444 protein-coding genes, 6 tRNA genes and 26 pseudogenes (2 of these 476 cut by a window edge) are annotated in these 445,194 nt (G+C 69.5%); 273 read left to right on the plus strand and 203 right to left on the minus strand.

The genetic code is table 11. The features are described from left to right. Together ACQ86L_RS14380 and ACQ86L_RS14385 are read right to left on the minus strand one after the other, a co-directional pair. Window positions 1–25, minus strand: the 5' end (the start) of a protein-coding gene (locus ACQ86L_RS14380; protein WP_434316015.1) for a hypothetical protein. The gene continues 275 nt to the left of window position 1, outside the view; 25 of the gene's 300 nt are visible here — the first part of the coding sequence; the start codon lies at window positions 23–25; the stop codon falls past the left edge of the window. A gap of 37 nt (window positions 26–62) precedes the next feature. Further along, on the minus strand, window positions 63–512 hold the full coding sequence (locus tag ACQ86L_RS14385; RefSeq protein ID WP_434316016.1) for a DUF5709 domain-containing protein: 450 nt from the start codon (window positions 510–512) through the stop codon (window positions 63–65). Between the two features lie 369 nt (window positions 513–881). Between ACQ86L_RS14385 and ACQ86L_RS14390 the strand changes: the two genes are divergently transcribed. Beyond that, window positions 882–1,532, plus strand: a complete 651-nt coding sequence (locus ACQ86L_RS14390; RefSeq protein ID WP_434316017.1) for an RNA polymerase sigma factor — start codon at window positions 882–884, stop codon at window positions 1,530–1,532. Continuing rightward, window positions 1,529–1,780, plus strand: coding sequence for a hypothetical protein (locus ACQ86L_RS14395; protein ID WP_434316018.1), 252 nt, complete (start codon window positions 1,529–1,531; stop codon window positions 1,778–1,780). Before ACQ86L_RS14390 ends, ACQ86L_RS14395 begins: the two co-directional genes overlap by 4 nt. Window positions 1,781–2,427: 647 nt before the next feature. On the opposite strand, the gene ACQ86L_RS14400 is transcribed toward ACQ86L_RS14395, so the two are convergent. After that, window positions 2,428–2,649 carry a hypothetical protein gene (locus ACQ86L_RS14400; protein WP_434316019.1) on the minus strand — a complete coding sequence of 74 codons (222 nt, stop codon included), beginning with the start codon at window positions 2,647–2,649 and terminating at the stop codon, window positions 2,428–2,430. Window positions 2,650–2,837: 188 nt separating this feature from the next. Then, on the minus strand, window positions 2,838–3,320 hold the full coding sequence (locus tag ACQ86L_RS14405) for a Dps family protein (protein ID WP_434316020.1): 483 nt from the start codon (window positions 3,318–3,320) through the stop codon (window positions 2,838–2,840). Between the two features lie 240 nt (window positions 3,321–3,560). On the opposite strand from ACQ86L_RS14405, the gene ACQ86L_RS14410 reads away from it, so the two are divergent. Next, on the plus strand, window positions 3,561–4,124 hold the full coding sequence (locus ACQ86L_RS14410) for a dihydrofolate reductase family protein (RefSeq protein WP_434316021.1): 564 nt from the start codon (window positions 3,561–3,563) through the stop codon (window positions 4,122–4,124). A gap of 135 nt (window positions 4,125–4,259) precedes the next feature. Here the strand turns inward: ACQ86L_RS14410 and ACQ86L_RS14415 are convergent, their stop codons facing one another. The 6 genes from ACQ86L_RS14415 to ACQ86L_RS14440 all read right to left on the minus strand — a co-directional run bounded on the left by ACQ86L_RS14415 (window position 4,260) and on the right by ACQ86L_RS14440 (window position 8,754). Then, window positions 4,260–5,006 carry an SDR family NAD(P)-dependent oxidoreductase gene (locus tag ACQ86L_RS14415; protein ID WP_434316022.1) on the minus strand — a complete coding sequence of 249 codons (747 nt, stop codon included), beginning with the start codon at window positions 5,004–5,006 and terminating at the stop codon, window positions 4,260–4,262. Between the two features lie 327 nt (window positions 5,007–5,333). Continuing rightward, complete coding sequence (gene msrB / locus ACQ86L_RS14420; protein ID WP_434318900.1) at window positions 5,334–5,828, minus strand: peptide-methionine (R)-S-oxide reductase MsrB; 495 nt, start codon at window positions 5,826–5,828, stop codon at window positions 5,334–5,336. A gap of 304 nt (window positions 5,829–6,132) precedes the next feature. Continuing rightward, window positions 6,133–6,510 carry a hypothetical protein gene (locus ACQ86L_RS14425; protein WP_434316023.1) on the minus strand — a complete coding sequence of 126 codons (378 nt, stop codon included), beginning with the start codon at window positions 6,508–6,510 and terminating at the stop codon, window positions 6,133–6,135. Beyond that, entirely contained in the window at window positions 6,477–7,529 is a 1,053-nt protein-coding gene (locus ACQ86L_RS14430) for an MFS transporter (RefSeq protein ID WP_434316024.1), read from the minus strand. Before ACQ86L_RS14430 ends, ACQ86L_RS14425 begins: the two co-directional genes overlap by 34 nt. 183 nt (window positions 7,530–7,712) lie before the next feature. Further along, entirely contained in the window at window positions 7,713–8,303 is a 591-nt protein-coding gene (locus tag ACQ86L_RS14435) for a sigma-70 family RNA polymerase sigma factor (protein ID WP_434316025.1), read from the minus strand. A gap of 178 nt (window positions 8,304–8,481) precedes the next feature. Beyond that, window positions 8,482–8,754, minus strand: a complete 273-nt coding sequence (locus tag ACQ86L_RS14440; protein WP_434316026.1) for a hypothetical protein — start codon at window positions 8,752–8,754, stop codon at window positions 8,482–8,484. Window positions 8,755–9,315: 561 nt separating this feature from the next. Between ACQ86L_RS14440 and ACQ86L_RS14445 the strand changes: the two genes are divergently transcribed. Next, window positions 9,316–9,672, plus strand: coding sequence for a GNAT family N-acetyltransferase (locus ACQ86L_RS14445; protein WP_434316027.1), 357 nt, complete (start codon window positions 9,316–9,318; stop codon window positions 9,670–9,672). Next, a complete protein-coding gene (locus tag ACQ86L_RS14450) occupies window positions 9,669–10,097 on the plus strand; it encodes a GNAT family N-acetyltransferase (RefSeq protein ID WP_434316028.1) in 429 nt (142 codons plus the stop codon). The genes ACQ86L_RS14445 and ACQ86L_RS14450 overlap by 4 nt, the downstream gene beginning before the upstream one ends. 53 nt (window positions 10,098–10,150) lie before the next feature. Here ACQ86L_RS14450 and ACQ86L_RS14455 read toward each other — a convergent pair whose 3' ends face one another. Continuing rightward, a complete protein-coding gene (locus ACQ86L_RS14455; protein ID WP_434316029.1) occupies window positions 10,151–12,088 on the minus strand; it encodes a Na+/H+ antiporter NhaA in 1,938 nt (645 codons plus the stop codon). Between the two features lie 94 nt (window positions 12,089–12,182). Continuing rightward, on the minus strand, window positions 12,183–12,800 hold the full coding sequence (locus ACQ86L_RS14460) for a TetR/AcrR family transcriptional regulator (RefSeq protein ID WP_434316030.1): 618 nt from the start codon (window positions 12,798–12,800) through the stop codon (window positions 12,183–12,185). A gap of 140 nt (window positions 12,801–12,940) precedes the next feature. Between ACQ86L_RS14460 and ctaD (ACQ86L_RS14465) the strand changes: the two are divergent. From ctaD (ACQ86L_RS14465) to ACQ86L_RS14515, 11 genes and pseudogenes are all read left to right on the plus strand, one after another. After that, window positions 12,941–14,607 (plus strand): annotated as a pseudogene (gene ctaD, locus ACQ86L_RS14465) (aa3-type cytochrome oxidase subunit I). Between the two features lie 197 nt (window positions 14,608–14,804). After that, complete coding sequence (locus tag ACQ86L_RS14470) at window positions 14,805–15,320, plus strand: ferritin-like domain-containing protein (RefSeq protein ID WP_434316031.1); 516 nt, start codon at window positions 14,805–14,807, stop codon at window positions 15,318–15,320. Beyond that, window positions 15,284–15,373: pseudogene (locus ACQ86L_RS14475) on the plus strand (ferritin-like domain-containing protein); the annotation flags it as partial. The gene ACQ86L_RS14470 and the pseudogene ACQ86L_RS14475, both read left to right, overlap by 37 nt. A gap of 42 nt (window positions 15,374–15,415) precedes the next feature. Further along, a complete protein-coding gene (locus tag ACQ86L_RS14480) occupies window positions 15,416–15,706 on the plus strand; it encodes a hypothetical protein (protein ID WP_434316032.1) in 291 nt (96 codons plus the stop codon). A gap of 3 nt (window positions 15,707–15,709) precedes the next feature. Continuing rightward, complete coding sequence (msrB, locus tag ACQ86L_RS14485) at window positions 15,710–16,633, plus strand: peptide-methionine (R)-S-oxide reductase MsrB (RefSeq protein WP_434316033.1); 924 nt, start codon at window positions 15,710–15,712, stop codon at window positions 16,631–16,633. Then, complete coding sequence (gene msrA, locus ACQ86L_RS14490; RefSeq protein WP_434316034.1) at window positions 16,630–17,154, plus strand: peptide-methionine (S)-S-oxide reductase MsrA; 525 nt, start codon at window positions 16,630–16,632, stop codon at window positions 17,152–17,154. Before msrB (ACQ86L_RS14485) ends, msrA begins: the two co-directional genes overlap by 4 nt. A 15-nt stretch (window positions 17,155–17,169) precedes the next feature. Further along, window positions 17,170–17,763 carry a molybdopterin-dependent oxidoreductase gene (locus tag ACQ86L_RS14495; protein WP_434316035.1) on the plus strand — a complete coding sequence of 198 codons (594 nt, stop codon included), beginning with the start codon at window positions 17,170–17,172 and terminating at the stop codon, window positions 17,761–17,763. Next, the gene (locus ACQ86L_RS14500) at window positions 17,760–18,482 is read left to right on the plus strand and encodes an FAD-binding oxidoreductase (protein WP_434316036.1); all 723 of its coding nucleotides are present in this window, start codon (window positions 17,760–17,762) and stop codon (window positions 18,480–18,482) included. Before ACQ86L_RS14495 ends, ACQ86L_RS14500 begins: the two co-directional genes overlap by 4 nt. After that, window positions 18,479–18,739, plus strand: coding sequence for a DUF6510 family protein (locus tag ACQ86L_RS14505; RefSeq protein ID WP_434316037.1), 261 nt, complete (start codon window positions 18,479–18,481; stop codon window positions 18,737–18,739). Before ACQ86L_RS14500 ends, ACQ86L_RS14505 begins: the two co-directional genes overlap by 4 nt. Window positions 18,740–18,790: 51 nt before the next feature. Beyond that, complete coding sequence (locus tag ACQ86L_RS14510; RefSeq protein ID WP_434316038.1) at window positions 18,791–20,686, plus strand: transketolase; 1,896 nt, start codon at window positions 18,791–18,793, stop codon at window positions 20,684–20,686. Between the two features lie 88 nt (window positions 20,687–20,774). Then, a complete protein-coding gene (locus tag ACQ86L_RS14515) occupies window positions 20,775–21,128 on the plus strand; it encodes a hypothetical protein (protein ID WP_434316039.1) in 354 nt (117 codons plus the stop codon). A 313-nt stretch (window positions 21,129–21,441) separates the two neighbouring features. On the opposite strand, the gene ACQ86L_RS14520 is transcribed toward ACQ86L_RS14515, so the two are convergent. The 3 genes from ACQ86L_RS14520 to ACQ86L_RS14530 all read right to left on the minus strand — a co-directional run bounded on the left by ACQ86L_RS14520 (window position 21,442) and on the right by ACQ86L_RS14530 (window position 23,201). Further along, window positions 21,442–22,005 carry a uracil-DNA glycosylase family protein gene (locus tag ACQ86L_RS14520; RefSeq protein ID WP_434316040.1) on the minus strand — a complete coding sequence of 188 codons (564 nt, stop codon included), beginning with the start codon at window positions 22,003–22,005 and terminating at the stop codon, window positions 21,442–21,444. 26 nt (window positions 22,006–22,031) lie between these two features. Further along, a complete protein-coding gene (locus ACQ86L_RS14525) occupies window positions 22,032–22,484 on the minus strand; it encodes a GNAT family N-acetyltransferase (protein ID WP_434316041.1) in 453 nt (150 codons plus the stop codon). Between the two features lie 183 nt (window positions 22,485–22,667). After that, window positions 22,668–23,201 (minus strand): RNA polymerase sigma factor, encoded by a 534-nt coding sequence (locus tag ACQ86L_RS14530; RefSeq protein WP_434316042.1) that lies wholly within the window; start codon window positions 23,199–23,201, stop codon window positions 22,668–22,670. Between the two features lie 494 nt (window positions 23,202–23,695). Between ACQ86L_RS14530 and ACQ86L_RS14535 the strand changes: the two genes are divergently transcribed. Continuing rightward, complete coding sequence (locus ACQ86L_RS14535) at window positions 23,696–24,355, plus strand: TetR/AcrR family transcriptional regulator (protein ID WP_434316043.1); 660 nt, start codon at window positions 23,696–23,698, stop codon at window positions 24,353–24,355. Between the two features lie 30 nt (window positions 24,356–24,385). Here ACQ86L_RS14535 and trxA read toward each other — a convergent pair whose 3' ends face one another. Continuing rightward, window positions 24,386–24,769: a thioredoxin gene (gene trxA / locus ACQ86L_RS14540; protein ID WP_434316044.1), complete on the minus strand. Its 384-nt coding sequence runs from the start codon at window positions 24,767–24,769 to the stop codon at window positions 24,386–24,388. Window positions 24,770–25,376: 607 nt separating this feature from the next. Between trxA and ACQ86L_RS14545 the strand changes: the two genes are divergently transcribed. The 3 genes from ACQ86L_RS14545 (at window position 25,377) to ACQ86L_RS14555 (ending at window position 28,199) form a co-directional block, all read left to right on the plus strand. Continuing rightward, on the plus strand, window positions 25,377–25,886 hold the full coding sequence (locus tag ACQ86L_RS14545; protein ID WP_434316045.1) for a hypothetical protein: 510 nt from the start codon (window positions 25,377–25,379) through the stop codon (window positions 25,884–25,886). Window positions 25,887–26,479: 593 nt separating this feature from the next. Then, the gene (locus tag ACQ86L_RS14550) at window positions 26,480–27,748 is read left to right on the plus strand and encodes an MFS transporter (protein WP_434316046.1); all 1,269 of its coding nucleotides are present in this window, start codon (window positions 26,480–26,482) and stop codon (window positions 27,746–27,748) included. Further along, a complete protein-coding gene (locus tag ACQ86L_RS14555) occupies window positions 27,738–28,199 on the plus strand; it encodes a GNAT family N-acetyltransferase (protein WP_434316047.1) in 462 nt (153 codons plus the stop codon). The genes ACQ86L_RS14550 and ACQ86L_RS14555 overlap by 11 nt, the downstream gene beginning before the upstream one ends. Window positions 28,200–30,004: 1,805 nt before the next feature. Here the strand turns inward: ACQ86L_RS14555 and ctaD (ACQ86L_RS14560) are convergent. From ctaD (ACQ86L_RS14560) to tal, 3 genes are all read right to left on the minus strand, one after another. Then, window positions 30,005–31,726 (minus strand): aa3-type cytochrome oxidase subunit I, encoded by a 1,722-nt coding sequence (gene ctaD, locus ACQ86L_RS14560; RefSeq protein WP_434316048.1) that lies wholly within the window; start codon window positions 31,724–31,726, stop codon window positions 30,005–30,007. Window positions 31,727–31,794: 68 nt separating this feature from the next. Then, window positions 31,795–32,706: a ferritin-like domain-containing protein gene (locus ACQ86L_RS14565; RefSeq protein ID WP_434316049.1), complete on the minus strand. Its 912-nt coding sequence runs from the start codon at window positions 32,704–32,706 to the stop codon at window positions 31,795–31,797. A gap of 738 nt (window positions 32,707–33,444) precedes the next feature. Beyond that, window positions 33,445–34,710: a transaldolase gene (gene tal, locus ACQ86L_RS14570; protein WP_434316050.1), complete on the minus strand. Its 1,266-nt coding sequence runs from the start codon at window positions 34,708–34,710 to the stop codon at window positions 33,445–33,447. Between the two features lie 334 nt (window positions 34,711–35,044). Between tal and ACQ86L_RS14575 the strand changes: the two genes are divergently transcribed. Next, entirely contained in the window at window positions 35,045–35,965 is a 921-nt protein-coding gene (locus ACQ86L_RS14575; protein ID WP_434316051.1) for an NADP-dependent oxidoreductase, read from the plus strand. 106 nt (window positions 35,966–36,071) lie between these two features. Continuing rightward, complete coding sequence (locus ACQ86L_RS14580) at window positions 36,072–36,551, plus strand: hypothetical protein (protein ID WP_434316052.1); 480 nt, start codon at window positions 36,072–36,074, stop codon at window positions 36,549–36,551. A gap of 101 nt (window positions 36,552–36,652) precedes the next feature. On the opposite strand, the gene ACQ86L_RS14585 is transcribed toward ACQ86L_RS14580, so the two are convergent. After that, window positions 36,653–38,038: an FAD-dependent oxidoreductase gene (locus tag ACQ86L_RS14585; protein ID WP_434316053.1), complete on the minus strand. Its 1,386-nt coding sequence runs from the start codon at window positions 38,036–38,038 to the stop codon at window positions 36,653–36,655. A 73-nt stretch (window positions 38,039–38,111) separates the two neighbouring features. Here ACQ86L_RS14585 and ACQ86L_RS14590 point away from each other — a divergent pair, with 73 nt between their 5' ends. The 3 genes from ACQ86L_RS14590 to ACQ86L_RS14600 all read left to right on the plus strand — a co-directional run bounded on the left by ACQ86L_RS14590 (window position 38,112) and on the right by ACQ86L_RS14600 (window position 41,181). Continuing rightward, entirely contained in the window at window positions 38,112–39,074 is a 963-nt protein-coding gene (locus tag ACQ86L_RS14590; RefSeq protein ID WP_434316054.1) for a cupin domain-containing protein, read from the plus strand. Between the two features lie 399 nt (window positions 39,075–39,473). Continuing rightward, a complete protein-coding gene (locus ACQ86L_RS14595) occupies window positions 39,474–40,412 on the plus strand; it encodes an NADP-dependent oxidoreductase (protein ID WP_434316055.1) in 939 nt (312 codons plus the stop codon). Between the two features lie 154 nt (window positions 40,413–40,566). Then, complete coding sequence (locus tag ACQ86L_RS14600) at window positions 40,567–41,181, plus strand: NADPH-dependent FMN reductase (RefSeq protein WP_434316056.1); 615 nt, start codon at window positions 40,567–40,569, stop codon at window positions 41,179–41,181. A gap of 862 nt (window positions 41,182–42,043) precedes the next feature. Here the strand turns inward: ACQ86L_RS14600 and ACQ86L_RS14605 are convergent. The 4 genes and pseudogenes from ACQ86L_RS14605 to ACQ86L_RS14620 form a co-directional block, all read right to left on the minus strand. After that, window positions 42,044–43,201: a ParB/RepB/Spo0J family partition protein gene (locus ACQ86L_RS14605; protein WP_434318984.1), complete on the minus strand. Its 1,158-nt coding sequence runs from the start codon at window positions 43,199–43,201 to the stop codon at window positions 42,044–42,046. Between the two features lie 6 nt (window positions 43,202–43,207). Then, window positions 43,208–43,465, minus strand: a pseudogene (locus ACQ86L_RS14610) (hypothetical protein); the annotation flags it as partial. Window positions 43,466–43,724: 259 nt separating this feature from the next. Beyond that, on the minus strand, window positions 43,725–44,006 hold the full coding sequence (locus ACQ86L_RS14615; RefSeq protein WP_434316057.1) for a hypothetical protein: 282 nt from the start codon (window positions 44,004–44,006) through the stop codon (window positions 43,725–43,727). A 198-nt stretch (window positions 44,007–44,204) separates the two neighbouring features. Then, window positions 44,205–44,495 (minus strand): hypothetical protein, encoded by a 291-nt coding sequence (locus ACQ86L_RS14620; RefSeq protein WP_434316058.1) that lies wholly within the window; start codon window positions 44,493–44,495, stop codon window positions 44,205–44,207. A 423-nt stretch (window positions 44,496–44,918) separates the two neighbouring features. Here ACQ86L_RS14620 and ACQ86L_RS14625 point away from each other — a divergent pair, with 423 nt between their 5' ends. Together ACQ86L_RS14625 and ACQ86L_RS14630 are read left to right on the plus strand one after the other, a co-directional pair. Continuing rightward, window positions 44,919–45,236 carry a hypothetical protein gene (locus ACQ86L_RS14625; RefSeq protein WP_434316059.1) on the plus strand — a complete coding sequence of 106 codons (318 nt, stop codon included), beginning with the start codon at window positions 44,919–44,921 and terminating at the stop codon, window positions 45,234–45,236. Window positions 45,237–45,307: 71 nt separating this feature from the next. Then, on the plus strand, window positions 45,308–45,967 hold the full coding sequence (locus tag ACQ86L_RS14630) for a histidine phosphatase family protein (protein WP_434316060.1): 660 nt from the start codon (window positions 45,308–45,310) through the stop codon (window positions 45,965–45,967). A gap of 184 nt (window positions 45,968–46,151) precedes the next feature. Here ACQ86L_RS14630 and ACQ86L_RS14635 read toward each other — a convergent pair whose 3' ends face one another. From ACQ86L_RS14635 to ACQ86L_RS14660, 6 genes and pseudogenes are all read right to left on the minus strand, one after another. Further along, a complete protein-coding gene (locus ACQ86L_RS14635) occupies window positions 46,152–46,709 on the minus strand; it encodes a hypothetical protein (protein WP_434316061.1) in 558 nt (185 codons plus the stop codon). A 62-nt stretch (window positions 46,710–46,771) separates the two neighbouring features. Further along, complete coding sequence (locus ACQ86L_RS14640) at window positions 46,772–47,068, minus strand: putative quinol monooxygenase (RefSeq protein ID WP_434316062.1); 297 nt, start codon at window positions 47,066–47,068, stop codon at window positions 46,772–46,774. Beyond that, a pseudogene (locus tag ACQ86L_RS14645) lies at window positions 47,061–47,881 on the minus strand (ATP-binding cassette domain-containing protein). Before ACQ86L_RS14645 ends, ACQ86L_RS14640 begins: the two are co-directional and overlap by 8 nt. Further along, entirely contained in the window at window positions 47,857–48,936 is a 1,080-nt protein-coding gene (locus ACQ86L_RS14650; protein ID WP_434316063.1) for an ABC transporter permease, read from the minus strand. The pseudogene ACQ86L_RS14645 and the gene ACQ86L_RS14650 overlap by 25 nt, the downstream one beginning before the upstream one ends. Before the next feature lie 117 nt (window positions 48,937–49,053). Then, window positions 49,054–50,145: a substrate-binding domain-containing protein gene (locus ACQ86L_RS14655; protein WP_434316064.1), complete on the minus strand. Its 1,092-nt coding sequence runs from the start codon at window positions 50,143–50,145 to the stop codon at window positions 49,054–49,056. 85 nt (window positions 50,146–50,230) lie between these two features. After that, window positions 50,231–50,374, minus strand: a complete 144-nt coding sequence (locus ACQ86L_RS14660; protein ID WP_434318985.1) for a hypothetical protein — start codon at window positions 50,372–50,374, stop codon at window positions 50,231–50,233. On the opposite strand from ACQ86L_RS14660, the gene ACQ86L_RS14665 reads away from it, so the two are divergent. Both ACQ86L_RS14665 and ACQ86L_RS14670 read left to right on the plus strand, forming a co-directional pair. Continuing rightward, window positions 50,319–51,314: a LacI family DNA-binding transcriptional regulator gene (locus ACQ86L_RS14665; protein ID WP_434316065.1), complete on the plus strand. Its 996-nt coding sequence runs from the start codon at window positions 50,319–50,321 to the stop codon at window positions 51,312–51,314. The two genes, ACQ86L_RS14660 and ACQ86L_RS14665, sit on opposite strands and share 56 nt — an antisense overlap. Further along, entirely contained in the window at window positions 51,311–52,243 is a 933-nt protein-coding gene (locus tag ACQ86L_RS14670) for a PfkB family carbohydrate kinase (RefSeq protein WP_434316066.1), read from the plus strand. Before ACQ86L_RS14665 ends, ACQ86L_RS14670 begins: the two co-directional genes overlap by 4 nt. Window positions 52,244–52,305: 62 nt before the next feature. Here ACQ86L_RS14670 and ACQ86L_RS14675 read toward each other — a convergent pair whose 3' ends face one another. From ACQ86L_RS14675 to ACQ86L_RS14685, 3 genes are read right to left on the minus strand one after another with little or no spacing between them, the layout of a single operon-like run. Continuing rightward, window positions 52,306–53,046 carry a YoaK family protein gene (locus ACQ86L_RS14675; RefSeq protein ID WP_434316067.1) on the minus strand — a complete coding sequence of 247 codons (741 nt, stop codon included), beginning with the start codon at window positions 53,044–53,046 and terminating at the stop codon, window positions 52,306–52,308. After that, entirely contained in the window at window positions 53,046–54,587 is a 1,542-nt protein-coding gene (locus ACQ86L_RS14680; RefSeq protein ID WP_434316068.1) for an AtzH-like domain-containing protein, read from the minus strand. Before ACQ86L_RS14680 ends, ACQ86L_RS14675 begins: the two co-directional genes overlap by 1 nt. Continuing rightward, window positions 54,580–55,662, minus strand: a complete 1,083-nt coding sequence (locus ACQ86L_RS14685; RefSeq protein ID WP_434316069.1) for an acetamidase/formamidase family protein — start codon at window positions 55,660–55,662, stop codon at window positions 54,580–54,582. The genes ACQ86L_RS14680 and ACQ86L_RS14685 overlap by 8 nt, the downstream gene beginning before the upstream one ends. A gap of 103 nt (window positions 55,663–55,765) precedes the next feature. Here ACQ86L_RS14685 and ACQ86L_RS14690 point away from each other — a divergent pair, with 103 nt between their 5' ends. After that, window positions 55,766–56,953 (plus strand): pyridoxal-phosphate-dependent aminotransferase family protein, encoded by a 1,188-nt coding sequence (locus ACQ86L_RS14690; RefSeq protein ID WP_434316070.1) that lies wholly within the window; start codon window positions 55,766–55,768, stop codon window positions 56,951–56,953. After that, window positions 56,950–58,212, plus strand: coding sequence for an allantoate amidohydrolase (locus tag ACQ86L_RS14695; protein ID WP_434316071.1), 1,263 nt, complete (start codon window positions 56,950–56,952; stop codon window positions 58,210–58,212). Before ACQ86L_RS14690 ends, ACQ86L_RS14695 begins: the two co-directional genes overlap by 4 nt. Here the strand turns inward: ACQ86L_RS14695 and ACQ86L_RS14700 are convergent. Then, on the minus strand, window positions 58,182–59,039 hold the full coding sequence (locus ACQ86L_RS14700; RefSeq protein ID WP_434316072.1) for a MurR/RpiR family transcriptional regulator: 858 nt from the start codon (window positions 59,037–59,039) through the stop codon (window positions 58,182–58,184). The genes ACQ86L_RS14695 and ACQ86L_RS14700 overlap by 31 nt on opposite strands. Before the next feature lie 6 nt (window positions 59,040–59,045). After that, window positions 59,046–59,804 carry a nucleotidyltransferase family protein gene (locus tag ACQ86L_RS14705; RefSeq protein ID WP_434316073.1) on the minus strand — a complete coding sequence of 253 codons (759 nt, stop codon included), beginning with the start codon at window positions 59,802–59,804 and terminating at the stop codon, window positions 59,046–59,048. Between the two features lie 41 nt (window positions 59,805–59,845). Here ACQ86L_RS14705 and uraD point away from each other — a divergent pair. Together uraD and uraH are read left to right on the plus strand one after the other, a co-directional pair. Next, window positions 59,846–60,322 (plus strand): annotated as a pseudogene (gene uraD, locus ACQ86L_RS14710) (2-oxo-4-hydroxy-4-carboxy-5-ureidoimidazoline decarboxylase); the annotation flags it as partial. Next, window positions 60,317–60,658, plus strand: a complete 342-nt coding sequence (gene uraH, locus ACQ86L_RS14715; RefSeq protein WP_434318901.1) for a hydroxyisourate hydrolase — start codon at window positions 60,317–60,319, stop codon at window positions 60,656–60,658. The pseudogene uraD and the gene uraH, both read left to right, overlap by 6 nt. Before the next feature lie 2 nt (window positions 60,659–60,660). Here uraH and ACQ86L_RS14720 read toward each other — a convergent pair whose 3' ends face one another. From ACQ86L_RS14720 to ACQ86L_RS14775, 12 genes and pseudogenes are all read right to left on the minus strand, one after another. Then, window positions 60,661–61,140 carry a nucleoside deaminase gene (locus ACQ86L_RS14720; protein ID WP_434316074.1) on the minus strand — a complete coding sequence of 160 codons (480 nt, stop codon included), beginning with the start codon at window positions 61,138–61,140 and terminating at the stop codon, window positions 60,661–60,663. After that, on the minus strand, window positions 61,137–62,042 hold the full coding sequence (gene pucL / locus ACQ86L_RS14725) for a factor-independent urate hydroxylase (RefSeq protein ID WP_434316075.1): 906 nt from the start codon (window positions 62,040–62,042) through the stop codon (window positions 61,137–61,139). Before pucL ends, ACQ86L_RS14720 begins: the two co-directional genes overlap by 4 nt. 26 nt (window positions 62,043–62,068) lie before the next feature. Beyond that, window positions 62,069–63,465 (minus strand): annotated as a pseudogene (allB, locus tag ACQ86L_RS14730) (allantoinase AllB). A gap of 20 nt (window positions 63,466–63,485) precedes the next feature. Further along, the gene (locus ACQ86L_RS14735; RefSeq protein ID WP_434316076.1) at window positions 63,486–64,013 is read right to left on the minus strand and encodes a pyridoxamine 5'-phosphate oxidase family protein; all 528 of its coding nucleotides are present in this window, start codon (window positions 64,011–64,013) and stop codon (window positions 63,486–63,488) included. After that, window positions 64,010–64,807, minus strand: a complete 798-nt coding sequence (locus ACQ86L_RS14740) for a creatininase family protein (protein WP_434316077.1) — start codon at window positions 64,805–64,807, stop codon at window positions 64,010–64,012. The genes ACQ86L_RS14735 and ACQ86L_RS14740 overlap by 4 nt, the downstream gene beginning before the upstream one ends. Beyond that, entirely contained in the window at window positions 64,804–66,144 is a 1,341-nt protein-coding gene (locus ACQ86L_RS14745; protein WP_434316078.1) for an FAD-binding oxidoreductase, read from the minus strand. Before ACQ86L_RS14745 ends, ACQ86L_RS14740 begins: the two co-directional genes overlap by 4 nt. A 23-nt stretch (window positions 66,145–66,167) precedes the next feature. Then, window positions 66,168–66,938 carry an SDR family NAD(P)-dependent oxidoreductase gene (locus tag ACQ86L_RS14750; protein WP_434316079.1) on the minus strand — a complete coding sequence of 257 codons (771 nt, stop codon included), beginning with the start codon at window positions 66,936–66,938 and terminating at the stop codon, window positions 66,168–66,170. A 3-nt stretch (window positions 66,939–66,941) separates the two neighbouring features. Continuing rightward, window positions 66,942–67,262 (minus strand): hypothetical protein, encoded by a 321-nt coding sequence (locus ACQ86L_RS14755; RefSeq protein ID WP_434316080.1) that lies wholly within the window; start codon window positions 67,260–67,262, stop codon window positions 66,942–66,944. Further along, on the minus strand, window positions 67,205–68,116 hold the full coding sequence (locus ACQ86L_RS14760; RefSeq protein ID WP_434316081.1) for a hypothetical protein: 912 nt from the start codon (window positions 68,114–68,116) through the stop codon (window positions 67,205–67,207). Before ACQ86L_RS14760 ends, ACQ86L_RS14755 begins: the two co-directional genes overlap by 58 nt. A 58-nt stretch (window positions 68,117–68,174) precedes the next feature. Beyond that, the gene (locus tag ACQ86L_RS14765) at window positions 68,175–69,059 is read right to left on the minus strand and encodes an ABC transporter permease (RefSeq protein ID WP_434316082.1); all 885 of its coding nucleotides are present in this window, start codon (window positions 69,057–69,059) and stop codon (window positions 68,175–68,177) included. Beyond that, window positions 69,059–69,832 (minus strand): ABC transporter ATP-binding protein, encoded by a 774-nt coding sequence (locus tag ACQ86L_RS14770; protein WP_434316083.1) that lies wholly within the window; start codon window positions 69,830–69,832, stop codon window positions 69,059–69,061. Before ACQ86L_RS14770 ends, ACQ86L_RS14765 begins: the two co-directional genes overlap by 1 nt. Before the next feature lie 7 nt (window positions 69,833–69,839). Further along, window positions 69,840–71,105: an amidohydrolase family protein gene (locus tag ACQ86L_RS14775; protein ID WP_434316084.1), complete on the minus strand. Its 1,266-nt coding sequence runs from the start codon at window positions 71,103–71,105 to the stop codon at window positions 69,840–69,842. A 199-nt stretch (window positions 71,106–71,304) separates the two neighbouring features. Here ACQ86L_RS14775 and ACQ86L_RS14780 point away from each other — a divergent pair, with 199 nt between their 5' ends. Both ACQ86L_RS14780 and ACQ86L_RS14785 read left to right on the plus strand, forming a co-directional pair. Next, window positions 71,305–71,931, plus strand: a complete 627-nt coding sequence (locus tag ACQ86L_RS14780; protein WP_434316085.1) for a helix-turn-helix domain-containing protein — start codon at window positions 71,305–71,307, stop codon at window positions 71,929–71,931. After that, window positions 71,928–72,902 (plus strand): PDR/VanB family oxidoreductase, encoded by a 975-nt coding sequence (locus ACQ86L_RS14785; RefSeq protein WP_434316086.1) that lies wholly within the window; start codon window positions 71,928–71,930, stop codon window positions 72,900–72,902. Before ACQ86L_RS14780 ends, ACQ86L_RS14785 begins: the two co-directional genes overlap by 4 nt. Before the next feature lie 60 nt (window positions 72,903–72,962). Here ACQ86L_RS14785 and ACQ86L_RS14790 read toward each other — a convergent pair whose 3' ends face one another. Further along, entirely contained in the window at window positions 72,963–74,222 is a 1,260-nt protein-coding gene (locus ACQ86L_RS14790) for an amidohydrolase family protein (RefSeq protein WP_434316087.1), read from the minus strand. Between the two features lie 83 nt (window positions 74,223–74,305). On the opposite strand from ACQ86L_RS14790, the gene ACQ86L_RS14795 reads away from it, so the two are divergent. After that, window positions 74,306–75,409, plus strand: a complete 1,104-nt coding sequence (locus tag ACQ86L_RS14795) for an XdhC family protein (protein ID WP_434316088.1) — start codon at window positions 74,306–74,308, stop codon at window positions 75,407–75,409. Window positions 75,410–75,424: 15 nt separating this feature from the next. Here the strand turns inward: ACQ86L_RS14795 and ACQ86L_RS14800 are convergent. The 4 genes and pseudogenes from ACQ86L_RS14800 to ACQ86L_RS14815 form a co-directional block, all read right to left on the minus strand. Beyond that, window positions 75,425–78,129 (minus strand): annotated as a pseudogene (locus tag ACQ86L_RS14800) (molybdopterin-dependent oxidoreductase). Window positions 78,130–78,140: 11 nt separating this feature from the next. Further along, window positions 78,141–78,878 (minus strand): FAD binding domain-containing protein, encoded by a 738-nt coding sequence (locus tag ACQ86L_RS14805; protein WP_434316089.1) that lies wholly within the window; start codon window positions 78,876–78,878, stop codon window positions 78,141–78,143. Window positions 78,879–79,266: 388 nt separating this feature from the next. Further along, on the minus strand, window positions 79,267–80,850 hold the full coding sequence (locus ACQ86L_RS14810; RefSeq protein WP_434316090.1) for a glycoside hydrolase family 68 protein: 1,584 nt from the start codon (window positions 80,848–80,850) through the stop codon (window positions 79,267–79,269). A 283-nt stretch (window positions 80,851–81,133) separates the two neighbouring features. Then, complete coding sequence (locus ACQ86L_RS14815) at window positions 81,134–82,159, minus strand: LacI family DNA-binding transcriptional regulator (protein WP_434316091.1); 1,026 nt, start codon at window positions 82,157–82,159, stop codon at window positions 81,134–81,136. A gap of 40 nt (window positions 82,160–82,199) precedes the next feature. Here ACQ86L_RS14815 and ACQ86L_RS14820 point away from each other — a divergent pair, with 40 nt between their 5' ends. Beyond that, on the plus strand, window positions 82,200–83,789 hold the full coding sequence (locus ACQ86L_RS14820) for a GH32 C-terminal domain-containing protein (protein WP_434316092.1): 1,590 nt from the start codon (window positions 82,200–82,202) through the stop codon (window positions 83,787–83,789). Window positions 83,790–83,793: 4 nt separating this feature from the next. Here ACQ86L_RS14820 and ACQ86L_RS14825 read toward each other — a convergent pair whose 3' ends face one another. Further along, window positions 83,794–84,819, minus strand: a complete 1,026-nt coding sequence (locus ACQ86L_RS14825) for a LacI family DNA-binding transcriptional regulator (protein WP_434316093.1) — start codon at window positions 84,817–84,819, stop codon at window positions 83,794–83,796. A 317-nt stretch (window positions 84,820–85,136) separates the two neighbouring features. On the opposite strand from ACQ86L_RS14825, the gene chvE reads away from it, so the two are divergent. The 9 genes and pseudogenes from chvE (at window position 85,137) to ACQ86L_RS14870 (ending at window position 96,268) form a co-directional block, all read left to right on the plus strand. Continuing rightward, complete coding sequence (gene chvE / locus ACQ86L_RS14830; RefSeq protein WP_434316094.1) at window positions 85,137–86,264, plus strand: multiple monosaccharide ABC transporter substrate-binding protein; 1,128 nt, start codon at window positions 85,137–85,139, stop codon at window positions 86,262–86,264. A gap of 77 nt (window positions 86,265–86,341) precedes the next feature. Beyond that, a complete protein-coding gene (mmsA, locus tag ACQ86L_RS14835) occupies window positions 86,342–87,886 on the plus strand; it encodes a multiple monosaccharide ABC transporter ATP-binding protein (RefSeq protein WP_434316095.1) in 1,545 nt (514 codons plus the stop codon). Then, window positions 87,883–89,058 (plus strand): multiple monosaccharide ABC transporter permease, encoded by a 1,176-nt coding sequence (gene mmsB, locus ACQ86L_RS14840; RefSeq protein ID WP_345839752.1) that lies wholly within the window; start codon window positions 87,883–87,885, stop codon window positions 89,056–89,058. The genes mmsA and mmsB overlap by 4 nt, the downstream gene beginning before the upstream one ends. Before the next feature lie 349 nt (window positions 89,059–89,407). After that, a complete protein-coding gene (locus tag ACQ86L_RS14845) occupies window positions 89,408–90,109 on the plus strand; it encodes a hypothetical protein (RefSeq protein WP_434316096.1) in 702 nt (233 codons plus the stop codon). Window positions 90,110–90,296: 187 nt separating this feature from the next. After that, entirely contained in the window at window positions 90,297–91,793 is a 1,497-nt protein-coding gene (locus ACQ86L_RS14850; protein WP_434316097.1) for an MDR family MFS transporter, read from the plus strand. Between the two features lie 36 nt (window positions 91,794–91,829). Then, window positions 91,830–93,422, plus strand: a complete 1,593-nt coding sequence (locus ACQ86L_RS14855) for a GMC oxidoreductase (RefSeq protein WP_434316098.1) — start codon at window positions 91,830–91,832, stop codon at window positions 93,420–93,422. A gap of 25 nt (window positions 93,423–93,447) precedes the next feature. Beyond that, a pseudogene (locus tag ACQ86L_RS14860) lies at window positions 93,448–93,848 on the plus strand (C-glycoside deglycosidase beta subunit domain-containing protein). Next, the gene (locus ACQ86L_RS14865) at window positions 93,845–94,783 is read left to right on the plus strand and encodes a sugar phosphate isomerase/epimerase family protein (protein ID WP_434316099.1); all 939 of its coding nucleotides are present in this window, start codon (window positions 93,845–93,847) and stop codon (window positions 94,781–94,783) included. The pseudogene ACQ86L_RS14860 and the gene ACQ86L_RS14865 overlap by 4 nt, the downstream one beginning before the upstream one ends. Before the next feature lie 3 nt (window positions 94,784–94,786). Next, window positions 94,787–96,268: a C-glycoside deglycosidase beta subunit domain-containing protein gene (locus ACQ86L_RS14870; protein WP_434316100.1), complete on the plus strand. Its 1,482-nt coding sequence runs from the start codon at window positions 94,787–94,789 to the stop codon at window positions 96,266–96,268. 89 nt (window positions 96,269–96,357) lie between these two features. On the opposite strand, the gene ACQ86L_RS14875 is transcribed toward ACQ86L_RS14870, so the two are convergent. Further along, complete coding sequence (locus tag ACQ86L_RS14875; protein WP_434316101.1) at window positions 96,358–97,293, minus strand: LysR family transcriptional regulator; 936 nt, start codon at window positions 97,291–97,293, stop codon at window positions 96,358–96,360. A 229-nt stretch (window positions 97,294–97,522) separates the two neighbouring features. On the opposite strand from ACQ86L_RS14875, the gene ACQ86L_RS14880 reads away from it, so the two are divergent. The 10 genes and pseudogenes from ACQ86L_RS14880 (at window position 97,523) to ACQ86L_RS14925 (ending at window position 109,136) form a co-directional block, all read left to right on the plus strand. Next, on the plus strand, window positions 97,523–98,815 hold the full coding sequence (locus ACQ86L_RS14880) for an ABC transporter substrate-binding protein (protein ID WP_434316102.1): 1,293 nt from the start codon (window positions 97,523–97,525) through the stop codon (window positions 98,813–98,815). Window positions 98,816–98,880: 65 nt separating this feature from the next. Further along, window positions 98,881–99,837 (plus strand): carbohydrate ABC transporter permease, encoded by a 957-nt coding sequence (locus ACQ86L_RS14885; RefSeq protein ID WP_434316103.1) that lies wholly within the window; start codon window positions 98,881–98,883, stop codon window positions 99,835–99,837. Window positions 99,838–99,840: 3 nt separating this feature from the next. Next, window positions 99,841–100,683: a carbohydrate ABC transporter permease gene (locus tag ACQ86L_RS14890; RefSeq protein WP_434316104.1), complete on the plus strand. Its 843-nt coding sequence runs from the start codon at window positions 99,841–99,843 to the stop codon at window positions 100,681–100,683. Between the two features lie 4 nt (window positions 100,684–100,687). Next, window positions 100,688–102,202: a family 43 glycosylhydrolase gene (locus ACQ86L_RS14895; protein WP_434316105.1), complete on the plus strand. Its 1,515-nt coding sequence runs from the start codon at window positions 100,688–100,690 to the stop codon at window positions 102,200–102,202. Then, entirely contained in the window at window positions 102,199–104,841 is a 2,643-nt protein-coding gene (locus ACQ86L_RS14900; RefSeq protein WP_434316106.1) for a hypothetical protein, read from the plus strand. Before ACQ86L_RS14895 ends, ACQ86L_RS14900 begins: the two co-directional genes overlap by 4 nt. Next, complete coding sequence (locus ACQ86L_RS14905) at window positions 104,838–105,209, plus strand: nuclear transport factor 2 family protein (RefSeq protein WP_434316107.1); 372 nt, start codon at window positions 104,838–104,840, stop codon at window positions 105,207–105,209. The genes ACQ86L_RS14900 and ACQ86L_RS14905 overlap by 4 nt, the downstream gene beginning before the upstream one ends. Window positions 105,210–105,221: 12 nt before the next feature. Further along, window positions 105,222–106,016 (plus strand): TIM barrel protein, encoded by a 795-nt coding sequence (locus ACQ86L_RS14910; protein ID WP_434316108.1) that lies wholly within the window; start codon window positions 105,222–105,224, stop codon window positions 106,014–106,016. After that, window positions 106,013–107,601: pseudogene (locus tag ACQ86L_RS14915) on the plus strand (GMC oxidoreductase). The gene ACQ86L_RS14910 and the pseudogene ACQ86L_RS14915 overlap by 4 nt, the downstream one beginning before the upstream one ends. Before the next feature lie 30 nt (window positions 107,602–107,631). After that, window positions 107,632–108,030: a C-glycoside deglycosidase beta subunit domain-containing protein gene (locus tag ACQ86L_RS14920; protein ID WP_434316109.1), complete on the plus strand. Its 399-nt coding sequence runs from the start codon at window positions 107,632–107,634 to the stop codon at window positions 108,028–108,030. Then, the gene (locus ACQ86L_RS14925) at window positions 108,027–109,136 is read left to right on the plus strand and encodes a sugar phosphate isomerase/epimerase family protein (RefSeq protein ID WP_434316110.1); all 1,110 of its coding nucleotides are present in this window, start codon (window positions 108,027–108,029) and stop codon (window positions 109,134–109,136) included. The genes ACQ86L_RS14920 and ACQ86L_RS14925 overlap by 4 nt, the downstream gene beginning before the upstream one ends. Here the strand turns inward: ACQ86L_RS14925 and ACQ86L_RS14930 are convergent. Further along, entirely contained in the window at window positions 109,129–109,716 is a 588-nt protein-coding gene (locus ACQ86L_RS14930) for a TetR/AcrR family transcriptional regulator (protein ID WP_434316111.1), read from the minus strand. The two genes, ACQ86L_RS14925 and ACQ86L_RS14930, sit on opposite strands and share 8 nt — an antisense overlap. A 113-nt stretch (window positions 109,717–109,829) precedes the next feature. On the opposite strand from ACQ86L_RS14930, the gene ACQ86L_RS14935 reads away from it, so the two are divergent. The 9 genes from ACQ86L_RS14935 to ACQ86L_RS14975 are packed head-to-tail and all read left to right on the plus strand — an operon-like array spanning window position 109,830 to window position 118,489. Beyond that, complete coding sequence (locus ACQ86L_RS14935; protein ID WP_434316112.1) at window positions 109,830–110,819, plus strand: sugar phosphate isomerase/epimerase family protein; 990 nt, start codon at window positions 109,830–109,832, stop codon at window positions 110,817–110,819. After that, window positions 110,816–111,826 (plus strand): sugar phosphate isomerase/epimerase family protein, encoded by a 1,011-nt coding sequence (locus tag ACQ86L_RS14940; protein ID WP_434316113.1) that lies wholly within the window; start codon window positions 110,816–110,818, stop codon window positions 111,824–111,826. Before ACQ86L_RS14935 ends, ACQ86L_RS14940 begins: the two co-directional genes overlap by 4 nt. A 2-nt stretch (window positions 111,827–111,828) precedes the next feature. Continuing rightward, the gene (locus tag ACQ86L_RS14945; protein WP_434316114.1) at window positions 111,829–113,121 is read left to right on the plus strand and encodes an ABC transporter substrate-binding protein; all 1,293 of its coding nucleotides are present in this window, start codon (window positions 111,829–111,831) and stop codon (window positions 113,119–113,121) included. 52 nt (window positions 113,122–113,173) lie between these two features. Continuing rightward, window positions 113,174–114,220 (plus strand): sugar phosphate isomerase/epimerase family protein, encoded by a 1,047-nt coding sequence (locus tag ACQ86L_RS14950; RefSeq protein ID WP_434316115.1) that lies wholly within the window; start codon window positions 113,174–113,176, stop codon window positions 114,218–114,220. After that, the gene (locus tag ACQ86L_RS14955; protein WP_434316116.1) at window positions 114,213–114,995 is read left to right on the plus strand and encodes a nuclear transport factor 2 family protein; all 783 of its coding nucleotides are present in this window, start codon (window positions 114,213–114,215) and stop codon (window positions 114,993–114,995) included. The genes ACQ86L_RS14950 and ACQ86L_RS14955 overlap by 8 nt, the downstream gene beginning before the upstream one ends. 10 nt (window positions 114,996–115,005) lie before the next feature. Further along, window positions 115,006–115,422, plus strand: coding sequence for a C-glycoside deglycosidase beta subunit domain-containing protein (locus ACQ86L_RS14960; protein WP_434316117.1), 417 nt, complete (start codon window positions 115,006–115,008; stop codon window positions 115,420–115,422). After that, window positions 115,419–116,600, plus strand: coding sequence for a Gfo/Idh/MocA family protein (locus tag ACQ86L_RS14965; RefSeq protein WP_434316118.1), 1,182 nt, complete (start codon window positions 115,419–115,421; stop codon window positions 116,598–116,600). Before ACQ86L_RS14960 ends, ACQ86L_RS14965 begins: the two co-directional genes overlap by 4 nt. A gap of 12 nt (window positions 116,601–116,612) precedes the next feature. Next, window positions 116,613–117,620: a sugar phosphate isomerase/epimerase family protein gene (locus ACQ86L_RS14970; protein ID WP_434316119.1), complete on the plus strand. Its 1,008-nt coding sequence runs from the start codon at window positions 116,613–116,615 to the stop codon at window positions 117,618–117,620. Further along, the gene (locus ACQ86L_RS14975) at window positions 117,620–118,489 is read left to right on the plus strand and encodes a ThuA domain-containing protein (protein ID WP_434316120.1); all 870 of its coding nucleotides are present in this window, start codon (window positions 117,620–117,622) and stop codon (window positions 118,487–118,489) included. Before ACQ86L_RS14970 ends, ACQ86L_RS14975 begins: the two co-directional genes overlap by 1 nt. Before the next feature lie 107 nt (window positions 118,490–118,596). Here ACQ86L_RS14975 and ACQ86L_RS14980 read toward each other — a convergent pair whose 3' ends face one another. Further along, a complete protein-coding gene (locus tag ACQ86L_RS14980) occupies window positions 118,597–119,364 on the minus strand; it encodes an ROK family protein (protein WP_434316121.1) in 768 nt (255 codons plus the stop codon). Between the two features lie 164 nt (window positions 119,365–119,528). Between ACQ86L_RS14980 and ACQ86L_RS14985 the strand changes: the two genes are divergently transcribed. The 8 genes and pseudogenes from ACQ86L_RS14985 (at window position 119,529) to ACQ86L_RS15020 (ending at window position 127,408) form a co-directional block, all read left to right on the plus strand. Further along, window positions 119,529–119,873, plus strand: coding sequence for a hypothetical protein (locus tag ACQ86L_RS14985; RefSeq protein WP_434316122.1), 345 nt, complete (start codon window positions 119,529–119,531; stop codon window positions 119,871–119,873). 220 nt (window positions 119,874–120,093) lie between these two features. Further along, complete coding sequence (locus ACQ86L_RS14990) at window positions 120,094–121,113, plus strand: VOC family protein (RefSeq protein WP_434316123.1); 1,020 nt, start codon at window positions 120,094–120,096, stop codon at window positions 121,111–121,113. Window positions 121,114–121,115: 2 nt separating this feature from the next. After that, window positions 121,116–122,113 (plus strand): annotated as a pseudogene (locus ACQ86L_RS14995) (cyclase family protein). Window positions 122,114–122,162: 49 nt separating this feature from the next. Next, window positions 122,163–123,296: an FAD-dependent monooxygenase gene (locus ACQ86L_RS15000; protein WP_434316124.1), complete on the plus strand. Its 1,134-nt coding sequence runs from the start codon at window positions 122,163–122,165 to the stop codon at window positions 123,294–123,296. Next, window positions 123,293–124,276: a fumarylacetoacetate hydrolase family protein gene (locus tag ACQ86L_RS15005; RefSeq protein ID WP_434316125.1), complete on the plus strand. Its 984-nt coding sequence runs from the start codon at window positions 123,293–123,295 to the stop codon at window positions 124,274–124,276. The genes ACQ86L_RS15000 and ACQ86L_RS15005 overlap by 4 nt, the downstream gene beginning before the upstream one ends. After that, window positions 124,273–125,061, plus strand: coding sequence for an SDR family NAD(P)-dependent oxidoreductase (locus tag ACQ86L_RS15010; RefSeq protein WP_434316126.1), 789 nt, complete (start codon window positions 124,273–124,275; stop codon window positions 125,059–125,061). Before ACQ86L_RS15005 ends, ACQ86L_RS15010 begins: the two co-directional genes overlap by 4 nt. A gap of 19 nt (window positions 125,062–125,080) precedes the next feature. Further along, window positions 125,081–126,286: an alpha/beta hydrolase family protein gene (locus ACQ86L_RS15015; protein WP_434318902.1), complete on the plus strand. Its 1,206-nt coding sequence runs from the start codon at window positions 125,081–125,083 to the stop codon at window positions 126,284–126,286. Window positions 126,287–126,295: 9 nt separating this feature from the next. Beyond that, window positions 126,296–127,408, plus strand: a complete 1,113-nt coding sequence (locus tag ACQ86L_RS15020) for a 5-methyltetrahydropteroyltriglutamate--homocysteine S-methyltransferase (protein WP_434316127.1) — start codon at window positions 126,296–126,298, stop codon at window positions 127,406–127,408. A gap of 16 nt (window positions 127,409–127,424) precedes the next feature. Here ACQ86L_RS15020 and ACQ86L_RS15025 read toward each other — a convergent pair whose 3' ends face one another. Next, window positions 127,425–128,153, minus strand: a complete 729-nt coding sequence (locus tag ACQ86L_RS15025) for a FadR/GntR family transcriptional regulator (protein ID WP_434316128.1) — start codon at window positions 128,151–128,153, stop codon at window positions 127,425–127,427. Window positions 128,154–128,280: 127 nt separating this feature from the next. Between ACQ86L_RS15025 and ACQ86L_RS15030 the strand changes: the two genes are divergently transcribed. The 6 genes from ACQ86L_RS15030 (at window position 128,281) to ACQ86L_RS15055 (ending at window position 134,808) form a co-directional block, all read left to right on the plus strand. Then, a complete protein-coding gene (locus ACQ86L_RS15030; protein WP_434316129.1) occupies window positions 128,281–129,552 on the plus strand; it encodes an ABC transporter substrate-binding protein in 1,272 nt (423 codons plus the stop codon). A gap of 61 nt (window positions 129,553–129,613) precedes the next feature. After that, window positions 129,614–130,540 carry a carbohydrate ABC transporter permease gene (locus ACQ86L_RS15035; RefSeq protein WP_434316130.1) on the plus strand — a complete coding sequence of 309 codons (927 nt, stop codon included), beginning with the start codon at window positions 129,614–129,616 and terminating at the stop codon, window positions 130,538–130,540. Continuing rightward, entirely contained in the window at window positions 130,540–131,373 is an 834-nt protein-coding gene (locus ACQ86L_RS15040) for a carbohydrate ABC transporter permease (protein ID WP_434316131.1), read from the plus strand. The genes ACQ86L_RS15035 and ACQ86L_RS15040 overlap by 1 nt, the downstream gene beginning before the upstream one ends. Before the next feature lie 10 nt (window positions 131,374–131,383). Then, a complete protein-coding gene (locus ACQ86L_RS15045; protein WP_434316132.1) occupies window positions 131,384–132,571 on the plus strand; it encodes a mandelate racemase/muconate lactonizing enzyme family protein in 1,188 nt (395 codons plus the stop codon). Between the two features lie 9 nt (window positions 132,572–132,580). Then, window positions 132,581–133,429 carry a fumarylacetoacetate hydrolase family protein gene (locus tag ACQ86L_RS15050; RefSeq protein ID WP_434316133.1) on the plus strand — a complete coding sequence of 283 codons (849 nt, stop codon included), beginning with the start codon at window positions 132,581–132,583 and terminating at the stop codon, window positions 133,427–133,429. After that, entirely contained in the window at window positions 133,426–134,808 is a 1,383-nt protein-coding gene (locus ACQ86L_RS15055) for an aldehyde dehydrogenase (NADP(+)) (protein WP_434316134.1), read from the plus strand. Before ACQ86L_RS15050 ends, ACQ86L_RS15055 begins: the two co-directional genes overlap by 4 nt. A 79-nt stretch (window positions 134,809–134,887) precedes the next feature. Here the strand turns inward: ACQ86L_RS15055 and ACQ86L_RS15060 are convergent, their stop codons facing one another. Together ACQ86L_RS15060 and ACQ86L_RS15065 are read right to left on the minus strand one after the other, a co-directional pair. Then, window positions 134,888–139,078, minus strand: a complete 4,191-nt coding sequence (locus ACQ86L_RS15060) for a N,N-dimethylformamidase beta subunit family domain-containing protein (RefSeq protein ID WP_434316135.1) — start codon at window positions 139,076–139,078, stop codon at window positions 134,888–134,890. Between the two features lie 140 nt (window positions 139,079–139,218). Further along, on the minus strand, window positions 139,219–140,193 hold the full coding sequence (locus ACQ86L_RS15065) for an RNA polymerase subunit sigma-70 (protein ID WP_434316136.1): 975 nt from the start codon (window positions 140,191–140,193) through the stop codon (window positions 139,219–139,221). A gap of 170 nt (window positions 140,194–140,363) precedes the next feature. Here ACQ86L_RS15065 and ACQ86L_RS15070 point away from each other — a divergent pair, with 170 nt between their 5' ends. Continuing rightward, the gene (locus ACQ86L_RS15070) at window positions 140,364–140,810 is read left to right on the plus strand and encodes an SRPBCC family protein (protein WP_434316137.1); all 447 of its coding nucleotides are present in this window, start codon (window positions 140,364–140,366) and stop codon (window positions 140,808–140,810) included. Between the two features lie 18 nt (window positions 140,811–140,828). Here ACQ86L_RS15070 and ACQ86L_RS15075 read toward each other — a convergent pair whose 3' ends face one another. Continuing rightward, window positions 140,829–141,554, minus strand: a complete 726-nt coding sequence (locus tag ACQ86L_RS15075; protein WP_434316138.1) for a lipase family alpha/beta hydrolase — start codon at window positions 141,552–141,554, stop codon at window positions 140,829–140,831. 331 nt (window positions 141,555–141,885) lie between these two features. On the opposite strand from ACQ86L_RS15075, the gene ACQ86L_RS15080 reads away from it, so the two are divergent. The 3 genes from ACQ86L_RS15080 to ACQ86L_RS15090 are packed head-to-tail and all read left to right on the plus strand — an operon-like array spanning window position 141,886 to window position 143,454. Then, entirely contained in the window at window positions 141,886–142,560 is a 675-nt protein-coding gene (locus tag ACQ86L_RS15080) for an SDR family NAD(P)-dependent oxidoreductase (RefSeq protein ID WP_434316139.1), read from the plus strand. Between the two features lie 58 nt (window positions 142,561–142,618). After that, window positions 142,619–142,954 (plus strand): metalloregulator ArsR/SmtB family transcription factor, encoded by a 336-nt coding sequence (locus ACQ86L_RS15085; RefSeq protein WP_434316140.1) that lies wholly within the window; start codon window positions 142,619–142,621, stop codon window positions 142,952–142,954. Next, on the plus strand, window positions 142,951–143,454 hold the full coding sequence (locus ACQ86L_RS15090) for an SRPBCC family protein (RefSeq protein WP_434316141.1): 504 nt from the start codon (window positions 142,951–142,953) through the stop codon (window positions 143,452–143,454). Before ACQ86L_RS15085 ends, ACQ86L_RS15090 begins: the two co-directional genes overlap by 4 nt. Window positions 143,455–143,500: 46 nt before the next feature. Here ACQ86L_RS15090 and ACQ86L_RS15095 read toward each other — a convergent pair whose 3' ends face one another. The 5 genes from ACQ86L_RS15095 to ACQ86L_RS15115 all read right to left on the minus strand — a co-directional run bounded on the left by ACQ86L_RS15095 (window position 143,501) and on the right by ACQ86L_RS15115 (window position 147,493). Further along, window positions 143,501–144,220 (minus strand): alkaline phosphatase family protein, encoded by a 720-nt coding sequence (locus ACQ86L_RS15095; RefSeq protein WP_434316142.1) that lies wholly within the window; start codon window positions 144,218–144,220, stop codon window positions 143,501–143,503. Then, complete coding sequence (locus ACQ86L_RS15100; RefSeq protein ID WP_434316143.1) at window positions 144,202–144,633, minus strand: hypothetical protein; 432 nt, start codon at window positions 144,631–144,633, stop codon at window positions 144,202–144,204. Before ACQ86L_RS15100 ends, ACQ86L_RS15095 begins: the two co-directional genes overlap by 19 nt. Continuing rightward, on the minus strand, window positions 144,630–145,754 hold the full coding sequence (locus tag ACQ86L_RS15105; RefSeq protein ID WP_434316144.1) for an alkaline phosphatase family protein: 1,125 nt from the start codon (window positions 145,752–145,754) through the stop codon (window positions 144,630–144,632). The genes ACQ86L_RS15100 and ACQ86L_RS15105 overlap by 4 nt, the downstream gene beginning before the upstream one ends. A gap of 246 nt (window positions 145,755–146,000) precedes the next feature. Then, window positions 146,001–146,207 carry a hypothetical protein gene (locus ACQ86L_RS15110; RefSeq protein WP_345839688.1) on the minus strand — a complete coding sequence of 69 codons (207 nt, stop codon included), beginning with the start codon at window positions 146,205–146,207 and terminating at the stop codon, window positions 146,001–146,003. 47 nt (window positions 146,208–146,254) lie between these two features. Continuing rightward, a complete protein-coding gene (locus tag ACQ86L_RS15115) occupies window positions 146,255–147,493 on the minus strand; it encodes a DNA polymerase domain-containing protein (protein ID WP_434316145.1) in 1,239 nt (412 codons plus the stop codon). Between the two features lie 102 nt (window positions 147,494–147,595). Between ACQ86L_RS15115 and ACQ86L_RS15120 the strand changes: the two genes are divergently transcribed. Genes ACQ86L_RS15120 through ACQ86L_RS15140 form a run of 5 tightly spaced genes read left to right on the plus strand, consistent with a single transcriptional unit; the run spans window position 147,596 to window position 151,306 of the window. Further along, window positions 147,596–147,895 (plus strand): lactococcin 972 family bacteriocin, encoded by a 300-nt coding sequence (locus tag ACQ86L_RS15120; RefSeq protein ID WP_434316146.1) that lies wholly within the window; start codon window positions 147,596–147,598, stop codon window positions 147,893–147,895. A 57-nt stretch (window positions 147,896–147,952) separates the two neighbouring features. Beyond that, window positions 147,953–148,567, plus strand: a complete 615-nt coding sequence (locus ACQ86L_RS15125) for a hypothetical protein (RefSeq protein ID WP_434316147.1) — start codon at window positions 147,953–147,955, stop codon at window positions 148,565–148,567. A gap of 11 nt (window positions 148,568–148,578) precedes the next feature. Continuing rightward, entirely contained in the window at window positions 148,579–149,625 is a 1,047-nt protein-coding gene (locus ACQ86L_RS15130; protein WP_434316148.1) for a peptidoglycan-binding domain-containing protein, read from the plus strand. Window positions 149,626–149,636: 11 nt separating this feature from the next. Then, a complete protein-coding gene (locus tag ACQ86L_RS15135; RefSeq protein ID WP_434318903.1) occupies window positions 149,637–150,236 on the plus strand; it encodes an ATP-binding cassette domain-containing protein in 600 nt (199 codons plus the stop codon). Then, window positions 150,233–151,306 (plus strand): hypothetical protein, encoded by a 1,074-nt coding sequence (locus ACQ86L_RS15140; protein ID WP_434316149.1) that lies wholly within the window; start codon window positions 150,233–150,235, stop codon window positions 151,304–151,306. The genes ACQ86L_RS15135 and ACQ86L_RS15140 overlap by 4 nt, the downstream gene beginning before the upstream one ends. 7 nt (window positions 151,307–151,313) lie before the next feature. Here ACQ86L_RS15140 and ACQ86L_RS15145 read toward each other — a convergent pair. Further along, window positions 151,314–151,831: pseudogene (locus ACQ86L_RS15145) on the minus strand (VOC family protein). Between ACQ86L_RS15145 and ACQ86L_RS15150 the strand changes: the two are divergent. The 5 genes from ACQ86L_RS15150 (at window position 151,806) to ACQ86L_RS15170 (ending at window position 156,401) form a co-directional block, all read left to right on the plus strand. Then, on the plus strand, window positions 151,806–152,405 hold the full coding sequence (locus tag ACQ86L_RS15150) for a class I SAM-dependent methyltransferase (RefSeq protein ID WP_434316150.1): 600 nt from the start codon (window positions 151,806–151,808) through the stop codon (window positions 152,403–152,405). The pseudogene ACQ86L_RS15145 and the gene ACQ86L_RS15150 overlap by 26 nt on opposite strands. A 142-nt stretch (window positions 152,406–152,547) precedes the next feature. Further along, window positions 152,548–154,218 (plus strand): Re/Si-specific NAD(P)(+) transhydrogenase subunit alpha, encoded by a 1,671-nt coding sequence (locus tag ACQ86L_RS15155; protein WP_434316151.1) that lies wholly within the window; start codon window positions 152,548–152,550, stop codon window positions 154,216–154,218. Then, the gene (gene pntB / locus ACQ86L_RS15160; RefSeq protein WP_434316152.1) at window positions 154,215–155,591 is read left to right on the plus strand and encodes a Re/Si-specific NAD(P)(+) transhydrogenase subunit beta; all 1,377 of its coding nucleotides are present in this window, start codon (window positions 154,215–154,217) and stop codon (window positions 155,589–155,591) included. The genes ACQ86L_RS15155 and pntB overlap by 4 nt, the downstream gene beginning before the upstream one ends. Next, window positions 155,592–156,242, plus strand: a complete 651-nt coding sequence (locus ACQ86L_RS15165) for a DUF2510 domain-containing protein (RefSeq protein ID WP_434316153.1) — start codon at window positions 155,592–155,594, stop codon at window positions 156,240–156,242. It begins immediately after the preceding gene. A 70-nt stretch (window positions 156,243–156,312) separates the two neighbouring features. After that, window positions 156,313–156,401, plus strand: a tRNA-Ser gene (locus ACQ86L_RS15170). A 217-nt stretch (window positions 156,402–156,618) separates the two neighbouring features. Here ACQ86L_RS15170 and ACQ86L_RS15175 read toward each other — a convergent pair. Then, window positions 156,619–157,626: a LacI family DNA-binding transcriptional regulator gene (locus tag ACQ86L_RS15175; RefSeq protein ID WP_434316154.1), complete on the minus strand. Its 1,008-nt coding sequence runs from the start codon at window positions 157,624–157,626 to the stop codon at window positions 156,619–156,621. 118 nt (window positions 157,627–157,744) lie between these two features. On the opposite strand from ACQ86L_RS15175, the gene ACQ86L_RS15180 reads away from it, so the two are divergent. The 4 genes from ACQ86L_RS15180 to ACQ86L_RS15195 are packed head-to-tail and all read left to right on the plus strand — an operon-like array spanning window position 157,745 to window position 166,538. Continuing rightward, a complete protein-coding gene (locus tag ACQ86L_RS15180; protein ID WP_434316155.1) occupies window positions 157,745–159,085 on the plus strand; it encodes an MFS transporter in 1,341 nt (446 codons plus the stop codon). 16 nt (window positions 159,086–159,101) lie between these two features. Then, complete coding sequence (locus ACQ86L_RS15185) at window positions 159,102–164,156, plus strand: family 78 glycoside hydrolase catalytic domain (RefSeq protein ID WP_434316156.1); 5,055 nt, start codon at window positions 159,102–159,104, stop codon at window positions 164,154–164,156. After that, entirely contained in the window at window positions 164,153–165,625 is a 1,473-nt protein-coding gene (locus ACQ86L_RS15190) for an NAD-dependent epimerase/dehydratase family protein (RefSeq protein ID WP_434316157.1), read from the plus strand. The genes ACQ86L_RS15185 and ACQ86L_RS15190 overlap by 4 nt, the downstream gene beginning before the upstream one ends. Further along, window positions 165,549–166,538, plus strand: a complete 990-nt coding sequence (locus ACQ86L_RS15195) for an alpha/beta hydrolase fold domain-containing protein (RefSeq protein ID WP_434318904.1) — start codon at window positions 165,549–165,551, stop codon at window positions 166,536–166,538. The genes ACQ86L_RS15190 and ACQ86L_RS15195 overlap by 77 nt, the downstream gene beginning before the upstream one ends. Before the next feature lie 391 nt (window positions 166,539–166,929). On the opposite strand, the gene ACQ86L_RS15200 is transcribed toward ACQ86L_RS15195, so the two are convergent. Further along, entirely contained in the window at window positions 166,930–168,495 is a 1,566-nt protein-coding gene (locus ACQ86L_RS15200) for a P-loop ATPase, Sll1717 family (RefSeq protein WP_434316158.1), read from the minus strand. A 470-nt stretch (window positions 168,496–168,965) separates the two neighbouring features. Here ACQ86L_RS15200 and ACQ86L_RS15205 point away from each other — a divergent pair, with 470 nt between their 5' ends. The 4 genes from ACQ86L_RS15205 (at window position 168,966) to ACQ86L_RS15220 (ending at window position 172,938) form a co-directional block, all read left to right on the plus strand. Continuing rightward, the gene (locus tag ACQ86L_RS15205) at window positions 168,966–170,741 is read left to right on the plus strand and encodes an ATP-binding protein (protein ID WP_434316159.1); all 1,776 of its coding nucleotides are present in this window, start codon (window positions 168,966–168,968) and stop codon (window positions 170,739–170,741) included. 591 nt (window positions 170,742–171,332) lie between these two features. Next, the gene (locus ACQ86L_RS15210; RefSeq protein WP_434316160.1) at window positions 171,333–171,785 is read left to right on the plus strand and encodes a hypothetical protein; all 453 of its coding nucleotides are present in this window, start codon (window positions 171,333–171,335) and stop codon (window positions 171,783–171,785) included. Between the two features lie 46 nt (window positions 171,786–171,831). Further along, window positions 171,832–172,125 (plus strand): putative quinol monooxygenase, encoded by a 294-nt coding sequence (locus tag ACQ86L_RS15215; RefSeq protein ID WP_434316161.1) that lies wholly within the window; start codon window positions 171,832–171,834, stop codon window positions 172,123–172,125. A gap of 288 nt (window positions 172,126–172,413) precedes the next feature. After that, window positions 172,414–172,938 (plus strand): hypothetical protein, encoded by a 525-nt coding sequence (locus tag ACQ86L_RS15220; RefSeq protein WP_434316162.1) that lies wholly within the window; start codon window positions 172,414–172,416, stop codon window positions 172,936–172,938. A 134-nt stretch (window positions 172,939–173,072) separates the two neighbouring features. Here the strand turns inward: ACQ86L_RS15220 and ACQ86L_RS15225 are convergent, their stop codons facing one another. From ACQ86L_RS15225 to ACQ86L_RS15255, 7 genes and pseudogenes are all read right to left on the minus strand, one after another. Beyond that, a complete protein-coding gene (locus ACQ86L_RS15225) occupies window positions 173,073–173,420 on the minus strand; it encodes a hypothetical protein (RefSeq protein WP_434318905.1) in 348 nt (115 codons plus the stop codon). A gap of 57 nt (window positions 173,421–173,477) precedes the next feature. After that, window positions 173,478–174,988, minus strand: a pseudogene (locus ACQ86L_RS15230) (glycoside hydrolase family 127 protein); the annotation flags it as partial. Between the two features lie 10 nt (window positions 174,989–174,998). Then, on the minus strand, window positions 174,999–176,705 hold the full coding sequence (locus ACQ86L_RS15235; protein ID WP_434316163.1) for an amylo-alpha-1,6-glucosidase: 1,707 nt from the start codon (window positions 176,703–176,705) through the stop codon (window positions 174,999–175,001). Window position 176,706: 1 nt separating this feature from the next. Beyond that, complete coding sequence (locus ACQ86L_RS15240; protein WP_434316164.1) at window positions 176,707–177,525, minus strand: carbohydrate ABC transporter permease; 819 nt, start codon at window positions 177,523–177,525, stop codon at window positions 176,707–176,709. Continuing rightward, window positions 177,522–178,496, minus strand: a complete 975-nt coding sequence (locus ACQ86L_RS15245; RefSeq protein WP_434316165.1) for a carbohydrate ABC transporter permease — start codon at window positions 178,494–178,496, stop codon at window positions 177,522–177,524. The genes ACQ86L_RS15240 and ACQ86L_RS15245 overlap by 4 nt, the downstream gene beginning before the upstream one ends. Before the next feature lie 31 nt (window positions 178,497–178,527). Continuing rightward, window positions 178,528–179,778 carry a sugar ABC transporter substrate-binding protein gene (locus tag ACQ86L_RS15250; protein WP_434316166.1) on the minus strand — a complete coding sequence of 417 codons (1,251 nt, stop codon included), beginning with the start codon at window positions 179,776–179,778 and terminating at the stop codon, window positions 178,528–178,530. A 122-nt stretch (window positions 179,779–179,900) separates the two neighbouring features. Beyond that, on the minus strand, window positions 179,901–180,296 hold the full coding sequence (locus tag ACQ86L_RS15255) for a substrate-binding domain-containing protein (RefSeq protein WP_434316167.1): 396 nt from the start codon (window positions 180,294–180,296) through the stop codon (window positions 179,901–179,903). A gap of 33 nt (window positions 180,297–180,329) precedes the next feature. Here ACQ86L_RS15255 and ACQ86L_RS15260 point away from each other — a divergent pair, with 33 nt between their 5' ends. Beyond that, window positions 180,330–180,581 carry a hypothetical protein gene (locus tag ACQ86L_RS15260; RefSeq protein WP_434318986.1) on the plus strand — a complete coding sequence of 84 codons (252 nt, stop codon included), beginning with the start codon at window positions 180,330–180,332 and terminating at the stop codon, window positions 180,579–180,581. A gap of 191 nt (window positions 180,582–180,772) precedes the next feature. On the opposite strand, the pseudogene ACQ86L_RS15265 reads toward ACQ86L_RS15260, so the two are convergent. Both ACQ86L_RS15265 and ACQ86L_RS15270 read right to left on the minus strand, forming a co-directional pair. Next, window positions 180,773–180,877 (minus strand): annotated as a pseudogene (locus ACQ86L_RS15265) (LacI family DNA-binding transcriptional regulator); the annotation flags it as partial. Window positions 180,878–181,039: 162 nt separating this feature from the next. Further along, window positions 181,040–182,062, minus strand: a complete 1,023-nt coding sequence (locus ACQ86L_RS15270; protein ID WP_434316168.1) for a LacI family DNA-binding transcriptional regulator — start codon at window positions 182,060–182,062, stop codon at window positions 181,040–181,042. A 225-nt stretch (window positions 182,063–182,287) separates the two neighbouring features. On the opposite strand from ACQ86L_RS15270, the gene ACQ86L_RS15275 reads away from it, so the two are divergent. Then, a complete protein-coding gene (locus tag ACQ86L_RS15275; protein WP_434316169.1) occupies window positions 182,288–185,644 on the plus strand; it encodes an RICIN domain-containing protein in 3,357 nt (1,118 codons plus the stop codon). 68 nt (window positions 185,645–185,712) lie between these two features. On the opposite strand, the gene ACQ86L_RS15280 is transcribed toward ACQ86L_RS15275, so the two are convergent. Next, window positions 185,713–186,054, minus strand: a complete 342-nt coding sequence (locus tag ACQ86L_RS15280; protein ID WP_434316170.1) for a hypothetical protein — start codon at window positions 186,052–186,054, stop codon at window positions 185,713–185,715. A 177-nt stretch (window positions 186,055–186,231) separates the two neighbouring features. Here ACQ86L_RS15280 and ACQ86L_RS15285 point away from each other — a divergent pair, with 177 nt between their 5' ends. Continuing rightward, window positions 186,232–186,771: a hypothetical protein gene (locus tag ACQ86L_RS15285; RefSeq protein WP_434316171.1), complete on the plus strand. Its 540-nt coding sequence runs from the start codon at window positions 186,232–186,234 to the stop codon at window positions 186,769–186,771. An 835-nt stretch (window positions 186,772–187,606) separates the two neighbouring features. Here the strand turns inward: ACQ86L_RS15285 and ACQ86L_RS15290 are convergent. Continuing rightward, window positions 187,607–188,494 (minus strand): helix-turn-helix transcriptional regulator, encoded by an 888-nt coding sequence (locus tag ACQ86L_RS15290; RefSeq protein ID WP_434316172.1) that lies wholly within the window; start codon window positions 188,492–188,494, stop codon window positions 187,607–187,609. Window positions 188,495–188,596: 102 nt separating this feature from the next. On the opposite strand from ACQ86L_RS15290, the gene ACQ86L_RS15295 reads away from it, so the two are divergent. Genes ACQ86L_RS15295 through ACQ86L_RS15310 form a run of 4 tightly spaced genes read left to right on the plus strand, consistent with a single transcriptional unit; the run spans window position 188,597 to window position 191,242 of the window. Beyond that, a complete protein-coding gene (locus tag ACQ86L_RS15295) occupies window positions 188,597–189,010 on the plus strand; it encodes an MFS transporter (protein WP_434316173.1) in 414 nt (137 codons plus the stop codon). A gap of 44 nt (window positions 189,011–189,054) precedes the next feature. Beyond that, window positions 189,055–189,861, plus strand: a complete 807-nt coding sequence (locus tag ACQ86L_RS15300) for an MFS transporter (protein ID WP_434318906.1) — start codon at window positions 189,055–189,057, stop codon at window positions 189,859–189,861. After that, a complete protein-coding gene (locus ACQ86L_RS15305) occupies window positions 189,849–190,898 on the plus strand; it encodes a zinc-dependent alcohol dehydrogenase family protein (RefSeq protein ID WP_434316174.1) in 1,050 nt (349 codons plus the stop codon). The genes ACQ86L_RS15300 and ACQ86L_RS15305 overlap by 13 nt, the downstream gene beginning before the upstream one ends. Continuing rightward, entirely contained in the window at window positions 190,895–191,242 is a 348-nt protein-coding gene (locus ACQ86L_RS15310) for a carboxymuconolactone decarboxylase family protein (RefSeq protein WP_434316175.1), read from the plus strand. The genes ACQ86L_RS15305 and ACQ86L_RS15310 overlap by 4 nt, the downstream gene beginning before the upstream one ends. 6 nt (window positions 191,243–191,248) lie before the next feature. Here the strand turns inward: ACQ86L_RS15310 and ACQ86L_RS15315 are convergent, their stop codons facing one another. Beyond that, window positions 191,249–192,196 (minus strand): carbohydrate kinase family protein, encoded by a 948-nt coding sequence (locus ACQ86L_RS15315; RefSeq protein WP_434316176.1) that lies wholly within the window; start codon window positions 192,194–192,196, stop codon window positions 191,249–191,251. Between the two features lie 160 nt (window positions 192,197–192,356). Between ACQ86L_RS15315 and ACQ86L_RS15320 the strand changes: the two genes are divergently transcribed. Beyond that, on the plus strand, window positions 192,357–194,897 hold the full coding sequence (locus tag ACQ86L_RS15320; RefSeq protein ID WP_434316177.1) for a GH32 C-terminal domain-containing protein: 2,541 nt from the start codon (window positions 192,357–192,359) through the stop codon (window positions 194,895–194,897). Window positions 194,898–194,960: 63 nt separating this feature from the next. Here ACQ86L_RS15320 and tatC read toward each other — a convergent pair whose 3' ends face one another. The 5 genes from tatC to ACQ86L_RS15345 all read right to left on the minus strand — a co-directional run bounded on the left by tatC (window position 194,961) and on the right by ACQ86L_RS15345 (window position 198,834). Continuing rightward, complete coding sequence (gene tatC / locus ACQ86L_RS15325) at window positions 194,961–195,716, minus strand: twin-arginine translocase subunit TatC (RefSeq protein WP_434316178.1); 756 nt, start codon at window positions 195,714–195,716, stop codon at window positions 194,961–194,963. Beyond that, window positions 195,713–196,009: a Sec-independent protein translocase subunit TatA/TatB gene (locus tag ACQ86L_RS15330; protein ID WP_434316179.1), complete on the minus strand. Its 297-nt coding sequence runs from the start codon at window positions 196,007–196,009 to the stop codon at window positions 195,713–195,715. Before ACQ86L_RS15330 ends, tatC begins: the two co-directional genes overlap by 4 nt. A 10-nt stretch (window positions 196,010–196,019) precedes the next feature. Further along, window positions 196,020–196,238: a twin-arginine translocase TatA/TatE family subunit gene (gene tatA, locus ACQ86L_RS15335; protein ID WP_295119676.1), complete on the minus strand. Its 219-nt coding sequence runs from the start codon at window positions 196,236–196,238 to the stop codon at window positions 196,020–196,022. A gap of 102 nt (window positions 196,239–196,340) precedes the next feature. Beyond that, on the minus strand, window positions 196,341–197,795 hold the full coding sequence (locus ACQ86L_RS15340) for a GH32 C-terminal domain-containing protein (protein WP_434316180.1): 1,455 nt from the start codon (window positions 197,793–197,795) through the stop codon (window positions 196,341–196,343). Window positions 197,796–197,886: 91 nt separating this feature from the next. After that, window positions 197,887–198,834 carry a LacI family DNA-binding transcriptional regulator gene (locus tag ACQ86L_RS15345; RefSeq protein WP_434316181.1) on the minus strand — a complete coding sequence of 316 codons (948 nt, stop codon included), beginning with the start codon at window positions 198,832–198,834 and terminating at the stop codon, window positions 197,887–197,889. Between the two features lie 148 nt (window positions 198,835–198,982). Here ACQ86L_RS15345 and ACQ86L_RS15350 point away from each other — a divergent pair, with 148 nt between their 5' ends. Genes ACQ86L_RS15350 through ACQ86L_RS15370 form a run of 5 tightly spaced genes read left to right on the plus strand, consistent with a single transcriptional unit; the run spans window position 198,983 to window position 203,629 of the window. Next, entirely contained in the window at window positions 198,983–200,386 is a 1,404-nt protein-coding gene (locus ACQ86L_RS15350; RefSeq protein WP_345839670.1) for an ABC transporter substrate-binding protein, read from the plus strand. Beyond that, a complete protein-coding gene (locus tag ACQ86L_RS15355; RefSeq protein ID WP_434316182.1) occupies window positions 200,386–201,345 on the plus strand; it encodes a carbohydrate ABC transporter permease in 960 nt (319 codons plus the stop codon). Before ACQ86L_RS15350 ends, ACQ86L_RS15355 begins: the two co-directional genes overlap by 1 nt. Then, a complete protein-coding gene (locus ACQ86L_RS15360; RefSeq protein ID WP_434316183.1) occupies window positions 201,342–202,217 on the plus strand; it encodes a carbohydrate ABC transporter permease in 876 nt (291 codons plus the stop codon). The genes ACQ86L_RS15355 and ACQ86L_RS15360 overlap by 4 nt, the downstream gene beginning before the upstream one ends. 48 nt (window positions 202,218–202,265) lie before the next feature. Beyond that, the gene (locus ACQ86L_RS15365; protein ID WP_434316184.1) at window positions 202,266–202,877 is read left to right on the plus strand and encodes a glycoside hydrolase family 32 protein; all 612 of its coding nucleotides are present in this window, start codon (window positions 202,266–202,268) and stop codon (window positions 202,875–202,877) included. 20 nt (window positions 202,878–202,897) lie between these two features. Continuing rightward, entirely contained in the window at window positions 202,898–203,629 is a 732-nt protein-coding gene (locus tag ACQ86L_RS15370) for a GH32 C-terminal domain-containing protein (protein WP_434316185.1), read from the plus strand. 32 nt (window positions 203,630–203,661) lie between these two features. On the opposite strand, the gene ACQ86L_RS15375 is transcribed toward ACQ86L_RS15370, so the two are convergent. The 3 genes and pseudogenes from ACQ86L_RS15375 to ACQ86L_RS15385 all read right to left on the minus strand — a co-directional run. Beyond that, window positions 203,662–203,916, minus strand: coding sequence for a hypothetical protein (locus ACQ86L_RS15375; protein ID WP_434316186.1), 255 nt, complete (start codon window positions 203,914–203,916; stop codon window positions 203,662–203,664). A gap of 436 nt (window positions 203,917–204,352) precedes the next feature. Continuing rightward, window positions 204,353–204,742, minus strand: coding sequence for an ROK family protein (locus tag ACQ86L_RS15380; RefSeq protein ID WP_434316187.1), 390 nt, complete (start codon window positions 204,740–204,742; stop codon window positions 204,353–204,355). Window positions 204,743–204,843: 101 nt separating this feature from the next. Then, window positions 204,844–205,035, minus strand: a pseudogene (locus ACQ86L_RS15385) (ROK family protein); the annotation flags it as partial. A gap of 859 nt (window positions 205,036–205,894) precedes the next feature. On the opposite strand from ACQ86L_RS15385, the gene ACQ86L_RS15390 reads away from it, so the two are divergent. The 3 genes from ACQ86L_RS15390 to ACQ86L_RS15400 all read left to right on the plus strand — a co-directional run bounded on the left by ACQ86L_RS15390 (window position 205,895) and on the right by ACQ86L_RS15400 (window position 209,608). After that, on the plus strand, window positions 205,895–206,896 hold the full coding sequence (locus ACQ86L_RS15390; RefSeq protein WP_434316188.1) for an ABC transporter permease: 1,002 nt from the start codon (window positions 205,895–205,897) through the stop codon (window positions 206,894–206,896). Then, window positions 206,890–207,840 (plus strand): carbohydrate ABC transporter permease, encoded by a 951-nt coding sequence (locus ACQ86L_RS15395; RefSeq protein WP_434316189.1) that lies wholly within the window; start codon window positions 206,890–206,892, stop codon window positions 207,838–207,840. Before ACQ86L_RS15390 ends, ACQ86L_RS15395 begins: the two co-directional genes overlap by 7 nt. Window positions 207,841–207,925: 85 nt before the next feature. Beyond that, entirely contained in the window at window positions 207,926–209,608 is a 1,683-nt protein-coding gene (locus ACQ86L_RS15400) for an ABC transporter substrate-binding protein (protein ID WP_434316190.1), read from the plus strand. A 75-nt stretch (window positions 209,609–209,683) separates the two neighbouring features. Here ACQ86L_RS15400 and ACQ86L_RS15405 read toward each other — a convergent pair whose 3' ends face one another. The 3 genes from ACQ86L_RS15405 to ACQ86L_RS15415 all read right to left on the minus strand — a co-directional run bounded on the left by ACQ86L_RS15405 (window position 209,684) and on the right by ACQ86L_RS15415 (window position 215,469). Beyond that, window positions 209,684–210,670 (minus strand): acetylxylan esterase, encoded by a 987-nt coding sequence (locus tag ACQ86L_RS15405; RefSeq protein ID WP_434316191.1) that lies wholly within the window; start codon window positions 210,668–210,670, stop codon window positions 209,684–209,686. A gap of 15 nt (window positions 210,671–210,685) precedes the next feature. Continuing rightward, window positions 210,686–213,169: a X2-like carbohydrate binding domain-containing protein gene (locus tag ACQ86L_RS15410; RefSeq protein ID WP_434316192.1), complete on the minus strand. Its 2,484-nt coding sequence runs from the start codon at window positions 213,167–213,169 to the stop codon at window positions 210,686–210,688. Window positions 213,170–213,258: 89 nt separating this feature from the next. Further along, a complete protein-coding gene (locus ACQ86L_RS15415; RefSeq protein ID WP_434316193.1) occupies window positions 213,259–215,469 on the minus strand; it encodes an alpha-galactosidase in 2,211 nt (736 codons plus the stop codon). A 115-nt stretch (window positions 215,470–215,584) separates the two neighbouring features. On the opposite strand from ACQ86L_RS15415, the pseudogene ACQ86L_RS15420 reads away from it, so the two are divergent. The 3 genes and pseudogenes from ACQ86L_RS15420 to ACQ86L_RS15430 all read left to right on the plus strand — a co-directional run. Next, a pseudogene (locus ACQ86L_RS15420) lies at window positions 215,585–217,653 on the plus strand (glycosyl hydrolase family 95 catalytic domain-containing protein); the annotation flags it as partial. 81 nt (window positions 217,654–217,734) lie between these two features. After that, entirely contained in the window at window positions 217,735–217,974 is a 240-nt protein-coding gene (locus ACQ86L_RS15425; protein ID WP_434318907.1) for a glycoside hydrolase family 95-like protein, read from the plus strand. A 7-nt stretch (window positions 217,975–217,981) separates the two neighbouring features. Then, window positions 217,982–219,295 carry an ROK family protein gene (locus ACQ86L_RS15430; RefSeq protein ID WP_434316194.1) on the plus strand — a complete coding sequence of 438 codons (1,314 nt, stop codon included), beginning with the start codon at window positions 217,982–217,984 and terminating at the stop codon, window positions 219,293–219,295. Window positions 219,296–219,304: 9 nt separating this feature from the next. Here the strand turns inward: ACQ86L_RS15430 and ACQ86L_RS15435 are convergent, their stop codons facing one another. The 3 genes from ACQ86L_RS15435 to ACQ86L_RS15445 all read right to left on the minus strand — a co-directional run bounded on the left by ACQ86L_RS15435 (window position 219,305) and on the right by ACQ86L_RS15445 (window position 221,693). Next, on the minus strand, window positions 219,305–219,832 hold the full coding sequence (locus ACQ86L_RS15435; protein ID WP_434316195.1) for a hypothetical protein: 528 nt from the start codon (window positions 219,830–219,832) through the stop codon (window positions 219,305–219,307). Between the two features lie 6 nt (window positions 219,833–219,838). Further along, window positions 219,839–220,957 carry a helix-turn-helix domain-containing protein gene (locus ACQ86L_RS15440; RefSeq protein WP_434316196.1) on the minus strand — a complete coding sequence of 373 codons (1,119 nt, stop codon included), beginning with the start codon at window positions 220,955–220,957 and terminating at the stop codon, window positions 219,839–219,841. 139 nt (window positions 220,958–221,096) lie between these two features. Next, on the minus strand, window positions 221,097–221,693 hold the full coding sequence (locus tag ACQ86L_RS15445; protein WP_434316197.1) for a TetR family transcriptional regulator: 597 nt from the start codon (window positions 221,691–221,693) through the stop codon (window positions 221,097–221,099). A gap of 191 nt (window positions 221,694–221,884) precedes the next feature. Here ACQ86L_RS15445 and ACQ86L_RS15450 point away from each other — a divergent pair, with 191 nt between their 5' ends. After that, window positions 221,885–222,376: a hypothetical protein gene (locus tag ACQ86L_RS15450; protein WP_434316198.1), complete on the plus strand. Its 492-nt coding sequence runs from the start codon at window positions 221,885–221,887 to the stop codon at window positions 222,374–222,376. 27 nt (window positions 222,377–222,403) lie between these two features. On the opposite strand, the gene ACQ86L_RS15455 is transcribed toward ACQ86L_RS15450, so the two are convergent. From ACQ86L_RS15455 to ACQ86L_RS15495, 9 genes are all read right to left on the minus strand, one after another. After that, window positions 222,404–222,931 (minus strand): putative immunity protein, encoded by a 528-nt coding sequence (locus ACQ86L_RS15455; RefSeq protein WP_434316199.1) that lies wholly within the window; start codon window positions 222,929–222,931, stop codon window positions 222,404–222,406. A gap of 47 nt (window positions 222,932–222,978) precedes the next feature. Next, on the minus strand, window positions 222,979–223,311 hold the full coding sequence (locus ACQ86L_RS15460; protein WP_434316200.1) for a hypothetical protein: 333 nt from the start codon (window positions 223,309–223,311) through the stop codon (window positions 222,979–222,981). A 7-nt stretch (window positions 223,312–223,318) separates the two neighbouring features. Further along, the gene (locus ACQ86L_RS15465) at window positions 223,319–223,744 is read right to left on the minus strand and encodes a GNAT family N-acetyltransferase (RefSeq protein WP_434316201.1); all 426 of its coding nucleotides are present in this window, start codon (window positions 223,742–223,744) and stop codon (window positions 223,319–223,321) included. 34 nt (window positions 223,745–223,778) lie between these two features. After that, window positions 223,779–224,696: an NADP-dependent oxidoreductase gene (locus ACQ86L_RS15470; protein WP_434316202.1), complete on the minus strand. Its 918-nt coding sequence runs from the start codon at window positions 224,694–224,696 to the stop codon at window positions 223,779–223,781. Between the two features lie 75 nt (window positions 224,697–224,771). Continuing rightward, window positions 224,772–225,398 carry a TetR/AcrR family transcriptional regulator gene (locus ACQ86L_RS15475; RefSeq protein WP_434316203.1) on the minus strand — a complete coding sequence of 209 codons (627 nt, stop codon included), beginning with the start codon at window positions 225,396–225,398 and terminating at the stop codon, window positions 224,772–224,774. Window positions 225,399–225,443: 45 nt separating this feature from the next. After that, on the minus strand, window positions 225,444–225,764 hold the full coding sequence (locus tag ACQ86L_RS15480; RefSeq protein ID WP_434316204.1) for an ATP-dependent DNA ligase: 321 nt from the start codon (window positions 225,762–225,764) through the stop codon (window positions 225,444–225,446). A 253-nt stretch (window positions 225,765–226,017) separates the two neighbouring features. Next, a complete protein-coding gene (locus tag ACQ86L_RS15485; protein WP_434316205.1) occupies window positions 226,018–227,112 on the minus strand; it encodes a fatty acid desaturase family protein in 1,095 nt (364 codons plus the stop codon). Window positions 227,113–227,275: 163 nt separating this feature from the next. Continuing rightward, entirely contained in the window at window positions 227,276–227,482 is a 207-nt protein-coding gene (locus ACQ86L_RS15490) for a cold-shock protein (RefSeq protein WP_369961448.1), read from the minus strand. A 424-nt stretch (window positions 227,483–227,906) separates the two neighbouring features. Next, a complete protein-coding gene (locus ACQ86L_RS15495; RefSeq protein WP_434316206.1) occupies window positions 227,907–229,388 on the minus strand; it encodes a PQQ-binding-like beta-propeller repeat protein in 1,482 nt (493 codons plus the stop codon). Window positions 229,389–229,442: 54 nt separating this feature from the next. Here ACQ86L_RS15495 and ACQ86L_RS15500 point away from each other — a divergent pair, with 54 nt between their 5' ends. Both ACQ86L_RS15500 and ACQ86L_RS15505 read left to right on the plus strand, forming a co-directional pair. Next, window positions 229,443–230,084: an NADPH-dependent F420 reductase gene (locus ACQ86L_RS15500; protein ID WP_434316207.1), complete on the plus strand. Its 642-nt coding sequence runs from the start codon at window positions 229,443–229,445 to the stop codon at window positions 230,082–230,084. A 71-nt stretch (window positions 230,085–230,155) separates the two neighbouring features. After that, window positions 230,156–232,006, plus strand: a complete 1,851-nt coding sequence (locus ACQ86L_RS15505; protein WP_434316208.1) for an amylosucrase — start codon at window positions 230,156–230,158, stop codon at window positions 232,004–232,006. Between the two features lie 4 nt (window positions 232,007–232,010). Here ACQ86L_RS15505 and ACQ86L_RS15510 read toward each other — a convergent pair whose 3' ends face one another. The 3 genes from ACQ86L_RS15510 to ACQ86L_RS15520 all read right to left on the minus strand — a co-directional run bounded on the left by ACQ86L_RS15510 (window position 232,011) and on the right by ACQ86L_RS15520 (window position 233,793). Next, window positions 232,011–232,304 (minus strand): DUF2277 domain-containing protein, encoded by a 294-nt coding sequence (locus ACQ86L_RS15510; protein ID WP_434316209.1) that lies wholly within the window; start codon window positions 232,302–232,304, stop codon window positions 232,011–232,013. A 261-nt stretch (window positions 232,305–232,565) separates the two neighbouring features. Further along, the gene (locus ACQ86L_RS15515) at window positions 232,566–233,051 is read right to left on the minus strand and encodes an FBP domain-containing protein (RefSeq protein WP_434316210.1); all 486 of its coding nucleotides are present in this window, start codon (window positions 233,049–233,051) and stop codon (window positions 232,566–232,568) included. 295 nt (window positions 233,052–233,346) lie between these two features. Then, complete coding sequence (locus tag ACQ86L_RS15520) at window positions 233,347–233,793, minus strand: hypothetical protein (RefSeq protein ID WP_434316211.1); 447 nt, start codon at window positions 233,791–233,793, stop codon at window positions 233,347–233,349. Window positions 233,794–233,900: 107 nt separating this feature from the next. On the opposite strand from ACQ86L_RS15520, the gene ACQ86L_RS15525 reads away from it, so the two are divergent. The 3 genes from ACQ86L_RS15525 to ACQ86L_RS15535 all read left to right on the plus strand — a co-directional run bounded on the left by ACQ86L_RS15525 (window position 233,901) and on the right by ACQ86L_RS15535 (window position 236,619). Then, window positions 233,901–235,460 (plus strand): phospholipase D family protein, encoded by a 1,560-nt coding sequence (locus tag ACQ86L_RS15525; RefSeq protein ID WP_434316212.1) that lies wholly within the window; start codon window positions 233,901–233,903, stop codon window positions 235,458–235,460. A 68-nt stretch (window positions 235,461–235,528) separates the two neighbouring features. Further along, window positions 235,529–236,029 (plus strand): GNAT family N-acetyltransferase, encoded by a 501-nt coding sequence (locus tag ACQ86L_RS15530; RefSeq protein ID WP_434318908.1) that lies wholly within the window; start codon window positions 235,529–235,531, stop codon window positions 236,027–236,029. Between the two features lie 29 nt (window positions 236,030–236,058). Next, complete coding sequence (locus tag ACQ86L_RS15535; protein ID WP_434316213.1) at window positions 236,059–236,619, plus strand: GNAT family N-acetyltransferase; 561 nt, start codon at window positions 236,059–236,061, stop codon at window positions 236,617–236,619. Window positions 236,620–236,639: 20 nt separating this feature from the next. On the opposite strand, the gene ACQ86L_RS15540 is transcribed toward ACQ86L_RS15535, so the two are convergent. The 4 genes from ACQ86L_RS15540 to ACQ86L_RS15555 all read right to left on the minus strand — a co-directional run bounded on the left by ACQ86L_RS15540 (window position 236,640) and on the right by ACQ86L_RS15555 (window position 239,530). Beyond that, on the minus strand, window positions 236,640–237,371 hold the full coding sequence (locus tag ACQ86L_RS15540) for a hypothetical protein (protein ID WP_434316214.1): 732 nt from the start codon (window positions 237,369–237,371) through the stop codon (window positions 236,640–236,642). 121 nt (window positions 237,372–237,492) lie between these two features. Then, window positions 237,493–238,179 (minus strand): SDR family oxidoreductase, encoded by a 687-nt coding sequence (locus tag ACQ86L_RS15545; protein WP_434316215.1) that lies wholly within the window; start codon window positions 238,177–238,179, stop codon window positions 237,493–237,495. After that, window positions 238,149–238,856 carry a GntR family transcriptional regulator gene (locus ACQ86L_RS15550; protein WP_434316216.1) on the minus strand — a complete coding sequence of 236 codons (708 nt, stop codon included), beginning with the start codon at window positions 238,854–238,856 and terminating at the stop codon, window positions 238,149–238,151. Before ACQ86L_RS15550 ends, ACQ86L_RS15545 begins: the two co-directional genes overlap by 31 nt. Then, complete coding sequence (locus tag ACQ86L_RS15555; protein WP_434316217.1) at window positions 238,856–239,530, minus strand: GntR family transcriptional regulator; 675 nt, start codon at window positions 239,528–239,530, stop codon at window positions 238,856–238,858. Before ACQ86L_RS15555 ends, ACQ86L_RS15550 begins: the two co-directional genes overlap by 1 nt. A gap of 295 nt (window positions 239,531–239,825) precedes the next feature. Here ACQ86L_RS15555 and ACQ86L_RS15560 point away from each other — a divergent pair, with 295 nt between their 5' ends. Continuing rightward, on the plus strand, window positions 239,826–240,770 hold the full coding sequence (locus ACQ86L_RS15560; RefSeq protein WP_434316218.1) for a helix-turn-helix domain-containing protein: 945 nt from the start codon (window positions 239,826–239,828) through the stop codon (window positions 240,768–240,770). On the opposite strand, the gene ACQ86L_RS15565 is transcribed toward ACQ86L_RS15560, so the two are convergent. Next, entirely contained in the window at window positions 240,725–241,513 is a 789-nt protein-coding gene (locus ACQ86L_RS15565) for a GntR family transcriptional regulator (RefSeq protein WP_434316219.1), read from the minus strand. The genes ACQ86L_RS15560 and ACQ86L_RS15565 overlap by 46 nt on opposite strands. 135 nt (window positions 241,514–241,648) lie before the next feature. Here ACQ86L_RS15565 and ACQ86L_RS15570 point away from each other — a divergent pair, with 135 nt between their 5' ends. The 7 genes from ACQ86L_RS15570 to ACQ86L_RS15600 are packed head-to-tail and all read left to right on the plus strand — an operon-like array spanning window position 241,649 to window position 250,416. Further along, window positions 241,649–242,998, plus strand: coding sequence for an ABC transporter substrate-binding protein (locus ACQ86L_RS15570; protein WP_434316220.1), 1,350 nt, complete (start codon window positions 241,649–241,651; stop codon window positions 242,996–242,998). A 4-nt stretch (window positions 242,999–243,002) separates the two neighbouring features. Next, entirely contained in the window at window positions 243,003–243,977 is a 975-nt protein-coding gene (locus ACQ86L_RS15575) for a carbohydrate ABC transporter permease (protein WP_434316221.1), read from the plus strand. Then, window positions 243,974–244,786: a carbohydrate ABC transporter permease gene (locus ACQ86L_RS15580; RefSeq protein ID WP_434316222.1), complete on the plus strand. Its 813-nt coding sequence runs from the start codon at window positions 243,974–243,976 to the stop codon at window positions 244,784–244,786. The genes ACQ86L_RS15575 and ACQ86L_RS15580 overlap by 4 nt, the downstream gene beginning before the upstream one ends. A gap of 53 nt (window positions 244,787–244,839) precedes the next feature. Next, on the plus strand, window positions 244,840–245,826 hold the full coding sequence (locus ACQ86L_RS15585; RefSeq protein ID WP_434316223.1) for a 6-phosphogluconolactonase: 987 nt from the start codon (window positions 244,840–244,842) through the stop codon (window positions 245,824–245,826). Continuing rightward, window positions 245,757–246,992, plus strand: coding sequence for a hypothetical protein (locus tag ACQ86L_RS15590; RefSeq protein ID WP_434318909.1), 1,236 nt, complete (start codon window positions 245,757–245,759; stop codon window positions 246,990–246,992). Before ACQ86L_RS15585 ends, ACQ86L_RS15590 begins: the two co-directional genes overlap by 70 nt. A 2-nt stretch (window positions 246,993–246,994) precedes the next feature. After that, window positions 246,995–248,014, plus strand: a complete 1,020-nt coding sequence (locus tag ACQ86L_RS15595) for an N-acetylglucosamine kinase (RefSeq protein ID WP_434316224.1) — start codon at window positions 246,995–246,997, stop codon at window positions 248,012–248,014. A 44-nt stretch (window positions 248,015–248,058) separates the two neighbouring features. Beyond that, complete coding sequence (locus ACQ86L_RS15600) at window positions 248,059–250,416, plus strand: beta-glucosidase (protein WP_434316225.1); 2,358 nt, start codon at window positions 248,059–248,061, stop codon at window positions 250,414–250,416. Between the two features lie 16 nt (window positions 250,417–250,432). On the opposite strand, the gene ACQ86L_RS15605 is transcribed toward ACQ86L_RS15600, so the two are convergent. After that, window positions 250,433–250,576, minus strand: coding sequence for a hypothetical protein (locus ACQ86L_RS15605; RefSeq protein WP_434316226.1), 144 nt, complete (start codon window positions 250,574–250,576; stop codon window positions 250,433–250,435). Window positions 250,577–250,624: 48 nt separating this feature from the next. On the opposite strand from ACQ86L_RS15605, the gene ACQ86L_RS15610 reads away from it, so the two are divergent. The 3 genes from ACQ86L_RS15610 to ACQ86L_RS15620 all read left to right on the plus strand — a co-directional run bounded on the left by ACQ86L_RS15610 (window position 250,625) and on the right by ACQ86L_RS15620 (window position 252,898). After that, window positions 250,625–251,425, plus strand: a complete 801-nt coding sequence (locus ACQ86L_RS15610; protein WP_434316227.1) for a thioesterase family protein — start codon at window positions 250,625–250,627, stop codon at window positions 251,423–251,425. 391 nt (window positions 251,426–251,816) lie between these two features. Beyond that, complete coding sequence (locus tag ACQ86L_RS15615; RefSeq protein ID WP_345839622.1) at window positions 251,817–252,251, plus strand: VOC family protein; 435 nt, start codon at window positions 251,817–251,819, stop codon at window positions 252,249–252,251. Between the two features lie 5 nt (window positions 252,252–252,256). Then, window positions 252,257–252,898 carry a winged helix-turn-helix transcriptional regulator gene (locus tag ACQ86L_RS15620; protein WP_434316228.1) on the plus strand — a complete coding sequence of 214 codons (642 nt, stop codon included), beginning with the start codon at window positions 252,257–252,259 and terminating at the stop codon, window positions 252,896–252,898. Between the two features lie 102 nt (window positions 252,899–253,000). Here ACQ86L_RS15620 and ACQ86L_RS15625 read toward each other — a convergent pair whose 3' ends face one another. Beyond that, the gene (locus ACQ86L_RS15625; protein ID WP_434316229.1) at window positions 253,001–253,537 is read right to left on the minus strand and encodes a dihydrofolate reductase family protein; all 537 of its coding nucleotides are present in this window, start codon (window positions 253,535–253,537) and stop codon (window positions 253,001–253,003) included. Window positions 253,538–253,618: 81 nt separating this feature from the next. Here ACQ86L_RS15625 and ACQ86L_RS15630 point away from each other — a divergent pair, with 81 nt between their 5' ends. Further along, window positions 253,619–253,939: a hypothetical protein gene (locus ACQ86L_RS15630; RefSeq protein ID WP_434316230.1), complete on the plus strand. Its 321-nt coding sequence runs from the start codon at window positions 253,619–253,621 to the stop codon at window positions 253,937–253,939. Window positions 253,940–253,948: 9 nt separating this feature from the next. Here ACQ86L_RS15630 and ACQ86L_RS15635 read toward each other — a convergent pair whose 3' ends face one another. Both ACQ86L_RS15635 and ACQ86L_RS15640 read right to left on the minus strand, forming a co-directional pair. Further along, on the minus strand, window positions 253,949–254,122 hold the full coding sequence (locus ACQ86L_RS15635) for a hypothetical protein (protein WP_434316231.1): 174 nt from the start codon (window positions 254,120–254,122) through the stop codon (window positions 253,949–253,951). Between the two features lie 64 nt (window positions 254,123–254,186). Then, window positions 254,187–254,981 (minus strand): alpha/beta fold hydrolase, encoded by a 795-nt coding sequence (locus ACQ86L_RS15640; RefSeq protein WP_434316232.1) that lies wholly within the window; start codon window positions 254,979–254,981, stop codon window positions 254,187–254,189. 116 nt (window positions 254,982–255,097) lie between these two features. Between ACQ86L_RS15640 and ACQ86L_RS15645 the strand changes: the two genes are divergently transcribed. Together ACQ86L_RS15645 and ACQ86L_RS15650 are read left to right on the plus strand one after the other, a co-directional pair. Continuing rightward, window positions 255,098–256,126, plus strand: a complete 1,029-nt coding sequence (locus tag ACQ86L_RS15645; protein ID WP_434316233.1) for an alpha/beta fold hydrolase — start codon at window positions 255,098–255,100, stop codon at window positions 256,124–256,126. A 54-nt stretch (window positions 256,127–256,180) separates the two neighbouring features. Further along, window positions 256,181–256,891: a class I SAM-dependent methyltransferase gene (locus ACQ86L_RS15650; protein WP_434316234.1), complete on the plus strand. Its 711-nt coding sequence runs from the start codon at window positions 256,181–256,183 to the stop codon at window positions 256,889–256,891. On the opposite strand, the gene ACQ86L_RS15655 is transcribed toward ACQ86L_RS15650, so the two are convergent. After that, complete coding sequence (locus tag ACQ86L_RS15655; RefSeq protein ID WP_434316235.1) at window positions 256,848–257,246, minus strand: hypothetical protein; 399 nt, start codon at window positions 257,244–257,246, stop codon at window positions 256,848–256,850. The genes ACQ86L_RS15650 and ACQ86L_RS15655 overlap by 44 nt on opposite strands. 108 nt (window positions 257,247–257,354) lie before the next feature. Here ACQ86L_RS15655 and ACQ86L_RS15660 point away from each other — a divergent pair, with 108 nt between their 5' ends. Then, the gene (locus tag ACQ86L_RS15660) at window positions 257,355–258,566 is read left to right on the plus strand and encodes an MFS transporter (RefSeq protein WP_434316236.1); all 1,212 of its coding nucleotides are present in this window, start codon (window positions 257,355–257,357) and stop codon (window positions 258,564–258,566) included. A gap of 61 nt (window positions 258,567–258,627) precedes the next feature. On the opposite strand, the gene ACQ86L_RS15665 is transcribed toward ACQ86L_RS15660, so the two are convergent. From ACQ86L_RS15665 to ACQ86L_RS15695, 7 genes are read right to left on the minus strand one after another with little or no spacing between them, the layout of a single operon-like run. Continuing rightward, complete coding sequence (locus tag ACQ86L_RS15665; protein WP_434316237.1) at window positions 258,628–260,256, minus strand: CDP-alcohol phosphatidyltransferase; 1,629 nt, start codon at window positions 260,254–260,256, stop codon at window positions 258,628–258,630. After that, a complete protein-coding gene (locus ACQ86L_RS15670; protein ID WP_434316238.1) occupies window positions 260,253–260,948 on the minus strand; it encodes a RibD family protein in 696 nt (231 codons plus the stop codon). Before ACQ86L_RS15670 ends, ACQ86L_RS15665 begins: the two co-directional genes overlap by 4 nt. Further along, entirely contained in the window at window positions 260,945–261,934 is a 990-nt protein-coding gene (locus tag ACQ86L_RS15675) for a lysylphosphatidylglycerol synthase transmembrane domain-containing protein (RefSeq protein ID WP_434316239.1), read from the minus strand. The genes ACQ86L_RS15670 and ACQ86L_RS15675 overlap by 4 nt, the downstream gene beginning before the upstream one ends. Further along, window positions 261,931–262,779: an SAM-dependent methyltransferase gene (locus ACQ86L_RS15680; protein ID WP_434316240.1), complete on the minus strand. Its 849-nt coding sequence runs from the start codon at window positions 262,777–262,779 to the stop codon at window positions 261,931–261,933. Before ACQ86L_RS15680 ends, ACQ86L_RS15675 begins: the two co-directional genes overlap by 4 nt. After that, on the minus strand, window positions 262,776–263,837 hold the full coding sequence (locus ACQ86L_RS15685; protein WP_434316241.1) for a glycosyltransferase family 4 protein: 1,062 nt from the start codon (window positions 263,835–263,837) through the stop codon (window positions 262,776–262,778). Before ACQ86L_RS15685 ends, ACQ86L_RS15680 begins: the two co-directional genes overlap by 4 nt. Then, a complete protein-coding gene (locus ACQ86L_RS15690) occupies window positions 263,834–264,232 on the minus strand; it encodes a 6-pyruvoyl trahydropterin synthase family protein (RefSeq protein ID WP_434316242.1) in 399 nt (132 codons plus the stop codon). The genes ACQ86L_RS15685 and ACQ86L_RS15690 overlap by 4 nt, the downstream gene beginning before the upstream one ends. Continuing rightward, window positions 264,232–265,209 carry a zinc-dependent alcohol dehydrogenase gene (locus tag ACQ86L_RS15695; RefSeq protein WP_434316243.1) on the minus strand — a complete coding sequence of 326 codons (978 nt, stop codon included), beginning with the start codon at window positions 265,207–265,209 and terminating at the stop codon, window positions 264,232–264,234. Before ACQ86L_RS15695 ends, ACQ86L_RS15690 begins: the two co-directional genes overlap by 1 nt. Before the next feature lie 124 nt (window positions 265,210–265,333). On the opposite strand from ACQ86L_RS15695, the gene ACQ86L_RS15700 reads away from it, so the two are divergent. From ACQ86L_RS15700 to ACQ86L_RS15715, 4 genes are all read left to right on the plus strand, one after another. Next, window positions 265,334–266,056, plus strand: a complete 723-nt coding sequence (locus tag ACQ86L_RS15700; RefSeq protein WP_434316244.1) for a CDP-alcohol phosphatidyltransferase family protein — start codon at window positions 265,334–265,336, stop codon at window positions 266,054–266,056. Between the two features lie 136 nt (window positions 266,057–266,192). Continuing rightward, a complete protein-coding gene (locus ACQ86L_RS15705) occupies window positions 266,193–267,461 on the plus strand; it encodes an ATP-binding protein (RefSeq protein WP_434316245.1) in 1,269 nt (422 codons plus the stop codon). Further along, window positions 267,458–268,240, plus strand: coding sequence for an MBL fold metallo-hydrolase (locus ACQ86L_RS15710; protein WP_434316246.1), 783 nt, complete (start codon window positions 267,458–267,460; stop codon window positions 268,238–268,240). Before ACQ86L_RS15705 ends, ACQ86L_RS15710 begins: the two co-directional genes overlap by 4 nt. A gap of 54 nt (window positions 268,241–268,294) precedes the next feature. Beyond that, on the plus strand, window positions 268,295–268,858 hold the full coding sequence (locus tag ACQ86L_RS15715; protein WP_434316247.1) for a YbhB/YbcL family Raf kinase inhibitor-like protein: 564 nt from the start codon (window positions 268,295–268,297) through the stop codon (window positions 268,856–268,858). A 70-nt stretch (window positions 268,859–268,928) separates the two neighbouring features. Here ACQ86L_RS15715 and ACQ86L_RS15720 read toward each other — a convergent pair whose 3' ends face one another. Continuing rightward, the gene (locus tag ACQ86L_RS15720; RefSeq protein ID WP_434316248.1) at window positions 268,929–271,808 is read right to left on the minus strand and encodes an alkaline phosphatase family protein; all 2,880 of its coding nucleotides are present in this window, start codon (window positions 271,806–271,808) and stop codon (window positions 268,929–268,931) included. Between the two features lie 271 nt (window positions 271,809–272,079). On the opposite strand from ACQ86L_RS15720, the gene ACQ86L_RS15725 reads away from it, so the two are divergent. After that, a complete protein-coding gene (locus ACQ86L_RS15725; protein ID WP_434316249.1) occupies window positions 272,080–272,298 on the plus strand; it encodes a hypothetical protein in 219 nt (72 codons plus the stop codon). Window positions 272,299–272,323: 25 nt separating this feature from the next. On the opposite strand, the gene ACQ86L_RS15730 is transcribed toward ACQ86L_RS15725, so the two are convergent. Both ACQ86L_RS15730 and ACQ86L_RS15735 read right to left on the minus strand, forming a co-directional pair. Next, entirely contained in the window at window positions 272,324–272,884 is a 561-nt protein-coding gene (locus ACQ86L_RS15730; RefSeq protein WP_434316250.1) for a hypothetical protein, read from the minus strand. 125 nt (window positions 272,885–273,009) lie between these two features. Continuing rightward, window positions 273,010–274,035 (minus strand): SDR family oxidoreductase, encoded by a 1,026-nt coding sequence (locus tag ACQ86L_RS15735; RefSeq protein ID WP_434316251.1) that lies wholly within the window; start codon window positions 274,033–274,035, stop codon window positions 273,010–273,012. A gap of 152 nt (window positions 274,036–274,187) precedes the next feature. Between ACQ86L_RS15735 and ACQ86L_RS15740 the strand changes: the two genes are divergently transcribed. From ACQ86L_RS15740 to ACQ86L_RS15750, 3 genes are all read left to right on the plus strand, one after another. Continuing rightward, complete coding sequence (locus ACQ86L_RS15740; RefSeq protein ID WP_434316252.1) at window positions 274,188–277,214, plus strand: FAD-binding and (Fe-S)-binding domain-containing protein; 3,027 nt, start codon at window positions 274,188–274,190, stop codon at window positions 277,212–277,214. 300 nt (window positions 277,215–277,514) lie between these two features. Then, complete coding sequence (locus tag ACQ86L_RS15745) at window positions 277,515–278,396, plus strand: ABC transporter ATP-binding protein (protein ID WP_434316253.1); 882 nt, start codon at window positions 277,515–277,517, stop codon at window positions 278,394–278,396. Then, window positions 278,393–279,208, plus strand: a complete 816-nt coding sequence (locus ACQ86L_RS15750) for an ABC transporter permease (protein ID WP_434316254.1) — start codon at window positions 278,393–278,395, stop codon at window positions 279,206–279,208. Before ACQ86L_RS15745 ends, ACQ86L_RS15750 begins: the two co-directional genes overlap by 4 nt. Window positions 279,209–279,215: 7 nt before the next feature. On the opposite strand, the gene ACQ86L_RS15755 is transcribed toward ACQ86L_RS15750, so the two are convergent. Both ACQ86L_RS15755 and ACQ86L_RS15760 read right to left on the minus strand, forming a co-directional pair. Next, window positions 279,216–280,073: a sulfurtransferase gene (locus tag ACQ86L_RS15755; protein ID WP_434316255.1), complete on the minus strand. Its 858-nt coding sequence runs from the start codon at window positions 280,071–280,073 to the stop codon at window positions 279,216–279,218. A 17-nt stretch (window positions 280,074–280,090) separates the two neighbouring features. Next, entirely contained in the window at window positions 280,091–280,249 is a 159-nt protein-coding gene (locus ACQ86L_RS15760; RefSeq protein ID WP_185275210.1) for a DUF1059 domain-containing protein, read from the minus strand. A 49-nt stretch (window positions 280,250–280,298) separates the two neighbouring features. On the opposite strand from ACQ86L_RS15760, the gene ACQ86L_RS15765 reads away from it, so the two are divergent. After that, on the plus strand, window positions 280,299–281,054 hold the full coding sequence (locus tag ACQ86L_RS15765) for an AfsR/SARP family transcriptional regulator (protein WP_434316256.1): 756 nt from the start codon (window positions 280,299–280,301) through the stop codon (window positions 281,052–281,054). A 64-nt stretch (window positions 281,055–281,118) separates the two neighbouring features. Here the strand turns inward: ACQ86L_RS15765 and ACQ86L_RS15770 are convergent, their stop codons facing one another. Then, on the minus strand, window positions 281,119–282,150 hold the full coding sequence (locus ACQ86L_RS15770; RefSeq protein WP_434316257.1) for an NAD-dependent epimerase/dehydratase family protein: 1,032 nt from the start codon (window positions 282,148–282,150) through the stop codon (window positions 281,119–281,121). A gap of 134 nt (window positions 282,151–282,284) precedes the next feature. On the opposite strand from ACQ86L_RS15770, the gene ACQ86L_RS15775 reads away from it, so the two are divergent. Continuing rightward, a complete protein-coding gene (locus ACQ86L_RS15775) occupies window positions 282,285–283,151 on the plus strand; it encodes a helix-turn-helix domain-containing protein (protein WP_434316258.1) in 867 nt (288 codons plus the stop codon). Between the two features lie 137 nt (window positions 283,152–283,288). Beyond that, window positions 283,289–285,157, plus strand: a complete 1,869-nt coding sequence (gene nhaA / locus ACQ86L_RS15780; protein ID WP_434316259.1) for a Na+/H+ antiporter NhaA — start codon at window positions 283,289–283,291, stop codon at window positions 285,155–285,157. 4 nt (window positions 285,158–285,161) lie between these two features. Here the strand turns inward: nhaA and ACQ86L_RS15785 are convergent, their stop codons facing one another. Continuing rightward, window positions 285,162–285,575 (minus strand): tautomerase family protein, encoded by a 414-nt coding sequence (locus ACQ86L_RS15785; RefSeq protein ID WP_434316260.1) that lies wholly within the window; start codon window positions 285,573–285,575, stop codon window positions 285,162–285,164. Between the two features lie 96 nt (window positions 285,576–285,671). Here ACQ86L_RS15785 and iolC point away from each other — a divergent pair, with 96 nt between their 5' ends. The 7 genes and pseudogenes from iolC (at window position 285,672) to ACQ86L_RS15820 (ending at window position 294,079) form a co-directional block, all read left to right on the plus strand. Then, window positions 285,672–286,658: a 5-dehydro-2-deoxygluconokinase gene (gene iolC / locus ACQ86L_RS15790; RefSeq protein ID WP_434316261.1), complete on the plus strand. Its 987-nt coding sequence runs from the start codon at window positions 285,672–285,674 to the stop codon at window positions 286,656–286,658. After that, window positions 286,645–287,565 carry a class I fructose-bisphosphate aldolase gene (locus ACQ86L_RS15795; protein WP_434316262.1) on the plus strand — a complete coding sequence of 307 codons (921 nt, stop codon included), beginning with the start codon at window positions 286,645–286,647 and terminating at the stop codon, window positions 287,563–287,565. Before iolC ends, ACQ86L_RS15795 begins: the two co-directional genes overlap by 14 nt. 43 nt (window positions 287,566–287,608) lie before the next feature. Continuing rightward, window positions 287,609–289,159 carry a CoA-acylating methylmalonate-semialdehyde dehydrogenase gene (locus ACQ86L_RS15800; RefSeq protein WP_434316263.1) on the plus strand — a complete coding sequence of 517 codons (1,551 nt, stop codon included), beginning with the start codon at window positions 287,609–287,611 and terminating at the stop codon, window positions 289,157–289,159. Between the two features lie 11 nt (window positions 289,160–289,170). Continuing rightward, window positions 289,171–290,093 (plus strand): annotated as a pseudogene (gene iolB / locus ACQ86L_RS15805) (5-deoxy-glucuronate isomerase). After that, window positions 290,090–292,012, plus strand: a complete 1,923-nt coding sequence (gene iolD / locus ACQ86L_RS15810) for a 3D-(3,5/4)-trihydroxycyclohexane-1,2-dione acylhydrolase (decyclizing) (RefSeq protein WP_434316264.1) — start codon at window positions 290,090–290,092, stop codon at window positions 292,010–292,012. The pseudogene iolB and the gene iolD overlap by 4 nt, the downstream one beginning before the upstream one ends. Window positions 292,013–292,058: 46 nt before the next feature. Continuing rightward, window positions 292,059–293,003 (plus strand): sugar phosphate isomerase/epimerase family protein, encoded by a 945-nt coding sequence (locus tag ACQ86L_RS15815; protein ID WP_434316265.1) that lies wholly within the window; start codon window positions 292,059–292,061, stop codon window positions 293,001–293,003. 50 nt (window positions 293,004–293,053) lie between these two features. Continuing rightward, on the plus strand, window positions 293,054–294,079 hold the full coding sequence (locus ACQ86L_RS15820; protein WP_434316266.1) for a Gfo/Idh/MocA family protein: 1,026 nt from the start codon (window positions 293,054–293,056) through the stop codon (window positions 294,077–294,079). A gap of 10 nt (window positions 294,080–294,089) precedes the next feature. Here the strand turns inward: ACQ86L_RS15820 and ACQ86L_RS15825 are convergent, their stop codons facing one another. Both ACQ86L_RS15825 and ACQ86L_RS15830 read right to left on the minus strand, forming a co-directional pair. Beyond that, window positions 294,090–294,848, minus strand: a complete 759-nt coding sequence (locus ACQ86L_RS15825) for a GntR family transcriptional regulator (protein ID WP_434316267.1) — start codon at window positions 294,846–294,848, stop codon at window positions 294,090–294,092. Between the two features lie 83 nt (window positions 294,849–294,931). After that, complete coding sequence (locus ACQ86L_RS15830; protein ID WP_434316268.1) at window positions 294,932–295,561, minus strand: LysE family translocator; 630 nt, start codon at window positions 295,559–295,561, stop codon at window positions 294,932–294,934. A 106-nt stretch (window positions 295,562–295,667) separates the two neighbouring features. Here ACQ86L_RS15830 and ACQ86L_RS15835 point away from each other — a divergent pair, with 106 nt between their 5' ends. After that, window positions 295,668–296,159: a MarR family winged helix-turn-helix transcriptional regulator gene (locus tag ACQ86L_RS15835; protein ID WP_434316269.1), complete on the plus strand. Its 492-nt coding sequence runs from the start codon at window positions 295,668–295,670 to the stop codon at window positions 296,157–296,159. Between the two features lie 65 nt (window positions 296,160–296,224). Here the strand turns inward: ACQ86L_RS15835 and ACQ86L_RS15840 are convergent, their stop codons facing one another. The 3 genes from ACQ86L_RS15840 to ACQ86L_RS15850 are packed head-to-tail and all read right to left on the minus strand — an operon-like array spanning window position 296,225 to window position 298,286. Beyond that, window positions 296,225–297,217 (minus strand): sensor histidine kinase, encoded by a 993-nt coding sequence (locus ACQ86L_RS15840; RefSeq protein WP_434316270.1) that lies wholly within the window; start codon window positions 297,215–297,217, stop codon window positions 296,225–296,227. Further along, a complete protein-coding gene (locus tag ACQ86L_RS15845; protein ID WP_434316271.1) occupies window positions 297,214–297,879 on the minus strand; it encodes a response regulator transcription factor in 666 nt (221 codons plus the stop codon). Before ACQ86L_RS15845 ends, ACQ86L_RS15840 begins: the two co-directional genes overlap by 4 nt. A 5-nt stretch (window positions 297,880–297,884) precedes the next feature. After that, window positions 297,885–298,286 carry a hypothetical protein gene (locus tag ACQ86L_RS15850; protein WP_434316272.1) on the minus strand — a complete coding sequence of 134 codons (402 nt, stop codon included), beginning with the start codon at window positions 298,284–298,286 and terminating at the stop codon, window positions 297,885–297,887. 101 nt (window positions 298,287–298,387) lie between these two features. Here ACQ86L_RS15850 and ACQ86L_RS15855 point away from each other — a divergent pair, with 101 nt between their 5' ends. Beyond that, window positions 298,388–299,185: a COG4705 family protein gene (locus ACQ86L_RS15855; protein ID WP_434316273.1), complete on the plus strand. Its 798-nt coding sequence runs from the start codon at window positions 298,388–298,390 to the stop codon at window positions 299,183–299,185. Between the two features lie 251 nt (window positions 299,186–299,436). After that, window positions 299,437–300,045 (plus strand): hypothetical protein, encoded by a 609-nt coding sequence (locus ACQ86L_RS15860; protein WP_434316274.1) that lies wholly within the window; start codon window positions 299,437–299,439, stop codon window positions 300,043–300,045. A 9-nt stretch (window positions 300,046–300,054) separates the two neighbouring features. Here the strand turns inward: ACQ86L_RS15860 and ACQ86L_RS15865 are convergent, their stop codons facing one another. Then, window positions 300,055–301,452, minus strand: coding sequence for an APC family permease (locus ACQ86L_RS15865; RefSeq protein WP_434316275.1), 1,398 nt, complete (start codon window positions 301,450–301,452; stop codon window positions 300,055–300,057). Between the two features lie 159 nt (window positions 301,453–301,611). Next, window positions 301,612–302,618 (minus strand): annotated as a pseudogene (locus ACQ86L_RS15870) (PHP domain-containing protein). Between the two features lie 84 nt (window positions 302,619–302,702). Between ACQ86L_RS15870 and acs the strand changes: the two are divergent. After that, window positions 302,703–304,682 (plus strand): acetate--CoA ligase, encoded by a 1,980-nt coding sequence (gene acs, locus ACQ86L_RS15875; protein ID WP_434316276.1) that lies wholly within the window; start codon window positions 302,703–302,705, stop codon window positions 304,680–304,682. On the opposite strand, the gene ACQ86L_RS15880 is transcribed toward acs, so the two are convergent. The 6 genes and pseudogenes from ACQ86L_RS15880 to treY form a co-directional block, all read right to left on the minus strand. Further along, entirely contained in the window at window positions 304,679–304,816 is a 138-nt protein-coding gene (locus ACQ86L_RS15880; RefSeq protein WP_434316277.1) for a hypothetical protein, read from the minus strand. The two genes, acs and ACQ86L_RS15880, sit on opposite strands and share 4 nt — an antisense overlap. Then, the gene (glgX, locus tag ACQ86L_RS15885; RefSeq protein WP_434316278.1) at window positions 304,813–306,855 is read right to left on the minus strand and encodes a glycogen debranching protein GlgX; all 2,043 of its coding nucleotides are present in this window, start codon (window positions 306,853–306,855) and stop codon (window positions 304,813–304,815) included. The genes ACQ86L_RS15880 and glgX overlap by 4 nt, the downstream gene beginning before the upstream one ends. Window positions 306,856–307,015: 160 nt before the next feature. Beyond that, window positions 307,016–307,423 carry a PIN domain-containing protein gene (locus ACQ86L_RS15890; protein WP_434316279.1) on the minus strand — a complete coding sequence of 136 codons (408 nt, stop codon included), beginning with the start codon at window positions 307,421–307,423 and terminating at the stop codon, window positions 307,016–307,018. Then, window positions 307,420–307,650 carry a type II toxin-antitoxin system VapB family antitoxin gene (locus tag ACQ86L_RS15895; protein ID WP_434316280.1) on the minus strand — a complete coding sequence of 77 codons (231 nt, stop codon included), beginning with the start codon at window positions 307,648–307,650 and terminating at the stop codon, window positions 307,420–307,422. Before ACQ86L_RS15895 ends, ACQ86L_RS15890 begins: the two co-directional genes overlap by 4 nt. A gap of 65 nt (window positions 307,651–307,715) precedes the next feature. After that, window positions 307,716–309,391: pseudogene (gene treZ / locus ACQ86L_RS15900) on the minus strand (malto-oligosyltrehalose trehalohydrolase). Continuing rightward, on the minus strand, window positions 309,388–311,712 hold the full coding sequence (gene treY, locus ACQ86L_RS15905; protein WP_434316281.1) for a malto-oligosyltrehalose synthase: 2,325 nt from the start codon (window positions 311,710–311,712) through the stop codon (window positions 309,388–309,390). The pseudogene treZ and the gene treY overlap by 4 nt, the downstream one beginning before the upstream one ends. A gap of 181 nt (window positions 311,713–311,893) precedes the next feature. Here treY and ACQ86L_RS15910 point away from each other — a divergent pair, with 181 nt between their 5' ends. Continuing rightward, entirely contained in the window at window positions 311,894–312,067 is a 174-nt protein-coding gene (locus ACQ86L_RS15910) for a CsbD family protein (protein ID WP_434316282.1), read from the plus strand. A gap of 72 nt (window positions 312,068–312,139) precedes the next feature. Here the strand turns inward: ACQ86L_RS15910 and ACQ86L_RS15915 are convergent, their stop codons facing one another. Beyond that, on the minus strand, window positions 312,140–312,538 hold the full coding sequence (locus ACQ86L_RS15915; protein WP_434316283.1) for a RidA family protein: 399 nt from the start codon (window positions 312,536–312,538) through the stop codon (window positions 312,140–312,142). Between the two features lie 128 nt (window positions 312,539–312,666). Between ACQ86L_RS15915 and ACQ86L_RS15920 the strand changes: the two genes are divergently transcribed. The 3 genes from ACQ86L_RS15920 (at window position 312,667) to ACQ86L_RS15930 (ending at window position 313,774) form a co-directional block, all read left to right on the plus strand. Then, on the plus strand, window positions 312,667–312,846 hold the full coding sequence (locus tag ACQ86L_RS15920) for a hypothetical protein (protein ID WP_434316284.1): 180 nt from the start codon (window positions 312,667–312,669) through the stop codon (window positions 312,844–312,846). 108 nt (window positions 312,847–312,954) lie between these two features. Further along, window positions 312,955–313,491, plus strand: coding sequence for a DUF6611 family protein (locus ACQ86L_RS15925; RefSeq protein ID WP_434316285.1), 537 nt, complete (start codon window positions 312,955–312,957; stop codon window positions 313,489–313,491). A 10-nt stretch (window positions 313,492–313,501) separates the two neighbouring features. Beyond that, on the plus strand, window positions 313,502–313,774 hold the full coding sequence (locus ACQ86L_RS15930; protein WP_434316286.1) for a hypothetical protein: 273 nt from the start codon (window positions 313,502–313,504) through the stop codon (window positions 313,772–313,774). 11 nt (window positions 313,775–313,785) lie between these two features. Here ACQ86L_RS15930 and ACQ86L_RS15935 read toward each other — a convergent pair whose 3' ends face one another. Further along, window positions 313,786–314,730, minus strand: a complete 945-nt coding sequence (locus tag ACQ86L_RS15935) for an NADP-dependent oxidoreductase (protein WP_434316287.1) — start codon at window positions 314,728–314,730, stop codon at window positions 313,786–313,788. A 72-nt stretch (window positions 314,731–314,802) separates the two neighbouring features. Next, window positions 314,803–315,753 carry a helix-turn-helix domain-containing protein gene (locus ACQ86L_RS15940; RefSeq protein ID WP_434316288.1) on the minus strand — a complete coding sequence of 317 codons (951 nt, stop codon included), beginning with the start codon at window positions 315,751–315,753 and terminating at the stop codon, window positions 314,803–314,805. Between the two features lie 86 nt (window positions 315,754–315,839). On the opposite strand from ACQ86L_RS15940, the gene ACQ86L_RS15945 reads away from it, so the two are divergent. The 5 genes from ACQ86L_RS15945 to ACQ86L_RS15965 all read left to right on the plus strand — a co-directional run bounded on the left by ACQ86L_RS15945 (window position 315,840) and on the right by ACQ86L_RS15965 (window position 318,296). After that, entirely contained in the window at window positions 315,840–316,061 is a 222-nt protein-coding gene (locus tag ACQ86L_RS15945) for a hypothetical protein (RefSeq protein WP_434316289.1), read from the plus strand. A gap of 49 nt (window positions 316,062–316,110) precedes the next feature. Then, window positions 316,111–316,755 carry an HAD-IA family hydrolase gene (locus ACQ86L_RS15950; RefSeq protein WP_434316290.1) on the plus strand — a complete coding sequence of 215 codons (645 nt, stop codon included), beginning with the start codon at window positions 316,111–316,113 and terminating at the stop codon, window positions 316,753–316,755. Between the two features lie 85 nt (window positions 316,756–316,840). Then, a complete protein-coding gene (locus tag ACQ86L_RS15955) occupies window positions 316,841–317,203 on the plus strand; it encodes an ArsR/SmtB family transcription factor (RefSeq protein WP_434316291.1) in 363 nt (120 codons plus the stop codon). Beyond that, window positions 317,200–317,676, plus strand: coding sequence for an SRPBCC family protein (locus ACQ86L_RS15960; protein WP_434316292.1), 477 nt, complete (start codon window positions 317,200–317,202; stop codon window positions 317,674–317,676). Before ACQ86L_RS15955 ends, ACQ86L_RS15960 begins: the two co-directional genes overlap by 4 nt. Window positions 317,677–317,681: 5 nt before the next feature. Continuing rightward, window positions 317,682–318,296 (plus strand): dihydrofolate reductase family protein, encoded by a 615-nt coding sequence (locus tag ACQ86L_RS15965; protein ID WP_434316293.1) that lies wholly within the window; start codon window positions 317,682–317,684, stop codon window positions 318,294–318,296. A gap of 237 nt (window positions 318,297–318,533) precedes the next feature. Here the strand turns inward: ACQ86L_RS15965 and ACQ86L_RS15970 are convergent. Beyond that, window positions 318,534–318,606: transfer RNA gene (locus tag ACQ86L_RS15970), tRNA-Arg, on the minus strand. Window positions 318,607–318,676: 70 nt separating this feature from the next. Further along, complete coding sequence (locus ACQ86L_RS15975) at window positions 318,677–319,456, minus strand: dienelactone hydrolase family protein (RefSeq protein WP_434316294.1); 780 nt, start codon at window positions 319,454–319,456, stop codon at window positions 318,677–318,679. Between the two features lie 172 nt (window positions 319,457–319,628). Here ACQ86L_RS15975 and ACQ86L_RS15980 point away from each other — a divergent pair, with 172 nt between their 5' ends. The 3 genes from ACQ86L_RS15980 to ACQ86L_RS15990 all read left to right on the plus strand — a co-directional run bounded on the left by ACQ86L_RS15980 (window position 319,629) and on the right by ACQ86L_RS15990 (window position 321,894). Further along, window positions 319,629–319,922 carry a GNAT family N-acetyltransferase gene (locus ACQ86L_RS15980; protein ID WP_434316295.1) on the plus strand — a complete coding sequence of 98 codons (294 nt, stop codon included), beginning with the start codon at window positions 319,629–319,631 and terminating at the stop codon, window positions 319,920–319,922. 38 nt (window positions 319,923–319,960) lie between these two features. Beyond that, window positions 319,961–320,968: a quinone oxidoreductase family protein gene (locus ACQ86L_RS15985; protein ID WP_434316296.1), complete on the plus strand. Its 1,008-nt coding sequence runs from the start codon at window positions 319,961–319,963 to the stop codon at window positions 320,966–320,968. Between the two features lie 560 nt (window positions 320,969–321,528). Then, the gene (locus ACQ86L_RS15990; protein ID WP_382458338.1) at window positions 321,529–321,894 is read left to right on the plus strand and encodes a hypothetical protein; all 366 of its coding nucleotides are present in this window, start codon (window positions 321,529–321,531) and stop codon (window positions 321,892–321,894) included. Window positions 321,895–321,915: 21 nt separating this feature from the next. Here ACQ86L_RS15990 and ACQ86L_RS15995 read toward each other — a convergent pair whose 3' ends face one another. From ACQ86L_RS15995 to ACQ86L_RS16010, 4 genes are all read right to left on the minus strand, one after another. Beyond that, window positions 321,916–322,170 (minus strand): hypothetical protein, encoded by a 255-nt coding sequence (locus ACQ86L_RS15995; protein ID WP_434316297.1) that lies wholly within the window; start codon window positions 322,168–322,170, stop codon window positions 321,916–321,918. 64 nt (window positions 322,171–322,234) lie between these two features. Next, window positions 322,235–322,867 carry a response regulator gene (locus ACQ86L_RS16000; protein ID WP_434316298.1) on the minus strand — a complete coding sequence of 211 codons (633 nt, stop codon included), beginning with the start codon at window positions 322,865–322,867 and terminating at the stop codon, window positions 322,235–322,237. Beyond that, a complete protein-coding gene (locus tag ACQ86L_RS16005) occupies window positions 322,864–323,979 on the minus strand; it encodes a sensor histidine kinase (RefSeq protein WP_434316299.1) in 1,116 nt (371 codons plus the stop codon). Before ACQ86L_RS16005 ends, ACQ86L_RS16000 begins: the two co-directional genes overlap by 4 nt. A gap of 9 nt (window positions 323,980–323,988) precedes the next feature. Further along, on the minus strand, window positions 323,989–324,429 hold the full coding sequence (locus ACQ86L_RS16010; RefSeq protein ID WP_434316300.1) for a hypothetical protein: 441 nt from the start codon (window positions 324,427–324,429) through the stop codon (window positions 323,989–323,991). A 145-nt stretch (window positions 324,430–324,574) separates the two neighbouring features. Here ACQ86L_RS16010 and ACQ86L_RS16015 point away from each other — a divergent pair, with 145 nt between their 5' ends. The 5 genes from ACQ86L_RS16015 (at window position 324,575) to ACQ86L_RS16035 (ending at window position 327,072) form a co-directional block, all read left to right on the plus strand. Next, the gene (locus ACQ86L_RS16015) at window positions 324,575–324,838 is read left to right on the plus strand and encodes a type II toxin-antitoxin system Phd/YefM family antitoxin (protein WP_370055891.1); all 264 of its coding nucleotides are present in this window, start codon (window positions 324,575–324,577) and stop codon (window positions 324,836–324,838) included. Next, window positions 324,835–325,095 (plus strand): type II toxin-antitoxin system RelE family toxin, encoded by a 261-nt coding sequence (locus ACQ86L_RS16020; protein ID WP_434316301.1) that lies wholly within the window; start codon window positions 324,835–324,837, stop codon window positions 325,093–325,095. The genes ACQ86L_RS16015 and ACQ86L_RS16020 overlap by 4 nt, the downstream gene beginning before the upstream one ends. Window positions 325,096–325,176: 81 nt before the next feature. Continuing rightward, on the plus strand, window positions 325,177–325,473 hold the full coding sequence (locus ACQ86L_RS16025; RefSeq protein ID WP_434316302.1) for a hypothetical protein: 297 nt from the start codon (window positions 325,177–325,179) through the stop codon (window positions 325,471–325,473). Next, the gene (locus ACQ86L_RS16030; protein ID WP_434316303.1) at window positions 325,470–325,772 is read left to right on the plus strand and encodes a dihydrofolate reductase family protein; all 303 of its coding nucleotides are present in this window, start codon (window positions 325,470–325,472) and stop codon (window positions 325,770–325,772) included. Before ACQ86L_RS16025 ends, ACQ86L_RS16030 begins: the two co-directional genes overlap by 4 nt. A 79-nt stretch (window positions 325,773–325,851) precedes the next feature. Further along, window positions 325,852–327,072 carry an AAA family ATPase gene (locus ACQ86L_RS16035; protein ID WP_434316304.1) on the plus strand — a complete coding sequence of 407 codons (1,221 nt, stop codon included), beginning with the start codon at window positions 325,852–325,854 and terminating at the stop codon, window positions 327,070–327,072. A 24-nt stretch (window positions 327,073–327,096) separates the two neighbouring features. On the opposite strand, the gene ACQ86L_RS16040 is transcribed toward ACQ86L_RS16035, so the two are convergent. The 3 genes from ACQ86L_RS16040 to ACQ86L_RS16050 are packed head-to-tail and all read right to left on the minus strand — an operon-like array spanning window position 327,097 to window position 328,284. Then, the gene (locus tag ACQ86L_RS16040) at window positions 327,097–327,534 is read right to left on the minus strand and encodes an SRPBCC family protein (RefSeq protein ID WP_434316305.1); all 438 of its coding nucleotides are present in this window, start codon (window positions 327,532–327,534) and stop codon (window positions 327,097–327,099) included. Next, complete coding sequence (locus tag ACQ86L_RS16045) at window positions 327,531–327,905, minus strand: ArsR/SmtB family transcription factor (RefSeq protein WP_434316306.1); 375 nt, start codon at window positions 327,903–327,905, stop codon at window positions 327,531–327,533. Before ACQ86L_RS16045 ends, ACQ86L_RS16040 begins: the two co-directional genes overlap by 4 nt. Before the next feature lies 1 nt (window position 327,906). Then, window positions 327,907–328,284, minus strand: coding sequence for a VOC family protein (locus tag ACQ86L_RS16050; RefSeq protein WP_434316307.1), 378 nt, complete (start codon window positions 328,282–328,284; stop codon window positions 327,907–327,909). 82 nt (window positions 328,285–328,366) lie between these two features. Between ACQ86L_RS16050 and ACQ86L_RS16055 the strand changes: the two genes are divergently transcribed. From ACQ86L_RS16055 to ACQ86L_RS16130, 16 genes are all read left to right on the plus strand, one after another. Continuing rightward, complete coding sequence (locus tag ACQ86L_RS16055) at window positions 328,367–329,137, plus strand: IclR family transcriptional regulator (RefSeq protein ID WP_434316308.1); 771 nt, start codon at window positions 328,367–328,369, stop codon at window positions 329,135–329,137. 102 nt (window positions 329,138–329,239) lie between these two features. Continuing rightward, window positions 329,240–330,403 (plus strand): 4-hydroxybenzoate 3-monooxygenase, encoded by a 1,164-nt coding sequence (locus tag ACQ86L_RS16060; protein ID WP_434316309.1) that lies wholly within the window; start codon window positions 329,240–329,242, stop codon window positions 330,401–330,403. 8 nt (window positions 330,404–330,411) lie between these two features. Beyond that, window positions 330,412–331,173, plus strand: a complete 762-nt coding sequence (gene pcaH / locus ACQ86L_RS16065) for a protocatechuate 3,4-dioxygenase subunit beta (RefSeq protein WP_434316310.1) — start codon at window positions 330,412–330,414, stop codon at window positions 331,171–331,173. Further along, window positions 331,166–331,729, plus strand: coding sequence for a protocatechuate 3,4-dioxygenase subunit alpha (gene pcaG, locus ACQ86L_RS16070; protein WP_434316311.1), 564 nt, complete (start codon window positions 331,166–331,168; stop codon window positions 331,727–331,729). The genes pcaH and pcaG overlap by 8 nt, the downstream gene beginning before the upstream one ends. Continuing rightward, window positions 331,722–332,879: a lyase family protein gene (locus tag ACQ86L_RS16075; RefSeq protein ID WP_434316312.1), complete on the plus strand. Its 1,158-nt coding sequence runs from the start codon at window positions 331,722–331,724 to the stop codon at window positions 332,877–332,879. Before pcaG ends, ACQ86L_RS16075 begins: the two co-directional genes overlap by 8 nt. Further along, on the plus strand, window positions 332,879–334,057 hold the full coding sequence (gene pcaDC, locus ACQ86L_RS16080) for a bifunctional 3-oxoadipate enol-lactonase/4-carboxymuconolactone decarboxylase PcaDC (RefSeq protein WP_434316313.1): 1,179 nt from the start codon (window positions 332,879–332,881) through the stop codon (window positions 334,055–334,057). The genes ACQ86L_RS16075 and pcaDC overlap by 1 nt, the downstream gene beginning before the upstream one ends. Then, complete coding sequence (locus ACQ86L_RS16085) at window positions 334,050–334,832, plus strand: CoA transferase subunit A (RefSeq protein ID WP_434316314.1); 783 nt, start codon at window positions 334,050–334,052, stop codon at window positions 334,830–334,832. The genes pcaDC and ACQ86L_RS16085 overlap by 8 nt, the downstream gene beginning before the upstream one ends. Before the next feature lies 1 nt (window position 334,833). Beyond that, a complete protein-coding gene (locus ACQ86L_RS16090; RefSeq protein WP_434316315.1) occupies window positions 334,834–335,502 on the plus strand; it encodes a CoA transferase subunit B in 669 nt (222 codons plus the stop codon). After that, window positions 335,495–336,709, plus strand: coding sequence for an acetyl-CoA C-acetyltransferase (locus ACQ86L_RS16095; protein WP_434316316.1), 1,215 nt, complete (start codon window positions 335,495–335,497; stop codon window positions 336,707–336,709). The genes ACQ86L_RS16090 and ACQ86L_RS16095 overlap by 8 nt, the downstream gene beginning before the upstream one ends. Window positions 336,710–336,788: 79 nt before the next feature. Beyond that, complete coding sequence (locus ACQ86L_RS16100; RefSeq protein WP_434316317.1) at window positions 336,789–337,130, plus strand: hypothetical protein; 342 nt, start codon at window positions 336,789–336,791, stop codon at window positions 337,128–337,130. A gap of 102 nt (window positions 337,131–337,232) precedes the next feature. Next, the gene (locus tag ACQ86L_RS16105) at window positions 337,233–338,000 is read left to right on the plus strand and encodes an ABC transporter ATP-binding protein (RefSeq protein ID WP_434316318.1); all 768 of its coding nucleotides are present in this window, start codon (window positions 337,233–337,235) and stop codon (window positions 337,998–338,000) included. Further along, window positions 337,982–339,553: a transporter gene (locus tag ACQ86L_RS16110; RefSeq protein ID WP_434316319.1), complete on the plus strand. Its 1,572-nt coding sequence runs from the start codon at window positions 337,982–337,984 to the stop codon at window positions 339,551–339,553. Before ACQ86L_RS16105 ends, ACQ86L_RS16110 begins: the two co-directional genes overlap by 19 nt. 79 nt (window positions 339,554–339,632) lie before the next feature. Next, window positions 339,633–340,190 (plus strand): dihydrofolate reductase family protein, encoded by a 558-nt coding sequence (locus ACQ86L_RS16115; protein ID WP_434316320.1) that lies wholly within the window; start codon window positions 339,633–339,635, stop codon window positions 340,188–340,190. Between the two features lie 211 nt (window positions 340,191–340,401). Beyond that, entirely contained in the window at window positions 340,402–342,132 is a 1,731-nt protein-coding gene (locus ACQ86L_RS16120) for an ABC transporter ATP-binding protein (protein WP_434316321.1), read from the plus strand. Between the two features lies 1 nt (window position 342,133). Continuing rightward, the gene (locus ACQ86L_RS16125) at window positions 342,134–344,131 is read left to right on the plus strand and encodes an ABC transporter ATP-binding protein (RefSeq protein WP_434316322.1); all 1,998 of its coding nucleotides are present in this window, start codon (window positions 342,134–342,136) and stop codon (window positions 344,129–344,131) included. Window positions 344,132–344,209: 78 nt separating this feature from the next. Next, entirely contained in the window at window positions 344,210–344,506 is a 297-nt protein-coding gene (locus tag ACQ86L_RS16130) for a hypothetical protein (protein WP_434316323.1), read from the plus strand. Between the two features lie 229 nt (window positions 344,507–344,735). On the opposite strand, the gene ACQ86L_RS16135 is transcribed toward ACQ86L_RS16130, so the two are convergent. Both ACQ86L_RS16135 and ACQ86L_RS16140 read right to left on the minus strand, forming a co-directional pair. Next, complete coding sequence (locus tag ACQ86L_RS16135) at window positions 344,736–345,017, minus strand: Fe-S cluster assembly protein HesB (RefSeq protein ID WP_345840111.1); 282 nt, start codon at window positions 345,015–345,017, stop codon at window positions 344,736–344,738. A gap of 126 nt (window positions 345,018–345,143) precedes the next feature. Then, window positions 345,144–345,686 (minus strand): type 1 glutamine amidotransferase domain-containing protein, encoded by a 543-nt coding sequence (locus tag ACQ86L_RS16140; protein ID WP_434316324.1) that lies wholly within the window; start codon window positions 345,684–345,686, stop codon window positions 345,144–345,146. A gap of 53 nt (window positions 345,687–345,739) precedes the next feature. On the opposite strand from ACQ86L_RS16140, the pseudogene ACQ86L_RS16145 reads away from it, so the two are divergent. Next, window positions 345,740–346,563: pseudogene (locus tag ACQ86L_RS16145) on the plus strand (aldo/keto reductase). Window positions 346,564–346,575: 12 nt separating this feature from the next. Here ACQ86L_RS16145 and ACQ86L_RS16150 read toward each other — a convergent pair. The 9 genes and pseudogenes from ACQ86L_RS16150 to ACQ86L_RS16190 form a co-directional block, all read right to left on the minus strand. Further along, window positions 346,576–348,725: pseudogene (locus ACQ86L_RS16150) on the minus strand (S9 family peptidase). A 114-nt stretch (window positions 348,726–348,839) separates the two neighbouring features. Further along, the gene (locus ACQ86L_RS16155) at window positions 348,840–349,064 is read right to left on the minus strand and encodes an ROK family protein (RefSeq protein ID WP_434316325.1); all 225 of its coding nucleotides are present in this window, start codon (window positions 349,062–349,064) and stop codon (window positions 348,840–348,842) included. Next, on the minus strand, window positions 349,013–349,798 hold the full coding sequence (locus ACQ86L_RS16160) for an ROK family protein (protein WP_434316326.1): 786 nt from the start codon (window positions 349,796–349,798) through the stop codon (window positions 349,013–349,015). Before ACQ86L_RS16160 ends, ACQ86L_RS16155 begins: the two co-directional genes overlap by 52 nt. Next, window positions 349,795–350,541 (minus strand): copper homeostasis protein CutC, encoded by a 747-nt coding sequence (locus ACQ86L_RS16165; RefSeq protein ID WP_434316327.1) that lies wholly within the window; start codon window positions 350,539–350,541, stop codon window positions 349,795–349,797. The genes ACQ86L_RS16160 and ACQ86L_RS16165 overlap by 4 nt, the downstream gene beginning before the upstream one ends. Continuing rightward, entirely contained in the window at window positions 350,538–351,530 is a 993-nt protein-coding gene (locus tag ACQ86L_RS16170) for an asparaginase (RefSeq protein WP_434316328.1), read from the minus strand. Before ACQ86L_RS16170 ends, ACQ86L_RS16165 begins: the two co-directional genes overlap by 4 nt. Continuing rightward, window positions 351,523–352,455, minus strand: a complete 933-nt coding sequence (locus ACQ86L_RS16175) for an amino acid ABC transporter permease (protein ID WP_434316329.1) — start codon at window positions 352,453–352,455, stop codon at window positions 351,523–351,525. Before ACQ86L_RS16175 ends, ACQ86L_RS16170 begins: the two co-directional genes overlap by 8 nt. After that, a complete protein-coding gene (locus ACQ86L_RS16180; protein ID WP_345840119.1) occupies window positions 352,452–353,096 on the minus strand; it encodes an amino acid ABC transporter permease in 645 nt (214 codons plus the stop codon). Before ACQ86L_RS16180 ends, ACQ86L_RS16175 begins: the two co-directional genes overlap by 4 nt. Window positions 353,097–353,199: 103 nt before the next feature. Further along, window positions 353,200–354,153, minus strand: a complete 954-nt coding sequence (locus tag ACQ86L_RS16185) for a glutamate ABC transporter substrate-binding protein (protein ID WP_434316330.1) — start codon at window positions 354,151–354,153, stop codon at window positions 353,200–353,202. Between the two features lie 58 nt (window positions 354,154–354,211). Then, on the minus strand, window positions 354,212–354,964 hold the full coding sequence (locus ACQ86L_RS16190; RefSeq protein ID WP_434316331.1) for an amino acid ABC transporter ATP-binding protein: 753 nt from the start codon (window positions 354,962–354,964) through the stop codon (window positions 354,212–354,214). A gap of 163 nt (window positions 354,965–355,127) precedes the next feature. On the opposite strand from ACQ86L_RS16190, the gene ACQ86L_RS16195 reads away from it, so the two are divergent. From ACQ86L_RS16195 to ACQ86L_RS16210, 4 genes are all read left to right on the plus strand, one after another. Then, window positions 355,128–356,330, plus strand: coding sequence for an ROK family protein (locus tag ACQ86L_RS16195; RefSeq protein ID WP_434316332.1), 1,203 nt, complete (start codon window positions 355,128–355,130; stop codon window positions 356,328–356,330). Next, window positions 356,327–357,262: a Gfo/Idh/MocA family protein gene (locus ACQ86L_RS16200; RefSeq protein WP_434316333.1), complete on the plus strand. Its 936-nt coding sequence runs from the start codon at window positions 356,327–356,329 to the stop codon at window positions 357,260–357,262. Before ACQ86L_RS16195 ends, ACQ86L_RS16200 begins: the two co-directional genes overlap by 4 nt. A gap of 32 nt (window positions 357,263–357,294) precedes the next feature. Beyond that, window positions 357,295–359,004 (plus strand): glycoside hydrolase family 13 protein, encoded by a 1,710-nt coding sequence (locus tag ACQ86L_RS16205; RefSeq protein ID WP_434316334.1) that lies wholly within the window; start codon window positions 357,295–357,297, stop codon window positions 359,002–359,004. Window positions 359,005–359,091: 87 nt separating this feature from the next. Next, window positions 359,092–359,547, plus strand: coding sequence for an SRPBCC family protein (locus ACQ86L_RS16210; RefSeq protein ID WP_434316335.1), 456 nt, complete (start codon window positions 359,092–359,094; stop codon window positions 359,545–359,547). Window positions 359,548–359,581: 34 nt separating this feature from the next. Here ACQ86L_RS16210 and ACQ86L_RS16215 read toward each other — a convergent pair whose 3' ends face one another. Beyond that, a complete protein-coding gene (locus ACQ86L_RS16215; RefSeq protein WP_434316336.1) occupies window positions 359,582–361,873 on the minus strand; it encodes a transglycosylase domain-containing protein in 2,292 nt (763 codons plus the stop codon). A 98-nt stretch (window positions 361,874–361,971) separates the two neighbouring features. Further along, window positions 361,972–362,439 (minus strand): MarR family winged helix-turn-helix transcriptional regulator, encoded by a 468-nt coding sequence (locus ACQ86L_RS16220; RefSeq protein WP_434316337.1) that lies wholly within the window; start codon window positions 362,437–362,439, stop codon window positions 361,972–361,974. A gap of 430 nt (window positions 362,440–362,869) precedes the next feature. Here ACQ86L_RS16220 and ACQ86L_RS16225 point away from each other — a divergent pair, with 430 nt between their 5' ends. The 7 genes from ACQ86L_RS16225 to ACQ86L_RS16255 all read left to right on the plus strand — a co-directional run bounded on the left by ACQ86L_RS16225 (window position 362,870) and on the right by ACQ86L_RS16255 (window position 368,246). Further along, window positions 362,870–363,268, plus strand: coding sequence for an SdpI family protein (locus ACQ86L_RS16225; RefSeq protein WP_434316338.1), 399 nt, complete (start codon window positions 362,870–362,872; stop codon window positions 363,266–363,268). Between the two features lie 81 nt (window positions 363,269–363,349). Then, on the plus strand, window positions 363,350–364,033 hold the full coding sequence (locus tag ACQ86L_RS16230) for a hypothetical protein (protein WP_434316339.1): 684 nt from the start codon (window positions 363,350–363,352) through the stop codon (window positions 364,031–364,033). A gap of 14 nt (window positions 364,034–364,047) precedes the next feature. Next, window positions 364,048–364,578 (plus strand): SdpA family antimicrobial peptide system protein, encoded by a 531-nt coding sequence (locus ACQ86L_RS16235; protein ID WP_434316340.1) that lies wholly within the window; start codon window positions 364,048–364,050, stop codon window positions 364,576–364,578. Window positions 364,579–364,608: 30 nt separating this feature from the next. Next, complete coding sequence (locus ACQ86L_RS16240; RefSeq protein ID WP_434316341.1) at window positions 364,609–365,535, plus strand: HTTM domain-containing protein; 927 nt, start codon at window positions 364,609–364,611, stop codon at window positions 365,533–365,535. A 49-nt stretch (window positions 365,536–365,584) separates the two neighbouring features. Continuing rightward, window positions 365,585–366,265 carry a PadR family transcriptional regulator gene (locus tag ACQ86L_RS16245; protein ID WP_434316342.1) on the plus strand — a complete coding sequence of 227 codons (681 nt, stop codon included), beginning with the start codon at window positions 365,585–365,587 and terminating at the stop codon, window positions 366,263–366,265. Window positions 366,266–366,411: 146 nt separating this feature from the next. Next, window positions 366,412–367,425 (plus strand): ABC transporter ATP-binding protein, encoded by a 1,014-nt coding sequence (locus ACQ86L_RS16250; protein ID WP_434316343.1) that lies wholly within the window; start codon window positions 366,412–366,414, stop codon window positions 367,423–367,425. Continuing rightward, window positions 367,422–368,246: an ABC transporter permease gene (locus ACQ86L_RS16255; RefSeq protein ID WP_434316344.1), complete on the plus strand. Its 825-nt coding sequence runs from the start codon at window positions 367,422–367,424 to the stop codon at window positions 368,244–368,246. Before ACQ86L_RS16250 ends, ACQ86L_RS16255 begins: the two co-directional genes overlap by 4 nt. 74 nt (window positions 368,247–368,320) lie before the next feature. Here ACQ86L_RS16255 and ACQ86L_RS16260 read toward each other — a convergent pair whose 3' ends face one another. Next, entirely contained in the window at window positions 368,321–369,019 is a 699-nt protein-coding gene (locus tag ACQ86L_RS16260) for a winged helix-turn-helix domain-containing protein (RefSeq protein ID WP_434316345.1), read from the minus strand. Between the two features lie 409 nt (window positions 369,020–369,428). Then, window positions 369,429–370,061 carry a uracil phosphoribosyltransferase gene (gene upp / locus ACQ86L_RS16265; RefSeq protein WP_434316346.1) on the minus strand — a complete coding sequence of 211 codons (633 nt, stop codon included), beginning with the start codon at window positions 370,059–370,061 and terminating at the stop codon, window positions 369,429–369,431. Between the two features lie 54 nt (window positions 370,062–370,115). Here upp and tadA point away from each other — a divergent pair, with 54 nt between their 5' ends. Beyond that, window positions 370,116–370,583, plus strand: coding sequence for a tRNA adenosine(34) deaminase TadA (gene tadA, locus ACQ86L_RS16270; RefSeq protein ID WP_434316347.1), 468 nt, complete (start codon window positions 370,116–370,118; stop codon window positions 370,581–370,583). An 81-nt stretch (window positions 370,584–370,664) separates the two neighbouring features. On the opposite strand, the gene ACQ86L_RS16275 is transcribed toward tadA, so the two are convergent. Then, a complete protein-coding gene (locus ACQ86L_RS16275) occupies window positions 370,665–371,366 on the minus strand; it encodes a glutamine amidotransferase (RefSeq protein WP_434316348.1) in 702 nt (233 codons plus the stop codon). Beyond that, complete coding sequence (locus ACQ86L_RS16280) at window positions 371,363–372,325, minus strand: cation diffusion facilitator family transporter (RefSeq protein WP_434316349.1); 963 nt, start codon at window positions 372,323–372,325, stop codon at window positions 371,363–371,365. The genes ACQ86L_RS16275 and ACQ86L_RS16280 overlap by 4 nt, the downstream gene beginning before the upstream one ends. Window positions 372,326–372,348: 23 nt before the next feature. Between ACQ86L_RS16280 and proC the strand changes: the two genes are divergently transcribed. Further along, on the plus strand, window positions 372,349–373,197 hold the full coding sequence (proC, locus tag ACQ86L_RS16285) for a pyrroline-5-carboxylate reductase (RefSeq protein WP_434316350.1): 849 nt from the start codon (window positions 372,349–372,351) through the stop codon (window positions 373,195–373,197). Window positions 373,198–373,253: 56 nt separating this feature from the next. Here the strand turns inward: proC and ACQ86L_RS16290 are convergent, their stop codons facing one another. Beyond that, a complete protein-coding gene (locus tag ACQ86L_RS16290) occupies window positions 373,254–374,168 on the minus strand; it encodes a hypothetical protein (RefSeq protein WP_434316351.1) in 915 nt (304 codons plus the stop codon). Between the two features lie 186 nt (window positions 374,169–374,354). Between ACQ86L_RS16290 and ACQ86L_RS16295 the strand changes: the two genes are divergently transcribed. The 5 genes from ACQ86L_RS16295 (at window position 374,355) to ACQ86L_RS16315 (ending at window position 375,911) form a co-directional block, all read left to right on the plus strand. Further along, window positions 374,355–374,771 carry an ArsR/SmtB family transcription factor gene (locus ACQ86L_RS16295; protein ID WP_345840140.1) on the plus strand — a complete coding sequence of 139 codons (417 nt, stop codon included), beginning with the start codon at window positions 374,355–374,357 and terminating at the stop codon, window positions 374,769–374,771. 96 nt (window positions 374,772–374,867) lie between these two features. Then, window positions 374,868–375,098 (plus strand): helix-turn-helix domain-containing protein, encoded by a 231-nt coding sequence (locus ACQ86L_RS16300; protein ID WP_345840141.1) that lies wholly within the window; start codon window positions 374,868–374,870, stop codon window positions 375,096–375,098. 68 nt (window positions 375,099–375,166) lie between these two features. Beyond that, window positions 375,167–375,265 carry a 30S ribosomal protein bS22 gene (locus tag ACQ86L_RS16305; protein WP_003792170.1) on the plus strand — a complete coding sequence of 33 codons (99 nt, stop codon included), beginning with the start codon at window positions 375,167–375,169 and terminating at the stop codon, window positions 375,263–375,265. Between the two features lie 83 nt (window positions 375,266–375,348). After that, window positions 375,349–375,615, plus strand: a complete 267-nt coding sequence (locus tag ACQ86L_RS16310) for a glutaredoxin family protein (protein WP_434316352.1) — start codon at window positions 375,349–375,351, stop codon at window positions 375,613–375,615. Beyond that, on the plus strand, window positions 375,612–375,911 hold the full coding sequence (locus ACQ86L_RS16315) for a Dabb family protein (protein ID WP_345840143.1): 300 nt from the start codon (window positions 375,612–375,614) through the stop codon (window positions 375,909–375,911). The genes ACQ86L_RS16310 and ACQ86L_RS16315 overlap by 4 nt, the downstream gene beginning before the upstream one ends. Window positions 375,912–375,970: 59 nt before the next feature. On the opposite strand, the gene ACQ86L_RS16320 is transcribed toward ACQ86L_RS16315, so the two are convergent. From ACQ86L_RS16320 to ACQ86L_RS16330, 3 genes are all read right to left on the minus strand, one after another. Continuing rightward, entirely contained in the window at window positions 375,971–376,672 is a 702-nt protein-coding gene (locus tag ACQ86L_RS16320; protein ID WP_345840144.1) for a GntR family transcriptional regulator, read from the minus strand. After that, a complete protein-coding gene (locus ACQ86L_RS16325) occupies window positions 376,672–377,346 on the minus strand; it encodes a GntR family transcriptional regulator (RefSeq protein ID WP_434316353.1) in 675 nt (224 codons plus the stop codon). Before ACQ86L_RS16325 ends, ACQ86L_RS16320 begins: the two co-directional genes overlap by 1 nt. A 131-nt stretch (window positions 377,347–377,477) precedes the next feature. Further along, window positions 377,478–377,864, minus strand: coding sequence for an SHOCT domain-containing protein (locus ACQ86L_RS16330; protein WP_370055947.1), 387 nt, complete (start codon window positions 377,862–377,864; stop codon window positions 377,478–377,480). Window positions 377,865–377,970: 106 nt separating this feature from the next. On the opposite strand from ACQ86L_RS16330, the gene ACQ86L_RS16335 reads away from it, so the two are divergent. Then, window positions 377,971–379,893, plus strand: coding sequence for a thioesterase domain-containing protein (locus ACQ86L_RS16335; protein ID WP_434316354.1), 1,923 nt, complete (start codon window positions 377,971–377,973; stop codon window positions 379,891–379,893). Window positions 379,894–379,957: 64 nt separating this feature from the next. Then, on the plus strand, window positions 379,958–380,812 hold the full coding sequence (locus ACQ86L_RS16340) for a PPK2 family polyphosphate kinase (RefSeq protein ID WP_434316355.1): 855 nt from the start codon (window positions 379,958–379,960) through the stop codon (window positions 380,810–380,812). A gap of 18 nt (window positions 380,813–380,830) precedes the next feature. Here the strand turns inward: ACQ86L_RS16340 and ACQ86L_RS16345 are convergent, their stop codons facing one another. Next, the gene (locus tag ACQ86L_RS16345; protein WP_434316356.1) at window positions 380,831–381,922 is read right to left on the minus strand and encodes an isochorismate synthase; all 1,092 of its coding nucleotides are present in this window, start codon (window positions 381,920–381,922) and stop codon (window positions 380,831–380,833) included. 334 nt (window positions 381,923–382,256) lie between these two features. Here ACQ86L_RS16345 and ACQ86L_RS16350 point away from each other — a divergent pair, with 334 nt between their 5' ends. From ACQ86L_RS16350 to ACQ86L_RS16365, 4 genes are read left to right on the plus strand one after another with little or no spacing between them, the layout of a single operon-like run. Next, complete coding sequence (locus tag ACQ86L_RS16350) at window positions 382,257–383,138, plus strand: demethylmenaquinone methyltransferase (protein ID WP_434316357.1); 882 nt, start codon at window positions 382,257–382,259, stop codon at window positions 383,136–383,138. Continuing rightward, window positions 383,078–384,157 (plus strand): polyprenyl synthetase family protein, encoded by a 1,080-nt coding sequence (locus ACQ86L_RS16355; protein ID WP_434316358.1) that lies wholly within the window; start codon window positions 383,078–383,080, stop codon window positions 384,155–384,157. Before ACQ86L_RS16350 ends, ACQ86L_RS16355 begins: the two co-directional genes overlap by 61 nt. Window positions 384,158–384,175: 18 nt before the next feature. Further along, complete coding sequence (locus ACQ86L_RS16360; RefSeq protein ID WP_434316359.1) at window positions 384,176–385,558, plus strand: FAD-dependent oxidoreductase; 1,383 nt, start codon at window positions 384,176–384,178, stop codon at window positions 385,556–385,558. 59 nt (window positions 385,559–385,617) lie between these two features. Next, complete coding sequence (locus tag ACQ86L_RS16365) at window positions 385,618–386,700, plus strand: alpha/beta hydrolase (RefSeq protein ID WP_434316360.1); 1,083 nt, start codon at window positions 385,618–385,620, stop codon at window positions 386,698–386,700. Here ACQ86L_RS16365 and ACQ86L_RS16370 read toward each other — a convergent pair. After that, window positions 386,606–387,094 (minus strand): YajQ family cyclic di-GMP-binding protein, encoded by a 489-nt coding sequence (locus tag ACQ86L_RS16370; RefSeq protein ID WP_345840152.1) that lies wholly within the window; start codon window positions 387,092–387,094, stop codon window positions 386,606–386,608. The genes ACQ86L_RS16365 and ACQ86L_RS16370 overlap by 95 nt on opposite strands. Window positions 387,095–387,308: 214 nt before the next feature. Further along, window positions 387,309–387,818, minus strand: coding sequence for a CGNR zinc finger domain-containing protein (locus ACQ86L_RS16375; protein ID WP_434316361.1), 510 nt, complete (start codon window positions 387,816–387,818; stop codon window positions 387,309–387,311). Window positions 387,819–387,907: 89 nt separating this feature from the next. On the opposite strand from ACQ86L_RS16375, the gene ACQ86L_RS16380 reads away from it, so the two are divergent. The 3 genes from ACQ86L_RS16380 to ACQ86L_RS16390 are packed head-to-tail and all read left to right on the plus strand — an operon-like array spanning window position 387,908 to window position 390,196. Continuing rightward, entirely contained in the window at window positions 387,908–388,651 is a 744-nt protein-coding gene (locus tag ACQ86L_RS16380; protein WP_434316362.1) for a Na+/H+ antiporter NhaA, read from the plus strand. Continuing rightward, the gene (locus ACQ86L_RS16385) at window positions 388,585–389,874 is read left to right on the plus strand and encodes a Na+/H+ antiporter NhaA (RefSeq protein ID WP_434316363.1); all 1,290 of its coding nucleotides are present in this window, start codon (window positions 388,585–388,587) and stop codon (window positions 389,872–389,874) included. The genes ACQ86L_RS16380 and ACQ86L_RS16385 overlap by 67 nt, the downstream gene beginning before the upstream one ends. A gap of 25 nt (window positions 389,875–389,899) precedes the next feature. Further along, window positions 389,900–390,196, plus strand: a complete 297-nt coding sequence (locus ACQ86L_RS16390) for a hypothetical protein (protein ID WP_434316364.1) — start codon at window positions 389,900–389,902, stop codon at window positions 390,194–390,196. A 21-nt stretch (window positions 390,197–390,217) separates the two neighbouring features. Here the strand turns inward: ACQ86L_RS16390 and ACQ86L_RS16395 are convergent, their stop codons facing one another. Together ACQ86L_RS16395 and ACQ86L_RS16400 are read right to left on the minus strand one after the other, a co-directional pair. Further along, the gene (locus ACQ86L_RS16395; protein ID WP_434316365.1) at window positions 390,218–390,577 is read right to left on the minus strand and encodes a DUF2000 family protein; all 360 of its coding nucleotides are present in this window, start codon (window positions 390,575–390,577) and stop codon (window positions 390,218–390,220) included. Beyond that, on the minus strand, window positions 390,520–390,663 hold the full coding sequence (locus tag ACQ86L_RS16400; RefSeq protein ID WP_434316366.1) for a hypothetical protein: 144 nt from the start codon (window positions 390,661–390,663) through the stop codon (window positions 390,520–390,522). The genes ACQ86L_RS16395 and ACQ86L_RS16400 overlap by 58 nt, the downstream gene beginning before the upstream one ends. 152 nt (window positions 390,664–390,815) lie before the next feature. Here ACQ86L_RS16400 and ACQ86L_RS16405 point away from each other — a divergent pair. Both ACQ86L_RS16405 and ACQ86L_RS16410 read left to right on the plus strand, forming a co-directional pair. Then, window positions 390,816–390,935: pseudogene (locus ACQ86L_RS16405) on the plus strand (helix-turn-helix domain-containing protein); the annotation flags it as partial. Between the two features lie 35 nt (window positions 390,936–390,970). Next, on the plus strand, window positions 390,971–391,132 hold the full coding sequence (locus ACQ86L_RS16410) for a hypothetical protein (RefSeq protein ID WP_434316367.1): 162 nt from the start codon (window positions 390,971–390,973) through the stop codon (window positions 391,130–391,132). Window positions 391,133–391,151: 19 nt separating this feature from the next. Here the strand turns inward: ACQ86L_RS16410 and ACQ86L_RS16415 are convergent, their stop codons facing one another. Next, window positions 391,152–391,772: an ATP-dependent Clp protease proteolytic subunit gene (locus ACQ86L_RS16415; RefSeq protein WP_434318910.1), complete on the minus strand. Its 621-nt coding sequence runs from the start codon at window positions 391,770–391,772 to the stop codon at window positions 391,152–391,154. A gap of 96 nt (window positions 391,773–391,868) precedes the next feature. Here ACQ86L_RS16415 and ACQ86L_RS16420 point away from each other — a divergent pair. The 5 genes from ACQ86L_RS16420 (at window position 391,869) to ACQ86L_RS16440 (ending at window position 394,007) form a co-directional block, all read left to right on the plus strand. After that, a tRNA-Tyr gene (locus ACQ86L_RS16420) sits at window positions 391,869–391,950 on the plus strand. A gap of 459 nt (window positions 391,951–392,409) precedes the next feature. Further along, window positions 392,410–392,592 (plus strand): hypothetical protein, encoded by a 183-nt coding sequence (locus ACQ86L_RS16425; protein WP_434316368.1) that lies wholly within the window; start codon window positions 392,410–392,412, stop codon window positions 392,590–392,592. A gap of 7 nt (window positions 392,593–392,599) precedes the next feature. Beyond that, entirely contained in the window at window positions 392,600–392,953 is a 354-nt protein-coding gene (locus ACQ86L_RS16430; protein ID WP_434316369.1) for a hypothetical protein, read from the plus strand. 48 nt (window positions 392,954–393,001) lie between these two features. Next, the gene (locus ACQ86L_RS16435; RefSeq protein ID WP_434316370.1) at window positions 393,002–393,550 is read left to right on the plus strand and encodes a hypothetical protein; all 549 of its coding nucleotides are present in this window, start codon (window positions 393,002–393,004) and stop codon (window positions 393,548–393,550) included. A 7-nt stretch (window positions 393,551–393,557) separates the two neighbouring features. Then, complete coding sequence (locus tag ACQ86L_RS16440; RefSeq protein ID WP_434316371.1) at window positions 393,558–394,007, plus strand: hypothetical protein; 450 nt, start codon at window positions 393,558–393,560, stop codon at window positions 394,005–394,007. A 290-nt stretch (window positions 394,008–394,297) separates the two neighbouring features. Here ACQ86L_RS16440 and ACQ86L_RS16445 read toward each other — a convergent pair whose 3' ends face one another. The 12 genes from ACQ86L_RS16445 to ACQ86L_RS16500 all read right to left on the minus strand — a co-directional run bounded on the left by ACQ86L_RS16445 (window position 394,298) and on the right by ACQ86L_RS16500 (window position 402,108). Further along, the gene (locus tag ACQ86L_RS16445; protein WP_434316372.1) at window positions 394,298–396,178 is read right to left on the minus strand and encodes a hypothetical protein; all 1,881 of its coding nucleotides are present in this window, start codon (window positions 396,176–396,178) and stop codon (window positions 394,298–394,300) included. Window positions 396,179–396,637: 459 nt separating this feature from the next. Beyond that, window positions 396,638–397,054: a DUF7426 family protein gene (locus ACQ86L_RS16450; RefSeq protein ID WP_434316373.1), complete on the minus strand. Its 417-nt coding sequence runs from the start codon at window positions 397,052–397,054 to the stop codon at window positions 396,638–396,640. Between the two features lie 12 nt (window positions 397,055–397,066). After that, a complete protein-coding gene (locus tag ACQ86L_RS16455) occupies window positions 397,067–397,948 on the minus strand; it encodes a hypothetical protein (RefSeq protein ID WP_434316374.1) in 882 nt (293 codons plus the stop codon). Window positions 397,949–397,957: 9 nt separating this feature from the next. After that, complete coding sequence (locus ACQ86L_RS16460) at window positions 397,958–398,356, minus strand: hypothetical protein (protein WP_434316375.1); 399 nt, start codon at window positions 398,354–398,356, stop codon at window positions 397,958–397,960. Next, complete coding sequence (locus ACQ86L_RS16465) at window positions 398,353–398,529, minus strand: hypothetical protein (protein ID WP_434316376.1); 177 nt, start codon at window positions 398,527–398,529, stop codon at window positions 398,353–398,355. The genes ACQ86L_RS16460 and ACQ86L_RS16465 overlap by 4 nt, the downstream gene beginning before the upstream one ends. A gap of 755 nt (window positions 398,530–399,284) precedes the next feature. Continuing rightward, on the minus strand, window positions 399,285–399,929 hold the full coding sequence (locus tag ACQ86L_RS16470) for a hypothetical protein (protein WP_434316377.1): 645 nt from the start codon (window positions 399,927–399,929) through the stop codon (window positions 399,285–399,287). Beyond that, window positions 399,919–400,230 (minus strand): hypothetical protein, encoded by a 312-nt coding sequence (locus ACQ86L_RS16475; protein ID WP_434316378.1) that lies wholly within the window; start codon window positions 400,228–400,230, stop codon window positions 399,919–399,921. The genes ACQ86L_RS16470 and ACQ86L_RS16475 overlap by 11 nt, the downstream gene beginning before the upstream one ends. After that, entirely contained in the window at window positions 400,227–400,652 is a 426-nt protein-coding gene (locus ACQ86L_RS16480; RefSeq protein ID WP_434316379.1) for a hypothetical protein, read from the minus strand. The genes ACQ86L_RS16475 and ACQ86L_RS16480 overlap by 4 nt, the downstream gene beginning before the upstream one ends. A gap of 187 nt (window positions 400,653–400,839) precedes the next feature. Next, on the minus strand, window positions 400,840–401,235 hold the full coding sequence (locus tag ACQ86L_RS16485; protein ID WP_434316380.1) for a hypothetical protein: 396 nt from the start codon (window positions 401,233–401,235) through the stop codon (window positions 400,840–400,842). Next, a complete protein-coding gene (locus ACQ86L_RS16490; RefSeq protein WP_434316381.1) occupies window positions 401,236–401,652 on the minus strand; it encodes a hypothetical protein in 417 nt (138 codons plus the stop codon). After that, window positions 401,639–401,884, minus strand: a complete 246-nt coding sequence (locus ACQ86L_RS16495) for a hypothetical protein (RefSeq protein ID WP_434316382.1) — start codon at window positions 401,882–401,884, stop codon at window positions 401,639–401,641. The genes ACQ86L_RS16490 and ACQ86L_RS16495 overlap by 14 nt, the downstream gene beginning before the upstream one ends. Next, complete coding sequence (locus ACQ86L_RS16500) at window positions 401,881–402,108, minus strand: helix-turn-helix domain-containing protein (protein WP_434316383.1); 228 nt, start codon at window positions 402,106–402,108, stop codon at window positions 401,881–401,883. The genes ACQ86L_RS16495 and ACQ86L_RS16500 overlap by 4 nt, the downstream gene beginning before the upstream one ends. 183 nt (window positions 402,109–402,291) lie before the next feature. Between ACQ86L_RS16500 and ACQ86L_RS16505 the strand changes: the two genes are divergently transcribed. From ACQ86L_RS16505 to ACQ86L_RS16525, 5 genes are all read left to right on the plus strand, one after another. Further along, window positions 402,292–402,912 carry a hypothetical protein gene (locus ACQ86L_RS16505; protein WP_434316384.1) on the plus strand — a complete coding sequence of 207 codons (621 nt, stop codon included), beginning with the start codon at window positions 402,292–402,294 and terminating at the stop codon, window positions 402,910–402,912. A gap of 137 nt (window positions 402,913–403,049) precedes the next feature. After that, a complete protein-coding gene (locus tag ACQ86L_RS16510; RefSeq protein WP_434316385.1) occupies window positions 403,050–403,226 on the plus strand; it encodes a hypothetical protein in 177 nt (58 codons plus the stop codon). Further along, the gene (locus ACQ86L_RS16515) at window positions 403,226–403,444 is read left to right on the plus strand and encodes a helix-turn-helix transcriptional regulator (RefSeq protein WP_434316386.1); all 219 of its coding nucleotides are present in this window, start codon (window positions 403,226–403,228) and stop codon (window positions 403,442–403,444) included. Before ACQ86L_RS16510 ends, ACQ86L_RS16515 begins: the two co-directional genes overlap by 1 nt. Then, entirely contained in the window at window positions 403,444–403,770 is a 327-nt protein-coding gene (locus ACQ86L_RS16520) for a DUF6907 domain-containing protein (protein ID WP_434316387.1), read from the plus strand. The genes ACQ86L_RS16515 and ACQ86L_RS16520 overlap by 1 nt, the downstream gene beginning before the upstream one ends. Window positions 403,771–403,772: 2 nt before the next feature. After that, window positions 403,773–405,002 carry a tyrosine-type recombinase/integrase gene (locus ACQ86L_RS16525; protein WP_434316388.1) on the plus strand — a complete coding sequence of 410 codons (1,230 nt, stop codon included), beginning with the start codon at window positions 403,773–403,775 and terminating at the stop codon, window positions 405,000–405,002. A 69-nt stretch (window positions 405,003–405,071) separates the two neighbouring features. Here ACQ86L_RS16525 and ACQ86L_RS16530 read toward each other — a convergent pair whose 3' ends face one another. After that, entirely contained in the window at window positions 405,072–405,410 is a 339-nt protein-coding gene (locus ACQ86L_RS16530; protein WP_434316389.1) for a hypothetical protein, read from the minus strand. Window positions 405,411–405,656: 246 nt separating this feature from the next. Between ACQ86L_RS16530 and ACQ86L_RS16535 the strand changes: the two genes are divergently transcribed. The 3 genes and pseudogenes from ACQ86L_RS16535 (at window position 405,657) to ACQ86L_RS16545 (ending at window position 407,472) form a co-directional block, all read left to right on the plus strand. Next, window positions 405,657–405,737: transfer RNA gene (locus tag ACQ86L_RS16535), tRNA-Tyr, on the plus strand. A gap of 88 nt (window positions 405,738–405,825) precedes the next feature. Further along, window positions 405,826–406,636: pseudogene (locus ACQ86L_RS16540) on the plus strand (inositol monophosphatase family protein). Between the two features lie 53 nt (window positions 406,637–406,689). Then, window positions 406,690–407,472 (plus strand): M23 family metallopeptidase, encoded by a 783-nt coding sequence (locus ACQ86L_RS16545; protein WP_434316390.1) that lies wholly within the window; start codon window positions 406,690–406,692, stop codon window positions 407,470–407,472. A 112-nt stretch (window positions 407,473–407,584) separates the two neighbouring features. Here the strand turns inward: ACQ86L_RS16545 and ACQ86L_RS16550 are convergent, their stop codons facing one another. Then, on the minus strand, window positions 407,585–409,321 hold the full coding sequence (locus tag ACQ86L_RS16550) for a glycoside hydrolase family 13 protein (protein WP_434318911.1): 1,737 nt from the start codon (window positions 409,319–409,321) through the stop codon (window positions 407,585–407,587). 327 nt (window positions 409,322–409,648) lie between these two features. Further along, window positions 409,649–410,401 (minus strand): annotated as a pseudogene (locus tag ACQ86L_RS16555) (pentapeptide repeat-containing protein); the annotation flags it as partial. Window positions 410,402–410,510: 109 nt separating this feature from the next. Here ACQ86L_RS16555 and ACQ86L_RS16560 point away from each other — a divergent pair. From ACQ86L_RS16560 to ACQ86L_RS16600, 9 genes are all read left to right on the plus strand, one after another. Next, window positions 410,511–411,467, plus strand: coding sequence for an aldo/keto reductase (locus ACQ86L_RS16560; protein ID WP_434316391.1), 957 nt, complete (start codon window positions 410,511–410,513; stop codon window positions 411,465–411,467). Between the two features lie 127 nt (window positions 411,468–411,594). Then, window positions 411,595–411,666: transfer RNA gene (locus tag ACQ86L_RS16565), tRNA-Thr, on the plus strand. A gap of 31 nt (window positions 411,667–411,697) precedes the next feature. Further along, window positions 411,698–411,771 (plus strand) — tRNA-Met (locus ACQ86L_RS16570). Window positions 411,772–412,231: 460 nt separating this feature from the next. Further along, window positions 412,232–413,239, plus strand: a complete 1,008-nt coding sequence (locus ACQ86L_RS16575) for a LacI family DNA-binding transcriptional regulator (protein ID WP_434316392.1) — start codon at window positions 412,232–412,234, stop codon at window positions 413,237–413,239. 265 nt (window positions 413,240–413,504) lie between these two features. Then, entirely contained in the window at window positions 413,505–414,659 is a 1,155-nt protein-coding gene (locus ACQ86L_RS16580) for a substrate-binding domain-containing protein (protein ID WP_434316393.1), read from the plus strand. A 53-nt stretch (window positions 414,660–414,712) separates the two neighbouring features. Next, complete coding sequence (locus ACQ86L_RS16585; RefSeq protein ID WP_434316394.1) at window positions 414,713–416,227, plus strand: sugar ABC transporter ATP-binding protein; 1,515 nt, start codon at window positions 414,713–414,715, stop codon at window positions 416,225–416,227. Next, window positions 416,224–417,207: an ABC transporter permease gene (locus tag ACQ86L_RS16590; RefSeq protein ID WP_434316395.1), complete on the plus strand. Its 984-nt coding sequence runs from the start codon at window positions 416,224–416,226 to the stop codon at window positions 417,205–417,207. Before ACQ86L_RS16585 ends, ACQ86L_RS16590 begins: the two co-directional genes overlap by 4 nt. 22 nt (window positions 417,208–417,229) lie before the next feature. Next, window positions 417,230–418,051, plus strand: a complete 822-nt coding sequence (locus ACQ86L_RS16595; protein ID WP_434316396.1) for a sugar phosphate isomerase/epimerase family protein — start codon at window positions 417,230–417,232, stop codon at window positions 418,049–418,051. 45 nt (window positions 418,052–418,096) lie between these two features. Then, window positions 418,097–419,266, plus strand: a complete 1,170-nt coding sequence (locus ACQ86L_RS16600; protein ID WP_434316397.1) for a Gfo/Idh/MocA family protein — start codon at window positions 418,097–418,099, stop codon at window positions 419,264–419,266. A 47-nt stretch (window positions 419,267–419,313) separates the two neighbouring features. Here the strand turns inward: ACQ86L_RS16600 and ACQ86L_RS16605 are convergent, their stop codons facing one another. Further along, window positions 419,314–420,354 (minus strand): LacI family DNA-binding transcriptional regulator, encoded by a 1,041-nt coding sequence (locus ACQ86L_RS16605; RefSeq protein ID WP_434316398.1) that lies wholly within the window; start codon window positions 420,352–420,354, stop codon window positions 419,314–419,316. Window positions 420,355–420,546: 192 nt separating this feature from the next. Between ACQ86L_RS16605 and ACQ86L_RS16610 the strand changes: the two genes are divergently transcribed. Genes ACQ86L_RS16610 through ACQ86L_RS16635 form a run of 6 tightly spaced genes read left to right on the plus strand, consistent with a single transcriptional unit; the run spans window position 420,547 to window position 425,834 of the window. After that, on the plus strand, window positions 420,547–421,866 hold the full coding sequence (locus ACQ86L_RS16610) for an ABC transporter substrate-binding protein (protein ID WP_434316399.1): 1,320 nt from the start codon (window positions 420,547–420,549) through the stop codon (window positions 421,864–421,866). A 2-nt stretch (window positions 421,867–421,868) separates the two neighbouring features. Further along, on the plus strand, window positions 421,869–422,858 hold the full coding sequence (locus ACQ86L_RS16615) for a carbohydrate ABC transporter permease (RefSeq protein ID WP_434316400.1): 990 nt from the start codon (window positions 421,869–421,871) through the stop codon (window positions 422,856–422,858). Continuing rightward, on the plus strand, window positions 422,855–423,679 hold the full coding sequence (locus ACQ86L_RS16620) for a carbohydrate ABC transporter permease (protein WP_434316401.1): 825 nt from the start codon (window positions 422,855–422,857) through the stop codon (window positions 423,677–423,679). The genes ACQ86L_RS16615 and ACQ86L_RS16620 overlap by 4 nt, the downstream gene beginning before the upstream one ends. Window positions 423,680–423,682: 3 nt before the next feature. After that, entirely contained in the window at window positions 423,683–424,666 is a 984-nt protein-coding gene (locus ACQ86L_RS16625) for a glycosyl hydrolase family 32 (RefSeq protein ID WP_434316402.1), read from the plus strand. Continuing rightward, on the plus strand, window positions 424,666–424,884 hold the full coding sequence (locus tag ACQ86L_RS16630) for a hypothetical protein (protein ID WP_434316403.1): 219 nt from the start codon (window positions 424,666–424,668) through the stop codon (window positions 424,882–424,884). Before ACQ86L_RS16625 ends, ACQ86L_RS16630 begins: the two co-directional genes overlap by 1 nt. Continuing rightward, the gene (locus tag ACQ86L_RS16635) at window positions 424,857–425,834 is read left to right on the plus strand and encodes a serine hydrolase domain-containing protein (RefSeq protein ID WP_434316404.1); all 978 of its coding nucleotides are present in this window, start codon (window positions 424,857–424,859) and stop codon (window positions 425,832–425,834) included. Before ACQ86L_RS16630 ends, ACQ86L_RS16635 begins: the two co-directional genes overlap by 28 nt. A 16-nt stretch (window positions 425,835–425,850) precedes the next feature. On the opposite strand, the gene ACQ86L_RS16640 is transcribed toward ACQ86L_RS16635, so the two are convergent. Genes ACQ86L_RS16640 through ACQ86L_RS16650 form a run of 3 tightly spaced genes read right to left on the minus strand, consistent with a single transcriptional unit; the run spans window position 425,851 to window position 429,426 of the window. Beyond that, a complete protein-coding gene (locus ACQ86L_RS16640) occupies window positions 425,851–427,461 on the minus strand; it encodes an MFS transporter (protein WP_434316405.1) in 1,611 nt (536 codons plus the stop codon). Between the two features lie 56 nt (window positions 427,462–427,517). After that, complete coding sequence (locus ACQ86L_RS16645) at window positions 427,518–428,228, minus strand: IclR family transcriptional regulator (protein ID WP_434316406.1); 711 nt, start codon at window positions 428,226–428,228, stop codon at window positions 427,518–427,520. 13 nt (window positions 428,229–428,241) lie between these two features. Then, the gene (locus tag ACQ86L_RS16650; RefSeq protein WP_434316407.1) at window positions 428,242–429,426 is read right to left on the minus strand and encodes an adenosylhomocysteinase; all 1,185 of its coding nucleotides are present in this window, start codon (window positions 429,424–429,426) and stop codon (window positions 428,242–428,244) included. Window positions 429,427–429,626: 200 nt separating this feature from the next. Here ACQ86L_RS16650 and ACQ86L_RS16655 point away from each other — a divergent pair, with 200 nt between their 5' ends. Continuing rightward, window positions 429,627–429,875: a hypothetical protein gene (locus tag ACQ86L_RS16655; RefSeq protein ID WP_434316408.1), complete on the plus strand. Its 249-nt coding sequence runs from the start codon at window positions 429,627–429,629 to the stop codon at window positions 429,873–429,875. On the opposite strand, the gene ACQ86L_RS16660 is transcribed toward ACQ86L_RS16655, so the two are convergent. Both ACQ86L_RS16660 and ACQ86L_RS16665 read right to left on the minus strand, forming a co-directional pair. After that, window positions 429,785–430,282 carry a sirohydrochlorin chelatase gene (locus ACQ86L_RS16660; RefSeq protein WP_434316409.1) on the minus strand — a complete coding sequence of 166 codons (498 nt, stop codon included), beginning with the start codon at window positions 430,280–430,282 and terminating at the stop codon, window positions 429,785–429,787. The two genes, ACQ86L_RS16655 and ACQ86L_RS16660, sit on opposite strands and share 91 nt — an antisense overlap. Beyond that, entirely contained in the window at window positions 430,279–430,545 is a 267-nt protein-coding gene (locus tag ACQ86L_RS16665; RefSeq protein WP_434316410.1) for a CbiX/SirB N-terminal domain-containing protein, read from the minus strand. The genes ACQ86L_RS16660 and ACQ86L_RS16665 overlap by 4 nt, the downstream gene beginning before the upstream one ends. 190 nt (window positions 430,546–430,735) lie before the next feature. Between ACQ86L_RS16665 and ACQ86L_RS16670 the strand changes: the two genes are divergently transcribed. From ACQ86L_RS16670 to ACQ86L_RS16755, 18 genes and pseudogenes are all read left to right on the plus strand, one after another. After that, a complete protein-coding gene (locus ACQ86L_RS16670) occupies window positions 430,736–432,445 on the plus strand; it encodes a nitrite/sulfite reductase (protein ID WP_434318912.1) in 1,710 nt (569 codons plus the stop codon). Beyond that, window positions 432,409–433,181: pseudogene (locus tag ACQ86L_RS16675) on the plus strand (phosphoadenylyl-sulfate reductase). The gene ACQ86L_RS16670 and the pseudogene ACQ86L_RS16675 overlap by 37 nt, the downstream one beginning before the upstream one ends. Continuing rightward, on the plus strand, window positions 433,178–434,098 hold the full coding sequence (gene cysD / locus ACQ86L_RS16680; protein WP_434316411.1) for a sulfate adenylyltransferase subunit CysD: 921 nt from the start codon (window positions 433,178–433,180) through the stop codon (window positions 434,096–434,098). Before ACQ86L_RS16675 ends, cysD begins: the two are co-directional and overlap by 4 nt. Then, entirely contained in the window at window positions 434,098–435,432 is a 1,335-nt protein-coding gene (locus ACQ86L_RS16685; RefSeq protein ID WP_434316412.1) for a sulfate adenylyltransferase subunit 1, read from the plus strand. Before cysD ends, ACQ86L_RS16685 begins: the two co-directional genes overlap by 1 nt. Window positions 435,433–435,443: 11 nt before the next feature. Then, window positions 435,444–435,995, plus strand: coding sequence for an ABC transporter substrate-binding protein (locus ACQ86L_RS16690; protein WP_434316413.1), 552 nt, complete (start codon window positions 435,444–435,446; stop codon window positions 435,993–435,995). After that, window positions 435,992–436,492: an ABC transporter substrate-binding protein gene (locus ACQ86L_RS16695; RefSeq protein WP_434318913.1), complete on the plus strand. Its 501-nt coding sequence runs from the start codon at window positions 435,992–435,994 to the stop codon at window positions 436,490–436,492. The genes ACQ86L_RS16690 and ACQ86L_RS16695 overlap by 4 nt, the downstream gene beginning before the upstream one ends. A gap of 4 nt (window positions 436,493–436,496) precedes the next feature. Next, on the plus strand, window positions 436,497–437,249 hold the full coding sequence (locus tag ACQ86L_RS16700) for an ABC transporter ATP-binding protein (RefSeq protein ID WP_434316414.1): 753 nt from the start codon (window positions 436,497–436,499) through the stop codon (window positions 437,247–437,249). After that, a complete protein-coding gene (locus tag ACQ86L_RS16705; protein WP_434316415.1) occupies window positions 437,239–438,156 on the plus strand; it encodes an ABC transporter permease in 918 nt (305 codons plus the stop codon). The genes ACQ86L_RS16700 and ACQ86L_RS16705 overlap by 11 nt, the downstream gene beginning before the upstream one ends. Next, window positions 438,153–438,926 carry a uroporphyrinogen-III C-methyltransferase gene (cobA, locus tag ACQ86L_RS16710; protein WP_434316416.1) on the plus strand — a complete coding sequence of 258 codons (774 nt, stop codon included), beginning with the start codon at window positions 438,153–438,155 and terminating at the stop codon, window positions 438,924–438,926. The genes ACQ86L_RS16705 and cobA overlap by 4 nt, the downstream gene beginning before the upstream one ends. After that, window positions 438,923–440,303, plus strand: a pseudogene (locus tag ACQ86L_RS16715) (FAD-dependent oxidoreductase). The gene cobA and the pseudogene ACQ86L_RS16715 overlap by 4 nt, the downstream one beginning before the upstream one ends. Continuing rightward, window positions 440,300–440,629, plus strand: coding sequence for a ferredoxin (fdxA, locus tag ACQ86L_RS16720; protein ID WP_434316417.1), 330 nt, complete (start codon window positions 440,300–440,302; stop codon window positions 440,627–440,629). Before ACQ86L_RS16715 ends, fdxA begins: the two are co-directional and overlap by 4 nt. Then, entirely contained in the window at window positions 440,622–440,966 is a 345-nt protein-coding gene (locus ACQ86L_RS16725) for an FAD-dependent oxidoreductase (RefSeq protein WP_434316418.1), read from the plus strand. The genes fdxA and ACQ86L_RS16725 overlap by 8 nt, the downstream gene beginning before the upstream one ends. Next, window positions 440,939–441,559 (plus strand): annotated as a pseudogene (locus tag ACQ86L_RS16730) (NAD(P)/FAD-dependent oxidoreductase); the annotation flags it as partial. The gene ACQ86L_RS16725 and the pseudogene ACQ86L_RS16730, both read left to right, overlap by 28 nt. Window positions 441,560–441,598: 39 nt before the next feature. Further along, window positions 441,599–442,537 (plus strand): cysteine synthase A, encoded by a 939-nt coding sequence (cysK, locus tag ACQ86L_RS16735; protein WP_434316419.1) that lies wholly within the window; start codon window positions 441,599–441,601, stop codon window positions 442,535–442,537. A gap of 148 nt (window positions 442,538–442,685) precedes the next feature. Then, complete coding sequence (locus ACQ86L_RS16740; protein WP_434316420.1) at window positions 442,686–442,829, plus strand: hypothetical protein; 144 nt, start codon at window positions 442,686–442,688, stop codon at window positions 442,827–442,829. A 115-nt stretch (window positions 442,830–442,944) separates the two neighbouring features. Further along, complete coding sequence (locus tag ACQ86L_RS16745) at window positions 442,945–443,217, plus strand: hypothetical protein (RefSeq protein ID WP_434316421.1); 273 nt, start codon at window positions 442,945–442,947, stop codon at window positions 443,215–443,217. 122 nt (window positions 443,218–443,339) lie between these two features. Next, a complete protein-coding gene (locus ACQ86L_RS16750; RefSeq protein ID WP_434316422.1) occupies window positions 443,340–444,131 on the plus strand; it encodes an EAL domain-containing protein in 792 nt (263 codons plus the stop codon). A 130-nt stretch (window positions 444,132–444,261) separates the two neighbouring features. Next, window positions 444,262–445,194, plus strand: the 5' portion of a protein-coding gene (locus ACQ86L_RS16755; protein ID WP_434316423.1) for a diguanylate cyclase. Its footprint extends 357 nt past the window's final position; the window shows 933 of its 1,290 coding nt (coding positions 1–933); it begins with the start codon at window positions 444,262–444,264; the stop codon falls past the right edge of the window.

Consider the following 445,194-nt stretch of genomic DNA (forward strand, 5'->3'; position numbering starts at 1 on the left):
CGTGACCCTTCTCCTGTTCTTTCACCAGCCGTTCTCTCCGACTGCGAGGTCTCAGGTGGCCGTCAGTACAGATCTTCCCGTTCAATGATGTGAATCGCAGCTTCTTCCGAAGATGAGGCACCGTCGTCAATGCCGACATCGCGGCCCCAGAACTCGGACTCGGACTCGCTGCTGTCGGGTTCGGCGAAGACGATGCGTCCCGCCCGCGACGTTCCGACCTCGCCGTCGATCGGTTCTCCGTCCACGTCGAACGTGTCGCCCAGGACGTCGGCGAACTCCTCCCCAAGGTCCTCGGGAACCTCCCGCGCCAGACGAGCGGAGAGTGGTTCATGAGTCCGAGCTTCGAGCGGGGTGAAGCCCCAAGACAGGTCCGCAGGACGGTAGTCGAGCGGGGAGTAAGAGAGCTCATCTACGTCGTCGCCGAGCTCGTCACCATCGAGGCTCTCCTCAGTGGAAAGAAGCTCGAGGCCATCGCTCAGGTCGTCATATTCGCTGCCAAGGGCATCTGACATCTATCGGTCCCACCTTTCTGCTGGTCAAAGAATTGGCGCACGCAGTGTCGGCGACTCTTACGGCCAACGTGAGATTCGATTGGGGCGCATTCAACTGCCGCGGTGCGGAGATTACGTGTGATTCGCGACCCATTTTTTTCTGCTTCCAGTTTTGAGTGAACGAGGCGACGTGAACGACGGCCGGCCTCGGCGACAAACCAATGGCTCAGCGGAATCCGGGACGCAAGCGTCCTATTGCACGAAGTGTCGGATCGACGGTCTACCCCTGCTTTACCGGAAATCCTTGATGGATCCTTCGTTGCCATGTGCGAGTTTTCCGGCTTACTGTGGACTAAATCGTTCCGTTAGATTGAATGGGGTTCGGCCGACATGGATACTGAATCATCGTCATGGCTGACCGCTCTGAGTGCCCGAGGCGCCGAATGTAACTCCGCTCAGGTGCGTCTTCACGAGCTTCTGCTCAAGGTCGGCATGAAAGAGGCCTACCGGCGCGGGCCGGCTGCCGGGATAACCGGCCCCGAGCTCGACGACATGGCTCATCAAGCGGCCAATGACGCGATGATCGCTCTGCTTAGCAAGCTAGACACGTTCCGCGGCGAAAGTCGGTTTACTACGTGGGCCTACCGATTTGTCGTGCTGGAGGTGTCACACAAATTGGGTCGCCACTATTGGCGTCGCCCAACAATCGCGCTTGACTCAGACGATTGGGATCGACTACCCGCCAAATACGGCGCCGATCCCCTTGTGGCAGCGCAACAGCAGGATCTGATACGGGCGATCCAGCGCGCAGTCGAGACACTCACCGAGCATCAACGAAACCTCTTCGTCTCCATCGTCGTGAACGGTGTCTCCATCGATGCAATGGCTGCACGATCGGGGTCAACGCCGGGCGCTCTTTACAAAACTGTTTTCGATGCCCGCCGTAAAATTCGCGCCCACCTGACAGCTAATGGTTATCTCGAACGTGACGCGGGGCAAGCCCGCGCTGAGCGGGAGCAGGTAGGGGTAGAGACAGCGTGAGCGGCGCTTGGGAGTGGATCGAGCGGTTTCTTGCCGCCGACCCCAGCGATGTCGGGTGTGATGAGGTCATTGCCGTAATGCACTCCTACGTGGACATGCGCGTCTCTGGTGTTGACCCCGACGAACGCTATCCGGGTGTCGCCGCTCATCTCGCGGCATGCAATTCTTGCGCGGACGACGTCGCCGGTCTTCTCGAAGCGACGCTCGATCGTAACCTTCAGATCGGACCACCGCCCGGGCAGGACTAAGACCGCATGAACCGGTGAGCTACGAGCCTGCTCGAGGCTTCACGCGCACGTAGCGAGTTCTCGTGGCCGAGTCTGCCATGGAGAGTGCCGAGCAGCGTGCCACGCTTGTTGAAACGCACGCAGCGTTCGCGACGGAGGCATCGCCGGCCGTTTGCGCGACGACGGCGAGTGTGACGGGTGAAGAGAGCCCGTGGGGTCTCCCTTCACCCGCTGCCGATCGGCGAGGTGGATTCGGCAAGGCGCATCCACCCGGCGAAGCGTCCGACACTTCGATCCGAAGGGGCATACTCATAGTACTTTAAAAGGACGAAATAGTCCTAACGCGCCGGTGGCGCGACGGATGAATCCACCTGGTCGCCCGACTTCACCGTCGCCCGGTCGCCCGTCTCCGCGACCTCGTAGCGGCGCGGACCCAGCGGAACGCGCTCCAGCGGGTGGTCGCGTATCGCTCGTCGGAGAAGCGGGAGGAACCTTAGTACGCCGGCTCGGTGCTTCACTCTGACCTCGCCGGGCACCTGACTGCGACCTGGGAGCGGCCAGAGCGATGCCTCCGACGAACTCACCCGCCAGTTGGCGATGACTAGCCGTCGGATCTTACGGGTGACATGATCGCCTAGCCATCCGTCGGATCCGCCGCCCTGACGCGCTTACGGCGCGTCAGCGGTCAGCTGCGGGTCGTCGTAGCGTTGCAGTACATATTCGGCGTAGGGGAAGTCGCAGTTGCCGGCCAGGCCGTATACGGCGACCTTAGCGACACCGTCCAGCTGGGCAGGGAGACGCAGCGTTTGAGCCGGGGTGGAGACATCGTCGAGGATGCGCACCTCCTTGTGGGGGCGGCTGCCGTCCATCAAAATCGCGATGTAGCTCATGTTCTCCTTCTTGCGCTGCCGCCGGGCGGTCGACCGTTCACCGTGGATTCTGCTCGGTGCGCCCCCGGATAACTCCAGTGGAGTCGAGGCCGCATGTCCGGATCGGATTCCTGTGCGCAACTTCTCTGCGACGAACTGCGTACAACCCGCTAGCGGGTGCGCCAACTACGTACTCGCATCAATGGTCCCTACTGGCTGATGTGTGAGAACAAAAACCATCGGTCTTTGTCCAACCCCGCCCCGATTTCGATGGCGACGTCCTGGCTGATGGGGTCGATCGTAGCGAGGCCCTTCACGGCCCGGTTCACGCTGTGGAGGGCAGCGTCGACACTGGCGATAACCGCGTGGATGGTGTCGCCCGCCTGCAGGAAACCGGCAGGCGGTTCAGGGGCGCTTGCGTTCGCGGCAACGACCCGCAGCCGCGCGTCCACCGGTATCCGGAACGCGACGACCCGCTCTGCGGCAAGGTCAGCCCAGTCCCGGGCGTGGTCCGCGACCGTGTCCAGTAGTTCGTGAACCGCAATGAAGTTCGTGCCCCGGACATGCCAATGGGCCTGCTTCCCGTTGACCAGCAGCGCGGTCAGATCGTGCACCACCGGAGTCAGTAGCTCGGCGACGCGATGGCCGATTTCAGAGTTGGAAGTGGTCCTTATCGTTTCGACATCCGTCATGATGGCGGGTCCTTTCTGTCGAATGCTTGCGCTATGCGGCGAGCCGGCTCTTACCAAGCCACGGTGAATTCCCTCGATTAAGAGGGGCGTTGAGGCGCGATTGGCGTCATCACGATTGGTGGCCGCCGACGCGGGAATGAGCGAAATTAGTGACGCCCAAGTGTGCGAGGACCCGGCCCGCAGCGCGCCACGTGTAGCTCATGCAACCGCTATCGTGCGTATGAACTCGGGAGGGATGAGATGTCTGCGGAGCTGGTCGTTGATGTGTTTGTGTCTGTGGATGGTTGGGCGGGCGGTGACCGGCTTCCTGGATTCTTCGGGTATTTCGGAGATGATCTCGCGCGGTGGACCACCGCGGAGAGGCGCGTCCCGGAGACGGTCATCATGGGCAGGCGCACATATGAGGCCTTCCTGGCTCTGCCGCCCGCGGCGTGGAGCGCTGACCGGGAACCGCTGATGCGTCAGGACAAGGTCGTCTTCTCCCGGACCCTCCAGTCCGTTGTCTGGCCGAACACGCGCATTGGTCGCGATCTCGCAACGGAAATACGCGACCTGAAGAACGCAGGACAGCGCCGACTTCGCACCTGGGGCAGCATGTCCCTGGCAGGCCAATTACTCGAGGCGGGCCTGGTCGATGTGCTTCGTCTTATGCGCTTCCCGCTCATTGCCGGCCCCAGTGGGCGGCAATCCGCGTTCGAAGGTGTGCCAAGTGTCGACCTTGAGCTCATCCGTACCCTAGTGCTCGACGACCGTATCGTGCTCGAAGAATATCGACCGACCGGTCGTGACATCCCACGGGCATGACCGGGCGACTCCCCCTGCGCCGGGACAACGTTTTGCCCATCTGGACGCACGATAGAACCGGCCGTAGGGTTCACAGCCACGGCGCGAAAATATCATGATCCGATTTGCTCATTGTCCAGCCGCGAGCTTGGGTGCTCAGATGGCAAGCCCGGCCCCTCCCGATACAACGATCTCCTGTCCGGTGACATAAGCGGCGTCGTCGGACGCGAGGTAGGCGACGGTTCCGGCGACATCTTCCGGCCGACCGAGTCGGCCGAATGGGTTACTGCCGGCCATTGCTGCCAACGCGCCTTCGACATCGTCGAACGCTTGACCGACCCCGGAGCGGGTCATAGGGGTGTCAGTCATCCCAGGGCTGACCGCGTTGATCCGGATGCGCCTCGGTGCGAGCTCGAGCGCAAGCGTCGGAATCATCCCGAGGATCGCAGCGTGCGAGCCCGCTGCGATGACGTTTCCGGTCAGGCTTCGGGTTGCGCCGATGCCTACGGTGACGATGACTGATGCTCCGTCGGTCAGCAGAGGCAGCGCCTTCACTAGGGTGTAGAAGACGCCTTTCGTGTTCACGTCGAAGACCTCGTCGTACGCGACCTCGTCCCAGGTGTCGAGGCGCATCGGCCGGTTGGTGCCAGCGTTCAGGAACAGGGTCGTCAGGTGCCCGAACTCCGCTCCGACCTCCTCGATCGCTTCGTCGATCTCGGGCAGCGATCGCGCGTTTGCCTGCAGGATCAGGATGTCTCCAGGCAGCTCCTGGCGGGCTCGGGCGATGCTCTCATCCCGTTGACCTGTGACGGCAACCCGGTAGCCCCGCTCATGCAGGGCGAGAGCGGACGCTTTTCCGATTCCGCTGGTGCCGCCGGTGATTAGGGCTGTACGTGCGGACATGGCATTTACTCCAAAAGTTCGGTTCGGTTGATGCCAGTCCGGTCTGCGTCCGGTGGCGACAGGGTTGATGTGCCTTCCCACAGCAGGGACACACGTCCATACGCGTCTACGCGGCGCTGAAACTTACCGCAAACCAAGCCGTTCTTTCTGGAGGCTGTCGGCATGAGCCTCATCGGTGTGGACGTCCGCAGGGCGAGGAATAATACGCCGCTCAATGTCCGGCTTCGGTGGTACGCAATGGCTTGAGTCCGTCGATCCCATCGACACGCGGATGACCTGCAACTGCTCAATTTCTCTCTGCGGCGGGGTTCCTGTCCGCATGTACGTTCAGGACGTTGGTTCGGCAAGCTGTGCGTTTTCGCCTGGTCGAGCCTCTTCCGTCGTGAACATCGGCAGGAATCGACCGTAACCCTGCTCTTCGAGTTGATCCACGGGGATGAAGCGAAGGGCTGCTGAGTTCATGCAGTATCGGAGACCGCCGACCGATTCCGGGCCGTCATCGAAGAGATGCCCGAGATGGCTGTCGGCACCGGTCGATCGCACCTCGATACGGGTGAACCAGGCTGAGTTCTCCACCTCGTTCCGCACCGCATCAGGAGAAATCGGCCGGCTGAAGCTCGGCCATCCCGTCCCAGAGTCATACTTGTCCAGCGAGGAGAACAGGGGCTGCCCGGAGACGACGTCGACGTAGATGCCCGCTTCATCATTGTCCCAGTACGCGTTCCGGTATGGCGGCTCCGTCCCGTTCCTCTGCGTTACCCGTAGCTGCGCCTCGGTCAGGCGTCTCACACCGTCCTCGGTCTTCTGATATTCGGTCGGCAGGTCATCTCCTTTGGTGTCGGCGTCACTTTTTCGAGTTCGGTCGCCCTGATTGGTTCTTAGCGCTTTGGTCCAAGGCAGCTCTTACCCCCGAATAAGGGGGTCAACGTCTGCCATCCGGTCTGGAGGCCGTCAAGAAGGCGGATGCGATCGGACAGCTTTGCGGGCTAAAGGTCGGTCGTGTTGACGCGGGCCCCAGCATTTATTTCCGAGACTCGTAGGCGCGCCGGTTTCCTTCGCACTTGATCGCTTGTTCACGCGGTCTGCGTCGTGCGGGAGGTTAGTAGTTGCCCGGCTGTCGTACGTTCTACTGGATGCCGGGACTGGCTGTTGGGCTAGTCACGGGTGCGGGATGGGGGTTCTGCGCGCCGAGAAGAGTGATAACGGTCCCTATGAGAGCGAATACCGCGTACCCGATCGCGATCAGCGGTATCGAGACGATGGAAGATAGCTGACCGGCGATGAGACTCGGAACCGTCGCGCCGCCATAGCTCATAAGGAAAATCACCGCGAAGATCGGGGCCCGGTCAGCCAGATTGCTGCCGAACAGGAGCCCATGGGTTGCCGAGCTGATCGCAACACCTTGCCCGACACCGGCAATCACCGTCGCGATGATGAACAACGGCAATGCTCTCGTCGTGTTCGCGGTGATTATTCCGACCCAGCCGAGAAAGAACACCGACATCCCGATACGTTGCGCGGTCGCAGTATCGAACAAATGTCCGAGGGGGCGCCCAAAGCACTCGGCGCCATATACGCCGCGAAGACCACCCCCAATAGCAATGGGCTCATTGCGTGTAACTGGTCCTCCACAAGCGCCGGAACGAAGGCCTGATAGAACGCACCTGTCGCCCATGTCGGTAAGATCACTGCCGCCGCCACCGGAAGCAGGTGCCGTATTCGTGCAGGCACGCGAACAGTTGGCCGCAACGACAGCCACGAGAACGGCCTCGGGGCTACCGTTTCAGGGCTCAAGTAGACGAGCACCGCAGACACGAGAAGGAACGCAATCGCCACTACAAAAATGAGATCCCGACGCCAGGGGCCGAACTGAACAAGGGCACCCGACGCGATCGCCCCTATGGCGAGACCGAGCATCACTGTCTGACTTGACGCGACCGACGCCAGCCACTTCGGCTTCTTCGGTGCAGCATCGACAATGTACGCGGTAAGAGAGCTGCTGGCCATCCCTGCGCCCAACCCCATCAGCAGCCGGCCAACGATAAGCACCCAGGCCTCGTGCACATTCAACAGCACGAAGCAGCCAGCGACCAGCAGGCCAAGGCTGGTCAATGCCGCAGCGCGACGTCCGACGAAGTTGGAAAGCCTGCCGAGAACCAGCAGCGTGCTAATCGTTCCGATCGAGTACGCGACAACTGCCGATGAAATATCCGCGTTGGTGAACCCATCTTCAGCTCGGTAGATATTGAACAGTGGAATCGTAGAACCGACCGCAGCAAACGCCGCTAACAAACCGAGCACGGCCGAAACGAAAGCAAAAAACAGCGTTTCACGCTGACGAACTGGATGACTCATGCCCACCTCATTGTGCCGTCTACACGCAACGTAGGCCTGCGGTAGTTGCTTGTCACCGGGGTGTTGCCCGGATTTTGGCGGATGCAAGGCGCCGCGCCGCGCCGCGCAACCCGTTAACGGCCCCGTGAATGCGTTAACCCGATTCGCGAAACGCGCGTTACGGCTCATCTTGCTGAACCTAAAGCGCCGTTGCGGTGGGGATGGTCGAGTGACGCATGTCTACTCCGTCCACGCCAGACGATCCCAGTGACCAATCCGGCTGACAGGCTTGAAACGCCGACATCCCTCGATGGGTGAGCTGCAGCGAGCCACGGCGCACTCTTGAGGGTGGGGGAGCCCGGAAGTGTCCTGTTAGGAGCCAGCTGCGGCGGTGGTAAGGATGCCTTGCTCCTGTGCGTAATTGGCGAGCAGGCCTCGCAGCAGACGCCTCCCGCGGTGTAGGCGGCTCATCACCGTTCCGACCGGGGTCTTCATAGTGTCCGCGATCTCCAGATAGCTGAAGCCTTCGACATCAGCGAGGTAGACCACCGTCCGGAAATTCTCGGGAAGGGTCAACAGAGCATCCCTGACGACATTGTCAGATAGGTGGTCGACCGCTTCCGATTCAGCGGACCGTGGCGTCGGCAAAGTGACCGAATCTGCGTATCCGATCTGCCAGTCGGCAAGGTCATGCAGCGCGCTCAGATACGGCTCCCGCTGCTTCTTCCGGTAAGCGTTGATGACGTTGTTGGTGAGGATTCGGTACAGCCACGCCCTCACGTTGGAGCCCTGCTTGAGGCGGGGGAATGCCACATACGCCTTGACTATCGTTTCCTGGACCAAGTCCTGGGCGTCCGCGGGATTCCGTGTGCGTCGGAGTGCCATCGCGTACAAACGATCGGTGAACAAAAGCACCTCCCGTTCGAACAGTGCCGCATCCACTTTGGTGCGGTGCTCGTCCACGTGAATGCTTTCCCGGTCAGCGGTAGCGGGCTCGGCGCGAGCGCGCGCGAGGCGCTGTGCACTGTTGTTCGGAGCCGTTCTCTGAGTACTCATGTGCCGGAAGGGCGGGATCGAAAGCCAGTTCTGAGGTTGACCATCCTGACCCGGCGAGCGAGCAAACGCTGCCCCAAGCCAGAAGTCATCTCGGCGTTAATTGCGTGTAACGCCCAACGAACACAGATCCGCTCGCGAGCTCTCGGAACTCAACCCCCACGAATTCACCGGCTTCGACAACCCAGCTGAGCTCGTAGCAGCCCCGATAGCTCGGCGGCCAGAATGAGCAGAACCTGCCGTTATCGTCGACATACCATTCGCCCGCCGTGGGGCGGCCGCCCTCGACATAGGTGGTGGTGCCGTCAGAGCGGAACTCCTGAGTCGAGCCGTCTTCGTACACCAGCTCGTCTGCGGTCACAGCACGGGGGATGTCCTCCGCGCTAATAGGGCCGTGATTGTGCGCGTCCCTTGTGGTCGAATGATCAGACATTTTTCCTCCGCGTCCTGGTCGCTGCGAGAGCAACTGCTTCGCTGAACCGGCGAACACCGTGGCGTCGGCGCGTAGCAGGTCGTCGCAGCACTGCGACGGTCAGCCCCCACACGACAGTTTGCGGCGCGAACTGGCCGGACCTTACGCTCGTGCGCCGCAGGAAATGAAACTCACCCTGGGCCGGGCTCCCGAGTTTCCGAGATAGAGAAGCCGGCGGCTGACAGCCACCGGAGACGTGGCTTGCGGATGGCGGATGACGGGCTGCTTGGTGACTTCACCAGCTATGTACTGGAGATTCCAAACGTGATCTCGCTAAGAAGGTAGAACACCGTCGTGACACGCGGTTCCCCGCGGCGTTGAACAAAGGGTCGGCAGGAGCTGCCCGACCCGTGATACAGGCAAACGCAATCACCCGGTCTGCAACAACTAACGGAATTGCTTCGGACGCCACGAGTAACTCGGAGCACCTCATCCCAGTGGAGGAGCGATATGGAATCCGGTTTCGATGACGCCTCAGACGTAGTCATCACGAACGACCCGACTAACCGCACATGGGAAGCGTTGCTCGGCGACGAACTCGTCGGTGTCGTCGTCTACGAGAACGTTTCACCGTCACGACTCGCCCTCACTCACGCGGCTATCGAAGAACACCACCGTAACCACGGTATCGGGACCAGGCTCATCACCGCGATGCTGAACGACGTCAGAGAAAAGCACCAGACGATCACTGTCTGGTGCACAGCAGTCGTGGACTTCCTCGAGAAGCACCCCGGATATCGTGACCTGGTCGACCCGACCGACCCGGGGCGTGCGCCCGTAGCCGAATGGGAAGGACTCACCACATGAGCGCTACCGACGAGTATGGCGACGAAGCTGGGTATCCCGACGGGAACGGACTGCTTGACGATCCGTACCGAGCGACCGCGCCCGCAAACGCTGGTCGCGAAGTCGCGCTGTCCGCCTACGACCTGCAATTCGTCCATCAGACGGACCCGGACAAGTTCGCAGCCTGGATCGACGGGGAGGAGGCCGCGACCCTCCCTTACAGGCGGGTCAGGGGCCGCATCGTCCTTCTGGAGACCACCGTTGACCCCAAGTACCGCGGCAAAGGCGTCGCCAGCGAATTTCTCGGCCGAGTCTTCGATGAACTCCGCCATCAGAACGAGCCAATCGCCGTCTACTGTCCACTTGTGCGTTCGTTCATCGACGAACACACGCAATATGCGAGCCTCCTCGACCCTGTGCACCCGGGCCTGCTCTCAGACGGATAAGGGGCGGTGAAGGCCCCAAATGACGATGAGGCGACAAGGTTCGAGGAAGACCTCTAGCCGCTAACTCGTCGCGGCCGTACCGCGCGCTGGTCGCCCCATTGAGCGGTGTGCATCGTCGCTTCAGCCAGGTCCCGCGCATGCATTACCGCTGCGCGCAGGCTGCCGACGTCATAAGCGCCGTAATGCCTGCGACCGTTGATGAAGAACGTCGGCGTGCCAGCGGCACCGCTCAAATCGGCACCGAGCAGATCTTCGTCGATCCTTTTGGGAAAGCGTGGATCTGTCAGGTCCTCGTCAAACCGGTCGAGGTCCAGGTCGAGGGCCTCGGCGTACCGCATCAGGTCCTCGTCTTCCAGCCTGTCCTGGTTGCTCAGCAACAGGTCGTGCATTTGCCAGAAAGCGCCTTGAACCCCGGCGGCCTCAGCCGCGAGAGCAGCAGACAGGGCTCGAGGGTGCACGTCAGCGATGGGGAGGTGTCGCCACACGAAGCGCACATCGTCCACCGAAAGCAACTCTCTCACTTCACGTTCGGCGCGGCCGCAAAACGGGCACTGAAAGTCGCCATACTCGACGACGGTGACAATGGCTGCGCTGTTGCCACGGATATGGTCCCGATGTGGATCGATTGGGACCACAAGTTCAGGCATCTCCGGAGCATCGCCGAGAAGCGCCCGCGTACGGCGATCGGTGCGAAGCAACGAGGTCACCCGGAATACAACCCAAGTCAGCGCTGTCGAACCGATGACGGCGATCAGCACGCCGAGTTTCGCTTCCTCCAGCGCGGGACCGGTGAACGCGATACTGGCGACGAGGACAGCGACGGTGAACCCGACGCCGGCGATCGTGCCACTGCCGGCAACCGCCGCCCAGCCGACCGGTGGGCGCAGTCTTCCGCGGCTGAACCATGACATCAGTGCCGGGGCCAGAATGACGGCGACAGGTTTCCCGACGACATAGCCAGCGATAACACCGAGTGTGACCGGCGATGAAAGAGCGTCGGCGACAAACGACGGCTGCAGCGACACGCCAGCGTTCGCCAACGCGAACAGCGGCACCACGACATAACTCGCCCACGGAAGATACGTCGATTGCAGGCGCTCATTCATCGACAGAGCGCCTTTCAAGCCCAGCGTGGCGAGATGCGCTGACTCCGGAGTCGGCTGCTCGCGAAAACGTCGGAACGAGCCTGCCGCGTCTTCCAATCGTTCTCGTTGCGGGACGTGTGCTGGCGTGACCAGACCGGCGATTAGTCCAAGAACGATCGGGTCAACACCGCTGAAAAACAGTCCGACCCAGGCGGCCACCGCTGCTGGAAACGCCAGCCAATGCACACGTCGAACTCGCTGCAGGACCAACATGGCAGCGAACGCGGCAGTGGCAACCAGCAACGGAGCGACTTCGATATGTCCGCTGTAGCCAAGGGCGATCACCGTCAAAGCGACTAAGTCATCGACGATGAACACTGTCAGGATGAAAGCACGGATCTGCTCAGGGAGTTCTCGCCCCACCAGAGTCACCAAACCAAGCGCGAGAGCCGTGTCGGTAGACATCGCGACGGCCCAGCCGTGCGCGGTTGCGGTCCCGGCGTTGAACGCTAGAAAGATCGCGACTGGGAGGGCCATGCCGGCGAGCCCGGCGGCTAGAGGTACAAGCAGACGCCGATGGTCGCGTAGCGTACCCAGGTCGAATTCCCGGCGGGCTTCCAACCCCACCACAAGGAAGAACAACGTCATAAGGCCGGAGCTGACAAACTCACGAAGAGTCATCGTGATGGTGGCGGTTCCTGCATGGAACGACAGCTCCGTCGCCCAAAACTCCTGGTAATTAGCTCCTGCGACGTTCGCCCATACCATCGCTACGATGATCGCGGCGATCAGCAGGGCGGACCCGGCCGCTTCCGTACGCACGAACCGCCCAACCTGGTAGCCCAGGCTGCGGATCCAGTCGGTCCGGCCGGCGGTCGACGGTACAGGGGGTTTTGGCGAGTTCACTTGCTCAACTTTGCGGGACGAAATCGTCTCGATGCAATTCGAGGGCCACGGACATTGGGGTCGGATTGCTCGATGTGGTGAGAAGCGGGGGAGGCTACGCGGCAAAGGTGCGCAAGTACCCGATAGCGCCATTGAGTGAGGACTGCAACGGCGCCACATCCCTGCTCGTCTGGCAGAGCAGAAGGCCGCCCTGCAAGGCAGCTAGAAGGGCAGTAGCGATAAATCCATTGTTCGCGTCCTCGCGGACCAGGCCAAGATCCTTCATCTGCTGCACAGCGTCGAGAAACGCCATCTCCCAACGCTGGAAACTCCGCACAAGAACTGCGCGAGTCAGATCGTCGCTATCAGCCAACTCGTTCGCGAGGGAGCCAAGCGGACACCCGCCCACGCAACCCGCCTTGCGTTGAATGTCCACGACAAAATTCCGCCACGCGTCCCAGGTCTCCCAGCCGAGGATGTTCGATAGGTAAGGGTCATGGCTGCCTAAGACACTGTCGGCCTGACTCTCAATTACGGCCCGGACCAGGTCATTCTTGTCAGAGAAGTAGTGGTAGATCTGGGACTTGCCCACCCTAGCGGTCTCACAGACGCCCTCGATGGTCGTGCCAGCGACTCCCTCATGGAACATCAACGATGCGGCGGCATCCACAATCTTCGCCCGGGTTCGCTGGCCTTTCGACGTCAACGCACGGGCCGCGGCAGCTTCGGTCACAGATCCTCCTGAGTTTGGACTCGATATTACATTTGCACCTCGCTATCAATTGACCCTGACGTTCGAACCGACGAAAGGGACGCGAGTGAACAGACCGGCCAGATCTGGCCGGCCGCACACGACACCGCGGAGCGGAACAAATGACAATCGCCAAACCCGAGACAGAAGCCACGCACGATGCGACCACGCGCCAGAGCACACCGCTTGACTGGATAACAACCACCGACCACAAACGAATCGGCTACTTGTACCTGGTCACTTCATTCATCTACTTCCTCTTCGGCGGTGTCCTCGCCCTCGGAATTCGCGCTCAGCTCTTCGCACCAGGCCTGCAAGTCGTGCAAACCAAAGAGCAGTACAACCAGCTGTTCACCATGCACGGAACGGTAATGCTGCTCATGTTCGCTACGCCGCTGTTCGCCGGATTCACGAACGTGATCATGCCCCTCCAGATCGGGGCGCCAGATGTCGCGTTCCCACGGCTCAACGCCCTGTCCTACTGGCTATACAGCTTCGGGAGCCTGATCGTCGTTGGCGGTTACATCACACCGCAAGGCGCGGCCGACTTCGGATGGTTCGCGTACCAGCCACTCGCCAGTCAATCCTTCAGCCCGGGACTCGGCGGCAACCTCTGGATGGCAGGGCTCGCCCTCTCCGGATTCGGCACCATCCTCGGCGTCGTCAACTTCATCACCACGATCATCACCATGCGTGCCCCCGGCATGACCATGTTCCGAATGCCGATCTTCACCTGGAACGCGCTGGTCACCTCCATCCTCGCGCTCATGGTCTTCCCGGTCTTCGCCGCCGCCGTGTTCGCGGCGTTCGCCGACCGGGCGTTCGGCGCACACATCTTCGACGCGGCGAACGGAGGCGCACTCCTCTGGCAGCACCTGTTCTGGTTCTTCGGCCACCCGGAGGTGTACATCATCGCGATTCCATTTTTCGGAATCATCTCCGAAGTGATCCCGGTCTTCAGCCGCAAACCGGTGTTCGGCTACAAAACCCTTGTCTACGCGACAATCGCGATCGCAGCATTGGCGGTCACCGTCTGGGCGCACCACATGTACGTCACCGGTTCAGTTCTGCTTCCTTGGTTCTCGTTCATGACAATGCTGATCGCCGTGCCCACAGGGGTGAAGATCTTCAACTGGATCGGGACGATGTGGCGCGGGTCGCTGACTTTTGAAACGCCGATGCTTTTCAGCATCGGATTCCTTATAACGTTCACGTTTGGTGGGCTGACCGGTGTCATCCTCGCGTCGCCACCGTTGGACTTCCACCTGTCCGACTCGTACTTCGTCGTCGCCCACATCCACTATGTCGTGTTCGGGACGGTGGTGTTCGCGATGTTCGCCGGCTTCTACTTCTGGTGGCCGAAATGGACAGGGCGGATGCTGAACGAACGCCTCGGCCATGTGCACTTTTGGCTGCTTTTTATCGGATTCCACATGACCTTCCTCATCCAACATTGGCTCGGTGTGCTCGGCATGCCGAGACGTTACGCGACCTACCTGCCAGAGGACGGCTTCACCTGGTTGAACCAGGTGTCATCGCTCGGGTCGGGGATCCTCGCACTGTCGATGCTCCCGTTCTTCATCAACGTGTACCTGACCACTCGACGCGGCGCGCGGTGACTGTGAACGACCCGTGGGGAACAGGTCGGTCCCTGGAATGGGCGACCAGCTGCCCTCCGCCACGCCACAACTTCATCTCCATTCCGCGGATCAGATCCGAGTCGCCAGCGTTCGATTTGAACCACCCCGAGCAGGTCTCCGCGCTCGGTGTATTCGGGCGCCCGAGATAGCTGCCGCGCGAAAAGTCAGAGCCTCACCGGGGACCCGATGAGGCTCTGACCGCGCCAGCTAGGCGGCGAAGAATCTCACGCTCACAATCGTGGAAGCCATGCGTGCGGCCGATTCCTGCGACGAAGTAGGAAAGGTTCGAGGCGGGACGGACGCTAACCAGTCGACCTTCATCCATCAACCGAAAGAAGGGTCTGACATGTCCGACAACGACTTCCTCCGCAACGCGATCAATCGGAGCGGCGAGACTAAGGCCGACCGGGAGGCCCTCAGCGATATGGTCGCGTCTGCCGGCGACGCCGCCGCCGACGATTCCCCCGAGATCAGTGACGGCTCCATTTTGAACTTCGCGCTCAACCTCGAGTACCTCGAGGCTGAATTCTACCTTCGCGCCAGCGGCATGACCCTCCCGGACGACATGACCACGGGAACCGGGACACGGGGCGAAGTCACGGGTGGGCGCCCGGTGGAGTTCAAGAACCCTGTAATCCGAAAGTTCGCCGCTGAGATCGCTTCGGACGAGCGCGAGCACGTCGCCTTCCTGCGAAACGCTCTCGGCGGCGCGGCCGTGTCGCGCCCTGCGATCTCGCTCGACCAGAGTTTCACTGCGGCGGCGCTCGCAGCGGGGCTGATCAAGCCGGGGAGACCTTCGACGCGTACGCGAACGACCTCAACTTCCTGTTCGCGGCATTCCTCTTCGAAGATGTCGGAGTAACCGCGTTCAAGGGCGCAGCACCCTTCATCAGTAACAAGACCTACCTGGACGCTGCAGCAGGTCTTCTCGCGACCGAGGCCTACCACGCTGGCATCGTGCGAACCTCCCTCTACAACGAGGGCATGATCAACGAGGCTGTGTTCGAGGCCGTCGAGAAGATCTCTAACGTCCGCGGAGCTGTTGACGGTGTTGGCAACGACGACCAGAGCATCGGCAATGCTGACATGCTCAACCTTGTCCCGACCGACGAGAATGGTCGCGCTTTTGGGCGCACCCCGGAGCACATTCTCAACATCGTCTACCTGACCACTGACCGCGCTACTTCAGGCGGGTTCTACCCGAACGGCCTGAACGGCAGCCTTCGTCAGAGCGCCCAGACGGCGTAATAGGTGGTTGGCACGTACGCCGGGTTCGTGCCGGTACTGCCCGCGCTAGAGACAGCGCGGGCAGTACCGCTCACGCGGGCCCAGATCGAGTTGATCGCCTCAATAGAGGCTTCAACTGGCGGGGCCGTCCGCACATCTGCATACGACTTCCAAATGGCGAACTACCCCGAGCTCGGCCATTACAGTGCAGTGCTCAACGGGTACGAAATCGGCAAGATCGACTACCTCAGCCGCCGGGAAAGGACTGTGCTGACAGCGGTCATCGTCGTCGCCAGCTACCGGCAGCATGGCATCGGAATCGAATTCATCTCCAACGTCCTCGACGACATCCGTCGACAACGTCGCACGGTCAGCGTTCAATGCCCAGTCGTCGCGGCGTTCCTCCGCCGCTTCGCCCAATACATAGACATGGTCGACGTGCACCATCCAGGTGACACCTTTCAGCTGGACACGACGCCGTCCTGTGAAGGGAGAAGGTACGGCAGAACTCCCGCGGCGATCGCGATGCTGAACCCAATGCAATACAGAGTGACTCAGGAGTCGGCCACCGAGCCGGCGTTCGACAACGCTTACTGGAATCACAACGACCCCGGACTTTACGTCGACATCGTCTCCGGAGAACCCCTCTTCGCATCGATGCACAAGTTCGACAGCGGCTCAGGGTGGCCGACGTTCAACGCATCAATCGCCCCTGAAAACCTCGTGCTCAAATACGGGTCGATCTTCGACCGTCACAGCACCGAAGTCAGATCGCGGTACGGAAACAGTCATCTCGGCCACGTCTTCACGGACGGAACGCCTGATGACGGCTGCCTTCGGTTCGTCATCAATTCCGCAGCGCTCCGGTTCGTTCCCGTCGTACGACTGGAAACGAGCGGATACGCCGAATTCCGCCCGATGTTCAACATCGAAGGAGCAGTCACATGAGCGCCAAACGAGCTTTACTCGCAGGCGGGTGTTTCTGGGGAGCCCAGGAACTGCTCCGTCACCGGCCCGGGGTGATCCATACACGCACCGGCTACTCCGGGGGTGACACACCGAACGCCACCTACCGGAACCACGGTGACCATGCGGAAACGGTCGAGGTGGTCTTCGACGACGACGTCATTACCTTTCGGGAGCTGTTGGAGTTCTTCTTCCAGATCCACGACCCGACAACGTTGAATCGGCAAGGAAACGACATCGGCCGCAGCTACCGTTCCGCAATCTTCTACACCTCCGAGGAGCAGAAAGAAGTCGCGTTGGACACGATCCGTGACGTTGACGCATCCGGTCTGTGGCCAGGGAAAGTCGTCACCGAGGTGACGCGGGCGGGCTCCTTCTGGGAGGCCGAGCCCGAACATCAGGACTACCTCCAGAAGCACGCGCACGGCTACACCTGTCATTACGTGCGGCCAGGGTGGAAACTCCCGCACCGGCAGCGAAGCTCGCAAGCCGACCGCTCATAGAAAGGGTAAAGACCAATGGCCGTTTTCAGCCGTGGGTTCACCGGTCACAGACCCGAACCCGACGATTCACTACCTCCCGGGCAGCACCTCACCCAAAACTTCCCGGTCCTGTCCGCCGGTCCAACATCCTCTATTCCGCTCGAGGAGTGGGAGTTCTTCATTCAGACAGAAGACGGGGAAACACATAAGTGGAACTGGGAGGAGATCCACGCTCTCCCGTTCGAGGACATCGAAACCGACCTCCACTGTGTCACCAGTTGGTCAAAGCTCGGTACGCACTGGCGGGGAGTTTCCCTCGACACGCTCTTCGCCGGCGTGAAGACGGAGTACCGATACTTCATGGCCCACTCGTACGGCGGATACACCACCAACCTCATCCTCGACGAAGTGTTGGGAAGGAAAGCTTGGCTCGCATTCGAATACGACGGAAACGACCTACCAGCTGAGCACGGTGGACCCGCGCGGCTTCTGGTGCCTCACTTGTACTTCTGGAAGAGCGCGAAATGGATCCGCGGATTCGTGATGCAAGCAAACAACAACCCCGGGTTCTGGGAGCAATACGGATACAACCTCCACGGTGACCCGTGGCGTGAAGAACGTTACTCGTGAGCGACCACACCCCGTGGCATCCGGCCACCGTTGTCGACGCTGTCCCCCTGAACCTCAACGCGCGAAGCATCACATTCGAAGTGGCCGACTGGCCCGGCAATTTGGCCGGTCAGCACGTCGATGTCCGACTGACCGCCGCCGACGGATACCAAGCTGTGCGTTCATACTCGACCGCGTCGACGGGCACAGGGACACGAGTAGAGCTTGGAATTGAAAAACTGCCGGACGGCGAGGTGTCCCCGTTTCTCGTCGACGGCATCGAGATCGGCGACTCCGTAGAAATTCGAGGACCACTCGGCCAGTGGTTTGTCTGGACCGAAGATCTCAAAGCGCCGGTACAACTCATCGCAGGCGGCTCCGGTGTTGTGCCGTTTCTTGCCATGATCCGACAACACTGCAAGGCTCACAGTTCCAGCGAAATGCGACTACTTTACTCGCTGAAAACTCCCGACGATGCCTTCTACCGCGAACAGCTCACCCTCTTGGCAGGCGACGCGGAGGTCACCTGGCATTACACGCGTGCTACACCCGCAGGCACCCAAAAACAGCCAGCTCGGCTCACGAAAAGGGACCTTGAATCAGCGGTCTTACCGCCGGAATCCGCGCCACGAATTTACGTCTGCGGTCCGACCGGATTCGTTGAAACGGTAAGCGGCTTCCTTCGCGAACTCGGGCACGTATCCGAGAACATCCGCACAGAAAGGTTCGGTGGGGTATGAGCGGAAACTTCCTCGACGGCAACGCGGTAGCAGGACCGCTAAGTGATGTGTTCGAACACGACATCACGACGATGCTCGGCGAGTGCGCCCACTGCGGAAACGTTGCTCCGTTCGCCGAATCGATGGTGTTCGGCGCACCGATGGGGTTCGTCCTGCGCTGCCGCAAATGCTCAGAAATCCTCGCGATACTCGTCGACCGAACACCTAGACGCCGCCTTGCCATGACCGGTCTCCGATGGATCGACATCACCGAATGACCGGCGTCAGCAATCGAACAACCGCCCGCTACACGAGAGCCCGTTAGAACAATGAACACCGCGAATCCGCCCATCGTCGAACCTGACCTGAAAACTGTCGCGGAACTGTCAGCACAGCTGCGCGTCGATTCCATCCGTGCGACGACCCGCGCAGAGTCGGGCCACCCGACATCGTGCATGTCCGCGGCCGACCTGCTCGCCGTGCTGGTCAGCCGACACTTTCGTTACGACTGGGATCGGGCCAGCCACACGCCGGACAACGACCACTTGATTCTTTCCAAAGGTCACGCGTCGCCGCTGCTCTACTCGCTCTATAAGGCAGTCGGCGTGGTCAGCGACGACGAACTCGTCAACGGATACGGCCGGTTCGGAAGCCGGCTGCAGGCCCACCCAACGCCGGCGCTGCCCTGGGTTGACCTTGCCACCGGTTCGCTCGGCCAGGGTCTGCCCGATGCTGTCGGGATCGCCCTCGCGGGCAAACACCTCGAGAAGCTCTCGTACCGCGTGTGGGTGCTCTGCGGAGACAGCGAGTTGGCGGAAGGATCCATCTGGGAAGCGATAGAGCAAGCCGCCCATTACCAGCTGTCGAACCTGATCACCATCGTCGATGTGAACCGGCTCGGCCAACGAGGGGCGACAATGCTCGGCTGGGACCTTGATGCGTATGCGAAGCGATTCGAAGCGTTCGGCGCGCACGTCATCAAAGTCAACGGGCACGACCTGGAGGAAATCGACGCCGCGTTCGCCCGAGCGTGCGGCGGGAACGGAAACCAGCCGACAGTCATCCTGGCCCGAACCATCAAAGGCAGGGGCTACGCCCTGGTCGAAGACCAAGAAAGCTGGCACGGTCGGCACCTTCCCGAACCGTTCGCGCAAGAGGCGATACGAGAGCTCGGAGGGGAACGTCACCTTATCGTTCGCGGACCGAAACCAACTCACGCGGCGCCAGCAGTCGTTCAGGACGTTGAGATCGATGATGACCTTCCACCGCTGACGTACGAGATTGGCACCATGGTCGCCACTCGTGCCGCGTACGGAAGCGCCATCGTAGAACTCGGGCGTCGCCGATCCAACGTGGTCGTGGTCGACAGCGAAGTGAGCAACTCCACCGGAGTCGACCAGTTCGCTGCCACGTTCCCTCGCCGCTTCTTCCAGATGTACATGGCCGAGCAGCAGTTGGTAGCCACTGCAACCGGCCTCAGCGTCCGAAACTTCATCCCGTTCGCGTCCACCTTCGCTGCATTCCTGACACGAGCGCACGACTTCATCCGCATGGCCGGCATCTCTGGGGCGAGCATCCGCCTGGTCGGCTCTCACGCCGGCGTAGAAATCGGCGTTGACGGACCGTCGCAGATGGCCCTCGAAGACATCGCAATGATGCGTTCAGTGTTCGACTCGACTGTCCTATACCCGAGCGACGCCGTCAGTACCGTCGCGCTCGTCGAACAACTCGCGAATCGGACCGGCGTGTCCTACCTGCGCACGACACGAGGCGCGTACCCCGTCCTCTACGACAACTCCGCACAGTTCCCGATCGGCGGATCGAAGACCCTGCTCACCAGCGGCAAGGATCATGTCACCCTCATTGGTGCGGGAGTCACCGTGCACGAAAGCCTTGCTGCAGCGCGAATTCTCGCGGAGATGGGTATTCGGGCTCGAGTTATCGATGCCTACTCCATCCGACCGCTGGACGTGGCAGGCATCCGAGTCGCGGTCGCCGAGACCGGCGGCCGGGTCGTCGTCGTCGAAGACCACCGCCCTGAAGGTGGACTTGGTGAAGCTGTTCTCAGTGCGCTTGTCGAAGAGACCGGGGCTGTCGTCCGGTTCGAGCACCTCGCCGTGCGTAACCTTCCCGGGTCGGGGTCGGCCAGCCAGCTACTGTCGGCCGCCGGCATCGACGGGGACGCGATCAGCCAGGCCGCCCAACGCCTGGTGAACAGAGACTGACAGTTACCAATCCTGGCATCCAGGACCACGATGAGAAGACGGAACGGCACCCCGTTTGCGGGCGAAATCCGTCACAGATGGAGGAACCATGAGAGACAAGAAATCCAAGCCGGTCCAGACGTTCCCGGTCATGGACGGCGCCGGCCCCGCACCACGAGCGGACCAGATCGCTGGCATCGTCCAGAGGGTCTGGGCGGAATCCAGGGTGTACCACGAAGACGTCGAGTCGCTGCTCAAGGAGTGGCTGAACGTTGAAGGATGCGTTGTCCGGCAGGAAGAGTTCGACACGTTGCTTGTGAAGGCCCGCGGCGAATTCTCGCGAGTTGCTGTGACGACTGAAGCCGATGAGGCGCCGCACTGCCCGGCGCATGATCTCGTCGAATGTCTCTACTGGGACGTTCAACGACTGGAACGAGCAGAGGGAACAGCTTCATCGAATTGAGGGTGACGTGTCGGCGCAGGGGCGGACTCGAAATTAGTCCCGCCCTGCGCCACCGGCGCGGCGGGCCGTTGGTCCACAGGGGACTCAACGACGTACTGGCCCCAGTCGGTGAACGAGTTCAGGAGCTCGTAGAAGCCGCGGGCAGCCTCGACGTCGTCGACATGCAGCCGTAACGCAGCGTCAAGAGGATGCTCCGCTATACCCCGCCAGCCTCGAGCGAAACCCTTCGCTGCGGCTTGCGCGCCTTCAAACGCCAACACGAGGAGGTGTCGCTGTTCAATGCTGAGCATCGTCGTAACCCTTCTGAGGCCTGTTAGCTGACAGCCGCAGCGACCCTTTCTCGGAGTTCCGGGATGACGTCCGCAACAAACCAAGGGTTCCGGGCCTGCCAACGAAAATTCAATGGCGATGGATGCACCAATGGCATGAACGTCGGCAGATAATCCCGGAACGAATACACCGTCTCGGTTAGATTTCTCTTCGCTCGACCCCCCAAGTAGTGACGTTGCGCGTAGGCGCCAATGAGGATCGTCAGCCGTATGTCGGGCATCAGATCCAGTAGCAGCGAGTGCCAACGGTCCGCGAATCCCTTCCGTGGAGGGAGGTCACCCGAGGTTCCCTTCCCCGGAAAGTAGAAGTCCATCGGAAGGAGAGCAAACAGTTCCGGGTCACGGAACTGAGCTTCAGTTACCCCTAACCATTGGAACAATATCGTCCCACTTGCGTCATTCCAGGCGATTCCAGACTCTTGAGCCCTTCGACCCGGGGCCTGCCCGATCACCGCGATCCGGGCCTTCGGGCCAGCCGCATAAAGCGGCAGGTATCCCAGTTCGTTGGCCCAGGCGTTCTCCGGATCGGAGATGATCGCCGATCGCACGCTGTTAAAGGAGTGTGCCGCGGAACTCACCGATGGGCCGTGTTCTTGACGCCCGGAAGGTTAGGGTCGACAAGAGATTCGTACTCTGGGTGATCATCGATGAAGGTGCGGACGATGGGGCAGATGACGGTTATTGTTCGGTTCTGTGCCTTGAGCAGGTCGAGAATCCGTCGAATCATCTCGGTGGCAACACCCTGATGACGGAACTCCGGATAGACGGACGCCGCGATGAGCGCTACACGGTTGGCGTCAACTGAATACGTCACCCCAGCGACCTCGGTGTCCCCGACGATCGCCAGATAGACGTTGTGCTCAGCATCGTCAACGAGTGAAAAGTTGAAGTCTGGCTTACGCTCGTCATCAAGAACCTCATCGATCAAAGTCTTCTGGTCCTGGGTGAGTGTGCCCGTTCCGTCGGGGTACCCTGCCGTATCCGGGAATTCGAAGTCGTACCGCGCCGGTTCAAATGACTTGCTCATGGGGTTCCTTTCGAGGACTTCCGTTCGGGATCGAGTGCCGGAGGGTGACGGCGTCGCCAGGGATCATGTGTGGTGAGTCTGTTGTAACTCTGCAGGGTGCCGTACGTGAAGTTCCGTTGTTCGGCTCACCAATGACACGCCGGCCGTACCTGGGCTCGCCATTTTCCGGTGAGCGCCTCATGACTACTCATGAGTCGGGCTTGCGTCGATATACCCATGAGCGATCAAAAACGCACGGATCTTACGGCGCGCATCGAAGACGGTCTTATAGACAGCCCCGCGATTCGATTCCATGTCCGCCACGACCGAATCAAGCGGCACGCCCTCCACCACGACCGCGAGGAACACATCTCGCTGATGATCGGTCAACGCTTCTTCGACGGCGCGTTGAAGAGCCACCAGGAGCTCCTTCTGAATGGCTCGCGCGAGAGGGTCCGAACTCAGACCCGCCGGCAGGCGCTCCCATTCGTCGGTCTCCAGGCCAATCGACGGGCGTCGCCAGAAATGGCGGGCCACCTTTCTGGAGACTTCAAGCGCCACGAAACGGTAAGCCCACGTCGTGAACTTGCTGTCACCGCGGAAAGAATCGAGCTTGGTGAGCAGCGAGAGCATTGCGTCATTGGCCGCCTGCAACGCGATGTCGTCGAGTTCCGGCCCGGTGATGCGAACCGCCGGGCCTCGCTGGTAAGCCTCGTGGGCCGCGACCCGCAGCATCATGGCGTGTAGCCGAGCCAGCGCTGCTTCTCGCGTTCGGCCACAGCCGCGTAGTGCCGCCAACCAGGATGAGGTATCGATGTCCGCGCTTCGCGGGGCTAGGGGTGGTGTTGGATCCTGCATGCGTTCTTGGTTGCGGGCGAGGACCTTCCAAGCTCGCAAATCATTCTTAACAGAACGATATCGTCCTTTTATCGCTGATGAGGGATTTTCTCGCATTGACAGGTGTTCCTGACTCAGAAAGCGTTGCGCAAAGCCGGCACAGCAGACGCACGGGGCAAAAGGGACTATATGGTCCTATCCTTCGTCGGCCAGAGCGTTAGAGACGGTTCGGAATCCGGTCGTGAAGTACGACACTTGAAGTCGTGAAACTGCTCTCGACGGATGTCGAAAGCGAGTCCGGGGAAACGCATCAGCGATCGGCAGCCTAGCCACATGGGCTGCATCCTCCATTCCACCTTCAGCGGGAAGTCGGGCTCCGGTCTTAGGATGAGGTCGTGGACGACAGCTCTCCAACTAGTGCGGTCGCACGGTTGACTCCGAGGGGCGCTAAGACCAGGTCCAGGATCGTTGAGACCGCGGCCGAGCTCATCCGTGTCCGGGGCGTGGGCGGGACAACCCTGGACGATGTTGTTTCGGCAAGCAAGGTAAGTAAGTCGCAGCTATACCGACATTTCGAAGACAAGCCGTCTCTGGTTCGAGCGGTCATTGAACACGTCGGAGATCGCAAAATCAGCGGTGAACGGGAACGGTTAGAAAACGTTCGCACGTTCGCTGGTCTACGCCGGTGGCGTGATGCGATAGTCGAGACGAACGCGCTGCAAGACGGTCGCTATGGCTGCTCATTAGGGTCGCTTGCAAACGAAGTCGCCGACCACGATTGGATCGCTCGACTGAAGCTGCAAGAGTTGTTCACTGCCTGGGAACAACTGTTCATGGACTTAATCGAACGGTTTCAACAGGATGGCCTCGTTCCAGCGAGCGCCGACGTGCGACAGCTGGCTACAGGGTTCGTCGCTGCCGTCCAAGGCGGTTACGTCCTAGCGCAGACTTCGCGGGATGTGGCCCCTATGGAGTCAGCAATCGACATGGCAATCGCGCACCTGCAGCTTCTGGCTATGGCCGACGAACGCGCCCTCGAAGGATTGAAGGCCTAAGGTCTACTGGTTCAGTCGGCAATAGAGTGCTCAGTCGCCATCCGGAGCTGCCGACTTATCACCGGCGATCTCGGCGCGCACCTTACCCATATCCAATGCCCTCACCATTTGGACGACTTCCGCGAGGGCTGGCGCAGGCAGCGCGCCAGCTTGGTTGAAAACGAGGACGCCCTCGCGGAAGGCCATCAGAGTAGGAATCGCGGTGATTCCTGCAGCGATCGCGACCTGCTGAGCAGCTTCTGTGTCGAGTTTCGCGTGAACGATGTCGGGATTCTCTTGTGCCGACTTCTCAAAGATGGGCGCGAACTGGGTACATGGACCACACCATGTGGCCCAGAAGTCAACGAGGACTATGTCGTTGCCGTTGATCACGCTCTCGAAATTGGTGTCGGTGAGCTCGGTGGTGGTTGACATGCTGGGTTTCCTACCTTCATCGAGTCAGCGGTCTGTACTTTCGCGAGTCTCGCCGAGTTGCGCTTGCGGATCCGCTGCGCCCGTCGCCAGGTGCGACGTCTCAGAATGGTCTGCACCGGCGCCGCACATTGTCTTACCAACGCATCGAACTTTTTTGGATCACTAGGGCCGGCCCAGGTCAGGCCATGCGACTCGCCAAGTAGCGGATCAGGGGTCAATGCCGCCTATCTCGACGCGCGCCAACCATGCGTGTGAAGGTATTCGGCCCTCAAAGGGCAATCGACGCGCATACGTTTCCCGCGAGCCGGCACCTGCGTGTTCATGTTCGGCCAGGTCGCTGCGCCACTCCTCGGTTTGGTTCTCGTCGCTTGTGCGACCACCTCGTCGGCTCACGTCCGGTTATGGAACCACCGCCAGCGAGGGAGGCGTCGCGGTGCGCAACCAATCTGTCGTGGCGCGCGCGAATCTGTAGTCCATGTCAACCCGTCAACCCGTCTTTGATGGCCGCAGCCCGGCACCTTCAGCCTTGTGGCCTCATGGTGGCAACTGTACTAATTGGTTCAGACCAGGGGGCCAACTCCGATGGCACTATCTGACGGGTGTACACATGCTCATCGACGAACGCCGCATCCTCGACACGGTTCGGGCGCAGGTGCTGGACCTAGTCCCGGGCATTCGGGCTACGGTGCTTCGCAGTGCCGACAAGCAATGGGCCTGGATGCTGCAGGTATCCGCGTCCGGAAGTCTGCCCCGCCATTTGTACTGGGGCTCAAGCCAGTGGTGGGCAACTCAATTCCACGCGTTTGGAGGGCTACCCCCAGTAAGCGTCGTAGAACCGATCGCGTCGGCAACGGACGAAAAACAAGCTGTGGATCGGGGAGTTGTCGTTGCTCTTGCTGCGGCAGGGAGCTCCGCTCTCGATGGCGTCAATCACATCTCGGGCGAATCGGACCGCGACAACTCCCGTGACCGGTCGGCGTTGGTGACCTTCGGTGCAGCGTTGAATGCGCTCGAGAAGATTCAGGACAGCGGAGCGGCGGATGCAGAAACCCGGTCGCTGGCGCGGGCCCTGCGGGGAGAGTGGCTCATTACCCGACTCGACGACCTGCAAGGCTGAAGCGACACCGTTGGGTCGGGATGCGACGCGGGCGGCCGACAAAACGCCCCTGCGGTGATCCGATGGCTCGGTTGCGCGGTCTTTCCTTTATCTGACGGAGCTATCCGGTTCTCGGAATTGAAATTGCGGCCCTTTGATTGGAACCTCCGGCCAGGGGTCCGGGCTCAGTAACTAATCGTCGGCGGACGCGCTGATGGCTAGAAGCCTCGATGGGCTAGCGAATCGGCTCAAGAAATTCGAAGCAGGGCGGTAAGAAGTCCTTCACCCGAGGCCGCAAATCAAACGAGCTTGGCTCCGCCCAATCACCCCAAGACGCACCAGAGGCGTCTGCCACGGGGCGGAGTCATCCGACGGGACACTTTGAACTCCCGCCACACCCCACACCCGCCGCGACGACAGGCAGCTAGGAGATCACTTTGAGCAGCCCGTTTGCGGCCGCCCGGATGCGCCGCCGCCTCCTCTGCGCAGCTATCCGATGGGATCGTGCGGGAAGCGCGGCGCACGGACACGTGGGCGAAGCGCAACGAGCGTGCGTGTGCATTTTTCCGCCTGTGCTATAGCACCTGGAGCTCCAACACTCTGAAAGGAATCCAATGAGCGCCCCCACTCTGACGCCGCACAAGGCGACCAGGCCCAAGCTCCGGCTCGCTTTCGCGTCAGCCGTCATCGCGCTGATCGCAACCTTCGGGACAGTCGGATCGACCGTACCGCTCTTCAACGTGTATCGCGCAGAAGACGGCTTCACCAACGCCGGCATCGCAGTAGCTGTCGTGGTGTATTCGGCAGCAACCCTTACAACTCTTCTCGTGCTCGGACGGGTATCGAATCACGTCGGGCGTCGGCCAATCTCAATTGCCAGCTTGGCGCTTCTGTTCTTGGGTTGTGTGCTGTTGCTGAACGTGAACGACATCAGTGAGTTAGTGATTGGGCGCCTGATGCTTGGTCTGGGAGCAGGTCTTGCAAGCAGCAGCCTGACCTCGTACATTGTCGACACCGCGCCACGCCGGCCCCGCTGGCTCGCATCCGTCGCATCGAGCCAGACAGTGATGCTCGGACTCGCGATCGGCGCTGTCGTATCAGGTGCGCTCGTGCAGTTCGCGCCGGTGCCGCGCCAGCTCATCTACCTGGTCGACATGGCGTTTCTCATTGTGTCGATCCTCCTGATTATCGCTAGCCCAGAAACGGTACGCCGCAAACCAGGTGCCCGACGCTCCATGAAGCCAAGCGTGCGTGTTCCGGCACACGTGAGGCACCTAATCCCGGTGACCGCGGCGGTGCTGCTGTCCACCTGGTCTGTGGGCGCGTTCTATCAGGCGTTCGTGCCGGCCCTGGTGGAGAACCAGCTGCATACGTCGAGTCCGTTGGTCCTTGGGCTCGTCTTCGCTGCATACATGGCTCCCAGTGCTCTCGGAGCCCCGCTCGGCAGCCGGTTTGCGCCCTCAACGGCCCAGCGCGTCGGCATGGCGGCATTCCTCATCGGAATTATCGGTGTCATCGCCGCGGTCATAACGTCGACGTTGATCTTGTTTATCGCGTCGACCATCGTCGCCGGCGCAGCCCAAGGCATCGCCATCAGCGCGGCGACGCGCGGACTCCTCCACGGCAGCAGGATTGACGACAGGGCACCCACGTTCAGTGTGATCTATCTCATCAGCTACACCGGGGCGACCATCCCGGCGCTGATCGCTGGCCAGCTCTCCAACGTGCTGGCTCTTTCGCAGATCATCCTCGGCTATGGGGCGTTCGCGTTGATCGCGACCGTTTGGACCCTGCTGGGCGCGCGAAACCCTCTGGCGCACCCGGGAGGTGAGGAAGTAGCGATATCAGAGTTGAGCGGGAAAGGTCGAGATAGTGGATTTTGAAGCTGAACAAGCGGCATATCAGGCCCGCAATGCAGAACTCATCGCGGAGATAAGTACCGCGCGCGTCGAGGATCTCTGTTCGGCATGGGACCTGGAGATCGTCAACGACCCCCAACATGCCAGATGGGAAGCGATTCTCAACGAGGATTCCATCGGGGAGCTTTCATATCGACTCGTTGGTGACCGAATCGTGTTGCTGTCCACCTGGGTGAGTTACCCGTACAGGCAACGGCGCGTCGCAACGGAGTTGATTGCACGTGCTCTCGACCAGATTCGTGCAGTAGGCAAGACGGTTACTGTTATCTGCCCGGTCATCGGAGAGTTCATTGCGCACAATGAAAAGTACCGAGGTCTGGTCGACCCCCTGCACCCCGGGTCCGGAATGTCGGCCTTGCATGCGTCAGCTTCCGACGAAGAACAGCTCATTGCTTTCGAGCAGGAAGTCGGATAACGAGGAGTCCCTGGACAGCGTGAAAGTCGCTGAGCCGCTGCCACAACGTGCTTCGAAGGTCCTTGGCGGTGACACTAAGGCTTGAAGATGCGCTGCCACCACGGTGCACGACTGGTTATTTGCTCGGCAGGCTCGGTGTCTGGGACACATTCCGGCTCACGAAGGAACTCTACGTACCCGCACCTTTCGCAATCGTTCGTGTATGGGTGCACGGCGAGGCCGATGCCGCAATAGGGGTTGCGGCGTCGTTGCATGCGGTGACGGCAACGTGGGCAATAGGCCATGTGGACCGCTCCTCTTGCCGAGAGGCTTGGGGGAGGGCTCCGACAACCCGAATGCCGGAGCCCTCGCCGACCAGGACGCGCCTCGCCGGCAGCCGCTTTTGGGGGAAAGCGGCCGAATTTAGGTTAGTGAAATTGTACCTCCAATCCAAATTGATGTTCCAATTTTCAGAATGAAATCGTCCAGAACGACCGGCGACCGACTCTGCGAGTCAACCTGACGCAGTAGCGACCGGGTCGCGGTCGGTCGTCAGTCGTCTAGCGGTCTTGGGGCGAACAGAGGGCGAGTGGCCACTTCACATCAGGGGCGGCGACGGGATGAGAGCGCTGTTATCGAGTCCTGGTCCGCCCGTTGTTGGTGTCTCAACGCGACATTTGACGGACCGATGTTCTTGCGCGGCAGGCGCTCACCTCGCGTCTGACGGGCCCCAAAGGAGATCGAAGCTAGTATGAGAATGCGAACGTGGCTGTGCGTTAATAGGACGAAATGGTCCCGCACAGCCTGCATCGGCCGCCGCGGGCGATGCAAATATGAATCGAGCGCACGTGACGGAGCTACAACACCCGGACAACGGGCTTATCGACATTTATCAGCCGAAATACGCGGTGAGCTTGGATCTAACCCTCACGCCATTGATGTTGGGAAGCGGGGACCCGACCTTCACCGTGACAGGTGGCGGATTCTGGCGCACGGTACACACGCCCCACGGAAGCGCCACGATTCGAATCGAACGCGTCAAACGATCAGACGGCCCCGCCTTCCAAATTCACACGTGGGGTGCCGGAGCTGAATGGGCGCGGGCATCGGTCCCTGACCTTCTAGGAGCTCGGGATGACTGGAGTGGCCTCGACCTCACCCAATACCCGCCGCTTGCCGAGGTACGCCGACGATTAGCGGGTCTCCGACTCACTCGCACAAACCTTGTTTCTCAAGCGCTTATCGCGGCCATCTTCGGCCAGAAGACGACGGGACGCCAAGCACGGGAATCCTGGCGCAAACTCGTGATGCAGCATGGTGCGCCCGCCCCGGGGCCGGCTCCGGCAGGACTACGCGTCACGCCGACAATGACGGATTGGGGCGCGATACCTTCCTGGGACTGGCACAGGGCGGGAGTCGAACCGGCGCGTGCGCGAGTGATCATCACCGCTGCCAACGTCGCCGCATCCGTCGACGGGCTCATACGATACGACACCGGAGACGAGCACATTCGCGCAGCCCTTCAAAGTATTCCAGGCGTCGGTCCGTGGACCATCGCCGAGACAGTTCAGAGATCGCACGGGGACCCGGACACCATAAGCGTCGGCGATTACCAGCTGGCCAAAGACGTCGGATGGGCCCTGATAGGGAAGCCCGTTGACGATGCGGGCATGCTCGATCTTCTGGAGCGATGGCGCGGTCACCGCCAAAGGATCGTCCGCTTGATCGGGGCAAGCGGATACCGCAGACCTCGGCACGGCGCACGGATCACTACCCAAGACCATCGGTGGCATTGAACCCGCGGCGATCCGCCACCCTAATTGCGCTCAGGTCTGAACAGGCACTTGAGGAGCATCTCTTCCGGGTCCGATGCCGACCGGTATCCCCGCCTCCGGATGGTTCATGTCGAACGCGGGCGCCTCTGAACGAATCCGCGGGATCGATGTGAAATTGTGCCGCGGAGGCGGGCAGCTCGTTGCCCACTCGAGCGAACGACCGTAACCCCACGCGTCGTTCACCGTCACCTTGGGCGAGTGGCGAGCGGTTAGGTACACATTCAAGAAGAACGGCATCATCGACACTGCCAGCAGGAATGCACCAACGGTCGAGACCTGGTTGAGCCAGGTGAAGCCATCGTCGGGCAAGTACGTAGCGTACCGCCGCGGCATCCCCATGACGCCGAGCCAATGCTGGATGAGGAACGTTGCGTGGAATCCGATGAACAGCAGCCAGAAGTGCCACTTGCCCAATCGATCGTTGAGCACCTTCCCTGTCCATTTCGGCCACCAGAAGTAGAAACCGGCAAACATCGCGAACACCACCGTCCCGAACACCACATAGTGGATGTGCGCCACAACGAAGTAGGTGTCAGAGATATGAAAATCCAACGGCGGTGATGCCATGATCACCCCGGTAAGACCACCGAAAGTGAAGGTGATCAGAAATCCGATCGCCCACAGCATTGGTGCTTCGAAAGTGAGTGATCCGCGCCACATCGTGCCGATCCAGTTGAAGATTTTCACCCCGGTCGGGACCGCGATCAGCATCGTCATCAGCGAGAACCATGGCAGTAGGACGGATCCGGTCACGTACATGTGGTGTGCCCAAACGGCCATCGAGAGGGCCGCGATCGCGATCGTGGCGTACACCAGCGTCTTGTAACCGAAGATCGGTTTCCGGCTGAACACCGGGAACACTTCCGACACGATGCCAAAGAACGGGATCGCGATGATGTACACCTCAGGGTGGCCAAAGAACCAGAACAGATGCTGCCACATCAACGCTCCGCCGTTGGCCGCATCGAAGATGTGCGCGCCGAAGACTCTATCTGCGCCGAGCGCGAAGAGCGCCGCCGCGAGGACGGGAAAAGCCACGAGCACCATAATCGACGTCACCAGGGTGTTCCAGGTGAAGATCGGTAGACGGAACATGGTCATGCCGGGGGCGCGCATGGTGATGATCGTGGTGATGAAGTTGACGGCGCCGAGAATGGTGCCAAAACCGGAGAGCGCTAGCCCGAACACCCACAGGTTCGTCCCGACACCGGGCGAGAACGTTTCCGAGGATAGTGGCGCGTAGCCCGTCCACCCGAACGTGGCCGTCCCTTGGGGAGTGAGAAAACCGGACACGGCGATCGCTGACCCGAAGAAGTAAAACCAATACGCCAGCGCGTTGAGTCGAGGAAACGCCACGTCGGGGGCACCGATCTGTAGCGGCATGATCGCATTCGCGAATCCCGCGAACAGCGCCGTCGCGAACATCAGCAGCATGATCGTGCCGTGCATGGTGAACAACTGGTTGTACTGGTCTCGTGTCTGCACGATCTGCAGGCCGGGTTCGAAGAGTTGAGCTCGGATGATGAGAGCGAGGATCCCGCCGATGAGGAAGTAGGTGAACGAGGTGAACAGATACAGGTACCCGATCGTCTTATGGTCGGTGGACGTCACCCACGAGACCAGTAGGTTGCCCTTGCGTTGTACGCCCGCAGGGACCGGCTCCGGCTCAACAGTAGGAGCCGTCTGCCCGACCTGGGCATATTGTGATGTCATCGGTGCTCCTGAGACTGCAACACACTCGGCGTGCGTGAAGTTTTCGGCCAACCTGTCTGCGTCAGTGGTCAGCCGTTCTGACCGCTTTCGCGTAGAGCGCCATTCAAGCCGTTGGGGTAGAACCCGCCTGAGGTGGCACGAACCGGTGTGAGATAGACGATGTTGAGGATGTGCTCTGGGGAACGTCCGAACGTTCTACCTTGTGCGTCCGTGGGGACGAGGTTCAGCGACTCGCTGTCACCGATGCCCTGATCGTCATCGCCGACACCGTCCACAGCGCCGCGTACGTTGGAAATCTTGTCGACGGCGTCAAAGACAGCGTCGTTGATCATGCCTTCGTTGTACAGCGAGGTCCGAACGATGCCACCGTGGTACGCCTCTGTGGCGAGCATCCCCGCCGCCGCATCGAGATATGTCTTGTTCGAAATGAGGGGCGCGGCGCCCTTGAACGCTGTCACGCCGACGTCTTCGAACAAAAAAGCGCCGAACAGGAAATTCAGGTCGTTGGCATACGCATCAAACGTTTCGCCCGGCTTGATAAGACCCGCGGCAAGCGCGGCCGCAGTGAAGCTTTGATCCAGGGAGATGCTTGGCCGAGCCACCGCCGAGTCGCCCAGAGCATCCCGAAGGAACTTCACATGAGCGCGTTCGTCGCTGGCGATCTCAGCAGCGATCCTGCGGATGACCGGACTCTGGAATGGCACGGGCCGGCCGCCTGACACATCACCGCGGGTCCCGGTTCCCGTTGTCATCTCGTCAGGCAGCGCGTCCCCGGACGCTCGAAGATAGAACTCCGCCTCGAGATACTCGAGGTTGAGCGCGAAGTTCAGAATGCTCGCATCGCTGATTCCAGCCGCTTGGGCGCTGCTACCAGGCTCTCCATTGGCCGCAGCAGCGACCATCGCTGAAAGACCGGCCCGGTCGGCATCCGTTTCGCCACTCCGGTCTGCGGCCCGCGACAAAAAATCGTTGTCAGACATCAGCTGTCCCACCCCTTCCGATACTGCCGTTACGGGTGAGAGGGCACCTCAGCTGAGTGGACGCGCCAGCGCTTCACGCGCTTTCAAGCTTGAGCACGCAACGCCGATCGGCGGACGCGTTCGCTTGCATGGCTGCCTTCTCGTACCCGTCCTTGGATACGCCACCAATTAGAGGCGGGTCAGGGCAGCATTTGCAGTAGAACCCGTAGGTATCGTCGCAGGAAGCTTGCATAACGTTCTGTTCCTCGGACGTCTGCAAGGCTCGCGCCCTATATCTGCGACCGTCGTACCAGGGTGCGGGTGTTGTCACCCGATCGGCTTCATCGATCACAGCGTCCGCCACAGCGTGCTGGGTGAATCACCTGGCGCTGGCAACCCGGAAGCCCGTTTGGGCTGCCTGCATCTCTTGTTCAGCGGTGAAGGCGGTCGCGCCTTCCTCGCCTCTCCGCAAGTTCGAGATGGTCACTCGGGCTCAAGTGGTCACCTTGATGGAAGCGACCGCACCGACTGCGGGGCGTAGCGGGCAACGACCGGGTCCATACTCGCGCGTCTCGTCCCCAGTGAGTTTTTAGCGTCGCCATCGATCGTGTGAACAGAGAAGAACACGAGCGCTACTTCCAGAGCGGTCGGCCGCCCCAGTCCGGCCATGAGGCAGGATAGCGAGCTGAGATGATGAGGTCCATCGGCTCAGGTTGAATGCCGGGATCTCATGTGATGTGTGGTGCCCGCGGGCATCGCTCAGAGCGACTTCTTCAGCGACTCTTCGACAGTGTGATTCAGCTTCCGCCAAGAGCTCTCGAACTTATCCAAGCCGTCCACGAGAAGCTTGTCAGTGACTTTCTCATAGGAGATTCCGACCGCCCTGAGCCTTTCGAAGGTGTCGACGGCATCTGCGAATCGGTCGGTTACTGTGTCGCTACTCAGCCGCCCGTGATCCGCGAATGCCAAAAGCGTAGCCTGCGGCATCGTAATCACGGTGTCAGGAGCAATCAGCTCATTCACGTAGTACGTGTCCGCGAACTCGGGGTCCTTCACGCCGGTGGACGCCCAGAGCAGACGTTGAATGTTGGCGCCTCGTGCAAGCAGTCGCTGCGCCCTCCCACGCGAGAACTCCTCCTGAAAGACGCGATATGCCAATCGTGCGTTCGCGATTCCCACCGCGCCACGCAGTTCCAATGCGTCTGGAGTATCCGAATCCCCGAGGCGAGCATCGACCTCCGCGTCAACGCGCGACACGAAAAAGGATGCGACCGAGAAAATGGTGCTGATGTTCCGGCCAGCGAGAAGGGCTCGCTCCAACCCAGACAGATATGCGCGGATCACCAGCCGGTAGACGTTGATGTTGAACAGAAGGGTTACGTTGACGCTGACGCCGGCGGCAGTCGCTTCGGCAATCGCGTCGATACCTTCCGCCGTCGCGGGAATCTTGACCATCAGGTTCGGTCGATCGATACTCTTCCACAGGTGGCTCGCGCGTTCGAACGTCTCCTTAGCCTGAAAGGCGATCGCCGGTTCCACTTCAACCGAAACCCGCCCGTCAAGACCACCCGTTCGTTGGAAGACCGGATACAAGAGCTTGGCGGTCGCGATGATGTCGGCGGTCACAAGCGCTTCCACGGCGTCCGGAACCGACACACCCTTCCGCGCGAGCAAGCCTAGCTGCGCATCGTAAGCATCGGTACCATTCACGGCCGAGGAGAAGATGGTCGGGTTGGTCGTCACTCCGACCACGTCATACTTGGCGATCAGGTCACGCAGCTCTCCGGAAACCAACGCATCGCGCGACAGGTCGTCCAACCAGATTGAAACGCCAGCCTTACTGAGGGCAGCAGTGGCACAACTGCGCTCGCCGCGGTCTTCTCCGGAACCGTGAGCGGGTTCCACTGACCGGTCCATAATCTGTCCCCTCTCATGCACACCTTGCGAACGAGGAAACTCGCGCATCCATCCGGGAGCAGCGATCCAAACGCTCGGGCCATCTGTCATGCCGGCGGATACCGGCACCAGAGCATTCTTAATGCTCCTACCAATGGAATATCGAGTACAGAACGCCCAGCAACGCGAGATCCGGATGCAACGACCGCGGTTCGCGGGCGTTCGCGCCCAGAAAAAGTGTTCGCTCCGAGAAAGAGGCGGTAAGACGGGCGGTGCGCGGGAAGCAAAACGGTGAAGGTCGTCAGACGAGCCACTGGCGAAGATTGGGCGACTTTTCCAAGCGCCGGACGCGCACATTCACCGTCGCACGGCGAGCGACGGCGGGTCATCATCGAATTACAGCGCTGAGGGACGTCAACCACATCCGGGGACGCCCAGCCTTCCAATCCATAAGGAATTCATTATGAAAGCCATAACCGCATCCGACCGCGAAGCAGGAATTGCCGGGCTGAAGTTGCAGGAGCGGCCGTACCCTCACGCCGCTGAGAACGACGTGATCGTTCGGGTGCACGCCGCCGGATTCACCACCGGCGAACTGGAATGGCCCGGTACCTGGACCGACAGGGCAGGCCGCGACCGAACCCCCACGATCCCCGGTCACGAGGTTGCTGGGGTGGTAGTCGAGCTCGGATACGGAACCACCGGCCTCACGGTCGGCCAACGCGTATTCGGCATTGCCGATTGGACTCGCGACGGCAGCCTCGCCGAATACGTTGCGGTGGAAACCCGGAACCTTGCGCCGCTGCCGGCGGACATCGACTTTGTTTCCGCCGCCAGCCTGCCGATCTCCGGGCTCACCGCATTCCAGGGACTGTTCGTGCACGGCACCGTTGCCGCCGGGCAGACGGTGCTTGTCACCGGCGCCGCGGGCGGAGTGGGAACAGCAGTCTGCCAACTTGCGCGCGCAGCTGGAGCGTTCGTGATCGGAGCCGGTCGTAAGCAACAAGAAGCGCGAATCCTCGAGGCGGGAGCTCACAGCTTCCTCAACCTTGACGACGATCCCATCGGAGGAAACGACCCGATCGACCTCCTTTTCGATGTTCTCGGCGGCGCCGTGGGCGTGCGGCTGTCCGAGCGGATCCGCCCGGGTGGGACACAGATCTCCATCGCAAGCCCGCCCGATGTTTCCCGCGCCGACATCAGCGCCCACTTCTTTGTGGTCGAGACAGACCGGGGCCAGCTCATCGACCTTATCGGCCGTGTGGGAACCGGTCGCTTGCGAACATACGTGGGCGACGTCGTGCCGTTGGAAAAGGCCGCCGCAGCGTTCGCGACCGGCTCCACCGCGCCAGGGAAGATCGTGGTGAAAGTGGCCGCTGATTAACCGGGGAACCCCACCAGCTAGGAGCGAACGTGACTTTCAGACGGCGGGTGCACCTCGTCCGATGTGGCTCGCTTCGAGACCGCGACTGAGTTTGAAAGGCAACAAGATGGCTGACACCGAGAAGACGCAACCGAGCGGCGCAGAGCTCTATCGAGGTCTCGCCACCGAATTCCTCCACCACTACCGGCGGGGACCCCGTTACATCGCGATAACCGGCGTGCCGGGGAGCAACCCCGGTCGAGTGGCCGACCTGCTCGCTTCCGCTCTCAACGACGCGGGACAACCAACGGAGCGTAAAACGGTCACCGACGCCCCGACCGCAGATGAGTTCCGGGACGCAACGATCGCACCGTTCCGTTCTCGTGACGATGTCCTTGTGGTGGACGGGCTCGACCTGCTGAGCAAAGAATTCCGGGGGTTCTGGAACTTCTCAATCTGGCTGGAGCACGACCCGGCACGCACATCGGACTGGTCGTTCGTCGCGATCGAACAAGAGCAGCTCGGCTCCCCGCGGGAATCAGCTTCGGTCATGTTGGATGACGTGAACCCAGAGCGGCCTCAGCGGCTCTGGGCTGATTACTGCTGACAGCGCTCACCTCGAGCCCCTTGCGCGGATTCCCCGGCATGGAGGACCTAGCAGGAGTGAAGGTGCGCCGCGGCCGCCAACCGGCCGCGGCGCCTCTCTCTTCAGGACACGATCTTTGTGAAGATTTCGTTGAATACCTCTGTCGTGCTCGGGTGTGTATAGATCCCGTTGTGCAGGGTGGTGGCGGTGACGCCCTGCTGTATCGCCAACGAGACCAGGTTGATCACCTCTTGCGCGTCGATGCTCAGAATTGCCGCGCCGAGGATGAGATCGGTGTCCGCGTCGAGGATGAACTTCATCACTCCCCGGGTCTCCTCAACCGTGTAGGTGCGTCGCAAAGCGACGATGTTGGCCACCTTCTCTCGAGCGACCTTGATATTCAGCCCTCGCGCGCGGGCCTCCCGCTCGGTGAGACCAACAGTAGCCAGGGGCGGCGTGATGAACACCGTCTTGGGGACGGCCACGCGGTCTTTCACGCTCCGCTTGCCGTCGCCGAGCAACTGGTCGAGGACGACCCGTGCATCATCAAGCGAGATGTACGTGAACTGCGGTCCGCCGTTCACGTCCCCGAGAGCGAAGATGTGCGGCTGCGTGGTGCGCAGGTGCTCGTCAACCACTACCGCTCCGCGGGACGTTGTCTCCACGCCCGCCGCCTCCAGGTTCAGGCCGTCCGTTGCCGGCTTTCGGCCGGTCGCCGGCAGCACGGCATCGCCTCGGACGGCGTGCGAGACCCCATCCTTTATGTACGTGACGGTCGTTCCGCCGTCCACATCTTCGATGCGATCCGCGAGAGAACCGGTGATGAGGGTGATGCCATCGCCGGCGAGGATCTCAGCGGCGACGGCGGCTACATCCTCATCCTCCTTCGGCAGCAGCCTGTCCGCCGCCTCAAGCACGGTCACCTCAGACCCGAAGTGCCGGTAGATCGATGCGAACTCCAGGCCGAGATAGCCGCCACCGATGATCACCAGATGCTCGGGGAGCTTCTGCAGACGGGTGAGGTCACTGCTGCTGACCAGATTCTCGCTGGCCTCAATGCCGTCGATGGGAGGCACGATCGGCTCGGAGCCGGTGTTTATCAGGATCGTCGACCCGGTGACGGTGATCTCGTCCTTTCCTTCTCCGACGGCGACGGTGTGAGGGTCGACGAAACGGGCTTTCCCCGTGATGACAGTCGCCAGCTCCTTGCTGTCGATGGCTTTGAAGTTCGCTGCGCGGCCGGCGGAGGTGAGCTTTCGCACCCCTTCGATGGAGCTGGCAAAGAACTCTTGTGCAGCATCCTCCAGTCGCCGCGAGTTCGAATAATGCACAAGCATTTTGGTCGGGATGCAACCAACGTTAGGGCAGGTGCCGCCGTACATGTCCTCAGATTGTTCGATGAGGATGATCCGCTTCCCGGCGTTCGCTAGGACGTGCGCAGCGGTCTTCCCTCCCTTGCCGAACCCGAGGACGATGACATCGGCTGTGAGAGATGTGGTGGTGTCCATACCTAGAGTGTCGCCCCACACTGATGCTACAAATAGACCATTGCGTATCATTCACTAGCTCGAAAGTATCAGAATGGACGAAATCAGTCAGTTGCTTCGGATTGCACGCCTCGAGGCGCGACTCGATACCCGATGCCTGCTCGGCGGCTCCACAACCATGGAACCCGGGCCGCGAGCGCCTCGCGAGATCCCCTTCCATGTCCTCCTAGAAGGCGAATGTGATCTCGAGGTTGGCGGCAAACTGCACCACATGACAGCCGGTGACGTGGTCATCATCACAACCGGAGCGCGACACCGGATTCTTACCGCAGGAGCAGGACCGACAAGGTCGATCACCATACGAGACGGTTCTACGTTCTCCATCAAAACCAGTGACGATGGCAGCGAGCCGGTGATTGATCTTTTCTGTGGCCACTACACCGTCGGGGCTGGCGCTGGCGCAATCCTCTTCAGATCTCTGCCCGCGCCAACACATGTGTCTCTTTTTCAGGACGAGCGTGGCCGCGGGACTCTGAATGGTCTGAGCGACCTCATGCGGGCCGAAGCTGAGCATGATGGGATGGGTTCGGCGGCCATCATGTCGGCGTTCTGCACTGTGCTCATCGCGCTCGTCCTTCGAACCGCAACGGCAGCGAACAACGCGCATGGACGTCTCTGGACAGCTGTCGCGGACCCGCGGATCAGCACCATCATCCAAGACATCCTCGCCCGGCCCGGGTCCCGGTGGTCGCTCGATCGGCTGGCCGCACAGACCTCGATGTCCCGCGCTACCTTCATCCGACGGTTTCAAACGGCGACTGGTATGACCTTCGGGCAGTTCCTCACGCGGGCTCGTTTGATGATAGCTGCCGACCTGCTGGACAACACGGACCGGAATGTCGCCGACATCGCAGCTGAAGTGGGTTACCAATCGGAGTCCGCATTCACTCGAGCCTTTCGGACGGGGACAGGTCAGACTCCGTCGCAGCTCCGACGGTCTCAGCACGATGTGGGGACCGCCGTTGCGGATGAGAGAAGGGTCGCTCCTACGGCCTGACCGCCTGAGGCGCTTGCAAAGGACGGGATCGCGAGGACGATCTTAGGTAGACGGCGGGGATCGCTTCCAGATCGTGAGCGAAGACGCTTCCTCGAAGTCAAGAGGTAAGAACGGTCGCGCGGAGCGACGCCGACCATATGTGTGCAAACGCAGCAAACACCAGCGCGAGTGACGGCCACCACCTCGCGGCGCGAGTTCATGCCGATCCCATACAGAACCAGTTCCACCTGCGGGGTTGCAACTATAGGGCCAGACAATGACACGAATTGAACTATTTGACTCACTCAAGCCGCGACAGACTCATGACGAATATGCATCCGGTGCGCCACACACGCGCTCGCACGAGCGGAAAAAGTGAGCGCAACCGCCTCACCAAGCGTCAACAATAAGGAGAACATCATGATCGGGATCGGAGCCCAGACCGTTGACGGGACCGTCGAGGTCCTCGACCTGCCCACCCCTCGCCAGCCAGAAGCCGGCGAAATCCTGCTCGAGACCATCAGTGCAGGGATCGGTCCGTGGGACGCTCTCCTGCACATCACCGACGGTTGGGATGTCCAACTGAAGCCGCCTGCCGCTCTCGGTGTCGAAGGCGTTGGACGCGTCGTCGCAATCGGCCCGGATGTCGACAGCTTCAAGGTTGGTGACGTAGTCGTGGTGCACGACACACCTCTCCCCGGGGGGAGCGGCTTCTGGGCGGAGCAGGTGCTCGTTCACGCCTCCAGTGCCGCGCTTCTCCCGTCGGGCCTCAGCGCCGTTCACGCGGCCGCCCTTCCTGTAGCGGCACTCACTGCGAGCCAGTCGCTGAAGGAACTGCAGGTCGTCGAGGGCACGCGCCTGCTCGTCGTCGGTTCCGGACCGACTGCAGTCATGGCGATCCGGCTCGGCGTCCTTGCCGGCGCCGACGTTGTCGCCGCAGCGAGCCCCCGACACGACGACCGGCTTCGTAAGCTCGGCGCTGTCGACGTCATCGACTCGCACGCGGAGAACTTCGCACAGACGACCGATCGGAAGTTTGAGGCTGTCCTCATCGCCGCCGACGGCACCTCCGAGGAAGCCATGAAGCTGCTCGAGGACGGTGGTCGCTTGACCTCGCTCACTTCGGACGCGCCGGAGGCGTCCCGCGGGATTCGTACCAACAACCTGTACATCGTGCCTGACGGTGTCGACTTGGAGCGGATCGCGAAGCTCGCCGCGGACGGGGAGCTGGCGCTCGAAGTGACGACGATCGCACCAGACGACGCCCCCGCCACGGAGGCGCTCGTCGCCGAGGGACGCTCGCGAGGTGCGAAGTTCGTCATCGATTTCAGCACCCCGCAAGCACAAACCGCGGCCTAATCGGCAAACGGCTTCGAGAGAACGCTAGGCGACCAGGAGAGCCCGACGCGGATCGGCTCTCCTGGCAGTCAACCGCCCCCTTCTACGCGGAAGCGTGCGGTGTTCAATGTCAGGCATACCCGGCCTTCGATCGGAAGGCAGGAAGGAATAACCCATGGCGAAGACATACAAGATTGGCTACTTCGTTGGCAGCCTTGCGAAGGGCTCGATCAACCGGACCCTCTCGAAAGCACTGATCAGGCACGCCCCTGACAATCTGGAGTTCACCGAGATCCCGATCAAAGATCTCCCGATCTACAGCTGGGACTACGACGAGGACTTTCCTGCGGAGGGCCGCGCCCTGAAGCAGGCGATCGAGGCTTCGGACGGCATCCTATTCGTGTCACCCGAGTACAACCGCTCGATCCCCGGCGGGCTCAAGAACGCCATTGATTGGGGTTCGCGTCCCTGGGGCGCCAACTCGTTCGCGCGGAAGCCGACTGGGATCATCGGCGCATCCCCCGGTGGGATCGGCACCGCGGTCATGCAATCCTCTATGCGCGCCGTGCTGAGCTTTTTGGACGCCCCGCAATTGAACGCGCCCGAGGCATACATCACCTTCCGACCGGATGCCTTCGGCAGCGACGGCGAGGTGACGGATGAGTCCACCGCATCGTTCCTGCGCCACTACATGGAGGAATACGCCGCGTTCGTCGAACGGGTGCTCGCCGTCAATGCCCCGGGACACATCGGGGACAGCGACCCTGACGTAAGCATGCTTTCCAGCTGACGCGCAGATTCGCAACGAGGTCCCGCCTGGCGACAAGCCAGGCGGGACCTTGCCGTGATTCTCGAGTCGGGGACCTCTGTGAACCCGAAGTCTACGCAGCCATTGAGTGGGCCTCACGTAACTACGGTCCTTGGTCAGCGCTCGCATCCGAGAATTTGCAGACCTGATATTCATGGCGCCGTCGAAGCCATCTCTTGCCGTTTGCGTGCAGCGCCGCCCGATCTCCCTAAATACAAGTCAACAGGGCATAGAAGGTTGGCAGGCGACGCGACCTGCGTCAGCACGACTTCGACGGCGCAGCCTCCGACGGCGACTGTCCTTGACCATTTGTTCGTTTTTCCGCTGGCGACCAGAGCTCATTCCCGGTTCTCCGTGCCGGCTTTCGCGGCATATCCTCACTCGCTGCGCTCCCGCCGGTATTCCACGCTCCCGACACTCCGCACCTACCACTCGCTCTCGATCTCCCCGACCGAAGGCAAACAAAGACAGTCGACACGGGGAGCGATCAGGATGCCGGTATTCGCCATCGATACGAAAGACATGGATCCGGAACTGGAAAGAACTCATCGGGATAGCCGGATCGGCCAACCCGACGGCACAAGAGAAGCCGGACGGCATCGAGACAATGACCCGTGCGCCGTCGATGGATAGGCGATCGCCGCCGATCCATACACGCCGATCGGCCGGCTGACGGCGCTGACGACAGAGACGGCGTGTGTGCCATTCGTAGCCTTCAATCGGGTAGCCCTGCGAGGAGGCCCGGTCGTCAGCGCGGCGACGGTTGCGGCGCCGACTTGTAACCCGTCTTTGACCGCTTAACGAGAAGCGGGCCTGGCGCGCAGGCCCGCTTCTGTCGGCATGGTCAGTCGGCTGCGCCAGGGTCGGCGCTGACCGAGCCGGCGTCCTCGGACGTCGATCCGTCTTCGCTTGCTGTGACGATCTGCTCGACGTCGCTGAGGCCATAGCCCCACGCGGCGAGCTGAGTGAAATAGTCCCTGTTGGTGGAGGAAGGGTACCGCCAGGTCTGCTTGCTGGTGACCGACTCGCATGCACCGAGCACGACGGCCAGCGCCACATGCTGCGCTTTGCCTGGGTTCTGCTCAAGCAACGCTACGAGCTTGTCGTTCTCGAAGTAGCCGGACGGCTCCAGACCGAGCAGCCGGTGGGCGTGCTCGTTGCCCTCGCGAGCGGCGGTGCTGATCGATTGCCGGTGGATCGTGAGGCCCTTGGCGATGACGACCGCCGCGTTCTTGGGGAGGGCCTTGCGGGACAGGAGCGTGGTAAGCCATTCGCGGCGGACGATCTCGGCGGATGCCCACGCCTTATTGTTCGCGATCAGGGTGCGTCGTTCGGCCTTCTCTTCGTCGGTCATCGGCCCGGATTTGGGTTGGGTGCCGCCGTAGGTGTGGAATCCTGCGGCTTTCGGGTCCCGGAGGAAGTAGCTGATGTTGGCGTCGCCGTCCGCGTAGATGCGTACGTGGGCGGCTCGTCCGTCCAGGTTCTCGATGTTCTCGACGGTAACCCGTTGGTCGTCGGCGGTGAGGAGTTCGCTGATGCGGGTGTACTCGGTGTCGTAGTAGCCGGGGTCCACATCGAGGATCAGGTAGCCGCGTCCTTCCAGGTCGGCTTCCGCGTCCGCCTTGGTCTTGGCGCGGGACTTCTCGTCCCGTGCCCGCTGGGCCGCGTGCGCGAACTGTGCCGGGTCGGTAGTCGCGACCTGGATCAGATCGGACCGCAGCTCGTCTTCGCCGTCGAACTCGATCAGCACCGCTGCCTGGTCCAGGGTCAGCTGGTGCTCCTGGATCGCGTTCGCCGCAGCCCGGTTCTCGGCCACCGCCAACGCCGTCTTGACCTGCTTCTGCTTGGTCCCCGTGCGTCGCGCGATCGCGGTCACGGAGAGCCCTTCGAATGCGAGTTGTTGGAACGCGGCGGCACGGTCGCCGTCGGTGAGGGCTTCGCGCTGGTCGTTCTCGACCATCTGCTGCACGATCCGCTGCGCCGTCAACCCGTCCGCATCCACCAGGTAGACGGGAATGCTGGTGAGTCCGGATTCGCGTGCGGCGAAGACTCGACGCTGTCCTGCCCGGACGGTGACGGTGCCGTCGTCGCTGCGGTGGCCGAGGACGGGGTGAGGACGCCGTTCTCTTTGATGGACTGGATGAAGGCGGGGGTGATGGGTGCGGAGGGTCGGACGTTGGTTTCGATGGTCAGGGTGTGCGGGTTGAGGTGTTCGATGGTGCCCGCAACGGTGGTGGTCTCGTTCATGGTTCTGTGATCCCTTCATCTGTTCTTGTTCGCCTGTCTGGCAAGGGGATCGAGGGTGAGCGGGAGCGGAGCGCAGTGCCGGGTCGTGGAATACCGCAGGGAGCGCAGCGAGTGAGGATATGCCGCGAAAGCCCCGCACGCAGTCCCGCGGGAGCGAACTACGATCAACCGGCCAGGCAGACGGACACCCAGCAAGCAGGGCGCCGCTCGCGGCTCCACTAGATCTGTTCCTCACATGAATCGAGCCCACGCCGTCGTCGGCGTGGGCTCGCGGGTCGTTACTGGCAGCTGTCGCACTGCAGGTCCTCCTGCGGGTCGATCGGGACCAGGTATTCGAGGGTGTCGCCCTGGTAGTGGGCGTCGCCGAGTTCGTCGCCGGTAGCGTGCTCCCGGATGCAGGTGTCGGCGGTGGCGGGTTCTCCGAGTGCTCGGAGCAGGCCGGCGAGGGCTTCGACCTCGAGGCAGCCGAGTTGGGGTGCCAGGCCGGCGGCGAGGTCGTGTTTGCTGAACACGGCCGTGAAATGGGTGAGCTCGTTGCTGTCGGTGATGAGGGTGCTCATGATCGTTTCCTTCCTGCTGGTTGGTATGCCGTGAAGGCACGCAGTGCCGACAGTGAGCCTCGCCCGGAACGCCACCCGGCAGGGCGACCCAGTCGGCCCCGAACGGGCTTGCGCGCAGGCCAGGCGACCGAACAATCGCCGCAGGCTACACGGCACACCAACTGGCAGGGAGGAGAGCAGACGCACGTCCTAAGTCGATCAGTGCCGGCGCTCGATCCTCCGCGGCGCTTTGGACCGCACCGCGTCCTTCCACACCCAGCCCTCGTGTACCTGCCCGTCCCGGGCAGTGAAGCGGATGCGGACGGCGTGCTCGTTCCACGCCACCACCTCGACCTCTGGTCGGACGACGGCTTCATGGAAGCGCACGTACGCGATCGCTGGCGCCGGTGCGCTGGGGACGACGGCCGGGTCGTGCTCCAGGTCGACTTCTTGCTCGGTCAGCCAGACCGGGCGGGGGCGGGTGATCGCTTGTTCGATCGCGCGGTCCATCCCGGATCCCGGGTAGCGGCGGTTCTGGCCCACCGTCAGGCGGGGTCGACGTCGACCAGCACCCATCCGGTGCCGATGGACTGCAACTGCATGGACCGAACGTCGTAGGGCTCCTTGTCCGCGATCGCGACAACGGACCACCCGATGAGTCGCTCAGCGGGGTGAGTGAGAGCGTCGTGGGTTGTGCACGATCGAACGGGTTCAGCGGCGAGGACGCGATACCGGTGATCGCGCCAAACGAGCCGGGTCGGAGTCCCGGAATCGGTCCAGATGTGGACGATGTCAGCGGCGGGAGCAATGCTCATGGCCAGTTCCTCCGATCGGGTAGCGGGTGTCAGTTCCACTGGCCACAATAGAACATATGTTCGAATGTTGGAGTGCCGGGTCATGAGAGTTCTACAGGCGGGGGAGCGTGTCTGGCTGGTGGTCGCCGACACGGGCACGCGCATCCATTTCGTAATCGAGTACGGGCCAGCGGTACGCCAGCGCACCCACGAGACGCTGATGATGTACCGGGTCGACCACTTCACCGTCAAGCGACCCGAGAGGTGGCCACTTGGCTTCTACGACGAACTGCAGAAAGCGATTGACGGCTGCGCGTTCAGCCTGGGTATGCCGAATTTCCTCACCCCTGTCACATCCCCGGACGGAGCAATCGTGACTCCGGACGAGCAGAAGGCGCGGTGGCAAGCCGGGCGCGATCCACGCACGGGTCTGGCGATGTCGGGCCGTCCTGCGTGAGGTCGGTGCTGACTCGGTGGACGGTCCGGTCGGAAGGCGCTCGTGCCCGCGGACGATAGATTTGCAGGAGCATGCGACTCCTTCTTCTTCGACACGGCCAGACCCCCGACAATGTGCAAGGAATCCTGGGCACCATGGTGCCGGGACCGACGCTGACCTCACTGGGCAAGCGACAGGCGGCGGCCCTGCCGGCATCGATCACCGAGCCGATAGCGGCGATCGCGGTGAGCACGATGGTGCGTACTCAGCTCACGGCGGCGCCGTTCGCGGCGGATCGCGGACTGCAACCTACGGTGTTCGACGGCCTGCGCGAGGTGGAGGCCGGCACGTACGAGGGCCGAAACGATCGCGCCTCGGTCGCGGCCTACCTCCGGACGTTCTGTTCGTGGGCTGCGGGAGACCTCGATGTCAGGAACCCGGGCGCCGAGAACGGGCACGACTTCTTCGCGCGCTACGACGCCGCGCTTGCCGCAGCGTCCGCTCCCATCCCCGCCGGTGGCACTCTTGCGGTTGTGAGCCACGGCGCCGCCATTCGAGCGTGGGTCGGCCTGCGGTCGTCTAACACCAGCGCGACGTTCACGCTAGACCGACCGCTGGAGAACACGGGCCTCGCCGAACTGGAAGGCGACTCGAGGTCGGGGTGGACACTCCTCAGCTGGCAGGGCGAGCCGGTCGGCGGCCCGCAGCTCGAGGACCGAACTGTCGCGGACCCCATCGGACACGAAATCTAGGCTCGAGCGCGCCACGATTTGCGCACATCTTGCGCACAACTCACTGAGGTCGGGTGGGGTCGTACGGGGTCGAGCAAGAGCGTAGATCGTTGATTTTCTGCTGATCTTTGCCAACAATGAGATGGCAACGGGGCACCGGATAGAGTTCGAATCCCACGCCCTCCGCGGGAGAGGTGTGTCGCGGTCAGTCCGTGCGCTGCGCCAGCCGTCGAAGCTCCTGGCGCAGGTCGTCCAGCCGCTCGCTCATCCCGAGAGGGTCAGGCGCCGTCGTCGCGCGGTCGATGCGCAGTTCGATTTCGCGCGAGATCTCGCCCCATGCCTCTGCGTGGGCCAGCTCGACCACGTGCGCGAGGTACTCGTCGTCTCGCGACCGCCTCCTGAGCTCGTCAGCGGTCGCGCGCGAGAGCGCTTCTCTTCGGCGCAGGTTGATCGCGTCTGCTGGACGGTAGTCGTGCGAGTGCTCCGGTTCGCCTTCGAGGACGGCGGCGAACCGGTGCTCGGTCGCGATGCGGGCTTCGGTCGCATCCGCTTCGTCGGCGAGGGCGAGTAGGGCGCGCCGGGCCACCTCGACGAAGGGGGCGGGTGCGAAGACCGCATCCTGCGTGGTCAGCATCTCGGTGATGATCGCGTTCCGCACAGTCATGCGCACCGAGAACTCCGCCAGCAGCATTCCCTCCTCGAGGGCGCGTTCCAGAGTGGCGGGCTGGACCGCGTCGAGACCCGCTTCGTCGAATGGTCGCATCGGGACGCGTCGTGTCCGCCGCCGGAAGAAGGGCATCGCCTCACTCCTTCCGGCGGCGGAGCTCAGATGCGCTCGAGCCAGGTCAGCCGGGAGCCGTCCTCGACGATGTGCGCTGAGAGTTCTGCGTTGAAGGCGATGCCGTGCTCGGAGCGCAGGTGGGCCTCGAAGGCGTCGGCATCCGCATACTCTTCGTAGACGAAGAAGGCGGCGGGATCCTCCGCGAGACGGTGGGCGATGAAGCTCACGTTTCCCGGCTCCTGCCTGACGTGCTCGGCGAGGCCGGCCACGAGGCGTTCGACCTCGTCCTCGTGGCCGCGCCGAGCGGTGAACTCGGCGTAGAGGGTCTTCGGCTCACCCAACCTTCGCCCCGGTCATGATGGCCACGGCGTCCGTCATCGAGTGCGAGGCCGGAGTGATCGTCGCCGCACGCTTGCCGAGTCGCTGGATGTGGATGCGGTCGGCGACCTCGAAGACGTGCGGCATGTTGTGGCTGATCAGGATGACCGGGATCCCGCGGTCGCGCAGGTTCTTGACGAGCTCGAGGACTTGCGCCGACTCGCGTACGCCGAGGGCCGCCGTCGGCTCGTCGAGCACGACGACCTTCGACCCGAACGCCGCGGCGCGGGCGACCGCGACGGCTTGGCGCTGGCCACCGGAGAGGTTCTCAACCGGGACGGTGACATCCTGGAGGGTCGTGATCCCGAGAGTAGTGAGTTCGTCTCTGGCCTGTTTGCGCATCTTCTTGGTGTCCATGATGCGGAACACCGATCCGAGCACGCCGGAACGACGGACTTCGCGGCCGAGGAACAGGTTCGACGCCACGTCGAGTGCGGGGAGACGGCCAGGTTCTGATAGACCGTCTCGATTCCGGCGGCCCGGGCATCCTGCGGGCGGCGGAAATGGATGGGCTGGCCGTCGAGGAAGAGCTCCCCTTCGTCCGGGATCTCCGCGCCGGTGAGGCACTTGATGAGGGTGGACTTGCCGGCGCCGTTGTCGCCGATGATGGCGAGCACCTCACCCGGGTAGAGCTGCAGGCTGACGCCGTCGAGCCCGACGACCCTCCCGAAGGTCTTGACCAGGCGGCGGGCTTCGAGCACCGGTGTGCGAGTCTCGGTCGGCGTAGCCGCCGGGTTGTCGGTTGCGATGGTCACTTCCGTACCTTCCGAATCCACTGGTCGACCGAGACGGCGACGATGACGAGGATGCCCACGGCGAGCACCTGGTAGAGCACGTCGAGGCCGGCGACGGCCAGGCCCTCCTCGAACACGCCGACGATGAGGGCTCCGAGGAGGGTGCCCCACACCGTGCCGCGGCCGCCGAAGAGGCTCGTGCCGCCGATCACCACAGCGGTGATCGACTCGAGGTTGGTGGCCGTTCCGTCGTTGGGGCCGATGCCGTCGACGCGGCCGATCAGCACCCACGCGCCGACGGCGAGGATGGCCCCGGCCGCGAGGTACACGCTGAGCAGCACCCGCTGCACCCGGATACCGGCCAGGCGGGCGGCCTCCGCGTCGTCGCCCACGGCGTAGACGTGACGACCCCACGCCGTGCGGCCGAGGATGGTGGCGACGATCGCGTAGAGCACGACCATCACCACGACTCCCCAGGTGATCTGCACCCCGCCGACGTTGAAGGTGTTGCCGAGCGCGGTGATGGGCCCGGGCAGGTTCTGCCCCTGCACGGACGCGCTGTTCGAGTAGAGCAGCAGCACGGCCGTGAAGATGCTCAACGTGCCGAGCGTCACGATGAACGGCGGCAGTTTCAGCCGCGTCACCAGGAGGCCGTTGAGCAGCCCCGTGGCGAGGCCGGTGAGCAGGCCGAGCAGGAGGGCGAGCGGCCAGGGTACGTGGTTGGCGGAGGCGGTCTGGGCGATGACGAGTCCCGCCAGTGTGGTGGCCGCCCCGACCGAGAGGTCGATGCCGGAGGTGAGGATGATCAGCGTCTGGGCGATGCCGATGGTTCCGACCACTGCCACCTGCTGGGTGATCAGCGAGAGATTTCCCGGGTTGAGGAACCGCGGGTTGATGATTCCGAAGACGATGATCGAGAGCACGAGCACGACCGCCGGGCTCAGAGCCGGGTAGCGGTGCAACAGACCGCGGATCCGGGTCAGCGGGGTCGTGCGGTGAAGGAACTCCTGGGCGAGATCCAGTTCCGAGGTCGGAGGGCTGGTCTGCGCCGTCGGCTTGGTTTGGGGGTTTGGTTTGCTCGTGGTGGGATTACTCACGATCTGGTGCTCCTGAACTTCTCTGTTCGGTGCGATGGTCTGCGGACCACGCTGTCGGATCCTCTGTCGAGAGAGGAAGGCGGCCCGGACCGGTTCCCCGGTCCGGGCCGGTGGAACCTACTTGCCCCAGCAGATCGAGCTGGCGGCGTCGGGGGTGATGCTCTTGAGGCCCGGCACCGCGGTGTTCGTCACCAGCTGCGAGCCGGTGTTGTAGAAGTCCAGGCCGTTCGTGGTCTTCGGCTTCTGCCCCGTCTTGGCCAGCTTCACGATCGCCTCCATGCCGAGCGACGCCATCTTCGAAGGGTACTGCTGGCTGGTCGCGCCGATGATGCCGGACTTCACCTGGCTGACACCGGTGCAGCCGCCGTCGATGGAGACCAGGATCGTTCCCTTGGCCTTACCGGCCGCCTGGAGCGCCTGGTAGGCGCCGTACGCGGCAGGCTCGTTGATCGTGTAGACCACGTTGACGTTCGGGTCCTTGGCGAGGATCGTCTCCATCGCGGTGCGGCCGTCGGCGGCGTCTCCGTTGGTGGGCTGGTGGCCGGCGATCGTGTAGCTGCCGCCGGTGCCGCCGGTGTAGGAGCCGCTCTTGGCCTCACTGCCGTTCTTCGACGAGTCGGGAACCGCGATGCCCATGCCCTTCAGGAAGCCCTGGTCGCGGTTGAGGTCGACCGAGACGACCTGAGTGTTGAACAGATCGAGCATCGCGATGTCGGCGGCCTTGCCGTTCAGCTGAGCGGCGGTCCACTTGCCGATCGCCTCGCCCGCGGCGAAGTTGTCGGTGGCGAACGTGATGTCGACTGAGGAGGGCGGAGTCGGGACGGTGTCGAGCGCGATCACGTAGAGCCCGGCCTTGCGCGCCTTATCGATCGCATTCTGCACACCAGGGCCGTTCGGGGTGATCAGGATGCCCTTGTCGCCGCGGCCGATGGCCGACTCGATCGCCTGCACCTGGGTGGCGACATCGCCGTCCTGCTTGCCGGCTGCGAGGGTGAGGTTGACTCCGGCCTTGGCGGCGTCGGCTTTGGCCGCGTCTTCCATGGAGACGAAATACGGGTTGGTCGTGGTCTTCACGATCAACGAGACACCGACCTTGTCGGAACCGGAACCGGAACCGGAACACGCGGCCAGCCCGATGGCGGTCAGCGAGGCGATGGCGGCAGCTGCGAGAACGCGCTTACCAGTCGAGCGGGTGGCTGTGAAATTCAACGGTGAACTCCTCTAGGTGTCTGGACCCGCTGCCCATTGACAACGGTGTCATGGAGTTAGGTTTAGAGCATCGAGGGCGCTATAGTCAAGCGGTATCGCTCAATTGGAGAGAAAACGTGACATCGCTGTCAAAATCATCACCGGCCTCGGCCGGCACCTCCAGGCGGCCGACGATGCGCGATGTGGCCACGTTGGCCGGCGTGGGTATCAAGACGGTCAGCAGGGTCATCAATGGCGAACCGCACGTGTCCGCCGCGACCATCGAACGCGTGCAGCGAGCCGCCGCCGACCTGAACTTCCAGCCCGACCTGCACGCCGGCAATCTCCGCCGCACGGGCCGCCGCACGGCCACGATCGGCCTCCTCGTCGGCAGCGTCTCCAACCCGTTCTCGGGGGCGCTTCACCGGGCTGTCGAAGACATCGCCGTCCACCGCGGCGTGGCGGTCTTCGCCTCGAGCCTCGATGACGACCCGGACCACGAGGAGCGAGCGGTCGACGCTTTCCTCAAGCGTCGCGTCGACGGGCTGATCCTCACGACCATCAAACGCAGCCAGGCCTACCTCCTCGCGGAGCAGAAGCACGGCACGCCACTGGTCTTCGTCGACCGTGAGCCGACCGGGCTCGAAGCCGACGCGGTGGTCTCCAGCAACGCTGCGGGGGCTGCGGAGGCGACCCGGCATCTGATTCAGCACGGCCACCGCCATATCGCCTACCTGGGCGACCGCCCCGAAATCCAGACCGCCCGGGAACGCAAGCGCGGTTTCATGGAGGAGCTGGGAAGGGCCGGCATACCGACTGGAGACGTGACGATCATCGAAGGCTTGACGGACGAGGCCCGTTCCGAGGCTGCGGTCGAGGCGCTCTTCGCCGGCCCGACCCCGCCGACCGCCATCTTCAGCGCCCAGAACCTCATCACGGTGGGTGCCTATCGGGCACTCCGCCGGCTCGGGCTGCATCACACGATCGCCCTGGTCGGCTTCGACGATATCGAGCTCGCCGACCTGCTGGAGCCGGGTCTCACGGTCGTGGCCCAGGACGCGGCGCGCATCGGGCATCTCGCGGCGAAGCGAATCTTCGCCCGTCTGGACGACCCGACACTGGAGCCGGAGACATTCGTCGTCCCCACCGAGCTCATCCCCCGTGGCTCCGGCGAGATAGCACCGTCATGAACACGCCGAGTGTCTGCGTCGTCGGCGACGCGCTGATCGACGAGCTGCAGTTGCCGACAGGTGTCGAGGAACACGTCGGCGGCGCCGGCCTCAACGTCGCTGTCGGGCTGACCCGGCTCGGACTCGAACCATCGCTCGTCGCGATGGTGGGAAAAGACCGCGCCGGTGACGACATCAGAGGCTACCTCGCGTCGTTCGGGGTGTCTCTGGTGCCCACTGAAGTCCCGGTATCGTCGCGCGCGGTCTCCGACAGGCGGGCAGGTGAGCCGCGGTACGTCTTCAACGATGCCGCGCTCGGGCGCCGGATCCAGTTCGACCGCCGGCAGCGGTCCGCGCTCGACGCGGCAGCCGTCGTGGTCGTCAGCTGCTTCCCCTTCGATGACGCGGCACAGGCGGACATGCTTTCGGAGGCCGTCACGGACCCCCGATCGAGGCTCGTGCTGGACCCGAATCCGCGCGAGCACCTGATCTCCGACCTCGCGGCGTTCCGCACGGCATTCGAGCGGCTGGCCGCCCGAAGCCTCCTGGTCAAGGTCGGCGACGAGGACGCGCAACTGCTGTACGGGGAGACCCTCGAGGTGGTGGCCCGCCGGCTGCTCGAAAGCGGTGCATCCGCCGTGCTCGCCACCGAGGGGGCAGGCGGGGCATCGATCCTCCTCCCCGGCGGCGTGACCGCGCACCGCCCCATCCACCCCATGCCGGGCACCATCGTGGACACCATGGGCGCCGGGGACGCCACCCTCGCCTCGGTCACCGCCGAGCTCGCCCACGCCGGCCTGCCGACGACTCCGGAAGCCGCGGAGCGCATGCTGGACGACGCCATGGCGATCGCGGCCGCGACCTGTCGTGCAGCGGGAGCGCTCCTGCGGCGACCGCCCGAACTCGGGTCAGGCCGCCACGGAGCCCGCTGGGGCTTGCCGCGGACGTAGAACGGGCAATCCGCCCCCTGCGTAGCCGAGACAGCAGTCGCCGGAACTCCATACTCGGGCACTCAGCGGCCGCAGCCCTCGGCCTCTGTCGAGCGGCGAACGTCGCGCGCGGTGACGGCATGGCCGAACGTGGTCGCTGCGATGATGAGCACCGCCGCCGCGAACAGGCCGGCGGAAAGATGGACCCTCAGCAGAAGTGCTCCCGTGAAGGCGCCCGCGGCGATCAGCACGACGGCGAGCACGCGACGGGGCCAGCGCTGTCCGGTGCGGAGGCCGAGCCACGAGTCGGCGGCGAGTCCGGTGATGGTGGAGGTGACGACGACCGTCGTCACGTCCGCGACCGACAGGTGCCTCGCGGCTGCCGCCTGCAGTCCCATCGCGAAGGCGAGGCCGCCCGTGATCGTCAGTGCGACCGGTTCGGCCGGCCGGCCGGCGACGGCCGCGAGCACCCCGGTGAGCACGACGAGGGCCGCCACCACTGCGAACATCGTCGTCGTACGCCGCGTCCAGCCGGTGCCGGCGGTGCGGAGCACGCGGCCCGACACGATGGCGCCGACCATGAACGCCGCCAGGGCCAGCGACGGGCCGACGACCGGGAGCTTGTCGGCGCCGGCCAGCGCCATCCCGAGGATCACCACGTTGCCGGTCATGTTGCCGGTGAACACGCGGTCGAGTCCGAGGTAGCCGACGGCGTCGACGATCCCGGTCGTGAAGGTCAGTGCGAGCATCGGGGCCAGGTGGGCCAGCCGGGAGAGCGCGTACGGGTTCCGGGTCTGGGGCGGGTCGGCGAGAGGCGTCGACATCATTCTCCTTGGTCGGTCGTCAGGTCAGTGGCGAGGTCGAGCATGCGCGCCACCAGCGGCACGTCGTCGCCCGGCCGGCCGACCAGGCAGAGGCCGCCCTCGACGCCGTGCGGACCGAGCAGCGGAGCGCCGACGGCCGGCGCCCTGAGCGCCCCCGCCACGGACGTCAGACGGGTCGTGGCCGCGCGGACGGCGTCCAATGCGGCGGGCGCGATATCGAGCGGCGGCGGCTTCGTCGGTGTCGAGGGGAGGACGAGCGTGTCGTCGCCGATCGTCTCGCGGAGTCGGCGGGCGTGCTCGTCGAGCGCGGCGCGCGCCGTGGCCTCGTCGTCGGCGGTGACCCGGCTCGCGGCGGCGAATCGCGCCGCGACGTCGGCGCTGAGCGTCCCGGGGTGGGCCCTGATCCAGGCGCCGTGCGACCGCCACGCCTCGGCGGCCTGAACGGTGCGGAACGCGGCGGCGAGCTCGTCGAGCGGGTAGGCGACACGGCGCACGGTGCCGATGCGGTCCAGAACGGCGCCGAAGGCTGTGGCGACCGGCTCGCTCAGGCCGAGATCGTCGAGTGTCACCAACGCGGACCCGACCGTCGTGCGGGATGCGCCGAGCACGCTCCCGGTGACGGCGAGCAGGGTCTCTCCGTCGCGGGCGAGCCAGCCGGCCGTGTCGAAGCTGGGGGCGAGCGGCAGCATCCCGCGGGAGTCCACGGCGCCGTGCGTGGTCCTCAGCCCCCAGAGTCCTTGATACGACGCGGGAACCCGGATGGAGCCGGCGGTGTCGGTGGCGAGGCCGACCGTGGCCTCGCCCAGCGCGACGGCTGCCGCCGGGCCGCTGGAGGAGCCCCCGGGCAGATGGCCGCGGTGCAGGCGGTTCGGCGTGGCGGGATGATGCGGGTTGACGCCGGTGAGGCTGTAAGCGAACTCGTCGGTGACCGCCACGCCGCGCACACTCGCACCGCGGTCCAGCAGTTGCTGGACGGCGACGGCGTTCTCGGTTTCCGGCTCCCGCTCGCCGAGGTGGGCGGGGACGCCGCCGCCGAGCCGTTGTCCTGCCACGGCGAACACGTCTTTGACGGCGACGGTCATGCCGTCGAGCGCGCCGGACGCTGCAGGCGGGACGAGCGGCGCTCCGGCGACGCGCCAGATCCGTTCGTCCAGCGCGGCGGCAGGGGCGCCGACATGGGCGACGGCGATCTTCCAGCCGCCGGGTGTGCGCCGCCAGACCTGGGTGAGGGCGGCGCTCCGCCCGGAGGCCGAGGTCGTCGCGACGGTGACCGCCGCATCGGGGGAGAGCACGACGACGTCGATGCGCACGAGGTCGCGGGCCGGCGCCCCTCCGCGCAGGCGCCGGAAGCGCGCGATCGCGTCGTGCCCGGTGAGCACTCCGTCCGCGTCCGTCCGCACCGCGACCGGGCCGGCGACGAAGAACGCGTCGAGCGATTCCACGTCGTCGTCGGCGAGGGCGCGCTCGTAGCTCAGTGCGGCATCCACCAGACCGGCGGGCACAGTGCTCCCGTCGAGGGAGACGATCCGGGGCTCAGGCAAAGTCGGCCTTCCGGATGCGGGCGTGCGCGCCCTTGACCCCGTCGACCACCTGGGAGATGTCGAAGTCGGTCGCCGCGCTCAGGTACGCGTACGCCGAGGCTTCGTCGAGGCCGTACTGCACGCCGAGCAGGTCGATCGCGGCTCGGACGCAGTGCCGGACGGCGAGGTCGAGGTCCTCGTCGAGACCGACGGGCACCCAGTACTCGTCCGTCTCGACGAGTGGGCCGTCGAGCGCGCCGAACCGGAGGGCTGCCTCGTCGGCGGGCACGAGGTCGAATCGCACGGTGGCGGTCAGCGAGCCTTCGACGGCGGTCAGCGCGACCTCGCCGTCGCCCTGGGCGAAGTGCGGGTCGCCGACGTACGCGAGCGCTCCGGGGACCAGCACGGGCAGATGCAGCCGGGAGCCCGCAGTGAGCAGCCGGATGTCGAGGTTGCCGCCGTGCGGTCCCGGCGGCACGGAGTGCGGCCGGACGGACCCGGGGACCGCCACCCCCATGATGCCGAGGAACGGGTCGGCCGGGAACACCGGCGCACGCCCCGTCTCCACCCGGATCGTCGCCCGGCCGGGCCCGATCAGCTCGGCCAGGACGCTGCGCTCGGTGTCTCCGGCCGGCAGGTCGCCGGCGAGGGCGCCCTTGCCGTGCCGGTTCGAGACGATGCCGTAGCGGACGCGCGGCTCGGCCGACAGCAGGGTCATCGTCAGCACGTCGCCGACCTGCGCGCCGCTGACGGCGATCGGGCCGACGACCACGTGCGGCCCGTCGTCGGCCGACCGGGTGCATTCCCGCACGATGCGGACGGCCTCCGGGAGCACCTCGTGGGGCTCGAAGCCGTACGACCCGAAGAAGGCGATCGGATCCGAGCCCTGTCCCGGCAGGAGCCCTTCGTGGCTGACGGTCCGGATGGTGACGGCGTCGCCCGGGCGGATGGTCAGCACCGGCGCGTCGAGTTCGCAGGGAAGGCGTCCCCAGATGACCGTTCCGGGCTCGGCGGTGAGCTCGAGTGGCGCGGGGGCCGATGCCATGTCCGGCGAGTTCATGTCGCCTCCGATCTCGTTCGGTGTCGTCAGCGACATGTGGATGAAACAATCATTCCGTACAGTGGGCCGAAGAAACAACTCTTACATTCGGGAGGATCCCATTCGCACTCCGACGCTCTCCCCGCCACCACGCCTGCTGATGGGCCCTGGCCCGATCAACGCCCACCCGCGCGTCCTCCGGGCGATGTCAGCGCCGCTCGTCGGCCAGTTCGACCCGGCGATGACGGCGTACATGAACGAGGTCATGGCTGCCTATCGCGACGTCTTCCGCACGGAGAACGAGGCCACCGTCCTGGTCGACGGCACCTCGCGGGCCGGGATCGAGGCCGCCCTGGTCTCGCTGATCGAGCCGGGGGACCGGGTGCTCGTGCCGGTGTTCGGCCGGTTCGGGCTGCTGCTGACCGAGATCGCCGGCCGCTGCGGCGCCGAGGTGCACACCATCGAGACGGAGTGGGGCCGTGTCTTCGACGAACAGGAGATCATCGACGCGGTCCTGCGCGTGCACCCGACGCTGCTGGCGCTCGTCCACGGAGACACCTCGACGACGATGCTGCAGCCGATGGAGCGGGTCGGCGCGATCTGCCGCGAACAGGGCGTGCTTCTCTACGCCGACGTGACGGCCTCCATCGGCGGCAACGCGTTCGAACAGGACGCGTGGCACGTCGACGTGGCCACAGCCGGCCTGCAGAAGTGCCTCTCCGGCCCGCCGGGCAGCGCGCCGATCTCGCTCTCGCCGGCAGCCGTAGCGGTGCTGGACCGCCGCCGGAGCGTGGAGGCCGGGATCGCCTCCCCGGGCGCACCCGTCTCCGAGTCCCGCATCCGCTCGAACTACTTCGACCTGGCCATGATCCTCGACTACTGGGGCGAGCAGCGACTCAACCACCACACCGAGGCCGCGAGCATGCTCTACGCGGCACGCGAGTGCGCCGCAGTGCTGCTCGACGAGGGCGTCGACGCCGCTGTCGAACGGCACCGGCTGCACGGCGCCGCCATGCTCGCGGGTCTGAAGGGGCTCGGGCTGGCGGTCTTCGGAGACGAAGCGCACCGGATGAACAACGTCGTGGCCGTCCGCATCCCCGACGGGGTGGACGGCGACGCCGTACGCGCGGCCATGCTCGCCGACTTCGGCATCGAGATCGGCACGTCGTTCGGGCCGCTGCACGGGAAGGTCTGGCGCGTCGGCGTGATGGGCTACAACGCGCGCCGCGACGCCGTGCTCACGACGCTGACCGCCCTCGACAGCACGCTGCGCCGCGCCGGCTTCCCCGCTCCTGCCGACGCGGGCGTCGCGGCGGCGCTCGCCGTCTACGCGGAGGTCGCACCGTGACGGCCGGCGACGCCCAGGAGCTCCTCGACCGCTGCGACGAGCTGGCGGCGATCTCCGCGTCCGCCACAGGCATCGAACGCGTCTACCTCTCGGCACAGCACGCCCAGGCGCACGCGCGGGCCGCCGAGTGGATGGCCGAGGCGGGGATGGCAGTACGCCAGGACGCCGCGGGCAATCTCGTCGGACGGCTGGAGGGCAGCGCCCCCGGCCTGCCCGCGCTGCTGATCGGCTCGCACCTCGACACGGTGCCCGATGCCGGTCGTTACGACGGCATCCTCGGGGTGCTCGCGGCGATCGCGGTCATGGGGAGGCTCGCGTCCCGGTCAGGAACGCTCCCGTTCGCCGTCGAGGTCGTCGCGTTCGGCGACGAGGAGGGCACGCGCTTCGGCACCACTCTGCTGGGCAGCGCCGCGGTCGCCGGCGCCTGGCGCGAGGAGTGGTGGGGGCTGACCGACCGCGACGGCGTCACGCTGCGGGAGGCGTTCGAGCGATTCGGGCTGGACCCCGCGCGGGTCGGGGAGGCGAGCCGCGAGGGCGAGATCTTCGCGTACCTGGAGACCCACATCGAGCAGGGGCCCCGGCTGGAGGACCTCGGCCTCCCGCTCGGCGTGGTCACGGGCATCGCGGCCGCACGCCGGATGTCCCTGACCTTCCACGGCGAGGCGAGGCACTGCGCAACGCCGTACGACCGGAGGCACGACGCCCTCCTCGGGGCCGCGGAGGCGGTGGTCGCCATCGAACGCACCGCGCGGTCGCTCGGGGCGATGGCGACGGTCGGGCGCATGGAGGTCGCCCCGGGCGCCGTGAACGTGATCCCGGGCACGGCGACGCTGTCGCTCGACCTGCGCGCGGAGACCGACGCCGAGCGGGACGCCGCCCTCGACGCCATCCTCGACCGGCTCACGGCGATCTGCGCGGAGCGCGGCCTCACGCTGGAACGTCAGGACACGCACTGCGCCGCCGCTGTGCTCTGCGATGCGCGGCTCCAAGCGGCGATCGGCGAAGCGGTCGGGTCCAGCGGAGCAGACGGCGGAGCCGGTGCCGTCCCGAGACTGTTCAGCGTCGCCGGCCACGATGCGATGGCCGTCGCCGGCATCGCACCTGTGGGCATGACCTTCGTGCGCTGCGAAGGAGGCATCAGCCACCACGCCGACGAGGCCGTCACCCTCGCCGACGTCGAGGTCGCGATCGACGCGCTCGAGCGCACGGTGGAGGTGCTGGCGAGCGCTCAGGCGTCGAGCTCGCCGAGCTCCTGGTAGACCGACGAGATCGCGGAGACGCGGCGGTTGCCGGCGGACGCGCCGGCGTCGAGCACCGCGTCCGCGAGCACGCTCACCAGGCTCATGGCCGTGGCATAGCTGTCGAACGCGCCCACCGACTCCAGCGGGCATTCCAGCCAGAGGTCTGCGAGGCTCGCGTAGCGACGGGCACTGGAGTCGGCGAGCAGCAGGACCGTCGCCGGCGTCGCGGCGAGCACGCGCATCAGCTCGCCGAATGTCGAGAGACGCCGGCGGAAGCCGACGACGACCACGGCGTCGTGCTCGGTGAGCTGCGCGACCTCCTCGCCGATGGACTGGCCGGGCTGCGGGTGCACGCTCACGCGGGGCCGGCACTGCAGGAGGGCGGTGCGGAGGTGCAGCGCGACCGGATAGCTGTTGCGGTACCCGATCGTGAGAACCGACTCGGCGTTCGCGAGCGTCTTCACCGCGCGGTCGAGGGTGTCGTCGGAGATGGTCTCGAGCAGGCGCTGGAGGTTGCGCGTCTCGCGGGCGACGTGCTCGGAGAGCGCGGGGGCGCCCGCTGCGTCCGTGCCGCCGATCGGGACGCCGGCGGTGCGCAGACTCCGCACGTGGGCTTTCACCTCGGCGAAGTCATCGAAACCGAGGGACGCGAACAGCCGGCTGACCGTGGCCTGCGACGTGCCGCTCAGCCGGGCGAGCTCGCCGACGCTGTAGCTCGCGATCTCGCCGAGGTGGTCCAGCACGGTGTCGGCGACCCGCTGGGATTTGGGCGGGAGCTGCGCGTAGACCATCTCGATGCGTCGGTCGATGGGGCCGCCGGTGCTGCTCGTGGTCGGCGTGGTCATGGCCACTCACCCTAGCCCACCGCTCGTCGCCGATGCTCGCGGCCCGATTGTTTCGGAGGCGTAAAACCTCTGCGACGAACGGTCCCGACCGGGCTTCCAGCGCGATAGCGGCTGGACCGAGTCGCTAGCGTCGTCACAAAGAAGAGGACCAGAGACGATCACGAACACCACTCCGTCAGAACGAGGCGCGCGGGAGCCCGTCCTGCGGCGTGTCCACATCGCGGCCGTCGGCCAGCCCCCGCACTCCACGCGCTCGGCCTCGTGCGCGCGCAGGTAGCGGCGGCCGCCCTCGTCGCCGCGCAGGGTGCGGCCCAGCGCGGCCCAGTGCGTGCGCCCGACCACCACCGGATGTCCCGGCCGCCCGTCGTACGCGGCCTGACGCAGGGAGCGGCCGTCAGCGCCGTCCGTCAGGCGCCGGACGACCTCCGGGGTGAGACCGGGGAGGTCGACGAGAGTGACGACAGCCGTGACGGGCGCCGGGCTGAGCCGCTCGACCCAGCGCAGGCCGGCCCGCAGGGACGTGCTCAGGCCCTCCTCCCACCCGGCGACGACCAGCGCGCCCACCCGCTCGTCCGTGGGGACGAGCCGCAGCGCCTCCTCGGCCCGCGCCCCGAGCACCACGACCACCCGGGAGCAGCCCCCCTCCAGCAGCAGCCGCGCGGCCCGCGCCGACCACGGATCGCCCTCGGGTGTGCGCACGAGCGACTTCGGAATCCCCATGCGCCTTCCGGCGCCGGCCGCCAGCACGATGCCCGCGTGATCCATGCCGCCAGTCAACACCACGAGACCCACCCCACGGAGGAACGATGACCACCACGATCGACGCCGAGACGCTGCGCGCCGCACTGCCGACTGCTCTGGCGGTGCCCCGCTGGGTGGACGACGTGGTCGCGCGGGCGCCCTACGACGGCCTGGACGCCCTCGTGGGGGCGGCGGTCGCCGCGGCCACGCCGCTGAGCGAGGCCGAGATCGATCAGGCGCTCGCCCACCATCCCCGGATCGGCGAGCGCCCGGCCGGTGAGGGTGCGTCGCAGCGGCTCTCCCGCTCGGAGCAGCGGGCGACGGACGCGGACGACGCCGAGCTCGCGGCGGCGATCGCGGCGGGGAACCGCGCATACGAGGAACGGTTCGGGCGCGTGTTCCTCATCCGGGCGGCCGGCCGGTCCCGGCGGGAGGTGCTCTCCGAGCTCGAGCGACGGCTCCGCAATCCGGCCGACGCCGAGCTCGCCGAGGTCGCCGAACAGCTGCGGCAGATCGCGGCCCTGCGGCTGCGCACGCTGCTCGCGACGCCGCGGAGTCGCGTCACCACGCACGTGCTCGACACCGCGGCAGGGAGGCCGGCTCCCGGCGTGCCGGTGAGCCTCGACTCCTGGACCGGTGCGGGGTGGCAGCGACTCGCGGCGGGCGTGACGGATGCCGACGGACGCGTCGCCGAGCTCGGACCGGTCGACCTCCCGGTCGGCCGGTACCGCCTGACGTTCGCAACTGCGGCCTATCTGGGCGCGGAGGCGTTCCTGCCGGAGATCCCGGTCGTGTTCGTCATCGACGACGTCGACGCGCACTATCACGTCCCCCTCCTGCTCAGCCCGTTCGGCTACTCCACCTACCGCGGGAGCTGACCTCAGTAGTCGGTTCGTGCGGCGTCCGCCAGCCAGGCGTCGAACGGCTCGGCGGCGGCTTCGAGCCGCAGCTCGACCACCGGCGTCGGCCAGGTGGCGCGGTCGCGGGCGAAGAGCTCGTAGAACTCCCGGTCGTCGAAGCCGGCCCGCGCGGCGTCGTGGCGGTCTGCAGCGAAGACCACGCGCTCGACGCGCGCCCAGAGCGCGGCGGACGCGCAGAGCGGGCACGGCTCGCACGAGGTGTACAGCGTCGCTCCCGCCAACGAGAAGTCGCCGACGGCGGAGCAGGCGGCGCGGATCGCGGTCACCTCGGCGTGCGCGGTCGGGTCGTTGTCCCTGGTCACCCGGTTCTGCCCGGTCGCGACCAGCCGGCTGTCCCGCACGATGACGGCTCCGAAGGGCCCGCCGCCGGCCGCGACGTTCTCGGTCGCCAGCCGGACGGCGAGCTCCAGCCAGGATGCGTCGGCTGCCGCGGCGCTCATGCCAGCCCCGCCGATGCGCGCCAGGCCTCGCCGGCCTCCGGGGCGCCGTCGCGGACGATCGTCGCCTCGATCAGCCCGTACGGGCGGTCGGCGGCGAAGAAGACCTCGTTCGGGTTCTCCGAGCCGAACGGCGAGAGGTCCACGACGAAGTGGTGCTTGTTCGGGGCAACGAGCCGGATCTCGGCCAGCTCCGGCACCGCGTCCAGCGCCGCCGTCCCCATGTGCCAGAGCGTCTGCTGCAATGCGAGGGACTGGAGGGTGGCGAACTCGGCGACCAGTGCGGAGGTGATGCGCGTGTAGGCGTCCTCCCAATCCACGTCGACCGTCGCGAACCGCCACTTGGCGACGACGGAGGTGGCCATGACGCGGTCCTGCGTCTCGGCCAGCGTGGTGTACCCGTCCTTCAGGAAGCCGGCGAACTCGCTCCCCGTCGACTTGAGGAGGACGAGATCCTTCACTCCGCCGACCACGTGCTCGCGGCGGTCTGGGCCTACGCCCTCCACGGTGATCGCGGCGGTGCGGATCTCGGGACCGGTGCGCAGCCAGGTGTGGTCGTGCTCCGCGCCGTCGACGATGGCGCGCCGCCACGCGAACTCCTCGATCTCGACGCGCGCGCCGGATACCGGCTCGACATCGTCCACGAAGTGGCGGGCGAGCGTGAGCCCGTAGTCTTCGATGGACTCCAGCCCATGCTCCTTGGCGTACGCGTACGCCGTGTTCTTCTGGCTGTCGGTGGGGAGCACCTTCGACTGGTCTCCGGTCAGGTAGGCGTCCTCGAACGAGCCGCGCAGGGCGGTCGTGACGTTCACATCGCGGATCTCGTGGCGCGGCGAATCGCGGTAGATGCGGACGAGGCGGGTCTCGGCCTTTCCGTACTGATGGTTCTGGAGGGTGTACGACATGGTGCTCCGTTTCTCGTTCGGGGTGCTCACTGCGGGCGGCTGAGGAGGGCGCCGTGCGGCTCCCCTCCGATCGGTTCGCCGCGCAGGTAGGTGTGGCGGGCGACGCCGTGCAGCCGGCGCCCCTCGTAGGCGGTCACGGGGTTCTTGTGCCGGAGGCGTGCCGCGTCCACCAGGAAGGTCTCGTCGGGCGCGAAGACGACGAGGTCCGCGTCGGCGCCTTCGCGGATCCGCCCTTTGGCGGTGAGGCCGACGAGATCGGCCGTGGCCGCGGCCATCCACGAGACGACCCGTTCGAGCGGGACGCCGAGGCGCCGGGCTTCCGTCCACGTCGCAGCGAAGCCGACCTGGAGCCCGGCGATGCCGCCCCAGGCCGCATCGAAGTCGCCTCCCCCGCCGTCTTGAGCGCGACCGTGCTGGGGGAGTGGTCGGTGACCACGCAGTCGAGCGTGCCGTCGAGCAGCGCCGCCCACAGCAGGTCGCGGTTGGCGGCGTGGCGGATCGGCGGGCAGCACTTGAACTGGGTGCCGCCGTCCGGCACGTCCTCCTCGGAGATGGTCAGGTAGTGCGGGCAGGTCTCCGCCGTGATCCGCAAGCCTTCGGCCTTCGCCTCCGCCAGCAGAGGGAGCACGGTGGCCGACGAGACGTGCAGGATGTGCGCGCGGGCGCCGGTGCGGCGCACGCCGTCGATGACCCGCTGCACGGCGACGGCCTCGGCCTCGGGAGGTCGTGACCCGACGAATGCGGGGTAGGAGGTGCCGCCGTGGCCCGGGTGGGCGTCGAGCACGGCCGGGTCCTCCGCGTGCACGATCAGCAGCCCGTCGAACGACGCCACCTCCGCGAGCGCGCGCTCCAGCTCGTCGGCGGACAGGTGCGGGAACTCGTCCACGCCGGAGGGCGCGAGGAACGCCTTGAAGCCGAAGACGCCGGCGTCGTGGAGGTCGCGCAGCCTCCCGAGGTTGCCGGGGATCGCGCCGCCCCAGAACCCCACGTCGACGCGTGCCGCCGCTGCTGCCCTGGCGCGCTTGACCTCCAGCGCCGCGCGGTCGACCGTCGGCGGGATGCTGTTGAGGGGCATGTCGATGATCGTCGTCACGCCGCCCGCGGCCGCTGCGGCGGTGGCGGAGGCGAAGCCCTCCCAGTCCGTGCGACCCGGCTCGTTGACGTGCACATGGGTGTCCACGATCCCGGGCAGCAAAAGTTCGTCGTCGGACAGCGCGACCTCCGTCGCCGCGGCGAGCGGCGCGTCGGTGTCGGTGACGACGGCGATCCGGCCGTCCTGCACACCGACGGCGACGGTGCGGACGCCCTCGGGGAGCACGGCGCGCCCGCGCAGCACCAGGTCCAGAACGCGCTCAGCCGGGAAGGCGGCTGACCGCCCAGCCGTCGTTGCTGCGACGGTACTCGATGCGGTTGCTCGGTCCATCCGTGTCCCCCTCCAGAAGGTCACGCGCATGGGTGTGACGCGATAGCCGACCCAGGTGGGCGGGGGTTGAGCTGCCCGTCGGGGTGGTCGGCGTCGAATCGGTCCCAGCGCTCGCGGCGCGCCGCCCTGGGCAGCGCCGCGGTCGGCGCGTCGTTGGCCCAGGCGAGGAGCTGCAGGTAGCGCGAACGCTGGGCGAAGGCGGCGGCGGAGGCGGCGGCGTTGGTCGGCACCGCGTAGCCCTGCACCACGACCTGGCGGCCGGCGTCCGGCCAGACCAGTGTGAGCGCGACGCGCGGATCGGCCGCCAGCTCGTGCGCCTTCCGCGACCGGGTGTCGGTGTGGAACTGCAGCGCCTTCCCGTCGTAGCCGCTGAGCAGCACGTTGCGCGCGTCGGGGAAGCCGTCCAGCCCCACGGTGGACAGCGTCATCAGCGGACGCAGCTCGCTCGCGCTCGGCGGCAGCCACCGGCCGAGGAGGCCGAGCGGCCCCGGGTCGATCTCGTCGACGTCGTCGTTGTCGTGCCCGAAGGCGCCGCTCGAGGTGATCATGCCGGCGCCTCGGTCGGGTGGAAGGCCGCGATCTCCTTCAGCGAGGCGACCGCCTGCTCGACCGAGTGGTCGAACAGCAGCGCGCCGTAGGCAGCGTCGGCCTGTAGAGCGTCGCCGACGACGCCGGCCGGCCCGAAGTCGTCGCTGAGCCAGCCGAAGCTGACCGGCTTGCCGTTGATGCCGATGTACTCGAAGTCGGCGAGGTGCTCCGGCACCCAGCGGTCGGCGAGCGACAGGTCGACCAGGTCGGGACGGATGTGCATCAGCACCGAGGTCTCGGTCGTGCCCCCGTGGATGCCGAGGCCGCGCTCGTCGGCGCCCCGGCCGTCCGGCGACGGGGTGTGCACCAGCGACGGCATGAGGAAGGTGCGCAGCCCGAAGCGCCGGCGGATCTCGCGGAGCGCGACCTGCAGCAGCGCGACGTTCCCGCCGTGCCCGTTGAGGAAGACCAGGCGTGTGGCGCCCGTCGACGCGACCGAGCGGCCCAGGTCGACCACGGTCTCCATCATCGTCTCCCAGCGCAGCCACATGGTGCCGGGCGCCCAGCTGTGCTCGTCGGACTTGGTGTAGGCGAGGGTGGGCAGGATCCAGGCGTCGACCCCTTCGGCGACCGCGCGCTCGACGGCTGCGTTGCCGATCACATCGGCGAGGAGGTAGTCGGTGAGCAGGGGCAGGTGCGGTCCGTGGTGCTCGACGGCGCCGGTGGGCACGACCACGATCGACTCGCTCCCGAGCGCAGCGGCAGCGGCCGGGCCGGAGAGCTCGGCCAGCTTGCGCGTCGGAGCGGCGGTCACAGCTGGCTCCCGGTGGCGACGGCGGCGCGCTTGAGCTTGCCGGGGTTCAGGAGGCCGGACGGATCGGTCCGCTCGGCCAGCGCGGCGGTGCGCTCCGGCTGGTAGTCCACGAACCACTGGTGGGGATTGTGGTAGCCGACGCCGAGTTCCGCGAGACGTGCGAAGCCCGCGTAGACCTGCTCCTCGCTCTCGTAGACGCCGGCGATCATCCCGATCGGGCGGCCGCGCTGGGCCTCGATGTGGAGCATGCCGCCGGGGTAGACGGCGTGCACCTCGTCGATGCGGTCGACCAGGGCGTCGCCGGAGACCTCGACGTGGAAGTAGGTGTCCGGGTAGGCCTTCTGCAGCCACTCGATCGGGTGGTTGTAGGAGATCATGCTGATCTTCATGGTCGTCTGGGCGCCGTCGCGGACGTCCTCCACGCGCCCGCCCGCCGCCTCGACGAGGGCGGTGGCGGCGTCGAGGGAGGCGACGTCGAGGATGGCGCGCAGGCTCGCGCGGTCGGCGGGGATGCCCGGGTCGCTCGGCAGGGCGTTCGCCAGGGTCGGCAGGTCGGCCGAGACCAGCCGCGGCGTGGGCTCGAGCTCGGCGAACTCGCGGATCACCGACAGCGCCTGCCCGAAGTCGTCGAAGCTGGCGAAGAAGCCGCGCCACTCCTGCAGCGGCTCGAGCTTGACCGTCACGCGGGCGATGATGCCGGCGGTGCCGTAGTTGTGGATGTAGGGCTCGGTGTCCGGTCCCTCGACGTGGACGAGAGCGGCGTCGGGCGCGGCATGCACGACGTCGAGCGCGAGGGCGAAGCCGGTGTGCAGCATCCCGTGCTTGATCGAGCCCGTGCCGCCGGATCCGCCGGAGAGGAAGCCGCCGATGGTCGACTGGGCCGTGGAGGGGTACATCAGGATCTGCTGGCCGGCCTTGTTCGCCGCTTGCTCGAGCGCGACCATCGTCGCGCCGGCGTCGGCGGTGATGAACCCGTCGCCGACCTCCAGGATCGTGCGGGCCCGCGACATGTCGAGCACCAGGCCGCCGCTCATCGGGATGCCCTGGCCGTAGTTGCCCGTGCCCTTGCCGCGCGGGGTGATCGGCACGCCGTGCCGCACGGCCGCGCCGACGGTGAGCGCGATCTCCTCCGCGGTCGTCGGGAACGCGACCAGGTCGGCGAGGCCGAGCGGGAGCTTCGAGCGGATCACCGGGGAGAGGTGCGAGCCGTCGATCGAGGCCTTCTCGCGGGCGGCGAGGTCGGAGGTCACGCCTCGCTCGCCGAGCAGCTCGCGCAGCTCGGCTTCGAGGGCGGCCACCTCGGGAGCGAGGGCGGTTGCGGCGGTGGTGTCGGTCATTCCTGTTCCTGTCGTTCGAGTGGTCAATGCATCACCATTCCGCCGGTGACGTTGAACGCCTGTCCGGTGAGGTAGGCGGCGTCCGCGGAGGCGAGGAAGGCGGCGACGGCGGAGACGTCGCCCGGTTCGCCGAGCCGGCCGAGCGGGGAGTAGGAGGACCAGAGCTCCACATCGTCACTGGTCCGGGTGTCCGCCCCCATCTCGGTCAGCACATAGCCGGGGCAGAGGCAGTTGGCCGTGATGCCGTGACAGCCGAGCTCCAGCGCCGTCACGCGGGTGAGCGCGATGACGGCGGCCTTCGATGCGGCGTAGTGCGCCTGCCCGGCGCCGCCGGCTTTACCCGCCATGCTGGCGAGGTTGATGATCGTGCCGGCGACGCCGTCGTCGATCATGCGCCGGGCCGCGACCTGGGTCGTCACGAGCATCGGCCGGGTGTTGATGGCGAACATGAGGTCCCAGTCCTCCACCGGGATGTCCAGCAGTGGTGCGAAGCGCAGGATGCCGGCGTTGTTCACCAGGACGTCGATGCCACCGAGGCCGTCGATCGCAGCGGCGACGGCGTCCCGGGTGGCCTCCGTGTCGGAGAGGTCGACGGGGACGAACCGGCCGCCGACCTCGGCGGCGACCGTCTCGCCCGGGTCCGGGAGGAGGTCGAGCAGGGCGACCTCCGCTCCGTCGGCGGCGAGCCGGCGCACGATGGCCGCCCCGATTCCGCGCGCCCCACCGGTGACGACGGCTCGCTTGCCCGCCAATCGCGCGGCCGTCGCGGCCGCCGTCACCGATGTGGCGCTCATGCGTCAGAACCCGATCGACGTGTCGAGGAACTGGTTGGTGAACAGGTCGGTCGCTTTGAGGCCTGCCTTCGGCGCCGAGCCCGTCTTCGTGAAGATCGGCGTGGTGATGTCGATGATCTTCTGGACGCGGGCCTGGTCGAAGTCGCCGACATAGCCGTTGGCGCCGTTGGTGGCGATCTTCAGCTTCTTCATCTGCGAGACGCCGAAGTCGGCGACCTGCTCGTCGTAGACCCAGCCGTTGTTGTAGGCGTTCACGAGCTGCACGATCAGCTTGTTGGTCGCGGACGGGTTGTGGATGTAGTCCACGTCCGCCTGCTGCAGCACCGGCACCAGCTTCTTGAGGCAGGGGTCAGCTTCTGGAGGTCGCCGGTGCGCACCGAGACCGACTCCGGGTAGATGGGGTAGCCGGTGTCGTTCACGAGCTGGAACTTCACGGGCTTGGCCCACGCCGAGACCTCGTGCTCGTAGATGTACGGCTCGGCGGTGGCGAAGCCCTGCTGGCCGTCCTTGCCCTTCGCGGTCACGAACTTGGCCGGGGTGCCGTCGTAGCTGCCGTCGGTCACCGAGGCCGGCAGGATCCCTGCGCCCTGGAGGTAGGCCATGTACGCGGCGCCGTTGAAGTAGCGGACGACCCCGCCGTCCTTCTCGAGCGCAGCGCCCAGGTCCTTGACGGTCTTCACGTCCGGGTAGGTCTTCGGGTCCCACATGATCATCTGCGGCGAGATGTCGTTCTCCGCGAAGACCGCAGTGGTCGGGAGGCTGTTCGACAGCTGCACCGCTTCGTCCGTGGTGACGTAGCCGAGGGTGATGCCCTTGTCCTTGTACATTTGCGAGCTGACCGACTGGTAGCCGATCGCCGGGCCGCCGGAGCGGATCTGGACCTTCACCCCGGTGGGCTTGCCCTGCGAGTACAGGTCTCCCGTGACGGACTTCTGGTTCGCGTCGATGCTCGGGTTCGGGCCGAGCAACTGGTAGAGGTGGCCGTGGTCGGCCTCGGGGTTCCAGTCGGTCTGGATGGTGACGGTGGCCGGGCAGACGCCGGAGAGGTCGACGGCTGCAGCCGTCGAGGTCGACGACGGCGGTTGCGCCGCGCCGCCTGCGGCACAGGCGGTGAGGGCGAGCGCGGCGGCGACGATCACGCCTCCGGTCAGGGTGGAGCGTCGTGCTGTTCGGTGCATCAGGACTCCGTTCGATACAAGGGTTGGTGCAGGGGGTTGGGGGTCGCGACCGGCGGGATCAGCCGAAGTCGTACCACTTGCCGACGGCCAGCTTTCCGAGCAGGCCGAAGAGGAGGAACACGGCGACGCCCAGGAGCGAGGCCGTGATGATCGCGGCGAACGTGCCCGGCCCGTTGAGCCGGGACGTCGACACCTGGATGAGCACGCCCAGGCCCGGGGTGCCGCGCTGGAAGAACTGGTCGCCGACGATCGCGCCGATGACCGAGAGCCCCGCCGCCGTGCGCAGCCCGACGAAGATCGACGGGAGCGCGGCGGGGAACTGCAGCTTGGTCAGCCGCGTCCACCGACCGGCGCCCTGGAGCTGGAAGAGCTCGCGCTGGCCGCGGTCGGCGGACTGCAGGCCGAACAGGGTGTTCGAGACCATCGGGAAGATCGCGATCATCACGGTGACGATCACGCGGGAGAGGAACTCGTAGCCGAACAGCGCACCGATCAGCGGGACCAGGGCGAGGATCGGGATGCACTGCAGGATCACCGCGTACGGGTAGAGGGAGCGCTCGATCCACTTCGCCTGCGACATCAGCACGGCCCAGGCGACGCCGATCACGATGGCGACGATCAGGCCGGTCAGCGCGACGACCGTCGAGTTGAGCAGGTCGGAGACGAGCTGCGGTGTGAAGAACGGGTCGGCGAACATCGAGACCAGCACGAGGTGGGGGTACGGCACCAGGAACGCCAGCTGCTGGGACGCGTAGTACCAGGCTGCGGCGTACCAGAGCCCGATCAGGACGACGAAGACCGCCAGCGGCTGCCACCATTGCAACGACCTGTACGACCGGCGGATGCGGGCTTCCCGGGCGGCGCGCTGGGCGGTCTCGGCGGACGCGGCGGGCGCGCCGGCGGTCTCGGTCGCGACGGCCACGTTCTCTGCGACGTTCGTCATCAGTGGTGTCCTTCTCTGAGGGAGTGCGATACCTGGCCGACGAGGTCGGCGAACTCGGGGGTGAAGCGGATGTCGGGGTCGCGCGGCATCGGGAACGGCACGTCGAAGGTGGTGACGATCGATCCGGGACGACCCGACATGACGACGACCTTGGTGGAGAGGTAGACGGCCTCCGACACCGAGTGCGTGATGAAGAGCCCGGCGAACTGCTGCTCCGCGAACAGCCGGAGCAGCTCGTCGTTCAGGCGCTCGCGGGTGATCTCGTCGAGTGCTCCGAACGGCTCGTCGAAGAGGAACAGCTCGGGGTCGAGGGTGAGCGAGCGCGCCAGCGAGGTGCGCATCCGCATGCCTCCGGAGAGCTGCTTGGGCAGGTGCTTCTCGAAGCCCTTCAACCCGACCAGCTCGATGGCCTTCTCGGCCTTGGCCGCCCGCTCGGCGCGCGGCACGCCGCCGAGCTCGGCCAGCAGCTGCACGTTGGCGTTCACGTTCCGCCACGGCAGCAGGGTCGCGTCCTGGAAGACGTAGCCGATGCGGTCCGTGCGCAGCTCGGCGGTGCCGTCGGACGCCGACTCCAGCCCGGAGGCGATGCGCAGCAGCGTGCTCTTGCCGCACCCGGACGGCCCGACCACGCTGACGAACTCGCCGCGCGAGACGGACAGGTCGACGCCGCGGAGGGCCACGGTGCCGTTCGGGAAGGTCATCTCGACGTTGCGGAAGTCGAGCAGCGGGGCCGTCGTCGTCGTGGGCGGCGCGGCGGATTCTGCGAGGGTCATGCGACCGTCACCTCGTTTCGAGAAGGAGCGATGGAGCGGGGAGGGGTGCGGCGACAGCGCGTCGCACTTCGCTGTGGGCGACGAGCCGGCCGTCATGGATCACGAAGCGGTCGGCCGGGGCGTTGGCGATGGCGTCGGCGAGGCCCGTGGCGCGGACGGCGAGGAACTCCGCTCGTGCCCCGGGTGTCGCCCCGGCCGGCGGGAGGTGCATGACGGAGCGCGCGCCGTCGCTGACCGCGGTGTACGCCTCGTCGAGCGTGAGGTGCCCCGCGGTGACGAGCAGGCTGGCGGTTTCGAGCGCGTCGCTGCGGCCGACGGGGTTGAAGGGGTCGCGCACGTTGTCGGCGCCGGCGCCCAGGCGCACGCCGGCGTCGAGCAGGGCGCGGAGCGCGGTGAGTCCGCGCGGGACCGAGTGCTCGTGCTCCCAGCCCTGCAGGTAGAGGTTGGTGATCGGCAGGGTCACGATCCCGATGTCGCTGGCCAGCACCTCGGCGATGACCGGCGCCAGCTCTGCCGCCTCCAGTGTGCCGAGCCGCACGCAGTGGCCCGCCGAGAGCGACGTGCCCGCCGGCCAGGACCGCACAGCGCGTGCGTACTGCGTGAGGGTGAGCGCGCCGGCGAGGTTCTCGTCGGTGTGGAGGTCCACGCCCAGGCCGCGTCGCTCCGCGATCGCCAGCAGCCGCTCGAGGTCGGCGGCGGGGTCTGGCGCGAGGTGCGGCGCACCGCCGACGAGGTCGACGCCGAGGTCGAGCGCGGCCTCCACGTCCTCGTCGGGCGAGAGGTGCCCGGCGAGGGCGACCAGTTCGATGTCGATGAGGCCGGCGAGCTCATCGCGGACCTGGACGAGCGCCTCCGCTCCGCGCAGCGGCTCGGCGCCGACGAGGACGTCGACGTGGCAGCGGATCGCCGTCGTCCCGTTGGCGAGCATCGCGAGCGCCTGAGTTCTGGCGCGCTCGGCGATGCTCTCCACGGACATGGTAGCGGAGTACGTGCGCCAGGAGTCGATCGCGGAACCCAGGTCGCCCATCGGAGGCCGGATCAGGTCCCAGGAGAGCGCCTTGTCGAGGTGCGCGTGCGGTTCCGCCGGCGCGGTCAGCAGCACGTGGCCGCTCAGGTCGAGCGAGCTGTCCGCGTCGTCCTCGGCGTGCGGCGCGGCGTGCGCCGGTTCGACCGAGACGACGATCCCGCCGCCGATGCGGACGTCCACGACAGTCCCGTCGGGGAGCGTGGCGTTGCGCAGCAGGCTCAGGGTTCGGGGGAGTTGCGTGGTCACGGCGGTCCTCCTTCGCGGTTTCGGCGGCCGGTCGGCCGATCGTCGCGACGGCGGAACGATCGTGGCAGAATGTTGATGCCCTCAACATCTAGGAATCTACGCACGGATCGTTTCCCGCACGTAACGCGGTCATTTCCGATTGTTAATTGCCCGTCGCGCCGCAGCAGGCGCGATGCCCCGAGGGAGGAAGTTGAACGCTATGCCGAACCGATCCACCGAGGACCCGACCCCGCAGGAGGGCACCGGCCCGCGCGTCATCGACGAGCAGGCCGTGCGCATCGGGTCCCGCATCCGGGCACTGCGCCGCGCGCACGGACTGACACTGGTGCAGGTGGCGGCCCTCACCGGGCTCTCGCACCCGTTCCTCAGTCAGCTCGAGCGCGGACACGCGCGGCCCAGCATGGTGTCGCTCGAACGCATCGCCCGCGCCCTCGGCAGCAGCCAGGTCGAGCTGCTGGCCGCGGCCGACACCGAACGGCGCCGCCCGGGCGACACCCGGCCCGACATCCTCCGGGCCAGCGAAGGCGTGCGCGGCCCGTTCGCCGAGGGCGAGGCGCGCCTCCTCGCGCACGGGGCACGCGGGTTCGAGCCGATGGAGTTCGTCGGCGCGAACGCCGATCCCGGCGACTACTACGAGCACGAGGAGGACGAGTTCATCTACGTGATGCGCGGCAGCATCCTCGCCGACTTCGCCGACCAGGGCCGGTTCGTGCTCGACGCCGGCGACTCCATCTACTACTACGGCGGAACCCCGCACCGCTGGAGCGCGCTGAGCGACGAGGGCTACCACCTCTTCCTGGTCAAGCAGAAAGGGGTGGACGAGTGACGGCCGAACAGGCGCTGGAGGTCGTCGTCATCCGTCGGGAGCAGGCTGCCGACGGGGTCGTGGTTCTTGAGCTGGGCAGCCCGGACGGGGCGTCCCTTCCCTCCTGGAGCCCCGGCGCCCACATCGACGTCGTCCTCGTGCCGGGCGCGACACCCCAGCAGAACCTCGAACGCCAGTACTCGCTCTGCGGGGACCCGGCAGACCTCGCCGTCTGGCGCATCGGAGTGCTGCGCGAGCCGGACGGTCGTGGCGGCTCCGCACACGTCCACGATGCCGTCCGGGTCGGCGACCGGCTCGTCGTCCGCGGACCGCGCTCGCACTTCGCCCTCGCTGACGGGGACAGCCCTGTGCTGTTCGTCGCGGGCGGGATCGGCATCACGCCGATGCTGCCGATGATCGCGGCCGCCGACGCGGCAGGCCGCGACTGGCGGCTGGCCTACGCCGGACGGTCGCGGGCCACGATGGCGTTCGTGGACGAGCTGACGTCTGCGCACGGCGACCGGGTGGAGGTGTTCGCCGCGGACGAGGGCGAGCGGCTCGACCTCGCCGTCTGGACGACTCCGGCCGCGGACGGCGTGCCTGTGCACTGCTGCGGCCCCGCGCGCATGGTCGACCAGGTGGAGGCGCTGAGCGCGGCCTGGCCCGCCGACACGCTGCACCGCGAACGGTTCGAGCCGAAGGCGGCCGCCGACCATGCCCCCGATGTCGCATTCGAGGTCGAGCTGGAGCTCTCCGGGCTCACGCTGACGGTCCCGCCCGACCGCTCGGTGCTGGAGGTCGTCGAAGAGGCGGGAGCCCTGGTGCTGTCCTCGTGCCGCGAGGGCACCTGCGGCACGTGCGAGACCCCGGTGATCGAGGGCGTCGTCGACCATCGGGACTCTGTGCTCACCCCGTCGGAGCAGGCCGCGAACACCGCCATGATGATCTGCGTGTCGCGCGCCGCCTGCCCGCGGCTGGTGCTGGAGTTGTGACCTAGCCCCTGCGGGCCATCCTCTCGCGGAGGGCCGCCACGACATCCGCCTCGCTCTCGTTCACCAGCCGGTAGTCGCGGACGACGACGCGTCCGGCCACGACGACATGGCGGGGGCGGCGGCCGGGGAGGCCCAGAGCAGTCCAGCGATCGGGTCGGCGACCCCGGCGTCGGCGACGCCGGACACATCCCAGACGCACAGGTCGCCTGCCGCGCCCGGGCGCAGGTGACCGAGCTCGTGGCGGCCGAGGCCGGCGGCCGACCCTTCCGTCGCCATGCCGAGCACGTCGGTCGCGGCGAGCGGCGGCCCGACGAGCGGCGCCACCTGCATCGCCAGGCGGGCGTCGGCCAGGAGGTGACCGGCGTCGTTGCTGCCGCCGCCGCTGGTCCCGAGGCCCACCGCGACGCCGGCCGCGCGAAGCGCCGCGACCGGGGCGACTCCCCAGCCCATCGGCAGGTCGCAGCCCGGCGCGTGCGTGGCGGTCGTGCCAGTCGCCGCGATCCGGGCGATCTCGTCGGCGGTGACGCCGCAGAGGTGGGCGAGCGTGACATCCGCGCCGAGCCAGCCCCACTCGTCGAGCAGGTCGATCGGCCGGCGCCCGTACCTCTCCTCGGCGATCGCGACGTCGACCTGCTCGTTCGCCTGGGTGCGGCGGCGCAGGCCGTGACGGGCCGCGACCTCCCCGAGCAGCTCGAACGTCTCGCGGACGTCGCTGTGCACCCCGGCCGGCCCGACCGCCACCTGCAGCATCCCGTCGTCGCTCACGCCGCCGGCCGCGCCGGGGACGAGGGCCTGCACGATCGCTTCGGCCGAGGCTGCCGCCTCCTGCGGATCGTCGCGTGCGGACCCGCGGACGAAGACGAGCCGGGAGCCGAGGCGTGCGGCCGAGGCGGCGACGGCGCGGGCGAGGTCGGCCGACGCGGCCGGCGCGAGCCCGGCCGGCCAGGTGAGCTGGTGGTCGGCCACGGTCGTGACGCCGCACAGGAGGCCTTCGGCGACACCGACGGCCGCGGCGGCGGCGCACAGCTCGGGGTCGACACCCGCGCGGAGGTAGGCCGCCGCCATCGTCGGCAACCAGTCGGACATCGGCACCCCGCGCGTGCCGGGGAGAGTCCGGAAGGCGCTCTGCAGGAGGTGGTGGTGCGCGTTCACCAGGCCGGGCGTCACCACACAGCCGGAGGCGTCGAGCTCCTCGGAGCCCTCGGCATGGAGGGCGTCAGGCGGCCCGGCCGTCACGACGCCGTCCCGGATGCGCAGGTCGCCCTCCACGACGGTCTCCGGGTCGATCAGGATGAGTTCGGCGTCGCGCACGGTCAGCATGACTGCGTGTCTATCAGCCGATTGTGTCGGGCGCGTCTCACGCTGGAAACGTGCCGGTCACACACCCCGCATAGCCTCGCCGCATGCTCGAACTCGCCCGCTCCCTGGCCGAGCGCGCCGCCGCCGGCCGGCCGCTCGCTGTCGCGACCGTGGTCGGTGTCGACGGCAGCGCCCCGCGCGCCGTCGGGGCGACGATGTTCGTCGACGCGGACGGCGCCGTCGTCGGCAGCATCTCGGGCGGGTGCGTCGAGGGGGCGGTCGTCGAGGCCTGCCATGCGGTCCTGGAGGGCGCCGATCCTGCCGTGGTGCGGTACGGCATCAGCGACGAGGCCGCGATGGGGGTCGGGCTCATGTGCGGGGGCGACCTCGACGTGTACATCGAGCGCCTGCCCGCGCAGGACCGACCGGTCCTGGAGGCCGCCCGCGACGGCGCGGAGGTCAGCGTCGGCACGGTCGTCGACGGGCCGCGGGAGCTGATCGGCACCCGGGTCGCGGAGCTCACGGACGACCGGCTCCGTGACAGCGGCGCCGAAGGCGTCACGGCCTCCCGTATCCGGGCCGAGCACGAAGAGCGGGCCCGGGGCGGCCGCAGCGTCACGTGGCGGGTGCAGTGCGGGCCGCTGCAGCTGACGGTGTTCACCGACGTCGCCCTCGTGGCGCCACGGTTGCTCATCTTCGGGGCGGTCGACTTCTCGGCCGCGCTCGCGGACGCGGGACGGCTGCTCGGCTACCACGTGACGGTCTGCGACGCACGCGCCGTGTTCGCGACGCCCGAACGCTTCCCCGGCGCCCACGAGGTCGTGCGCGCCTGGCCGCACGTCTACCTGGCCGGGACGGCGGTGGACGAGCGGACCGTCGTCTGCGTGCTGACCCACGACCTCAAGTTCGACGTGCCTCTGCTCGCGCTCGCGCTCGACCTCCCCGTGGCCTACGTCGGGGCGATGGGCTCCCGCCGCACCCACGAACGCCGGATCCGCGCACTGCGCGAGGACGGCGTGGCCGAGTCGAGCCTGCGGCGCCTGCACTCGCCGATCGGGCTGGACATCGGAGCCTCCACGCCGGCCGAGACCGCCGTGTCGATCCTCGCGGAAGTCATCGCCGCGCGCTCCGCCGCCTCAGGCCGGTCGCTCACCGAAACCGACGGGCCGATCCATCGCGCGGGCGAGAGCGCGCTCGTCGCCGGCTGACGACCGGGCGCGAGCTCAGCCCTCCTTCGCGCCGGCGAGCCGCCACACCCGGTCGCGTCCCATCGGCAGCGCGTACGGCCGGGCGCCGATGGCGTCGCGGACGGCGTTCGCCAGAGCCGGGGCGACCGGGTTGTACGGCGCCTCGCTCATGGACTTGGCGCCTTTGGGGCCGATGGAGTCAACGGTGTCCGCGAAGAGCACCTCGGTGCGCGGCACGTCCGCGAACTGGGGGATGTGGTAGTTGCGCAGCGTGCGGGTCACCACCCCGCCCGCACCGTCGAGGCGGACCTCCTCATAGAGCGCCGACCCGATCGCCTGCGCGGTGCCGCCCTCGATCTGCCCGCGGAGCTGCTCGGGGTTGATGACCACGCCGGCGTCGGCCGCCTGGACCGACCGGAGGATCCGCACTTCGCCTGTCGTGTCGTCCACCGCGACCCGGAAGCCGTGCACGTTGAACGCGACCGAACGCGGGGTGCCGTCGTGGGATCCTGTGGCGACCAGCGCCTCCTCGCCCGGCGCCGCCGCCGCCACGATCGCCGCCCAGTCGAGCACGCGGTCGCCGGTGCGGACCCCGTTCGGCAGGAACTCGCCGTCGCCCGCCACCTCGACGATCCGGGCGCGAAGCCGTTCAGCTGCGAGCACGAGCGCCTTGCCGGCGACGACGGTGCCCGCCGAGCCGAACGCGCCGGTGTCGTACGGGGTCACGTCGGTGTCCGATTGCTCGATGACGATGCGCGAGACCTCGGCGCTCAGCACGCTCGCGACGAACTGCGCGTGCGCGGTCGTGGTGCCGTTGCCGAACTCGGCGGTGCCCACCCGCACACGCAGCCGTCCGTCCGGAAGGAGCGCGACGGAGGTGTCGGCGAAGTGACCCCGCGGCGGCATGGTCGCGATCATCGCCAGGGCCATCCCATCGCCGACGTGCCAGTTGTCGCCCTCCGGCGCCGGGAGGGGTCGTCGCCCGGCCGCGCCAGGGCGTCCTGGACGAGGTCGAGGCACTGATCGAGGCCGTAGCTGCCGAAGCCGAGGTCGCTCTCCTCGTCCGGGTCGGTGACCGTCATCGCCTCGCCGGGCCGCACCACGTTGCGCCGGCGGAACTCGTACGGGTCCAGCCCGACCCGCCGGGCCAGTTCGTCGATCGCCGACTCGACGGCGAACGCCACCTGCCCGAGTCCGTACCCGCGGAACGCACCGGACGGCGGGTTGTTCGTGTAGACCACTTCCGCGTCGACGCGCTTGTTCGCGCAACGGTAGACGGCCAGGGACTCGCCGACGCTGTGGAACATCACGCCGCGGGAGTGGTTTCCGTACGCGCCCGTATCGGAGAGCAGGTCGACCGCGATCGCGGTGAGGCGGCCGTCGGCGTCCGCTCCGGCCCGCACGGCCACCCGCATGGGATGCCGCACCGGTGCGAGCGCGAACTGGTCCTCCCGCGTGTACTCGTACTGGACCGGCCGGCCCAGTTTGAGCACCGCGGCGAGCACGAGATCCTCCGTGAGCATCTCCTGCTTGCCGCCGAACCCGCCTCCCACGCGCGCGGTCTTCACCCGCAGCCGATCCCGGCTCAGCCCGAAGATGTGGCAGAGCTCGTCGCGGACCAGCCAGGGCACCTGCGAGCTCGTGCGCAGCACGATCCGGCCGTCGTCATCGACCCAGCCGCGTGTACCGTGCGTCTCGAGCGCGACGTGCGAGACCCGCTGCGTCGTCCACTCGCCCTCGACGACCGCGGCCGACCGGGCGAGCGCGGCGGTCACATCTCCCGCTTCGCCGTGCAGCGAGGCGATCACGTTGCGGTCGGCCTGATCGACACGGTCCGCCGGAGTGAGCTCAGGGTGAAGCAGCGGCGCTCCGGGGGAGCGCGCCTCCTGCGGGTCGTGGACGGCGGGCAGGACCTCGTAGGCGACCTCGATGAGCCGGCAGGCCTCCTCGGCGATGGCGCGGGAGTCCGCCACGACTGCGGCGACCCGCTGGCCGCGGAATCGCATCACGGTGTCGATCAACCGGGTGTCGTCGGGGTCGTCTTCACGGCTTTCATGCCGGCCCGTCGAATAACGCACGCCCGGGGCGTCGGCGGCGGTGAGGACGAGCCGCACCCCGGGAAGCGCCTCGGCTTTCGACGTGTCGACGGCGATGACGCGCGCGTGCGCGTGCCGGCTGCCGACGACGGCCAGGTGAAGCAGACCCTCCGTGGCGAAGTCGAGAGTGTACGGTTCGCGACCGGTGACGATCCGTTCCGCTGCAGGCGCCGCCACCGATCTGCCGAACACGTCGCCCGTCTCACCGTGCTCGACGTTGACGCGCCCGCAGAGCGCGTCGCCGATCGAACGGTAGCCGGTGCACCTGCACAGGTTGCCCTTCATCCGCTCCGCGAGCTCCTCGGACGGCACATCGCCGAGCGTGGAGGCGGTGACGATCATCCCGGGCGTGCAGTATCCGCACTGGAAACCACCGGCGTCGACGAAGGCGCGCTGCAGGGGGTGGAGGTCGCCAGGCGACCCGAGACCCGCCACTGTCGTGATCTCGCGATCGGCCACGCGCTGGGCGGGGAAGATGCAGGAGTGCACGGGCGTCCCGTCGACCAGGACCGTGCAGGCGCCGCAGTCTCCCGCGTCGCACCCCTTCTTGACCTCGAAGTGCTCGTGCTCACGCAGGAGCGTGCGCAGGCACTGGCCCGCGGCGGGAACGGTGGCTCGCTCCTCGCCGTTCACGGTGAACCGGATGATCCTGGCGTTCATGCCGGCACCGGGTCCGGTGCGAGTTCGACACGGATCTCCTCGGCGAGCCGGAGAGTGATGGCCCTGCGCCAGTCCGGGCTCCCGTGCGGGTCGTCGTGCCACGCGGGAATGGTCTCGAGCGCGGCTCGGAGCCCGGCTCGGGTCGGGAGGACGTCGAACCGGAAACGGTAGGGGTGCGCAGTGGCGGCGGTCACCACGATCGTGAACCGCCCGTCGATGTCGCGCCGCCCGACGACGAACGCGGCCGAGCGTCCCAGCGGCCGCAGAGAGGCCTTGCGCGACGCGGTCGTCCCGGAGAGCGCGCGAGCGGGGAGGTCGATGGCGCGGAGCACGTCCCCGCGTGCGAGCGCGGTCTCACCCGGGCCGACAATGAGGTCGACGGCGTCGACGTTGTCCAGGGTGCCGTCCGCACGCCAGATCTCCAGAGATCCGTCGAGGGCGATGGCGAGAGCGGCCATCGGGCCGGCCGGCAGCGCCAGGCAGAGATTGCCGCCGACGGTTGCGACGTTCCACACCTTGAACGAGCCGAGCAGGGCGCGACAGCATTCCCGGAAGAGCGGCTCGGCGGCCCACCCGGTCCGGTCGAGCGCAGCGAGCTCGGCCAACGTGCACGTGGCCGCCAGGCGGAGTCCTCGATGGGTGGCCTCCACCGCGGGCCAGGCCAGCGCCGTCAAATCGACCAGGCCCGTGACCGCGGGTTGGGGCTCGGAGAAGAACCAGGAACCACCCGCCACGAAGGCTTCCCCGTGCGCCAGCCCGAGATCGCTTCGACGGGTCGGCCGGCGGAAAGTGTGAACGGTGCTGAGATCCACGATCACCTCCAGAATGTTGGCCCATTCAACATCAGGATTGTGTCGTGCGTGTTAAGACTTCGCGTCGTATGTAACAGGTCATCGAAATGCGGCGCCGCGGCGTCGCCGAGCCGTTACGAATGGGAACGTGATGGACTCGAATCTCGCCGCATGGCTCCTGGTCGCTCTCGCGGCCCTCGGCATGACAGTGCTCGCCATCATCGACTCGAAGACGGACGACTCGTCCGGCGACTGAGGCGTTCCGGCGTGCCGGACACGCGCGGCGCACGGGTGGAGGGCCCGCGCACGGCGGCGCCCTCCACCCGGTGCGCTATTCGGCGTTCTTGTTCGTGAACGCCAGATTCGCCGGGATGTCGGCGTAGCCGCCGAGCCCGCCGTGGCCGTAACCGTCGTCGACGGCCGTGGTGTCGCCGCTGATGTCGAGCTTCACCGTCGGCCCCAGCGTCCCGCCGCGGCGGAAGCTGTCGGACGTGCCGATGGAGTCGATGAACGACTCGACGAGCCCGCCCGGCATCACGTAGTGCGAGTACGCCTGGAACTCTCCCGGGTCCTGGTTGGGGTCCGGAGCGAACGGGTGACCGGCGGCGAAGTTGAGGTTCGTCGGGTTGCCGAGCGCGAGACCCGAGCCGCGGTTGACGGGCTGGAAGTCGCTGCGGATGCCGTCGCCGACGAACCCGTACACGCCCTCCGGACCATCGACACCTGCCGCGAACGTCGTGCGGTGGCTGATGGTGAAGACGTAGTACTTGCCGTCCTTGATGTAGACCTCGGGCCGCTCCGTCTGGTCGGTCACGCACGCCGAATCCAGGATCGGGTTCAGGTAGTGCCACTTCGTGAGGTCGGCGTTGTCGGCCTCCGCCAGCCCGATGCGCGCGGTCTGGTAGTTCGCGCCGCTCGCGGTGACCGCGGCCGGGGTCTCGGCGTGCGGGTCACCCGGACGGTAGCCGAGGTCCGCGCTGGTGCACTGGTAGGCGCCGCGGTTCTGGGCCACGTTGGACTCGAACACCATGAAGGTCTTGCCGGGGTGCTTCGGGTCGGTGAAGGTGAACGGGTCGCGGAAGTTGTAGAACGGGTTCTGCTGCCCGTTCTGGTACAGCTTCCCGTCCGGCCGGAGCAGCGGAGTCACGCTGCCGAACCCGGTGAAGAACACTCCCTTGCCGGGGTTCGCGTGGATAGCGCCCTGGCTGAGCGAGATCACCGCGTCCGCGGGCTTCACATCCTGTCCGGCCGAATTGCGGTAGAAGGCCATGTCGGTGAAGAACAGGTCGATCTTGCCGCCCGCGAGGATGCGTGCCGAGCCCGACCACTGCGGCTGCTGGGTGAAGGACTGGTCGGGGAAGACCTTGCTCGTCACGCCCTCCGGGAAGACGAGTCCGCCGTAGGTCCAGCCTCCGTTCGCCGGTCGCTGGTCCGCCGGCACGTCGGTGGGGCGATAGAAGTAGCCGATCTTGGCGTAGGTGTGGCGGTCGTCGAAGCCCAGCGAGCGGTCGGCCACGAGGGAGAAGATCACGTCATAGCCGCCGACGCTGTACTGGTTGCCCTTGGAGTCGGTGAGCGGCCAGGTGTCCCACACCCAGACCTTCCCGTTGCTCATGTCCGGGAAGTCCTGCGGGATGTTGGGCATCGTGTACTGCTGCGGCATGGAGTTGGTGCGCGATGGCGCCGCCGGATTCGACATCGCCTTCAACTGCATCGCATCGGCCCGCGTCCAGTGCGACGTGAAGTCGCCTTCCGGGTCGTAGGCCTGCTGCGAGTGCACGCTCGGCGCCGCGTAGCCGGGCACCGTCGGGCTGTCGGCCGAAGCCGGCCCGGCGGCGATCGCCAGCACTGCGGTGGCTGCTCCGACGACCGTGACCGCAACAGCGGCCAGGCGTCCTGTGGTTCGTTTCACCATTTTTCGTTCTCGTTTCCGTGGAATGGATTGGACGATCACGACGCGCGGTGCACGCTCCCGAGCTGCCACCATAACGGGGGTGGAGCGATCAGTCAACCGTCCGGCGCTCGGTTATCGGACCGAGTCTGAAAATCTCAGCGGATAGTTTGCAAAACGTATTGCATGGCGTTTATGGTGGGGCCGTCGCGACGTCGTGGTCGCACGCTCCCGTCCAACCGACCCGAGCTTGCGAACCACGAGGAGGTCGCTTATATCGAAACCGCAGACGCCAGAAGCGCACGCATCAGACGTGCGCGACCGAGCCCCGCTCGACGAGCGCGCAGCGCACGAAGACCTGCTCGGCCGGCGTCGAGGGGTCTTCCAGCGACTGGAAGATCTTCGCGACGCTCCACCGCCCCAGCTCTCGATGGGGGAGGGCGACGGTCGTCAGGCCCGGCTGCAACGCTTCGGAGATCAGCCGGAGGTCGTCGACCCCGACGACCGAGAGGTCCTCGGGGATCCGGAGGCCGCGGCCCTGAGCGCCCTGATAGAGGCCCATCGCGATCTCGTCGTTGAAGCAGAAGACGGCCGTCGGGCGATCCGCCCGGCCGAGCAGCGCTTCGGCGCTGTGCCGGCCTCCGGCAGCCGTCGACGGCGAGCGGACGATGAGCGACTCGTCCACTTCGATGCCGGCCGCCCGCAAGGTGTCCCGGTAGCCCTCCGCCCGGCCGGCAGCGGCAGCCGTGTCATCCAGAGTCGTCGCGAATCCGATGCGCCGATGGCCGTGGGCCAGAAGATGCGCCACGGCATCCGTGGCGATGAGCCGCTCATCCGGCGCGATCCACGACACCGAGGGATCGGAGGTCACCGCGTTCGCCAGGACCAGCGGCACCCCACGGAGCTCTGCGGGCACGTCGACGGACTGGTGGTACATCCGGGCCATCACGACGCCGTCCACGCGCCGCCGGCCGAGCATCGCGATATTGCGGGTCTCGCGCTCCGGGCTGAACCCGGAGTCGAGGGCGATGACGACGTACGAATGCTCGTCCGCGACCTCCTGCGCTCCGGCGACGAGCTGCCCGGCATAGGGGGTCGTCAGCACCGCCTCCCCGAGCACGCCGATCACCCACGTACGCGACGCCCGGAGGCCACCGGCATGGGGGTCCGGCAGATAGCCGAGAGACTCGGAGGCCCTGAGGACGCGTTCGCGCGTCTCCGGATTGACCGGCCGCCGGCCGCTCAGAGCATGCGAGACCGTCGTCACCGAGACGCCCGCCACCTTCGCGACATCCCGGATTCCGACATTCTGAACGTCCTGCCAGCCCGGCATCCCTCAAGTCTAAGTGAGTGCCGGGAGGAGGGAGAACCGCATGACCGACGGACACGGGCACCCGCGCAGTGACCGCCGACGCCGCTGGGCGACCGCTGTGGTCGCCGCCGTCCTGCTGATCGCGTCGGCCGCCGCCCTCGTGATCGCGTCGGTGCCGCACCCGAGCGGCCCGGCTCCGCAGCCGGACGCCTCGCACGGCGTCACCGCCGGGGAGTCGTACCGGCCGTCGTTCCACCTCAGTCCGGCCGCGCACTGGATGAACGATCCGCAACGGCCGTTCCGCCTCGGCGGCCTCTGGCACTTCTACTACCTCTACAACAAGGACTATCCCACCGGGAACGGCACGGAATGGCGGCACCTCACCAGCCCGGACCTCGTGCACTGGACCGATCGCGGCACCGCCATCGAGAAGTACACGAACGGCCTCGGCGACATCGAGACCGGCAGCACGGTCGTCGACCATGACGGCACCGCCGGCCACGGACGCGACGCTGTCATCGCCATCGTCACCCAGCAGTCGGACGGCGTGCAGCGGCAGTCGCTGTTCTACTCCACCGACGGCGGCTACCATTTCGCGTCCGACGCGGCGAACCCCATCATGGAGAACCCGGGCGTCCGCGACTGGCGCGATCCGAAGATCGTCCGCGACGCGGCGCACGGGCGCTGGGTGATCGTCCTCGCGGAGGGAACCAAGCTGGGCTTCTACACGTCGCCCGATCTGCGCTCGTGGACGTATCGGTCCGGTATGCAGACCGCCGGCATCGGCACCGTCGAATGCCCCGACCTCTTCCCGCTCGACCTCGACGGCGACCCGGGCCGGCCGGTCTGGGTGCTGGCCGCGAGCGCCAACCGTTCGGCGTCCGGGGGGACGACGGGCTTCGCCTACTGGACCGGCGGATTCGACGGCGAGTCGTTCGTGCCCGACCGCGCCGAGCCGGCCTGGCTGGATGCCGGTCCCGACTTCTACGCCGCCGTCACCTGGGCCGAGCCCGGATCGACCTCGAAGCGCTACGCCCTGGGGTGGATGAACAACTGGGCCTACGCCCGCACGCTCCCGACGACGGGATGGTACGGCGCCGACACGGTGCTGCGCGAACTGCGGCTGACCAGCGGCGATGGGGCGCCGCGCCTGTCCAGCGTGCCGCTCCCGGCCGCGACGAGGCCGGCAGGAGGCGCGGTGTCCTCCATGACGGCCCCGAACGCCGCACGCACGATCGCACTGCCCAGGGAGGGGACCGTTGTGACGGCCGAGCTCGAATCGCAGGCTCGACCCGGCGGCGGCGCGCTGAGGCTCCGCATCGGCGGGACGGGCGGGTCCCACGTGGACCTGCTGTACGACCCGCGGCACGGCGAGCTCACGCTCGACCGCGCGCACGACGCCTTCGCGACGTCGGCGCGGGCGCCGGCCGCCTACCGGTCCGCGGCGAAGGCCCCGATCGTCGCCCGCGACGGCGTTGTGCGGTTGACGATCCTGATCGACCGGTCGTCGGTCGAGCTCTTCACCTCCGACGGTTCCTCGCTCACGGCTCTGACGTTCCTGGAGGGCGGCGCGAGGTCGATCTCGGTGGCGAACGGGCTCACCGGGCCGGTGACGGTCGGGGTGAGCGCGGCAGCACCAGCCAGAGGATAGGCGGTCACCTCGGCGCCGCCGTGCTCGCGCGGATGATCAGTTCCGGCGCGGTGGACTGCGTCGACGGCGACTCGACGTCTCCCTCGATGTCGGCGATCAGCCGCTCGATCGCGCTGACGCCCAGTTGCGCGAAGTCCTGGCGCACGGTCGTCAGCGGGGGAGCGAAGTGCTTCGCCTCAGGGATGTCGTCGAAGCCGACGATGCTCAGATCGTGCGGGACCGCCAGAGCCAGGTCGGCGGCGGCGTGCATAAGTCCGAGAGCCATCTGGTCGTTCGACGCGAAGACGGCGGTGAACTCTTTCGTGCCGAGCAGCTTCATCCCCAGGTCGTAGCCGGTGTCGGCCGTCCAGTCGCCCAGGGCGGGCGGGGCGGTCGGGAGGTCGTGCAGGGACATCTCCTCGAGGTAGCCGCGCATGCGTTCCTCCGCCTCGTTCCAGTCCTGGGGGCCGGCGACGTGCATGATCCTGGTGTGCCCGAGGTCGATGAGATGCCGGACGGCGAGCCGCGCACCCTCGCGCTGGTCGAACGCGACGGCGCGGTCCCCGGGTGTGTCCGGCCACTGCAGGCTGATGAACGGCACCCGGATGGACACCTTCCGCAGGGCTTCGTGGGCCCGCTGCTGGGGGGCGATCAGGACCACCCCGTCGACGCCCTGAGCGAGGAACGCGTCGAGGGCGTCCGTCAGGCTGGCCTCGTCCTCGTGCGCCAGCGTCGCCGAGACGATGGCGTAGCCGCGGGCACGTGCCGCCTCGTCGACGGCGGCCGCCGCGCTGAAGGGGCCGTAGTGCGAGCGGGCGGAGACCAGGAGGCCGATCGCCTTCGAGCGTGACGTCGCGAGGGCGCGGGCCGCGCTGTTGGGCCGCCAGGCGAGTTCCTCGATGACCTTCTTGACGTGCTCCTCGGTCGACGGCTTGATGTACCGCTCGCCGTTCAGCACGCGGGAGACGGTCTGCCGCGAGACGCCCGCGATGCGTGCCACATCGCGTATCGAGAGGGGCTTGCCCGCCCCGCTGTCGACCTTGTCCGTCATGCTCGCTCCGCGCTCGGGCAGTGCCGTTCCGCGGCGGATCGTCCTGCTCTGCCGATCTTAGGGCTGCAGGCGATTTTCGGCGCGTTGCTTGACGCGAAGGCTGGATGAGGCATAACGTCATACCCGTTCTGGGACCGGTCACATATATCGGACAGCAGCCTAGCGGACGACGAGGACGTCGCTGAGGGAGGAATCGGGATGCGAAGCAGCAGCTCGAGCCTCAGCCTCGCGCAGACGCCCGACCGTGTACCGGCTCCCAGCCCTGGTATCCGCACGCATCCCGCGTGCAGACCGCCTCACCCTCGAAGGGAATCACAGTGAAGTTGAACAGAATCGCACTCGGGGCGGTCGCCCTCGGTGTCGCCGTCATGCTCGCCGCCTGCTCCGGAGGCCGGCCCGGCAACGCGGGCGCGGCCGGCACCACCGACAACAAGGGGGCTCTCGTCGGCGTCGCCATGCCGACCAAGGTGTCCGAGCGGTGGATCGCCGACGGCAACGCCGTCAAGTCCGACCTGGAGAAGAACGGCTACAAGGTCGACCTGGAGTACGCCAACAACGACATCCCCACCCAGGTGCAGCAGATCAACACGATGATCACCAAGGGCGCCAAGGTGCTCATCATCGCCTCCATCGACGGCGGCTCGCTCACCGACCAGCTCGACGCCGCGGCCAAGGCCGGCATCAAGGTCATCTCGTACGACCGCCTGCTCACCGGCGACAAGAACGTCGACTACTACGTCTCGTTCGACAACTACAAGGTCGGCGTCTACCAGGCCAACTCCCTGCTGACCGGTCTCGGCGTCCTCGACGCCGACGGCAAGAAGACCGGTGCCAAGGGCCCGTTCAACGTCGAGCTGTTCGCCGGGAGCCCGGACGACAACAACGCGACCTTCTTCTTCAACGGCGCGATGGACACCCTCAAGCCCTACATCTCCGACGGCACCCTCGTCGTGAAGAGCGGGCAGACCAACTTCAACCAGGTCGCCATCCTGCGCTGGGACCCGGCGACCGCGAAGGCCCGCATGCAGGACCTGATCGCGAAGTCGTACTCGGGCGGCGCTGCGGTGCAGGGCGTCCTGTCGCCCTACGACGGGCTGTCCGACGGCATCCTCAGCGCACTCGAGGGCGCGGGCTACGGCTCCAGCGGCAAGAAACTCCCGATCATCACCGGGCAGGACGCCGAGGTCGCCAGCGTCAAGCAGATCATCGCCGGCACCCAGTACTCGACCGTCTACAAGGACACCCGTCAGCTCGCCAACGAGGCGGCCAAGATGGCCAACGACATCCTCACCGGCAAGACGCCCGAGGTCAACGACACGAAGAGCTACGACAACAAGACCAAGGTCGTGCCGAGCTACCTCTTCCAGCCTGTGGTCGTGACCAAGGACAACTACCAGAAGGTGCTCGTCGACAGCGGTTACTACAAGGCGTCCGACCTCCAGTAGTCCGATCCGGTCGCAGTGGCGGGGCGGTCACGCCGTTCGACGTGACCGCCCCGCCCCGCGACGAAGCAAGGGAGACAATGTCCAACACGATTCTCGAGATGCGCAACATCTCGAAGACGTTCCCCGGGGTCAAGGCCCTGCAGGATGTCTCGATCTCGATCGAGGAGGGGTCGGTCCACGCCATCTGCGGCGAGAACGGGGCAGGCAAGTCCACTCTGATGAAGGTGCTGTCCGGGGTGTACCCGCACGGCAGCTTCGAGGGCGAGATCGTCCTGAACGGCGAGCCGGTGGAGTTCAAGTCGATCAACGACTCCGAGGCCGCCGGCATCGTGATCATCCACCAGGAGCTCGCGCTCTCGCCCTACCTGTCCATCGCCGAGAACATCTACCTCGGCAACGAGCGTGAGCGCGGCGGCTGGATCGACTGGAACGAGACCAACCTCGAGGCCGGCAAGCTGCTCGCCCGGGTGGGGCTGCACGACAACCCGATCACCAAGATCAAAGACATCGGCGTCGGCAAGCAGCAGCTCGTGGAGATCGCGAAGGCGCTCTCCAAGGAGGTGAAGATCCTGATCCTCGACGAGCCGACAGCCGCTCTGAACGACGACGACTCCGCGCACCTGCTCGACCTGATCCGTCAGCTCCAGAGCCACGGGATCACGTCGATCATCATCAGCCACAAGCTCAACGAGATCAAAGCGATCGCCGACCGCGTCACGATCATCCGCGACGGGCGCACCATCGAGACGCTCGAGATGCGCGGCGACGGCGCCAGCGAGGACCGCATCATCAAGGGGATGGTGGGCCGCGACGTCGCCAGCCGGTTCCCCGACCACGTGCCGCACATCGGCGAGGAGCTCCTCCGCATCGAGGACTGGACCGTGCATCACCCGCTCGACCGCAGCCGCAAGGTGGTCGACGGCGCGAACCTCAACGTGCGCGCGGGGGAGATCGTCGGCATCGCCGGGCTCATGGGCGCCGGTCGCACGGAGCTGGCGATGAGCGTCTTCGGCCGCAGTTACGGCGTGGACATCAGCGGTCAGGTCTACAAGCGCGGCGAGCCGATCTCGGTGAACACGGTGTCCAAGGCCATCGAGCACGGCATCGCCTACTCCACGGAGGACCGCAAGCACTACGGGCTGAACCTGATCGACAACATCCAGCGCAACATCTCGATCGCGGCGCTGGACAAGCTCGTCGACTGGCTCAAGTTCGTCAACGAGCACAAGGAGCGGATCGTCGCGGAGGGCTACCGCAAGACGATGAACATCAAGACCCCGAACGTCTCGACGCTCACCGGCAAGCTCTCCGGCGGCAACCAGCAGAAGGTCGTGCTCTCCAAGTGGATGTACGCCGACCCGGACGTGCTGATCCTCGACGAGCCCACCCGCGGCATCGACGTCGGGGCGAAGTACGAGATCTACACGATCATCGACCGCCTCGCCGACGCCGGGAAGGGGATCATCGTCATCTCCTCCGAGCTGCCCGAGCTGCTCGGCATCTGCGACCGCATCTACACCCTGAGCGAGGGCCGGATCACCGCCGACGTCCCGCGCGAGAAGGCAACCGCCGAATACCTCATGCAATTCATGACCCAGGAACGCGAGAAGACCACAGAATGAAACCGCTCACGAACGCCGTCAGCTACCTGACGGGGCAGCTCCGACAGATCGGCCTCTTCATCGCGCTGATCGTGATCGTGCTGTTCTTCCAGATCACGACAGCCGGGATCACGCTCGCGCCGATCAACGTCACGAACCTCATCGTCCAGAACAGCTACATCCTGATCCTGGCCGTCGGCATGGTGATGATCATCATCGCCGGGCACATCGACCTCTCGGTCGGCAGCGTCGTCGCGTTCATCGGCGCGATGGCCGGCGTGATGATCTCGCAATGGCACCTGCCGTGGCCGCTCGCCGTGGTGTTCTGCCTCGTCCTCGGCGCTCTGGTCGGCGCGTGGCAGGGATACTGGGTCGCCTACTTCGGCATCCCCGCCTTCATCGTCACCCTCGCGGGGATGCTCGTCTTCCGAGGCGCCGCCCAGATCGCTCTCGGCAACCAGCAGATCTCGTTCTTCCCGAAGGAGTTCCGCTCGATCGGCTCCGGATTCCTCCCGGCGTTCGGGACCTCCGGTTACGAGCCGCTCACCCTCATCCTCGGCCTGCTCGCCGCCGCCGCGATCGTCGCCACCTCGGTGCGCCAGCGGCTGGTGCGTCGCAAGTACGACCTCGAGGACGAGCCGCTGTGGTGGTTCATCCTGAAGCTGCTGTTCCTCGTCGCACTGGTGCTCACCGTGACGCTGCTCCTCGCCAGCTACAACGGGACGCCGATCGTGCTCATCATCCTCGGCGTGCTCGTCGTCGGGTACACGGCGGTGATGAACCGCTCGGTCTTCGGCCGGCACATCTACGCGATCGGCGGCAACCTGGCCGCGGCCGCGCTGTCCGGTGTGAAGACGAAGCGGGTGACCTTCCTGCTGTTCATCAACATGGGCGTGATCTCGGCCATCGCCGGCCTGGTCTTCACCGCCGGCCTCAACCTGGCCAGCCCGAGCGCCGGGAACGGCTTCGAGTTGGACGCCATCTCCGCGGTCTTCATCGGCGGCGCGGCCGTCACGGGAGGCATCGGAACCGTCCCCGGAGCGATCATCGGCGGTCTCATCATCGGTGTGCTCAACAACGGCATGTCGATCCTCGGCGTGGACAGCGACTACCAGCAGCTCATCAAGGGCCTCGTGCTGCTCGCGGCCGTCGCCTTCGACGTGTTCAACAAGCGCAGGTCGGTCGGTTCGTGAGAGCCCGCGTGGCGGGGGACGCGAGAGCCGGCTTCCCCGCCACGCTCACACGGTGGTCAGCACCGCGATCGCGACCGTCTTTAGCAGAGCCGGGCGACCATTCGGCGCGCATCCACGTGGACCTAGTTGCGGGTGTGCACATATCACCACTATTGGGGATCACGGTTTCCTCAGCCTTTGGCCAGCATTGGGAATTATGAGTGATCCGACACAGTCCACGCCCGAAGCCCCACAGTCCGCGCCCAACGCCCCACAGCCCGCCGACGCCGTGCATGACCCCCTGACCGCGCCGGGGGCCTATTCGACTCCCCCTTCTCCCGCTCCGAGCGGTCGCACGAATGGCCTCGCAGTGACCTCGCTCGTTCTCGGAATCGTGGCGTTCGTCCTGGCATTCATCCCAGCCATCAACACAGTCGGCGCCTTCGTCGCTCTGGTCGGACTGGTGCTCGGCGTCGTCGCCATCTTCCAGAAACGTGCGAGCAAGCCGCTCGCCATTTCCGGAAGCGCCATCTCATTCGTCGCAGGGGTGCTCTCGATCATCATGATCGTCGTCTACGCGGCAGCATTCGTCACGGCCGTGAACGACTCGATCTCGAAGCCCGTGACGAGTTCCGCGCCGTCCGCGCCGGCCTCTGCCGCCGCCTCCGACGCGGCTTCGGCGGGACCGGCAGCCAGCACGAACTACTCGTTCGGGGACACAGTCACGTACAAGGACGGTCTGGCGATCACCGTGTCAGCGCCGACCCCATACACACCCTCGGATTCCGCCGCCGGCGCTGACCAGGCTGCGAACATCCAGTTCACCATCACGCTGAAGAACGGCACGACGAAGAACTACGACCCCCTGCTCTACCCCACCGTGTCCTCGAACGGCACCGAGGCAAGCAGCATCACCGACATCGGGAACAAGGTCGGTCTGGCGCCGACGACGGCGGTCCCCGCCGGGCAGTCGATCACGTTCGTGACAGCCTTCTCCGTCGCAGACCCGACCAAGCTCGTTCTCGACATCAGCCCCGGGTTCGGCTACGACGAGGCAGTCTTCCAGAACTGACAGCGCTCGCGAAGGAGGGGTCGTTCAAGGAGCGACCTCTCCTTCGATCCATCCACTTAGGTTGAAAAACAACCTAAGAACGTCATAGACTAACCATGACGTCGGGGCCCTGGCCCGTTCCTCACCGTGACGTTGCGGGGAGGGCACAAACCGTCGCGTCGATCACCCGATCGTTCGGGTCTCGCGTATGCCGCTCTCGCCTTTGAGGCTCCGCCTCCTCGTCAGTTCCCTTCTCGCCGTCTCGTTCCTCGGCGCGCTCGACAACACCGTGGTCAGCACCGCGATCGCGACCGTCGCCGGGCAGCTCGGCGCGCTGGAGCAGATGGCCTGGATCGTGGTGGGCTACACGCTCGCCAGCACGGTCCTGCTGCCCGTTCTCGGCAAGCTCGGCGACCGGATCGGGCCGCGGGCGGTGTTCCTCGCCTCCGTCGCGGTCTTCGTCCTCACCTCGGTCGCCTGCGGATTCGCCGGCGGATTCGTCTGGCTGATCGTCGCCCGCGTGATCCAGGGGATGAGCTCGGCCGGCCTCCAGCTGATGTCGCAGACGATCATCGCCGAGGTCACGACTCCGCGGCAGCGGCCCAAGTACCTGGCGATCATCGGGGCGGCCTTCCCGGTCGCGATTCTCGTCGGGCCGGTGCTCGGCGGCGTCATCACCGACTACTGGGGATGGCCGTGGGTGTTCTGGATCAACGCCCCGGTCGGGATCCTCGCCCTCGCCCTCGCGATCGTCGCCGTCCCGCACATCGAGCCCGGCCGGTCCGGGAGGTTCGACATCGGCGGCGCCGTCGCGCTCACCATCGGGCTGGTCGCGCTCGTACTCGGCGCGACCTGGGTGGGCGACCGCTCGCAGACGGTCGCGACCGTCTGCGCGTTCGCCGTCGCGCTCGCCGCGCTGGTGGTCTTCTTCGTCGTCGAGTCCCGGGTGGCGGAGCCGCTCGTCCCGCTCGGCCACTTCCGCGACCGCACCGTCGCCGCGGGCACCGTGATCTCGGCGATCGTCGGCGTCGGGCTGTTCTCGATCACGTCCTACCTGCCCACGTACTTCCAGATGGCCTACCGCACCTCCGCCACGGTCTCCGGCCTCGTGCCGATCGCCACGGTGTTCGGGATGCTGGTCAGCAACCTGGCGACCGGCTGGCTGGTGAGCCGCACGGGTCACTACCGGCTGTACCCGCTCATCGGCACGGCGCTCGGCGCCGCGGGCCTCGGGGCGATGGCCCTGCTGCCGGCGGGCGCCCCGCTGTGGGCGCCAGTGGTCGCGATGGCCGTCGTCGGCCTCGGGACCGGCGCGTTCATGAGCCTGATCGTCGCGGTCGTGCAGAGCGCGGTGCCGCGCGCGGAGACCGGCACCATCACGGCGAGCGTCAACCTGGTGCGCCAGGTCGGCGCGACCGTGGCGACGGCGCTGGTCGGCGGGATCATCGGCGCGAGCATCGTGGCCCTGCTCCCGGCCGGGCTCGACCCGGCGACGCTCACTCCGGCGATCGTCCGCGCGCAGAGCGTCGCGGAGCAGCAGCAGGTCGCCCTGGTCTACCAGAGCGTCTTCGTCCCGATCTTCGTGGCGCTCGCCGCGACCTACCTCGTCGGGGTGGTGGCGTCGATCCTGCTGCCGAACAGCCGGCTGTCCGACGAACCCGGCCCGCTCCGCGCGGCCCCGACCGAAACCATCCCCGCCGCCTGAGGCGACCACGACCGGCAACACCCGGAGGAGAGCAGCATGACCACCCAGACCATCGCCGTCGTCGGCAGCGGGCCCATCGGATCCGCGTACGCCCGCCTGCTCCTCGAAGCCGCGCCCCACGCGCGGGTCGTGATGTTCGAGGCCGGCCCCCAGTTGACCGCGGTCGCCGGGGAGAATGTCCGCAACATCCCCGACCCGGAGGAGAAGGAGCGCGCGCGGGAGCGGTCTCAAGGCCCGCAGGCGGGCGCGTTCCGCGAGTCGCTGGGCATCCCGGGGTCGGTCGTCGTGGAGGGCATGTTCACGGCGCGGGGAGGCACGCACCTGCTCGACTTCGGCGGAGCGGGCTCCGCGCACGCGCCGAGCTTCCCGGCGGCCGCCGCGTCCACGAACGTGGGCGGGATGGGTGCGCACTGGACCTGCGCGACGCCGAGCCCGTCGTTCAGCGAGCGCATCCCGTTCATCCCCGACGCCGAGTGGGAGGAGCTGATCGCGGAGGCGTCGCGGCTGCTGCACGTGCAGACCGCGGCCTTCGCCGACTCGGAGATCGGCACGGCCATCCGGTCGCTGCTCGCCGAGGAGTTCGCGAGCGAACTGCCCGAGGGCTACGGCCCCGGCACCCTCCCGGTCTCCGGCGACCCGCAGCCCGACGGCACGATGCGCTGGGCGGGCGCGGACGTGGTGCTCGGGCCGCTGCTCGACCCCGCGAACGAGCTCGCCGAGCGGTTCGAGCTGCGCGACCTCTCCCTGGTGCGCCGCGTCGACCACGCCGACGGCCGGGTCACCGGGATCACGGTCGAGGACCTGCGCAGCCACGAGGTGTACTCGGTGGAGGCCGACCTCGTGGTCGTCGCGGCGGACGCCTTCCGGTCCCCGCAGCTGCTGTGGGCCTCCGGCATCCGCCCCCGCGCCCTCGGCCACTACCTGACCGAGCACCCGGTCGTGATCTCCACCGTCGCGCTCGATGCCGGCAGCATGAGCCGGTTCGCGACCGAGGACGAGCTCGACCGCGAGCTGGCCCGCCGCGCGACGAACCCGGCCGACCCGGTCGCCGCCGTCAACCGCATCCCGTTCTCGGAGCCGGACCACCCGTTCTCGCTGCAGGTGATGTACGCGGAGAACCCGCCGTTCCAGCTCGACCCCGCGCACCCGGCCGCGGGCAACCGCTGGGGCTACGTCAACATGGGTTACGGGATGCGCAAGCAGCCGCGCTTCGACGACGCCGTCACCTTCGACGACGACGAGCTCGACTACCGCGGCTTCCCCACCCCGACGATCACGTACGAGCTGACCGAGGGCGAGCAGGCCGAGATCGCGGAGGCGACCGGGCGCCTGCGCCGAGCCGGCGACGCCCTCGGCACGTTCGTGGCCGAGCCCCGCCTCCTGCCCAACGGCTCCAGCCTCCACTACCAGGGCACGATGCGGCTCGGGGCGGAGGACGACGGCGCCTCGGTGGCCGACCCGTACTCGCGCGTGTGGGGGTACGAGAACCTCGTCGTCGGCGGTAACGCGCTGATCCCGACGGCCACGACGATGAACCCCACGCTGATGAGCGTCGCGATCGCCGTTCGCGGCGCGCGGGCGGCCGCGGCGCGACTGACCGCGCCCGCCACCGCCGAAGCACGGAACTGACGAAGCACCGAAACAGGAGGACGGCATGCTCGAAGAACAACTCATTCAGACGGCGGGGTTCCGCAACGTCGGGCCGGAGGGCGCGCGGACCGGGTTCCAGCTGCGCGTCCGCAGCCCGTACTACCGCGGGCTCTGGGCGAACCTCATCGAAAAGCCGACGGTGACCGTCGACGGCGAGCGGTTCGACGGCGACGGCATCCGCTGGACGCTGCCCGGGGGGACTTCTCCTTCGCCGAGCTGCAGGAGGCGGCCGACGCCCGCTGGCCGCTCGGCCACGCGGCCACGCTGACCGTCCCGCGAGACGGAGGTCTCGCCCGCGGCATCCACGACGTCACCCTGGAGCTGCGGCTGCGGATGTCGTACATCCCGGAGGAACTGCAGCCCTCGATCTGGACCGCGTCGCGGAAGGCGGTGATCGTCAAGTGACCACCACCACCGACGACCTCCCCTTCGGCCTGGGCGTCTCGCTGTACAGCTACACGGACGACATCGGGGTCACCATGACCGTCGAGGACTGCATCGCCGACGTCGCCGACCTCGGCGCCACCGGCCTCGAAATCCTCGGCGAGGGCCACATCGAGGACTACCCGAACCCGTCCACCGCGTGGATCGACGCCTGGTTCGCCCGCAACGAGCGGCTGGGCCTGACCCCGACGCTGTACGGGTCGTGGATCGACACGCGGCGCTTCCCGGGCCGCGGCATGACCGCCGCGGAGGGCGCCGCGCAGCTGGAGCTAGACCTCCGGCTGGCCGCCCGGCTCGGCTTCTCGTTCGTGCGGCCCAAGATCGGCGTCATCTCCGAGGACCTCCGGGTCGACCCGATCTGGCAGGAGGCGGTGGAGCGCAACCTCCAGCTCGCCGCCGACCTCGACATCGTCGTCTGCCCGGAGATCCACTGGCCGACGATCATCAAGTCGTCCGTCGTGGAGGAGTACCTGGAGTTCAAGGAGCGCACCGGCTCCGAGCACTTCGGCCTGCTCATCGACACGGGCGTCTTCGAGCTGTCGCCGTACCCGCGGCGGGGAGGCAGCGCCTCCTTCCGCATGGGCGACGGCTCGGCCCGGCCGCCGGTGGTGCCGTTCGTGCCGGTCTCCGACCTGGCCGACGTCATGGAGCACACCGTGTACTTCCAGGCGAAGTTCTACGAGGTGGACGACGACCTCGTCGACCACTACATCCCGTGGCGGGAGATCATCGACGTGGTCGTGGACTCCGGCTACACCGGCTGGCTGTCCAGCGAGTACGAGGGCCACCACGAGCCCTACCGCGCGCCCGACCAGCTGCGCCGCCAGCACGCGCTCATCCGCACCATCGCCGCGGAACGCGCGGCCGCCGCACCGGCGCTCGCAGACAGGAACTGACCCATGCCCAACGGACTCATCGACGACGCGAGCCTCCGCGTCCACCCCGAGGGCGCGGCCCTCGCCCTCACCATCCCCTGGTACCGCAGCCTCTGGCTGTCGTCGGTCACGACGTTCCGGCTGACGCTCGACGGCGTGGAGGTGCCGGAGGAGGACCTCGCCTTCGAGCTCGACGGCGTGCGTTACCGCATCGCCGACCTCCCGCAGCAGAGCGATGTGCTCTGGTACCTGCAGTCGCACCCGCTGCTGATCGTGCGGCGGGACTCGCCCGTCGAGCTAGGCGAGACGCACGAGGTCGAGCTGCACGGGGAGCTGCGCCTGCCGTACATGCAGATCAAGCCGGGGGAGGACGGCGGCCCCGGCCTCTATGTGCCGAACATCGTGCACCAGGCGCTGACGCTCACCGCGACCGACCGCGACGCCGAGCCGCCCGCGCTCGTCACCGATGTTCCGCCGGCTCCGGAGGCCACCGACGCCGACCCGTTCACGCTCGGCCTGACGCTGTACTCCGCGAGCGCGGAGTTCCGGGCCGGGTGGTTCGACTTCGACGGCCTCCTCGACCGGGTCGCCGACCTGGGGATCGGCCCGGGCATCGAGATCGTCGCCTCCCAGGTGCTGCCGACCTACCCGGTCGTGTCTGACGCGTTCGTGGCGACCTGGCGGGAGGCGTTCGACCGGCACGGCTTCGACGCCAGCTCGTTCGGGGCGAACCTCGACATGGGGCGTCGCCGCGACCGCGACATGACGCCCGACGAGGAGTTCGAGTTCAGCGAACTGCTCTTCCAGGGCGCCAAGAAGCTCGGCTTCCCCCTGGTGCGCATCCAGTCGGCCAAGCCCGAGCTGCTGCGCCGCCTGCTGCCCGTCGCCGAAGACCTCGACCTGAAGCTCGCGTACGAGATCCACGCGCCGATGGGTCCGAACTCGCCCGAGATCGTCAAGGTGCGCGACGTCTACGCGGAGCTCGACTCGCCGCTGCTCGGGTTCGTCGCCGACTTCTCCTCGACCATGCGCAGCATGTCGCCGACGCTCCTGCGGGCCGTGCGGCGAGCGGGGCTGGGCGACGAGGAGGTGCGGCGCCTGCAGGAGATCTGGGCGACGGATGCCTCGATGCGCGACCGCCAGCAGGAGTTCATCGGCTACCTGAACAGCCGCGGCTTCGATCCGGGACGCCTCGGCTCGTTCGCGCACCTGGCCTTCAACATGCACGGGCATGTCGACCCGCACGAGTGGGCGGACATCATGCCGCAGATCCTGCACGTGCACGCCAAGTTCTACGACATCGACGAGAACGGCCAGGAGCCGGCGATCGACTACCCGGAGCTCGTGAAGGTGTTCGTCGAGGGCGGCTACCGCGGGTACTGGTCCAGCGAGTGGGAGGGGCACGCCTTCGCCGAGCTCGGAGAGGTCGACCCGCTGCTGCTCGTGCGCCGGCAGCACGACCTCATCCGGGCGACCATGCGGTCGCTGCAGACCGCGGGCCGGTAGAGACCCCCGACCAGCGATCGAAGGGCACGTAAACGCCCCGAAAAGCGCGTTTTAAGGGCGTTTACGTGCCCTTCGACGAAAGAGGTGACCTAGGTGTGCTCGCCGGCGGCGACGATCCGGCCGGCCTCCTCGAACAGGGAGCGCATCCAGGTGTGCTCGGGGTCGTGCGTGTGCACGGGGTGCCACCACAGCGCGTTGACGATCGGCGTCGGCGCGAACGGGAGGCCGACCGAGCGGATGGCGCCGGCGCGCTGCGCGAGCGGCAGGAGCGCGCGGTGGATGATGCCGACGCGCCGGGTGCCGGCGATGAAGTGCGGGATGGCGAGGAAGCTCTCGACCACGACCTCCACGTTGGGCTCGATGCCGAGCTGCTGCACCTGGCGCTCCGCCGAGGTGAAGGCCGAGCGGGACTGGTAGTTCATCACCCAGGGCAGCTTCGACATCTCCTCGCGCGAGAGGGCGTCGCCGACCTCGTCGTTGCCCTCGGCGACGATGGCGACCCAGTCGTCCTGCCAGAGGTCCACGAACGGCAGCTCGGTGAGGAACCCGTGCGGGATGACCATGCCGTCCACCGAGCGGAGCCGGTTGGTCGCGTCCTCGACCACCGTCGGGTTGTGCAGCATGAACCGGAAGTGCACCCCGGGCGCCTGCGCGGCGGCCAGCTCGGAGACCACGCGGCCGATCGTGGTGAAGCCGTAGTCCGAGCCGAAGATCGCGAACTCGCGGACCGACTCGGCCGGGTCCCAGGTCGCCTGGCTCTCGAACACGCGGCGTGCGGCCTCCAGCGCGATCGTGGTGTGGTCGGCCAGCCGCAGGGCCAGCGGCGTCAGCTCGTAGGTATTGCCGCGGCGGGCGAGGATCGGGTCGCCGAAGTGGATGCGCAGCCGCGAGAGCGAGGCGCTCAGGGCCGGCTGACTCAGCCGGAGGCGCTCGGCCGCCCGGGTCACGCTGCGCTCGGTGAGGAGGGCGTCCAGGGCGATCAGCAGGTTCAGATCGAGCCGCGACATCAGTGGAGAGTCGGTCACGACGGTGTGATCCTTTCCTACGCGGGCCGGGCATTTCACTATAACGACGCGGCGTGCCGCCGGTCGCGCGGCCACGGTCTCGATCGCGTATCGACCCAGCTTATGTCTGGGATAAGCAGAACTACCGTTGTTTATCGGCTTTAGCGCTGCGAAACTCGAATCGCCCCCAGGGGACGGCGACACAGCCGCCGCTCTCACCGACAAAGAAGTCCTAGAAGAGGTCAATCCGATGAAGCACACACGCAGGAGCCGCAGCGCACGACTCGCCTGGCTCGCCATCCCGGTCACCGCCGGGCTCCTCCTCGCCGGCTGCTCCTCCAGCGGCGCCACCTCCGGCAAGGAGCCCCAGACCATCAGCTTCGCGTATGGCGCGACGAACGATCAGGACAAGGCGGCGTACAACAGCCTGGCCTCGGCCTTCGAAGCCGAGAACAAGGGCGTCACCGTCACGACCGAGAACCTCCCGGTCCAGAGCTACGCGACCACCATCGCCACCCGCGTGCAGGGCGGCAACGCCCCCGACACGTTCTACGCGGCGGGCGGCACCGGTCAGGCCAACTCGATCCTGCCGTGGGCCAAGTCCGGGCAGGTGCTCGCGCTCGACGACGCCGCGATCAAGGCGAGCATCCCCGACTCCGCCAAGAGCCTGTACACCTACAACGGCAAGGTCTACGGCGTCCCGCTCGGCACGCAGCTGAACGGAACGATCTACAACGACGAGCTCGCTCAGTCGATCGGCGTGAAGATCGACGCCACGACCAGCCTCGACGACATCATCGCCCAGTGCAGCAAGGCCCGCGCAGCGGGCAAGACCATCTACGGACTGGCCGGCTCGACCTACCAGAACAACGGCATCCTGGCCATCGCGCTCGCCACCTCCACGGTGTACGGCCCGAACAAGAACTGGAACGCCGACCGCGCGAAGAACAAGGTCACCTTCGCCGGCACCAAGGGCTGGACCACGGCCCTCGAGTCGATCAAGAAGATGTACGACGCGGGCTGCTTCCAGGACGGTGCGACCAGCGCCGGCTTCGATGCCCTCACCAACGGCGCCTCGTCCGGCAAGATCCTCGGCTTCTTCGCCCCGAGCGGAGCCGCGCAGGAGATCATGCAGGCCGCCGGCGGGCACGTCAAGCTGATCGCCCTCCCGATCGGCGCCCCGCAGGGCACCAAGACGTACCTGTCGCTGAGCGCCGACCAGGGCGTCGCAGCGAGCGCCAAGACCAAGAGCCCGAAGCTGGCGACGGACTTCCTCAAGTACATCGTCTCGGACAAGGGTCAGGAGGCCTACTCGAAGCAGATCGGCACCATTCCGGTCAACGTCAGCTCCACCTCGACCCTGCTGCCGCAGTACGCCGGCATCAAGGACGAGATCGCCAAGAACGACACCCGCGGCTACGCGCCGACCGAGTGGCCGAACGCCAAGATCTACACAGACCTCGGCAACGGCGTGCAGGGCATCCTGACCGGTCAGATGACCGTCAAGCAGGTGCTCCAGCAGCTGGACACCGACTGGGGTTGATCCGGTGACCGGGCGGCCGATCCTGTGAGGGCCGGCCGCCCGAACCCGGGTGAGAGGAACGATCGATGACGACGCAGTCAGAGGTACGGACGATGACCACGAAGACGCAGACCCAGACTCCGGTGGCGGCGCCGCGCCGCGCGCCGCGGGTGAAGCCCTACCGGGTGAAGCTCGGCAGCTGGTGGTGGGCGCTCCCCGCGCTGGTGCTGATGCTGATCGTGATCTACGCGACCACCGTCGCCGGCGGGTTCTTCGCCTTCACCAACTGGTCCGGGCTGGGACCGTTCGACTTCGTCGGCCTGGCGAACTTCGTCAAGATCTTCCAGACCCCCGAGCTGATCGGGTCGCTGTGGAACACGCTGTTCCTGGCGTTCGGCTTCCTGGTCTTCACCAACATCCTCGGGCTGCTGTTCGCCCTGGCGCTCAACCGCTCGCTGAAGTCGCGGTACGTGCTCCGCACGCTGGTCTTCATGCCGGTGGTCGTCAGCCCGATCGCGGTGTCGTACATCTGGAAGTTCATCTTCGACTACAACGGCCCGCTCAACCAGGCGATGGTCGCCGTCGGCCTCCCGAAGCAGAACTGGCTTGCCAGCCCGACGCTCGCCATCTGGTGCGTGCTGATCGTGATGGTCTGGCAGAACATCGGCTTCGTCATGGTCATCTACCTGGCCGGGCTCGCCACCGTGCCGATCGAGATGGAGGAGGCGGCCGCGCTCGACGGCGCCAGCACCTTCCGCCGCTTCCGCTTCGTGGTGCTGCCGATGATCCAGCCCTCGGTCGCGATCGCGACGACGCTGACGCTCATCCAGGGCCTCCGGGTCTTCGACCAGGTGGTCGCGCTGACGGGCGGCGGCCCGGCCGGCGCCACCCAGACCCTGGCGCTGGAGGTCTACCAGACGGCGTTCACCTACCAGCAGTTCGGCTTCGGAGCGGCGCTCGCTCTCATCCTGAGCCTGCTGATCCTGGTCTTCTCCATCGCGCAGCAGTACGCGACGCGCGATCGCTCGCTCAAGGAGGCGTGAGCCATGTTCCGCTACACCAAGAAGACCCTCGCGATCGAGATCATCGTGCTGTTCGCGGTGGCGATCATGCTGCTGCCGTTCTGGATCCTGCTGGTCGGGTCGTTCAAGACGCTGCCCGACATCCTGAGCTCGGCCGCGGTCGCGCCGCCGACCAGCCCGACCTTCGACAACTTCGTCCAGCTGCTGTCGCCCGCCTCCGCGTCGTCGGGCAACATCTGGGCCGGCCTGCTCTCCAGCGTCATCATCACGACCGGCAGCATCCTGCTCCTGGTCGCCCTCGGCTCGGTCGCGGCGTACGGCATCGCCCGGTCGACCAGCAAGTGGAGCCGGCGGTCGTTCTACCTGTTCCTCGTCGCCATCATCCTGCCGACCCAGCTCGGGACCCTGCCGCTCTACATCGGGGCCCGCACGGTCGGCCTGGTCGGCAACCCGTGGGGCATGATCATCATCTACACGGGGATGCTGCTGCCGCTGTCGGTGTTCCTGTACGCCAACTTCTTCCGCAACCTGACGCCGGAGTACGAGGAGGCCGCCGTCATCGACGGCGCGAACCGCTACCAGGTGTTCTCGAAAGTCGTCTTCCCGCTGATGTCGCCGGCGACCGGCACGGTGGCGATCCTCGCGGGGCTGATCGTCTGGAACGACTTCTTCACATCGCTGATCTTCCTGAACGGCACCTCGTGGCAGACCCTCCCCGTCGTCATGTACAGCTACGTCGGCTCGCTCGTGTCGCAGTGGAACCTGATCTTCGCCGTCGTCATCGTGTCGATGATCCCGATCCTCGCGTTCTACGCCTTCGCGCAGAAGAAGTTCATCCAGGGCTACGCCGGCGGGCTCAAGGGCTGACCGGATGTCCGACGCACCACGGTCCGCCCCCGACCTCGGGGACGGGACCTACCGCAACCCGGTCCTGCCCGGCGACCGGCCCGATCCGGCCGTGCTGCGGGTCGGCGACCAGTTCTACCTGACCTACTCGTCGTTCGACGCGTCGCCGGGGCTGACGATCTGGCGCTCGCCGGACCTGGTCAACTGGACGTTCGTGACGTGCGCGCTGGAGCGGCCGCTGAGCACGGTCTTCGCGCCTGACTTCATCGAGCACGACGGCCGGTTCTCCCTCTACATCCCGTTCATCCCGAGCGGGTGGTCGGAGGCGATCGCCGAGCCGCAGATCTGGGTCATCCAGGCGGACAGCCCGGAGGGGCCCTGGAGCGAACCCGTGTTCACGGGTGTCTCGGGGGCCATCGACCCCGGTCACGTGGTGGGGGAGGACGGCGAGCGCTACCTCTTCGTCAACGGCATCCGCCGCTGCCGCCTCAGCCCGGACGGCCTCCACGCCGTGACCGAGCTGGAGCAGGTGTACGACGGCTGGCGCTACCCCGACGAGTGGATCACCGAGGCGTACGCGCTGGAGGGGCCGAAGCTGTTCCGTCGCGGCGAGTGGTTCTACCTCGTCAGCGCGGTCGGCGGCACGGGAGGCCCGGCGACCGGGCACATGGTCATCGTCGCGCGCTCGCGGTCGGTGCACGGGCCGTGGGAGAACGCGCCGGGCAACCCGATCGCGCGCACCCGCTCCGCCGACGAGGCCTGGTGGTCCCGCGGGCACGCCACGATCCTCGACGCCCCGGACGGGTCGTGGTGGATGGTGTCCCACGGGTACGCGAACGGATTCCGCACGCTGGGGCGGCAGGCGCTGCTGGAGCCGATCGAGTGGACGGAGGACGGCTGGCCGGTGGCGGCCGCGCAGGATGTCGGCGCGCCCCTCCGCAAGCCGGTCGAGGCTTCCGGCCCGGTCGCCCTGCCAGCGCCCTCCGACGACTTCGCCGGCCCGGCCTGGGGGGAGCGGTGGGTCTTCGACAATCCGGGGCCGGGGGAGCGCGACCGGGCCTCCTTCGGCGACGGCCTGGCGCTCGCGGCGAAGGGCACCTCTCCCGCCGACTCCTCGCCCCTGACCACCTGGGCGATGGACGACGCCTACGAGGTCGAGGTGGAGGCCGAGGTGCGCGGCGGGGCCACCGGCGGCCTGCTCCTCTACTTCAACGACCGGATGTTCTTCGGCATGGGCTGGGACGGGTCCGGCATGGCCAGCTACGCCGGCGGCCTCCGCACGCACTGGCGTGAGCCGGTCGAGCCCGGAGCGACCATCGGGCTGCGGCTGCGGAACGACCGCCACATCGTGACCGGCTGGCACCGTCGCCCCGGTGGGGACTGGGTGCGGCACGGCGTCCGCTACGACACCTCCGGAGCGCACTCGGCGACGATGAACGACCTGAAGAGCCTGCGTCCCGCGTTGTTCGCGGCCGGTGACGGCGAGGTCGTGTTCCGCCGGTTCCGCTACCGCGCTCTCCGCCTGAAGGAGGCAGCATGACCATCGAACGCCTCCGCGACGCGGTGACCGCCGCCGTCCCGAACGCGATCATGCCGCTCTTCTGGCAGAAGGGCGGCCCGGTCGAGGGCGTGCGCGAGGAGATGGAGCGCATCGGCGACGCCGGCATCGGCGCCGTCATCCTCGAAGCGCGACCGCATCCCGACTTCCTCGGCGACGGCTGGTGGCGCGACGTCGACGCCGTGCTGGATATCGCCCGGCGCCGCGGCATGACGGTCTGGTTCTTCGACGACGACACCTTCCCGACCGGTCACGCTGAGGGCGCGGTCGAGGCCGCGCCCGCCGAGTTGCGCCGGCATTTCCTCACCGAGCGGCACACCGACGCCGTCGGTCCCGCGCGCGGAGCCTCCTTCATCGTCGAGCGGCGGAAGTTCTGGGGACCGGAGGCCGCCCAGGAGCCCGGGCAGCTGCTCCGCGTGCTCGCCTACCCGCGGGCCGAGAACTCCGATGAGCTGATCGGCGAACCCGTCGGCCTCACCGACCGGCTCGCGGACGGCGTCCTGCACTGGGACATCCCGGACGGCTGGTGGCGGATCTTCTTCCTGTCGGTCGCCGAGAGCGGCGGCAGCGAGCCGCACGCCCGGCACATCGACTACCTCAACGCCGACTCCACGCAGCTGCTCGTCGACGGCGTCTACGAGCGCATCCACGAGCGGTACGCGGACGAGTTCGGCCGCACGATCGGCGGGTTCTTCAGCGACGAGCCCGGGCTCTACAACGACCCGGACACCTTCGACTTCGACTCCAGGCTCGGCAAGCCGGTGCCGCTGTCGTGGAACGACCAGGTCGCCTCCCGGCTGTCCGAGCGGCTCGGTCAGGACGCGGCCCTCCTTCTCCCGCTGCTCTGGTGGCCGGCGCGCGGTCGCGAGCGGGAGGTCCGCTACGCCTACATGGACACGGTGTCGCGGCTCTACTCCGAGAACTTCGGGCAGCGACTCGGCGACTGGTGCCGCGCGCACGGCGTCGAGCACATCGGGCACGTCATCGAGGACAACGGGTCGCACGCGCGGCTCGGGCCGGGCGCCGGGCACTACTTCCGGGCGATGGCCGGGCAGGACCTGGCCGGTGTCGACATCATCGGCGGCCAGGTGGTGCCGGGATTCTCCCGCGGGCCGTTCGGCAACCTCAGCGGCGCGGCCGACGGCGAGTTCTTCCACTTCGGGCTCGCCAAGCTGGCGTCGTCGGCCGCGCACCTCGACCCGCTCAAGCACGGGCGCTCGATGTGCGAGACGATCGGCGCCTACGGCTGGTACGCCGGGCTGCGGCTGTTCACCTGGCTGACGAACCACCTCCTCGTGCGCGGCGTCACGCACGTCGTCCCGCACGCGTTCTCGCCGGCGCCCTTCCCCGACCTGGACTGCCCGCCGCACTTCTACGCGCACGGCAACAACCCGCAGTACCCGCACCAGCACCTGCTGAGCGCCTACACGAACCGGCTGAGCCACCTGCTCCAGGGCGGGACGCACGTCGCGCCGTTCGCGGTGCTGTACCACGCGGAAGCGGAATGGCTCGGCGACGCGATGCCCTGCGAGCGGCCGCTCCGGCTGCTGGCGGAGGCCCAGCTCGACGCGGACATCGTGCCGGCCGACGCGCTCCCGGCCGCGGGCGTGGACGATTCGCGGCTGGCGCTCGGAGATGAGACCTACGACGCGCTCGTCGTCCCGGGCAGCGCGTTCCTGCCCGAGCACGTCGCCCGCGAGCTGCTGCGGCTCGATGACGCGGGAGCACCCGTGGTGTTCGTCGGGTCCGTGCCGGAGGTCGTGGGGGACGATGTCGACGCGGACGTGCTCAGGCGGCATTTCCGGCCGGTGTCGCAGAAGCGCCTGGTCGACTCCGTCTCGGGGATGACCGAGCGGGCCGTGCGTCTCGGCCGTCCGGCCGCGTCGCTGCGCGTACTGCGGCGCGACCTGGGCGACGCCGACGTGATCATGCTGGTCAACGAGTCGGTCCGGGAGTCCGTACGGACGACGGCGACCCTCCCGCGTGCGGGCGAGGTGGTGGCCTTCGACGCCACCGCGGGCACGCTGACGGCGGTGCCGGCCTCGAGCGACGGCTGGGCGACCTCCGTCGGCCTGGACCTGTGTCCGGGTGAGGCGCTGGTGCTCATCGTCGGCTCGCCGGCCGCGTGGGAGGGCCTGCCGGTGCGCCCGGCGACCGTGCACGCGGACGCGATCGAGCTCGCTCCGACGTGGGCGGTGGCCACCGTCGCGGCCGGCGAGGCCGGCTTCACCGCGTGGGGCGAGCTCGACGGCCTCCGCCCGCTCAGCGACCCCGACCTGCTGCCGCGGTTCAGTGGCACGGCCCGGTACACGGCCTCGTTCGACGCGGACGCGGCCGGCGGCGAGCACTTCCTGGATCTCGGCGAGGTGTTCGAGCTCGCCACCGTGCGACTCAACGGCGTCGACCTCGGCACGCGCATCGCGCCGCCGTACGTCTTCCCCGTGCCGGAGGGCGTGGTCTCCGGCAGCAACACGATCCAGATCGACGTCACCAACACGCTGGCCAAGGCGCAGCCCGACTTCTTCTCCGCGTTCGCGCAGCAGGAGCCGAGCGGCCTGCTCGGACCGGTGACGCTGGTCCCGCTGACCCGGAGGCCGTCGACCGGTGAGGATGGGGCATGAACGGCAACCGCGCGGCCTTCGAGCACTTCTGCGACCTCTTCTACACACAGAAGCGGGTCGCCGACGCCTTCGCCTTCCTCGTCGCCGACGACTACCGCCAGCACAACCCCGGCATCCCGGACGGCCCGGCCGCTGCAGTCGAGGCGCTGACGCCGAGGTTCGACGGCAGCCCGGAGGCGCGCTTCGCGATCCAGCGGATCCTCGTCGACGGCGACCTCGCGATGGTGCACGTCCAAGCCTCCCGTCCCGGCATCCCCGACACCGCGGTCGCGGATATCTACCGATTCGAGAGCGGCCGGATCGTCGAGCACTGGGACGTGCTGCAACCCGTCCCCGTGCATGCCGCCCACGACCATCCGATGTTCTGAACAGGAGAACCCATGTACCAGCTCGCACCCAACATCGAACTGCTCTTCACCGAGGCAGGCGACTACCACGACCGCGTGCGCGCCGCCGCGGCCGCGGGCTTCACCGCCGTCGAGATGTGGGGGCCGACCGGCGTCGACGCCCCCGCGACCCCGAAGGACCTCCCGGCGCTCAAGGCCGCGCTGGAGGAGACCGGCACGACGCTGACTGCGCAGCTCTCCGAGCCGCGCACGCAGTTCATGATCCCGCCGTGGGACCACTCGGAGTTCTATCGCAAGCTTGACGAGGGCGTCGCCATCGCGCAGGACCTCGGCTGCCCGCGCATCGTCGTCGGCAGCGGTACGGGCTTCGGCGGCTGGAAGCGCCAGGTCCAGCTGGACAAGCTGATCGAGATCTACCAGAAGGCCATCGCGCAGATCGACGGCTCGGGCATAACCCTCGCGCTGGAGCCGGTCAACGTGCGCGTCGACCACCCCGGCTCGCTGCTCGACCGCACAGCGGAGGCCGTCTACGTCGCGCGCGGTGTCGACTCGCCGTTCTTCGGCGTGCTCTACGACATCTACCACTCGGCCGTGGAGGGCGAGGACATGGCGGCGGAGCTGGAGAACGCCGGCGACCTGATCGCCTATGTGCAGCTCGCCGACGCCCCCGGCCGCGGCGAGCCCGGCTCGGGCGAGCTCGACTGGGCGGGACGCCTCCGCATCCTCCGCGCCTCCGGCTACGACGGCCCGATCGGGCTGGAGTACTACCCGACGCAGGAGTCGGCGGCCTCCGTCGCCCTCATCCGCGAGCTGGCGGTGAGCGCATGAGCCGCTATCCCGACGCGGTCGACGTCGTCATCGTCGGCAGCGGGCCCACCGGCGCGGCGTACGCCCGCATCCTGAGCGAGGAGGCGCCCGGCGCGACCGTCGCGCTGTTCGAGGTCGGCCCCACCGTGTCGAACCCGCCGGGCGCGCACGTCAAGAACATCGCGGACGCCGCCGCGCGCGCCGAGGCGCAGGAGCGGTCGGAGGGCCCCGGCGCCGGCGCGGAGACCGTGAACGGCCCCGGGTCCGTGACCGCGGGCCAGCGTCGCGCGCGCCCGGGCACCTACCTCCTGAACGAGGGCTTCCAGGAGCCGGGCGAGGACGGCCTGCCCGTCGTCGCCTTCTCCAGCAACGTCGGCGGGATGGGCGCGCACTGGACCGGCGCGTGCCCGCGCCCGGGCGACAGCGAGCGCATCGCCTTCCTGCCCGACCTGGACGAGCTGCTGGATGACGCCGGCCGGCTGCTCGGTGTGACGACCGACGCGTTCGACGGCGCTCCGTTCACCGCCGTCGTCCGGGAACGCCTCGCGGCTGCTGTCGATGACGGCCGCCCCGCCGCACAGCGCGTGCAGCGGATGCCGCTGGCCGTGCATCGCAGCGACGACGGCCGGCTGGTCTGGTCGGGCTCCGACGTCGTGTTCGGCGACGTGACCCGCGGCAACCCGCAGTTCACGCTGTACGACGAATCGCTCGTCACCCGCGTGCTCATCGAGGACGGCCGCGCGGCGGGCGTGGAGGTGCGCGACCGCCGCACGGGCGACCTCCATACCGTGGCTGCACGCTTCGTGGTGGTCGCCGCCGATGCCCTGCGCACCCCGCAGGTGCTGTGGGCCAGCGGCATCCGTCCCGCCGCACTCGGCCGCATGCTCAACGACCAGACGCAGGTGGTCTACGCCACCCGCATCCGCGACGCTGCCCAGGTGGCCGCCGGGAACGCGGCGGCCGGCCCGGGCGGGATCGGCTCCGACGAGGTCATCGACGGCCCGATCAGCGAGCACAGCGGCGTGAGCTGGGTGCCGTTCACCGACGAGCTGCCGTTCCACGGGCAGGTCATGCAGCTGGATGCCTCGCCGATCCCGCTCGCGGACGACGACCCGGTGGTGCCGGGCTCGATCGTCGGGCTCGGGCTGTTCTGCGCGAAGGACCTGCAGTGGGACGACCGCGTGGCGTTCAGCGACGAGGAGCGCGACTGGTACGGGATGCCCGCCATGCGCGTCCACTACCGGCTCACCGAACGCGACCACGTCGTGATCGAGCGGGCGCAGGCGGAGATCGTGGAGCTCGCGAAGGCGGTCGGCGACCCGATCGGCGACCGCCCGTTCATGATGCCGCTCGGCGCCTCGCTGCACTACCAGGGCAGCGTGCGAATGGGGAGACCGACGACGGCCGCAGCGTGTGCGGCCCCGACAGCGAGGTCTGGGCGGCGCCCGGGCTGTTCGTCGCGGGCAACGGGGTCATCCCGACGGCCACCGCGTGCAACCCGACGCTGACCTCGGTCGCGCTCGCGGTGAAGGGCGCGCGGCGGATCGCCCGTGACCTCGCAGACCCGGCGCTCTTGCTTAGGTCTAAAAACGACATTAGTGTGTAGAACCAAGGAAAAAGTAGTCAAGGAGGACTCGTGATCCCCGATCGCATCATCGAGCAGGGCACGCTCACGACCACCGGCACGCGCGCCGCGGTCGATGTGCGCATCCCCTGGTATCGTGCGCTCCCGGCGTCCTGCATCGCCGGCGCCTCGCTGTCCGTGGACGGCGTGCCCGCTCCGGCCGAGACCCTGCGCTGGCAGCTCAACGGCCGTGAGCGCACGTTCGCGGACATGGCCGACGACACCGAGGAGTGGTGGTTCCCTCTCGACTCGGCGGTCCTGTCGGGCGACATCCCCGTCCCGGACGACGGCCGGGAGCACGAAGTGTCCGTCGACCTCACCGTCTACATCCCCTACATCATCATCGGCGACGACGAGGTGCTCCACATCGAGGAGCACGACACCAAGACCATGAAGGCGGTGACGGCATGAGCGCCACGCTCGGCTCCCCGATCCAGGGCGTGACCCTCTACAGCTTCACGCGGGCGTTCCACGGCCGCGAGTACGACCTGGAGGGCCTGATCCGGAAGGTCGCCGCGGATGGCTACGGCCCCGGGCTGGAGGTCATCGGCTTCTCCAGCTTCCGCGGCTTCCCGGTGATCGAGGACTCCTTCGCCGGCTGGTTCCGCGACCTGGTCGCGGAGGTCGGGCTGGTGCAGACCTCGCTGGCGATCAACGCCGACGTCGGCATCCACCGCGACCGGCTGCTGAACCAGGACGAGCTGATCGAGTACATGCGCCGGCAGATCGAGGCCGCCGCGAAGCTCGGCTTCCCGATCGCGCGCGTGCAGATCTCGATCACGCCCGACTCGATGGCCGCGCTGGCGCCGATCGCCGAGCAGTACGGTGTGACACTCGCGCTGGAGGTGCACGCCGACCAGTACGCCTCGCACCCGCGCATCCTCGCGCTGCGCGACCGCTACGAGGAGGTCGGCTCGCCCTTCCTGGGCTTCACCGCCGACTGGGGCGCCACCACGGTCGGGTTCGCGCCGTCGCTGTTGGAGGCCTACCGGCGCCGCGGCGCCACGGAGGCGCTGCTGGGCCAGGTCGTGGACCTCTGGAACGAGTTCTACGAGGCGGGGCCTCCGGCCGACCAGGCCGACCACGGTCAGCGGTTCGGGCGGTTCATCGGGCTCGCCGCGCAGAACGGGCGGCCCGACCTCGGCATCGACTTCGCCATCAACGGCACCGGTCTGTTCGGGCCCGCGCGCGTGGACGACTGGCTGGAGATCATGCCGTGGATCAAGCATGTGCACGGCAAGTTCTTCGGCATCGACGAGAACCACGAGGAGCCGTCCGTTCCGGTGCGCGACCTCATCGCGCTGCTGGTGAACAACGGCTACAACGGCGCGATCTCCAGCGAGTACGAGGGCTGGCACTGGAACTACTGGCAGTCGCCGTTCGAGATCATCCGCGACGAGCAGGCCGTGCAGCGGTCGGCGGCGCAGAACGCGGGCAGCCGCATGGTCACCGACGCCGGGGAGGCGCGGCTCCAGCTCGGTCAGTGGCTGCCGAGTCGAGAGGGGGCGGTCAGCTGAACAGCATCGCATTCACCTCGCGCATCGTCCGGGCCGGGTCCACCAGCCCGGGCGACAGCAGGGCCTGGAGCGCGAGGCCGTCCTTGAGCGCCAGCAGCATGGTGGCGGCGGTCTCGGCCGGCCACTCCGCGGGGAACGCCCCGGCCTCCTGGGCCGACCCGATCGCCTCGGTCAGCTGCGCCCGCAGCCGTACGTAGAGGTCGGCGAAGTACTCATGGGCGGCATGCTCGGGGTTGGTGGCCTCGGCCGACAGGACCGTGTAGAGCCGCATGACGGCCGGCTCGCGGGCGTTGTCGGCCATCGTCTCGGCGAGGGCCTCCGCCGGTGTGCGGTTGGTCGAGATGGCGGCGGCGAAGCTCGCGCCGTCGAGCTCGTCACGTCGCGCCAGCACGGCGGTGAGCAGGTCCTCCTTGCTCGGGAAGTGGTGCAGGAGGCCCTGCCGGGAGACCCCGCACGCCGCCGCGATGTCGGTCAGCGTCGCATTGTCGAACCCGGATGTCCCGAAGGCCGCGATGGCCTGTTCGAGGATGCGTTCCTTGCGTGCGCGCCCCGACGCGTACCCGTCTTCCCTGCCGCTCATAACCCGTAGCCAATCATGAAAATAAAAACTTACGAAGAGGTAGGTATTCATGTTACGGTCCCCGACAGACGGGTCAAGCCCGCTCGCACGCCCTCGACGATGAAAGGCACAGCGTGACCACCGAAGCAACGGTCGCCGGCGACACCGCCGGCACGAGACCGATCAAGTGGAGCTACATGGACCACTGGCGGGCCAACGGCCCGCGGGGCCCGTACGACCAGTGGCACTCCCGCCAGACCATGACCCGCTTCCTCCGCCAGGTCGCCGCCGTCGGGTTCGACGCCATCGACACCTTCGACTTCCGGTTCTGGCAGATCCTGGAGCAGTACGGCTCGGTGGCGAACTACCAGGAGTTCGTGCAGGAGCAGGGACTGGAGCGGATCGTCAACACCTTCCACGGCGTCTATTACGACCCGGAGCGCTACGCGCCGGAGGTGCCGGCCACGCACGAGACCATCCTCGAAGACTTCAAGGTCACGCTGGACCGCTGGTCGGGCATCCAGCTCGACAACATCATCGTGATGCCCGGCTCCCGGTTCTTCGACGAGCAGGGCGTGACCGACGACGGACTCAAGCACGCGGCCGAGGTCTGGGGCAAGGTCGGCGAGCTCACGCAGCAGTACGGCGTGAACCTGACCTGCCACCACGAGTTCTACGGCGGCATCCGCACCCGCGCGCAGATCGACACGTTCTACGGCTACGCCGACCCGCGCTATGTGAAGTTCTTCGTGGACACCGCGCAGCACTGCATCGCCGACGTCGACCCGGTGGCCGTGTACGAGGCCCACCACGAGCGCGTGAGCGGCTTCCACTTCAAGGACACCCGCACCAAGGACGTCAACGAGGACTACCGGCTCTGGCCCGACGCCGAGCTCTCGGCGGTCACGACCGAGAAGTGGTTCTACGAGATGGGCACCGCGGAGGGCCTGGTCGACTTCGAGTCGATGATGCGCTCCGTCCGCGACCACGGCTACACCGGCTGGATCAGCGTCGAGCACGACAAGGCCGACAAGATCGGCGGCGACTACTCCGAGAGCACCGCCATCGCGCGCTGGTACGCCAAGAACGTGCTCGACCGCATCTACCAGGAGGAGCGGGCATGACCGGCATCCGGTGGGGCTACGCCCTCAACCAGTGGGACACCAACATCGACGCGTTCGTGCGCAAGCGCGACCACGAGCGGGCGTTCAAGACGATCTCGATCAGCGGGTTCTCCGGCGTCGAGCTCACCGCCGAGAGCTTCGGCCCGTGGGAGCCGCTGGGCTCGCCCGAGCAGATCGCGAACCTGTACGGGTCGCTCGACGGGCTCCGTCGGGTGCTGACGGAGTGTGCGCTCGACGGCGTCTCCAGCTACGTCTACGACCCGTTCATCGGGTTCGACGTGGAGATGGGCCGCGGCCACGACCCGCTCGACCCGGAGGCTGCGCCGCGGATCACCGCGACCGCGGTCTGGTTCGCGGAGGCGCTGGCGGCGCTGGGCGGGGAGGTGCTGGTCGTCCGTCCGTGCGGGTCGGCCTGGCAGACCGGCGCACTGGACGACGACCGGATCGCTGCCCTCGCGGCCTGCTGGAACACGGTCGGCGCAGCGGTGGCGGCGGCGGGCGTCTCCCTCGCCCTGCACTTCGACTTCCTCTCGGCGCTGCGCCTCGACGACGGCCTCGCCCGGCTGCTCGACGCGACCGACCCGGAGCTGGTCGGCCTCGCGCTCGACACGGCGGAGGTCGCGGTCGCCGGTCTCGACCCCGTCGCGGTCTTCGAGCGCCACGCGGACCGCGTCCGGCACGTCCAGCTCAAGGACGCCCGCGATGTCGTGGATGACGCCGAGGCCCTCACCCCGCACGCCGAGCAGTTCGTGCGCACCGAGGGCGGCGCGCGCCGCGTCGAGCGCTGGTTCTTCGAGCCGACCGACGAGGGCGGCCTCGTCGACTTCGAGTCGTTCGCAGGGTCTCTCGCGCGCCACGGCTACACCGGTTGGATCGTCGTCGAGTCCGACCAGAGCCCTCACCCCGCCGAGAGCGCGATGGTGAGCGGCTGGTACGTCCAGAACGTCCTCGCACCACTCACCTCCGCAGCAGGAGAGCTCTCCGGCAGCGCCGTCGGAAAGGCATGACCATGACCACTCGCACAGCACCGTGGAAGCGGGCGCTCCCGCTCGCGGCCGCGCTCGCCGCCGGGGCGCTCGTCCTTGCCGGCTGCTCCGGCAGCGGCTCCTCAGGCGGCGCCGAGCCGCAGACCATCACGTTCGCGTTCGGCGCGACGAACGACCAGGACAAGGCCGCGTACTCGGGCCTCGCGACGGCGTTCGCCAAGACCCACAAGGGCGTCACCGTCACCCCGCAGAACCTCCCGGCGCAGAGCTACCCGAGCACGATCGGCACCCGGGTGCAGGGCGGCAACGCTCCCGACACCTTCCAGTCGGAGGGCGGGACCGGGCAGTCGTACTCGATCATCCCGTTCGCCAAGGCCGGCCAGCTCCTGCCGCTGACGGACAGCGCGATCCTCTCGGCGCTGCCGTCGTCGCAGAAGGAGCTCTGGGTCTACAACGGCAAGGCGTACGGCGTCCCGCTCGGCAGCAACGCGAACGGCGTCATCTACAACGACGAGCTGGCCCAGTCGATCGGCGTGAAGATCGACGCCTCCACCAGCCTGGACGGGATCATCGCCCAGTGCGGGAAGGCCCGGGCGGCCGGCAAGACGATCTACGGCCTGGCCGGAGGCGCGACCGCGAACAACGCGTTCCTCGCCCTGGGCCTGGCCACCTCGACCGTCTACGGCTCGGACAAGGACTGGAACACGAAGCGCGCGCAGAACAAGGTGACCTTCGCCGGCACCAAGGGCTGGACGACCGCGCTGGAGTCGGTCAAGAAGATGTTCGACGCGGGCTGCTTCCAGGACGGCGCGGCCAGCGCGGGCTTCGACGCCCTGACCAACGGCGCGTCCTCGGGCAAGATCCTCGGCTTCTTCGCACCGAGCAACGCGGCCAAGGAGATCATGGACGCCGCGGGCGGTCACGTGAAGCTGGTCATCCTGCCGATCGCGGCGCCGGGCGGAACCAAGACGTACCTCTCCGTCAGCGCCGACCAGAGCGTGTCCGCGAGCGCGAAGACCAAGAGCCCGCAGCTCGCGACGGAGTTCCTGAAGTACATCGTCTCCAAGGACGGCCAGGAGGCCTACTCGCAGGCGGTCGGCACCATCCCGGTCACCGCGGACGCCTCCACGAAGCTCCTCCCGCAGTTCGAGCCGGTGACCGACCTCATCGACTCGAAGACCGTGCGCGGCCTCCCGTCGACCGACTGGACCAACGTCAAGGTCTACAACGACCTCGGCAACGGCGTGCAGGGCATCCTGACCGGCCAGCTGACGGTCAAGCAGGTGCTCCAGCAGATGGACGCCGACTGGGGTTGAGCCCGGTCACGCCGAACGACATCGAACGAAAACCACGAAAGGAACCACCATCATGGTGAACGACACCGGCATCGCCGGCACGGGCATCGAGCTCGGCACCACCCTCTACTCGATGACGAGCGAGTTCGCGGCCGGTGTCTACACGCCGGAGACGCTGATCGCCGCGGTCGCCGAGAACGGCATCGGCCCGGGCGTCGAGTTCAACATCGCCCAGCTGCTGCGCACCTACCCGGACGTCGACGCGGAGTTCGTGAAGCTCTGGTTCGACTCGCTGGAGAAGTACGGCCTGGAGCCGAGCGCGGTCGGCACCAACCTCGACATGGGCCGCCGCAAGGACCGCGACATGACGCCGGACGAGGAGCACGACTTCCTCGCCCGCCAGCTGAAGACCGCGCACACACTCGGCTTCAAGCGCGTCGTCATCCGTTCGGCCGGGCGCGAGCTGCTGCGCAGCCTCCTGCCGCTCGCCGAGAAGTACGACCAGCGCCTCGGCTACGAGATCCACGCGCCGCAGGGTCCGAACGACCCCAAGGTCATCGGCATCCGGGAGCTCTACGCGGAGCTCGGCAGCGACCGCCTGGGCTTCACGGCCGACTTCTCCTCGACCATGCACAGCCTGTCGCCCACGCTGCTGGCGCAGCTGGAGAAGATGGGGATGGACCCGAAGCACTTCGGCGTGATGGACGAGATCTGGCACGAGCCGACCCCGATGCACGTGCGCAACCAGAAGTTCGAGGACTACCTCACCGGCGAGGGCGTCGACCCGGTGGGCTTCGGCCCGTTCACCCGGCTCGCGTTCAACATGCACGGACTGGTGCCGCCGGAGGAGTGGCTGGACATCATGCCGCAGATCTTCCACGTGCACGCCAAGTTCTACGACATCGACGCCGACGGCCAGGAGCCGGCGATGGACATCCCGCGGATCGTCCGCCAGTTCGTGGAGGGCGGCTACCGCGGCTACCTGTCCAGCGAGTGGGAGGGCCACGCGTTCCAGGACCTGGGCGAGGCCGACCCGATCGACCTCGTGAAGAAGCAGCACGCGCTCATGCGGCGCACCATCGAGGACGCCGTCGCCGAGAAGGAGTCCCTCCATGTCTGACACCGCCGTCGAGCCGAACATCGCCGACCTGACCGCCGAGCTCGCGCGCCTGCGCGAGGAGGTCGCCGCCGCGCAGGCGCTCGCCCGTCGGGCCGCCGACCGGGGCGAGATCGAGAACCTGTTCAGCACCTACATGTACCTGCACAACGCCTTCCAGGACGAGCGGATCATCCCGCTCTGGGTGAAGGAGGGCACGGAGGGAATCCGCGCCCGCTACACCAACGCGGGCCAGTACACGACCTGGGAGAGCGTCACCCGCTACCACCGCGGCCGCCCGTCGCCGGAGGGCAAGCTGATCCTGCACGCGACGACCACGCCGGTCATCGAGGTGGCCGCCGACGGGAAGACCGCCAAGGGCGTCTGGCTCATGGCCGGCACCGAGTCGGGCCTGACCGACCCCGAAGTCGCCAAGGCCTTCCCCGACATGTACTCGCCCGAGCTCGTGCAGGGCAAGAAGGTCTGGGCGCACTGGGTCTGGTGCAAGTACGCCATCGACTTCCTCCGCCAGGACGGCGAGTGGAAGTTCTGGAAGTTCCGCTGCTACGAGCTCGCCCGCGCGCCCTTCGAGGAGAACTGGGTCAGCTTCGGCGAGAAGAACCAGGGCGCGTTCGACCTCGACCTGATGTACTTCGGCGACGACGGCAAGCCCGTCTTCATGCCGCCGGCCGACGAGCCGGTGCCGAGCGAGAACCACCCGTACAGCCCGTCGACCGTGCAGCAGCTGGAGCCGGAGCCTCCCGCGCCGCACGACACGTTCACCGACACGTTCAAGTAAGGGATCCATCATGGCAACTCACAACTCGCTGTTCTCCGAGAAGGACGTCCGCCGCACCGCCGACGGCATCGCGGTCTCGGTCCAGCTGCCCTGGTACCGCAGCCTGTGGCTCTCCGCCGTCGACGACGTCGCGGCCACCGTCAACGGCGTCCCGATCCCGCGCGACGACCTCCGCTTCGAGCTGAACGGCCGCAGCTACCGCGTCGAGGAACTGCCCGAGCAGTCCGAGACGCTGTGGTTCGTCGCCGACCGTCCCGACGTCGTGATCCCGCTGGGCCACGCGCCGGACGCGGGCGAAAAGCTCACCGTGGAGGTCGTGCTCACGATGCGCCTGCTCTACATGCAGATCATGCCGGGCGTCGACGGCGGCCCGGGCCGCTACGTGACCAACCGGGTCCCGGTCGAGCGCGAGCTGGTGCTCGCATGACCTTGCGGGTGGCCATGATCGGCTACGGCTTCATGGGCGCGGCGCACTCGGTCGGCTGGCGGCAGGCGCCCCGCGTCTTCGACCTCCCGGAGGCCGTGGAAATGGCCGTGATCGTCGGCCGGAACGAGCAGGCAGTGTCCCGGGCCGCCGAGAAGTGGGGCTGGGCATCGCACGCGACCGATTGGCGCGAGGTGATCGCGCGCGACGACATCGACCTGGTCGACATCGTGACCCCGGGCGACTCGCACGCCGAGATCGCGATCGCCGCGCTGGAGGCGGGCAAGCACGTGCTGTGCGAGAAGCCGCTCGCGAACAGCGTCGAGGAGGCCGAGGCGATGGCCGCCGCCGCCGAGCGCGCCGCCGAGCACGGCGTCCATGCGATGGTCGGGTTCACCTACCGGCGCGTGCCCGCGGTGTCGCTGCTGCAGGACCTCATCGCGCGCGGGATCATCGGCGAGGTCCGCCAGGTGCGCGCGGCGTACCGGCAGGACTGGCTGGTCGACCCGTCCGTCCCGCTCGGCTGGCGGCTCCAGAAGGAGCACGCCGGCTCGGGCGCGCTGGGCGACATCGGCGCGCACATCGTCGACATGACGCAGTTCGTGACCGGCAGCCTCGTGACGCGGGTCTCCGGCACGGTCGAGACCATCGTCTCCCAGCGCCCGGTGCTCGGCGCGCGGTCCGGGTTCACCGGCAGCGCCACGGGCGAGCTCGGCGAGGTGACCGTCGATGACGTCGCGATCTTCACCGGCCGGCTCGGCAACGGCGCGCTCGTCTCGTTCGAGGCCACCCGCTTCGCGACCGGACGCAAGAACGCCCTGACCATCGAGGTGTCCGGCTCGGAGGGCGCGCTGGCGTTCGACCTCGAACGCCTCAACGAGCTGCGGCACTACGACCGGAACGCCCCGGCCGAGCTGCAGGGGTTCACGACCATCCTCGTGACCGAGCCCGAGCATCCCTACGTCTCGGCGTGGTGGCCGCCCGGGCACATGCTCGGCTACGAGCACGGCTTCTCGCACCAGGTCGTCGACTTCGTGACGGCCATCGCACACGGCACCGCGCTCGACCCGACCTTCGCCGACGGCCTGGCGGTGCAGCGGGTGCTCGCGGCGGTGGAGGAGAGCTCCGCCCAGGATTCGGCGTGGGTCGCGGTGGAGGCCGCGGCTCCCGCCCGCGTATAGAGAGGAACGACTGTGACCCGCCCGATCACCCTGTTCACCGGCCAGTGGGCCGACCTGCCCTTCGAGGAGGTGGCGCGGCTCGCCGGCGAGTGGGGCTACGACGGCCTCGAGATCGCCTGCTGGGGCGACCACCTCGACGTCGCCCGCTGGGACGACGCCGACTACGTGCAGTCCCGGAAGGACATCCTGGAGCGCAACGGCCTGAAGGTCTGGACGATCTCCAACCACCTCGCCGGCCAGGCCGTGTGCGACGACCCGATCGACGAGCGCCACCGCGACATCCTGAACGACCGGGTGTGGGGCGACGGCGACCCGGAGGGCGTGCGGCAGCGCGCCGCCGAGGAGCTGAAGCTGACTGCCCGCATGGCCGCGGCGCTCGGCGTGAAGACCGTGACCGGCTTCACCGGCTCCTCGATCTGGAAGGCCGTCGCGATGTTCCCGCCCGCCTCCGATGAGTGGATCGCCGCCGGCTATCAGGACTTCGCCGACCGCTTCCACCCGATCCTGGATGTGTTCGAGGAGGTCGGCGTCCGGTTCGCGCTGGAGGTGCACCCCTCCGAGATCGCCTACGACTACTGGACAGCCAAGGCGACCCTGGAGGCTATCGGGCACCGGGCGTCGTTCGGGATCAACTTCGACCCGTCGCACTTCATGTGGCAGCAGTTGGATCCGGTGGCGTTCGTGCTGGACTTCGCCGAGCACATCTTCCATGTGCATGTGAAGGAGTCGATCACCAACCTCGACGGACGCAACGGCGTCCTCGGCTCGCACCTGCCCTGGGCGAACCCGCGCCGCGGCTGGACGTTCGTGTCGACCGCGCACGGGGAGGTGCCGTGGGAGCCGATCTTCCGCGCCCTCAACTTCATCGGCTACACGGGTCCGACCTCCGTCGAGTGGGAGGACGCCGGCATGGACCGTCTGCAGGGCGCCCCGGAGGCCATCGCGTTCGTCCGCGAACTCAACGCGATCAACCCGCCCGCCGCCGCCTTCGACGCCGCCTTCTCCACGAAAGCCGACTGATGACAGACACTCTGAATGCGCTCATCCTCTCGGGTCACATGACCCGCGAGCACGACAACGAGCACCGCAGCTTCCGCCAGCACAACGTCTGGCTCACGCAGCTGCTGGAGGACACCGGCCGCTTCCGCGTGCGCGTCGTGGAGGACCCCCGCGGCCTCGGCGCGGAGATCATCGACAAGTACGACGTCGTGATCGTCGTCTTCGAGGGCCGCGACGGCTACCACGAGAAAGCGGTCGGCTTCGGCGCGGAGACCGACGCGGCGCTGCTGAAGTTCGTGCGCGACGACGGCAAGGGAATCGTCTGGTTCCACGGGTCCGCCGCGCAGGAGGACGACTGGGGCTACCCGGACGAGTACAACGTCCTCCGCGGCTCGCGCCTGACCGTGGCCGGCGGCCTCCGCCCCCGGCCGTGGGGCGAGGCCCAGCTCGACACGGTCGAGCCGCGGCACGCGATCACCGACGGCATCAGCGCGCGCTGGACCGTCACCGGCGACGACATCCTCACCGGGGTGGAGATCCTCGACGGCGCCCAGGTGCTGCTCACGACCTACGACGACCTGGAGTCCTACGAGAGGGCGCCGGTCTGGCCGATGTCGCACTACCCGGTCGCCATCCCGGAGGAGGGGATCGCGGCCCTCCCCGGCATGAACACCGACCAGCCGATCGCCTGGATCAACGAGCACGGCGCGGGCCGCTCGTTCACGATCACGATCGGCCACGACATCGACACGTTCCGCCGCATCGAGTTCATCCGGATGTTCCCGCGCGGAGTGGAGTGGGCCGCCACCGGCGAGGTCACGCTGAACGGGCCAGACCGCCGGGGCGAGCGCCGCTTCCTCCCGTGGCCCTACTACAACCACGAGGGCTGAGCGCCCACCCCTTTCCACCGAGAGGCACGTCGTTGTCACTTTTCGCGCGCGTAAGCGACAACAACGTGCCCCTCGGTGGCCGGCCGAAGCGGACCAGGCGGGGCCCATCAGGCCGCGGCCACCGCCTTCACCCCATCGATCGTCGGCCGCCCATCCGCGAACCACCGCGGGAAGGTCACCTCGAACAGCTCCTCGATCGCGAGCTCCGCGCCACCGCGCAGCGGCTCCTTCTCATCCCCGATCGACCGCACGATCGACAGGTCGCGCGTCGCCAGCGGCAGCGACAGCTCGTAGACGCGCTGCCGCACCTCCGCCAGGAAGATCTCGCCGGCCGCCGACACCGCGCCGCCCACGACGATCACTCCCGGGTTGAACATGTTGACGAGCGCCGCGATCGACTCGCCGATCAGCCGCGCCGAGCGCTGCACCAGTGAGATCGCCAGTGCGTCGCCGTCCATCGCGGCGATCGAGACCGCCTCCGGTGTGATCGGCAGCCCGCGTTCGACCAGGCCGGCGAGGATGCCGCCGGCGCCCTCCTCGAGAGCGCGTTCGGCGTCGCGCATGATCGCCCAGCCGGAGGCCTCCGCCTCCAGGCAGCCGACCTTGCCGCAGCGGCAGACCTCCGTCGAGTCGCGGACGCGCACGTGGCCGATGTCGCCCGCCGCCCCGTTCGCGCCGCGGTGGATGCGGCCGTGCGAGACGAGGCCGGCGCCGATGCCGCTGCCGACCTTGCAGTAGATGAGGTCCACGTTGTCGTCGCGGCGGTGGCTGCGCTCGGTGAGGGCCAGGAGGTTGACGTCGTTGTCGACCCAGACCGGCGCCTCGAAGCGCTGCTCGAAGCGGCGGCGCACGTCGAAGCCGTTCCAGCCGGGCATGATGGGCGGGGCGACGGGGAGCCCGTCTCGAAGTCCACGGGGCCGGGGACGCCGACCGCGACCGCCCAGACCGGACGCTCATCCTGCTCCGCCAGCAGCGCGTCGATCATCGCGAGCGCCGTATCGATCGTCTCGGCCGGGCCGCGGCTGATGTCCCACGGGCGGTGCGCCTCGGCGACGACCTCGCCGTCGAGGGAGGCCAGCCCGACGCGGATGTGGAGGGCGCCGAGCGCGCAGACGACGATCCGGCCCCGGTCCGAGCGGAAGCGAAGGGTGCGGGGCGCGCGGCCGCCCGACGACGGGCCGTACTCGCCGTCCTCCAGGAAGCCCATCTCGATCGCCGCGTCGACGCGCTGCGCGACGACGCCGCGGCCGAGTCCCGTCAGCCGGCCGATCTCGGGCCGGGTGTCGGCCTCCCCGGTGCGGACGAGGTTCACCACGCGCAGCAGGCTCATGACCTCGTCGGTCTGCGCGCCGAATCGGAGTGCGGAATCCCTAGCCATGCTTGATTCTGACACAACCTCACCCAAGAGGAGGTAGAACGAGACCATGCTTGCGCGTCGAACTCCCGACCTTGCGCCGTAGTGCGACCAAAGAAAGCCCATCGCCGACCTAGGAAATCAGTCTCATTGATCCCCGGCATAGCCGATCTGCGGTTCCCCGATGTGGACGCGGCACCGAAAGTAGAGACCGGGCACTCACATTCCGCCCGTCTGGAAAGGATCAAGGATGATCAAGCTTCTCTCCCACCTGTCGTATGTGGAGATCACGTCCCCGGATGTCGAGGCATCCGTGAAGTTCTACGAGGAACAGGTCGGCCTGACCGTGGTCGACCGCATCGACGGCTCCGTGTACCTCCGCTGCTGGGGCGACTACTACGCCTACTCGGTCGTCGTCTCGCCCGGCCCGGAGCCGACGCTCGCCACGATGGCCTGGCGCACGTCGAGCGCCGAGGCCCTCGAGGAGGCGGCCAAGCGCGTCGAGGCCGCCGGCATCGACGGCGAGTGGCTGGACGACGTGCACACGATCGGCCGCGCCTACCGTTTCACCGGCCCGTGGGGCCACTCGATGACCCTGCACTGGGACGTCACCCGCCACCAGGCGCCCGGGCACATCGCGTCCATCTACCCGGACCGCCCCGAGAAGCGCAGCAAGGTCGCCGGCGCCCCGCGCCAGCTCGACCATGTGACGATCGCGACCAGCGACGTCGACGGCTTCGCGCAGTGGTACAACGACGTGCTCGGCTTCCGCATCATGGCTCGCACCGTGCTGGACGAGGCGCCGATCTCGATCTTCTCGGTGCTCACCACGAACGAGAAGTCGCACGACCTCGGCGTCGTGCTCGACGGCTCCACCCGCGCCGGCCGCGTCAACCACTACGCGTTCTGGGTCGACACCTACGAGGAGCTGCTCATCGCGGCCGACACCCTGATGGAGAACGGCGTCCCGATCGAGTACGGCCCCTCCATCCACGGCATCGGCGAGCAGACCTTCCTCTACTACCGGGAGCCGTCCACGCTGCGCATCGAGCTCAACACCGGCGGCTACCGCAACTACGTGCCCGACTGGCAGCCGAACACGTGGAAGCCGTCGCTGGGCTCCAGCAACTTCTACCGGAACGGCGCCATGCCGATGTCGATGACCGAGTCCTTCCCGGCCGCCGACGGCCCGAGCGCCACCGAGGAGGGCGTGCCCGACGAGATCAAGGAAGCGCTGCTCAACCCGTACGCCGTGCAGGGCCGCGGCTGACGATGGCCGCACCGAGCGAGGACCCGGCCGACCTGGACCGTCAGGACCCGGAGGCCGAGATCGCGGCGCGGGCGGAGGTGTACCGCAACTGGGGCCGCTGGGGTGAGGACGACGTGCTCGGCACGCTCAACCTCATCGACGCGGCCACGCGGGCGGATGCCGCCGCCCTCGTCCGCGAGGGCATCGCGATCTCCCTGGCGCAGTCGTTCGACATGAACGGCCCGCAGAAGGGCTGGCGCCGGCGCACCAACCCGGTGCACACGATGCTGGACACCGGGACGGACGCCGAGCGCGGCACCCAGGGTTTCCCGCACGGGCTCGGCGGCGCGGACGACGTGATCGCGATGCCGCTGCAGTGCTCGACGCAGTGGGACGGCCTCGGTCACATCTTCGACCACGGCTACGCCTGGAACGGCCGCCGGGCCGGTGATGTCGTCACGAGCGACGGCGACCTCGTCACGGGCATCGAGCACGCGGCCTCCGCGATCGTCTCGCGGGGGTGCTGCTCGACCTCGGGCGGCACCTCCGGCCGACGACAGGAGAGTTGGAGGACGGCTACGCGATCACCGCGGCCGACCTCCGCTCCTGCGCCGAGGCGCAGGGCCCCACGAGCGCGGTGCGCACCGGTGACATCGTCCTGGTGCGCACCGGACAACTCGCGCGCGTGCGCCGCGACGGCTGGGGCGAGTACGCGGGAGGCCCCGCCCCCGGTCTCTCGCTGACGACCGCCGGCTGGCTGCACGACACGGGGATCGCCGCGATCGCGACCGACACCTGGGGCTTCGAAGTGCGCCCGAACGAGTTCGACGTCCCCGCGTTCCAGCCCCTGCACCAGGTCGTCATCCCGAACCTCGGCCTCACCATCGGCGAGATGTGGGACCTGGAGGAGCTGGCGTCCGAGTGCGCGCGGCTCGGGAGATACGATTTCCTCCTCTCGGCTCCACCGCTGCCCATCACGGCGGCCGTCGGGTCGCCGATCAACCCCATCGCGCTGCTCTAGCGGTCTCGCCGGAACAGCAGCGCACGCAGAAGAACAGAGAGGTTCTTGTATGACCGCCGTCACCAAGGTCGCGATCGCCGGAAGCGGTGTCGCGGGTCTGGCCACCGCCATTCAGCTCGCCAAGGCGGGCGTCGCCGTCGACGTCTTCGAGTCCAAGCCGGAGCTGAGCGCGCTCGGCTCAGGCATCACGCTGCAGGGCAACGCACTGCGCGCCTTCGCGGCCCTCGGTGTCTGGGACGATGTGCAGCGCGAGGGGTACTTCTTCGAAGGGCTCACGCTGCGGGCGCCGGGGCCGGACGCCCCGGCGATCGCCGAGCTGCCCGAGGTGAAGACCGGCGGCCCGGACTTCCCGGCGACGGGCGGGATGTACCGCCCGGACTTGGCGCGCATCCTGCTCGCGCACGCCCAGGCGGCGGGGGCGGACGTCCGGTTCGGAGCGAAGGTCACGGGCGTGACCGAGGCCGAGGACGGTGTCGCCGTGGAGGTCGACGGCTCGCCCGCGGGCACCTACGACCTCCTGGTCGGCGCCGACGGCCTCAACTCGGCCGTCCGCGAACTGATCGGCATCGAGACCAAGCCCGAGCCGACCGGCATGGGCATCTGGCGGTCGTTCGTCTCGCGTCCGGCTTCCGTCGAGCACAGCGAGCTGTACTACGGCGGCCCGGTCTACATCGCGGGCTACACGCCGACCGGCGAGGACACGATGTACGCCTACCTGGTCGAGCCCGCGCAGGACCGCACCGGTCTCAGCGACGAGGAGTCGGTCGCGATCATGCTGGAGGAGTCGGCGGCCTACGGCGGACCGTGGAACGACATCCGGGCCGACCTCCAGGCCGGGGCGCACGTCAACTACACCTGGTTCACCCAGCACATCGTGCCGGCTCCGTGGAACCGCGGCCGCTCGGTCGTGATCGGCGACGCGGCGCACTCCTGCCCGCCCACGATCGCGCAGGGCGCGGCGCAGGCGCTGGAGGACGCGCTGGTGCTGACCGAGCTGCTGCTCGCCGCCGACACCGTCGATGACGCGCTCTGGGACGCCTTCCACGCCCGCCGCGTGCCGCGCGCGCAGGCCGTGGTGGAGGCCTCCGTGCAGCTCGGCCAGTGGCAGATCGACCACGACCGGGAGGCCGACGCCCCCGGGCTCATCTTCGGCATCGCGCACCGGATGGCGGAGCCCGCATGAGGATCGCCCGCTGGACACGCGACGGCGACGACACCTCCGAGGGGTTCGTGATTGGGGACCGGGTCGTCCCGTTCCCCGATGGCCTCACTGTGGGCGACGTGCTCGCGCGCGGGCTCGCCGAGACGCACAGGCTGTTCGCGGCGGTGGAGGAGGCCGACGGCGCGGCCCTCGCGGACGTCCGGCTGCTCGCCCCGCTCGTGCCCGCCTCGATCCGCGACTTCGTGGCCTTCGAGGAGCACGTGGAGGGCGTGAGCGCCTCGGTCGACGGCAAGTCCGAAGTCGTGCCCGAGTGGTACGAGGCGCCGACGTTCTACTTCACCAACCCGCACACGGTGCTCGGGCCGGGCGAGGTGCTGCGGCCTCCGGTCAGTGCCCGCCTCGACTTCGAGCTGGAGGTCGCGGCGGTCATCGGCGGTCCTGGCGGCGCGAACCTCACCGCCGACGACGCGGCCGGGGTCATCTTCGGCTACACGATCATGAACGACTGGTCCGCCCGTGACCTCCAGTCGCGCGAGATGAAGGTGCGCCTCGGCCCCGCCAAGGGCAAGGACTTCGGGACGAGCCTCGGGCCGTGGATCGTGACGGCCGACGAGCTCGCACCCTTCCTCGACGACGACGGCTTCCTCGCCGTCCGGGCCGAGGTGTTCGTGAACGACGAGCGCATCGGGCACGACCTCGTATCGAACATGGGCTGGCCGTTCCCGGAGCTGATCGCCTACGCCTCGCGCAACTCGCGGGTGGTGCCGGGCGACGTGCTCGGCTCCGGGACGATCGGCAACGGCGGCTGCCTGGCCGAGCTCTGGGGCCGGCGCGGCGAGCTCACGCCGCCTCCGGTGACCGACGGCGACACCGTGCGCATGGTGGTGGAGGGCATCGGCGAGCTGGCCGGCCCGGTCGGCGGGGCCGTCGAGGCGCCCGAGCTGCCGCCGGCGCGCGAGCGGTCGCGTGCCCGGAGCCGCCGGGAGCGGGTCGCGCAGTGACCTCCAGTGTCCGCGATCTGCTCGCCGGCCTCGACGGGGCGACGGTCGTCGTCACCGGCGCAGCCCGCGGTCAGGGCGCCGCGGAGGCGCGGCTGCTCGCCGAGCTGGGCGCGCACGTCGTCGCGACCGACGTCGTCGACCCGGATGGCCCGCTGGGCGACGCGATCGACTTCCGTCACCTGGATGTCACGGACGAGGCCGCCTGGGCGCGGCTCGCGACCGACCTCGCCGAGACACTGGGCGGGACCCCGCTCCGCGGCCTCATCAACAACGCGGGCATCACCCACCGCGCCGGCATCGACCAGACCGAGCGTGCCGACTGGGACCGTGTCATCGCTGTGAACCTGTCCGGGCCGATGCTCGGCATGCGCGCGCTCGCGCCGCTCATGGGAGCGGGCTCCTCGATCGTGAACGTCGGCTCGGTCGCCGGACTCACGGGTCACTACACAGCGGCATACACGGCCTCGAAGTGGGGCCTGCGCGGGCTGTCGCGCGTCGCGGCGACCGAGTACGGGCCGCGCGGCATCCGGGTGAACACCATCCATCCCGGCTTCATCGAGACCGACATGACGGCCAACGCGCCATCCGCGATGCGGGAGGCGCAACTCGAACTGACGCCGCTCGAAAGACTCGGCGAGGCCGCCGACGTCGCCGGCCTCGCCGCCTTCCTGATCTCGGACGCGTCGGGCTACATCTCCGGCGCCGACCTCCCCGTCGACGGAGGCTTCGCCTCCTCCGCCGGAGCCAAACACCTCGCCGACCGCATCGCGGCCGGCGCGCAGTAGAAGGAGCCCTCCCGTGTTCATGTACTTCCCGACCAACTACGTCTGGAGCCTCGCCGTCGTCGCGACCCTCAACAACGGCGGCTACATCGACGAGGTCGACCGGGCGTGCAAGCCGGTGCTGCTCGCCTCGCAGAACGGCGACGACGCCGGGACGGCCGAGCTGTACGCGGCGTGGGAGGCCGTCGCCGACCGCCTCGTCGCCAAGGCGCGCGCCGACGAGGCGGCCGGCCGCCGGATCGGCGCGGGGGAGACCTACTACCGGGCGTCGCTCTACACGTCCCAGGCCGAGCGGCTGCAGTCGCCGCGCTGGGAGGGCCGCAACGCCGCGTACCAGAAGTCGATCGACCTCCTCCTCACGCACGTCGAGTTGAGCCGCATCCCGCTCACGCGCGTCGAGATCCCCTACGAGGGCGCGTCGCTGCCCGGCTACTTCTACCGCGCGCCGGGCGACGGCCCGCACCCCGTGATCATCCAGTGGAACGGTCTCGACTCGACCAAGGAGATGATGTACTACTCGGGCTTCCCGAAGATGCTCGCGGACCGCGGCATCTCCACCCTGATGATCGACACCCCCGGATCCGGCGAGGCCCTGCGCCTGCGCGGCCTGACCGCCCGCCACGACACCGAGGTGTGGGCGGCGGCGATCGTCGACTGGCTGGAGGAGCACGCCGCCGAGCTCGACGCCGACCCCGAACGGATCGGCATCGTCGGCTGGTCGCTCGGCGGCTACTACGCGCCGCGCGCCGCGGCCTTCGAGAAGCGCCTGAGGCTGGCCGTCGCCTGGGGCGCGAACCACGACTGGGCCGCCGTGCAGGAGGCGCGCCGCAACCGGGAGGGCGAGAACCCGGTCCCGCACTATTGGGATCACGTCTTCTGGGTCTGGGGAGTGAACGACATGGACGAGTTCATCGCCAAGACCGAGGGGATGCACCTCAACGGCGTGGCCGAGAAGATCACCGTCCCGCTGCTGATCACCCACGGTGCGGGAGACCGCCAGATCCCGGTGCGCTACGCCCACGAGACCTACGACCAGGCGGTGAACAGCCCGCGCCGCGAACTCCGGATCTTCGACGACCCGGAAGGCGGCACGGAGCACATCTCGATCGACAACATGCCCTACGTGGCGGGCATCATCGCCGACTGGATTGCGGAGACGTTCTCCCTGGACGGCCTCGGGCGAGCTGATCACGCCGGCGTCTCGGCCGCATCGAAAGCGATCCGCTAGCCTCGAGAAATGCCCACTCCGCCGTTCCGCGCCGACGTCGTCGGCAGCTTCCTCCGTCCGCCCGCGCTCGCCGCAGCCCGTGACGGGTTCGCGTCGGGCGCGATCGACCGGGACGCCCTGCGCGCCGTCGAGGACGCGGCGATCCGGGAGCTCGTCCTCAGTGAGGCGGAGGCGGGCCTGCAGGTCGCGACGGACGGCGAGTTCCGTCGCGCCTGGTGGCACTTCGACTTCTTCGGGCTCCTCGACGGCGTGGAGGTCGTCGAGCTCGATCACGGCATCCAGTTCCAGGGTGTGCAGACCAAGCCCCGCGGCCTCGAAGTGACGGGGAGGATCGGGTTCGGCGATGACCATCCGTTCCTGGAGCACTTCCGATCGCTGAAGGCATTGGTGGAGGACACGACCGGGGCGGTGCCCAAGTTCACGATCCCGGCTCCCACCGTGCTCGACTTCCGGCTGGAGCCCGGCCACATCTCCGCGTCGGCGTACGGCGGACGCGACGACCTCGTCGACGATCTCGTCGGCGCCTACCGCGACGCCCTCCGTGCCTTCTACGACGCCGGCGCGCGGTACCTGCAGTTCGACGACACCGCCTGGGCGTACCTGTGCTCGGAGGCGGAGCTCGCCAAAGCCCGCGAGCGGGGCATCGAGACCGACGGCATCGCCGAACGGTATTCGGCGATGCTGAACCGCATCCTCGACGGCAGACCCGATGACCTCACGGTGACCACGCACGTCTGCCGCGGCAATTTCCGGTCGACGTGGATCTCGTCGGGCGGCTACGAGCCGGTCGCGGAGCAGCTGCTCGGCAACACGCAGTTCGACGGGTACTTCCTCGAATACGACAGCGAGCGCGCCGGTGGGTTCGAGCCGCTGAGGTTCCTGCCGGAGGGCGACAAGCGGGTCGTGCTCGGCCTCATCACGTCCAAGACCGGTGCGCTGGAGGACCCGGACGTGATCAAGCGACGGATCGACCAGGCGGCCCGGTTCGCGCCCCTCGGCCAGCTCGCCCTCAGCCCGCAGTGCGGCTTCGCCTCGACCGAGGAGGGCAACCTGCTGACGCGCGAGGAGCAGTGGGCCAAGGTGCGCGAGGTCGTGGACATCGCCTCCGACGTGTGGGGCTGAACGGGCCTCCGCTCGTTTAGTCGGCCGCCGGAGGCTCGACCGACTCGGTGGCGTCGAACGGGGGCTCCCCGCCGCGGAGGTCGAGGTCGGACTCCCGGATCGCGTGCTTCATGGCGCGTTCGGCGGCGACGGGGTCCCCGGCGGCCACCGCGTCGAGCACGGCTTTGTGGTCGGGAACCGGGTCGAGCCAGTCCGCGCCGGGATGGTGCTGGATGCGGTTGCGGGCGTCCAGCGCGTGGATCACGACGACGTCGAGGCGCACCATCAGCTCGTTGTGGGTGGCGTGCAGCAGTGTCAGGTGGAAGTCCCGGTCGGCCTCCGCCAGACGCGATGCGTTGCGCCCGGCCGACTCGAACGCAGCGAACGCCGTGCGGAGTGCCTCGATGTCGGCGTCGTCGCGGAACTCCGCAGCCAGCCGGGCCGCTGCGGGCTCGATCACGTCGCGCAGCTGCGAGAGCTCGGCGAGCAGGCGGTCGTCGTCCCGCCGGGCCTCGCGCCGCCACAGGATGACGTCGCCGTCGAGCAGCTTCCAGTGGTCCCGGCTGGTGACGATGGTGCCGCGCTTGGGCCAGGAGTCGATCAGCCCTTTCTCGCGGATGACGCGCAGCGCCTCGCGGATCGCCGTCTTGCTGACCCGGAACTCCGGCTCCAGCGCGTCGACGTCGATGCGGCTTCCCGGCGGATAGTCGCCTCGGACGATGCGGAGCCCGAGGGCGTCCACGAGGGCCGCGTGTAGATCTGCCATGAGTGGACCCTATCCGTCCGGGATGCGTGCGCCCGGCTCTTTTTGCGTTTAGACGTATTGTTACTATTATTCCTATTAATTCGGATCAGCCATCCGGACATCCGCACCGTTTACGAAGGAGTAGGCCATGCAGTCACGTCCCCCTCGCCGCAGCAGAGTGCTGGGCTTGGTCGCAACGCTCGCGGTGGGCGCCGTCGCCCTCGCGGGATGCTCGTCCTCCAGCCCCAGCAGCACCGCCGGGGCGAACACGCCGAAGCCCGCGACGATCACGTTCGCGGCGTCGACGCTCGGCGACCCGGGCCGCGGCCCCGGCCTCCAGAAGCTCATCGACGAATACAACGCCAGTCAGAAGATCGTCACCGTCAAGCCCGCGTCCGTCCCGTACCCGACCTTCGGCCAGACGGTCCTGACGCAGATGGGCGGCGGCGAAGGCCCCGACATCGTCCGCTTCGACATGCCGGAGTTCGAGGCCGCGGCCGGGTCGAGCCTCCTGGAGCCGCTCGACGACCAGATCGACGCCAAGGCGCTCCACCTCATCCCCGGCCCCGACAAGTACCTGACGGTCGACGGTCACCGCTACGGCGTCGTGTTCGAGGACGCGAACTACGGCATGTTCTACAACACCGACCTGATCCCGACGCCGCCGACCACGTTCGACGAGTTCCTGCAGACCGCCAAGAGCCTCACGGCCGGCGACACCTACGGTCTCGCCTTCCGGCAGACCCAGGCGGAGGAGGCCGGCGTCTGGCAGGACATCTTCAACTACGTGCTCGGTTTCGGCGGCAACTGGTCGGACGGCAAGAAGCTGACGATCGACTCGCCGAACGTCATCAAGGGCCTGGAGGCGTACCAGAAGCTGTACGACGCGAACGTGATCCCGAAGGGCGCCGACGCTGCGACCTTCCGCAAGATGTTCGCCAACGGCAAGGTCGGGATGGAGCTCAACAACGGCGGCTACGCCACGGCCACCACCGCGGCGAACCCGCAGCTGAAGTTCTCGGTCGCCCGCATCCCGTTCCCGGTGAAGAAGCAGGGTGCCCTCCTCGCCCCGATCGTGGTCAACGCGAACAGCAAGCACAAGGACGCCGCCGCCGACTTCATCCACTGGCTGCTCAAGCCCGCCCAGCAGGTGAAGCTGCAGGAGGTGCTCGGCGCCAGCAGCGTCGCGACACCCACTAAGCGCAGCGAGGCCAGCCTGCAGAAGTACCCCTTCCTGCCGGTCCTCGACGACCTGACCGACTCGGGCGTTCCGCAGATCGTCCTCGGCTTCGGAGCGCAGACCCCGGACATCCGTCACATCGTCGTCACCCAGGTCCTCTCCGCTCTGAAGGGGGAGAAGGACATGAAGTCGGCGATGCAGACTGCTCAGAAGCAGGCAGCTGAGCTGGTCGGGCAGTGAGCACCACGACGGGGTCGCGCCGCGAGGCGCGGCCCCGCACCCCGCACAGCCCCCGGAGCAGGTGCGGCGGGCGCCGGCGGAACCGCTGTCCGCCCGCCGGCGCCGCCGCGTCGTCGGCAGCCCGTGGACGCCGTACGCCTTCCTGGCGCCGGCCGTGCTCTACATCGTCGTCTTCCAGCTGGTCCCGCTGGTTCAGGAGGTGTACCTGAGCTTCACGAGGACGACCCTCCTCAACCCTGCGGTGAGCGTCTGGGTGGGCCTGGCGAACTACCAGCGCGTGTTCGCCGACCCGGAGTTCCAGCAGACGTTGCTGACGACGGCGGTCTACGTCGTCTGCTGCGTGGTGGGCTCCGTCGGGCTGGGCCTGATCGTGGCGCTGCTGCTGAACGGGCGGTTCCCCGGCCGGGGCGTCGCCCGTTCGCTGGTGACGATCCCGTGGGCCGCGCCCGGCATCGCCGTCGCCCTGATCGCGACCTGGATGTTCAACCCGCAGTTCGGCATCCTGACGCGACTGCTGCGCGCCGTCGGCATCGACCCGGGCGCCAGCGGCGCCTTGGACAACCCGCGGCTCGCTCTCGCGACGATCCTCCTCACGACGATCTGGCAGCTCGTCCCGTTCGTGGCGGTCGTGCTGCTGTCGGCTCTGCAGTCGGTGCCGCAGGAACTGGTCGAGGCGGCGTCGATGGACGGCGCGGGACGCTGGACGGTGTTCCGTGTCGTCACCTGGCAGGTGCTCAAGCCGACGGTCGGCCTCGTCGCCGTGCTGATGACGATCTGGTCGCTGCGACGGTTCGAGCTGATCTGGCTGATGACGCGCGGCGGCCCGCTCGGCTCGACGCGGACGCTGGTGATCGACCTCTACTCGCAGGCGTTCGAATCCAAACAACTCGGCGTCGCCGCGGCGATCGGGATGGTGGGCATCGTCATCTCGGTCATCGTCATCGCCGGCAGCAGACTCGTCGCGCGGGCCGCGGCACGGGAGGCATGATGCGCACCGCACGACGCTTCGGGGTGACCGCCCGCATGATCGCGGTCCTGGTCGTCCTCGGCCTGGCGATCTTCCCGGTCTACTGGATGTTCGTCACAGCGCTGACACCGGACTCCGCCCTGTACAGCGGCGGCACGAGCCTGCTGCCCGACTTCGGCCGGATGGGCGTCTTCGCCGACGTGCTGGCGGACGGGCAGGTGCTGGGCTGGCTGCTCAACAGCCTGATCGTCGCCGCGGGCACCACGGTCCTGGCCGTGGGCCTGGGCATTCCGCTCGGCTACGCGCTCTCGCGGTTCGGCTTCCGCGGGAAGGTCGTCATCGCGGTGGCGCTGCTCTTCACGCAGATGCTGCCGGAGGCCCTGCTCGTGGTCCCGCTGTTCTCGATCTTCCGCCGGTTCGAGCTGCTCAACTCGCTGCACGGCCTGATCCTCGCCGACACCGCGTTCGCGCTGCCCGTCGTCGCCCTCATCCTGAAGGGTGCGATCGACGGTGTTCCGCGCGAGCTCGACGAGGCCGTCCGCGTGGACGGCGGCCGGCCGTTCACGGTGCTCAGCCGCGTCATCCTGCCGCTCATCGCACCCGCGGTGGCGGCCTCGGCGGTGATCGCGTTCTTCAGCGCCTGGAACGAGTACGTCTTCGCCGTGACGTTCGTCTTCGACAAGGGCCTGCAGCCGGCGTCGGTCGGCGTCGCCGGCTTCATCGGCGAGCAGGACACCTCGATCCAGAGCATCATGGCGGTCGCGCTGCTGTTCACGCTGCCGGCCGTCGCCTTCTACCTGTTCGCACAACGCTACGTCGTCAGCGGTATGACCGCCGGCGCCGTGAAGGGATAGCACCACCGCTATGAAGATCACCAGTCTCGACACCGTCGTGGTCGACTTCTACCGCACCAATCTCGTCTTCGTCCTGCTGGGCACCGACGAGGGGCTCACCGGTGTGGCCGAGGCGACGCTCGAAGGCCAGGAGCACGCCGTCGTCGGCGCGGTCCGGTTGCTCGCGGAACGCGTCCTCGGCGCCGACCCCACCCGGATCGCGGAGACGATCTACCGGCTCAACCGCGACTCGTACTGGCGCGGCGGCCCGGTCTCGATGACCGCGCTGAGCGCTCTGGAGACCGCCATGTGGGACGTCTCCGCCCGCGCGCTCGGCGTCCCCGTGCACCGGCTGCTCGGCGGCCGGACGCGCGACCGGGTGCGTGCGTACGCGAACGGCTGGTTCTCCGGCGCCCGCACTCCGGAGGACTTCGCCGAGGCCGCGATCGGGACCGTCGCCCAGGGCTTCCGCGGGCTGAAGTGGGACCCGTTCGAGGCCGCCGACCTCACCGTCGGGGCGCGGGACCTGCGCCGGATGCTCGAGCCCGTGGCGGCCGTCCGCGATGCGGTCGGAGACGACATCGAGCTGTTCATCGAGGGCCACGGGCGCTTCGACGTGCCGAACGCGATCCGGATCGCGCGCGAGCTCGAGCAGTACCAGCCGGTGTTCTTCGAGGAGCCGAGCCCGCCGGACAGCGTCGACGCGCTCGTGGAGATCCGCTCGAAGTCGCCGATCCCGATCGCAGCGGGGGAGCGCTGGTTCGGCCGCAACGCCTTCCTGCCGGTGCTCGAACGCGGAGCCGTCGACTACATCCAGCCGGACGTCACCCACGCCGGCGGCCTGTCCGAGCTGGTCTTCCTCTCGACGTTGGCGGCCGCGCGCTATGTGCCGTTCGCGCCGCACAACCCGTCGGGGCCGCTCTCCACGGCGGCGACGCTGCAGCTGGGGGCGGCGCTGCCGAACTTCCGGTACCTGGAGATCATGGCGGTCGACGTGCCGTGGCGCGGCGACATCTCGAACGAGGCGCTGCAGCTGACCGAGGACGGCGACATCCTCATCCCCGAGGGGATCGGGCTGGGCATCGAGCTCGACCTGGAGGCCATCGCCGAGCATCCCTACCGCTCGCACCCCATGCGTCTGTTCGACGACGCCGTGGCGGACATCCGTCCCGACGACGCGCGCTCGTACTTCACCAAACCGCTCGTCCCCGTCAGCTAGGAGGCCACTGTGCACCTGTACCGTTCCACCGACGGCCGTGTCATCGCCCACCGCGAGGACGGCCCCCGGCTCGTCCCCGTCGCCTCGCTGGCCGAACTGCTCCGGCTGCGGTCGGCCGAGCTCCGCACGCTCCTGGAGGGCGAGCTCGCCCCGACGGAGCTCGCCGCAGCCGCCGCCCCGATCGACGGCCGGACGGAGGTATGGGCGAGCGGGGTGACCTACCTGCGCTCGCGCTCCGCCCGCATGGACGAGTCGAGCGACCCCGACATCTACGACCGGGTCTACGCCGCGGAGCGCCCGGAGCTGTTCTTCAAGTCGGCCGCGTGGCGCGTGGTCACCGACGGCGAGCCGATCGCGATCCGCGAGGACTCCTCGTGGGACGTGCCGGAGCCGGAGCTCGCGGTCATCGCCAACCGGCACGGCGAGATCGTCGGTTACGGCGTCTGCGATGACGTCAGCTCGCGATCGCTGGAGGGCGAGAACCCGCTCTACCTGCCGCAGGCCAAGGTGTTCGCCGGCGCGTGCGCCATCGGCCCGGCGATCCGCCCGGCGTGGGAGGTCGACGCGGCCGCTCTCGGCATCCGCCTGCGCATCGAGCGCGACGGCCGCACAATCGTGGACGACGCGACCTCCACCGCGTCGCTGGCACGGCCGCTCACCGAGCTGGTCGAGTATCTGTTCCGAGCGGAGAACTTCCCGGACGGCGCGTGGCTCTCCACCGGCACGGGCATCGTCCCGGCGGACGACTTCACGCTGCGGGTCGGCGACCGGGTGACGGTCGAGGTCCAGGACGTCTCGTCCGTCACGAACCCGGTGGCGCAGGGCCGCGCGTCGTGGGACTTCCTGGAGGCCCGGTGAGCGCGGCGACTCTGGACGGGGTGGACGCGGCGTGCCTCGCCGCCGCCGACGCGGCAGCCGGGTACGCGGACGCTTCGGCCGAGGCGCGCGCCGCGCTGTTGATCGACATCGCGGACCGCCTCGACGGCGACAGCGCTGCCCTCGTCGCGCTCGCCGACGCGGAGACGCACCTCGGCGCCGGCCGTCTCGCCGGTGAAGTGCTCCGCACGACCGGTCAGCTCCGGGCGTTCGCGGAGCTGATCGCCGGCGAGTCCGGAGTGGTCGTGGATCAGCCTTCCGGCTTCCCCGAACTGCGTCGGTACGTGGTGCCGCTCGGTCCTGTCGCGGTCTTCGCGGCCAGCAACTTCCCGTTCGCGTTCAGCGTGGCGGGCGGCGACACCGCCTCCGCCCTCGCCGCCGGCTGCCCGGTGGTGGTCAAGGGGCATCCCGGGCACCCGGAGCTCTCCCGGAGGACGGCGGCCCACGTGGCCGAAGCGGTGCGCGCGGCCGGCCTGCCGGCCGGGGTCTTCGGCCTGGTCGAGGGCTTCGACTCCGGCGCCGCGCTCGTGCAGCATGCGGCCATCGCGGCGGTGGGCTTCACCGGCTCGCTCGCCGGTGGCCGGGCGCTCTTCGATCTCGCCGCAGCGCGGCCGGACCCGATCCCGTTCTACGGCGAACTGGGCTCGGTGAACCCCGTCTATGTCACCCGGGAGGCCGCCGCGGCCCGCTTGCCGGAGATCGCCGCCGGCTTCGCCGGGTCGTTCACGCTCGGCGCCGGCCAGTTCTGCACCAAGCCGGGCATCGTGTTCGTGCCCGACGGAGAGGCGTTCGCCTCCGCGGTCGCGGACGCGCTCGCCGACAGCGACGCCGCGCCGATGCTGAACGAGCGGATACTCAGCGGCTATCAGGGGCTGTCCGCACGCTTCGATCATCCCGGGGTCAGGACGGTGCTGGAGGGCTCCGTCCGGTCCGCCGGCGTGACCCCGAGCCTGTATGGGACCGACCTGGAGACCTTCGAGCGCGACGTGGACTCGCTCGGTGAGGAGCGCTTCGGCCCGAGCGCCCTCGTCGTCGGCTACGACGACGTGCGGCGCCTCCCCGGAGCCGCGCGGGCGATCGGCGGAACCCTCACCTCGTCCGTGCACGCAGAGTCCGGCGCGGACGAGGGCCTGGGAGCGCTCATCGCCGAGGCGACCCGGCAGAGCGGGCGCCTGGTCTGGAACGGCTGGCCCACCGGCGTCGCCGTCTCTCCCGCGATGACGCACGGCGGCCCGTATCCTGCCAGCACTGCAGCGGGGACGACCTCCGTCGGCACGGCGGCGATCGGCCGCTTCCGCCGTCCCGTCACGTTCCAGGGCTTCCCTCCGGGGACGGTCCCGCCCAGCGCCGGCCCGGCGTGACAGACCCTCTCGCCGTCGCTGCCCGACGAACCCGCTGCGCGGTTTGCGCGCCTCCGCTGTGGCTCCGCGTCTGCGGGGGCTAGCCGATCCAGGTCATGATGTTCCAGCCGGAACCCACCTGAGTCACGGGCCCCCAGCCCAGCTTGCCGTTGGCCGGGTAGAGGACGAACGCGCCCGTCGAGGTCCGCGCCAGGATGTCGTCGTGCCCGTCGCCGTTGAAGTCGCCGACCGAGACGATGGCGGTCATCACGTTCCAGCCGACTCCGACGACGACCGGCGCCTTCCAGCCTGAGGCGCTGCGCGCGTAGTACCAGAGCCGGCCGGACGAATCGCGGGCGAGCAGGCCCGGGTTGCCGTCGCCGCCGAAGTCCCGGACTCCGACGATCGCGGTCATCACGTTCCAGCCGGTTCCGATGGCCTGCCGGGCGAGCCAGCCCCCGTGCCCATCACCGGGATACAGCCACAGCGCACCGGAGGCGTCGACCGCGAAGATGTCCGGGTGGCCGTCTCCGGTGAAGTCATGCGCGGCGACGATCGTGGTCATGATGTTCCACCCGGCGCCCACCAGCCGGCGTGCGCCCCACCCTCCCGCGCCGTCGCCGGGGTAGAGCCACAGCGCGCCGGCGGCGTCCCGGGCGAGGACGTCGTTGTGGCCGTCGCCGTCGAAGTCCCCCGGCGAGACGATCGCGGTCATGACGTTCCATCCGGAACCCACCCGGACGACCGTCGGGTTCAGCCAGCCGGCCGCCCCGTTGCCGCGGTACAGGTAGAGGGCGCCGCTGCCGTCGCGGGCGAGCACGTCGGCGTGGCCGTCGGAGGTGAAGTCGCCCAGGGTCAGCGCGGGCGGCGGGGCGGCCTTGACGCTGAACGACCAGCTCTGTGTCGCGAGTGTCGCCCCTCCAGCGGCTCGGGCGCCGGAGAGCGTCGCGACCACCGTCGCCCCGTTCGGGAGCGCAGCGGCAGGGGTGAACGTGATCGTCGCGCCGTCGCTCGACTGCGAGGTCGTGCCTGCGGTGGGTGTGCCTCCCGCGGAGACCGACAGTGCGTACCCGCTGATGATGGGGCTCGAGAGGGTGATCGACACCGGGGTCGCGGGGCTGACGCCCACCGCGCCACCGGCCGGCGACTCGGAGACGACCGTCAGCGGATCGGCGGGTGTGGCGAACACCACATCCACCAGGTAATTCGACGTGGATGCCGTGTTCGGGAAGCCGTCGGCGTACGAGTAGCGGCCCATCGAGGTCCCGGCGACGAGCGGCGGGTTGCTCACCCCGGAGCCCGAGAAGGCGCCCGGGGTCACGGAGTAGCTGCCCGTCGTCGTGCGGTACGAGACGACGTAGTCCGTATTCGCCGTGATGTTCACGGGTGTGGCGAAGGTGAGCGTCTGCCAGCCCGCTGTGGACTCGCCGGTGAAGGTCCCGGTCGCGAGCTGCTGTCCGCTGGTGCTCCAGAGCGTGCCGACGTGGGTGCCGGTGTTGGTGGAGTTCTTGTAGAACCGGATGCCGGTGACCGCGCCGGCGACCGTGCTGGCGAACTGCACGCCGAGGGTGACCGGCGAGTCGTTCACCTGGAGGATGGAGGGCACGGTGGAGTCGGAGAACAGACTGCACGGGCAGACGCCCGGCGCCGGATCGGGCTGGGCCGTGACGAAACTCCAGGTGCCTCCCGATGACAGCGTCTTGCCGGTCAGGTCCCGAGCCGTCGTCGTGACCGAGTAACGCACCGCGTTCTTCAGGGCCGACGTGGGCGTGAAGGTGGCGGTGTGAGTCGCGGCCGCGTCCGTGGCGGTGCCCCCGACTGTGGTGCCCCCGGCGTCTGTGACCGTGAAGGCGATGCTGGCCGGGTCGACCGCCTTGGACATCACCGCGCCGATCGTCGTCGCCGGCGGCACGCTGGAGGACCCGGGCAGCGGCCACTGTCCGGTCGCGACCAGGGGCGAGTTGTCGACCGCGGAGAAGACGGCGTCCACGAAGTAGTTCGAGCTCTCGTACGATGCCTGCGGGAAGGTGCCGACCGACGTGGAGTACACCCCGGCGGGGGCTGCGCCGAAGCCGCCGGCGACCGAGAAGACGTTGTCGGTCGGGCCGCGGTACGCGAAGGCGTCGGTCTGGGCGGAGTAGTGACCGGCCGGGGCGGAGTACGACACGACGTACTTCGTGCCCGCGGAGACGGCGACCGACGAGACGAAGTTCGCCGTCTGCCAACCCGATGCGCTCTCACCGCTGAACGTCACCGTCGCCAGCCGGTTGCCGGCGGCATCCCACAGCGAGCCGGTGTGCGTGCCGGTGTTGGCCGTGCTCTTGTAGAAGCGCACCCCGGTGATGAAGCCATTCTGCAGCGCCGTGAACTGGAGGCCCACCTCCAGGGAGGAAGCGTCGCCCGCATCCGCCACCGCTGGGACCTGTGACCCGAAGATGGACGAGGGGCCGGTCACCGTGACCGGACGGGAGATCGGCGTCGACGTGTTGGCGCTGTCGTCGGTCGCCCTGACGTCGATCGTCTGCGCTCCGAGGCCGTTCTGCACGTAGGTGTATGTCCACGAGGTCGTTCCGGTCGCGGGGTGCCAGCTCGTGCCGCCGTCGGTGGACACCTCGACGCCGGCGACGACGCCGCCGACGTCGGATGCCGTGCCGGTCACGGTGACGGACGCGCCGTTCGCGATGCTCGCTCCGGACGAAGGCGCTGTGATGACCGCGGTCGGGGGTGTGGTGTCCGTGCTGGCGGTCGACGCCACCAGGCCGGACTGCAGGGACCCGGGCTGGGCGCCCATGTCGGCCATCAGGTTGACCTGCGCCTGCTGCATGCGTGGGTCGGCGGCGGCGCCGGCGCCGTCGTGGGTCTGGTCCAGTCCCCAGGACCACTGAATCGAGCCGGCGGAGAAGACGAGGGCTCGGGAAGACGCCCGGTAGAGGGTGACGTGGTGGGTGGTGGTCGCGGTGCCGGTGGTGTTGCCGAAGTCCAGCATGTACGACGGGACGGTTCCGCTCACCGTGGACAGGTCGATCAAGCCGGCCGGTCGGAAGCCGTTGTCGACGTCCTCGTCGGACTCGTAGCCCACCGTGTGCGGCGCGAGGGCCGCCGTCGTCCCGGCGGCGAGGGAGGACAGGCTCGTATTGCGCCACAGTCTGGTCTTGCCCTGCGCGGCCGTGACCGTGATGGGCAGATCGGTCAGGTTGGACATGAACATGGTGCCGCTGACGGCGTTCTCCGGGAGTCCCGCGCCGTTGGCCTGGGAGGCGAACCGGGGGTCGCGCCAGGTGCCGGTCCACTCCGGGGTCGGGTCGATCTTCGCGTTCGACCAGGTCTCCTTGTAGGACACCAGGGTGCGGTAGTTCGTCGGTGTCCCGGCGACCGACGGTTCGTAGCGGGTGTGCCAGTACATCTCGTTGCCGGAGAGGAACTGCACGTTCACCCCGGCGTTGATCGCCGCCTGCACGTTGGCCCGCTGGTTCGCCGACCAGTACTCGTCGTGCCCGACCGAGAGGAAGACCTTGTGGTTCAGCAACTGTGAACCGTAGCGATCGGTGTCGACGCCGGAGAGGTACGACATGTTGTAGCCGTTCTTCTCCAGGAAGCGCACCTCGGGATACTCAGCGCTGAAGTAGAAGTCCCGGCCCGAGTTGACGCCGCGGGTGACGATCGGGCGGTTGTAGCTGATCTTGTAGGCCCGGCCGTTCGCCGCGCCCTGGTAGAAGTCGGAGCCGCCGTAGGTGTTGTACGCCTGCCAGGTCGGGTCCGAGGTCTGGTAGAGGATGTCCGAATGGCTCGCGTCGTTGCGGACGACGAACGTGATCTGGCTCTGCCCGCCCGTGTCCGCGCGGGTGAGCAGTGCGATGTAGACGCCGGAGACCGCCGAAGGCGGGACCGTCCACGATGCCGACTGCGCCCAGTTGCCGCAATCGGTGAGTTCGACCGTCGGGTCCCAGTAGCAGGCGGGCTGCGTCTGCGGAAGGGTTGCGGACGGCGTCACATCGGCGATCTTGCGTGCGCCCAGCCCCTGGTAGTAGCCGGTGCGGAAGATCTGGATGGTGTACGCGGACGCGTCCGTGTTGATCTTGAACCCGATCGTCCCGCCGATGTCGACGCTGATGTCGGTCGAGAAGCCCTGGATGGTGCCATCGCCGGCTCCGCTGACGTCCCAGACCGACGGGTCCGAGCCCGGGAGCGCGTTCTCGCACACGATCGGGTTGGGAGCGGCGTTGCAGCCGTCGTCCGCGTACGCGGGCAGCCCGGCGACCAGCGCGGCCGAGGCCATCAGGACGGTCGCCATCGCACCGCCGATGACCGTGCGGAGCCGAAGCCGGCGCCGCAGTGGGCGCGAGGGGCTTACATGAGGTTTCCTCATAGTGTGAGGTTCCCATGTCTGGGGCGATAAGCCAGACCCCCAAGAAGGGGGAGAACGGCCTCCCCTCACCCCTCCCACCGCCGGGGCAACCCCAGCCATGCCCCCGCACCCGGCTCGAAGTGCGTGACCTCGCTCACCCGTCCACCGGTGACCCCCACCACCAGCACGCCCACCAGGTGCAGGCCGCCGGACACCGGGTCGCGCACGTACTCGCCCCAGGCCGGCTGCCCGTTCGCTGCCGTCGGCACCATCCGTTCGATCGTCCGCCGGTGGTCCGTCATCGGCCTGAAGAACGCCGCCGCCGCGCCCGGACCGTGGTACTCGAACGGCAGCGGGGGCATCCGCACCCAGACGTCGTCCGTCATCAGGGCGACCAGGTCTGCGACCGCGCCGGACGTGAAGGCGCTGACGAAGCGGTCGAGCAGTTCCGGGTCGGGGTCGATCGGGTCGAGCGCGGGAGGCGCCCCCGCCAGTGCCGCTCGGGCGCGTTTCAGCGAGCCGTTCAGGGAGTCGACCGTGACGTCCAGGAGGTCGGCGGCCTCCGCAGCGGGGTAGCCGAGCACGTCGCGGAGGATGAGGGCCGCGCGCTGGGAGGGCGGCAGCAGTTGCAGCGCGCGGGTGAACGCCAGGGTGATGGCCTCCCGGGACTCGTAGCGGGCCTCCGGTCCGGGGGCCGAGTCGGGGAGGCCGTCGAGCAGCGTGTCGGGGTACGGCTCCAGCCACGACACCTCGCCGAGGGCTGTCGGCCGGGCGACGGGAGGCTCCACCTCGGCCGGCCTGCGGCGCCCGGCGCGCAGGATGTTGAGGCAGCGGTTCGTCGCGATGCGGTACAGCCACGTCCGCAGCGACGAGCGGCCCTCGAAGCCCGCCAGCCCCAGCCAGGCGCTGAGCAGGGTGTCCTGCACGGCGTCCTCGGCGTCCTGCACCGAGCCGAGCATCCGGTAGCAGTGCACGTGCAGCTCGTGGCGGTGCGGCGCGGTCAGGGCGTCGAACGCGGCGCGGTCCCCGCCGAGCGCGGCGTGGAGCAGCTGGTCGTCCATCGTCCCTCTCTCCCCGGCGATCCGATTCTGGTCGTCCGTCTCGTCTGTGTCGACACCGTCGACGCCACGGACTGGTCGAGGAGGCGTGACCAGTTCTGGCGCCCGGCGGCGTCTGCCCCGGTGAATCGACAACCGCGGGTCGACGATCCGCGCACCGAACGGAGGACACCATGACCACACAGACCGCCACCGACTACACCACCACGATCGACCTCGACCGCAGCCCGGACGACGTCTCCGCCGCCATCGCGGACGTCGGCCGGTGGTGGCTCGGCGACGTCACCGGCGCGGCCGACCGCGTGGGCGACGAGTTCACGTACCGCTACCGCGACCTGCACGACAGCACGCAGCGCGTCACCGTGTTCGAGCCGGGGCGCCGCATCGTCTGGGACGTGATCGACAGCGAGCTCGGCTTCGTGGACGAGCCCGACCCGTGGACCGGCACGCGGATCGTGTTCGACCTCCAGCCGTCCGGCGACGGGACGCGCCTGACGTTCACCCACGAGGGCCTCACGCCGGCGAAGCAGTGCTACGACGCGTGCTCGGCGGGTTGGGACCACTTCGTCGTCGGCAGCCTGCGCCGGTTCGTGGAGACCGGCGCAGGCGTGCCGCTGTGACCGAGCGTCAGCGTCCGGTCAGGTGCAGTTCGGCTGGTAGGCCGGGTCGGCCGGGCCGTTCGGCACGCTCAGCGCCTCCAGCACGAGCTGCTGCACGACCGGGTCGTTGGGTGTCTGGTCGTGCTCGATCGGGTCGGCCGGGCACTTGTCCTGGATGACGGTGTTGGTGACCTGCGTGGGCGAGCCGCTCAGCGCCTGGCTCTGGTACGGCGTCACCACCTCGTCGTGGGTGGTCGAGATGACGGTGTAGCTCGGTCCCTTCACAGTGTCGCCGATCGAGTTGAGCTTCTGCAGGAACGCCGAGCCGGCCGTCTGGTCGGCGCACGCCGGGCACGCCGACGGGTCCGCGCTCGTGAGCGCCGGCAGCCCGTCCGGTCCCGGGACGATGACGCCGTGCGTGCCGTGGTTGGAGGGCGCGATCCCGATCAGCTGGTGCACCTTCTTGGCGCCGCCGAGGAAGCCCAGGTAGTAGCGCGGCATCATCCCGCCCTGGCTGTGACCGACGAGGTCGACCTTCGTGGCCTTCGTGGAGGCCAGCACGGCGTCCACGAACGGCGAGAGCTGCTGCGCGGACTGGGCGATCGGGCCGGACGCGTCCACGCCGTTGTACTGCCCGTAGTCCAGGGCGAACACGCAGTAGCCCGCCTGCTTGAGCACGGGCGACATGGTGGACCAGTTCTTCGCCATGCTCTCGAACGTCCCCGGCACGAGGATGACCGGGTACGGGTGCGCGGCGGACGGCACGCACGACCAGTCGTTGGCGCCGGGGGCGAGACGGAGACGGTGTCCGCCTGGGCGGGCAGGGCGACCGCCAGCGATCCGAGGGCCGCCGCGGCGGCGGCGACGAGCAGCTTCTTGAGTAACGACATCGGTACCTCTTCCTGTGCGCCCGGCGGTGCGGAGTAGGGGTCTCCGCCGCGGACGCGAGTGATGACGCGACACGGTAGACGCGCTGGTGGCGGGGTCAACCGGATCGCAGGCTTCCGGGAGGCTTCGCCCAGGTGTTGCGCAGGTGGGGAGGCGGACGGATTCCTACCGCGATCGGCCTCCGCGACGTCCCGGGTAACGTGGGCGCATGACTACTCTCGCGATCATCGGCGCAGGCCGCCAGCTCGGCGAGGCGCTCGCCCGGCGCTTCGGGCGTGAAGGTTTCAGCGTCGCGCTCGTCTCCCGCAGCCAGGAGCGGCTCGACTCCCTCGCGGCCGATCTCGCGGCCGACGGCATCGCCGCGAAAGGGTATGCCGCCAACGTGCGCGATCCCGAGGCGCTGGTGAAGGCGCTCGACCTCGCCGCGCAGGAGCTCGGCCCGATCGAGGTGCTCAGCTACAACCCGCTCCCGGCGAAGGACTTCCTGCGGCCGGTGCTGGAGTCGACCGTGTACGACATCCAGGCCGCGTTCGAGTTCTCGGTGCTCGGGCCGGTCGCGGCAGTGCACCAGGTGCTTCAGGGGATGCGGGTGCTCGGCCGCGGCACGATCCTGTTCGTCAACGGCGGCAGCGCCGTTCAGCCGGTGCAGCACTTCGCCGGCACGTCGATCGCGTTCGCGGGCGAGACGGCGTATGCGGAGATGCTCGACCAGGCGCTGCGGGACACGGACATCCACGTCGCGCAGCTCATCATCCCGGGCGGGATCATCCGGGGCGACGGTCAGAAGGACCCGGAGGTCCTGGCCGAGCTGCTGTGGAGGATGCACTCCGATCGCGACCGGTTCCGCACGTTCGCCACCGAGCTCGAGGTGCAGCCGTACTGAACCCCGCTCCCTGTGTTTCGGTATTGCCTTAATTAAGCTGTCGCTGTATTATCGACCCATGACCACCCCCACCTCCGCCTTCGCCGCGCTGGCCGACCCCACCCGGGCGGCCATCGTGGACCTGCTCGCCCGGCGCGGTGAGCTGGCGGCGGGGGAGATCGGTGCGGAGTTCACGACCAGCGCGTCCGCCGTCTCCCAGCACCTCAAGGTGCTGCGCGAGGCGGGCCTGGTGACCGTGGAGAGGCGGGCGCAGCAGCGCGTCTACCGGCTGGACGTCTCGGCGCTCGCCGGGGCGGAGGGCTGGCTGGCCGACCGCACCCGGCAGTGGAACGCGCGGATGGACAAGCTGGCCGCGCACATCGAGAAGACACGAGACAGGGGAGAACTCTCATGACGAACGAGACGACGGACATCGTGGTGCGGCGCATCCTGAACGCGCCGGTCGCCACCGTGTGGCGGCTGTGGACCGACCCCGAGCTGGTCACCGAGTGGTGGGGGCCCGAGGACTACACCTCGCCCTCGGCGCAGATCGACCTGCGGGAGGGCGGCTCCTACGTGTTCAGCATGCTCGCGCCCGAGTACCAGGGCGGCGCCGAGAGCTTCACCGGCGGCACCTACACCGCGGTCGTACCGGAGGAGCGGCTCGAGTTCACGCAGAGCATCACCGACGCGGAGGGTGTTCCGCTGCCCGACGACCAGCTCCCCGAGGGCTTCACGCAGAACATCCGCACGGTCGTGGAGTTCGCCGACGTGGGCGGGCTCACCGAGCTCACGATCACCGAGAGCGGCTGGTCGCGCAGCCTGATGTCGGTGTTCGCGTACGCGGGCATGCACCAGTCGCTCGACAAGCTGACGACCGAGGTGCTGCGCCGCCTGGCCGCCACGGTCGCCTGATGGAGATGCGGCTGGAGCTCGTCCGGCTCCCGGTCTCCGACGTCGCTCAGTTGCGGTAGTTGTACACGTCCAGCCCGAAGCGGTTGAGCCCCGGCGTCGCGGCGTAGCCCAGGTAGGGCAGCCCGAAGGTGTCCTCGATGCTCGCGAGCAGGCTGTAGTGGTTGTACGGGGTCGTGGACCAGGTGCCGCCCTTGACGAACGGCGAGAGCACGAGCGCCCCGACCCGGCCGCCGCCCAGGCCCGAGATGCCGGGGAGGGCCGAGTTCGGCCCCGGCCCCTCGTTGCAGCAGCTGGAGGCGTCCGACTGCGGGCCGTCCGACTCGTCGAAGGTGATCACGAGCACGCCGTCCTGCTTGAAGGCGGGCGAGGAGGTGATCGTCGGCACCCACTGCTTGAGCCAGGCGTCGGCGCCGGCCAGCCCGCCCGGCCTCCCGTCGACGCACGGCGAGTCGTGGCCGTCGTCGCACAGGTTCGGCGTGATCAGGGAGAAGTTCGGCGTCGTCGTGACGGACGCGAGGTCGGTAGGGAGGTGAGAGAGGTCGACGTCGTTCGCGGCGCAGGCCGCCGTTCCCGTCAGGCTCTGGAAGTACACGAACGGGTTGTGGCGGGCGGCGTACTGGTCGCCGACCTTCGCCTTCTGCGTGTCGTCGACGGCGCCGAGGGCGGGATGCCGGCACGGCGTCCCCATGTCCTCCATGTAGCCCTTCCAGGTGCGGCCGGACGCGGTGAGCTGGTCGGCGACCGTCGTCACCGTGGACGGGAACACGCAGCCGTCGCCGACCGCCTGGCCGGGGAGGCGGTCCCGGTGCCCACGAACGGCGAGTAGGTCTGGCAGTCGGCCTGCATCTGCGGGTTCGGGCCCTGGCCGGAGATCTCGGCCACGTAGTTCGGCTGCGAGTTGTGGGCGGTCCCGTAGTAGGAGTCGAGCAGCACGCCCTGGCTGCGCAGCGTGGTGGACAGGTACGGCGCCGCGGAGCCGGGCCCCCAGGTCTCGTCGTAGCCCTTGTTCTCCAGGTTGATCACGAAGACGTGCTTCGCGCCGGGGAGGGAGGAGCCTGTCGTGGCGGCGCTCACGGTCGCCGTGGCGGACGGCAGGAAGGCGAAGGCGACGCCTGCGACCGCTGCTGCCGCGACGGCGAGGCCGGCGATGAGGCGTGTGCGTGTTGTCCTGATGGTCACGGGAGCGTCCACCCTTCTGCGACGGCCTTCTGTTTGAGCGGGGCCCACTCCTCGGCGGCGGGCGGTCCGACCGGGGCGCACGCCGGGCCAGCGACGAACGGCGGCACGGTGTAGGCGGGCGCGGCCGGGTTGGGCGCCGACGCGAAGTCGAGGACCTCCGCGATGTTCCGCGCGCCGGCGTCGCGCGGGGTGAGGGCGGGGAGGCCGAACCTCCACTCGATCGCCTTCAGCACGGAGGTGTGGTCGTAGGTGCCGTGCGCCACATAGCCGCGCCGGGATCGCGGCGAGATCACCATCGACGGCACCCGGAAGCCGCGCTGGCCGGTGCCGGCCGCGGGGGTCGCGTCGGCGGCCGTGCCCGGCACCACGTGGTCGAAGAAGCCGCCCCACTCGTCGTAGTTGATCACGAGCATGGTGCTGCCCCAGTTCGGCGACGTCGTGACCGCGTGGTAGATCTCGTCCAGGAACAGCTCGCCGCTGCGGAGGTCGGCGTGCGGGTGGTCGTCGCCGGAGGTGCCGGACGACTCGTCCTCGAAGCGCGGGTCGACGAACGACACCGCCGGAAGGGAGCCGCTCGCGCAGTCCGCGAGGAAGTCGGAGTACTGGTGCGAGATGCCGATGTACTTCGATCCCCACAGCGCGAGGAAGGGCACGTCGTTGAAGTAGTACTTCCCGCTGACGCCCGCGGCCGCGAGCTCGTCCCAGATCGTCCTCATCGTCGCCGTCGCCGTCGAGTTGTGCAGGCGGTCGGTCTGCGCGGCGTGCATGTAGAAGCGGTTCGGGTACGTCTCGGCGAGCGTCGCCGCGAAGTACTGGTCGCACACCGTCCACTGCGGCCCGGCCTGCCCCCAGAAGCCGAGGTCCGCCTGCGCGTAGTAACCGATGGAGAAGTCGTCGTTCTCGCCGGCCTTCAGCCAGCCGTCGCACTTCCCGCCGTTGAGCTCGATGCGGCCGCCCTCGTAGGAGTGGTCGGGGTCGGGATGCCCGCAGCCCTGGAAGTCGGCGAGGTGGTGCGGCGTGTGCGGGAAGCCGTACCGGTCGGTGTAGCGGAGGCCGCTGGGCAGTCCGGTCGCGCCGGGCATCCAGCCGGTGAGGTGGTCGAACGAGCGGTTCTCCATCATCACGACCACGATGTGGTCGATGCCGGAGGCCGCGGGCGAGGGAGGGGCGGCACGGTGCCGGCGGTCGCACTCGTGGTCGAGGCGTTCGCGGCGAAGGCGGTGCCCGCTGCGATGGCTCCGGCCGTCAGGCCGCCCGCCAGGGTCAGGAAGTGTCTGCGATCGACGTTCACGTCAGCACACGGAACCACGGGGGCGCGCGAAAGTGACCCCCGTCGGGTAAGGCGTCACTCAGCCGTAACCTGCAGTTCACCCGGTGCGCCGGGGACGCCTCCGCACGATCCCGAGCACGATCAGGACCAGCCCCACCACCAGCAGGACCACGCCGACGATCCCCCAGAACGAGGACCCGCTCATCACGGACCCGCCGAGAACATCGGTGCCCTGCAGCGTCCACACCAGACCGATCGCGGCGAGGATGATGCCGGGGACGAGAAACGGCCAACTGCGCTTCATGGGCTCAGAGTACGTCGTGAACGCGCCCGCAGGAATGACCGATCGGGTCAGGGTCTCGCCGGCCACTCCCGCCCGGCCCACGGGTCGTAGTCGGCCACGAGGGCGCCCTGCTCCGGGCGGTCGGCCTCCTGCACGTGCTGGAGGTTGATCCGCACCCGGTACCACTGCGAGCTCGACCCGCGCATCCCGTCCACCAGCTCGTCGGCCGGGTGCAGCGACTCCGCGACCTGCGGGTGCGCCGCCTTCCACTCCTCCAGGGCCGCCAGCGCCTCCGGCTTGGTCTTGGTGCGCGCCACTTCGATGAGCGGCATCTGCGAGACCCGGCGTCCCGCGCCGTCCCCGGCCCGCGGCGGCTTCTCGGCGGGCCCGAGTCGCTTGGCCAGCGCGAGCAGGCCGTCCAGCGAGCCTGCGGCGTCGTCGATCCCGGCGTGCGGGTCGCCGACCTCGGCGTAGCGCGCGGGCACCGTCAGCACGGTGAACTCCTCCGGCCGGCGCGCACGCACCTCGTCCCAGTCGAGCGGGGTCGAGACGCGCGCGTCCGGCAGCGGCCGGATCGAGTACGCGGAGGCCACGGTGCGATCCTTGGCGTTCTGGTTGAAGTCCACGAACACGCTCTCGCCGCGCTCCTCCTTCCACCAGCGCGCCGTCGCGAGCCCCGGCGCCCGGTTCTCGACCTCCCGCGCCAGCGTCTCCGCCGCGAGCCGCACATCCGCGAACCCCCAGTCCGGCGCGATCCGGACGAGGATGTGGAGGCCGCGCGAGCCGCTCGTCTTCGGCCAGCCGACGAGCCCGTGATCCTCCAGCACCTCGCGCGCGACGAAGGCCACGTCCACGATCTGCGACCAGTCGACGCCCGGCATCGGATCCAGGTCGACCCGCAGCTCGTCGGGATGGTCGAGGTCCTCCGCCCGGACGGCGTGCGGGTTCAGATCGAGGCAGCCGAGGTTGGACACCCACGCGAGCCCCGCGGCGTCCCGCAGCACGGCCTCCTCGGCGGAGGTCCCGCGGGCGTAGTGGAGGGTCGCGGTGTCGATGAAGTCCGGATGCCCCTCCGGCACGCGCTTCTGGAAGAACGGCTCCTGCGTGAGCCCCTTCACGAACCGCTTCAGCACCATCGGCCGCCCGCCGGCGCCGCGCAGCGCCCCGTCCGCGACGCTGAGGTAGTACCGGGCGAGGTCGAGCTTGGTGAGCCCGGGCTCGGGGAACACCACCTTGTCGGGGTTCGAGATCCGGACGTCGTGGCCGCCGGCCTCCAGGAACGTCTCCGACTTCGACGACGGGGTCATGCCGCCACGGTAGCGGGAAGGGGCGGGGAGGACCAGCGCGGCTATGGTGGGTCGAGACATTGAAATCGACAATGTCAAGTGCAACAAAGAAGGATAGCGATTGTGAAAGTCACGAACAAAGTTGTTTCGACGGTCCTCGCGGCGGGGGCCCTGACGATCGGAGCGGCGCTCGGAGCGGCCCCGGCGAATGCCTACACGAGTTACCCCGAGGGCGGAACGTGGGACTACGGCAACTCCGGAAAGACGTGGTCGAACTACCACCACGGATCGAAGAAGCACCGCTCCACCGCATGCAATTCCTACACGTGCCTGCGGTCGTCCGACGCGGGGAAGGGATCGTGGTCGTACTCCTCTGTCGCGTGGACCGTGACCGGAAACACTTGGTACTACTACAACTACTAGGACCGGAAGGGTGGGGTGGCCGGGGGCTGCCCCACCCTTCCGTCACTGAAGGCCGCTATGACGAGATTCACTTCACCTATCGGGATTCTGATCGCCAGCGCTCTGGTTCTCACCGGCTGTTCCGGCCCAGGTGAAACAGCGGGCGAACGACCCGATCGGCCGGCGCCCGGGGGAGCCGGCTGGGAGAGCGAGATCGCGGATGCCGTTCGACATGCGACGACGGACTTCGAGAGGAACGCGCTGGCCGACGGTCGGATCAGTGATGCGGAGTTCGCCGAGATGGAGAACGGCTTCGTGGAGTGCCTGCGCGACCGGAATGTCACTTTCGGTGGATTCGGGCCCGCCGGGGGCTACGGGTTCACCCCTGGTCCCGGGACGACGACAGCCGAGGCCAACGGAATCGCCGATGAGTGCTCAGCGAGCAGTGGGCTCGACACCGTCGGCTCCCTCTATTTCGCGATGCAGCGGAACCCGCAGAATCTGGACGAAGCCTCAATCACCGCGGCCTGCCTGGTGAAGAAGAAGGTCGTTCCGCAGACGTACTCGGCGAGCGACTACGCCCGAGACACCCCGACGAGAGCGTATCCGTTCACGGACGCCGCTCGCGGCGAAAAGGCGATGGAGGAGTGCGACACGGACCCGTTGGGACTTCTGGAGGGCCAGAAGCGATGAGGTCGGGTGTCATGCCGCGGCTCCTCGTCATCGTCGTCGCCGCCACCGTTTTTTTCGCGTCGGGGGCGACCGCCGCCTGGTTGTGGTGGGGAGCCGAGCCTCCCGTTTCTCTCGCGCCGCCGAAGCCCGCCACCGCCGCCACGGTTACGTATCGAGAGTTCTTCGATCAGCGGGCCGTGAGCCTTCGGATCGAGTCCGCAGACGATTCGCGACTGGAGTCGGGGGTCGGCGGTCGCGTCACCTTCTCCGCGTGCTCGCCGGGCGCCGTCATCGAATCCGGATCCGTGATCGCTGCGATCGACGGTCGTCCCCTGGTGGCTCTCGCGACCTCTCCACCCCTCTGGCGTGATCTGAGGCCAGGCGATAGCGGCGACGACGTCCGGACGCTCCAGACGGAGCTCGCCCGTCTCGGCTTTCCGGCGATGGCGGACGGAAAGGTCGGGAAGCGGACGCTCGACGCTGTCGCCGCACTGTTCGAGCGCGCGGGAGATGCGGCGTATGAGCCGGGCGCCGTCGAGGCCGCTCGGATCGTCTGGTTGCCGGCCGAATCGGTGACGGTCGGGGAGTGTTCGGCGTCGATCGGCGAAACGCTGGAGGCGCGCGGCGCGATCGCTTCCGTCGCGGGGGCGATCACCCGCATTTCGGTGGACGAGCCGAACGCCGCCGTCGTTCCCGGCGAACGGACACTGACGGTCGACACGATCACGGTCCCTGTCGACGATTCCTGGAGCGTGTCCGATCCGACGGCCCTGGACGCGCTGGGAGCCGCGCCGTCGGTCGTTCGGCACAGGAACACGGCGCTGAGCGAGACCGGCGCAGAGGGTGGAGGAGCTCTTCGTGGCACACTCGCCCTCGCCGCCCCCGTCGACGTGGGCATTGTTCCGCCCACGGCCGTCCACTCCATCGAGGGAAACGAGGGATGCGTCGCTGCTGGGCCGAAAGCGCTTCGCGTCACCATCGTGGGGTCGCAACTCGGTCAGTCGTACGTGCTGTTCGAAGGTGGAGAGCGGCCGGACACCGTGCAGCTCTCGGATTCGCGACGCCCCTCGTGCTCGTAGCGCTCGACCGGGTGGGCCACCGGTTCGGTCGATCCGGTGACTGGCTGTTCAGAGGACTCAGCTTCGAGTTCCGTCCGGGCGAGGTCTATGCGTTGACTGGACCGTCCGGTTCGGGGAAGAGCACACTGCTCTCGCTGCTCGGCGGACGGACCCGCCCGGCGGAGGGGGCAGTTCGATTCAGCGGAATCGGCACCGTGAGCTGGGTCTTCCAGAACCCGTTCGGGTCGCCGAGGCGAACAGCTCTCGACCACGTGGTGCTGCCGATCATCGCCCGTGGCGAGTCGATTGCGTCGGCCGAGCGGCAGGCGCGTGAGTACCTGACGCGCTTCGATCTGGAGTCGGTTTCGGGCCGGAGGTTCGGCGAGTTGTCCGGCGGCGAGTCGCAGCGGCTCATGCTGGCTCGAGGGCTGGCATCCCGGCCGAGCCTCCTCCTCATCGACGAGCCGACCGCTCAACTCGATCGGCGTACCGCGGAAAGAGTCGATGCTGCGATAACGGCAGTCGCCGCCCCGCAGACGATCGTGATCGTGGCGACCCACGACGCACGGACACGCGATGCGTGCACGGGGCTCCTCGACCTGAGCACCGAGCACGAGCGGGCCGCCGAGTGAGATTCTCCAGTCTGTGCCGGGAAGCCGGCCGCAACATCGCGACAGGAACCGCACGCTTCGCACTCCTCAGCGTGCTGCTCGGCGTCGCGCTCGGGTCCCTTGTGTTCATCGACGGAATGACCACATCGGGCCTCATCGCCGCTGCGGAGCGATTCCGCTCGTCGGGAGCGGCGACGGAGACACTCGTCGCGGAGGGCCGGGTGGACGGCGAGGCGTGCGAAGCGCTGTCGAGGCTCCCCGGAGTCACGGCTGCGGGTGCGTTGCGGTCGTCGGCGAGCAAGATCACGATCGCAACTCTCCCCGACGCACCCGTGCCGCTGCACGAGGTGTCGCCTGGTTTCGTCGGCATCCTCACGGATCGGATGGGGCTCCCGGGCGGGGTTCTCGTGCCCGACGAGTTGGCCGAGACGCTCGGCGTCTCGGCCGGGGAGGTCGTCGCCTCCGACGCCGGCCCGATGCCGATCGCCGCTGTCTACGACTATCCGTCCGATGGGCGACGTGCGGGTTTCGGCTACGCGATCCTCGCGGTCACGAACCAGGCCAGGACGTACGACGAGTGCTGGGCTCAGGCGTGGCCGCAGCTCCCGAACCTCCGATCCCTGCTGCTCGCCACCGTCATCCCCTCGGACGGCGCCGACGAACGGAAGCCCCAGGTCTCGCAACTGAACTCGTCACTCGGCGCCCTGTTCGAGGGAAGCGCTGCATTCGCCGATCGTATGACCCGGCTCGCGACGCCTACGGCGGCAGCGATCGCCGCCGGACTCGGTCTTGTCAGTGTCCGGTCGCGGAGGCTTCAGCAGGCGTCGGCCCTCCATGCCGGTGTGACCAGAAGCGACCTCTTCGCCCTCAACCTCCTCGAAGGCGGCGCTTGGGCGGGGTCGGCCGGGGCGATCGGGATGGGGATCGTCGTCGCCGTGGCCGCGACGATCGCGCCCGGCGACCATGTCGCCGTGTTCCAGTCATTGGCGAGCATCCCCTTGGCGGGGGTGGCGGGAGCACTCGTCGGAGTGGCGATGGGGACGGCCGCGATGAGCGAAAGGCAGCTCTTCCGCTATTTCAAGGATCGGTGACGCCCGCTCACTGCAGACAGAACTCATTCCCCTCCGGATCGCGCATCATGATCGCGAACTCCGGGTACGGCCCCCACGACCCGTCGAGCACCTGCTCGACCGTCGCGCCCAGCCCGACGAGGCGGGCGGCCTCGGCCTCCACCTCGTCCCGCGTCGCGTGGCGGTCGGCGGAGGGGTGATGTCGATGTGCATCCGGTTGCGCTGGCGCTTGTCGTGGTCGTAGCGGGTGAAGTACAAGCGCTGGTGGGTCGGGTCCTCGTCCCAGGCCACGGCGCGGGCGGCGAGGTCGTCGTCGGTCAGGCCCGCAGCACGGAGCTCGGCCTCCTCCTCCGGCGTCAGCCACTCCGGCTCGGGGTAGCCCATGACCGCGGCCCAGAACCGGGCGAGCGCCGCCGGGTCGGCTGCGTGGAAGGTGACGTTGGCGATCCGTGCGGTCATCCTCCGGAGTGTATGCGGAAGGAGGGAGCGGCCGGGAGACCTGATCGCTAAGCTGCCGCGCATGACCTTCGACCCCGAGCGGGACATCGCCGCGTACGGCAGGCGCGCGGGCGGGTATGAGCGCGGGCCGCGCGGGTTCCTGCACGGCGAGATCGTGCGGCGCGTCGGGGTGGTGGCGGTGTCGCTGGTCGACGGTACGCCCGAGCCGCGCATCCTGGACGTCGGGTGCGGCAGCGGCGCGCTGCTGCGGCTGCTCGGCCGCCTGCGTCCGGACGCGCGGCTCACCGGGGTCGACCCGGCGCCGGGGATGGTGCGGGAGGCGGTGGCCTCCACGCGCGCCGCGGTGCTGCAGGCTTCGGCGGAGGCCCTCCCGTTCGGGGACGGGTCGTTCGACCTGGTCGTGAGCTCGTCCTCCTTCAGCCACTGGGAGGACAAGGCGGCCGGGCTGGAGGAGTGCCGGCGGGTGCTGGCGCCGGGAGGCGCGCTCGTGCTCGCGGACGTGTTCACGACGCGGGGGCTGCCGGTGCGGGTGTTCGGGCCGGGCGGGGCGGCGGGGAGCCGGGAGCGGGCTGGGGAGACGATGGGAGCGGCCGGCTTCGCCGTGCCGCTCTGGCGGCCGCTGTTCGCTCGCGTGATCTGGGCTGGCGTGGGGCGCGCGTGAGGCGCGCGTCGCGTGGACAGGAAGACACGTCCGGATCTCCTTCCCAACGGCGTTCGGAAGGAGATCGAGCGCGCGTCGCCGCCGCAACTCCTGTCGGCGGGTGCAGCCTGCTAGTGTCCATCCAAAAGCCGAGGGAGGCCAGGTGTCGGTAGTCGGCATCGTCGCTGAGGGGCCGGGCGAGGCCCGGGTCGCGTCCAGCCCGAGTTCCGTGAAGAAGCTCGTCTCCCTGGGGTACGACGTGCGGGTGGAGTCCGGTGCGGGAGTCCTGGCCGCGTTCACGGACGAGGCCTTCGCCGACGCCGGCGCGACCGTGACCTCCCGGGCCTCCGCATGGGCCGCCGACATCGTGATCAAGGTCGCCCCGCCGACCGAGGACGAGATCGCGCTGCTCTCCGACGGCGCCACCCTCATCGCGACCCTCAGCCCCGGCCTGCGCCCCGACCTCCTCGCCGCGCTCTCGCAGCGGGGGATCACCGCGCTCGCACTCGACGCGGTGCCGCGCATCTCCCGGGCCCAGTCGATGGACGTGCTCAGCTCGATGGCGAACATCTCCGGCTACCGCGCCGTGGTGGAGGCCGCCCACGAGTTCGGCCGGTTCTTCACCGGGCAGGTCACCGCGGCGGGCAAGGTCCCGCCCGCGAAGGTGCTGGTCGCCGGGGCGGGCGTCGCCGGCCTCGCCGCGATCGGCGCCGCGTCGAGCATGGGCGCGATCGTCCGCGCCACCGACCCGCGGCCGGAGGTCGCCGACCAGGTGCGCTCGATCGGCGGCGAGTACCTGGCCGTGGAGGTCGCCGGCGACGACGCCATGCAGTCCACCGACGGCTACGCCAAGGCCACCAACGAGGCCTACGACCGCCGCGCCGCGGAGATCTACTCGGAGCAGGCGCGCGACGTCGACATCGTCATCACGACCGCGCTCATCCCGGGCCGCCCCGCGCCGAAACTGCTCACCGAGGCGGACGTCTCGAGCATGCGGCCCGGCTCGGTCATCGTGGACATGGCCGCCGCGCAGGGCGGGAACGTCGCCGGCTCGGTCGCGGGGGAGCGGGTGGTCACGCCGGGCGGGGTGATCATCCTCGGCTACACCGACCTCCCGTCGCGCCTGCCGACCCAGTCGTCGCAGCTCTACGGCAACAACCTGGTCAGCCTCCTCACCCTCCTCACGCCCGGCAAGGACGGGAGGCTCGTCCTCGACTTCGACGACGTCGTGCAGCGGTCGGTGACCGTCGTGCGCGACGGCCAGACGACCTGGCCGCCGCCACCGGTGACCGTCTCCGCGGCGCCGCCTCCCGCCGCCGCCGCGCCGGTCGCCGTGCCCGCGCCGAAGGAGCCGTGGCTGACGCCGGTGCGCAAGGCGGTGCTGACCGCGGTCGGCCTCGCCGTGCTGCTGGCGCTGACCGCGCTGGCGCCCCCTCCGCTGCCGCAGCACTTCACCGTGCTCGTGCTCGCCACCGTCATCGGCTTCTACGTGATCGGCAACGTGCACCACGCGCTGCACACGCCGCTGATGAGCGTGACCAACGCCATCTCGGGAATCATCGTCGTGGGCGCGATCGTGCAGCTGACGTCGCACGACCCGCTCGTGCAGGCGCTCGCCGCGATCGCCGTGCTCGTGGCCTCCATCAACGTGTTCGGCGGGTTCGCGGTGACGCGGAGGATGCTGGCGATGTTCACGCGGAGCGACGCGGTCGGGAGCGGCGGGCCCGGCCCCTCTGGCGGTCGCGGCGGCGGTCCCGGACGCGGCGCTTCCGGACGCGGCGGCTCCTCCGGACGCGACACCGCTTCAGGACGCGACAGCGGGGCGACCCGGTGAGCCTCAGCGTCGCGGACGCCGCCTACCTGGTCGCGGCCGTCCTCTTCATCATGAGCCTCGCCGGCCTGTCCCGGCACGAGACCGCGCGCGGCGGCGTGGTCTACGGCATGGTCGGGATGGGGATCGCGCTCGTCGCGACCATCGGGTTCCTCGTGCTGCCCGCGTCCTCCATCGTCCTGCTGATCGTCGCCATGGTGGTCGGCGCCGCGATCGGTCTGTGGCGCGCGCGGGTCGTGCAGATGACCGGCATGCCGCAGCTCATCGCACTCCTGCACAGCTTCGTCGGCCTCGCCGCCGTGCTCGTCGGCTGGACGGGCCACCTGTCGCACCCGGACCTGACCGGCTCGCTGCGCGGCGTGCACAACGCGGAGGTCGTGATCGGCATCTTCATCGGCGCCGTCACCTTCACCGGGTCGATCGTCGCCTACCTGAAGCTCTCCGCCCGCATCTCGTCGCGCCCGCTGGTGCTGCCCGGCAAGAACGCGCTGAACATCGGCGCGCTCGCCGTGTTCGTGGCGCTGACCGTCTGGTACGTGATCACCCCCGACCTGTGGCTGCTGGCCGTCGTCACCCAGATCGCCCTCGCGCTCGGCGTCCACCTCGTCGCGTCGATCGGCGGCGGCGACATGCCCGTCGTGGTGTCGATGCTGAACAGCTACTCCGGCTGGGCCGCCGCCGCTTCGGGCTTCCTCCTCGACAACGACCTCCTGATCGTCACCGGCGCCCTCGTCGGCTCCTCGGGCGCGTACCTCTCCTACATCATGTGCAAGGCCATGAACCGCTCGTTCCTCTCCGTCATCGCCGGAGGCTTCGGGATCGAGGCCCCGTCCGCGGCCGTCGAGGAGCAGGGCGAGTACCAGGAGGTCAGCGCCGAGCAGACCGCCGAGCTGCTGCAGAACGCGACCACCGTCGTCATCACGCCGGGGTACGGGATGGCCGTCGCCCAGGCGCAGTACCCCGTCGCCGAGCTCGTCCAGAAGCTCCGCGACCGCGGCGTCACCGTCCGGTTCGGCATCCACCCGGTCGCCGGGAGGCTGCCGGGCCACATGAACGTGCTGCTGGCGGAGGCCCGCGTCCCGTACGACATCGTGCTGGAGATGGACGAGATCAACGACGAGCTGTCCGACACCGACGTGGTGCTCGTGATCGGCGCCAACGACACGGTCAACCCGGCCGCCGCCGAGGACCCGGGCAGCCCCATCGCCGGCATGCCGGTGCTGCGGGTGTGGGAGGCCCGCCAGGTCGTCGTCTTCAAGCGCTCCATGGCCGCCGGCTACGCGGGCGTGCCGAACCCGTTGTTCTACCGCGAGAACGCGAGGATGCTGTTCGGGGACGCGCGGAAAGCCGTGGACGAGATCGTGGGGTACTTCTGAATGGTCGACGGTGACACGGACGAGGTGAGCCGCCGGCTCGGACCGGGCTGGTATCCGGACCCGTTCGACGAGGCGCCGCTGCGCTGGTGGGACGGCACGAAGTGGGAGGCCGCGGCGAGCGGAAACGCTCCCGCCGCGCCGCCCGTGCGCTACGCCGCGGACCGCCGCCCGCTGCCTCCCGGGACGCCGGTGTACACGTCGTGGGTCTGGCTGGTGGTGCTGCTTCCGCTGCTGAGCACCATCGTCTCGCTGGCCACGCTCGGCGAGGTCACGCGCTCGCTCGCCGCGTTCGCGCACCCGGGAGCCGCGAACCTCGCACTGCTGATGTCGCCCGGCTACCTCCTCGCCAGCCTCCTCGGCTGGCTGGTCTACGCCCTGTCGATCGTCTTCAGCTGGCTGGACCACCGGACCCTGGCCCGCCGCGGCGTCGACGACCCGTTCCACTGGGCGTGGTCTTTCCTGGCCTGGCCGGTCTACACGATCGGCCGCGCGGTGATCGTCCGCCGCGTCGCGGGAGGCCGGGGATCGGGAGTCCTCTGGGCCACGATCGCGGTGATGGTCCTCTCGGTCGCCGCCGGGATCGCCGCAACGCTCATCCTGAGCGCGGCGATGCTCCAGACCACCCACCAGCTCCCGGGCGCCGGCGCCTGAGAGCGCGGTGTCCGGCCGCCCCCGCAACGTCCGTTATGATGGCTGTCGTGCGTCCGCCCGCGGACGCTCAGGAGACGTCGCATAGTCAGGCCTAGTGCACCACCCTGCTAAGGTGGAGTCCCCGTAAGGGGACCGAGGGTTCAAATCCCTCCGTCTCCGCATCTAAATATGCTGGTCAGGGGCTATTTTTGTTGCCATGTTCGGCCCAAAACCCCACAAATGCCCCACGGCCCACGCCGCAGATCCGCGCCATTACTGGGATGTGGCACTATTCGAGCCCCACAACTGGGTGACGCTGCGTTCAGTGAAACAGTGTCAACGAGATCGGGTCGTCTCGAAATAGGCGTGAGCCGGCGCTGAAGTGGCGGGCGCTTGATTACCGTTGCCCCGTGGACTCGCGAACGACGAGCTGCGCTTCGGTCTCCGGTCCCGCCTCCGGCTTCGGCGCGTCGGTGACAGCGCTCAGTGCCAGCTCTGCGACGTAACGCCCGAGTCCCGCGGTGTCGACGCGCACGCTCGTGAGGCTGGGGACGAAGAGGGACGCCAGCGGGCTGTCGTCGTGGCCAATCACGGCGACGTCGTCCGGGATGGTCTGCCCAGACCGCAGGATGGCGCCAGCGACGAGTGCTGCGATGTCGTCGTTGTAGGCGACGACGCCATCGATGCCCTGCGCCAGCCAGCTAGCGATCACCTCACGCGCGTTGCTTGGGTCAATGTCGGCATCTGCTGCGAAGTTCGTGCCCGTCTGTTCCGTGAGTGTTTGACCGGACAGTGCCCGGCGAGTGCGGACCAGGTCGGCGATCCGTGGGTCTGCCGAGCCGGCGAATGCGAGCTGGGTGCATCCTCGCTCAAGCAGATGCTCCACCTGGAGACGCGGTCCTTCGGCGTAGCGCAGACCGTCGTCGTCGGCTTCGGACTGGTCCTCGAGCACGGTTGCGATCACATGCTGCACACCGCTGTCTCGAATCTCCGTGACCATCTTTCGCGGGAGCGGGGCCATGCCAAGGACGACGTCCGGTCGAAGCGTCTCCCAGAGCGGCTGAGCCTGGCCGCCTGGATGCGGGGTCATGGTGACGAGCGAGTAGCCGGCCCGATCCAGCACGAGCGACGCCTCGTCCAAGTGCGTGCGCATGCTGTACTCCATCGGCCAGTCCGGCAGGATCACCAGGATTATCCGGCTCTGTCCGCTCCGGAGAGCGCGCGCAGCGGTGTGCGGCCGGTACCCGAGGCGCTTCGCCTCCGTCAGGACACGTTCCCGGGTGGCGGGCGAGATCGTCTGGCCGGGAGTGTTGTTGAGGACGAAGCCCACCGTGGCGCGCGAGATGCCCAGAGCACGCGCGACGTCCGCCGCGGTCACGCGCTTCAGGGCTTCCGAATTGGTCACAGACCCTCCTCCGATGCCTCGACTCTATCTCGTACTTGCACGTGCTAGTCAGTCGCGTTTATAGTAATTCTACTAGCTCGTGCTAGTTCTCATTCGACTGACGATGGAGTCATCCCCCATGACGAACCCCACCAGCGACGAACCGGTCGTCGCAGCACTGCCGACACCGATCCCCAGCCCGACGGTGCAACCCGATGTGATCGCCGAGCAGAGTCAGACCCCGGCGGAGCTTCCGAAGGTCGGCGCTCGGTACATCTGGTTCATGGTTCTGGCCCAGTTCGGCGTCTTCATGGCCTTCATCACCCCGATCGCGATCTCGCTGGCGATCCGCGTCCAGTCGATCGCTCCCGGCCACGCCGAGTACCTCGGCTACATCACGGGCGCCGGTGCACTGTTCGTGATGCTGACGTCGCCGTTCATGGGAGTGTGGAGCGACCGTACCCGGACCCGGATCGGCCGCCGCCGCCCGTTCATGATCGGCGGCATGGTCGTCGGCGTCATCTCCCTGGTGTGGATGGCCGCCGCGCCGTCGGTCGTCCTCCTCGGAGTCGGCTGGGTGCTGGCGCAGTGGGGATGGGGCACCGTCCTCGGCAACCTGCAGATCTCCACCGCGGACCGCCTCCCGGAGTCGCAGCGGGGCAAGGTGGGCGGACTCACCGGCTTCGCCACGCAGATCGCCCCGGTCTTCGGCGTCGTCATCGCACAGTTCTTCACCGCGAACGCCCTGCTGCTGTTCCTGGTCCCCGGCGCGGTCGGCGTGGTGCTGGTCACCCTGTTCGTGACACTGGTGCACGAAGACGACAGCCGCGGACTGCCGAGAGAGCGGCTGACCTTCGGGAGTCTGCTGCGGAAGTACCTGTACAACCCGGTGCAGTTCCCCGATTTCTCCCTGAACTGGCTCGGTCGTTTCCTCTTCTACTTCGGGCTGACCCTGAACACGACGTTCACCGCCTTCTTCTTCGCCGAGCGCCTCGGCGTCACCGTCGACAAGGTCGCGGGCGTCATCGCGGCCTTGGGCGGTATCGGCGTGCTCGCCACGACGGTGGGCGCCATCGGCGGCGGCTTCCTGTCCGACCGGCTGCGCCGCCGTCGCGTCTTCCTGGTCCTCGGCGGCGCCGTGATGGCGGCGGGGATGACGACGATGGCCTTCTCCGCCTCGCTTCCCGTCCTGATCACCGGTTCGCTCGTCGTCTCGCTCGGCATCGGCCTCTTCGCCGCTGTCGACCAGGCCCTGCTGCTCGACGTCCTCCCGGAGAAGGACACGGACGCGGGACGTTTCATGGGCATCACCGGATTCGCCACCTCGATCCCGCAAGCGGTCGCCCCGCTCGTGGCCTCCGCCATCCTCCTCGTCGGCGTCACCGGCGGACAGAAGAACTACACGCTGCTCTTCCTCGTCGCCGCCGCGCTCGTCCTCCTCGGCGGGCTCGTCATCCTCCGCATCCGCTCCGTCCGCTGATCCCTGAAGGCTCGCCATGACCGTCACCGTCACCCCCGTCCGCTTCGAACACCACCGCGATGCCCTCGGCATCAGCGAATCCGCACCGCGGCTCAGCTGGATCGTCGAGGAGGCGCCGGCAGCCTGGTCGCAGGCCTCCTACGAATTGGAGGCCGGGTCCGGAGAGACGATTCGCGTGAGCAGCGGCGAATCCGTGCTCGTGCCCTGGCCCTTCGCCGAGCTGGCCTCGCGCGAGCGTGCCTCGGTGCGGGTTCGCGTGATGGGAGAAGACCAGAGCTGGTCCGCATGGTCCGCGTGGGCGGAGGTCGAGACCGGGCTCCTGCGCCCGAGCGATTGGACGGCACGGCTCATCACCCCGGCTCCCGGGGCGGCTGCGCTCGTGCGACGCACTGCGGAGTTGCCGGCGAAGCCCGTCCGTCGCGCTCGCGTGTACGCCACCGCGCACGGCCTGTACCAACTGGAGATCAACGGCCGGCGCGTTGGTGACGACGAGCTCGCGCCCGGCTGGACGGCCTACGATTCCCGTCTGCGGTACCAGACCTACGATGTCACCGACCTGGTTCGCGGCGGCGAAACCACCGTCGGTGCGTGGCTGGCCGACGGCTGGTGGCGCGGCTATCTCGGCTGGGACGGACGCCGCGAGTGGTACGGAACCGAGCTCGGACTGTTCGCTCAGCTCGAGGTCGACTACGCGGACGGCGACCGGCAGGTGATCGTGACCGACGCCGCCTGGGAGAGCACAGCGGGGCCGATCGTCTCGGCCGACCTCTACAACGGGGAGCACTTCGACGCGCGGGCGACCGACCCGGGTTGGTCGACTCCGAGCGGGACAGCGGACGTATGGACGCCCGTGACGATCTCCGATTTCGATGCCGGAGTGCTGGTCGCGCCCGACGGTCCGGCGGTGAAGGTCACCCGCACGGTGCCGGTCACGGATGTCATCGTGTCGCCGTCCGGGCGGACCATCCTCGACTTCGGTCAGAACCTCGTCGGCCGCCTGCGGATCACCGTCAAGGGCGAGCCGGGCGACACCGTCGTCCTGCGTCACGCGGAGGTCCTGGAGTCCGGCGAACTCGCGACCGAGCCGCTGCGTGGTGCCAAGGCGACGGACACGTATGTCCTGCGCGGGGGCGGCACGGAGGAATGGGCGCCGCGCTTCACGTTCCACGGCTTCCGGTACGCCGAAGTGATCGGATGGCCGGGCGAGTTCGATCCATCTGCGGTCGTGGCGGAGGTGCTGCACTCCGACCTGGAACGGACCGGTTGGTTCGCCACGTCCGATCCGAAGCTGGACCGGCTGCACCAGAACATCGTCTGGGGTATGCGTGGCAACTTCGTCGACGTTCCCACCGACTGCCCGCAGCGGGATGAGCGCCTCGGCTGGACCGGCGACCTCCAGGTCTTCGCCCCGACGGCGGAGTACCTGTTCGACACGGCGGGCTTCCTGACCTCGTGGCTGAGGGATCTCGCCGTGGAGCAGGCGCGGTACGGCGGGACGCCGATGGTCGTCCCCGCGATCACGACGGGCTACACCGGGCCGATGGCCGGCTGGGCCGACGCCGCGACCGTCGTGCCCTGGACCTTGTATCAGGCGACCGGGGACAGGGACGTTCTCGCTCGTCAGTTCGACTCGATGGTCGCGTGGGTCTCCGAGGTGGAGGCCGCCGCCGGGCCGGATCGGATCTGGTCGGCGGGGTTCCAGTTCGGCGACTGGCTCGACCCGTCCGCCCCGGCCGGACGACCCGAGGCCGCCGCAACCTATCCTGAGATCGTCGCTACCGCCTACTTCGCCCGATCCACACGGATCGTCGCCGACGCGGCAGCGCTGCTCGAACATCCCGACGCGAGTCGGTTCCGCGCCCTCGCCGACGAGGTCGCCACGGCCTTCCGCCGCGAGTACGTCTCCGAGTCCGGTCGACTCCTGTCCGACTCCGCCACCGCATACGCACTCGCTCTCCAGTTCGACCTCGTCGGAGACGCCGCCGCCCGGACTCGCGCTGCGGATCGACTGGCCGAGATCGTGCGCTCCAACGGTTTCCGGATCGCGACAGGGTTCATCGGCACACCGCTGATCTGCGATGCGCTGTCGGCCAACGGGCACCTCGACACCGCTTACCGACTCTTGTTCCAGACCGAAGCCCCGTCCTGGCTGTACGCGGTCGAGCAGGGGGCTACCACGATCTGGGAGCGGTGGGACTCACTGCTGCCCGACGGAAGCGTCAACCCGTCCGGGATGACTTCGTTCAACCACTACGCTTTCGGCGCCGTCGGCGACTGGCTGCACCGCGTCGTGGCCGGCCTTGCCCCCGCGGCACCCGGCTACCGTGAGCTCCGCATCGCGCCTCAGCCACCTCGTCGGGGACTCACATCGGCATCCGCCCGCCTCGAGACGCCCTACGGCGCCGCCGAGACCGGGTGGGTGCTGAGCGACGGTGCGCTCCAGCTGGCCGTGCGCGTGCCCATCGGGGCCACCGCGGAAGTTGTGCTGCCCTCCGGTGCCCGGCACGTCGTCGGCCACGGTGAGTACGAGTTCACCGAGCCGTTCGAGGTCGACGCCGAGACGCAGATCCCGGTCACCGTCGACACCCCGCTCGGGACGCTCATCGAGAGCCCGGAGGCGATGGCCGTCCTCACCGGGGTCATCACCAAGCACGTCCCAGAGGCGGCCGAACACATGGAATCGGGGCTGCGCGGCCAGGAAGCCGTCACACCTCGTCAGATCGCCTCCATGCTGCCCGGCCCGGAGGCGGTCCTCGCCGACCTGGAGCGCGGTTTCGCCGCTGTCACCGCCGGCGAGCCGGTGCCGGACGATGTGATCACCGCGCCCGAGCCGACCCGAGATGACGCCACACTCGCCCGCGATGCCGCACTGCTGACAGGGCGTGACTTCTGGTCCACACGCGAAGGCGAAGGCATCCGCTCCCTGGTCATGGTCGACGGCCCGCACGGCGTCCGCCGGCAAACCGGAACCGCCGACAACCTGGGCTTCAACGAAAGCCTCCCCTCCACCTGCTTCCCGCCCGGTGCAGGCTTGGGCTCGACGTGGAACCCGGCGCTCGTGCGGGACGTCGCCGCCGCGCTCGGCCGTGAAGCCCGAGCACTCGACGTCGACGTGCTCCTCGGTCCGGCGATAAACATCAAGCGGTCCCCGCTGGGCGGGCGCACCTTCGAGTACCTCTCGGAGGACCCGCGGCTCACCGGCGCCCTCGCCACGGAGTACGTGCGCGGCCTCCAGAGCACGGGCGTCGGCGCATCCGTCAAGCACTTCGCTGTGAACAGCCAGGAGACCGAGCGGATGCGCGTGGACGCGCAGGTCGACGACCGCGCACTGCGGGAGATCTATCTGCCGGCCTTCGAGAAGGTCGTCACCGAATCCCATCCGGCGACCGTGATGAGCGCATACAACGCGATCAACGGAGCCTTCGCCTCCGAGAACGAGTGGCTCCTGACCGAACTGCTCCGCAACGAGTGGGGCTTCGACGGCCTCGTCGTCTCCGACTGGGGCGCGATCAAGGACCGGGTGCAGGCGCTGAAGGCCGGCCTCGATCTCGAGATGCCCGGCACCGGCGACGAGGGCACGGAGGCGATCATCGCCGCCGTACGGGACGGACGGCTCGACCGTTCGGTTGTGGAACGGAGCGTCGCCCGGCTGGCTCGGCTCGCGGAGCGGACGGCAGCAGCGGAGGGCGTCCACGCCGTTGACGCATCCGCTCATCACGAGCTGGCCCGCTCCGTGGCGGGCGAGGCGATCGTGCTGCTGCGCAACGAGAACCAGACGCTGCCGTTGCAGCCGGGCCGGCGCGTGGCCGTTCTGGGGCAGCTGGCTGCCGAGCCGCAGTACCAGGGCGGCGGCAGTTCGCACGTGAACCCGACCAGGCTCGATATCCCGCTGGAGGAGTTGCGCGCGCGTCTCGGCTCGGATGTCGTCTACGCCTCGGGCTACGACCGCGCGAACCCCGAAGCGGATGCGAGTCTGCGTGAGGAGGCGATCGCGACAGCGCGCGCAGCCGACGTCGCGGTCGTCTTCGTCGGCCTCTACGAGGAGGACCAGTCCGAAGGATTCGACCGCACGCACATCGACCTGCCCGAGGCCCACGTCCGTCTCATTCAGGCCGTCGCGGCCGTGGCCGCTCGCACCGTCGTGGTGCTCTCCAACGGCGGTGTCGTCTCGCTCGAACCGTGGCACGACAGTGTCGACGCGATCGTCGAAGGATGGGCGCTCGGCCAAGCCGTCGGGCATGCGCTGGCCGGTGTGCTCACCGGGGCGATCAACCCCTCCGGCCGGTTGGCGGAGACCATCCCGTTGCGGCTGGAGGACACCCCGTCCTACCTCTCCTTCCCGGGCGAGAACGAGGTCGTCCGATACAGCGAGAGCGTGTTCGTCGGCTACCGCTATTACACGGCCGTGGGGCGCGACGTCCGCTATCCATTCGGGCACGGCCTGAGCTACACGACGTTCCAGGCCGAGCTCATCGCGGACGCGACCGGCGCCGACAGCGCGATCGCCCGCGTGACGGTCACGAACACCGGCACGGTCGCAGGTGCCCACGTCGTACAGCTGTACGTCGCGCCGACGGACGCCCCGGTCCGGCGACCCATCCGAGAGCTCGCAGGCTTCGCCAAGGTCGCACTCCGGCCGGGCGAGACGGCGACGGTGGAGATTCCGTTGGATCGCCGCGCCTTCGCCTACTGGGACGCGCCGCAGTCGCGCTGGTGGGTCGCCCCGGGGTCCTACCGCATCCAGCTCGGCGAATCGGCCACGGACATCGTCGCCGAGCAGCTCATCCAGCTCGATGGCGACGTGGATGCGCCCGCGGTGCTCTCCCTCGAATCCACCGTCGGCGACTGGTTCGGCCACCCGGTAGTCGGTCCCGCGCTCATGCAGGCGATGATGGCGGGAGCGTCCGAGGAGCAGCTCGCCGCGGCGGAGGCCAACGGCAACATGCTCAAGATGGTCGAGTCGATGCCCATGGGACAGTTCGCGCGATTCCCGGGAGTCGAAATCCCCGACGGCGCACTCGAACAGCTCATCGCGTTGAGCAGCAGCGACCTCGCGGCGGCACCGCAGTGACGGCCGTCGACCCGAGGACCCGCGTCCTGCTGACCGGCGCCACAGGCAACTGGGGCCGTGCCACGCTCCGTGAGTTCCGGGAGCGAGGCGACCGGATGCGCGTCGTCGCGTTCGCTCTGGACACGCCCCAGGACCGGACGGTGCTCGACGAGTTCGCCGACATGGAGAACCTCGAGATCGTCTGGGGCGATCTGCTCAACTACGCCGACGTCCAGCGCGCCGTCCGCGATGTCGACGTGATCCTCCACGTCGGCGCCGTGGTCTCGCCGATCGCCGATCAGCACCCCGACCTCGCCCAGCGCGTGAACATCGGCAGCATGCAGAACATCATCCGCGCGGTCGCTGTCCTGCCCGACCCGGCAGCTGTCGGGGTCGTGGGCATCGGCTCGGTCGCGGAGACCGGCGACCGTACTCCGCCGATCCACTGGGGGAGGATTGGCGACCCCATCCGCGTCTCGCAGTTCGACGAGTACGGGCAGACGAAGGTCGTCGCCGAGAAGCTCCTCATCGAGTCGGGGTTGCCGAAGTGGGCGTGGTTGCGCCAGACCGGCATCTTCCACCCCGGGATGCTCGCCCTTCGCGACCCGATCATGACCCACTCCACCCTGGGCGGAGTCATGGAGTGGGCGACCGCCGAGGACTCCGCACGCCTGCTTGCCGGCATCGCCGAGCGGCATCTTCCCGAGGAGTTCTGGGGCGGCATCTACAACATCGGCGGTGGTGAGGAGTGGCGGCTGACCAACTGGCAGCTCCAGACCACGATCAGCGGTGCGCTCGGCGTCGCCGACGTGCGCGCGTGGTACGACCGCAACTGGTTCGCCACCCGGAACTTTCACGGCCACTGGTACACCGACAGCGATCGGCTGAACGACCTTGTTCCGTTCCGGCGCGACACGGTCGACCAGGCACTCGATCGCGCGGTGGCGACGCTACCGCGCTCGGTCCGGTCGGCCGGACGGGTTCCCAGCTGGATCGTGAAGAACCTCGTCATGCGGCCGCTCACTCGACAGCCGCGCGGGACGATGCACGCCATCGCGCACCACGACCAGGCGGCGATCCGTGCCCACTTCGGCTCACAGGAGGAGTGGCAGACCATCGGCGAGTGGGCGACGTTCAGGGTGCCCGAGCCGTCACGGACACCATCCTTCCTAGATCATGGCTTCGACGAGGGCAGACATCCGAACGCATGGGATCGCACCGACTATGCTCAGGCCGCCGAGTTCCGAGGCGGCGAGCTGGTCTCGCCGGTCGTCACTCAGGGGCATCCCCACGAGCCCCTGGTCTGGAGCTGCGCTTTCGGGCACATCTTCGCCGCCAGCCCGTTCCTGATCCTGACCGGCGGTCACTGGTGTCCGGACTGCACGCGCGACAGCGCCGGGTACGAGCGCCAAGCTGAGCGAAACCCGTTCCTCGCCCAGTTGTACTCGGCGCGCACGCCGGCAATGCGCGGCGAAGCGACTCGGCGCTGACTGCACACGGACTCGTCGAGGAGCAGGTCATGTCGATTCGAGCACTCGTGATGGATGCCGTCATCAAACGCGCCATCACGCGAGGTGGCAGGCAGGACGTCGCGGCGGAGATCGCGCGTCGCCGCAAGGCCGGACCGCCGACACCCGCGAGGGTGCCGCCGTCGGTAGCGAGGCGGTTCATCGTCAGCGAAACGCGGACGGCCGGTTCGCCGGTGGTCACCCTCCGTCACCGTGGCGCACCCCCGGTCGCGCTGTCGTCTTCCTCCCCGGCGGCGGGTACGCGCACGCCGTCTCGACTGCCCACTGGAACGCCGTGGCGCAGTACGCGGCCTCCGCCCGGCTCGACGCGATCGTGCCGTTGTACGAGGTCGTGCCTTACGGCGACGCGACCCGCGCGCGTGAGTTCGTGACGGAGGTTCTGTCGGAGACGATCGCGCAGCGAGGCGCAGGGGCGGTCTACCTCGCCGGCGACTCCGCCGGAGGTGGCCTGGCTCTGAGCGTTTTGCAGCGCCAGCCGGAGGGCGTCCGCGCCGCCGTCCTCCTCAGCCCGTGGCTCGACGTCCGACTCGCCCACCCAGCCGGGGAGGTGCTCGAGAGTTGGGATGCCATCCTCGACGTCGCCGAACTCCGCGACTGGGGTCGGGCGTGGGCCGCGGAACTATCGACATCCGACCCGATGGTCAGTCCGATCCACGGCCGGTTCGAGGGGCTCCCGCCCGTGCATGTGGTCTCAGGAGGGCGCGACCTCCTGTTGCCTCAGGCCCTGGACGCCTACCGTCTCCTGCAACGAGCAGGCAACGCCGGCCGCTTCGTCTATTCGCCCGACGCGAATCACGCGGTGGGACTCAGCCGCTCGGCCACCCCGGAAGCGAAACGCGTGCACGACGAGGTCGTGCGCATCCTGCGATCCTGAGCGATCTGCGGTCTCCGCGGATCCGGCGCTCTAACGGCGGCCATCTGCGTTCACCGGTCTCCACCCGCAGGCGAGAAATAGCGCCCACAAAAACCCCACAACTGCAGTAACCGAGACAGGTGCAAGGTCATCGAAGTGCTGCGAAAATCCGCGGTTTTCCGGGGGTTTTGAAGCCGATTAGGGAGCGGCGTCAGGGTTCAAATCCCTCCGTCTCCGCACTTGGATATGCTGGTCAGGGCCATTTTTCTGCGGTCAAAATCGCCCAGCCCCCACTAAAACCCCACAACTGATTGCGCGGGGCGTCATTGAGGCTTATCGCAAACGTCGCCGTGGTCATTCGTCGGAGAAGTCCTGCCGACGCTGGTTAGGGCTTCACAATTTGGGCCGATCGTCACGGCACGCTCAAGTTCAGCTGTCGCCCGCGGTCCTCATCCGCGGTCTCAACATCGAGTGCCCGTTGAAAGGTGCGATGGAGGAAGAAGAACTCGCATCTCTCCAGGCTCGTGATCGACTCGGCGAGTAGCGGGTCCTCGTCGTAGAAGACTGGCGCAGCAGAGGTCCGGCTAGCCATTCCGATCAGCCCGATCTCGTAGAGCATCGCCGTCAGAGACTGGTAGAGCTCGGCCCAGGACTTCTTACCGACGTTGTATCCCCACATTGCGTTGGAAGCGTCGTTGAGCCAGCTCACGCCGGTGAACTGCGGTTCGGTCACCAGAAGCATGCAGTCGTCAAGTCGGGCCGTAAACTGATCGCGCGTCATCCGCGCGGGGGCACCCCTGAATCGAGCGAAGATCGCATCGATGTGGGGATAGGTGGGCTTCCACTCGTCACGGAGGGCGAGTAGGCGTCGAGAGGAATACTGCCGTTCTGCGGCGAGGATGTCCTCCCAAGATATTGAGTTTCCACCAGCGGCCCGTACGAGGCATTCGTTGACGAACGCAATTGCGTCCCGTGGTCTCTTGAGTGTCCGATCCAGGATGTACCGCAACGGATTTCCCCGCGACTTGTTCGTGTGCGGGAGAAGACTGCGAAGCCCCTCGATCACTACCCCCGACTTCCGCGCGGCCACCTTCAGCCGCTCTTCGAGCATTTCCTCCAGCCCTTTGTCCGTCCAGGTCATTTCCAAGACCAAGGAGCGGAACTTCTCTTCTTGGCCACCGCTTCGTCCGAAGTCGAGTTCCTGGAATATGTTCGAGCGCAGCGCGACGAGGACCTTCAGGTTTGTGACCTTCTGCATGTCCAGCACCGTACGGAAGAGGCACCGAATCAGATCATTGGTGATTCGCTCGTCGACCCAATCACGGTCGAGATCATCGATAATCACGTATGTGTAGTGCGCGTGGTCAAGAATTTCGTCGTCAAGAATGGTCAGCATCTTGTTGAGGCGTGCAAGCTGTGTGTCGTTGACAACCCGTTGGAAGCGCGCGGCAAGTTCTTGGTGGGAGCGTAGTTCTTCCTCGTGAAGTCCATTGACCTTTCCGCCGAGTTTCGCTGGCCCCGCTCCGAGGTCGACACCCGCTTCTGTGCCGATCCGCTCTGTGAAGGTGTTCGTGATCTGCTTCACGCGTTCGTCGGCCTCGACCCAGAAACGGCCTTCGAAGTCGTCGAGGTATTGCAGTGCTGCTTGCTTGCCGGCGTCGCGGGTAAGTCGCTCTCGTAGGCGATCCAAGAAGCGTTGCTTTTCTTCGGGGGAGTCGATTTTGTAGCGGCGTCGAATGATCTCGACGATGAGCACGTGTTTCCACAGCGCTATCCAAAAGGGATCGAGCTTCACGTCAAGAGAATCGAGGTATTTGATCACTTGGAGGTCCGTGATGTACGGAAGGGATAGGTCCTCTGGTGAAATCCGCACAACTCGCTCGGGACGCGTGTTCTCAAGGTGCTGCAGGGCGGCGGATTTCCCTGATCCGGTACGGCCGACCAGAAAGCATCGTCGATCGTCCTGGGATTCGATCACCTGGTATAGGGGGTTTCCACGAAGGCGTCCAAGTGGAGCGGATCTGCCTCGGCTTGTTCGCCTCCGAGACTTAGGCCTGGCCTCAGTCGTCCATGTCGTGACATGCTCCCCCTTGCACTCGCGCAATGAATCTATTGACTGATTGGGGGGAGTCTCATTCCCCAATGTGAGGCACAACATCGTTGGCGGTCGGGGAAGCCGCTCCCCGTTCGCCGCTTCGAGGCGAGTGACGTGTTGCAGCGGGGCCCGGCGGCCATGAATTGGTTGTATTCGTCAATACTGGGCCGTGCCGCTCCCCAGGCGCCGCGCCCCAATTCGGCTCGAATTCGTTCCCTCAAATGTCGTGGCGGTTTCGCGATAGTTTTGCGGTACCCTTCACGGTGAAGGGCTGGACAAAACTCCTATTAAACCAGCGCGCCAGTGCGTCCAGGCTGCAGTGAAGGGCCGCGCAAAACTTAAGGAAAACTTCGATGGACCATATTGGCGGGGTGTTGGCAGACATCGCTGCTGGGGCGATCACTGCGAACGATGTGGAATCACTCGACATCGAGTTCAAGACCGACGGCAGGTCCCGAAACGACGATCTCAAGAACATTGCGGACGCAGCGTCATGCATGGCGAATTCGTCAGGCGGCACGATCCTCGTTGGAGTGGACGACCGAACCGTCGGGCCGAGCGCATTCGTCGGCACATCACTCGACCCAGAGCAGACGCGGCTCCGCATTTACGAGCTCACCAGCCCGCCACTCTTGGTCGAAGCAGAGCTCCGGACGACATTTCCCGGCGACGTTCTCATATTGAGCGTGCCGAACAGTACGCAAGTTCATAGCGCAAACAACAGGGTTCCAACTGAACGTATCGACCAGCATTGCAAGCCGATGACGAGCGAACGCATCGCAACCGTGACTTCGCAGAAGACTGGCCGAGATTGGAGTATCCAGCGAAGCAACTGGCTTGCCGACCAGGTGGATCCCGTCGCCATGCAGGTGGCGAGGGAGATGCTCGCGCGTTCCAATGACCTTGGGAAGCGTCGCCTCGCAGAAGCGAGCGACATAGAACTGCTCCGCGCGGTGGGCGTTGTGCTCGAGGACCAGTCGCTCACAAACGCCGGTGCACTACTCTTCACTCGCGCATATGACGATGTGACGCTTATCGCCTACACGCACCGGCGCACTCCCGCTGGACAGTTGACGTCGAACGAACATATTACTGGCCCGCTTGTCGTTGCTGTTCAACGTGTTTTCGATCTGATCGATGCGCGGCTTGAGACCACACCGGTGTCGATCGGCAAAGGTCAGCAACTTCATATCGCTGACCTTCCTGAAGCTGCTGTCCGCGAGGCTGTCGTGAACGGGATAATGCATCGAGAGTATTTCAGTCTCGATCGGACGGCTGTTGAGCATACCCTTACTCAGTTGCGCGTCTCGTCACCTGGCGGATTCGTGCCTGGCGTGAGCGTCAATAATGTTCTGACGACTTCGTCTCGCACCCGAAATACCAATTTGGCCAATGCAATGCGCATGCTTGGTCTGGCCGAGACTGCGGGGTCTGGCGTCGATCGGATGTACGCCGAAATGGCGCGAGTTGGACACGAACCTCCCCGTTACGCCGCTGACCCGACGCGCGTGGAAGTCACTCTGCTGGGCGGGGCACCAAATACCGCGCTAGCGCGGTATGTAGCGACGCTGCCGCAAGAGGAGGCCGCCGACGCGGACACCATGCTGATTCTGTTGACTCTCCTGACGCGCAAGACCGTTAGCGCAGAAGAACTCATGGCACTGCTGCAAAAAGCATCCGTTGATGAGGCTCAATCAGTGCTCGCACGCCTGAGCGGCGATGAGACCGCGTTGCTAGAGCCGACACGCGAGACCGTTCGGCGCGCGCGCCCGAAATACAGGTTGCGAGAGGGGGCTCTGGCGGCCCTTGGGCCGGCTGTCACTTACCGGCGCCGCACCACGGATCAGCTTGATCGGAAGATCATCGAGCTGGTGAACGAGACGGGCACGATTAACGCCCGGATGGTGCGGATCCTTTTAGATCTCGATACGGTCGGCGCGTCCCGCGTACTCGCCGATCTCGTTGAACGAGAAATCCTGGTCAAGACGTCTGAGGCGACCCGCGGGCCGAGCGTCACGTATGGCCGCGGTGCAGCCTTCCCTTCAAAGTCAAAATCAAAGCCTGCTGACGGGCCGATTCAATCGCAAGAGCACGACCCCAACCAATTGTCGTTTGACGATTTCGAGTAGCGAGCTTGAGGTTGCGATCGGACACCGCCCGTCGATTCTCGGACGCTTGCGGAGTAAATGAGATGCGCAAAGCTCGTCGCCTTGAGGCGAGCCGATCCATCCGAAGGCCACGCATACCGCATTGAGAGCCCGGCCGGCCCCCACAAAAGCCCCACAACCGCAGTAACCGAGAGCGGCGCAATGTCATCGAACACCTGCAGAATTCCGAGGTTTTCCGGGCATCTCAAGGTCGATTAGGGAGTGCCGTCAGGGTTCAAATCCCTCCGTCTCCGCAGTGCAGTGCCGACGGGTCCGTCCTCAGGCTTCGGGAAATCTGTCTGCGGGCGGAAGATCCATCAGCCGATCCTCCACTCGCGAGTTCGCGATGTGAGTTCATTGTCGCCGTCCTAACGCAGGGTGGCTTCATTCTTTCCAGTTGTCATCGATGGCTGGCGGCCGAGTGGTAACCGTCCGTTGAGAACGGGGTCCTCAGTCGCGAGCCGTGCACGGCCTCCGCTAACTGCGGGGACGCCGTCGGATACCAGCCGTGGCTTACCGCATCAAACCGGGTCACGTAGGTACTGTCGGCTGACAGCACTCCGGAGGGGATTCATGACGCGCAACGAGTTGGACGACGCGATCTGCAACGAGACCTGGTCGCTTCCGATTGCCTGGGTGGGGTTCCAGCTGCTCATCATGTCGGTCCTCGTTGTCGCCGGCGTGTCAATCCTGGTTCAGACCTTGGCCGGCCACGCCGGTCCGCCGTTGTGGTTCCTCGCGATCTGGTTCGGCGCCCTTGGATGGAACGTCTACTGGTGGCTGTTCCGTGTTGCGTATCGAGTCGATCTTGTTGGTGAGACGCTGCAGTGGAAAGCACCATTCAACAGCGGAGCGTTGCCCGTGAGCGCTATCACCGGCGTTGGTAGGTTCTTCGGCGCCTTCTTCACCTGCGTTCTTCGAGCGCATGGTCATCAGTCGGTGGTCGTCTTCACACAGCTTCGCTCGTTCGAGCCGATGCTCGCGGCGCTGCACCGGCTCAACCCGGCCGTCCCTCCCCACCAGTAGGCCGCACCTGCCGCCTCAGCACCGTCCAAGTGCTAGCGTCGCCCGCATGACTGTCACCTCCCTCCTCGACCTGCGCTTCGCTGCCGACCACCTCGAGGACGGACCTCGCGCGCTGCTCGCGATCCTCGCGGACACGCGCGCTTTCGACGGCTGCCTCGGCGTTGATGTCGTCACGGACGTCACGGACCCCGCCCACGTGGTTGCGGTCGAGCACTGGGAGTCGCTCGAGCATGATGACGCCTACCGCGCCTGGCGCGCTGGGCCCGGCGCTTCGGGCCTCGGCGACTACTTGGCGGAACCAGCGGCACTGACACGGTTCACCGACGTCGTTTCGCTCTGACCCACGTTCTTCTGCTTTCATGTGGCGCGCCACCCCGGACGCGGCAGAAGGAACAGGTCACCGCAGCCGCCGGGACTTTGGGCCCTGGTGCCGCACTGCAGATCCTCCGAGTATCGGCCCATGTCCTGGGGACGCAGACTGGCTGGGCTTGGCGCGGTTGGCGCTGCAGCGGCTCTCTACGGGGGCTTCGTGCGCCCTCGCCTCATGCGCTGGGGCGCTAGCGATGAGGAGGTCGTCGGCCCGTATCCCGGTGTCGGCCTGGTTCCCGAGGGTGAGCGGGGGGCGACCATGGCCGTCACGATCGACGCGCCTCCCGACCAGGTGTGGCCGTGGCTGGTTCAACTCGGGGGCGACCGCGGCGGTTGGTACTCCTGGGACCAGCTCGACAACGCCGGCCGTCCCAGCGCGCGCGCCGTTCATCCCGAGTGGCAGCATCTTGCGGTCGGTGACTCCGTGAAATACCTGACCCGTCGCCACGGGCCCGTGGACGCCTGGGACGTTGCCGCGCTGGAACCGAACCGATTCCTTGGACTGCGCGTATTGAGCGATCTGCGGGGACGCCGCCTCGATCCTCACCAGTCGCGGCCATCGGCCTATGCCGAAGGATTGTGGGGCTTCCGGCTGAAGGAGATGCCGGGCGGACGCACCCGTCTGGTCATCGGCGGATACCAAGCATTCCGTCCTTGGTTGCTGGGCCGCGTCGCCGACTGGTTCGGCCCGCTCATCGTCTGGATCATGCAGGCGCGCATGTTGCATGTGCTCAAGCGGAACGTCGAACAGGCCGGCAGCGCGGTGAGCGAGTCGAAAGGCTGACGACGTTCAGGGTCCGCACCTGAACGACGGGGAGTTTCAGCAGGCCGTCTCCCCTTCAATCTCCCGCCGATCGCAGCGGAAGACCTGGCCGCCATCGCCGATGACTTCGATGGCGGCCAGGTGGTCTGTCAGGCTCAGGAGCCGTGTCGCGGGAGGAAGACGCGCATCGTGCTCGGCCCGTTGTTCGCCCAGGCGAAGTAGGGCTTCAGCTCGAGGTCGAGCTCCTCGACGTCCGTCTGGTCCCAGGACCGAGTCGCGTACGGCCACTCGGCGGGGGCGCTGCGGGTGAGCGTGATGCGGGCTCGCGCCCCGGTCGGGGTGGCGGCGATCGGGTGCCCGTCGTGGAGCCGGATCTCGTCCACGTGCACGCCCTGCGGGAGGTCCGTCGACTCCGCGCACAGCACGAGCGGGCCGCGTTCGACGGCGACGGTCCCGCGCACGGCGTCGATACCGGACGCCGGGTACGCGAGCCGCGGCTCCATCGGCAGCGACAGACGGATCGGATCGTCCGGGTCGAACTGCGCACGGATCCGCGCGTAGCCGTCGACGACCGTGTGCTGGGCGCCTGCATGGGTCACGCGCGCGGATCGTGCCCAGACCGGCACCCGGACGGCGATCTCGACCTCGGCGTCCGACCGCGCGGCGATGACCACCTCGCCGCGGAAGGGGTAGCCGTTCGTCCGCATTCCGAGTTCGACAGTCACGCCGCCGCCCGTCCTGGTGGCGAGTTCGGCGTCCGCCAGCTGATGCAGCTGAACGCCGTCGTCGGTCGCGGTCGCGACATAGGCGCCCACGCTGGCGAGCGTGCGGGCGAGGTTCGTCGGGCAGCAGGAGACCTCGAACCAGGGCGCGCGGAGGCTCGACTCCGCTCGCTCGCTGAGTTCGTCGTCGGCGGGGACGGCGCCCAGAACACGCTGGTGGAGCGTGTTCGCATAGTAGAAAGCCCTGCCGTCCTCGCGCGGTGAGACCAGGACGGCGTTGTAGAGCGTCCGCTCGATCAGGTCGGCGTACTTGCTCTGCCCGGTCGCCAGCAGCAGCCGCCAGCTGAGCATCACGGACCCGATCGCCGCACAGGTCTCTGCGTAGGCGCGATCCGGCGGGAGTTCGAAGTCGGCGCCGAACTCCTCGTTCTGGTGGTGGGCGCCGATGCCGCCGGTGATGTAGGTGCGGGAGGCGACGGTGTTCGCCCACTGCCGCTCGACCGCGGCGAGCAGTTCCGCGTCCCCCGCTCTGCGGCGACGTCGACGGCTCCGGAGGCCAGGTACATCGCCCGTACAGCGTGGCCCCGCAGCCGATCGGCCGAGCGGACGGGCTGGTCGTCGAGGAAGTAGTCGCTGCCCTGGAAGAGCGTCGTCGTGAGCCGTCGTCGTCCCCGCCGTTCCACGAGGAGGGCAGCGAGCTCGATGTAGCGGGGCTCGGCCAGGGCGCGGCCCAGCTCGACGAGCGCGGTCTCGATCCCGGGATGGCCGCAGACGGCGTCGCGCCCTGCCGGGCCGAACTCCGCGTACACGTGGTCGGCGAGCCGGCGGGCGACCTCGACGATCGTGTCGAGGTGGCCGCCGCGCACGCGCGCGACCGCGGCCTGGAAGAGGTGGCCGAAGCAGTACAGCTCGTGGCCCCACTCGAGGTCGGAGTAGCGCGGCCGCTGGCCGGGGCGGCCGAACGAGGTGTGGAGGTAGCCGTCTGGCTCCTGGGCCGCCGCCACCCGGGCGACGAGGTCGACGTAGTGCGCCTCGAGCTCCGAGCCGGGGTCGCGGCTCAGCTCCCAGGCCATCGCCTCCAGCAGCTTGTAGACCTCGGAGTCGACGAACTCGATGCCGTCGTGGTGCTCGGCGACGGTCCCCGCGGCGGCACGATCGAAGTTCGCGACCCAGCCGATGCGCTCCATCCAGGTCAGGCAGTGCCGGATGATCGTGCGGGCGTTCAGCTCCTGCTTCTCGCCCCAGAACCCTCCCGTGATGCGGAGCTCGTCGGGGCCCAGCGGGCGCAGGGCCGAGCGGGAGGGGTCCACCGGGCCGCCACGTCGGACGGCGCTGATCGTGTCTGTCATCGTTCTCCTGTTATGCGGCCTCGGCGCTGCGCTGAGCGGCGTCGGAACGCAGCGTCAGGTAGGCTGCGGCCGTCCAGCTGTAAGCGCGGTCGCGCAGACCCGCGCCGGTTCGGGCGTCGAAGTTCTCCGCGAACCCGGAGGTCTCGCAGAGCGCGCGGAAGCGTGCGCTGATCTCGTCGGCCAGGACAGTGCGCCCGGCCCGGCGGAGTCCGTCCTCGATGAGGGCGGTGGACGGCGCCCAGATCGGCCCGCGCCAGTACCCGTCGTCCTCGTACGCGGGGGAGTCGACCGGTTCGGTGGCCAGTCCCCACTCGGTCAGGTGTCCGGCGATCCGCCGCTCGAGCACGTCGGCGATGTCTCGCGGGAGCAGGTCGCCCAGCACGACGGGGAGGCAGGTGAGGAGGCTGCTCGCCGGGGCGGGCTCGCCGGTTGTGACGAGTCGCGCGATGAAGCCCTCGCCGGTCCAGAGCTCCTCGAACAGGGCCGTGCGCAGCTCCGTTTCGGCGGACTCCCACTCGAACGTCGAGCGGTCGAGCCGCCGCCCGAGTTCGCGCAGCTCGCGCAACTGGAGGATGAGGAACGCCGCGAGGTCGGGCGACTCGATGACGCTCCCGGCGTCGAAGGCGGTCGAGTTGTCCCAGCCGCTGTCGTTGCCGTGCTGGTAGTACGGGAGTCGGTGGCCGGGGCGGCGCCGGTAGTCGAGCCAGAAGCGCGTCCAGGCGCTGAGGCGCTCGTAGACGGTGGTGAGTTCGGCCTCCGAGTAGGCATCGCCGGTGCGGCGGCGGAGCTGCGCGAACGCCCAGCCGTGGACGGGCGGCTTGACGAAGTTGTAGAGCACTTCGGAGTGCGTCACCGAGTCGGGGATCGCGCCGACGGCGTCCTGGTGGTCGAAGGGCACGAGGAACTGGTCGAGTGCGGCCCGTGGGTCGGCCTCGGCGAGGGCGATGGCATTGAAGCAGTGATCCCAGCTCCACACCTTGTCCATCCAGTGCTTGGACATCAGGACGGCTTCCCGCCGGATGAACCCGGCCGGAGCGACCGTCGCCGACCACAGCACGTACGCCGCCTTGATCGCCCCGTCGTCGGCGTCGGCGCCGTGCAGAGCACCGAGGTACTGCGCGAACTCGTCCCGTCGCTGATCGGCGACCTCGTCGAACCCGGCGGAGACGTCGGGTCGGGGCGAGGCGGTGCCGATCTCCTCGAGGAGCACCTCCCACTCGCCGCCTGCGCCGAACTCGACCGACCTGGTGCCCTGCCGGAGCGCGCCGGCGCCGGTGACCAGCGGGGAGCCGTCGACGATGGTGAATCGGTATCGCCGGCCGGACTCGTAGCTGGTCAGGGTGAGGGAGGAGTCGACGGGGTCCTCGAAGAGGTAGCCGCCGGTGAACGGCGTGAGGTCGTCACCGGCGTCGAACCGCAGACTCAGCCCCCGCCCGCGGAAGCGGATGCCGTGAGTGGAGGCGAACACCGCGTGCGCCTCTCCGTGCGCCGTCCGCCACGAGAGTGTCGCCGGCGTGGCGTGTACGTGCGCTCCTGTACCGCGCGCTCCGACAGGCACGATCCGGAATATCGGATGCATCCCGCCGGTGTGGGTGACCAGATGCACATCCTCGGAGGTCCGGTGCAGGCCGACGACACGGGAGAGGTCGATCCAGGCGCCGCGCAGGGAGAAGGGGATCTCGCCGATGTCGAAGGCCAAGTCGTCCGGGAGCGTCATGTCAGTCCTTCACCGCCCCGGCGGTCACGCCCGCCGCGACGTACTTCTGGGCGATGACGAGAAGGACGGCCGCCGGGATGGAGGCGACGACGGCGGTGGCCATGATCGCGTTCCACTCCTGGTTGTTGTTGCCGATGTATTTGTAGATGCCGAGCGTGATGGTCTGCAGGGTGCCTCCGCTGTTCAGCGTCGACGAGAAGATGAAGTCGGACCACGCCCAGAGGAACGCGAACAGCGAGACGGTGACGATCGCGTTGCGGCTCACCGGGAGCACGATCGAACGGAAGGTGCGCCACGTGCCCGCTCCGTCGATCTTCGCCGCGCTCATCAGCTCATCGGGGATGCCCGACATGAAGGCCGAGAAGATCAGCACACCGAACGGCACGGCCAGAGTCGAGTCCGCGATGATCAGGCCCCAGACGGTGTTGAGGATGCCGAGGTTCAGGTAGATGGCGTAGAAGCCCATCGCCATGATGATGCCCGGGATCATCTGCGCGATCAGCAGCACGAAGTTGAGCGCCCCACGGCCCCTCGGGCGCAGCTTCGCGAGCGAGAAAGCGGCCGGAGCCGCGAGGGCGACGGTGAGTACGACGGTGCCGAGGCCGATGAGCAGGCTGGTGCCGAGGTACGGAAGCTGCTGGCTCAGCACGGCCTGGTAGCCCTCGAAGGTGGCGTTCACCGGGAAGAGGTTGGGCGGGCTCTTGCGCATCTCGGTCGTGGGAGTGAGCGAGACGTTGATCATCCAATAGACGGGGAACAGCATGATCAGGGTGAGCACCACCCCGACCACGGTCTTCCACCACGGCCGTCTGCCGGTCATGAGATGTCCTGCTTTCGCTGCGTGCGGATGTAGATGATGCCGAAGACCAGCGCGATCACGATCAGCACGTTGCCGACCGCTGCCGCGGGGCTGAAGTCGGGAAGCGTGGAGGCGAACCCGAGCTGATACGACCAGGTCGCGAAGGTCGTGGACGCCGTGCCGGGGCCGCCCCGGGTCATGATCCAGATGATGTCGAACACCTTGAGGGTGTAGATCAGGCCCAGCAGCAGGGTGATCGCCGACACCGGCTTGAGGAGCGGGAAGGTGATGCGCCAGAACTTCTGCCAGCCGTTCGCCCCGTCGAGGGCGGCGGCTTCGTAGAGCTCGGTCGGGATGTTCTGGAGGCCCGAGTAGATGATCACCAGGTTGAACGGGATGCCGATCCAGATGTTCGCGATGATGACGCTGGTGAGAGCCCAGTCGGGCGAGGTCAGCCAGTTGATCCCGGGCAGCCCGACGGCCTCCAGGAAGGCGTTGACGACGCCGGAGTCGCTGTTGAGCATCCACGACCAGGTCGAGGCCGACACGATCAGGGGAAGCAGCCACGGCACCAGGAACAGGGCTCGCAGAGTCGCGCTCAGCCGGAAGTTCTGGTGGAAGAACACGGCGAGGGCCATCCCGATGGTGAACTGGAACGCGATGGAGATGATGGTGAAGAGCGCGGTGTGCAGGAACGCCGGACCGAACGTAGGGCTCTGGAAGACCTTGACGTAGTTGTCGAAGCCGACGAACGGGGCGTCGCCCATGACGAACGAGCGCACCGTGTAGTCGCGGACGCTGAGCTCGATGTTGCGGTACAGCGGGTAGGCGTAGAACACCACGAGGTAGATCACGACAGGTGCGAGGAACGCCCACGCCGCCCACTGGCCGGTGCGCCTTCTGCGCTGCCGGGACCGGGGCGGGGTGGCGTCGCCCGCCACCCCGCCGTGGTCTCTGACAGAACCGTGCGGCGCTGTCTGAATGGTTGTCATCGGTTTGCCTTACTCGGGTTGTGCGTCGGTGCTACTTCGTCGCGGCCGCCGCGGCCGTCTGGGCGGCTTTGAGGGCGTCCGCGGGGGACTGCGAACCGCTCAGCGCATTCTGCACGGCGCCCCAGAGCTGCTGCGAGATCTTCGGGTACTTCGTGCCGAGGTTGTCGCTGGTGCGGCCCTTCGCCGCGGCGACGGCGTCGACCCAGGGCTTCAGCTCCGGGTTGGCAGCGACCTGCTTCTCCTGCGCGGCCGAGGTGGGCGCGATGTAGGAGAGGGTGGTGTCCGTCTTCACGAAGCTCTCGGTGCTGGTCAGGCAGTCGGCGATCTTCTTGGAGGTCGCGTAGCGTGCCGTGTCCTTCTGCACCGGGATCGTCATGAACTCGCCGCCGGTCGGCGCCGGTGCGGAGCCTCCGTCGATGCCCGGGATGCTCAGGATGCCGTAGTCGATGCCGGCCTTCTTGACGTTGCCGAGCTGCCAGGTGCCGTTCTCGCCGAAGGCGAAGTCACCGGTCGCGAACTCCTGCCACGACGTGGTCTGGGTGTTGTTGATCACGGAGTTCGGGGCGTAGCCCTGCTTCACCCAGTCGGTCCAGAGCGACAGCGCCTGTACGGCCTTGTCGGAGTCGAGCTTCTTCAGGTCGGCGCCGGAGCCCCAGAACCACGGCAGGAACTGGAAGCTGCCCTCTTCGGTGCCGATGGCCGAGAAGGTGATGCCCTTCTTGCCCGCAGCCTTCACCTTGGCCAGGGCGGCGGTCAGGCCGTTCCAGTCCTTGATGGTGGAGACATCCACGCCGGCGGCGCTCAGCACGGCCTTGTTGTAGTACAGGGCCAGCGTGTTCGCGCCGATCGGGACGCCGTAGGTCTTACCGTCCAGCACGCCGGCGGCCAGGATGTTCTTCTGGATGTCGGAGGTGTCGAGCTTGTTCTCGGCGGTGGTTGTGAGGATGCCGGCCTCGGCGAGCGTCGAGACGACGGGGTTGTCGACCAGGAGCAGGTCGGGCGAGCTGCCCTGCTGCCCGGCGAGGAGCGCCTTGTTGGTGAGGTCGCTCGTGTCGAAGCCGGTGCGCTTGACGGTCACGCCGGCGTCCGTGCCGCACTGCTCGACCAGCTTCGTCCAGTCGGCGGATGCGTCGAACTGGGGGTACGGGTCCCAGAACGTGTAGGTGCCGCCTGCGCTGCTGGTGGAGCCGGGGCTCGAGCTGGAGCAGGCCGATACGCCGCCGATCACGGCGGCCGCGAGCACGGCGGCGCCGATGAGCCGCGTGCGCTTGTTTGCGATCACAGTATTCCTCCTTGAATCGTGTATTGCTGTTCGGGTTCCGCGGGAGCGATGCTCTGCTGCGTCGTGGGGATCGGGTTACTCGGTGCTCCCGCGGATGGTGAGTTCGGGTGCGACGAAGCGCGTCACCGGTGCTCCTGCGAGCTCGGGCGACGCGATCCGGCGCACCAGGTGCCGGACCGCTTGCTGGCCCAGCTGATCGGGGAGCTCTCGATCGCCGTGTACGGGAGCGAGAAGGCTCGACCGAAGTCTTTGGAGTAGAGGCTGACGACCGATAGGTCCTCGGGCACGCGGGTTCCGCGCGCCGCGAGCACGGACGGCAGCGCCGCGATCGTGGCGTCGTTGTGCACGATCAGCGCGGTGGCGGTCGGGCGGGCGTCCAGGATGGCGTTGATCGTCTGCCCGATGGCCGGCTGCTTGGATTCGCCGTAGTACGGGTGCATCTGCAGGCCGTACCGGGCGCCGCGCTCCAGCGCCGCGTCGCGGAAGCGCCAGCCGTAGGCGCCGCCGCGGTCGAACACGTGCCGGGGCGGGGAGACGACGATGATCTCGCGGTGGCCGAGCTCGTGGAGGTGGTCGACGAGGATGCGCGCCGACTCGCCGAAGTCGAGGTCGAAGACGTCCAGGCCCTCGGTGTGCTTCGGCAGGCCGACGAGCGCTCCCGGCTGGGGGCGGCGCGCAGGGTGTCGAGCCGCGGGTCCTCGTGGATGACGTCGAGCAGGACGACCCCGTCGACCATCCCTGCGCTGGTGACCCGGCGGAGTGCGGCGGTGGCGTCGGCTTCGGTCACGAGCAGGATGTCGTAGCCGAGTTCGCGCGCGGTGTCGGACACCGGGAGGACGTACTGCAGCATCGCGGGCGCGAACTCGTCCTGGTGGAACTGGGTGAGCAGCCCGATCACCATCGTCTGGGACGTGGCGAGGGCCCGGGCGCCGGCGTTGGCGGTGAAGCCGAGGGAGGTGATGGCTTCGTCGATGCGGGCACGGGTGGACGGCGAGATGGGCCGTTTGCCCGACAGCGCATAGGAGACGGTGCTGGGCGACACGCCCGCGTGGCGGGCGACATCCGTGATGGTGATGGCCACCGCGTCTCCTTTCGTCATCGAACCGGTTCGATAACTGTAGCGACGGTTGGAGGCGAACACAAGTCGAAGCGGTTCGATAATTCTGCGGAGTGCCCGCCCTGCTTCAGCCGCCGTGCGAAGCCGGTCGAGGCTGCTGGACCTTCTCCGCGGCCCGGTCGCGCAGCCGGCCGGCGGCGGGAGTCACTCGGACGGCACCGCGCGGGTACTGTCCCGGTCGACCAGGCTCGGCTCGATCAGGCGGACCATCGGGGCACCCGCCGCCTCCGGGTCGGCGATCCGCTTGACCAGCTGACGCACGGCCAGTTCTCCCAGCCTGTCGGGGGAGGTCTCCACCGCCGTGTACGGCAGCGAGAACGACTGGCCGAACTCCCGGGAGTACACCCCGATCACCGAGAGGTCCTCCGGTGCGCGCACGCCGCGCGTGTTCAGGTACGAGGGCAGTGCCGCGACGGTCGCGTCGTTGTGCACGATGAGCCCGGTCGCGGTCGGCGAGGCGGCGAAAGCGGCATCCAGCGCGGCGTCGATGCCGGGCTGCCGGGAGTCCCCGTAGTGCGGGGCGATCCGGATGCCGTAGCGCGCCGCACGCTCGATCGCCGCGTCGCGGAAGCGCCAGGCGTACGAGCCGCCGCGGTCGTAGACGTGGCGCGGCGGCGTCACGAGCACCAGCTCCGTGTGCCCGAGCCCGGCGAGATGATCGACCGCCAGTCGGGCCGCCTCGCCGAAGTCGAGGTCGTACGAGTCGAAGCCGGTGCTGTCGCGGGCGTACCCGATGAGCACCGCCGGCTGCGGCGCCTCGCGCAGCGGGTCGAGACGGACGTCGTCGTAGGTCACGTCCAGCAGCACGACGCCGTCGACCATGCGCGAGGAGGTCGTGCGCCGCACTGCCTCGACGAGATCCGTGTCCGTCACCATCAGCAGGTCGAACCCGTCTTCGCGGGCCGTCGTGGACACCGGGAGCACGTACTGCAGCATGGCCGGCGCGAACTCGTCCTCCTGGAACTGCAGGTAGAGGCCGAGGACGTTGGTCTGCGAGGTGGCGAGGGCGCGTGCGCCGGCGTTCGGCGTGAAGCCGAGCTCGTCGATGGCGGCCTGGATGCGGGCGCGCGTCTCCTCCGAGATCATGCGTTTGCCGGAGAGGGCGTACGACACCGTGCTCCGCGACACGCCGGCAGCGCGGGCCACGTCGCCGATCGTTGCTGCCATCAGTCCTCCGGTCAGGGTTCGCTCATTGTTTCACGGCGCAGCGGCGTCCGCAGCGGCGCGGGCGACGCGAATCAATCGAATCGGTTCGCCGGATTTTCTTGACGGTTCGGCGATCAAGGGTCTAACTTGCAACCTGTGTGAATCGAACCGGTTCGATTGCACGACCTCGAAGACCGCCTCACTCTCGCGGCCGCTTCATCACTGATTGAGCAATGGAGAACAATCATGTCTGACACTCGGTCCGATCGGCCTTCCACGCCGATCCGGGGCGACGATCCCTCGTCCCGCCGCTCCCGGACAACGCGCCGCATCACCGCGACCGTCGCCGGATTCGCCCTCGTCGCCGCGGGAGGGGCGCTCACCTCGGCGTTGCCCGCGGCCGCCGCCCCCACCGCCGCCTCGACCCTCACGGTCCAGGCCGACCAGCCCTTCCGCCCGGTGTCCCACGTGGCCACCGGTTCTCTCTACGGGCTCGCCAACGCCACGACTCCCTCCGACGCTCTGGTGCAGGCGATCAAGCCCACCGAGTTCGTCATGAAGCCGATCGGCGGCAAGCAGCAACCCACCGGCGACATCGGACAGACCTGGCAGAAGGCCGACGCGGCAGGCGCGAAGGTCGTCGACCGGCTCGCGGACTACTACCCGGGCTGGCCGTACCAGTTCAGCTGGAGCAACTGGGACCAGTTCGTGACCGACCAGATCCAGCAGGTGAAGGCCTCCGGCATGACGAACCTCTCCGCGTACGCGCCGTGGAACGAGCCGGACGGCACGTGGCTCGCCTCCAACGGGACGTTCGAGGACTTCTGGACGCACACCTACCGCCTGATTCGCAGCCAGGACGCGACGACGCCGATCCAGGGACCCAGCTTCTCCGACAACATCAGCGACATGCAGAACTTCCTGAACAACGCCGTCGCGACGAACACGGTGCCCGACGTGCTCGCCTGGCACGAGCTCAGCAGCTCGTCGAAGATCGCCGGCGACGTCGCCAAGGTGCAGGCGATGGAGGACGCCCTCGGCATCCAGCGTCGACCCATCGACATCGAGGAGTACGCCGCCCCGGCCGAGGTCGGCATCCCGGGCTCGCTGGTCGGCTACGTCGCGAAGTTCGAGCGGCTGGGCATCCGTGACGCCGAACTGGCGTTCTGGAACCAGTCCGGCGCGCTCGGCGACCTGCTCACCGGCCAGGGCGGCAGCCCGAACGGCGCGTACTGGCTCTACAAGTGGTACGCGGACATGAGCGGCGACATGGTCACCACCACCCCGCCGGGCAACAACAACTTCGACGCGGCAGCCGCGGTCACCTCCGACAAGAAGGAGGTCGACGTCATCACCGGCGGCGCAGCCGGTACTGCGGGCATCCGCATCGCCGGGCTCGACAAGCTGGCGGTCGGCTCGAAGGTCAACGTCAAGCTCGAGTTCACGCCGTCGTACGGCAGGACGGTCGCCGTCGCCGGGCCGACGACGATCTCCAACACCACGTACCAGGTCGGCGCCGACGGCTCGATCACCGTGCCTGTCGTGATGAACCCGGCCTACGGCTACCACCTCGTCGTGACGCCGGCCGGTGACACCACCGACCTGTCCGGCACCTACTCGATCACGAACGTCAACAGCGGTCTCGCGCTCGACACCCAGTCCGGCGGCACCGACGCCGGAACGGCCGTCGTGCAGAACACCGCGGCGGCCGGTGGCAGCGCCACCCAGACGTGGAAGCTCGTCGCCGCCGGGTCAGGCCTCTACAAGATCGTCAACCCCGCCACGGGTCTGGTGCTCGGCATCCAGGGCGCCGCGACGGCGACGGGCACGCCCGCCGTCGTGTGGGGCGACAGCGGCACGGACGATCATCTCTGGCAGGTCGTCCCCGACGGCAAGGGCGACTACCGGTTCGCGAACTACGGAACCGGGCTGGTCCTGGGAGTCGAGGGTATGAGCAAGACCGCCGGCGCCGGTGTCGTGCAGTGGACGGATGGCTCGGTCACCTCGGGCTGCACGGCGACAGGTCCTCGTCAGCCCGGCAAGATCGGCTCCGCTCTCTCGTTCTGCAACAGCACCGCCTACGCGCAGCTGCCGACCGGCGCGGTGAGCGGACTGACCGGCGACTACACGGTCTCGGCATGGGTGAACCCCGCGAGCAACGCCTCGTGGCAGCGCCTGTTCGACATCGGCTCGGGCAGCAACGCCAGCATGTTCGTGACCATCAACGACGGCACCGAGCTGCGCTACGCCATCACCACCAGCGGAGGAGGCGGAGAGCAGCGCCTGAACAGCAGCACCAAGACGCTGCCGCTCAACCAGTGGTCGCTCGTGACCGTGACGGTCGCCGGCACAACGGGGACGCTCTACGTGAACGGGCAGGTCGTCGCGACGAACGCGAACATGACGATCCACCCGTCGGCGTTCGGTCAGAGCACGAGGAACTACATCGGCAAGTCGCAGTACAGCGGCGACCCCGCACTGAACGCCACGGTCGACGACTTCAACATCTACAGCCGCGCGCTGAGCGCGGCCGAGGTGGCGACTCTCGCCTCCGGGCAGGCGGGAGCGGGCGACGTCGTCCACTACGCCTTCGACGAGGCCGGGGGCGCCACGCTGGTGGACTCGTCCGGCAGCGGTCGCAACGGCACCGTCGTGGCCGGCAGCTCGTCGACGACGAACACGTCGGCCACCGACGCGCAGACCGCCGACCACTTCTGGACGCTGCACGCGCTGGGCGCGCCCGCTGCGCCCACCGGTGCGTCGGCGTCGGCGACCTCCTCGGCCGTCACCGTCAGCTGGGCCACGCCGACGGACGACGGCGGCACTCCCATCACCGGATACCGGATCTACCGCGACGGAGTCGCCGACCCGGTCGCCACCGTCGGAGCCGACGCGACCTCCGCATCGGTCACGAGCGTGTGGCCCGGTGACACCGCGTCGTTCGGCGTGACAGCCGTCAACGCGGCGGGAGAGAGTGCCGAGTCGACCCTCAGCGCCCCGGTCACCGTCCCTGACGGTGCGACCAGCGCGCCCGGCAAGGGCGCGCTGTCGAACGACAACGGCTGGGACACCGGGCTCCAGGACGGCAGCTACAACGTCGTCATGAACCTCTGGTGGGGCGAGGAAGGATCGATCTACCGGCTCTACGAGAACGGGACCCTGATCGCCACCAAGCAGCTCACCTTCGGCGGCGTCGGCGCCCAGAACGTCTCCATCCCGGTCACGGGGAAGACGAACGGCACCTACGTCTACACGGCGGAGCTGGTGAACAGCAAGGGCACGACCGCGACGACGAGCACGACGGTCAAGGTGACCCAGGCGAACCCGGGCACACCGGTGCTCAGCAACGACGACCGGAGCGGCGGCGGCACCTACACCGTCACGGCCAACATGTGGTGGGGCACCAACGCGACCTCCTACACGTTCTACGAGAACGGCACGGTGGTCGGTCAGGGCGCCCTGACTGCGAACACGCCGAACGCGCAGTCGGCGACGCTGCCGGTCGCGGGCAAGGAGAAGGGGACGTACACCTACACTGTCGACTTCACCAACGCCGCCGGGACCACGACCAGCAAGGCGATGACGGTCACGGTCACCAAGTAGTACGACGCTGACACGAGCGGGGCCGGCGGTGACGCCGGCCCCGCTCCGATGTGCGGGGCGCCGCTCGCTCAGGTCGTGGGCCGTGCAGGCGAAGACGCGCTTGGCAAGCGAGCCCCGGCGGTCCGTCGCAGGATCTCCTCGACGGCGAGCAGCGCGACCAGCGCTGCCGCGACGGTCGCCAACGCGGCGACGGAGGAGAGGAGGGCGACGATCGGCGTGGCGAGCACGAAGAGTCCCGCGAGCGCGAGCCGTGTCGCATTCCACCGGCCGAGCAGGCGACGCGCGACGAATGCGGTGCCCGCCAGGTAGCAGCCCGCGCCGGCGCTGAGCGCGGCAGCGCCGAACAGGCCGAGAGCCTGTGCCTCTTCCACGTGGGTCATCGCCACTTCGAGCCCGAGGGCCATCAGCACGATGCCGCCGAATCCACATCGGACGCGCCCTGTCTTCTTTGTCTTGTGGGTCCACCTAGTTCGGGGCATTCTCTTCGGTCAACGACTGGTGGCACAGCCTCCCTCCCATTTGGCGTGAACCACGGAACTGCCTTAACTGAGGGGGTCATTGTGGTGGGCTGGCTGCAAGATTAGGGAGTGACCAAGGACTTCGGCAGTGCAGAATTGGATGCCATTGCAAAGCGAATGGTTGAGCACCCGACTCTTCGCGAAGCACGAGCAATCGAGGCATGGAGAGTCGCTGAGAATGTGGCGTCCCTCCCGAAAGCGGTTCATGACGACAGGCTTCCGCCCCTCATTCAGCAGGCATGTCTTGAGATGTTCTTCGTCCACGTTCGCGCGCTGCTTGAGTTCCTCGAGGTGCGAACTCCGAAGCGCTCTGACTTTTCGGCGCGAGACATCGCGCCCTCATATAGGTCGCCGACGGGTGAGGAACTTGCCGCGCTCAACGCGCGCTGGGAGCAAGCGAGCCAGCAAGTTCTCCACTTCTCGAAAAGCCGCGTCGACCACAGCCGACCATGGGAATCCCAGGTCGATGTCTCTTTCGAGGCGTTGACAGCGATCGCCGATGAGGTCTTGACGGTATGGGATCGCTACGCCGAGCTGGCTCGCACCCCGGCTGCGCCCAAGCGAGACGACTTCAATCTATTTCACGAACTACGAACCTCGCCGGACTAAAAGCGGAAGCGCTGGTCGACCGAAATCCGGGAAGGCGGTGCGAGGCTCTAGGATCCGGGGACGGCCGATCGTTCAGAGAGGCGATCGGGATTGCTGGGACTTCTAGGGTAGGTGCGATGTATGTTTTGGCTCGGCTCTCTCGCCAAGTCCCCTTCGTCCTCGTGAGCGCTCTGTGGATCGCAATACCGATCGGGGCGATAGCGACCGCTCGACCGCCAGCGGTAACCGTTACTGCCTTTGCGGCTGCGTTCTTACTGCTTGCCGTCGGGGTCCTCATCCGCGGATGGTCGAGGCGGCAGCAACTCCTGGCGGTACTTGCTGCGTCGAAGGCAGACAGGGCCTTTGGGGCACGACTGACGCGCAGGTCGTACACGGCAATGCAAGTACCGATCCGCGCTTCAGGCGCGTTCTACGAGGCGGCCATGCGGGTCTGGGTGACTGTCACGGGTGATTCGATGAGCATCTACTGCACGACGATGCGCGTCGGCGGAAGGGCCGTCTTGTTGGCCGACCAACTTCGCTTTCACGGCGCCCTCCCCAGTTCGGCGTCACGGCGACGAGTGGTCCTTTCATCGCGTGACTTCGGTGTTTTGGATCTCATCGTGTCGAAGGGACGCGCGCGCGTGCTTCGGGGTGTGCGACCCGCCTCGGATTCGTAGCCCTGGATATTTGACCCCGGAGCGCCCGCCACGCCTTTGATGGCAACTGCACTGGTCCCCCCGGGAGGCAGATCCGGGTACCCCGAGCGATTTGCCCACACTTTGCCCACACTTGGGCGAGATGACAGTGCTATCTATGAGATTTCAAATCCCTCCGTCTCCGCGGATAGCTGCGGTCACGTCTCCTCCACGATGGTCTGACGGGCCGCGGGCCGCTCCGCCGCCCACGAGGCGAGCAGGCGGAGCCGCTCGGCCGACGGTGAGCCGGGCTCGGCCGTGTAGACGAGCAGGACGTGGCCGGGTTCGGCGGTGATCGCGAACTCCTCGTAGGCGAGGGTGAGCTCGCCGACGACGGGATGGTGGAAGCGCTTGGTGCCTGCCCCGTGGGTGCGCACGTCATGTGCGCCCCACACCCGGCGGAAGGTGTCGCTGCGGGTGGACAACTCCCCGACGAGGTCCTGGAGGGCGGGGTTGTGAGGGTCGCGTCCCGCCTCCGCTCGCATCATGGCGACGCACATGTCGGCAAACAGGTCCCAGTCCGGATAGAAGTCGCGGGAGGCCGGGTCGAGGAATTGGAAGCGTGCGAGATTCGGTGTGCGCCCGCCGTCTCCGATCAACGGCGAGTAGAACGCACGACCCAGGGCGTTGAAGGCGATCACGTCCGATTGGGCGTTGCGCACCACGGCGACGCCGTCGGTGAACGCCTCGAGCGCCCAGTGCAGGCTGGGCCGTGCTGCAGGGCTGGGAGTGGCGCGCCGGCGGGGACGTCCGGAACTGGGGATGCCGTCGGCGGCCCTGGCGAGGTCGAACAGGTGGGCGCGCTCGGTGTCGTCGAGCTGCAATGCCCGGGCCACCGCGTCCAGGACTCCGGCCGAGACGCCCGCGATCGCGCCGCGCTCGAGCTTCGCGTAGTACTCGACGCTGACGTCGGCCAGCATCGCCACTTCGGAGCGTCGCAACCCCGCGACCCGTCGGCCCGTGCCGGCCGGCAGTCCGACCTGCTCCGGCGTGACCTTGGCGCGGCGCGACATGAGGAACTCGCGCACGTCCGCTCGATTGTCCATGTGTCTCAGGCTAGGCCGAGCGGCGTCCCCGAAGGATGCCCTGTCAGTACACCTCTCATCAGGGACTCCCTCCGGGCGGCCGGAGGCGGTGTGCTGGATGGCGTGACAGCCTCCCCTTCCCCCACGGTCCGGATCCCGATTCGCCGAGCGCTCGCGACGCTTCTGCTCGTGCTGACGGTGTTCGGCCCGATCTCGATGGACCTCTACCTGCCCGCGCTCCCGGCACTCACGGCAGAGCTGGGTGCCGCGACCTCGTTGGCGCAGCTGACGGTGACCGCGTGCTTGGTCGGCTTGGCCGCGGGGCAGCTCATCGCCGGGCCGTTGTCCGACCGGTTCGGGCGGCGCGGACCGGCGCTCATCGGAGTGACCGCCTACGTGGTCGTCTCGGCGCTGTGCGCGGCGAGCCCGACCGTCGAGCTGCTCATCGCGGCCCGCCTGGTGCAGGGGCTGGCCGGAGGCGTCGGCATTGTGATCGCCCAGGCTGCCGGGCGCGACGTGTACGAGGGGGCAGGCTGATCCGCTTCTACGGCCGGCTCACGGTCATCGGCGGCCTGGCGGCGATCGTCGGCCCGCTGCTCGGAGGCGCGCTCACGGCGGTGCTGGACTGGCGCGGCCTCTTCCTCGTGCTGGCCGTCATCGGAGCGGTCATCCTCGGCTGGGTGGCCGTCGGCCTCCCCGAGACACTGCCTCAGGATGCGCGCACCGGCGCGGGGTTCGCGGTCATCCGCCGCGACATCCGGCTGCTCCTCTCCGACCGGCGCTTCGTCGGGGCAGTCGTCGCGCAGGGCTTCGTCTACGCAGCGCTGTTCGCCTACCTGAGCGGTGCGACCTACGTGCTGCAGGGTGTCTACGGTTTGTCGCCCCAGGGGTACGCGCTCGCATTCGGGCTCAACTCGGCCGGCTTCATGGTCTCCGGGTACCTCGCCGGTCGCCTCAGCGAGAGCTGGAGCGTGTTGGGCACGCTGGCCGTAGGCCTCGCGGTCGCTGGGCTCGGCGCGGCCGGACTGCTCGTCGCGGGCCTGGCGCACATGCCGCTCGCCGTGGTGATCGTGTCCCTGTTCCTCCTCGCCGCGGGAACGGCCGTCACCAGTCCGCCCTCGACCACGCTGGCGCTCGCGGACTACCCGCAGATCGCGGGCACGGCCTCCTCGCTGCTCGGCGCCGCACGGTTCGCTTTCGGCGGCATCGCCGCGCCGCTGGTCGGCGTCGCCGGCGCCTTGAGCATCCTCCCCTTGGGCCTTGTCACAACGATCGCGGTCGTCGCGGCCGCCGTCGCGGCAACCGCCCTCCTACTGCCTTCGGCCGGGGTTGCAGCCCGGGCCGACACCCACCTCGCAACGGAAGGAACCCCCACATGCGTGGAGTGATCATGTACGCCCCTCGGGACGTCCGCGTCGAAGAGCGCGCCGACCCGACCGTCCTGGAGCCGACGGACGCGGTGATCCGCGTCGCGGCCGCCTGCATCTGCGGCTCCGACCTGTGGCCGTACCGCGGCACCGACCCGGTCACCGGCCCGACGCCGATGGGACACGAGTATGTCGGCGTCGTGGAGGAGATCGGCGACGACGTGCGGAACGTGAAGGTCGGCGACTTCGTCGTCGGATCGTTCTTCGCCTCCGACAACACGTGCGAGATCTGCCGGGCCGGCTACCAGTCGCGCTGCGTGCACGCGTTCCCCATGGGAGCGCTCGGTACGCAGGCCGAGAAGCTGCGTGTCCCGCTGGCCGACGGTACGCTCGTCGTCGTTCCCGGCACCCCGACCCCGACGCAGGTGCGCGGCCTCCTCGCCGCCTCCGACGTGCTCGGCACCGGCTGGTTCGCCGCCGTCGCCGCCGAGGCCGGCTCGGGTAAGACCGTCGCCGTGGTCGGCGACGGCGCGGTCGGACTGCTCGGCATCCTCGCCGCGAAGCAGCTGGGCGCCGACCGGATCATCGCGATGAGCCGACACGCCGACCGTCAAGCGCTCGCCCGCCGCTTCGGCGCGACCCACATCGTCGAGGAGCGCGGGGACGCCGGGGTCGCCGCGATCAAGGAGCTCACCGGCGGTCTCGGCGCGCACTCGGTGATCGAGGCGGTCGGCACGCAGGAGTCGATGATGCAGGCCATCCGCGCGACCCGGCCCGGCGGCCACGTCGGCTACGTCGGCGTCTCGCACGACGTCGAGCTGCCCGGCCTGGAGCTCTTCTTCTCCGGCGTGCACCTGCACGGCGGACCGGCTCCCGTCCGCCGGTTCCTCCCTGAGCTGATCGCGTCGATCATGAGGGACGAGTTCGACGCCGGCGCGGTGTTCGACCTCACCCTCCCGCTGTCGGACGCAGCCGAGGGCTACAAAGCGATGGACGAACGCCGGGCCATCAAGGTCCTGCTGGAAATGGATGACGAGTACGAGGGGCGCCACGGATGACGAACACGACAGGGAACGGTTGGACCGGAGGACAGCGCGCCTTCGGCGACTTCGCACCAGGCCTCGTCCACTACACCGATCAGGTGCTCTTCGACGAAGTCTGGGAGCGACCGGGCCTCTCGAAGCGCGACCGCAGCCTGATCACTGCGACCGCCCTGCTCGTCGGCGGCAACACCGAACAGCTCCGCTTCCACCTGCGCTTCGCCGTGCAGAACGGTGTGACCCAGGAGGAGCTGATCGAGTCGATCACCCACCTCGCCTTCTACGCGGGGTGGCCGAGGGCGATGTCGGCCATGACGATCGCGAAGGAACTGTTCGCGACGGAGGGGAGCGCGCCGGCGTGATGCCGGCTATCGCCCCTGTCGCGCGCCGAGCTCGTCCGATGTCGGCGGCTCCGCTCCCGCTCGCGACACGGTGATCGCTGCTGCGCGTGCAGCGTATCCACCGGCCGACGCCAGCTCAGCCCGAGAGCCGTCACGCATAGCTCCCATTCCCGTTCCGAGGAACCAGGCCAGCAGCGCCGCCATGTAGCTGTCGCCGGCGCCGACGGTGTCCACCACCTGCACGACGATGGGCTCGATCGCGACCGTCGTGTCTCCCACGGTGAGGAGGGAGCCCGCGGAACCGCGCGTCACAGCCACCAGCGCGCCGCTGGCGGCGATCGCGCGTGCCGCCTGGTCGGCGCTCTGGTCCGGGTAGAGGAAGAGCGCGTCCTCGTCGCTGAGCTTCACAATGTCCGCCAGCTTCGCGAGTCGCTCGAATCGTGCCAGGGCTTCGGCGCGGTCGCCGACCAGGTCCGCGCGGATGTTCGGGTCGAAGCTGATGGTCGCTTCGCGGTGGAGTTCGGAGGCGAGTTGTTCGATCCTGTCCGCACCCGGCGCGAGGAAGGCTGAGATCGAGCCGATGTGCAGGTGGTGGACCGGAGGGAGCTCGATCCGTTGGGGGAGCTGCCAGCTGATGTCGAACTCGTACGTGGCCGAACCGTCCGCTTCGATCGTGGCTGAAGCACTGGAGGTCGTCGGGAGGCTCCACGACTCCGGGAGCAGAGTGACGCCGGCCTCGCCCAGTCGCGCGGCGATCGCCTCGCCTCTCGCGTCGCGGCCCAGGGCGGTCAGGAACGACGTCGCCACACCGAGGCGCGCGAGGCCGAGCGCGACGTTGGCGGGGGAGCCGCCGGGATGCTCGCGCGTCGTGCCGCCGAGGCGGATCACATCGATGAGCGCCTCGCCGGCGACCAGGACGCGGCGGGGGTCCGTGCGCGGGTCGAGGACATTCTCGGGCGATGTCGGGGTTGGCATGCGCGGAGCTGCTTTCTTTGCGGATTGACTTGACCTCCGGAGCCTGGCGTTCCAGACTGCGTACTGATCACTCTAACTAATACGTATTAATACGTCGAGCCCGACTTGTGGCCGCAACCAATACGTATTGGCAAAGCCTTCAGAGAGGAAGCGCACTTTCATGATCCGATCCCTCACGATCGCCACGGCCCTCGCCGTCGGCATCACCTTGACCGGGCTCGCCCCGACGGCGGTCCCCGCATCGGCGGCTCGGCCAGCAGTGGCGACCCAGCCGGCCACCCCGTCGCCCACAGCGACACCGTCGACCGCGACCACGGGCCTCTATCACGAGCCGTACCGCCCGCAGTTCCACTACTCCCTGCCGACCGGATGGATCGGCGACCCGAACGGGCTCGTCTACAAGGACGGCCGGTACTACCTGTTCAGCTACGGCACCTGGAAGGGCGCGGTGAGCACGGACCTGGTGCACTGGACGAACATCGACGTCACCGGCCCTGCGCCGGACCCCGGCGCCGGCGCGTTCTTCTCGGGCAGCGCGGTGGTCGACACGCAGAACACGAGCGGGTTCGGCACGGCGAAGAATCCGGCGATGGTCGCCATCTACACCAGCGTCCAGTCGGGCACGAACGTCGAGTCCCAGGACATCGCCTACAGCACCGACAACGGTCGGCACTGGACGCGCTATGCGGGTGACCCGGTGATCGACATCGGCTCCGTCAACTTCCGTGACCCCAAGGTGTCCTGGTACGCCCCGAAGCACGAGTGGATGATGTCGGTCGCGCTGAGCGATCAGTACAAGGTGGCCTTCTACACGTCGCCCGACCTCAAGACGTGGACGCAGGCGGGCACCTTCGGGCCGGCCGGCGCCACCACGGGGGTGTGGGAGATGCCCGACCTCTACCAGCTGCCCGTCGACGGGAACTCCCGGAACCAGAAGTGGGTGCTCAGCGTCAGCGTCGGCAGCACCGGCGTGCAGTACTTCGTCGGGGGGTTCGACGGCTCGACCTTCGTCCCGGACGGGCCGGCGACGTACACGCCTCCGGCGGGCACGGCGCTCGACGCGTTCCAGTCCGGGAGCTACGGCGACTGGACGACGACCGGCTCGGCCTTCGGCAGCGCGCCGGCGTCCGGCGCGCTGCCCGATCAGCAGCCGGTCAGCGGCGCGGGTGGCCGCAACTTCGTGGACAGCTTCAACGGCGGCGACGCCGCCACCGGCACGCTCACCTCCCCGGCGTTCACGATCGACAAGAGCCGGCTCAACTTCCAGGTGGGCGGAGGTGACAACCCGTACGCCGCGGGCGCGGTGCCGTTCGGGACGCTTCCGGCCGGGACGGTCTTCACCGACTTCTCCGGCACGTCGTACGATCCCGGCTGGACCACGACGGGCTCGTTCGTCGGCACCGGCCCGAGTCACGAGAAGCTCGGCAATCAGGTCAGCGCAGGGGTCCTCGACACCTGGGGGCCCGACGGCGACCCGAGCGAAGGCACTATCACCTCGCCCGCCTTCACCATCGGATCGCCCTACATCGACCTCCAGGTCGCCGGCGGCACGCATCCGATGAGCCAGCCGAACCCGACGGCGGTGAACCTCCTCGTCGGCGGCACGATCGTCGCCACCGCCACAGGCAACAACGCGGGGACCCTGGACTGGACGAGCTGGGACACCTCCGCGTACCAGGGCCAGCAGGCGCAGATCCAGGTGGTCGACCAGAACGACGGGTCGACCGGCTGGGGTCACCTCATGGTCGGCGACATCGTCCTCGCCAGCCAGAAGGCGCCCGTCTGGGACACCCAGACGTCCGTCGACCTGCTGGTGGACGGGAAGGTCGTCCGTTCGGAGACCGGCAGGGACAGCGAGAACCTCGACTGGGCGTCGTGGGATGTCAGCGACCTCCAGGGCCGGCAGGCGCAGCTTCAGATCGTGGACAACGCGACCGGCAGCTGGGGGCACATCCTCGCCGACGGCTTCACCCTGGCCGACAAGCCGGCGCTGAACCAGCTCCAGCGAGCCAGCTGGATCGACTACGGCAGCGACTTCTACGCGGAGAACACGTGGACGGACGCTCCCGGCGGCCGGCGGATCAACGTCGCGTGGATGAACAACTGGGCATACGCCTCGAACGTGCCGACGACGCCGTGGCAGGGAGCCGAGTCGTTCCCGCGGACCGAGTCGTTGCAGACGATCGGCGGAAAGGTCCAGCTCGTCCAGACCCCGGTGGACGCTTTGTCCGACCTTCGCGCCGGCCCCGTGTCGAACGTGCGGACGGTGACCGTCGCCGGCACGAAGACCCTTCCCGTGTCCGGAGCCGAGCTCGAGGTCCAGGCCCGCCTGACGAAGGGAACCGCGTCGACGTTCGGCCTGAACGTGAGGACCGGAGGCGGCCAGTACACGCAGATCGGCTACGACACGGCGGCGGGTGAGCTCTACGTCGACCGGACGCATTCCGGCGACACGGGTTTCAACCCGTCGTTCCCCGGCCGGGCTGCCGCGCCCGTCGCGCTGGACTCCCGTGGCGGGCTCGACCTCCACATCCTGATCGACGCCTCGTCCGTCGAGGTCTTCACGGGAGACGGCACCCGGGTGATCACCGAGCAGATCTTCCCCGACGCGGCGAGCACCGGCGTCAGCGCCTTCGCCACCGGCGGAATCGCGGGCATCGACTCGCTGCGGGCGTGGAAGCTGACGTCCATCTGGAACTGATCCGAGGCACGTGAGAAGGCTCCCCGCCCAGACCGGGCGGGGAGCCTTCTTCGTGCGCGGCGCCTAGAGCACCCGCGCGGCCAGCCTGCGATCGTGCAGCAACGCGACCGACCAGGCGAGGTAGTACAGCGCGATCAGCGGCCCAGCGAGCAGGAGCATGGAGATCACGTCGGCCGACGGCGTCACGATCGCAGTGAAGCCGAGGATGACGAGGAACGCGATCCGCCAGCCACGCAGGATCGACGCTGCGGAGAGCATCCCGAGGAAATTCAGCAGCACGAGGAAGACCGGCGAGACGAAGGCGAAGCCGGCCGCGACGACGAGCTTCAGCACGAACTGGAAGTAGTCGTTGGCCTGGATGAACGACGAGGATCCGTCCGCCGCGAACCCCGTGAGCAGGAGGACGATGTGCGGCACGATCAGCCAGCCGGCGACGCAGCCGCCGAGAAAGAGCGGCACGGCTGTGAAGAAGAAGCCGAACCCGTACTTCAGCTCCCGGCGGCTGAGGGCCGGGACGAGGAACGCCCAGACCTGATACAGCCAGATCGGGCTGGACGCCACGATGCCGATCGCGAACGCCGCCTGCATCCGCAGGTCGAACGCGCCGGTGATGGTGTCGAAGTTCAGCGCCGCGAGGCGATGCTGCGACGCTGCGGCCTCTGCGATCGGAGCCCGCAGCGCCGCGAGCAGGAGCGGGCCGAGGAACCAGCCGCCGACCGTCCCGGCCAGGAGCGCTGCGGCGGCTCGCACCGCGCGACGACGCAACTCCGACACGTGGGCCGCCAGCGACATCCGCGCGGTGCGGTTCGCGCGGGTCATGGCGCGTCCGGGGCCGACCGCTCGAGGGAGCGGGAGGCGGGTTCGGGCCCGGGCTCGGCGAGGAGCGCCTCGCGGATGATCCGCCGCGGGTCGTACTGCCGCGGGTCGTACCGGCGCCAGTCGAGGTCGACGGAGTCGCCGACCTCCTCGCGCACCTGTTGCTGTACGTCGTCGGCGAGCCTCCGCAGCGAGCGCACGAACTGGCCGAGCTTGGCCGCGTAGGCCGGGAGCCGGGTCGGCCCGATCAGGAAGGCGGCGATCACGCCGATCACGAGCAGTTTCTCGAAGCTCATGACAGCACGCTCACGGCCGGGCGGAGACCCCGTCGGAACCGGAGGTCGCGGCCGACTTCTCCACCGTGCCGCCGGCTTCTCCGTCCGACAGGTCGTGGACCTCCTTGCGGAAGATCCGGATCGACTGGCCGAGGCCCTTCGACAGGGCGGGCAGGCGCGTGGCGCCGAACAACAGCAGCACCACCGCGAGGATCACCAGCAGGTGCCAGCCACCGAGATTAGCCAACATGAGTCATCTCCTTTGACGGACCAATACGAGCCAATTCGTATTAGTAATTCGTATTGGCAGGGTAAGCACTCGGCCGGGCGATGTCAAGCCGAAGGGCGCGCGTCAGCCGCGGACCCTGGCCTCCAGGCGCACCAGATCGAACGCGCCGTCGGTCGCGAAGACGCCGACGCGGCCGGCGGCCAGGTCGTAGACGCGCGTGCTGAGCGCGACCCGATCGTCCACCACGACCACGCAGATGTCGCCGTCGAGGTGGACCTCCACGGTGTGCCGGCCCGGCGGCAGCGGCACGGGGCGCTCCGACTCGAGCTCGTGAGGCACGTCTCCCCGGATCTGCCACTGCTCGCCGCCGGTCGTGCCCCGCGGCCAGCGATCGAACACCAGCCGGCCGCGGTACGGCTCCAGCCGGATCGAGTACGCCTGCTCGGCGTCGTCGGAGCTGCGGAGGAGGAGCCCGCAGGCCTGAGTTGACGGCGCGATGTCGAACTCGGCGACGATGAGAGCCTCCGCCGGAACCTCGCCGGCGAGCCACGTCGAGTGCCGGTCCAGCGCACCGCGGCCCACGACGGCATCCGCGCCCTGCACGGGGGCGAGCTCCGGCAGGAGGTCGCGGGCCGTGTCGTAGAGCGCCGTGACCGCCCGGGGCAGGCCGAACCGCAGCGAGCCGTCGGCGGACTGCTCGGCGCGGAGCGACGACATCGTGCCGGCCCACTGCCACGCGCCCGTGTCGGTCTCGCCCTGCCTGGTCGCGATCCACCCGATGAAGTGGCGCTCTCCGGCGTGCTCGACGGTCTTCGACGCGTAGAAGGCGCGGCCGTCGACGGTGTCGTACTCCGGCGCGCGCCACGGGCCGTCGGGGGAGTCGGCGATACGGTAGCGGGTCTGGAACGAGTCGGAGAATTCCGAGTAGACGAGATACCAGCGGTCGCCCCACCGGAAGACGTCGGGGCACTCCTGGGTGATGAAGCGGCGCGGGTCCCAGATCGGCTCCGCGTCGCGCCAGTGGACGAGGTCGTCCGAGACGAGCCGTGCGACGACGCCCGAGCGGCGATAGGGGGCTCCCACCCGTCGCGTGGCCAGCAGCATCTGCCACTGCTCGCCGGGAGCCGCGCGGAACACGAACGGGTCCCGCCAGTCCTCCGCCGAGTAGCCGTCGAGGGCGCCGAACGTCCACTCGGGGTGGCGGGTCCAGGAGTCGAGCCCCGCAGAGGACGTCGCGTGGCAGACGACCTGGGCATCCCCGTCCGCCGTGCGGATGCAGGGATTGTGCCCGGTGTAGAAGAGGTGGTGCACGCCGTCGTCGTCCGTCACGACGCTGCCGGTGTAACAGTCGAAGTCCTCGGCCACGGCGCCGCCCGACGGCAGCACGACCCCGCGGTCGGTGAACCGCGCGAAGTCGGTGGTGGTCACCGCCGCCCACGGCATCCCCTCGTCGCGGTCCAGCGGGCGGCGCGGGTCGCGGGTGTCCAGCAGGTAGTACAGCCAGACCGTGCCGTCGTGCTCGAACGGGATGACGTCGCCGACGTAGCCGCCCGGGGGCAGGAAGTGGGCGGAGCTCATCGGGCGGAGTCCGGACGCGGGGCTCCGAGCGAGGCGCGATCGATGTAGAGACAGGGGACGAGGGTGCGCTTCGGCGGCTCCGCGTCCTCGATCAGCAGCGTGCCGGCGGTGATGCCCATCTGGAGGTGGGGGAGCGCGACGGTCGCGAGCGGGGGTGCAGCTCGGCGGCGAGCTCCGGCTGGTCGTCGAAGCCCACGATGGAGATGTCCCTGGGGCACTCCAGCCCGGCCTCATGGGAGGCCAGCAGTGCGCCGACCGCCATCCGGTCGTTGCCGCAGACGAGGGCGGTCGGAGGATCGTCGGCGAGGATGCGGGACGCCAACTCGTACCCCGAGGACACGTGGTATGTGCCATAGGCCCGGAGGATGGACGCGGGGTCGACTCCGGCCTCCACCGCCGCGTCGACCAGGCCGCGCTCGCGCTCCTTGCATGCGTAGTCGTCGGACGGACCGCCGAGGAAGGCGACGCGCCGGTGCCCGGCGGCGAACACAGCGGCCGCGGCATCGCGTCCGCCCTGGTACTCGTCGGCCAGCACGAGGGGCACATCCTCCACGTTGTCGGCCCAGCAGTTGACGAAGACCGTCCGGATGTCCTCGCCGATGTCGAGGGCGGAGATCGGCTCCGGGCCCGGGGCGGCGTACACCAGCCCGGCGACTCCTTGCCGGACGAGGTTCTCGACGGCCGCCTTGCCGCTGTCCGGCGCCTCGGAGATCTCGACGACGAACGACACGTAGCCCGCCGGCTGCACCGCCTGCTGCACGCCGAGGACGATCTGACCGGCGTAGGGCTGCGAGACGACGCGGTGCGCGATGACGCCGATGGTGAAGGGCCGGTTGGAGCGGAGGGACTGGGCCGCGCGGTTGGGCTGGAACCGGAGCTCCTTCGCCGCCTTCAGTATCCGCTCGCGGGTCTCCGGGGCGACCGAGATGTCGCGCCGGTCGTTGAGCACGAAGGACACGGTCGGTTGGGACACCCCCGCCCGCCGGGCGACATCCTTCATGGTCACCCGCTTCGCCGGGCCAGTGTTGTTCGCAGCCATCAGATCGATCCTCCCGGAACCGATCATGCCACAAAGCCAATACGTATTTGCAATTCAGAGCGGGATAGAGTTATGCTCGGAACCCCAATACGTATTAGTCCGGTCGTGGCACCCGCCACGGCCTAGACGCTCAGAGAGGAGCGGACGGATGACCAGCACCTTTGGAACGGCCATCGACCGTCGCACTGTGATCAAACTCGGCGGCGCAGGCCTCGCGCTGACCGGCCTGGCCTCCTTGGCCGCCTGCTCCACAGGCGGAGGCGGTGGCACGAACGCATCGGGCACCATCAAGATGCTGTACTTCGGGGACCAGAAGGCGGCCACGGCGCTGCAGAACACCCTGCAGCCGCAGATCAAGAAGCTCGACAAGAACGCGAAGCTCGAAGTCACGGCCATCAACGGCACCGACTGGAACGACTTCCTCGCGAAGGTCCTCACCCAGATCGCCGCCGGAGCGGCGCCCGACCTGGTGAGCGTCGCGACCGAGGGCCTCCAGCTCATGGCGTCCAAGGATCTGCTGATCCCCCTGGACAGCTACGTGACCAAGGACCTGTCGTCGCTGCAGAGCTACTTCGACCAGATCCACCCGGCGCTCGTGGAGTCGATGATGTACCAGGGGCACCTGTACGAGCTTCCCGACAGCTTCAACGCCGGCAGCATGTTCTACAGCACCGACCTCTTCCAGAAGGCCGGGCTCTCCCGTCCCGCCGACAACTGGACGATGGACGAGTTCCACACCTACGCGACCAAGCTCAAGGGCCTCGGCGGCGACGTCAACGCCTTCGACTGGGTGGTGCGGCTCTGGGGCAGCTGGACGTCGTTCCTGTACGCCAACAACGGCAACCTGCTGGAGGAGGGCAAGTACTCCGGCGGCGACTGGCTGTGGAACTCCGCCTTCAAGAACAACCCGGTCGGCGTGCACGGCCGCAAGGGCGGCTGGAAGTGGGGCACCCCGACGGCCAACTCGGAGGCCGCCATCGAGGCCCTCGAGTACGTGGTCGACCTCCAGCGGTCCGGCCTGTCGCCCTCGCCCGACGTCGGAGGCGGCGCGACCCTGCAGGGCCTGTTCTCCACCGGCCGCATCGGCATGACGATCGGCGGCGGGTTCTGGGCCGGCGGCCTGCACAACGCGGGCATGGCGGACGGCAGCTTCGACGTGCAGCGCTTCCCGACCTGGAAGAGCAACAAGTCGCTCTTCGGCGCCGGCGGCTACGGCATCTTCAACTCGTCGAAGAACAAGGACCTCGCCTGGGAGGTCGTGAAGATGATGGTGGAGCCCTCCACCTTCGACATCATGTTCCCGGGCAACGTCACCACGCCCGGCCGCAAGCAGCTGCTGACGGCCGACCGGTACAAGACGACAGGACCGGAGAACTGGTCGGTCTTCTACGACCAGCTCGAGGGCTCGGTGCCGATCTCCGCTCCGCCGTACTACAACGCGCTGGCCACCTCGCTCAACCAGCGGACGACGCAGGCGATCTCGTCGGGCAACGCCAAGGCGGCGCTCGACGGCATGCAGTCCGACTTCGAGAAGGCAGCGCAGGCGTCCTGATGGCTGTCCAGACCCAGGAGCGCCCGCGCGTGAATGGGGCGACCTCTCCTCGCCGTGCCGTCCGTCGCCCCGGTGTGCGACGGGCGGCCCGGCGGGAGGGCGCGTTCGGCTATTCGATGATCGGGCTCGCGGTGGCGTTCGTCGCCGTGTTCACGTTCATCCCGATCCTCGCCTCCCTCGGGCTCTCGTTCTTCTCGTGGGACGTCATCTCGCCCCCGAAGTTCGTCGGCGTCGCCAACTTCACGCGGCTGTTCAGCGACGGCTCCACCCTCGCCTCGTTCGGCGTGACGATCCTGATGGCCATCGGCATCGTCGTGCTCCAGATCACCCTCGGGCTGCTGCTCGCGGTCCTGGTCAACAGCCGCAAGCGGAAGTCCACCAAGGTCTTCTTCCGGACGGCCTTCTACCTGCCGCTGCTGGCCTCCACCGCAGCCGTGTCGATCTTCATGGGCTACCTGTTCGACGCGAAGTTCGGGCTGATCAACTACTACCTGACCCAGCTCGGACTGCCTGCGGTGCCGTGGCTGACCAACCCGGTGGCGGCCCAGATCACGATCATCCTGATCGTCGTCTGGCAGCAGGTCGGCTTCACCTTCGTGCTGTTCGTGGCGGCGCTGACGTCGGTCCCGCAGGAGGTCCAGGAGGCCGCGGCGATCGACGGGGCAGGGGCGTGGCGAACGCTGCTGCGGATCAAGATCCCGCTGATCAGCCCGACCATCCTGTTCGCCACGGTCGTGGCGATGATCAACGCGATGCAGTTGTTCGACCAGCCGTTCATCATGACCAAGGGCGGTCCGGGCACGGCGACGACCACCGCGACGATCGCGATGTACCAGACCGGGTTCCAGAACCTGCAGTTCGGCTACGCGTCGGCGATCGCGATCCTGCTGCTCGTGATCATCCTCGCGCTGACCGGAATCCAATTCCTCGCCGCACGAAAGCTGGTGTTCTACCAATGACCACAGATGTCGCTCCGAGCACGACGGTCGTGCTCGGCCGCCGCCGCCGGCCGATCGTGAAGGTCGGCAGCATCGTCGGCATGGTGCTGCTCGTCCTCGCCGCGGTGTTCGCGCTGGGCCCGCTGCTCTGGACCCTGACCACCTCGCTGCGCACGCCGGCGGAGGCGTTCACCAACCCGCCGCAGTGGATCCCGACCAGCCCCGACTTCAGCAACTACGCCGCGGTGTTCAACCAGATCCCGATCGGGCAGTTCTTCCTCAACAGCGTCGTCGTGACGGTGCTCATCGTGGTGGGCCAGACCATCACCTGCACCCTCTCCGGCTACGCCTTCGCGATGGTGTCGTTCCCGGGCAAGAACACGATCTTCGGCATCTTCCTGGCCACCATGATGGTGCCGCTGCAGACGATCATCATCCCGGTCTTCGTCATCGTGAAGACGATGGGCATCAGCGACTCGCTCGCCTCGCTCATCATCCCTGCGCTGGGAAGCGCGTTCGGGACGTTCCTGATGCGGCAGTACTTCATGCAGATGCCGAGGGAGCTGGGCGAGGCGGCCCGCATCGACGGCGCGTCGCAGTGGGGCGTGTTCCGGCACGTCTACGCGCGGATGGCGTCCCCGGCGATCGCGACGCTGGCGATCCTCAACTTCTCCGGATTCTGGGCCGAGTTCTACCGGCCGCTGATCTTCCTCCAGTCCCAGAGCAACTTCACGCTGCCGCTGGGACTCGTCGGGCTGCAGGGCAACCTGGGGACCGGGTCGATCTCGGTGGTCCTGGCCGGCGTCATCCTCGCGATGATCCCCAGCGTCCTGCTCTTCATCTTCGCTCAGCGCTACTTCATCGAGGGCGTCACCGCCGGCTCCTTCCGCTGAGCCCCCGCACCGGCCCCATCGAGGCGGCCGTCGAACAGAGAGAACTCCATGCACGATCACCACCTTCCCCACTTCCACGTGCGCCTTCCGCGCGGCTACGTGAACGATCCCAACGGCCCGGTGGAGTTCGGCGGGACGACGCACCTGTACTTCCAGTCGCGCTCGCACGCCGAGCTGGCGGTGCCGGTCGAGTGGGGTCACGCGACGAGCGAGGACCTCGTGCACTGGACGCTGCAGCGGCCGGCCATGAGCCCGGTGCCGGGCGGTGTCGACTCGGGCGGCTGCTGGTCGGGGAACACGGTGGTCGACGGGGACCGCGTGCGCGCGTTCTACTCCGGAAAGGTGGACCACAGCCCGTACCAGTCGATCCTGACGGCCGTCTCCGACGAGGACGGCACGAACTTCAGCCGGCCGGCGCAGGTGGTCGACGACCCGGCGCCCGAGGAGGGCGTGACGATGTTCCGTGATCCGTTCGTGTGGCGCGACGGCTCGACGTGGCGCATGGTGGTCGGTTCTGCCGGCCCCGGCGCCACGGCGAGCATGCGCCAGTACGGCTCGGCGGACGGGCTGTCCTGGCAGTTCGAGGGGAGCTGGCGCAGCTGCCGAGGACCCTGTTCGACGGTGTCGACACGGGCGAGGGATGGGAGTGCCCGCAGCTGATCGCGGTCGACGGCCGCGAAGTGGCGATCGTTTCGTCCTGGTCGCACGAGGGCGGCCCGGGTGAGGTGCTGGCCTTCCCGGTCGACGCGGCCCCGGCTCCGCGCCGAGTGGACGACGGTCACAACTTCTACGCGGCGTCCGTCATGCGCGAAGGATTGCACGGGCAGGTGCTCTTCGGCTGGATCACCGAGGGCAGGGATGCGGCGCTGTGGCAGGCCGCGGGCTGGGCCGGCGCGATCTCCCTCCCTCGGCGCACGTGGCTCGACGGCGACCGGCTGTGCAGCGAGCCGCACCCGGCGGTCGCGGGTCTCCGGGTCGGCTCGGGCCGCGCGGCGGACGATGCGACGATCGGCGCACAGGCCGAGATCGTCGTCCCCGCGGTCTCCGGGACCGTGCGAGTCCAGTACGACGAGGGCCACTGGCTCGACGTCGTCCTCGATCTGGAGGCGGACACGCTCACCCTCGATCGCAGCGCGGCAGGCGGAGACGCCGGAGTCGACGCGGAGGCAGCGACGAGCACGCGAGCGTTCAGCGACCATACTGACTGGGCCGCGCGGATTTTTCTTGACGGCTCGGTCATTGAGGTCTTCACGAGCGCTGGGCGCTCGATCACAAGCCGGGTCTATCCGACGACGCCGCCACCATGGCACGTCCACGCGCCGGTCGGTGCAGCCGCCTGGGACCTCGCGAGATCGATCTCCTCTGCGAACGAGCAGGAGATCGTTCGGATGGACCCGGTCTCGGTCGGCTAGGAGCCCCCACAAAAACCCACAACCGTGCGCCTCTACCGCGGATCCGGCAGGTCCAGGTTCCAATGCCGCGACACCACAATGACCCACTCCTCGTCCCGCTCACCATGCCCCGGCGGCCCGTGCGAGATGAAGAACCGGGAGACCACGCGTTGCGAGCCCTCGGCGTCCCCGTAGAGCACGTCGACGCAGAAGCCCTCGCCCGAAGCCCCCGAGCGGGCCACCTCGAAGTCTGCCGAGCCGGGTTCGCGGATGGCCACCTGGCAGAATCCGGGGTCGTTCGTCGGCACGTAGATGTCGCGGGTGAGCCGGTGGAACCTGTCGACGGGGGAAGGGGCGCCCGGGCGTCCGCGGTGAGGGACCAGCCGTGCAGGATCGCGACGCCGGCCCCGGCGTTGCGCACGGACATCACGAGGTAGACGGCCTCAGCGGTGATCTCCAGGGCCGCCCGGCCGCCCTGCGCCGTCAACCATCTGCCGTCCGCGAACCGCACCTTCTGGGGTGGGTCGGACCAGTTGGAGGGGAGCAGGATGGGGCGGATCCCCTCCAGGAGCGCCCGTTCGGCGACGCGGGCGGACCGGTTGGCGGAGCGCGTCGAGGCGAAGGTCGCGGCCGCCAGTGCGGTGGTCCCCACAGCGGTGCCGAGGTCGGCGATGAGAACCCAGTCCAGCACAGGCGACATTCAACGCCAACGGGAGTCGCCTTCGGAAGGGGCAATCCGCCCGCTCACTCACCCGCCCCGCCCGGCGCCACGCTGATCGCCTCCCGCAGCGCCGCCACCGCAGCCCCGCGCGCCCAGTCCACGAAGGTGTGCCGCCGCACGATCAGCCGGCAGTTCGCGGCGGTCCCGAACACGTGCGCCAGGAACTCCTCGCGGAAGCGGCGCTCGTAGAGGTCGTAGTCCATGACCCCTTCGCCGGCGATCACGACGACCTCCGGGCCGAAGAGGTTCACCGTGGTGGCGACCGCGGCGCCGATGGCCGTGCCCGCCCGCTCGAAGGCGTCGACGGCGATGCGGTCGCCTTCGTGGGCGAGGCGGATCGCGTCGGCCAGGGTGAGGGTCGGGTCGTCGTGGCCCTGGCGGACCGCGTCGCGGATGGCGTGGGAGGACGCCACCGCTTCGACGCAGCCGCGGCGGCCGCAGACGCAGACCGCGTCCTTCGGGCCCAGGGGAGGTGGCCGATCTCGCCGGCGACGCCGTGGGCGCCGACCACGACGTCGTCGTTCACGTAGATCCCGCAGCCGATGCCCGCGCCGATCGTGATGATGGCGAAGGAGTCGGCGTCCGTTCCCACACCGAACCACTGCTCCGCCTTGGCGAGTGCGCGCACGTCGTTCTCGACGATGACCGGGAGGCCGAGCCGGGCCGAGAGCGGGCTGCCGAGGGGGACGTGGGTCCAGCCGAGCAGGGGGAGTCGCGGACCACTCCGTCGGTGTTGTCGATGTCGCCGGAGACCGACACTCCCACCCCCGTGAGGAACCGGGCGTCGTCGCCGAGCTGGTCGATGAGGGTCTCCACCGACTTCACGATGGCCGTGATCGTCGCGTCAGGGGCGTGGCTCGTGAGGCGACGGCGGGTGGAGCCGATCACCTCGTTGCCCAGGCTGACCGTGACGGCGAAGATCTCGTCGGCGTTCACCTTCACCCCGACGGCGATCATGGAGCGCGGGACCACGCTCAGCGGTCGCACCGGCCGGCCGGGGAACGCGTGCTCGGCGTGCTCGCCGACGGTGACGAAGCCGTCGGCGATGAGCGGGCTGACCGTCTTGGTGACCTTCGCCTGCGACAGGCCGGTGAGCCGGCCGATGTCGAGTCGGCTGACGGGGCCGTGCGTGATGATGCGCGTGAAGATCTCGGCGGACGCCGCCGTGCCCAGCACGGGTCGGCGTGCTGTGTGTTCGGACATGCTCAAGCTCATCGTGCACCTGATCTGTGTGGCGGGTCGTCGAACCGGGCCCCGCACCCCCGTACCTGCCGACAGTGCTGTCCGGCGTGCGACAAGGCTAGTACACATCCGGGCCGTTCCGCGCGCCGATTTGGGTATCTTATTTCCAGCGTGTTGTAACTCCGACCGGCTCCGAGGGCCGTCTTTTCAAGGGATTGCGGCGACTCATGCGCAACACGAGCAACACATCCATCAGAGATTATTGACAGCGGCAAAGAAATAGGTTTTGCTATAGACCACCCCCTCGGGACCGCTGTTCCGGCCGAGGTGAGGAACCAGTTCATCTCTTGTTGGGAGTCTTCGATGACGAAGGATGCGGCCTCATGACGAGCGCGCCGCCCGTGGCCCCGGCGCCGCCGGCCGCGCGAGTCCCGGATGCGGCGACTCCGAGGCGGGTGCCGCGCAACCGGCTGACCCTCGCGCAGCGCTGGCGGGTCGCCCTCCGACGGCACTGGCAGCTCTACCTGCTCACGATCCTCCCGCTCGCGTACTTCGTGATCTTCAAGTACGTGCCGATCTCCAACGCGATCATCGCCTTCAAGGACTACAGCCCGGTGCTCGGCGTGTGGGGGAGCCCGTGGGTCGGCTGGGCCAACTTCGCCACGATGCTCCAGAACCCGGTGTTCCCGACGCTGGTCCAGAACACCCTGCTGCTGTCGGGCTACGCGATCCTGGCGAGCTTCCCCATCCCGCTGATCCTGGCGCTCGCGCTCAACGAGGTCCGGCACCGGTGGTTCCAGAAGACCGTCCAGATGGTCACGTACGCGCCGTACTTCATCTCGACCGTCGTCGTGGTGTCGATGCTGATCCTGATCATGGCCCCGCGGCTCGGCGTGCTGAGCCAGGTGTTCGGCTTCTTCGGGGTGCAGTCGCCCGACTTCCTGGGCGACCCGAGCTACTTCCGGCACATCTACGTGTGGTCGGACGTCTGGCAGACCGCCGGGTACTCCGCGGTGATCTACATGGCGGCCCTGTCCGGGATCGACCCGTCGCTGTACGAGGCGGCGAAAGTGGACGGGGCCTCCCGGCTCCGCAAGATCTGGCACGTCGACATCCCCGGCATCATGCCGACGGCGATGATCGTCCTGATCCTCAGCGTCGGCAACATCATGTCGATCGGGTTCGAGAAGGTCTTCCTGCTGCAGAACCCGCTGAACCTCGGCCAGTCCGAGATCATCGCGACCTATGTCTACAAGCTGGGCATCCTCAACGCCGACTTCGGCACGGCGACCGCCGTCGGGCTCTTCAACTCGGTGATCAACCTGGTGCTGCTGCTCGTCGTCAACTGGGTGGCAAAACGAATCAGTGGGAGTGGACTGTGGTAACCATCGAGAGCTCGCGGGCGCGCCGCCGCACCCGTCCCGCCGCCGTGTCGAAGAAGACGCGCCGCATCCGGGAGTCCGCCTCCGACCGCGCGCTCCTGGTCGTCATCTACCTCGGGCTGACGCTGGCCGTGCTCGTCGTCCTGCTGCCGCTGCTGTTCATCCTGGCCAGCTCGTTCTCGTCCCCGCAGGCTGTGACGGCCGGCCGGGTCCTGCTCTGGCCCGTCGACTTCACGCTCCAGGGCTACCAGACGGTGCTGGCCGACCCGCAGGTGCTCCTGGGCTACGCGAACTCGCTGTTCTACATGGTCGCGGGCACCCTGATCAGCACGACGCTGACGGTCTGCATCGCCTGGCCGCTCTCCCGCCGCACCTTCATGGGACGCAACGTGATCATGTCCCTGCTGCTGTTCACGATGCTGTTCAGCGGCGGGCTGATCCCCACGTACATGGTCGTCCAGAACCTCGGGATGCTCGACACCCGGTGGGCGCTCCTCCTGCCCCAGGCCATCGCGGTCTGGCAGGTCATCATCGCCCGCACCTTCTTCAAGTCGGCGATCCCGGAGGAGCTGGTGGAGGCGGCGTCGCTCGACGGCTCCAGCGACCTGCGCTTCCTCTGGAGCGTCGTGCTCCCGCTGTCGAAGCCGCTGATCGCTGTCATCGCGCTCATGTACGCGATCGGCCAGTGGAACGGCTTCTTCGACGCCCTGCTCTACCTGAAGAGCTCCGACCTGTTCCCGCTCCAGCTCGTGCTCCGCAACATCCTGGTGCTCAACGCCACCAACGGCGGCACGAACGATCTGGCCGCGCAGGCGCAGAACCAGGAGCTGGTGAACCTGCTGAAGTACTCGCTCATCGTCATCACGAGCGTCCCGGTCCTGGTCATCTACCCCTTCGTCGCGCGCTACTTCAACAAGGGCGTGCTCATCGGCTCGGTCAAGGGCTGACCCGGCATCCGCCGTCGCCCCCGACCCCACAGACCCACCACGCGCACCATCGCTTCGCACTGCATTTCCAAAGGAGGAAACACACATGCTACCCATCACCGACAGCCGAACCCGCCGTCGGCGCCGGCTCGTGCGCACGCTCACCGCGGCGGCGAGCGGCCTCGCACTCCTGGCCATGACGGCCTGCACCAGCGCCCCCACCAGCGCCGACGACAAGGTCGGCGGCACGGCGAACCTCTCGGTCTTCGCCCAGCAGGGCACCGGCCAGGACCTCGCCACGAACGCGTTCACCAAAGAGCTCGAGAAGAAGTTCAACATCAAGTTCTCCTGGCAGACCACGACGCAGGACTCCTCCGTCGCGCCCGAGAAGCGCCAGATCCTGATGGCCAGCGGCGACTACCCGGACATGTTCCTGCTCATCCCGTGGGTGGACCAGTTCAACCCGGTGGATGTCGAGAAGCTCGCCAAGCAGGGCGTCGCGCTGCCGCTGAACGACCTGATCAAGCAGTACGCGCCCGACATCCAGAAGGTGATCGACACCAACCCGGACTACAAGGCGATGGTGACCTCGCCGGACGGCAAGATCTACGGCCTCCCGCAGCTCGCCGAGACGCAGCACATCCAGTACCCGTCGAAGCTCTGGATCAACACCGACTGGCTCAAGAAGCTCGGCCTCCAGATGCCGAAGACCACGGGCGACATGACCAAGGTCCTCCAGGCGTTCAAGACCGGCGACCCGAACGGCGACGGCAAGGCGGACGAGATCCCGCTCAGCGGCGACTCGCACGACACCCTGATCCCGTTCTTCATGAACGCGTTCATCTACGACCCGCAGAACCCGGACAAGGGCATCCAGTCGACGACCGTGCTCAACAAGGGCAAGGTCGACATCCAGGCGAACAAGGAGGGCTGGAAGGAGGGTCTCAAGTACATCAAGTCGCTCTGGGACGCCGGCCTGATCGACAAGGGCGCCTTCACCCAGAACCCGGCGGCGCTGGCCCAGGAGGGCAACAACACCGGCTCGGTGCTGCTCGGGAGCGCGAGTGCCCTGCACCCGTACATCTTCGTCAGCCCCGGCGCCAAGGACGGCCGTGACAAGCAGTACGACGCGGTGCCGCCGCTGACCGGGCCGAACGGAGCGAACTTCGCGACGTACGCCTTCGGGAGCACGCCGGGTGCGACGTTCCTGCTCACCAACAAGGCGTCGAAGAACGACCAGGTGGCCGCGATCAAGATGGTGAACTACCTCTTCACGAACAAGGGGCAGCTCGACGGCAACTTCGGTCCGGAGGGCCAGGGCTGGTCCAAGCCGGCAGCGGGCGACCAGTCGCTCGACCCGGCCGACAAGCCGCTGTTCAAGAACCTCCAGCTCTCGCAGGACGCCGCCAATGCGGTCCAGTGGCAGGCGCTTTCGACGTACAACCAGAACGAGAAGTTCCGCGGTGCGCAGGTCGAGCCGACCGACATCTACGACCCGTCCGGGTACGAGCGCCGGCTGTTCGAGGCGACCCAGCTCTACAAGGGCCACGAGGACAAGAGCGCGATCTACCCGACGTGGAGGGTGTGGCCCGACCCGGCCAAGGCGACGCAGATCGCCACCGAGCAGACCAACATCGACAACTACGTGACGCAGAACGCGCTGGCCTTCATCACCGGTTCGAAGAACCTCGACACGGACTGGAACTCGTACTTGGCGGGCTTCAACGGGCTCGGGCTGAAGGACTACCTGAGCACCCTGCAGACGGCGTACGACAAGAGCAAGAAGTAATACCGTAACGAGCTCCGGCCCAGCCCCGACGATGTCGGAGGCTGGGCCGGAGTCGTCTAGGGAAGTGCGGGTAGCTCAGCCGACGCCGAACCGCTGTCGCAGAGCCCGCAGCGCAGCCTCCACATCCCCGCTGCCGCCGGCCTCGTGCCCGGCGCCCGGCCACTCGCGGAAACGCACCGGCGCGGCGTACGCCGCGACCGCGGTGCGCGTCGTCTCGGGAGGGCAGATGTCGTCGGCCAGCCCGTCGGACATCCAGCCGGGGGCGGTCGCGTGCCGTGCCGACGTGACGCCGTCGACGTACGCGAGCGTGCGGGCGACCGCGTCCGCGCGCTCGGGATGCTCGGTCAGGTAGGCCCGCAGCTCCGTCCACGGACCCTGCGCGGCGCGCTGCAGCGCGGTCGGCGCGTCGGTGAGGAACGGCGACTGGGCGAGCACGGCGGCCAGTCCCTGCGCGAGCGCTCCGACGCCGAGGGCGATGCCGCCGCCCTGGCTGTTCCCGATCATGGCCACGCGGGACGCGTCGACCTCGTCGAGCTCGCGCACGGCGTCCACCGCGCGGGTCACGTCCACGAGCACATCGCGGTAGTAGTAGCGCCGGGGGTCCTCGATGCCGTCCAGGAGGTGGCCGGTGCTGCCTCCGCCCTGGCCGTGCGTGTTCACCACCAGGTGCGCGTACCCCGCAGCGGACCACGTCAGGTCGTCGAGCGGGGAGAGCCGGCCGGCGCCGTAGCCGTTCGCGTGGACGACGGCGGGGAGGGCGCCCTCCCGGTGCCGCGGGAGCCGCAGCCAGCCGGTCACGGTGCGTCCGCGGGCGCCGGCGAAGGAGAAGTCGTAGACGTCGATCGTCGTCAGGAGCGTGTCGACGGGGACGGCGCGGGGCGCGACGCTGTGCCGGCGCGCGAGGTCGAGGGCGTCCGCCCAGAAGGCGTCATAGTCGTCCGGGGTCGGCAGCGGTTCGGTGCCGAGGACGGCGGGGAACGGGGCGCCGGCAAAGCCGGCGCGCCCGGCGGGGGCATCCGCGCTGAGGCGGACACCCCCGTCGGGCGACGCGGGGTGGGGCATGGGACTCCTAGTTCATCATTTCGCCGTGTACTGGAAGACGTCGTTCCGGAGGATGTCCCCGGACACCTTCTTCACCAGGATGGTGTGCTGCCCGGCGCGCAGGCCCGTCACGCTGAACAGTTTCTGCCCGGTACGGCGGCTGTCCGAGTGCGTGTCGACCGTCTTGGCGAGCTTCCCGTCGACGTAGACCTCGGCCGTGCCCTGGTCGGGTGCGGTCGGTCCGATCCACGAGACGCCGGTGCCGGTGAAGGTCAGGCCGGCCGTGTCGCCGTTCGTGGTCGTCGCGTGGATGTCGTCGTGCGCGTCCCCGCGGAACTGGAACCCGAGCGACACGGTGCTGTTCGCCAGGCCCGCGAGATACGCCGAGGCGATCGTCACGGTCGTGCCGGACACGGTGTAATCCGTGCCGCGCTTCAGCGCCGTGCCGTCGCGCACGATGCCGGCGAGCTCGCTGCCGTCGCGCTGCAGGGTCACCGCGACGTCGGCGGGCTTCGCCTTGTCGAACACCGCGGTGTCGGGGTCGAGCAGGCTCGCCAGCGTGACGTCGAGCTTGTCGAGCAGCATGAACTGGCCCGACTTCTTGACCACGCGCAGGGTGTGCGAGCCGTTCGGGAGGCCGCTGGCGCTCCAGACCACCTGCTGGGTGAGCCGCGGCTGCCCGGCGGCGCGGCTGGTGTCCACGGTCTTCTGGAACTGGCCGTCGAGGTACACGTCCACCGAACCCTGCGACTGATCCAGCTCGGTCACGTAGTCGATGCCGGTGCCGGTGAACGTGTACTGGAACGACGAGCCGTCGCCCTCGGTGTAGTGCACGTCGTCCTGATAGTCGCCGAGGCCGCGGCCTCCGCTCTGCCCCCAGCCGCCGGTGTAGGTGATGCCGGAATCGCTGTCGTTGACCGCGACGACCCGGCCGGACGCGGGCGGCGTCGGCACGGTGCCGGTCGACGAGTCGCCCACAGCGACCGCCAGCGGCTGCGTGGTCGCGACGACCTCGTTGCCGCCGTTGCGGGTCCACTGGCCCGCGTACGTCACCCGCTGGGCGTCGTCGTTCAGCGCGACCGTCGTGCCGCTCTGCGGGGTCACCCGGAGCAGGCGCACACCGTGGATCGGGACGGTCTGGCCGGTGAAGCTCCCGGAGTACGTGCCGAGGTCCTTGCCGGCCCACAGGTCGCGGACCTTCGCCGGCCCGCTGAGGCCGAGGTCGGACCAGTTCGCGGTGATGTCGGACTCGGTCGGGCTCAGGTTGAACAGGGCGACGGTGTAGCTGCCGTCCGCGTTCGGCGCGTACCAGACCTGCTTGGTGGTGGAGGTCGACACCGGCTGGGCGGGCGTGCCGGTCTGGTCGACGGCCACGACCTCCTTGTTGGTGAGCAGGTCCACGCCGAACTGGTCGAGCTTGGTCAGGTCGTTGCCGACGTACATCGGCGCGGCCGAGATCGCCCACAGCGTCGTGGCGGTGCGGCGCTCGTCCTGGGTGAGGCCGTCCATCGTGCCGTTGCCGACGTCGAGCGAGTCGAAGTCGTTCCAGCCGCCGGGGCCGGCGTAGCGCCACCAGTCCGCGGCCGGTGGGAACAGCCGCGCGATGTTGCTCCACTGCGTGAGCTGGACGCCGGGGGCGTACGCCTCGACATCCCACTCCACGCGCCAGCCGTTCGCGTACTGCTTCCAGGTGTCGGCGTAGTTGATGTCGAGCGCCCAGGAGAGCTCGAACCAGATGCCCTTGGCCTTCAGCGCCTTCGACCAGGCGGCGACGTCGTCACGGGCGTCCAGCGAGAGGTCGCTGATGCCGGAGCCCGGGGTGACGCTGTCGAACTTGACGAAGTTCACGCCCCAGGACGCGAGCTGGTCGACGATGGAGTCGATGTACTTCTGCGCGCACGGGTTCGAGAAGTCGAGCCGGTAGCCGATCTTCCAGTAGTCGGCCTGCTGCAGCGGCTGCTTCACGATGTCGTGCGTGGTGCAGCCCGGCGCGTTCGCGATCGGGTACGCCGCCTGGTACACCGCGGGGGAGATTCCCGGGATGAAGTACAGGCCGAACTTCTGGCCGTTCGCGTGGACGTGGTCGATGACGGCCTTCAGCCCGTTCGGGTACAGCGTCGCGCTCGGCACCGGCCGGCCGTTGGCGTCGACGCCGTCGTTCCAGCCAGAGTCGACGTTGATGTAGTCGTAACCGGCTTTGCTCAGCTTCGCCTTCATGGCGTCGGACTGGGCGATGATCTGGTCCGCGGTGATCCACTTGCCGTTGCCGCTGTAGACCTGCATGGAGTAGCTGCTCCAGCCCATGTAGGGCTTGGCGGCCCACGGGTCCACGGCAGGGGCGGGCGCCGGTGTCGGCGTGGATGTCGGGGTCGCGCTCGCCGTGGCCGGCGGAGCGGTGGGGGTGGGCGTTCCTGTCGGGGTCGCGCCGGCGGGAGCCGCGGCAGCCGCCACGAGCCCCAGCGCCGCGATCGTCGCGAGCAGGGCGGTCAGCCCTCGTCGCGAGCGTGTCTGGCCTCTCATACGTTCTTCCTCTCTGAAGCGCTCGCGCGCGGCAGTGCGCGCAGCGATATGTGGTGGGCCGTCTGGGGCTGGAGCGATCGGGTGACGGGTCAGGGGACCCGGACGAGATCAAACAGCATCGCTTGTTGGGGGTTGAGGGTCGGGAGCGGGACGCCGGCGACGGCGAGGACCGCGCCGGGGAGGACCACCGTGCCGCCGGCCGCGGCCACGATCCAGGACGGGTCGGCGCTCTGGTGACGGCTGGCCGTGCCGAAGTCGTCGCGGACGCGCACCGCGTAGCGCGCGCCGGCGTCCAGTCCGGGGAGGCGCACACGGCCGGACTGGCCCGGCGCGGACGTGCCGAGCCGCGCCCAGGTGAAGATCGCGCGGCTCCCGTCGTCGGCGACGATGCCGGTCAGCAGGGTGGTGTCGTCGGCGAGGTCGGCGTTCACGACCCGCCCGGAGTGGATGAGGCCGCGCAGCTCGCGGTACGCGGCGCCCCAGCGCGCGATCTGGGCGAGCTGGTCGTCGTCGGCCTCCTGGAGGTCCCACTCGATCCCGGCGTGCGCGGTCAGCGCGACGATCAGCCGGAACGCGAGATCCGTGCGACGGGACGTCGTGTGCGAGCGCTCGGCGCCGAGGTGCGATCCGATCAGCTCGGGCGGCAGCAGCATCCGGGTCCAGCGCTCGATCTGGAGGCGCTCGACCGGGTCGTTGCAGTCGGACGCCCAGACCCGGTCGGTGCGGTCGAGGATGCCGAGGTCGACCCGGCCGCCGCCTCCCGAGCAGGTCTCGATCTCCAGCCCGGGGTGCCGCGCTCGCAGGGTGTCGAGCATCCGGTAGAGGGCGGTGGTCTGCTCGTGGACCGCGGGCCGGTCGACGCCGGCGTACCCGCTCACGGCCTCCGACAGGTCGCGGTTGTGGTCCCACTTGATGTAGTCGACGCCGTACTCGTCCACGATCGCGCTGATTCGTTCGAGCACGTAGGCGTAGGCGTCGGGACGGGTGAGGTCGAGCACGTGCTGGTCGCGCGCGGTGGCGCCGAGCGCCTGCCGCGGGCCGAGCACCCAGTCGGGATGCGCGCGGGCCAGGTCGGAGTCGAGGTTGATCATCTCCGGCTCGAACCAGAGCCCGAACTCCATGCCGTGGGCGCGGACGATGTCGACCAGCGGTCCGAGGCCGTCCGGCCAGACGGAGCGGTCCACGATCCAGTCGCCGAGCCCGGCGTTGGCGTCGCGACGGCCGTGGAACCAGCCGTCGTCCAGCACGACGCGCTCGACGCCCACCTGCGCGGCGCGCTCCACGAGCGCGGTGAGCCGGTCGAGGTCGTGGTCGAAGTAGACCGCCTCCCACGAGTTCAGAGTGAGCGGGCGCGGCTTCGCCGGGTGCGAGGGCCGGGCGCGCAGCCGCCGGTGGAGGCGGTCGGCGAGCCCGTCGAGCCCGTCCGCCGACCACAGGAACAGCGCGGTCGGGGCGACGTAGCTGTCGCCGTCGGCCAGTGCGATCTCTCCGGGACGGAGGCCTTCGCCCACGCCGAGCACGGACGAGAACGGGCCGGCGCCCTCGGTGAGCCGCTCCACCACGTACTCGGCGTCGCCGCTCCACGCGAGGTGCGCGGCCCAGGCCTCCCCGCGGCGGAAGCCGAGGTCCTCGGTGCCCGCGACGACCAGGAACGGGGCGTCGTGGCCCGGCTTCCCGCGCCGGGCACGGCGGACGTGGCTGCCGAAGAACAGCGGGCCGCGCTGCGGTGCGCGTTCGCGGCACCACTTGCCGGTGAAGTCGAGGATGTCGGTCGCGCGCTCCGGCACGGGCATCAGGACACGGAGGGCGTCGAGCGTGTACGGTTCGGCGGTCGTGCCGCCCGAGAGCGCGGCGTCGCGGGTGACGGTGACGTCCACCGCGAGCACCCCGAACCGGTCGAGGACGATCGACATGGTCGACCGCAGCGCGGTGATCTCGTCCACGAGGTCGAACTCGATGCGGCCGCCGAGGTCGCCGTCCTCGCCCGCGATCTCGTAGCGCACGGCCACCGTGTGCGGCCGGGGCGTCGTCGCCGATCCGGCAGCGTGCCCCTCCTGCGCGGGCGTCCCGGCCCAGCCCTCGAACTCGCTGGGCCACAGGCTGAACGACCGGGGGACGTCCGGCGAGTTGTTGAGCACGGCGGGGCCGCCGCTGTCGCGCAGGGCCTCCGCCGTCGCCTCGTCGAGCGGACCGAGGTCGGCGCCCCAGTGCAGCACGCGGGGCACTCGTCCGTCCGTGTCCAGGACGAGGGAGGTGCCTGCAGCGCGCAGGGCGAGTACGGCGCCGTAGCCGTCGAGCATGGATGGCTCCTCGGAGAAATGGAATTGCTTGACAGTGTCAATAAACCATGCCTACTGTGTGATCTGCAACCCCGGCCGGTGATTTCCGGTCGGTGAACGGACTCCTGGGACCCACATGACGAAGAACACGCTGCAGCTCGCCTGGTCGGCGCCGGCCGCCCACTGGGAGGAGGCCGTCCCGCTCGGCGACGGCCGTCTCGGCGCGATGGCGTTCGGGGGCGCGACCGGCCGCTACCAGGTGAACGACGCGCTGATCTGGTCGGGCTCCCCGGAGGTGGCGGCGGACGAGCTGCGCCGTGTCCTCGCGGGAGGCGCCGGTCCAGGCCGGCTGCGTGAGGTGCGTGCCGCGCTCGCAAGCGGCGACCTCGCCGAAGCCGAGCGGCTGCTGATGACTTTCGAGGGCCGGTACTCGCAGGAGTTCCTGCCGCTGGCCGACCTGTTCGTCGGCCTCCCGGGCGCGACCCCGGTGGTGGGGGAGCCCGCGCGGGTGCTCGACCTCGACGACGCCTACCTGGAGGAGCTGCTGGAGGTCGGCGGAGTCGCCGTCCGCCGCGTCTCGTGGGTCGCCGGGCATGTGCTCATCGTCCGCATCGAGGCCGACGAGCCGCTTCCCGAGGTGCGCGTGAGCGTGTCCACCCCGCTGCGGGAGCTCGCCCGCCGCAGCGGTGACGGCGAGCTCGGACTCGATCTGGCCGTCCTGATCGACGGGGCGCCCCTGCACGAACAGTCCGTCGACCCCGCCCTGCGCTACGCGGAGCCGGGCGACGGAACGTATGACGGCTTCGCATCCACGGCCCTTGCGGTGCGGAGCAACGGCACGGCACGATCCGACGACTCCGGTCTGACGATCCGTCATGCCAGTCGGCTGTCGATCGCCCTCTCGTCGTCGTCCCGCGCTGAGTCGTGGTGGGCCGGCGCGGACGACGAGTGGCGGAGCGTCTCCCATGAGACGATCCGGAACCGCGCGCGGGAGCGCGTTCTCGGCGCGCTTGGCGAGAACACGTCCCCCTCCGTCGCAGGCGTGCAGCGCCGTGCGGCGGCGCGGTTCGCGATCGGCGGCCGGCGTGCCGGCCGGTGGGATGTGCAGCGGGATGTGCTCGACGGCGCCGACGACGGCCTCCGGGCGACGATCGCGGCCGAGTACGGGCGCTACCTCCTGCAGTCCTGCTCCGCGCCCGGCGGTCCTGCGGCCAACCTCCAGGGCATCTGGAACGGCGAGCTCCGGCCCGCCTGGTCCTCCAACTACACGATCAACATCAACACCGAGATGAACTACTGGGCGGCCGGCCCGCTCGGGCTCACCGCGGAGGCCGAGCCCCTGATCTCGCTGGTCGAGCGTATCGCGCTGACCGGCCGCGACGTCGCCCGCCAGCTCTACGGCGCCCGCGGCTGGGTCGCGCACCACAACAGCGACCTGTGGGGCTGGAGCCTCCCGGTCGGCATGGGGCGCGGCGCGCCGAGCTGGGCGATCTGGATGATGGGCGGCGTCTGGCTGTGCCACTCGCTCTGGGACCAGTACGAGTTCACCGGCGACGACGCCCTGCTGCGCGACCGGCTCTGGCCGCTGCTGCGCGGCGCGACCGAGTTCTGCCTCGACTGGCTCCAGGTCGGCCCCGACGGCGTCGCGTACCTCGCTCCGTCCACCTCCCCGGAGAACCAGTACCTCGACGCGGACGGCACGCCCCGGGCGCTCGGGCTCACGGCGACGATGGACCTCGAACTGATCCGCGCCCTGTTCGACCGTGCGCTGGTCGCGATCGACGCGGTCGGCTCCGGCTCCGACGCCACGCTGCGCGGGGAGGTCGTGGCGGCGCTCCGCACCATCCCCGAACCCCGCGTCGGCTCCGACGGTCGGCTGCTGGAGTGGTCGGCGGACGTCGCCGAGCACGAGCCCGCCCACCGGCACTTGTCCGCCCTCGTCGGCGTGTACCCGCTGGAGCTGATCACCCCGGAGGCGACCCCGCGCTCGCGGAGGGCGCCCGGCGCTTCCTCGACGCCCGCGGCCCCGGCGCGATGGGCTGGTCCTGGGCGTGGAAGATCGCGCTGCGCGCCCGGCTGGGCGACGGCGAGACCGCGCACGAGCTGCTGCGCGAGGCGCTCGCCCCCTACCGTGGCGACGCCCGTCGGCACGGCCCGGTCGACGGCTCCGAGTGGGGCGGCCTCCTGCCGAACCTGTTCAGCACGCACCCGCCGTTCCAGCTCGACGGCAACCTCGGCTTCCCCGCCGGGATCGCGGAGCTGCTGCTGCAGAGCCACGGCGGTCGCGTGCAGCTGCTGCCCGCGCTCCCGGCAGCCTGGCCGGAGGGCAGGGTCGACGGCCTCCACGCCCGCGGCGGGATCGTCGTCGACCTGAGCTGGGCGGACGGTGCGCTGACGGAGGCCGTGCTCCACAACCCCGGCGCGACGGAACGGAACGTGCCGGTCCGTTGCGGCGCCTCGGATCTCGACGTGCTCGTGCCCGCCGGGGGAACGGCCGTCGTCACGGTCCCGGAACCCGTATTCTGATCGGGGAATGGACATGAACGACGAGGTGCGGACTCGGACGGCGCTGCTCGGCTCGTCGTCCGATGCGGCCACCCGCGTGTTCACCACGATCCTCACCCGGAGCCCGATCAGCAGGATCGACGTGGCCAAGCTCACCGGGCTGTCGCAGGCGGCGGTGACCAAGGCCGTCGCCCCGCTGGTCGCCGTGGGACTCCTCAACGACTCGCTCGGACCGACGCTGACCGGCCTGCCCGGCCGGCCGGTGAGTCCCGTCGCGCTCGTCCCGGACGCGGTCGTGACGCTCGGGATCAAGGTGAACGCGGACGAGCTCATCGGCGTCGCCACCGACCTCACGACCCGCGTCATCGCGTCGGAGCGGCTGCCGCTCACCTCGCACGCGCCCGCCGAAGTCATCGACGCGATCGTGGAGCTCTGCGCGCTCCTGGAGCAGAGACTCGACGGCCTGGGTCCGCGCCTCGCGTCCGTCGGTGTGGCGGTATCGGGTGACGTCGACACCGCGAAGGGCGTCGTCCGCGACTCCGCCCTGATGGAGTGGAAGGGCGTCGAGCTGGGAACCGCGCTCCAGGAACGGCTCGGCCGGCGGGTCGTGATCGAGAACGATGTGCGCGCGCTCACCATCGGCGAGCACTGGTTCGGCGTCGGCCTCGGGACGAGCTCCTTCGCCATCGTCACCATCGGCCGCGGCATCGGCTCCGGCCTCCACCTGAACGGGGAGGTCGTGGAGGGCGCCTACGGTGTTGCAGGCGAGATCGGCCACCTCCCGCTCACGTCGCCCGACCACGTGTGCGCCTGCGGCCGCCGCGGCTGCGTGGAGGCCGTGGCGTCCACGACAGCGATCGCGGCCGCCGTCTCAGCCGCCCACGGTCGCGAGGTCACGATGAGCGAGGCGGTCGAGCTCCGGAGGGCCGGGGACGCCGCGGCGGTCGAGGTCTTCGACGAGGCCGGCCGGGTCATCGGCGCCGCGATCGCCAGCCTCGTCAACCTGGTCGGCCCCGAGCTCGTCGTCATCGGCGGCGAGGGCGTGGCCGATTTCGACCTCATCGAGGAGCCGCTGCGCCGCTCGTACTCCGAGCACGTGTTCGCGTCAGCCGACCAGTGCCAGCTGGCGGTGCGGCCGCACACCTTCGAGGACTGGGCGCGGGGGCCGCGGCCAGCGCGATCCGGGCGCTGGTGGTGTGAGGCTGCGGGATGCCGGGACTCGGCTCCTCCGCGTTGTCCGGCCGCTCGGGAGCGTGCGCTGATGATGGTCTTCCCTTGCGGGCTGCGTCGGATCGAGTGCGGCGATGGCGTCGTGAAGTGGAGGGCAGGCTGGAGACTCTGACTGGTCGGTCTACCCGAAATCGGATGCTGAAGTTGGGCAGTAGAACAGTCGGTCCATCCCATCCAGCCTGGTCGCCCATGCGAACGCGTCCGCGCTCGAAATGTCCCCGAACGCCACCATCTCGCACAGGATGTCGAACGTATTGCGGGTGACTATCCCCTTCGTCTTTCCGAACTGGTACGCCGACTTGTCCTTTGTGATCCAGACAGCGTCCGAGTAGCCCGAGACGAACTGGATTACATATAGAGTCTCGCTCTCGCCGAGGTGCTGCTTAGGCTTGCTTCGCTCGCCACCGAACCGGTGCACACGGATGCCTTCGATAGCGCCTTCATCGTCGGGAACTTCGATTGGCTCTCCAAACCACTCTTGCTGGTCGATCGTCGTAAGTGGGGTGACCCAGTTCGCAGATTCCGCAATCTCGGCCGAAACGGCCTGGGTGACCTTGCCGTTGCCGCGCAGGTGACCACGTAACAGATCGAGCTGGTCGAGATGGCCGAAGTTTACGATGACCGATGTGTCCGGGAACCAGAAGGTCACGAGCGGTCAGAGGGTGTGAACGGGGTCGGAATCTTCATGGGCTGCATCGCCGAACGAAGCTTCGGCGCGCTCGATCGACCAGCCAAGGAGGGATGCAGCCGGCTTCAACGTTGTCTCGCCGTCGGCATACGCAGCTAGGTAAGCGCCGACCAATCGGAGCGGTGGGCGCTCCTGCGAAGCAAGCTCAATCCGTTCGGCATACTCAGCCGGTCGGCCAGCTCTCATAGCAACCGTACGTGAAGACGGAGTGGCAAGAACACGCTGCTCGTCGGCATTGATGATGCCTTCGTTGAACAGCCTCCACGCCATCGACTCCGGCGAGACCTGGAAGTCGAGGACTAGAGAATCGAAAACGTTGCGAGCGGGCTGGCCTCCGATAGCCGCACGCACCTCCGCTGCTGGAGCAAGGAAACTCGCAGCGAAAGCGTTCGCTCGCAGTTCCTCGAGTTCACGGCTCTCCCACATGCGTTCGGAGATTACTGAGTCGAACGCATCGTCGAATGCTATGTGGCCCAGCTCGTGGGCCAAGGTGAAGCGCTGACGATGCGGCGACGTGTCAGAAGTCGCCAGCACGATGACTCTCAATCCATCGCTCGCAAACGACAAACCATCGCACCCATCGGGGAGCTGAGCGACCACAACGTTGATTCCGAACCTGGACTCAAGATGATCGATTAGTGCAGGAGTGGAGAGACCGGCGACGCCGACGCCAAGTGCTTCTGCATATCGAATGGCCGTCTTCGCGCCCTGATCGATCTTTCGACCGGAGCGCACCGGGACTGGCAACGCCGGAAAGTCGAGCGGGCGGCCCATGAAACGCAAACCGGCAACGCGATCTTCGATCAGATCGATTTTCTGGCGACCGATCTCATCACCCGCAGCAGTGTTCATCACCGCACGATGAGCGAAGACACGACCGCGACTGCGGCCTGTGATGAGCCAGTCGACCGTCTCGCCAGCCTGCTCGGCGATCGACGCGAGCTCGAATGAGGTGAAGCGGCGCTGGCCGCTCAGCGACTTAGTCAGCTTCGGGCCGTCGATACCTATCTGGTCAGCGAACTGGGCCTGCGAAAGCCCACTTTGCTGGACAACCTGCCGAACACGGTCAGAGAGTGATTCAGGCATAGTTATCAGTCTGTCATATATTGCGAAAATCGAAAGAGGGCCCAGGTGGATTCGGAGAAAAAGTTCGGCCATGCTCCACGCGCCACCTACGGCTCGGACGCAAGCATGAGTAAACCCAGGAGCGGGGAAAAAGGTATGCCTACCCCGCCCCTCCCGTCCGCAGCCCGGGCGTCACGAGCCTCCAGAGCGCTTCGAGCTCGGCGTCGACCTGGTCTTCCGTTCCGGAGTCGGTGGCCACCGAGAGGACGCCGAACAGGCAGTTGACGATCGTCGTGGCCGCTCGGGCGCGATCGAGCGAGTCCGGTGCGTCGCCGTCGTCCACCGCTTCGTCCAGGAACGGGATGAAGCGCTGGGCCCAGACGTCGTACGGGTTGACGCCCTGGGGGACGAGCCGGAGCTCCTGGCTGAGTCGCATGGCGGCGCGGGTGCGGATGTTGGTCGCCATCGTCCGTGTCACCCGCCAGGCGAGGAGCCGCATGCCGGAGAGGCCGCGGCCGCCGTGGTCTCTGACGTCCTGGACGAGCGCCGGCCAGGCGTCGAAACGCCCCGAGAGCACCGCATCCGCCATCGCCTTCTTCGATGCGAAATGGAAGTAGACGGCGCCCTTCGTGAACCCGGTCGCGGCGATGATCCGGTCCAGCCGGGCCCCGCTGAAACCGTAGCGGGCGAACTCGGCGGCGGCGGCGTCGAGGATGGCTTCCCGGGTCTCCTGCGCTTGCCGAGCGCGTTCTGCCATCCGACGGACCTTCCTCGACACCAGCGTGTGCTGCTCCGGTGAAGGATATCGCGGCCGGGGACGTCAGGCGGCAAACCAGACGGATTGACGGCGGCCGCACCACGCTCTATCGTGTGATCAACACTGACCGGGATTTTGGTATGTTGGTGCTGCATTGTCGGGACCATGAGCGGCGGGGGAGCAGGTTCACGGTGACGACGATGCATACGCGGGGGCGGCGTGGGGGCGCCGCCCCCGCCACACTCGTGCTGGCGCTGCTGGTGAGCGTCACCGGCTGCAGCGCCGTGACGAGCGCGGCCGCGCCTGCCTCCAGCCCGGCACCAGGCTCAAACACCGCCTCACCGTCGCCCGACCTCTCGATCCGCCGCGCGTTCACCCTGTCGGACGGCTCGACGGAGCAGGGCTGCCTCACCCTGACGGTGAAGGCCGATCCTTCGACCGGCGACAGCGGGTCGGCCCGAAACCTCGCCGCGACGCGCGCAATCCTCGCCGACCCGCGCTGGCGAACCGAGCCCGTCTCCCTCGCGGAGGTGCCCGCAGCGGACCTCACGCGGATGAAGGCCCGCGGGGAGACCGAGGCGGTCATCCTCGCCGGGGTGCTCAAGGACCACATCCAGGCGGCCATCGAGCAGGCGGGTGTGGAGGGCGGGGTGTCCACCTCGGGGTTCGTCGGGTGCCGGTGAGCTGATCGGCTCACGGGTGCCCCGCTGTCACAGCCGCTCCTGGATCCTCCGAATGGCCGCCCCGAGGACACCCCTCGTCAGAAGCCCCGCTCCCAGCGGACCCGAACGGTCCTCACCGAGCAACGGCAACCGGCTGAGCGCTGCCCTGGTCTCCTCATCGAGCCGTCCGAGCTGCCACGCGGTCTCCTGGTCGGCCGCACCGGGGCGCGCCTGCGGAGCCAGGCTCGCCGCCTTCGCCGCGTATGCCGCCGCGCCGAGAGCGTGGGCGCCCATGTGCGCGACCGCGGCGGCCTGTGCCGCGGACCGGGCGGCGGAGACCGCCTCAGGTGATGAGACTGCCTGCGCCGCGCGCCCGGCGACGAAGCGGTCGCGGATCTCCTGGGCCGCGTCGAGCTCGCCACGCGCGAAGGCCCGGGCGCGGTCGATCGCGTCGCGGGGTCGAAGGTCCTGCGGCGCCTCGGCTTCGAACAGCGCGAGCACCCGGGCGGCGCAGTCGGCCGCCCACGCCGCCACCAGCCGCCGGTCGGTGAGGCTCAGGGTCTGCGATGACGGCACACGGGCATGGTGGCACACGCCGATCGTCCCGTGGGGACGCCCTCACCTCACCGAGCGCGTTCGAGCTCCTGCACGTCCCAGTACACGCACGCCACGAGCGAGCCCGCCGGACAGACGGGTGCACCGGAGTCGTCCTCCGCCGCGATGCGGTCGAACTCGCCGCGGGCCTTCTCCAGCAGGGCCGCGAACTCGGCGTCGGTCACCACGCACTCGTCGGCGGTCAGCCACTCGCGGAGCAACGGTTCGACGTCCTGGTGGTAGAGCCGGGAGTCGGACCAGACGCGCTGGACGATCCCGGCGATCTGGTCCGCGCGCGGGGCGGGCTGTGCGCCGTCCATCACCGGGAAGTGCGGCGCATCCTTGTTCTTCTTCGCGTTCATGGCACTGCTAGCTCGCGCGCAGCCCGGGGAGCTCCGGGTCCACGAGGTCGTCGTACTCGGGGTTGCGGTCGATGAAGGCCCGCACGATCGGGCACCGGACCGTGATGGTGTCGCCGCGCCTGCGGATGTCGTCCAGGACGCGCCGGATCAGCTCGGTCGCCACTCCCTGGCCCCGGAACTCGGGGTACACCGCGGTCGCGAGGAGGACGCGCCTGTTCCCGCCGGCGTCCTCGTAGGTCAGGCCGCCGATCACGGTGTCCCCGGAGATCGCCTCGTACGTCGAGCTCGGCTCGTTGTCGGTGACGAAGAAGGTGATGGTGGGGGAGTGGTCGTCCGCCACCTCCCCGATGAGGACGACCTGGTCCTCCGTCAGGGTGCCGACGCCGTCGGGGTATCCGGCCTCATCGGGGTATTCGAAGTCTTCGGTGGTCATGCGGGGATCCTTTCTTCTGCGGTGGGTGGGATGCTCAGGAGTGCACGCTGATGACGGTCTTCCCGTTGCGGCGCTGCGTCGGATTGAGAGCGGCGACGGCGTCCTCCAGCGGAGCCACCGCGTCGATGTTCGTCCGGAGGCGGCCGTCGCGGACGCGCTGGACGAGCTCGGTCAGCTGCGACGGGACGGACTCGACCACGAAGTCGACGGAGCGGCCGTCCACCGGGCGGACGTCCCCGAGTCCCGTGACGGTGACCAGTGTGCCGCCGGGGCGGATCAGCCGCGCGGACGCCTCCTGGATCGTGCCGCCGATGACGTCGAAGACCAGATCGACGGCGCCGACGTCCGCGAGGTCGTCGTTCTCCAGGTCCACGAACTCGTGGGCGCCGAAGTCGAGCGCCTTTCCGCGGTCGGCCGCGCGCCCGGTGCCGATGACGTAGGCGCCGGCCTCCCGGGCGAGCTGGGTGACCATCGTGCCGACCGCGCCGGCCGCGCCGTGCGCGAGGACGGTCTGGCCGGCCTCAAGGCGGCCGTGCTGGAACAGGCCCTGCCAGGCGGTGAGACCGGAGATCGGGAGGCTCGCACCCACCGTGAAGTCGACGGAGCCCGGGAGCGGCGCGAGGTTGCGGGACTCGACCGCCACGTACTCGGCGAGGGTCCCGTCGCGGTGCCAGTCGGTGATCCCGAACACCCGCTGCCCGACCGTGAGGCCGGTGGTGCCGTAGCCGAGCGCGGTCACCACGCCGGCGAGGTCGTGGCCGAGGATGGCCGGCCTCCTGTCGCGGCCGGCGCGGTCCACCCAGGTGGACGGCCAGCCGACCTCGGTGGGGACGTACGCCGCGGCGTGCACCCGCACCAGCACGTCGTTGATCGCGGGCTTCGGCTCCGGCCGATCCTCCAGCGTCATCCCCGCCGCGCCCGCGGCCTCATCGGTCACCACTATCGCCTTCATTGCGAACCTCCTTGCATCAGTCAAGGAACAGGTAAACACAAACGGGACTAAATAGTCCAGTTTTGGAAGGGGCGGTCAGCCGGTGGTCAGGCTGTCGATGTGCGCGAGGGCCATGTCGAGGGAGGTCGCCATCGGGGTCACGTCGCGGGCGGTCTGGGCCAGCAGGTAGCCTCCCTGCAGGGCGCCCAGCAGCCCCGTCGCGAGTCGATCGACGGGCGCGTCGGCCGGGAGCGCCCCGTTCTGCTGCAGGCGACGCATCGCCGCGGCGAGGAGTCCTTCCCACTCGGCGAACAGCGCCACCAGAGCGCTCCGCGCGACATCGTCGTGATCGGCGACCTCCGACGCGAAGGACCCGAGCGCGCAGCCGTAGGCGCCGTGCCGCAGCGCGTTGCCCTCCACGAGGGCGTCGCGCCAGGCCCGCAGCCCGGCCATCGTCGACACGCCGCCGAGCGTGCCCTGCTCGCGCTCGATCACCCGCCGGCCCATCAGCCCGACGACCGCGCGCACGACCTCGTCCTTGCCCGCGAAGTGCCGGTACAGCTGCGACTTGCTGACCCCGCCGGCCGCCAGCACGTCGTCGAGGGTGGTGGCGCCGACACCGCGGACGTACATGAGCTCGGCCGCAGCGGTGACGATCCGCTCGCGCGTCTGCGCCCCGCGCGCGGTCAACCGCACGGTCGGCGAGTCAGCGGTCGCGGTCATTCCCTCATGTTACGTCCCGGCCTCGCGCGGAATCTGCCCCTGACCTCAGGCCGTCTCCAGCGCGCGCAGCGGCGCCCGCTCCTCCGGTTCGACGATCAGCCCGCGCGAGCTCTCGGCGGAGTCCGCGAGCTGCTGGAGCCAGTCCCCGTTGATCGCGGGGGTGCGGGAGCCGTCGAAGTGGAAGCGCAGGTTGCTGGACGGGTGCAGCCAGATGCTGGTGCGTCCGCCGCCCACGGCGTCCACGTCCTTCCAGGACATGGCGAAGCTCTGGCCGTGCCGGAGCCTGTTGACGATCACGATGTGCAGATGCGCGAGAGTGCGGTCGTCGAATTGGTACTCGTGGTTCTCGTAGCTGAGGTAGCCCATGATTGTTGCCCTCCTCGGTTAGTCCGGAAGGGGGGCAAAGAATCGGGTGCCAGGCGAGGCTTCACGTCAACCGGAGGTGCCTTTCCAGTCTGACCCACCCCGCTGAGGAATGACCATCCCACGGAGCCGATTGCCAGGTCCGGCGGGGGTGACCGGCCGACCTCGGCGTATTCCCGGAGGTCCGCACCCTCAGCGTCCTCTCACACAGCGGGTGCACAGCTGCTTGACATCCGGCCGAGGGTCGGCAAGCCCCTCAGGCTCGTCGGTACCGGTTGGCCGCCGGGCAGTCGAACGGGTCGCGGGCGGCGAGGCCCACCCGGTTGAGGTAGCGGATGACGATCCGGTAGGAGTTCACGAGCCCGGTCTCGGTGTAGGGGATGTCGTGGGCGCGGCAGTGCTCGCGGACGAGCTCGCGGGCCCGGCGAAGGTGGGGCCTCGGCATGCTCGGGAAGAGGTGGTGCTCGATCTGGTGGTTGAGGCCGCCCATCAGGATGCTCATCTCCCAGCCGCCGCGGATGTTGCGGGAGGTCAGCACCTGCTTGTTCAGGAAGTCGACCCGGGAGCCCGGCGGAAGCAGCGGCATGCCCTTGTGGTTGGGGGCGAAGGAGGCGCCCATGTAGACGCCGAACACGGCGAGCTGCACGCCGAGGAACGCGAACGCCATCCCGAGCGGCAGCATCAGGAACACGATGGTGACGTAGATCGAGAGCCGCAGTCCGATCGCGACGAGCTCGGTCTTGCGTCGCTCGACCGGGCCGCGCGCCACGAGCGACCGGATCGATGTGACGTGGAGGTTGACGCCCTCCAGCAGGAGCAGCGGGAAGAACAGGTAGCCCTGGCGCCGGGTGATCATCGCGAGCAGGCCGCGCTGGCGGGCGGCGTCCCGTTCGGTGAAGGAGATGGTGTCGAACGCGATGTCGGGGTCTTTGCCCTCGGTGTTCGGGTTCGCGTGGTGACGGGTGTGCTTCGTCATCCACCACTGGTAGCTCATGCCGACCAGCCAGGTCGCGATGAGTCGGCCCGCGCGGTCGTTGCGGGGACCGGAGGCGAACACCTGGCGGTGGGAGGCCTCGTGGCCGAGGAAGGCGAACTGGGTGAAGATCAGTCCGAGTGCCGCCGCGATGAGCAGCTGGAACCAGGAGTCGCCCAGCAGGACGAAACCGGCGGCTGCTCCGAGCAGACCGACCGTGAGAACGGCGAACATGCCGATGTAGAAGCCGCGGCGGCGCTCGAGGAGCCCTTCGCCGCGAACCTGCGAGAGCAGTTCGTTGTAGGTGCTAGTGACCGCCGGCCGGGACGCGTCGCGTTGTCGCGTCTTCGTGACAGGGCCGAGAGTGGATGCGGTCATTACTTCCTCCGCTGATGCGACGACTTCCCAGCCGAGGATGGGGGCAGAATGCCCGAGATGCCGCAAGCGTAGGCGCGCTTGCTGAGTGTCGCCGGTGTAGTCCGCGAGAGCGGCGCGCGGCGACGGAGTCGGTGCCCGGCCTCGCGACCGGGCACCGGAACCATCAGGCCTGGCGGATGTTCGCGGCCTGGGGACCCTTCGGTCCCTGTGCGAGGTCGTACTCGACCTTCTGGTTCTCGTCGAGGTTGCGGTAACCGCCGTTGGAGGCGATTTCGCTGTAGTGGGCGAAGACGTCGGCGCTGCCGTCATCCGGGGCGATGAAGCCGTAGCCCTTTTCCGAGTTGAACCATTTGACGGTGCCAGTGGGCATCTTTTCTTCCTTCATTCTTCGGGAGCCGAGAGGTCGGCTCCGGTCGCCGCGCGCGAATCGGCGCGGACGTCTGTGTGCACCGCGAGGGACGCGGTGGGTCGGGGTGCGCCGGAGGAGGGTCTCCGCCTCGGCGAGGGTGGGCGCGGTGCCGACGGAGTGCGAACGGTCGTCGAGCACGCGGAACGCTCCGTCGTGGAGCTCGGCGATGCCGGCGTACTCGTCGTGCGCGGTGGCGACCCAGACGGTGTCGTCGGCTTTGCGCCAGGTGAGTGCGGCCGTGGGCCGCGGAGTGCTGGTGATGGTGAATCCTTTCGCCTCCACAGGAGGCGCGGGTGATGCCGCGGGCAACGCTGGCCGGGATGTCCGCCTACCATACACCGTGTGCATGTGAGCACGATCCGCGACCGGTCCGGCCGCCTTCCGCTCACCCGCCCCCGCGGAAGGCGACCACCCCCGAATCCGTCCCCACCAGCAGCACCCCGGCTCCCGTGCTCGGGCTCGTGAAGTGCGGCACGGAGTCTCCCACCGGCCGCCGTTGCAGCACCGCTCCGCTGGAGGCGTCGAACTGGCTGACCGTCCCGCCCGGGTACTGGACGGCCCACACCGTCCCGCCGACGACGATGGGCGCACCGTTCGCGCCCGACAGGCGCCGCCCGAGCCGGCTGGAGGCGAGGTCCACCGTCTGGATGCCCCCGTCGCTGCACGGGACGAACAGGCGGTTCGTGGCCTGGTCGTACGCGGCGCCGCCGTCGGGATCGCTGCCGCAGATCCCGCTGATGCTCGCGACCTCCGACAGGTCGGACCGGCGCAAGACGAAGCCGACGTCCGTCTTCCCCGCGACGAACAGGAGGCCGCCGGGCAGCAGCACCGGATTGCCCGTCCCCAGGTCGTCGTCGCCGCCCGCGCCCTGGTCCTTGAAGGCGGCGAGCGGTTTCAGGTCGGGCGACAGTTTGACCACGCTCTCCGCGTACTGGACGGGGTCGGGGCCGCCGCTCGGCGGGTCCGGGTTGGAGTTGCCCGTCGACACGTAGAGGTCGCCGGCCGCGTCGACCGCGGGCGCGCCGCCGCCCTGCCAGATCGCGCCGCCCTGGCCGTCCGCCGCCGCCTCGAAGGCGACGAGGTCGGGCGCGCCGGTCTCCTTCACTCCGACGACCCAGCCGTGGTACGTGCCGCAGTCGCCGTAGTTGCCGCCGTAGGCGATGTAGACGCGGCCGTTCGCCAGCGCGAGCGATGCCCGCTGGAGGAGGTGCACCGGGTCCTCGCCCCCGGGGAGCGGCGGGTCGACGGTCTCCGAGAGCACCACCTGTCCCGTAGCGACGCTGAAGCCCTCCAGCTGATGGTGCACCGCCCCTCCGCCGGTGCTCACCTCGCCCACGACGTACACGGTCCCGGTGGCGGTGTCCACGGCCGGCGTGCTGGTGACGCCGAGCGGGTCGATGTCTCCGCAGCCGGCGACCGAGCCGACGTCCGTCAGCGGTTCGCCGAGGGAGGCCGACCACACGACGCTGCCGCGGGCAGGGTCGAGCGCCACCACCCGGTTCGTCTCCGTGGCCGCGATCACCCGGCCGCCCGCGACGACGGGCTGCCCGAACACCGCGCCGCCGAGGTCGGCCGACCAGGCTCGCGTGAGCGACGCGAGCGAGGCCCCGGCGACCACCGCCCCGGTGCGCTCCGGGACGGCGTGGTACGAGGACCAGGCCGTGACGCCGGGCACCTGGACCGCGACAGGGGTGGACGATGGCGACGGCGTGGGGCGGGAGTCCGAGGGCGTGTCCGACGCGCGGGCGGTGGTCGGCGACGGCGGCTCCGGCGCGGTGCAGCCCGCGAGCAGCAGCAGGCCCGCCATCGCGGCCGCTCCGAGGCGAGCGCGCGTGCGGCCGGCGGATCCCCGCGTGGCGCGGTGCATGGCGACAGCGTATGCCTCCCGGAATTCTGCCGCGCCCCTCCGGTTGCACCCAGCATGACGAACATCGGAATCATCGGAGCGGGCAACATCGGCCGGGCTCTGGCGCACACCTTCATCCGGCACGGCCACACCGTGACGATCGCGAACTCGCGCGGGCCGGAGACGCTCGCGGAACTGGTCGCCGAGCTGGGCCCATCGGCCACCGCGGCGACGGCGGAGGAGGCCGGTGCGGCGGGCGAGATCGTGGTCGTGACCGTCCCGCTCCACAGGTACCGGGACATCCCCGTCGAGCCGCTGGCCGGCAAGGTCGTGATCGACACGAACAACTACTACTTCGAGCGGGACGGCCGCATCGCCGAGCTCGACGAGGGGACCGCGACGGTCTCCGGCCTCCTGCAGGCGCACCTGCCCGAGTCCCGCGTCGCCAAGGGCTTCAACCACATCGCCGCGCGCGACATCGCGACCACCGGGGCTCCGGCGGGGACCGAGGACCGCCGCGCGCTCGCCACCGCGAGCGACCACGAGGGCGCCGCCGCCATCGTCGCCGCGATCTACGACGAGTTCGGCTTCGACACCGTCCACCTCGGCCCGCTCTCGGAGAGCTGGCGCGTGGAGCGCGATCGCCCCGCCTACGTGGTGCGGCAGAACCGCGAGGAGCTGGAGGCCAACGTCGCCAGGGCGCCGCGCACCGTCTGAGGTGTCCGCCCCCTCCATCGCGCGCCGGAAACCCCTTGGTCGATCGAAGACCGCGCCCTACGGTGGGTCACGTGAGCAGCGAGAGCAGCACGATCGAGGATGACCGTCGCGAATTCGAGCGCCGGCTCGCGGTGGAGGGGGAGCGCCTGCGCCGCCTCCTCGGCGCGATCTACGGCGACCATCCGGGGCTGTCGGCGGCGCTGGCGAGCACCCTGGAGCTCGTGGACGCCTCCTGGCGGGAGCGCACCGCCGAGCTCAAGGACCTCGACCGCCGGCGCGCGGAGCAGCCGGACTGGTTCCAGTCCAACGCCATGCTCGGCGGTGTCTGCTACGCCGACCTCTACGCCGGAGGCGTCCCCGGGCTCCAGGCGCGCATCCCGTACTTCCGCGAGCTGGGGCTGACCTACCTGCACGTGATGCCCCCGTTCCTCACCCCGGAGGGCAACTCGGACGGCGGCTACGCGGTCTCCAGCTACCGGGAGCTGAACCCGAGCCTGGGCACGATCGACGACCTCCGATCACTGGGGGAGGCGCTGCGCGGGAACGGCATCTCGCTCGCCGTCGACTTCGTCTTCAACCACACCGCCAGCGACCACGAGTGGGCGAGGCGCGCGGTGGCCGGCGACCCGGCCTTCCGGGACTACTACTGGATGTTCGACTCGCGCGAGCAGCCGGACCGGTTCGAGGAGACGACGCGGGAGATCTTCCCGGACGACCACCCGGGCTCGTTCGTCCAGCTCGCGGACGGCACCTGGGTCTGGGCGTCGTTCCACACGTTCCAGTGGGACCTCAACTACTCCAACCCGGCCGTGTTCCGCGCGATGGCGGGGGAGATGCTGTTCCTCGCCAACCTCGGCGTGGAGGTCCTGCGGATGGACGCCGTCCCGTTCATCTGGAAGCAGCTCGGCACCTCCAGCGAGAACCTGCCCCAGGCGCACCTGCTGCTGCAGGCCTTCAACGCCGTCTGCCGCATCGCCGCCCCGGCGATGGTGTTCCTCTCGGAGGCCATCGTGCACCCGGACGACGTGCTCTCGTACGTGCGCCCGGACGAGTGCCAGCTCAGCTACAACCCGCTGCAGATGGCGCTCACCTGGGAGGCGATGGCCACCCGTGACGTCCGGATGCTGCAGAGCGCACTGGCCGACCGCCACGCGACGCCCGCCGGGACCGCCTGGGTCAACTACGTGCGCAGTCACGACGACATCGGCTGGACGTTCGCGGACGAGGACGCCGCCCGTCTCGGCATCGACGCGTACGGGCACCGCCGCTTCCTCAACGACTACTACACGGGTCGCTTCGAGGGCAGCTTCGCGCGCGGCGTCGCCTTCCAGTTCAACCCGAAGACCGGCGACAGCCGGGTCGCCGGGACGACCGCCTCACTGGCGGGCTACGAGTCGGGCGACGCGGGAGGACCGGGCCGGGTGCTGCTCGCCTACTCCCTCGCGCTGTCGACGGGCGGCATCCCGCTGATCTACCTGGGCGACGAGGTCGGCCAGCTCAACGACTACGCGCAGCTGGAGGCCGAGGGGCGCCGGGAGGACTCCCGGTGGGTCGGCAGACCGGCGTATCCGGCGCGGCTGTACGAGGAGCGGACGGACGCGTCCACACCGGCCGGCGCCCTCTACGAACGGATGCGGTGGCTCATCGGGCTCCGCCGCCGGTTCGGCCAGTTCGGCGGCGGCGAGCTGGCCGCGCTGGACACCGGGAACCCGAAGGTCCTGGGGTACGTGCGGCCAGGACAGGATGGGCGTCCGCTCCTGGTGCTGGCGAACGTCGGCGACGACCCGGAGCGGGTCGAGCCGTGGGCGCTCAGCGGGCAGGCGGCGCGGTGCACGGACCTGGTGACGGGCGGAGTGCAAGACCTCCGGGAGGGCGTGACGCTGGGCGCGCACGGGTTCGTGTGGCTGGTGCCCGAGGACTGATCGATCACACCGCCGTGCGGATCCGCACCTCCCGCTCCATCCGCTTCTCGTGCCGCTCGCGGCCTTTCAGCGCCTCGGCTTCGCGGCTCTTCGGCGGCGCGTTGGTGACGAGCTGGTCGAGCATGCGGCGCGTGGCCTCGGCGATCTCGTCGATCGCCTGGTCGAATGCGGCCGCGTTCGCCCGGGAGGGGCGCGTCGAGCCGCTGACCTTGCGGACGAACTGGAGGGCGGCCTCCCGGACCTCGTCGTCCGTCGTGGGCGGTTCGAAGTTGTGGAGGCAGCGGATGTTCCGGCACATGCCGCGACGATACCGCCATTCAATCCCGCGTGTTGTGCGTCCTCTCAGGTTGAATGGCGGAAGATTTCCCGGTTACCCCCACAGCACGATAGGAACCACCCCATGAGCTCGCTCCGCGATCACATCGAGCGCACCCTCCCCGAGACCGAGGGCATCGCCGCCGAGGTCGACGGCCTCACGAACACCGGCGCCATCACGCTTCCGCAGGTCTGACGCCACTCGAAGCTCTGACACCCGTCGTGAGGCCGCGGCCTCCCGGACTCAGCCCTCCGCGACGCGACGGACGAAGGTCGTGACGTGCTCCCGCAGCGCCTCCATGCGCTGGAGGCGCGCGGCCTCCAGGTCGAAGCCGACGTAGGCGAGCGGCGGCCGCTTGCGGACGTTCGACGAGCACTCGAAGCCCGCGCACACGAGCGTGCCCAGCGTGTTGCCGTTGCGGCCCGCCGCGCCCGCGCGCTTCGCGATGAAGAAGACGACCTCGTTGGGCAGGTGCACGTCCTCGCACCACGAGCACTGCGGCCGGCTGCGGACGCCGCCGTCGGCCTTCCGCAGCAGGACGCCGACGAGCTCGCCGTCGACCTCCGCGATCACGTAGCCCTGGTTGGGGTTCCTGCGGTCGCGCCAGCCGAGGTAGTCGAGGTCGTCCCAGCGCGTGTTCGCCAGGTCGGGGAGGGTGAGCTCCTTGCGCTCGCGCTGGGAGGCGTTGACGAGGGAGGAGCGGAGCTGCTGCTCGTTGAGGGGAAGCATGGGTGGATGTCCTGTCTGTCTGCAGACCGCGGGACGCCGGGGAACGGCGACGGGTCCGGTGTGATGGAGTGCTCGCGGGCCGGCGCGGAACAGCGCGGCCACGGCGCGGGAACGCGCACGGGAACGAGCGGGCGCGCGCGAAGGAGGCGCGCGGGATCACGGGAAGAGAGGCGGGGCTATCTCACGCCGGCGATGAGGACGCCGACGACCTCCAGACGCCCGACGGGCTGAGACGCGATGATCCGATCCACGCGGGTAGTCTACGACACGCCCGGGAGACGGAAGGCTTCTCCGACTACCCGCGCGAGGTGCCCCCGAGCCCGTACGACGCGAAGAACGTGCCGCCGTACAGGGCGGCGGCGGCCAGGAAGCCGACCGCCATCACGTACGACGCCCAGTCGCTCAGGGTGACGATCGTGGCGACGCCCGCGAGGAACGTGATCACGATGACGATGAGGCCCCACAGCGCCAGGCGCTGGCCGACGCCGGCCTTGCGGGCCGCGAGGAGCAGCCGGATGCTGACCACGACCAGGCCGATCGCGACCAGGACGTGCAGGATGATGATGATCGTGTCCACGACGACCGCGAAGGTGCCCTCCGGGTCGCCGATGAGGTTGGCCGCCATCCCGAGCAGGAACTGGAGGGCCAGGGCGGACAGCGCCTCCCGCGAGCGACGGCGGAGGCTCTCGGTCGGGCTCGGCGTGGGGCGCGATGCGGCGGACGGTGCGGCGGATTCGGACATGGTCTCCCTGCCTCGCGATGCGGCTCGAACGGGTCCATTGTGCTCCCGCGAGCGTCCGCCGGTACAGAGGCGCGGCGATCAGCGCCCGCGGGCGTAGAGTTCCTGACGTGCCGACAGAAGCCTCCGACTGGTTCCTGAGCCGTGCCGAGCGGGGGAACCCGGCGTCCGCCGTGCAGGCCGGGCCGTCCGGGACCGCGTCCTGGTCGGAGGGGAACCTGGTGCGTCCCCTCGTCCACGGCGCGACCTACTTCGCGCGACTGCACGAGGAGCTGTCGGCGCTGGAGCCCGGCGACCGGGTGTTCTTCACCGACTGGCGCGGCGACAAGGACGAACTGCTGCTGCCGGGCGGCCCGACGATCGGTGAGCTGCTGGCGGACATCGCGCGCGCGGGCGTGGAGGTGCGCGGCCTGGTGTGGCGTTCCCACGGCCAGACCATCCGCGGGCGGATGAGCGGACTGTCGAATGCGCTGCTGGGCCGCGAGATCAACGCCGCAGGCGGCGAGGTCCTGCTGGACCAGCGGGTGCGCGCGTTCGGGTCCCACCACCAGAAGCTCTTCGTCATCCGGCACACGAACGACCCGGCCCGGGATATCGCGTTCGTCGGCGGGATCGACCTCTGCCACAGCCGCCGGGACGACATCGTGCACGCGGGCGACCCGCAGCCGGTGGCAATCGACCCGCGGTACGGCGAGCATCCGCCCTGGCACGACGCCGCACTCGAACTGCGCGGACCCGTGGTCGGCGACCTCCTCGACACGTTCTCGGAGCGCTGGGACGACCCGCACCCGCTGGACCATCGCAACCCGTACCGGATGCTCGTGCAGCGTCTCGCCGACATGCCGCGGCACCCGAAACCGCTCCCCGAGGCGGCGCCTCCGCCTCCGGTCGCGGGGACGCACGCCGTCCAGGTCCTGCGGACATACGCGCCGAAGCGGCCGCCGTTCCCGTTCGCGCCGCACGGGGAGCGCAGCATCGCGCGCGCCTACCTCAAGGCGTTCGCCCGCGCGCGGTCGTTCATCTACATCGAGGACCAGTTCCTCTGGTCGAGGGAGGTCGCCGCCGGGATCGCGAAGGCCCTGCGATCGAACCCCGGGCTGCAGGTGATCGTGGCTGTGCCGCGCTATCCGGACGACGACGGCGGGGTCTCGGGCCCGCCCGCGCGCCTGGGTCAGCATCGGGCCGTCTCGATGCTCCGCCGCGCGGCGCCTGACCGCGTGGGCGTCTTCGACCTGGAGAACGACGCGGCCACGCCGATCTATGTGCACGCGAAGATCTGCATCGTGGACGACGCCTGGATGACGTGCGGCTCGGACAACTTCAACCTGCGCTCCTGGACCACCGACAGCGAGCTCACCTGCGCCGTCGTCGGCGGCGACGTCGCGCGCGACCTCCGCACGCAGCTGTGGGCCGAGCACCTCGGTCTGGACCGGGACGACCCGCGGCTCACGGACGCAGCCGACGGGCTGGCGCTCTGGACGGAGAGCAGCGACACCCTCGACGCCTGGCACCGGACGGGACGGCGATCGGCCCGGCCGCGCGGCCAGGCCCGGCGGCACCGCATCGAACCGGTGACGTGGCTGCAGCGCGTGTGGGCGGAGGCGCTGTATCGGGTCGTCGTGGACCCGGACTCGCGGCCTGCGCGGCTGCGGGGGACGGGGCGGTTCTAGGGCGGGGGCGCGACGCGCTGACGCCTTCCCCCGTCCGCGTGTAGTGTCGCGCCGTGGGCGTTGACCGAGTGCGACTGCAACCGTGGACCGAAGCAGACCTGGCCGTCGAGTTGCGGAACAATGCTGCGGACATGACGGTGTTCCTCGGCGGTCCGCAGGGTGAGGAGGTCGTTCGCCGGCGTCACGAGCGGTTCCTCCGCGGGCAGGCTGACGGGACCATCTCACCGTTCACGGTGTGGTCGAACGCCGCGGACGAGCCGGTCGGCGCGGCTGCCTACTGGCAGATCGAGCATCACGGAGACGCCGTGTACGAGTGCGGCTGGTTCGTGTTCGTGCCGTACCAGCGCCGCGGGTACGCGCGGGCGGCCGTGCGCCTCCTGCTCGAACACGCCGCTGCCCGGGGCGATCGCGGCACCGTGTTCGCCTTCCCGCGCGTCGACAACGTGGCATCCAACGAGCTTGCCCGCTCGGTGGGGTTCGTGAACACCGGCGCCGAGGACTCCGAGTACCCGAAGGGCGTGCCGATCACGGTCAACGCCTGGGCGTTCGACCTGCGCGCGCTCCGCTGAGCGGGTTGACCGCCTGTAGCGTTGCCCTCATGTTCTCGAAGACCCTCGCCTCGGGCGCCCGCCTGCGCCCCCTCGAACCCTGGATGGCGGAGGAGTTCGCCGCGCACCTCGACCGCGCCAGGGAGCACATCCGTCCGTGGGTGGGGCCGTCGTTCGTCACCGAGGACGTGGCGGGCGCCCGCGCGACCCTCGGCCGGTACGCCGAGCGCGCCGCCAGGGAGGGCGCGGGCATCTACGGCATCTGGTCCGAGGGCGCCCTCGTCGGCGGCGTCATGTTCGTGGAGTTCGTGCCGGCGACGGGCGGCTTCGAGGTGGGCTGCTGGCTGGAGCCGGGCGCCGAGGGCCACGGGCACATCACGAGCGCCGTGCGCGAGCTGCTCGCCTACGCGTTCGACGAGCGCGGCATGCACCGCGCGGAGTGGCGCTGCCGCAGCGACAACGAGCGCAGCTCGGCCGTCGCGCGCCGCCTCCGGATGACGCTGGAGGGCGTCCTCCGGGAGGCGTGGCCCGTCGGCGGGGTGTTCCACGACAAGCAGGTGTGGTCGCTGCTTGCGTCGGAGTGGGACGGCGCCGGGGCGGCTTCGGCCTGACCACCGCGCGCGGCATTCCCCTACTTCTTCAGCGCCTCCCGCACCGCCTTCGCGTCAGCCTCCGCCTTCTTCACCGCAGCCCGCGCCGACGTCAGGGACGACTTCGCCGACGACAGCGCCGAGTGGTTGGAGTCGTACGAGGCCGGGGTGACGGCCAGGGCCGCCGCGGCGACTCCGCTCGCGTCGTGGGACGCGGTCGACAGCTGCGCGCTCAGGTCGCTGAGGTCGGACTGCAGCGCGGAGGTGGACGTGGCCTTGTCCTTGCCCGACAGCAGCCCCGAAAGGGTCGACTGCTCCTTGGTGAGCTTCGGGATCGTGGTGCCGGTGAGGCGGTCGGCGTCCGCCGCGAGGCGCGCCTGGGGGACGGCAACGGCGTCGACGCGGTAGGAGGTGAAGACCTTCTTGAGGTCGGCGGCGGCCTGGGTGGTCGTGGTGTCGGCGGCGATGGCCGAGGCCGAGGACTTCATGGCGGCGAGGTCGGCGTTGAGGGTCGCCAGGATGGTGGACTTGTCGCCGGAGGTCAGGGTGGTGTCGGCGTTGACCTTCGCGATGGCAGCGGTGAGCTTGGTCTCGCGGTCGCTGGTCGCCTTCGCGCCGGCGGCCTGGAGCTGCGCGAGCGTCTTGGGGGCGTGCGAGGCGGACGGGGTCGGGGTCGGCGTGGGGGTGTCGGCGAAGGCCGGGCCGCCGATGAGGGCCGCGCACGCGATTCCGGCGGTCGCCGCCGTGATGATGCCGATGGATCGTCTGGACATGGTTCTCCCGTTCAGAGGTAAGCGGCCGGGGTCTTCCGGCTGAGTCCAGCCTCGTCGGGGAATGTTCGGGGATCGTAAAGGGCGGGTTCGAGCTGGGTACGCGCGTCAGCGCCACCGCGGTTCAGCGCCGCCGCAGCGGCCGCACCGTCAGCGCCTCCACCATCCCGCTGCTCGGCAGGTCCACCGCCACGCGGACCGTGGCCGCGACCATCTCCGGAGTGATCGTGTACGCCGCGTCGTACTCGTGCCCTTCACGCGCCACGAGCGCGCGCTGCATGTCGGTGTCGACCCGGCCGGGGTGGATGCTGGTGACGCGGACGCCGTTCGGGCGCTCCTCCTCCCGCAGTGCGTCGGTGAGCGCGCGCAGGGCGAACTTCGAGCCGGAGTAGACGCCGCCGCCAGCCCCGCTGCTCAGGCCCGACCCGCTGTTGATGGCGACGACCAGCCCGCCCGCCGCCCGCAGCGCGGGGAGCGTCGCCCGCAGCAGCGCCGCGACCGCGAAGACGTTGACCTCGAACACGTGCCGCCAGGTCGCGTCGTCCGTCTCGGCGACAGTGCCGCCGTCCTCAACGCCCGCGGACAGCACGAGCACGTCGAGCCGGTCCGGGAGGGCGGGCAGCGTGTTGCCGGTCAGGTCGGCGACGAAGGGCTCGGCCGACGGCAGCTCCGCAACGACGGACGCGACGCCCGCGGCATCCCGGCCGCCGACCAGGATGTGGTGGGTGCTGCCCAGCTCGACGGCGATGGCCCGGCCGATGCCGCGCGAGCCTCCGGTGATCAGGGCGATGGGACGGGAGTTCTGAGCCATGCCCCGAGCCTAGGCCGCGGGGGAGGGGGAGCGGCCAGCTGGAAGATCCGCTTCGTGACGTCGATGACCCGCTCGTCATCGGCGTCCAGCAGCGCCGCCGACAGCTCCGCATAGTCCTGCGCCAGCTCCTCCAGATCGGCGTCGAGCGCGCGGTGCGTGACGGTGACGTGATAGCTCAGCGACGGGCCGGTCTGTGCGACCACCTCGACGAACACCGGGTTCGGGCACGCCCGGATGATCGATCCGAAGTACGCCTCGGCGGCCTTGGTGATGGCGGGGACGTCGCCGCTGCGATGCTGGACGGTCACCTCGCGGGCCAGCGCGGCGAGGCGCGTCCGGTCCTCGGTGGTCAGCCGCGGAAGGGTCAGGATGGTCGCGCCGGTCACGAGCACGCCGATGGTCTGAAGCGTGTCGCGCGCCTCCTCGGGCCGCGGCGCGATGACGGCGGAGTGCGACTGCGGCGCCGTCTCCACCAGGCCCTCCAGGCTGAGCGTGTGCAGCGCCTGCCGGATCGGCGTGCCGGAGACGCCGAGCCAGCCGCGCAGCTCGGCCTCGTCCAGGCGCTCGCCGGGCAGCAGCACGCCGGAGAGGATGGCCTCCTTGAGCTGCGCGTAGACCCGTTCCCGGACCAGCTCGCGGGGGCTGGTCGTCTTCTCGGCGGAGCGGGGGACCGGCATCAGTCGCGTCCCTCCCCGGCGGCCTGCGGAGCGTCGATACGGAAGATCTCCCGCTCCGCGGCGTGGACGCCGCGGGAGTCCCCCGACGCGAGCGCCGACCGCAGCGCGGCATACGCCTGAGCGGCCTCCGGCCAGTCGATCCCGAGCGCGCGGTAGGCGACCCCGACGTAGTAAGCGCGGGCGGCGAGCGTCCGCTCGCCCAGCCGGAGCAGCACGCGGTTCCGGCACAGCGCCATCAGCCGCCCGTAATACTGCCGGGAAGCGGCGATCGACGCCTCGAGGTCGGCGGCCTCCAGCCCGGCGATCAAGCGGTCGACGTCCCCGACGAGGGCGTCCCGGTCGGCGTCGCTCAGGCCGTCCAGGGTGAGGTCGAGCACGCCGAGGACGAACACGCCGATGGTCTGCAGGTGCAGGACGGCGTCGTCCACTCGCGGCGCGACCACGCGCGTGTAGGACTGGGCGGCGGTCTCCACGAAGCCTTCGACGGTCAGCGCGTGGAGCGCCTGCCGGATCGGTGTCTTCGACATCCCGAGCCAGGCCTGGAGCTCGGCGTCCTCCAGACGCTCGCCCGGCTGGATGGTGCCGTCGAGGATCGCCGTCTTGAGCGACTCGTACGCGCGGTCACGCGCCAGCACACGCGTCTGCCGGACTTCCGACACCCCCGGGACGGGCATCTCCCCCACCTTCTCTCGCGCACACGCGCGTCGCTCCGATCAAATCGTACCGAGCTGCGACGGATTGGTGGAACTAGAGCGTGGACTAAAGTTCCAATCTCGACGTATACTCCCAGCAGGAAGACGATTCCGACAGTTTCCCCCAGGGAGGGCCCGCCCCCAGTGGTCCCTCCGCCCGACGAGGCTCCCGGATTTCGGGTGTCGGGCGCCCGTCGAGGGGTCCTGCGTTTCGGGTACGCAGGACCCCTCAAAACTTGCCGCGAGGCCGCCCGGCCGGAAGGAGGAGGTTCCAGCGTTGGGATCCCCGGTCGGCCGGCTGTCGCCGACATACTTCGAGCGCCGGTTCCGCTCGCGCGACCGCGACGAGACCCAGGCGTACCTGGCCGGCCAGTACGGCAGAGTCGAGCTCGGCCGTCGCTTCTCCGGCTACGCCGAGCGCGTCGTCGGCGACGGTCGTTTCCTCCTCGCCGACGCCAGGATGCTCGGCGACCTGCGCTGCGTGGTCGACCCGGACGTGCTCCTCATCTCGACCGGCACGCCGGGCAGCGGCTGGGAGGTCGGCGACGAGACCGGCAGCTTCGCGGCCGAGCCGGTGATCTTCCAGCCGGGCGAGCAGTCCGTGCACCGGATAGCGGAAATGGAGGGCCGCGCCGTCGCGTTCCGCGTGCCTGAGCTGACCCGCACCGCCCGGCTGCTCTATGCGCGGGACGACCTGGAGCTCCGCTTCGACGGTCCCCGGCCGGTCAACGCGCGACGCGCCGCCTCCTGGCTGGCGGCCATGGAGGTCGCCAGGCGCGAGTGGAGGGCGGGCGCCCTCTCGAACGACTCGGTGCGCGCGACCACGTACCGCCAGCTCGCGGTCGCCGCTCTGGAGACCTTCCGGCTGGTGGGGGACCGGCGGGAGCTCCGCGTGTCCGCCGAGCGCCGGGCGCGCGTCTTCCGCGTCGGCGCGCGGTACCTCCGCGACCACGCGGCGCGGCCGATCACGCTCGAGGACGCCGCCCACGCCGCCGGCGCCTCCACCGGCGAGCTCGTCCTCGCCTTCCGCTCTCAGGCGGACGGCCTCGGCCCGACCGCCTACCTGCGGCGATCCCGGCTGAGCGCCGCCCACGACCAGCTCTCCAGCACGCCGATCACCGTGCGCGCGGCGGCGGAGCTGTGGGGCTTCTCGTCGGAGGCGGTCTTCGTGCGCCACTACCGCGAGGAGTACGGCGCGGATCCGGTAGGCTCCGGCGCGTAGCGGAGCCGCTGGGCCGGCGGGTCGTCAGCCCGCCCGGTACAGGTCCGCCTCGAACCGGTACGCGTCCCCCGGTAGGTGTTCAGCCCCAGCAGCACAGGCCAGCCGGCCCGCTCGTACGCGATCTCGCGTCCGATCAGAACGGGGCTCCCCGCCGCGATGTGCAACAGCCCGGCGATGTCCGCGGTCGCGGCGTCGGCTTGGACGCTGTACGCGCTGCGGTAGATGTCGACCGAGCAGAGCGTCTGCAGCGACTCGTACAGCGAGGCGTCGGTGAGGTCCGCCTCCACCAGCGGCGCCGCGACCGAGAGCGGGATGACGTTCGTGTCCACGCAGATCGGGGTGGAGTTCATCCCGCGCAGGCGCACCAGCACGAGCACGTCGGCCCCGGCCACGATGCCGAGCCGTTCCGCCTCGTCGATGGTGGCCGAGCGGACGCTCTTGTCCAGCACCTGGGCCGTGGGCGTGTGGCCGCGCAGCCGCGCCATCTCGCTGAAGCTCTGCAGCGTGCTCGGCGGCTCCCCGACCGTGGGGCTGGGGACGAACCAGCCGCGCTGGGCCGAGCGCGCGATGCGGCCCTGGCGCTCCAGGTCCTCCAGTGCGGTCCGGATGGTGCTCCGGCTGACATGGAGGCTCTCGGCGAGCTGCCGTTCGCCGGGCAGCCGGGTGCCGGGCGGGTACACGCCGTGATTCAGGGACGTGTTCAGGTCACGGGACACGCGCTCTGAGATCGTCGGAGTCTTCACAGGAGTGACCATACCAGTTTGACCGATGGCTGTTAATTCGTTCTCGAATGGACTATCTGGTTTGGTTATGGTTACGGTTGGTTCCGCGCCGGTCATCGGCGCCACCCCCATGCTCACGAGTTAAAGGAGACTCGCATGAAAAAGAGGCACCTCGCCGGAGCGCTCGCGCTCACCGCTGGACTGGCCCTCGGCCTGACAGCGTGCGCACCCGGCGGCTCCAGCGCTGCGGGCTCCACGCACGCCGTCTCGAAGGATGTTTCCGGCAAGCCCGTCACCCTCAAGATCCTCGACTTCTGGCAGGGCGACGAGGGCAAGTGGATGGACTCGGTCGTCAAGGACTTCGAGAAGCAGCACCCGAACATCACCATCAAGCGCACCACGCAGGACTGGGGCCAGGTGATGAACACCCTGAACCTCCGCCTCGCGGACGCCAACGGCCCCGACATCGCCCTCGTCAACAACGGCTGGCAGTCGATGGGAACGCTCGCCAAGGGCGGCCGCATCCTCAACCTGGACGCCTATTCCGACCTGTACGGCTGGAAGAAGGAGATCCCGGACACGATCGCGCGCCAGCTCGAGTTCACCCCGGACGGCAAGCAGATGGGCACCGGCTCGTTGTACGCCACCCCGGCGGCGCGCTCCTCGCTGATCGGCCTGTACTACAACAAGGAGATCCTCGACAAGCTGGGCCTTCCGGTGCCGAAGACGCTGGGCGACTTCGAGAAGGACGCGGCGGCGGTGAAGGCCGCCGGCATCACCCCGATCGCGTACGGCTCGCAGGACAAGGGCTCCGCGACCTCCATCCTCTTCGCCACGCAGGACCTGTACGCGACGTCGAAGAACATCGGCGACTTCGTCTACTCCAGCGGCAAGGTCCCGATCACCGACACCGGCATCGTCGACGCCGCCAAGGACGTCAAGAAGTGGGCCGACGCCGGCTGGTTCACCGCGAGCTACCCCGGCGTGCAGTACGCGGACGCGCAGAACGAGTTCCTGAGCGGCAAGGCGGCCTTCCGCTTCGAGTACACCGGCTCGCTCGGCTTCTCGGACGCGCAGAAGCAGACGATGGGCTACGTCCAGCTCCCGCAGGTGCAGGGCGGCAAGGTGGTCGGCACCGGCTCGACCGCGGCCAACCTCTCCATCTCGGCCAAGTCGAAGCACCCGGACGCCGCGGCGGCCTTCCTCGACTTCATGGCGTCGAAGACGGCGGCCCAGCAGGCGGTCGGCCACGGCTTCCTCCCCCTGCTGCACTCGGTCAGCACCCCGAGCGGCAACCCGGAGCTCTCCACCGAGATCGCGGCACAGCAGAAGCTCGACACCGGCAACGGCTACGTGCCCTACTTCGACTGGTCGACCCCGTCGATGATCGACACGATCGGCGGACAGCTCCAGCAGCTCTACGCCGGCCAGGTCACGCCCGACCAGCTCGCGGCGGCCGGTCAGAAGGACTACGACGCCTTCCAGGCCCAGCGGAAGCAGGGCTGACGGGATGACCTCGTCCCAGGTGGTGCAGCGGCCGGAGGCCCCGGCCGCTGCACCGGCGGGCCCCGCCCGCACTGCGCCGAAGCGGGCTCCGCGGCGTGGGCTCTCGCCGCGCGTGCGCCGCCGCCACTGGCTCGGCCTCGCCTTCGCGGCGCCGGGCCTCCTGTTCTACGGCTTCGTGGTGATCGTCCCGATCCTGCAGAGCGTCAACTACTCGTTCTACCGCTGGGACGGCGTGACCACCGCCACCTGGGTCGGCCTGAACAACTACATCTCGTTCTTCACCGACCCGGCTCTGGTCGAGTCGCTCGGCCACGTGCTCGTGCTGGTCGTCTTCTTCGCCATCCTGCCGATCGCCCTCGGACTGCTCTCGGCGGCCCTGCTCGGCCGAGGCAAGCTCCGCGGCGGTGGCGTCTACCGCTGGCTGCTGTTCCTCCCGCAAGTGCTGACCAGCGTCGTCGTCGCGGTGATCTGGAAGCGCATCTACGGGCCGGACGGCCCGCTCAACGAGGCGCTCCGCGCAGTCGGTCTCGGTGACCTGGCCAAGAACTGGCTCGGCGACTTCAACTGGGCGCTGCCCGCGCTCGGCGTCATCGGCACCTGGACGGCGCTCGGCCTCTGCATGGTGCTGTTCGTCGCCGGTGTCGCGGCCATCCCCACCGAGCTCTACGAGGCGGCGCGCATCGACGGCGCCGGCCCGATCCGGGAGTTCTTCTCGATCACGCTGCCGAGCCTCCGCGGTCAGGTGGCCGTCGCGCTCACGCTCACCGTCACGGGAGCCCTCCGAGCGTTCGACCTGGTGTGGATCACCACGCAGGGCGGGCCGGGCACCTCCACGACCACACCGGCGCTGATCCTCTACCGCAAGGCGTTCCTCAACCCGGATGTCGGCATGGCCGCGGCCATCGGCATCGTCATCGCGATCGTCTGCCTGGGCGTCGCGCTCGTCATCACCCGGCTCTCCGAGGAGAAGGACGCATGATCTCGCGCACCGAGCGCACGCTCAACCACGCCATCCTCGCGTTCGTCACGATCCTCGTGCTCTTCCCGGTCGTCTGGTTCGTGTTCACGGCGCTCAGCCCCAGCCGCAGCGGTCAGCTCGACCTGCTGAACCCGCATTTCGAGAACTTCGTCACCGCCTGGAACGAGGGCAACTTCGGGTCGGCCATGATCGCGTCGGCCGTCATCACGATCGGTGCCGTGCTGGGTCAGACCGTGATCGCCATCCTGTCCGGCTTCGCCTTCGGCGTTCTCGGCGTCGCGGGGCAGAAGGTCCTCTTCCCGCTGATCCTGTTCGGGCTGATGATCTCGGCCGAGGTCTTCATCATCCCGCTGTACTACACGTTCCAGTCGATCGGACTCACGAACTCGTGGCTCGGCCTGATCATCATCCAGATCGGGATGGGCGTGCCGTTCGGCGTCTTCTGGATGCGTGCGACCTTCCGCGCCGTCCCGAAGTCGCTCATCGAGGCGGCGGAGATGGACGGCGCGCGCAGCTGGCGGATGCTGTGGCAGATCCTGCTGCCGATCTCGCGGCCCGCGGTGCTCACCCTCGCGCTGCTGTCGTTCATGTGGACGTGGAACGACTTCTTCCTCTCGCTGGTCTTCATCGCGGACCCGAGCATCCAGCCGGCCACCCTGGCGCTCGGCGTCTTCCAGGGCCAGCACACCCTCGACGTGAACATGCTCGCGGCGGGTTCGCTCATCGTCGCGCTGCCCGTGCTGATCCTCTACGCGTTCTTCCAGCGCCACTTCATCCGCGGCGTGCTCAACGGCGCTCTCAAAGAGTGACCGGCGCCGACCTCCCCGACTCGCACTGCACCAGAAGCAACAAAGGAGTACCCATGCGCATCGCGCCCGAAATCCTCGACACGGCCGACGACGTCGGGCACGAGGCCGCCGTCCAGCTCGCCGACGGGATCGCCGCCGCGGCCGCCGAGGGGCGGACGTTCGTCCTCGGCTGCCCGAGCGGCCGCAGCCCGATCGCCACGTACGCGAACCTCGCAGCCCTCGTCGCCGAGCGCAACCTCGACCTCTCCCACGTGGTCGTCGCCCTGATGGACGAGTACGTGGAGGAGGCCGGCGACGGCTACCGCGCCATCGACGCCGACCTCCCGCACAGCTGCGTCGGCTTCGGGCGGCGCGAGATCCTCGGCCTCCTCAACGCCGCGGCGACGCCGGGGCATCGCATCCCGGAGGCCAGCCTCTGGTTCCCGGACCCGGCCGCGGAGGCCGGCGAGTACGACCGCGCGCTCGCCGCCGCGGGTGGGATCGACGTCTTCCTGCTCGCCTCGGGCGCGTCGGACGGCCACGTCGCCCTCAACCCCGTGGGCGCCGCCGCCGACACCGTGACGCGCGTCGTGCCGCTCGGTGAGGACACCCGCCGCGACAACCTCGGCACCTTCCCGACGCTGCGCAGCCTGGACGAGGCGCCGCGGTTCGGCGTGACGGTCGGCATCGCGACCATCCGGGAGCTCTCCCGATCGGTCGTCATGGTCGTCACCGGCGAGCACAAGCAGGACACCGTGCGCCGGCTCGCGGCGGCGGACTCCTACGAGCCCGACTGGCCCGCGACCGTCCTCTCCGAATGCTCCGACGCGCGCTTCCTCGTGGACCGCAGCGCGGCCGAGGCTGCTCCAGACCACCCGCTGACCCCACCAGCCGACGCCCGACCAGAAAGGCACCACCCACACTCATGGCTTCCATCAAGCTCGTCTACATCGGCGGGGGATCGTCCCGCGGCGCGGGGACCATCGCGTCCATCCTCGAGCACGGCGAGGAGTTCGACGGCTCGGAGATCGTCATCCAGGACGTCGACCCCGCGCGGCTGAAGGCGGTCGAGACCATCGGCCAGAAGATCGCGGAGTCCAAGGGCCTCGACATCACGATCACGTCGACCACCGACCGCCGCGCGGCGCTGACCGACGCGGACGCCGTGCTGTCGAGCTTCCGCCCGGGCAACTTCGCCGCCCGCGCGCTGGACGAGCGCATTCCGCTCAAGCACGGCGTGATCGGCCAGGAGACGCAGGGCCCCGGCGGGTTCTTCATGTCGCTGCGGTCCATCCACATCTACGAGGACATCATCCGCGACCTCGACGCCGTCGCGCCGAACGCGATCCTGTTCAACTACACGAACCCGGTCAACATCGTCTCGCAGGCCGTGACCCGCTTCACGGACCGCACGATCTGGTCGATGTGCGAGGGCCCGATCGTGTTCCCGAAGACGGTGCTGCGGGCCGCGGGGCTCGACCCCGAGCGCGCGAACGTCGTCATGGCCGGCGTGAACCACAACGTGTGGTCGACCGAGCACACCTACGACGGCCAGGACCTCATGCCGCTGCTCGACGCGGCGTGGGAGGCCCGCAAGGACGACCCGACGCTCGGCAGGCTGGAGAAGCGGATGCTGCAGCTCGCGGTCACCATGCGCTCGGTGCCGGCCGACTACTTCCAGTACTACTACTTCCGCGAGGAGATCCTCCGCGAGCTGCAGGGCGCGCGCACGACCCGCGCCGAGGACCTGCTCGCCGCGCTGCCGGGCTACTGGGAGCACTACGACGAGCAGTCGCAGGCGGCCGTCCCCGAGCTGGACCCGCGCCGCTCGCGCGGCGGCATCCACGAGCTGGAGCTCGCCATCGACGTGATGAGCTCGTACTACAACGACGCGCCCGCCCGGCTGCCTGTCAACCTCCCGAACACCGGCGGCGTGCTGCCCGGCTTCGACGAGGATGTCGTCGTGGAGATGTGGTGCGATGTCGACGGCTCCGGCGTGACGCCGCTGCCGCAGAAGCCGCTGCCGCACGCGGTCCGCGGCCTCGTGCAGCAGCTCGCGGAGTACCAGTACCTCGCCGCCGAGGCGGCGTGGAAGGGCACGCGGGCCGACGGCATCCGCGCGCTCGCCGCGAACCCGATGGTGCCGACGCTGCGGGTCGCGGAGGAGCTGTACGACGAGATGGCGTACGCGCACCGCGCGTACCTGCCCGAGCGGCTGTTGCGCTGAGCATGGCGGAGCGCGCGGACGCCGGGCCGCTGCACCTCGCCGTCGACGCGGGCAACTCGAAGACGGTCGCGCTGGTGGTCGACGGCTCGGGCATCGTGCTCGGCCGTGGCCGCGGCGGGCGCGGAGACATCTACGGAGCCGACAGCATCGGGGTGGCCGAGGAGGCCGTCTTCGGCGCGGTGGAAGCGGCGCTGGCCGAGGCGGGCGGGACGGCCGCGGACATCCGGTCGGCGGCCTTCCGCCTCGCCGGGGTCGACTACCCGGAGGATGCGACCTTCTGGGACGAGCGCATCGCCCACCGGCTCGCCGGGATGGGCGGGTGGAGCGTCAAGAACGACGGCTTCGCCTCGCTGCGGCTGATCGACGGGACCGGCGTCGGGGTGTCGATCACGGTCGGCACCGGGCCCGCTGTCGCTGCGCGGTCCGCGGATGGCCGCGAGCAGTGCTCCGGCTGGTACGTCTTCGACGACCTCGGCGGCCAGGGACTCGGCAACAGCGCGCTCAAAGCGGCGTGCCGCGAGTGGATGGGCCTCGGCGCGGCCACCCGGCTCACCGAGGCGCTCTGCACCCAGTACGGCGTGGCCGACCCGGGCGAGCTGCGGCACGTGTTCACCCGGCGCTTCGGTGCCCTGCCGGGGACCGAGCTGTGGAAGTCCTCCCGGATCGTGCTCGCGCTGGCCGGTGAGGGCGACGCGGTCGCTCAGCGGATCGTGGACGACCAGGCGGAGGCGTTCGTCCGCTACGCGCAGTGGTGCGCCAGGAGGGTGGGGGCGGATCTTGCCGCCGGGGACCTCCCTGTTCTGCTGAACGGATCGGTCGCGACCTCTGAGCACCCCGCGATGCGCGACGCGATCGTCGCCGAGCTGGCGCGCGTCGCTCCGGCCGCCCGCGTCACGGTGGCCGAGGACTCGCCGCTGCACGGCGTCGTGCTGGACGCGCTTGCCGAGGGCGGCATCGACGTGACGCCCGAGCTGATCGCGCGCATCCGGCACGAGCATCCTGAGGCCTTCCTCGCGACCTGACCCCTCCTCTGTTCCACTCCCGGTTCCCGAAAGGCCCCCACCTCATGCAGACCCCTCCCTTCGTCGTGGACGACGTCCTCGCCGCCCTCACCCTGGAGGAGAAGGCGTCGCTGCTCTCCGGCGTGGACGACTGGTTCACCCAGGCGATCGACCGGCCGGGGCTGCCCGCGCCGGTCCCCGCGATCGAGGTCGGCGACGGCCCGCACGGGCTCCGCAAGGAGACCGGCGTGGACATGGTGTGGGTCCCGGCGACCGGATTCCCCACCGCGTCCGCGATGGGCGCGTCCTGGGACCGCGACCTGATGCGACGGGTCGCCGCCGCCATCGGCGCCGAGGCACGAGCGGAGGGCGTGCAGGTCGTGCTCGGCCCCGGCGTCAACATGAAGCGCTCGCCGCTGTGCGGGCGCAACTTCGAGTACTTCTCCGAGGATCCGCTGCACGCGGGCGAGCTCGGCGTCGCGTACGTGGACGGCCTCCAGTCGGCCGGCGTCGGGGCGTCGCTCAAGCACTTCGCGGCCAACAACCAGGAGATCGAGCGCACCCGGATCTCGGTCGTGGCCGACGAGCGCACGCTGCGCGAGACGTACCTCCCGGCCTTCGAGCGCGTCGTGCGCTCGGCCGGGCCGTGGACGGTGATGTGCTCCTACAACCGGCTGCTCGGCGTGCACGCGTCGCAGAACCGGTGGCTGCTGACCGAGGTGCTGCGGGAGGACTGGGGCTACACCGGCGCGGTCGTCTCGGACTGGGACGCCGTGCACGACCGGGTGGCCGCCCTCCGCGCCGGCCTCGACCTGGAGATGCCGGGCACGCACGGGCGGACGGTCGCGGAGGTCGTGGCAGCGGTCCGCGCCGGCGAGCTGGACGAGTCGGTCGTGGACGCGTCGGCCCGGCGCGTGCTGGAGCTGGTCGCCCGCACTTTTCCCGGCGACGACCTGGTGAACGGGCCGGTCATGGACCTCGGCCACGCGGCGGGGGACCGGCTCAGCCCCGAACAGCTCGCCCTGCTGGACGCCGACGCGCACCACGCGCTCGCCCGGGAGGCGGCGGCCGCGTGCGTCACGCTGCTGCGCAACGAGGCCGTGGCCCTCCCGCTGGCGGAGTCCGGCGGCACGATCGCGGTCGTCGGCGCGTTCGCCGAGAACGCGCGCATCCAGGGCGGCGGCTCGTCCGGGGTCGATCCGACCCGGGTCGACGCGCCGCTCGACGCGGTGCGCGCGATCGCCGGGGAGCGCGTGGTCTACGCCCCCGGATACATCGACATCCCGAAGAACGCCTACCAGGACGACAATGAGGCGGTCTTCCGGGCGCACGGGGTCCCCGCGGAGTCGGATCGCCCGGCCGTGGCGCGGCGCTCCGAGTACCTCGTGGAGGAGCTGCGGATCGCCGAGTCCGTGCAGCGCCTCCGGCGCGGCCCGCTCTCCGTCGCCGCCCGCCGGCTCATCGACGAGGCCGTGGCCGTCTCGTCGGGCGCGGAGTCGATCGTCGTGTTCGCCGGCCTCCCGCTCTCGCACGAGCAGGAGGCCAACGACCGGTTCACCCTCGACCTCCCGGCCGACCAGGCGGCGCTGATCGACGCGCTCGCGGACCTCCGCGAACGCACCGGCGCCTCTCTCACCGTCGTGCTGTCGAACGGCTCTCCCGTGACGATGGACCCGTGGCACGACCGCGTGGACGCGATCGTGGAGGCCTGGCTCGGCGGCCAGGCCGTGGGCGCAGCGATCGCCGACGTGCTGTTCGGCCGCGTCAACCCGTCGGGGAAGATCGCGGAGACATTCCCGCTGGCCGTCGAGGACACCCCCGGCTTCCCGAACTGGAACGGCGAGCGCGGGACGGTCGTCTACGGCGAGGGCGTGTTCATCGGCTACCGCTGGTACGACGCGCTCGGGCGGGCGGTGCGCTACCCGTTCGGCCACGGGCTGTCGTACACGGAGTTCTCGTACTCGGACCTGCAGGTGGAGGTGGCCGACGCCGCGGCGGGTCGCGTGCGGGTGACGTGCTCGGTGACCAACATCGGCGCGGTCGCGGGCGCCGACGTCGTGCAGCTCTACGTCGGGGACCCGGAGGCGGAGGTGCACCGCCCGCTGCGCGAACTCCGCGGCTTCGAGAAGGTCGCGCTCGAACCGGGCGCGACGGCGACCGTGTCGTTCGATCTGGAGAGCCGGGACTTCGCCTACTGGGACGCGGCGTCCACCCGGCCGGACGGCCGCTCGGGACTGTGGCGGCGGGAGGGCGGAGACTTCACGATCGAGGTCGGCGCGTCCTCCCGGGACATCCGCCTGACCGCCACGATCGAGCTGCCCGACGACCCGTCGATCCCGCCGCTGGTGCGCGACTCGGACCTGCGCGGAGCCGAGGAGGGCGGCGCGCCGACGTCACGGTTCGTGTCGGGGCATGCCGGGTGACGCGCTGACCTCCGGCTCAGCCCGGCTCCTCCTCCGACTCCAGCGTCTCGTCCGCGTCCACCGACGTGTCGTCGGTCTCCGTCGCCTCGATCGCCGCCTCCGCCTGGGCCCGCTCCTGGGCCTCGGCCGCGGCCTCCCGTCTGCTTTCGTGTCTGCTCATACGCTCTAGTGTCGCTCGGGACGCCCTCCTGCGCCTACGTTGGAGGGGATGAACGCCGACACCACCATCCCCGACGCCTACTTCGTGCAGCGGAGCGAGAACGTCTTCACCCCCACCCCGCACGCCGGCGGCGCGTGGGCCGACGACGAGATGCACTTCAGCCCGCTCGGCGGCCTGATCACGCACGCGATCCTGCGCCACGCGGCCGAGGCGAGCGCTTCGCTCCAGCTCGCCCGGATCAGCTTCGACATCCTCGGCTTCCTCGCCCTGGACGAGGTCGAGCTCTCGGTCGAGACCATCCGCCCGGGCCGCACGATCGAGCTGGTGGAGGCGACCGCCGTCATCCGCGGCCGCACCGCTGTCAAGGCGCGCGCCTGGCTGCTCGCGGACTTCGACACGGCCGAGGTGGCCGGTGGCGCCGCCGGGCCGCTGCCGTCACCGGAGTCGGCGACCCCGTGGTCGATGATGGACGCCTGGCAGGGCGGCTACGTCGCCTCCCTCGACACGCGCGCCGTTCACTCCCCGGAGGCCGGCCGCGCGACCGTCTGGCTCTCGACCGGCTGCGAGCTCATCGAGGGCGTGGAGGTCGACCCGGTGACGGCGTGGATCACGCTGGTCGACACGGCGAACGGCGTGGCGGTGCGCGAGCACCCGACGCGGTGGATGTTCCCGAACGTGGACCTCACCATCCACCTCCACCGCGCGCCGAGCGGGGCGTGGCTGGGGTTGGACACGGAGGTCGTGTTCGGGTCGACGGGGCTCGGGATCACGCGCTCGGTGCTGCACGACCGTGCGGGGGCGGTGGGGTTCGCGGAGCAGTCGCTGACAGTGCGGCGGTTGACGGAGTAGGGGCTGCGGCCTGCCTGGGTCAGTAGGTCAGCCAGAGCTTGTCGACCGGGATGACGTGGAGGCGATCGTCGTAGGTGTATGAGCGTTCTCCGAGATAGAGGGCCACTCCGGCAACGAAACGGTCGCCTAGTCGGTCCCGCAAGCGTCGGAGGGGGTGCAAGTCCGCACCAGCCACGCGTCGGCCTGCTTTCACCTCGTCTATTTTAGTTTTTCGAGCCAATCTGTTTGGGTTTCCCGAGGGACTTTGTTTGAGATTTTCGAGGGCATCCTCGAGGCCTTTGCGTGTGGCCGGGATGGTCGGGGCCGGCCCACGAAATCACCCCTTGACGCCGCACTTGTTTTTTGCAAGTATCGACACCATCAACAGCGGACCATGACAAGGGAGACCACAATGACCGCGATGTTCGTCAACCTGCCCGTGACCGACCTGGAGCGCGCCAAGGCGTTCTACTCGGCCGTCGGATTCACCATCAATCCCCTCTTCACCGACCACAACGCCGCGTGCGTCGTCGTCGAGGAGGACCACAACTACTTCATGATCGTCACGCGCGACTTCTTCCAGAGCTTCACCGACCTCCCGGTCGGCGAGCCCACGAAGAACGTGTCCGCGTCCACCTCCGTCATGCTCGACAGCCGCGAGCTCGTCGACGCGACCGTCGCGGACGGGCTGGCAGCGGGCGGCACGGAGACCAAGGAGCCGGCGGACTACGGGTTCATGTACCAGCGCCAGCTCACCGACCCGGACGGCAACATCCTCGAGTTCGGCTGGATGGACCCGGTCGCCGCCGCCAAGGGCCCCGAGGCGTACCTGAGCCAGCAGGCCTGAGGTCGATGGTCGCGCGCGACTACGGGCAGTACGACGGGATCACCCAGGCCCTGGAGCTGGTGGGGGAGCGCTGGGCCCTGCTGATCGTCCGCGACCTGCTCGTCGGGCCGCGCCGCTACGGCGAGCTCGCCGCGGGGCTTCCCCGCATCCCGAGCAACATCCTGGCGGCGCGGCTCAAGGAGCTGCAGGCGGCCGGCATCATCCGCCGGGCGCCGCGCTCGCGCATCATCCTCTACGAGCTCACGCCGTACGGGCGGGAGCTCGAACCGGTCGTGCTCGCGCTGGGCGCCTGGGGGTTCAAGGCGCTCGGCGACCCGCGCGACGAACAGATCATCACTCCGGACTCGATGACGATGTCGCTGCGCACGGCGTTCCAGCCTGCGGTGGCCGCCGAGCTGCCGGCCACGGCCTACGGCGCCCGGTTCGGGGACGACGGGCTGCTCATCCAGGTGGAGGGGCCGCGCCTGGTCGTCGCCCGCGGCGACGGTCCGGCCGACCTGGCGTTCGCGAGCGGGCCCGGCATCCGCCGGCTCATCTCGGGCGAGCTCACGCCGGAGGCCGCCATCGACGCCGGGGTGGTGGAGGTCCTGCGCGGCCCCCGCACGCTCCTCACGCGCTTCGCCAGCACCTTCCACCTCGCCGCGTGACCCCGCGCGCAGCCACCGAGGGGCACGTCGTTGTCACTTTTCGGCGCGGAAAGTGACAACGACGTGCCCCTCGGCGGAGGTGGGGGAGGGGAGGGGAGGGCGTCAGGGGAGGACGCGGTAGCCGAGCAGCAGGTAGCCGGTGGAGGACACCCCGCTCGCGATCGTCTCGAACCGCAGCGCGGGGACCCCCTCCAGCAGCCGTCGCCCGCGCTCCGCGACGCCGGGCGCGATCACCAGCCGCAGCTCGTCCACGACGCCTCCGGCCAGCAGCGCCTGCGCGACCGAGATGCTGGCGTGCACACCGATGTCGCCGCCGTCGCCCTCCTTCAGCCGCCGCGCGAACTCCACGATGTCGCCGTCCACCGCCTGCGCGCCCGACCACTCCGGCGAGAGCGGCGCCGACGTCGCGATGTACTTGGTCACCCCGTTGATGAAGTCCGAGAACGGCTGGATGTCCTTGCCCGGCCAGTACCGCGCCCAGTCGTCGTAGCTGCGCCGGCCGAGGATGACGGCGTCCTGCGACCCGATCACCGTGCCCAGGTTGGCGTCCATGTCCTCGTCCCAGTCCGGGATGAACCCGTCCGGGTCCTCCGCCACCCCGTCCAGCGACACCAGCTCGTAGACCACGATCTTCCGCATGCGCATCCTCCTGTCGAACGGGGCACTGTGCAGCGCCCCGCGCATCCGCTTGTATAGAACCAACGACCGAGAGGATCCGCAATGACCGACCCCGTCGTCTCCTACGACCTGCTCACCACACAACTGCTCCAGGACCCGGACCTCGACGTGTCCGAGACCGCCACCGGTCTGCACGTGCGCGGGACGCTCTTCGCCTACCTCGACGACGGCGAGCTCGTCGTGGACCTGCCCGAGGCGCGCGCCCGCGACCTCGTCGGGCGGGAGGTGGCCACGCCGGTCGCTGCCGGGCGAGCGGAGGCGAAGGGGGCCTGGGTCAGCATCGCCGACGCGGAGGACTGGCCCGAGCTCGCGGCGGAGGCGCACCAGTTCGTGGGCGAGCCTGCGGTGGGCATGGACTCCTGAAGGGGTCGCTCAGGCCGCGCGGCGCCGGCGCGACCGCCGACCCGGCTGCCGCCGCGCGCTGGCCAGCTCGGTGACCTGCGCCGCACGGCGCACGGTCGTGCCCCGCGCCTCGGCGAGCACGAGCGGCACACAGGCACGCTCGCGCACCCAGAGGGCGGTTCGGGTCAGCGGTGGACGGCTCACGTCGTGAGACGGTAGCGGGACGTCGGCGGGAGGTCAACCCACTCGGCCGCGATTTCACCTTTGCTTAACCCGCGGCTCCGGCCAGGAACGCCTCCACCCGTTCCGGCCAGGTGTCCGCGTCGGCCGCGTTCTCGGCCACGAACAGCTCCGAGCCGGAGATCAGCTCGTGCAGCCGCTCGGCGCTCGACAGCGGGTGGCCGGCGTCCCCGGCCCAGGGGAGCAGCAGCACCGGCAACCGCAGCGTCGCGATCTGCTCCGGGTCCGGCAGGTCGGACAGCGCCGCTCCCCGCAGCACAGCCGGGGCGGTCGCGGGCTGCAGCTGTGGCTCCGGGGTGACGCCGCGCTCGGCGAGCACGGGCGGCATCGCCAGGGTGGAGGCCGCCATCAGGTCCATGAGTGCGTCCCAGCCCTGCGCCTCCAGGAGGTCGGCCATCTGCCGGTAGATGCCGGCCTGTGCCGAGCGCGTCTCCCACGCGGTCGGCGGCAGGCCGAGCACGAGGCGGCGGAAGCGATCGGGTTGCCGCACGGCGGCGGTGAGGATCGTGCCCGTCCCCATCGAGATGCCCACCGCGTCCACCGGCTCGGTCTGGCCCACCGCGTCGAGCACGGCCAGCAGGTCGTCGGCGAGGGCCGTCCAGCGGTAGCGCTCCGGATCGTCGGGACCGGCGGAGAGTCCGTGGCCGGCGGCGTCGTAACGGACGAGGCGGCGGCCGTGCGCGGCGAGCGGGCGGAGGTCGAGCAGGTCCAGGTCCGCGGTGCGGCTGGAGGTGAGCCCGTGCGCCTGCAGAACGGTCGGGCCCCCGCCCTCCACGTCGTAGCTCAGGGTGGCGCCGGCTCGGGTGAGGGTCAGGTCCGCCATGTCGCTCCTTCCCGCGCGCGCCCGGATCGGCGGGGCGCGCGTCGGTCGTCATGGTAATCCCGTAGGCCGACGCCGCGACTGGTGCCGCCGCCTCCCGCGCGCCGCACAATGTACGCATGCAGCAGCGCATCAGCAGGCTGACGACCGAGGGCGGCGCGGAGCTGGCGTTCGCGACGGCCGGAGCCGGCCGCCCCCTGCTGTACGTGTCGGGCTGGGTGAGTCATCTGCAGCTGAGCTGGGAGATCCCGGAGGAGCGCGCCTACTTCGAGAGTCTCGCGCAGGGCTGCCTGCTGGTGCGGTACGACCGCGCGGGGTGCGGGCTGTCCTCTCCCTCGGACCGGCCGCCGTCGCTCGCGTTCGAGCTGGAGGAGCTGGATGCCGTGGCCGCGGGGGTCGGCCCGGCGCCGTTCGACCTGATGGGGTCGTCGATGGGCGCGCCGATCGCGGTGGCGTGGGCGGCGGAGCATCCGGAGCGGGTCAGGCGGCTGGTGCTCTACGGGGGCTGGCGGTCGGGCGCCGAGCTGTCGCCGCCGAGCGCGCGCGACCACATCCTCGCTCTGGTGGAGTCGCACTGGGGCCTCGGCTCCGACGTCCTCACCGACATCTTCGCGCCGGACGCCCACGCCACCACGCGCGAGGAGTTCGGCCGGTATCAGCGCGCGTCGTCGGACGCCGCGACGGCCCGGGCGCTGCTGGAACTCAGCTACCGCCTCGACGTCGGCGACCTCCTCGGCCGGGTGCGGGCGCCGACGCTGGTCGTGCACCGCGACCACGACCGCGCGGCTCCGGTGGCGCAGGCGAGGGCGCTGGCGGAGGGCATCCCGGGCGCGGAGCTCGTGCTGCTCCCCGGACGGTCGCACCTGCCGTACGCCGGGGACGCCCACGAGCTGGTCGCGACCGTGCGCCGCTTCCTCGGCCTCCGGGCGTCGCGGCGCGGAGCGGGCACGCTCACCGAGCGGCAGACGGAGGTCGCCGCGCTGATCGCCGACGGCCGCACGAACCGGGAGATCGCCGACCGCCTCGGCATCGACGAGCGGTCGGCGGAAGGGCACGTCGAACGCATCCGGCTGCGGCTGGGCTTCCGGTCGCGGGCGCAGGTGGCCGCCTGGTATGCGGTGCAGCGGGAGGGCGGCGGCCGCCGCTGAAGTGGGGTAGTTCCCCGCCTGGATCGGCGGCCGGGGTCGGGGAGGCTGACCTCCATGACCCGAACCACCAGCACCGCCCCGACGCTGCCCGGCGCCACCGATTTCGAGCAGCACGCCCTCCGCGGCCCGTTCAACGCGGCGTTCTTCCGCGTCATGGACCCGTACATCGAGCGGAAGCTCCGGCCGCACAAGCAGCGCGCGTTCGCCGGCCTCCCGGGTGAGGTCGTCGAGCTCGGTCCCGGCGTCGGCGCGAACCTCCGTCACCTCCCTCGCGGCGCCACCCTGATCGCGGTGGAGCCCAACCGCCACATGCACGCCCCGCTGCGCGCCGCGGCCGACCGCGCGGGCGTGCGGCTCGACCTCCGCGAGCGCCTGGCCGAACGCACCGGCCTGGCCGACCACAGCGTCGACACCGTGATCTCGTCGCTCGTGCTCTGCACCGTGCAGGACCCGGATGCCGTGCTCGCCGAAGTCCGCCGCATCCTGCGACCAGGCGGCACGTACCGCTTCGTGGAGCACGTCGCCGCGCCGGACGGGACCCCGACCCGGCGGGTCCAGCGCCTCCTGCGCCGGCCGTGGGCGTGGACGTTCGAAGGCTGCTCCTGCGAGCGCGACCTGGAGGGCGCCCTCCGCGCGGCGGGCTTCGCGCGCGTCGACGTGGAGCGCTACCGCGTGCGGACGCCGTTCCTGCCGTTCAACACGCAGATCGCGGGGGTGGCCGTCACGCCACCCGCGCCCGCCTCCGGAACGCGACCCCCGACGTGATCCCCAGCACCACGATCCCGATCGCCTCGATGATGACGGTCTCCGGGACGAGGGTGAACGTCCACACCTCCCGGATGCCGAACAGGCCGACCGTGAGCGCGAGCAGGAGGGCGGCCAGGCTGGCGATGACGAACAGCAGGCTGAGCGTCGTGGCGAGCCGCAGCCACGCGCCGCGCAGCACCAGCATCCCGATCGCCAGCACGAAGGCGGCGACGGAGTTGAGGACGAACAGCACGCCGAGCAGGCCGCCGACGCCGTCGAAGATCAGGAACAGATGGATCCCGCCGATCAGCACGAGCACGATCGCGCTCAGGATGCGCATGAGCCACAGGGGCCCCTGGCTGCTCTCGGTCATGGCACTACCCGCTTCCGTCTCGTGGCCTCCACCGCTGAAGGCCTCACAGGGAACACGAACGAGCCCCAGTATCGGTTCAATCGGAGGCGCGGGGCTAGCATCGCAACCATGCCTCACGCGTCGGACTGGAGCCCAGGCACCGTGCGCGAGGCGGCGGGCGGGCTCGTCGCGCTGACGGTCGCGACCTTCCTCGCGGTGACGACGGAGATGCTGCCGGTGGGGCTGCTGCCGGCGATCGGCGGCGACATGCGGGTGTCCGACTCGGTGGCCGGGCTGCTCGTGACGGTCTACGCGTTCATGGTCGCGGTGCTGGCGGTGCCGCTGACCCTCTCGACAGCGCGGTTCTCCCGGAAGGGTCTGCTCCAGTCCACCCTCGTCGCGTACACCCTCAGCAACCTGGTCGTGGCGGTGGCTCCGAACTTCGGCGTCCTGGCGGCAGGGCGCGCCTTCGGCGGGATCGCGCACGCGCTGTTCTTCTCGGTCAGCATCGGGTACGCGTCCCGCCTGGTGACCTCCGCGTTCACCGGGCGCGCGCTGGCGCTGGTCACCGCGGGGGCCTCGGCCGGGTTCGTGCTCGGGGTGCCGCTGTCGACCTCCCTCGGCACGGCGCTCGGCTGGCGTGCGGCGTTCGGCGTGCTGGCGGGGGTGTGCGCGATCACGGTCGTCGTCGTCGCGGTGCTGCTGCCGGCGGTCCCGGGAGGCGGCACCGGGCACACCGGGGAGGGCGCGGGCGCTCGCCGCGTGCGGCTGGGGATCGTGTCCACGACGAACGCGGTCGTGTACCTGGGGCAGTTCACCGTCTACACGTTCGTGTCGGTGATCCTCCTGGCGACCGGGCTTCCTCTCGCCGGGGTCGGCCCTGTGCTGCTCGGGATCGGCGCGGTCGGGCTCGTCGGGACGTGGTTCGCCGCGGCCACGCTCGACCGGAGGCCGCGCGCGACCGTGCTGGCGCTGCTCGGCGCGGTGACGGTCGGGCTGGTCGGCGTGGGGATCGCCTTCCCGGCGCTCGCCGGCGTGCTGGTGGCCGCGGTGGTGTGGGGCGCGGGCTTCGGCGGGGTGGCGTCGGTGTTCCAGACGGCGGCGATCCGCACGCGCGGCGCGACTCCGGAGGTCATCGGGGCGCTGGTGAACTCGACGGCCAACATCGGGATCGGGGGAGGGGCCGCGGTCGGCGCCGCGGTGCTGGCCGGGCCGGGGCTGGGCTGGCTGCCGTTCGCGGGGGCGGCGCTGGTGGTCGTGGGGCTCGCCGTGGTCCTCGTCGCGCGCCGGTCCTTCCCCTCCACTCCCGACGTGTCACCTACGCACTCGAAGGGCACGTAAGCGCCCCTCAAACGCGCGTTGAGGGGCGTTGAGGTGCCTCTCGGCGAGCCGGCAGACGATGTCAGGGGCCGTAGGCCGTCAGGAAGCGGTCGCGGAAGGCGTCCATCCGCCAGACCGGAGCGTTCGGCGACGGCAGCAGCCCGGGCTGCCACCCCCACGACGCGATCCGCTCGGTGACGGCCGGGTCCTTCGCGATGATGCTGATCGGGACCTCGTGGTTCGCCCCCGGCCCGCTGACGATCGTCGCCGGTTGGTGGTCGCCGAGCACCACGAGCACCAGGTTCGGGTCGTCGAAGGTGGTCAGGAACGAGGTCAGCGCGCCCATCGTGTACTCGATCGACTGGCCGTAGAGCTGCTGGACGTGGTGCGGATCCTGCCAGACGACGCTCGGCGGGAGGCCCTCCGCCGGCTGCGGGTCGTAGACCGAGCCGTCGCCGAGCTGATCCCACGGCACCAGCTTCGGCAGCGGCGTCCACGGCGTGTGCGACGAGACCAGGTCGATCTCCGCCATCAGCGGCTGGTGCGGCCCGGCGAGCTCGTGCTGCTGGAAGTACGCCAGGCTGTACTGGTCCGGCACCCGCGCATAGCTGAAGCTCGGGCCCCGGTAACCGACGTTCTTCGCGTTGAGCTCCTGCTCGTAGTGGTAGAACGAGGTCCCGACCGGCCACGGCTTCGAGTCTGACGGGACGTCGCTGAGGGTCCGCCAGCCCGCCTTGCGAAAGGCGGCGCTCAGCGTGAAGCGGGTGCCGGAGGTGATCTGGTCGTAGCGCTGCTGGGAGTCCACCCACAGCCCGCTCTGCAGGGTGGAGTGCGCGAGCCAGCTGATCCCGCCGAACGTGGACGAGGTCAGGAAGGCGCTGCGCTCGGAGTAGCCGTGCGCGGCGAGGGCGGAGTTCCCGCTGCGGAGGACGGCGTCCACCCCCGGCGAGAAGGAGGTGCCCTGCACGGCGACCTGCCCGTAGCTCTCCACGAAGACGACGACGACATCCTTGCCCTTCAGCCCGGTGAGCAGGTCGGAGGAGGGCAGCGCCGCGTACGGGTCGCTCGACGCCGCGCGATCGAAGACGGCCTGGTCGCGGGCGGCGACCTGCACCTGGTTCACCGTGGTCGCCGCGGCGGAGACCCCGTCCGCCGCCGCCACCGGCTCGCCGGGCACGAGTTGCGCGCCGACCAGTGCGAGGACCAGCCAGCCGGCCGTGACCGCGGAGGCCGCGATCAGGCTCGGCCGGCGCCGCCGGGCGAGGACGCGCGCCAGGCGCAGCAGCGACGCGGCGACCGCGACGACGGCCGCGACCGCCAGGAGCGCGACGAGCGCCAGGATGCCGATCGCCCCCACCGTCCCGGTGGAGTCGCGGACCACGCCGTAGCCGTCCACCAGCTCGGACCAGCCGGACACCACGTCGAAGGGCCGGCCGACCGTGGCCTCGAACACGCGGTCGAGCGCCGCCACGATCGTCGAGAGGACGAGCAGCAGAGCGACGAGGATCGCGAGCGTGCGGCGCGCCCACCGCCACGGGAGCAGGATGAGCGCGCCCAGGGCGAGGACGCACTCCAGCGGGACGCGCACGAGGGCGAGCGCCGAGTCGGAGGCCACGAGGCCGGGAGCGAGGGAGGCGAGGAACAATGTGACGGCGGCCAACGCGGTGGCGAGGGCGCTCCAGACCCGGCGGCCCCGGCGCGTGCGGCTCACGGGAAGCCCCCGAACCGGTCGGACAGGGCGTAGCGCAGCAGCACGACATCCCCGATCGGGCGCGCCTCCACGAGCGCGGCGCGGCTGTCGCTCGTCCACGGGTACGAGCCCTCGCCGACGAAGCGCGGCGCGTCCCTGTCGCCGACGAAGAACGGCGCCACCGCGAGGTGCAGCTCATCGGCCAGCCCGTCCGCGAGGAACTGGGTCAGCGTCGTCCCGCCGCCCTCCACCATCAGGCGCCGCACGCCGCGCTCGCCGAGGTCGGCGAGCAGGTCGGTCATCCGCACGTCGTCGCCGAGCGGCACGACGGTGGCGGCATCGCCGAGCTGGTCGGTGAGCCGGTTGCGCTGGGCACTCGGGCAGTACACGAGTTTCAGGGTGTCGCCGAGTGTGAAGAAGTTCGCGTGGGGATCGAGGTCGCCCGTCGAAGTCACGGTCGCCTTCCACGGCGTCCGGCACTTGCCGGAGGCCTCCCGGCGGTCCTGGCGCTCGGCGCTGCGGACGAGCAGGCGCGGGTTGTCGCGGCGCACGGTGCGGGCGCCGACGAGGATCACGTCGTGCCGCGCGCGGACCTCGTCCACCCGGTCGAAGTCGGCGGCGTTCGAGAGCGCGAGCTTCGGCGGTCGCGCGGTGTCGAGGTAGCCATCGAGGGAGATGGCGCAGCTCACGGTCACATACGGTCGCTCGGTCATGGCCGCATCCTCCTCCGCTGCAGCACGGTCGCGGACTGCACGATCAGCGCCGCAGGGACGAAGCACACGAACGCCAGCACGCCGTACAGCGTGGCCGCCGAGACGCCGGCCGCGGCGCCGAAGCCCGCCATCGCGAAGGCCCAGCCGGCAGCGCCCTCCCGCGGACCCCAGCCGCCGAGGTTGAACGGGATGGAGGCCGCGAGCAGCACCACCATCCCGAGCGCGAGCAGGCGCAGGGGCGGCACGTCCGCGCCGACGGCGACGGCCGCGATGGCGAAGGTGCCCAGGTGGCACGCGCAGACGACCACGGACGCGACGACCGCCCGGACGCAGACCGACACCGAGCCGAGGCCCTCCCTGACCTCCCGCCACTCGCGCGCCAGCGCCCGCCGGACACGCCTGCTGGCGGACGCGGTGACCGCTCCGCCGACGAGCACGGCCGTGAGGGCGACGCCGAGCACCGGCAGCAGGACGCCCTCGAACTCCATCCCGACGATGGCGAGGACGACGACGGCGAGCACGAGCTGAACCGCCTGGCCGACCAGCCGCTCGAGTGCGACGGCCCGCGCCGCGGCGCCCATCCGGTCGGCGTTCCTGCCGTGATCGACCGCGCGCTGGACGTCGCCGACCACGCCGCCGGGGAGCACAGTGTTCACGAACTGCGAGCGGTAATACGCCCCGATCGCCGTGGACCAGCGGAGGCCGACGCCGAGCCGACCGGCGATCAGGCGCCAGCGCCATGCGGCCGCGACCGTGGCGATCGCGGTCAGGGCGAACGCGGCGATCACCGTCGGTCCGTCGAGGCTGAGGAGGCCGTGCAGGAACGGCCCGGCGCCGACCCGGGCGACGATCGCGATCAGGATGACGACCGGGACGAGGACGCGGAGCGTGATCCGGAGCCAGGAGCGGCCGAGGACGCGGCGGAGTCCGGGCGACGCCGCCGCGGGCGCCGCCTCCTCCACCGCTGCGTTCAGCCGGGCGGTCATCGCGGCCACGCCAGGACGTCGAGGTGGTACACGACGGCGGACAGGCCGCCGCGTCGCTGCTGCTCCCGGCGAACCTCCCGGTACCCGGCGGCGTGGTCGAGCAGCGCGCGGTCGCGGTCGACCTCCGCCTGCTCCACCGCCGCGTCGGTCCAGCCGTCGAACCACTCGCCGAGCAGCAGCGGTTCGCGACGGTCGAGCCGCCACGTCGTCAGCGCGGTGCGGACGTGCCAGCCCGCGCGCGTGAAGAGCCCGCGAACGATCGGCGCGCCGAACCTCCCGAGCAGGCGGCGGCCGTCGACCTCCCGGCGCTGGTGCTCGTTGAAGGCGCGGGCGAAGAGGATGTCGCGCGGGTCCCAGGGGCGCACCTCCACGTCCCCGGTCACGCTGAGCGGCAGGAACGCGGGGGCGCCGGCAGCGAGGCACGCGTCCACGATCGCGTGCGCCTCCCGCGCGGTCACGACGTCGAGGAGGGCGGAGGCCGTCACCAGGTCGGCGCCGTCGAGGTCGCTGGCGGCGAGCCGGTCGAGCGGGGTGACCCGGGAGGCGACCGCGATCGGCCGGCCGCTGCGGTCGAGGGGAGGCTGCGCCTCGGTCGCGTGGGCGGTGAGGCCGGCGTTCCAGTCGTGGAGGACCCAGCTCTGCGGCCCGGGGAGCTGCGGCGCGAGCCAGCGCATCATCGAGCCGGTGCCGCTGCCGAGGTCGTGCACGGTGATCGGGCGGCCGTGCGCCGCGTCGGCGCCGACGAGCCCCGCCGCCAGGCGCGCGAGCCGCCGCGACCGTGCGCGTCCGTCCTCGGCCTCCCGCAGCGCGAGCCAGTCGGCGCTGACCTCCAGCATCCCGCTCACGACGGCACCGCCTCGGGGCGCAGGCCCTCCACCGCGGCCTCGCGCAGCGCGGAGGAGAGCACCGCGATCGTGTCCTCCCAGCGCCGACCGGCCTCGCGGGCCTCCAGCGCCGCCGCCTTCAGGGCGTCCCGGCGCGCAGCGCTCGCCCACCACTGCTGCAGCACCACGCGCAGCGCCCAGGCGTCGTCCGGCGGCACGATCATCGCGGCGTCCTGCCGCGCGATCGCCTCCGGGAGGCCGCCGACGCCGGTCGCGAGCACCGGGACGCCGTGCGCGAGCGCCTCGGCGACGGCCATTCCGTAGCTCTCGCTGCGCGACGGCAGCACGACGAGGTCGGCCTCCCCGTACGCCTCCGCGAGGGCGCGCGGGTCGAGGACGCCCGCGAACCGGATCCGCCCGGCGAGGCCGGCCGCATCGATCACGGCGGTCAGCGCCGCGACGAAGTCCGGGGCGACCGTCAGCGAGCCGACGAGGCTGCACGTCCAGTCGTCGCGGTCGGCGAACCCGGCGAGCGCACGGAGCAGGAGGTCCTGTCCCTTGTGCGGCGCGACCGCGGCGACGCACAACAGGCGACCGCCGCCCGCGGAGGCCGTCGTCGCGGGGGCGCGGTCGACGCCCGGGCGGGCGACCACGATCCGGTGCGGGTCGGCGGCGTCCTGTTCGAGGAGCTGCGAGCGGGTCCAGGCGCTCGTCGCGACGATGCGGCGGGCGGCGCGCAGGGCGGCGAGGTCGCCGTCGCCGAGCATCCCGTCGCCCGGGTCGGTCGGCGCCGCGACCATGTGCGCCAGCACGACGATCCTCAGCCGCGACCGGTGCGCGACGATCGCCTCCGGCTCGCGGGACACCAGCAGCCCGTCGACCAGCGCGAGCGCCCCCTCGGGCAGCGCGGCCAGCGCTCGCGCCGTCCAGCCCGTGCCGCGGCCGGTGACCAGGAGCATGTGCACCGTCCACCCCTCGGCGCGGAGGCCGTCCCGGACGCGCTGGTCGTAGCGGTTCCCGCCGCTCACCAGGAGGGGGTCGTCGATGGTGTCCGGCACCACGAAGTGCACGTCGGTCATAGCGGCCTCGAGTAGCTCGCCCACGCGATGTGGGACTCGTGGAGGGTGACGGCGACGGAGGTCAGCCCGGTCGCGCGGCCGAGCGACCCGCTGGCGGCGGCGTCCGCGAGCCGGTCGGCGATCGCCCGGCAGAGCACCTCCGTGGTGGTGTTCATCCCGGCGAACGCGGGCTCGTCGTCCAGGTTGCGATAGGTGAGCGAGGCGGTGATCTCCGCGAGCGCGACCGTGGCCCGGCCGATGTCGACCACGACGCCGTCCTCGTCGAGCTCGTCCGCGCCGAAGGTCGCATCCACGACGAAGGTCGCGCCGTGCAGTCGCTGCGCGGGCCCGAACGCCGCGCCGGTGAAGCTGTGGGCGACCATGAGGTGGTCGCGGACCGTGACCGTGAACGGCATCAGGCGTCACTCCAATCGATGCTGTGGCAGAGCTCGGGGCCGGGGTCGGCCGCCAGTCGTGCGAGGACCTCCGGCAGCTCCCGCCACGATGACGACCCGGTCAGGAGGGCGTCGAACGCCGGGTCCCGCAGCAGGTCGAGTGCGAGCGCCATCCGGTCGGCGTGGCTGCGACGGTCGCGGCGGCGGGGCGACACCTCGCCGACCTGGCTCGACCGGAGGGTGAGCCGCCGGGAGTGGAAGTCCTCCCCGAGCGTCAGCGTCACCGGCCGGTCGCCGAACCAGCTCGCCTCGATCACCTCGCCGTCGGTGACGACGGTCTCCATTGCGAGGCGCAGGCCGGCCTCCGACCCGCTGGTGTGGACGACGAGGTCGCGGTCGTGCGGGGCGGAGTCCGGCTCGGCGAAGCCGACGCCCAGCCGCTCGGCGACCTCCCGCCGCGACGGGTCGACGTCGACCAGCGTGACCTCAACGCCGGGGATGCCGCGCGCCAGCCGGGCGACGCAGCAGCCGATCATCCCGGCGCCGATCACCGCGATCCGGTCGCCGAGCAGCGGCGCGGCGTCCCACAGCACGTTGACCGCGGTCTCCACCGCCCCCGCGAGCACGGCGCGCTCGGCGGGCACGCCCTCCGGCACCGGGAACACCGCAGCGGGCGGGACGACGAAGGCCGACTGGTGCGGGAACAGCGTGAACACGGTGCGCCCGGCCAGCTCGGGAGGCCCCTGCTCGACCACGCCAACGTTGAGGTAGCCGTACTTGACCGGCCCGGGGAAGTCGCCCTCCTGGAACGGCGCCCGCATCCGATTGCGCTGGCTCGGCGGCACCCGGCCGGCGAACACGGTCGCCTCGGTTCCGCGGCTCACCCCCGTGCGCAGCGTGCGGACGAGGACCTCCCCGTCACGGGGCTCCCGCAGCGGCTCGGACCGTAGGGCGCCGACGCCGGGCTCCACGACCCAGAACGCGGTGGCTTCGAGCACGTCCAGCTCCTCTCGCGGTGACTCCCGATGGGCCGGGACCGTTGTGAACCATCCGTGCACACGCTGCGTGTTAAGGCAAGATGCGGCAGCGCACGGTGCCGTTCCCCAAAGACACGAGGCTCACGTGAAAAGGGTTCAACTCGCAGCGGTCGGCTGGGCCGGCGCGGGCGTCGCGCTCGTCCTCCTCCTCGGACTGCTCTCGGTCGAGTGGTGGATGACGCCGCTGCCCGCGACGGGCTGGGCGGCGGCCGCGGCGTACCTGTTGGTGTCGAACGTGCTGCTGGTCCGCGGCCTCCAGCGCCGCCGCACGGAACGCTTCGGCCCTGCCAACATCGTCACCTCGGTGCGCTCGACGCTGGTCGGGCTGATCACGGGACTGGTGGTGGCGTCGTTCAGCGGGGCTGTGCCGGTCCCACTGCTGGTCGGCCTGGTCATCCCCGCCCTCGCGCTCGACGCGGTCGACGGCTGGGTGGCGCGGCGCACCCGAAGCACGAGCGAGCTGGGCGCCCGGTTCGACATGGAGGTGGACGCGTTCCTGCTCCTGGTGCTCAGCGTCTACGTCGCGCCTGAGCTCGGGCCCTGGGTGCTGGCGATCGGGGCGCTGCGGTACGCGTTCGTGGCGGCCGGCTGGATGCTGCCGTGGATGCGCGCGACGCTGCCGTACCGGTACTGGCGGAAGGTGGTGACGGCGTACGCCGGGGTGGCGCTCGCGGTGGCGTGCACGGGGGCGCTGCCGGTGGTGAGCGGGGTGCTGGCCGCGGGTGCGCTGGTGCTGCTCGGGGAGTCGTTCGGGCGGGATGTGGTGTGGTTGGTGCGGGAGCGGAGCAGGGTGTCGTCGGAGAGGTGACGCAATCGCGGCCATTTCTACGAAACAGAGGTGGCCATTTCTACGAAACAGGAGTGGCCATTTCTACGAAACAACGGTGGCCGTTTCTACGATCGACATACGACTTAACCGACAACACGCTGATACCGTTAGCGTCATGGCGCTGATCGACCGGAATGTCTTCACCTTCGCTGACTCCATCGCCAGAGCCTTCCCGGCGCTCGTGATTCAGGGTGCGCGTCAGGTGGGTAAGAGCACTCTCGCGGGTCAGCTCGCGCGCACCAGGGATGCGCAGATCCTCACGCTCGATGACGAGCAGACCCGAACCGCGGCGGTCGAAGACCCGGCCGGTTTCGTCGACCAGAATCCTGACGGCATGCTCGTGATCGATGAGATTCAGCGTCACCCTGAGCTCACGCTCGCGGTCAAAGCGTCGATCGACCGCAATCGGCGTCCAGGTCGATTCATCTTGACCGGTTCCAGCGATCTTCTCCGTTCACGACGTGCGACAGACAGTCTCGCGGGGCGCGCGATATCCGTCTCGCTGCGATCGTTCTCGCAAGGGGAACTCCGCGGAACGAGGGAGGATTTCGTCCGCGCTGCTCTCGGCGGCGCACTCAAGGCGACTGTGACATCGGAGGTGTCTCGCAATGATTACGCACGAATGATCGCGTCCGGCGGTTATCCGGACGCGCGCGACCGGACCGCCCGGCTTCGCAGCATCTGGTTCGACGGTTACGTCGATCGCCTCGTCCGTCGCGATGCTCGCGAGCTCATCAACATTACCGACCCGCAGCGTTTGAAGAGTCTGCTCCGACTTATCGCAGCAAACCAGTCGGGTGAGTTGGTCAAAGCGCGATTCGCTCAGGACGCCGCTATCCCTCCTACCTCGATCACGGCCTATCTCGACACGCTGGAGATGCTGTTCCTCGTCGATCTCCTCCAGCCCTGGTCGCCCAATCTCACCTCTCGGGAGACGGGACGAGCGAAGGCGACGATCCCGGACTCCGGTCTCGCCTCCCGGCTGTCGCGCGTGACCGAGGGCCAGCTGACGCCAGTCGATGGGACCGCGCACCACTTCGGCGCTCTCATGGAGGGGTTCGTCGTCGGTGAGCTGCTGAAACAGCAGACCTGGTCCGACGAAGAGTTCGAGCTCTTCCACTATCGGACGAAGAGCGGGGTCGAAGTCGACATCGTGATCGAGTTGGCCGACGGCAGAGTCCTGGCGATCGAGGTCAAGTCCGGGAGCACCTTCAAGACCGATCATTTCGGGGGGCTGCGCTATCTGCGCGACAGGCTCGGAGATCGATTCATCGCAGGGATCGTTCTCAATACCGGTGGGACCGGATACCGCTATTCCGACCGGCTGTGGGGTCTTCCCGTCGCCTCGCTGTGGGAGCTCCCGGTTCCTACGATGGAGGAGTGACCACTCCCACCCACGACGCTCCGACGTCCGCCCGCCCGCGCGTCCTCTCGCTCGGCGGCCCCAGCCTCGTCATCGAGTTCGGCGGCTCCCGCTTCGCAGTGGATCCGACCTTCGATCGAGCGGGTGAGTACCCGATCGGCTCGCGGGTGCTCACCAAGACCGCGGACGCGCGACTCCGGCCCGAAGACCTGGGGCGCATCGACGCGGTGCTGCTCTCGCACGACCAGCACCCGGACAATCTCGACAGCAGCGGTCGCGCATATCTGCGGACGGCGCCGCTGGTGCTGACCACACCCGTCGCGGCCGGACGCCTCGACGCGTCGTGTCGCGGGCTCGAACCGTGGGATTCCGTCCTGATCGGAGGGGTGACCGTCACCGCCGTCCCCGCCCGGCACGGTCCGGACGGGACGGAGGCCGCGACCGGTCCCGTGACCGGGTTCGTCCTGGAGGCGGTGGGCTCGCCCACGGTCTACGTCTCCGGCGACAACGCCTCGCTCGACCTCGTGGCCGCCATCGCCGAGCGCTTCCCGGCGATCGAGCTCGCGATCCTGTTCGCGGGTGCGGCGAGGACGCCGCTGGTCGACGGCTTCCTCACGCTGACGAGCGAGGAGGCGGCGGAGGCAGCACGGATTCTGGGGCGGCCGCGCGTGCTCCCCGCGCACACGGAGGGCTGGGCGCACTTCACCGAGGACACCGACGCCTTCGTGTCCGCCTTCGCTGCGGCCGGACTCGGCGGCCTGCTCCTCGACAGCACGCCCGGGAGCTGGGCGTCGATCTGAGACTCGTCATCTAGGCTGGCCATCCCATCCACCCTTTCCCCGAAAGGCCCCACCATGCCGAACCCCATCGGACGGGCGCTGCGCGATCGGCGTGCCGGGCACGACAAGATCGTCTGGCTGCGGGACGGGCTGCAGAGCCCGGAGTCGTTCGTGCTGACCAGCCCGGCGTTCGCGGACGGGACGCCCATCCCGGCGCAGTATCGCGGCCGGCTGTTCGGGCAGGACCTGTCTCCGGCGCTCGAATGGACGGCGCCGCCGGTCGCCGCCGAGGAGCTGGTGCTCATCGTGGAGGACCCGGACGCGCCGCGCGCCGAGCCCGCCATCCACACGATCGCGCGGGGAATCGACCCGTCGCTCGGCGGACTGCCGGAGGGCGGGCTCGCGCGGAAGGGCGCGGCGTCCGGGGTGGCCTTCGGCCGGGGGTCGCTCGGCTCCCGTGGCTGGCACGGACCGATGCCGGTGCCGTCGCACGGGCCGCACACCTACGTCCTCCAGCTCTTCGCGGTGGACCGCCGGCTCGACCTCCCCGCCTCGTTCGGGCTGGAGGACGTCGTGCGTGAGATGAGCGGTCACGTCATCGCCCGCGCGCGACTCGACGGCACGTACGAGAACCCGTAAACACGCGAACGCCCCCACCCAACGAGAACGCCCCCGCCCACGAAGGGCAGGGGCGTCCGCGCTCCGACGGCTACTCGTCGTCGTGGTTGACCGATCCAGGCGCGATGCCCGGCACGTCGTTCGGACCGTAGATCTTCGCGTCACCGGGGTACGGCGACGTCCAGTGCTTGGTCTGGTACCAGGTGTAGCGGTTCATCAGCAGCGGGTTGTCGTAGTCCGGGATGGCCGGGTGTCCGGCCGTTCCGGTGAAGTGCTGCTTTCCGGCCCACTTCTGCCACTCGGCCGACACCGACTTCTCGGCGTCCGGCACGGCGGCGTCCTTCGCGGCCTGGGCGTTCACCGCGGCGGCCGCGGCTCCGGTCTGGCCGAGGGTGTCGTAGCCGCACGCCGGCTTGGTCGCCACGCCCTCCGTCAGCGGGACCTGGTTGGGGACCGCGGTGTACGGCGTCAGGTCCGGCTTGTTCTGGAACGCGTCCACCATCGGCGTCGCCGCGGCGATCTTCTGGTTGAGCGGCTGAGCGCCGAGGATCTGCTCGATCGTGCGGACCATGCTGATCTGCGAGTAGTAGGTGCTCACCGTCTTCCCGTGCACCGCGTACGGGCTGATGACCTGGATGGGCGCCCGGTGGCCGTCCACGTGGTCGGCCGAGTCCTGGCTGTCGTCCTCCGCCACGAAGATCGCGGAGTCCTTCCAGTACTGGGAGTGCGAGATCTCGTCGACGATCTTGCCGAGGGCGAGGTCGTTGTCGGCGACCATCGCCTTCGGGTCGGCGGTGCCTCCGGTGTGGTCGCTGGAGAGCCAGACCATGTTGAAGTTGGATGGGCCGTTCTTCTCGAAGTCCTGCTTCCAGGTCTCGTACCGGTAGATGTCCGGCACCGCGAGGTCGAACGGCGCCGCGTTCGGGTCGGAGATCGCGTTCAGCGACGGGATGACCGAGCCCGCGTTCCACTTGATCGACGGGTCGAAGAGCTGCGCGGAGGAGCCGCCGCCCATGACGCTCGTGGCGGCGCAGTAGTACTGCTGCCAGGTCGCGCCGGCCGGCTTGCCCTCGCCGTACTCGAACTCGCCGTAGTTCTTCGCGCTCTTCCCGGCGGACTGCACCGAGTTCCACAGGAAGCCGCTGCGCTGGTGGCCCAGCACATCCTCCTCCGTGTCGTAGGAGCGGGTGTACTCGCCGGCGCTGGTCTGGGTGTATGCGGTGTTGTCGCCCTGCATCAGCCAGTTGTGGCCCTCCGCCGAGTTCGTCCCGATGTCGTAAGTGTTGTCGTACAGGCCGAACTGCGAGGCGAGGGAGTGCTGGTTCGGCGTGACCGTCTGACCGAACTGGGTCAGCGACGGGTCGCCGTTGCCCTGCTTCATGTCGCCGTAGAGCTGGTCGTAGCCGCGGTTCTCCTTGACGACGAGGAACACATGCTTGATCGCCGACGGGTCTCCCAGGCGCTTCGGGATGGCCACCGACGCGTTGTCGCTCCGGTCGCCCTCCGCCTGCTTGAGGGAGTTCTCGGTCCAGCCGTTCTGCGCGTACACCTGAGCGGTCGCCTTGCGGATGTCCTGGTCGCTCGGGAGGGCGAACGTGGTGAGCGACGCGGTGGTCGAGTGCGTGCCGTGCCCGGTCACGACCGGGACGCCCGCACCCTTGTTGACGGTGATCCCCGGCCCGCGCGCGTCGATGCCGCGCGTGTTCGTGACGACGATCGAGCCGTTCACCGCCGCGACGTTCTCGGGGTAGTAGTCGGTCGGCAGGAGGCCGATGAGGCTCGCGGGGTCGCGCGGGTCGGCGGGGTTGATCTTGTAGACGGCGATCGCGTTGGCGTTGCCGAGGGAGACCAGCAGGTGGTCGCCCTGCAGGGTGACCGCGGTCGGCTGGTACCCGGTCTTGGAGGACGCCCACGGCTGGGTCGCGATCGTCTGGACGACGGCGCCGGAGCGCGTGTCGATCACCGAGACGGTGTCGCTGTTCGTGTTGGCGACGTACAGGGTCGTGCCGCTGAGGTGCATCGCGGTCGGGTGGAGCTCGACCGGGATGGACGCGACCGCGGCCGACGGGTTCGCCGTGTCGATGACGCTGACCGTGCCGGTCGTCGACGTGCCGAGGGTGGTGTCGGCGGGGACCTGCGTGCCGTACGACCCCATCGTGGTCTCGCCGGGGAGGGCGAAGCGGCCGCCCTCGTTGGAGACGTAGAGCTTGTTCCCGGCGAACGTCAGCTGGCGCGGAGCGATGCCGACAGCCACGGTCTGCTTGATCGTTCCGGCCGTCGGGTCGATCGCGACGACCGTGTTCTGGCCGTTGACCGCGGCGTAGAGGGTCGACCCGTCGGGCGAGAAGGTCATCCCGGCGGTCAGCGCCTCCTGGCCGGCGGCGGAGTTCGGGATGGCGATGGTGGTGCCGGCGCCGAGCGAGCCGTCCGCGTTGAACGGGTACCGCACGATCCCCGTCGCGACCGGCGCGAACAGGAACTTCCCGTCGGGCGAGAACACGGGGCCCTCCTGGCCGACGGTGCCGTCCGAGATCTTGAGGTACTTCATCGACCCGTAACCGGCGTTGGAGGCCGCGGTCGCGAACGAGGTCGCCGAGAGCGTGCCCGCCGCCGCGACCGGCTTGTAGGTCTTGAGGTCGAAGACCTGGAGGTCGACGGAGCGGTCGGCGCTGGTGCCGACGAGGAAGCGGCCGTCGGGGCTGACAGTCGAGCCCATGAGCTTGCCGAACGGCGTCATCAGGCGCGTCCCGGCCGGCCGGAGCAGCTGGTCGGACGAGATCTGCTCGCCGCCGGCGTAGTTCACGCCGACCTGCTGGTTTCCGAAGGCGATGGTGGAGGCGGTGGCGATGCCGCCGCCGAGGACGACGAGCGCGCAGGTCGCCGCGGTGACCGCGAGGACGCGCTGCCGCGGCGTGAGGGCGGAGAACCGGCGACTGCCGGATTTCTGGCGCCGGGGGGTGTTGCGAGGCATGGGGCGAGACCTTTCCCGAAAGCGGAGGAACTGAGAAGGCGAGGGACCTCATAGCGAGGTCACAGGCTCGACACTGATTGACCCTCGTCGGGGGGTCAACCAAACGGTTCATGAATGCAGGGTTACGGCGGCGCGCGAGGCCGGGCGTGTCGGCGGCGGCATCCCAGCCGGGGAGCGAGATGCGCAGGTGAACGCGGGCTGGGCGCCGTGCGCGCCGTCTGTCAGGACTCTCAGTCGCCCGCGCCGCCCCCGGCGGTGGGACGATGGCGGCATGGACAATCTGGAGACAGCCGAGGATTCCATCCGCCGGGCGCGCGCGAGCCTGGCGTCGGCCGCAGCGGCGGGGAGCGCTGCTCCCGCCGCCTGGGTCGAGCCGCTGCGGCTCGCGCTCGACGCGATCGAGAGCGCCGTCGCCGAGCTCAGCGAGCTGCGCGACCCGCCGCTGGAGAGCTCAGGGGAGACCGGGCCTGACGCCTCTTATATCCGCTGACGCCTCCTACATCCGCTGAGCGCGTTCAGCCGCCGAGCGCGGCGACGACGGTCTGCGCGTCGCCCCAGTACTGCGCGTAGTAGCCGGGGTCCGCGTTGACCTGCACGGCGTGCGCGGCCTCCGTGGGCGTCATCGACTGCCAGCCGGGGAGGCGTGCCAGCTTGCGGAAGAAGTTGGTCGCCGCCGTGTACGGGTCCATCCGGTCGGCGAGGGTGCCCCACGCGCCGTTGTCCCGCTGCTGGAAGAGTCCGCGGCTGTCCGGGCCCGCCGCGTCGCCGTAGTCGAGGTTGCGGAGGCCGGACTCGCCGATCGCGGTCATGACACCGATGGTCTCGCCGTACTGCCCGACGCCCTGGTCGCGGGCGGCCTGGAGGATCGTCGCCGCCATCGCGAGCTCCGGCGCGCAGAACCCGGCGACCGGCCCCTTCGGCACCGCGCGGCCGGCCACCGTGGTCCCGGTGGCGTCGGCGCAGGGCGGGGGCACTGCGGCGACGATCGCGGGCGAGGCCGCGAGCCGGGACGCCGCGAACAGCCCGCCTGCGACGACGAGGGTGGCCACCAGGAGGGCGACGACCGCCTTGCGCATCCCGCACCCCCGCCCGCTCGCCTCGCGCGGACCTCCCGCGCGGAGCACCACCCTAGGAGCCCGCGCTTTGCGCCCCCTGAGCGCCTCCTGACCAACCTCTGGACTGTCCGGGGAGGGCGGTGGCGTCAGCGGCGGCGACCGGCAGCACTCCCTGCGGCGAGGAGGGCCGCCCCCGCCACGGCGGCGCCGACCGCGCCGAGAGCGCGCCGGTTCCGTGATGCCCAGGCCTGCGCGCTCGTCCGCTTCGCCCGGTCGTCGAACGGGCCGTGCGTGCCGTGGTCGACCTCCCGGTCCGCCGGCTCCCACAGGTTGGCCGGCTGGTCGGCGGGCCGCGGCTCGTCGGTCTGCTGGGACGCGAACCCGGTCCGTCCGAGGTAGCGGTCGAGGAGGCCGGGGATCAGCCGGTTGCCGAGGATGGTCTCCACCGTGGACGCGCCCACCCAGTACGCCCGACGCGGACGCACCGCGGCGCGGACGATCGAGCGGGCGGCGACCTCCGGCTGGTAGATCGGCGGCACGGGCTGCGCCTGCTTCGGGAGGCGCGACAGCAGCCAGCGGAACTGCGGGGTGTTCATCGCAGGCAGGTGCACCATCGTGATCGCGACGTCGCTGTGGTCGTGCATCAGCTCGGCGCGCACCGACTCGGTGAAGCCGACGATCGCGTGCTTCGCGCCGCAGTACGCCGACTGCAGCGGGATGCCGCGGTAGGCGAGCGCGGAGCCGATCTGGACGATGGTCCCTCCGCCGGCCGGGCGCATCCGGCGCAGCGCCGCCATCGTGCCGTACACGAAGCCGAGGTAGCTCACCTCGGTGGTCCGGCGGAACTCGTCGGGCGCGATCCTGCCGATCTCCGCGAAGACGGACGAGAAGGCGCAGTTCACCCACACGTCGATGCGGCCCCACTCGCTCACGACGCGCTCCGCCGCGGCCTCGACGGCGTCCGCGTCGGCGACATCGACCGGTACGGTGAGCGCCCGGCCGCCGGCCTCGCGCACCTCGCCGGCCGCGGCCTCCAGCCCCGCCTCGCCGCGGGCCAAGAGCGCGACGCTCGCGCCGTGCCGCGCGAACTCGACGGCAGCGGCGCGGCCGACCCCGCCACTGGCGCCGGTCACGACGACGACGGCGCCCTCCAGTGTCTCGATGCGGCTCACGCGTGCTCCTCTCGCTCGGTGTCGGTGCCCGACTCCGATGCTCCGCCGCCTCCGGATTCGTTCAACCCCTTGCGCTCGGCGGCCCCAGGGCATTCCATCCCACCAGGGCATTCCATCCCAATGGAGGCCTCGGGCGACAGGGAGGCGCGACCATGACGAGCACCATCACCTCCGGCGGCGTGGACGTCCGCACGCTGGCAAGCGCGCTCGCCGACCGGGTCGACGGGGAGGTGCGCTTCGACGACGGCAGCCGCGCCGCCTATTCGACCGACGCCTCCAACTACCGGCAGGTGCCGATCGGCGTCGTCATCCCGCGCACCGTGGAGGCCGCGGTGGAGGCCATCGCCGTCTGCCGCGAGTTCGCCGCCCCCGTCTTCAGCCGCGGCGGCGGCACGAGCCTCGCCGGCGAGTGCACCAACCACGGCGTCGTCATCGACTGGAGCAAGTACTGCAACCGGGTGCTCTCCCTCGATGTCGACGCGCGCGTGGCCGTGGTCGAGCCCGGCATCGTGCTCGACGACCTCAACGCGATCCTCGCCCCGCACGGCCTCCAGTTCGGCCCCAAGCCGGCGACGCACTCGCACTGCACGCTCGGCGGGATGATCGGCAACAACTCGTGCGGCTCCAGCGCGCAGGCCTACGGCAAGACGGACGACAACGTGCGCCGGCTGGAGGTGCTGACCTACGAGGGCGACCGGTTCTGGGCCGGGCCGACCTCCACCGAGGAGTTCGAGCGCATCCAGGTCGAAGGCGGCCGGGTCGCGGAGCTCTACACGGCGATGCGCGACCTCGCCGAGGAGGACGGCGACCTGATCCGCGAGCGCTACCCGCGCATCCCGCGCCGGGTCTCGGGCTACAACCTGGACTCGTTGCTTCCGGAGGCGGGCTTCGACGTGGGCAGGGCGCTGGTCGGCTCGGAGTCCACGCTGGTCACGGTGCTGCGAGCCGAGCTCGACCTGGTGCCGCTGCCGCCGGCGCGCACCTTCCTGGTGCTCGGCTTCCCGAGCATCGAGGACGCCGCCGACGCCGCCCCGACGATCGCCGTGCACGACCCGCTCACCATCGAGGGCATCGACAGCGTGCTGGTCAACGACCAGAAGACCAAGCGGCAGAACGTGGAGGCGCTGCACCTGCTCCCCGAGGGCGACGGCTGGCTGGTGTGCGAGTTCGGCGGCGACAGCCGGGAGGAGTCCGACGCGAAGGCGCAGCGGGCGGTCGCCGTGCTGCGCGAGCGGGACGTCGTGCCGGACGATCGCGTCTTCGACGATCCCACGCAGCAGAAGGAGATCCTGGAGGTGCGCGAGGCCGGGCTCGGCGCCACCGCGTGGATGCCCGGCCGGCCCGACACCTGGGAGGGCTGGGAGGACGCCGCCGTGCCCCCGGAGCGCCTGGGCGACTACCTGCGCGACTTCGGCCGGCTCCTCCACGAGTTCGGTTACGAGAACGTGTCCCGCTACGGCCACTTCGGGCAGGGCTGCCTGCACTGCCGCATCCCGTTCGACCTGGTCACCGAGGAGGGGATCGCGCACTACCGCGCGTTCATCGGCCGCGGCGCGGAGCTGGTCGCGCAGTACGGCGGGTCGCTCTCCGGCGAGCACGGCGACGGGCAGGCGCGCGGCGCGCTGCTGCCGATCATGTTCGGCGAGGAGGTCGTCCGGCTGTTCGAGCGGTTCAAGGCGCTGTTCGACCCGCACGACCGGATGAACCCGGGCAAGGTCGTGCGCCCCAACCTGCCGACCGAGGACCTCCGGCTCGGCGCCGGCTACGGCCCGAAGGTCGACGTCGAGCTGCACTTCTCCTACCCGAAGGATCGCGGGCAGTTCGACCGCGCCGCCCTGCGCTGCGTGGGCGTCGGCAACTGCCGCAGCCACAGCGGCAACGTCATGTGCCCGTCGTTCCGCGCCACGAACGAGGAGGAGCACTCCACGCGCGGGCGGTCGCGGCTGCTCTTCGAGATGCTGGAGGGTCAGTACCGGGAGAGCCCGATCGCCGACGGCTGGCGCTCCACCGAGGTGAAGGACGCCCTCGACCTGTGCCTGTCGTGCAAGGGCTGCAAGACCGACTGCCCGGTGAACGTCGACATGGCGACCTACAAGGCCGAGTTCCTGTCGCACCACTACGCGGGGAGGCTGCGCCCGGCCGCCCACTACACGATGGGCTGGCTGCCGGTCTGGGCGCGGATGGCGAGCGTCGCCCCGTCCCTCGTGAACCGGCTCGCCCGCCTCCCTGGCGTCGCGCGCGTCGCGAAGCGCCTCGGCGGTGTGGAGCCCGACCGTCCGGTGCCGCGGTTCGCGCCGCAGCGCTTCACGGACTGGTTCGCCGCCCGGCCGCCCGCGCCTGCCGCGCCGCTGGGCGACGTGATGATCTGGCCGGACACCTTCACCGACAACTTCCACCCGTCCATCGGCCGCGCGGCGGTCGCCGTGCTGGAGGACGCCGGCCACCGCGTCGTGCTGCCGCCGGGGCACCTGTGTTGCGGGCTGACCTGGATCTCGACCGGGCAGCTCGCGACGGCGGGGAGGATGCTCGCGCACACGGCGGCGGCGCTCGCCGCGGCGCTGGGCGACGGCGTCCCGCTGGTCGGGCTGGAGCCGAGCTGCCTCGCGGTGTTCCGCTCGGACGCGCCGGAGCTGCTGCCGGACGACCCGAACGTCGCCGTCGTCGCGGAGCGGGCGACCTCCTTCGCCGAGCTGCTGCAGCGGACACCCGAGTGGTCGCCTCCGCACGTCGGCGGCAGCGCGGTGGTGCAGCCGCACTGCCACCAGCACGCGGTCGGCGGTTTCGCGGCGGACCAGGCCATCCTCGACGCCGCCGGAATCGAGACCACCACCGTGGAGGGCTGCTGCGGCCTCGCCGGCAACTTCGGGTTCGAGGCCGGCCACCTGGACGTGTCGGCGGCGGCCGCGGAGCACGCGCTGCTGCCCGCCCTCCGGGAGGCGGGCGCCGACGCGCGTGTGATCGCCGACGGCTTCAGCTGCCGCACGCAGGTGGAGCAGCTCGCCGACACGCTCGGCCCGGGTCAGCGGCCGCTGCACCTCGCCGAGGTGCTCGCGCTGCAGTTCGGCTCGCGACGAGGTGTGCCCGTTCGCGTAGACCGCCCGGGCCGCGCCGCCGAGCGCGTCCCGGCACCCGCGGTCGAGCGTGCGCTCTCCTCCGACCGGGTGCGGCAGCGCTCGTGAGCGGAGGCCGGACGGGCCAGGCCAAGGCGGGGACGAGGTCCCGAAACACTCGTCCCCGCCGCTTGGTCGCCCCGGCTCCGCATCGCCATGGTGCCGGGGAGGTCTGCGTCATGCGCAAGTGTTATCCGATACGCGCAGAAAGTCGATGCCCGAACCCCGGATTCACTGTCATCGCGGAACTCGACCCACCCTCCGCCGAAGGGCACGTAAACGCCCCTCAGAGTGCGTTTGAGGGGCGTTTACGTGCCCCTCGGCAGAGGACTGCTGCGGGAGGAGGGGAGGGAACGGCATGATGGGCGCATGAGTGTGCGTCCTCCCGCGGTGGTCGTGCGCGGCCTCCGCAAGTCGTACGGGTCCTTCGAGGCCCTGCGCGGCGTCGACTTCGAGATCGCCGACGGCGAGACCTTCGCGCTGCTCGGGCCGAACGGTGCGGGCAAGAGCACGACCATCGAGATCCTGGAGGGCTACCGCGACCGGTCTGGCGGCGAGGCGAGCGTGCTCGGGGCCGACCCGGGCAAGGCCGGCACCGCGTGGAAGGCGCGGCTCGGGATCGTCCTGCAGTCCGGGGCCGAGGCCGCGAACGTGACCGTCCGTGAGCAGCTCACGCAGTTCGCGCGCTACTACCCGCGCAGCCGCGACGTCGAGGAGGTCATCGCCGCCGTCGGGCTGGAGGAGAAAGCGAAGGTCCGCATCCGCAACCTGTCGGGAGGGCAGCGCCGGAGGCTGGATGTCGCCCTCGGGGTGATCGGGCGCCCGGAACTGCTCTTCCTCGACGAGCCGACGACCGGATTCGACCCGGAGGCCCGGCGGCAGTTCTGGGAGCTGGTGCGCGGGCTGAAGCGGGAGGGCACGACCATCCTCCTCACCACCCACTATCTCGACGAGGCCGCGCAGCTGAGCGACCGGGCCGCCGTGATCGCGCACGGCGCGCTGCTCGACATCGGCGCGGTGGACGCGATCGGCGGGGCGGCGGCGCGCGTCCCGATCGTCCGCTGGCGCGACTCCACCGGCGCCCCGCACGAGGAACGCACCGACGCGCCCGGAGCGCTGGTCGCCCGGCTCGCCGCCGAGGCCGGCGGGGAGCCCCGCGACCTGGAGGTCATCCGCCCCAGCCTGGAGGACATCTACCTCGCACTGGTGCGGGAGGCGGACGAGCGCGCCGGCGAGGAGATGGCCGCATGACCTCGGTCGCGCTGGGCTGGGCCCGCATCCGCTACGAGGTGCTCGTGTACTTCCGCCAGGCGGACACCATCTTCTTCACGTTCTTGTTCCCGGTGGTCATGCTCGGGATCTTCTCCGTCGCGTTCCAGGGTCTCGGCAAGGGCGGCGCCGCCCCCGACGGCAGCGGCGGCATCACGCAGGCCGCCTACTACCTGCCCGGGATGATCGCCGCCGGCATCCTCCTCAGCGGGGTGCAGAACCTCGCCGTCGACATCGCCGTGGAGAAGAGCGACGGGACGCTGAAGCGCCTGGGCGGCACCCCGCTGCCGGTCGTCTCGTACTTCCTGGGCAAGATGGGCCAGGTCATCGCGACGAGCATCCTCCAGATCGCGCTGCTGCTGTTCGTCGCCCGGGTGCTGTTCGGGGTGGCGCTGCCGACCGACCCGCAGGCCTGGCTGCGCTTCGCCTGGATCTACGCGCTCGGCATCGTCACATCCGCCGTGCTGGGCATCGCGCTCTCCGCGGTGCCGCGCACGGGCAAGAGCGCGACGGCGGTCATCATCCCGATCGTGCTGGTGCTGCAGTTCATCTCGGGCGTCTACCTGGCCTTCAACCTGCTGCCGACCTGGCTGCAGAACATCGCCAGCCTGTTCCCGCTCAAGTGGATCGCGCAGGGGATGCGGAGCGTGTTCCTCCCGGCGAGCTTCGAGGCGGCCGAGCCGAGCGGGAGCTGGCAGCTCGGCTGGATCGCGGTGGTGCTGCTGATCTGGCTCGTCGCCGGGCTGGTCGCGTGCCGGCTGTCCTTCCGGTGGATCCGGAAGGACGGCCAGTGACGCGGACTCACTCGATGGGCGTGTCCGGGTCGTGCCCCCACTCCGCCCACGACCCGTCGTAGACCCGCACGTTCGGGTGCCCGAGCAGGTAGCGCAGCGCGAACCACTCGGCAGAGCCGCGGTTGCCGATCGTGCAGTAGGTGATGACCTCCGCGTCGGGCTCGACCGCGGCGAACATGCCCGCCAGCGTGTCGCGGTCGCGGAACCGGCCGCGCTCGTCGAACACGCCGGCCGCGTCCACGTTCACCGCCGACGGGATGCGTCCCGCGCGGCCTCCCGGCTCCGGGGTCCCGGACGGCCAGAAGCGCTCGCCGGTGTACTCGGCGGCGCTCCGGGAGTCCACGATCGTGGTGCCTGCGCGGTCGATCGCCGCGCGCACGCCGGCGGCGCTGGCCCGGATCGCGTCGTCCGGAGCGGGAAGCGGATAGCGGGAGGGCGCCACGTCCGGCATCTCCGTGGTCCAGGGCCGGCCGGCCTCCTGCCAGACCGCACGGGAGGTGTCGAGGATGCGCGCGTCCGCGTGCCGGAACAGCGTCATCAGCCAGAACCCGAGCGACGGGGCGTAACCGTAGAACACGACCGTCGTGTCCGGGGTGATGCCGGATCGCTCGAAGAGCGCGCGGATCGCGTCGTCCGCGACCGGCCGGTAGTCCGGACCTTTGAGGTCCGCGTACGGATTCCAGAGCACGGCGCCGGGAAGGTGGCCCGACGTGTAGGCGGTGGCGTTCACGTCCACCTCGATGACGCGGACGCCGGGGTCCGCGAGGTGGGATTCGAGCCAGTCCGGCCGAACGAGCGGGACGGGGTCGAGGGGAGCATCGGCGCGCACGCCGGCTCGGGGAGTGGTGGTGGTGATGGAGCTCATGGCGGCCTCCCTGCGGCTCACTCCAACTGGATCCAGCCGAGCAGGTCCTCCCGCGCGACTGCCTGGAAGAGGGCAGGATGGTCGGACCGCATGTGGGCGCTGATGTCGTCGACGACCTCGGCGTCGGTCTCGCCGCGGGCGATGTAGCCGCATTCGCACCGGATGATCCTGGTCATCTCGTCCTCCCTCATAGTTCTACGCAGGGCCCGTTGGCAGAATGTTGGCATGACGTTGGCGTCCGGTGGAGTCCGGGTGCAGCTCTGCGGGACACTGCACCTTGAAGTGGCGGGGGAGCGGCTGGAGGACGGCCTCCCTGGCCGCCAGGGGCGGCTCCTGTTCGCGTACCTCGTGCTCAACCGGCACCGCCCGTGCACCCGCGACGAGTTGGGCGAAGCGGTTTGGCCCGGCGCGGTCGCCGTCCACGGCGCCGGGCTGAACCCGCTGGTGTCCAAGCTGCGGCGGCTGCTCGGCGCCGACGCGCTGGAGGGGCGGGCGGCGCTGCGGCTGGAGCTGGGCGACGACGCCCACGTGGATGTGGAGTGGGCGGAGCAGGCCGTCCACCGCGCCGAGTCGCAGGTCGCCCTCGGGCACTGGGCGGCGGCGTGGGGTCCCGCGATCGGCGCGATGCTGGTGGCCCAGCGGGAGTTCCTGCCCGGCGAGGACGCCGGCTGGATCGCGGAGGAGCGCCGCACGCTCGCCGACATCCTCGTACGCGCGCTGGACGCCTACGGGGTCGCGACCCTGGAGATGGGCGGAACCGAGCTTCCTGCCGCCGTGCGCGCGGGGCGCCGCCTGGTGTCGGTCGCACCGCTGCGCGAGACCGGCTACCAGGTGCTCATGCGGGCGCTCCAGCGGCAGGGGGATGTCGGCGCGGCGGTGGCGGTGTACGGCGAGTTGCGCGCGCTGCTGCGGGACGAGCTGGGAGTCTCCCCGACCCCCGCCACCCAGCAGCTTTACGCGTCCCTCCTCGCCGACTCCTGAGCCGCCGAAGGGCACGTAACGCCCCTAAAACCGCGCTTTAAGGGCGTTTACGTGCCCTTCGACGTCAGGCGACGCCCTTCGCGAGCATGCTTTCGGCGGCGGAGAGGACGGCCTCCTCCCACGGCCGCGGCTCGAACCCGAGCACGCGGCGCGCCTTCTCGCTCGACACCTTCTTCCGGTACCCGAGCTCGGCCGCCATCGACCGCATCCCCGGGTTCGCCTCCGCCGCCGCGCGCACCGCGGCATCGGGAAGCAGCGCCGTCGCCGCAGGCACCCGGCTCGCGCGCGCGCCGAGCCCGTCCCGCAGCGCGGCTCCGACCTCCGCGAGCGGCACCGCGTCCTCCTGGGACGCGAGCAGGAAACGCTCGCCCGCCGCGCCCTCGGCGGTGATCGCGGCGATGTGCGCCGCGGCGACGTCGCGCACATCCACGAACGGGACGGCGAAGTCCGGATACGCGGGCAGCTCGCCCGTGAGCACGCGCCGCACCAGGTGGTTCGCGCCCGAGAGACCGGTGCCGATCAGCGGCCCGACGACCGCGACCGGGAGCATCGTGACCAGCTCGGTGGGGCCGCCGTCGAGCAGCTCCCACGCCGCGCGCTCGGCGAGCACCTTGCTGCGCCCGTAGGCGTCCATCCCCGGGCCGTCGAGCGGCGACCAGTCCGCCTCCGTGAACGCGCGGTCGAGGGGAGGGTGACCGAACCCGACCGCGTGGAACGCGGAGGTGAGCACGACGCGCGGCAGCCCCGCGTCCCGGGCGGCGCGCAGCACCCGCAGCGTGCCCTCTCGCGCCGGCACGATCACGTCGTCCTCGTCTTCGACCGGACCCAGGTGGACGGGGGAGGCGACGTGCAGGACCGCGTCGACGCCCTCCACCGCGTCGGCCCAGCCGGCGTCGTCCAGGAGGTCGGCCGCGACAAAGCGCAGCGCGTCGCCGTTCGTCATCCCCGCCTCGGCCAGAGCGGCGCGCGCGGCGTCCTCGCGGTCGAGCGAGCGGATGGTGGCGCGGACCTCGTGGCCGCTGCCGAGAAGCTGAAGGATGATGTGCCCGGCGATGAAGCCGGAGCCGCCGGTGACGAGGAGGCGCTGGTCTGCCATGCTCGGTCCTTTCGGTCGGGTCGGGTGCTGACCCTTCGATGGTTCCCCCGCCGGCCGGACGCATCCAGACCCCTGTCCACACTGGTAGCCGGAGGGACACCCTGCCCGGCCCGGCTCCGCGTAGCGTGGACCGCATGAACGTCGAGGCGGAGGGGCAGGGCAACCTGCTTGGGGAGTTCCTGCGCGCCCGCCGCGAACTGGTCTCGCCCGAGAGCGTCGGCATCCCCGTTCTCGGCACGCGCCGCGTGGCCGGCCTCCGCCGCGAGGAGGTCGCGATGCTGTCCGGCATCAGCGCCGAGTACTACCTCCGCCTGGAGCAGGGCCGCGACCGCAACCCGTCCGGGCAGGTGCTTCGCTCGATCGCGCGCGTGCTGCAGCTGGACGAGGAGGCGACCACATACCTGCTCGGGCTGCCGGACAGCGACCGGGCCCCGCGCCGGCCGCGCCGCCCGCGGGCCGAGACGCTTCCGGAGAGCTTGGGCGCCCTCGTGCCGCAACTCCCGTTCCCGGCGTTCGTGGAGGGCCGCTACCTCGACGTGCTCGCCGCCAACGCCCTCGCCTCCGCGCTCTCGCCGCGGCTGGTCCCCGGACGCAACCGGATGCGCGACGTCTTCCTCGACCCGGCCGAGCAGGCGCTCTTCCCCGACTGGGAGGCCGCCTCCGCCGTGCTGATCGCGGGCTTCCGGCGCTCGGTCGGCGCCGACGCGGACGACGCGCGCGTGGTCGAGCTGGTCGGCGAGCTGTCGATCGCCAGCCCGGTGTTCCGGAGGCTGTGGAGCCGGCACGACGTCCGCGAACGCCAGGGCGCGACCTTCGCGTTCCAGCATCCCCAGGTCGGGCCGCTCGCGGTGCACCGCGAGAAGCTGCAGGTCACCGGCACCGACGGGATCGTGCTCGTGCTCTATCACGCCGCCACGGACGCCGACGCGGAGAAGCTGCGGCTGCTGGGAGCGCTGGCCGACACAGCGGAGGCGCCCGCGACCGAGCGCTCGGGCTTGTAAGGTGGAGTGATCCACGGGGGACTCGCCTATCGGGGCGACGTGTCTGGTTCGATTTCCAGAGTCCTCCACCCGCTTCGTCCACGCGCCTCGGGTCCCGGGGGTCTGGCGCTCTCGCGCCGAAAGCGTTGAGATGGACCATGACGAACCTGACGCTGATCCAGCGCTCGCCGGATCCGGAGGCCGTCGGCACGTCCCGCGACCGCCGGCCCACCCTGGCCGAGCGGTTCCGGGCGATGGGACGCAGCCGCATCGGCGCGCTGCTCCTGCTGCTCGCGACGCTCATCGCCATCGTCTGGGCGAACATCTCCTTCACCGGCTACGAGCATTTCTGGGAGACGCACCTCACGCTCGGGCTGGGCGACCTCCACCTCGACTTCACGCTCCATGCCCTCGTCAACGACGCGCTCATGGCGATCTTCTTCTTCACCGTGGGGCTGGAGGTGCGGCGCGAGTTCGCGATCGGCGAGCTCACGAGCTGGTCGCGCGCGGTCGTCCCCGTCGTCGCGGCGATCTTCGGGCTGGCGGTGCCGGCGGTCATCTTCGTGCTGTTCGCGATGGGGACCGGCCACGCCAACGCCTGGGGTGTCGTGATCTCGACTGACACGGCCTTCCTGGTCGGCGGCCTCGCCCTGATCGGGCCGCGCGCGGTCGGCCGCCTCCGGGTGTTCCTGCTCGCACTCGCCGTGGTGGACGACATCGGCGCGCTGAGCATCATCGCGCTGGTGTACACGAAGGACTTCAACCCGGTGCCGCTGATCGTCGCGGCGGTCGGGTTGGTCGGTGTGTACTTCACGCGGTACCTTCGCGGCGGCCGCGGGCCGGTCTACGGGACGCTCGCCGTGATCGTCTGGCTGGCGTTCCTCGCGTCGGGCGTCCACCCGACGCTGGCCGGGGTCGCGATCGCCCTGTTGATCCCGGTGTACCGGCCCAACCGGCGGGACGTCGAGCACGCGCTCGACCTGGCGAGGACGTTCCGGCAGTCGCCGAACACCGAGTATGCCCGGGCTGCGGCCAACAGTCTGCGGGAGTCCATCTCCATCAACGAGCGGCTGCAGTCGGCGTGGTCGCCGTACGTCGCGTACGTGGTGCTCCCGCTGTTCGCACTCGCCAACGCGGGCGTACGGCTGAACGGCGACATCCTGGCCGGCGCAGTGGTCTCCCCGTTGGCGTGGGGCGTGGTCGCCGGGCTCGTGGTCGGTAAGTTCGTCGGCGTGTTCGGCTCGACCGTGCTGCTGCGGGCGCTGCGGATCGGCGAGTTCGGCCCGGGCCTCACGGTGGACCGGCTGGCCGGCGGCGCCGCCCTGTGCGGGATCGGCTTCACCATCTCCCTGTTCATCGTGGACCTCGCCATCCCGGAGGTGGCCGCCCAGAACGCCGCCCGGGTCGGCGTGCTGGCGGCGACGGTCATCGCGTTCGCGGTCGCGACGATCGTGTTCCGTCTCTCCGACGTTCACCGGCCCAAGGAGGAGATGGGGCTCACGCTCGTGCGTCCGGTCGACCCGAGGCGCGACCACGTCTTCGGCGACCCGAACGCGCCGTTCACGATCGTGGAGTACGGCGACTTCCAGTGCGGCTTCTGCCTCAAGGCCACCGGATCGGTCGGCGAAGTGCGCGAGGTGCTCGGCGACAACCTCCGCTACGTCTGGCGGCACGCCCCGCTGACGCGGTTCCATCCGAACGCGCTCGCCGCGGCGGAGGCCTCGGAGGCGGCCGCCCGGCAGGGCAGGTTCTTCGAGTTCGAGCGCAGCCTGTTCGCCGACCAGGAGCACCAGCTCCCGTCGGACATCATGCGCCGTGCGGTCGAGCTCGGCCTCGACCTGGAGCGGTTCGAGGCCGACCTGAGCTCGCCGGAGGTGGCCGCGCGCGTCCGGGACGACATGCTCGACGCGGAGGCGATGGACATCACCGCCGTGCCGACCTTCTTCATCAACGGCCGCCGCCACATGGGCCCGTACGACGCGCAGTCGCTCATCCGGGCGCTGCAGGCGAGCGTCGCGGCGCCGTGATGGCTCAGGCCACCGCCGCGCCCGGCACGGCGAGCTCCCCGGTCAGGTACTGCGACCTCCCGAAGCCGAACGACCAGTCCTCCGGGCCGTTCTCGATGTAGCCGATGAAGACGTCCTCCCCGGCGACGCCGACCTCCCCGAGCCGTCGTGCGATCTCGGCGAACAAGCTCCGCTTGGCCTCGGTCGCGCGGCCGCGCTGCGTGAAGATCTGGATGACGACCACGCCGTCGCTGCGCTCGAAGCCGAGTCCGGCGTCCTCCGCGATGATCGTGCCCGCCGGGCGCTCGGTGACGATCTGGAACCGGTCGCGCCGGGGGATGCGGTACTCGCTCACGATGGCGTCGTGGACGGCGTCGGCGATGGCGCGGACGGCGGACGCCGGGCGGCCCTCCTGGAGTTCGATGCGGACGAGGGGCATGGGGACCTCCGTTGTGGCAGATTGATAGTTTGTCCTGTCAAATGATACGCTTCTGACACGAACCACAGCACGTCCCCGATGAAGGAGTTCCGCGACATGACCGAGCCTCGCGACCTGACCCAGCAGGGGGAGCCGTTCGACCTGATCACCATCGGGCGCATCGGCGTCGACCTCTACCCCCTGCAAGACGGGGTCGGGCTGGAGGACGTCGAGACGTTCGGCAAGTTCCTCGGCGGCAGTGCGACCAACGTCTCGATCGCCGCAGCACGGCAGGGCCTGCGCTCGGCAGTGATCACCGCCACCGGCGACGACCCGTTCGGGCGCTACGCCCACCGCGAGCTGCGCCGGCTGGGAGTCGACGACCGCTTCGTCGGCACGGTCGACACCCTCAAGACGCCGGTGACTTTCTGTGAGATCTTCCCGCCGGACGACTTCCCGCTGTACTTCTACCGCGATCCGCTCGCTCCCGACCTCGCCATCACGGCGAAGGACCTCGACCTCGACGCGATCAGCCGTGCCCGCATCTACTGGTCGACCGTGACGGGCCTGTCCCGCGACCCGAGCCGCGCCGCGCACCATGTGGCGTGGGAGGCGCGGGGTCGGCGACCGCTCACGGTCCTCGACCTCGACTACCGGCCGATGTTCTGGCCGAGCGGGGCGACAGCCACGGCCGAGGTGGAGCGAGCGCTCGGCCAGGTCACCGTCGCGGTCGGCAACCGCGAAGAGTGCGAGATCGCGGTCGGCGAGACCGAGCCGATGCGGGCGGCCGACGCCCTTCTCGACCGCGGCGTCGAGCTGGCCGTCGTCAAGCAGGGCCCGCGCGGCGTGCTCGCCAAGACGCGCGAGGAGACGGTGGAGGTGCCTCCGTACTTCGTGGAGGTCGTCAACGGCCTCGGCGCGGGCGACGGCTTCGGCGGCGCGCTCTGCTACGGCCTGCTGCAGGACTGGTCGCTGGAGCGGGTCATCCGCTTCGCCAACATCGCCGGAGCCATCGTCGCCACGCGGCGAGAGTGCTCCACCGCCATGCCGACGACCGCCGAGGTCGAATCGGTGCTGAAGGAGCTCCAGAATGTCCACAGCTGACCTGATCGCCGGCTCCGCTCCGATCATCGACGAGGCCGCCTTCGAGCGCCTCCGCGCCCGCCGCCACACCAGCCCCGACGACGTCGCGACCGTGCTCGCCGCGCGCACCCGGCGCCCGCTGGTCCGCGACGACGGCCGCCTCTTCATCGTCGCGGCCGACCATCCGGCCCGCGGCGCCCTCGGCGTCGGCGACGACCCGATCGCGATGGCCGACCGCTACGACCTCCTCCAGCGGCTCGCGCTCGCGCTGTCCCGCCCGGGGGTGGACGGCGTGCTCGGCACCCCCGACATCATCGAAGACCTGGCGCTGCTCGGCGCCCTCGACGACAAGATCGCCGTGGGCTCGATGAATCGCGGCGGCCTCCGCGGCGCCGTCTTCGAGATGGACGACCGCTACACCGGCTACGACGTCGACGCGATGGTGCACGACGGCGTGGACGCGGCCAAACTGCTCGTCCGCGTCAACCTGGAGGACGCCGGCACGGCCCGCACGCTGGAGGCGACGGCGCACGCGGTCACCGCGGCGGCCCGGGCGCGGCTCCCGATCCTCCTCGAACCGTTCATGAGCCGCTGGAGCGACGGCCGGATCGTCAACGACCTCACGACGGACGCGGTGATCCACTCGGTGGCCATCGCCTCCGGCCTGGGCGCCTCGTCGGCGTACACCTGGCTGAAGCTCCCGGTCGTTCCCGAGATGGAACGCGTCATGGCGGCGACCACGCTGCCCACGCTCCTGCTCGGCGGCGACACCGACGCCGCGCCCGAGGAGACCTTCGCGTCGTGGGAGGCTGCGCTCGCCCTCCCGGGCGTGCACGGGCTCGTCGTCGGGCGTACCCTCCTCTATCCGAAGGACGGGGACGTCGGCCGCGCCGTCGACATCGCCGCCTCCCTCGTCCACGGCCGCTGATCCGGCCCGCTCACCGCACGCAGCACCTCGAAGGAACGACACCATGACCAGCACCGACACCTCTACAACCCCCGTCGCCGCGGGCGAGCTGCCGACGATCCCGCACTGGATCGACGGCGCCGAGCGGCCCTCCACGAGCGGGCGCACCGCTCCGGTCTTCAACCCGGCCCTCGGCGTCGCGACGGCGAACGTCGCCCTCGCCGATCAAACCGAGATCGACGAGGCGATCGCGTCGGCGCAGCGTGGGTTCGAGGTGTGGGGGCAGTACTCCATCGCCCGGCGGCAGTCGGTGCTCTTCGCCTTCCGCGAGCTGCTGAACGCGCGCAAGGGCGAGCTGGCGTCGATCATCACCGCGGAGCACGGCAAGGTGCTCTCCGACGCGATGGGCGAGATCCTGCGCGGCCAGGAGGTCGTGGAGCTGGCGACCGGGTTCCCGCACCTGATCAAGGGCGCCTACTCCGAGAACGCGTCCACCGGCATCGACGTGTACTCGCTGAAGCAGCCGCTCGGCGTCGTGGGCGTCATCTCCCCGTTCAACTTCCCGGCGATGGTGCCGATGTGGTTCTTCCCCGTCGCGATCGCGGCGGGCAACGCGGTCGTGCTCAAGCCGTCCGAGAAGGACCCGTCGGCGGCGCTGTGGCTCGCCAGGCTGTGGAAGGAGGCCGGCCTCCCGGACGGCGTCTTCACTGTGCTCCAGGGCGACAAGCTCGCCGTCGACGGCCTGCTGAACAGCCCGGTCGTCCAGTCCATCTCGTTCGTCGGGTCGACCCCGATCGCGAAGTACATCTACGAGACGGCGGCGAAGAACGGCAAGCGCGTTCAGGCGCTCGGCGGCGCGAAGAACCACATGCTGGTGCTGCCCGACGCCGACCTCGACCTGGTCGCCGACCAGGCGGTCAACGCCGGGTACGGCGCGGCGGGCGAGCGCTGCATGGCCGTCTCGGTCGTGCTCGCCGTGGAGCCGGTCGCGGACGACCTCATCGCGAAGATCACCGAGCGCATCGGAAAGCTGCGCATCGGCAACGGCGCGGGCGACGGCCGGGGCGAGCCGGACATGGGGCCGCTGATCACCGGCGTGCACCGCGACAAGGTGTCCGGCTACGTCGACATCGCTGAGGCTGACGGCGCGGACATCGTGGTCGACGGCCGCGGCTTCACCGTCGAGGGCCACGAGGACGGCTTCTTCTTCGGACCGACCCTGATCGACAACATCCCGATCACCTCCGTCGCCTACCGTGAGGAGATCTTCGGGCCGGTGCTCTCCGTCGTGCGCGTGCAGACGTTCCAGGAAGGGCTCGACCTCATCAACTCCGGTCGGTTCGGCAACGGCACGGCGATCTTCACCAACGACGGCGGCGCCGCGCGGCGATTCCAGAACGAGGTGCAGGTCGGCATGATCGGCATCAACGTGCCCATCCCTGTCCCGGTCGCCTACCACTCGTTCGGCGGCTGGAAGGCCTCCCTGTTCGGCGACGCCAAGGCGTACGGCGTGCACGGCTTCGACTTCTTCACCCGAGAGAAGGCGATCACCAGCCGCTGGCTCGACCCGGCGACGCACGGCGGCATCAACCTCGGCTTCCCGCAGAACACCTGAGGATCGCGGACATGGCAGAGCACAACGAATGGTTCTTTCCGCGCGGCGCGCTGACCGACCGCTGGTGGGAGTCCGTGGTCGACGACACCCTCGACGGCTGGCAGCACACCGGGCTCCGGGTCGCGGAGCTCGCCGGCAACGCGGTCGAGCTGGAGGCCGGTGACGTCGAGCGCATCGTCGTCCCGCTCGCCGGAACGTTCGCGGTCGGGCACGAGGGGAGACCACCCATCTCGCGGGCCGGTCGAGCGTGTTCGACGGGCCGACCGATGTGGTCTATGTCGGCGCCGGGAACGGTCTGACGATCAGCGGGTTCGGCCGGATCGCCGTGGCGGAGGCACCGACGCGCGTGCGCAAGCCGTCGGTGTACATCGCGAAGGATGCGGTGCCCGTCGAGCTGCGCGGCGCCGGCCGGGACAGCCGTCAGGTGCACAACTTCGGCACTCCGGGCGCCTTGGACGCGGTCTCCCTGATCGTGTGCGAGGTCATCACTCCGGCCGGCAACTGGTCGTCCCATCCCGCGCACAAACACGACGAGGACGTGCCGGGCCACGAGTCCCGGCTCGAGGAGATCTACTACTTCGAGTCGGCTCCGGTGCGCGGTGCGAACGCTCCGGCGACAGCCGACGCCTTCGGCAGCTTCGCCACCTATCGCTCGACCGCGGGGGACATCGAGACCAACGCGCTCGTGCGCACCGGCGACATCGCCCTGGTGCCGTTCGGCTACCACGGTCCCGCGGTCGCCGCGCCCGAGTACGACCTCTACTACCTCAACGTCATGGCCGGCCCCGGCGAGGAGCGCGCCTGGCTGATCAGCGACGATCCGCGCCAGGCGTGGGTGCGCAGCACGTGGGAGGTCGCGGAGCAGGACCCCCGCCTCCCGTATTCGACGAGCACGATGACCACCGCCCCCACCACCGAAGGAGCCGCCCGATGACGACCCGCAGGATGACGGTGGCCCAGGCGCTCGTCGAGTTCCTCGCCAATCAGTGGACCGTCGACGGAGACGTGCGCGAGCGCACCATCCCCGGGATGCTCGGCATCTTCGGGCACGGCAACGTCGCCGGCATCGGGCAGGCGCTCAAGCAGGCGAACGTGCAGGACGCGGCCCGGATGCCGTACTACCAGGCGCGCAACGAGCAGGCGATGGTCCACCAGGCGGTCGGCTTCGCGCGCATCCATCGCCGCCGGGCCACGCTCGCCTCGGCCGCGTCGGTCGGGCCGGGCGCCGCCAACATGATCACCGGCGCCGCCCTCGCGACGGCGAACCGCCTCCCGGCACTGCTTCTGCCGTCCGACACCTTCGCGACGCGCGTCGCCGATCCGGTGCTCCAGCAGCTGGAGCACCCGCACGACCTCGGCATGCAGGTGACGGACGCCTTCCGGCCGGTGTCGCGGTTCTTCGACCGCGTGCAGCGGCCGGAGCAGCTCTTCTCCATCGCGCTCGCGGCGATGCGCGTGCTGACCGACCCGGCCGAGACCGGAGCGGTGACCATCGCGCTGCCCGAGGACGTGCAGGCCGAGGCGCTCGACGTCCCGGTGGAGTTCCTCGCTCCCCGGGAGTGGCACATCCGCCGTCCGCTTCCGGAGGGCTGGGCGCTGCAGGCGGCCGTCGACGCGATCCGCAGCGCGCAGCGTCCCGTGATCGTCGCGGGCGGCGGGGTCCTGTACTCGGGGGCGGAGGACGCGCTGCGCGCGTTCGTGGAGGCCACCGGCATCCCAGTAGGCACCACGCAGGCCGGCGGGGGCTCGCTGAGCTGGGACCACCCGCAGTACCTCGGCGGCGTCGGCGCGACCGGCACCACCGCCGCCAACCGGATCACGGCGCAGGCCGACCTCGTCATCGGCGTCGGCACCCGCTACAGCGACTTCACCACCGCCAGCCGTACGGTCTTCCAGAACCCGGACGTGCGGTTCGTGAACCTCAACATCGCGCCGTTCGACGCCTACAAGCACGGCTCGCAGCTCCCGCTGATCGCGGACGCTCGGCAAGCGCTCACGGCGCTGGCCGAGGCCATCGCCGGGTACACGGTGCACCCCGGCTACGCGACGTGGATCGCCGAGGAGAAATCGGAGTGGGACGCCGTCGCCGACACGGCGCTCGCGCCGACCGCTCTTGAAGGCGAGTCCGCGCTCATCGGGCAGCCGCAGATCATCGGGGCGGTCCAGCGCGCCTCCGACCCGCGCGACGTCGTCGTGCAGGCGGCGGGCTCCCTGCCCGGCGACCTCCACAAGCTGTGGCGCGTCCGCGACCCGCTCGGCTACCACGTCGAGTACGCGTTCTCGTGCATGGGCTACGAGATCGCCGGTGGGATGGGCGTCAAACGCGGGCTGGAAGCGGCCGGCGACGACCGCGACGTCATCGTCCTGGTCGGCGACGGCTCCTACCTGATGCTGCACACCGAGCTCGCGACCGCCGTCGCGGAGGGCATCAAGATCGTCGTCGTGCTCATCCAGAACCACGGCTACGCCTCGATCGGGCACCTCTCCGAGACAGTCGGCTCGCAGCGCTACGGCACGCGCTACCGGTACCGCGACGAGGCCGAGAGGAATTTCGAGCGCGGGGACTTCCTTCCCGTCGACCTCGCCGCCAACGCACGCAGCTTCGGCATCGACGTGATCGAGCTCGCGCCCGGCCCCGATGCCGCCGCCCGGCTGGAGGAGGCCGTCACGGCGGCCAAGGCATCCACGACCTCCACGCTGATCCACATCGACTCCGACCCGTTCGTCTATGCGCCCGATGGCGAGGGCTGGTGGGACGTCCCGGTCGCGGAGGTCTCCGCGCTGGAGAGCACGCGGACCGCCCGCGCCGCCTACATCCGACAGCAGAAGCAGCAGCGGCCCCTGCTCGGTTGAGCGCGCCGCACCGAACCACGACCACCACAGCCACCGAAGGACGACGATGACCGACACCGCCACCGACCACCGCGCGCCCGGGGCGCACACCTCCGGCCTCCGCATCGGCACCGCGCCCGACTCGTGGGGCGTGTGGTTCCCCGAGGACCCGCGGCAGACCCCGTGGGGCCGCTTCCTCGACGAGGTCCAGGCCGCCGGGTACCACTGGATCGAGCTCGGGCCGTACGGCTACCTCCCGACCGATCCGGCGCAGCTTCTGGACGAGCTCGCCAAGCGGGACCTGCAGATCAGCGGCGGCACCGTCTTCACCGGTTTCCACAAGGGCGCCGACCAGTGGGACCGCGCCGTCGAGCAGGTCGAGAAGGTCGCCGCGCTCACTCGCGCGGTCGGCGGCGAGCACATCGTCGTCATCCCCGACCTCTGGCGGTCGGAAGCCACCGGCGAGCCCCTGGAGCCGCGCACGCTGACCGACGAGCAGTGGACGTCGCTCGCGTCCGGGCACGACCGCCTCGGTCGTATGCTGCTCGAGGAATACGGTCTCCGCCAGCAGTTCCACTCGCACGCCGACTCCCACGTCGGCACGCACCGCGAGGTCCAGCGCCTGCTCGCGCAGACCGACCCGCGCTATGTGAACCTCTGCCTCGACACCGGCCACTTCGCCTACTACGGCGGCGACAGCGTCACGCTGATCCAGGACCACCCGGAGCGCATCGGGTATCTGCACCTCAAGCAGATCGACCCGGAGCTGCGCTTCGAGGTGCTCAAGAACGACGTCGCGTTCGCGGACGCCGCGATCGACGTGATGGTCGAGCCGCCGGCCGGCATCCCGGACTTCGCTCCGATCATCGAGGCGGTCGCCGCCATCGACCCGGAGATCTTCGCGATCGTCGAGCAGGACATGCCCGGCATCGACATCGACGTGCCGCTCGGGATCGCCACCCGCACCCGGCAGCACATCTTCGGATGCTCCCCGCTCACCCGCACCCGCTGACCCTCGCCCGCTGACACCCTCCGCCACGCACAGAATCGAGCCGTAACCGCATGACCACCAGCAACCAGGACCTCCGCGTCGGCGTCGTCGGCGCCGGGCAGATGGGCGCCGACCACATCCAGCGCATCACCCGCACGATCAGTGGGGCCACCGTCTCCGCGATCGTGGAGCCGGACGCCGGGCGGGCGGAGGCCGCGGCAGCCGCGGCGCCGGGAGCGCGGGCCTTCGCGAGTGTCGAGGATGCGCTGGACGCATCCGCCCTCGACGCGGTGATCATCGCGACGCCCGGCCAGTTCCACGAGCCCGTGCTGGTGCCCGCGCTGGAGGCGAAGCTCCCCATCCTGTGCGAGAAGCCGCTGACGCCGGACAGCGCGTCGTCGCTGCGCATCGTGGAGTTGGAGCAGAAGCTCGACCGCCCGCACATCCAGCTCGGCTTCATGCGCCGCTTCGATGAGGAGTATCGCGCGCTGCGCGAGCTCATTGTGGGCGGCGACGCGGGGGAGCTGCTGATGCTGCGCGGCGTGCACCGCAACCCGTCGGTGCCCGACAGCTACACCCAGTCGATGCTCATCACCGACTCGGTCGTGCACGAGTTCGACGTCATGCCGTGGCTCGCCGGCTCGCCCGTGCGCAGCGTCGAGGTCAAGTACCCGCGGCGCAACGACCTCGCGCCCGAGCGGCTCCGCGAGCCCATCCTGGTGCTCATCGAGCTGGAGAACGGCGTGCTGGTCGACGTGGAGATGAACGTCAGCGTGCGCTTCGGCTACCAGGTCGGCACCGAGGCGGTCTTCCAGACCGGCGTCGCGCGGATCGGCCAGCCGTCCGGCCTGCAGCGCTGGTCCGACGCTGCGTTCTCGATCGCCGAGCACACGACCTTCAAGACCCGGTTCGCCCGCGCCTACGACGCCCAGGTGCAGGCGTGGGTGGACGCCGTGCGCGACGGCTCGCTCATCGCCGGGCCGAACGCGTGGGACGGCTACCTCGTCGCCCTTGCGTGCGAGGCGGGCGTCCGGGCGCTGGAGCAGTCGGGTCCCGTCCCCGTCGAGTCGGTCGCGCGCCCCGCGTTCTACGCCTGAGCCGAGTCGATCAGCGGTCGACCAGGGTGAGCTCGAACGAGTAGAGGTCGGGCCGGTACACGTGCCGGCCGAACTCGACCGCCCGGCCGGAGTTGTCGAACGCGGTGCGCGACATGGTGAGCAGCGGCGACCCGCGGCGGATCTCCAGGAGGTCGGCCTCGTTCGCATTGGCGGCGCGGGCGCCGATCCGCTGGTTGGCGACCCGGATGGCCACGCCGCGCGCCTTCAGCAGCTGATAGAGGCCGCGCGTCTCCAGGTCCTCGCGCGAGATGTCGATGAAGTCCTCGGGAAGCGTGTTCTCGAGGATCGCCAGCGGCACGCCGTCGGCCGACCGCAGCCGGGTGAGCTCCAGCACCGGATAGCCGAGCTTGACGCCGAGCTCGCGCGCCGCGGTCTCGTCCGCGATACCGATCTCGTAGGAGATGACGCGGGTTGTCGGTGTCTGCCCCAACTGGCCCAGGTCCTCGTAGAGGCTGGTCAGCTCGACGTTGCGGGTCACCCGGCCGTGGACGACCTGCGTCCCGATCCCGCGGCGGCGGACCAGGAGGCCCTTGTCGACCAGCTCCTGCAGCGCGCGCCGGATGGTGGGACGCGACAGCCCGAGTCGGTTGCCGAGCGAGATCTCGTTCTCGAGGCGCGATCCCGGAGGCACCGTCTCGGCGCGGATCGCCGCCTCCAGCGCCGTCGCGAGCTGGTAGTAGAGCGGCACCGGGCTGGACTTGTCGAGGCTGTCGAACAGGTCCACGGGCAGCGGGTACTCGGCTTGCATCCGCGTCCTCCACAGGTCGGTCCAAATGTCAGAACAACCGTACACCTTGTGGATGTTGTCAGCCCGTGCGCACGCCCGCAGGCCTATTCGGCGGCGCTCAGCGCGATGGTGCCGATGCCGAGGGCGGCCAGGATCGCGGCCGAGACGCGTTCGAGCGTCTTGGTCACCGCCGGCCGTTTGAGCCAGAGCACCGCCCGCGACGCGAGCAGCGCCACCACCGTCAGATACGCGGCCGCGACGACCGCGTCGATCGCGCCCAGCAGGAGGGTGTTGCCGATCGCGGCGCCGTCATGGGGGACGAACTGCGGCGCGATGGCGAGGAAGAACAGGCCGACCTTCGGGTTCATCACCGTGGACAGCACCCCCGCGAGGAAGCCGGAGTGAAGGCTGGTCGTCCGCACCCTCGTCTCCGGCCCCTGGGCGGCGTGCCGGCGGCTGGCGATCAGCGCCGCGACGCCGAGGTAGATGAGGTAGAGGCCGCCCGCGATCTTGACGACGCGGTAGACCTCGGCCGACTGCTCCAGCAGCGCGGCCAGCCCGAACGCGACGGCGAGCGCCCACAGCATCGAGCCGACGGCGGACCCCGCCGACGCCGCGAGGCCGGCGCCCGGGCGGGCCAGGCTGTAGCGGAGGACAAGGAACGTGTCGGGGCCGGGCGTCACCGCCAGGATCGCGCAGAGGCCCGCGAAGGCCAGGAGGGCGGGGGCTGTCATGCAGCAAGTGTAGGGGGCGTAAGGATTCAGTGGTCCGGCCGTGCGAATCTCCTCCGTGAACCACACCCCAGGAACGGCCCTCACCGGACGCGTTATGATCGCGCCCATGGACAACACGGAGCAGGTCGCGCTGGATGACAGCGTCGCCCGCTCCGAACCCGCTCCCACCGACCCGGCCGACACGGCGATCGCAGCGGTCGAGGAGCAGTTCACCATCCTCTTCAATCGCGTGAGCGCCGGGATGCGCGAGCGGTCCGCGCGCGTGCACCCCGACCTCCAGCCGGTCGGCTTCAAACTCCTGAACACCCTGGTGCGGACCGGGCCGGTGCACGCGGGCGCGCTCGCCGGGGAGCTCGCGACGGACAAGAGCGTCGTCAGCCGCCAGGTCCGCATCCTGGAGGAGCTCGGCTTCGTCGAGCGCCGCACCGATCCGGCCGACCGCCGGGCCAGCTTCCTGGTCGCGACGCCCGCCGCGATCGAGCGCGTCAACGAGGCCCGCGCCGCCGACCAGGCGCAGCTCTACCGCAGCCTCCGCCAGTGGGGCCGGGACGACGTCTCCCGCCTCGCCACCCTCCTCGCCCGCCTCAACCAGTCCTGACCGCGAGACGGCGCAAACTCGCCCCGAAACCGCCGAGTGGGCGGAGAATCCGCCGCTTCGGCGGGTCAGCGGGCCGGGAGGCGCAGCTCGAGGGCGGTCCCTGTGGGGCCGGTGGAGGCCACGCGGACCTCGCCGCCGTGGCGCACCGCCACCTCCCGCACGAGCGCGAGGCCGATGCCGAAGCCCGATCGGGAGGGGCCGGCGGTCGTGGCCGCGGGCGCCGCACGGGCGAACCGGTCGAAGATCCGGGCCGGGTCGATGCCCTGGATTCCGGGTCCCTGGTCCGCCACCGTCAGGTACGCCGAGCGCCCCTCCCGCCGGATCGTCGCCGTCACCACGCCGCCGGCAGGGGAGTGGGCGACCGCGTTGTCGAGCAGCGCCGTCGCGCAGCGCTGCAGCGTCGTCGCCGGGATGTCGCTCGCGACCTCGTCCCGCACCTCCAGCAGGACGGTCACCCCGGCCTGCCCCGCGAGCACCCCGAGCGATTCGACCGCCCGCCTCACCGGATCGGACAGCTGCACGGGGCCGTCCGACGCCGCGGCGCGCTCGCGTTCGGGGTCGGCGGCGAGCAGCAGGTCGTCGACGACCTCGATCAGCGTTCGGGTGTCGTCGCGCAGCTCCGCCACCGTCGCGGTCGACGGGTCGCCGTCCGGGAGGCCGCGCTGCAGCACCTGGAGCCGCGCGTCGAGCACCGCGAGCGGCGTCCGCAGCTCGTGGCTGGCGTCCGCGACGAAGTCCCGCTGCCGGCGCAGCGCCTCCCCGAGCGGCCGCACCGCGCGCCGGGTGACCACCACGGCGAGCACGCCGGCGACGATCACCGCCAGCACGCCGACGACGATGAACGCGATCATCGCGTCCACGGTGTCGATGTAGATCTTGTGCTCGCCGGGGCGCGGGGCCTCCTGCAGCTCCGACGGCTGGAGCTGGTCCAGCACGAAGAAGAACGCCACCCCGATCGCCGCGACCACCAGCGCGCCCGAGGCGATCGTGAGCTGGAGGCCGACCGTGCGGGAGGCGCGGCGGACCTCCCGGAAGTCGACGTCATCCCGCCTGGTCACAGCTGCCCCAGCCGGTAGCCCTCGCCGCGCACGGTCGCGATGATCTCCGGATCGGTCTTGCGCCGCAGGTAGTGGACGTAGGTGTCGACGGTGCCGGGCTGCTCGTCCGCCTCGAACACCGCCTCCAGGATGTGCGCGCGCGAGAACGTCCGCAGCGGGCTCTCGGCCAGCAGCCGCAGGAGGTCGGACTCCCGTTCGGTGAGCTGGATGCGGCCCTCGTAGGGCGAGTAGATGCTGCGGCTCTCCGGGTAGAACCGCCACCCGCCGACCGGCAGCTCGCGACCCTCGCCGGTGAAGGTGCGGGTCAGCGCCCGCAGCCGGGCGAGCAGCTCGTCGAACTCGAACGGCTTGACCAGGTAGTCGTTCGCCCCGGCGTCCAGGCCTTCGACGCGGTCGCGGAGGGCGCCGAGCGCGGTGAGCATGATGATCGGCGCGACGACGCGGCCGTCGCGCAGCCTCCCGACGAGGGTCACGCCGTCGATGCCGGGCAGCCGGCGGTCGACCACCATCGCGTCGAACCGCTCCCGGAGCCCGACCGCGAGCCCGGCCTCGCCGTCGACCACGCGCGTCACGTCGTAGGCCTCCGACAGCACCTGCTCGATCAGCGGGCCGAGGCGCGGGTCGTCCTCGACGAGCAGCACGCGCAGTCGGGAGGCCTCCATGTCGTTCAACTTAGCGCGGCCTCCGCGGTTCGCGGCCGTGCGCGGGGTCGAGCCCCGGACCGATGAGCCGGAACCGCTCGAGCGGCGGTGCGATCAGCCGCAGCACGCCGGGCGATCCAGGTCGCCGCGGAGATCAGCCCGACGATCGCGAGGGCGGCCGCCGGCGAGAACAGGAGGTCGTCGGCCATCGCCACCGCGTCGAGGAACGGCGTGCGGGCTCCCTCGACGGCCTGGATCACGCCGAGGTCCCAAGCCGTGATCGCAGGCGTGGCCACGATCGCGAGCCCGGCGAGCACCACGAGCAGGACGACGATGAGCGGGAGGACGATGCCACGGGCGGTGGCGGACGGCGTGGCCGATCGGTTCTCGTCTCCGCCGAGCGCCCGGCGGGGTGTGGTCGCGGTCATCGCTCCCCCTTCGACCACCAGCCTGCGCGCCGCCTCCCCAGATGCCGCTCAGGATCCCCGGCCCCTCCAGCCCAAGGCCTCTCAGAGGATTCTGGGAGGCGATGCGGGATGCTGTCGGGATGCTCCGCAACAAGGTCCCCGCCGTCACGGCGCTGTTCTGGGTCACGAAGCTGCTGACGACGGCGATGGGGGAGACCACCTCCGACTACCTGGTCAAGAACTACGACCCGGTCATCGCGGTCATCGGCGCCTTCGTGGTGTTCGCCGCCGCCCTGGTGCTGCAGTTCGCCGTGCGCCGCTACATCCCGTGGGTGTACTGGCTGACGGTCTTGATGGTGGCGGTCTTCGGCACGATGGTCGCCGACGTCCTGCACATCGTCATCGGCATCCCCTACCTGGTGTCGACGGTCTTCTTCGCGGTCGTCCTGGCCGTCGTGTTCCTGGTCTGGTACCGCACGCAACGGACGCTGTCGGTGCACCACATCGACACGCGGCCCCGGGAGTTCTTCTACTGGTGCGCGGTTCTGGCGACGTTCGCGCTCGGCACGGCGGTCGGCGACCTCACCGCGACGACCTTCGGACTCGGCTACCTGGTGTCCGGCATCCTGTTCGGCGTGCTGTTCGCCATCCCGGGCGTCGCGTACCGCTGGTGGGGGTTCGGCGCCACCGCAGCCTTCTGGACCTCATATGTTCTGACCCGGCCCTTCGGAGCCTCGATCTCGGACTACCTGGCCGTCTCGCACGCGCGCGGCGGGCTCGACCTGGGCACCGGACCGGTCAGCCTGGTGCTGTTCGCGGCGATCGTCGTGTGCGTCGTGGTGATGAGCGTCCGCCGTCCCGCAGAGCCGGGGGCGACCGTCGCGGAGGGACGCGCGAGCTCCACGCTGGCCGCCGACTAGCCCACCTTCCCGGGTTCCCTTAAAGTCAGCCGCTGGTACCCTCGATCGGGTATGACGCCCGCGGACCCCCTCGCACGCGCGGCCGCCGCTCGGCAGGCCGTCGTGTCGCCGTACCCGCGGCGAGGCGGTCGAGCGCCCCGAAGGCGCCCCGGACCGCGCCAGCCGCACCCCGGAACGCGTCAGCACCCCGCCGGCGTCGCCGCCGTCCGCTGCAGCTCCCGCTCCACCACCGCCTGGGCGTCTCGCTGGCCGTGATCGCGCTGATCTGCGGCTTCTCGATCGTGCCGACCGACGCCGCGCTCGCCGCGACCGTGATCGGCCCGGAGGCCACGACCCTCGCCCCCGGCGCGCCCGCCTCGAACGCCGTGCAGCACCTCCTGGTGGACGCCACGATCGGCGCCCCCGTCGTGGACCGCGACACCCTCGGCGCCACCGACAGCATCCAGAGCCTCTCCCGCATCGGCACGAACGAGTCGTGGGCCGAGCTGGTGCTGATGTTCGGCGGCTGGCCGACGACCAAGCCCAACGTGGACTTCATGCTGCGCTGGATGCGCCAGGAGAACGGGCCGCCGGACTGGTGGAACCGCAACAACCCGCTGAACAACGGCTACGGCTCCGGAGGCGGCGCCGGCTTCGGCAGCTACCCGGACCTCGTGACGGCCGCGAAGTACTGCGCCGAGAACCTGCAGCGCGGCTACCCGGCCGTCGTCGCCGGACTCACCGCGGGCACGAGCGCCGACGTCACGGCCGCCGCGATCTGGGCCTCCCCGTGGGCGAGCAGCCACTACGGCTATGGCTCGCACTGGAGCACGTCCCCGGTGCAGATCGTGACAGCCCCCGCTTCCGCCTGGGGCAACTGACCGGAGCCGTCAGCGAGTGAGCTCGGAGGGCGCGCCCTCGCGGGTGATGATCGCGGCGTCGCCGTCCTCGTCCAGCTTCACGCCGAGGCGCTTGCGGAACGCCCGGGTCAGCACCAGCAGCGTGACGATCCCGATGCTCAGCCAGATCAGGCCGTAGGTGAGCGCGTCGAAGTGGAGGTTGGCCCACAGCACCCCGGTCAGCACCATCCCGATCCCCGGCAGCACGATGTTGCGGACGATCTGCTTCGCCCCGCGCACCTGCCGCTTGCGGATCGCGAAGTGGATGATGACCGTCGCGTTCACCATCGTGAAGGCGATGAGCGCGCCGAAGTTGATCATCGACGACACGAACTCCAGCGTGAACGCCGCCGCCAGCAGCGACACCGCGCCGACCAGCAGCACCGCCACGGCGGGCGTGCGGAACTTCGGGTGCACGAAGGACAGCGTCCGCGAGATGCGGCCGTTCCCGTTGCGCGCCATCACGTAGATCATGCGCGAGACGCTGGCGTGCGAGGCCAGGCTGGAGGCCACCGCAGCGGCGACCGCGGCGGAGATGAAAAGGATCTGGAAGAGCAGCCCGCCGGTCTTGAGCGCGATCTCCGGCAGCGTGTCGTCGGTGAAGTGGAAGCCGGCGAGCGTCGGGAAGCGCGACTGCGCGAACCACGCGGCGACGAAGAAGATCGCGCCGCCGATCATCAGCGCGAGCACGATCGCCTTGGGCACCGTGCGCGTGTCCTTGGCCTCCTCGGTGTACATCGTGATCGCGTCAAAGCCGATGAAGGAGAAGCAGACGACGGTCGCGCCGCCGATCACCGCGAGGATGTGGACGCCTCCGTGGAAGAGCGGCGTGAGGCTGAAGGCCGTCCCGTTGCCCGCCCCGGCGTTCAGCGACGCCCAGGTCAACGCCACGAACACGGCGATCAGGACGATCTGGAACGCCACCAGGACGCCGTTGACCTTGGAGGTGGACGACATGCTGAACAGGTTCATCGCCGTGATCGCCGCCACGTAGCCGACCACCCAGATCCAGCCGGGCACCTGCGGGAAGAACGACTCCAGATAGAGCCGGACGATGAGCGCGTTCACCAGCGGCAGCAGCAGGTAGTCGAGCAGCGACGACCAGCCGACGAGGAAGCCGACGTTCGGGTGGATGGTCTCCGACGCGTAGGTGTAGGCCGACCCCGCCGAGGGGAAGACCCGCGTCATCCGGCCGTAGCTCACCGCCGTGAACACCATCGCCACGAGCGCGAAGAGGTACGCGGACGGGACGACACCGTTGGTCTCCCCGGTCACGATGCCGAACGTGTCGAACACGGTCATCGGGGTCATGTAGCCGAGGCCGAGGCCGACGATCGCCCAGAGGCCGAGGGACCGGCGGAGTGCGGTGGGGGCGGGGTTGGTGGACACGCGAGCTCCTTCGCTGCAGTCGGGGACGTGCCATAGTAAGCCCACTTCGCAACGAAATCCGAATCGACAACGACGGATCGCATACCATATCGGGCGATTCGGCCGCGGAATACGTGGTGATTCGGCGTTTTGAGTGTCGATTCCGACAGTCGGCGAAAGCTACTTCGCCAGCCACTCCCGCAGCCGCGGCAGCGGCCACGTCGTCACGATGCGCTCCGCGGGGACGCCGTTCGCCGCCGCCCGCGCCGCGCCGTACGCGAGGAAGTCCAGTTGCCCCGGCGCGTGCGCGTCGGTGTCGATCGAGAACAGGCAGCCCGCGTCGAGGGCCCGCTGGATGAGGTCGTCCGGCGGGTCCTGCCGCTCCGGCCGCGAGTTGATCTCGACCGCGACGCCGTTCTCCGCGCACGCCGCGAACACCGCGTCGGCGTCGAACTCGCTCGGCGGCCGGGTCCCGCGCGACCCCTGGACCAGCCGTCCCGTGCAGTGGCCCAGCACGTTCGTGTGCTGGGCACGGATGCCCCCGAGCATCCGCGCGGTCATCGTGCGGCTGTCCGCGCGCAGCTTGGAGTGCACGCTCGCCACCACGACATCCAGCCGGTCGAGGAGGGCGGGCGTCTGGTCGAGCGTGCCGTCCTCCAGGATGTCGACCTCGATGCCGGTCAGGAGGGTCACGTCGCCGGTGTCGAGCCCGGCGATGATGTCGAGCTGCTCCTCCAGCCGCTCGGCGCTGAGACCGCTGGCGACCGTGAGCGTGGGGGAGTGGTCGGTGATCGCCTGGTACTCGCGGCCCAGCGTCGCGGCAGCGGCGGCCATCACCTCGATCGGCACCGTGCCGTCCGACCACTCGGTGTGGCTGTGGAGATCGCCGCGCAGCTGGGCGCGCAGCTCGGCCCCGCCGGCGTCGAGCGGCTCCGCGTTGCGTTCGCGGAGGTCGGCCAGGTAGCCGGGGACCTCCCCGTCGACGGCCTGCGAGATGACCTGGAAGGTGCGGTCGCCGATCCCCTTCGTGCGCTTGAGCCGCCCGTCCGCGACGCGTGCCGCGACCTCGGCGGTGCCGAGCGGCGCGATGATCGCGGCGGCCTTCCGGAACGCCTGGACTTTGAAGGAGGGGCGAGCTCGCGCTCCAGCCAGAAGGCGATCTCGTTCAGCGCTGCGACCGGTTCCATGCCCTCATGCTCCCACCCTGCCAGCGGTTACGGGGCGTTACGCGGGAGGGCGGCCGCGCGGGAGGGCGCCGCTAGCGTCGGAGGGTGAGCAGCGCGATCGAGAACCTGGGCCGCGAGTCCCGCCTCTACGAGCCGAGCGCCGGGTTCGCCGCGCAGGCGAACGTCGGGCCGGATGTGTTCGCCGAGGCCGCCGCCGACCCGGTCGCGTTCTGGGAGCGGCAGGCCGCCCGCCTCGACTGGGCCGAGCCCTGGCACACCGCGCACACCTGGGAGCCCGCCACCCCTGGCCCCGACGGCGCGCTCGGCATCCCGCGCGCCGAGTGGTTCGCCGGCGGGAGGCTGAACGCCGCCGTCAACTGCGTCGACCGCCACGTCGCCGCCGGCCACGGCGACCGCGTCGCGCTGCACTTCGAGGGCGAGCCGGGCGACCGCGAGACGGTCACCTACGCCGACCTCCAGCGCCGCGTCGCCCGAGCGGCCAACGCGCTCACCGCGCTCGGCGTCGGGGAGGGCGACCGCGTCGTCGTCTACCTTCCTGTGCTCGTGGAGACGGTCGTCATCACGCTCGCGATCGCGCGGCTGGGCGCCATCCACTCGCTCGTGTTCGGCGGCTTCTCGGCGGAGGCGCTGCGGTTCCGGGTGGAGGACACCGGGGCGAAACTGCTGGTGACCTCCGACGGGCAGTTCCGCCGCGGCGACGCGGTGCCGGTGAAGGCGCAGGCCGACGCCGCCGTCGCGGGCGTCGACGCGATCGAGCACGTGCTGGTCGTCCGCCGCACGGGCGGGCTCACCCCGGACATCCCGTGGACGCCCGGCCGCGACCTCTGGTGGCACGACGTCGTCGACACGGCCCCCGACGTCCACGAGCCCGCGTTCTTCGACGCCGAGACCCCGCTCTTCATCATCTACACCTCCGGCACCACCGGGAGGCCGAAGGGCGTCGTCCACACCACCGGCGGCTACCTCACCCAGGCGTCGTGGAGCCACTGGGCGCACTTCGACGCGAAGGACTCCGACGTCTACTGGTGCACCGCCGACCTCGCCTGGGTGACCGCGCACACCTACGTCCTGTACGGCCCGCTGTCGAACGGCGCGACCTCGGTCATCTACGAGGGCACCCCGAACACCCCGAGCACCGGCCGCCACTTCGAGATCATCGAGCGCTACGGGGTGACGACGTACTACACGGCGCCCACGCTCATCCGCACCTTCATGAGTTGGTTCCCGGACGGGCTCGCCGCGGCCGGCCCCTGGGACCTCTCCAGCATCCGGCTGCTCGGCACCGTGGGCGAGGCCATCAACCCGGAGGTCTGGGTCTGGTTCCGGGAGCAGCTCGGCGCCGGTCACGCGCCCGTGATCGACACCTGGTGGCAGTCGGAGTCCGGCGCGGCCATCGTCGCCCCGCTGCCCGGCGTCACCGCGCTGAAGCCCGGCTCGGCGACGCTCGCGGTGCCCGGCGTGACGGTGCGGGTGGTGGATGAGCGCGGGGAGGACGTGCCACGCGGCTCCGGCGGCTCCATCGTGATCGACGGCACCTGGCCCGCGATGTCGCGGACGGTCTGGGGCGACCCGCAGCGCTACCGCGACTCCTACTGGCGCACGTTCGCCGACCGCGGCTACTTCCTCGCCGGCGACGGCGCGGCGGTGGACGACGACGGCTACCTGTGGCTGCTCGGGAGGCTGGACGACGTCATCAACGTCTCCGGCCACCGGCTGTCGACCATCGAGATCGAGTCGGCGCTGGTCGCGCATCCGTCCGTCGCGGAGGCCGCCGTGGTCGGCGTCGGGGACGCGACCACCGGCCAGGCGGTGGCGGCGTTCGTCATCCCGGCCGGGGCGCTCGATCCCTCCGGCCTGCGCGACCAGGTGGCCCGCGCGATCGGCGCGATCGCGAAACCGCGCCACGTCGTGGTCGTCGACGACCTCCCGAAGACCCGCTCAGGCAAGATCATGCGGAGGCTGCTGGTCGACCTGTTCGACGGGCGGCCGCTCGGCGACACGACCTCCCTGCAGGACGAGACGGTGCCGGCGCGGATCGCGGAGGTACTGGCCGCCGGCCGCTAGCTCCGGAGGCGCCCGGAGGACTCCATGCCCACGGACGCCGCGAAGATCTCCTCGCGGAAGGCCGGCGCCGGCTGCGGCGACGCCAGGACGCCACCGGCGACCCCGAAATCCGTCAGCCGCGCGCGTTCGCTCATCCGGCCGCCGCGGAGCGGAACAAGGCGAAGGAGGTCTCGCCGACGATGACGCTCTCGCCGTCGTGGAGGGCGAGCTCCTGGTCGCTGGACAGCTCCAGCTCCCACTGCGCACCCGGAGGGTCGGGCAGCACGAACTCCACCCCGTTCCCTGCGGCGTTGAGCAGCAGGAGGAAGGAGTCCGCGCCCTCGTGCATGAGCACGAACGCGATCGAGCGCGCCTCCGGGTCGCTCCAGTCGTCGTCGGTGAACGACTCCCCGTCCGCACGCACGATCCGCACGGTGTCCGGGCCGCCCACGTCGGGCGCGTGCCGGTACCACTCGGGCCGGAGGGCGGGCTCGGTGCGGCGCAGGCGGATGAGCGCGGCCGTGAACGCGTGCAGGTCCCAGTCGGCGTTCGCCCAGTCGTACCAGGAGATCTCGTTGTCCTGGCAGTACGCGTTGTTGTTGCCCCGCTGGGTGCGGCCGAGCTCGTCGCCGCCGAGGATCATCGGGACGCCGGCCGAGAGCAGTACCGTCGCGAGGAAATTCTTCCGCTGCCGGACGCGGACCGCGAGGATCTCCTCATCGTCGGTCGGACCTTCCACGCCGTAGTTGCGCGAGCGGTTGTCGGACTCCCCGTCGCGGTTGTCCTCCCCGTTCGCCTCGTTGTGCTTCTCGTCGTAGCTGGTGAGGTCGGCCAGCGTGAAGCCGTCGTGCGCGGTGACGAAGTTGACGCTCGACAGCGGCGCGCGGCGCGAGTCCTCGTAGATGTCCGGGCTGCCGAGCACGCGCTGAGCGAGCGTCCCGAGCACGCCGGGGGTGCCGCGCCAGAAGTCGCGCACGTCGTCGCGGAACTGTCCGTTCCACTCCGACCAGTCGGCCGGGAACCCGCCGAGCTGGTACCCGGCGGTGTCCCACGGCTCGGCGATCAGCTTGACCCGCGCAAGGGTCGGGTCCTGCTGGATGAGCGTGAGGAACGCGCTGTGCAGGCTGGCGTCGCCGCCCTGCCGGGTGAGCGTGGTGGCCAGGTCGAACCGGAAGCCGTCGATGTGGTAGTCGTCCACCCAGTAGCGCAGCGAGTCCATGATGAGCTGCAGGGCGGCGGGATGGCTGACGTTGACGCTGTTCCCGGTGCCGGTGGTGTCGAAGTAGTGCGCGCGGTCGCCGTCGACGAGCCGGTAGTACGAGGGGTTGTCGATGCCCTTGAAGCTGTAGGTCGGCCCGAGGTCGTTGCCCTCGGCGGTGTGGTTGTAGACGACGTCGAGGATGACCTCCAGGCCGGCCGCGTGCAGCGCCTTCACCATGCCCTTGAACTCGTCCACCTGGTGCCCGGTGTCGCCGGTCGCGGCGTACTCGTTGTGCGGCGCGAAGAAGCCGATGGAGTTGTAGCCCCAGTAGTTGCGGAGGCCCTTCTCCTGCAGGTGCGGGTCCTGTACGAACTGGTGCACGGGCATGAGCTCGACCGCGGTGACCCCGAGGTTCTTGAGGTACTCGACGGCGGCCGGGTGCGCGAGGCCGGCGTAGGTGCCGCGGAACTCCTCCGGCACCCACTCCATCAGCTTGGTGAAACCCTTGACGTGGGTCTCGTAGATGATGGTCTCGCTGAGCGGGGTGAACGGACGCTCGTGGTCGCCCCAGTCGAACTCCTGCGGGTCGACGACGACCCCGAGGGCGACGTGCCCCTTCCCGTTGGTGTCGCTGCGCCGCTTGGGCCGGCCGAGCTGGTGGCCGAACACGGCCTGCGAGTTGTCCCACGACCCGGTCACGGCGCGGGCGCGCGTCGGCAGGAGGACCTTCGCGGGCGAGAAGCGGAGCCCGTTGGCGGGATCCCAGGGTCCGGCGACCCGGACGCCGTAGCGCGTGCCGGGGACGAGGCCCTGCACGTAGCCGTGGAAGACATGCCCGGTCCGGTTGGTGAGCTCGGTGCGGGTCTCCCGGCCGCGCCCGTCGAAGAGCGAGACGTAGACGTTGTCCGCGTTCTCGCTGTACACGGCGACGTTGGCGCCGCCCTCCACGAGCGTGATGCCGAGCGGATACGGCGCGGAGCCGTCGCGGCTCACCGGACCACCTGGGCAGTGCTGTTGTGCGCGGTGCTGCTGTGCGCGGGGTCGCTGAGCTGGGGGCAGAGCTGGGACACGGTGCCTCCGATGATCGGTAGACCGACACCCTACCTGCGCGCGCGGCAGCGGCGGAAGCGGTTGACACGGGTTTCGGCGCCAGCTAGGCGGCCGCGACGTACTCCTGCCGCACGGCGCCACCCGTGGCGTATTCGATGAAGCCGAAGTCCTGATCGGAGTTCAGGATCACGGCGTCGTTCGCCACGGCGTACGCGGCGATGAGGCAGTCGAACGCGCCAGCGGCGCGCACGCCACCGTTGTCCCAGAGCGACTCCTGGATGCCCAGTGCCGCGGCTGCATCCGGATGCTCCCATGCTGCGAGAAACTCATCCATGTCCTGCTGCAATTCCCTGTGCTCTTCGGGCGAACGGGCCGAGTGGCAGTACTCCAGCACCTGCGGCGGGCACGTGATCACCAGGTGCTGCGGGATGATCTCCCGCAGTCGCTTCGCGATCGCCGGGCTGCTGGACGCCTTCTGCCAGATGCTGTTGTCGACGAGGTAGGTGGTCACGAGTCGACCCCGGTGCCCGGTATGAACGTCGGCGTGATGGTCGGAGCATCGATCTGGTCCGGCTCGAAGCGGCGGGCGATGATGCGCTCGACGGCGGCCTGCTGACGGTGCATCGCGACCAGCCTCCGCAGCGCGATGTCGACGGCCTCCCGATTGGAGGATGCACCCGTGGTCGCCTTCGCCTGCGCGAGCAGATCCGGATCGATGTCGATCGATGTGATGGCCATGCCACCTCCCTCCAAGCTATATAGATCACTATATAGCGACGCGGGCGTTGCATACAACATGTCCTTCACCTTCCCACTCGTCTCACGCGGACCGCGCCGTCGAACACGGCCTCCGCCACCGTCGTATCGTCCGCGGCCGGGAGGCCGTCGCCGCTGAGGGCCGCCTCCACCCGGAGTCCCGCGCGGGTGAACCCGAACACGCCGTCCACGCAGCTGACGTCGGTCGCACGCGCGTCGGCCGGCAGCTCGCGGCGCAGCTCGATGAGGTGGCGGTACCAGGCGAGCAAGCGGGCGTGCGTCGGACGGCCGGGTTCGGTCCAATCGAGGCGGGCGCTTTCGAAGGTGGCCGGGTCCTGAGGGTCGGGGACCACGTCCGGGTCCCAGCCCATCCGGGCGAATTCCGCGATCCGGCCGGTGCGGGTGGCCTCCGCCAGCTCGGGCTCGGGATGGGAGCTGAAGAACGGCCACGGGGTGGTCGCGCCCCACTCCTCGCCCATGAACAGCATCGGCGTGAACGGGCCGAGCAGGATCAGGGCGGCGGCCACCGCGAGGCGGCCCTCGTCGAGCGTCGCCGTGAGCCGGTCGCCCACGGCGCGGTTGCCGATCTGATCGTGGTCCTGGCTGAACGCGACCAGCCGCGTGAACGGGATGTCGGCGTCGAGCGGCCGCCCATGATTCCGTTCGCGGAAGCTCGACCAGCTGCCGTCGTGGAAGAAGCCGCGCTCGAAGACCCTGATCAGAGCCTGCGGCCCGGCGAAGTCGGCGTAGTACCCGCTCGTCTCTCCGGTCAGGTTGACGTGGACCGCGTGGTGCACGTCGTCGTCCCACTGGGCGTCGAGGCCGTAGCCGTGGTTGCGCCGCTCGCGGATCAGCTTCGGGTCGTTGAGGTCGCTCTCGGCGATCAGGGTCGCCGGGCGCCCGGTCGTCTCGCGGATGCCGGCGGCCTCCTCGCGAGCGCCTCCAGGATGTGCTCGGCGCTGCTGTCGTGGAGTGCGTGCACGGCGTCCAGCCGCAGGCCGTCGACGTGCATGTCGCGCAGCCAGAACCGGGCGTTGTCGAGGATGAGCCGCCGGACCTCGCCCGAGCGGGGCCCGTCGAGGTTGACGGACGAGCCCCAGGTGTTGCGACCCTCGCTCAGGTAGGGGCCGAACATCGGGAGGTAGTTGCCGCTCGGCCCGAGGTGGTTGTAGACGACGTCCTGGATGACCGCGATCCCGCGGCCGTGGCATGCGTCCACGAACCGCTGGTAGGCGTCGGGACCGCCGTAGGGCTCGTGCACCGCGAACCAGAGGACCCCGTCGTAGCCCCACCCGTGCGGCCCGTTGAACGCGTTGACCGGCAGCAGCTCGACAGCCTCCACGCCGAGGTCCACGAGGTGGTCGAGCCGCGCGGCCGCGGCGTCCAGCGTGCCCTCGGGCGTGAAGGTGCCGAGGTGGAGCTCGTAGATCACCCGACCGGTGAGCGTCCCGGGGCGCCAGTCGTCGTCGGTCCAGGCGAAGGCGCCGGGATCCCAGGTGCGGCTCAGCGCGTGGACGCCGCCGGGCTGGCGCCGCGAGCGCGGGTCGGGGAAGGGGCCCGCTCCGTCGACCACGAAGCCGTAGTCGAGCGGGGCGCCGTCGAGGGGTGCGGGCAGACGCCACCACCCGCGCTCGTCCTTCTGGAGCGGATGCCTCCCGGATCCCGCGACCTCGACCTCCACCGCACCGGCGTCCGGTGCCCACACCGGGAAAGTGGCGCTCATCGGACCACCGCCAGCAGGGCGACCGGGTACTGGTCGAACAGCTCGGCGAGCCGTGCCCTGCCCCTCACCTCGCGCCCGGTCAGCTCGTCCCGATAGGTCGCCGGTCCCAGGTCGACCGCGGTGTCGCCCCATCCTCCCGCCTGAGCCAACCCGACCGGGAGCCGGGTGGCCAGCGTGACGGCCCCGCCGCGGTCGAACGCCACCAGGTGCTCCGCGCGCTCGCCGTCCGCCGTCACGGGCCGGTACTCCGCGAAGAGCTCCGGACGCTCGCGGCGCAGCCGCAGCGCCCGGGAGGTCAGGAGCAGTTTCGCCGCTCCCGACGAGTCGATGGGCGGTGCCCAGCCGTCATCGAGGTGGGCGAGCAGCCCGGCCGCGGCGTCGAACTCCACCGGGCGGCGGTTGTCCGGGTCGACCAGCGACCGCTCCCAGCGCTCCGAGCCCTGGTAGACGTCCGGGATGCCGGGCATGGTCAGCTGGACGAGCTTCGCGCCGAGGCCGTTGCTCGCACCCGGCGCGTCGACGATCGCGGCGATCGCCGCGACCTCCGCCGCCACGCGCGGATCGTCGAACGCCGCGTCCACCAGTTCGCCCATCGCGTCCTCGAAGGCGGCGTCCGGGTCGGTCCAGCTCGTGCCCGCGCCGGCCTCCCGCGCGGCCTTGAGGGCGTACGCCTGGAGGCGCTCCCGCGACGCGGGCCACGCTCCGACGATCGACTGCCAGAGCAGGTTCTCCAGCGACCCATCGCCGATCGACACGCGCTGCCGCACCGCCGCGAGGAACCGGCCCCAGCGCTCGGGCAGCTCCGCGAGCACGGCGATGCGCGCCCGGGTGTCCTCGCTGCGCTTGGTGTCGTGCGTGCTCAGGGTCGTCAGCGAGTGCGGGAGGTCGGCCAGTCGGCCCTGCTGGAGGCCGTGGAAGTCCGCCACGGACACCGCGAACTCCGACGGGTCGCCGCCGACCTCCGTCAGCGACACCAGCCGGGTGTACCGGTAGAAGGCGTTGTCCTCCACGCCCTTGGCCATGATCGCGCCGCTGGTCTGCTGGAAGCGCGCGGAGGCCGGCTCTACGGCACCATCGGAGCCCGGCGCGAAGGCCGTGCCGAGTGCGCGCAGCGCGTCGCCGAGGTCCGGCCGCGAGGCGGACGCGGCGTCGAGCGCCGCCCGCAGGTGGTCGTCGCCGAACGGGAGGTAGCTCCGATAGACCGGGAAAGCCGCAGCCAGCTCGGCCACGGCGTCGGCGAGGGAGTCGGAGTCGGAGTCGGAGTCGACACCCTCCCCGCCCAGGTCGCGCACGACACGCAGCACCTCCGATCGCAGGATCCCATCGGCCGCCGCCCGCTTGCGGCGGTGCACCAGCCCCGGCCAGTCCCTGCTCTCCTCGCGCGCGTCGTGCTCCTCCGCCAGCGCCGTCAGCGGCTCCTCGCCCGCCGGGTCGACGAACACCCGATCCACGAGCCCGAGCGCGTCGTACCCGGTCGTGCCGGCGATCGGCCAGCTCGGGATGCGCTCGTCGCCCTCCAGGATCTTCTCCACCCAGACCGGGCGCCCGTCGGCCAGGTCGGCGAGCCGCCGCAGGTAGTCTCCGGGGTCGCGGAGGCCGTCCGGGTGATCGACGCGGAGGCCGTCCACGAGCCCTTCGCGCACCCAGCGCGCGATCTCGGCGTGCGTGTCGTCGAAGACCCGCGGGTCCTCCACCCGCACCCCGGCCAGCGAGTTCACCGCGAAGAACCGGCGGTAGTTCAGCTCGGCGTCGGCCCGGCGCCACGAGATCAGCTCGTAGTGCTGGCGGGCGTGCACCTCGCGTGGCGACGCGAACTCGGTGCCGGGAGCAAGGGGGAACCGGTGGTCGTAGTACCGCAGCTCGCCGTCCACGACGCGCAGCGCGTCCTCCTCGTCCGGACCGTCGCCGAGCACCGGCAGGCGCAGCCGGCCGCCGCCGAACGCCCAGTCGATGTCGAAGTGCCCGGCGTACGCGGACTCCTGGCCGAAGCGGAGCACATCCCACCACCACGGGTTCTCCTGCGGCACGGCGACGCCGAGGTGGTTGGGCACGATGTCCACGATCACCTGGAGGCCGCGGCGGTGGGCGGCGTCCGCGAACTCGCGCAGCGCCTCCGGGCCGCCGCGCGACTCGTCCACCCGCGTGGGGTCGACCACGTCGTAGCCGTGCGCGGACCCCGCGGACGACTGGAGCAGTGGCGACAGGTAGACGGCGCCGACGCCCAGACGGCGCAGGTAGCCGAGCACTTGCGCGGCGTCCCTCAGCGTGAAGTCGGGCGTGATCTGGAGGCGGTAGGTGCTTTTCGGGACGTCGTGGCTCACACCAAGGATTCTTTCGCGCGGCGAACCCCGCTGGAAGGGGCTGGACATTCCCGTGGATAACTCGCGCTTGCACCCGCCCTGTGGAGGACTGAGGGGATTGAAAAACCCGTGCGGCTGTGCACCCTGGACCAGCTCACGACACCGTGGGAACGTCGTGGCGACCTGATCGAAAGGGGACATCATGGGACTGGACGACAAGATCGAGAACGCCGCGGAGAACGCGGGCGGCAAGGCCAAGGAGGCCACCGGCAAGGCGACCGGCAACGAGCGCCTGGAGGCCGAGGGCAAGGGTGACCAGGCCAAGGCCGACCTCAAGAACGCCGGCGAGAAGGTGAAGGACGCCTTCAAGCACTGACGTCCTCCGCGAGTCGCCCCCGCCCAGCTGGGCGGGGGCTCTCGCGTTGACGGCTCAGGAGGGCGGGGCCGCTCAGGAGGACAGCGCCGCGATCGCGCTGATCTCGATCAGCGCCCCCGGCACCCCCAGCCCCGCGACGCGCGACCCGGTCACGAGCGGCGGTGCGCCCTCCCGGGCGAGCTGCGGCGCGATGGCCCCGTACGCCGCGCGGAGGTCGGCGGAGGCGTCGATGAGGACGAACCACTGCACCACATCGTCGAGCGTCGCTCCCGCCGCCGCGAGGGCGGCCTTCGCGTTGTCGAGGGCGCGCGCGGACTGCGGGCCGACCTCCGGCGACACGAGCGCGCCGGTCTCGTCGACGCCGTTCTGGCCGCCGACGTAGACGGTCGCCGATCCGGCGGGGACGACGGCGACGTGGCTGAAGGCGGGACTGCGAACGAGCCCGTCCGGCTGGAGGAAGGTGACGGCCATGACGTCATCCTGCCAGCCACCACCGACCTCTGGACAGTGAATGCGCAGGTGAAATCCTGCATGTTTGCTCACGCGGGACCGTGGCGCCGACCGCGGGAGGACCGCGCGGACACCGGATACTCGCATCCATGAAACCGCAGTCTCGTGGCGTCCCGTCCGATGCCGGGCCGACCGTGCCGCACGTGGAGCGCGCGACCAGCGTGGTGACCGGTCAGCCGATCCTCATCCGCTGCGAGTGCCCGCTCGGACGCGACCATACCTACGCCGAATGGCAGGAGCGGTTCGGCGCCGCCGCCACGGCCGAATGACGGCGGACGGAGGGGCGCCGTGTGCAGATCGTCTGGTTCCGCCCGCAGCGCGCATGGATTCTGTGAGGATGCGCGCCACCGCGCCCGTGGCGGCGTAGACCGATCTCCGTGACGACGATCGAGCGACCTCCCGCACGCGGCAGGGCGAAGCGGTTCTTCGAGGGAGCCCACCGCTGGGGCTGGTTCGAGGAGACCTCCGCGCTGTACACCGCGCGCACCGGGGTGAGCGCGCGCCGGCTGTTCGTCTACCCGCCGGGGACGACCTCCGCCGAGCGCCGCGCCATCGTCTTCCGGCGGCGCTGGCCGACCGTCGGCGGCCTGCTCGCCCTCGTCCCCGCGCTCGTGCTCGCACCCGCTCCCGCGGTGACGGCGATCGGGGCGCTGGTGGCCGTCTACGTCGCGGGCTTCATCGTGGCCGCGGTGCTGACTCGCCGGGTGTGGAGGGAATGCCGCGTGATCCGTTGCTCCACGGTCGCGGTCGGCGACCGGTACGAGAGGTACGGCGACGAGCACGTGGTCACGGCCTCCCTCGCGTCGCTGCTCGCACTGGAGCGCGCGCGGGACGAGGGCCGGATCGACGAGGTCGGCTTCGAGCTCGGCTGGAGCCGTGTGTACGACCTGGCGCACGCCCGTCGCGCGGAGTAATTTTCGCTGCATGGGCGACCGTGTCGAGCGCGCCCGGGCGCTGCGTCGCGTCGGGCTGGGAGTGCTGTTCGCCGTCCTCGCGCTGGTCTTCACGGTCGCGGTCACCGTGCTCATCCCGACCGAGGGCGAGAACCCGCGGGCGTGGGGGATCGTCGTGTGCGGGGTCGTGACGGTCGCGGTCTGCGCCCGGCTCGCATTGCGCAACTGGAGGCTGCTCAAGCACTACCGAGGGGACGACCTCCCGGTCGCGCACGCCGTCCACCGGCGGTTGCTGCACCACTGACCCGGGACGGGTCACGGCAGCAGGATCACCTTGCCGCCGGGATGCCCCGACTCCACCAGCCGCGCGGCGTCGGCGGCCTCCGCCAGCGGGAACGTCCGCGCGATGTCCACCTCCAGCCCACCCTCGGCGACGAGGTCGAGCGCGAGCGCGAAGGCGTCGTCGCGCAGCCGCAGCTCGTCGGCCGTCAGCGGAACAGGATTCCCGCCTCCCCACGCGCGGATGCCCAGCTCGGCCGCGCGCGGCCCGACCACGATCGTGCCGATCCGCGAGCGGTCGTCGACGAGCGCGAAGGAGGCCTCCAGCGCCTCGACGGAGCCGATGGCGTCGAGGATGAGGTCGTACCCGTCCGGCGCGGCGGCCTGCAGGCGCTCCAGCAGCCCGTCGCCGTACGACACGGGAGTCGCCCCGAGGGCGCGGAGTCGCTCGTGGTTCGCCGGCGACCCGGTCGCGATCACGGTGGCGCCCATCCGCCTGGCGAGCTGGATCGCCACCCTCCCGACGCTGCCGGAGCCGCCGTGGATGAGCAGCGTCGTCCCCGGCCGGACGCCCAGCGAGACCAGTACTTGGTGTGCCGTGCTCACCGGGACGCCGATCGCCGCCGCCTGCTCCCAGCTCACCGCGGCCGGCTTGCGCACGAGGTGGGAGGCCGGTGCGACGAGGTGCGTGGTGTAGGCGCCGCGTGCGTTGCGGACGACCACCTCGTCGCCCGGCGCCCAGCCGTCCACGCCGGCCCCGACCGAGAGCACGACGCCCGCCGCGTCGCTTCCCGGTACGCGCGGCTCGGTGATCGGAGCGCTCGGACGGCCGCCGCTGCGCAGCTTGCCGTCGATCGGGTTCACGCCGACGGCGCGCACCTCCACCACCACGCCGTCGTCGGGCGCGACCGGGTCCGGGACCGAGACCACCTGGAGCACCTCGGGATCGCCGAGCCGGTCGTACTGGATCTGCGTGGCCATGAGGAGGTCCTTCCGTCGCGGGTGGTCGTCCTCCGAGTCAACCAGGGCGGCGGCGGATTGTTTCCCCGCGCGTCACCGGCTCGCGAACGCCGCGCGGTAGCGCGTGGGCGGCACGCCGACCTCCGAGTCGAAGTGGTGGCGCAGCAGCGTGGCGCTCGCGAACCCGCTGCGACGGGCGACCTCCTCGACGGGGATGTCCGTGGTCTCCAGCAGGAGCCGGGCGTGGAGGACGCGCTGCGTCGTGAGCCACTGCATCGGCGGCACCCCGGTCTCGGCGACGAAGCGGCGCGAGAAGCTCCTGGTCGACATGTGGGTCCTGGCGGCGAGGCCGGACACGGTGTGGTTCTCGTCCAGCGTGGTGCTCAGGTGCTCCAGCAGCTCGCTGAAGGTGTCGTCCTCGCAGTCGGACACCGGCCGCTCGATGTACTGCCGCTGGCCGCCGTCACGCTGCGGCGGCACGACCATGTTGCGCGCGATCGTATTGGCGATCGCGCTGCCGAGCTCGCGCCGCACCAGGTGGAGGCACGCGTCGATGCCGGCGGACGTTCCGGCGCTGGTGATGATCGTGCCGTCGTCGATGAAGAGCACGTCCGGGTTCACGCGCGCGAGCGGGAAGCGGCGCTGGAGCGCGTCGGCGTACCGCCAATGCGTCGTGACCTCGCGGCCGTCGAGGAGGCCGGCGGCGCCGAGCACGAACGCGCCGGAGCAGACGCTGAGCAGGATCGCGCCGCGGGCGTGCGCGCGCCGGAGCCCGTCGAGCAGCTCTTCCGGGTACTCGTCGCGGATGGTGGCGGCCGGCACCGCGATGAGGTCGGCGTCCTCCATCGCCTCCAGCCCGTACGGCGCGATCAGCTGCACGCCGGTCTCGTTCCGGATCGGCTCGCCCGGGGTCGCCGAGCAGACCCGGAAGTCGAACGGCTCGATCCCCGCATAGCTGCGGTCGAGTCCGAACACCTCGCAGATGACGCCGAACTCGAACATCGCGAATTCGTCGATGACGGGGACGGCCACGCGCTTCAACATGATCCCGAGTGTACTGGCCGTATCTTTGCGAAGATAGACCTGAAGCCATATGGTGGCCGAATATTTTCGCTCGTAACGTTGGAGACATGGCAAATGGAACCTGGGTACAAGGAATGGAACACGGCTGGGTGGCCCGCCCGGTCAAGACCAACGGGGGCGAGCCGATCCAGCCGCGCCGTCGCCGCTTCGTGCTGAGCGACTGGCTCCCCGCGGCGGTCGCCGCACGTGGCGGCCGCGTCACCCGCGAGACCGAGCGCGGGCTGGCCGACCTGCGGGCCGCGCAGGACGCGCGCACGACCGGACGCTGAGCGAGAGCCGCCCGCGGCCTCCGCCGCGGGCGCCGCCTAGGCTGGTCCGATGGAGATCAGCGCATCCGGATTCCTCTTCGACATGGACGGCACCCTCGTCGACTCGCACGCCGTGGTCGAGGCCGTCTGGAGCGAGTTCGGCCGGCGTCACGGTCTCGACCCCGCGGAGATCCTCGCCTACGCACACGGCAGGCAGGCCGTCGACACCGTCGCGCACTTCTTTCCCGACCTCCCCGCCGAGCGGCGCGCCGAACTGGTCGCCGGGCTCGTCACCGAGGAGCTCACTCGCACCGACGGCATCGTGGAGCTGCCGGGAGCCGTCGCGCTGCTGACGGCGCTCGCCGAAGCGGGGGCACCCGTCGCGATCGTGACGAGCGCGCCGCGCGAGCTCGCCATCGTACGACTGGAGGCGGCCGGCGTCCCGGTCCCGGACGTACTGGTGGCCGCCGAGGATGTGTCCCGCGGCAAGCCCGACCCGCAGGGCTACCTGCTCGCCGCCGATCGTCTCGGTGTGCCGATCGGGCGGTGCGTCGTGTTCGAGGACGCCGAGGCCGGCCTCGTCGCCGCTGTCGCGTCGGGCGGCCGGGTCGTCGTGGTCGGCGCCCACTCTTCGGCGACGACCGACGGACTGGAGCGCCTCCGGGATTACACCGGCGCCGTGCCCGGTGTCGTGGGGGTCTCGCTGCCGTCCTGACCCGGACGACAGGGCTTGACGCCTCCCTCCACTCGATCTATCCTTTTATCAACCGATTGATTGATAAATGGACAGGTTGATAACGATGGATGACCAGCTCGACCGGGCCTTCGCGGCCCTGTCCGACCCGGTGCGGCGCGCGATGGTCGCGCGGCTCAGCCGCGGTCCGGCGACGGTCAACGAGCTGGCCGAGCCGTTCGAGATCACCCTGCAGGCGGTGTCCAAGCACATCAGCGTGCTCGAGTCCGCCGGGCTCGTGTGGCGCACCCGCGAGGCGCAGCGCCGCCCCGTGCACCTCGACGCCGCCGCGCTGGAGCGCCTGACCTCGTGGATCGATCGGTACCGCCTGGAGGCCGAGCGGCAGTACCGCAGGCTCGACGCCCTGCTCGCCGCGCCCCCGGCATCCTCACCAGAACAGAGCAAGCGAACCAAGGAGAAGGAATCATGACCAACCCTGTCGTCATCGATGCCGTACCCGGCACCTCGTACGCCGACATCACGCGGGAGTTCGAGGCTCCCGTCGAGGCGGTCTTCCGCGCCCACGCCGACCCCGACCTGTACGTGCAGTGGATCGGCCCCCGCAGCCTCGACAACACGATCACCCAGTGGGACTTCCGCACCGGCGGCGGTTACGCGTTCGAGCAGAAGGCTCCCGACGGCGCCGTCTACGCCTTCCGCGGCGTCATCCATACTGTGGTCGAGAACGAGCTCATCATCCAGACCTTCGAGTTCCTCGGCGCACCCGACCAGGTGAGCCTCGACCTCCTGCGTTTCGAACCGCTCCCCGGCGGCCGCACGCGGCTCGCGGGCCACTCGGTGTTCCCGTCGAAGGAGGCGCTGGAGGCGATGATCTCCTCGGGCATGGAGTACGGGATGCGCGAGGGCTACGAGAAGCTGGACGAGCTGCTGGCGAGGGGCTGAACGCGATGACCAGGGTCGTCGCCGACATCACCGTCTCGCTGGACGGCTACGTCACCGGCCCGGACGCCGGCCCCGGCAACGGGCTCGGCACCGGGGGAGAGCCGCTGCACCGCTGGGTGTTCTCCGACGACCCCGACGACAAGCGCATCCTCGCCGCGGCGACGGAGCGCTCCGGCGCCGTGGTCATGGGCCGCAACCTGTTCGACGTCGTGGACGGCCCGGGAGGCTGGAGCGACGACCTCGGCTACGGCGCCACGGAGGTCGGAAAGCCTCCGTTCCTGGTGGTCACGACCTCGGCCCCGTCCGCCGTGCGCCTCACCGGACTGGACTGGACGTTCGTCACCACCGGCCTGGAGGACGCCGTCGCCGCCGCCCGCTCGCGCGCCGAAGCGGCGTCCGCGGAGCGCGGCGCCGACCTGGACGCGGTCATCATGGGCGGCGGCGCCCTCGTCGGCTCGGCGCTCGCCGCGGGCCTGGTCGACACGCTCGTCCTGCACCTGTCACCGATCATCCTCGGCGCGGGCACGCCCCTGTTCACCGGGTCGCGGCCGCGGCAACTCGTGCAGCGGGAGGTCGTGGTCACCACGACGGCGACCCACCTGACGTACGACCTCGAGTGAGCGTTCTGCTCGTTTGAGCAGAACGCGTTGCGGTGCGCACGTCATGGCCGCGACGTGCCAAGCTCTTGAATAGTGAGGCGGGCCGCGACTGGCGACAACGGCCGGCGGCCCGCCCACTTAACCGACGCAGCGCTGAGAGCGCAACTTCTCGCGGAAGTCGTCCGTCGCCCACGCCGTTCGACCCAACGAAAAAGCCCCGGCTCTCCGCCGGGGCTTTCTCTACTGTCTCAACCAGTGTGCGCCACGAGGGATTCGAACCCCCAACCTTCTGATCCGTAGTCAGATGCTCTATCCGTTGAGCTAGTGGCGCATGACCCAGCCGCGTTCTCCGCGCGGGCCTGTTAGAGCTTACATGACCGCCTCGCAGACCGCCAATCAGCTCAGGCGAACACCTCGTCCAGGAAGCACGCCAGCGCCCGCCAGCTCCGCGCGTCGGCCAGCGGACGGTAGCGGTCGCCTCCCGGGAGGGTGAACGCGTGCGGCGCTCCCGAGTACGTGGTGAGCTGCCAGTCGACGTGCGGGGCGGCACGCAGCTCGTCCTGGAACGCGGCGACCGCGGTGTCGGGGACGACCGGGTCCGCGCCTCCGTTCAGGACGAGGAGGGAGGCCGCGATCGCCGCCGCGTCGGACGGGTCGTGGGCGATCAGGCCGCCGTGGAACGACACCACGCCGCGGGCCGGCGCCCCCGTGCGGGCGAACTCCAGGGCGGCCGTCCCGCCGAAGCAGTAGCCGATGACCGCGAGCCGGGCCGGGTCGACGGCGGGGTGCTGCTGCAGCCAGCTGAAGCCGGCCGCGACGCGCGAGCGCAACAGCGGGAGGTCGCGGTAGTACTGCCCGGCGACCGCCGACGCCTCCTCGCCGCTGGGCCGCACGTCGGCGCCGTACAGGTCCGCGGCGAACGCGACGTAGCCGCGGCGGGCCAGCATCTGCGCGCGCATCCGCACGTTGTCGCCGACGCCGTGCCAGTCGTGGAGGATCAGCACGGCCGGGCGGCGGTCGTCGGCCTGCACGTCCCTGGCGAGGTAGCCCTCCAGCGGGAGGCCCTCGTGCTCGTACGGGACCACCTCCGCGTCGATCACGGAGTGCTCGCCGATCGGGACCTGTTCGAGCAGGGCCTGGTGGGCAGGGGACAGGGCGGGCGACGGAGTGTCGGTCGGCACGGGTGCGGCTCCAGGTTCGGGTGCGCGACGCGGGCGACGGTCGTCGCACGCGGCTGGCCTGCTGTGGCTGCATCGCGGAGTGCACGCGGGAGTCCGAGGGTGCGGGTTCGGGTCCCACCTCGTTCACGATACCTCTCCTGACGGGGAGGCGCGACGGACGTACGATGGGCGCATGTCCACGGAGTTCAGCAACGAGACCGACGCGCGCCGCTACGCCATGCGGATCGACGGCGAGCTCGTCGGCGTCCTCGACTACAGCGTCCTCGGCTCGTCCATCTCGCTGACCCGGGCGTTCACGGTCCCCGCGCAGCGCGGCCACGGCTACGCCGCCGACCTGGTCGCCTACGCCGTCGACGACATCGAGCGCACCTCCGACCGGAGGATCGTGCCGATGTGCTGGTACGTGGCGGACTGGTTCGACGCGCACCCCGAGCGCGCGGGGCTGCTGCAGAGCCGCGCCGGCTGACGGCGATGGGAAGCCAACCGGAGCGTCCCGTGGAACGCATGGCGGCACGCGTGGTCCGCTTCGGCGACCCGTCCGCGATCGCGCTCGCCCACGAGACGCTGCGCCGGCCGCGCGGCAACGAGGTCCTCGTCCGCGTCACGCACGCGGCGCTCGGGTCCACGGACGTGCTGGCCCGGCGCGGAGGCTACGTGCTCCAGCCGGTCCCGGGCTTCGTCCCCGGCTACGACTTCGTCGGCGTGCTGGAGACGGAGTCCGCGGTGTCGGCGGCACTCGGCCTCCGCACCGGCGCGCGCGTCGCCGGGGTGCTCCCGCGGATGGGCGCCCACGCGACCCGGCTCGTGGTGTCGCCGACGTTCCTGGTCGCCGTCCCTGACGCGCTGACCTCGGAGGCCGCCGCCGTCCTCCCGCTCAACGGCGTGACCGCCGCACTCGCCCTCCGCTACGCCGGGCCTGCGCGAAGCGTCCTCATCCAGGGCGTGACGGGAGCTGTCGGCTCCCTCGCCGCCCAGCTAGCGCTGCGCGACGGCCGGACGGTGCTCGGGACCGGGACGACGCCACCGCCCGGCCTGTCCGCTGCGGACGTGACCCTCGTCGACTACCGAGACCCCCACTGGCCCGCGTCGGTCCGCGAGCAGACCGGAGGCGGAGCGGACGCCGCGATCGACCACACCGGTTCGCCGCTGGTCCGCGAGGCGGTAGCCCTGTCCGGCGTCGTCGTCCGCACGGCGTTCGCTGGGCGCGCGGGCCACGAGCGTGACGACGCCGTGCGCGGGTCGGCGGAGGCCGTGCTGCGGCGGTTCGGGCACCCGAGGGAGATCGTGTGCTCGGTGCCGTTCTGGGTGCTGCGAAAGCGGCCGGAGTACCGGCGGATGCTGACGGGGCTGCTCGCGGATGTGGCAGAGGGGCGGCTGCGGGCGTTCGAGCCGGAGGTGATCGCGTTCGACGCGGTGTGGGCGGCCCATCGGGCTGCGGATGCGCGGGGGTGGGCCGCACGGTCGTGTTGGGGATGTGAAGTTGCGGACAGCAGTGGTCGTCGCGCACGGTGACCTGGCTGCGACATGGAAAGCTCGGTACGTTGCTCGCCATGAGGCTGCATCAGGCAACGATGAACATCGACCCTCCGGGGCTCACATCGCCATTCCGTCAGATCTGCCCGTCGGGCCACGCAGTTTCGTCCTAGCTGGCGCGGTCCATCCCGCATGGAACGAGGGTGACGAGATCCGTGTCCGGATCGACACTGACGACGCGCGCATCATTTCGGCGAAGCCCCTCGACGGCGGTCGCTTCGAGATTGAGATCGAGGATTCCCTAAACTCGGCCCGGAAATGCTCGGGATTACGCTCGGCATCGCGTGGGTGAACCACGACGTCCGGGAGGACTGACCCGGCCGTATGGGAGCGGATTCCCCCACTCCCACACGACATTCGGGTAAGACCCCGGCGCGTCCGTGACGCCCCTAACTGCGTGCGCTGCGCCGGTGACTCCTCCAGGGTAACCGCAGAATAGACCGTACAGTTGACCCTGTTACGGCGCGGCGCGCGGGGCCGCGCACGCGCACCAGGACGGGGCTGTCCCGCGGGCCGACCCGCTGGCTATCATGTGCGCCATGAGCACGAAGAGCAGGCAGGCGCCGCATCAGGAGGAGACGCTGCACCTCGGTGCCCATCGCGGGATGTGGGGTGCGTTCGCCGGACTGATCACCGCCGTCCTCATCGCGTACCCGTTGTCGGCGAGCATCGCCTTCGCCACGCATCCGGCGACGCAGAAGCTGTTCGGGGAGCGGCTGGCGTCCGCGTCGCAGGCCGGCTTCCAGGCGTTCTGGTGGATCATCGCGATCGGCTGCCTGGCACTGCCCTTCATCGTGGGGTTCGGGATCGCGAGGATGTCGGGGCGGACGCTCGTCATCATCGGCGGGGTGGTCGTCGTGTTCCTCATCCTCGTGCTGGTGATGGGGCAGTTGTTCCTGTTCTGAGCCGGGACCTCCCGGCCTCGCTCAGAGGTCGACCTCGCCCAGGTCCTCCGCGTTGAGGTCGTCCGGCGTGCCCATGACGGCCGGCACGCACTCCGAGAACGCGTAGCGCAGCAGCACGGGCCACTCACTCGCGTCGACCAGGTCGAAGACGTCGACCACCGCCGCGCCCCCGATGTGGGAGGGCACGCGCAGCTCGAACGGGGGCTCGCTCGTGCGCTCGAACTCGATCTCGTACGCGATGTCGCCGCGCTCGAGGACAGCAAGCACGATGTCCATGCCTTCCGTCCTACTCGTTTCGGCGCGACGGCAGAACCCCTGCAGGCCAAGATCCGGCACCGACCTACAGGTCGAGCAGCCCCCGCCGGAACCCTTCCGCCACGGCCGCGGCCCGGTCGCCGACCCCGAGTTTCCCGTAGATGCTGAGCAGGTGCGTCTTCACGGTCGCCTCGCTGAGGTGCAGGCGTTCCCCGGCGACGCGGTTCGTCGCGCCGTCGGCGACGAGCGCCAGCACCTCCAGTTCGCGCGGCGACAGCAGGTTCGCCTCCGGCGTCCGCACCCGGCCGACCAGCCGGGACGCGACGGACGGCGCGAGCACGGCGTCTCCCACCGCCGCGGCGCGGATCGCGCGCAGCAGGTCCTCCCGCGGCGCGTCCTTGAGCAGGTAGCCGGTCGCGCCGGCCTCGATCGCGGGCAGCACATCCGAGTCGCCGTCGAAGGTCGTGAGGACCACCACCCGGCACCGCAGGCCGAGCCGGGTCAGCTCGCGGATCGCGGCGACGCCGTCCATGCCGCGCATCCGCAGATCCATGAGCACGACGTCCGGGAGGAGCGCCCGGGCGAGCCGGACCGCCTCGGCTCCGTCGGACGCCTCGCCCACGACCTCCACGTCCGGGTCGGAAGCCACCATGCCGACGATGCCGTCGCGGACGACGGGATGGTCGTCGACGACCAGCAGGCGCACGGGCGCGCTCACGCGGGCACCTCCGCGCGGACCGCCGTCCCGTGGCCCGGCCGCGACTCCACCACCAGGCCGCCCGCCACCGACTCGATGCGCTCGCGCATGGCGACGAGGCCGTAGCCGCCGTCCTCCGCTCGGCCGGGGCCGACCGTCCGCGTGGCCGGGTCGAATCCGCGGCCATCGTCGCGGACCTCCAGCCGGGTTCCGGTGCCGTCCGTCCGGAGCGTCAGCCGTACGCGGTGCGCCCCGGCGTGCCGCTCGACGTTGGCGAGCGCCTCCTGCGCGGTCCGCAGCAACGCGACCTCCACGTCGGTGGACAGCGCGCTCGCGTCGCCGGTCGTTGTGACGTCGGCCGGGATGCCGGTGCGCTCGGACCAGGTGCGCGCGAGCTGCCCGATCGCCTCCGGCAGTCGCATCGTGTCGAGGGCCGCGGGCCGGAGGGCGCGGACCGAGCGGCGCGCTTCGGCGAGACCGTCGCGGGCGAGAGCGAGGGCGGCGTCCGTGTGACGCGTGCGGCCGGCGTCGTCCGGCGCCTGCTCCGCCGCCTGCAACTGGGTCACGATCCCCGCGAAGCCCTGGGCGAGCGTGTCGTGGATCTCGCGCGCGAGCCGTGACCGCTCCACCTCCGTCGCGGTCAGGTTCACCTGGCGCTCGGCGAGCCGGAGCGACCAGGACAGCCCGCACATGGCGACGACGTTGAGCAGCAGGATCCCCGTCATCCCGACGATCCCGGCCAGGTCGAATTCCAGCGAGGAGCTCTGTGCGAGCCCGGCGACGACGGCGGTCGCGCCGACTGCGAGCAGCTCCCACGGCCACGGCACGATCGAGTACGCGAAGGTGAAGGTGGCGATCGTGAGGAACCCGAACCAGCTCTCCTGGAGCACCAGCGCCAGGTTGAGCGCGATGAGCCCGGTCATGAACACGGCGACGACGAGCGGCCGCTCGCGGACCCGGGCCGGCAGCCGCCGCATGACGATGATCCACGCCGCCGTCACCGCGGACAGGACGAGCGTCGGCGCGAGTGCCGCCCAGTCGCCCCACCGCACCCCGAGCGTGAAGGCGACCAGCACCGCCAGGACGACGTACGGCGTGACCGTGAGGACAGTCCTCCAGCGCGAATCGATCACGTTCAGACCCTACGCGTTCGCCGCTTTCGCAGGGAACAGCGCTCGTGTCCGAGGCCGGTTGACGATGATCACGACCGGAAGGACGAGCGCGCCGCAAACGGCCTGTTCAAGTCGCACCCAGTCCGGCAGGAAGCCGGGGATGGATACGATGACGACGATCGCGGCCAGCACGATCGGCGAGACGATCCGCAGCCGCAGCAGTGCGTTGCGGGAGCCGCGGGCCGCGGAGACGGCGAAGAGGAGCAGCAGCACGCCGCTCGCCAGCACGAACGAGCCGCGGATCCAGATGGCGATGTCCGCGCCGATGCCGACGGCCGCGAGCACTGCGAGGAAGCCGAGCAGAGCGGCGCTGATCGCGACGAAGCAGCCCAGGAGGACGAGCACCGGGCGGAGAGCGGCGCGGCGGGCCGTGGCGAGCGCGGCGGCGGGGGAGGTGGTGGTCTCGGTCATGAGTCCAGCCTCGTCGGGAGGCGCCGGGCTCGGATCGACCGAACGGTTGCCCGCGCTCATCGAACGGTTGGTCGAGAAAAGGTACAAAAAGTACGCAATGCATATAATTGCAACTATGTACGCGGAGATCGGCTAGGCTGTGCGCATGGCCCTTCTCGATGCTTCGATCAGCGCACGCGACCTCCGCCAGGACCTCGCGGCCGTCGTCGGTCGCGCCGAGTACGGTCACGAGCGGCTGGGGATCACCCGGCACGGCAAGCTCGCCGCCGTGATGATCAGCGTCGAAGACCTCGAACTGCTGGAGCAGCTCGAACTGGAGCGCGACCGCCGCGAGCTCCGCGCCGCCAAGCGCGCCGACACCGGCGAGCGCATCTCGCTCAGCGACCTCCGGGCCGAGTTCGACGGGTGACGTACACCGTCGAGTTCACCGCGGCCTCGGCCCGGGAGCTCCGAAAGCTCGACCCCACGGCACGAAACCGCGTGCTCGCGGCCGTCACCCGGCTCGAGACCGACCCGCGGCCCGGCGGGGCGCGCCGGCTCGTCGGGTTCACCGACGCCTGGCGGCTGCGGGTAGGCGACTACCGCGTCCTCTACGAGGTCGTCGACGACACGGTCCGGGTGACCGTCTTCCGCGTCGGGCATCGCCGCAGCGTCTACGCGCACTGATCCGCTCGACGCCCCCTGTTGCCTCCACCCGCCCCGGGGTGTAGACGGGGTACGACAGCCTCACCGACAAGGAGGAGCCGCATGTCTTCGATCGTGGTCCAGTCGTTCGTCACCCTCGACGGCGTCGTCCAGGGGCCCGGCGGCCCCGAGGAGGACACGGAGGGAGGTTTCCAGCACGGCGGCTGGCAGTTCGACTACGACGACGACGGCACCGTCGCCGAGTGGGAGAAGAGGACCGAGGCGCTGCTGCTCGGCCGCAGGACGTACGAGCTCTTCGCGGGCTCGTGGGGAGTCTGGCCGGAGGACGCCGAGGGTTTCCAGGGGAGCTCACCCGGCGGTACAACCGCATCCCCAAGTACGTCGCCTCCCGTTCGTTGACGGAGGTCGGCTGGACGAACTCCTACCTGCTCGGCCCGGACGTGGTGGGCGCCGTCGAACGGCTGCGCGGCGAGCCGGGCGGCGAGATCCGGGTGTGGGGCAGCACTGAACTGATCCGTACGCTCGCCGAGCACGACCAGATCGACGAGTACCGGCTGCTGGTGCACCCGCTCGTGCTCGGCGTCGGCAAGAAGCTGTTCGGAGACGGCTTCCCGTACACCCGCTTCGCGCTCGTGGAGTCGCGCTCGACGGCCTCCGGGATCGTGATCAACGTCTACCGTCGCGCGATGGAGGCCTGATAACGGCATCCTCCTATTTGGATTTTAGGATACTTTATTGGATTTCAATAAACCTATCTAAACCTAGTAATGTCCCCACATGGACAGCCTTCGCAATCCGTATACGCCGAATGCCGGAGCCTCGCCCGAGAGCATCGTCGGTCGGGACGAGCAGACCCTAGCGTTCACGATTCTTCTCACTCGGCTTTCGCGAGGGAGAACGGGACAGTCGATGATCGTCACCGGATTGCGAGGCGTGGGTAAGACCGTGCTCCTGAACGAGTTCGTCGATATCGCACGACGCGAGCGATGGGAGGTCGTGGAGGTCGAGGCGAGTAAGCACGACGATGATCGATTCCGACGGACGATGTTCTCGCAGTTGCGCGCAGCATTGCTTCGGCTCTCGCCGCGGGCGCGCTGGACGGACAGAGGCAGGAGGGCGGCCGAGGTGCTCAGCGCGTTCGCACTGACGGCCACCCAGGACGGCTTCACGGTCTCCTGGGACATCCCGCCCGCTGAGGGGCTGGCCGATCATGGAGACCTGGGAATGGATCTCACCGACGTCTTCGTAGCACTGGGCGAGGCGGCCGAGGAACAGGGCCGCGGGCTGGCCTTGCTGGTCGATGAGGTTCAGTTCTTGAAGGCCTCGCAGTTGGAGGCGCTCATTCAAGCAGTTCACAAGACCGTGCAACGTAAACTCCCGATCACCTTCGTGGGAGCGGGTCTTCCGCAGATCGCGGAACTCGCCGGTGACGCGAAGTCATATGCAGAGCGACTGTTCACGTTCCCGAAGATCGATTCGCTCTCGAATGACGACGCGCGAAAGGCGCTCACCGAGCCGGCGTCGACGGAAGGCGTTGAGTTCGACGAGGATGCCGTCCGGCTCGCAGTGAGCATCACGCAGGGCTACCCCTACTTCATCCAGGAGCTCGGCTATCAAGTGTGGGAGGTCGCGACCGAGGACCGCATCACTCGGACAGACGTCGAGGCCGCGCAAGAGGCGTACGAGGACAAGCTGGACAGTTCTTTCTTCCGGGTGCGGCTGGATCGTGCGACCACCCTGCAGACGGCATACATGCGAGCGATGGCGGAACTGGGTCCGGAGCCGCAGAAGGCCTCCGACGTGGCTCGAATCATGGGGCGCGAATCGACGCAAGTCGCTCCGACCCGAGCGGAGCTCATCGACATGGGGCTGCTCTACACGCCAGACCATGGTTACGCAGCCTTCACGGTTCCGGACTTCGACAAGTTCATGATCCGCGCGGTCCCTGAGCTGGTCGTACCGGAGATCCAGCGGAGGCGGCGCAAAAAGGACGCCTGAGCAGCACGTCCTACCAGCACGGTCTCACAGCGCGTCGAGCGCCGCCGTCATCCGGCGGAACACGTGCGACCGCCAGCCGCCGTTCATGATCTGGAACGCACGCGCCTGAGCGGGGTCGTCGAGGTCGAAGCCCGACTGGGTGAGCAGGAGGCGCGTGCCGTCGCCCTCCGGGACCAGCTCCCAGGTGACGACCGTCTTCAGCGCCGTTCCCGCGCTGGCCCACGACATCCGCAGGCGCCGCCCCGGCTCGACCTCCAGCACCTCGCAGTCCACGAGGCCCGAGAACCCGGTCTGCGGCACCGGCTCGGTGGTGAACGCGAACCGCGTGCCGACGAACGGCGCGAACCCGTCGTGGGGCATCAGCCAGTCGGCGAGGAGGTCGGGCTCGCTCAGCACCCGCCAGACCGTCGCGGGCGGGTGGGGGAGGAACTCGTCGAACTCGAAAGTGGTCAGGTCGGTCATGGCTGTTCGCTTTCGTCAGGGATGGTGTCGGCGGTCGCGTCCGCCAGCGCGTCGAGGGTCGCGTGGAGGCGGCGCATCCGCCCGCGCCAGAACCGCTCGTGCGGCGCCAGCCAGTCGCGCAGCTCCGTCCAGGGCTCGGCGGTCAGCGCGTAGAACACCTGCCGCCCGGCGGTCCGCTCGGCCACCAGGCCGGCGTCTCGGAGCGCCCGCAGATGCTCGGACACCGACGGCCGGCTCATCGCGAACCGGGCCGCGATGTCCCCTGCGCTGAGCTCGCCGTCGAGGAGGAGGTCGAGGATGTCGCGCCGGGTGGGGTTCGCGAGCGCGCCGAAGAGGCGGTCGGCCGCCGAGTCCTTCGCGCGGGTCGGCACGTCAGCCCTGCTGGAGGAGCACGAAGCCGTTGCCGTCGGGGTCGGCGAACTGGGACTGCACGCCCCAGCCGACCTGCTCCGGCTCGCTGACCTCCACCGAGGCGGCGCGGAGGGCGGCGACCACGCCCGCGATGTCGTCCGTGTGCAGCACGACGCCGTGCTGCCAGCCCGGGCCGGCCTGGCCCGGGAAGGGAAGGTGCAGGGTGAAGTCGACGCTGCTGCCCTCCGGGGCGACCGAGAGCCAGCGGGCGCCGCCGTACGCGGCGTCGGCGCGCACCTCGAAGCCGAGCACGTCGCGGTAGAAGGCCAGGGAGCGCTCCTGGTCGGCGACGGGGATGGTGACGGTCTGGATGCGGACGGCGGGGATGGCGGTGGTCATGCGACGAGTATAGGTAGGAAAAAACCTACATATCAAACCGCGGCCGCCGATGGGCCCGTGGCGCCGGTCCTAAGCTGACCGCATGGCCGGTGGAGCTCAGGACGACCGCAGCGTTGCGGAACGTGTCTTCGCGATCGCCGACGCCTTCGAGCGCGGCGACGAGCTGACCCTCAGCGAGATCGCCCGCCGCGCCGGCCTCCCGGTGTCGACCACGCACCGGCTCCTGGCCGAGTGGGTCTCGTGGGGCGGTCTGGTCCGCGGGGAGGACGGCCGCTACCGGGTGGGCATCAAGCTCTGGCGGCTGGGTGTCAGGCAGCCGACCGCGCGCCGCCTCAGGCAGGCCGCCCGGCCCTACCTCGACGACCTCCTGGAGTCCACGGGCGAGCACGTCCATCTCGCCGTGCGCGACGGCCTGGGCGCGGTCTACCTGGAGCGGCTGTCCGGCCCCGGCGCCGTGCGCGTCATCAGCGACGTCGGGTCGCGGCTCCCGCTGCACGCCACCGGCGTCGGGCTGGTGCTGCTCGCGTACGCGCCGGAGGGCACGCTCGCGGAGGTGCTCGCCGACCACCCGCGCAAGTTCCAGCCCAACACGCTCACCGGCGAGAAGGAGCTGCGCGCGCGACTGGCCGGCATCCGCGCGACCGGGGTCTCGCACTCGGTCGAGGAGCTCACGCAGGGCGCGTTCTCCGTCGCCGCGCCGGTGCGGGACGCCACGGGCGAGGTCGTGGCCGCGGTCTCGATCATCGCCCACGCCGAGCGGGAGGCCGAGCCGCAGTTCACGCTCGGCGTCCGGATGGCCGCGCGCGGCATCTCCGGGGTTCTCGGGCTCGACTACGAGCAACCGCAGGGGTGATCCTCGGGAGGAATCTCTTCCGCTCAGTGGAAACTGCGGTCAGACGCCTGCCGGGTTCGCCCAGGATGGGACGACCTTCCCACCGAAGCGAAAGGCGGAACTATGCGCACCCAGGTCGCCATCATCGGGGCCGGGCCCGCTGGACTCCTGCTCGGGCACATCCTCCGGAGAGCGGGGGTCGATTTCGTGATCCTCGAGCAGAAGAGCCGGGAGTACGTGCTCGGTCGGGTGCGCGCCGGCGTCCTGGAGCAGGGCTCCGTCGACGTGCTGCGTGACCTCGGACTCGACGCCGACCTCGCAGCTCGCGGGCTGACGCACCACGGCATCTACCTCCAGTACGAGGGCGAGCGCCATCACCTCGACTTCGTCGACCTCATCGGCCGTACCGTCACCGTGTACGGCCAGCAGGCGCTCGTGCGCCACCTGCTCGCCGAGCACGACCGCGTCGGGTCCGACGTCCGGTTCGAGGTGGAGGGCGTCGCGCCGCACGCCGTCGACACGGACGCGCCGTACGTCACCATCGGCGACGCCGAGCGCATCGACTGCGACATCGTCGTCGGCGCCGACGGGTACCACGGCGTCTGCCGCCCGGCCATCCCGGGCATCCAGGCACTGGAGCGCAGCTACCCCTACGCCTGGCTCGGCATCCTCGCCGACGTCGCGCCCTCCACCGACGACCTCATCTACGCGCTGCACCCGGACGGCTTCGCGATGCACTCGATGCGCTCGCTGGAGGTCTCCCGGCTCTACCTCCAGGTCGACCCGGGCGAGTCGGTCGACGACTGGTCGGACGAGCGGATCTGGGAGGCGCTGCAGACCCGCCTCGGCGTCCCCGGCTGGACGCTGCGGGAGGGGACGATCACCGAGAAGTCCATCACGCCGATGCGCAGCTTCGTGGCCTCCACGCTGGAGCACGGCCGGCTGTTCCTCGCCGGCGACGCCGGTCACATCGTCCCGCCGACCGGCGCGAAGGGCCTCAACTCGGCCATCGCCGACGTCGCCCTGCTCGGCCGTTCGCTCGCCGCGCACTTCGGCGGCGACGACACCCTCCTCAAGCGCTACAGCGGCGCCGCCCTCACCCGGCAGTGGAAGGTGCAGCAGTTCTCCCAGTGGATGACGGAGATGCTGCACGTCCACCGGGAGGTCCCCGACGAGGCGGCCCGCGCCTTCCGTTACCGCAGCCAGCTCGGTCAGCTGGAGTACACCACCGGATCGCGTCATGCGCAGGCGGCCCTCGCCGAGCAGTACGCGGGCCTCCCCTTCTGAGGTATGCCATGAACGAAGAGCAGGACCAGATCAACGCGGAGATCGCCGCCGCACACGCGGCTGCGGCGGCCGCCGGGCCACTCCCCGCGCACCCTCTCCGCGATTTCGGGCCGTACCGCAGCTCGCGGCTGCGTCACCCCACCCACGAGCTGGTGCGGGCCGACCCGGAGGAGATCGAGCTCGTCTCTCCGGCGTTCGGGCACACCGACGTCGCGGCGGAGGAGAGCGACCTCACCATCCAGCACAGCGGGGAGCCGCTCGGCGAGCGCATCATCGTGACCGGTCGCGTGCTCGACGGCGAGGGCCGGCCGGTGCGCAATCAGCTGGTGGAGGTCTGGCAGGCCAACTCGTCCGGCCGCTACGTCCACAAACGCGACCAGCATCCCGCCCCGCTTGACCCCAACTTCACCGGGGTGGGCCGCGCGATCACGGGCGACGACGGCTCGTACCGGTTCGTCACCATCAAGCCGGGCCCCTATCCGTGGCGGAACCACCGCAACGCCTGGCGGCCGGCGCACATCCACTTCTCGCTTTTCGGGTCGGCGTTCACGCAGCGGCTCGTGACGCAGATGTACTTCCCGAGCGACCCGCTGTTCGCGCTCGACCCGATCTACCAGTCGATCGCCGACCCGGCCGCGCGCGAGCGGCTGATCGCCACGTACGATCACGACGTGAGCGAGCCGGAGTGGGCGCTCGGCTACCGGTGGGACATCGTGCTCACCGGCGGAAAGGCGACCTGGATGGAGCCGGAGGAGGGCGACCATGCCTGAGACGAACGAGCAGTACCTGCAGACCCCGTCGCAGACGGTCGGGCCGTTCTTCGGCTACGCGCTGCCGTACGAGGGCGGGCCGGAGGTCGCACCGCCGTGGCGGGACGGCGCGATCCGCCTGCACGGCACCGTCCTCGACGGCGACGGCGAGCCCGTCCCCGACGCGATCCTCGAAGTCTGGGGCGCCGACGCCGGCGGTGCGCCGATCTCCCGGCAGGGCAGCCTCCAGCGCGACGGATACACCGTCACCGGCTTCGGGCGTGCCGCCGTCGACCGGGCCGGCCACTACTCGTTCACGACCGTCCGGCCTGGCGCGCCGGCGCCGGGCCGAGCCCCGTACCTGCTGGTGACCGTGTTCGCGCGCGGCCTGCTGCACCACCTCTTCACACGCGCGTACCTCGAAGACGGCGACCCGTTCCTGGACACCGTGCCGGAGGCCCGGCGGAGCACGCTGCTCGCCACCTCCGACGGCGAGAACAGCTACCGCTTCGACATCCGCCTCCAGGGCGAGGACGAGACCGTCTTCCTCGACTTCGTGGGGGACGGGCGTGGCTGAACCCTTCGACTGGGGTCTCCTCGAACCGGCCGGCGCAGTGGGTGTTCCGGCCGGAGACGATCACGTGCTGGCCGCCATGATCGCGGTCGAGGAGGCCCTGGTCGGAGCCTGGGACGAGCTCGACGGCTCGTCCGCCGGGCCCGGATACCAGCCGCTCGCGTTCGACGCCGCCGCCATCGACCGGGAGCGGCTGGTGGCGGGCGCGCGGGAGGCCGGAGTGCCCGTCATCGCGCTCGTCGGGCAGCTCCGCGCGCAGGCAGGCGCGCACGCGGGCCGGGTGCATCGCGGCGCGACCAGTCAGGACATCGTGGACTCGGCGCTCGTACTGGTGTCCCGCGCGTCTCTGTCGCGCGCGCGGGACGCCCTCGCGGCCGCGGCCGCGGAGCTCGCGGAGCGTGCCGTCCGTTCGCGCGCGACGCCGCTGCTGGCGCGCACCCTGACGCAGGAGGCCGAGCCGGCGACGCTCGGGGTATCTCTGGCCTCCTGGCTCGACGCCGTGGTGTCGGCGCTGGAGGTCCTCGACCGGCTCGACTATCCCGTCCAGCTCGGCGGCGCCGTGGGCACGGGAGCGGCGTTCGCGCGGCTCGCGGGCCGCGCCGACGCCCCGCAGACCCTCCGCGCCGGGCTCGCGTCCCGGCTCGGGTTGAGCGACCCCGGCCGGTCCTGGCACACCGACCGCGGCCCGGTGCTGGCGATCGCGGACGCCGCGGCGCGGGTCGCCGCGCTGGCCGGCCGGATCGGCCGCGACCTCGGTCTGGCGGCGCGCGCCGGCGTGCTCCTCCCCGCCACCGGCGGCGGCTCGTCCGCGATGCCGCACAAGCGCAACCCGGTCGACGCCGTCCTGCTCACGGCGAACGGCCTCCGCGCCCCCGGCCTCCTCGCCACGGTCCACACTGCGGCGCTCAGCTACGACGCGCGGCCGGCGGGGGAGTGGCACGCCGAATGGCAGGCCTGGCGCGGGCTGCTGCGCGTCGCGGTCGAGAGCGCGGAGGTGCTCGCGCACGCGGTCGCCGACCTGGTCGTGGCGGACGTCGCGACGAGTGCGGCATCGTCCGCCGACCCGGCCGACCTGGCCGCCGCGGGCGCCGTCGTGGACGCCGCCGTCGCCCGCTACCGCGCCCATGCCGAACCCGAACGAGAGGCGGACTGATGACCATCCCGCGACTGCGCGGCTCGATGACCGCGGCCTCCCCGTCCGCCGCCGCGCCGCGCCTCCTGGTGCTGCTGCCCTCCCTCGGCACGACCGCCGAGCTGTGGGACGGCGTCGTCGCGCGGCTGGCCGCCACCCCGGACTCCCCGCGGATCCTGCGCGTCGACCTCCCCGGTCACGGCGCGTCGCCTGCCGCGCGCGAGCCGTTCACGATCTCCGAGCTCGCCGCGGCGGTGCTGGCTCTCGTCGACGAGGTCGGCGGCGGGGCGTTCGACATCGCCGGCGACTCGCTCGGCGGAGCGGTCGCCCTGGAGGTCGCGCTCGCCGCACCCGAGCGTGCGCGCAGCCTGGCGATGTTCTGCTCCGGCGCGCACATCGGCACGACGGAGGGCTGGGCCGACCGCGCGGCGCAGGTGCGCGCCTCCGGTACCGCATCGGTGGTCGCGGGGAGCGCGCAGCGCTGGTTCGCGCCGGGATACCTGGCCGCGCATCCCGACGGCCCGGGCGGCCACGCGCTGAAGGCCCTGCTCGACGTCGACGACGAGTCGTACGCGTTGTGCTGCGAGGCGCTCGGCGCGTTCGACCGCCGCGACGCCCTCCCCGGCCTCCACGTGCCGTCGCTCCTCGTCGCCGGTGCGCACGACCGGGTGACCACCTCGGCCCTGATGGCGGAGGACGCCGGGGCGATCCCCGACGCGCGTTTCGTGGAGCTGGCGCACGCGGCGCACCTCGTCCCGCTGGAGGACCCCGCCGAGACCGCTGCCCTGCTGGCGGCGCTGCTCGCGAGCCGCGACATCGACGCCGTCGCGGCCTTCGAGCGCGGCATGGCCGTCCGGAGGGCGGTGCTGGGCGACGCCCACGTGGACCGCGCCACGGCGGCGATCACCCCGGAGACCGCGGACTTCCAGGACTTCATCACCCGCTACGCGTGGGGCGAGGTCTGGGCCCGGCCGCAGCTCACCCGGCCGGAGCGGTCGATCGCGACCCTCGCCAGCCTGGTCACCGGCGGCCACGAGAACGAGCTGCGCATGCACGTGCGCGCCGCCCTGCGCAACGGCCTCACCCGCGCCCAGATCGCGGAGGTCATCCACCACACGGCGCTGTACGCGGGGCTGCCCGCTGCCAATGGCGCGCTCGCGATCATGCGCGAAGTATTCACGGAGGAGATTGATGGATAAGACGTATGGGTCGGCCGCCGAGGCCGTCGCCGACATCCCGGACGGCGCCTCGCTCGCGGTCGGAGGGTTCGGCCTGTCCGGCGTGCCGATCGTGACGATCCGCGCGCTGCTCGCCCGCGGTGTCGGCGGCCTGGAGGTCGTCTCGAACAACTGCGGCGTGGACGGCTGGGGCCTGGGCGAGCTGCTGGCCGCCGGCCGCATCCGCCGGGTGATCGCCAGCTACATCGGCGAGAACAAGGAGTTCGCCCGCCAGTACCTCGGCGGGGAGGTGGAGGTCGAGCTGACTCCGCAGGGAACTCTGGCCGAGCGGCTGCGCGCGGGCGGCGTCGGGATCCCGGCCTTCTACACGGCGACCGGCGCCGGCACCGCGGTGTCGGACGGCGGCATGCCGATCCGTTACGCCTCCGACGGGTCGGTGGCGGAGGAGAGCGCGCCCAAGGAGCTGCGCCCGTTCGACGTGTTCGGCCGCAGCCGCGAGTACGTCCTGGAGACCGCCATCCGCACCGACTTCGGGCTGGTGCGCGCGGCGGTCGGCGACCGGCACGGCAATCTGCGCTTCGAGAAGTCGACCCGCAACTTCAACCCGCTGGCGGGCATGGCCGGCCGCATCACCATCGCCGAGGTGGACGAGCTGGTCGAGCCGGGCGTGCTCGGCCCCGACGACATCCACCTGCCCGGCATCTACGTGGACCGCGTGATCGCGCTGACCCCCGAGCAGTCGGCGGACCTCCCGATCGAGAAGGTCACCGTCCGCACCCGACCGGAAGGGAACTGACATGCCCCGCACCCGCGACGAGATGGCGGCCCGCGCCGCCCTCGAACTGGAGGACGGCTCGTACGTGAACCTGGGCATCGGACTCCCGACGCTCATCCCGAACCACCTGCCGGACGGGGTGCACGTCGTCCTGCATTCCGAGAACGGCATATTGGGCGTCGGGCCCTACCCGTGGGAGGGTGAGCAGGACCCGAAGCTGATCAACGCGGGCAAGGAGACGGTCACCGTCCTGCCCGGCGCGAGCTACTTCGACTCGGCCGCGAGCTTCGGGATGATCCGCGGTGGCCGCATCGCCACCGCCGTCCTCGGCGCCATGCAGGTCTCGGCCACCGGCGACATCGCCAACTGGGCGGTGCCGGGCAAGATGGTGAAGGGGATGGGCGGGGCGATGGACCTCGTCAACGGCGCGGAGCGCGTCATCGTGGTCATGGAGCACGTCGCCAAGGACGGCTCGGCCAAGCTGGTCGAGCAGTGCACGCTCCCGCTGACGGGGCGCGGCTGCGTGGACCGGATCATCACCGACCTCGCCGTGATCGACGTGACCGAGGACGGCCTGGTGCTGCAGGAGGTCGCGCCGGGCGTGACCGTGGACGACGTGGTGGCCGCCACGGGCGCCCCGCTGACCATCCCGGCCGCCGTGACCGCGGGGACGGAGGCGGCGCATGCCTGAGCTGCGCGAGGTCGTCGTCTGCTCGCCGCTGCGCACGCCGGTCGGCCGGATGGGCGGCGCGCTCGCCCCGGTGTCCGCGCTGTCGCTCGCCGAGACGGTGCTGCGCGCCCTCCTCGACCGCACCGGGCTCGACCCGGCCGCAGTCGAGGGCGTGATCGGCTCGCAGGGCTACCCCACGATGGAGGCGCCCGCCTTCGGTCGCGTCGCCGCCCTCAACGCGGGCTTCCCGGTCACGACGACGGGCTACCAGCTCGACCGGCGCTGCGGCTCCGGCCTCCAGGCTGTGATCAACGCGGCGATGGAGGTGCAGACCGGCGCGAGCGACGTTCTGGTCGCGCTCGGCGCCGAGTCGATGTCGAACGCTCCTCTCTATACGGAGCAGGGTCGCCGCGGCCTCCCGCCCGGCGGCCTGATGCTGCACGACGCTCTCGCGCGCGGCCGCGAGACGGTGGGCGGCAGGAACTTCCCGACGCCGGAGGGCAACGTCGGCTCGGCGGAGACGCTGCGACGCGAGTACGGCATCCCGCGTGACGCGCAGGACGAACTGGCGCTGCGCTCCCACCAGCGCGCTGTCGCCGCCCAGGAGTCGGGCGCGTTCGACGCCGAGCTGGTGCCCGTGACCGTTCCGGGGCGCAAGGGCGACGTCGTGGTCGACCGCGACGAGCACCCCCGCGCCGACACGACCTTGGAGGCGCTGGCCGGCCTCCGCCCGATCCTCGGTCGCGGCGACCCGGAGGCGACCGTCACCGCGGGCAACTCCAGCGGCCAGAATGACGCGGCCGCGGCCGCGATCGTCACGACGCCCGAGCGCGCCGCCGCTCTGGGGCTGGTGCCGGTGCTGCGCCTGCGGTCGTGGGCGGTCGCCGGCAACGACCCCGCGGTGTTCGGCGTCGCTCCCGTCCCCGCGGCGAATAAGGCGCTGGAGCGCGCCGGTGTCACCTGGGGCGACATCGACGTGATCGAGCTCAATGAGGCGTTCGCGGTGCAGGTGCTCGCGTGCCTGGCGGACTGGGGCATCGACGCGGAGGACCCGCGGCTCAACCCGCGCGGCAGCGGCATCTCCATCGGGCACCCCATCGGCGCCACCGGCCTCCGGATGCTGGCGACGCTCGCCCACGAGCTCCCGGCCCTCGACGGCACGCTCGCGGTCGAGACCATGTGCATCGGCGGAGGCCAGGGCCTCGCGGCGGTGTTCGAGCGGGTCTGACCCGGACTCCGGAGGCGTGAGCCACGCTTGACCACGTTGGGGGCCGCGAATACACCGGCAACCGTGCCAGGCTCGGTCCGTGGAGGAGAACGCCGAGGCGAGGGAGCTCTTCGCGGGGGCTACCGAGCTGGTCGCGTGGGAGCCCCTGTGGAGGCGCCACTATGAGCCCGAGTATGTTCCGACCGGCGACGAGGTCTGGCACCTCGGGTTCGACAACCCTGACGCGGACGGTGTCATTTCGGGATATCTGGTCTTCCCTGCGGACGCGGGACGTCATCCCGCCGACCTGGTGGACCTCCCGGGAGAGCTGGCGTCGGTCCGCCTCGAGCTGACCGGCGCACCTGTCTGGACGGAGGAATGTCCCGGGATGTGGACGGCTCGCCTGCGGTCCACAGGGTCGACTGGCGGCTCGTCAGATTAGCGATCGCCCGCCCCTCGACGGGGGCGGTGTGTGCGAGGAGCGCTGCGCGTAGGGTGAGGTGGGCGTGCCGGACGGATTCCGGGAGCGCCCAGGGGAGGTGGGATGACGCAGGACGATGCGGTCGCGGTGGCGATCCGCGGTCTGCACAAGCGGTTCGGGGCGAAGGCGGCGGTCGACGGGATCGACCTCGACGTCCCCTCCGGCAGCTTCTACGGGCTGGTCGGCCCGAACGGCGCGGGCAAGACCACGACGCTCAACATGGTCACCGGCCTGCTGCGGCCCGACGCCGGCCAGGTGCTCATCCACGGCGCCGACATGTGGCGCGATCCGCTGGCGGGCAAGGCGCTGGTCGGGGTGCTCTCCGACGGCGTCCGGCTGTTCGACCGCCTCACCGGCGAGCAGCTCGTCGAGTACGCCGGCCTCCTGAGCGGCATGGACCGGCCCACCGCGATCGAGCGCACCCACGACCTCCTGAACCTCCTCGACCTCGCCTCCGCGGGCGGGACCCTCGTGGTCGACTACTCGGCCGGTATGACGAAGAAGATCGCGCTGGCCGCAGCCATGGTGCACGCGCCGCGCGTCCTCGTGCTGGACGAGCCGTTCGAGTCCGTCGACCCGGTGTCGGCGGCGAACATCCGCGACATCCTGCACGGCTACGTCCGGAGCGGCGGCACCGTCATCGTCTCGTCGCACGTCATGGACCTGGTGGAGCGGATGTGCGACCACGTCGCCGTGATCAACGGGGGCCGCGTGCTCGTCGCCGGCACCGTGGACGAGGTGCGCGCGGGCTCCACCCTGGAGGACCGCTTCGTGGAGCTGGTCGGCGGTCGCCGCGTCGGGGAGGGGCCGGAGTGGTTGCGACACTCGTAAGGCTGCGCCTGCTCGTCCTCCGCAACTCCTTCCGCCGCAGCACCTCGCAGCTCGTCGCCGTCATCCTGGGCGGCGTGTACGCGCTCATCGCGCTCGTCGTCGTCCTCGGCGGCCTCGTGCTGCTGGGCTTCGCGCCGGTCGAGCTGGTGCGCACGGTGGTCGTCATCGGCGGCTCGGCCGCCGTACTCGGCTGGGCGGTCTTCCCGCTGCTGCTGTCCGGCATCGAGCAGACCCTCGACCCCGCCAAGCTCGCCGTCTACCCGATCCCGTTGCGCCCGCTCATGCTCGGGATGCTGCTGAGCGCGGTCGTCGGCGTCGCGGGGGCGGCGACCACACTCGCGTCGCTGGCGACCTCGCTGAGCTGGCTCCGGCTCCCCGGCGTCGCAGTGGTCGCCCTCGTGACGGGCGCGCTCGGGGCCGCGACCTGCGTCGTCGTGTCGCGGGCCATCACCTCGGTGTCGAGCGGGCTGTCCGGCGGCCGGCGCTTCCGGGAGGCCAGCGGGCTGCTCATCCTCATCCCGCTCATCCTCGCCGGGCCCATCGTCATCGGCATCACGCGCGGCCTCCGCTCGTCGTCCGACGCGCTGCCCGCCATCGCGGACGGACTGTCCTGGTCGCCGCTCGGCGCCGTCTGGGCGGTGCCGTCGCAGCTCGCGCTGGGCGACCCGCTCGGCGCGCTGGCGCGGTTCCTGATCGCGGTCGCGACCTTCGTCGTGCTGTGGCTGGTGTGGCGCTGGGGACTCGCCCGGTCGCTGACGACCCCGGCGCGCGCGTCGTCGCGCGTCCGGGCCCAGGGCAAGCTCGGCTGGTTCGGCATCCTGCCCGGCACGCAGTCGGGAGCGATCGCCGCCCGCTGCCTGACGTACTGGTTCCGCGACCCGCGCTACCTGCGGCAGCTCCTCGTGATCCCGCTGATGCCGGTGCTGTTCTGGTTCTACTCGAGCCTCAACCACTCGTCGGTGCTGCCGCTGATCGGGGCTCCCGTCGTGGCGTTCTCGCTCGGCATCGGGATGATCGCCGACGTCTCGTACGACTCGACCGCGTTCGCGCTGCACGTCGCGAAGGCCGTCCCCGGTCGCGCGGACCGCTGGGGCCGGGCGGCGGCACTGCTCTCGTTCGCCGTGCCGGCGATCGTGCTCATCGCGCTCTTCGGCGCGGCGGTCGGCGACGCCTGGCACATCCTCCCCGGCCTGATCGGCCTCTCGCTCGGCATCCTGCTCACCGGGTCGGCGGTATGCGCGGTGACCTCGGCCCGGCTGGTGTTCCCCGTGCCGGAGCCGGGCGACAACCCGTTCCGGTCGCGGCCGGGCGCCAACATCTCGCTGCTCGGCCCGACCTTCGCCGCGTGGGGAGTGATCGCGGCGCTGTGCCTGCCCGAGATCATCCTGTTCGTCGTCGGGCTGGTGACCGGCGACGCGCTCTGGCTCTGGGCTGCGCTCGTCGTCGGCGTGGCGCTGGGCGGCGTGCTGGTGGGCGTCGGCGTGCGGATCGGCGGCAACATCCTCGACGCCAGGGCGCCGGAGCTGCTGCTGCAGCTGCGGAAGGACGGCTGATCGTGGCCGGTCTCACCGGATGGAACGACTGCCTCGACCGGCTGGTGGCGACGGCCTGAGGCGCCCCTAAGCTGGCCGCATGGGCAGCATCGCAGTGCACGAGTTCGTCTCCCTCGACGGCGTCTTCGAAGACCCGAGCTGGACGGCGGAGTACGGACTCGACTCCGAGATGGGCGACGACCTCGCGCGCATCACGGGCGCGTCGGAGCGCATCCTCCTCGGGCGCCGCACGTTCGAGATGTTCGCGCCGGCCTGGTCGGCGCGCACGTCCGCGGACGACCCGGGGGCGCCGTTCTTCAACGACACCGAGAAGCTCGTCGTCAGCTCGACGCTGGATGACGCGGCCGCGGAGGCGACCTGGGCCAACTCGCGGTCGCTCGGCGGCTACGACGCCGACCGGGTGCGGGAGGCCAAGGACAGCGTGAGCGGCGGCCTCTACATCAGCGGCAGCGGCTCGCTCGTGCGTGCCCTGATCGCGGACGGACTGGTGGACGCCCTCCACCTCTTCGTGTACCCGATCGTCCGTGGCACGGGCGCGCGGCTGTTCCCGGAGGGCACGCCCGAGGCGAAGCTGCGGCTGCGGCAGTACGACGCCTATGCCAACGGTGTCCTCCACCTCCTCTACTCGCCGGCCTGATCTCCACAGATCCCGAATGCGGTCACGAGCTGACCGCTGTGCCGGATAGCGTCATATCCGACGGTGAACAGCGTCTCCTCACGGGGGCGGATGTCGCCGGTCCGCGCTAGCGTTAGGTGCTGTACGGGGGTCATCGCACAGCGCCGTGTCGGCGGGGCCGACGGCAGTGTGCGCCCGACATCACTCCACCAGAGCAGAACCAGGAATCACCGTGACTCTTCTTCGATTGGCGCTGCGGTTCATCCGCCCGTACTGGGGCGCGGTCGCGGCCGTGGTCGTGCTGCAGCTCATCGCGACCATCGCCGCCCTCTACCTGCCCACGCTCAACGCCGACATCATCGACAAGGGCGTCGTGAAGGGCGACACCGACTTCATCTGGTCGACCGGCGGCATGATGCTCATCGTCTGCTTCGTGCAGGTCGCCGCGGCCATCACGGCGACGTACTTCGGCGCGCGCTCCTCGATGTCGCTGGGACGTGACATCCGCCGTTCCTTCTACCGCAAAGTCGACTCGCTCCCGGCGCTCGACTTGGCGCGCTGGGGCATGCCGACGCTCATCACGCGCAACACCAACGACGTCCAGCAGGTGCAGATGCTCGTGCTGATGACGCTCAACTTCATGGTGTCGACGCCGATCATGTGCGTGGCGGGCGTCGTCCTCGCCGTGCGGGTGGACGCCGGGCTCTCGTGGCTCGTCTGGGTGTCGGTCGCCGTGCTGTTCGTTGTGGTGGGCATCCTGGTCTGGCTGCTGCTGCCGATGTTCCGCGTGATGCAGGAGCGCATCGACGGCGTCAACGGCGTCATCCGCGAGCAGATCGTCGGCATCCGCGTGATCCGCGCGTTCGTCCGCGAGAAGTTCGAGACGGCGCGCTACGACGATGCGAACGCCGCGCTCACCCGCATCTCGGTCAAGGTCGGCAACGTCTTCGTCCTGATGTTCCCGCTCATCATGCTCATCCTGAACGCCGCGACGGTCGCCGTGCTGTGGTTCGGAGGCCACCGGGTCGGCGCGGGCGACATCCAGGTCGGGGCGCTCACGGCGTTCCTTCAGTACCTGCTGCAGATCCTGGTGGCCGTGATGATGGGCGTGTTCATGGCCATGATGATCCCGCGCGCGATGGTCTGCGCCGAGCGCATCGACGAGGTGCTGAGCGCGGTGCCGTCCACCGGCGCAGGCGCGGGCACCGGTCGCGTCCCCGCCGACGGGCGGGTCGAGGTCGCAAGAGTCACCTTCGGCTATCCGGGCGCCGAGAAGCCGGTGCTGAGCGACGTCGCTTTCACCGCGGAGCCCGGGCGGGTGACCGCGATCGTCGGCTCCACCGGATCGGGCAAATCGACCCTGGTCTCGGTCATCGCCGACCTGTTCACCCCGCAGAGCGGGGAGGTGCGCATCGGCGGCGTCCCGGTCGACTCGCTGAGCCGGGAACAGCTCTCCGGCGTGCTCGGCCTGGTGCCGCAGAAGCCGTACCTCTTCTCCGGAACGGTCGCCAGCAACCTGCGGTTCGGCCGGCCGGACGCCACGGACGACGAGCTCTGGGAGGCGCTGCGCGTCGCCCAGGCCGAGGACTTCGTGCGTGCCAAGGAGCACGGCCTCGATGAGCGCATCGCCCAGGGCGGCACCAACGTCTCCGGCGGTCAGCGCCAGCGGCTCTGCATCGCCCGCGCGCTGGTGGCGGAGCCCGCGGTCCTGCTGTTCGACGACTCCTTCTCGGCGCTCGACGTCGCGACCGACGCCCGGCTGCGGAGCGCCCTGGCGCAGTCCACGGGCGACGCCACCGTCATCGTGGTGGCCCAGCGCGTGTCCACGATCCGGGAGGCGGATCAGATCATCGTGCTCGACGACGGCAGAGTCGTCGGACGCGGCACCCACGACGACCTGCTGGAGACGAGCGAGACGTATCGCGAGATCGTCGAGTCCCAGCTGAGCCTGGAGGTGGCCTGAGATGGCGCGCCAGAAGAAGAACCGCACCGCCGGCGCCGCGGAGCAGGACGGCATCCTCACCGAGGCCGGCGTCGAGACGGCGATCGAGGAGCTGGAGCTCGAGTACGAGTACGAGCCCACCGAGGGCGACGGCGACATGTTCGGCGGCACGCCCGCCAAGAAGGCCGAGCACTTCTGGCCGTCGTTCAAGCGGCTGATGGGGTTGCTCAAGCCCGAGTGGCTCGCCATGACATTCGTGACCCTGCTGGTCGTCGTCTCGGTGGCGCTCATCGTGATCGCCCCGAAGATCCTCGGCAACGCCACGGACGTGATCTTCAAGGGCGCTGTCGGCAGGATCACCGCGACCGGCCTGGTGCCCGGTCACGGGATCGACTTCGTGGAGCTCGGCCGGCTGCTGACGATCGTGCTCGCGATGTATGTCGCCGCGTCGCTCCTGCAGTGGTGGCAGGGCTACCTGCTGAACGCGCTCGTGATGCGGGTGATCTACCGCCTGCGCGCCGATGTGGAGAGCAAGCTCAACCGGCTCCCGCTCAGCTACTTCGACACCCGGCAGCGCGGCGACCTGATGTCGCGCGTGACCAACGACGTCGACAACATCCAGACGGCGTTGCAGCAGGCGTTCTCGCAGCTCATCCAGTCGGTGCTGACGGTGATCGGCATCGGCATCATGATGTTCATCGTCTCGTGGCAGCTCGCCCTCATCGCGCTCATCTCCATCCCGCTCTCCGGGGTGATCGCCGGGGTGATCGGCACCCGGTCGCAGAAGCTGTTCAAGCAGCAGTGGAGCTCGACCGGCGCGCTCAACGGGCACATCGAGGAGTCGTACTCCGGGCTCGACCTGGTGCGCGCCTTCGGTCGCGACGCCGTGATGCTCGAGGAGTTCGACCAGCGCAACGACAAGCTGTGGAAGTCGACGGTCGGCGCCCAGTTCGTGTCCGGCATGATCATGCCGGCGATGAACTTCGTCTCCTACCTCTCGTACGTGCTGATCGCGGTCGTCGGCGGCCTCCGCGTCGCCTCCGGTCAGATGACCATCGGCGACGCGACGGCGTTCATCCAGTACTCGCGGGAGTTCTCGCAGCCGATCGGCCAGATCGCGGGCATGGCGAACATGCTGCAGTCCGGTGTCGCCTCGGCCGAGCGCACGTTCGAGTTCCTCGACGCGCAGGAGCAGTCGGCCGACGTCGAGACGCAGCACCTGCCGGAGCGTGCCGACGGCCGTGTCGAGCTCGAGGGCGTGGACTTCTCGTACGACCCCGAGACCGAGCTGATCCGCGACCTCTCATTGTCGGTCGCGCCGGGTCACACGGTCGCGATCGTCGGTCCGACCGGCGCGGGCAAGACCACGCTGGTCAACCTGATCATGCGGTTCTACGAGCTGAACGGCGGCACCATCCGCCTGGACGGCATCGACACGACGGACCTGTCCCGCGCCGAGCTGCGGGGCCAGGTCGGCATGGTGCTTCAGGACGCGTGGCTGTTCTCCGGCACGATCCGCGAGAACATCCGCTACGGCCGGCTCGACGCGACGGACGAGGAGGTCGTGGCGGCCGCCAAGGCGACGATGGTCGACCGGTTCGTCCGCCAGCTCCCTGACGGCTACGGCACGAAGATCGAGGCGGACGGCAGCAATGTGTCGGCCGGCGAGCGCCAGCTGCTCACGATCGCACGGGCGTTCATCGCGAACCCGTCGCTGCTCATCCTCGACGAGGCGACCTCGTCGGTGGACACCCGCACCGAGCTGCTGGTGCAGCACGCGATGGCCGCGCTGCGGAGCGACCGCACGTCGTTCGTGATCGCGCACCGGCTCTCCACGATCCGCGACGCGCACACCATCCTGGTGATGGAGCACGGCCGCATCGTGGAGCAGGGCGACCACGCGACCCTCCTCGCGAAGAAGGGCGCGTACTACGACCTGTACATGACCCAGTTCCGGGGCGCCGCCACGGAGCAGGAGACGGAGCCCGATGCGGCGGCAGAGGAGGTCCCGACAGCGTAGGCGGCGGAACGCTTACACCGGATTGTTCGAAATGTGAACGAGTTGAGCCGGTGCGGGAGCCGGTCGTAGAACATCAGTATGACGATCGACTCCCGCGCCGCGCTCCCGCCCGGCCCCACCTACGACTACGGCGGCCACAGCGTGCAGATCACGCCCGAGCCGGGGTCCGGCACCCGCTGGCGGGTGACGGAGGACGACGGTTACCTCGGGTTGATCGCGACGGCCGATCCGGTCAAGGGCGAGCCGGAGGTCCACTTCGCCGTGCACTTCGCGGGCGAGGAGGACATCCCGCCCATCAAGATCGTTCCGTTGTGGACGACCGCCGTCGAGTTCCTCATCGACGCGGGCGAGCCGCAGACTCCGCCCGTGACCTGACGCGGCGGCGCGGAGCTGGTGTGCGGGCGGCGTCGGGGTTGAGCGGGCCGCCCGCACATCATCAGCAAAACACCGTGGGAAATCCCGGTCGACGCGATTGACAACGGCGACCAGTCGTGCCCGCACGACTCTGCGCGCAGACGCGACTCGGCCCCGGCGCTCTGGGCACCGGGGCCGGGGAGGCGGGCGTCGCAGGGACGCCGGCTTCTGGTCGTCGCGTGGGCTCTCGCTAGGCGAGGGCGCCGATCGCGAAGCTCACTGCGCCCTGCTCGTCCACCTGGGCGTCGAGCACCTTGTCGTCGAGGGCGACGGCGGCACCCGGCTCAAGGAAGAGCCGTGCCCCGGCGGACTCGACCACCTGGTCTGCGGGCTCCGGCTCGGGGGTCACGGCCGCAGCGAACGCGGTGTTCTGCGGGTTGCTGCTGCTGATCCGCAGCCCGGCGTCGTCCTGCGGCGCCTGGTCGGTGAGGGTCTTGACGATCGTGCTGGCGTTCTCGGTCAGGGTGAGCACGTGCTCTCCTTTCGTTGGTCCTCCAGGAGCCGCCCACGGTCCCGCGGTCCGCTCCCGAGCGCAACCCCGCACGTCGCCATTGCCAGGAAACGTCCACGCGGCGCGGAGGCGGGGCGCAGGCCGACATCACCGGAGGACGTTCAGCAGTTCCCGGTTGAAGGCGGGCAGGTCGTCCGGTTTCCGCGACGACACCAGGGTGAACGGCCCGGCGTCGACCACGTTCTCCTCGTCCACCCAGGTCGCTCCCGCGTTGCGATAGTCGGTCTGCAGGCTCGGCCAGCTCGTGAGCGTCCGCCCGTCGACCACGCCGGCCTCGATGAGCACCCAGCCGCCGTGGCAGATCACCGCGATCGGCTTGCCGGCGTCTGCGAACGCCTTCACCAGCGCGACCGCACGCGGGAACGTGCGCACCTGGTCCCCGTTGGCGACGCCGCCGGGCAGCACCAGCGCGTCGAAGTCGTCCGCCGACGCGGCGTCGAGGGTGAGGTCGACGGGGAACTCGTCCGCCGGGGTGAGGTGGTTGTAGGCGCGCACGGTCCCTGAGTCTTTCGAGATGAGCGTCGCGCGCGCCCCTGCGTCGGTCACCGCCCTCCACGGCTCCACCAGCTCCGCCTGCTCGATCCCCTCCGGACCGACCAGGAATGCCACCCGCTTGTCGTCGTAGGCCATCTCGGCTCCTTTCGTCCTCCCATCCCTACGCCGCGGCCGGGGAGAATGAACCCATGCCGAACATTCCCCAGGTCCCGCTCAACGACGGCAACCGCATCCCGCAGCTCGGCTTCGGCGTCTACAAGATCCCGGAGGACGAGACGGTGGACGCGGTGCTGACCGCGCTGGAGGCCGGGTACCGGCACATCGACACGGCGACGTTCTACGAGAACGAGCGCGCCGTGGGGAGGCCGTGCGGCGCAGCGGGCTGCCGCGCGACGACGTGTTCGTGACGACGAAGGTGTGGTGGACCGACAACGGCTACGACTCGACGCTGCGCTCGTTCGACGCGAGCCTGGAGCGCCTGGGCTTCGACGCGGTCGACTTGTTCCTGATCCACTGGCCGGCGCCGCAGCGCGACGAGTACGTGGAGACGTGGCGGGCGTTGGAGCACCTGAAGGCGGAGGGCCGCGCCCGCTCGATCGGCGTCGCCAACTTCCACACCCACCACCTCGACCGCCTCGCCGCCGAGACGGAGACCGTGCCGGCGGTGAACCAGGTCGAGCTGCACCCGTGGCTGCCGCAGCGGGAGGTCCGCGCGTACGACGAGGCCCGCGGGATCGTGACGGAGGCGTGGTCGCCGCTCGCCCGCGGCCGGGTGCTGGACGACCCGCTGCTCGCAGGCCTCGCCGCGAAGCACGGGGTGACCTCGGCGCAGGTGGTCATCCGCTGGCAGCTCCAGCTCGGCAACGTGGTCATCCCCAAGTCGTCGACACCGGAGCGCATCCGCTCGAACCTGGACGTCTTCGGCTTCGACCTCGACGCCGCCGACCTCGCCGCGATCGACACCCTCGAGTCGGGCGAGCGCACCGGCAAAGACCCCGACGACCTCGGCTGACCTACGCCGTCGTCACTCGCCGGTCGGGTGCGCCCCCACCACATCCAGCAGCCACGCCAGCGAGAACGCGCGCTCGCGCCACGCCGCGTACCGTCCGGACACCCCGCCGTGGCCCGCGGCCATCTCGGTCTTGAGCAGCGCGTCGGCGCCGACCTCCCGCAGCTTGGCCACCCACTTCGCCGGCTCGACGTACAGCACGCGCGTGTCGTTGAGGCTCGTGACGGCGAGGATGCGCGGGTACGTGGTGCGGTGGATGTTCTCCACCGGCGCGTACGACTTCATGTAGTAGTAGACGTCCTCGTCGTGCAGCGGGTCGCCCCACTCGTCCCATTCGATCACCGTGAGCGGGAGCGACGGGTCGAGGATCGTCGTCAGCGGGTCCACGAACGGCACCTCAGCCAGCACGCCGGCGAACAGCCGCGGCGCGAGGTTGGCGACGGCGCCCATGAGCAGGCCTCCGGCGCTCCCGCCCTGCGCGGCGAGCTGCGACGGCGTCGTCCAGCCCTGGTCGACCAGGTGCTTCCCGGCCGCCACGAAGTCGGTGAACGTGTTCTTCTTGTGCAGCTTCTTGCCGTGCTCGTACCACAGCCTCCCGAGCTCGCCGCCGCCGCGCACGTGCGCGATCGCGAACACCACGCCGCGGTCGAGGAGGCTGAGCCGCGGGATGCCGAACGACGGGTCCATGCTCGCCTCGTACGAGCCGTACCCGTAGAGCACGAGCGGCGCCGGCTCGCCGGGGGTCACCAGGTCGCGGCGGTAGACGAGCGAGATCGGGACGCGCGTGCCGTCCGCCGCGGTCGCCCACTCCCTGCGCTGCTCGAACAGCTCCGGCTCGAACTCGCCCAGCACCGGCTGCTGCTTGCGCAGGGTGAGCTGGCGCGTGCGCACGTCGTAGTCGTAGACGCTCGACGGGGTGACGAAGCTGCCGTAGCCGAGGCGCAGGAACGGCTGCGTCCACTCGGGGTTGCCGCCCGCGCCGACGGTGAAGAGCTCCTCGTCGAAGTGCAGCTCGTGGAGGATGTCGTCCACCTCGCCGACCACGCCGCCCTCCGTCTGGGTCGGGAGGCAGGCGACCGCGAGGCGCGTCATCCCCTCCCGGCGGTACTCGAGCGCCACGAAGTCGCGGAACGCGTCCACCCCCTCGATGCGCACGGCCGGGTCGTGGGGAGCAGCGTCCGCCGCGGCCCCTGCGGGTCGTCGGCCGCGACGCTCACCAGCTCGAAGTTGACGGCGCCGTCGTTGTGCACGATGAGCAGCCGGTCGCGGCCGCCCGCCACGACGTGCTCGATGTCGTACTCGACACCCTCCGTGCGCGGCCACACGACGCGGAACTCGCCCGTCGGGTCACCCGCGTCCAGCAGCCAGCTCTCGCTGGTGATGTTGGAGCCGGCCTCGATGACCAGGTACCGGCGGCTGCGGGTGAGGCCGACGCCGATCCAGTACTTCTCGTCCGGCTCGTGGAAGACCTCCGCGTCGGCTTCGCCGTCCGGCCCCTGGCCGAGCCGGTGCCGCCACACGGTGTCCGGACGCCAGGCGTCGTCCACGGTCGTGTAGAACAGGTACTCGCCGCTCGGGTCGAAGAGCGCGCCGGCGCCGGTGCCCGCGATCTCGTCGGGGAACGTCGTACCGTCGCCGGCGAGCGATCGCACCCGGATCGTGTATCGCTCGTCGCCCTCGGTGTCGACGCCGTAGAGCAGACGGCTGCCGTCCGTGCTGACGTCGAAGCTGCCGAGCGCGTAGAAGTCGTGCCCGTCGGCCTCCGCGTTGTCGTCGAGCAGGATCTGCTCGCCCGGGAGGCCGTGCTGCTGCGCGTGCTCGTCCAGCGCCGGCGGCTCCCAGTCGTCGGGGCCGGCGATGGGAGCGCGGCAGTGGATGCCGTACTGCTTGCCCTCGACCGTGCGCGTGTAGTACCACCAGTCGCCCTCGCGGGTGGGGACGCTCAGGTCGGTCTCCCGGGTCCGCGACTTGATCTCGTCGAAGATCTGCTCGCGCAGAACGGCGAGCTTCTCGGTGCGCGCGTTCGTGTACGCGTTCTCCTCGTGGAGGTGGGCGACGACCGCGGGATCGTCCTTGTCGCGCAGCCACTCGTAGTCGTCCACGACCACGTCCCCGTGGTGGCTGCGCTCGGTCGGCTTCTTCGCGGTGATCGGCGGCGTGAGCATCCTCCCAGGCTACCCAACGCCGCCGGCCGCGGCAGTGGGCGCGGCCCTGCGTGATTCGGCACGAATGTGGTGTTCGGCGCCGCGTTTCGCGAGATTCGGCACGAATGGCCGGAGCTAGCGCGCGGCGGTGAACGCGAGGAGGCCGGCGCCGGCGCGTCCGGCGTCCCCGCCGAGCCCGCTGCGCACGATCGCGGGACGTTCGCGCCACGCGAGGCCGGCCGACACACCGAGCTCCAGCGGGCCGAACAGCGCGTCGCCCGCGTGCGAGACGCCGCCACCGAGCACGATCACCTTGGGGTCGAGCAGCAGGGTGAGGATGGTGAGGCCCTGCGCGAGCACGTCGACGGCCTCCCCCAGACGCGGTCGGCCAGTGGGTCGCTACCGATCCGGGCGACGATCTGGCGCGCGCTGAGGGCCGGACCCCCGGCCTCCCGGTAGCGTCGCGCGACGCCGGCCCCGGACATGTAGACCTCCAGGCAGCCGCGCTGACCGCACGTGCACTGCTCCCCGCCGGCGACGACGGGGATGTGGCCGAACTCGCCTGCCGCACCGGTCGCTCCGGTGATGGTCCCGCCCGCGGTGACGAGCGCAGCGGCGACGCCGGTGCCGATCGGGACGAGGACGAAGTCGTCCGAGCCTTGGGCTGCGCCGAAGGTGCGCTCGGCCAACCCGGCGGCCCGGACATCGTGCCCGACCGCGACAGGGAGGTCGAGCTCGCCCTGGAGGATGTCGAGCAGTGGCACGTCGCGCCAGTCCAGGTTGGACGCGTAGTGGACGATGCCGCGCTGCTCGTCGAGCATGCCGGGGGTGGCGACGCCGGCGCCGACCACGTCGAGCTCGGCGGCGGCTGTCCGGAGGTCGTGGAACAGCGTCACGAGCGCGCCGAGGATGTCGCTCCCGGGCGTGGGACGGGTCAGTTCGGCGACCACGGCGCCTCCCTCGCCGACAACGGCGCCCTTCATGGCGGTCCCGCCGAGGTCGACGGCGAGGACGACCGGGGCTCCGGAGTCCGGGGACGCACCGTTGTCGCCCTGTCGGTGGGCGAGTGGTGTCGCCAGGGTCGTCTCGCTCACGCCGCCTCCTCCCGCACCGCCGCGACCACGGCCGCGACGATCGCACCCGAGGTCACCTGCCGGTGGCCCGGGTCATACCGGCTCGACACGAGCGAACCGCTCTCCGCCGTGGTGGCCGCCCGGAGGTGCACCTCCCGCACCCCCGTCCGGCCGACCAGCTCGGCCACGTTCCCGGGGCGGACTCCGCCGCCGGCGAGCACCACGATCCGCTCGCCCGCCTGCGTCACCAGCGCGGCGAGCTCATCGGCCCCCTCCAGCGTGGAGGCCGCGCCGCCCGCGGTGAGGACGCGCGCCACCCCGAGCCCGACCAGCTCCTCGAGGGCGACAGCGCGGTCCGGCACCTGGTCGAAGGCCTTGTGGAAGGTGACCGGTGCGTCCCCGCACGCCGTCACCAGCGCGCGTGTCGCATCCACGTCCACCGACCCGTCGGGCCGCAGCGCGCCCACCACGAAGCCGACCACCACACCCCGGGGGTTCGGCAGCGTTCGAACCGCGTGGATGTCGGCCACCATCGCCGCGAGCTCGTCGGCGTCGAACACGAAGTCGCCGGCCCGCTGGCGCACCAGGATGTTGACGCCCATCCGCTGGACCGACCGGAGTGCGGTCGCCACGGTGCCGATCGACGGGGTCACGCCGCCGTCGGACAGTGCGCTGCACAGCTCGATGCGGTCGGCGCCCGCGTCCTCGGCGACGCGCACTCCGGCGAGATCATCGAGGCAGATCTCGACCAGGACTCCGCTCACGCGACGCGCTCCAGCGCCGACGCCAGGTCCGCGCCGACCTCGATGCGCCCGACCGGCACGCCGCCGCCGAGCACCGGGAGGTCCACCAGCGCGCCCGCGCGGGAGATGTCCGTGCCGAGCGTCTCCAGCACGCGGAGGGCGATCAGCGTCGTCGCGCGCGGGCTGCCGTCCACGATCTTCATCGCGACGGCAGTGCCGTCGGCCGCCGCGACACCGATGACCCCTTCGGCACCGCCCTTGGCGAGGGCGCCCGGGACGGTCTCCATCAGGGTCGAGTTCTGGTGCCCGCTGCCGCCGACGTAGAAGGGGTGCTCGCGCATCGCGTCCGCGACCGCCCGCTCGGGAGTCCCGGGCGCCGCCGTCACGAGCCGCCCGAACGAGCGCGCGACGCCGCGGACGGTCGTCCCGAACAGCGGAGCGCCGCAGCCGTCGATCGCGTCGTGCCCGACCGGGACGCCGGTCAGCGCGGCCATCGTCTCGCGCACATGCTGCTGCACCGGATGGGCCGGGTCGAGGTAGCCGTCGGTCGGCCAGCCGTTCGCGGCGGCGGCCAGCAGCATCGCGGCGTGCTTGCCGGAGCAGTTCATCCGGATGCGGCTGCGCGGCTCCCCGGCGCGGATCATCCGCTCGAAGGTGCCCTCGTCCTCCGGCCGGTCGACCGGGCAGCCCAGGGCCGCCTCGTCCACGCCGGCCGCCGCGAGGATGTCGCGGACGACGCGCACGTGCTCGTCCTCGCCGGTGTGGCTTCCGGCGGCGATGGCCAACGAGGGTCCCGCGAGCGACGCGCCGGCCGTGAGGCACGCGAGCGCCTGCAGCGGCTTCACCGTGCTGCGCGGCAGCACCACCGCGTCCGGGTCGCCCAGCTGCAGCAGCGTCCCACCGTCCGGGTCGAGGGCGACGAGGCTGCCGAAGTGGCGGCTCTCGATCAGCCCGGAGCGTCGCACGGCGGCGAGCTCGGCGAGTCCTGCGACGGCGGTGGTGCTAGACATGGGTCTCTTCCTGAAACTGGGCCGCCGGCAGGGCCGGGAGCGCGGGCTGTGCGGAGGGGCGACGCCGGGGCCCGCGCTGCAGGCGGGAGGCGAACGCCGAGAGGCTTCCGTTGACGACCAGGTAGATGACCGTCACGGCGACATAGGTCGGGATGAGCAGGTGCAGGTACGACGCCAGCACTTGTCCGCGATAGAGCAGCTCGGTGAACGCCACGATGTAGCCGAGCGAGGTGTCCTTCAGGAGGCTCACGAACTGCGTGACCAGCGAGGGCGCGACATTCCGTGCGGCCTGCGGCAGCACCACGAACCGCATCGCCTGGCCGGGCTTCATCCCGAGGCTGAGCGCCGCCTCGCGCTGACCGCGGGGGAGGCTCAGGATGCCCGCGCGCACGATCTCCGCGAACACCGCCGAGTTGGCGATCGTCAGCGGGACGACAAGCTTCCAGAGCACCGGCAGGTTGATCCCGAGCTGCGGGAGGCCGAACAGCATCAGGTAGATCACCAGCAGCACCGGCACCGTGCGCGCGATCTCGATGTAGAGCCCGCAGAGGAACCGCACCGCACGCAGCCGGCTGATCCGGCCGAGCGCGAGGAGCACCCCGAGGAGGCCGCCGAGCACGGCGACGATGGCGGCGGCCTCCAGGGTCCCGAGCAGGCCGACCAGCAGGTAGTTCCAGATCGGCCACTCGGTGAACGGCGCCCAGCGCTCGGGCGCGAGCTGCCCGTGCGACGCGAACTGCCACAGCCCGTAGCCGAGCAGCCCCGCGATGACGAGGCAGCTCAGCACGGTGCCGAGCAGGATGCGGCGGCGCCCGCGCGGGCCGGGGACGTCGTACATGAACGCGGCGGCATATGCCCGGCGCGGACGCTTCGCACGCGCGGCGCGCACCGGCGCGGGACGGTCGGGGATGAGCTGTGCGGTCATCGTGCGATCGCCACCTTCCGCTCGACCCAGCCGGCGGTCAGGCCGATGGCGAGCGCGATCGCCATGTAGAGGATGCCTGCGCCGGAGAAGATCAGGATGGGCTGCGCCGCGACGAGGTTGATCTTGTTCACCTCGGCGGTCAGCTCCACGACGCCCACGGCGGCGGCCAGGGCGGTGTTCATCGCGAGGGCGATCATCACGTTGCCGATCGGCTGCACCACCGCGCGCAGCGCCTGCGGGACGACGACGAGCCGCAGCGACTGGCCGAGGGTGAAGCCGAGGGCGCGGGAGGCCTCCACCTGCCCGACCGGGACGGTGTTGACGCCCGAGCGCACCGCCTCCGCGACGTAGGCGGCCTCGTAGACGGTGAGGACGATGATCGCGGTCGGCGTCAGCGGCAGCAGGAGGCCGGCGTCCGGGAGCGCGAACACGGCGAGCAGCAGCAGCGCCAGCAGCGGCACGTTGATGAAGAACTGCACGTAGAGGAAGGCCGCCGTGCGCAGCACCGGGATCGGGCTCACGCGCGCGATCGTGACCAGCACGCCGAGCACGATCGAGCCGACGCCGGCCACGACGGCCATCATCAGCGTCGTGCCGAGGGCCTGCAGCAGCGGCCCGAGGTTGTCGATCAGGGGGTTCATCGCTCGCTCACTCGTGAGGAATGTCTGAGGGGCGGGCGGGGCCGGCGGACCGGCCCCGCCCGGGGCTCCCGAGCGGATGCCGCTCAGGAACTCTGGGTCGGGGTCAGGACCCCGGGACCGAGCCGATCTCCGGCGCGGTCGGGATGGCCGAATCGGTCACGGTGCCGAGCGTGGTCTTCCACGCCTGGCCCCACTGGCCGCCCTTCTGGATGGTCTTCAGCCAGGTGTTGACGAACGACTTGAAGTCGCTGTCGCCGTGCGGGAGGCCGATGCCGTAGGGCTCCTTGGTGAACGGCTGACCGACCACCTTGATCTGCTTCTCGCTGGCGGCGTCGCTGGCGAGCAGGGTGTAGTCCTGCACGTACGCGTCGCCGCGGCCCTGGATGAGCGCCTGGACGGCGGCCGGGTCGGTGCCGAACGCGGTGACCGTGGCCTTCGGGGCGACCTTCGGCACCTCGGTGACGGCCGGCGTGTTCGCGCCGACGATCACGTTCTTGCCGTCGAGGTCCTTCTCGCTCTTGATGGTCTTGTTGTCGCTCTTGACCGCGACCGACAGGCCGGACTCGAAGTACGGGCCGGCGAAGTCGACCTGCGTCGCGCGCTGCTCGGTGATCGTGTACGTGTTGAAGACGACGTCGACGGTGCCGTTCTGCAGCATCGCCTCGCGGGTCTCCGAGGCGGGCGGGACGATCTCCACGTTCGGCTTGCCGAGGATGTAGATCGCGAGCAGCTTGGCCAGGTCGGCGTCGAAGCCGGTGACCTTGCTCGGGTCGGTCGGGTCCTGCTGCGAGAGCAGCGGGGCGTCGAGCGCCTCGGCGACGATGAGCTTGCCGCGCTTCTTGATCTTCTCCATGGTCGAGCCGGGGATGATCAGGGCGGCCTTGGCGACGGGGGCGCCGGAGAAGACCGTGTCGGTCTTGGCCGTGGAGCCGGATCCGTCGCCGGGGAGGGCCGAGGTGCCGGAGGAGCAGGCGGTGACGGCGAGCGTCACGGCCGCGAGCAGGGCGCCGGCGAAGGCGGCCCGGCGGCGGGTCGTGCGGGTCGTGCTGCGGGTCATTGCATCCCTTTCTGAGTTCGGACGGTTCGTGGTGCTGTGGAGCGTTGGTGCGGCGGCGTCAGTGCGAGAGCACGGAGGCCAGGAACGACTTGGCCCGCTCGGTGCGGGGCGAGTCGAAGAATTCGGCGGGCGTCGCCTGCTCGACGATCTGCCCGTGGTCCATGAAGACCACGCGGTCGGCGGCGCGGCGGGCGAAGCCCATCTCGTGGGTGACGACGATCATCGTCATCCCGTCCCGCGCCAGGGAGGTCATCACGTCGAGCACCTCGCCGACCATCTCGGGGTCGAGCGCGCTGGTGGGCTCGTCGAAGAGCATCACCTTGGGCTGCATCGCGAGGGCGCGGGCGATGGCGGCGCGCTGCTGCTGGCCGCCGGAGAGCTGGGCCGGGTGGCTGCCCGCCTTGTCGGCGATGCCCACCCGGTCGAGCAGTTCGAGCGCCTGGCGCTCGGCCTCCGCTTTCTTGACCTTGCGCACCTTGATCGGCGCGAGCGCGACATTGTCGAGGACGGTGCGGTGCGCGAACAGGTTGAACGACTGGAACACCATGCCGACCTCGGCGCGGAGGCGGGCGAGGTCGGCGCCCTCCTGGGGGAGCAGCTCGCCGTCGACACGGATCTCGCCGCCGTCGATGGTCTCCAGCCGGTTGATCGAGCGGCAGAGCGTGGACTTGCCCGACCCGGAGGGCCCGACGACCACGACCACCTCGCGCGGCGCGACGTCGAGGTCGATCGAGCGGAGGACGTGCAGGTCGCCGAAGTGCTTGTCGACGCCGCGCAGGCTCACCATCGGGCGAGCGTTCGGTGTTTCCATCGGTTCCTCGTATCGTCATCGGTCGGGATGCGATGAGCGTACTAAGTAAGTCATGTTCTTGCAATTTCGAATTTGGTTGATTCGAAATCGAAGAAAGTCGGTACAGTATTCTCAACCGAGACGTGCACGCGACGGATGCGTGCGAACAGGGGGATGCGCTGAAATGAGCGGCACGTACACCGCGGCACCCGGGAACGCACCGGCCACACCCGGTGGCATTCTCCACCTCGTCCGCTCGGGCCGCGCCGGCTCCCGCGCCGACATCGCCCGCCACACCGGGCTGTCGCCCTCGACCGTGGCCCAGCGGGTCGACGCCCTGCTCGCCGCCGGCTTCCTCCGGGAGGCGGGGGAGGGCGTCTCGCACGGCGGCCGTCGCCCGCGCGCGCTGGAGGTCGACGCCGGCTCGGGCGTGGTCGCCGCGGCGGACCTCGGCTCCCACCACGCCACCTTCGGGCTGTTCGACCTGTCCGGGCGGCTGCTGGCCTCCCGCACCGAGGCCATGGATATCGGGTCAGGACCCGACCGGGTCCTCGCCTGGATCGCCGCGAGCGCCGAGGAGCTCCGCGCGATGCACGGGGCGCCGGGCCAGGAGCTGCGCGGCATCGGGATCGGCATGCCCGGCCCGGTCGACTCCACCACCGGCCGGATGGTCTCGCCGTCGCGGATGCCCGGCTGGAACGGCCTCGACGTCGCGGCCGCGCTGGCCTCCCGCACCGGCCTGACCGTCGCGGTCGACAACGACGCCAACCTGATGGCGCTCGGCGAGTTCGACGCCACCGCCCAGACACCGGACGCGCTGACGGCCGACGGCCAGCTCGTCTTCGTCAAGGCCGGCTCCAGCATCGGCTGCGGGATCGTCGCGTTCGGCGGCGTCTACCGGGGCCACCACGGCATGGCCGGCGACATCAGCCACGTCACCGTGCCGGGCGCACCCGAGGTGCTGTGCTCCTGCGGCCGGGTCGGCTGCCTGGACGCCGTCGCCGGGGGCGCCGCCATCGTGCAGGCCCTGCGCGCAGCCGGCGTGGAGGTCGCCGACACCCGCGACGTCCTCCGGCTCGCCAGGGACGCGCACCCGCTCGCCACGCTCATGCTGCGGGAGGCCGGCCTCCGCACCGGCGGCGTGCTCGCCACCATCATGAACTTCTTCAACCCGCAGCGCTTGGTGCTCGGCGGCATCCTCGGCGAGGCGGAGGCGTTCGTCGCGGGCGTCCGCTCGGCCATCTACTCCGACTGCCTGCCGATGATCACCGACCAGCTCGACATCGCGGTCAGCGTGGCGAAGCAGGAGGCCGGCATCCGCGGCGCCGGACGGCTGGTGCTCGACGCCCTGTTCGATCCCGCGCAGGTCGACCGCGCGGTGCGATGAGCGGGGAGGCCGCCGCGCCGCACGGCGCGATCGTGGTCGGCGCCGGCCGCATGGGCCACGCGCACGCGGCGGCCTGGGCGGCGTGCGGCGTCCCGGTCCGCTGGGTGGTGTCGCCCCGCACGCGCCCGGTCCTCCCGGCCGCGCCGGACGCGTTCTGGGCGACCTCCCTCGACGAGGCGCTGGCCGACCCCGGCGCCGACCTGGTCTCGATCTGCACGCCGACCCCCACCCACGCCGACCTGGCCGTGCAGGCGCTCGCCGCGGGCCGGAACGTGCTGCTGGAGAAGCCGATCGCGCTCACGATCCCCGACGCCGAGCGGGTCGCCGCGGCCGCCGCGCGGGCGTCGGGAGTCCTCATGGTCGCGCACGTCGTGCGTTTCTTCGCAGGCTACGCGGCGCTCGCCGAGCGGGTCGCGGCGGGGTCGGTCGGCCTCCCGCGCGCCGTGCTCGGGTCGCGCCTGTCGGCCGCTCCGGAGGGAACGGGGTGGCTGGCCGACGAGTCCCGCTCCGGCGGGATGATCGTGGACTTCGCCATCCACGATGTCGACCAGGCCGACGCGTACCTCGGCGAGCCGGTCGCGGTCACCGCCGTCCGTGCGCCGGGAGACGGGTTCGGGACGCCGGCCGCGATCACCGTCGAGTACGCCTCCGGCGGCGTGGCCCAGCTCCTCGCGGTCTCCGACCTCCCGGCCGGCACGCCGTTCCGCACCACGCTGGAGGTCATCGGCGACCGCGGGACCGACACCCTCACCGACCTCCCGGGCGACGCGTTCGCGGCCCAGGCCCGGTACTTCGTCGAGTGCGTCGAGACCGGCGCGGAGCCGGCCCGCTCGCCCGTGGCCGCCGCGATCGACGCGCTGCAGGTGTGCCTGGCGGCGCGGGAGTCGGCGCGGACGGGCATCCGCGTCGTGCTCGCCCCCCGCGTCCGCTGAGCGGCCTGCGCCCCCGCGGGTAAGGTGGGCGGGTGAGCGAGACATGGTGGAAATCGGCGGTCGTATATCAGGTCTACCCGCGCAGTTTCGCAGACAGTGACGGCGACGGCATCGGCGACCTCCGCGGGATCATCCAGCACCTCGACCACCTCCAGGAGCTCGGGGTCGACGTGGTGTGGCTGTCGCCCATCTACGCCTCCCCGCACGACGACAACGGCTACGACATCAGCGACTACCGCGCGATCGACCCGCTGTTCGGCACCTTCGACGACTTCGACGAGCTGCTGGCCGGCCTGCACGCGCGGGGCATCAAGCTGGTCATGGACCTCGTCGTCAACCACACCTCGGACGAGCACCCCTGGTTCATCGAGTCCGCCTCCTCGCTCGACAACCCGAAGCGCGACTGGTATTGGTGGCGTCCGGCGCGCGACGGCCGTCAGCCCGGCGAGCACGGCGCCGAGCCGAACAATTGGGGGTCGTTCTTCTCGGGCCCAGCGTGGCAGCTCGACCCGGCGACCGGCGAGTACTACCTCCACCTGTTCTCGCGCAAGCAGCCCGACCTCAACTGGGAGAACCCGGAGGTCCGCGACGCCGTCTACGAGATGATGAACTGGTGGCTCGACCGCGGGGTCGACGGCTTCCGGATGGACGTCATCAACTTCATCTCGAAGGTGGTCGACCTCCCCGACGGCGAGATCCCGGCCGGGCGGCTGTTCGGCGACGGCTACCCGTTCTTCGGCCAGGGGCCGCGCATCCACGAGTTCCTGCACGAGATGCACGAGCGCGTGTTCGCGGGTCGCGCCGACCGCATCCTCACCGTGGGGGAGATGCCCGGCGTCTCCGTCGACGCGGCCCGGCTGTTCACCGACCCTGCCCGCGGGGAGCTCGACATGGTGTTCCAGTTCGAGCACGTCGACCTCGACCACGGGCCGGGCGGCAAGTGGGACGACCGGCCGGCGAGCGTGCTCGACCTCAAGCGCAACCTCGCCAAGTGGCAGGAGGGGCTCGCCGACGTGGGCTGGAACAGCCTGTACTGGAACAACCACGACCAGCCGCGCGTCGTCAGCCGGTTCGGCGACGACCGGCCGGAGCACCGCGTGGCGTCAGCGAAGGCGCTCGGCACGGTGCTGCACCTGATGCGCGGAACGCCGTACGTCTACCAGGGCGAGGAGCTCGGGATGGCGAACGTGCCCTTCGAGTCCATCGACGACTTCCGCGACATCGAGTCGCTCAACCACTATGCGGAGGCCGTCGACATCCAGGGGCAGGACGCGGGGACGGTCATGGCGGCGCTGCGCCGGACGAGCAGGGATAACGCCCGCACGCCGATGCAGTGGTCGGCCGCGCCGGCCGCCGGGTTTACCACGGGCACACCGTGGATCGAGGCCAACCCGGACTACGCGCAGGTGAACGCGGAGGCCGAGCGCCAGGACCCCGACTCGGTGTTCGCCCACTACCGGAGGCTGATCGACCTCCGGCACCGGTCCGACGTCGTCGCGGACGGCGACTTCACCCTGGTGCTGGCCGACCATCCCCAGCTGTTCGCCTACGTGCGCGAGCGAGACGGCCGCCGGCTGCTGGTCCTCGTCAACCTGAGCGGCGAGCCCGCGCGCTACGACCCGGCGGAGCTGGACGGGTGGGAGGGCGCGGCCCTCGTGCTCGGCAATCTCGCCGACTCGGCCGGCCGGGGCGTGTCCGGCTCGGTGGAGCCGTGGGAGGCGCTCGTCTTCGGCGACGCCTGAGCCGCGGGGTTGTGCTCCCCGCGCCGTGAGGTGTGTGATGGGCGTCAACGTCGCCCGAGGCGGCGACGGGAGCGGGAGAGGCGCGTCATGGGGAACTACGTCGCGAGAGCCGAGGCGGACATCCGCGCGCCTCGACGGGAGGTCTGGAACCTGCTGACGACCAGCGGCTCCCATCCCGAGATCCTGTTCGGGGCGGAGGTCGTCTCCGACTGGAGGCTCGGCTCCCGCATCGTCTGGCGCGGCGAGTGGCAGGGGAAGACGTTCGAGGACCACGGCCGGGTCATCGAGCTGGACGACCGTGACGAGCCCTGGCGGATCGTGCTCACGCACTTCAGCCCGTTGAGCGGCCTGCCCGACATCCCGGACAACTACCACGCGCTCCACTTCGAGCTCGACGCGACCCCGGAGGGCACCCACGTCACGCTCGATCAGGACAACAACCCGACCGTGGAGGCCGCCCGGCACTCCCGCGACAACTGGGTCGCCATGCTGCAGGGCGTCAAGACGGTCGCCGAGCGCTCAGCGGAGCGCCGGCCGGCCTGACCCCGCCGGGCGGAGCCCGCGCGGGCTCAGCCGATCAGCCGTGGCCGCCGCCCTTACCCTTGCCGCCGCCGCCCGGGTTGGGCGCTGGAGCCGGAGCCGGGGGCGCCGGCGCGGCAGGCCCCTTGGGCGCGGCAGCCTTCGGGGGTGCCGTCGCCCCGAGGTACTTCGCGAGCGGCGCCGGGAACGCCGTCCCGCCGTACACGGCGTCGAGCGCCGTCTGGATCCGCTTGACGATCGAGAACTTGACGTTGCCGCCGGTGACGCCCTGGAAGGTCTGGCTGCGGAGGGCGACGCCGCCCGAGATGTTGCCGACCCAGGTGGCCTGCGCGACCTTCGTCGTGGAGGTCACCAGCCAGTTCTCGACCGAGTTGTCCGTCGTTCCGGTCTTGCCGAAGATCGGAACGCCGTCGTTCGGGTTGGCCGAGGCCGCGGTGCCGCCGCCGCGGAGCACGCCCTGCAGGGCGTAGATCGCGGCCGCCGCCACTCCCGGATCGATCGGGGTGGTCGAGCACTGGGTCTTCGGCACGGCGTGCTCGGCGCCGTCGTTCGTGACGATCTTGTCGATCGCGACCGGGCTGCACGCCTTGCCGTTGTTGGCGATGCCGGCGTACGCCGTCGCCATCGTGATCGGGGCGATGTAGTTGGTGCCCAGCACCGACGACGGGTTGGCCATGAATCGGTTGGTCGCCTCGTCCGCACCGTGGACCAGGAGGTCCTGCGCGCCTTCCTTGATGCCGCAGAGGTCCAGCTTGGTGGCCATCATCGCGAAGATCGAGTTGATGGAGGCCGCCGTCGCGTTCATGACAGAGGTCGAGGTCACCGACTCACCCTCGTCGTTGGCGACGTTCCAGGGTGCGCCGCCGATGTCGTTGCAGGGGTCGCTCTCGTGGAACGCGGTCTGCGGGAACGTGTGCACTGACCCGTTCACGGACTCGTTGAGGGTGTGTCCCTCCTTCAGCCATTCGAGCAGGTCGAACGCCTTGTAGGACGAACCCGTCTGGAAGCCCTCAGAGCCTCCGTAGTCGTAGTCGGTGTTGTAGTTGACGGCGGTGGTCCCCGCGGCGGGCGCGGCCGTGTTGTCGTAGGGCCTGTTCTGGACCATCGTGACGATCCGGCCGGTGCCGACCTCCACGGAGACGTTGGACGAGCCGAGGTCGAGGTTGGGGCTCGTCGGCGGGATGTACGACGACACAGCCTGCTGCGCCTGGGTCTGGAGGTCGAGGTTGAGCGTGGTGTAGATCTTGAGCCCGCCGCGCGTCAGGTAGCTGGACCGGTCGTCGGCGGTCTTGCCGAAGATCGGGTCCTGCTCGATGGTGCGCTCGACGTAGTCGCAGAAGAAGGCCGCGTTGAACTGCTGCGCCGTCATGCAGCCGTTCGACATCTGGCTGATCTTGGGCTCGACCTTGGTCGCCTTCGCGGCGTCGTGCTCCTCCTTGGTGATCTTGCCGTTCACCAGCATGCGGTCGAGCACGTAGTTGCGCCGGGCGAGGGTCGCCGCGTAGCCGTTCGCCGCGCCGTTGTCCTTGTTGGTCGGCTGGTCGATACGCAGGTTGTCCGGGTTGTTGAGGATGGCGATGAGCGTCGCTGCCTGGGGGAGCGAGATGTCCGCCGCGGACACCCCGAAGTAGTATTCGGCTGCCGACTGGACCCCGTAGACGCGGCCTCCGAACAGAGCGATGTTGAGGTAGCTCTGCAGGATGCTGTTCTTCGAGTACTCCTTCTCGAGCCCGATCGCGTACCGCATCTCCTTGAGCTTGCGCACCGGGTCGACCGCTGTGGCGTCGTTGTAGCACGCCCGATAGACCGCGTACTGCTTCTTCTGGACCGCGTCCGTCGCGGTCGGGTCCGGCTGCTTGTTCTCGCAGCGCTGCACAAGGATGTTCTTGACGTACTGCTGCGTGATGGACGAGCCGCCCTGCACCGACTTGTGCAGCGCAGTCAGCACCGCGCCGCGGAGCGTGCCGGTGACATCGACGCCGCCGTGCTCGTAGAAGCGCGGGTCCTCCGTCGCGATCGCCGCGTCCTTGAGGTTCTGGGAGATGGCGTCCCAGCCGACCTCCACGCGGTTCTGCGAGTAGAAGGTGGCGATCGGCACCGGCTTGCCGCCGGAGGTCGCGTACATCGTGGACGCCTGCGCCAGCGGCTCCACCTTCATGTACTCGGGGAGGCCGTCGAAGACGCTGATGGTCGAGTCCGCGGCCGATCCGGTGAGGGCGACGGCGGGCGTGACCGCCGCGGCGGCGAGGAGCCCGGCGACACCGCTCAGCGCCACGAATCCGAGCAGCGCGGGCGCCCACTTCCATCTTCTGCGTCCGTCAGCCGTCATGCGCGCAATGATACGCGCGCCCCATGTCGGGTCCCCGAGGGTCCGCCCGCGTTGTGGAGAACTTATTCAGGAACGAGCATGTGGAGGAGAAGCGGCCGTCAGCCGTCGCCGCGCAGTTTGTCGCACAGGGCGGCGAGCTGCTCCAGCTCCTCGGTGTCGAGCCGGGTGCCGACCCTCTCGGCGATCGAGCGCATGTGGTCGAACGCGACGCGGCGGAACATCTCGAACCCGGTGTCGGTCATCGTGATGACCGTCCCGCGCGCGTCGGACGGCTCGGGTCCCTTTGTGACGAGACCGCGGTCGACCAGCCGGTCGACGAGCCTGCTCACGCTCGGCTGGGTGAGGAGGACGTGCTTGTTGAGGTCGCGGAGGCGCAGCGAGCGATCGGCCTGCCGGGAGAGGTTGAAGAGGACGTCGTACTCGTTGAAGGAGATGTCCCTGGTCGGGAACTCGGCCGCCAGCGTCCGCATGACGGCGACCTGCGCGCGGAACAGCGACTCCCATGCCGAGACCGCGGTCGTCCTGGATCGCTTGGCCGAACCGGCCGCGGTCGTGCCCGTGCTCATGACGCCACCCCTTCGCGCTCGAGTAGTCGATGCGTTCGCATCTTCTCATCATGCGCCGACAGCGCTCATCCGTGCCAGCACGGCATTCGCGTCGCGGAGCGGGAGGACGGTCGCTCGTTAAAAGATTGAGGGCCGGCCGCAGAGGCTAGCGGCCGGCCCTCTCCCTTGCACCAAGAGTGTCCTGCAATCACATTCCGCGATGGCTGCCACAGCAAACAACCATTGCTCTTGAACTATATAACGAAGAGGTAACGGGGGCTAGTTATCAAGTCGTTATTTTTGCTGCGAATTGGCTTTGGGGTGGTTATCCCCTTCCTGAGGGTGGACAGGTCGGTCTGAGAGGAGTGCTTGACTCCCTCGATCTGGTTCGCTAATTTCTTGGTGTAGTCACTAACCACTAACGTTTGAAATGTGAGCAGATGGTTATCGGATGGCCGAGGAAGCGAGGGTGCGGGTGTTCTTCCCACCGATGATCGGCCTCGCAGTCGTGGGGCTCGTCTCACTCGTGCTCATGATTTCGATTCGCTCGGGCTCACTCACTAGAAATCTGGCGATCGGCATCCGCACCAAGTACACACTTCACTCGGATGAGGCATGGGAGGCTGCACAGCGGTCCTCACGCCCCTATCTCCTTGCCATCTCGCTGGTCGCGATCGGACACCTGGTCGCGCTCCTATTCGTCGAACTCTCCGGTCCTTTTGAGGCGGTGGGAAACACCCTCGCGCTGAGTGGATTCGGCGTCATCGTGATCATTTCGCTCTCGGCTGGGCGGTCCGCCAACCAGGCCGCGAAAGCCGTCATTGCTCGGAGCGCGCCACCGCAGGGATAGGCGTCCAAGGAAAGGAACGAAACGATTCTTCTCGCGACCAAAGTTTCCGTCGGACTTGCCATCTCGCTTCTGGCGGCGTCCTTGCCGGCGACCGCGAACGCGCTAGACGCGGGGACGTCGACCGACCGATCCGAGTATTCCGTCAGCGCCGATCCACGTCGGGCGACGCTCAGCGAGTCTCGTCCCATCGAGAGTGCCGAACTGGGGGCCCGCTCACTGGCCGGCGAGTCGAACTCAGTCACGGATGCCGAACTCGTCGCGTTCCTTCTCCTCGCCAAAGGGCCGATCGCGGAGCGCAATCCTGCTGCTGTTGCGGCTGCAGAATCGCAGTTGCCAGAGCTCGCTCTGATCACGGACGAGCAGGCTCTCGAAGCATCACAGCGGTACGTCGATGCAAGTGCCGTGTTCTCCTCCCGCATCCGTCCTGGGCTGTTGAGTGACAACCCCGTTTCTGTTCAACGAGCGATCGACGAGTTCGGGAAGGACTTCGCGGCGTACATCGAGGCCAATTCGAAAGAAGCGGCACAGGTGATGGAAGCCCCCATGAGCAGGGACGGGTGCAACGGGTCTGTTTGCGTCGCGCAGTGGGCACTGGCCGCCACTACGGCTGTCGTTGTGTGGCAGGTCGCAGGTCTTCACACTGCTGCAGCAGTCACGATTGTCGCCGCAGCCGCCGTCTTCGTCTATCTTCCGGGTAACGAGCGCATGGGGGCGATGGATCGACAGAAGTTCGTCTCGAGATTCATGTCCGGTGTTCGCGCCTGACCGGGCCGAAGCTGGTGGGACGCAACGCGTCGAGATCAACCGGCGAGAGAGTCACCTTTCGAGTTTCAATCGTCGTATTCGCCACGTTCATCCTGATCACGGTCGTGGTTCAGCTGCCGACGACGGTGCTGGGTGATATCGGCGCCCACACTCGTCAGGTGTGGTCAGCGATCTATCCCCAGGGATGGCAGTTCTTCACGAAAGACCCCGACGACGAAGAGGCAACGGTCTACTCGTTAGAGGGGAGCTCTATCAGCTCGATCAGTCGCTTCCCGAATTCGAAGGGGGAGAATCTGTTCGGTTTCGTCCGGGCGCAGCGCGCCCAGGGAACCGAACTCGCCAGCCTGGTCGAACAGGCAACGCGGTGGGTGGATTGCGCGCCTGTCGATGACGACTGTTTGATTGCAACCGCGAAGATGGGATCGCCGCAGAGCGCAGAGAACTCCTCCGATACTCCGACCATCTGCGGGACCGTCCATCGTGGTGATGACGGTCCCCGTCCCCTGGGATTTCAGGGCGCACTTCACCGGTTGGCGCGTCGATGAGCGCGCCGCTCTCCTCGAAGTCGAATGTCGATGAAGGTTGCAGCAGTGGCCTTCTTGCATGCACGCATCCAGGGCCTTGCCGAATGGGCGACATTCTGGCGGCTTTTCATGGTCGGCCGAGCGATCATCGCGGTCGCTCAGCTCACGATCTATCTCTTCACGCCGCTCGCCTTCTTGACGCCTCAGGTTGGTGGGGTTACGCGTGAGCAGCACTGCGCCGGCCCTCTGCAGGGCTGGAATCTCATCTGCATTGGGCTGCCCCCGGATCTGATCCGGGCACTGTGCGTCACGGCGCTCCTGCTTGTCATCAGCGGTTTCGTACCCCGTTGGGCCGGGCTGTTGCATCTTTACATCGCTCTGAGCACGGCGACCGGGCTCACCCTCGTTGACGGCGGTGAGTCCGCGGCGGTCGTTGCGCTGTGGTGGATCGCCGTAATCTGCCTGTTCGATCACCGGTGGAACGGCTGGAACGCTTCGTCGCCAACACATTTTGCTGCAACGGCATCACGTCCCTGGTGGGTCGGAATCCCGCACGCGGCGGCGATTGCCCTCAAAATCCAGTGCTCGATCATCTACCTGCATTCCGCGACAGCTAAATTCGGGACCGACGCCTGGGTCGATGGTTCAGCGATCTACTACGTCACCCGGATGGAGATGTTCGGAGTCTCGGGACCGCTCGGGTCACTAGCGCTCACGATCACCGCGTCTCCGCTCGGATCGTTCGTCATCACCTTCGGAACGATTGCCATTGAAATCGCGATCGCTGTCTTGATTTGGATCCGCGGCAAGGCGCGTATCCTCGCGGTCGCTCTGTCGAGCGGTCTTCACCTGGCGATCATCGCGCTCATTGGAATCGGCAGCTTCGGCTTGATCATGATCGGGCTGGTTCTCACCTCAGCTTTCGCTGCGGACCTGTTTGCTACGGCGCGCACGGCGGCTGTTCGTAGGAGTGCTTGACTCCCCATTCCAAACCGAATACTCTAACCAAAGTATTCGGAGGTGAGTAATGACCAAGCGAGCGGTGTCGAACCCTCTGGCGCTGGCCGTCCTGGCCTGCCTCTGGGAGAAGCCGATGTACCCGTACGAGATGACCACCACCATGCGGGAGCGCGGCAAGGAGGACAGCATCCGCCTCAACTTCGGCTCCCTCTACGCCGTCATCAAGTCGCTGGAGAAGCACGGCTTCGTCCGCGTCGCGCAGACCGAGCGGGAGGGCAACCGGCCCGAGCGCGTCGTGTACGAGATCACCGAGGCCGGGCGCGCGGAGGCCGACGACTGGATGCGGGAGCTCATCGCGATCCCGGTCAAGGAGTACCCCGCGATCGAGACCGGGCTGTCGCTGCTGCCCATGCTCTCCCCGGAGGTCGCGGCCGACCTCCTCGAACGCCGGCGCGACCTGCTCGACACCGAGCTGGCGGAGCGGGCGCGGGTCTACGAGGCGGCGCTGGCCATGCCCCTCCCGGAGCTGTTCATGATCGAGTCCCGCTACCGCGTCGCGATCATGGAGGCCGAGCGTGCGTTCGTCGCCGACCTCGCCGCGCGCATCCGCGACCGGTCGCTCGGCGGCGTCGACTGGTGGGAGCGGCTCTGGGAGCTGTTCGGCCAGGGCCACGACATGGCCGAGATCCGGCAGCGGATCGCGGCAGGCGACTTCGGGCAGGAGGTGACCGAGTTGCTGGGGTCGTGATGACAGAACGATGGCCGGAGAGCGGCAACTCTCCGGCCATCCACACCTTCGATTCGTTCCTTGCGGAACCTGCGTCAACAGTCACCGAGGGCTTTCCCCATGATATGCCCGCGACGGTGGCTGCCCGAGATGAAAGGAAGCCACCCGTGGCACCACAGAACGGCTCGGCGATCGCCGCCGAGCACCTCGTCAAGTCCTACAGCGGAGGCCGGGGCAAGCCCGCCATCCGCGCCGTCGACGACCTCGGCTTCGAGGTCGCCTCCGGCACCGTCTTCGGACTGCTCGGCCCCAACGGCGCCGGCAAGTCCACCACCATGAAGATCCTGTCCACGCTCGCGCGCGCCGACGCCGGCACTGCGTTCGTCGCCGGGATCGACGTCAGCCGCAACCCGGGCCGGGTGCGCCGCGCGATCGGCTTCGTGGCGCAGAAGCCGGTCTCCGACCCCAACGACACCGGCGCCGAGAACCTCGTCCTCGCCGGGCGGCTGCAGGGGATGAGCAGCCGCGACGCCAAGGCCCGTTCCCGCGAGCTGCTCGACCGCTTCGGCCTCTCCGATCACGCCAAGCGTCAGGTGAAGGCGTACTCCGGCGGCATGGCGCGCAAGCTGGACGTCGCCATCGGCCTCATGCACCGGCCGGAGGTGCTCTTCCTGGACGAGCCCACCACCGGGCTCGACCCGGAGGCGCGCGCCGAACTGTGGGCGGAGCTGGAGCGGATGACCGGCGCCGAGAACCTCACGGTCCTCCTCACGACGCACTACCTGGACGAGGCCGACCGCCTCGCCGACCGGCTCGCGATCGTGGACCACGGCCGCATCGTCACCGGTGGCACGCCCGAGGAGCTCAAGAACGGCCTCCGCGGAGACGCCGTCATCGTTGAGCTGTCGCAGGACGCCGACCCGTTCGCCGCCCTCACGGCGCTCGAACGCGTCGACGCCCTCCACGAGGTCGGCGGCGACGGCCGGACGCTGCGCGCCCGCGCGGACAACGGCGCGGCCACCCTTCCGGCCGCGCTCGCCGCACTGGAGGCCGCGGGCGTCGCCGTCGCCTCCGCCACCGTCGCCCGGCCCAGCCTCGACGACGTCTACCTGCGGCACACCGGCCGCACCTTCACGCGGGCGCAGGAGTCCGCCGAACACGTTCTGGAGACCGCATCATGACCGCCATCGCCACCGCGCCGGTGCGCACCGCGCGCCGCCCCGGCCCGACCTTCCTGACTCACACGCTGCTGCTCACCGGGCGTCAACTCCGCTGGGTGATCCGGATGCCCGCGTTCCTGGTGATGAACCTGGTGCAGCCGGTGATCTGGCTGCTCCTGTTCGGGCAGCTCTTCAAGTCCGTCATCGAGATCCCCGGGTTCGGGGTCGGGCAGAGCTACCTGGAGTACCTGACGCCCGGCGTCGTGATGATGCTCGCGCTGTTCGGGAGTGCGTGGTCGGGCACTGTGTACATCCAGGACATGGACCGCGGTGTGATGGACCGCTTCCTCACCTCGCCGACGAACCGCGGCGCGATGATCGTGTCGACGCTCGTCTACCAGTCGATCCTCGCCGTCGTGCAGTCGCTGATCGTGGTCGGGATCGCCTTCTGGGCGGGCGCTCGCTTCGACGGCGGGCTGGGCGGGATGCTGCTCCTCCTGCTCGGGGTGGTGCTGCTCACGGCGGTGTTCTGCTCGTTCTCGAACGCCGTGGCGCTGCTCGCCCGCGACCAGACCGCGCTGATCGGCATCTCACAGCTCATCACGCTGCCGCTGATGTTCCTCAGCTCGGCGATCATGAACACGAAGCTGTCGCCGGAGTGGGTGCGGAACGTCGCCGCCTACAACCCCTTCGAGTGGGCCGTGATCGTCGGCCGCGAGGCCCTGAGCGCCGCGCCCGACTGGGCGGCCCTCTGGTCCCACGCCGCCCTCCTGACCGCGCTGGCGGTCATCATGGCAGCCCTAGCCACCACCGCCTTCCGCGCCTACCAACGCACCGCCTGACCCCAGCCAACAGTTCCGGAGTTGTGTACCCGACACGCCGTCGGCATGCGTACACAACTCCGGAACTGTTGGTTTCAGAAGAGGTCGGGGGAGGGGGCGCTGGCGTGGCGGATGGAGACGTCCGCGTGGCGGTCGAAGCGGTAGCCGACGCCGCGCACGGTCCGCACGATGTCCTCGTAGCGCGCCAGCTTGGCGCGCAGGCGGCGGACGTGGACGTCGATGGTGCGCTCGTTCGGGATCTCGTCCTCGTCGGCGTTCGACCAGAGCGAGGAGATCAGCTCGGCGCGCTCGATGGTGCGGCCCTCGCGCAGCACCAGGTACTGCAGCAGCTCGAACTCCTTGTAGGTGAGCGAGACGGTCTGGTTGTCGAGGATGAGGCGCTTGCGCGAGATGTCGACCACGACGCCGGAGGCGGCGCGGTCCTCGTCCTCGTCGACCGTCGTGGTGTGGCGGTGCTTGGCGATCGCGGCCGGGTCCTGCAGGGCCAGGCGGACGACGTCCACGTCGCGTCCGCCGGCGCCGGCGGGGGCCAGGGCGACGGCGGCGTAGGTCTCGGAGGCCGGGGCCAGCTCGGCGGTCAGCTGCTTGAGCGCCTCGACGATGCGGCCGAGGTCGGTGCCGGAGGCTGCGGCCTTCAGCTCGTCGATGCCGACGTAGAGGACGAAGCCGCGGGCCTCGGTCCCTTCGGGGACGGCGCGGAGGCGCGGCGCCGGAGCGGCGGCCGGGACGACGGGGGTGGCGGGGCGGAAGGTGTCGACGGTTGCGAGAGACATGGGAGGGGAGTCCTTCGGTGATGATGATGCGTCCGGACCCGGGTGCGGCTGGTCTCCTGCGGCGATCTGCTGAGGAGGGTGCGCCGGATGCGGGTTTTCCGGTGTGACGAGGTGTCCCTGTTCAGAAAGGGACTGATGCACGGGTGCGTTCGTGTGGCGCGCCCGGGGAGCTGTGCCCGGAGCCGACGCTCGTCTGCGTCGGAGGGCGACCGCTCGGCGAAAGGGTCGTCAGATTAGCGACACATTCGGCAACACATGACCGAGTCGCGGCCGGGCATCATCATGCCGGCATCCCCAGGGGCCTCGAAGGAGGTCAGGGTGCGCGAGTTGTCAGTCATGTTGAGAAGTAAACCGTCCCGTGACACGTCGTGTCAAATCGTTACGGAATGTTGCGGAGGTGCTCGACACCCTACACAGTGCCGTACAAACGGTCTCCGGCGTCGCCGAGACCGGGCACAATGTATCCGTTCTCGTTCAGCCGCTCGTCCAGAGCGCCGAGAACGATGGTCACGTCGCGGCCCGCCGTCGCCTTCTCCAGGGCCTCCAGCCCCTCCGGCGCGGCGAGGATGCAGATGGCGGTGACATCGACGGCGTTGCGCGCGAACAGGAACTCGATCGCGGCGCCCAGCGAGCCTCCCGTGGCCAGCATCGGGTCGAGCACGAAGCACTGCCGGTCGGAGAGGTCCATCGGCAGGCGCTCGGCGTAGGTGGTCGGCTCGAGCGTCTCCTCGTTGCGCGCCATCCCCAGGAAGCCCACCTCGGCGGTCGGCATCAGCCGGACCATGCCCTCCAGCATCCCGAGCCCGGCGCGCAGGATGGGGACGACCAGCGGACGCGGCTGGCTGAGGGTGACGCCCATGGTGGTAGTCACCGGGGTCTCGATCTCGACGGGCTCGACGCGAACGGCGCGAGTGGCCTCGTAGGCCAGCAGGGTGACGAGCTCCTCCGTGAGCGCCCGGAACACGGGCGACGGGGTCTCCTTGTTGCGGAGCACGGAGAGCTTGTGGGTGATGAGGGGGTGGTCCGCTACGTGCACTCGCATAGGCTCAAGGCTAGCCGAACCCTCCCCGGACGAGGACCCCACCCAGGAGCAGCCGTGACCCTTCCCGTGCCCGCCGACTACGAGCGGTGGATGCGCCGCGCCGTCGCCGACGCCCGGCTCGCCTTCGACACCGGGGATGTCCCGGTCGCGGCGCTCGTGCTGGACGAGCACGGCGAGGTCATCGGGACGGGACGCAACGAGCGCGAGCTGCACCGCGACCCGACCGCGCACGCCGAGATCCTGGCACTGCGCGCGGCGGCCGCGACGCGCGACGACTGGCACTTGGAGGGCTGCACGCTCGTCGTGACGCTGGAGCCGTGCGTGATGTGCGCTGGCGCGGTGCTGGCGGCGCGCGTCCCGACCGTCGTGTTCGGGGCGTGGGACGAGAAGGCCGGCGCCGCAGGCTCCGTCTACGACGTGCTCCGCGATCGCCGGCTCAACCACCAGGTCGCCGTCTACCCCGGCGTCCTCGCCGAGAAGTGCGCCGACCTCCTCCTCGACTTCTTCCGCGCCAAGCGTTAGCCCCTCCCACAATCGCTTCCGGACTTCTGCACGCGACACGCCGGTCGGCGGCGTACACAACTCCGGAAGCGATGGCTGGGGTCAGTGGGGGAGGGACTCCAGCCACTCGGAGAAGGCGGCGCGGGAGGCCTCCTGCATCCGGGCGGAGTACAGCTCGCGGTCCTCGCGCAGCGCCTCGGGGTCGAGGGCGTGTTCATCCAATTCGTTATAACCGTCGGAGACCCATTGCTCGTGCATCTCGTCCGTCACCTCGGGATGGAACTGCACCGCCAGCGCGAAACCCCCGATCGCGAACGCCTCGTTCGAGTAGTCGCTGGAGGACGCCAGCCGCGTCGCCCGCGCGGGGAGCTCGAACGTGTCGCCGTGCCACTCCACCACCGGCACGCCGTCGAAGTGCCGGATGGGCGACGCCGCGCCGGCCTCCGTCGTCTCCACGCGGCGGTAACCGATCTGCATGGTGTCGCCCTTGTAGACGCGCTCGCCGAGGGCGCCGGCCATGAGCTGCGCGCCCAGGCACACGCCGAGCGTCGGCCGCTCGGCGTCGAGGCGGCTCCGCAGCAGGTCGCGCTCAGCGGCGAGGAAGGGGAACTCGTCGGTCTGGTACGCGCCCATCTCGCCGCCGAGCACGACGACGAGGTCGGCCTCCTGAGGGTCGAGCGCGGACACATCCTGCGTCGTGACGTCCACGATGCGGAGGTCGTACCCGTGCTCCACGAGGACCGGGCCGATGTTGCCGAGGTGGATGGACGGGTCGTGCTGCAGGATCAGCGCGGTGCGGGTCACTCGAGTCCTTTGACGATGATGGTGTCGGTGGCGGGGTGCTGCTCGTTCGGGTCGACCCAGACGTCCGGCTCGATGTAGATGACACGGGCGACGGGGACGGCGTCGCGGATGCGGCGCTCGATCGTGTCGATCGCGGCCGAGACCTCCAGCATGTTCTGCTCGCCCGCGACGGCGAGCTTGGCGCCGACGAGCAGTTCGTCCGGCCCGAGGTAGAGGGTGCGCATGTGGATGATGCGTTCGACCTCGTCGCCTGCCAGGATCGCCTGCTCGATGGCGGCGACATCCACGTCGGAGGCGCCCTCGCCGACCAGCAGGCTCTTGGTCTCGATGCCCAGCACGATCGCGACCGCGACCAGCAGGAGGCCGATCAGGACCGTCCCGACGCCGTCCCAGACGCCGTTGCCGGTGATGATGGTGAGCCCGACGCCGATCAGGGCGAAGACCAGGCCGGTCAGCGCGGCGACGTCCTCCAGCAGCACGACAGGCAGCTCCGGGGCCTTCGCGCGGCGGATGAACTGCGGCCACGACATCCCCCTGCGGAGCGGGTTGGACTCCTTCACCGCCGTGCGCAGTGAGAACGACTCCAGGCAGATCGCGATGAACAGCACCAGCAGCGGCAGCCACCAGTTCTCCAGCGGGTGCGGGTGGGTCAGCTTCTCGACGCCCTCGTAGAGCGAGAAAACGCCGCCGACGGAGAACAGGATGATCGAGACGACGAACGCGTACACGTAGCGCTCGCGGCCGTAGCCGAACGGATGCTCCTTGTCGGCCTTCTTCTTGGCCTGGCGTCCACCGAGCAGCAGGAGCAGCTGATTGCCGGAGTCCGCGACCGAGTGCACGCCCTCCGCGAGCATCGAGGAGGAGCCGGAGAACGCCCACGCGATGAACTTGGTCAGGGCGATCCCGAGGTTGGCGGCGAAGGCCGCGACGATCGCCCTGGTGCCACCTTCTGCGCTCATGACCTCATCCTAGGATGGGGCGCATGAGCGACACGAAGAACGTCACGCTGCCCACCATCGCGATGCTCGGAGCGGGCTCGATGGGGCGCGCCATCCTCTCCGGCCTGACCGCGCCGGGAGTGAGTGTGGACGGCGGCATCCGGGTCACGAACCGGTCGAAGGCGCGTGCCGCGGAGCTCGCCGGCATCCCGGGCGTGACCGCGTACTCGACCGAGCACGACGGTGACGCGAACCGTGCGGCGGTGGACGGCGCCGAGCTCGTGATCGTCGCCGTCAAGCCCGGGATGGTTCCCGACCTCCTGCACGAGATCGCCGACTCGCTGACGCCGGGCGCGATCGTCGTGAGCGTGGCGGCCGGCGTGACCATCAAGACCTTCGAGTCGCTGCTGCCGCCGTCGGTGATCGTGGTCCGCTCGATGCCGAACACGCCCGCCGTCGTGGGCAAGGCCGTCACCGGGATCAGCCCGGGCACCCGCACGGAGCCGGACGACCTGGCGCTGGTCCGCGCACTGTTCGAGACGGTCGGGGAGGTCGTGGAGGTGCCGGAGTCGCAGCTCGACGCGCTCAGCACCATCTCGGGCTCGGGGCCGGCGTACGTGTTCTTCCTGGTGGAGGCGCTGACCGCCGCCGCCATCGAGAAGGGCTTCACGCCGGAGCAGGCGCGCACGCTCGTGAACGGCACTTTCCTCGGCGCGTCCGAGCTGCTGGTCTCCTCCGGCGAGGACCCCGCCGAACTCCGACGCCGCGTCACCAGCCCCAACGGCACCACCGAACGCGCCATCGCGGTCCTCGCCGACGCCGACCTCCCCGCCCTCTTCACCCGCGCCACCTCCGCCGCCCTCGCCCGAGCCCGCGAACTCGCCGCCGGCTAGCCCACAAGCAATCCGTTCCGGAGTTATGTACGCAACACGCCGGTTGCGAGCGTGCATTACTCCGGAACTGATCGCGCTAGTGCTCGGCGGACGGTGAGGAGGGCGCGCGGTACGGGCGGTTTCAGGTCGTCTGCGGTGAGAAAGACGACGTTCCAGCCGCACTCGGTGAGGCGCTCTCGTCGAGCGATGTCCTCGCGGAATGCGCTTCGGTCGGTGCGGGGGATGTCGCCCAGGTATTCGATCGCGACGCGCCGCTCCGGGAACGCGAGGTCGACCATTGCGACTGACCTGCCGTCGCGGAGGACGCGGTAGTTCAACTCGGGCTCAGGCAATCCTGCGCTGACCAGGAGCAGACGGAGGCGCGTCTCCTGAGGCGAGAGCGGCCCGAACCGGACTGCCTCGAAAGCTTGACGTAGCCGACGGATGCCCGGACGACGAGCGTGGTGGCGCACGGCTCGATCGAGATCCGCCATCGCCCACGCGGAAGCCACGTTCGAGTGCGGCTCATCGCCGGTCACGAGCCAATCGCCGATCACGACCAGATCCTCGAACGGAAGGGTCCGTGAGAGTTGCGCCCACGTGTCCTCGGCGGCAGTCACGCGCAAGCCGTCGACGTCGACGACTTTGTGACCCGCCGCGCGCAACTCGTGGCCGACGACCCCGACCATCTGCGGAGGCTTCGCCGGAGCGAACACGGCGACATGGATGTCTTTCGGGACCGCCCAGTGCGGCAGGGGAAAGCCGTGGATCATTGCCGCGGACTGGTGGCTGAACGTGTGTTGCCCGCGCTCGAACGCCGCGTAGGCGCGGCAGAGGTCGCGGTGGTCGCGATACTCGACGCCGACACTGCGCACGTCCCGAAACGGTCGCTGCATCGCGACGCCGTCGAGCTGTCGCCGCGTCAGCCCCGCTGCGCGGCCCCGCTCGACCGTGAACCCCGTCTGCTCCACCAGCGTGTCGTACGTCTCCATCCCAACACCCTGCCGCGCCGGCGATCACGCTTCCGACTTCTCCACAGCCCGACAATCTCTCCCGGAGTTATGCACGCAACACGCCGGTTGGAGGCGTACACAACTCCGGAATTGTTGGAGGGGGGTGGAGGGGGGTGGAGGGGGTGGGGCGTGGTACTCGGGGGGTCGTACGACTAGCCTGGGGGGATGGCCGACATCTTCGACGTGATCGCCGACCCGACGCGGCGCGACATCCTCAAAGTGCTGCTCGACCGCAACTCGGATGACGCGCGTCCCGTCGGGGAGATCTCGGTGTCGGAGATCGTGGCCACCCTGGAGCTGAGCCAGCCCACCGTGTCCAAGCACCTCAAGGTGCTGCGCGAGGCGTCACTGGTCGCGGTCCGCGAGGAGGGGCAGCACCGCTACTACCGGCTCGACCCCACGCCGCTGGAGGCAGTGGAGGACTGGGTCATCCCGTTCACCGCGTCCGACGTCGACCTGTCCGCCTACTCCGTGCAGCTCGCCGACGAGACGCGCGAGTTCGCCAGCACGGTCGGCAAGGTGCTCGCCGATACCCGCCGCCGGGTGGAGCGCGTCACGCCGAAGAAGTGGCGCAGGGACTGATCCGGCGCTGGAGTCCGAGCCAGCGCAGAGACTAGAGTTCCCTAGTTCCCCGTCGTCACGACCCGAGTACGATGACGGGCAAGAAAGGGACACCGCATGGTTCACGATGGGGGCTCGAACGCTCTTCGCGAGGTGCGCTTCCTGACGGTCGCCGAGGTGGCCGACATGATGCGCGTCTCCCGCATGACCGTCTACCGGCTCGTCCACTCCGGTGAGCTTCCGGCGATCCGTTTCGGCCGCTCGTTCCGCGTTCCGGAGTCCGCCGTGGCGCAGACGCTGGAGGCTGTGCGGCCCCACCTGGACGGCGGCGTCGCGGACTCGGCGTGAAGTCGGGTAGACTGGCTGCTCGTGTCGCCGCGTTTTTCGCGGCAAACCCCTAACTTTGTGAGGTCTACGTGGGTTCCGTTATCAAGAAGCGTCGCAAGCGTATGGCGAAGAAGAAGCACCGCAAGCTTCTTCGCAAGACGCGCCACCAGCGTCGCAACAAGAAGTAGACCTCAGCGTCTGCTGCTCGAGCGCCGGTCCGTGAGGTCCGGCGCTTTCTGCTGTGCACGGGCTGCGGGTTAGGCTGGATCCCGTGTCCACCGTCACCGTCACGCTCATCGGCAAGCCCGGCTGTCACCTCTGCGACGACGCACGGGAGGCGATCCGGTCCGTGATCGGCGGCCTCCCCGCCGGCGCCCCCGAGGTGCGCGTGGAGGAGCTCAGCATCCTCGACGACGCCGAGCTGCACGAGCGCTACGTGGAGGACATCCCGGTCGTGCTCGTGGACGGCCGGCAGCACACCTACTGGCGCGTCGACCCGGCGCGCCTGCGCACCGCCCTGCTGGAGGAGGCCCGTTGACCCTGCGTCACGTCGTCATGTGGAAGCTCGCGTCGACCGTGGAGGCGGAGCGCGCCGACCAGGCCGCCCGCATCAAGGCGGGGCTGGAGTCCCTGCCCGCCGTCGTCCCGGAGATCCTGCGCTTCGAGGTGGGGATCAACTCCCTGCCGGTGAACGAGTTCGACGTCGTGCTCGTCAGCGACTTCGAGGACGAGGCCGCCCTCCAGCGTTACGTCGTGCATCCCGAGCACGAGAAGGTCGCGTCGTACATCCGGTCCGTGGTCTCCGGCCGCGCGGCGGTCGACGCGGAGTACTGAGCTTCTGACGCACGCGTGCCCGGCGCCTGAGACAGGCGCCGGGCACGGACGGGCATCGCTCAGACGACGGGGCTCTCCTCGATGTCCTCGTCGCTGCGGCGGTAGTCCGACAGGAACTGCGCGAGCGTGGGCGCGTACAGCGCGCGCACCAGGTCGCCGGCCTTCTCGCCGTCGTGCGCCTTGGCGGCGTCGTGGATCTCGGTGACGCGCGCGGGCAGCTCGTCGGTGTCGAACGGACGCTTCCACACGGCGACGTAGCGCAGCACCTGCGGGCTCAGGCCCTCGCTGATCGCGAGCAGCACGTCGTTGCCGCTGTTGCGCTCGAACTCCAGGAAGAAGTCGTTCACCGCGCGGCCGAGGGCCGGGAGGTTGCTCGACTTGGCGGCCTTGCGGATCTCCTTGAGCGCCTTGTCCTGACGGCCGAGCGCCGCGCTGTCGAGGCCGGGGACCGAGGTCCGGGCCGCGTACTCGTGCAGGAGGCCGGTCGTGTAGATCGCCTCGTCGATCGCGCGGAGGTCGATGGGCGCGACGCGCGTGTAGCGGTTCGGCGCCATCTCGACCAGGCCGATGTCGGCGAGCTTCATCAGGGCCTCGCGAATCGGCGTGCGGGAGACGCCGAGCCACGCGGTGAGCTTCTCGTCCAGCAGGGTCTCACCCGGCTCCAGCGTGCCGTCGAGGATGCCCTCGTAGAGGCGGTTGTAGACGACATCGCGCAGCAGCTGGCGCTCGACGGGTGCGGAGTCTTTGACGGGGAGCGGCATCAGCGGGTCTCCTTTGCGAACTCGTCCACCACGGTGACGAGTCCCTTGTTCCAGAAGTCGGACACGCCCTTGGCGGCCTTGGCGCCGTTGCCGGCGATGGCTGCGTCGACGGCGGCCGCGAGGTGCGGGGCGCCCTTCGTGTACGCCGTGGAGGACGGCGCGGCGATCAGCGCACGGCGCACCTCGGGGAGGTGGCGCGTGAACAGCTTCGCGAGCGTGCGGTTGTCGAGGCGGCGGAGGAAGACGTTGACGAAGCCGTCGGTGAGCACACGGTCCTTGACGAGCTGCGCCATGTCGTCGCCGTCGCCCACCCGCTCCTTGCAGGCGCGGAGGGCGTCCTTGTCGTCCTCGGTGAGGAGCGGCGTCGCGTCGCGCACGATGCCGACGAGGAGGCTGCCGACGGTGTCGATGAGCGCGCGCAGGCGCACGGGATCGATCGGCGTGACGCGGGTGCGCTTCTGGGGCATGATCTCCACCAGCCCCATGGCCGCGAGCTGGTTCAGGGCTTCGCGCACGGGGGTGCGGGAGACCCCGACCCACTTCTCGATCTCAGCGTCGTAGAGCTGTTCTCCTGGCGTGAGGTCCCCGTCGACGATTGCGTCGAGTAGACGAACGAAAACTTCGTCCCGGATGAGCCGTCGGGGACTGACGGCCTCTGCGATGGGTACAGGCATACATGAATATTACATCCACCTGCGTCGGATGCAAGGCCATTGCGTGATGAAGTCAGGCGTGTCGTATCGCAGGATAGCCTGCCGGGCGCTCGAAAGCGTCCGAGTCGCGCTCAATATCGCCCGAAATGTACTCAGAAACGGTTGCCGAGCGCCTTCGCCTTGAGCGCGTCGAACTCGTTCTGACTGATCACGCCCTTGTCCAGGAGCGCCTTCGCCTGTTCGATGTCGGCGGCCGGCGTCGCCGACGGAGTGGGGTGCGTGTAGTAGTCGGTGTCCTCCGGGACGGTCCTGCGGTCGCGGGCGTTGCGCTCCGCCATGCCGCGACCGCGCGCGATCAGGTAGACCAGCGCGGTGAGGAAGGGCACGAAGATCAGGAAGATCACCCACACGGCCTTCCACCAGCCGTTGAGCTTCTCGTCGCGGAACAGGTCGACCAGGATCGTGAACAGCACCATCAGGTAGGCGACGAAGGCGAACGCCCAGAAGATCAGCCAGATGAAGTTCCAGAAACCGTTCACGACGGGCTCCTCTCGATCGGTGTGCACACCGTAGCCGCGCCGTGGCTCGCCTGGCTAGACGGCAGTGCTCGGCCGTCGGGACGGTGGGCGCGGTTAGGCTGACCGCATGCTCAGCCAGCTGCCCCCGCGCGTGTGGCGGGGGAGGACGCCCGGCGGCTGGGCAGCCCTCGTCGCCGGCCTGATCGTCGGCGTCCCCGTCGCGCTCGCGGCAGGGCTGGCGCTGCTGGCGTTCGGTGTCGTCGCGGTCGTCGTCGGAGCCGTGGTCGCCTTCCTGGCGCTCGCCGCCGAGTGGATCTGGTTCGCCGTGCAGCGCGCGTCGCGCGTGACGTATCCGTTCCCCGTGCCCGCGCCGCGCCGCCGCCGCGCCAGGCGCACGGCGCTGAGCGCGCTCTACCTCACGGCGGCGCCCCGGCTGACCGGCGGGCTGGCCAGGGTCGCCGGCTGGGTGCTCGGGCCGGTCGCCCTCCTGATCGGGCTGGTCGGGATCGTGCTGCCGCGCTGGCGTGCCCGGCCCTACCTCGCCGTCTTCACCCTCCCGGCGTTGCTGCGCAAGACCGTCGCCCTCGGACGGAGGCGTGGGCTGCTGCGCGACGGGCACGACGCGGTGCTGCTCGGCTACGACGACCTCCTGGAGCGACGGTTCCCGCTCCTCCACGACTTCCTGACCTGGTGGGGCGACCCTGGGCGCGGCGACGACTACACGCCGACGCCCGGCCTCCCCGACGTGCCGGCCGGGCTGCTCGGCCTGGAGCTCGGTCCGTCGCCGGACCCGCTCGGCCAGCCCGGGCTCGCCGCCGGGGCGATGCGGCGCCGGTCCGTGCACACGCTCCGCGACCTGCTGCTCAGCCAGCGCGAGATCGACGACCTCTGCGACCCCGACCTGGACGAGCGCATCGACACCGCGGTCATCCGGCTGGTCGAGCGCGAGCACGAGGGCGTCCGGCACTGGATCGTGCAGTTCCCGAGCACGAAGTCCTGGAGCCCGCGGCCCGGCATCGCGCCGAACGACCTGACCGCCGACCTCGTCATCGGCGGCGAGCACGAGGCGACCATCACGCGGGCGGCGCTGGAGGCGATGCGCGAGGCCGGCATCCGCCCGGACGAGCCCGTCGTGCTGGCGGGGTTCAGCCTCGGCGGGATGGTCGCCTCGCAGGTCGCGGTGCGGGCGCACGCCGCCGGGTTCGCCGTGACGCACCTGGTCGTCGCGGGAACGCCGCTCGGACGCCTGCCCGTTCCGGCCGGCATCCGCACCCTGGCGATCGAGCACGTGCTCGATCTCGTCCCGCGCATCGACGGCCGGGAGAACCCGGTGCGCCTCGACCTCGACGGCGCGCGAGTGCTGGTCACGGTCAAGGCCGGGCCTGCGCTCGCGCCCGGCTTCCGGCTCGGCGCGTTGCACCAGGCGATCGCGTACGCCGACACCGCGGGCGCGATCGAGACCGACCCGCCGGCCGACGCCGTGGCCGTGCTCCTGGGCGAGCTGCGGCCGTTCTTCGGCCCCGGGCAGCGCGTCCACGACCGCTCGGCGCTGCGGGCGGGGAGCTTGACGGCGCAGCCCGCCGTCCCGCTGTACCTGCACAGCACAGTGGACGAGGGCATCACGCGCGGCGCGCTCCGGCAGTCGCTGCGCCGGCTCGCGGGCGTCTACGCGGTCGACGTGTACCAGTCGCGCGGCGGCCTCGCGACGACGATCCTCTGGAGCGCGGACGTGCTGGTCCGCGCGCTCGGACCCTGGCTCGCCCCGACCAGGCGCGCGGCGATCTACCGCGGCCTGCTGTCGCTGCTCGGCCGGAGGCGCGCGGTCGGCATCCACCTGCGGCTGCAGGCGCGCGAGACGCCGGGACTGACGTGGGAGGCCACGCTCCAGCGGATGCCGGACGGCCGCTGGCGGGAGACCATCGACGTCATCGTGGACGACCGCGCCAGGCCGGAGGATGTGTCCCGGCTGTTCCCGGACGGTGTGAGGACGCGGGTGGTCATGCACCGGCCGGATGCGTTCGAGCCGGTGCTCGACGCAGCAGGAGTCTGATCGCGTCGTACGATCGGCGGGATGGACCACCGAGGAAGGTGCGATCCAGGGGCGAGGAGGGGACATGGGACGCGAGACGTTTTGGGCCGAGGACCCGGACCCGCTGTTGCGCGCCGGCGAGGGCTTCCAGCTCGCCGACAGCGACACCGCGGCGACGCCGGGGTTCGACGGACGCAAGAAGGACGGCGCGGCGGCGCTCGCCGAGGGCGCCGCGATCCTCGCGGACCTCCAGGAGCGCCTGTTCGCGGCGGGGACGCTCGGCGACCGGCGCAGTGTGCTGCTCGTCCTGCAGGCGATGGACACGGCGGGCAAGGGCGGCATCGTGACCCATGTCGTCGGGCAGATGAACCTCGGCGGCGTGCGGTACGCGGGCTTCAAGAAGCCGACGCACGTGGAGCTCGCCCACGACTTCCTCTGGCGGATCTGGAGCCACGTGCCTGCGGCGGGCGAGGTCGGCGTCTTCGACCGCTCGCACTACGAGGACGTCCTCATCGGCCGCGTCCGCAAGCTCGCTCCGGAGGAGGAGATCGAGCGCCGCTACAGCGCGATCAACGAGTTCGAGCTGGAGCTGGCCGAGTCGGGCACCACGATGATCAAGGTGATGCTGAACCTGGGCAAGGACGAGCAGAAGAAGCGCCTCGGCGACCGGCTGAAGCGCGTCGACAAGCAGTGGAAGTACACCACGGGCGACGTGGACGAGCGGCTGCTCTGGGACAGCTACCAGGACGCGTACCAGATCGTCTTCGACCGCACGTCGACGGCGTACGCGCCCTGGTACGTCGTGCCGGCCGACCGCAAGTGGTACGCGCGCCTCGCGGTCCAGCACCTCCTCATCCACGCGCTGGAGGAGCTGCAGCTGGAGTGGCCTGAGCCGGACTACGACGTACAGGTCGAGAAGGCCCGGCTGGCGGCGAGCTAGCGCTCAGCCGGGAGCCGGTCAGCCGAAGGCTTCGACGATCGGCCGGAACTTCATGGTCGTCTCCGCGTACTCCCTGGCGGGGTCGGAGTCGGCCACGATGCCCGCGCCCGCGTAGGCGGTCAGGTCGCCGGTCTCGTCGAGCTGCGCGCAGCGCAGGGCGATCGCCCACTCGCCGTCGCCGTCCCCGCCGACCCAGCCGACCGGTCCGGCGTAACGCCCGCGGTCGAACGGCTCCAGCTCGCGGATGAGCGCCAGCGCCTCCGGTGTCGGCGTGCCGGCGACGGCGGCCGTCGGGTGGAGCGCGTCCGCGAGGTCGAGCGAGCTCGACCCGTCGCTGAGCGTCCCGGCGATGTCGGTCGCGAGGTGCCAGAGGTTCGGCAGCTTGAGCGTGAACGGCTCGTCGCTCGCGCCGAGGTCCGCGCTGTGCGGGCGGAGCGCGTCCAGCACGCTGGACACGGCGAAGCGGTGCTCGTCCTGGTCCTTGGGCGAACCCGCGAGGGCCAGCGCCGACGCGCGGTCGCTCTCGGCGTCGCGGCCGCGGGACATCGTGCCGGCGAGCACGCGGGCGGTCACCGTGCCGTGGTGCACCCGCACCAGCGTCTCCGGGGAGGACCCCACCAGCCCGTCGACGGCGAACGTCCAGCAGTCGGGGTAGCCGAGGGCCAGCTCCACCAGCGCGCGCCGCACGTCCGATTCGAGCGGCAGGTGCGCCGACAGCTCCCGGGCCAGGACCACCTTGGAGAGGTCGTGCTCGCGGATGCGCTCCACCGCGGTCGCGACGGCGGACTCGTAGCCGCCCTCGTCCAGTCCGGCGGGGAGGAGGCTGAGCCGGTACTCGTCGCCGAACGCGATCGGCCGGGGAGGTCTCGCGCCGCGCCGCGCTGCGTCCGCGGGTCGGCTGCGTTCGCCGCCGCGGGGGAGTCGTCCACCGGCGTGATCCGGGTGATCCAGCTGCGCCCGCCACGGCGACCGAGGACGACCTGCGGCACGATGAGGACGCTCGTGGCCGTGCTCTCGTCGTCGAATGCGAAGGTCCCGAACGCGACCAGGCCGGTGCCCGGTGTGCGCACGGCGTCCGTCACGCTCGCCGCCCGGACGGTCGCCCGCCACGCCTCTGACGCCTGCCGGATGCGGTCCGGGCCGCGGAACTCCAGCCGCACCGCCTCCCCGATGCCGGCGATCCCCTCGCCTTTGCGGATCCACACGAGGGGCCGGCGGGAGTCGAGGAAGGGAACGAGATGCCGGACGTCGTCGAGGGGGTGGTCTCGACCGACAGGGCGGTCACGCCCGTAGCCCGGCGGGTGGTCGAGGGTGCGGTCACCGGACCAGCCTACGCCCGGGCCGCTGGGCGCCGGATGCGCGGCGGCTGGGCGTTGGCCCGGTGACGGAGGCGCTGTGCGACGCCCCGAAATGCACGGCATGTCGGCGCAGCCTAAGCTGGGGGGTGAGTAAGGCCGACCTCAGCAAGCAGCCCTCCCAGGTCGCCGCCATGTTCGATGAGGTGTCGACCCACTACGACCGGACCAACACCGTCCTCTCGATGGGCAACGCGACGCTGTGGCGGCTGGCGACGACGCGAGCCGTCGGGCCCCGCGCCGGCGAGACGATCCTGGACGTCGCGGCCGGGACCGGCACCTCCAGCGCGTCCCTGGCGCGCAATGGGGCCAGCGTGGTCGCCGCCGATTTCTCGGAGGGCATGATCGAGGTCGGCCGGCGCAGGCAGGCCGGCAACCCGTTCGTCCGGTTCGTGCAGGCGGACGCCACGAAGCTCCCGTTCGACGACGACACGTTCGACGCGGTCACGATCTCGTTCGGGCTGCGCAACATCGTCGACCCGCGGGCGGCGCTCGCCGAGTTCTACCGGGTGACCAAGCCGGGTGGCCGGGTCGTGGTGTGCGAGTTCTCCCAGCCTCCCGTGGCCGCGATCCGTGCGGGCTACGGCGCGTACCTGCGCTACGGGATGCCCGTGCTGGCCCGCGTGGCGAGCTCGAACCCCGCGGCGTACGAGTACCTGATGGAGTCCATCGAGGCGTGGCCGAACCAGCCGGCGCTTGCGGCGTGGATGCGCGAGGCCGGCTTCGAGCGGGTGGCCTGGCGCAACCTGACGGCGGGGATCGTGGCGCTGCACCGCGGGTGGAAGCCTGTGGAGGTGGCGAAGCCGGTCGCGAAGAAGCCGGCGGCCAAGAAGCCGGCAGCGAAGAAGCCCGCAGCGAAGAAGCCCGCAGCGAAACAGCCCACGTCCGCCGTCCCATCCGAGGGGAGTAAGTGGCACGCAGCGTTCCGGCCGTGCGGCGACCCGCGTCGCTCAGCAGCCAGCTCGGCCTGACCGAGCGGATCTTCGTCCGCGGCGAGGACCGCCAGGTCGCCAACGCCGTCGACGACGGCCTGGCACAGGTCGAGGAGGCGCTGCACCGCGAGATGCGGTTCGCCGACAACCTCGCCGACGTCACCACCCGGTACCTCCTGGAGGCCGGCGGCAAGCGCGTCCGCCCGATGCTCACGCTCCTCACAGCGCAGCTCGGCGACGGAAACACCCCGCGCGTCCTGCAGGCCGCGCAGGCCGTCGAGATCACCCACCTCGCCTCGCTCTACCACGACGACGTGATGGACGACTCGCAGATGCGGCGCGGTGTGCCGACGGCCCAGTTCGTCTGGGGCAACTCCGTCGCCGTCCTCACCGGCGACCTCCTGTTCGCGCGGGCCAGCAAGCTCGTCTCCGCGCTGGGCGAGCGCGCCATCCAGCTCCAGGCCGACACGTTCGAGCGGCTGTGCCTCGGCCAGCTCCACGAGACCATCGGCCCGCAGGACGGCGAGGACCCGATCGCCCACTACGTCCGGGTGCTGCAGGACAAGACCGGCTCCCTCATCGCCGTAGCGGCCCAGATGGGCGTGGCGTTCTCGAACGCCGACACCGCGTACGAGCAGCCCGTCGTGACCTTCGGCGAGAAGATCGGGGTCGCGTTCCAGCTCATCGACGACGTCATCGACCTCTCGTCCGTCGGCGTCGCCGAGACCGGCAAGACGCCGGGCAACGACCTCCGCGCCGGCGTCGCCACGCTCCCCGTGCTGAAGCTCCGCGAGCGTGCGGACGCCGACCCCGAGGCGAGCGCCCTGCTCGAACGGCTCGAGCGCGACGTCATGGGCACGGCCGAGGAGGGCGAGATCACCCCGGAGGCGACCGCGGCGATCGCCACGCTCCGGGAGCACCCGGTCACGGCGGAGACGCTCGAGGAGGCGCACCGCTGGGCCCGGGAGGCCGTGGAGGCGCTCGATCCGCTGCCCGACGGCCCCGTGAAGAAGGCGCTCGTGCGGTTCGCCGACACGATCGTCGAACGTTCGAGCTGAGCACGAAGGAATCAACGCATGACCAAACTGCGACTGGCGATCGTCGGCGCCGGCCCGGCCGGGATCTACGCCGCGGACATCCTGCTCAAGGCGGAGCGCGGCTTCGACGTCTCGATCGACCTGTTCGAGGCCCTTCCGGCGCCCTACGGGCTGGTGCGCTACGGCGTCGCCCCCGACCACCCGCGCATCAAGGGCATCATCACGGCGCTGCGCGAGGTGCTGGACCGTGGCGACATCCGCATCTTCGGCAACGTCACCTACGGCGTCGACATCACGCTCGACGACCTCAAGAACCACTACAACGCGGTGATCTTCGCCACCGGCGCGGTGCACGACTCCGCCCTCGACATCCCGGGCATCGACCTCGGCGGCTCGTACGGCGCGGCCGACTTCGTGAGCTGGTTCGACGGCCACCCCGACGTGCCGCGCACCTGGCCGCTGGAGGCGAAGTCCGTCGCGGTGGTCGGCAACGGCAACGTGGCGCTCGACGTCTCCCGCATCCTGGCGAAGCACGCCGAGGACCTGCTGCCGACGGAGATCCCCGACAACGTCTACGACATCCTGAAGGAGTCGCCGGTCACCGACGTGCACGTCTTCGGCCGCCGCGGCCCGGCGCAGGTGAAGTTCACGCCCCTGGAGCTGCGCGAGCTCGGCGAGCTGCGCGACGTCGACATGATCCTCTACGACGAGGACTTCGAGTACGACGAGCACTCCAGGGACGCCATCGCGAGCAACAAGCAGGTGATGGTCATCGACCGCGTGCTGCAGCAGTGGCGGCAGCGCGAGGTGGGCGCGGCCTCCCGGCGCCTCCACCTGCACTTCTACGCGAAGCCGCTGGAGGTGCTCGGCGACGAGGACGGGAACGTGCGCGCGATCCGGTACGAGCGCACCGAGTCGGATGGCGCGGGCGGCGTGCGCGGCACCGGCGAGATCCGGGAGCTGGAGATCCAGGCGATCTACCGCGCGGTCGGCTACTTCGGGTCGCCGCTGCCCGGCATCCCGTTCGACAAGAAGCACGGCGTCATCCCCAACCACGAGGGCCAGGTGCTGCGCAACCGCGACAACGAGCGGATGTACGGCGTGTATGCGACGGGGTGGATCAAGCGGGGCCCGGTGGGCCTCATCGGTCACACCAAGTCGGATGCGATGGAGACGATCAAGCATGTGATCAACGATCAGGGCAACTGGTGGTCTCCCGCTGACCCCTCCGAGGAATCTGTGGAGAAGTTGCTGCGCGACCGGGGTGTGGAGTACACGAACCTGGACGGTTGGCACAACCTCGACGCGCACGAGCAGGCCCTCGGCGCCGAGCGCGGCCGCGCCCGGATCAAGGTCGTCCCGCGCGAGGACATGCTGCGCGCGTCGAACGGAGCCGCGGTGGAGGCGACGGCGGCGGAGTAGGCCGGCGTCGCGGTGGACGCCTCTCGCGTCCCGCCCCTCCCATCTGGCACGCTGGAGGCATGGTCGGCCCAGTGGAGTGGCGCCCCGACGTCCTCGGCGCCGGGTTCCAGCAGGCGACGCTCCCGCTCGGCCACGACGCCGAGGGCGAGGTCGTCGCGACGCTCGTGCGCTACGAGCCGTGGCCGCACCTGGCCGACCTCCGGCCCGGCCGTCCGGCCGACGAGACCGACGTGCTGTACGTGCACGGCTGGTCGGACTATTTCTTCCAGACCGGGCTCGCGCGCTTCTGGCACGACCAGGGCGCGCGGTTCTTCGCGCTGGACCTGCGCAAGTACGGCCGCAGCCTCCGCCCCGGCCAGACTCCCGGGTTCATCGACTCGCTCGACACCTACGACGCCGACATCGAGGCGGCGCTGAGCGCAATGGGCCACGCGGAGGGCGAGCGCACTCCGCGCCGGCTGATCCTGCTGGGCCACTCGACGGGGGGCCTCACGCTGAGCCTGTGGGCGGACCGGCACCCCGGCCGGGCGTCGGCGCTCATCCTCAACAGCCCGTGGCTGGAGTTCCAGGCGCACTCGGCCGGGCGCGCGATGCTCGCGCCGCTCATGGACCTCCAGTCGCGGCTGGAGCCGAAGGCCGCCATGCCGAACGTCGACCTCGGCTTCTACACGCGGTCGGTGTCGCGGACGCTGGACGGCGAGTGGGACTACGACCTGACCTGGCGTCCCGTGCGCGGGTTCGCTGTGCACCCCGCCTGGCTCACCGCCATCCTCGCCGGGCACGCGCGCGTCGCGGCCGGCCTGGCGATCGACGTCCCGGTGCTCACGCTGCTCTCGGCCCGCTCGACGCTGCTGCCGTACTGGACGACGGACATGCTCAGCTCGGACGTGGTGCTGCTGGTGCAGGACATCGCCGTGCGGTCGTTGCGGCTCGCGCCGACCGTGACGGTCGCGCGGATCGACGGCGCGCTGCACGACGTGTTCCTGTCGCGGGAGCAGGCGCGCGTGGCGGCCTACGGGCAGGTCGCCCGCTGGCTGCGGGGAGCGCTCAGCGGAAGTTCACGAATTGCAGGGCCACGTCCAGGTCGGCGCCCTTCAAGAGGGCCATTGTCGCCTGGAGGTCGTCCCGGCTTTTTGAGCTGACGCGGAGCTCGTCGCCCTGGATCTGCGACTTGACGCTCTTGGGCGCCTCGTCGCGGATCAGCTTGTTGATCTTCTTGGCGGCGTCCTGCTCGATGCCGTTCTTGAGCCCGACCTCGATGCGGAACTCCTTGCCCGACGCATACGGCTTGCCGGTGTCGAGCGACTTGAGGGTGATGCCGCGCTTGATGAACTTGGATTCGACGACTTCGAGGACGGCCTTCACGCGCTCCTCGGTGTTGGCCTTGAGCAGGATCTGCTCGCCGCTCCACTCGACCGAGGCCCCGACGTTCTTGAAGTCGTAGCGCTGCTCGACCTCCTTGCGGGCCTGGTTGACGGCGTTATCCGCCTCCATCTTGTCGACCTTGCTGACGACGTCGAACGAGGAGTCTGCCACTGTATCCATCCCAACTTGATCACGACTGCCGACCGGGCCGCAGGTTCGCCGAGCCTGAGTCCGCCACGAGTGACTTCACCGCCGATGCGCTGCAGCCACGCTCCCTATCTTACGAACGTGAAGGCCACGGAGCGCCACTCGCGTCGACGCGGGCGTTCCGCACCGCGGTCGGCGAGACGCCCGCCCGGTTCCGCCGGCAGCAGCGCCAGCTCGTCTAGAGCGCGATTCCCTCCGCCGACGATCCGCGCGACCGCTCGTAGTGGCGCCGGGCCTTCATCCGATTGCCGCACAGCGCCATCGAGCACCACTGCGCCGTGTTCGCCCTGGACCGGTCGATCAGGAACCGGCGGCACTCGGGATTCGCGCACGGGCGCAGGCGCCCCGGTCGCCGGGACTGGAGGTCGCCCCAGGTCAGCACCATCCGGGAGGCGAACGCGGCCTCCGGTGGGATGGCCGTCTCCCAGCGGACACCGCCGCCGTCGACGACCGGAATCGAACGGACATCGTTCAGGAACGGCTCGAGAGCGGAGGGGCCGCTGACGCCCCGGACCACGTCCTGGATCGCCGCACGCACCGCCCGGGCCGCGCTCGGCGCCGTGCGCGATCCGCGCTCGGCCAACCATGCCGACGCCACCTCGTCGTCGGCGAGCTCGTCGACCTCCACCGTGCCGGACACGGGTGTCGTGTTCAGCAGTTCGAGCAGGAGGTCCTCGTCTTCCCGCACCGCGTTTCCCCTAACCTGTATAAACTCGTTGACAGGTTAGCATGCGTCCGATAGCTTCGAGGCATCCACGTAAGGGCAAAGGCGGACACGTGACCTCGACTCATCCCGCACGATCCGGCAGGACAGCCGGCACGCCTCGCACCCGGCCGGGCGCGCGACGCCCGCTGAACCTCCGCCGCCGCGAGAGCATGGCGCCGCGCACTGTTCTCGTCCAGCCGAAGCGCAGCTTCCAGGGTGTCTGGCGCGCCGGCGCCCTTGCGTCGCTCCTGCTCGTCGCCGCGGTCATCGTGGCGGTCGCGTGGGCGAACCTCGGCGGGTACGAGGCGTTCTGGACCACTCCGCTCGGCGTCCGGCTGGGGCCGTTCGCGATCGAGTACGACCTCCGGACCTGGGTGAACAGCGGACTGATGACCCTGTTCTTCCTCGCCGTCGGTCTGGAGGCCCGCCGGGAGTTCGACCTCGGCGACCTCCGTGAGCGCCGCCGGCTCATCCTCCCGCTGACCGCCGGGCTGCTGGGCATGGCCGTGCCGGTCGCGATCTACCTCGCGGTCAACCACGGCTTGCCCACCGCACGCGCCTGGGGCGTGGCCATGTCCACCGACACGGCGCTGGCGCTCGGCGTGCTGACGCTGCTGGCGAAGAGCGCCCCGAAACGGGTCCGCACCTTCCTGCTGACGGTGTTCGTCGTCGACGACCTGGCGGCGCTCGTCATCATCGGAGCGCTCTACAGCGGCCCGATCGCGCCCTCCCCGCCGCACTGGCGGTCGTGGCGTTCGTCGGGATCATCATCGCCCGCCGGTTCAGCCGGACCATCGGCCGCCAGGTCGCCGTGATCCTGGGGATCGCGATGTGGTTCTGCCTGCTGCTCAGCGGCATCGACCCGGTCGTCTCCGGCCTGGCGATCGGCCTGGCCACGACGGCGTACGTGCCATTGCGCACCGACCTCGAACGGGCCACCGGGCTCGTCCGCCAGTTCCGCGAGATGCCGACGCCGCAGCTCGCGCACTCCGCCACGACGGGGCTGACCGATTCCCTGTCGGAGAACGAGCGGATCCTGTTCCGGCTGAGCCCGTGGACGTCGTACGTCGTCGTGCCGATCTTCGCACTGGCGAACGCGGGCGTCGTCATCACTCCGGAACTGCTCGCCCGTGCCGCCGGCAGTGCGGTCACGATCGGGATCGTGCTGGGCTACATCGTGGGCAAGCCCATCTCCCTCGCCGGCACGGCCTGGGTGCTCTACAAGATCTCCGGAGGCCGGATCCGGCCGCAGGTCGGCTGGCTGTCCGTGATCGGAAGCGGCACCGCCGCGGGAGTGGGCTTCACGGTCTCGCTGCTGGTGGCGAGCATCGCTCTGAACGGCTCGTCGCTGGCAGAAGCGAAGATCGGGATCTTCCTCTCCGTCGTCGGCTCGGCGCTGCTCACCTGGGCGGTGTTCAAGAGCGTCCGGTTCATCCCGTCGGTCAAGCGAACCCGCGCCCTGGTCGGATCCCCGGATCGGTCACAGGACCTGCTCACCCCCGTCGACTCGGACGTCGACCACATCCGCGGCACCATCCACCCTGCGGTGACGCTCGTCGAGTACGGCGACTTCGAGTGCGGCTACTGCGGCCGCGCGGCGCCCACGGCCGAAGCGCTCCTCGAACGTCATCCCGACCTGGCCTTCGTGTGGCGGCACCTGCCCCTCTCGGACGTGCACCCCAACGCGCTGCGTGCTGCGGAGGCGACCGAAGCCGCGGGTGCGCAGGGCGCGTTCTGGCAGATGCACGACATGCTGATGGGGCACCAGGACAAGCTCTCGCCGGCGGACCTGGAGTCCTACGCCGTCCAGATCGGCATCGACCCGGAGCGCTTCATGGACGACCTGCGATCCCGGGCGTACGCGGACCGGGTCTCGGCGGACATCCGCTCGGCGGACCAGAGCGGAGCAGCCGGAACCCCGACGTACTTCATCAACGGGCAACGCCACGAAGGCCCGTACGACATCGAGTCGCTCTCGGCGGCCATCAACACGGCTCGCGCGCACACCCTTGAGGCCGTGCAGTCCGAAGACAGGTGAATCGCCACTCAACGAAGGGGTAGAAATGACACATCCGATCGACTGGGCTCCCGTCACCGCCGACCACGTCGTCACGGCGCTCGGCGAATACGACGACCTCGGAGCGGACGGGTTCTTCGCCGAGCACGGCTTCGCCCCGACGCTGACCTACGACCTGATCCGGAACGGCCGCGCCTACCCGCCGAAGGCGATCCTGGGCCGCGCGTATGAGATCGCGACCGGGACCCGCCTCCAGCCGGACGAGTTCGAGGGCGGCAAGTCGGGGGCGGCGAAGATCCTGCCCCGGCTCGGTTTCGACGTCCAGCCGAAGGCTGCGCGCTGACGCCGGTGCTGGGCCCGGCGCTCAGAGAAGCGGAAGCCGCCCGACGATCTTGTCCACCCGGTTGCGCGGTCCGACGATGCTGACCGCGTAGTACTCCACGTCCTCCGCCGGGGTCGTCGCCAACGTCTGGCGGTACTCGTCGTAGACGCGGGTCAGCTGCGCCGCGGCCGGCATGTCGGCGAGGTACACGGAGTCCGTGGCCGCTGCCGCGCGGCCACGGATCGCGGCACATCCAGAACCACCGGGTCGAGCCGGCGGAGTGAAACGCGGTCGCTCTCGCCTTCGAGGACGCGCGTATCGGCCGGCCGTGCGGCCGGTCCGGATCAGGCCGTCTGCTGCAGTTCGGCGAAGTAGGTGACGTGGCAGCCGTCGCCGTTGCACTCGACGCAGACGGTGATCTCCTCGGAGTGCTGACGGGGGTCGGCGCCGGTCCCGTCGCATCGTTCGCAAATCTCCAACGTTCTCATGCCCCCGATTGTGCGCGCGGCCACCGACATCGGCGGCAGGCGCCGGGGAGTGTCGCGAAGTCGGGCGGGGCGGGGCGGATTCTGCTGTGGGCGGAATCCGAAAATCGGATCGGCGCGGACGCGGGCGTCCGGCTTAGGCTTCAGGCATGTTGATGCGGCACGCGATCGGCTCCGTGCTCCGCCGGTTGCGGACCGAGCGGGGCGCGACGCTGCGCGAGCTCTCGGAGACCTCGCGCATCAGCATCCCGTACCTGTCGGAGATCGAGCGCGGCCGCAAGGAGGCGTCGTCCGAGATCCTCGCGGCGCTGTGCCGTGTGCTCGACGTGACGGAGGGGAGCTGCTGTCGGAGGTCGTGGCGGAGTTCGCGCGCGTCGAGGTGCTTAGCCTGGTGCCGGAGCGGGTGCAGGCGGCGACGGTGGCGGAGCACGCGGTGTCCGACGTCGCGCAGCCTGTTCTGCTGGCTGCCTGACCCTCCCGCGCGCCTCAGCTCAACTCGCGAGCGCCCGCGTCGAGCCGATGACCTCGTCCACGAAGCCGTAGTCCCTGGCCTCGTCGGCGGTGAACCAGCGGTCGCGGTCGCCGTCCTCGATGATCTGCTCGACGGTCTTGCCGGTCTGCGCGCTGGTCAGCTCCGCCATCCTGCGCTTGAAGTGCAGGATCTGCTTCGCCTGCGTCTGGATGTCCGCGCTCGTGCCGCCGAAGCCTCCGTGAGGCTGGTGCATCACGATCGACGAGTTCGGGAGCGCATAGCGTTTGCCCGGCGCGCCGGACGACAGCAGGAACTGCCCCATCGAGGCCGCGAAGCCCAGCGCGACGGTCGCGACGTCGGCGCGCACGAAGTTCATCGTGTCGTAGACGGCGAACCCCGCGGTGATGGAGCCGCCCGGCGAGTTGATGTAGAGGAAGATGTCGCGATCGGAGGCGATGGAGTCCAACAGCAGAAGCTGCGCGCAGACCTCGCCGGCCGACTCGTCGTTCACTTCGGTGCCGAGGAACACGATGCGTTCCTCCAGCAGCCGCTGCACGGGGGAGATGGTCTCAGGAGTGGTCATGGCGTCATCCTGCGACCGCGGGTGGCCGCTTGTCGCGTGGTTCTGCCGTGTGCGAATTCGCGGGAGGCAGATATGCGGGGCGCGGTGGGGTCGCGCCGATTTCGTGAGACGGGGCGGGCCGAGTATTCTTACATGGCGCCTTTGCGGCGCACTGGCGAGTTACCCAAGCGGCCAAAGGGATCTGACTGTAAATCAGCCGGCGTAGCCTTCGGGGGTTCGAATCCCTCACTCGCCACCCCAGTAAAACAAAGGGGACCCGGCGCATTGCCGGGTCCCCTTCGTTGTTCCGGCGCCCGATGTGTGAGCGGTGTGTGTTCATCGGCCCATCGGCGAGACGAAGGTTACGGCGTCATGCCCTGCCGAATCCACGTCTCCGCGGCCCAGAGCACGTTGTAGAGATTCCACGGGGCGACGTCGTAGCTATCCCACGACTGACCCACCCGCGAGGTCCACTCCGGGACATAGCAGCAGACACGGTGTCCGAACAAACGGAAGAGCGCGTCGCAGAGCAGGCGCCGCGGTCTCGACGGTACGGCGTACAAGTGCTCGCCGTAGACGAGGCGGAACAGAACATGGTTGAGCGCAGACTTCATAGGGGTCTCCCTAGTCGGTGTCGCCAGCCGCCGAATGCGGCTAGCGTTGCTGCGCGCTCATGGCGTGAGGATACCCCCGAAGGTGAATGAGAGGCCCCAGAATGACGGATGCGAAGCCAACGGAGGAGGTGTGTGTCCGCGGCTACGGTGATGCACTGACCGACGCGAAGCCGACCCGAGAAGAGTGCATGCGCGCAGCCGCGCGTGCGTTCCTTCAGATCGCGATCCGGCTCGAACTCGAGCGGCGCGCGGCCGAAGCAGCGCTGGCTGAGGAAGGAGGATGATGCTCTCATGGCTTCCTACACGGTGACAGCCGAGCGCGCCGGCGACTGGTGGGTGCTCCAGGCGGTTGAGGCGCCAGGGGCGATCTCACAAGTCGCTAGCCTCGACCAGGCGGACCAGATCATCGAGGCGATCGCGTTCGTCACTGGTGAGCCCGCGGATGACATCGAGATCCGCGTGCAGCGCGTCTTCGACGTCACGGTCGCCCAGGAAGGGCTGTGGTGGATGGTCGCGATTCCCGAGCTTGACGGCCTGACTCAGGCGGCCGATCTAGGCGACGTACCGCTCATGGCGCGGGAGTACATCGCCGCAACGCTAGACCTCCCGCGGGACGGCATCGAGGTCCGAGTCACGCGCGTGTAGCCCGTCCGGGGTGTACCGGTGCGTCTGCGCAACCGATACGATCGAGCGGTGTTGAGGAAACCTCTTGTTACCGTCGTGGTCGTGCTGTCCGCGGCCTTTCTCGCCGCATGCTCCGCGCCCCCCGGCACCCCCGTCGGAGCTGCCAGCGACTCATCCAAGGCGCCCGCGACGACGCCGAAGCCGACTCCGACGCCGACCATCCACGTGATGACCGTCGAGGAGGCTGGTAAGTTCTACCTCGCTGCCGTGTGTCCGACCAACAAGGTGAAGAGCTCGCTCAACGCCGCGTTCACGGCGCAGAACCTCACGTCGATCCAGCAGGCCGCCGCGGCCACGCGCGACGCCGAACGCACCGAAGTCACCCAGTTCACGAACACTGACGTTCTGTGGCCGCCGGTGGTGTCGTCGGCAGACGTGAAGCTTCTCAGCGACTCCGACTTCGCGTCGATCTCGATCCTGAACGAGATCGCGACCGCCGGCACACTCGAGTCGGCGAACTCGCTCTCGAACACCTTCGTCGACAACGGGGCCAGCGCGGCCTCGCAGCGCATCCGTCTGGTGCTCAATCTTCCAGCAGACACTTCCGCGGGGTGCTGATTTGCCGATGTGGAACCCCTATCCTGACCTCGACGACGAGTGCCTAGGTGCGCTTGGCCGGCTCACGTGGGCCGCGATCAAGCTCGACGGGGTGGTCATTTGGATCTGCCAGAAAGTCCCGGGTGCCCGCTATCACGACGGCCAGGATCGCGGACAGTTCGTGAAGGCGACGATCCGCGCGAATCCCGAGCCGGGTCCGTCGTTGCAGGCCGCGTTCCACTGGATGGAAGAGGCGGCGACGGTGCTCGAACTCCGCAACAAGGTGATCCACGCGGAGAGCGTTGCACTCGTCGACGCCGACGGGCGGCGAATCGACAACGGGACGCTCAGGAATCGGCGCGGCGGGACGACTGACACTACGCTTTCACCCGAGGCTCTCAACGACATCACCGACGCAATCGAGGAAGTCTATCGACGGTGGCCGGAGGCTGACCAACAGGTCGTTTTGGGCGGCTGAACAAGGTGGTTCGGCGCGGTCGGCCGAACCGCACAAACGGACCGATAAGGAGCCCTCAATGTTCGTTTGCAAGGACTGTGGGAGTCGAGTCACGGTGACCGAAAACCCGAAGCGATACTTGCTGCCGAGCCATCACATCGTGTGTGCCGGATGCCCTTCCGAGCGCGATGCAACCATCACGGAAGGGCCGGTTGCGGGCACTACCCAGCCGGTCTAGTCGTCAGTAGTTACGGCCCCAATCGGAGCGCCTGCGCGCAGAGCGTACGCCGGCTCTTCGCGTAAGCGGGCGCTCAATAGACGAGCCCTCCATTGAGCTCCTGCGCTAGGGTGCCGAACGCCTGGTGCAGTCCCTGCTCGACTCGTACGTCGATGTACTTCGTCAGGTCGACGCCGCCCTTGGGGGAGATGATGACGGTCACACCGCCCCCAGCGCCGCGCTGCTTGGCGGCGATCGCCGCGGCCGGGTTGTCGTTGTAGGCGCGAATGAAGCCGGGATCGTACGACGCGGAGCGCTCCTTCACGACGAACTCGCCTGGGGTGAGCATCGCAGCTACGGTGTCCGTCCCTCGTGGCTGGAACGGGTTCCCACCGCCAGCGAGGTACGCCGTGTCGATCGCGCCGCCGGCGGCCCGGTACTGGGCCACGACGCCGCCGGTCGAGAACATCGCCAGATGCCCCGCTGTCGGGAGGCCTTGCGTATCGACCTGGACGTGGGCGCCGATCGTGATCGACGTCGGGATAGCCGCAATCGCCTTTGCGAGGTCCCCGAGCTGCTGATTCGCGGCAGCCATCCCCGTGGCCTGGTACTGGGTCGAGACGTCGGCAGGGATGAGGTGGTAAGCGTCAGCGAGGGCACCCGCCTGCGCATCGGTGTCGCCCATCGCCTTCGCCGTGTCGATGAACTTCTGTCGCGCAGCCGCCATGTCGCCCGTGAGCTCCTGTGCCGACACCCCAGCCTTCGCGTGAGCCGAGATCAGCGCGATCGCCGAAGAGGCGACCTGGTCGAGGGCACTGCGGTTGTCGCGGCCCTTCTGGGTGTTCTCGTCGAGAGTCGCACCGTTCTTCTGCAGCGCCGCCGTCGCGTCCGCGATGGATTGATTCCACGCGACGTTCGCCTGAGACTCGGACAGTGCGGCGTTGCCGAGTCCAGCGAGGGCCTGCGCGAACTGGTCCGTCGCGGTCTTCGCGGCACCCTGGGCGCCGGCGAGGGTGTCGGTGGCCGACGAGGCCGCGTCGATGGAGGAGTTCGCAGCGACCAGGGCGGAGGACTGGAGGTTAGTCGCGCCCGTCCACTGGTCGATCTGCGGCTGGAGCTGACCGATCGTGTCGGAGAGGCCCTGGATGGGGTTGAGGACGTCGCCGACGGTCTTGGTGAGCCAGCCGAGGATCGGGACCGACTTCCCGATGCTGTCGAGCCACTGGTTGACGCCGTTGAGCATGCCGATCAGGTCGGACGCGGCGGTGACGATGTCGAGGAGGTCGGTGCTGATGGGGCCAAGCTCGTTGCCGAGGGTGACGGCCGCCGACGTCAGAGACCCGAACGCTACGGCGACGCGCGGAAGGTTCTCCTCGGCGTACGAGACGAAGTCGTTGAGGCCGCCAGCCGCGGTCCAGGAGGCGAACTCGGCCGTCCACTCCTGCAGAATCCCCGCGCCCTCGCGGAAGAGCGGCTCCAGCGTCTCCATGCCGCTGATCGCCCCGTCGAGGAGGTTGGTGCCCGACTGGCCGAGGATGCCGGCGAACTCGTTCACGAAGCCGTTGAGGAAGGGCATCTTCGAATCGACACGGTCGACGGCCTTCTCGAACCCGTCGAGGATGCCCCGAGCCGCCGTCGACTCCAGCACATCGAGATCCGTCTTGAGCTGCGCCAGGCCGGCCGTGTACTGCATGCCGACCGCGGTGCCGGCGGTCATCTCTTCCTTGATGCCGCGAACGGCCAGGATGCCTGCTGCGCCCTCGGCGACGAACGCGCCTCCGAGGCCCACCACGGCCGCCGTCATCGGGCCGATGAGCGCACCGACGGCGAGGATCGCGTACGTCTGCCCCTGCATGCCCTGCATCGCCGAGCTGGCGGCGTTGCTGGACGCCTTGGCCGCAGTGTCGGAAGCGCCCGCCTCGGCCTCCTGCGCGGCGGCGTTCTCCAGCGCTGCGCGCGGCTGCCTGCTCGGCATCCTTCAGCGCGGTCGACGCGGCCATGTGCTTGAGCTCGGCGGCCTCCGCGTTGCGGGTCGCGCGAGCGACAGCCTCCTCGGCAGCGGCCACCTGGTACTCGGTGCGCCCGCGCTTGTCCTGCACCTCGGCGAGACGCAGTTCCGCGAGGTACTGCGACGATGCTGCGTTCGCCGCCGCACGCTCGGCTACTGCGAGCCGCGTCTGCGCCGTCGCGAGCGCGTTCGCCGCCTTGTCCGATGACACCGAGGAGGTGCCGCCGCCGAGCTGCGCTTCCGCGACGCGGACCGCCTCCAGCTTCGCGATGGCGTCGCCGGTGTCCGCACCGACCCGGATCGTCGGGTCCGTGCGGCCGAGCTCACGCGCCTTCGCTTCGGCGGCGTCGAGCTTCTCGTTCCAGTCCGACGAATCCAGTCGGAGGTACGCGACGATCGAGCCCTCGGTGGTGGGACCTTCGGACATCATGACTCCTTGGTCTTGGCCTTGGTGCGCTTGCGGGGCTTCGGCCCGGGTTCGGCGTCAGCGACGCTCGACGAGAGGATCTGCTGGCTGACCTCCGAGGCCTTCGAGACGTCGCCGCCGGCCTCCCACAGCACCTGCGCGACCGTTCGGCCGCGCTGGTGGTCGGCCTGCACCGTCATCGCCGCCAGGCGCAACGCGGAGTAAGGGACGTTGTCGGCGAGCATCTCGTCGTAGACAGGGCCGAGCATCAGTCGGAAGTACTCCGGGTCCGGCATCGGCGGCGCCTTGGAATCGGTGGAGACGTTCTCCTCGAGTCGCTGGGCCTCCGCGTAGCCGAGGAACGGCACGGTGTACGCCTTCTCGCCGATCGGGAGGACCAACGGCGGGAGGATCTCGTAAAGGTCACGGAATGCCATGGTCGGGGCGCCTCAGCCCTTAGCCCGGGCGGCGATCATGTCAGCAAGGGACATGGCCTGTCGGGTGATGGCCTCGAATTCCGACTGTGCCTGCTTGCCAGACGATGCGGTGACGTGCGCGCCGCGGTTCGCGTTCGCGATCTCCGCTTCCGAGAGCTGGGTGGGCGTCGCGTCGGCCGCGAACGCCGCTCGCTTGGCACTCAGCGCCGCTGCCCGAACGTCCTTCGGCCGGGCCGACTCGATGGCATCCATGGCCTGACGGGCAGCCGCGGAGGCGCTGCGGGTGGTGGCATCCTCGTCGAGTGCCGCCTTTGCGTCTCCGGTCGCCTTGTCTACGACGCGACGGTCCGAGAGCGCCTTGAGGTTCGCGAGGATGCCGGGGACGCGGTACTGCTGAGCGGTGGGCGTTTCGCTCGCCACGAGCGACGGTGCGAAGCGCTGGATGGCGAGGAGGCCGTCGTCGTCGGCAACCGAGATCGCGTCTTCGTAGGACTTGCCCTTGTCGAGCTGCGGGCGGATGACGTTGTTCCAGGCCTGATCGGTGCGGGCGAGCTGGGCGTGGTCGTTCGGGTCGAGGACAGGCTTGTACGGCGCGGCCGCGGCGGCGGCTTCTGCATCAGCGGCGTCGAGGTGGCTCCGCAGTCCGTCGAAACGGGCGCTCAGGTCGTCGTGGTGCGCCGCGAGGAGGTCATCCCGGAACTTGGACTGCGCCTGGGGCGTCAGGTCCGGGTCGACGTAGCCGAGGATGTTCGGCACGTTGTCCGCGTAGCTCGTCGCGTGCTCGTGGACGCTGGCGAGGACGCTCTTGGCCTTGGCGGCTGGCCCGGAGTCGGTGCGGACCGGGTAGCCCTTCAGCGGGAAGCTCTTGGCCGCGGCTTCGAGTGTGGTCGACATGGAGGTCTCCTAGACGGTGAAGGTGGCAACGAGCGCGGATGCGTCGCTGAGGGAGGTGACCGCGATGATCGAGGACGCGAGTGCCCGAGCGTTCTCGATTGCGGCGCGTTCTGCGTCCGTGAGCGGGCTCTCGTCGCTGTCGTGCCCATCGAGGGGCTGGACGGAGGCGCCGGCGCCCTGCCGGTACCGCTCCAGGACGGTCGCCAGCAGGGCCGTGTTTGCTGCGGACACGTCGCCGGCGCGCCAGTCGGCCGGCGGCAGTGCGAAGCGCATCGCCGCGTAGTCGTTCGGGTTCACGAACGGGTTGCGGCTGATCACTGCGAGGCGCGCTTCGAGGTCGCGCGCGTAGTTCTGCAGCGCTGTGGTGATGTCCGCGGCCCGAGCTTCGAGCGTGGATGGTGTGGTCATGCTGACCTCCTGGTCGTCGAGTCGAATCTCCTGCGGAGGAACGTGGCCAGCGACTGCTGCGACTCGATCTCGTCGACCGGGATGCTTCCCTCGCTCGTCCAGATCGCCTCGTCGAGCGAAACGGCGAGCGCTTCCGCCTCCTGCAAGGCAGTAGCTTCCTCGGTGTCACTCATCTCGCCTCCTCAAGACGTTGGCCAAACTGTCGGGGTCGATCTGCCACGTGGTGCCGACCTTCTGTGCCCGCACCTGGTGGCCCTGAGCGAGCTGGCGTATCCGTCGCTCGCTCAGGCCCACCTTGGCGGCGGCGTCATGGACTGTGAACCATGACGTGGGGTCCACTCTCGCAACAGGGCTTCCGCTGGCGGCAACGCTGCTCGGTGCGGCTGTCCGGCCGCGGTCGCTAACCAGTCGAGGACCGCCTGCGCATACTCGGGCGGCCGCTTGCCGTTTTGCCGAAGCTCGCGCGTCATGTCCCGAACGATCGAGCGCATCGCCCAGTCCGCAGCCCGACCGCGAAGCACGGGGCCAATCCCCTCAACCATTGGCGCCTCGGTCGGACCGGACGGTGGCCCCGCGATCTGATTCAGTGTCAGAGGGCCACCCCACGGCCCTTGCAATCACTGGGCTCGGGGGGCGTGTGAGACGCGTGTGAGCTGTGCGGGGCAGTCGAGAGATCGAAGTCGCGTACACGCGTGACGCGCGGGTGTATGCGCGCGCGGGGCAGCTTCGAATGTTCGACGCTCGGAGAGCGGCACGCCAGAATCGCGTACACGCGTGACGCGCACGGGCGCGATCGCGTGCGCGCGTGGCGACTTCGACTGGTCGATGTGCGGTCCGGTCGCGTACACGCGTGAGGCGCCTGCGCGCGGTTTGGCGTGTCGAACGTTGCGCGGCTGTCGGGTTCCTTGGGCCTTCGCGTTGTCGGGGTTCACGATGTCGGGCGGATCGTCTGATTGGCGATGTCGACTCCGTTGAGGATGTCGACGTACTCCTGTGCGGCGGTCTCGGGGATGTGACTGTGGACCATGCACGCGCGGAGCACTTCCTCGTCGGTGGCGTGTTCGAGGTCGTCGAGGCCGGAGCATTCGGCGACCATCCGCAGGAGGAACGGTTCCAGCCCGTCGAAGTCGCGGCGCGGTCCCTGGGGATCGCGTACAGGCGTGACGCGCGCGCGTGTGTTCGTGCGCGCGTGCGGCTCCGGGGAGACTGGTCTTTCCGGAGTTCCTGCTTCGAGGCGTGCTCTCCTGTCGGCGGTGTTCTGTCGCGCGGCTTCGAGGCGTCCCCGGAGCTTGGCGATCTGGGCTCGGACGTCGCGCTCGACGAGTTCGGGATTCCGCTTGCGCGTGCCGCTGCCGTCGTACTTCCAGCGGAGGCGAGCCTGAGCGGCCCCGCGGCGGCGTTCCCATCTGTGCAGGGCAGCCATGCGCTCGGCGGTGAACTCGGCGTGGTCGAGTTGCTTGCCGACGAGGTCGCGCATCGTGGCCACCCACTGGCCGGCGAACTCCTCGTCGATCGTGAGCATCTCGAATTGCATGGCGGCGAGCGTGTCGTCGTACGGGCGGTCACTCGCCATCGTTCGTCACCTCGGCATCTTCGGCGTCTTCGAGGATGCCGGCGGTTTCGTTGAGGAGCAGGAGCTCGCGGATGTGCGTTTCGACGGCGAGCCGGGGGATCTGAAAATCGGCGAGCAGCTCGGCGGCCGAGTAGGCCAGCCCTGCGATGAACGCTGCGATCTCAGAGCCGCGGTCTGGCTGCTCAACGATGTGCTGGGTGGTGCGGAGGATGGGGGAGCCTTTGGTGATGGTGTCGGCGGCGTCGACGCCTTGGAGGATGCATTCGAGGATGAGGCCGGTGCGGAGGTGGCGGGCGCTCATGCGATGACCCACCGTCGTGCTGCGGCGCCCGTGGTGGTGATGCCGTGGCGGTCGTGCTCGCGGATGAGGGGGTCGCCGGCCAGCGGGCGGGAGAGTTCGGCGCGGGCGGTGCGGACGCGTTGGGCGGTGCGGGTGCCTCCGCCGGCGCGGTACATGGCGAAGATCTGCTCGTCGCCGATGGGGCCGCGGGCTGCGACGATCGCGAGGACCTTGCTGCGGACCTCGTTCGCGTCGGGTGCCGTGATGGCGGCGGCGTCCCAGCTCGTCTCTGGGTCGTGGGAGCGAACGCGACGCTCGAGGTTCGGCGTGGAGGTCGTGGTGGCGTCGCGGGCGGCTGCGTCGCAGTCTGCGCAGCGGGGCGGGAAGGCCTCGCCGACGTGGGTCTCGCAACGGGCGCCGGTGTCGGGTTCGTGGATGGTCATTCTCACTCCTAGTTCGGGTTATCCACAGGTGCAGGTGAGGTGCCTCGGTTGGTGATCTGTTCGTGATGGCTTATTCGTGAAGTGGTTCCTGAGGTGGTTCCTTGGGCCCGCTGATCGGTTGGGCCAAATTGCAACGTCCGGTTGTGCCTGGTGGCACAACGGATCAGCGGATTGGCGGCCCAACGTTTCATTGGGGCTGCCTTGATCGCAGGCCCGACGTTTCGTTGGGGCTGCTGGCGAGGTCGTCGAGTCCGAATCCGGTGAGGATCGTGAACTCGGCTCGCTGGCCCGCGCGACCGCTTCGCACCCTCGTGATGGCGCCCGCGTCGAGCAGTGCTGCGGTGGCGCGCCTCACGACCTCGAAGGCCGACCGTCGCGCCTTGGCAGCCTCGGGGGTGTCGTCATGGTCAGGAAGGACGAAGCCGAGGCCGTAAGCCGAGCGCTCTCGCGAGCCGTAATAGCGGGGCGGCCGATCGGAGTCGAGCGCTGTGTGCGCCATAAACGCGAGCAATCGGAACTCGTTACCCGTGAGGGAGTGAGTCATCCCGAATGCGAACGCCTTCCCGACCAGCTGCGCGCCCACTCAGCCGTCCTCGCCTTCCGAAAGCTCCTCGACGAGGCGGAGCAGGGGACGCCCACGGAGCGCGCGGCGCTTGTCCGCGTCCAGCAGGTCCTGGTCGAGGCGAGGGAAGATCTGCCACAGCAGGTGGTCTTCCTCGATCGCGACACATACCGGAGAGCCGTCGTCGTACCGGTAAACCTGGGACGTCGCGGACCGCGACACCCTCATCCGGCCCGATTCGGGATCGTAGGCGACGCCAGGGATGTGCTCGGCGAGGGCATCAATGTGCATCTTGCGGGCGCTCTCAATTGATCCGATGACCGGGTCGTCCTCGTCGAAGTCGTGGTCAACGACGAGTTGCTCGATCACGTAGCCGAGAAGGTTCTCGACGCGGAGGGCGGTGTGCTTGAGCGTGTCCAGCGGGCTAGTCTGCGTCATCGGTCACCTCCCCGAGGAGGCGGAGCAGAGCCGGAACGGGTACGAGGATGCGGCGCGACAGGCGCAGGCTCGGCAGCGACCCGTCCTTGAGGGCCGTGTAGGTCTGCTGCATCCCCATGCCGAGCAGGTCGGACGCTTCGGCGGGTGTGATGGTGGCGCGGCCCCGGATGTCGGCGAGGGCGAGCGGTCGGACTGTGCAGCTCTGAGAGGAGACGCCCGTGAGCGTGGTCATGCGCTCGCCTCCCGAAGCTGCTCTAGGAGTGCGGCGTACGCGGTGCGGCGTGCTCCTTGGGGTGCGCGCTCGCCCGATTCCCACCGAGCGATTGTGAGCCGGTGGACGCCGAGCTCGATGCCCATCCGCACCTGACTTACTCCGGCGGCTCGCCTGATTGCGCGGGCGAGGTCGGGTGATGGCAGCCGGCGGGCGGTTCTTACTTCCTCGGGCAAAGTGCCCATTCGTGCCTCCTTGAGACGATACGGCCGCAATGTGTCATTGCGCTGTGACTCAAGGGTTGCATCATCGGCGACGCCAATGCAGCACTAGCGCAGATACGCGCGTACCGAGTTGCGTTCGATAATGAGACGGTTAGGGCGGACGAGATGTTGCGTTACTGTGACATGGTCGGTTACATTGAGCGAGTGGATTACCGGATCGACGTGAACGTGGCGCACAGACCAGGCGAAACCTGGCACCTGGCGCACGGGGGCAATCTGGGCTGTCGGGTTTGGTTCAAGCTCGGCCGCGCACGGGATGAGCAGTGGGTGTGCACGGAGGTCGACATCGAGTCTGATCGACCAATCACCTCGACGCTGCTGCGAAACATTCCGATGTCCGAGATCGTCGACCGGCTTCTCAGCACACAGCTGGAATACGCCGACCGGGGAGGCCCGCTTGACCTCGCAACCGGAATCCGCGAATGGTACGACGGCGGTTCAATGGTTGGCCTGACCCTGGACGAGCTGGCCGCTGGCGGTGCCACCGCACATCTCTCACGCGAGGAAGTTGAGGTGCTCTACCTGGGCACCCCTGACGGGAAAGCTAGGCAGCCCCGCGCCACGCGCGGTGGCGCTGGCCCCTCAGAGTCCGAGCTCGAGCGTTTTGCGCAGGCATATAAAAAGGCTCTGCAGACCGATCGCAGGTCGCCGATCGCGAAAGCGATGCTGACCTTGGAACGCGAGCACGGGCTCTACATCTCGCGCGCTTCCGCGAACCGATGGCGCGATGAGTGCCGTCGCCGCGGCCTCCTAGACCCCAAATAAGGGAGCCCCCGACCTGTGGGAGCAGGTCGAGGGCATCGTCCGAACAACACGAAAGGATTACTCGGACATGAACAGTATGACAATGAACCCCATCTCGGCGCCCATCGTGGTGCTTCAAGCCTGAGGCCCTCGAGCAGATGCATCGGCTCGCTGGGACGGCGAGCAAGGTCGAGCTGGCGGAGGCCATCGGAGCGGAGCCGGCCGAGCTCGCTCTGGTCGCGACCGGGCTCACTAGCCCGTCGCCGGCGTTGATCTCGCGAATCGTCGTGGCCTTCCCCCAGATGTCGCTCGCGAACCTCTGCGCGGTGGCGTGATGGACGAGATCGAGGACGCCGTCCGGCTGTACTCGGTTCGCACGGTCGCCGAACGCATGGAGATGTCCCGCGACTGGGTCTACGCCCAGATCCGCGCCGGCCGTCTCCGCGCGGTGGAGCTCGGTGACACCCGAGCGCACACCCGCGTCCGTTCGGACGACCTGCAGGCGTTCATCGACGCCCGCACCTTCGAGCGCAAGATCGAGGGGAGCGACTGATGAGCGAAGAGATCGTGCCCTGCCCCGTCGTCCCGTGGTGCACCGGACACCCGCAGTCGGACATCGAGCGGATGGCATGGGACGACATCGTGCACGAGGGCGAGCCAGAAACCTTGCTCGATCTCGAAGGCAACCGCGAAGATCTGCTGATCGAACGACAGACCACGGTCAAGAACGGGCGCGAGTTCTACTTCATCTACGGCGACGTGGCGCTCGAGGCGGAGGTCGACGAACTAGAGGCGCTGGCGGCGAGTTTCGAGCTCGCAGCCAAGCGGCTACGCGACGTCGCCAGAGCCGATAGCAACAACGACGACAGGAGGGTCTAGCAATGAGCGGAGACATCTACAGGCGTTGCGGGTGTCGCGACGCGAACGGGAAGCAGTACCGCCCGCTCCCGGACCGCGCCTCCGCGGACGCGAAGGCGCACGCCTGCCCGAAGCTGCTGAGCGACCCGAGGCACGGCTCCTGGGGTTACGCGGTCTCGGGTGGCGTCGACCCGGTCACAGGCAAACGCATCCAGCCGCGCGCGACCGGATTCCCGACCAAGGCGGCCGCCCAGAAGGCCCGGGCGGAGAAGGTGACCGAGGTCGCCGGCGGTCGGTACAAAGGCCACCAGACGATGACGGTCGGCGAGTACCTGACGTCCTGGCTGGAGCGCGTCGACGGGAAACTGAGGCCCACGACGGCGAATATGTACCGCAGGTACGTGGAGGGTGACCTCGTCCCCGCGCTGGGGCGCGTGCGGCTCGCTGAGCTGCGGCGCGCTCAGGTCGACAAGTTCGTCCGCGACCTCGAGAAAGGGGGTCGCGGCGCGACGACCATCCGCCGTATCCACGCCACTCTCTCCAGCGCACTCACGACCGCCGAAACTCTCGACCTGGTCGACTACAACGCAGCGTCCAAGGTGGCGTTGCCGACCGTGACGAAAGCGCGGATTTCGATCTGGGAGCCCTCGCTCGTGAACGTGTTCCTCGCCCACGCGGCGGAACACCGGCTTGGGCCGCTGTATGAACTGGAGGTTCACTCCGGGCTGCGGAGAGGAGAGATCTGCGGTCTGCGCTGGGCCGATATCGACTTCGAGCAGCGAGAACTCCACGCTCGCGTGCAGCTCACGCAACTGCACGGGCAGTTCATCGAAGGGCCGATCAAGACGGACGCCGGCCAGGACCGTGCTGTATCGCTCTCAGAGGACGCGATCGGCGCCCTGATGGGGTGGAAGCTGCGGCAGGACATCGAGCGGGACGCCTGGGGCGCCGACTACATCGACTCCGGCCGCGTCTTCACGTACGAGAACGGCTCGCAGTTGCGACCCGATCACGTCTCTCGCGTCTTCGACACGATCGTGCAGAAGGCGGAACTCCCGCACATCCGATTCCACGACCTTCGGCACCTGCACGCGTCTCTGCTGATCGCCGCCGGCGTTCCGCTGGCGGTCATCAGCAAGCGCCTGGGCCACAGCACGATCTCGATCACCTCCGACCTGTACGGCCACCTTCTTCGGGACGCGAACCGTCAGGCAGCCGAGGCCGCATCGGAGCTGCTCCGCGCTGGGAGGTGAGAGCTCGGCTCTCAGCGCGTATGCGAGAGGGGCAATCGTGGTGATCCTGCCACGATTGCCCCTCTTCGCCTACTGGCCGCCGCCCGGCTTCTGCTGGTTCTGCATCCCCTGCATGAACATCTGGAGTAGCGCCTCACTCGCCGCGTTACTCGAGGCTGCAGCCTGTTGCTCGGCGAGAAGCTTGTTGTCGAGGATCTTGGTGATCCGCTCGTCGATGTTCTGCTTCACGTTTTCGCTGATCTGCTTAGTCTCCCCCGTGACACGGCGGATCTCCTCAAGCGCACTTTCCGTGCGCTTCTCGGTGTCCTGCGCGAGCTTGAGCTGCTGGCGCGAGATGACTCCTTGCCAGATAGCAACGCCGGCGGAGATGACGGCGACGACGAGCGCCGCGATGCTGAGTGCCTCCAAGACGAACCCTTTCGGATGGGCCCGCACAGCGCAGGCCAGGTCTGACCACGATACGGACAACCGCCCACCTGTTCTTCGTCGGCCGCGACGATGTCCACGGAATCCTTTCTCGGTGGCCGGGGACGGCGGACGGGTCCCGTGTGCACGATTGTGTGAGCACGCTTGCGAGTGATCGACCGGTTTCGCGAGTGTTCGGCTCCCGAACGCAGGGCGGAGAACCGTTGAAACTATTGGGCGCGAGTGTTCGGGAGTGCTCGGGAGATTTCGGCTCCAGTGACTGTAAATCAGCCGGCGTAGCCTTCGGGGGTTCGAATCCCTCACTCGCCACCCCAGTAAGAGCCCGGCCGTATCGGCCGGGCTCTTTCGTTTCCGTGCGACGGGGCCGCCGGGTACGCGGTGTGCCAGGCTTGTCCCCATGCCCACCCCCAACGAGCTGCTCGAGATCGCCACCACCGTCGCGCGTCGCGCCGCCGCTCTCGCGCTGCAGCGGCGGAGGGACGGGGTGGAGATCGCGGCCTCCAAGTCGACCATCACCGATATCGTCACGCGCGCCGACCGGGAGTCCGAGGATCTGATCCGCAGCGCGTTGGAGGCCTCGCGGCCGCGGGACGGGTTCCTCGGGGAGGAGTCCGGCGGCGAGCGGGGGAGCAGCGGACTCACCTGGGTGGTCGACCCGATCGACGGGACGGTCAACTACTTCTACGACATCCCGGCGTGGGCGGTCAGTGTCGCCGTCGTGGAGGGCGACCCCGACCCGGCGACGTGGCGGACGCTGGCCGGTGCGGTCGTGAATCCGGTGACCGGGGAGGTGTTCACCGCGGCAGCGGGGGTGGCGCGCGGGTGAACGGCGAGCCGATCCGGGTCAATGAGGGGTGGAGTTGCCGCTCGCGCTCGTCGGGACCGGGTTCGAGTACGACCCGGAGATCCGGCGCAAGCAGGCGACGTTCGTGACCGAGCTGATCCCGCAGGTGCGGGACGTCCGGCGGATCGGGGCGGCCTCCCTCGACCTGTGCTCGGTCGCGTCCGGGAGGCTCGACGCCTACTACGAGCGCGGGCTGAACCCGTGGGATCACGCGGCCGGCGCGCTCATCGCGCAGGAGGCGGGGGCGACGGTCGGCGGGCTGGACGGGGCTCCGGCGGGGAAGGCACTGCTGCTCGCGGCGGCGCCCGGCCTGTACGCGCAGCTCGACCCGCTGGTGCAGGCGTACTACCGGCACTGGGAGTGACGGGGCGGCCTCCCGAGTGGTGAGGCAGTTACCGTTTCGTTATATTGGGTCGGGTGCCCCTGAACCCGACCCGCCGCGCACTCCGGCAGCGTGAGCGAGCGGCCCAGCGGGCACGCGAGCCGCGCTTCGGCCGTGGGGTGAGCGTCCTCGCGATGCTCTCGGTCCTCGGGATCGCGGTCGCGACCACGGTCCCGGCGATGGCGCTGCTGACCGAGGACCAGGTCCGTGCGCGCACCGCTTCGGCCGGCTTCTCCAGCGCTCCGGCGTCGGAGGGGGAGGTCCAGGCGCTCGACAGCATCGCTCCGGCCGAGCGGGAGGCCATCGTCCGCGACGCCGGCGCAGCGACCTCCGGTGATCAGCTCGCTGCTCTGCGCTCGACGCGGATCGCGGACACGTTCCGCAACAACCCCGCGGGCGCCATCCAGTGGCCGTTCCCGGTCGGTGTGCCGATCACCTCCGGGTTCGGGCCGCGCGCGGCGCCGACCGAGGGCACGTCCACGAACCACCTCGGCGTGGACTTCGCGCCGGGCGACGGCGTGCCCGTCCAGATCATCGCCGACGGCGTGGTGCGGGAGGTCGTGACCGGCGACCGCGGCGGCTGCGGCGTGAACGTCACCATCGACCACCGGATCGACGGACGGCCGGTCAGCAGCAGGTACTGCCACCTGCAGACGGGGTCGGTGCGGGTCGCCGAGGGTCAGCAGGTGCGGGTGGCCGACATCGTGGGCCGGGTGGGCAACACCGGTGTCTCGACCGGGCCGCACCTCCACCTGGAGATCCGGGTCGGCACGGAGCCGGTCGATCCTGTTGCGTGGTTGAAGGCCAACGCGAGCTGAGGCCCGTGGCCGACGGAGGAGATCCGGGCCGACACGCGGGCCGGGAACAGCTAACGGAGGAGAACCGGGCCTGAGTGGGGCGGGTCTCCTCCGTCAGCGGTGGGTGGGGTGGTCAGATGAGCCAGGCGGTGGTGTCCTCGGGGAGCATTCCGTCCGTGAGCGGGCCGCTCGCCAGGATGACGGTGCCCTCGGGCAGCGGCAGCGGGGCCTTGCCGAAGTTGACGGCGACGGTGACCTTCCCGGAGCGGAACAGCAGCGCGTTCTCGCCAGCGTTCGACCACTGAAGCTCGCCGAACGCGAGGTCGTGCTCGCGGCGGGCGGCCAGCGCCTCCTGGTACATCGTCAGCGTCGAGCCGGGCACACCCTCCTGCGACGAGCGGGTGTAGTCCGCCCAGGTCGCGGGCTGCGGCAGCCAGCTCTTCGGGCCGGGGCCGAAGCCGTACGACGGGTCGGCACCCTCCCACGGGATCGGCACGCGGCAGCCGTCACGGCCGTAGCGCTCGCCGTTCGTCCGGAACCAGGTGGGGTCCTCGCGGGCGTCGTCGGGGAGGTCGATGGCCTCCGGGAGGCCGAGCTCCTCGCCCTGGTAGAGGTACGCCGAGCCGGGGAGGGCGAGCATGAGGGCCGTCGCGGCGCGGGCGCGGCGCAGGGCGAACGCCGGGTCCGGGATGCCGGTCGACTTCGGGCCGATGCCGTGGCCCTGCGGGTTGTCGCCGGTCAGCGCGAGCCGGGTGGCGTGCCGGACCACGTCGTGGTTGGAGAGCACCCAGGTGCTCGGAGCACCGACGCTGCCGAAGACGGCGATCGAGCGGTCGATCACCGCACGGAGCGCGACCGCGTCCCACGGCGTCTCCAGGTAGCCGAAGTTGAAGGTCTGCTGCATCTCGTCGGGGCGGACCCAGTTCGCGAGCTTCTCGATCGGCTCCACCCAGGCCTCGCCGCAGAGCACTCGGTCGCCCTCGTACTCCTCCAGGACCCGGTGCCAGTCGCGGTAGATGTCGTGGACGCCGTCCTGCCCGAAGTACGGCGGCGTGACGGGCTCGCCCTCGGCGTGGGCGCTGATCTGCGGCTCCAGCACGATGCCACCCGTCGTGGTCGCGATGGCGCCGCCGCCCATGCTGCCGGCGTTCGCGGGCGGGGTGTAGTCGGGGAGGCCGGCCTCCTTGATCATGCCGTGGGCGACGTCCACACGGAAGCCGTCCACGCCGCGGTCCAGCCAGAACCGCAGCACGCCGCGGAACTGCTCCCGCACCCACGGGTTGTCCCAGTCGAAGTCGGGCTGCGACTTGTCGAACAGGTGGAGGTACCACTGGCCGGGGGTGCCGTCGGCCTCGGTGATGCGCGTCCAGGCCGGGCCCCCGAAGATGGACTCCCAGTTGTTGGGGGCCTCGTCGCCGTTCACCCCCTTGCCGTCGCGGAACAGGTAGCGGGCGCGCTCCGGGCTGCCGGGGGCGGAGGCGAGGGCCTCCTGGAACCAGACGTGGTCGCTGGAGGAGTGGTTGGGGACGATGTCGATGATGACGCGCAGCCCGAGGCTGTGCGCCTCCTCCAGCATCGTGTCGAAGTCGGCGAGGGTGCCGAAGCTGGGGTCGACATCGCGGTAGTCCGCCACGTCGTAGCCCGCGTCGTTCTGGGGCGAGGTGAAGAACGGCGACAGCCACACGGCGTCGACGCCCAGGTCGCGGAGCGCGGGGAGGCGGCGGGTGATGCCCGCGAGGTCGCCCATCCCGTCGCCGTCGGCGTCCGCGAAGGAGCGTGGGTACACCTGGTAGATGACAGCGGAGCGCCACCACTCGCGGCCGGGGGTACTGGGCGAGAGCGTGCGGGAGGATTCGGAAGTAATGGGGATCACCTGTCTTGGCTTCAGGACGGGGAGTCGCTGCGGGCACGCGTTGCGGGAACGATCGGGGGCGCCGTCGTTCCTCGCACGCCGCCGCTCGCGGCACCGGGATCGGCGCGCCGACGTCGGCGCTGGCAGCAATGCTAGCCCCCTCGACTGAGTGCGGGCTTCTGTGACGGGAACGGCCGAGTGAACGTCAGGGGCGCGCGGCTCAGCGCGACGGGCTGCGCCAGTGCGGCGGACGGCGGAGTGCGGCGGGGAGCCGGGTGCTCGCATCCCCCGCGCCGCGTCCACCTGGGGCTGCGTGAGGTAGATGGCGCGGTCGAGGATGGCGCCGTCGAGCCGTGCGTCGCGGAGGTCGGCGCCGATGAGCTCGGCGGCGGTGAGGTCGGCGTCGCGGAGGTCGGCGCCGATGAGGAGGGCGCCGCGCAGCTCGGCCCCGCGCAAGTCCGCTCCGCGCAGGTCCGCGCCGAGGAGGTCGGCGCCGGGGGAGAGGCGGGAGCGCTTGACGCGGAGCGGGGTGGAGGCGCGGCGGGGCTCGCGGGTCGCGGCGTCTCGCGCCGCTTCGCGGGTCAGCCGGGCGGCCTCCCGGAGCAGGGCCGCGGCGGGGGCGCGGAGCTCGTCGATGTCGAGTTCGAGGATGAGGGCGGGCGCGGCGTCTGCAGCTTCAGCGACCTCGTCCCAGGACGCGCGCAACGCGTCGCGGAGGGTCGCCGCGGCGGGCATCGCGAGGGCCTCGCGGAGGTACCAGAGCAGTTCGTGGAGCTGGCGGACGATCGGGAAGACGGCGAACATGTCGGCGCGGACGCCCGCGTCGTCGCGCCACGACCTGCCGCCGAAGGTGTGCCGGGTGACGAGCTGGCCGGCGCCGAAGCAGTCGAACACCGTGCAGCCCTTGAAGCCGCGCTCGCGAAGCTGCGGGTGGATGCGGCAGCCGAATCCGTCCTCCAGGTTCACGCACTCCTCGCCCGCGGGCTTGTCGAAGGCGAAGTCCGCGGAGCGTGCGAAGGCGAGCGCGACGCAGCACAGCCCCGAGCAGGAGGCGCAGTCGGCGGCGAGCTCGCGCTCGGGTGCAGGGGCGGTGGACATTCCTCCACAGTAAAGCCGCGCGTGTGACCTCTCCACATCTTCGACACATTCGGAATAGCCACGGAGACCGCGCGTTAGCGTGAAGGGACAGCCACGAAAGGATCACGGAATGACTTCACCGCGCCGCGCCATCGGAACCTCCGACCTCCAGGTCTTCCCTCTCTCACTGGGCGGAAACGTCTTCGGCTGGACGGCCGACCGCGACACGTCCTTCGCGGTGCTCGACGCCTACACGGCGGCGGGCGGCAACTTCGTGGACACCGCGGACGGGTACTCGGCCTGGGTCCCGGGCAACACCGGCGGCGACTCGGAGCGCATCCTCGGCGAGTGGTTCGCGGCGCGCGGCCGGCGCGACGACGTCGTGCTCGCGACCAAGGTCAGCCAGCACCCCGACTTCAAGGGCCTGGCGGCCGACAACATCCGCCGTGCCGCCGACGCCTCCCTGGAGCGCCTGCAGAGCGACTACATCGACCTCTATTACGCGCACTTCGACGACCAGTCGGTGCCGCTGGAGGAGACCGTCGCCGCGCTCTCCGGTCTCGTGGACGCGGGCAAGGTCCGCCACATCGGGATCTCCAACTACTCGCCGGAGCGCATCGACGAGTGGTTCGCGATCACCGAGCGCGAGGGCCTTCACCGTGCGGTCGCCCTCCAGCCGCACTACAACCTGGTCGAGCGCGCGTACGAGGAGAAGTACCGCCCGATCGTCGAGCGCGAGGGCCTCGGCGTGATGCCGTACTTCGCGCTCGCCGCGGGCTTCCTGACCGGCAAGTACCGCGACGGCGTGACCGTCGACAGCCCCCGGGCCGGCGGCGCCGCCAAGTACCTGGACGAGACCGGCCGCAGCGTGCTCGCCGCTCTGGACGAGGTCTCCGCCGCGCACGGCGTCTCCGTCGCGACCACCGCCCTCGCCTGGCTCGCGGCCCAGCCGACCATCACCGCGCCGATCGCGAGCGCCCGCACGCTGGAGCAGCTCCCCGACCTCCTGGCCTCGGTGGACCTGGTGCTGAGCGCCGACGAGCTGGACGCGCTCGACGGCGCCTCGGAGGCCGCGAAGGCCGCGTGAACCCGGTGTGATCCGGGGACGTTCCGGGCGTGATCCGGGGGTCCGGGTGGTACGAAGCACCCTTGCGGGGATGGTATCCTCGTACGGTTGCCGAAAACGGCCCGGACCCTTCCGGATGCCCGGCTTCGCCCCCTTAGCTCATTGGTAGAGCACTTCCTTGGTAAGGAAGAGGTAGTGGGTCCGATTCCCACAGGGGGCTCCGTCTCCCGGTCGCGACACCGGGAGGCTACGGCGGGGTAGCTCAGGTGGTTAGAGCACACGGCTCATAATCGTGGTGTCGCGGGTTCGAGTCCCGCCCTCGCTACATAGCGTGAAAACACTGGGAACGGCGGCTGTTCAACACCGCCGTTTTCTCATGTCATGTCTCAGGACATCGGTGACAGTTCGCAGTGTGTGTGGGGGCACTTCCGCGTGGGGCAGTGACCACGTTCTGCCTGGAGAACCGGATCGCGCGTAAGACGTTCTCTGCGATCCGAGAGCGCTGCTGGAGGGCCAGGCGGCGGCGCTTGAGCCGCGGACCCGGCGGCCGGTCGCGGGTCCGAACAGGCTCTCCGAGGAGGTGAAGGCTCAGGCGGTCGCCGTTACCGACAGCGGCGCTAACGGAGGAGATGGATGGTCCGAGGCGCCGGGATGTTGGTCAGCGGAGGAGATGCGGGAACGTGGGGGCAGGACTTCCTCCGCCGGCAACAGGGGTGGTGAGGAGCAGCAACCGCGCCCGCTGGCGATAGAGTCCGAGTGGCTGAACACTCTGCGAGAGGAGTCCTGTGCCGGCGCGGAAGCCCTCCATCAACGACGTGGCGCGGATCGCCGGCGTCTCGTACCAGACCGTCTCGCGGGTGATCAACGACGCCCCCGACGTGAACGCCGCCACCCGCGCCCGGATCCAGGAGATCATCGTCGAGGTGGGATACCGGCGGAACCGTTCGGCCACCTCCCTGGTCACCAACCGGTCGACCTCGATCGGGATCGTGACCGACGGGTCGCCGCGGTTCGGGCCGGTCGGGACTCTGCTGTCGCTGGAGCGGGAGGCGCGGGAGCGCGGCTACGTCGTCACCGTGGTCGCCGCGAACGAGCCGTACGAGTTCTCCATCCAGCGCGCATTCGACACGCTCGACGAGATCGGCGTCGACGGCATCATCGTCATCGCGCCGCGGCTGTCGATGGCGGAGGCGACGAGGGCGGCGTCGGTGCGCGTGCCGGTGGAGATGATCGCCGCGGGTGCGTCGGGGACTCCGAACGTGTTCACGTACTCCGAGGATCAGGAGCTGGGAGCGCGCATGGCGACGCAGCACCTCATCGACCTCGGTCACACGGACATCGCGCACATCGCGGGCTCGATGGACTGGTTCGACGGACGCGTGCGCAAGAGCGGGTGGGAGGCGGCGTTGGCCGGCGCCGGGCTGAGGCCCGGGCTCTGCCTGGAGGGCGATTGGAGCCCTCGGTGGGCGTACGAGGTCGGCCTCCGTCTCATCGAGGAGGGCCGCATCCCGTCGGCCGTCTTCGCCGTGAGCGACCACACCGCGCTGGGGCTGATCCGGGCGTTCGTCGAGAACGGGGTGCGGGTCCCGCAGGACGTCAGCATCGTCGGCTTCGACGACTTGGAGGGGTCGGACTACTTCCTCCCGCCGCTGACCACCGTGCGGCAGGACTTCCCCGCGCTGGCCCGGGGGACGATGGAGGTCCTGCTCGGGGCCGTGGAGGGCCGAGAAGTCGATCGCACGCCCAGCGTGCCGACCCTCGTCGTCCGCAACAGCGCGATCCGCGCCGCCTGACCGGCGGAAGACGTCGGTCCCTCCGGCTTGACAAATAGTTCCGTGAACGTTCACGATAGAGGCGCCGACGGAGTTCGACGGACCGACGCCGGCGATGTCAACGAGATCGATCCGCCCCGACGTCAGTGACGACTGTCCAGGGAGCCGATCGCGATCTCGGGGCGAAGCTCGCCATCCCCGCACGCTCGGCCGCGGTCACAACGGCAGGCGTCGACGCCGGGGACACGCACCTCATCCATCGCAATCCAGAAAGGACTGGAGAAGCATGCTTCGAAAGACAGCACTCATCGCAGCCGCGGCAGCACTCGTGTTCGCGGTCGTCGGTTGCAGTTCCACGACGAGTACCGGCGCCGGACCGAACTCCGCGGCCTCCCAGAAGGCCGAGAAGGCCCTCGAGAAGGTGGCCGGGCAGGTGTTCAGCAAGGGACCGAACGGTGAGGACCCGTCCCCGGCGTCCGCTGCCGACCTGTCCGCCGACGAGATCGCCAAGGTGAAGGCGCTCGGCGCGACGGCGGCGATTGTCATGCACTACGGCGGCAACGACTGGGCGACCGCCCAGATCGCCGGACTCAAGAGCGAGTTCGGCAAGCTCGGCATCAAGGTCGTCGCGACCACGGACGCCGACTTCAAGCCGGACAAGCAGGTCTCGGACCTCGAGACCGTGCTGGCGCAGAAGCCGAGCATCATCGTCTCGATCCCGACCGATCCTGTGGCGACCGCGTCCGCGTACAAGGCCGCCGCCGCGTCGGGCGCGAAGCTCGTGTTCATGGACAACGTCCCGCAGGGGCTGAAGGCCGGCGCGGACTACGTCTCGGTCGTCTCCGCCGACAACTACGGCAACGGCGTCGTCTCGGCCCACGAGATGGCGAAGGCGCTCGGAGGCAAGGGCACCATCGGCACGATCTTCCACCAGGCTGACTTCTTCGTGACCAAGCAGCGCTACCAGGGCTTCAAGGACACGATCACCAAGGAGTACCCGGACATCAAGATCGTGGAGGAGAAGGGGATCGCCGGTCCGGACTTCGCGGGAGACGCCCAGGCCGCGGCCAACGCGATGCTCAGCAAGCACCCGGACCTCTCCGGCATCTGGGCCGTGTGGGACGTCCCGGCTGAAGGCGTGATGGCAGCGGCCCGCGCATCCGGCCGCGCGGACCTCACGATCGCGACGGAGGACCTCGGCAAGAACGTCGCCATCGCCCTCGCGAAGAACCAGCTCGTCGTCGGGCTCGGCGCCCAGGTGCCTTTCGACCAGGGAGTCACGGAGGCACGGCTGGGAGCCGGAGCCCTGCTCGGCAAGAGCGCCCCGCCGTACATCGCCCTGAGCGCGCTGCCGGTCGACCACTCGAACGTGCTCGACGCATGGAAGAAGGTCTACCACCAGGACCCGCCGAAGGACCTGACGGACTCGTACAAGAAATAGACGAGCCGGCCGGGAGCGCGACCTGCGCTCCCGGCCGTTCGAAAGGCGGACCCATGACCACACACAACAACGCGGTCGAGATGCGCGCCGTGACGAAAGCGTTCAGCGGCGTCGTCGTGCTGGACGCCGTCGACTTCGACGTGCGCCCCGGCGAGGTGCACGCACTCGCGGGCGGGAACGGCGCAGGCAAGTCGACCCTGATGAAGATCCTGCAGGGCGTCTACCAGGCCGACTCCGGCGACATCCTCATCGACGGCGCCGCTGCCCGCATCGACTCGATCCACTCCGCGAAGGCCGCCGGCATCGGAATGGTCTTCCAGGAGTTCAGCCTCGTCCCGAGCCTCACCGTCGCACGCAACATCTCGCTCGGCGCCGAGCCGCTGACCCGGCTGGGACTGATCGACGAGCGCGCCCTCATCGATCAGGCGCACGAGGTCTTCGCCAGGATGGGCGTCCAGGTCGACCCCCGCGCGGAGGTGAGCAGGCTCGGCACCGCCTATTGGCAGCTGACGGAGATCGCCAAGGCGCTGTCGCAGAACGCCCGCGTCCTCATCATGGACGAGCCGACGGCGAGCCTCGCCCGCCACGAGGCCGAGGCGCTGTTCGACCTGATCGGTCGGCTGAAGGCCAGAGGCATCTCCGTCATCTACATCTCGCATCGGATGGACGAGGTCTACCGCATCGCGGACCGCATCACGGTGCTCCGGGACGGACAACGGCTGTTCACCGCACCCCTGAGCGCTGTCACCCCGGAGGACATCGTCGAAGGCATCGTCGGCCGCAGGATCGAGGGCGGCCTCAGCTACCAGGAGCGGGAGCCCGTCGAGCAGGACGGCCCGCCGCTGCTCGAGGTGCGGGGTCTCACGGCCGGCGACCGCGTCAGGGAGGTGTCCTTCACCGTCGGTCGGGGTGAGATCGTCGGCCTCGCCGGCCTGATGGGCAGCGGACGGACGGAGCTCGCCCGTGCGTTGTTCGGCATCGACCGGGCGGACGCGGGCGAGGTCCTCGTGAGGGGGCGGCAGGTCGCCCTCTCCTCGCCGAGGCGCGCGATCGCCGCCGGCCTGGCCCTCGTCCCGGAGGACAGGCGCGAGCAGGGTCTCGTCCTCGACCACTCCGTGCGGGAGAACCTCCTGCTGCCACTGCTGGACGAGGTGCGCCGCGGTCCCCTCATCAGCACGGCCGAGAGCCGAAGCCTTTCCGCTTCGCTCATCGCGCGGCTGCGTATCAAGGTCGCCCACCCCAACCGGCCGGTCCGGCTGCTCTCCGGCGGGAACCAGCAGAAGGTCGTGATCGCCAAGTGGCTCGGCACCGACCCGGACGTGCTCATCCTCGACGAACCCACCGCCGGTGTCGACATCGGCACGAAGAGCGAGATCCTCGACCGCGTGCGCGACCTGGCCGCGTCCGGCAAGGCCGTGATCATCATCTCGTCCGAATACCCCGAACTCCTCGCCGTGAGCGACCGCATCCTGATCATCCGGGAGGGCTCGGTCGTCCGTGAGCTCCCGCGCAGGGACGTCCCCGACGAGGAGACCCTCGAACTCGCAGTACAAGGAGTCCAGAAATGAACGAACCGGCAACGATCGACGCGACCGCCACCCGGCGCACGGGCGTCGCGGAGGCCATCAAGACCTGGGACTGGCGCCGCTATGTCATCTACATCGGATTCGTGGTGGTGTTCGTGTTCTTCGCGATCCTGCTCCACGACCAGGGGTTCCTCTCGCCGAACAACCTGCTCAACATCTTCCGGCAGACATCGACCATCACAATCATCGCCGTCGGCATGACCTACGTCATCGCCGCAGCGCAGATCGACCTGAGCGTCGGCTCCACCGCCGGCCTCGCCAGCGTGGTCACGGCGATGGGGATCTCCGCGTGGGGCCCGTTGCCGGGCATCCTCTGCGGGCTCGCCGTCGGCGTCGTCGTCGGCTCCATCAACGGCGCGCTCGTGAGCATGCTCGGCATCCCCTCGTTCCTGGTCACCCTCGGGATGCTCGGCATCGCGGTGGGAACTGCGCAATGGATCACCGCCTCGGCGCCCATCCCGATCCTCGACGACACGTACAACACGATCTTCGGGTCGGGGGACATCGGCCCCATCCCTGGGCTGATCCTCTGGTCAGGAGTCTTCGTCGCCATCGGTGCGGTGGTGCTCGCCCGGACCAAGTTCGGCCGTCAGGTGCTCGCGACCGGCGGCAACCGCACTGCGGCCGACTTCACCGGCATCAACACGAAGCGCATCACCTTCCAGGTGCTCCTGCTCTCCGGGCTGGTGGCGAGCGTGGCGGGGATGCTCTACGCCGGGCGCCTCCAGTCGGGTCGGTTCCAGTGGGGGACCGGCGACGAACTGTCGGCCATCGCCGCCGTGATCCTCGGCGGAACCAGCCTGTTCGGCGGCAGCGGCACCGTGATCGGCACCCTCTTCGGTTCGCTGCTGATCGGCCTCATCAACAACGGGCTCATCCTCGCCGGCCTCGACAGCAGCCAGCAGCAGGTCGTCCGCGGCGGAATCATCATCCTCGCGGTCGCCCTGGCCCGCAAGAAGTAACGAACCCACGGAAAGGCACGCAATGCGAATCGGATACTGCTCGATCACCTGGGGCGGCGTCGTCGGTCACCCGGCCGGCGTGACCAGCGTCAAGGACCTCTTCTACCTCACGCACGGCGACATGCGCCGCGCGATCGAGGACATCGGAGCGGCAGGATACGAAGGCGTCGAGATGTTCGACGGCAATCTCGTCGACTACGCCGACCGGCCGGAGGTGCTCACCGGGCACCTCCGCGACGCCGGGCTGGAGCTGGTCAGCGTCTACAGCGGCGCCAACTTCATCTACCCCGACATCCTTCCGGACGAGCTCGACCGGATCCAGCGGTCGGCGGAGCTGGCAGCGCGCTTCGGGGCCCAGCGTCTGGTCATCGGCGGAGGAGCGCGCCGCGCGGCCGGGACGACCGACGACGACTATCGACGGCTGGCCGACTCTCTCGACCGGGTCGCGGACATCGCCGAGAGCCAGGGGCTCACCGCCAGCTACCACCCCCACCTGTCGACGATCGTCGAGAGCCCGGAGGAGCTCGATCGGCTGCTGCCGAACACGCGGATCGGCTTCTGCCCGGACGTCGCGCACCTCGCGGCCGGTGGAGGTGACCCCGCCGCGATCATCCGCAGCTACGGCGACCGCATCGATCACGTGCATCTGAAGGACCTCACGCGTGCGTCGGTGACGTTCCAGCCGCTCGGTCGCGGGGAGCTCGATCTCGCCGGCATCGTCGCGGCCCTGCGCGAGACCGGCTATGACGGATGGCTCATGGTCGAGCTGGACGACTTCGACGGCGACCCGAAGGATGCCGCCGAGCTGAGTCGGGACGCTCTCCGCCGGCTGCTCGCGGCCTGACCCGCAACAGAGCACCTCAGACCCCCTCGAAAGGAAACCAACACAATGCAGCACCTCAACGTGGGACTCATCGGCGGCGGCTTCATGGGCAAGGCCCACTCGCTCGCGTACGCTGCCATGCCGATGTTCTTCTGGCCCGCGCCGGCCCTTCCCGTCCGCCACACCATCGCCGAAGCGACCGACGAACTGGCCGCCGAGGCGGCCCGCCGGTTCGGCTTCGAGCGCTCGACCTCCGACTGGCGGAGCGTCGTGAACGATCCGGACATCCACGTCGTCGACATCGCCACGCCGAACCACCTCCATGCCGAGATCGCGATCGCGGCGGCGGAGGCCGGCAAGCACATCATCAGCGAGAAGCCCCTCGCTCGAACGTCCGCCGAAGCCAAGGCGATGTACGACGCCGTGACGGCGGCCGGCGTGGTCAACATGGTGGCTTTCAACTACCGCCGCACGCCCGCCATCTCGCTGGCCAGGAAGTTCATCGAGGAGGGCGCGATCGGCCGCATCCTGAGCTTCCGGGGCACCTACCTGCAGGACTGGAGCGCGAACCCCGACTCGCCGCTGTCGTGGCGGTTCCAGAAGTCGATCGCGGGCTCGGGCGCCCTCGGCGACATCGCCACGCACGTCATCGACATCGCCCGGTACCTGGTGGGGGAGTTCGGTTCGGTCAACGCCATGATGGAGACCTGGATCCCCGAGCGTCCCCTCCAGACCGGCGGCGCGGACAGCCTCGGCAACGCGCGCGGCGGCGGGGGCCCGCGCGGCGCGGTCGACGTCGACGACCAGGTGATGACGATGATCCGATTCGACAGCGGTGCGATCGGCTCCATCGAGGCCACGCGCAACGGCTACGGCCGCAACAACTACATCACCTTCGAGATCCACGGGACCGAGGGCAGCATCGTCTTCAACTACGAGCGCCGCGACGAACTGCAGGTCTGCTTCGCCTCGGACGGCGACGACCGCCGCGGGTTCCGTACGATCTACACCGGACCCGCCCACCCCAACGGCGACGCTCTGTGGCCGATCCCCGCCCTGGGCATCGGCTACGGCGAGACGAAGATCATCGAGGCCCACGACTTCTTCAGCGCCATCGCCGACGGCACCGAGGTCAGCCCGAACTTCGCCGATGGCTACACGACGGCCCTCATCGACGACGCGATCGTGCAGTCGGCGGAGACCGGACTGTGGGTCGAGGTGCCGAGGATCGGCTGACACCAGAGCCGGGCGGTCAGGGCTGGTGTCCCTGCCGCCCGGCACGTTCAGGCCGGTACGCCCAGAGAGGGCGGACGAATGACCGACGCCCGCTCCACGAGCGGCATCGGCACCCGGGTCTCCTCGACGTCCTCGTTGTCGAGGAGGATCTCGACGGAACGTCGTCCCATCGCCTGGTGGGGGAGTCCCACGGTCGTGAGCCCCGGCCGCAGGTAGGCGGCGAGCTCGTCGTTGTCGAACGAGACGATGGAGATGTCCTCGGGAATCCGCAGGCCGGCCTCCGCGATCGCCTGGTAGGCGCCGAAGGCGAGGCGGTCGTTCATGGCGAGGATGGCCGAGGGCTTTCTGCGCCCGCGGAGGATCTTCCTGGTCGCCTGGTAGCCGCCGTCGGGCTCCCACAGCCAGATGGAGGACTCGCTGGTGAACTCGGCGCCGTGCTCGGCCATCGCGGCGCGGATCCCGGCGATCCGGTCCGCCACGGTGGCCGACCGGAAGAGTCCCTTCTCCTCCTTCTCGCTGTGCCCGAGCAGAGCGATCCCTTCCTCGAGCCCGGCGGCGAAGAGCGTGCCCACGGCGCTGCGACCGCCGCCGAGTTCGTCGGGCAGGACGGCTCGGGGGAAGCGGGCGTTGGTGGCGTTCAGCATGACCGCGGGCGTGTCGAACGAGATCTCCGGCAGGAACAGCTCACGCGCACGCATGCTGGCGAAGACGAACCCGTCGACCTGCCGGTCCAGAGCGGCGCCGATGGCCTCCGTCTCGCGCTTGGGCTCCCCGCCGGTCTCGAGCACCATCATGACGTGCCCGGCCGATTCGGCGGCGGCGATGGCGCCGGTGATCAGGCCGGACGCGTAGCGCGTCGTCGCGACGAGGTCCGACACGAACGCGATGGTGTGCGTCTTGTCCGTCTTCAGCCCGCGGGCGGCGACGTTGGGGCGGTAGCCCAGCTCGGCGGCGGCGGCGTGAACGCGGGCGTGGGCGTCCTCGGAGAGCCGGGTGTCCGGTCGGCCGTTGAGGATCATCGACGCGGCGGACACGGAGAGACCGGCCCGCCTGGCAACGTCCGCCAGCGTCACCCGCTTGCTCAGCATTGAGTTCCTCCTCCTACGCGGATGCTATCCGCTCCGTCCGTCACGATCGGGGAACGCCATTTGACAAACCCGGGGACGTGACCCCAGTATAAGCGTGCTGAAAGCATTTAGCAGCGGGATCGAACCCGATCCGGTCCTGAAGACAAGGGAGTCCTGTATGTCATTCGCGTCCCCCGCCGCGGCGCCCGCCGCGTGCTGATCGCCGGAGCCGCGGCCGCTGCCGTCGCTCTCGTGCTCGCCGGTTGCGCACCCGGTTCGGCCAACACCGGCCCCGCCAAGGGTGCGACGAAGGTGAGCACCCAGCTCACCTCGAAGAAGGTGAACCTCACCATCGCGGACGAGACGGGCTTCCCGCTCACCGACGATCTGACGAAGGAGTTCACCAAGCAGCACCCGAACGTGACGTTCACGATCACGCGCGACACGTTCCAGAACCTCACCGCCAACGCGCCCAAGCTGCTGGCGAGCTCCACCCCGCCGGACCTGATCCGCCTCCCCACCCTCGGCGACACGGTCAAGGACGGCCTGGTCGCGAACCTGGACCCGTACTTCACGGCCTACGGCTGGGACAAGTGGCCGGCCGCCCAGCTGGCCCCGCTGCGGATGAACGCCGACGGCGTGCGCGGCAGCGGATCGCTCTACCAGCTCGGCCTCGGCTACAGCGTGACCGGCATCTTCGTGAACACCAAGCTCGCTCAGAAGGCCGGGATCACCAGCATCCCGAAGACGCTCGACGAGCTGGGCGCCGACTTCGCGAAGGCCAAGGCGGCCGGCGTGGCTCCCCTGGTCGAGGGCGACAAGGACGGCGTCGTCAACTTCACCGTCCAGGCGGCGATGAACCAGTACGTCGACAAGCAGCAGTTCCTCGACTGGATGTTCACCAAGCCCGGCGCGACCTACAACCAGCCGGGCATCGTCAAGGGCGCCGACCTGATCCGTAAGTGGGCGGACGCCGGTTACTTCCCGTCCGACATCAACGCTGTCGACTACTTCACGTTCGTCAGCAACTTCCAGGACGGCAAGGGCGTCTACACCTTCAACGGCAACTGGGAGGCGGCCAACTACGCGAAGAAGCTCGGGAAGGACGTCCAGTTCTTCCTCGTCCCGCCGGCGAAGGAGGGCGGCGACCACGTGGCGATGGGCGCGGCCAACTCGTTCTCCGCTGCGGCCAAGTCGAAGAACCTCGACACGGTGGCCTACTTCCTGAACTGGGTCCACACGAACGCCAAGGCACGTCAGATCGTCGTCGACGTGACCGGCGCCGCCCCCGGAGGCGACCCCGGCGAGGCGCAGCCGAAGGTCGAGAAGGGCTCGATCACCGAGCAGGTCCTCGCCGCGGCGGCGCAGATCGGCAAGGAGAACGGCCAGGTCGACTTCATGGCGAACACCACCGCCGGAATCTACGCCGGCGCCATCATCCCGGAGTCCCAGCTGCTGGTGACCAGCAAGATCGGCGGCCAGGACTTCGTGGACAAGGTGCAGTCGTTCTACCAGCAGGAAGTGAAGAAGTAACGATGTCCTCTGTGCAGTCCCGCGCGAGCGCTGCCGACCTCCGCCAGGAACCGTCGGCGCGGCAGGCGGATCGTGTCAGCCTCGGCGGGGCTGCACAGCGCCCGGCCGTCCGGAAGCGGACGGCCGGGCGAGGGAGCCGCATCGGCTGGCTCCTCGTCGCCCCGGCGCTCCTCTTCTACGCGGCGTTCGTCCTGTGGCCCCTGGTCCAGGGCGTCCAGTTCTCGTTCTACGACTGGAACGGCATCGGACCCTCGACCTGGGTCGGACTCGCGAACTACCTGACCGTGTTCACCGATCCGGACCTGCTGGGCTCGATCGTGAACGCCTTCATCCTGATCGCGTTCTTCACGATCATCCCGGTCACCTTCGGCCTCGTGCTCGCGACGCTCATCCGGTCGATGCGCGCCGGAGCGTTCACGAGCTTCTCCCAGACCGTGCTGTTCCTTCCGCAGATCATCCCGCTCGCCGCCGCCGGCATCGCCTGGTCGTGGATGTACGCCCAGACCGGCGCGGTCAACCAGATCCTGGGCGCGATCGGCCTCGGCGGGCTCGCCCGGCCGTGGCTCGGCGACTACCAGACCGCGCTGCCCGCGGTCGGCCTGATCGGATCCTGGACCCTCACCGGCCTGTGCACCGTGCTCCTGCTGACCGGGATCGGGAAGATCGACGCATCGCTCTACGAGGCCGCCCGTCTCGACGGAGCCGGGTGGTGGCGGGAGTTCTTCACCATCACGCTGCCGGGGCTGAGGCAGGAGCTCGCCGTCCTCATCACGCTGACGATCATCGCGGCGCTCAGCAGTTTCGACATCATCTACACCACCACGCTCGGCGGTCCGGGCCGGGCGACGCTCGTGCCGGGGATCTCGATCTACCGGATCGGGTTCACGCAGAGCGAGGTGGGCCTGGCGTCGGCGTTCGGCATCATCCTGATGCTGCTCGTCCTGGCCGTCGTCCTCCCGATCCAGCGCCTCTCGAAAGTCCGTGACTCATGATCGTCAACCCCGTCGAGAAGTGGACGGGCCGCGCACTGCTCGCGGTCGTCCTCGTCCTCACGCTCATCCCGCTGGTCAATATGGTCTCGGCGGCACTGCAGCCCGCCGACGTGAACCCGACCGGCCTCGCCTGGCCGTCGGATCCGCAGTGGGGCAACTTCGCGGAGGCCTTCGTGACCGGCCACGTCTGGGAGCTGATGGGGTCGAGTGCGCTCATCGTCCTGGGCGTCGTGCCGATCAGCCTGCTGATCTCCAGCCTGGCGGGCTACGCGCTCGGCAGCCTGAAGATCCGCGGCGGCCGTGCCCTGCTCATCCTGTTCGTGCTCGGCCTCACGATCCCGTTCGAAGCGCTCATCATCCCGCTCTACTACGAGATGCAGTCGCTGAACGTCCTCAACACGAAGTGGGCGATCATCCTGCCGCTCATCGGCTTGTTCATGCCGTTCAGCGTCTTCTGGATGCGCGCGCACTTCGTCAACGTGCCGCAGGAACTGTCGGAGGCGGCGCGTGTGGACGGGGCGACGATGTGGCAGGAGCTGCGCCACATCCACCTGCCGCTGGCCCGGCCGGCGCTCTCGGCGCTCGCGATCCTGCTCTTCCTCTGGACCTGGAACCAGTTCCTGCTCCCGGTCGTGCTCGTGGCGGACCCGCTGCAGCGCACCGTGGCCGGGGCGCTGACCTTCTTCCAGGGGCAGTACAGCCTCAGCATCCCGTTGCTCAATGCGGGCGCGCTGCTCATCATCGTTCCGACGATCGTGGTCTTCGTGGTCTTCCAGCGTCAGTTCATCAGGGCGCTGATCCAGGGCGCGGTCAAGGGCTGAGGGATGGCGTTCAGCAAAGACGGCCACTGGGTCTGGGACTTCTGGCTCGCCGACGACGGCGAACGCTTCCACCTCTACTACTTGCACGCGCCGACGACGCTCGGCGACCCGGACCTGCGGCATCGCAACGCCCGGATCGGGCACGCGGTCTCCGACGATCTGCTCGAATGGGACGACCTCGGCGAGGTGCTCTCAGCGGGCGGGCCGGGCGACCTCGACAGCTCCGCCACCTGGACCGGGAGCGTGGTCCGAGGCGACGACGGCCTGTGGCGCATGTTCTATACCGGCTCGCGCTTCCTCTCGCCGCACGACATCACGAACGTGGAGTCGATCGGCGTGGCCGTGTCGGACGACCTCCATGTCTGGCGCAAGGACCCCCGGCTGCAGCTGCAGGCGGACCCCGCCTGGTACGAGATCCTCCCGGACGGCACCTGGCACGAGGAGGCTTGGCGCGATCCGTGGGTGTTCCCCGACCCGGACGGTGAGGGCTGGCACATGCTCGTCACCGCGCGTGCGCGGGGCGCCAGGTCGCGTCGCGACCGGGACAGCGGGGTCGTCGGCCACGCCCGGTCCGCCGACCTCCGCCACTGGACGGTCCAGCCGCCGCTCAGTTCCCCGGGCAGCGGCTTCGCGCACCTCGAAGTGCCGCAGAGCCTCCGCCTCGCCGGCCGCGACCGGCTGCTCTTCTCCTGCGACTCCGCGCATCTCGCGGGGGATCGCGAGGGAGCAGCGGGCGGTATCTGGCTCGCCGACGCATCGTCACCGGCGGGGCCGTTCGACACGGCGGCCGCGCAGCTGCTGACCGACGAACGGCTGTACGCCGGCCGCGTCGTCGAGGACCGCGCGGGGACGCCGCGGCTCATCGCGTTCGAGAACAGCGGTTCCGACGGCGGCTTCCAGGGCCGCATCACCGACCCCTACGAACTCATCGTCGACGGGCCCGAGGTGCGCCTCGGGACCTTCGCCTACGAAAGGAAACCCGCCTGATGGTCATCGTCCACGGAGCTGCCGAGCCCGGTTTCGAGCCCGTCGCCGACGCGTTCGCCGAGGCGTTCCGCGAGCGGCCCACGATGGGCGCAGCGCTCTCCGTCCGGGTGGGCGGACGCCGGGTCGTCGACCTCTGGGGCGGTGTCGCGGACGAGCGCACGGGGAGGCCTGGACGGCGGACACGCCCACGGTGGTCTTCTCGTGCACCAAGGGGCTGATGTCGGTGCTGATCGCCCGGCTGGTGCAGGAAGGGCGGCTCGACTACACGTCTCCGGTCGCGCAGTACTGGCCGGAGTTCGCCGCCGAGGGGAAGTCGGGCGTCACCGTCGCCGAGCTCCTCTCGCACCGTGCCGGCCTGTCTGCGCCCCGGGAGGCGGTCGGCTTCGAGCAGCTGCTCGACTGGGACCGAATGACGGCCGCGCTCGCCGGCCAGAGCCCGCTCTGGGCGCCGGGGAGCGGTTACGCGTACCACGCCATCACCCACGGGTGGCTCGCCGGAGAGCTGGTGCGCCGTGTGACCGGGAAGCTCCCCGGCGACTACTTCGCCGAGCTCGTCGCGCCGCTGACCGCTGACGCGTGGATCGGGGTGCCGGACATCCACGCGGCCCGCGTCGCCCACCTCCAGGCCTCGGCCAGCCAGCTCGAGGCGGGGGAGCAGCTTCTCGAAGCCGAGTCCGAGTGGACGGGCCGGGCGATGACCCTGGGCGGAGCGCTCCCCGCGGCCCTGGTCACGCCGGACGGCGGATTCAACGACCCGCGCGTGCGGGCGGCGCAGATCCCGGGCGCGGGAGGGATCGCGACCGCCGACGCGCTCTCGGCCTTCTGGTCCGCCACCGTCGTGGAGACCGGGGGCGTCCGGCTTCTCGACGACGCGACGCTCGCGCAGGCGGTCGTTCCGATGAGCTGGGGAGAGCCGGTCTTCCCGACCCCCGGGCCGTGGCCGCGCTGGGGTCGCGGCGTCCAGCTCGACTCGGAGGCGCGACACTACCTCGGCCCGACCAGCCTGGGGCACGACGGGGCCGGAGGCCAGGTCGCGTTCGCCGACGCCGACGCGCGCGTCGGGTTCGCGTTCGTCACGAACTGGCTCGAAGCGGGCGCGGACGACCGGGCGACGACGATCGTGGATGCGCTCCGCGGGGTGCTGGTGTCAGCGAACGGCGGTTCGTAAGCCGGGGCGCCGCCCCCTACGGCGTGGTGCTGGCCTGGAAGAAGTGCCGTTCCTCCGGCTCCCCCTCCGTGTGGACGAGCGCCCGACGGAGGATCTCCCGGTCCTCACCGGTGAGGCGCTGGGTCTGCTGCCGACGGAACTCGCCCCAGGAGGGGACCATGAAAGACTCGAGCATCAGGTCGGGGCGGTCGCCGCTGCGGTAGAGGCGCCAGCGGTAGCCTCCGGTGCGGCGCCGGGACTTCTCGACGGCGCGCATCGCGTGCTGGAACGCCTCGACGCTGTCGGGTCGGACGGTGTACGAGAACGTGACGAGCACCGGGCCGTCGGACGGTTCCGGCTCGAAGATGAGGGATGGCGTCGCCCAGGTCAGGCTGATCGTGCGGTCGATGGTGCCGGTGCCGCGCAGCAGCGGCAGGAAGCGGGTGCTCAGCGAGACGAGGACCAGGATCGCCCCCGACCAGGCGAGGGCCGCGCTCGCACCGAGGAACTGGGCGGCGACACCCCAGAGGAACGAGCCGATCGCCATCGTCCCCATGAAGACCAGGATGTAGACGGCGGCGCCGCGCGAGCGCACCCACTGCGGGAGGGTGAGCTGCAGGCTCGCGTTGAGCACGGTCAGCGTCCCGATCCAGGCGACGCCGGAGAGGATCAGCAGCAGGAGTGCGGGGAGGAACGCCAGGTACGCGGCCGCGACGACGCCGACGGCGAACAGCAGCGGGCTGACCGCGATGATGACGTTGTCCGAGAACCGTCGCCGCGCCAGCGGGAGCACGACGATCCCCGCCACCGCGCCGACGCCGAGGGCGCCGAGCAGGAGGCCGTAGCCTCCGGAGTCGAGGCCGAGGCGCTGCGCGGTCACCGGCAGCAGTGCCCACAGGGCGCTCGCGGGCAGCGCGAAGAGCGCGGCGCGCAGGAGGATGCGGCGGATCAGCCCGGCCGACGCCACGTAGCGGACACCGGCGAGGAGCGCAGGCGTGAACTGCTCCCGGTCGTCCAGGTTCTCCTGGGGAGGCCGCCTCCACCAGAAGAGGGCGATGGCGGCGGCGACGAAGCTGAGCGCGTTGATCCCGAACACGACGGGGACGCCGGCGACCGAGAGCACGAGACCGGCGAGGGCCGGCCCGACGGCGCGCGCTCCGTTGACCGTGACGCCGCCGAGCGCGGACGAGGCGCCGATCTGCTCGCGGGGGACGAGCTCCGGCTGGATCGCCTGCCAGGCGGGGGAGGTGAGAGCGCTCGTCGCCCCGAGCAGGAAGGTGAACGCGAGCAGCGTCCACGGCGTCAGGAGGTTCGCGGCCGCCACGACGGTCAGTGCGACAGCGAGCGCGGCGCTCGCCGCGTTGCCCCAGATCAGGAGCCGGCGGCGGTCGTACGAGTCCGCGAGGACGCCGGCCGGCAGCGAGAACAGCATCGCCGGCGCCAGGCTCGCCGTCTGCACGAGGGCGATGACCGTCGCACCGGCAGCGGCGTCCACCAGGAACCATTGGGCGCCGACCGTCTGCATCCAGGTGCCGATGTTGCTCCCCAGCTGGGCGAACCAGAGCACCCGGAACGCGGGGATCGCCATCGGCGCCCACGCCGACACGGTCGACGCGACCTTCGGTGCGTCAGAAGCAGCCTTGACCACGATCGGTGCCCTTCCTCGTTGTGTCCCTGCGAGAGTCGGTTGGAGCGATCACCCGGTCACAGGCCGAGCGCGACCTGGATGCGCTGCGCGGCCTGCGCCGTCCTCTCGAGCACGGCGTCGACACCCGACGGACTGTAGCTGGTGGAGATGTACGGCACGGTGATCGCCGCCAGGGCTTCGCGGCCGTCGGAGCGCAGGATGGGGACCACCACGTCGGTGATCCCGGGCTGCGCGGAGTCGGGGAGGACGAAGATCCCGTCCCTCCGGATCGCTTTCAGCACGTTCTCGGCCACCCCGTCGCAGGGCTCGTCCGAGAACGCGGCGAGGACCATCCCCGTCGCGGTGTGCGCGAGGTCGAAGAGGGCGCCGACGCGCACGCGGAACCCGAAGTCGGCCGGGCTCTCGACCTGCGCGACGATCCGCACACCCCGGTTGTCGAGTGTTCCGAGATTGCAGGACTGGCCGATCTCGGCCGCGAGCTCACGCATGATCGGGACGGCCACGGACAGCAGCGACCGGAGCGGCTCCTGACGGTGGGCGAGGTCGAACATCCGCAGCGACAGCTGGTAGAGGCCGGACTGCTTGTCGCGGGAGAGGTATCCGCGCTTCTCCAGCCGCAGGAGGGGCCGGAAGATCTGCCCCGCCGACAGGCCGATCGCGGTGGCGATCTCGAGCTGGCTCATCGGCGACGAGCTCTCGGCGAGCAGCTCGAGGATGTCGAGCGCCTTGTCGATCGCCGGCGCGGAGTACTCGGGTGAGTCGGACATCCGTGCGCCCCGGTTACGACGACGCCTGGAGGGTCGCCATCATGCGGCGCGCGATCAGCCGGTCGATGTCGTCGGGGACGGGTTGCGCGCCGGGCTGCAGTGTGGCGGCGCCGGTCGCGACCCGCTCGAGGGAGAGCGCCTGGAGGAGGAAGCCCAGGTCCATCGATTCGATCGAGTTGCCCTTGGGCTCCGACCCGGCGAGGTTGTACATCCGGCCGCCGGCCAGCAGCACGATGCTCCTCCCGTTCGGCAGGTCGACGCGTTCGAGCGCGCTGACCAGCTCGGTGCTCCCGGTCTGATGGGCGCGGATGGCCGGCACGTCGATCTCCCATGGGAAGTGGCCCACGTTGCCGAGGATCGCACCGTCCCGCATCCGCTCGATCAGGTCGTAGCAGAGCACGTTCGGGCGGCCGGTGGCGGTGATGAAGGCGTCGCCCCACTCCGCGAAGTCGTCGGCCGTGCCGACCCGGAACCCGTCGAGGGTCGCCTCGAACGCCTTGAGCTCGTCGACCTCGACGACCGCGACCTTGCCGTTGAGGGCGCGGAGGGACTGGGCGACGCCGCGGCCGACCCAGCCGTACCCGAACACGACGAAGCGGCGGCCCGGGATCATGACGTTGGTGATCCGCATGAAGCTCTCAACCGCGGACTGGCCGACCGCGTGCTTGTTCTCGCCGATGGCCTTGAGCAGGCTGTCGTTGATCACGATGATCGGGACGGGGATGCGCCGGGCCAGCTCGGAGCGGAGCCGGTCGCCGCCGCTGGTGGTCTCCTCCGTGCCGCCGATGACGGTGTCCATCGCGTCCCGCTCGACGAGGCCGGCGGCGAGGTCGCCGCCGTTGTCGAGCAGCATGTCCGGCCGGGCGTCGAGCACCCTCGCGAGGTTGACGTGGTGCTGATCGAGCGAGTCGGCGCGGGAGCCGAACACGGTGACGTTCGGCAGCGTGTTCAGGTGCGCGACGACGTCGTCCTGGGTCGAGCCGAAGTTGCCCGTTCCGACGACCTCCGCCCCGCCGGCGGCGAGGGTCTCGACCAGGACGGCGGTCTTCGGCTCCACGTGCAGCGACATTCCGATCCGGTGGCCGGCGAACGGCCGGGAGGACGCGAACTCGTCGCGCGTCGCCGCCAGGAGGGCCATCCGCGAGCGGATCCACGCCACGCGGGCGCTTCCCTGCTCGGCGCGTGTGCTGGTGTCCATGCTCGCAGGATACACAGGTGAAAGCGGATTTCATATACACAGGAGAGCCCGATGACGCTGCGGCTCCGGAAGGGGCGGGTTCCCCGGGTCCCGGGGTTCACACTCCGTAACGGTCGCTGGCCGCACGCTCCCCGCGGCGCCTATCCTTCCCCGGATCGGCCCGTCCATTCGCGGGCGGCAGGCGAGGAGACGAGGTCAGGATGTCCGAGAGCGTGCGGGAGCGCAGGCGTGCGCTCGTCTTCCTCGGGGCCGTGAGCGTGCTCCTCGGCGTCGTGGCCGTCGTCAGCCTGGTGCTGCCGCAGCCGCCGGCCACCGCGGGCGTCACCGTGACGGCCATTCTGCTCCTGATCGGAGCGGTCTACGGCGTGGTGGCGTCGTCGGTGGCGTTCGTGCGCGGCCCCCGGGCCGCAGTCGATGCCGAGCCCGACGCGGACAGAGCGGTCGAGTAGCGGTCGCGCGCGACGGCGATCAGTTCGGGGGCGGGAGGCGTGTCGGGGGTCAGCAGCGGGGCGGTGACGATGTCGGCCGCGCAGGTGCGGGTGCGGTCGTGGAAGAAGCCGGGAGCGAGCAGGTAGCCGGCCACGGCGACGCGGGCGCCGTCGTTCGAGCGGTGCCGGGCGATGGCCTCGTGGAGTCGGGGAGCCGCTGCGCTGAGGAAGCCGACGGTGACGGGGTGCCGGGTCGCGGCCTCCAGCAGCAGCCCGGTCTGGAGCGCGTCCTCGACGCCGGCATGATCGCTGGAGCCGGCGGCCGCGAGGATCAGCCGATCGTCCGGCTGGGCGCCGGCCTCGGTGAGGCGGCGGCGGAGCACCTGCGCGATGCGGTGGTCGGGGCCGAGCGCGTCCGCGACTATCACGCGCTCGCCGAACGGCGCCGCCGCGAGGGGAGGTCGTGGCCGAGGTGGTAGCCGCGGGAGAGCAGCACCGGCACGATGACGATGGTCGCCTCCGGCGGGAGGGCCGCGAGCGCGGCGGGCACATCGGGCTGCTCGACGTCCACGAAGGCGTGGGCGGCGACGTCCGCGTCCACGGCGGCGTGGATCGCCTCGGCGTAGGCCCGGATGGCCTGCTGGCCCAGCGGGTCGGAGGTGCCGTGCGAGACGGTGAGGATGGCGATCATGGGGCTCTCGATGAGGGTCGGGATGGGGTCGGTCGACCGCGTGCAGCCGGTCGGTCCAGGATGCCTGAGCAGCCGTACAGCCTTTGTGGATTGCGTCTGTTTATTACCGTCGCCCTTCCGTCGCGCTCCGCATCCGGCCTAGGTTCCCTACTCGATCCGCCCCGCAGCGGAGGAGGGAATTCCTGTGACGATCTCGGAACAGCACACCGCACGGACGGCGGCCGCCCGGCCGCGCCGCACCGACGCCCGGCCGAACGGCCAGTGGGCGGTCGACGGGCAGGCGCCGCTGAACGCGAACGAGGCGTGGAAGCAGGAGGACGGCGGCCTCGCCGTCCGGGAGCGCATCGAGCGCGTCTACGCCGACGGCGGGTTCGCCTCCATCGACCCGACCGACCTCCACGGGCGGTTCCGCTGGTGGGGCCTCTACACGCAGCGCAAGCTCGGGATCGACGGCGGCAAGACGGCGACGCTGGAGCCGCACGAGCTGGAGGACGAGTTCTTCATGCTGCGGGTCCGCATCGACGGCGGGCAGCTGACCACCGAGCAGCTGCGCACCATCGCGGGCATCTCGACCGAGTTCGGCCGGGACACCGCCGACCTGACCGACCGGCAGAACATCCAGCTGCACTGGATCCGGGTGGAGGACGTGCCGGAGATCTGGCGGCGGCTGGAGGCCGTGGGCCTGTCCACGACGGAGGCGTGCGGCGACGTGCCGCGCGTGTTCCTCGGCTCGCCGGTCGCGGGGATCGCCGCGGACGAGCTGATCGACCCGACGCCGCTGATCCAGGAGATCGCGGACCGGTTCCTCGGCGACCCGGAGCTCGCCAACCTCCCGCGCAAGTTCAAGACCGCGATCAGCGGGCACCCCAGCCAGGACGTCGTCCACGAGATCAACGACGTGTCGTTCGTCGTGGTCGATCACCCTGAGCTGGGCGTCGGCTTCGACCTGTGGGTCGGTGGCGGCCTGTCCACGGCGCCGCGGCTGGCAGAGCGGCTGGGCGCGTTCGTGCCGGCCGATCGGGTGCCGGAGGTGTGGCACGGGGTCGTGCAGATCTTCCGCGACTACGGCTACCGCCGCCTCCGCAACAAGGCCCGGCTGAAGTTCCTCCTCGCCGACTGGGGTGTGGAGAAGTTCCGGCAGGTGCTGGAGGACGAGTACCTGGACGAGCCCCTGGCCGACGGTCCCGCACCGGCGGCGCCCACGACGACCGGCGACCACGTCGGCGTCCACCGGCAGAAGGACGGCCGCTACTTCATCGGCGTCACCCCGTTCGTCGGCCGGGTCTCCGGCACGACGCTCGGCGCCCTCGCAGACCTCCTGGAGCGGCACGGCTCGACGCGGCTGCGGACGACCCCGCACCAGAAGATCCTCGCCCTCGACATCCCCGAGGCCGACGTCGAGCAGGTCGTCTCGGAACTGGACGAGATCGGACTGAGCGCCAAGCCGAGCGTCTTCCGCCGCGGGACGATCGCCTGCACCGGAATCGAGTTCTGCAAGCTCGCGATCGTGGAGACCAAGGTCACCGCGACCGCGGCGGTGCAGCAGCTGGAGGAGCGGCTGGCGGGGCTCGACCTCCCGGCGCCGCTGAGCCTGCACGTCAACGGGTGTCCGAACTCGTGTGCGCGCATCCAGACGGCCGACATCGGGCTCAAGGGTCAGCTGCTCCCGGACGGGAACGGCGGCCAGGTGCCCGGCTTCCAGGTGCACCTCGGCGGCGGGCTCGCCTCGCGCGACCGCGACGAGGCCGGCCTCGGCCGCACCGTGCGCGGCCTGAAGGTGACGGCGGACGGGATCGCGGACTACGTCGAGCGCGTCGTCACCCGGTTCCTGGCCGACCGCACCGACACCGAGACGTTCGCCGAATGGGCGCACCGAGCCGACGAGGAGGCCCTCCAGTGAGCGCGACCAACCTGGGCAGCCTGCCCGTCCGTCCCGCGGAACTGCGGCCGGTCTCCGAACTCAAGGCCCTCGCCGAGCGCGGCGCGCGCGAGCTGGAGGGCGCGACCGCGGAGCAGATCGTCCGCTGGGTGGCCGACAACTTCGCCGTGGAGCGCACCGCCGTGGCCTGCTCGATGGCCGACGCGGTCCTCCCGCACGTCGTGGCCGCCGCGCTGCCGGGAGTGGACGTGCTGTTCCTCGACACCGGCTACCACTTCGTCGAGACGTACGTGACCCGCGACGAGGTGGCCAGGGCGCTGGATGTGCGGGTGGTGGATGTGAAGCCGAAGCAGACCGTCGCCGAGCAGGACGCCGAGTTCGGCGCCGAGCTGTTCGCCCGCGACCCCAACCTGTGCTGCGCCCGTCGCAAGGTCGAGCCGCTGCAGCGCTCGCTCACCGGGTACGAGCTCTGGTTCACCGGGGTCCGCCGCGAGGAGGCGCCCACGCGCACTGCGACGCCGTTCATCAGCTGGGACGAGAAGAACGGGCTGGTCAAGGTCAACCCGCTGGCGGCGTGGACGTTCGACGAGCTCCTCGACTACGCCACGGCGAACGCGGTGCCGCTGAACCTGCTGCTGTCCAACGGGTACCCCTCGATCGGCTGCGAACCGTGCACCAAGCCGGTGGCCGAGGGGAGGACCCGCGCTCGGGCCGGTGGGCCGGGCTCACCAAGACGGAATGCGGGTTGCACGAATGACCGACACGACTCTGACTGCCGCGCCCGCGCTCGACCTCATCGACCAGCTGGAGAGCGAGTCCATCCACATCATCCGGGAGGTCGTCGCCGAGTTCGAGCGGCCGGTCCTGCTGTTCTCCGGCGGCAAGGACTCCGTGGTCGTCCTCCACCTGGCGGCGAAGGCGTTCTGGCCGGCGCGCATCCCGTTCTCGCTGCTGCACGTGGACACCGGGCACAACTTCCCGGAGGTCCTCGACTTCCGCGACGCGACCGCCGAGCGGTTCGGCATCCCGCTGGCCGTCGCGCGGGTGCAGGACTACATCGACGACGGCCGGCTCACCGAGCGCGCCGACGGCACCCGCAACCCGCTGCAGACCGTGCCGTTGCTGGACGCGATCGAGGCCGGACGGCACGACGCGGTCTTCGGCGGCGCGCGCCGCGACGAGGACAAGGCACGGGCCAAGGAGCGCATCCTCTCGCTGCGCGACGGGTTCGGCCAGTGGGACCCGCGCAACCAGCGTCCCGAGCTGTGGAGCCTCTACAACGGCCGGCACACGCCCGGCCAGCACGTGCGGGCGTTCCCGATCAGCAACTGGACCGAGCTCGACGTCTGGCGCTACATCGAGCGCGAGGGCATCGAGCTGCCTCCCCTCTACTACGCCCACGAACGCGATGTGTTCGCCCGCGACGGGATGTGGCGGGCGGTCGGCCCGGTCTCGCCTGCCGACCGTGGCGAGACCGTCGAGCGGCGGCTGGTTCGCTACCGCACGGTCGGCGACATGAGCTGCACGGGCGCGGTCCAGTCCGACGCCCGCGACGTGGCCGCGGTGGTGCGGGAGGTCGCGGCCTCCACGCTCAGCGAGCGCGGGGCGACCCGCGCGGACGACCGCATCTCCGAGGCCGCGATGGAAGACCGGAAACGGCAGGGATACTTCTGATGACGCTCCAACTCGACGACACCACGCGACCGGAGGCTGCGACGTCGACCCGCGGGACGCTGTTCCGCTTCGCGACCGCGGGCTCCGTGGACGACGGCAAGTCCACCCTGGTGGGCCGGCTGCTGCACGACTCCAAGGCGATCCTCGCCGACCACCTCGCGGCGGTCGAGCGCACCTCGCGGGAGCGCGGCTTCGGCGGCGAGGCCGGCGGGCTGGACCTGGCGCTGCTGACCGACGGGCTCCGCGCCGAGCGCGAGCAGGGCATCACCATCGACGTCGCCTATCGCTACTTCGCGACGGACGCGCGCTCGTTCATCCTCGCGGACTGCCCCGGGCACGTGCAGTACACGCGCAACATGGTCACCGGCGCCACGACGGCCGACGCGGTCGTGCTGCTCGTGGACGCGCGCAACGGCGTGCTGGAGCAGACCCGCCGCCACCTCGCCGTCATCAGCCTGCTGCGTGTGCCGCACGTGATCGTGGCGATCAACAAGATCGACCTGATCGGCTTCGACGCCGAGCGGGTGCGGCAGGTGACGGAGGAACTGGTCGCCGTGACCGAGGAGCTCGGCATCCGCGACCTCCACATCGTGCCGGTGTGCGCCGTCGACGGGGACAACGTCGCCGATCGTTCGGCCCGCACGCCCTGGTACGACGGGCCCGCGCTGCTCGAACTGCTGGAGGCGCTGCCGAGCGCCGACCAGATCGAGACGCCGGCGGAAGACCTCCGCCTCCCGGTCCAGCTCGTGCTCCGCCCGCAGGGAGCGCTCGCTCCCGGGCTCGACGCGACAGCATACAGGGACTACCGCTCGGCCGCCGGCCGCATCGCCTCGGGCGGCATCGCGGTCGGCGACCGGGTGAGCGTCCACCCCGCAGGCACGACCACCGTCGTGACCCGCATCGACGTCGCCGGCCGCAGCGTGGAGTCCGCGGTCGCGCCGCAGTCCGTCGCCGTGAGCCTCGCGGACGACCTGGACCTCGCCCGCGGCGCCCTCATCGGCGCGGCCGGGACGCTGCCCGACCCGCGCTCGACGCTGACCGCCGAGGTGTTCTGGCTGGACGCCTCCCGCGGCCTCCCCGGAGCCCGGGTGCTGCTCAAGTGGGGCACCGCGACCGTCCAGGCGAGGCTCACCGCGATCGAAGGTCGCCGCGACCTCACGACGCTCCAGGTCGTCCCCGCGGGGGCGCTGGAGGTCAACGACATCGGCCACGTCACCCTCCAGCTCGCCGAGGCGCTGCCGGTCGAACCCTACGCGGTCAACCGGCAGACCGGCGCCTTCCTCCTCATCGACCCGCAATCCGGCGCGACCCTCGCCGCCGGCATCGTCTCCTGAAAGGACCCCGCATGCGCTCCCCGCTCCGCACCGTCGCCGTCCTCGCGCTCGCCGCTGCCACCGCCGCCCTCACCGGCTGCGCGGCCTCCGCCGTCAGCGCCGAACCCACCCCGGCCACGGCCATCCGCGTCGGCTACTTCGACAACGTGACCCACGCGCCCGCGCTGGTCGGCATCCACGACGGCCTGCTGCAGAAGGCGCTCGGGAAGACCGCGCTGAAGACCACCCAGTTCAACGCCGGCCCCGCCGAGGTCGAGGCGCTCAGCGCCGGCGCGATCGACGCCGCCTACATCGGCCCGAGCCCCGCGATCAACTCCTACCTGAAGAGCGCAGGCCAGTCGCTGAAGATCGTCTCCGGCGTCGCCGTCGGCGGCGCGGCCCTCGTCGTGAAGAGCGACATCACCTCGCCGGACCAGCTCAAGGGCACGACCATCGCCACCCCGCAGCTCGGCAACACGCAGGACGTCGCTCTCCGCTACTGGCTCAGCAAGCAGGGCCTGCACACCTCGACCACCGGCGGGGAGACCTCACGATCGCCCCGACGGACAACGCGCAGGCGCTGACGGCGTTCCAGGCGGGCAAGATCGACGGCGCCTGGGTGCCCGAGCCGTGGGTGTCCCGGTTCGTGCTCGACGGCAACGCGAAGGTGCTCGTCGACGAGGCGTCGCTGTGGCCGGGCGGAAAGTTCCCCACGACGGTGCTCGCCGTCTCCGCCGCGTTCCTGAAGGCGCACCCGCAGACGGTCAAGGCGCTCGTGCAGGGCAACGCCGACGCGGTCGCCGCCCTGAAGAACCCGGCGAAGGCTGCGAACGACATCAACGCGCAGCTGAAGGCCGACACCGGCAAGACCCTGGCAGCCGGCGTGCTCGCGCGGGCGCTCGACCACGTCGCCTTCGACACCGACCCGGACGCGGCGGCGTTCCCGGCGCTCGTCCAGCACGCCTCCGCCGTCGGCCTCGGGACGAAGGGCTCGCTGAAGGGGCTGTTCGACCTGACCGCCCTGAACGCCGTCCGCGCGGCCGCCGGGCAGGCGAAGGCCTCCGCCGGGAGCCTGGGGTGACACCGTGAGCGACCTCGACCGCACCGCCGTCACGCTGACGGGAGTGAGCAAGCGCTTCGGCGCGAACGCGCCCGTCGTGCTCGACGGGGTGGACCTCCGGGTGGGCGACGGCGAGTTCGTCTGCCTGCTCGGCGCGTCCGGGTGCGGCAAGTCGACCATCCTGAACCTCATCGCCGGACTCGAACAGCCGACCACCGGCGAGATCGCGGTCCCCAGCGGCGCGGTCGCGATGATGTTCCAGGATGCCGCCCTCCTGCCCTGGCTGACCGCGCGCCGCAACGTCGAGCTCGCCCTCGACCTCGGTGGAGCGCCGCGCGACCAGCGCCGTGCCCGCGTCGACGAGCTCCTGGAACTCGTCTCGCTCTCCCACGCCGCCGACCGCCGGCCGCACGAGCTCTCCGGCGGGATGCGGCAGCGCGTCGCCCTCGCCCGCGCGCTCGCGCAGGACCGGCACGTGCTGCTCATGGACGAGCCGTTCGCGGCGGTCGACGCGATCACCCGCGACCTCCTGCACGTCGAGCTGGAGCGGATCTGGCGGCAGACCGGCCGCACCATCGTGTTCGTCACCCACAACGTCCGGGAGGCGCTGCGCCTCGGCCAGCGGATCGTGCTGCTCAGCTCGCGTCCCGGCCGGGTCGCCGCCGAATGGACGGTGCCGGCCGACGTCCGGGCCGGCGCCGACCCGGTGGAGACCGCCCGGCTGGACGACCAGATCACCCGCCGGCTGCGAGAGGAGCTGATCCGCAATGCCGCCTGAAGCCATCGCCACCCCGACGATCGCGCCACCGGCCACCCGCGCGGAGGCCGGGACCTCCGAGCTGCGCGCCCTGGAGTCCGGTCTGGACTCGCTGCAGACCGCCCGGGATGCCGGGCCGAGCCGCGCCCGCCGCCTCGCGCGGTCCGTCCTCCCGCCCATCGTCTTCGTGCTCGCCGCCGTCCTCGCCTGGCAGCTCTACACGGTCATCGCGCACCCGCGCCCCGACCTCTACCCGGGGCCGGCGGACGTGCTCAGCGCGCTCGGCAGCGCCGCTGCCTCCGGTCACCTCGCCACGGCCATCGGCACCAGCCTGGGCCGCGGCGGCTTCGGGTTCGTGCTCGCCATCCTGATCGCGACCCCGCTCGGGCTGCTGCTCGCCGAGGTGCGCTGGCTGCGCCGCGCTGTGGGGCCGATCCTCTCCGGTCTCCAGGTGCTGCCCTCGGTGGCGTGGGTGCCGGCGGCGATCCTGTGGTTCGGACTGACCGACGCGGCCGTGTACTTCGTCGTGCTGCTCGGCGCCGTCCCCTCGATCGTCAACGGCCTCCTCGCCGGCATCGACCAGGTGCCGCCGCAGCTGCGCCGCGTCGGCGTCGTCCTCGGCGCGAACCGCCGCGAGCTGCAGACCCGCATCCTCTTCCCGGCCGCGCTGCCCGGCTACGTCGCGGGACTCCGCCAGGGCTGGGCGTTCGCGTGGCGCTCGCTGATGGCCGCCGAGATCATCGCGGGCTCGCTCGGCTTCGGCCTGGGCTCGATGCTGGAGCAGAGCCGCGAGCTCGCCGACCTGCCCACCGTGCTCGCGACCATCCTGACGATCCTCGTGGTCGGGATCGTGATCGAGCTGGCCTTCTTCGCACCGGTCGAGCGCACACTGCTGCGCCGCCGCGGACTGACGGGAGCGACCCGATGACCGAACAACGCCGCGGCTCCGTCGCCCTGGTCGGGGGCGGCCCCGGCCATCCGGACCTCATCACCGTCCGGGGGCGGCAGCTGCTGACCGCCGCCGACGTCGTGATCGCCGACCGGCTCGGCCCGCGCGCCCTCCTCGACGACCTCGCGCCCGGCGTGGAGGTGATCGACGTCGGCAAGCGCCCGCACCACCACCCGGTGCCGCAGTCGCAGATCAACGAGCTCCTGGTCGAGCACGCCCGCGCGGGCAAGCGCGTCGTGCGGCTGAAGGGCGGCGACCCGTTCGTCTTCGGGCGCGGCGGCGAGGAGGCCGAGTTCTGCCGCGCCGCGGGTGTCCCGGTGGAGGTCGTCCCCGGGGTGACCAGCGCCATCGCCGTGCCGTCCATCGCCGGCATCCCGGTCACCCACCGCGGTGTGGCCGCCGGGTTCACCGTGCTCTCGGCGCACACCGACATCGACGAGGTGCCCGGCGGGCCGGAGCACACCGTCATCCTGCTCATGGGCGTCTCCGGGCTCGCGAGCACCGCCGCGACGCTCGCCGCCGGCCGCCGAGGCGCGGACTGCCCGGTCGCCATCGTGGAGGACGGCTACGGCGACGGCCAGCGCGTGACCGTCGGCACCCTCGGCACCATCGCCGCGGAGGCCGCTGTGCGCGGCGTGCAGTCGCCGGCCGTGATCGTCGTCGGCGACGTGGTCCGGCTCGCGGACCCCGACCTCCTCCCCATCCCCGCAGCCCACAGCACTGCACCGTACAGAGAGGCCCATCAATGACCCGACCGTTCCGCGTGGCCGTCGTCGGCGCCGGACCCGCCGGCATCTACGCCGGCAACATCCTGCGCACCCGCGCCGCCGAGGCCGGCATCGACGCCCGGATCGACCTGTTCGAGTCCCTGCCCGCGCCCTACGGCCTCATCCGCTACGGCGTCGCCCCCGACCACCCGCGCATCAAGGGCATCGTGACCTCGCTGCACGACATGCTCGCCGACGGCTCGGTGCGCCTGATCGGCAACGTGGAGGTCGGCGCGGACATCACCGTGGACGAGCTCCAGTCCCTCTATCACGCGGTGATCTTCGCGACCGGCGCGCAGCGCGACGCCGTGGTCGGACTTCCGGGCCTCGACCTCCCGGGCAGCTTCGGCGCAGCGGACTTCGTCTCCTGGTACGACGGCCACCCCGACGTGCCCCGGCACTGGCCGCTGGAGGCCACCGAGGTCGCGGTGCTGGGCAATGGCAACGTCGCCCTGGACGTCGCCCGCGTGCTCGCCAAGCACCCGGCCGACCTGCTGACCACCGACATCCCCGACAACGTGCACGCAGGGCTCGCCGCGTCGCCGGTCACCGACGTGCACGTCTTCGGCCGCCGCGGCCCGGAGGACATCAAGTTCACCCCGATCGAGCTGCGCGAGCTCGGCGAGGTACCGGGCGTCGACATCGTCCTGTACGACGAGGACTTCGATCGCGCCGACGCCTCGACGGGGAGCGGCGCGCCGCCGGCAACCAGGCCAAGGTCATGGCGCGCATCCTGCAGTCGTGGCGCGACCGCGAGCCGACCGGCGCCCCGCGCCGACTGCACCTGCACTTCTGGCACCGGCCGGTCGAGCTGCTCGGCGAGGAGGCCGTGACCGGCATCCGCTTCGAGCGCACCGAGCCGGACGGCGAGGGCGGCATCCGCGGCACCGGCGCGTTCGCCGACTACGATGTGCAGGCCGTCTACCGGGCGATCGGCTACCGCGGCACCCCCGTGCGCGACCTCCCGTTCGACGAGGCCGCCGGGGTCATCCCCAACGACGGCGGCCGTGTCCTCGACGCGGGAGAGCCGGTGCGCGGCCTCTACGCGACGGGCTGGATCAAGCGCGGCCCGGTCGGCCTGATCGGCCACACCAAGGGCGACGCCGGCGAGACCATCGAGAAGCTGCTGGAGGACCACGCCGTCCTGGCCGACGCCGAGCGCCGGGGGAGGACGCCGTGCTGTCCTTCCTCGAGTCGCGCGGCGTCCGCTACACCACGTGGGAGGGCTGGCTGGCCCTGGACGCGCACGAGCGCGCGCTCGGCGACGGCTTCGCCGGCGACGTGGTCCGCGAGCGGGTCAAGGTCGTGCCGCGCGACGAGCAGGTGGCCATCTCCAACCGCGAGGTGATCGTCCGATGACCTACGTGATCGCGCTGCCGTGCGTGGACGTGAAGGACCGCGCGTGCATCGACGAGTGTCCGGTGGACTGCATCTACGAAGGCGAGCGCTCCCTCTACATCAACGTCGAGGAGTGCGTCGACTGCGGCGCGTGCGAGCCGGTCTGCCCGGTCGAGGCGATCTACTACGAGGACGACCTCCCCGAGGAGTGGGCCGACTACCACGCGGCGAACGTCGAGTTCTTCAGCGAGCTCGGCAACCCGGGCGGCGCCTCCAAGGTCGGCCCGCAGCCGTACGACCACCCGCTGATCGCCGCGCTGCCGCCGCAGGAGGCGGTGCATGCCTGAGGTCGTCGTCATCGGCGGGGGACCGGCCGGGCTCTCCGCCACGCTCAACCTCGCGCGGGCGCTGGTCGACGTCGTGCTGGTGGATGCCAGCCGGCCCCGGAACGCCGCGACGCTGCGCTCTCACGGGTTCCTCACCCGCGACGGCGTCCGCCCGACCGAGCTGCGCGCCCTCGCCAAGGCCGAGCTCGCGGCGTACGAGAACGTCGAGCACCTGGAGCGGCGGACGGTCACCTCGGTGCGCGCGGACGGCGACGGGTTCGCGGTCGAGATCGCCGGCCGGACGCCGGGGAGACCCGCTCGGTCTCGGCCAGGACGGTCCTCCTCACGACCGGGCTGACCGAGACGCTCCCCGCGCTCCCGAGCATCCGTTCGTTCTACGGGATGAGCGTGTTCAGCTGCGTCGCATGCGACGCCTGGGACCTGCGCGGCCGGCCGCTCGCCCTCATCGGCGAGACGCCCGACCTCGCCCGCCGCGCGGTCCACCTGGCCCGCTGGACGACCGACCTCACCGTCTTCACGAACGGCTCCGCGGTCGTCACCGCCGCGGAGGAGACCGCCCTGAACGCACTCGGCATCCGGGTCGAGCGGACCGCGATCGCGGACCTCGACGGAGAGCGCGGCGCCGTCCGCTCCGTGCTGCTGGAGGACGGCCGGTCGATCCCGATCGACGGCGGGTTCATCCGACCCACCTGGACGATGGCGACCGGCTTCATCGACGGCCTCCGCCCCGAGGAGTCGGCCGACGGCTTCCTCGTCACGGACGACGAGGGCCGCACCTCGGTCGCCGGGCTGTACGCCGCCGGCGACGTCGCCGTTCCCGGCCCGCAGCAGATGATCATCGCCGCCGGCAACGGCGCCCGCACAGCGGCCGCCATCGTCGCCGACCTCCAGGTCGAGGCCGCCTCCGCGCTCAGCCGGATCCTCACCTGACCCCTGCACCTCCATCCGTCACGAACACGAGAGAGAGCCATGCCCACCAACGTCTACGACAACATCACCGCCGCTGTCGGCCGCACCCCGCTGGTCACGCTGAACCGGCTCGCCGCCGATGCCGGTGCGACCGTGCTGGCGAAGCTGGAGTTCTTCAACCCGGCCGGGAGCGTGAAGGACCGGATCGGCGTGGCCATCATCGACGCCGCCGAGGAGTCCGGGGCGCTGCGACCGGGCGGCACGATCGTGGAGGGCACCAGCGGCAACACCGGCATCGCGTTGGCGATGGTCGGCGCGGCCCGCGGGTACAAGGTGATCCTGACCATGCCGGAGACGATGTCGAAGGAGCGGCGGGTGCTGCTGCGCGCGTTCGGCGCGGAGATCGTCCTCACCCCCGGCCCCGACGGGATGCGCGGGGCGGTGGAGGCGGCGAAGCAGATCGTCGCCGAGAGTGACAACGCGATCTGGGCGCAGCAGTTCGCCAACGAGGCCAACCCGGCCATCCACCGGGCCACCACGGCTGAGGAGATCTGGGCGGACACGGACGGCGGCGTGGACATCTTCGTCTCCGGGATCGGCACCGGCGGCACCATCACCGGTGTCGGGCAGGTGCTGAAGGAGCGCAAGCCCGAGGTCCAGGTGATCGCTGTCGAGCCGGTGGACTCCCCGATCCTGAACGGTGGCAAGCCCGGCCCGCACAAGATCCAGGGCATGGGCGCGAACTTCGTCCCGGAAATCCTCGACACCTCCGTCTACGACGAGGTCATCGACGTGTCGTTCGAGGACTCCCTCGACGTCGCCAAGCGGCTGGCGTCCGAGGAGGGCATCCTCGCCGGCATCTCGTCCGGCGCGATCGTCTGGGCCGCCCTCCAGGTCGCGGCACGGCCGGAGAACGCGGGCAAGACCGTCGTGGCGATCGTCGCCGACACCGGAGAGCGGTACATCTCGACCGCGTTGTGGGAGGGGCTGGGGGACTGAGGACGGGCCGGTGCCGCCTGTACCCCCATCAGGCGGCACCAGTACGAGGTATTTCGCGTGCCAGTCGCTCGACCGGATACTGGTTGCGATGTAACGCAAACGAAGACGCTCAACGCGCCGACACCCGCCGCAGAAAGCCGACCCCGAAATGCCTGCCACAGAGACCATCGACACAGCCCCCATCACGGACCGCTGCGGGTACTTCGCAGCCCCGCACGCCCACGTCTGGGAGTACACGAACGGGCACCTGGTGTGCGCGTTCTGCGACGAGAAGCGCCCGTACCCGGCGTAGATATACCGCGCCCGCGCTCTCGTCAATCCCCCGAGCATCGACTCCGATCTGACTTAGTTTCGAGCACAGCGGACGGCACCTCCGGCCGCAGCGCTCTCGACAGAAGGAGTCAGTGATGACGATCGCCATGGACCGCCCCGAAGCCGACCGGATGGCCGAGGACGTGCTCGCGCCGGGAGCCACCTCCGAGAACGTGTCGTGGAGCACTCCGGCCCGCTGGCTCTGGGTCGCCGGGACGCCGACGGAGTACGTGGGGATGGTGGACCGCAACCTGGACGGGTACGTCGCCACCGGCTTCGACGGTCACGATCTGGGGGTGTTCGCGGCGCGCTCCGACGCGCAGGCGGTCGTCTGCAGCCACTGGTCCGCGGCAGGCGACGAGCGCTGACGCCGTGGCACCGCGCGAGGCCGACGCGAATTATAGAGCGTCGCTTGCGACAGGGCAATGGTCCAGCGATTTGCCGTCGATACGACACACTGGACCGAACGAAACGAGCTGGGAGGTCCGACGTGCACGCAGATGACCGCCGTGCCCAGCTGGAGCGCGACCTCCCGAGCGCCGCGGGCCGCGGCGAGATCATCGCCCTGTTCCAGCCGCAGTTCTCGCTGGAGACCGGCGAGGTCGTCGGGGCGGAGGCGCTGAGCCGGTGGATCCACCCGCAGCTCGGTCTGATCGCTCCGGGCGAGTTCATCCCGATGGCCGAGCGCCTGGGGCTCGTCGGCGGGATCGGCGACGTCATGCTGCGGCTCGGCTGCCACGCCGCCCGCGACTGGCAGGACCAGGGCCACCCGATCGAGGTCGCCGTCAACGTGTCGATCCTCCAGTTGCGCACGTCCGCGATCGTCGACACGATCGCCGGGCTGCTCGACGAGTTCTCCCTCCGTCCCGGGCTGCTGACGCTGGAGGTGACCGAGACCACTCCGGTGACCCAGGTCCCGGAGGCGATCGACACCGTGCACCGGCTGAGCGAACTCGGCGTGAACATCTCCGTGGACGATTTCGGGGCCGCCTACGCGTCGCGCGAGCAGGTCATCGCGCTGCAGGCGATCGAGCTGAAGGTCGACCAGTCGCTCGTGCAGGAGACCCAGGGCCCGCACAGCGAGGACCTGGCGCGGGCCGTCGAGTTCGGCAAAGCACAGGGGATGCGCCTGGTCGCGGAGGGCATCGAGACGGAGGCCCAGCTCGCGCGGGTCCGCGCACTCCACTGCGATCGGGGCCAGGGATACCTGCTGTCGCGACCGACGACGAAAGCGGATGTGGACAGCCTGCTGATTTCCGCCGGTGGCTCTCCGCTCAAATGATTGACGTGTGGCAACTTGACGATTGCCTCGCGAACCGTCACTCTCAAAACATGTACTTCGACCGGTCACGCATTTGAGGCCCGATGTGCGCGACGAGGTCGCGCGCATGCAGCCCTTCCCTCGAGCCCTTGTGGACCGAACCCACACCATCGTCGACGCCAACATGGCGCTGGAGGTCTGGGCCAGCCGCGAGCACGAGAACCTGGTGGGCATGCCCCTCGCCGCGGTGCTCGGCGTCGACGGCGACGAGCTGTCCGCGGCCCTGGCCACCGGCAACCCCGGCGGCATCCGCCTCGCGTCGACCGCCCACGGGTATCAGGAGACGCGGAGCTCGGTGGTGATCCGCGCCGTGCGCATCTCCGGCGGCCACACGATCGTCGCCTTCGACCCGGAGCTGGCCGCGGTCGGCGAGCGCACGGTGGCGCTCGGACGACGCGAGAGCGACCGGCTCCAGCTGCTGCTCTCCGCGTCCGTCGCGTTCGCGAAGACGCGGACCGAGGAAGAGCTCGGCGAGCTGTTGTCGGAGACCGCACGCCGGGCGTTCAACGCGACCGCGTGCAGCGTGCACACCGGCGAACCGGGCAACTACACGCTCGTCGCGGGGGAGAACCTCCTGGAGGCGGAGTGGCCGGAGGACGCCAGGGATGAGCGGGTGCAGCTCGGGAGTGTGGTGACGATCCAGTCGCCCGCTGAAGCCGACGTCGTGGCGCCGGGCCTCGGGTTGAGCGGCGTCTTCGAACGGTCGGGCGTCTCCGCGATCATCGGAGTGCCGATCATCGAGGACGACATCCTCTACGGCGCGTTCGCCTGCTACTTCGACCAGCCCCGCACCTTCGACGACCAGGCCGTGCCGCTGGCCGAGGCGCTGGCCCAGCTGGCCGGGCAGGTCCTCGTGCGGCTCCGCCTGGAGGCGCGGCTGCGCCGTGCGGCGATGCTCGACGAGGTCACCGGCCTGCCGAACCGGCGGCTGTTCGACGAGAACCTGCAGCAGACCGAACGCGCGCACGCGGATCAGGTCGCGGTGCTCTTCGTCGACCTCGACGGCTTCAAGGCGATCAACGAC

The sequence above is a fragment of the Leifsonia sp. P73 genome (assembly GCF_051059105.1).
GTDB lineage: Bacteria > Actinomycetota > Actinomycetes > Actinomycetales > Microbacteriaceae > Leifsonia.

Excerpts from the sequence above, each read along its gene's own strand:
- ACQ86L_RS14385 (WP_434316016.1), bottom strand. The coding sequence starts at position 512 with ATGTCAGATGCCCTTGGCAGCGAATATGACGACCTGAGCGATGGCCTC.
- ACQ86L_RS14390 (WP_434316017.1), top strand. The coding sequence starts at position 882 with ATGGATACTGAATCATCGTCATGGCTGACCGCTCTGAGTGCCCGAGGC.
- ACQ86L_RS14400 (WP_434316019.1), bottom strand. The coding sequence starts at position 2,649 with ATGAGCTACATCGCGATTTTGATGGACGGCAGCCGCCCCCACAAGGAG.
- ACQ86L_RS14405 (WP_434316020.1), bottom strand. The coding sequence starts at position 3,320 with ATGACGGATGTCGAAACGATAAGGACCACTTCCAACTCTGAAATCGGC.
- ACQ86L_RS14410 (WP_434316021.1), top strand. The coding sequence starts at position 3,561 with ATGTCTGCGGAGCTGGTCGTTGATGTGTTTGTGTCTGTGGATGGTTGG.
- ACQ86L_RS14415 (WP_434316022.1), bottom strand. The coding sequence starts at position 5,006 with ATGTCCGCACGTACAGCCCTAATCACCGGCGGCACCAGCGGAATCGGA.
- ACQ86L_RS14425 (WP_434316023.1), bottom strand. The coding sequence starts at position 6,510 with ATGTCGGTGTTCTTTCTCGGCTGGGTCGGAATAATCACCGCGAACACG.
- ACQ86L_RS14430 (WP_434316024.1), bottom strand. The coding sequence starts at position 7,529 with ATGAGCCGTAACGCGCGTTTCGCGAATCGGGTTAACGCATTCACGGGG.
- ACQ86L_RS14445 (WP_434316027.1), top strand. The coding sequence starts at position 9,316 with ATGGAATCCGGTTTCGATGACGCCTCAGACGTAGTCATCACGAACGAC.
- ACQ86L_RS14450 (WP_434316028.1), top strand. The coding sequence starts at position 9,669 with ATGAGCGCTACCGACGAGTATGGCGACGAAGCTGGGTATCCCGACGGG.
- ACQ86L_RS14470 (WP_434316031.1), top strand. The coding sequence starts at position 14,805 with ATGTCCGACAACGACTTCCTCCGCAACGCGATCAATCGGAGCGGCGAG.
- msrA (WP_434316034.1), top strand. The coding sequence starts at position 16,630 with ATGAGCGCCAAACGAGCTTTACTCGCAGGCGGGTGTTTCTGGGGAGCC.
- ACQ86L_RS14495 (WP_434316035.1), top strand. The coding sequence starts at position 17,170 with ATGGCCGTTTTCAGCCGTGGGTTCACCGGTCACAGACCCGAACCCGAC.
- ACQ86L_RS14505 (WP_434316037.1), top strand. The coding sequence starts at position 18,479 with ATGAGCGGAAACTTCCTCGACGGCAACGCGGTAGCAGGACCGCTAAGT.
- ACQ86L_RS14510 (WP_434316038.1), top strand. The coding sequence starts at position 18,791 with ATGAACACCGCGAATCCGCCCATCGTCGAACCTGACCTGAAAACTGTC.
- ACQ86L_RS14515 (WP_434316039.1), top strand. The coding sequence starts at position 20,775 with ATGAGAGACAAGAAATCCAAGCCGGTCCAGACGTTCCCGGTCATGGAC.
- ACQ86L_RS14525 (WP_434316041.1), bottom strand. The coding sequence starts at position 22,484 with ATGAGCAAGTCATTTGAACCGGCGCGGTACGACTTCGAATTCCCGGAT.
- ACQ86L_RS14530 (WP_434316042.1), bottom strand. The coding sequence starts at position 23,201 with ATGATGCTGCGGGTCGCGGCCCACGAGGCTTACCAGCGAGGCCCGGCG.
- trxA (WP_434316044.1), bottom strand. The coding sequence starts at position 24,769 with ATGTCAACCACCACCGAGCTCACCGACACCAATTTCGAGAGCGTGATC.
- ACQ86L_RS14545 (WP_434316045.1), top strand. The coding sequence starts at position 25,377 with ATGCTCATCGACGAACGCCGCATCCTCGACACGGTTCGGGCGCAGGTG.
- ACQ86L_RS14550 (WP_434316046.1), top strand. The coding sequence starts at position 26,480 with ATGAGCGCCCCCACTCTGACGCCGCACAAGGCGACCAGGCCCAAGCTC.
- ctaD (WP_434316048.1), bottom strand. The coding sequence starts at position 31,726 with ATGACATCACAATATGCCCAGGTCGGGCAGACGGCTCCTACTGTTGAG.
- ACQ86L_RS14565 (WP_434316049.1), bottom strand. The coding sequence starts at position 32,706 with ATGTCTGACAACGATTTTTTGTCGCGGGCCGCAGACCGGAGTGGCGAA.
- ACQ86L_RS14575 (WP_434316051.1), top strand. The coding sequence starts at position 35,045 with ATGAAAGCCATAACCGCATCCGACCGCGAAGCAGGAATTGCCGGGCTG.
- ACQ86L_RS14580 (WP_434316052.1), top strand. The coding sequence starts at position 36,072 with ATGGCTGACACCGAGAAGACGCAACCGAGCGGCGCAGAGCTCTATCGA.
- ACQ86L_RS14585 (WP_434316053.1), bottom strand. The coding sequence starts at position 38,038 with ATGGACACCACCACATCTCTCACAGCCGATGTCATCGTCCTCGGGTTC.
- ACQ86L_RS14590 (WP_434316054.1), top strand. The coding sequence starts at position 38,112 with ATGGACGAAATCAGTCAGTTGCTTCGGATTGCACGCCTCGAGGCGCGA.
- ACQ86L_RS14595 (WP_434316055.1), top strand. The coding sequence starts at position 39,474 with ATGATCGGGATCGGAGCCCAGACCGTTGACGGGACCGTCGAGGTCCTC.
- ACQ86L_RS14600 (WP_434316056.1), top strand. The coding sequence starts at position 40,567 with ATGGCGAAGACATACAAGATTGGCTACTTCGTTGGCAGCCTTGCGAAG.
- ACQ86L_RS14615 (WP_434316057.1), bottom strand. The coding sequence starts at position 44,006 with ATGAGCACCCTCATCACCGACAGCAACGAGCTCACCCATTTCACGGCC.
- ACQ86L_RS14620 (WP_434316058.1), bottom strand. The coding sequence starts at position 44,495 with ATGGACCGCGCGATCGAACAAGCGATCACCCGCCCCCGCCCGGTCTGG.
- ACQ86L_RS14630 (WP_434316060.1), top strand. The coding sequence starts at position 45,308 with ATGCGACTCCTTCTTCTTCGACACGGCCAGACCCCCGACAATGTGCAA.
- ACQ86L_RS14635 (WP_434316061.1), bottom strand. The coding sequence starts at position 46,709 with ATGCGACCATTCGACGAAGCGGGTCTCGACGCGGTCCAGCCCGCCACT.
- ACQ86L_RS14665 (WP_434316065.1), top strand. The coding sequence starts at position 50,319 with ATGCGCGATGTGGCCACGTTGGCCGGCGTGGGTATCAAGACGGTCAGC.
- ACQ86L_RS14660 (WP_434318985.1), bottom strand. The coding sequence starts at position 50,374 with ATGACCCTGCTGACCGTCTTGATACCCACGCCGGCCAACGTGGCCACA.
- ACQ86L_RS14670 (WP_434316066.1), top strand. The coding sequence starts at position 51,311 with ATGAACACGCCGAGTGTCTGCGTCGTCGGCGACGCGCTGATCGACGAG.
- ACQ86L_RS14675 (WP_434316067.1), bottom strand. The coding sequence starts at position 53,046 with ATGTCGACGCCTCTCGCCGACCCGCCCCAGACCCGGAACCCGTACGCG.
- ACQ86L_RS14685 (WP_434316069.1), bottom strand. The coding sequence starts at position 55,662 with ATGTCGCTGACGACACCGAACGAGATCGGAGGCGACATGAACTCGCCG.
- ACQ86L_RS14690 (WP_434316070.1), top strand. The coding sequence starts at position 55,766 with ATGGGCCCTGGCCCGATCAACGCCCACCCGCGCGTCCTCCGGGCGATG.
- ACQ86L_RS14700 (WP_434316072.1), bottom strand. The coding sequence starts at position 59,039 with ATGACCACGCCGACCACGAGCAGCACCGGCGGCCCCATCGACCGACGC.
- ACQ86L_RS14705 (WP_434316073.1), bottom strand. The coding sequence starts at position 59,804 with ATGGATCACGCGGGCATCGTGCTGGCGGCCGGCGCCGGAAGGCGCATG.
- ACQ86L_RS14720 (WP_434316074.1), bottom strand. The coding sequence starts at position 61,140 with ATGAGCGCCGCGGCAGCCGACGCATCCTGGCTGGAGCTCGCCGTCCGG.
- pucL (WP_434316075.1), bottom strand. The coding sequence starts at position 62,042 with ATGTCGTACACCCTCCAGAACCATCAGTACGGAAAGGCCGAGACCCGC.
- ACQ86L_RS14735 (WP_434316076.1), bottom strand. The coding sequence starts at position 64,013 with ATGATCACCTCGAGCGGCGCCTTCGGGCACGACAACGACGACGTCGAC.
- ACQ86L_RS14745 (WP_434316078.1), bottom strand. The coding sequence starts at position 66,144 with ATGACCGACACCACCGCCGCAACCGCCCTCGCTCCCGAGGTGGCCGCC.
- ACQ86L_RS14750 (WP_434316079.1), bottom strand. The coding sequence starts at position 66,938 with ATGAGCGCCACATCGGTGACGGCGGCCGCGACGGCCGCGCGATTGGCG.
- ACQ86L_RS14760 (WP_434316081.1), bottom strand. The coding sequence starts at position 68,116 with ATGCACCGAACAGCACGACGCTCCACCCTGACCGGAGGCGTGATCGTC.
- ACQ86L_RS14765 (WP_434316082.1), bottom strand. The coding sequence starts at position 69,059 with ATGACGAACGTCGCAGAGAACGTGGCCGTCGCGACCGAGACCGCCGGC.
- ACQ86L_RS14770 (WP_434316083.1), bottom strand. The coding sequence starts at position 69,832 with ATGACCCTCGCAGAATCCGCCGCGCCGCCCACGACGACGACGGCCCCG.
- ACQ86L_RS14780 (WP_434316085.1), top strand. The coding sequence starts at position 71,305 with ATGCCGAACCGATCCACCGAGGACCCGACCCCGCAGGAGGGCACCGGC.
- ACQ86L_RS14790 (WP_434316087.1), bottom strand. The coding sequence starts at position 74,222 with ATGCTGACCGTGCGCGACGCCGAACTCATCCTGATCGACCCGGAGACC.
- ACQ86L_RS14795 (WP_434316088.1), top strand. The coding sequence starts at position 74,306 with ATGCTCGAACTCGCCCGCTCCCTGGCCGAGCGCGCCGCCGCCGGCCGG.
- ACQ86L_RS14810 (WP_434316090.1), bottom strand. The coding sequence starts at position 80,850 with ATGGTGAAACGAACCACAGGACGCCTGGCCGCTGTTGCGGTCACGGTC.
- ACQ86L_RS14815 (WP_434316091.1), bottom strand. The coding sequence starts at position 82,159 with ATGCCGGGCTGGCAGGACGTTCAGAATGTCGGAATCCGGGATGTCGCG.
- ACQ86L_RS14820 (WP_434316092.1), top strand. The coding sequence starts at position 82,200 with ATGACCGACGGACACGGGCACCCGCGCAGTGACCGCCGACGCCGCTGG.
- ACQ86L_RS14825 (WP_434316093.1), bottom strand. The coding sequence starts at position 84,819 with ATGACGGACAAGGTCGACAGCGGGGCGGGCAAGCCCCTCTCGATACGC.
- mmsA (WP_434316095.1), top strand. The coding sequence starts at position 86,342 with ATGTCCAACACGATTCTCGAGATGCGCAACATCTCGAAGACGTTCCCC.
- mmsB (WP_345839752.1), top strand. The coding sequence starts at position 87,883 with ATGAAACCGCTCACGAACGCCGTCAGCTACCTGACGGGGCAGCTCCGA.
- ACQ86L_RS14850 (WP_434316097.1), top strand. The coding sequence starts at position 90,297 with ATGCCGCTCTCGCCTTTGAGGCTCCGCCTCCTCGTCAGTTCCCTTCTC.
- ACQ86L_RS14855 (WP_434316098.1), top strand. The coding sequence starts at position 91,830 with ATGACCACCCAGACCATCGCCGTCGTCGGCAGCGGGCCCATCGGATCC.
- ACQ86L_RS14870 (WP_434316100.1), top strand. The coding sequence starts at position 94,787 with ATGCCCAACGGACTCATCGACGACGCGAGCCTCCGCGTCCACCCCGAG.
- ACQ86L_RS14880 (WP_434316102.1), top strand. The coding sequence starts at position 97,523 with ATGAAGCACACACGCAGGAGCCGCAGCGCACGACTCGCCTGGCTCGCC.
- ACQ86L_RS14885 (WP_434316103.1), top strand. The coding sequence starts at position 98,881 with ATGACGACGCAGTCAGAGGTACGGACGATGACCACGAAGACGCAGACC.
- ACQ86L_RS14890 (WP_434316104.1), top strand. The coding sequence starts at position 99,841 with ATGTTCCGCTACACCAAGAAGACCCTCGCGATCGAGATCATCGTGCTG.
- ACQ86L_RS14895 (WP_434316105.1), top strand. The coding sequence starts at position 100,688 with ATGTCCGACGCACCACGGTCCGCCCCCGACCTCGGGGACGGGACCTAC.
- ACQ86L_RS14900 (WP_434316106.1), top strand. The coding sequence starts at position 102,199 with ATGACCATCGAACGCCTCCGCGACGCGGTGACCGCCGCCGTCCCGAAC.
- ACQ86L_RS14905 (WP_434316107.1), top strand. The coding sequence starts at position 104,838 with ATGAACGGCAACCGCGCGGCCTTCGAGCACTTCTGCGACCTCTTCTAC.
- ACQ86L_RS14910 (WP_434316108.1), top strand. The coding sequence starts at position 105,222 with ATGTACCAGCTCGCACCCAACATCGAACTGCTCTTCACCGAGGCAGGC.
- ACQ86L_RS14925 (WP_434316110.1), top strand. The coding sequence starts at position 108,027 with ATGAGCGCCACGCTCGGCTCCCCGATCCAGGGCGTGACCCTCTACAGC.
- ACQ86L_RS14930 (WP_434316111.1), bottom strand. The coding sequence starts at position 109,716 with ATGAGCGGCAGGGAAGACGGGTACGCGTCGGGGCGCGCACGCAAGGAA.
- ACQ86L_RS14940 (WP_434316113.1), top strand. The coding sequence starts at position 110,816 with ATGACCGGCATCCGGTGGGGCTACGCCCTCAACCAGTGGGACACCAAC.
- ACQ86L_RS14945 (WP_434316114.1), top strand. The coding sequence starts at position 111,829 with ATGACCACTCGCACAGCACCGTGGAAGCGGGCGCTCCCGCTCGCGGCC.
- ACQ86L_RS14950 (WP_434316115.1), top strand. The coding sequence starts at position 113,174 with ATGGTGAACGACACCGGCATCGCCGGCACGGGCATCGAGCTCGGCACC.
- ACQ86L_RS14955 (WP_434316116.1), top strand. The coding sequence starts at position 114,213 with ATGTCTGACACCGCCGTCGAGCCGAACATCGCCGACCTGACCGCCGAG.
- ACQ86L_RS14960 (WP_434316117.1), top strand. The coding sequence starts at position 115,006 with ATGGCAACTCACAACTCGCTGTTCTCCGAGAAGGACGTCCGCCGCACC.
- ACQ86L_RS14965 (WP_434316118.1), top strand. The coding sequence starts at position 115,419 with ATGACCTTGCGGGTGGCCATGATCGGCTACGGCTTCATGGGCGCGGCG.
- ACQ86L_RS14975 (WP_434316120.1), top strand. The coding sequence starts at position 117,620 with ATGACAGACACTCTGAATGCGCTCATCCTCTCGGGTCACATGACCCGC.
- ACQ86L_RS14980 (WP_434316121.1), bottom strand. The coding sequence starts at position 119,364 with ATGCCCGGCTGGAACGGCTTCGACGTGCGCCGCCGCTTCGAGCAGCGC.
- ACQ86L_RS14990 (WP_434316123.1), top strand. The coding sequence starts at position 120,094 with ATGATCAAGCTTCTCTCCCACCTGTCGTATGTGGAGATCACGTCCCCG.
- ACQ86L_RS15000 (WP_434316124.1), top strand. The coding sequence starts at position 122,163 with ATGACCGCCGTCACCAAGGTCGCGATCGCCGGAAGCGGTGTCGCGGGT.
- ACQ86L_RS15005 (WP_434316125.1), top strand. The coding sequence starts at position 123,293 with ATGAGGATCGCCCGCTGGACACGCGACGGCGACGACACCTCCGAGGGG.
- ACQ86L_RS15015 (WP_434318902.1), top strand. The coding sequence starts at position 125,081 with ATGTACTTCCCGACCAACTACGTCTGGAGCCTCGCCGTCGTCGCGACC.
- ACQ86L_RS15020 (WP_434316127.1), top strand. The coding sequence starts at position 126,296 with ATGCCCACTCCGCCGTTCCGCGCCGACGTCGTCGGCAGCTTCCTCCGT.
- ACQ86L_RS15025 (WP_434316128.1), bottom strand. The coding sequence starts at position 128,153 with ATGGCAGATCTACACGCGGCCCTCGTGGACGCCCTCGGGCTCCGCATC.
- ACQ86L_RS15030 (WP_434316129.1), top strand. The coding sequence starts at position 128,281 with ATGCAGTCACGTCCCCCTCGCCGCAGCAGAGTGCTGGGCTTGGTCGCA.
- ACQ86L_RS15040 (WP_434316131.1), top strand. The coding sequence starts at position 130,540 with ATGCGCACCGCACGACGCTTCGGGGTGACCGCCCGCATGATCGCGGTC.
- ACQ86L_RS15045 (WP_434316132.1), top strand. The coding sequence starts at position 131,384 with ATGAAGATCACCAGTCTCGACACCGTCGTGGTCGACTTCTACCGCACC.
- ACQ86L_RS15060 (WP_434316135.1), bottom strand. The coding sequence starts at position 139,078 with ATGGCGACCGTCCTGATGGCCTCGGCCGCGCTGGTCGCCGGGCTGCCC.
- ACQ86L_RS15065 (WP_434316136.1), bottom strand. The coding sequence starts at position 140,193 with ATGGACGACCAGCTGCTCCACGCCGCGCTCGGCGGGGACCGCGCCGCG.
- ACQ86L_RS15070 (WP_434316137.1), top strand. The coding sequence starts at position 140,364 with ATGACCACACAGACCGCCACCGACTACACCACCACGATCGACCTCGAC.
- ACQ86L_RS15080 (WP_434316139.1), top strand. The coding sequence starts at position 141,886 with ATGACTACTCTCGCGATCATCGGCGCAGGCCGCCAGCTCGGCGAGGCG.
- ACQ86L_RS15085 (WP_434316140.1), top strand. The coding sequence starts at position 142,619 with ATGACCACCCCCACCTCCGCCTTCGCCGCGCTGGCCGACCCCACCCGG.
- ACQ86L_RS15090 (WP_434316141.1), top strand. The coding sequence starts at position 142,951 with ATGACGAACGAGACGACGGACATCGTGGTGCGGCGCATCCTGAACGCG.
- ACQ86L_RS15105 (WP_434316144.1), bottom strand. The coding sequence starts at position 145,754 with ATGATGGAGAACCGCTCGTTCGACCACCTCACCGGCTGGATGCCCGGC.
- ACQ86L_RS15110 (WP_345839688.1), bottom strand. The coding sequence starts at position 146,207 with ATGAAGCGCAGTTGGCCGTTTCTCGTCCCCGGCATCATCCTCGCCGCG.
- ACQ86L_RS15115 (WP_434316145.1), bottom strand. The coding sequence starts at position 147,493 with ATGACCCCGTCGTCGAAGTCGGAGACGTTCCTGGAGGCCGGCGGCCAC.
- ACQ86L_RS15125 (WP_434316147.1), top strand. The coding sequence starts at position 147,953 with ATGACGAGATTCACTTCACCTATCGGGATTCTGATCGCCAGCGCTCTG.
- ACQ86L_RS15130 (WP_434316148.1), top strand. The coding sequence starts at position 148,579 with ATGCCGCGGCTCCTCGTCATCGTCGTCGCCGCCACCGTTTTTTTCGCG.
- ACQ86L_RS15150 (WP_434316150.1), top strand. The coding sequence starts at position 151,806 with ATGACCTTCGACCCCGAGCGGGACATCGCCGCGTACGGCAGGCGCGCG.
- ACQ86L_RS15165 (WP_434316153.1), top strand. The coding sequence starts at position 155,592 with ATGGTCGACGGTGACACGGACGAGGTGAGCCGCCGGCTCGGACCGGGC.
- ACQ86L_RS15180 (WP_434316155.1), top strand. The coding sequence starts at position 157,745 with ATGACGAACCCCACCAGCGACGAACCGGTCGTCGCAGCACTGCCGACA.
- ACQ86L_RS15185 (WP_434316156.1), top strand. The coding sequence starts at position 159,102 with ATGACCGTCACCGTCACCCCCGTCCGCTTCGAACACCACCGCGATGCC.
- ACQ86L_RS15205 (WP_434316159.1), top strand. The coding sequence starts at position 168,966 with ATGGACCATATTGGCGGGGTGTTGGCAGACATCGCTGCTGGGGCGATC.
- ACQ86L_RS15210 (WP_434316160.1), top strand. The coding sequence starts at position 171,333 with ATGACGCGCAACGAGTTGGACGACGCGATCTGCAACGAGACCTGGTCG.
- ACQ86L_RS15215 (WP_434316161.1), top strand. The coding sequence starts at position 171,832 with ATGACTGTCACCTCCCTCCTCGACCTGCGCTTCGCTGCCGACCACCTC.
- ACQ86L_RS15220 (WP_434316162.1), top strand. The coding sequence starts at position 172,414 with ATGGCCGTCACGATCGACGCGCCTCCCGACCAGGTGTGGCCGTGGCTG.
- ACQ86L_RS15225 (WP_434318905.1), bottom strand. The coding sequence starts at position 173,420 with ATGGAGCCGCGGCTCGCGTACCCGGCGTCCGGTATCGACGCCGTGCGC.
- ACQ86L_RS15235 (WP_434316163.1), bottom strand. The coding sequence starts at position 176,705 with ATGACGCTCCCGGACGACTTGGCCTTCGACATCGGCGAGATCCCCTTC.
- ACQ86L_RS15240 (WP_434316164.1), bottom strand. The coding sequence starts at position 177,525 with ATGACCGGCAGACGGCCGTGGTGGAAGACCGTGGTCGGGGTGGTGCTC.
- ACQ86L_RS15245 (WP_434316165.1), bottom strand. The coding sequence starts at position 178,496 with ATGACAACCATTCAGACAGCGCCGCACGGTTCTGTCAGAGACCACGGC.
- ACQ86L_RS15270 (WP_434316168.1), bottom strand. The coding sequence starts at position 182,062 with ATGGCAGCAACGATCGGCGACGTGGCCCGCGCTGCCGGCGTGTCGCGG.
- ACQ86L_RS15275 (WP_434316169.1), top strand. The coding sequence starts at position 182,288 with ATGTCTGACACTCGGTCCGATCGGCCTTCCACGCCGATCCGGGGCGAC.
- ACQ86L_RS15290 (WP_434316172.1), bottom strand. The coding sequence starts at position 188,494 with ATGGACAATCGAGCGGACGTGCGCGAGTTCCTCATGTCGCGCCGCGCC.
- ACQ86L_RS15305 (WP_434316174.1), top strand. The coding sequence starts at position 189,849 with ATGCGTGGAGTGATCATGTACGCCCCTCGGGACGTCCGCGTCGAAGAG.
- ACQ86L_RS15310 (WP_434316175.1), top strand. The coding sequence starts at position 190,895 with ATGACGAACACGACAGGGAACGGTTGGACCGGAGGACAGCGCGCCTTC.
- ACQ86L_RS15315 (WP_434316176.1), bottom strand. The coding sequence starts at position 192,196 with ATGCCAACCCCGACATCGCCCGAGAATGTCCTCGACCCGCGCACGGAC.
- ACQ86L_RS15320 (WP_434316177.1), top strand. The coding sequence starts at position 192,357 with ATGATCCGATCCCTCACGATCGCCACGGCCCTCGCCGTCGGCATCACC.
- tatC (WP_434316178.1), bottom strand. The coding sequence starts at position 195,716 with ATGACCCGCGCGAACCGCACCGCGCGGATGTCGCTGGCGGCCCACGTG.
- ACQ86L_RS15330 (WP_434316179.1), bottom strand. The coding sequence starts at position 196,009 with ATGAGCTTCGAGAAACTGCTCGTGATCGGCGTGATCGCCGCCTTCCTG.
- tatA (WP_295119676.1), bottom strand. The coding sequence starts at position 196,238 with ATGTTGGCTAATCTCGGTGGCTGGCACCTGCTGGTGATCCTCGCGGTG.
- ACQ86L_RS15340 (WP_434316180.1), bottom strand. The coding sequence starts at position 197,795 with ATGAGCTCCGCCCACTTCCTGCCCCCGGGCGGCTACGTCGGCGACGTC.
- ACQ86L_RS15345 (WP_434316181.1), bottom strand. The coding sequence starts at position 198,834 with ATGGCTGCGAACAACACTGGCCCGGCGAAGCGGGTGACCATGAAGGAT.
- ACQ86L_RS15350 (WP_345839670.1), top strand. The coding sequence starts at position 198,983 with ATGACCAGCACCTTTGGAACGGCCATCGACCGTCGCACTGTGATCAAA.
- ACQ86L_RS15355 (WP_434316182.1), top strand. The coding sequence starts at position 200,386 with ATGGCTGTCCAGACCCAGGAGCGCCCGCGCGTGAATGGGGCGACCTCT.
- ACQ86L_RS15360 (WP_434316183.1), top strand. The coding sequence starts at position 201,342 with ATGACCACAGATGTCGCTCCGAGCACGACGGTCGTGCTCGGCCGCCGC.
- ACQ86L_RS15365 (WP_434316184.1), top strand. The coding sequence starts at position 202,266 with ATGCACGATCACCACCTTCCCCACTTCCACGTGCGCCTTCCGCGCGGC.
- ACQ86L_RS15390 (WP_434316188.1), top strand. The coding sequence starts at position 205,895 with ATGACGAGCGCGCCGCCCGTGGCCCCGGCGCCGCCGGCCGCGCGAGTC.
- ACQ86L_RS15400 (WP_434316190.1), top strand. The coding sequence starts at position 207,926 with ATGCTACCCATCACCGACAGCCGAACCCGCCGTCGGCGCCGGCTCGTG.
- ACQ86L_RS15405 (WP_434316191.1), bottom strand. The coding sequence starts at position 210,670 with ATGCCCCACCCCGCGTCGCCCGACGGGGGTGTCCGCCTCAGCGCGGAT.
- ACQ86L_RS15410 (WP_434316192.1), bottom strand. The coding sequence starts at position 213,169 with ATGAGAGGCCAGACACGCTCGCGACGAGGGCTGACCGCCCTGCTCGCG.
- ACQ86L_RS15415 (WP_434316193.1), bottom strand. The coding sequence starts at position 215,469 with ATGCTCGACGGCTACGGCGCCGTACTCGCCCTGCGCGCTGCAGGCACC.
- ACQ86L_RS15430 (WP_434316194.1), top strand. The coding sequence starts at position 217,982 with ATGGACATGAACGACGAGGTGCGGACTCGGACGGCGCTGCTCGGCTCG.
- ACQ86L_RS15440 (WP_434316196.1), bottom strand. The coding sequence starts at position 220,957 with ATGCCTGAATCACTCTCTGACCGTGTTCGGCAGGTTGTCCAGCAAAGT.
- ACQ86L_RS15445 (WP_434316197.1), bottom strand. The coding sequence starts at position 221,693 with ATGGCAGAACGCGCTCGGCAAGCGCAGGAGACCCGGGAAGCCATCCTC.
- ACQ86L_RS15460 (WP_434316200.1), bottom strand. The coding sequence starts at position 223,311 with ATGAACGCGAAGAAGAACAAGGATGCGCCGCACTTCCCGGTGATGGAC.
- ACQ86L_RS15465 (WP_434316201.1), bottom strand. The coding sequence starts at position 223,744 with ATGACCACCGAAGACTTCGAATACCCCGATGAGGCCGGATACCCCGAC.
- ACQ86L_RS15470 (WP_434316202.1), bottom strand. The coding sequence starts at position 224,696 with ATGAAGGCGATAGTGGTGACCGATGAGGCCGCGGGCGCGGCGGGGATG.
- ACQ86L_RS15475 (WP_434316203.1), bottom strand. The coding sequence starts at position 225,398 with ATGACCGCGACCGCTGACTCGCCGACCGTGCGGTTGACCGCGCGCGGG.
- ACQ86L_RS15480 (WP_434316204.1), bottom strand. The coding sequence starts at position 225,764 with ATGGGCTACCTCAGCTACGAGAACCACGAGTACCAATTCGACGACCGC.
- ACQ86L_RS15485 (WP_434316205.1), bottom strand. The coding sequence starts at position 227,112 with ATGACCGCATCCACTCTCGGCCCTGTCACGAAGACGCGACAACGCGAC.
- ACQ86L_RS15490 (WP_369961448.1), bottom strand. The coding sequence starts at position 227,482 with ATGCCCACTGGCACCGTCAAATGGTTCAACTCGGAAAAGGGCTACGGC.
- ACQ86L_RS15495 (WP_434316206.1), bottom strand. The coding sequence starts at position 229,388 with ATGCACCGCGCCACGCGGGGATCCGCCGGCCGCACGCGCGCTCGCCTC.
- ACQ86L_RS15500 (WP_434316207.1), top strand. The coding sequence starts at position 229,443 with ATGACGAACATCGGAATCATCGGAGCGGGCAACATCGGCCGGGCTCTG.
- ACQ86L_RS15510 (WP_434316209.1), bottom strand. The coding sequence starts at position 232,304 with ATGTGCCGGAACATCCGCTGCCTCCACAACTTCGAACCGCCCACGACG.
- ACQ86L_RS15515 (WP_434316210.1), bottom strand. The coding sequence starts at position 233,051 with ATGCTTCCCCTCAACGAGCAGCAGCTCCGCTCCTCCCTCGTCAACGCC.
- ACQ86L_RS15520 (WP_434316211.1), bottom strand. The coding sequence starts at position 233,793 with ATGTCCGAATCCGCCGCACCGTCCGCCGCATCGCGCCCCACGCCGAGC.
- ACQ86L_RS15535 (WP_434316213.1), top strand. The coding sequence starts at position 236,059 with ATGTTCTCGAAGACCCTCGCCTCGGGCGCCCGCCTGCGCCCCCTCGAA.
- ACQ86L_RS15540 (WP_434316214.1), bottom strand. The coding sequence starts at position 237,371 with ATGTCCAGACGATCCATCGGCATCATCACGGCGGCGACCGCCGGAATC.
- ACQ86L_RS15545 (WP_434316215.1), bottom strand. The coding sequence starts at position 238,179 with ATGGCTCAGAACTCCCGTCCCATCGCCCTGATCACCGGAGGCTCGCGC.
- ACQ86L_RS15550 (WP_434316216.1), bottom strand. The coding sequence starts at position 238,856 with ATGCCGGTCCCCCGCTCCGCCGAGAAGACGACCAGCCCCCGCGAGCTG.
- ACQ86L_RS15555 (WP_434316217.1), bottom strand. The coding sequence starts at position 239,530 with ATGCCCGTCCCGGGGGTGTCGGAAGTCCGGCAGACGCGTGTGCTGGCG.
- ACQ86L_RS15570 (WP_434316220.1), top strand. The coding sequence starts at position 241,649 with ATGAAAAAGAGGCACCTCGCCGGAGCGCTCGCGCTCACCGCTGGACTG.
- ACQ86L_RS15575 (WP_434316221.1), top strand. The coding sequence starts at position 243,003 with ATGACCTCGTCCCAGGTGGTGCAGCGGCCGGAGGCCCCGGCCGCTGCA.
- ACQ86L_RS15580 (WP_434316222.1), top strand. The coding sequence starts at position 243,974 with ATGATCTCGCGCACCGAGCGCACGCTCAACCACGCCATCCTCGCGTTC.
- ACQ86L_RS15585 (WP_434316223.1), top strand. The coding sequence starts at position 244,840 with ATGCGCATCGCGCCCGAAATCCTCGACACGGCCGACGACGTCGGGCAC.
- ACQ86L_RS15595 (WP_434316224.1), top strand. The coding sequence starts at position 246,995 with ATGGCGGAGCGCGCGGACGCCGGGCCGCTGCACCTCGCCGTCGACGCG.
- ACQ86L_RS15600 (WP_434316225.1), top strand. The coding sequence starts at position 248,059 with ATGCAGACCCCTCCCTTCGTCGTGGACGACGTCCTCGCCGCCCTCACC.
- ACQ86L_RS15605 (WP_434316226.1), bottom strand. The coding sequence starts at position 250,576 with ATGAGCAGACACGAAAGCAGACGGGAGGCCGCGGCCGAGGCCCAGGAG.
- ACQ86L_RS15610 (WP_434316227.1), top strand. The coding sequence starts at position 250,625 with ATGAACGCCGACACCACCATCCCCGACGCCTACTTCGTGCAGCGGAGC.
- ACQ86L_RS15615 (WP_345839622.1), top strand. The coding sequence starts at position 251,817 with ATGACCGCGATGTTCGTCAACCTGCCCGTGACCGACCTGGAGCGCGCC.
- ACQ86L_RS15620 (WP_434316228.1), top strand. The coding sequence starts at position 252,257 with ATGGTCGCGCGCGACTACGGGCAGTACGACGGGATCACCCAGGCCCTG.
- ACQ86L_RS15625 (WP_434316229.1), bottom strand. The coding sequence starts at position 253,537 with ATGCGGAAGATCGTGGTCTACGAGCTGGTGTCGCTGGACGGGGTGGCG.
- ACQ86L_RS15630 (WP_434316230.1), top strand. The coding sequence starts at position 253,619 with ATGACCGACCCCGTCGTCTCCTACGACCTGCTCACCACACAACTGCTC.
- ACQ86L_RS15640 (WP_434316232.1), bottom strand. The coding sequence starts at position 254,981 with ATGGCGGACCTGACCCTCACCCGAGCCGGCGCCACCCTGAGCTACGAC.
- ACQ86L_RS15645 (WP_434316233.1), top strand. The coding sequence starts at position 255,098 with ATGCAGCAGCGCATCAGCAGGCTGACGACCGAGGGCGGCGCGGAGCTG.
- ACQ86L_RS15650 (WP_434316234.1), top strand. The coding sequence starts at position 256,181 with ATGACCCGAACCACCAGCACCGCCCCGACGCTGCCCGGCGCCACCGAT.
- ACQ86L_RS15655 (WP_434316235.1), bottom strand. The coding sequence starts at position 257,246 with ATGACCGAGAGCAGCCAGGGGCCCCTGTGGCTCATGCGCATCCTGAGC.
- ACQ86L_RS15660 (WP_434316236.1), top strand. The coding sequence starts at position 257,355 with ATGCCTCACGCGTCGGACTGGAGCCCAGGCACCGTGCGCGAGGCGGCG.
- ACQ86L_RS15670 (WP_434316238.1), bottom strand. The coding sequence starts at position 260,948 with ATGACCGAGCGACCGTATGTGACCGTGAGCTGCGCCATCTCCCTCGAT.
- ACQ86L_RS15675 (WP_434316239.1), bottom strand. The coding sequence starts at position 261,934 with ATGACCGCCCGGCTGAACGCAGCGGTGGAGGAGGCGGCGCCCGCGGCG.
- ACQ86L_RS15685 (WP_434316241.1), bottom strand. The coding sequence starts at position 263,837 with ATGACCGACGTGCACTTCGTGGTGCCGGACACCATCGACGACCCCCTC.
- ACQ86L_RS15690 (WP_434316242.1), bottom strand. The coding sequence starts at position 264,232 with ATGCCGTTCACGGTCACGGTCCGCGACCACCTCATGGTCGCCCACAGC.
- ACQ86L_RS15705 (WP_434316245.1), top strand. The coding sequence starts at position 266,193 with ATGGCGCTGATCGACCGGAATGTCTTCACCTTCGCTGACTCCATCGCC.
- ACQ86L_RS15715 (WP_434316247.1), top strand. The coding sequence starts at position 268,295 with ATGCCGAACCCCATCGGACGGGCGCTGCGCGATCGGCGTGCCGGGCAC.
- ACQ86L_RS15720 (WP_434316248.1), bottom strand. The coding sequence starts at position 271,808 with ATGCCTCGCAACACCCCCCGGCGCCAGAAATCCGGCAGTCGCCGGTTC.
- ACQ86L_RS15725 (WP_434316249.1), top strand. The coding sequence starts at position 272,080 with ATGGACAATCTGGAGACAGCCGAGGATTCCATCCGCCGGGCGCGCGCG.
- ACQ86L_RS15730 (WP_434316250.1), bottom strand. The coding sequence starts at position 272,884 with ATGCGCAAGGCGGTCGTCGCCCTCCTGGTGGCCACCCTCGTCGTCGCA.
- ACQ86L_RS15740 (WP_434316252.1), top strand. The coding sequence starts at position 274,188 with ATGACGAGCACCATCACCTCCGGCGGCGTGGACGTCCGCACGCTGGCA.
- ACQ86L_RS15745 (WP_434316253.1), top strand. The coding sequence starts at position 277,515 with ATGAGTGTGCGTCCTCCCGCGGTGGTCGTGCGCGGCCTCCGCAAGTCG.
- ACQ86L_RS15750 (WP_434316254.1), top strand. The coding sequence starts at position 278,393 with ATGACCTCGGTCGCGCTGGGCTGGGCCCGCATCCGCTACGAGGTGCTC.
- ACQ86L_RS15755 (WP_434316255.1), bottom strand. The coding sequence starts at position 280,073 with ATGAGCTCCATCACCACCACCACTCCCCGAGCCGGCGTGCGCGCCGAT.
- ACQ86L_RS15760 (WP_185275210.1), bottom strand. The coding sequence starts at position 280,249 with ATGACCAGGATCATCCGGTGCGAATGCGGCTACATCGCCCGCGGCGAG.
- ACQ86L_RS15765 (WP_434316256.1), top strand. The coding sequence starts at position 280,299 with ATGACGTTGGCGTCCGGTGGAGTCCGGGTGCAGCTCTGCGGGACACTG.
- ACQ86L_RS15770 (WP_434316257.1), bottom strand. The coding sequence starts at position 282,150 with ATGGCAGACCAGCGCCTCCTCGTCACCGGCGGCTCCGGCTTCATCGCC.
- ACQ86L_RS15775 (WP_434316258.1), top strand. The coding sequence starts at position 282,285 with ATGAACGTCGAGGCGGAGGGGCAGGGCAACCTGCTTGGGGAGTTCCTG.
- nhaA (WP_434316259.1), top strand. The coding sequence starts at position 283,289 with ATGACGAACCTGACGCTGATCCAGCGCTCGCCGGATCCGGAGGCCGTC.
- ACQ86L_RS15785 (WP_434316260.1), bottom strand. The coding sequence starts at position 285,575 with ATGCCCCTCGTCCGCATCGAACTCCAGGAGGGCCGCCCGGCGTCCGCC.
- iolC (WP_434316261.1), top strand. The coding sequence starts at position 285,672 with ATGACCGAGCCTCGCGACCTGACCCAGCAGGGGGAGCCGTTCGACCTG.
- ACQ86L_RS15795 (WP_434316262.1), top strand. The coding sequence starts at position 286,645 with ATGTCCACAGCTGACCTGATCGCCGGCTCCGCTCCGATCATCGACGAG.
- ACQ86L_RS15800 (WP_434316263.1), top strand. The coding sequence starts at position 287,609 with ATGACCAGCACCGACACCTCTACAACCCCCGTCGCCGCGGGCGAGCTG.
- iolD (WP_434316264.1), top strand. The coding sequence starts at position 290,090 with ATGACGACCCGCAGGATGACGGTGGCCCAGGCGCTCGTCGAGTTCCTC.
- ACQ86L_RS15815 (WP_434316265.1), top strand. The coding sequence starts at position 292,059 with ATGACCGACACCGCCACCGACCACCGCGCGCCCGGGGCGCACACCTCC.
- ACQ86L_RS15820 (WP_434316266.1), top strand. The coding sequence starts at position 293,054 with ATGACCACCAGCAACCAGGACCTCCGCGTCGGCGTCGTCGGCGCCGGG.
- ACQ86L_RS15825 (WP_434316267.1), bottom strand. The coding sequence starts at position 294,848 with ATGCAAGCCGAGTACCCGCTGCCCGTGGACCTGTTCGACAGCCTCGAC.
- ACQ86L_RS15830 (WP_434316268.1), bottom strand. The coding sequence starts at position 295,561 with ATGACAGCCCCCGCCCTCCTGGCCTTCGCGGGCCTCTGCGCGATCCTG.
- ACQ86L_RS15835 (WP_434316269.1), top strand. The coding sequence starts at position 295,668 with ATGGACAACACGGAGCAGGTCGCGCTGGATGACAGCGTCGCCCGCTCC.
- ACQ86L_RS15845 (WP_434316271.1), bottom strand. The coding sequence starts at position 297,879 with ATGGAGGCCTCCCGACTGCGCGTGCTGCTCGTCGAGGACGACCCGCGC.
- ACQ86L_RS15850 (WP_434316272.1), bottom strand. The coding sequence starts at position 298,286 with ATGACCGCGACCACACCCCGCCGGGCGCTCGGCGGAGACGAGAACCGA.
- ACQ86L_RS15855 (WP_434316273.1), top strand. The coding sequence starts at position 298,388 with ATGCGGGATGCTGTCGGGATGCTCCGCAACAAGGTCCCCGCCGTCACG.
- ACQ86L_RS15880 (WP_434316277.1), bottom strand. The coding sequence starts at position 304,816 with ATGAGCGAACGCGCGCGGCTGACGGATTTCGGGGTCGCCGGTGGCGTC.
- ACQ86L_RS15895 (WP_434316280.1), bottom strand. The coding sequence starts at position 307,650 with ATGGCCATCACATCGATCGACATCGATCCGGATCTGCTCGCGCAGGCG.
- ACQ86L_RS15910 (WP_434316282.1), top strand. The coding sequence starts at position 311,894 with ATGGGACTGGACGACAAGATCGAGAACGCCGCGGAGAACGCGGGCGGC.
- ACQ86L_RS15915 (WP_434316283.1), bottom strand. The coding sequence starts at position 312,538 with ATGGCCGTCACCTTCCTCCAGCCGGACGGGCTCGTTCGCAGTCCCGCC.
- ACQ86L_RS15920 (WP_434316284.1), top strand. The coding sequence starts at position 312,667 with ATGAAACCGCAGTCTCGTGGCGTCCCGTCCGATGCCGGGCCGACCGTG.
- ACQ86L_RS15930 (WP_434316286.1), top strand. The coding sequence starts at position 313,502 with ATGGGCGACCGTGTCGAGCGCGCCCGGGCGCTGCGTCGCGTCGGGCTG.
- ACQ86L_RS15935 (WP_434316287.1), bottom strand. The coding sequence starts at position 314,730 with ATGGCCACGCAGATCCAGTACGACCGGCTCGGCGATCCCGAGGTGCTC.
- ACQ86L_RS15940 (WP_434316288.1), bottom strand. The coding sequence starts at position 315,753 with ATGTTGAAGCGCGTGGCCGTCCCCGTCATCGACGAATTCGCGATGTTC.
- ACQ86L_RS15945 (WP_434316289.1), top strand. The coding sequence starts at position 315,840 with ATGGCAAATGGAACCTGGGTACAAGGAATGGAACACGGCTGGGTGGCC.
- ACQ86L_RS15950 (WP_434316290.1), top strand. The coding sequence starts at position 316,111 with ATGGAGATCAGCGCATCCGGATTCCTCTTCGACATGGACGGCACCCTC.
- ACQ86L_RS15955 (WP_434316291.1), top strand. The coding sequence starts at position 316,841 with ATGGATGACCAGCTCGACCGGGCCTTCGCGGCCCTGTCCGACCCGGTG.
- ACQ86L_RS15960 (WP_434316292.1), top strand. The coding sequence starts at position 317,200 with ATGACCAACCCTGTCGTCATCGATGCCGTACCCGGCACCTCGTACGCC.
- ACQ86L_RS15965 (WP_434316293.1), top strand. The coding sequence starts at position 317,682 with ATGACCAGGGTCGTCGCCGACATCACCGTCTCGCTGGACGGCTACGTC.
- ACQ86L_RS15980 (WP_434316295.1), top strand. The coding sequence starts at position 319,629 with ATGTCCACGGAGTTCAGCAACGAGACCGACGCGCGCCGCTACGCCATG.
- ACQ86L_RS15985 (WP_434316296.1), top strand. The coding sequence starts at position 319,961 with ATGGCGGCACGCGTGGTCCGCTTCGGCGACCCGTCCGCGATCGCGCTC.
- ACQ86L_RS15990 (WP_382458338.1), top strand. The coding sequence starts at position 321,529 with ATGAGCACGAAGAGCAGGCAGGCGCCGCATCAGGAGGAGACGCTGCAC.
- ACQ86L_RS15995 (WP_434316297.1), bottom strand. The coding sequence starts at position 322,170 with ATGGACATCGTGCTTGCTGTCCTCGAGCGCGGCGACATCGCGTACGAG.
- ACQ86L_RS16010 (WP_434316300.1), bottom strand. The coding sequence starts at position 324,429 with ATGACCGAGACCACCACCTCCCCCGCCGCCGCGCTCGCCACGGCCCGC.
- ACQ86L_RS16015 (WP_370055891.1), top strand. The coding sequence starts at position 324,575 with ATGGCCCTTCTCGATGCTTCGATCAGCGCACGCGACCTCCGCCAGGAC.
- ACQ86L_RS16025 (WP_434316302.1), top strand. The coding sequence starts at position 325,177 with ATGTCTTCGATCGTGGTCCAGTCGTTCGTCACCCTCGACGGCGTCGTC.
- ACQ86L_RS16035 (WP_434316304.1), top strand. The coding sequence starts at position 325,852 with ATGGACAGCCTTCGCAATCCGTATACGCCGAATGCCGGAGCCTCGCCC.
- ACQ86L_RS16040 (WP_434316305.1), bottom strand. The coding sequence starts at position 327,534 with ATGACCGACCTGACCACTTTCGAGTTCGACGAGTTCCTCCCCCACCCG.
- ACQ86L_RS16050 (WP_434316307.1), bottom strand. The coding sequence starts at position 328,284 with ATGACCACCGCCATCCCCGCCGTCCGCATCCAGACCGTCACCATCCCC.
- ACQ86L_RS16055 (WP_434316308.1), top strand. The coding sequence starts at position 328,367 with ATGGCCGGTGGAGCTCAGGACGACCGCAGCGTTGCGGAACGTGTCTTC.
- ACQ86L_RS16060 (WP_434316309.1), top strand. The coding sequence starts at position 329,240 with ATGCGCACCCAGGTCGCCATCATCGGGGCCGGGCCCGCTGGACTCCTG.
- pcaH (WP_434316310.1), top strand. The coding sequence starts at position 330,412 with ATGAACGAAGAGCAGGACCAGATCAACGCGGAGATCGCCGCCGCACAC.
- pcaG (WP_434316311.1), top strand. The coding sequence starts at position 331,166 with ATGCCTGAGACGAACGAGCAGTACCTGCAGACCCCGTCGCAGACGGTC.
- pcaDC (WP_434316313.1), top strand. The coding sequence starts at position 332,879 with ATGACCATCCCGCGACTGCGCGGCTCGATGACCGCGGCCTCCCCGTCC.
- ACQ86L_RS16085 (WP_434316314.1), top strand. The coding sequence starts at position 334,050 with ATGGATAAGACGTATGGGTCGGCCGCCGAGGCCGTCGCCGACATCCCG.
- ACQ86L_RS16090 (WP_434316315.1), top strand. The coding sequence starts at position 334,834 with ATGCCCCGCACCCGCGACGAGATGGCGGCCCGCGCCGCCCTCGAACTG.
- ACQ86L_RS16095 (WP_434316316.1), top strand. The coding sequence starts at position 335,495 with ATGCCTGAGCTGCGCGAGGTCGTCGTCTGCTCGCCGCTGCGCACGCCG.
- ACQ86L_RS16105 (WP_434316318.1), top strand. The coding sequence starts at position 337,233 with ATGACGCAGGACGATGCGGTCGCGGTGGCGATCCGCGGTCTGCACAAG.
- ACQ86L_RS16115 (WP_434316320.1), top strand. The coding sequence starts at position 339,633 with ATGGGCAGCATCGCAGTGCACGAGTTCGTCTCCCTCGACGGCGTCTTC.
- ACQ86L_RS16125 (WP_434316322.1), top strand. The coding sequence starts at position 342,134 with ATGGCGCGCCAGAAGAAGAACCGCACCGCCGGCGCCGCGGAGCAGGAC.
- ACQ86L_RS16130 (WP_434316323.1), top strand. The coding sequence starts at position 344,210 with ATGACGATCGACTCCCGCGCCGCGCTCCCGCCCGGCCCCACCTACGAC.
- ACQ86L_RS16140 (WP_434316324.1), bottom strand. The coding sequence starts at position 345,686 with ATGGCCTACGACGACAAGCGGGTGGCATTCCTGGTCGGTCCGGAGGGG.
- ACQ86L_RS16170 (WP_434316328.1), bottom strand. The coding sequence starts at position 351,530 with ATGTCTAGCACCACCGCCGTCGCAGGACTCGCCGAGCTCGCCGCCGTG.
- ACQ86L_RS16175 (WP_434316329.1), bottom strand. The coding sequence starts at position 352,455 with ATGACCGCACAGCTCATCCCCGACCGTCCCGCGCCGGTGCGCGCCGCG.
- ACQ86L_RS16180 (WP_345840119.1), bottom strand. The coding sequence starts at position 353,096 with ATGAACCCCCTGATCGACAACCTCGGGCCGCTGCTGCAGGCCCTCGGC.
- ACQ86L_RS16185 (WP_434316330.1), bottom strand. The coding sequence starts at position 354,153 with ATGACCCGCAGCACGACCCGCACGACCCGCCGCCGGGCCGCCTTCGCC.
- ACQ86L_RS16190 (WP_434316331.1), bottom strand. The coding sequence starts at position 354,964 with ATGGAAACACCGAACGCTCGCCCGATGGTGAGCCTGCGCGGCGTCGAC.
- ACQ86L_RS16195 (WP_434316332.1), top strand. The coding sequence starts at position 355,128 with ATGAGCGGCACGTACACCGCGGCACCCGGGAACGCACCGGCCACACCC.
- ACQ86L_RS16200 (WP_434316333.1), top strand. The coding sequence starts at position 356,327 with ATGAGCGGGGAGGCCGCCGCGCCGCACGGCGCGATCGTGGTCGGCGCC.
- ACQ86L_RS16210 (WP_434316335.1), top strand. The coding sequence starts at position 359,092 with ATGGGGAACTACGTCGCGAGAGCCGAGGCGGACATCCGCGCGCCTCGA.
- ACQ86L_RS16215 (WP_434316336.1), bottom strand. The coding sequence starts at position 361,873 with ATGACGGCTGACGGACGCAGAAGATGGAAGTGGGCGCCCGCGCTGCTC.
- ACQ86L_RS16220 (WP_434316337.1), bottom strand. The coding sequence starts at position 362,439 with ATGAGCACGGGCACGACCGCGGCCGGTTCGGCCAAGCGATCCAGGACG.
- ACQ86L_RS16225 (WP_434316338.1), top strand. The coding sequence starts at position 362,870 with ATGGCCGAGGAAGCGAGGGTGCGGGTGTTCTTCCCACCGATGATCGGC.
- ACQ86L_RS16240 (WP_434316341.1), top strand. The coding sequence starts at position 364,609 with ATGAAGGTTGCAGCAGTGGCCTTCTTGCATGCACGCATCCAGGGCCTT.
- ACQ86L_RS16245 (WP_434316342.1), top strand. The coding sequence starts at position 365,585 with ATGACCAAGCGAGCGGTGTCGAACCCTCTGGCGCTGGCCGTCCTGGCC.
- ACQ86L_RS16255 (WP_434316344.1), top strand. The coding sequence starts at position 367,422 with ATGACCGCCATCGCCACCGCGCCGGTGCGCACCGCGCGCCGCCCCGGC.
- ACQ86L_RS16260 (WP_434316345.1), bottom strand. The coding sequence starts at position 369,019 with ATGTCTCTCGCAACCGTCGACACCTTCCGCCCCGCCACCCCCGTCGTC.
- upp (WP_434316346.1), bottom strand. The coding sequence starts at position 370,061 with ATGCGAGTGCACGTAGCGGACCACCCCCTCATCACCCACAAGCTCTCC.
- ACQ86L_RS16280 (WP_434316349.1), bottom strand. The coding sequence starts at position 372,325 with ATGAGCGCAGAAGGTGGCACCAGGGCGATCGTCGCGGCCTTCGCCGCC.
- proC (WP_434316350.1), top strand. The coding sequence starts at position 372,349 with ATGAGCGACACGAAGAACGTCACGCTGCCCACCATCGCGATGCTCGGA.
- ACQ86L_RS16290 (WP_434316351.1), bottom strand. The coding sequence starts at position 374,168 with ATGGAGACGTACGACACGCTGGTGGAGCAGACGGGGTTCACGGTCGAG.
- ACQ86L_RS16295 (WP_345840140.1), top strand. The coding sequence starts at position 374,355 with ATGGCCGACATCTTCGACGTGATCGCCGACCCGACGCGGCGCGACATC.
- ACQ86L_RS16300 (WP_345840141.1), top strand. The coding sequence starts at position 374,868 with ATGGTTCACGATGGGGGCTCGAACGCTCTTCGCGAGGTGCGCTTCCTG.
- ACQ86L_RS16320 (WP_345840144.1), bottom strand. The coding sequence starts at position 376,672 with ATGCCGCTCCCCGTCAAAGACTCCGCACCCGTCGAGCGCCAGCTGCTG.
- ACQ86L_RS16325 (WP_434316353.1), bottom strand. The coding sequence starts at position 377,346 with ATGCCTGTACCCATCGCAGAGGCCGTCAGTCCCCGACGGCTCATCCGG.
- ACQ86L_RS16335 (WP_434316354.1), top strand. The coding sequence starts at position 377,971 with ATGCTCAGCCAGCTGCCCCCGCGCGTGTGGCGGGGGAGGACGCCCGGC.
- ACQ86L_RS16340 (WP_434316355.1), top strand. The coding sequence starts at position 379,958 with ATGGGACGCGAGACGTTTTGGGCCGAGGACCCGGACCCGCTGTTGCGC.
- ACQ86L_RS16360 (WP_434316359.1), top strand. The coding sequence starts at position 384,176 with ATGACCAAACTGCGACTGGCGATCGTCGGCGCCGGCCCGGCCGGGATC.
- ACQ86L_RS16365 (WP_434316360.1), top strand. The coding sequence starts at position 385,618 with ATGGTCGGCCCAGTGGAGTGGCGCCCCGACGTCCTCGGCGCCGGGTTC.
- ACQ86L_RS16390 (WP_434316364.1), top strand. The coding sequence starts at position 389,900 with ATGACACATCCGATCGACTGGGCTCCCGTCACCGCCGACCACGTCGTC.
- ACQ86L_RS16400 (WP_434316366.1), bottom strand. The coding sequence starts at position 390,663 with ATGAGAACGTTGGAGATTTGCGAACGATGCGACGGGACCGGCGCCGAC.
- ACQ86L_RS16425 (WP_434316368.1), top strand. The coding sequence starts at position 392,410 with ATGACGGATGCGAAGCCAACGGAGGAGGTGTGTGTCCGCGGCTACGGT.
- ACQ86L_RS16430 (WP_434316369.1), top strand. The coding sequence starts at position 392,600 with ATGGCTTCCTACACGGTGACAGCCGAGCGCGCCGGCGACTGGTGGGTG.
- ACQ86L_RS16440 (WP_434316371.1), top strand. The coding sequence starts at position 393,558 with ATGTGGAACCCCTATCCTGACCTCGACGACGAGTGCCTAGGTGCGCTT.
- ACQ86L_RS16445 (WP_434316372.1), bottom strand. The coding sequence starts at position 396,178 with ATGCCGAGCAGGCAGCCGCGCGCAGCGCTGGAGAACGCCGCCGCGCAG.
- ACQ86L_RS16450 (WP_434316373.1), bottom strand. The coding sequence starts at position 397,054 with ATGGCATTCCGTGACCTTTACGAGATCCTCCCGCCGTTGGTCCTCCCG.
- ACQ86L_RS16455 (WP_434316374.1), bottom strand. The coding sequence starts at position 397,948 with ATGTCGACCACACTCGAAGCCGCGGCCAAGAGCTTCCCGCTGAAGGGC.
- ACQ86L_RS16460 (WP_434316375.1), bottom strand. The coding sequence starts at position 398,356 with ATGACCACACCATCCACGCTCGAAGCTCGGGCCGCGGACATCACCACA.
- ACQ86L_RS16465 (WP_434316376.1), bottom strand. The coding sequence starts at position 398,529 with ATGAGTGACACCGAGGAAGCTACTGCCTTGCAGGAGGCGGAAGCGCTC.
- ACQ86L_RS16470 (WP_434316377.1), bottom strand. The coding sequence starts at position 399,929 with ATGGCGAGTGACCGCCCGTACGACGACACGCTCGCCGCCATGCAATTC.
- ACQ86L_RS16475 (WP_434316378.1), bottom strand. The coding sequence starts at position 400,230 with ATGAGCGCCCGCCACCTCCGCACCGGCCTCATCCTCGAATGCATCCTC.
- ACQ86L_RS16480 (WP_434316379.1), bottom strand. The coding sequence starts at position 400,652 with ATGACCATCCACGAACCCGACACCGGCGCCCGTTGCGAGACCCACGTC.
- ACQ86L_RS16490 (WP_434316381.1), bottom strand. The coding sequence starts at position 401,652 with ATGACGCAGACTAGCCCGCTGGACACGCTCAAGCACACCGCCCTCCGC.
- ACQ86L_RS16495 (WP_434316382.1), bottom strand. The coding sequence starts at position 401,884 with ATGACCACGCTCACGGGCGTCTCCTCTCAGAGCTGCACAGTCCGACCG.
- ACQ86L_RS16500 (WP_434316383.1), bottom strand. The coding sequence starts at position 402,108 with ATGGGCACTTTGCCCGAGGAAGTAAGAACCGCCCGCCGGCTGCCATCA.
- ACQ86L_RS16510 (WP_434316385.1), top strand. The coding sequence starts at position 403,050 with ATGCATCGGCTCGCTGGGACGGCGAGCAAGGTCGAGCTGGCGGAGGCC.
- ACQ86L_RS16515 (WP_434316386.1), top strand. The coding sequence starts at position 403,226 with ATGGACGAGATCGAGGACGCCGTCCGGCTGTACTCGGTTCGCACGGTC.
- ACQ86L_RS16520 (WP_434316387.1), top strand. The coding sequence starts at position 403,444 with ATGAGCGAAGAGATCGTGCCCTGCCCCGTCGTCCCGTGGTGCACCGGA.
- ACQ86L_RS16525 (WP_434316388.1), top strand. The coding sequence starts at position 403,773 with ATGAGCGGAGACATCTACAGGCGTTGCGGGTGTCGCGACGCGAACGGG.
- ACQ86L_RS16560 (WP_434316391.1), top strand. The coding sequence starts at position 410,511 with ATGACTTCACCGCGCCGCGCCATCGGAACCTCCGACCTCCAGGTCTTC.
- ACQ86L_RS16580 (WP_434316393.1), top strand. The coding sequence starts at position 413,505 with ATGCTTCGAAAGACAGCACTCATCGCAGCCGCGGCAGCACTCGTGTTC.
- ACQ86L_RS16585 (WP_434316394.1), top strand. The coding sequence starts at position 414,713 with ATGACCACACACAACAACGCGGTCGAGATGCGCGCCGTGACGAAAGCG.
- ACQ86L_RS16590 (WP_434316395.1), top strand. The coding sequence starts at position 416,224 with ATGAACGAACCGGCAACGATCGACGCGACCGCCACCCGGCGCACGGGC.
- ACQ86L_RS16595 (WP_434316396.1), top strand. The coding sequence starts at position 417,230 with ATGCGAATCGGATACTGCTCGATCACCTGGGGCGGCGTCGTCGGTCAC.
- ACQ86L_RS16600 (WP_434316397.1), top strand. The coding sequence starts at position 418,097 with ATGCAGCACCTCAACGTGGGACTCATCGGCGGCGGCTTCATGGGCAAG.
- ACQ86L_RS16605 (WP_434316398.1), bottom strand. The coding sequence starts at position 420,354 with ATGCTGAGCAAGCGGGTGACGCTGGCGGACGTTGCCAGGCGGGCCGGT.
- ACQ86L_RS16615 (WP_434316400.1), top strand. The coding sequence starts at position 421,869 with ATGTCCTCTGTGCAGTCCCGCGCGAGCGCTGCCGACCTCCGCCAGGAA.
- ACQ86L_RS16620 (WP_434316401.1), top strand. The coding sequence starts at position 422,855 with ATGATCGTCAACCCCGTCGAGAAGTGGACGGGCCGCGCACTGCTCGCG.
- ACQ86L_RS16625 (WP_434316402.1), top strand. The coding sequence starts at position 423,683 with ATGGCGTTCAGCAAAGACGGCCACTGGGTCTGGGACTTCTGGCTCGCC.
- ACQ86L_RS16630 (WP_434316403.1), top strand. The coding sequence starts at position 424,666 with ATGGTCATCGTCCACGGAGCTGCCGAGCCCGGTTTCGAGCCCGTCGCC.
- ACQ86L_RS16645 (WP_434316406.1), bottom strand. The coding sequence starts at position 428,228 with ATGTCCGACTCACCCGAGTACTCCGCGCCGGCGATCGACAAGGCGCTC.
- ACQ86L_RS16650 (WP_434316407.1), bottom strand. The coding sequence starts at position 429,426 with ATGGACACCAGCACACGCGCCGAGCAGGGAAGCGCCCGCGTGGCGTGG.
- ACQ86L_RS16655 (WP_434316408.1), top strand. The coding sequence starts at position 429,627 with ATGTCCGAGAGCGTGCGGGAGCGCAGGCGTGCGCTCGTCTTCCTCGGG.
- ACQ86L_RS16665 (WP_434316410.1), bottom strand. The coding sequence starts at position 430,545 with ATGATCGCCATCCTCACCGTCTCGCACGGCACCTCCGACCCGCTGGGC.
- cysD (WP_434316411.1), top strand. The coding sequence starts at position 433,178 with ATGACCGACACGACTCTGACTGCCGCGCCCGCGCTCGACCTCATCGAC.
- ACQ86L_RS16685 (WP_434316412.1), top strand. The coding sequence starts at position 434,098 with ATGACGCTCCAACTCGACGACACCACGCGACCGGAGGCTGCGACGTCG.
- ACQ86L_RS16690 (WP_434316413.1), top strand. The coding sequence starts at position 435,444 with ATGCGCTCCCCGCTCCGCACCGTCGCCGTCCTCGCGCTCGCCGCTGCC.
- ACQ86L_RS16705 (WP_434316415.1), top strand. The coding sequence starts at position 437,239 with ATGCCGCCTGAAGCCATCGCCACCCCGACGATCGCGCCACCGGCCACC.
- cobA (WP_434316416.1), top strand. The coding sequence starts at position 438,153 with ATGACCGAACAACGCCGCGGCTCCGTCGCCCTGGTCGGGGGCGGCCCC.
- fdxA (WP_434316417.1), top strand. The coding sequence starts at position 440,300 with ATGACCTACGTGATCGCGCTGCCGTGCGTGGACGTGAAGGACCGCGCG.
- ACQ86L_RS16725 (WP_434316418.1), top strand. The coding sequence starts at position 440,622 with ATGCCTGAGGTCGTCGTCATCGGCGGGGGACCGGCCGGGCTCTCCGCC.
- cysK (WP_434316419.1), top strand. The coding sequence starts at position 441,599 with ATGCCCACCAACGTCTACGACAACATCACCGCCGCTGTCGGCCGCACC.
- ACQ86L_RS16740 (WP_434316420.1), top strand. The coding sequence starts at position 442,686 with ATGCCTGCCACAGAGACCATCGACACAGCCCCCATCACGGACCGCTGC.
- ACQ86L_RS16745 (WP_434316421.1), top strand. The coding sequence starts at position 442,945 with ATGACGATCGCCATGGACCGCCCCGAAGCCGACCGGATGGCCGAGGAC.